This window comes from Spirillospora sp. CA-142024, assembly GCF_050942325.1.
Classification (GTDB): domain Bacteria; phylum Actinomycetota; class Actinomycetes; order Streptosporangiales; family Streptosporangiaceae; genus Spirillospora.
Genome location: NZ_CP192077.1, coordinates 6,527,487 through 6,981,512, shown reverse-complemented (window position 1 = coordinate 6,981,512; position 454,026 = coordinate 6,527,487). Strand labels below are relative to the sequence as shown.

The 454,026-nt window shown below is 71.7% G+C and carries 398 protein-coding genes, 5 tRNA genes, 3 rRNA genes, 1 other RNA gene and 4 pseudogenes (2 of these 411 running past the window's edge); 239 read left to right on the top strand and 172 right to left on the bottom strand.

Annotation, left to right across the window (positions count from 1 at the left end):
• From ettA to ACQPZP_RS32940, 6 genes are all read left to right on the top strand, one after another.
• Positions 1–973, top strand: partial view of an energy-dependent translational throttle protein EttA gene (gene ettA, locus ACQPZP_RS32965; RefSeq protein WP_433473596.1) — the 3' portion only. It extends 692 nt beyond the left edge of the window; only the last 973 of its 1,665 coding nucleotides appear in the window; the start codon falls outside the window, past its left edge; its stop codon occupies positions 971–973.
• Between the two features lie 252 nt (positions 974–1,225).
• Positions 1,226–2,761, top strand: coding sequence for an aldehyde dehydrogenase (NADP(+)) (locus ACQPZP_RS32960; RefSeq protein WP_433473595.1), 1,536 nt, complete (start codon positions 1,226–1,228; stop codon positions 2,759–2,761).
• Positions 2,758–4,086 carry an enolase C-terminal domain-like protein gene (locus ACQPZP_RS32955; RefSeq protein WP_433473594.1) on the top strand — a complete coding sequence of 443 codons (1,329 nt, stop codon included), beginning with the start codon at positions 2,758–2,760 and terminating at the stop codon, positions 4,084–4,086. Before ACQPZP_RS32960 ends, ACQPZP_RS32955 begins: the two co-directional genes overlap by 4 nt.
• Positions 4,087–4,143: 57 nt before the next feature.
• Positions 4,144–4,575, top strand: a complete 432-nt coding sequence (locus tag ACQPZP_RS32950; protein ID WP_433463275.1) for an acyl-CoA thioesterase — start codon at positions 4,144–4,146, stop codon at positions 4,573–4,575.
• On the top strand, positions 4,572–5,165 hold the full coding sequence (locus tag ACQPZP_RS32945; protein ID WP_433473593.1) for a GNAT family N-acetyltransferase: 594 nt from the start codon (positions 4,572–4,574) through the stop codon (positions 5,163–5,165). The genes ACQPZP_RS32950 and ACQPZP_RS32945 overlap by 4 nt, the downstream gene beginning before the upstream one ends.
• A gap of 162 nt (positions 5,166–5,327) precedes the next feature.
• The gene (locus ACQPZP_RS32940) at positions 5,328–6,752 is read left to right on the top strand and encodes a S28 family serine protease (RefSeq protein ID WP_433473592.1); all 1,425 of its coding nucleotides are present in this window, start codon (positions 5,328–5,330) and stop codon (positions 6,750–6,752) included.
• Positions 6,753–6,832: 80 nt separating this feature from the next.
• Here the strand turns inward: ACQPZP_RS32940 and ACQPZP_RS32935 are convergent, their stop codons facing one another.
• From ACQPZP_RS32935 to ACQPZP_RS32920, 4 genes and pseudogenes are all read right to left on the bottom strand, one after another.
• Positions 6,833–8,404, bottom strand: a complete 1,572-nt coding sequence (locus ACQPZP_RS32935; protein ID WP_433473591.1) for a glycoside hydrolase family 13 protein — start codon at positions 8,402–8,404, stop codon at positions 6,833–6,835.
• 30 nt (positions 8,405–8,434) lie between these two features.
• A pseudogene (locus ACQPZP_RS32930) lies at positions 8,435–8,794 on the bottom strand (globin); the annotation flags it as partial.
• Positions 8,795–8,855: 61 nt separating this feature from the next.
• Positions 8,856–9,899 carry a mechanosensitive ion channel family protein gene (locus ACQPZP_RS32925; protein ID WP_433473590.1) on the bottom strand — a complete coding sequence of 348 codons (1,044 nt, stop codon included), beginning with the start codon at positions 9,897–9,899 and terminating at the stop codon, positions 8,856–8,858.
• 321 nt (positions 9,900–10,220) lie between these two features.
• Positions 10,221–10,520 carry a hypothetical protein gene (locus ACQPZP_RS32920; RefSeq protein WP_433463270.1) on the bottom strand — a complete coding sequence of 100 codons (300 nt, stop codon included), beginning with the start codon at positions 10,518–10,520 and terminating at the stop codon, positions 10,221–10,223.
• 444 nt (positions 10,521–10,964) lie between these two features.
• Between ACQPZP_RS32920 and ACQPZP_RS32915 the strand changes: the two genes are divergently transcribed.
• Positions 10,965–12,581, top strand: a complete 1,617-nt coding sequence (locus ACQPZP_RS32915; RefSeq protein ID WP_433463269.1) for an XRE family transcriptional regulator — start codon at positions 10,965–10,967, stop codon at positions 12,579–12,581.
• Between the two features lie 6 nt (positions 12,582–12,587).
• Positions 12,588–13,193 carry a GNAT family N-acetyltransferase gene (locus ACQPZP_RS32910; protein ID WP_433473589.1) on the top strand — a complete coding sequence of 202 codons (606 nt, stop codon included), beginning with the start codon at positions 12,588–12,590 and terminating at the stop codon, positions 13,191–13,193.
• A gap of 15 nt (positions 13,194–13,208) precedes the next feature.
• Here ACQPZP_RS32910 and ACQPZP_RS32905 read toward each other — a convergent pair whose 3' ends face one another.
• Both ACQPZP_RS32905 and ACQPZP_RS32900 read right to left on the bottom strand, forming a co-directional pair.
• Positions 13,209–14,009, bottom strand: coding sequence for a class I SAM-dependent methyltransferase (locus tag ACQPZP_RS32905; RefSeq protein WP_433473588.1), 801 nt, complete (start codon positions 14,007–14,009; stop codon positions 13,209–13,211).
• Positions 14,006–16,126: a prolyl oligopeptidase family serine peptidase gene (locus ACQPZP_RS32900; RefSeq protein ID WP_433473587.1), complete on the bottom strand. Its 2,121-nt coding sequence runs from the start codon at positions 16,124–16,126 to the stop codon at positions 14,006–14,008. Before ACQPZP_RS32900 ends, ACQPZP_RS32905 begins: the two co-directional genes overlap by 4 nt.
• A 262-nt stretch (positions 16,127–16,388) precedes the next feature.
• Between ACQPZP_RS32900 and ACQPZP_RS32895 the strand changes: the two genes are divergently transcribed.
• The gene (locus tag ACQPZP_RS32895; protein WP_433473586.1) at positions 16,389–16,898 is read left to right on the top strand and encodes an HNH endonuclease; all 510 of its coding nucleotides are present in this window, start codon (positions 16,389–16,391) and stop codon (positions 16,896–16,898) included.
• 31 nt (positions 16,899–16,929) lie between these two features.
• Positions 16,930–17,148 carry an FmdB family zinc ribbon protein gene (locus ACQPZP_RS32890; RefSeq protein WP_433463264.1) on the top strand — a complete coding sequence of 73 codons (219 nt, stop codon included), beginning with the start codon at positions 16,930–16,932 and terminating at the stop codon, positions 17,146–17,148.
• A 25-nt stretch (positions 17,149–17,173) separates the two neighbouring features.
• On the opposite strand, the gene ACQPZP_RS32885 is transcribed toward ACQPZP_RS32890, so the two are convergent.
• The 3 genes from ACQPZP_RS32885 to ACQPZP_RS32875 all read right to left on the bottom strand — a co-directional run bounded on the left by ACQPZP_RS32885 (position 17,174) and on the right by ACQPZP_RS32875 (position 20,543).
• Positions 17,174–17,521 (bottom strand): DUF1330 domain-containing protein, encoded by a 348-nt coding sequence (locus ACQPZP_RS32885; protein ID WP_433473585.1) that lies wholly within the window; start codon positions 17,519–17,521, stop codon positions 17,174–17,176.
• 161 nt (positions 17,522–17,682) lie between these two features.
• Positions 17,683–19,545 carry a dihydroxy-acid dehydratase gene (gene ilvD, locus ACQPZP_RS32880; RefSeq protein ID WP_433473584.1) on the bottom strand — a complete coding sequence of 621 codons (1,863 nt, stop codon included), beginning with the start codon at positions 19,543–19,545 and terminating at the stop codon, positions 17,683–17,685.
• A 152-nt stretch (positions 19,546–19,697) separates the two neighbouring features.
• Positions 19,698–20,543, bottom strand: a complete 846-nt coding sequence (locus ACQPZP_RS32875; protein ID WP_433473583.1) for a nuclease-related domain-containing protein — start codon at positions 20,541–20,543, stop codon at positions 19,698–19,700.
• 198 nt (positions 20,544–20,741) lie between these two features.
• Between ACQPZP_RS32875 and ACQPZP_RS32870 the strand changes: the two genes are divergently transcribed.
• Both ACQPZP_RS32870 and malQ read left to right on the top strand, forming a co-directional pair.
• Complete coding sequence (locus tag ACQPZP_RS32870; protein ID WP_433473582.1) at positions 20,742–22,166, top strand: amidase; 1,425 nt, start codon at positions 20,742–20,744, stop codon at positions 22,164–22,166.
• Positions 22,167–22,194: 28 nt separating this feature from the next.
• Complete coding sequence (gene malQ, locus ACQPZP_RS32865) at positions 22,195–24,303, top strand: 4-alpha-glucanotransferase (RefSeq protein WP_433473581.1); 2,109 nt, start codon at positions 22,195–22,197, stop codon at positions 24,301–24,303.
• On the opposite strand, the gene ACQPZP_RS32860 is transcribed toward malQ, so the two are convergent.
• A complete protein-coding gene (locus tag ACQPZP_RS32860; protein WP_433473580.1) occupies positions 24,284–25,279 on the bottom strand; it encodes a hypothetical protein in 996 nt (331 codons plus the stop codon). The genes malQ and ACQPZP_RS32860 overlap by 20 nt on opposite strands.
• Before the next feature lie 63 nt (positions 25,280–25,342).
• Positions 25,343–27,877: an aminopeptidase N gene (gene pepN / locus ACQPZP_RS32855; RefSeq protein WP_433473579.1), complete on the bottom strand. Its 2,535-nt coding sequence runs from the start codon at positions 27,875–27,877 to the stop codon at positions 25,343–25,345.
• Positions 27,878–28,071: 194 nt separating this feature from the next.
• On the opposite strand from pepN, the gene ACQPZP_RS32850 reads away from it, so the two are divergent.
• The 8 genes from ACQPZP_RS32850 to ACQPZP_RS32815 all read left to right on the top strand — a co-directional run bounded on the left by ACQPZP_RS32850 (position 28,072) and on the right by ACQPZP_RS32815 (position 34,010).
• Positions 28,072–28,662 carry a mycothiol-dependent nitroreductase Rv2466c family protein gene (locus ACQPZP_RS32850; RefSeq protein WP_433473578.1) on the top strand — a complete coding sequence of 197 codons (591 nt, stop codon included), beginning with the start codon at positions 28,072–28,074 and terminating at the stop codon, positions 28,660–28,662.
• Positions 28,663–28,784: 122 nt separating this feature from the next.
• Positions 28,785–29,498 (top strand): energy-coupling factor ABC transporter permease, encoded by a 714-nt coding sequence (locus ACQPZP_RS32845; protein WP_433473577.1) that lies wholly within the window; start codon positions 28,785–28,787, stop codon positions 29,496–29,498.
• 10 nt (positions 29,499–29,508) lie between these two features.
• Positions 29,509–29,865 carry a PDGLE domain-containing protein gene (locus ACQPZP_RS32840; RefSeq protein ID WP_433473576.1) on the top strand — a complete coding sequence of 119 codons (357 nt, stop codon included), beginning with the start codon at positions 29,509–29,511 and terminating at the stop codon, positions 29,863–29,865.
• A complete protein-coding gene (cbiQ, locus tag ACQPZP_RS32835; RefSeq protein ID WP_433473575.1) occupies positions 29,865–30,629 on the top strand; it encodes a cobalt ECF transporter T component CbiQ in 765 nt (254 codons plus the stop codon). The genes ACQPZP_RS32840 and cbiQ overlap by 1 nt, the downstream gene beginning before the upstream one ends.
• Positions 30,626–31,384, top strand: a complete 759-nt coding sequence (locus ACQPZP_RS32830) for an energy-coupling factor ABC transporter ATP-binding protein (RefSeq protein ID WP_433473574.1) — start codon at positions 30,626–30,628, stop codon at positions 31,382–31,384. Before cbiQ ends, ACQPZP_RS32830 begins: the two co-directional genes overlap by 4 nt.
• 103 nt (positions 31,385–31,487) lie before the next feature.
• Positions 31,488–32,432: an ATP-binding protein gene (locus ACQPZP_RS32825; protein ID WP_433473573.1), complete on the top strand. Its 945-nt coding sequence runs from the start codon at positions 31,488–31,490 to the stop codon at positions 32,430–32,432.
• A 71-nt stretch (positions 32,433–32,503) separates the two neighbouring features.
• A complete protein-coding gene (locus tag ACQPZP_RS32820) occupies positions 32,504–33,490 on the top strand; it encodes a hypothetical protein (RefSeq protein WP_433473572.1) in 987 nt (328 codons plus the stop codon).
• Between the two features lie 43 nt (positions 33,491–33,533).
• On the top strand, positions 33,534–34,010 hold the full coding sequence (locus ACQPZP_RS32815) for a ribose-5-phosphate isomerase (protein WP_433473571.1): 477 nt from the start codon (positions 33,534–33,536) through the stop codon (positions 34,008–34,010).
• A 21-nt stretch (positions 34,011–34,031) separates the two neighbouring features.
• Here the strand turns inward: ACQPZP_RS32815 and ACQPZP_RS32810 are convergent, their stop codons facing one another.
• Complete coding sequence (locus ACQPZP_RS32810; RefSeq protein ID WP_433473570.1) at positions 34,032–34,253, bottom strand: hypothetical protein; 222 nt, start codon at positions 34,251–34,253, stop codon at positions 34,032–34,034.
• Between the two features lie 142 nt (positions 34,254–34,395).
• On the opposite strand from ACQPZP_RS32810, the gene ACQPZP_RS32805 reads away from it, so the two are divergent.
• The gene (locus ACQPZP_RS32805) at positions 34,396–35,532 is read left to right on the top strand and encodes a PP2C family protein-serine/threonine phosphatase (protein WP_433473569.1); all 1,137 of its coding nucleotides are present in this window, start codon (positions 34,396–34,398) and stop codon (positions 35,530–35,532) included.
• Positions 35,533–35,538: 6 nt separating this feature from the next.
• Here ACQPZP_RS32805 and ACQPZP_RS32800 read toward each other — a convergent pair whose 3' ends face one another.
• Positions 35,539–36,768 carry a serine/threonine-protein kinase gene (locus ACQPZP_RS32800; RefSeq protein WP_433473568.1) on the bottom strand — a complete coding sequence of 410 codons (1,230 nt, stop codon included), beginning with the start codon at positions 36,766–36,768 and terminating at the stop codon, positions 35,539–35,541.
• Between the two features lie 435 nt (positions 36,769–37,203).
• Here ACQPZP_RS32800 and ACQPZP_RS32795 point away from each other — a divergent pair, with 435 nt between their 5' ends.
• Positions 37,204–38,568: a sensor histidine kinase gene (locus tag ACQPZP_RS32795; RefSeq protein ID WP_433473567.1), complete on the top strand. Its 1,365-nt coding sequence runs from the start codon at positions 37,204–37,206 to the stop codon at positions 38,566–38,568.
• On the opposite strand, the gene ACQPZP_RS32790 is transcribed toward ACQPZP_RS32795, so the two are convergent.
• Complete coding sequence (locus tag ACQPZP_RS32790; RefSeq protein ID WP_433473566.1) at positions 38,565–39,986, bottom strand: amidase; 1,422 nt, start codon at positions 39,984–39,986, stop codon at positions 38,565–38,567. The two genes, ACQPZP_RS32795 and ACQPZP_RS32790, sit on opposite strands and share 4 nt — an antisense overlap.
• Positions 39,987–40,087: 101 nt before the next feature.
• On the opposite strand from ACQPZP_RS32790, the gene ACQPZP_RS32785 reads away from it, so the two are divergent.
• Both ACQPZP_RS32785 and ACQPZP_RS32780 read left to right on the top strand, forming a co-directional pair.
• Positions 40,088–41,551 carry a carboxyl transferase domain-containing protein gene (locus ACQPZP_RS32785; protein ID WP_433473565.1) on the top strand — a complete coding sequence of 488 codons (1,464 nt, stop codon included), beginning with the start codon at positions 40,088–40,090 and terminating at the stop codon, positions 41,549–41,551.
• A gap of 39 nt (positions 41,552–41,590) precedes the next feature.
• Complete coding sequence (locus tag ACQPZP_RS32780) at positions 41,591–42,211, top strand: class I SAM-dependent methyltransferase (protein ID WP_433473564.1); 621 nt, start codon at positions 41,591–41,593, stop codon at positions 42,209–42,211.
• Between the two features lie 5 nt (positions 42,212–42,216).
• Here ACQPZP_RS32780 and ACQPZP_RS32775 read toward each other — a convergent pair whose 3' ends face one another.
• The 3 genes from ACQPZP_RS32775 to ACQPZP_RS32765 all read right to left on the bottom strand — a co-directional run bounded on the left by ACQPZP_RS32775 (position 42,217) and on the right by ACQPZP_RS32765 (position 44,321).
• Complete coding sequence (locus ACQPZP_RS32775) at positions 42,217–42,468, bottom strand: hypothetical protein (RefSeq protein WP_433473563.1); 252 nt, start codon at positions 42,466–42,468, stop codon at positions 42,217–42,219.
• 81 nt (positions 42,469–42,549) lie between these two features.
• A complete protein-coding gene (locus ACQPZP_RS32770) occupies positions 42,550–43,212 on the bottom strand; it encodes a response regulator (RefSeq protein WP_433473562.1) in 663 nt (220 codons plus the stop codon).
• On the bottom strand, positions 43,209–44,321 hold the full coding sequence (locus ACQPZP_RS32765) for a sensor histidine kinase (protein ID WP_433473561.1): 1,113 nt from the start codon (positions 44,319–44,321) through the stop codon (positions 43,209–43,211). Before ACQPZP_RS32765 ends, ACQPZP_RS32770 begins: the two co-directional genes overlap by 4 nt.
• A 133-nt stretch (positions 44,322–44,454) precedes the next feature.
• Between ACQPZP_RS32765 and ACQPZP_RS32760 the strand changes: the two genes are divergently transcribed.
• Positions 44,455–45,408 (top strand): hypothetical protein, encoded by a 954-nt coding sequence (locus ACQPZP_RS32760; RefSeq protein WP_433473560.1) that lies wholly within the window; start codon positions 44,455–44,457, stop codon positions 45,406–45,408.
• A 42-nt stretch (positions 45,409–45,450) separates the two neighbouring features.
• Complete coding sequence (locus ACQPZP_RS32755) at positions 45,451–46,071, top strand: hypothetical protein (protein WP_433473559.1); 621 nt, start codon at positions 45,451–45,453, stop codon at positions 46,069–46,071.
• Between the two features lie 13 nt (positions 46,072–46,084).
• On the opposite strand, the gene ACQPZP_RS32750 is transcribed toward ACQPZP_RS32755, so the two are convergent.
• Positions 46,085–47,008 (bottom strand): hypothetical protein, encoded by a 924-nt coding sequence (locus tag ACQPZP_RS32750; protein ID WP_433473558.1) that lies wholly within the window; start codon positions 47,006–47,008, stop codon positions 46,085–46,087.
• Between the two features lie 199 nt (positions 47,009–47,207).
• Here ACQPZP_RS32750 and ACQPZP_RS32745 point away from each other — a divergent pair, with 199 nt between their 5' ends.
• On the top strand, positions 47,208–48,257 hold the full coding sequence (locus ACQPZP_RS32745; protein WP_433473557.1) for an alpha/beta hydrolase: 1,050 nt from the start codon (positions 47,208–47,210) through the stop codon (positions 48,255–48,257).
• Here ACQPZP_RS32745 and ACQPZP_RS32740 read toward each other — a convergent pair.
• Together ACQPZP_RS32740 and ACQPZP_RS32735 are read right to left on the bottom strand one after the other, a co-directional pair.
• On the bottom strand, positions 48,254–49,681 hold the full coding sequence (locus tag ACQPZP_RS32740; protein ID WP_433473556.1) for an aldehyde dehydrogenase family protein: 1,428 nt from the start codon (positions 49,679–49,681) through the stop codon (positions 48,254–48,256). The genes ACQPZP_RS32745 and ACQPZP_RS32740 overlap by 4 nt on opposite strands.
• Positions 49,682–49,685: 4 nt before the next feature.
• The gene (locus ACQPZP_RS32735) at positions 49,686–51,164 is read right to left on the bottom strand and encodes a PucR family transcriptional regulator (RefSeq protein WP_433473555.1); all 1,479 of its coding nucleotides are present in this window, start codon (positions 51,162–51,164) and stop codon (positions 49,686–49,688) included.
• Positions 51,165–51,256: 92 nt separating this feature from the next.
• Between ACQPZP_RS32735 and gabT the strand changes: the two genes are divergently transcribed.
• Positions 51,257–52,618, top strand: a complete 1,362-nt coding sequence (gabT, locus tag ACQPZP_RS32730) for a 4-aminobutyrate--2-oxoglutarate transaminase (RefSeq protein ID WP_433473554.1) — start codon at positions 51,257–51,259, stop codon at positions 52,616–52,618.
• Positions 52,619–52,657: 39 nt separating this feature from the next.
• On the opposite strand, the gene ACQPZP_RS32725 is transcribed toward gabT, so the two are convergent.
• The 3 genes from ACQPZP_RS32725 to ACQPZP_RS32715 all read right to left on the bottom strand — a co-directional run bounded on the left by ACQPZP_RS32725 (position 52,658) and on the right by ACQPZP_RS32715 (position 55,789).
• Positions 52,658–53,647, bottom strand: a complete 990-nt coding sequence (locus ACQPZP_RS32725; protein ID WP_433473553.1) for an LLM class flavin-dependent oxidoreductase — start codon at positions 53,645–53,647, stop codon at positions 52,658–52,660.
• Positions 53,648–53,684: 37 nt separating this feature from the next.
• The gene (locus ACQPZP_RS32720) at positions 53,685–53,981 is read right to left on the bottom strand and encodes a hypothetical protein (protein WP_433473552.1); all 297 of its coding nucleotides are present in this window, start codon (positions 53,979–53,981) and stop codon (positions 53,685–53,687) included.
• A 119-nt stretch (positions 53,982–54,100) separates the two neighbouring features.
• On the bottom strand, positions 54,101–55,789 hold the full coding sequence (locus ACQPZP_RS32715; RefSeq protein ID WP_433473551.1) for an ExeM/NucH family extracellular endonuclease: 1,689 nt from the start codon (positions 55,787–55,789) through the stop codon (positions 54,101–54,103).
• Positions 55,790–55,971: 182 nt separating this feature from the next.
• Between ACQPZP_RS32715 and ACQPZP_RS32710 the strand changes: the two genes are divergently transcribed.
• The gene (locus tag ACQPZP_RS32710; RefSeq protein WP_433473550.1) at positions 55,972–56,766 is read left to right on the top strand and encodes an IPT/TIG domain-containing protein; all 795 of its coding nucleotides are present in this window, start codon (positions 55,972–55,974) and stop codon (positions 56,764–56,766) included.
• A 1-nt stretch (position 56,767) separates the two neighbouring features.
• On the opposite strand, the gene ACQPZP_RS32705 is transcribed toward ACQPZP_RS32710, so the two are convergent.
• Entirely contained in the window at positions 56,768–58,219 is a 1,452-nt protein-coding gene (locus ACQPZP_RS32705) for a hypothetical protein (RefSeq protein ID WP_433473549.1), read from the bottom strand.
• A 185-nt stretch (positions 58,220–58,404) separates the two neighbouring features.
• On the opposite strand from ACQPZP_RS32705, the gene ACQPZP_RS32700 reads away from it, so the two are divergent.
• On the top strand, positions 58,405–58,965 hold the full coding sequence (locus ACQPZP_RS32700; RefSeq protein ID WP_433473548.1) for a hypothetical protein: 561 nt from the start codon (positions 58,405–58,407) through the stop codon (positions 58,963–58,965).
• Here ACQPZP_RS32700 and ACQPZP_RS32695 read toward each other — a convergent pair.
• Positions 58,962–59,819 carry an NAD(P)-dependent oxidoreductase gene (locus tag ACQPZP_RS32695; protein WP_433473547.1) on the bottom strand — a complete coding sequence of 286 codons (858 nt, stop codon included), beginning with the start codon at positions 59,817–59,819 and terminating at the stop codon, positions 58,962–58,964. The genes ACQPZP_RS32700 and ACQPZP_RS32695 overlap by 4 nt on opposite strands.
• A gap of 79 nt (positions 59,820–59,898) precedes the next feature.
• Here ACQPZP_RS32695 and ACQPZP_RS32690 point away from each other — a divergent pair, with 79 nt between their 5' ends.
• Positions 59,899–62,853 (top strand): BTAD domain-containing putative transcriptional regulator, encoded by a 2,955-nt coding sequence (locus ACQPZP_RS32690; protein ID WP_433473546.1) that lies wholly within the window; start codon positions 59,899–59,901, stop codon positions 62,851–62,853.
• On the opposite strand, the gene ACQPZP_RS32685 is transcribed toward ACQPZP_RS32690, so the two are convergent.
• Entirely contained in the window at positions 62,846–64,027 is a 1,182-nt protein-coding gene (locus ACQPZP_RS32685; RefSeq protein ID WP_433473545.1) for an MFS transporter, read from the bottom strand. The genes ACQPZP_RS32690 and ACQPZP_RS32685 overlap by 8 nt on opposite strands.
• A 47-nt stretch (positions 64,028–64,074) precedes the next feature.
• Here ACQPZP_RS32685 and ACQPZP_RS32680 point away from each other — a divergent pair, with 47 nt between their 5' ends.
• The 4 genes from ACQPZP_RS32680 to ACQPZP_RS32665 all read left to right on the top strand — a co-directional run bounded on the left by ACQPZP_RS32680 (position 64,075) and on the right by ACQPZP_RS32665 (position 69,624).
• Positions 64,075–65,484, top strand: coding sequence for a PLP-dependent aminotransferase family protein (locus tag ACQPZP_RS32680; protein ID WP_433473544.1), 1,410 nt, complete (start codon positions 64,075–64,077; stop codon positions 65,482–65,484).
• A gap of 80 nt (positions 65,485–65,564) precedes the next feature.
• Positions 65,565–66,830, top strand: coding sequence for a lipase family protein (locus tag ACQPZP_RS32675; RefSeq protein WP_433473543.1), 1,266 nt, complete (start codon positions 65,565–65,567; stop codon positions 66,828–66,830).
• A 62-nt stretch (positions 66,831–66,892) separates the two neighbouring features.
• Positions 66,893–67,870: an acyl-CoA desaturase gene (locus ACQPZP_RS32670; protein WP_433473542.1), complete on the top strand. Its 978-nt coding sequence runs from the start codon at positions 66,893–66,895 to the stop codon at positions 67,868–67,870.
• Positions 67,867–69,624 carry a fatty acyl-AMP ligase gene (locus tag ACQPZP_RS32665; RefSeq protein ID WP_433473541.1) on the top strand — a complete coding sequence of 586 codons (1,758 nt, stop codon included), beginning with the start codon at positions 67,867–67,869 and terminating at the stop codon, positions 69,622–69,624. Before ACQPZP_RS32670 ends, ACQPZP_RS32665 begins: the two co-directional genes overlap by 4 nt.
• Positions 69,625–69,639: 15 nt before the next feature.
• On the opposite strand, the gene ACQPZP_RS32660 is transcribed toward ACQPZP_RS32665, so the two are convergent.
• The 3 genes from ACQPZP_RS32660 to ACQPZP_RS32650 all read right to left on the bottom strand — a co-directional run bounded on the left by ACQPZP_RS32660 (position 69,640) and on the right by ACQPZP_RS32650 (position 72,399).
• The gene (locus ACQPZP_RS32660) at positions 69,640–70,911 is read right to left on the bottom strand and encodes a PucR family transcriptional regulator (RefSeq protein WP_433473540.1); all 1,272 of its coding nucleotides are present in this window, start codon (positions 70,909–70,911) and stop codon (positions 69,640–69,642) included.
• Between the two features lie 130 nt (positions 70,912–71,041).
• On the bottom strand, positions 71,042–71,884 hold the full coding sequence (locus ACQPZP_RS32655) for an EamA family transporter (RefSeq protein WP_433473539.1): 843 nt from the start codon (positions 71,882–71,884) through the stop codon (positions 71,042–71,044).
• Positions 71,881–72,399, bottom strand: coding sequence for a MarR family winged helix-turn-helix transcriptional regulator (locus ACQPZP_RS32650; RefSeq protein ID WP_433473538.1), 519 nt, complete (start codon positions 72,397–72,399; stop codon positions 71,881–71,883). Before ACQPZP_RS32650 ends, ACQPZP_RS32655 begins: the two co-directional genes overlap by 4 nt.
• A gap of 101 nt (positions 72,400–72,500) precedes the next feature.
• Between ACQPZP_RS32650 and selA the strand changes: the two genes are divergently transcribed.
• Genes selA through selD form a run of 3 tightly spaced genes read left to right on the top strand, consistent with a single transcriptional unit; the run spans position 72,501 to position 76,566 of the window.
• A complete protein-coding gene (selA, locus tag ACQPZP_RS32645; RefSeq protein WP_433473537.1) occupies positions 72,501–73,820 on the top strand; it encodes an L-seryl-tRNA(Sec) selenium transferase in 1,320 nt (439 codons plus the stop codon).
• A complete protein-coding gene (locus tag ACQPZP_RS32640; protein WP_433479715.1) occupies positions 73,820–75,583 on the top strand; it encodes a SelB domain-containing protein in 1,764 nt (587 codons plus the stop codon). The genes selA and ACQPZP_RS32640 overlap by 1 nt, the downstream gene beginning before the upstream one ends.
• Positions 75,580–76,566 (top strand): selenide, water dikinase SelD, encoded by a 987-nt coding sequence (gene selD, locus ACQPZP_RS32635; protein WP_433473536.1) that lies wholly within the window; start codon positions 75,580–75,582, stop codon positions 76,564–76,566. Before ACQPZP_RS32640 ends, selD begins: the two co-directional genes overlap by 4 nt.
• Here the strand turns inward: selD and fdh are convergent.
• A complete protein-coding gene (gene fdh, locus ACQPZP_RS32630) occupies positions 76,563–79,814 on the bottom strand; it encodes a formate dehydrogenase (RefSeq protein ID WP_433473535.1) in 3,252 nt (1,083 codons plus the stop codon). The two genes, selD and fdh, sit on opposite strands and share 4 nt — an antisense overlap.
• Before the next feature lie 36 nt (positions 79,815–79,850).
• Positions 79,851–80,234 carry a MerR family transcriptional regulator gene (locus ACQPZP_RS32625; RefSeq protein ID WP_433473534.1) on the bottom strand — a complete coding sequence of 128 codons (384 nt, stop codon included), beginning with the start codon at positions 80,232–80,234 and terminating at the stop codon, positions 79,851–79,853.
• Between the two features lie 65 nt (positions 80,235–80,299).
• Between ACQPZP_RS32625 and ACQPZP_RS32620 the strand changes: the two genes are divergently transcribed.
• The gene (locus tag ACQPZP_RS32620) at positions 80,300–81,487 is read left to right on the top strand and encodes an MFS transporter (protein WP_433473533.1); all 1,188 of its coding nucleotides are present in this window, start codon (positions 80,300–80,302) and stop codon (positions 81,485–81,487) included.
• Between the two features lie 16 nt (positions 81,488–81,503).
• On the opposite strand, the gene ACQPZP_RS32615 is transcribed toward ACQPZP_RS32620, so the two are convergent.
• Both ACQPZP_RS32615 and ACQPZP_RS32610 read right to left on the bottom strand, forming a co-directional pair.
• Entirely contained in the window at positions 81,504–83,219 is a 1,716-nt protein-coding gene (locus tag ACQPZP_RS32615; protein WP_433473532.1) for a hypothetical protein, read from the bottom strand.
• A gap of 140 nt (positions 83,220–83,359) precedes the next feature.
• Entirely contained in the window at positions 83,360–84,097 is a 738-nt protein-coding gene (locus ACQPZP_RS32610) for an SCO6745 family protein (protein WP_433473531.1), read from the bottom strand.
• A 227-nt stretch (positions 84,098–84,324) separates the two neighbouring features.
• Between ACQPZP_RS32610 and ACQPZP_RS32605 the strand changes: the two genes are divergently transcribed.
• From ACQPZP_RS32605 to araB, 4 genes are all read left to right on the top strand, one after another.
• Entirely contained in the window at positions 84,325–85,362 is a 1,038-nt protein-coding gene (locus ACQPZP_RS32605) for a LacI family DNA-binding transcriptional regulator (protein WP_433473530.1), read from the top strand.
• Between the two features lie 131 nt (positions 85,363–85,493).
• Positions 85,494–86,165, top strand: coding sequence for an L-ribulose-5-phosphate 4-epimerase (locus ACQPZP_RS32600; protein WP_433473529.1), 672 nt, complete (start codon positions 85,494–85,496; stop codon positions 86,163–86,165).
• Complete coding sequence (gene araA, locus ACQPZP_RS32595) at positions 86,162–87,658, top strand: L-arabinose isomerase (protein ID WP_433473528.1); 1,497 nt, start codon at positions 86,162–86,164, stop codon at positions 87,656–87,658. The genes ACQPZP_RS32600 and araA overlap by 4 nt, the downstream gene beginning before the upstream one ends.
• A gap of 11 nt (positions 87,659–87,669) precedes the next feature.
• A complete protein-coding gene (araB, locus tag ACQPZP_RS32590) occupies positions 87,670–89,298 on the top strand; it encodes a ribulokinase (protein WP_433473527.1) in 1,629 nt (542 codons plus the stop codon).
• A gap of 37 nt (positions 89,299–89,335) precedes the next feature.
• Here the strand turns inward: araB and ACQPZP_RS32585 are convergent, their stop codons facing one another.
• Together ACQPZP_RS32585 and ACQPZP_RS32580 are read right to left on the bottom strand one after the other, a co-directional pair.
• Positions 89,336–90,307 (bottom strand): hypothetical protein, encoded by a 972-nt coding sequence (locus ACQPZP_RS32585; protein WP_433473526.1) that lies wholly within the window; start codon positions 90,305–90,307, stop codon positions 89,336–89,338.
• A gap of 28 nt (positions 90,308–90,335) precedes the next feature.
• Positions 90,336–90,878, bottom strand: a complete 543-nt coding sequence (locus ACQPZP_RS32580; protein WP_433473525.1) for a VOC family protein — start codon at positions 90,876–90,878, stop codon at positions 90,336–90,338.
• Positions 90,879–90,934: 56 nt separating this feature from the next.
• Here ACQPZP_RS32580 and ACQPZP_RS32575 point away from each other — a divergent pair, with 56 nt between their 5' ends.
• The gene (locus tag ACQPZP_RS32575; RefSeq protein ID WP_433473524.1) at positions 90,935–91,570 is read left to right on the top strand and encodes a TetR/AcrR family transcriptional regulator; all 636 of its coding nucleotides are present in this window, start codon (positions 90,935–90,937) and stop codon (positions 91,568–91,570) included.
• 3 nt (positions 91,571–91,573) lie between these two features.
• Here ACQPZP_RS32575 and ACQPZP_RS32570 read toward each other — a convergent pair whose 3' ends face one another.
• From ACQPZP_RS32570 to chvE, 4 genes are read right to left on the bottom strand one after another with little or no spacing between them, the layout of a single operon-like run.
• Positions 91,574–92,584 (bottom strand): LacI family DNA-binding transcriptional regulator, encoded by a 1,011-nt coding sequence (locus tag ACQPZP_RS32570; RefSeq protein ID WP_433473523.1) that lies wholly within the window; start codon positions 92,582–92,584, stop codon positions 91,574–91,576.
• A gap of 50 nt (positions 92,585–92,634) precedes the next feature.
• Positions 92,635–93,876 (bottom strand): multiple monosaccharide ABC transporter permease, encoded by a 1,242-nt coding sequence (mmsB, locus tag ACQPZP_RS32565; protein ID WP_433473522.1) that lies wholly within the window; start codon positions 93,874–93,876, stop codon positions 92,635–92,637.
• Complete coding sequence (gene mmsA / locus ACQPZP_RS32560) at positions 93,873–95,411, bottom strand: multiple monosaccharide ABC transporter ATP-binding protein (protein ID WP_433473521.1); 1,539 nt, start codon at positions 95,409–95,411, stop codon at positions 93,873–93,875. The genes mmsB and mmsA overlap by 4 nt, the downstream gene beginning before the upstream one ends.
• Positions 95,412–95,465: 54 nt before the next feature.
• A complete protein-coding gene (chvE, locus tag ACQPZP_RS32555; protein WP_433473520.1) occupies positions 95,466–96,596 on the bottom strand; it encodes a multiple monosaccharide ABC transporter substrate-binding protein in 1,131 nt (376 codons plus the stop codon).
• 429 nt (positions 96,597–97,025) lie between these two features.
• Between chvE and ACQPZP_RS32550 the strand changes: the two genes are divergently transcribed.
• From ACQPZP_RS32550 to ACQPZP_RS32520, 7 genes are all read left to right on the top strand, one after another.
• On the top strand, positions 97,026–97,430 hold the full coding sequence (locus ACQPZP_RS32550; protein ID WP_433473519.1) for a hypothetical protein: 405 nt from the start codon (positions 97,026–97,028) through the stop codon (positions 97,428–97,430).
• A gap of 151 nt (positions 97,431–97,581) precedes the next feature.
• Positions 97,582–100,470, top strand: a complete 2,889-nt coding sequence (locus tag ACQPZP_RS32545; RefSeq protein WP_433473518.1) for an AAA family ATPase — start codon at positions 97,582–97,584, stop codon at positions 100,468–100,470.
• A gap of 237 nt (positions 100,471–100,707) precedes the next feature.
• The gene (locus ACQPZP_RS32540; RefSeq protein ID WP_433473517.1) at positions 100,708–103,155 is read left to right on the top strand and encodes a M4 family metallopeptidase; all 2,448 of its coding nucleotides are present in this window, start codon (positions 100,708–100,710) and stop codon (positions 103,153–103,155) included.
• Positions 103,156–103,319: 164 nt separating this feature from the next.
• A complete protein-coding gene (locus tag ACQPZP_RS32535; RefSeq protein ID WP_433473516.1) occupies positions 103,320–104,276 on the top strand; it encodes a glucosyl-3-phosphoglycerate synthase in 957 nt (318 codons plus the stop codon).
• Positions 104,277–104,314: 38 nt separating this feature from the next.
• The gene (folP, locus tag ACQPZP_RS32530; RefSeq protein ID WP_433479714.1) at positions 104,315–105,127 is read left to right on the top strand and encodes a dihydropteroate synthase; all 813 of its coding nucleotides are present in this window, start codon (positions 104,315–104,317) and stop codon (positions 105,125–105,127) included.
• A complete protein-coding gene (locus ACQPZP_RS32525; protein WP_433473515.1) occupies positions 105,124–105,786 on the top strand; it encodes a hypothetical protein in 663 nt (220 codons plus the stop codon). Before folP ends, ACQPZP_RS32525 begins: the two co-directional genes overlap by 4 nt.
• Positions 105,787–105,882: 96 nt before the next feature.
• A complete protein-coding gene (locus tag ACQPZP_RS32520) occupies positions 105,883–106,296 on the top strand; it encodes an SgcJ/EcaC family oxidoreductase (protein WP_433479713.1) in 414 nt (137 codons plus the stop codon).
• A gap of 86 nt (positions 106,297–106,382) precedes the next feature.
• On the opposite strand, the gene ACQPZP_RS32515 is transcribed toward ACQPZP_RS32520, so the two are convergent.
• Positions 106,383–107,804 carry an alpha/beta hydrolase gene (locus ACQPZP_RS32515; RefSeq protein WP_433473514.1) on the bottom strand — a complete coding sequence of 474 codons (1,422 nt, stop codon included), beginning with the start codon at positions 107,802–107,804 and terminating at the stop codon, positions 106,383–106,385.
• A gap of 91 nt (positions 107,805–107,895) precedes the next feature.
• On the opposite strand from ACQPZP_RS32515, the gene ACQPZP_RS32510 reads away from it, so the two are divergent.
• Together ACQPZP_RS32510 and ACQPZP_RS32505 are read left to right on the top strand one after the other, a co-directional pair.
• Entirely contained in the window at positions 107,896–108,393 is a 498-nt protein-coding gene (locus ACQPZP_RS32510) for a DUF3841 domain-containing protein (protein ID WP_433473513.1), read from the top strand.
• Positions 108,394–108,635: 242 nt separating this feature from the next.
• Positions 108,636–109,343 (top strand): HAD family hydrolase, encoded by a 708-nt coding sequence (locus tag ACQPZP_RS32505; RefSeq protein WP_433473512.1) that lies wholly within the window; start codon positions 108,636–108,638, stop codon positions 109,341–109,343.
• A 429-nt stretch (positions 109,344–109,772) separates the two neighbouring features.
• Here the strand turns inward: ACQPZP_RS32505 and ACQPZP_RS32500 are convergent, their stop codons facing one another.
• A complete protein-coding gene (locus ACQPZP_RS32500; RefSeq protein ID WP_371953375.1) occupies positions 109,773–109,961 on the bottom strand; it encodes a hypothetical protein in 189 nt (62 codons plus the stop codon).
• A gap of 515 nt (positions 109,962–110,476) precedes the next feature.
• On the opposite strand from ACQPZP_RS32500, the gene ACQPZP_RS32495 reads away from it, so the two are divergent.
• Positions 110,477–110,974 carry a tyrosine-type recombinase/integrase gene (locus ACQPZP_RS32495; RefSeq protein ID WP_433473511.1) on the top strand — a complete coding sequence of 166 codons (498 nt, stop codon included), beginning with the start codon at positions 110,477–110,479 and terminating at the stop codon, positions 110,972–110,974.
• A gap of 65 nt (positions 110,975–111,039) precedes the next feature.
• On the opposite strand, the gene ACQPZP_RS32490 is transcribed toward ACQPZP_RS32495, so the two are convergent.
• Positions 111,040–111,110 (bottom strand) — tRNA-Gly (locus tag ACQPZP_RS32490).
• Between the two features lie 143 nt (positions 111,111–111,253).
• Here ACQPZP_RS32490 and ACQPZP_RS32485 point away from each other — a divergent pair.
• Positions 111,254–111,327 (top strand) — tRNA-Pro (locus tag ACQPZP_RS32485).
• A 475-nt stretch (positions 111,328–111,802) separates the two neighbouring features.
• Complete coding sequence (locus ACQPZP_RS32480) at positions 111,803–112,513, top strand: hypothetical protein (RefSeq protein WP_433473510.1); 711 nt, start codon at positions 111,803–111,805, stop codon at positions 112,511–112,513.
• 52 nt (positions 112,514–112,565) lie between these two features.
• Here ACQPZP_RS32480 and alaS read toward each other — a convergent pair whose 3' ends face one another.
• Both alaS and ACQPZP_RS32470 read right to left on the bottom strand, forming a co-directional pair.
• Positions 112,566–115,196: an alanine--tRNA ligase gene (gene alaS, locus ACQPZP_RS32475; protein WP_433473509.1), complete on the bottom strand. Its 2,631-nt coding sequence runs from the start codon at positions 115,194–115,196 to the stop codon at positions 112,566–112,568.
• A gap of 162 nt (positions 115,197–115,358) precedes the next feature.
• Complete coding sequence (locus ACQPZP_RS32470; RefSeq protein WP_433473508.1) at positions 115,359–115,736, bottom strand: winged helix-turn-helix transcriptional regulator; 378 nt, start codon at positions 115,734–115,736, stop codon at positions 115,359–115,361.
• Positions 115,737–115,857: 121 nt separating this feature from the next.
• Between ACQPZP_RS32470 and ACQPZP_RS32465 the strand changes: the two genes are divergently transcribed.
• The gene (locus ACQPZP_RS32465; RefSeq protein WP_433473507.1) at positions 115,858–116,442 is read left to right on the top strand and encodes a YceI family protein; all 585 of its coding nucleotides are present in this window, start codon (positions 115,858–115,860) and stop codon (positions 116,440–116,442) included.
• A 49-nt stretch (positions 116,443–116,491) separates the two neighbouring features.
• Here ACQPZP_RS32465 and ACQPZP_RS32460 read toward each other — a convergent pair whose 3' ends face one another.
• A complete protein-coding gene (locus tag ACQPZP_RS32460; protein ID WP_433473506.1) occupies positions 116,492–117,229 on the bottom strand; it encodes an HAD family hydrolase in 738 nt (245 codons plus the stop codon).
• A gap of 59 nt (positions 117,230–117,288) precedes the next feature.
• Positions 117,289–117,888: a TetR/AcrR family transcriptional regulator gene (locus ACQPZP_RS32455; protein WP_433473505.1), complete on the bottom strand. Its 600-nt coding sequence runs from the start codon at positions 117,886–117,888 to the stop codon at positions 117,289–117,291.
• An 81-nt stretch (positions 117,889–117,969) separates the two neighbouring features.
• On the opposite strand from ACQPZP_RS32455, the gene ACQPZP_RS32450 reads away from it, so the two are divergent.
• The gene (locus ACQPZP_RS32450) at positions 117,970–118,761 is read left to right on the top strand and encodes an SDR family oxidoreductase (protein ID WP_433473504.1); all 792 of its coding nucleotides are present in this window, start codon (positions 117,970–117,972) and stop codon (positions 118,759–118,761) included.
• Between the two features lie 106 nt (positions 118,762–118,867).
• Here ACQPZP_RS32450 and ACQPZP_RS32445 read toward each other — a convergent pair whose 3' ends face one another.
• Entirely contained in the window at positions 118,868–120,697 is a 1,830-nt protein-coding gene (locus ACQPZP_RS32445) for a glycosyl hydrolase family 18 protein (protein WP_433473503.1), read from the bottom strand.
• Between the two features lie 212 nt (positions 120,698–120,909).
• Positions 120,910–121,380 (bottom strand): MarR family winged helix-turn-helix transcriptional regulator, encoded by a 471-nt coding sequence (locus ACQPZP_RS32440; protein WP_433473502.1) that lies wholly within the window; start codon positions 121,378–121,380, stop codon positions 120,910–120,912.
• A gap of 61 nt (positions 121,381–121,441) precedes the next feature.
• Here ACQPZP_RS32440 and ACQPZP_RS32435 point away from each other — a divergent pair, with 61 nt between their 5' ends.
• Positions 121,442–121,858 (top strand): cupin domain-containing protein, encoded by a 417-nt coding sequence (locus tag ACQPZP_RS32435; protein WP_433473501.1) that lies wholly within the window; start codon positions 121,442–121,444, stop codon positions 121,856–121,858.
• 20 nt (positions 121,859–121,878) lie between these two features.
• Here the strand turns inward: ACQPZP_RS32435 and ACQPZP_RS32430 are convergent, their stop codons facing one another.
• Together ACQPZP_RS32430 and ACQPZP_RS32425 are read right to left on the bottom strand one after the other, a co-directional pair.
• Entirely contained in the window at positions 121,879–122,523 is a 645-nt protein-coding gene (locus tag ACQPZP_RS32430) for a LuxR C-terminal-related transcriptional regulator (RefSeq protein WP_433463164.1), read from the bottom strand.
• Positions 122,475–123,761: a sensor histidine kinase gene (locus ACQPZP_RS32425; RefSeq protein ID WP_433473500.1), complete on the bottom strand. Its 1,287-nt coding sequence runs from the start codon at positions 123,759–123,761 to the stop codon at positions 122,475–122,477. Before ACQPZP_RS32425 ends, ACQPZP_RS32430 begins: the two co-directional genes overlap by 49 nt.
• A 204-nt stretch (positions 123,762–123,965) precedes the next feature.
• On the opposite strand from ACQPZP_RS32425, the gene ACQPZP_RS32420 reads away from it, so the two are divergent.
• Positions 123,966–126,494: a Tex family protein gene (locus ACQPZP_RS32420; protein ID WP_433473499.1), complete on the top strand. Its 2,529-nt coding sequence runs from the start codon at positions 123,966–123,968 to the stop codon at positions 126,492–126,494.
• A gap of 32 nt (positions 126,495–126,526) precedes the next feature.
• On the opposite strand, the gene ACQPZP_RS32415 is transcribed toward ACQPZP_RS32420, so the two are convergent.
• A complete protein-coding gene (locus ACQPZP_RS32415) occupies positions 126,527–127,669 on the bottom strand; it encodes a DMT family transporter (protein ID WP_433473498.1) in 1,143 nt (380 codons plus the stop codon).
• Between the two features lie 292 nt (positions 127,670–127,961).
• Here ACQPZP_RS32415 and tig point away from each other — a divergent pair, with 292 nt between their 5' ends.
• From tig to clpX, 4 genes are all read left to right on the top strand, one after another.
• Positions 127,962–129,434 (top strand): trigger factor, encoded by a 1,473-nt coding sequence (gene tig, locus ACQPZP_RS32410; RefSeq protein WP_433473497.1) that lies wholly within the window; start codon positions 127,962–127,964, stop codon positions 129,432–129,434.
• A 259-nt stretch (positions 129,435–129,693) separates the two neighbouring features.
• Positions 129,694–130,326 carry a ClpP family protease gene (locus ACQPZP_RS32405; protein WP_433479712.1) on the top strand — a complete coding sequence of 211 codons (633 nt, stop codon included), beginning with the start codon at positions 129,694–129,696 and terminating at the stop codon, positions 130,324–130,326.
• A gap of 63 nt (positions 130,327–130,389) precedes the next feature.
• Complete coding sequence (locus ACQPZP_RS32400; protein WP_433470093.1) at positions 130,390–131,052, top strand: ATP-dependent Clp protease proteolytic subunit; 663 nt, start codon at positions 130,390–130,392, stop codon at positions 131,050–131,052.
• 174 nt (positions 131,053–131,226) lie between these two features.
• The gene (clpX, locus tag ACQPZP_RS32395; RefSeq protein ID WP_433463159.1) at positions 131,227–132,501 is read left to right on the top strand and encodes an ATP-dependent Clp protease ATP-binding subunit ClpX; all 1,275 of its coding nucleotides are present in this window, start codon (positions 131,227–131,229) and stop codon (positions 132,499–132,501) included.
• Between the two features lie 54 nt (positions 132,502–132,555).
• On the opposite strand, the gene ACQPZP_RS32390 is transcribed toward clpX, so the two are convergent.
• Together ACQPZP_RS32390 and ACQPZP_RS32385 are read right to left on the bottom strand one after the other, a co-directional pair.
• A complete protein-coding gene (locus ACQPZP_RS32390) occupies positions 132,556–133,212 on the bottom strand; it encodes a response regulator transcription factor (protein ID WP_433463157.1) in 657 nt (218 codons plus the stop codon).
• Positions 133,209–134,009 carry a sensor histidine kinase gene (locus tag ACQPZP_RS32385; RefSeq protein ID WP_433473496.1) on the bottom strand — a complete coding sequence of 267 codons (801 nt, stop codon included), beginning with the start codon at positions 134,007–134,009 and terminating at the stop codon, positions 133,209–133,211. The genes ACQPZP_RS32390 and ACQPZP_RS32385 overlap by 4 nt, the downstream gene beginning before the upstream one ends.
• 164 nt (positions 134,010–134,173) lie before the next feature.
• Between ACQPZP_RS32385 and ACQPZP_RS32380 the strand changes: the two genes are divergently transcribed.
• Positions 134,174–136,801: a valine--tRNA ligase gene (locus ACQPZP_RS32380; protein ID WP_433473495.1), complete on the top strand. Its 2,628-nt coding sequence runs from the start codon at positions 134,174–134,176 to the stop codon at positions 136,799–136,801.
• A 103-nt stretch (positions 136,802–136,904) separates the two neighbouring features.
• Entirely contained in the window at positions 136,905–137,852 is a 948-nt protein-coding gene (locus ACQPZP_RS32375) for a hypothetical protein (RefSeq protein ID WP_433473494.1), read from the top strand.
• Here the strand turns inward: ACQPZP_RS32375 and ACQPZP_RS32370 are convergent.
• Positions 137,824–139,026, bottom strand: coding sequence for a hypothetical protein (locus ACQPZP_RS32370; RefSeq protein ID WP_433473493.1), 1,203 nt, complete (start codon positions 139,024–139,026; stop codon positions 137,824–137,826). The genes ACQPZP_RS32375 and ACQPZP_RS32370 overlap by 29 nt on opposite strands.
• Before the next feature lie 107 nt (positions 139,027–139,133).
• Between ACQPZP_RS32370 and ACQPZP_RS32365 the strand changes: the two genes are divergently transcribed.
• The 18 genes from ACQPZP_RS32365 (at position 139,134) to ACQPZP_RS32280 (ending at position 162,364) form a co-directional block, all read left to right on the top strand.
• Positions 139,134–140,504, top strand: coding sequence for a bifunctional folylpolyglutamate synthase/dihydrofolate synthase (locus ACQPZP_RS32365; protein ID WP_433479711.1), 1,371 nt, complete (start codon positions 139,134–139,136; stop codon positions 140,502–140,504).
• 5 nt (positions 140,505–140,509) lie between these two features.
• Complete coding sequence (locus ACQPZP_RS32360; protein ID WP_433473492.1) at positions 140,510–140,854, top strand: DUF4233 domain-containing protein; 345 nt, start codon at positions 140,510–140,512, stop codon at positions 140,852–140,854.
• Positions 140,855–140,979: 125 nt separating this feature from the next.
• A complete protein-coding gene (locus tag ACQPZP_RS32355; protein WP_433473491.1) occupies positions 140,980–142,596 on the top strand; it encodes a hypothetical protein in 1,617 nt (538 codons plus the stop codon).
• Between the two features lie 49 nt (positions 142,597–142,645).
• Entirely contained in the window at positions 142,646–143,056 is a 411-nt protein-coding gene (ndk, locus tag ACQPZP_RS32350) for a nucleoside-diphosphate kinase (RefSeq protein WP_433463151.1), read from the top strand.
• A 230-nt stretch (positions 143,057–143,286) separates the two neighbouring features.
• Entirely contained in the window at positions 143,287–144,321 is a 1,035-nt protein-coding gene (locus tag ACQPZP_RS32345) for a rod shape-determining protein (protein ID WP_067794123.1), read from the top strand.
• A 140-nt stretch (positions 144,322–144,461) separates the two neighbouring features.
• Positions 144,462–145,475 (top strand): rod shape-determining protein MreC, encoded by a 1,014-nt coding sequence (mreC, locus tag ACQPZP_RS32340; protein ID WP_433473490.1) that lies wholly within the window; start codon positions 144,462–144,464, stop codon positions 145,473–145,475.
• A gap of 1 nt (position 145,476) precedes the next feature.
• On the top strand, positions 145,477–146,073 hold the full coding sequence (gene mreD, locus ACQPZP_RS32335; RefSeq protein ID WP_433473489.1) for a rod shape-determining protein MreD: 597 nt from the start codon (positions 145,477–145,479) through the stop codon (positions 146,071–146,073).
• Positions 146,070–148,142 carry a penicillin-binding protein 2 gene (mrdA, locus tag ACQPZP_RS32330; protein WP_433473488.1) on the top strand — a complete coding sequence of 691 codons (2,073 nt, stop codon included), beginning with the start codon at positions 146,070–146,072 and terminating at the stop codon, positions 148,140–148,142. Before mreD ends, mrdA begins: the two co-directional genes overlap by 4 nt.
• Positions 148,139–149,323, top strand: a complete 1,185-nt coding sequence (gene rodA / locus ACQPZP_RS32325) for a rod shape-determining protein RodA (RefSeq protein WP_433473487.1) — start codon at positions 148,139–148,141, stop codon at positions 149,321–149,323. The genes mrdA and rodA overlap by 4 nt, the downstream gene beginning before the upstream one ends.
• 91 nt (positions 149,324–149,414) lie before the next feature.
• The gene (locus ACQPZP_RS32320; RefSeq protein ID WP_433473486.1) at positions 149,415–151,337 is read left to right on the top strand and encodes a TIGR03960 family B12-binding radical SAM protein; all 1,923 of its coding nucleotides are present in this window, start codon (positions 149,415–149,417) and stop codon (positions 151,335–151,337) included.
• A gap of 151 nt (positions 151,338–151,488) precedes the next feature.
• Positions 151,489–152,346, top strand: coding sequence for a TIGR03936 family radical SAM-associated protein (locus ACQPZP_RS32315; protein WP_433473485.1), 858 nt, complete (start codon positions 151,489–151,491; stop codon positions 152,344–152,346).
• Between the two features lie 206 nt (positions 152,347–152,552).
• Positions 152,553–155,723, top strand: coding sequence for an Rne/Rng family ribonuclease (locus ACQPZP_RS32310; RefSeq protein WP_433473484.1), 3,171 nt, complete (start codon positions 152,553–152,555; stop codon positions 155,721–155,723).
• A gap of 290 nt (positions 155,724–156,013) precedes the next feature.
• On the top strand, positions 156,014–156,328 hold the full coding sequence (gene rplU, locus ACQPZP_RS32305) for a 50S ribosomal protein L21 (protein WP_433463143.1): 315 nt from the start codon (positions 156,014–156,016) through the stop codon (positions 156,326–156,328).
• A gap of 14 nt (positions 156,329–156,342) precedes the next feature.
• Positions 156,343–156,600, top strand: a complete 258-nt coding sequence (gene rpmA / locus ACQPZP_RS32300) for a 50S ribosomal protein L27 (protein WP_433473483.1) — start codon at positions 156,343–156,345, stop codon at positions 156,598–156,600.
• Between the two features lie 82 nt (positions 156,601–156,682).
• Positions 156,683–158,080: a GTPase ObgE gene (gene obgE, locus ACQPZP_RS32295; RefSeq protein WP_433473482.1), complete on the top strand. Its 1,398-nt coding sequence runs from the start codon at positions 156,683–156,685 to the stop codon at positions 158,078–158,080.
• Positions 158,077–159,201, top strand: a complete 1,125-nt coding sequence (proB, locus tag ACQPZP_RS32290) for a glutamate 5-kinase (protein ID WP_433473481.1) — start codon at positions 158,077–158,079, stop codon at positions 159,199–159,201. The genes obgE and proB overlap by 4 nt, the downstream gene beginning before the upstream one ends.
• A gap of 53 nt (positions 159,202–159,254) precedes the next feature.
• The gene (locus ACQPZP_RS32285; protein WP_433479710.1) at positions 159,255–160,529 is read left to right on the top strand and encodes a glutamate-5-semialdehyde dehydrogenase; all 1,275 of its coding nucleotides are present in this window, start codon (positions 159,255–159,257) and stop codon (positions 160,527–160,529) included.
• Between the two features lie 80 nt (positions 160,530–160,609).
• Complete coding sequence (locus tag ACQPZP_RS32280; RefSeq protein WP_433473480.1) at positions 160,610–162,364, top strand: TIGR03767 family metallophosphoesterase; 1,755 nt, start codon at positions 160,610–160,612, stop codon at positions 162,362–162,364.
• Positions 162,365–162,415: 51 nt separating this feature from the next.
• Here ACQPZP_RS32280 and ACQPZP_RS32275 read toward each other — a convergent pair whose 3' ends face one another.
• Entirely contained in the window at positions 162,416–163,450 is a 1,035-nt protein-coding gene (locus tag ACQPZP_RS32275; RefSeq protein WP_433473479.1) for a M48 family metallopeptidase, read from the bottom strand.
• Between the two features lie 90 nt (positions 163,451–163,540).
• Here ACQPZP_RS32275 and ACQPZP_RS32270 point away from each other — a divergent pair, with 90 nt between their 5' ends.
• The 7 genes from ACQPZP_RS32270 (at position 163,541) to ACQPZP_RS32240 (ending at position 167,752) form a co-directional block, all read left to right on the top strand.
• Positions 163,541–164,827, top strand: a complete 1,287-nt coding sequence (locus tag ACQPZP_RS32270; protein ID WP_433473478.1) for a phenylacetate--CoA ligase family protein — start codon at positions 163,541–163,543, stop codon at positions 164,825–164,827.
• Positions 164,828–164,880: 53 nt separating this feature from the next.
• Positions 164,881–165,477, top strand: a complete 597-nt coding sequence (gene nadD / locus ACQPZP_RS32265; RefSeq protein WP_433473477.1) for a nicotinate-nucleotide adenylyltransferase — start codon at positions 164,881–164,883, stop codon at positions 165,475–165,477.
• 179 nt (positions 165,478–165,656) lie between these two features.
• Complete coding sequence (gene rsfS / locus ACQPZP_RS32260) at positions 165,657–166,070, top strand: ribosome silencing factor (protein WP_433463134.1); 414 nt, start codon at positions 165,657–165,659, stop codon at positions 166,068–166,070.
• Complete coding sequence (locus ACQPZP_RS32255; RefSeq protein ID WP_433473476.1) at positions 166,063–166,725, top strand: histidine phosphatase family protein; 663 nt, start codon at positions 166,063–166,065, stop codon at positions 166,723–166,725. Before rsfS ends, ACQPZP_RS32255 begins: the two co-directional genes overlap by 8 nt.
• Before the next feature lie 78 nt (positions 166,726–166,803).
• A tRNA-Ala gene (locus ACQPZP_RS32250) sits at positions 166,804–166,876 on the top strand.
• 317 nt (positions 166,877–167,193) lie between these two features.
• Positions 167,194–167,595, top strand: coding sequence for a hypothetical protein (locus ACQPZP_RS32245; RefSeq protein WP_433473475.1), 402 nt, complete (start codon positions 167,194–167,196; stop codon positions 167,593–167,595).
• Between the two features lie 84 nt (positions 167,596–167,679).
• Positions 167,680–167,752, top strand: a tRNA-Ala gene (locus tag ACQPZP_RS32240).
• A 134-nt stretch (positions 167,753–167,886) separates the two neighbouring features.
• Here ACQPZP_RS32240 and ACQPZP_RS32235 read toward each other — a convergent pair.
• Positions 167,887–168,804 (bottom strand): LysR family transcriptional regulator, encoded by a 918-nt coding sequence (locus ACQPZP_RS32235; RefSeq protein WP_433473474.1) that lies wholly within the window; start codon positions 168,802–168,804, stop codon positions 167,887–167,889.
• An 86-nt stretch (positions 168,805–168,890) separates the two neighbouring features.
• On the opposite strand from ACQPZP_RS32235, the gene ACQPZP_RS32230 reads away from it, so the two are divergent.
• Entirely contained in the window at positions 168,891–169,574 is a 684-nt protein-coding gene (locus tag ACQPZP_RS32230; RefSeq protein WP_433473473.1) for a type 1 glutamine amidotransferase domain-containing protein, read from the top strand.
• 3 nt (positions 169,575–169,577) lie between these two features.
• On the opposite strand, the gene ACQPZP_RS32225 is transcribed toward ACQPZP_RS32230, so the two are convergent.
• The 3 genes from ACQPZP_RS32225 to ACQPZP_RS32215 are packed head-to-tail and all read right to left on the bottom strand — an operon-like array spanning position 169,578 to position 171,525.
• Positions 169,578–170,678 carry a Vms1/Ankzf1 family peptidyl-tRNA hydrolase gene (locus ACQPZP_RS32225; RefSeq protein ID WP_433473472.1) on the bottom strand — a complete coding sequence of 367 codons (1,101 nt, stop codon included), beginning with the start codon at positions 170,676–170,678 and terminating at the stop codon, positions 169,578–169,580.
• Between the two features lie 56 nt (positions 170,679–170,734).
• On the bottom strand, positions 170,735–171,244 hold the full coding sequence (locus ACQPZP_RS32220; protein WP_433473471.1) for a DUF1360 domain-containing protein: 510 nt from the start codon (positions 171,242–171,244) through the stop codon (positions 170,735–170,737).
• Between the two features lie 23 nt (positions 171,245–171,267).
• Complete coding sequence (locus ACQPZP_RS32215; RefSeq protein ID WP_433473470.1) at positions 171,268–171,525, bottom strand: DUF7218 family protein; 258 nt, start codon at positions 171,523–171,525, stop codon at positions 171,268–171,270.
• 66 nt (positions 171,526–171,591) lie between these two features.
• On the opposite strand from ACQPZP_RS32215, the gene ACQPZP_RS32210 reads away from it, so the two are divergent.
• The gene (locus ACQPZP_RS32210; RefSeq protein WP_433473469.1) at positions 171,592–174,825 is read left to right on the top strand and encodes a BTAD domain-containing putative transcriptional regulator; all 3,234 of its coding nucleotides are present in this window, start codon (positions 171,592–171,594) and stop codon (positions 174,823–174,825) included.
• 239 nt (positions 174,826–175,064) lie between these two features.
• On the opposite strand, the gene ACQPZP_RS32205 is transcribed toward ACQPZP_RS32210, so the two are convergent.
• Positions 175,065–175,886, bottom strand: a complete 822-nt coding sequence (locus tag ACQPZP_RS32205) for an ABC transporter permease (protein ID WP_433473468.1) — start codon at positions 175,884–175,886, stop codon at positions 175,065–175,067.
• Entirely contained in the window at positions 175,883–176,860 is a 978-nt protein-coding gene (locus ACQPZP_RS32200; RefSeq protein ID WP_433473467.1) for an ATP-binding cassette domain-containing protein, read from the bottom strand. Before ACQPZP_RS32200 ends, ACQPZP_RS32205 begins: the two co-directional genes overlap by 4 nt.
• Before the next feature lie 771 nt (positions 176,861–177,631).
• Here ACQPZP_RS32200 and ACQPZP_RS32195 point away from each other — a divergent pair.
• The 4 genes from ACQPZP_RS32195 to ACQPZP_RS32180 all read left to right on the top strand — a co-directional run bounded on the left by ACQPZP_RS32195 (position 177,632) and on the right by ACQPZP_RS32180 (position 183,596).
• Positions 177,632–179,152: ribosomal RNA gene (locus tag ACQPZP_RS32195) — 16S ribosomal RNA — on the top strand.
• 422 nt (positions 179,153–179,574) lie between these two features.
• Positions 179,575–182,683 (top strand): 23S ribosomal RNA (locus ACQPZP_RS32190).
• A gap of 155 nt (positions 182,684–182,838) precedes the next feature.
• Positions 182,839–182,955: ribosomal RNA gene (rrf, locus tag ACQPZP_RS32185) — 5S ribosomal RNA — on the top strand.
• Together the 16S, 23S and 5S rRNA genes form the textbook arrangement of a ribosomal RNA operon.
• Before the next feature lie 116 nt (positions 182,956–183,071).
• On the top strand, positions 183,072–183,596 hold the full coding sequence (locus ACQPZP_RS32180) for an HAD domain-containing protein (RefSeq protein ID WP_433473466.1): 525 nt from the start codon (positions 183,072–183,074) through the stop codon (positions 183,594–183,596).
• Between the two features lie 59 nt (positions 183,597–183,655).
• On the opposite strand, the gene ACQPZP_RS32175 is transcribed toward ACQPZP_RS32180, so the two are convergent.
• On the bottom strand, positions 183,656–184,114 hold the full coding sequence (locus tag ACQPZP_RS32175) for an RNA polymerase sigma factor (RefSeq protein WP_433473465.1): 459 nt from the start codon (positions 184,112–184,114) through the stop codon (positions 183,656–183,658).
• 146 nt (positions 184,115–184,260) lie between these two features.
• On the opposite strand from ACQPZP_RS32175, the gene ACQPZP_RS32170 reads away from it, so the two are divergent.
• Together ACQPZP_RS32170 and ACQPZP_RS32165 are read left to right on the top strand one after the other, a co-directional pair.
• On the top strand, positions 184,261–185,043 hold the full coding sequence (locus ACQPZP_RS32170) for an RNA-guided endonuclease InsQ/TnpB family protein (protein ID WP_433473464.1): 783 nt from the start codon (positions 184,261–184,263) through the stop codon (positions 185,041–185,043).
• Complete coding sequence (locus ACQPZP_RS32165; protein ID WP_433473463.1) at positions 185,004–185,285, top strand: zinc ribbon domain-containing protein; 282 nt, start codon at positions 185,004–185,006, stop codon at positions 185,283–185,285. The genes ACQPZP_RS32170 and ACQPZP_RS32165 overlap by 40 nt, the downstream gene beginning before the upstream one ends.
• Before the next feature lie 27 nt (positions 185,286–185,312).
• On the opposite strand, the gene ACQPZP_RS32160 is transcribed toward ACQPZP_RS32165, so the two are convergent.
• Positions 185,313–186,074, bottom strand: a complete 762-nt coding sequence (locus ACQPZP_RS32160; RefSeq protein WP_433479709.1) for an MFS transporter — start codon at positions 186,072–186,074, stop codon at positions 185,313–185,315.
• Positions 186,075–186,289: 215 nt separating this feature from the next.
• On the opposite strand from ACQPZP_RS32160, the gene ACQPZP_RS32155 reads away from it, so the two are divergent.
• Positions 186,290–187,186, top strand: coding sequence for a helix-turn-helix transcriptional regulator (locus tag ACQPZP_RS32155; protein ID WP_433473462.1), 897 nt, complete (start codon positions 186,290–186,292; stop codon positions 187,184–187,186).
• Here ACQPZP_RS32155 and ACQPZP_RS32150 read toward each other — a convergent pair.
• A complete protein-coding gene (locus ACQPZP_RS32150) occupies positions 187,170–187,874 on the bottom strand; it encodes an SDR family NAD(P)-dependent oxidoreductase (protein ID WP_433473461.1) in 705 nt (234 codons plus the stop codon). The genes ACQPZP_RS32155 and ACQPZP_RS32150 overlap by 17 nt on opposite strands.
• Before the next feature lie 79 nt (positions 187,875–187,953).
• Here ACQPZP_RS32150 and ACQPZP_RS32145 point away from each other — a divergent pair, with 79 nt between their 5' ends.
• Entirely contained in the window at positions 187,954–188,583 is a 630-nt protein-coding gene (locus ACQPZP_RS32145) for a TetR/AcrR family transcriptional regulator (RefSeq protein ID WP_433473460.1), read from the top strand.
• 19 nt (positions 188,584–188,602) lie between these two features.
• Here ACQPZP_RS32145 and ACQPZP_RS32140 read toward each other — a convergent pair whose 3' ends face one another.
• On the bottom strand, positions 188,603–189,094 hold the full coding sequence (locus tag ACQPZP_RS32140) for a DUF523 domain-containing protein (protein WP_433473459.1): 492 nt from the start codon (positions 189,092–189,094) through the stop codon (positions 188,603–188,605).
• Positions 189,095–189,513: 419 nt separating this feature from the next.
• Here ACQPZP_RS32140 and ACQPZP_RS32135 point away from each other — a divergent pair, with 419 nt between their 5' ends.
• The 3 genes from ACQPZP_RS32135 to ACQPZP_RS32125 are packed head-to-tail and all read left to right on the top strand — an operon-like array spanning position 189,514 to position 193,467.
• Complete coding sequence (locus tag ACQPZP_RS32135; RefSeq protein WP_433473458.1) at positions 189,514–191,787, top strand: sensor histidine kinase; 2,274 nt, start codon at positions 189,514–189,516, stop codon at positions 191,785–191,787.
• Entirely contained in the window at positions 191,787–192,167 is a 381-nt protein-coding gene (locus ACQPZP_RS32130; protein ID WP_433473457.1) for a DUF742 domain-containing protein, read from the top strand. Before ACQPZP_RS32135 ends, ACQPZP_RS32130 begins: the two co-directional genes overlap by 1 nt.
• Positions 192,148–193,467 (top strand): ABC transporter substrate-binding protein, encoded by a 1,320-nt coding sequence (locus ACQPZP_RS32125; protein ID WP_433473456.1) that lies wholly within the window; start codon positions 192,148–192,150, stop codon positions 193,465–193,467. The genes ACQPZP_RS32130 and ACQPZP_RS32125 overlap by 20 nt, the downstream gene beginning before the upstream one ends.
• 12 nt (positions 193,468–193,479) lie before the next feature.
• On the opposite strand, the gene ACQPZP_RS32120 is transcribed toward ACQPZP_RS32125, so the two are convergent.
• From ACQPZP_RS32120 to ACQPZP_RS32110, 3 genes are all read right to left on the bottom strand, one after another.
• A complete protein-coding gene (locus tag ACQPZP_RS32120) occupies positions 193,480–194,298 on the bottom strand; it encodes an SDR family NAD(P)-dependent oxidoreductase (RefSeq protein WP_433473455.1) in 819 nt (272 codons plus the stop codon).
• 157 nt (positions 194,299–194,455) lie between these two features.
• Entirely contained in the window at positions 194,456–195,457 is a 1,002-nt protein-coding gene (locus tag ACQPZP_RS32115) for an AurF N-oxygenase family protein (RefSeq protein WP_433473454.1), read from the bottom strand.
• 58 nt (positions 195,458–195,515) lie between these two features.
• A complete protein-coding gene (locus tag ACQPZP_RS32110) occupies positions 195,516–196,190 on the bottom strand; it encodes a TetR/AcrR family transcriptional regulator (RefSeq protein WP_433473453.1) in 675 nt (224 codons plus the stop codon).
• A 208-nt stretch (positions 196,191–196,398) separates the two neighbouring features.
• Here ACQPZP_RS32110 and ACQPZP_RS32105 point away from each other — a divergent pair, with 208 nt between their 5' ends.
• From ACQPZP_RS32105 to ACQPZP_RS32095, 3 genes are all read left to right on the top strand, one after another.
• Entirely contained in the window at positions 196,399–197,172 is a 774-nt protein-coding gene (locus ACQPZP_RS32105) for an ABC transporter ATP-binding protein (RefSeq protein ID WP_433473452.1), read from the top strand.
• Entirely contained in the window at positions 197,172–199,682 is a 2,511-nt protein-coding gene (locus ACQPZP_RS32100; protein ID WP_433473451.1) for an ABC transporter permease, read from the top strand. The genes ACQPZP_RS32105 and ACQPZP_RS32100 overlap by 1 nt, the downstream gene beginning before the upstream one ends.
• 363 nt (positions 199,683–200,045) lie before the next feature.
• On the top strand, positions 200,046–201,257 hold the full coding sequence (locus tag ACQPZP_RS32095) for a pyridoxal phosphate-dependent aminotransferase (RefSeq protein ID WP_433473450.1): 1,212 nt from the start codon (positions 200,046–200,048) through the stop codon (positions 201,255–201,257).
• A 50-nt stretch (positions 201,258–201,307) separates the two neighbouring features.
• Here the strand turns inward: ACQPZP_RS32095 and ACQPZP_RS32090 are convergent, their stop codons facing one another.
• The gene (locus ACQPZP_RS32090) at positions 201,308–203,410 is read right to left on the bottom strand and encodes an ATP-dependent DNA helicase (RefSeq protein ID WP_433473449.1); all 2,103 of its coding nucleotides are present in this window, start codon (positions 203,408–203,410) and stop codon (positions 201,308–201,310) included.
• A gap of 163 nt (positions 203,411–203,573) precedes the next feature.
• Here ACQPZP_RS32090 and ACQPZP_RS32085 point away from each other — a divergent pair, with 163 nt between their 5' ends.
• Positions 203,574–204,557 (top strand): DUF4192 domain-containing protein, encoded by a 984-nt coding sequence (locus ACQPZP_RS32085; RefSeq protein ID WP_433473448.1) that lies wholly within the window; start codon positions 203,574–203,576, stop codon positions 204,555–204,557.
• A 6-nt stretch (positions 204,558–204,563) separates the two neighbouring features.
• Here the strand turns inward: ACQPZP_RS32085 and ACQPZP_RS32080 are convergent, their stop codons facing one another.
• Entirely contained in the window at positions 204,564–204,935 is a 372-nt protein-coding gene (locus ACQPZP_RS32080; RefSeq protein WP_433473447.1) for a hypothetical protein, read from the bottom strand.
• Positions 204,936–205,622: 687 nt separating this feature from the next.
• On the opposite strand from ACQPZP_RS32080, the gene ACQPZP_RS32075 reads away from it, so the two are divergent.
• The 5 genes from ACQPZP_RS32075 (at position 205,623) to ACQPZP_RS32055 (ending at position 211,476) form a co-directional block, all read left to right on the top strand.
• Positions 205,623–206,222 carry a polysaccharide deacetylase family protein gene (locus tag ACQPZP_RS32075; protein ID WP_433473446.1) on the top strand — a complete coding sequence of 200 codons (600 nt, stop codon included), beginning with the start codon at positions 205,623–205,625 and terminating at the stop codon, positions 206,220–206,222.
• A 163-nt stretch (positions 206,223–206,385) separates the two neighbouring features.
• Positions 206,386–207,552: an RNA-guided endonuclease InsQ/TnpB family protein gene (locus ACQPZP_RS32070; RefSeq protein WP_433473445.1), complete on the top strand. Its 1,167-nt coding sequence runs from the start codon at positions 206,386–206,388 to the stop codon at positions 207,550–207,552.
• Positions 207,553–207,963: 411 nt separating this feature from the next.
• Positions 207,964–208,482: a DUF1707 and DUF4870 domain-containing protein gene (locus ACQPZP_RS32065; protein ID WP_433473444.1), complete on the top strand. Its 519-nt coding sequence runs from the start codon at positions 207,964–207,966 to the stop codon at positions 208,480–208,482.
• A 275-nt stretch (positions 208,483–208,757) separates the two neighbouring features.
• Positions 208,758–210,125 (top strand): FAD-binding oxidoreductase, encoded by a 1,368-nt coding sequence (locus tag ACQPZP_RS32060; protein WP_433473443.1) that lies wholly within the window; start codon positions 208,758–208,760, stop codon positions 210,123–210,125.
• A gap of 85 nt (positions 210,126–210,210) precedes the next feature.
• Positions 210,211–211,476 carry a class I SAM-dependent methyltransferase gene (locus tag ACQPZP_RS32055; protein WP_433473442.1) on the top strand — a complete coding sequence of 422 codons (1,266 nt, stop codon included), beginning with the start codon at positions 210,211–210,213 and terminating at the stop codon, positions 211,474–211,476.
• A gap of 64 nt (positions 211,477–211,540) precedes the next feature.
• Here the strand turns inward: ACQPZP_RS32055 and ACQPZP_RS32050 are convergent, their stop codons facing one another.
• The gene (locus tag ACQPZP_RS32050; RefSeq protein WP_433473441.1) at positions 211,541–212,035 is read right to left on the bottom strand and encodes a cupin domain-containing protein; all 495 of its coding nucleotides are present in this window, start codon (positions 212,033–212,035) and stop codon (positions 211,541–211,543) included.
• Between the two features lie 32 nt (positions 212,036–212,067).
• Positions 212,068–212,439, bottom strand: a complete 372-nt coding sequence (locus ACQPZP_RS32045; RefSeq protein WP_433473440.1) for a DUF4267 domain-containing protein — start codon at positions 212,437–212,439, stop codon at positions 212,068–212,070.
• An 88-nt stretch (positions 212,440–212,527) separates the two neighbouring features.
• Here ACQPZP_RS32045 and ACQPZP_RS32040 point away from each other — a divergent pair, with 88 nt between their 5' ends.
• Entirely contained in the window at positions 212,528–213,100 is a 573-nt protein-coding gene (locus ACQPZP_RS32040; RefSeq protein ID WP_433473439.1) for a TetR/AcrR family transcriptional regulator, read from the top strand.
• Between the two features lie 54 nt (positions 213,101–213,154).
• Here ACQPZP_RS32040 and ACQPZP_RS32035 read toward each other — a convergent pair whose 3' ends face one another.
• A complete protein-coding gene (locus tag ACQPZP_RS32035; protein WP_433473438.1) occupies positions 213,155–214,645 on the bottom strand; it encodes a tetratricopeptide repeat protein in 1,491 nt (496 codons plus the stop codon).
• 164 nt (positions 214,646–214,809) lie between these two features.
• Here ACQPZP_RS32035 and ACQPZP_RS32030 point away from each other — a divergent pair, with 164 nt between their 5' ends.
• On the top strand, positions 214,810–216,366 hold the full coding sequence (locus tag ACQPZP_RS32030; RefSeq protein WP_433473437.1) for a GMC family oxidoreductase: 1,557 nt from the start codon (positions 214,810–214,812) through the stop codon (positions 216,364–216,366).
• Here ACQPZP_RS32030 and ACQPZP_RS32025 read toward each other — a convergent pair.
• On the bottom strand, positions 216,347–217,228 hold the full coding sequence (locus ACQPZP_RS32025; protein ID WP_433473436.1) for an alpha/beta fold hydrolase: 882 nt from the start codon (positions 217,226–217,228) through the stop codon (positions 216,347–216,349). The genes ACQPZP_RS32030 and ACQPZP_RS32025 overlap by 20 nt on opposite strands.
• A 162-nt stretch (positions 217,229–217,390) precedes the next feature.
• Here ACQPZP_RS32025 and ACQPZP_RS32020 point away from each other — a divergent pair, with 162 nt between their 5' ends.
• On the top strand, positions 217,391–218,782 hold the full coding sequence (locus ACQPZP_RS32020; RefSeq protein WP_433473435.1) for an aspartate aminotransferase family protein: 1,392 nt from the start codon (positions 217,391–217,393) through the stop codon (positions 218,780–218,782).
• A gap of 129 nt (positions 218,783–218,911) precedes the next feature.
• Complete coding sequence (locus ACQPZP_RS32015; protein ID WP_433473434.1) at positions 218,912–220,159, top strand: cytochrome P450; 1,248 nt, start codon at positions 218,912–218,914, stop codon at positions 220,157–220,159.
• Between the two features lie 28 nt (positions 220,160–220,187).
• Here the strand turns inward: ACQPZP_RS32015 and ACQPZP_RS32010 are convergent, their stop codons facing one another.
• The gene (locus ACQPZP_RS32010) at positions 220,188–220,931 is read right to left on the bottom strand and encodes an SDR family NAD(P)-dependent oxidoreductase (protein ID WP_433473433.1); all 744 of its coding nucleotides are present in this window, start codon (positions 220,929–220,931) and stop codon (positions 220,188–220,190) included.
• Positions 220,932–221,043: 112 nt separating this feature from the next.
• On the opposite strand from ACQPZP_RS32010, the gene ACQPZP_RS32005 reads away from it, so the two are divergent.
• On the top strand, positions 221,044–221,886 hold the full coding sequence (locus ACQPZP_RS32005; RefSeq protein ID WP_433473432.1) for a helix-turn-helix transcriptional regulator: 843 nt from the start codon (positions 221,044–221,046) through the stop codon (positions 221,884–221,886).
• Between the two features lie 16 nt (positions 221,887–221,902).
• On the opposite strand, the gene ACQPZP_RS32000 is transcribed toward ACQPZP_RS32005, so the two are convergent.
• On the bottom strand, positions 221,903–223,447 hold the full coding sequence (locus ACQPZP_RS32000) for a long-chain-fatty-acid--CoA ligase (protein ID WP_433473431.1): 1,545 nt from the start codon (positions 223,445–223,447) through the stop codon (positions 221,903–221,905).
• A gap of 125 nt (positions 223,448–223,572) precedes the next feature.
• Here ACQPZP_RS32000 and ACQPZP_RS31995 point away from each other — a divergent pair, with 125 nt between their 5' ends.
• Together ACQPZP_RS31995 and leuS are read left to right on the top strand one after the other, a co-directional pair.
• Positions 223,573–224,187: a hypothetical protein gene (locus ACQPZP_RS31995; RefSeq protein ID WP_433473430.1), complete on the top strand. Its 615-nt coding sequence runs from the start codon at positions 223,573–223,575 to the stop codon at positions 224,185–224,187.
• Between the two features lie 171 nt (positions 224,188–224,358).
• A complete protein-coding gene (leuS, locus tag ACQPZP_RS31990; protein WP_433473429.1) occupies positions 224,359–226,827 on the top strand; it encodes a leucine--tRNA ligase in 2,469 nt (822 codons plus the stop codon).
• A gap of 114 nt (positions 226,828–226,941) precedes the next feature.
• On the opposite strand, the gene lexA is transcribed toward leuS, so the two are convergent.
• Positions 226,942–227,628: a transcriptional repressor LexA gene (lexA, locus tag ACQPZP_RS31985; RefSeq protein WP_433463089.1), complete on the bottom strand. Its 687-nt coding sequence runs from the start codon at positions 227,626–227,628 to the stop codon at positions 226,942–226,944.
• 175 nt (positions 227,629–227,803) lie between these two features.
• Between lexA and ACQPZP_RS31980 the strand changes: the two genes are divergently transcribed.
• Together ACQPZP_RS31980 and ACQPZP_RS31975 are read left to right on the top strand one after the other, a co-directional pair.
• Positions 227,804–228,139: a LysM peptidoglycan-binding domain-containing protein gene (locus tag ACQPZP_RS31980; RefSeq protein ID WP_433473428.1), complete on the top strand. Its 336-nt coding sequence runs from the start codon at positions 227,804–227,806 to the stop codon at positions 228,137–228,139.
• 65 nt (positions 228,140–228,204) lie between these two features.
• Positions 228,205–228,861 carry a maleylpyruvate isomerase N-terminal domain-containing protein gene (locus tag ACQPZP_RS31975; RefSeq protein WP_433473427.1) on the top strand — a complete coding sequence of 219 codons (657 nt, stop codon included), beginning with the start codon at positions 228,205–228,207 and terminating at the stop codon, positions 228,859–228,861.
• Here ACQPZP_RS31975 and ACQPZP_RS31970 read toward each other — a convergent pair.
• Entirely contained in the window at positions 228,848–229,537 is a 690-nt protein-coding gene (locus ACQPZP_RS31970) for a hypothetical protein (RefSeq protein WP_433473426.1), read from the bottom strand. The genes ACQPZP_RS31975 and ACQPZP_RS31970 overlap by 14 nt on opposite strands.
• A gap of 414 nt (positions 229,538–229,951) precedes the next feature.
• Between ACQPZP_RS31970 and nrdR the strand changes: the two genes are divergently transcribed.
• Together nrdR and ACQPZP_RS31960 are read left to right on the top strand one after the other, a co-directional pair.
• On the top strand, positions 229,952–230,425 hold the full coding sequence (nrdR, locus tag ACQPZP_RS31965) for a transcriptional regulator NrdR (RefSeq protein ID WP_067636063.1): 474 nt from the start codon (positions 229,952–229,954) through the stop codon (positions 230,423–230,425).
• Positions 230,426–230,554: 129 nt separating this feature from the next.
• Positions 230,555–233,371, top strand: coding sequence for a vitamin B12-dependent ribonucleotide reductase (locus ACQPZP_RS31960; protein ID WP_433473425.1), 2,817 nt, complete (start codon positions 230,555–230,557; stop codon positions 233,369–233,371).
• Positions 233,372–233,447: 76 nt separating this feature from the next.
• On the opposite strand, the gene ACQPZP_RS31955 is transcribed toward ACQPZP_RS31960, so the two are convergent.
• Together ACQPZP_RS31955 and ACQPZP_RS31950 are read right to left on the bottom strand one after the other, a co-directional pair.
• Complete coding sequence (locus ACQPZP_RS31955; RefSeq protein ID WP_433473424.1) at positions 233,448–234,155, bottom strand: DoxX family protein; 708 nt, start codon at positions 234,153–234,155, stop codon at positions 233,448–233,450.
• 99 nt (positions 234,156–234,254) lie between these two features.
• A complete protein-coding gene (locus ACQPZP_RS31950) occupies positions 234,255–234,917 on the bottom strand; it encodes a serine hydrolase (RefSeq protein ID WP_433473423.1) in 663 nt (220 codons plus the stop codon).
• Between the two features lie 382 nt (positions 234,918–235,299).
• On the opposite strand from ACQPZP_RS31950, the gene ACQPZP_RS31945 reads away from it, so the two are divergent.
• The 3 genes from ACQPZP_RS31945 to ACQPZP_RS31935 all read left to right on the top strand — a co-directional run bounded on the left by ACQPZP_RS31945 (position 235,300) and on the right by ACQPZP_RS31935 (position 238,577).
• On the top strand, positions 235,300–236,223 hold the full coding sequence (locus ACQPZP_RS31945; RefSeq protein WP_433473422.1) for a LysR family transcriptional regulator: 924 nt from the start codon (positions 235,300–235,302) through the stop codon (positions 236,221–236,223).
• A 103-nt stretch (positions 236,224–236,326) separates the two neighbouring features.
• Positions 236,327–237,490: an alpha/beta fold hydrolase gene (locus ACQPZP_RS31940; RefSeq protein ID WP_433473421.1), complete on the top strand. Its 1,164-nt coding sequence runs from the start codon at positions 236,327–236,329 to the stop codon at positions 237,488–237,490.
• A gap of 82 nt (positions 237,491–237,572) precedes the next feature.
• Positions 237,573–238,577 carry a hypothetical protein gene (locus ACQPZP_RS31935; protein ID WP_433473420.1) on the top strand — a complete coding sequence of 335 codons (1,005 nt, stop codon included), beginning with the start codon at positions 237,573–237,575 and terminating at the stop codon, positions 238,575–238,577.
• On the opposite strand, the gene ACQPZP_RS31930 is transcribed toward ACQPZP_RS31935, so the two are convergent.
• The 3 genes from ACQPZP_RS31930 to ACQPZP_RS31920 all read right to left on the bottom strand — a co-directional run bounded on the left by ACQPZP_RS31930 (position 238,519) and on the right by ACQPZP_RS31920 (position 240,535).
• Positions 238,519–239,484, bottom strand: a complete 966-nt coding sequence (locus ACQPZP_RS31930) for a pirin family protein (protein ID WP_433473419.1) — start codon at positions 239,482–239,484, stop codon at positions 238,519–238,521. The two genes, ACQPZP_RS31935 and ACQPZP_RS31930, sit on opposite strands and share 59 nt — an antisense overlap.
• Before the next feature lie 28 nt (positions 239,485–239,512).
• Positions 239,513–240,097 (bottom strand): carboxymuconolactone decarboxylase family protein, encoded by a 585-nt coding sequence (locus ACQPZP_RS31925; RefSeq protein ID WP_433473418.1) that lies wholly within the window; start codon positions 240,095–240,097, stop codon positions 239,513–239,515.
• A 72-nt stretch (positions 240,098–240,169) separates the two neighbouring features.
• The gene (locus tag ACQPZP_RS31920) at positions 240,170–240,535 is read right to left on the bottom strand and encodes a winged helix-turn-helix transcriptional regulator (protein WP_433473417.1); all 366 of its coding nucleotides are present in this window, start codon (positions 240,533–240,535) and stop codon (positions 240,170–240,172) included.
• 152 nt (positions 240,536–240,687) lie between these two features.
• On the opposite strand from ACQPZP_RS31920, the gene ACQPZP_RS31915 reads away from it, so the two are divergent.
• Entirely contained in the window at positions 240,688–241,737 is a 1,050-nt protein-coding gene (locus ACQPZP_RS31915; RefSeq protein ID WP_433473416.1) for a lipoate--protein ligase family protein, read from the top strand.
• A gap of 8 nt (positions 241,738–241,745) precedes the next feature.
• On the opposite strand, the gene ACQPZP_RS31910 is transcribed toward ACQPZP_RS31915, so the two are convergent.
• Complete coding sequence (locus tag ACQPZP_RS31910) at positions 241,746–243,191, bottom strand: MFS transporter (protein WP_433473415.1); 1,446 nt, start codon at positions 243,189–243,191, stop codon at positions 241,746–241,748.
• Positions 243,192–243,311: 120 nt separating this feature from the next.
• On the opposite strand from ACQPZP_RS31910, the gene ACQPZP_RS31905 reads away from it, so the two are divergent.
• Positions 243,312–243,947 (top strand): TetR/AcrR family transcriptional regulator, encoded by a 636-nt coding sequence (locus tag ACQPZP_RS31905; protein WP_433473414.1) that lies wholly within the window; start codon positions 243,312–243,314, stop codon positions 243,945–243,947.
• A 124-nt stretch (positions 243,948–244,071) separates the two neighbouring features.
• Positions 244,072–245,562, top strand: coding sequence for a TerD family protein (locus ACQPZP_RS31900; RefSeq protein WP_433473413.1), 1,491 nt, complete (start codon positions 244,072–244,074; stop codon positions 245,560–245,562).
• A gap of 35 nt (positions 245,563–245,597) precedes the next feature.
• On the opposite strand, the gene ACQPZP_RS31895 is transcribed toward ACQPZP_RS31900, so the two are convergent.
• The 4 genes from ACQPZP_RS31895 to ACQPZP_RS31880 form a co-directional block, all read right to left on the bottom strand.
• On the bottom strand, positions 245,598–246,230 hold the full coding sequence (locus tag ACQPZP_RS31895; protein ID WP_433473412.1) for an endonuclease: 633 nt from the start codon (positions 246,228–246,230) through the stop codon (positions 245,598–245,600).
• 72 nt (positions 246,231–246,302) lie between these two features.
• A complete protein-coding gene (locus ACQPZP_RS31890; RefSeq protein ID WP_433479708.1) occupies positions 246,303–247,052 on the bottom strand; it encodes a ribonuclease HII in 750 nt (249 codons plus the stop codon).
• A gap of 109 nt (positions 247,053–247,161) precedes the next feature.
• Positions 247,162–247,767, bottom strand: a complete 606-nt coding sequence (locus ACQPZP_RS31885; protein ID WP_433473411.1) for a response regulator — start codon at positions 247,765–247,767, stop codon at positions 247,162–247,164.
• Positions 247,768–247,772: 5 nt separating this feature from the next.
• A complete protein-coding gene (locus ACQPZP_RS31880; RefSeq protein WP_433473410.1) occupies positions 247,773–248,966 on the bottom strand; it encodes a sensor histidine kinase in 1,194 nt (397 codons plus the stop codon).
• 203 nt (positions 248,967–249,169) lie between these two features.
• Here ACQPZP_RS31880 and ACQPZP_RS31875 point away from each other — a divergent pair, with 203 nt between their 5' ends.
• From ACQPZP_RS31875 to ACQPZP_RS31865, 3 genes are all read left to right on the top strand, one after another.
• Positions 249,170–251,722, top strand: coding sequence for an AAA family ATPase (locus ACQPZP_RS31875; protein ID WP_433473409.1), 2,553 nt, complete (start codon positions 249,170–249,172; stop codon positions 251,720–251,722).
• A gap of 52 nt (positions 251,723–251,774) precedes the next feature.
• Positions 251,775–252,860 carry a winged helix DNA-binding domain-containing protein gene (locus ACQPZP_RS31870; protein ID WP_433473408.1) on the top strand — a complete coding sequence of 362 codons (1,086 nt, stop codon included), beginning with the start codon at positions 251,775–251,777 and terminating at the stop codon, positions 252,858–252,860.
• 69 nt (positions 252,861–252,929) lie between these two features.
• Positions 252,930–253,625, top strand: a complete 696-nt coding sequence (locus ACQPZP_RS31865) for a histidine phosphatase family protein (protein WP_433473407.1) — start codon at positions 252,930–252,932, stop codon at positions 253,623–253,625.
• Between the two features lie 25 nt (positions 253,626–253,650).
• On the opposite strand, the gene ACQPZP_RS31860 is transcribed toward ACQPZP_RS31865, so the two are convergent.
• The 10 genes from ACQPZP_RS31860 to ACQPZP_RS31815 form a co-directional block, all read right to left on the bottom strand.
• Positions 253,651–254,499: a biotin-dependent carboxyltransferase family protein gene (locus ACQPZP_RS31860; RefSeq protein ID WP_433473406.1), complete on the bottom strand. Its 849-nt coding sequence runs from the start codon at positions 254,497–254,499 to the stop codon at positions 253,651–253,653.
• On the bottom strand, positions 254,496–255,110 hold the full coding sequence (gene pxpB, locus ACQPZP_RS31855; RefSeq protein WP_433473405.1) for a 5-oxoprolinase subunit PxpB: 615 nt from the start codon (positions 255,108–255,110) through the stop codon (positions 254,496–254,498). Before pxpB ends, ACQPZP_RS31860 begins: the two co-directional genes overlap by 4 nt.
• Positions 255,107–255,859 carry a LamB/YcsF family protein gene (locus ACQPZP_RS31850; RefSeq protein WP_433473404.1) on the bottom strand — a complete coding sequence of 251 codons (753 nt, stop codon included), beginning with the start codon at positions 255,857–255,859 and terminating at the stop codon, positions 255,107–255,109. Before ACQPZP_RS31850 ends, pxpB begins: the two co-directional genes overlap by 4 nt.
• 29 nt (positions 255,860–255,888) lie before the next feature.
• The gene (locus ACQPZP_RS31845) at positions 255,889–256,257 is read right to left on the bottom strand and encodes a hypothetical protein (RefSeq protein ID WP_433473403.1); all 369 of its coding nucleotides are present in this window, start codon (positions 256,255–256,257) and stop codon (positions 255,889–255,891) included.
• The gene (locus ACQPZP_RS31840; protein WP_433473402.1) at positions 256,254–258,101 is read right to left on the bottom strand and encodes a TY-Chap domain-containing protein; all 1,848 of its coding nucleotides are present in this window, start codon (positions 258,099–258,101) and stop codon (positions 256,254–256,256) included. Before ACQPZP_RS31840 ends, ACQPZP_RS31845 begins: the two co-directional genes overlap by 4 nt.
• Before the next feature lie 63 nt (positions 258,102–258,164).
• Entirely contained in the window at positions 258,165–259,637 is a 1,473-nt protein-coding gene (locus tag ACQPZP_RS31835) for a TY-Chap domain-containing protein (protein ID WP_433473401.1), read from the bottom strand.
• Between the two features lie 99 nt (positions 259,638–259,736).
• A complete protein-coding gene (locus tag ACQPZP_RS31830; RefSeq protein WP_433479707.1) occupies positions 259,737–261,275 on the bottom strand; it encodes a hypothetical protein in 1,539 nt (512 codons plus the stop codon).
• 188 nt (positions 261,276–261,463) lie between these two features.
• Positions 261,464–261,712, bottom strand: a complete 249-nt coding sequence (locus ACQPZP_RS31825) for a hypothetical protein (RefSeq protein ID WP_433463061.1) — start codon at positions 261,710–261,712, stop codon at positions 261,464–261,466.
• A gap of 140 nt (positions 261,713–261,852) precedes the next feature.
• Positions 261,853–262,611, bottom strand: a complete 759-nt coding sequence (locus ACQPZP_RS31820) for a cytochrome b/b6 domain-containing protein (RefSeq protein ID WP_433473400.1) — start codon at positions 262,609–262,611, stop codon at positions 261,853–261,855.
• Positions 262,598–263,302: a molybdopterin-dependent oxidoreductase gene (locus ACQPZP_RS31815; RefSeq protein WP_433473399.1), complete on the bottom strand. Its 705-nt coding sequence runs from the start codon at positions 263,300–263,302 to the stop codon at positions 262,598–262,600. Before ACQPZP_RS31815 ends, ACQPZP_RS31820 begins: the two co-directional genes overlap by 14 nt.
• A gap of 95 nt (positions 263,303–263,397) precedes the next feature.
• Between ACQPZP_RS31815 and ACQPZP_RS31810 the strand changes: the two genes are divergently transcribed.
• The 3 genes from ACQPZP_RS31810 (at position 263,398) to ACQPZP_RS31800 (ending at position 268,359) form a co-directional block, all read left to right on the top strand.
• A complete protein-coding gene (locus ACQPZP_RS31810) occupies positions 263,398–263,979 on the top strand; it encodes an HhH-GPD-type base excision DNA repair protein (RefSeq protein ID WP_433473398.1) in 582 nt (193 codons plus the stop codon).
• Between the two features lie 395 nt (positions 263,980–264,374).
• A complete protein-coding gene (locus tag ACQPZP_RS31805; protein ID WP_433479706.1) occupies positions 264,375–266,456 on the top strand; it encodes a SpoIIE family protein phosphatase in 2,082 nt (693 codons plus the stop codon).
• A 253-nt stretch (positions 266,457–266,709) separates the two neighbouring features.
• A complete protein-coding gene (locus ACQPZP_RS31800) occupies positions 266,710–268,359 on the top strand; it encodes an RNA polymerase sigma factor (protein ID WP_433473397.1) in 1,650 nt (549 codons plus the stop codon).
• 83 nt (positions 268,360–268,442) lie between these two features.
• On the opposite strand, the gene ACQPZP_RS31795 is transcribed toward ACQPZP_RS31800, so the two are convergent.
• Entirely contained in the window at positions 268,443–269,186 is a 744-nt protein-coding gene (locus tag ACQPZP_RS31795) for a YaaA family protein (protein WP_433473396.1), read from the bottom strand.
• 23 nt (positions 269,187–269,209) lie between these two features.
• Between ACQPZP_RS31795 and ACQPZP_RS31790 the strand changes: the two genes are divergently transcribed.
• Positions 269,210–269,935, top strand: a complete 726-nt coding sequence (locus ACQPZP_RS31790; RefSeq protein ID WP_433473395.1) for a GNAT family N-acetyltransferase — start codon at positions 269,210–269,212, stop codon at positions 269,933–269,935.
• Between the two features lie 184 nt (positions 269,936–270,119).
• Here ACQPZP_RS31790 and ACQPZP_RS31785 read toward each other — a convergent pair whose 3' ends face one another.
• The 3 genes from ACQPZP_RS31785 to ACQPZP_RS31775 all read right to left on the bottom strand — a co-directional run bounded on the left by ACQPZP_RS31785 (position 270,120) and on the right by ACQPZP_RS31775 (position 272,442).
• On the bottom strand, positions 270,120–270,350 hold the full coding sequence (locus ACQPZP_RS31785) for a DUF7455 domain-containing protein (protein ID WP_433473394.1): 231 nt from the start codon (positions 270,348–270,350) through the stop codon (positions 270,120–270,122).
• A 119-nt stretch (positions 270,351–270,469) separates the two neighbouring features.
• Complete coding sequence (locus tag ACQPZP_RS31780) at positions 270,470–271,543, bottom strand: ABC transporter permease (protein ID WP_433473393.1); 1,074 nt, start codon at positions 271,541–271,543, stop codon at positions 270,470–270,472.
• Positions 271,540–272,442: an ABC transporter ATP-binding protein gene (locus ACQPZP_RS31775; RefSeq protein WP_433473392.1), complete on the bottom strand. Its 903-nt coding sequence runs from the start codon at positions 272,440–272,442 to the stop codon at positions 271,540–271,542. Before ACQPZP_RS31775 ends, ACQPZP_RS31780 begins: the two co-directional genes overlap by 4 nt.
• A gap of 211 nt (positions 272,443–272,653) precedes the next feature.
• Here ACQPZP_RS31775 and ACQPZP_RS31770 point away from each other — a divergent pair, with 211 nt between their 5' ends.
• From ACQPZP_RS31770 to ACQPZP_RS31730, 9 genes are all read left to right on the top strand, one after another.
• Positions 272,654–274,744: a DNA gyrase/topoisomerase IV subunit B gene (locus ACQPZP_RS31770; protein WP_433473391.1), complete on the top strand. Its 2,091-nt coding sequence runs from the start codon at positions 272,654–272,656 to the stop codon at positions 274,742–274,744.
• An 86-nt stretch (positions 274,745–274,830) separates the two neighbouring features.
• Positions 274,831–275,016, top strand: coding sequence for a hypothetical protein (locus ACQPZP_RS31765; RefSeq protein WP_433473390.1), 186 nt, complete (start codon positions 274,831–274,833; stop codon positions 275,014–275,016).
• The gene (locus ACQPZP_RS31760) at positions 275,013–276,140 is read left to right on the top strand and encodes a sensor histidine kinase (RefSeq protein WP_433473389.1); all 1,128 of its coding nucleotides are present in this window, start codon (positions 275,013–275,015) and stop codon (positions 276,138–276,140) included. The genes ACQPZP_RS31765 and ACQPZP_RS31760 overlap by 4 nt, the downstream gene beginning before the upstream one ends.
• 17 nt (positions 276,141–276,157) lie before the next feature.
• On the top strand, positions 276,158–276,817 hold the full coding sequence (locus tag ACQPZP_RS31755; RefSeq protein WP_433473388.1) for a response regulator: 660 nt from the start codon (positions 276,158–276,160) through the stop codon (positions 276,815–276,817).
• A 73-nt stretch (positions 276,818–276,890) separates the two neighbouring features.
• On the top strand, positions 276,891–277,253 hold the full coding sequence (locus tag ACQPZP_RS31750; protein ID WP_433473387.1) for a hypothetical protein: 363 nt from the start codon (positions 276,891–276,893) through the stop codon (positions 277,251–277,253).
• Between the two features lie 50 nt (positions 277,254–277,303).
• Positions 277,304–277,840 (top strand): flavoprotein, encoded by a 537-nt coding sequence (locus ACQPZP_RS31745; protein ID WP_433473386.1) that lies wholly within the window; start codon positions 277,304–277,306, stop codon positions 277,838–277,840.
• Positions 277,841–277,920: 80 nt separating this feature from the next.
• Positions 277,921–278,466, top strand: coding sequence for a TetR/AcrR family transcriptional regulator (locus ACQPZP_RS31740; RefSeq protein WP_433473385.1), 546 nt, complete (start codon positions 277,921–277,923; stop codon positions 278,464–278,466).
• Complete coding sequence (locus tag ACQPZP_RS31735; RefSeq protein ID WP_433473384.1) at positions 278,463–278,975, top strand: DUF2867 domain-containing protein; 513 nt, start codon at positions 278,463–278,465, stop codon at positions 278,973–278,975. Before ACQPZP_RS31740 ends, ACQPZP_RS31735 begins: the two co-directional genes overlap by 4 nt.
• A complete protein-coding gene (locus ACQPZP_RS31730) occupies positions 278,972–279,451 on the top strand; it encodes a DUF6463 family protein (protein ID WP_433473383.1) in 480 nt (159 codons plus the stop codon). Before ACQPZP_RS31735 ends, ACQPZP_RS31730 begins: the two co-directional genes overlap by 4 nt.
• On the opposite strand, the gene ACQPZP_RS31725 is transcribed toward ACQPZP_RS31730, so the two are convergent.
• On the bottom strand, positions 279,386–279,835 hold the full coding sequence (locus ACQPZP_RS31725) for a MarR family winged helix-turn-helix transcriptional regulator (RefSeq protein WP_433473382.1): 450 nt from the start codon (positions 279,833–279,835) through the stop codon (positions 279,386–279,388). The two genes, ACQPZP_RS31730 and ACQPZP_RS31725, sit on opposite strands and share 66 nt — an antisense overlap.
• A gap of 78 nt (positions 279,836–279,913) precedes the next feature.
• On the opposite strand from ACQPZP_RS31725, the gene wrbA reads away from it, so the two are divergent.
• Both wrbA and ACQPZP_RS31715 read left to right on the top strand, forming a co-directional pair.
• Positions 279,914–280,582 carry an NAD(P)H:quinone oxidoreductase gene (gene wrbA, locus ACQPZP_RS31720; RefSeq protein ID WP_433473381.1) on the top strand — a complete coding sequence of 223 codons (669 nt, stop codon included), beginning with the start codon at positions 279,914–279,916 and terminating at the stop codon, positions 280,580–280,582.
• Positions 280,579–282,057 carry an MFS transporter gene (locus ACQPZP_RS31715; protein WP_433473380.1) on the top strand — a complete coding sequence of 493 codons (1,479 nt, stop codon included), beginning with the start codon at positions 280,579–280,581 and terminating at the stop codon, positions 282,055–282,057. Before wrbA ends, ACQPZP_RS31715 begins: the two co-directional genes overlap by 4 nt.
• Before the next feature lie 16 nt (positions 282,058–282,073).
• Here ACQPZP_RS31715 and ACQPZP_RS31710 read toward each other — a convergent pair whose 3' ends face one another.
• Entirely contained in the window at positions 282,074–284,575 is a 2,502-nt protein-coding gene (locus ACQPZP_RS31710; protein WP_433473379.1) for a DNA gyrase/topoisomerase IV subunit A, read from the bottom strand.
• 135 nt (positions 284,576–284,710) lie between these two features.
• Here ACQPZP_RS31710 and ACQPZP_RS31705 point away from each other — a divergent pair, with 135 nt between their 5' ends.
• The gene (locus tag ACQPZP_RS31705; RefSeq protein ID WP_433473378.1) at positions 284,711–285,886 is read left to right on the top strand and encodes a lactate 2-monooxygenase; all 1,176 of its coding nucleotides are present in this window, start codon (positions 284,711–284,713) and stop codon (positions 285,884–285,886) included.
• Here ACQPZP_RS31705 and ACQPZP_RS31700 read toward each other — a convergent pair.
• Complete coding sequence (locus tag ACQPZP_RS31700) at positions 285,840–287,156, bottom strand: FUSC family protein (RefSeq protein ID WP_433473377.1); 1,317 nt, start codon at positions 287,154–287,156, stop codon at positions 285,840–285,842. The two genes, ACQPZP_RS31705 and ACQPZP_RS31700, sit on opposite strands and share 47 nt — an antisense overlap.
• 37 nt (positions 287,157–287,193) lie before the next feature.
• Between ACQPZP_RS31700 and ACQPZP_RS31695 the strand changes: the two genes are divergently transcribed.
• From ACQPZP_RS31695 to ACQPZP_RS31680, 4 genes are all read left to right on the top strand, one after another.
• The gene (locus ACQPZP_RS31695) at positions 287,194–287,616 is read left to right on the top strand and encodes a MarR family winged helix-turn-helix transcriptional regulator (protein WP_433473376.1); all 423 of its coding nucleotides are present in this window, start codon (positions 287,194–287,196) and stop codon (positions 287,614–287,616) included.
• Positions 287,617–287,739: 123 nt separating this feature from the next.
• Positions 287,740–288,399, top strand: coding sequence for an ATP-binding cassette domain-containing protein (locus ACQPZP_RS31690; protein ID WP_433473375.1), 660 nt, complete (start codon positions 287,740–287,742; stop codon positions 288,397–288,399).
• A 41-nt stretch (positions 288,400–288,440) separates the two neighbouring features.
• Positions 288,441–289,565, top strand: coding sequence for a histidine kinase (locus ACQPZP_RS31685; protein ID WP_433473374.1), 1,125 nt, complete (start codon positions 288,441–288,443; stop codon positions 289,563–289,565).
• Entirely contained in the window at positions 289,562–290,167 is a 606-nt protein-coding gene (locus ACQPZP_RS31680; RefSeq protein ID WP_433473373.1) for a response regulator transcription factor, read from the top strand. The genes ACQPZP_RS31685 and ACQPZP_RS31680 overlap by 4 nt, the downstream gene beginning before the upstream one ends.
• Before the next feature lie 275 nt (positions 290,168–290,442).
• Here the strand turns inward: ACQPZP_RS31680 and ACQPZP_RS31675 are convergent, their stop codons facing one another.
• The 5 genes from ACQPZP_RS31675 to ACQPZP_RS31655 all read right to left on the bottom strand — a co-directional run bounded on the left by ACQPZP_RS31675 (position 290,443) and on the right by ACQPZP_RS31655 (position 293,845).
• Positions 290,443–291,132 (bottom strand): class I SAM-dependent methyltransferase, encoded by a 690-nt coding sequence (locus ACQPZP_RS31675; protein ID WP_433473372.1) that lies wholly within the window; start codon positions 291,130–291,132, stop codon positions 290,443–290,445.
• Positions 291,133–291,171: 39 nt separating this feature from the next.
• Complete coding sequence (locus ACQPZP_RS31670) at positions 291,172–291,921, bottom strand: SDR family NAD(P)-dependent oxidoreductase (RefSeq protein WP_433473371.1); 750 nt, start codon at positions 291,919–291,921, stop codon at positions 291,172–291,174.
• A gap of 80 nt (positions 291,922–292,001) precedes the next feature.
• Positions 292,002–292,583, bottom strand: coding sequence for a TetR/AcrR family transcriptional regulator (locus tag ACQPZP_RS31665; RefSeq protein ID WP_433473370.1), 582 nt, complete (start codon positions 292,581–292,583; stop codon positions 292,002–292,004).
• 40 nt (positions 292,584–292,623) lie between these two features.
• Positions 292,624–293,193 (bottom strand): hypothetical protein, encoded by a 570-nt coding sequence (locus ACQPZP_RS31660; protein WP_433473369.1) that lies wholly within the window; start codon positions 293,191–293,193, stop codon positions 292,624–292,626.
• Between the two features lie 118 nt (positions 293,194–293,311).
• On the bottom strand, positions 293,312–293,845 hold the full coding sequence (locus ACQPZP_RS31655; protein WP_433473368.1) for a hypothetical protein: 534 nt from the start codon (positions 293,843–293,845) through the stop codon (positions 293,312–293,314).
• 180 nt (positions 293,846–294,025) lie between these two features.
• Here ACQPZP_RS31655 and ACQPZP_RS31650 point away from each other — a divergent pair, with 180 nt between their 5' ends.
• From ACQPZP_RS31650 to ACQPZP_RS31590, 13 genes are all read left to right on the top strand, one after another.
• Entirely contained in the window at positions 294,026–295,291 is a 1,266-nt protein-coding gene (locus tag ACQPZP_RS31650) for a histidine kinase (RefSeq protein WP_433473367.1), read from the top strand.
• The gene (locus ACQPZP_RS31645) at positions 295,279–295,926 is read left to right on the top strand and encodes a LuxR C-terminal-related transcriptional regulator (protein ID WP_433473366.1); all 648 of its coding nucleotides are present in this window, start codon (positions 295,279–295,281) and stop codon (positions 295,924–295,926) included. The genes ACQPZP_RS31650 and ACQPZP_RS31645 overlap by 13 nt, the downstream gene beginning before the upstream one ends.
• 32 nt (positions 295,927–295,958) lie before the next feature.
• Positions 295,959–296,720 carry a hypothetical protein gene (locus ACQPZP_RS31640; protein WP_433473365.1) on the top strand — a complete coding sequence of 254 codons (762 nt, stop codon included), beginning with the start codon at positions 295,959–295,961 and terminating at the stop codon, positions 296,718–296,720.
• Between the two features lie 437 nt (positions 296,721–297,157).
• A complete protein-coding gene (locus tag ACQPZP_RS31635; protein ID WP_433473364.1) occupies positions 297,158–298,162 on the top strand; it encodes a methionine ABC transporter ATP-binding protein in 1,005 nt (334 codons plus the stop codon).
• Positions 298,159–298,815 (top strand): methionine ABC transporter permease, encoded by a 657-nt coding sequence (locus ACQPZP_RS31630; protein WP_433473363.1) that lies wholly within the window; start codon positions 298,159–298,161, stop codon positions 298,813–298,815. The genes ACQPZP_RS31635 and ACQPZP_RS31630 overlap by 4 nt, the downstream gene beginning before the upstream one ends.
• 20 nt (positions 298,816–298,835) lie before the next feature.
• Complete coding sequence (locus ACQPZP_RS31625; RefSeq protein WP_433473362.1) at positions 298,836–299,651, top strand: MetQ/NlpA family ABC transporter substrate-binding protein; 816 nt, start codon at positions 298,836–298,838, stop codon at positions 299,649–299,651.
• A 91-nt stretch (positions 299,652–299,742) separates the two neighbouring features.
• Positions 299,743–300,720 carry an STM4015 family protein gene (locus ACQPZP_RS31620; RefSeq protein ID WP_433473361.1) on the top strand — a complete coding sequence of 326 codons (978 nt, stop codon included), beginning with the start codon at positions 299,743–299,745 and terminating at the stop codon, positions 300,718–300,720.
• Entirely contained in the window at positions 300,717–301,670 is a 954-nt protein-coding gene (locus ACQPZP_RS31615; RefSeq protein WP_433473360.1) for an STM4015 family protein, read from the top strand. Before ACQPZP_RS31620 ends, ACQPZP_RS31615 begins: the two co-directional genes overlap by 4 nt.
• A complete protein-coding gene (locus ACQPZP_RS31610) occupies positions 301,667–302,737 on the top strand; it encodes an STM4014 family protein (RefSeq protein WP_433473359.1) in 1,071 nt (356 codons plus the stop codon). The genes ACQPZP_RS31615 and ACQPZP_RS31610 overlap by 4 nt, the downstream gene beginning before the upstream one ends.
• Complete coding sequence (locus tag ACQPZP_RS31605; protein ID WP_433473358.1) at positions 302,725–303,525, top strand: STM4013/SEN3800 family hydrolase; 801 nt, start codon at positions 302,725–302,727, stop codon at positions 303,523–303,525. Before ACQPZP_RS31610 ends, ACQPZP_RS31605 begins: the two co-directional genes overlap by 13 nt.
• A complete protein-coding gene (locus tag ACQPZP_RS31600) occupies positions 303,522–304,802 on the top strand; it encodes an STM4012 family radical SAM protein (protein WP_433473357.1) in 1,281 nt (426 codons plus the stop codon). The genes ACQPZP_RS31605 and ACQPZP_RS31600 overlap by 4 nt, the downstream gene beginning before the upstream one ends.
• Positions 304,802–305,686, top strand: a complete 885-nt coding sequence (locus tag ACQPZP_RS31595; protein WP_433473356.1) for an STM4011 family radical SAM protein — start codon at positions 304,802–304,804, stop codon at positions 305,684–305,686. The genes ACQPZP_RS31600 and ACQPZP_RS31595 overlap by 1 nt, the downstream gene beginning before the upstream one ends.
• 95 nt (positions 305,687–305,781) lie before the next feature.
• Positions 305,782–306,168 carry an ATP-binding protein gene (locus ACQPZP_RS31590; protein ID WP_433473355.1) on the top strand — a complete coding sequence of 129 codons (387 nt, stop codon included), beginning with the start codon at positions 305,782–305,784 and terminating at the stop codon, positions 306,166–306,168.
• Between the two features lie 81 nt (positions 306,169–306,249).
• Here the strand turns inward: ACQPZP_RS31590 and ACQPZP_RS31585 are convergent, their stop codons facing one another.
• Genes ACQPZP_RS31585 through ACQPZP_RS31575 form a run of 3 tightly spaced genes read right to left on the bottom strand, consistent with a single transcriptional unit; the run spans position 306,250 to position 309,125 of the window.
• Positions 306,250–307,401, bottom strand: coding sequence for a DUF6745 domain-containing protein (locus tag ACQPZP_RS31585; protein WP_433473354.1), 1,152 nt, complete (start codon positions 307,399–307,401; stop codon positions 306,250–306,252).
• Between the two features lie 10 nt (positions 307,402–307,411).
• Positions 307,412–307,738: a hypothetical protein gene (locus tag ACQPZP_RS31580; protein ID WP_433463012.1), complete on the bottom strand. Its 327-nt coding sequence runs from the start codon at positions 307,736–307,738 to the stop codon at positions 307,412–307,414.
• A gap of 58 nt (positions 307,739–307,796) precedes the next feature.
• Complete coding sequence (locus ACQPZP_RS31575; protein WP_433473353.1) at positions 307,797–309,125, bottom strand: threonine/serine ThrE exporter family protein; 1,329 nt, start codon at positions 309,123–309,125, stop codon at positions 307,797–307,799.
• 196 nt (positions 309,126–309,321) lie between these two features.
• Here ACQPZP_RS31575 and ACQPZP_RS31570 point away from each other — a divergent pair, with 196 nt between their 5' ends.
• Positions 309,322–311,415, top strand: coding sequence for a RecQ family ATP-dependent DNA helicase (locus ACQPZP_RS31570; protein ID WP_433473352.1), 2,094 nt, complete (start codon positions 309,322–309,324; stop codon positions 311,413–311,415).
• Positions 311,416–311,453: 38 nt separating this feature from the next.
• Here the strand turns inward: ACQPZP_RS31570 and ACQPZP_RS31565 are convergent, their stop codons facing one another.
• The gene (locus ACQPZP_RS31565; RefSeq protein WP_433473351.1) at positions 311,454–311,960 is read right to left on the bottom strand and encodes a pyridoxamine 5'-phosphate oxidase family protein; all 507 of its coding nucleotides are present in this window, start codon (positions 311,958–311,960) and stop codon (positions 311,454–311,456) included.
• A gap of 2 nt (positions 311,961–311,962) precedes the next feature.
• Positions 311,963–313,081: a serine hydrolase domain-containing protein gene (locus ACQPZP_RS31560; protein ID WP_433473350.1), complete on the bottom strand. Its 1,119-nt coding sequence runs from the start codon at positions 313,079–313,081 to the stop codon at positions 311,963–311,965.
• 591 nt (positions 313,082–313,672) lie between these two features.
• Here ACQPZP_RS31560 and ACQPZP_RS31555 point away from each other — a divergent pair.
• Complete coding sequence (locus ACQPZP_RS31555; protein WP_433463007.1) at positions 313,673–314,698, top strand: LysR family transcriptional regulator; 1,026 nt, start codon at positions 313,673–313,675, stop codon at positions 314,696–314,698.
• A 10-nt stretch (positions 314,699–314,708) separates the two neighbouring features.
• Here ACQPZP_RS31555 and ACQPZP_RS31550 read toward each other — a convergent pair whose 3' ends face one another.
• On the bottom strand, positions 314,709–315,632 hold the full coding sequence (locus ACQPZP_RS31550; RefSeq protein WP_433473349.1) for a carbohydrate kinase family protein: 924 nt from the start codon (positions 315,630–315,632) through the stop codon (positions 314,709–314,711).
• Positions 315,633–315,800: 168 nt separating this feature from the next.
• Between ACQPZP_RS31550 and ACQPZP_RS31545 the strand changes: the two genes are divergently transcribed.
• From ACQPZP_RS31545 to ACQPZP_RS31530, 4 genes are all read left to right on the top strand, one after another.
• A complete protein-coding gene (locus ACQPZP_RS31545) occupies positions 315,801–318,239 on the top strand; it encodes a GNAT family N-acetyltransferase (protein ID WP_433473348.1) in 2,439 nt (812 codons plus the stop codon).
• Positions 318,240–318,845: 606 nt separating this feature from the next.
• The gene (locus ACQPZP_RS31540; protein WP_433473347.1) at positions 318,846–319,427 is read left to right on the top strand and encodes a DUF5998 family protein; all 582 of its coding nucleotides are present in this window, start codon (positions 318,846–318,848) and stop codon (positions 319,425–319,427) included.
• 91 nt (positions 319,428–319,518) lie between these two features.
• Positions 319,519–320,667, top strand: a complete 1,149-nt coding sequence (locus ACQPZP_RS31535) for an alkaline phosphatase family protein (protein WP_433473346.1) — start codon at positions 319,519–319,521, stop codon at positions 320,665–320,667.
• A gap of 70 nt (positions 320,668–320,737) precedes the next feature.
• The gene (locus ACQPZP_RS31530) at positions 320,738–321,568 is read left to right on the top strand and encodes a sulfurtransferase (RefSeq protein ID WP_433473345.1); all 831 of its coding nucleotides are present in this window, start codon (positions 320,738–320,740) and stop codon (positions 321,566–321,568) included.
• Between the two features lie 14 nt (positions 321,569–321,582).
• On the opposite strand, the gene ACQPZP_RS31525 is transcribed toward ACQPZP_RS31530, so the two are convergent.
• Genes ACQPZP_RS31525 through ACQPZP_RS31510 form a run of 4 tightly spaced genes read right to left on the bottom strand, consistent with a single transcriptional unit; the run spans position 321,583 to position 326,242 of the window.
• Positions 321,583–324,090 (bottom strand): CHAT domain-containing protein, encoded by a 2,508-nt coding sequence (locus ACQPZP_RS31525; RefSeq protein WP_433473344.1) that lies wholly within the window; start codon positions 324,088–324,090, stop codon positions 321,583–321,585.
• Positions 324,087–324,536, bottom strand: a complete 450-nt coding sequence (locus ACQPZP_RS31520; protein WP_433473343.1) for a hypothetical protein — start codon at positions 324,534–324,536, stop codon at positions 324,087–324,089. Before ACQPZP_RS31520 ends, ACQPZP_RS31525 begins: the two co-directional genes overlap by 4 nt.
• Complete coding sequence (locus tag ACQPZP_RS31515) at positions 324,533–325,057, bottom strand: RNA polymerase sigma factor (RefSeq protein ID WP_433473342.1); 525 nt, start codon at positions 325,055–325,057, stop codon at positions 324,533–324,535. Before ACQPZP_RS31515 ends, ACQPZP_RS31520 begins: the two co-directional genes overlap by 4 nt.
• Positions 325,058–325,090: 33 nt before the next feature.
• A complete protein-coding gene (locus tag ACQPZP_RS31510; protein ID WP_433473341.1) occupies positions 325,091–326,242 on the bottom strand; it encodes a S8 family peptidase in 1,152 nt (383 codons plus the stop codon).
• Positions 326,243–326,574: 332 nt separating this feature from the next.
• Between ACQPZP_RS31510 and ACQPZP_RS31505 the strand changes: the two genes are divergently transcribed.
• Positions 326,575–327,069, top strand: coding sequence for a DUF3145 domain-containing protein (locus ACQPZP_RS31505; RefSeq protein WP_433462997.1), 495 nt, complete (start codon positions 326,575–326,577; stop codon positions 327,067–327,069).
• Between the two features lie 244 nt (positions 327,070–327,313).
• Here ACQPZP_RS31505 and ACQPZP_RS31500 read toward each other — a convergent pair whose 3' ends face one another.
• From ACQPZP_RS31500 to ACQPZP_RS31455, 10 genes are all read right to left on the bottom strand, one after another.
• Positions 327,314–328,621 carry a beta-ketoacyl-[acyl-carrier-protein] synthase family protein gene (locus ACQPZP_RS31500; RefSeq protein ID WP_433473340.1) on the bottom strand — a complete coding sequence of 436 codons (1,308 nt, stop codon included), beginning with the start codon at positions 328,619–328,621 and terminating at the stop codon, positions 327,314–327,316.
• Between the two features lie 83 nt (positions 328,622–328,704).
• On the bottom strand, positions 328,705–328,959 hold the full coding sequence (locus ACQPZP_RS31495; protein WP_433473339.1) for an acyl carrier protein: 255 nt from the start codon (positions 328,957–328,959) through the stop codon (positions 328,705–328,707).
• Between the two features lie 56 nt (positions 328,960–329,015).
• Complete coding sequence (locus ACQPZP_RS31490) at positions 329,016–329,984, bottom strand: beta-ketoacyl-ACP synthase III (RefSeq protein ID WP_433473338.1); 969 nt, start codon at positions 329,982–329,984, stop codon at positions 329,016–329,018.
• The gene (locus ACQPZP_RS31485; protein ID WP_433473337.1) at positions 329,981–330,901 is read right to left on the bottom strand and encodes an ACP S-malonyltransferase; all 921 of its coding nucleotides are present in this window, start codon (positions 330,899–330,901) and stop codon (positions 329,981–329,983) included. The genes ACQPZP_RS31490 and ACQPZP_RS31485 overlap by 4 nt, the downstream gene beginning before the upstream one ends.
• Before the next feature lie 92 nt (positions 330,902–330,993).
• Positions 330,994–332,115 carry a PucR family transcriptional regulator gene (locus ACQPZP_RS31480; RefSeq protein WP_433479705.1) on the bottom strand — a complete coding sequence of 374 codons (1,122 nt, stop codon included), beginning with the start codon at positions 332,113–332,115 and terminating at the stop codon, positions 330,994–330,996.
• A gap of 115 nt (positions 332,116–332,230) precedes the next feature.
• Positions 332,231–333,274, bottom strand: coding sequence for an alpha/beta hydrolase (locus ACQPZP_RS31475; protein ID WP_433473336.1), 1,044 nt, complete (start codon positions 333,272–333,274; stop codon positions 332,231–332,233).
• A gap of 54 nt (positions 333,275–333,328) precedes the next feature.
• Positions 333,329–334,507, bottom strand: coding sequence for an acyltransferase family protein (locus ACQPZP_RS31470; protein WP_433473335.1), 1,179 nt, complete (start codon positions 334,505–334,507; stop codon positions 333,329–333,331).
• A complete protein-coding gene (locus ACQPZP_RS31465) occupies positions 334,500–335,450 on the bottom strand; it encodes an alpha/beta hydrolase (RefSeq protein ID WP_433473334.1) in 951 nt (316 codons plus the stop codon). Before ACQPZP_RS31465 ends, ACQPZP_RS31470 begins: the two co-directional genes overlap by 8 nt.
• A 131-nt stretch (positions 335,451–335,581) precedes the next feature.
• Positions 335,582–336,271, bottom strand: a complete 690-nt coding sequence (locus ACQPZP_RS31460) for a response regulator (RefSeq protein ID WP_433473333.1) — start codon at positions 336,269–336,271, stop codon at positions 335,582–335,584.
• A complete protein-coding gene (locus ACQPZP_RS31455; protein ID WP_433473332.1) occupies positions 336,268–337,545 on the bottom strand; it encodes a sensor histidine kinase in 1,278 nt (425 codons plus the stop codon). Before ACQPZP_RS31455 ends, ACQPZP_RS31460 begins: the two co-directional genes overlap by 4 nt.
• 84 nt (positions 337,546–337,629) lie before the next feature.
• Here ACQPZP_RS31455 and ACQPZP_RS31450 point away from each other — a divergent pair, with 84 nt between their 5' ends.
• The gene (locus ACQPZP_RS31450; protein WP_433473331.1) at positions 337,630–338,658 is read left to right on the top strand and encodes a PHP domain-containing protein; all 1,029 of its coding nucleotides are present in this window, start codon (positions 337,630–337,632) and stop codon (positions 338,656–338,658) included.
• Positions 338,659–338,661: 3 nt separating this feature from the next.
• Here ACQPZP_RS31450 and ACQPZP_RS31445 read toward each other — a convergent pair whose 3' ends face one another.
• The gene (locus ACQPZP_RS31445) at positions 338,662–339,666 is read right to left on the bottom strand and encodes an extracellular catalytic domain type 2 short-chain-length polyhydroxyalkanoate depolymerase (RefSeq protein ID WP_433473330.1); all 1,005 of its coding nucleotides are present in this window, start codon (positions 339,664–339,666) and stop codon (positions 338,662–338,664) included.
• Between the two features lie 15 nt (positions 339,667–339,681).
• Positions 339,682–340,989 (bottom strand): tannase/feruloyl esterase family alpha/beta hydrolase, encoded by a 1,308-nt coding sequence (locus tag ACQPZP_RS31440; RefSeq protein WP_433473329.1) that lies wholly within the window; start codon positions 340,987–340,989, stop codon positions 339,682–339,684.
• Between the two features lie 260 nt (positions 340,990–341,249).
• Between ACQPZP_RS31440 and ACQPZP_RS31435 the strand changes: the two genes are divergently transcribed.
• From ACQPZP_RS31435 to ACQPZP_RS31415, 5 genes are read left to right on the top strand one after another with little or no spacing between them, the layout of a single operon-like run.
• Positions 341,250–342,023 carry an ABC transporter ATP-binding protein gene (locus ACQPZP_RS31435; RefSeq protein ID WP_433473328.1) on the top strand — a complete coding sequence of 258 codons (774 nt, stop codon included), beginning with the start codon at positions 341,250–341,252 and terminating at the stop codon, positions 342,021–342,023.
• A complete protein-coding gene (locus tag ACQPZP_RS31430) occupies positions 342,010–342,702 on the top strand; it encodes an ABC transporter ATP-binding protein (protein WP_433462982.1) in 693 nt (230 codons plus the stop codon). The genes ACQPZP_RS31435 and ACQPZP_RS31430 overlap by 14 nt, the downstream gene beginning before the upstream one ends.
• A gap of 11 nt (positions 342,703–342,713) precedes the next feature.
• Positions 342,714–343,952, top strand: coding sequence for an ABC transporter substrate-binding protein (locus tag ACQPZP_RS31425; RefSeq protein ID WP_433473327.1), 1,239 nt, complete (start codon positions 342,714–342,716; stop codon positions 343,950–343,952).
• A 12-nt stretch (positions 343,953–343,964) separates the two neighbouring features.
• The gene (locus tag ACQPZP_RS31420) at positions 343,965–344,825 is read left to right on the top strand and encodes a branched-chain amino acid ABC transporter permease (protein ID WP_433473326.1); all 861 of its coding nucleotides are present in this window, start codon (positions 343,965–343,967) and stop codon (positions 344,823–344,825) included.
• Positions 344,822–345,811 carry a branched-chain amino acid ABC transporter permease gene (locus ACQPZP_RS31415; protein WP_433473325.1) on the top strand — a complete coding sequence of 330 codons (990 nt, stop codon included), beginning with the start codon at positions 344,822–344,824 and terminating at the stop codon, positions 345,809–345,811. Before ACQPZP_RS31420 ends, ACQPZP_RS31415 begins: the two co-directional genes overlap by 4 nt.
• 68 nt (positions 345,812–345,879) lie before the next feature.
• Here ACQPZP_RS31415 and ACQPZP_RS31410 read toward each other — a convergent pair whose 3' ends face one another.
• Both ACQPZP_RS31410 and ACQPZP_RS31405 read right to left on the bottom strand, forming a co-directional pair.
• On the bottom strand, positions 345,880–347,763 hold the full coding sequence (locus tag ACQPZP_RS31410; protein WP_433473324.1) for a helix-turn-helix domain-containing protein: 1,884 nt from the start codon (positions 347,761–347,763) through the stop codon (positions 345,880–345,882).
• 11 nt (positions 347,764–347,774) lie between these two features.
• Positions 347,775–348,563, bottom strand: coding sequence for a 3-hydroxybutyrate dehydrogenase (locus ACQPZP_RS31405; protein ID WP_433473323.1), 789 nt, complete (start codon positions 348,561–348,563; stop codon positions 347,775–347,777).
• Positions 348,564–348,734: 171 nt separating this feature from the next.
• Between ACQPZP_RS31405 and ACQPZP_RS31400 the strand changes: the two genes are divergently transcribed.
• From ACQPZP_RS31400 to ACQPZP_RS31380, 5 genes are all read left to right on the top strand, one after another.
• Positions 348,735–349,685, top strand: coding sequence for an alpha/beta fold hydrolase (locus ACQPZP_RS31400; RefSeq protein WP_433473322.1), 951 nt, complete (start codon positions 348,735–348,737; stop codon positions 349,683–349,685).
• A gap of 66 nt (positions 349,686–349,751) precedes the next feature.
• On the top strand, positions 349,752–351,683 hold the full coding sequence (locus tag ACQPZP_RS31395; RefSeq protein ID WP_433473321.1) for a WD40 repeat domain-containing serine/threonine protein kinase: 1,932 nt from the start codon (positions 349,752–349,754) through the stop codon (positions 351,681–351,683).
• On the top strand, positions 351,683–353,476 hold the full coding sequence (locus tag ACQPZP_RS31390) for a WD40 repeat domain-containing serine/threonine protein kinase (RefSeq protein WP_433473320.1): 1,794 nt from the start codon (positions 351,683–351,685) through the stop codon (positions 353,474–353,476). The genes ACQPZP_RS31395 and ACQPZP_RS31390 overlap by 1 nt, the downstream gene beginning before the upstream one ends.
• Positions 353,477–353,517: 41 nt before the next feature.
• Positions 353,518–354,225 carry a helix-turn-helix transcriptional regulator gene (locus tag ACQPZP_RS31385; RefSeq protein ID WP_433473319.1) on the top strand — a complete coding sequence of 236 codons (708 nt, stop codon included), beginning with the start codon at positions 353,518–353,520 and terminating at the stop codon, positions 354,223–354,225.
• Positions 354,226–354,682: 457 nt separating this feature from the next.
• A complete protein-coding gene (locus tag ACQPZP_RS31380) occupies positions 354,683–355,141 on the top strand; it encodes a hypothetical protein (protein WP_433473318.1) in 459 nt (152 codons plus the stop codon).
• 316 nt (positions 355,142–355,457) lie between these two features.
• On the opposite strand, the gene ACQPZP_RS31375 is transcribed toward ACQPZP_RS31380, so the two are convergent.
• From ACQPZP_RS31375 to ACQPZP_RS31360, 4 genes and pseudogenes are all read right to left on the bottom strand, one after another.
• Positions 355,458–356,006, bottom strand: coding sequence for a sensor histidine kinase (locus ACQPZP_RS31375; RefSeq protein WP_433473317.1), 549 nt, complete (start codon positions 356,004–356,006; stop codon positions 355,458–355,460).
• Positions 355,897–356,199 (bottom strand): hypothetical protein, encoded by a 303-nt coding sequence (locus ACQPZP_RS31370; RefSeq protein ID WP_433479704.1) that lies wholly within the window; start codon positions 356,197–356,199, stop codon positions 355,897–355,899. The genes ACQPZP_RS31375 and ACQPZP_RS31370 overlap by 110 nt, the downstream gene beginning before the upstream one ends.
• A gap of 152 nt (positions 356,200–356,351) precedes the next feature.
• Positions 356,352–356,744, bottom strand: a complete 393-nt coding sequence (locus ACQPZP_RS31365) for a hypothetical protein (protein WP_433473316.1) — start codon at positions 356,742–356,744, stop codon at positions 356,352–356,354.
• A 50-nt stretch (positions 356,745–356,794) separates the two neighbouring features.
• Positions 356,795–356,932, bottom strand: a pseudogene (locus ACQPZP_RS31360) (winged helix-turn-helix domain-containing protein); the annotation flags it as partial.
• Between the two features lie 62 nt (positions 356,933–356,994).
• Between ACQPZP_RS31360 and ACQPZP_RS31355 the strand changes: the two are divergent.
• Both ACQPZP_RS31355 and ACQPZP_RS31350 read left to right on the top strand, forming a co-directional pair.
• Positions 356,995–357,414, top strand: coding sequence for an ATP-binding cassette domain-containing protein (locus ACQPZP_RS31355; protein ID WP_433473315.1), 420 nt, complete (start codon positions 356,995–356,997; stop codon positions 357,412–357,414).
• Positions 357,411–358,622: an ABC transporter permease gene (locus ACQPZP_RS31350; RefSeq protein WP_433473314.1), complete on the top strand. Its 1,212-nt coding sequence runs from the start codon at positions 357,411–357,413 to the stop codon at positions 358,620–358,622. The genes ACQPZP_RS31355 and ACQPZP_RS31350 overlap by 4 nt, the downstream gene beginning before the upstream one ends.
• 60 nt (positions 358,623–358,682) lie before the next feature.
• On the opposite strand, the gene ACQPZP_RS31345 is transcribed toward ACQPZP_RS31350, so the two are convergent.
• Together ACQPZP_RS31345 and ACQPZP_RS31340 are read right to left on the bottom strand one after the other, a co-directional pair.
• On the bottom strand, positions 358,683–360,974 hold the full coding sequence (locus ACQPZP_RS31345; protein ID WP_433473313.1) for an FtsX-like permease family protein: 2,292 nt from the start codon (positions 360,972–360,974) through the stop codon (positions 358,683–358,685).
• Entirely contained in the window at positions 360,971–361,645 is a 675-nt protein-coding gene (locus ACQPZP_RS31340) for an ABC transporter ATP-binding protein (protein ID WP_433473312.1), read from the bottom strand. The genes ACQPZP_RS31345 and ACQPZP_RS31340 overlap by 4 nt, the downstream gene beginning before the upstream one ends.
• 138 nt (positions 361,646–361,783) lie before the next feature.
• On the opposite strand from ACQPZP_RS31340, the gene ACQPZP_RS31335 reads away from it, so the two are divergent.
• Together ACQPZP_RS31335 and ACQPZP_RS31330 are read left to right on the top strand one after the other, a co-directional pair.
• The gene (locus ACQPZP_RS31335) at positions 361,784–362,560 is read left to right on the top strand and encodes a sensor histidine kinase (protein WP_433473311.1); all 777 of its coding nucleotides are present in this window, start codon (positions 361,784–361,786) and stop codon (positions 362,558–362,560) included.
• On the top strand, positions 362,557–363,204 hold the full coding sequence (locus tag ACQPZP_RS31330) for a response regulator (protein ID WP_433473310.1): 648 nt from the start codon (positions 362,557–362,559) through the stop codon (positions 363,202–363,204). Before ACQPZP_RS31335 ends, ACQPZP_RS31330 begins: the two co-directional genes overlap by 4 nt.
• 245 nt (positions 363,205–363,449) lie before the next feature.
• Here ACQPZP_RS31330 and ACQPZP_RS31325 read toward each other — a convergent pair whose 3' ends face one another.
• A complete protein-coding gene (locus ACQPZP_RS31325; protein ID WP_433473309.1) occupies positions 363,450–363,848 on the bottom strand; it encodes a VOC family protein in 399 nt (132 codons plus the stop codon).
• A gap of 94 nt (positions 363,849–363,942) precedes the next feature.
• Between ACQPZP_RS31325 and ACQPZP_RS31320 the strand changes: the two genes are divergently transcribed.
• The 3 genes and pseudogenes from ACQPZP_RS31320 to ACQPZP_RS31310 all read left to right on the top strand — a co-directional run bounded on the left by ACQPZP_RS31320 (position 363,943) and on the right by ACQPZP_RS31310 (position 365,258).
• Positions 363,943–364,932 carry a helix-turn-helix transcriptional regulator gene (locus ACQPZP_RS31320; protein WP_433473308.1) on the top strand — a complete coding sequence of 330 codons (990 nt, stop codon included), beginning with the start codon at positions 363,943–363,945 and terminating at the stop codon, positions 364,930–364,932.
• A 42-nt stretch (positions 364,933–364,974) separates the two neighbouring features.
• Positions 364,975–365,052: pseudogene (locus ACQPZP_RS31315) on the top strand (twin-arginine translocation signal domain-containing protein); the annotation flags it as partial.
• 38 nt (positions 365,053–365,090) lie between these two features.
• A complete protein-coding gene (locus tag ACQPZP_RS31310; RefSeq protein ID WP_433473307.1) occupies positions 365,091–365,258 on the top strand; it encodes a hypothetical protein in 168 nt (55 codons plus the stop codon).
• Between the two features lie 307 nt (positions 365,259–365,565).
• Here the strand turns inward: ACQPZP_RS31310 and ACQPZP_RS31305 are convergent, their stop codons facing one another.
• Both ACQPZP_RS31305 and ACQPZP_RS31300 read right to left on the bottom strand, forming a co-directional pair.
• Positions 365,566–365,757, bottom strand: coding sequence for a DUF397 domain-containing protein (locus ACQPZP_RS31305; protein WP_433473306.1), 192 nt, complete (start codon positions 365,755–365,757; stop codon positions 365,566–365,568).
• Positions 365,754–366,608, bottom strand: coding sequence for a helix-turn-helix domain-containing protein (locus ACQPZP_RS31300; RefSeq protein ID WP_433473305.1), 855 nt, complete (start codon positions 366,606–366,608; stop codon positions 365,754–365,756). Before ACQPZP_RS31300 ends, ACQPZP_RS31305 begins: the two co-directional genes overlap by 4 nt.
• Before the next feature lie 213 nt (positions 366,609–366,821).
• Between ACQPZP_RS31300 and ACQPZP_RS31295 the strand changes: the two genes are divergently transcribed.
• Both ACQPZP_RS31295 and ACQPZP_RS31290 read left to right on the top strand, forming a co-directional pair.
• Entirely contained in the window at positions 366,822–367,313 is a 492-nt protein-coding gene (locus ACQPZP_RS31295; RefSeq protein WP_433473304.1) for an ATP-binding protein, read from the top strand.
• On the top strand, positions 367,310–367,684 hold the full coding sequence (locus ACQPZP_RS31290; protein ID WP_433473303.1) for a VOC family protein: 375 nt from the start codon (positions 367,310–367,312) through the stop codon (positions 367,682–367,684). Before ACQPZP_RS31295 ends, ACQPZP_RS31290 begins: the two co-directional genes overlap by 4 nt.
• A 102-nt stretch (positions 367,685–367,786) precedes the next feature.
• Here the strand turns inward: ACQPZP_RS31290 and aceE are convergent, their stop codons facing one another.
• The gene (gene aceE / locus ACQPZP_RS31285; protein ID WP_433473302.1) at positions 367,787–370,576 is read right to left on the bottom strand and encodes a pyruvate dehydrogenase (acetyl-transferring), homodimeric type; all 2,790 of its coding nucleotides are present in this window, start codon (positions 370,574–370,576) and stop codon (positions 367,787–367,789) included.
• A gap of 217 nt (positions 370,577–370,793) precedes the next feature.
• Between aceE and ACQPZP_RS31280 the strand changes: the two genes are divergently transcribed.
• The 6 genes from ACQPZP_RS31280 (at position 370,794) to ACQPZP_RS31255 (ending at position 374,193) form a co-directional block, all read left to right on the top strand.
• Complete coding sequence (locus tag ACQPZP_RS31280) at positions 370,794–370,991, top strand: DUF1918 domain-containing protein (RefSeq protein ID WP_433473301.1); 198 nt, start codon at positions 370,794–370,796, stop codon at positions 370,989–370,991.
• 81 nt (positions 370,992–371,072) lie between these two features.
• Positions 371,073–371,480 (top strand): secondary thiamine-phosphate synthase enzyme YjbQ, encoded by a 408-nt coding sequence (locus ACQPZP_RS31275; RefSeq protein ID WP_433473300.1) that lies wholly within the window; start codon positions 371,073–371,075, stop codon positions 371,478–371,480.
• A gap of 228 nt (positions 371,481–371,708) precedes the next feature.
• Entirely contained in the window at positions 371,709–372,137 is a 429-nt protein-coding gene (locus tag ACQPZP_RS31270; protein WP_433473299.1) for a DUF3052 domain-containing protein, read from the top strand.
• A gap of 19 nt (positions 372,138–372,156) precedes the next feature.
• Entirely contained in the window at positions 372,157–372,618 is a 462-nt protein-coding gene (locus ACQPZP_RS31265; RefSeq protein WP_433473298.1) for a peroxiredoxin, read from the top strand.
• A gap of 70 nt (positions 372,619–372,688) precedes the next feature.
• Entirely contained in the window at positions 372,689–373,039 is a 351-nt protein-coding gene (locus tag ACQPZP_RS31260; protein WP_433473297.1) for a hypothetical protein, read from the top strand.
• A 95-nt stretch (positions 373,040–373,134) separates the two neighbouring features.
• Positions 373,135–374,193: a potassium channel family protein gene (locus tag ACQPZP_RS31255; RefSeq protein WP_433473296.1), complete on the top strand. Its 1,059-nt coding sequence runs from the start codon at positions 373,135–373,137 to the stop codon at positions 374,191–374,193.
• A gap of 172 nt (positions 374,194–374,365) precedes the next feature.
• Here the strand turns inward: ACQPZP_RS31255 and ACQPZP_RS31250 are convergent, their stop codons facing one another.
• Positions 374,366–375,337: a phosphoribulokinase gene (locus ACQPZP_RS31250; protein WP_433473295.1), complete on the bottom strand. Its 972-nt coding sequence runs from the start codon at positions 375,335–375,337 to the stop codon at positions 374,366–374,368.
• Between the two features lie 158 nt (positions 375,338–375,495).
• On the opposite strand from ACQPZP_RS31250, the gene ACQPZP_RS31245 reads away from it, so the two are divergent.
• Together ACQPZP_RS31245 and ACQPZP_RS31240 are read left to right on the top strand one after the other, a co-directional pair.
• A complete protein-coding gene (locus tag ACQPZP_RS31245) occupies positions 375,496–376,152 on the top strand; it encodes a response regulator (RefSeq protein ID WP_433462952.1) in 657 nt (218 codons plus the stop codon).
• Positions 376,149–377,315: an ATP-binding protein gene (locus ACQPZP_RS31240; protein WP_433473294.1), complete on the top strand. Its 1,167-nt coding sequence runs from the start codon at positions 376,149–376,151 to the stop codon at positions 377,313–377,315. The genes ACQPZP_RS31245 and ACQPZP_RS31240 overlap by 4 nt, the downstream gene beginning before the upstream one ends.
• Here ACQPZP_RS31240 and ACQPZP_RS31235 read toward each other — a convergent pair.
• Complete coding sequence (locus tag ACQPZP_RS31235; protein ID WP_433473293.1) at positions 377,287–378,465, bottom strand: saccharopine dehydrogenase family protein; 1,179 nt, start codon at positions 378,463–378,465, stop codon at positions 377,287–377,289. The two genes, ACQPZP_RS31240 and ACQPZP_RS31235, sit on opposite strands and share 29 nt — an antisense overlap.
• Before the next feature lie 147 nt (positions 378,466–378,612).
• Between ACQPZP_RS31235 and ACQPZP_RS31230 the strand changes: the two genes are divergently transcribed.
• On the top strand, positions 378,613–378,789 hold the full coding sequence (locus tag ACQPZP_RS31230) for a hypothetical protein (RefSeq protein WP_433473292.1): 177 nt from the start codon (positions 378,613–378,615) through the stop codon (positions 378,787–378,789).
• On the opposite strand, the gene ACQPZP_RS31225 is transcribed toward ACQPZP_RS31230, so the two are convergent.
• Positions 378,746–379,651, bottom strand: a complete 906-nt coding sequence (locus ACQPZP_RS31225; RefSeq protein WP_433473291.1) for a LysR substrate-binding domain-containing protein — start codon at positions 379,649–379,651, stop codon at positions 378,746–378,748. The two genes, ACQPZP_RS31230 and ACQPZP_RS31225, sit on opposite strands and share 44 nt — an antisense overlap.
• Before the next feature lie 124 nt (positions 379,652–379,775).
• Here ACQPZP_RS31225 and ACQPZP_RS31220 point away from each other — a divergent pair, with 124 nt between their 5' ends.
• From ACQPZP_RS31220 to ACQPZP_RS31185, 8 genes are all read left to right on the top strand, one after another.
• Positions 379,776–381,218 carry a form I ribulose bisphosphate carboxylase large subunit gene (locus ACQPZP_RS31220; protein WP_433473290.1) on the top strand — a complete coding sequence of 481 codons (1,443 nt, stop codon included), beginning with the start codon at positions 379,776–379,778 and terminating at the stop codon, positions 381,216–381,218.
• Positions 381,219–381,386: 168 nt separating this feature from the next.
• A complete protein-coding gene (locus ACQPZP_RS31215) occupies positions 381,387–381,815 on the top strand; it encodes a ribulose bisphosphate carboxylase small subunit (protein WP_433473289.1) in 429 nt (142 codons plus the stop codon).
• On the top strand, positions 381,812–382,762 hold the full coding sequence (cbbX, locus tag ACQPZP_RS31210) for a CbbX protein (protein WP_433473288.1): 951 nt from the start codon (positions 381,812–381,814) through the stop codon (positions 382,760–382,762). Before ACQPZP_RS31215 ends, cbbX begins: the two co-directional genes overlap by 4 nt.
• 79 nt (positions 382,763–382,841) lie before the next feature.
• Complete coding sequence (locus ACQPZP_RS31205) at positions 382,842–383,750, top strand: PAC2 family protein (protein WP_433473287.1); 909 nt, start codon at positions 382,842–382,844, stop codon at positions 383,748–383,750.
• Between the two features lie 51 nt (positions 383,751–383,801).
• Positions 383,802–384,221 carry a CBS domain-containing protein gene (locus ACQPZP_RS31200; RefSeq protein WP_433473286.1) on the top strand — a complete coding sequence of 140 codons (420 nt, stop codon included), beginning with the start codon at positions 383,802–383,804 and terminating at the stop codon, positions 384,219–384,221.
• Complete coding sequence (locus ACQPZP_RS31195; RefSeq protein WP_433473285.1) at positions 384,218–384,853, top strand: dienelactone hydrolase family protein; 636 nt, start codon at positions 384,218–384,220, stop codon at positions 384,851–384,853. Before ACQPZP_RS31200 ends, ACQPZP_RS31195 begins: the two co-directional genes overlap by 4 nt.
• Positions 384,853–386,010, top strand: coding sequence for a geranylgeranyl reductase family protein (locus ACQPZP_RS31190; RefSeq protein WP_433473284.1), 1,158 nt, complete (start codon positions 384,853–384,855; stop codon positions 386,008–386,010). Before ACQPZP_RS31195 ends, ACQPZP_RS31190 begins: the two co-directional genes overlap by 1 nt.
• Positions 386,011–386,064: 54 nt before the next feature.
• A tRNA-Val gene (locus ACQPZP_RS31185) sits at positions 386,065–386,136 on the top strand.
• 69 nt (positions 386,137–386,205) lie between these two features.
• On the opposite strand, the gene ACQPZP_RS31180 is transcribed toward ACQPZP_RS31185, so the two are convergent.
• Positions 386,206–386,373 carry a tyrosine-type recombinase/integrase gene (locus ACQPZP_RS31180; protein WP_433473283.1) on the bottom strand — a complete coding sequence of 56 codons (168 nt, stop codon included), beginning with the start codon at positions 386,371–386,373 and terminating at the stop codon, positions 386,206–386,208.
• A gap of 415 nt (positions 386,374–386,788) precedes the next feature.
• Here ACQPZP_RS31180 and ACQPZP_RS31175 point away from each other — a divergent pair, with 415 nt between their 5' ends.
• Positions 386,789–386,968: a hypothetical protein gene (locus ACQPZP_RS31175; RefSeq protein WP_433473282.1), complete on the top strand. Its 180-nt coding sequence runs from the start codon at positions 386,789–386,791 to the stop codon at positions 386,966–386,968.
• 635 nt (positions 386,969–387,603) lie between these two features.
• On the opposite strand, the gene ACQPZP_RS31170 is transcribed toward ACQPZP_RS31175, so the two are convergent.
• Both ACQPZP_RS31170 and ACQPZP_RS31165 read right to left on the bottom strand, forming a co-directional pair.
• Entirely contained in the window at positions 387,604–387,909 is a 306-nt protein-coding gene (locus ACQPZP_RS31170) for a hypothetical protein (RefSeq protein WP_433473281.1), read from the bottom strand.
• A gap of 202 nt (positions 387,910–388,111) precedes the next feature.
• Positions 388,112–388,420: a hypothetical protein gene (locus ACQPZP_RS31165; protein ID WP_433473280.1), complete on the bottom strand. Its 309-nt coding sequence runs from the start codon at positions 388,418–388,420 to the stop codon at positions 388,112–388,114.
• A gap of 338 nt (positions 388,421–388,758) precedes the next feature.
• On the opposite strand from ACQPZP_RS31165, the gene ACQPZP_RS31160 reads away from it, so the two are divergent.
• On the top strand, positions 388,759–388,962 hold the full coding sequence (locus tag ACQPZP_RS31160; protein WP_433473279.1) for a hypothetical protein: 204 nt from the start codon (positions 388,759–388,761) through the stop codon (positions 388,960–388,962).
• Positions 388,963–389,128: 166 nt separating this feature from the next.
• On the opposite strand, the gene ACQPZP_RS31155 is transcribed toward ACQPZP_RS31160, so the two are convergent.
• The gene (locus ACQPZP_RS31155; protein ID WP_433473278.1) at positions 389,129–390,190 is read right to left on the bottom strand and encodes a right-handed parallel beta-helix repeat-containing protein; all 1,062 of its coding nucleotides are present in this window, start codon (positions 390,188–390,190) and stop codon (positions 389,129–389,131) included.
• A 773-nt stretch (positions 390,191–390,963) separates the two neighbouring features.
• Between ACQPZP_RS31155 and glnII the strand changes: the two genes are divergently transcribed.
• Both glnII and ACQPZP_RS31145 read left to right on the top strand, forming a co-directional pair.
• Complete coding sequence (gene glnII / locus ACQPZP_RS31150) at positions 390,964–391,977, top strand: glutamine synthetase (protein WP_433473277.1); 1,014 nt, start codon at positions 390,964–390,966, stop codon at positions 391,975–391,977.
• 170 nt (positions 391,978–392,147) lie between these two features.
• Positions 392,148–392,777: a hypothetical protein gene (locus ACQPZP_RS31145; RefSeq protein WP_433473276.1), complete on the top strand. Its 630-nt coding sequence runs from the start codon at positions 392,148–392,150 to the stop codon at positions 392,775–392,777.
• 18 nt (positions 392,778–392,795) lie between these two features.
• On the opposite strand, the gene ACQPZP_RS31140 is transcribed toward ACQPZP_RS31145, so the two are convergent.
• Together ACQPZP_RS31140 and ACQPZP_RS31135 are read right to left on the bottom strand one after the other, a co-directional pair.
• The gene (locus ACQPZP_RS31140; protein ID WP_433473275.1) at positions 392,796–393,239 is read right to left on the bottom strand and encodes a universal stress protein; all 444 of its coding nucleotides are present in this window, start codon (positions 393,237–393,239) and stop codon (positions 392,796–392,798) included.
• A 32-nt stretch (positions 393,240–393,271) separates the two neighbouring features.
• Complete coding sequence (locus tag ACQPZP_RS31135; RefSeq protein ID WP_433473274.1) at positions 393,272–395,002, bottom strand: RelA/SpoT family protein; 1,731 nt, start codon at positions 395,000–395,002, stop codon at positions 393,272–393,274.
• A 237-nt stretch (positions 395,003–395,239) separates the two neighbouring features.
• Between ACQPZP_RS31135 and ACQPZP_RS31130 the strand changes: the two genes are divergently transcribed.
• The 8 genes from ACQPZP_RS31130 (at position 395,240) to ACQPZP_RS31095 (ending at position 411,596) form a co-directional block, all read left to right on the top strand.
• Positions 395,240–396,268, top strand: coding sequence for an alpha/beta hydrolase (locus tag ACQPZP_RS31130; RefSeq protein WP_433473273.1), 1,029 nt, complete (start codon positions 395,240–395,242; stop codon positions 396,266–396,268).
• 180 nt (positions 396,269–396,448) lie between these two features.
• Positions 396,449–403,510 (top strand): SDR family NAD(P)-dependent oxidoreductase, encoded by a 7,062-nt coding sequence (locus tag ACQPZP_RS31125; protein WP_433473272.1) that lies wholly within the window; start codon positions 396,449–396,451, stop codon positions 403,508–403,510.
• Positions 403,507–407,754 carry a beta-ketoacyl synthase N-terminal-like domain-containing protein gene (locus ACQPZP_RS31120; protein ID WP_433473271.1) on the top strand — a complete coding sequence of 1,416 codons (4,248 nt, stop codon included), beginning with the start codon at positions 403,507–403,509 and terminating at the stop codon, positions 407,752–407,754. Before ACQPZP_RS31125 ends, ACQPZP_RS31120 begins: the two co-directional genes overlap by 4 nt.
• Positions 407,751–408,029 carry an acyl carrier protein gene (locus ACQPZP_RS31115; protein ID WP_433473270.1) on the top strand — a complete coding sequence of 93 codons (279 nt, stop codon included), beginning with the start codon at positions 407,751–407,753 and terminating at the stop codon, positions 408,027–408,029. The genes ACQPZP_RS31120 and ACQPZP_RS31115 overlap by 4 nt, the downstream gene beginning before the upstream one ends.
• Entirely contained in the window at positions 408,022–408,816 is a 795-nt protein-coding gene (locus tag ACQPZP_RS31110) for an alpha/beta fold hydrolase (RefSeq protein WP_433473269.1), read from the top strand. Before ACQPZP_RS31115 ends, ACQPZP_RS31110 begins: the two co-directional genes overlap by 8 nt.
• Positions 408,813–410,033 (top strand): glycosyltransferase, encoded by a 1,221-nt coding sequence (locus ACQPZP_RS31105; protein ID WP_433473268.1) that lies wholly within the window; start codon positions 408,813–408,815, stop codon positions 410,031–410,033. The genes ACQPZP_RS31110 and ACQPZP_RS31105 overlap by 4 nt, the downstream gene beginning before the upstream one ends.
• Positions 410,030–410,806, top strand: a complete 777-nt coding sequence (locus ACQPZP_RS31100) for a hypothetical protein (protein WP_433473267.1) — start codon at positions 410,030–410,032, stop codon at positions 410,804–410,806. Before ACQPZP_RS31105 ends, ACQPZP_RS31100 begins: the two co-directional genes overlap by 4 nt.
• 58 nt (positions 410,807–410,864) lie before the next feature.
• Positions 410,865–411,596 carry a maleylpyruvate isomerase family mycothiol-dependent enzyme gene (locus ACQPZP_RS31095; protein WP_433473266.1) on the top strand — a complete coding sequence of 244 codons (732 nt, stop codon included), beginning with the start codon at positions 410,865–410,867 and terminating at the stop codon, positions 411,594–411,596.
• Here ACQPZP_RS31095 and ACQPZP_RS31090 read toward each other — a convergent pair.
• Entirely contained in the window at positions 411,584–412,486 is a 903-nt protein-coding gene (locus ACQPZP_RS31090; protein ID WP_433473265.1) for a LysR family transcriptional regulator, read from the bottom strand. The genes ACQPZP_RS31095 and ACQPZP_RS31090 overlap by 13 nt on opposite strands.
• Positions 412,487–412,559: 73 nt before the next feature.
• Between ACQPZP_RS31090 and ACQPZP_RS31085 the strand changes: the two genes are divergently transcribed.
• Positions 412,560–412,943, top strand: coding sequence for a RidA family protein (locus ACQPZP_RS31085; protein WP_433473264.1), 384 nt, complete (start codon positions 412,560–412,562; stop codon positions 412,941–412,943).
• 26 nt (positions 412,944–412,969) lie between these two features.
• On the opposite strand, the gene ACQPZP_RS31080 is transcribed toward ACQPZP_RS31085, so the two are convergent.
• The 3 genes from ACQPZP_RS31080 to ACQPZP_RS31070 are packed head-to-tail and all read right to left on the bottom strand — an operon-like array spanning position 412,970 to position 417,681.
• Positions 412,970–413,623, bottom strand: coding sequence for a DUF1361 domain-containing protein (locus ACQPZP_RS31080; RefSeq protein WP_433473263.1), 654 nt, complete (start codon positions 413,621–413,623; stop codon positions 412,970–412,972).
• A 17-nt stretch (positions 413,624–413,640) separates the two neighbouring features.
• Complete coding sequence (locus ACQPZP_RS31075) at positions 413,641–416,370, bottom strand: ATP-binding protein (protein ID WP_433473262.1); 2,730 nt, start codon at positions 416,368–416,370, stop codon at positions 413,641–413,643.
• Between the two features lie 54 nt (positions 416,371–416,424).
• A complete protein-coding gene (locus ACQPZP_RS31070; RefSeq protein ID WP_433473261.1) occupies positions 416,425–417,681 on the bottom strand; it encodes a hypothetical protein in 1,257 nt (418 codons plus the stop codon).
• A 167-nt stretch (positions 417,682–417,848) separates the two neighbouring features.
• Here ACQPZP_RS31070 and ACQPZP_RS31065 point away from each other — a divergent pair, with 167 nt between their 5' ends.
• The gene (locus ACQPZP_RS31065) at positions 417,849–420,041 is read left to right on the top strand and encodes a hypothetical protein (RefSeq protein WP_433473260.1); all 2,193 of its coding nucleotides are present in this window, start codon (positions 417,849–417,851) and stop codon (positions 420,039–420,041) included.
• Positions 420,042–420,046: 5 nt separating this feature from the next.
• Here the strand turns inward: ACQPZP_RS31065 and ACQPZP_RS31060 are convergent, their stop codons facing one another.
• The 5 genes and pseudogenes from ACQPZP_RS31060 to ACQPZP_RS31040 form a co-directional block, all read right to left on the bottom strand.
• Complete coding sequence (locus ACQPZP_RS31060) at positions 420,047–420,967, bottom strand: M48 family metalloprotease (RefSeq protein WP_433479703.1); 921 nt, start codon at positions 420,965–420,967, stop codon at positions 420,047–420,049.
• 519 nt (positions 420,968–421,486) lie between these two features.
• A pseudogene (locus tag ACQPZP_RS31055) lies at positions 421,487–421,570 on the bottom strand (DUF2510 domain-containing protein); the annotation flags it as partial.
• Between the two features lie 69 nt (positions 421,571–421,639).
• Entirely contained in the window at positions 421,640–422,038 is a 399-nt protein-coding gene (locus ACQPZP_RS31050) for a hypothetical protein (RefSeq protein WP_433462920.1), read from the bottom strand.
• 52 nt (positions 422,039–422,090) lie between these two features.
• Positions 422,091–422,390 carry a DUF6191 domain-containing protein gene (locus ACQPZP_RS31045; protein WP_433473259.1) on the bottom strand — a complete coding sequence of 100 codons (300 nt, stop codon included), beginning with the start codon at positions 422,388–422,390 and terminating at the stop codon, positions 422,091–422,093.
• A 99-nt stretch (positions 422,391–422,489) separates the two neighbouring features.
• Complete coding sequence (locus ACQPZP_RS31040; protein ID WP_433462918.1) at positions 422,490–423,032, bottom strand: pyridoxamine 5'-phosphate oxidase family protein; 543 nt, start codon at positions 423,030–423,032, stop codon at positions 422,490–422,492.
• Between the two features lie 114 nt (positions 423,033–423,146).
• Between ACQPZP_RS31040 and ACQPZP_RS31035 the strand changes: the two genes are divergently transcribed.
• The gene (locus tag ACQPZP_RS31035) at positions 423,147–423,968 is read left to right on the top strand and encodes a Nif3-like dinuclear metal center hexameric protein (RefSeq protein ID WP_433473258.1); all 822 of its coding nucleotides are present in this window, start codon (positions 423,147–423,149) and stop codon (positions 423,966–423,968) included.
• Here ACQPZP_RS31035 and ACQPZP_RS31030 read toward each other — a convergent pair.
• A complete protein-coding gene (locus tag ACQPZP_RS31030; protein WP_433473257.1) occupies positions 423,947–425,185 on the bottom strand; it encodes an RNA-guided endonuclease InsQ/TnpB family protein in 1,239 nt (412 codons plus the stop codon). The two genes, ACQPZP_RS31035 and ACQPZP_RS31030, sit on opposite strands and share 22 nt — an antisense overlap.
• 104 nt (positions 425,186–425,289) lie before the next feature.
• Between ACQPZP_RS31030 and ACQPZP_RS31025 the strand changes: the two genes are divergently transcribed.
• The 3 genes from ACQPZP_RS31025 to rnpB all read left to right on the top strand — a co-directional run bounded on the left by ACQPZP_RS31025 (position 425,290) and on the right by rnpB (position 427,623).
• Positions 425,290–426,033, top strand: a complete 744-nt coding sequence (locus ACQPZP_RS31025) for a zinc ribbon domain-containing protein (RefSeq protein WP_433473256.1) — start codon at positions 425,290–425,292, stop codon at positions 426,031–426,033.
• Positions 426,030–427,154, top strand: a complete 1,125-nt coding sequence (locus ACQPZP_RS31020) for a bifunctional RNase H/acid phosphatase (protein ID WP_433473255.1) — start codon at positions 426,030–426,032, stop codon at positions 427,152–427,154. The genes ACQPZP_RS31025 and ACQPZP_RS31020 overlap by 4 nt, the downstream gene beginning before the upstream one ends.
• Positions 427,155–427,227: 73 nt before the next feature.
• Positions 427,228–427,623, top strand: an RNA gene (rnpB, locus tag ACQPZP_RS31015) — RNase P RNA component class A.
• 120 nt (positions 427,624–427,743) lie between these two features.
• Here the strand turns inward: rnpB and ACQPZP_RS31010 are convergent.
• The gene (locus ACQPZP_RS31010) at positions 427,744–428,064 is read right to left on the bottom strand and encodes a hypothetical protein (RefSeq protein ID WP_433473254.1); all 321 of its coding nucleotides are present in this window, start codon (positions 428,062–428,064) and stop codon (positions 427,744–427,746) included.
• 259 nt (positions 428,065–428,323) lie between these two features.
• Here ACQPZP_RS31010 and ACQPZP_RS31005 point away from each other — a divergent pair, with 259 nt between their 5' ends.
• Positions 428,324–428,527 carry a hypothetical protein gene (locus ACQPZP_RS31005; protein ID WP_433473253.1) on the top strand — a complete coding sequence of 68 codons (204 nt, stop codon included), beginning with the start codon at positions 428,324–428,326 and terminating at the stop codon, positions 428,525–428,527.
• A 45-nt stretch (positions 428,528–428,572) separates the two neighbouring features.
• Here ACQPZP_RS31005 and ACQPZP_RS31000 read toward each other — a convergent pair whose 3' ends face one another.
• A complete protein-coding gene (locus ACQPZP_RS31000) occupies positions 428,573–430,828 on the bottom strand; it encodes a SulP family inorganic anion transporter (RefSeq protein ID WP_433473252.1) in 2,256 nt (751 codons plus the stop codon).
• Positions 430,829–432,288: 1,460 nt separating this feature from the next.
• On the opposite strand from ACQPZP_RS31000, the gene ACQPZP_RS30995 reads away from it, so the two are divergent.
• A complete protein-coding gene (locus tag ACQPZP_RS30995; protein WP_433473251.1) occupies positions 432,289–432,777 on the top strand; it encodes a hypothetical protein in 489 nt (162 codons plus the stop codon).
• A gap of 353 nt (positions 432,778–433,130) precedes the next feature.
• On the opposite strand, the gene ACQPZP_RS30990 is transcribed toward ACQPZP_RS30995, so the two are convergent.
• Both ACQPZP_RS30990 and ACQPZP_RS30985 read right to left on the bottom strand, forming a co-directional pair.
• Positions 433,131–435,044 carry a hypothetical protein gene (locus ACQPZP_RS30990; RefSeq protein ID WP_433473250.1) on the bottom strand — a complete coding sequence of 638 codons (1,914 nt, stop codon included), beginning with the start codon at positions 435,042–435,044 and terminating at the stop codon, positions 433,131–433,133.
• A 268-nt stretch (positions 435,045–435,312) separates the two neighbouring features.
• Entirely contained in the window at positions 435,313–435,903 is a 591-nt protein-coding gene (locus ACQPZP_RS30985; RefSeq protein WP_433462911.1) for a YbhB/YbcL family Raf kinase inhibitor-like protein, read from the bottom strand.
• Positions 435,904–436,293: 390 nt separating this feature from the next.
• Here ACQPZP_RS30985 and ACQPZP_RS30980 point away from each other — a divergent pair, with 390 nt between their 5' ends.
• Positions 436,294–437,667, top strand: coding sequence for an NAD(P)/FAD-dependent oxidoreductase (locus ACQPZP_RS30980; protein ID WP_433473249.1), 1,374 nt, complete (start codon positions 436,294–436,296; stop codon positions 437,665–437,667).
• Between the two features lie 73 nt (positions 437,668–437,740).
• Positions 437,741–440,992: a BTAD domain-containing putative transcriptional regulator gene (locus ACQPZP_RS30975; protein ID WP_433473248.1), complete on the top strand. Its 3,252-nt coding sequence runs from the start codon at positions 437,741–437,743 to the stop codon at positions 440,990–440,992.
• Positions 440,993–441,031: 39 nt separating this feature from the next.
• On the opposite strand, the gene ACQPZP_RS30970 is transcribed toward ACQPZP_RS30975, so the two are convergent.
• Complete coding sequence (locus tag ACQPZP_RS30970) at positions 441,032–441,841, bottom strand: ABC transporter permease (protein ID WP_433473247.1); 810 nt, start codon at positions 441,839–441,841, stop codon at positions 441,032–441,034.
• Positions 441,838–442,830, bottom strand: a complete 993-nt coding sequence (locus tag ACQPZP_RS30965) for an ATP-binding cassette domain-containing protein (protein WP_433473246.1) — start codon at positions 442,828–442,830, stop codon at positions 441,838–441,840. The genes ACQPZP_RS30970 and ACQPZP_RS30965 overlap by 4 nt, the downstream gene beginning before the upstream one ends.
• Before the next feature lie 258 nt (positions 442,831–443,088).
• Here ACQPZP_RS30965 and ACQPZP_RS30960 point away from each other — a divergent pair, with 258 nt between their 5' ends.
• Together ACQPZP_RS30960 and ACQPZP_RS30955 are read left to right on the top strand one after the other, a co-directional pair.
• Positions 443,089–443,649 carry a PH domain-containing protein gene (locus tag ACQPZP_RS30960; RefSeq protein ID WP_433473245.1) on the top strand — a complete coding sequence of 187 codons (561 nt, stop codon included), beginning with the start codon at positions 443,089–443,091 and terminating at the stop codon, positions 443,647–443,649.
• Positions 443,646–445,088: a PH domain-containing protein gene (locus ACQPZP_RS30955; RefSeq protein ID WP_433473244.1), complete on the top strand. Its 1,443-nt coding sequence runs from the start codon at positions 443,646–443,648 to the stop codon at positions 445,086–445,088. Before ACQPZP_RS30960 ends, ACQPZP_RS30955 begins: the two co-directional genes overlap by 4 nt.
• Here ACQPZP_RS30955 and sepH read toward each other — a convergent pair.
• Entirely contained in the window at positions 445,060–447,054 is a 1,995-nt protein-coding gene (gene sepH / locus ACQPZP_RS30950) for a septation protein SepH (protein ID WP_433473243.1), read from the bottom strand. The genes ACQPZP_RS30955 and sepH overlap by 29 nt on opposite strands.
• 339 nt (positions 447,055–447,393) lie before the next feature.
• A complete protein-coding gene (locus ACQPZP_RS30945; protein WP_433473242.1) occupies positions 447,394–448,704 on the bottom strand; it encodes a D-arabinono-1,4-lactone oxidase in 1,311 nt (436 codons plus the stop codon).
• A gap of 142 nt (positions 448,705–448,846) precedes the next feature.
• Between ACQPZP_RS30945 and ACQPZP_RS30940 the strand changes: the two genes are divergently transcribed.
• Genes ACQPZP_RS30940 through ACQPZP_RS30930 form a run of 3 tightly spaced genes read left to right on the top strand, consistent with a single transcriptional unit; the run spans position 448,847 to position 451,773 of the window.
• On the top strand, positions 448,847–450,019 hold the full coding sequence (locus ACQPZP_RS30940) for a lytic transglycosylase domain-containing protein (protein ID WP_433473241.1): 1,173 nt from the start codon (positions 448,847–448,849) through the stop codon (positions 450,017–450,019).
• Between the two features lie 42 nt (positions 450,020–450,061).
• Entirely contained in the window at positions 450,062–450,967 is a 906-nt protein-coding gene (locus ACQPZP_RS30935) for a ferrochelatase (protein WP_433473240.1), read from the top strand.
• The gene (locus tag ACQPZP_RS30930) at positions 450,964–451,773 is read left to right on the top strand and encodes an inositol monophosphatase family protein (RefSeq protein ID WP_433473239.1); all 810 of its coding nucleotides are present in this window, start codon (positions 450,964–450,966) and stop codon (positions 451,771–451,773) included. Before ACQPZP_RS30935 ends, ACQPZP_RS30930 begins: the two co-directional genes overlap by 4 nt.
• A gap of 73 nt (positions 451,774–451,846) precedes the next feature.
• Here ACQPZP_RS30930 and ACQPZP_RS30925 read toward each other — a convergent pair whose 3' ends face one another.
• Positions 451,847–452,023 (bottom strand): hypothetical protein, encoded by a 177-nt coding sequence (locus ACQPZP_RS30925; protein ID WP_433473238.1) that lies wholly within the window; start codon positions 452,021–452,023, stop codon positions 451,847–451,849.
• A 220-nt stretch (positions 452,024–452,243) separates the two neighbouring features.
• On the opposite strand from ACQPZP_RS30925, the gene ACQPZP_RS30920 reads away from it, so the two are divergent.
• Both ACQPZP_RS30920 and ACQPZP_RS30915 read left to right on the top strand, forming a co-directional pair.
• Positions 452,244–452,897, top strand: coding sequence for a response regulator transcription factor (locus tag ACQPZP_RS30920; protein WP_433473237.1), 654 nt, complete (start codon positions 452,244–452,246; stop codon positions 452,895–452,897).
• A protein-coding gene (locus ACQPZP_RS30915) for a sensor histidine kinase (protein ID WP_433473236.1) crosses the window boundary here: on the top strand, positions 452,894–454,026 show its 5' portion. 241 nt of this gene lie beyond the right edge of the window; the window shows 1,133 of its 1,374 coding nt (coding positions 1–1,133); its start codon is at positions 452,894–452,896; its stop codon lies beyond the right edge, outside the window. Before ACQPZP_RS30920 ends, ACQPZP_RS30915 begins: the two co-directional genes overlap by 4 nt.

Sequence of the window (454,026 nt, the reverse complement as noted above, 5' to 3'; positions counted from 1 at the left end):
GGGCCGCTGCTACCCGTACGAGGGCAACTACTCTCTCTACCTGGAGAAGAAGGCGGAGCGGCTGAAGGTCGAGGGCAACAAGGACGCCAAGCGCAAGAAGCGCCTCCAGGACGAACTGGAGTGGGTCCGGTCCAACCCGAAGGCGCGGCAGACGAAGAGCAAGGCCCGCCTGGAGCGCTACGAGGAGATGGCCGCCGAGGCCGCCCAGACCCGCAAGCTGGACTTCGAGGAGATCCAGATCCCGCCGGGCCCGCGGCTCGGCAACACGGTGATCGTCTCGGACAAGCTGACGAAGGGCTTCGACGACCGGGTCCTGATGGACGACCTGTCGTTCAACCTGCCCCCGAACGGCATCGTCGGCGTCATCGGCCCGAACGGCGTCGGCAAGACGACGCTCTTCCGCATGATCGTCGGCGAGGAGCAGCCGGACGCGGGCGACCTGCGGGTCGGCGAGACCGTCAAGGTCTCCTACGTCGACCAGGGCCGCGGCGGCATCGACCCGAAGAAGACGGTGTGGGAGGTCGTGTCCGACGGCCTGGACCACATCAACGTCGGGCAGGTCGAGATGCCCTCCCGCGCCTACGTGGCGGCGTTCGGGTTCAAGGGTCCCGACCAGCAGAAGCCGTCCGGGGTGCTGTCCGGCGGTGAGCGCAACCGCCTCAACCTGGCGCTGACGCTCAAGCTGGGCGGCAACGTCCTGCTGCTGGACGAGCCGACCAACGACCTCGACACCGAGACCCTGTCCAGCCTGGAGAACGCCCTGCTGGAGTTCCCCGGCTGCGCCGTGATCACCTCGCACGACCGGTGGTTCCTGGACCGCATCGCCACGCACATCCTCGCGTGGGAAGAGGGCTCGAACTGGTTCTGGTTCGAGGGGAACTTCGCCGACTACGAGAAGAACAAGATCGAGCGGCTGGGCGCCGACGCCGCCCGCCCGCACCGGGTGACGCACCGCAAGCTCAAGCGGGACTGATCTCCGGCCCTGACCGGCCGCGCGAGGGCTCGCGCCGCCGGTCGGGCCGACGCGGCCCTTCCGACGGGTCGCCTCGGTGCTCGCTGTGCGGGCCGTGTCCGATCTGGGCGAGCTCGGGTTCCCGCCTGGCATGGCTGAGGCGCGGTGATACAAACCGGGCATCGGTCGATGCGTTTTTCGTGTTGGACAGGTATCGTTCGCGTCTCCTATCGTCCGGTTCAGGCACCCTGCCAGACGGAGGAGGACGGGACATTGGCGCAGCTCACCGGGCAGATGGTGATCGGCTTCGAGCGCGTCGCCGGGACGGGGGAGGCGATCGCCGCCGTCGATCCCCGCACCGGTGAACGCCTCGATCCGGAGTATCGCTACGGCGGCGACGCCGAGGTGGCCCGGGCCTGTGCCCTGGCGGAGGAAGCGTTCGACGCCTACCGCGCGACGAGCGCCGAGCGGCGTGCCGCGTTCCTGGAGGCGATCGCCGGGAGGCTCGACGGGCTGACGGACGTCCTCGTCCGGCGCGCCATGTCGGAGACCGGCCTTCCGGAAGCCAGGCTGACCGGCGAGGTCGCCCGGACCACCGGGCAACTTCGTCTCTTCGCCTCCGACCTCCGGGCGGCAGGCGACGGATCCGCGCGGTACGGCCCGTCCGCACCGGACGGCCTCGCCGGAGGCGGCGCGGGCGGTCCGGCGGTGAGCGTCGACGCGGCGGGTGAGGGAGTGCCCGAGATCCGGCAGGGGCGGGTTCCGCTCGGGCCGGTCGCGGTGTTCGGGGCCGGCAACTTCCCGTTCGCGTTCTCGGTGGCCGGAGGTGACACCGCCTCCGCGCTCGCGGCGGGGTGCCCGGTCGTCGTGAAGGCGCATGACGCCCATCCCGGGACCTGTGAGCTGGTCGGACGGGCCGTGTCGGAGGCCGTCCAGGAGGCGGGGCTGCCCGAAGGGGTGTTCTCGATGCTCTACGGGGACGGTCCCACGCTCGGCATCGCGCTCGTCAGCGACCCGCGCGTGCAGGCGGTCGGGTTCACCGGGTCGCGGACGGCGGGCCTGGCGATCGCGAAGGCGGCGGCGGACCGCCCGCGGCCGATCCCGGTCTACGCGGAGATGAGCAGCGTCAACCCGGTCTTCCTGCTGCCGGACGCCCTGGCGGAGCACGCGGCCGAGCTCGCGGAGGCGTACGTCGGCTCGGTGACGCTCGGGGCCGGGCAGTTCTGCACCAATCCGGGACTCGTCTTCGCGGAGAAGGGCGAGGCGCTCGACGCCTTCCTCGACGCGGCGGCGAAGGCGGTGGAGGCCGATCCGGGCGCGCCCATGCTCACGCCCGGCATCGCCCGCGCCTACGCCGAGGGCGTCGGACGGCTCGAACGCCATCCGGACGTGACGATCCTCGCGCGTGGACGAGAACCCGACGCGGTGGCGGGATGCCGGGCCGCCCTCGCGGTGGTGGACGCCGAGAACTTCGGGCCCGAGCTCCAGCAGGAGATCTTCGGCGCCTGCTCGCTGGTCGTCCGGTGTGACGACCTCGACCAGGTCGTCGGCCTGGCGCGCGGGCTGGAAGGGCAGCTGACCGCGACGATCCACGGCGGTGGTGCGGCGGCGGCGCGGCTGCTGCCCGTCCTGGAACGGCTGGCCGGGCGGATCCTCTGGGGCGGATGGCCCACCGGGGTGCGGGTCGGTCATGCGATGGTGCACGGCGGCCCGTACCCGGCGACGTCGGACGCGCGGACCACGTCGGTCGGGAGCCTGGCCATCGAGCGGTTCCAGCGGCCGGTCGCCTACCAGGGGGTGCCGCGATGAGCACGCCGGTCGTCACCGGCATGCGGGCCGTGCCCGTCGCCGGCCGGGACAGCATGCTGCTCAACCTGGGCGGCGTGCACGGCCCGTTCTTCACGCGGAACCTGGTGCTGCTCACCGACTCGTCCGGCAACACGGGGGTCGGGGAGGTGCCGGGCGGCGAGGGCATCCGCCGGACGCTGGAGGACGCCCGCGAGCTGGTCGTCGGCAGGCCCATCGGACGCTCGGACGAGATCCTCAACACCGTCCGGGCCGCGTTCGGCCACCTGGACGCCGGCGGGCGCGGCCCGCTGACCCACGACACCCGGATCACCGTCCACGCGCTGACCGCGATCGAGTCGGCGCTGCTCGACCTCATGGGCCGGTTCCTCGATGTGCCGGTGGCCGCGCTGCTCGGCGACGGCGTCCAGCGCCGGACGGTCCCGATGCTCGGCTACCTCTTCTACGTCGGCGACCGGAACAAGACGGACCTTCCGTACGAGGAGCCGCCGGCGGACGCGGACGGCTGGCTGAAGGTGAGGCGCGAGGAGACCCTCACGCCCGACGCCATCGTCCGGCAGGCGGAGGCCGCGCAGGAGCGGTACGGGTTCGCCGACTTCAAGCTCAAGGGCGGTGTCCTGCGGGGCGACGAGGAGGCCGAGGCCGTTCGGGCGCTCGCCGAGCGGTTCCCCGGCGCGCGGATCAACCTGGACCCGAACGGCGCCTGGTCGCTGGACGAGGCGATCCGGCTCGGCACCGGGCTCAAGGACGTCCTCGCCTACGCCGAGGACCCGTGCGGCGCCGAGCTGGGCTACTCGGGACGCGAGACGATGGCGGAGTTCCGCCGTGCCACCGGCCTGCGCACCGCCACCAACATGATCGCGATCGACTGGCGGCAGCTCGGCCACGCGATCCGGCTGGACGCCGTGGACATCCCGCTCGCCGACCCGCACTTCTGGACGATGCGCGGCTCGGTGCGGGTGGCGCAGCTCTGCGAGGCGTGGGGCCTGACCTGGGGTTCGCACTCCAACAACCACTTCGACGTGTCGCTGGCGATGTTCACCCACGTCGCCGCCGCGGCGCCCGGGGAGATCACCGCGATCGACACGCACTGGATCTGGCAGGACGGCCAGCGGCTCACCAGGGAGCCGCTCCAGATCGTGGACGGCGGGATCGACCTGCCCGACAGGCCGGGTCTCGGCGTCGACGTCGACGAGGAGCGGATCGAGGAGGCACACCGCCTGTACCTCCGGCACGGGCTGGGCGACAGGGACGACGAGGCCGCGATGAAATTCCTGGTCCCGGACTGGACGTTCGACCCGAAGCGACCCTGCCTGGTCAGGGGCTGAACCCGCTCCGGGTAGCATCGGGCCGACCCCGGTTCCCCCGTACCCCCAGGCGAGGACATGCAGCAGATGCCCGAGGCCGAGTACCGGCACGTCTACGAGTTCAACATCCGGTTCGGCGACATCGACTCCCAGGGCCACGTGAACAACGTGAAGTTCCTCGGCTACCTGGAGGACGCCCGGCTGGAGATGTTCCACGGCGACCCGGTGCGCAAGGGGGAGGAGCCCGTCCGCGGCATGGTGATCTCGCGGCACGAGATCGACTACCGGCTGCCGCTGCTGCCGACCGTCTACCCGATCCGGGTGGAGACCTGGGTGACCGAGGCCCGCGCCGCGTCCTTCAAGCTGGCCTACGAGGTGCGGGACGACGAGAACGTGTACGCCGAGGCGACCTCCACGCTCGTCGCGTTCGACGTCGAGGCGAACCGGCTGCGGCGGTTCACCCCGCAGGAACGGGAGTTCATCGGGCGCTACGTGGCGCCGGGGGCATGACGACGCTCGCCGGTCCGCCGCCCCGGCTGGACACGCGCCTGCCCGGCGTGCGGCTGCGCGTCGTCCAGATGGCGGACGCCGAGGCGCTCGCGGCCCTGTACCGGGAGAACCGGGACTACCTGCGTCCCTGGGAACCGGAACGGGACGACGCGTACTTCACCGTCGAGGGCCAGCGCGACAACCTCCACGACCTGGTCGGGGCCTACGCGACCGGGGAGATGTGGCCGGGCGTCGTCCTGGTCGACGGTGAGATGGCCGGACGGATCACGCTCAACAACATCCTGCGCGGCCCCCTCCAAAGCTGCTTCGCCGGCTACTGGGTGGCGCGCGCGCACGCCGGCAACGGCGTCGCCACCGAGGCGCTCAGGCAGGCACTGGACGTGGCCTTCGGCACGCTGCGCCTGCACCGGGTCGAAGCGTTCACGAGAGTCGACAACCACGCGTCCCAGCGCGTCCTTGAGCGCAACGGCTTCACGGTCGTCGGGACGGCCCGCCGCCACATTCATCTAGACGGCCGCTGGCACGACGAGCGGCTCTTCGAGCGCCTGGCCCCCTGGGATGACGGAATCGCCCTCGTTCCGCAGGCCTGAGGGCGAAATGGCCGCGCTGAGCAGGTGACAACCGCGCCGTCACGGATATGTAACAAGGGCAACAGCAATCCGTTTTCGGCCCACTTCTCCCTCTAGTGTCGCGACGCGAATGTGGAGAACCCACGTGGAAGGGGCAAAATGCGGCGCGTCTCACGAGGAGCGATGGCAATTCTGCTCGCCGCCGGCATGACCGGGGCGGGCGCCACCGCGGCGCAGGCGGCGGACACCGCGCAGGCCGGCACCGCAAAAGCCGGCACCGCGAAGGCCGGCACCGCACAGGCGGGCGACATCCTCGCCCAGCTGAAGGCGATCCCCGGAATGCAGGTCACGGAGAAACCGTCCACGCTGCCCGGCTACCGCTGGTTCTGGCTGGAGTACAGGCAGCCGGTCGACCACCGCAACCCGCGGGGGCAGTGGTTCGAGCAGCGCATCATGCTGCAGCACAAGGCGTCCGACCGGCCCATGGTGCTCTACACCAGCGGGTACGACACGCCGGAGGTGATGTTCACCTCCGAGCCGACGGCGCTGGTCGACGGAAACCAGATCTCGGTCGAGTACCGCTACTTCACCCCGTCCCGGCCCGAGCCGACGGACTGGACGAAGGACACGATCTGGCAGGCCGCCACGGACGAGCACCGCCTCATCGGCGCCCTCAAGACGATTTACAAGGGCAAGTGGATCTCGACCGGCGCCAGCAAGGGCGGCATGACGGCCGTTTACCACAAGCGTTTCTACCCGCGCGATGTCGACGGCAGCGTCGTGTACGTGGCACCGAACGACGTCAACAACAACGACGACCGAGCCTACGACAAGTTCTTCCAGACGGTCGGCAGCGACCCCGAATGCCGCGCCCACGTCAAGGCGCTCGCGCGTGAGTTCCTCAAGCGCCGCCCGGCGATGCTCAAGCGCTTCAAGGCGGCCGCCGACGAGAACGGCTGGACGTTCGACATCCTCCGGACGCAGGACCGCGCCTTCGAGAACTCGGTGATGGACTACGAGTGGGCGTTCTGGCAGTACAGCCTGCAGTCCGACTGCCCGTCGCTGCCCGCGGTGACCGCCTCGGACGACGAGATCTACAAGACGCTCGACACCATCTCCGGGCTCTCGTTCTACAGCGACCAGGGTCTCGCCCCGTACATCCCGTACTACTACCAGGCGGGCACGCAGCTCGGCTGGCCCACGCCGAAGTTCAAGCACCTGCGTCCGCTGCTGCGGTACGAGAGCAGCTACCAGCCGCGCACCTATGTCCCGCGTGACATCCCGATGCGGTTCGACAACGGACGCGCCATGCACGACATCGACGGCTGGGTGCGCGGGAACGCCAACCACATGTTGTTCCTGTACGGCTCGAACGACCCATGGGGCGCCGAGCCGTTCCGCCTTGGCCACGGCAGCCGCGACTCGGCCGTCTACGTCGCCCCGGGCATGAACCACAGTGGCCGCCTTATCGCCAAGCTGCCCGCCGACGAGCAGTCCAAGTCGATCGCGAACCTCAAGCGCTGGGCCGGCGTCGAGGAGGGCATGCAGACGCTCAAGACCGGCCCGTCCGCCGACGACCCGCTGGAGCTCCAGCGCCCGCCGCTGTAGCCGCACATCCGTAGCGAAGGCCCGCGGTGTGCGGGCCCGTGCCTCGACCCCTGGCACGGGCCCGCACACCGCGTCCTCGCTCAGGGGCCGGTGAGCCAGGCGGCGGCGTTGCCGGGGAGCAGATCGCCATAGAGCGGGGTGCTCGTCAGGAGCGGGGTGCCGGCCGGGGGGCGTACCGGGTTCTCGCCGCAGTTGAGGGCGCATGTCAGCGGGCCGCGGCTGAAGAAGAGGGTCGTGTCGGGGGAGTCCAGCCACTCCAGGTCGTCCGGCAGGTCGTCCCGCAGGCGGCGGCGCAGCCCGAGCGCGTCGCGGTACCAGGTGAGCATGGAGGACGGGTCGGCGGCCTGAGCCTCGGCGGTCAGGGGCGCCCACCGTTCCGGCATCGGCAGCCACGGGCGGACGCGATCGGGGGAGAAACCGAACGGCTCGGCGGAGCCCGACCAGGGGAGCGGCACGCGGCAGCCGTCGCGCCCGGCGAGTTCACCGTTCGTGCGTTTCCAGATCGGATCCTGCCGGGCCTCGCCGGGTAGGTCGGTGACCTCCGGCAGACCTAGTTCCTCGCCCTGGTAGAGGTAGGCCGACCCTGGAAGCGCCAGAAGCATCAGCAGTGCCGCCCTCGCCCTGGCAAGCCCGATGCCAGGGACGCTCACCGGCTGCTCGTAACGGGTGACGTGCCGGATGGAGTCGTGACTGGACAACACCCACGTGGGCGCGGCCCCGATAGGGGCGACGGCCTTCAATGCGGCGACGATGACGTCACGGAAAGCCGTGGCCGACCATGGAGCCAGTTGCAGGTCGAACTGGAAAACCTGGTGTAGTTCGTCTGGCCGCAGGTAGAGCGCGAGGTCTTCCGGCCCGTCCGTCCACACCTCGCCTATGGCCATGCGCTCGCCGTCGTACTCGTCCAGGATCTGCCGCCACTTGCGGTACACCTCATGGACTTCGGGACGGCTGTACATGGGGCCGTTCAATACGCGGCGGTTCTGGCCGCCGAGGTCATGGAACGACTCGTCCTTGAAGAGGCCCGCGGCGACGTCGATGCGGAAGCCGTCCACGCCGCGGTCGAGCCAGAACCGCAGGACGTCCTCGAACTCATGCCGTACCTCCGGATCACGCCAGTTGAAGTCGGGCTGCTCGGGCGCGTAGAGGTGCAGGTACCACTCGCCGTCGTCCAGGCGCGTCCAGGCCGGGCCGCCGAACGCCGACGGCCAGTCGTTCGGCGGCCCCTCCTCGCCGGAACGCTCGCCCGGCTTCCCGGGACGGAAGACGTAGCGGGACCGCGCGGGGGCTCCCGGCGGCGCGGCCAGCGCCTCCCGGAACCAGCGATGCCGATCGGACGAGTGATTCGGGACGATGTCGACGATCAGCCGGATCCCGTGGTCGTGCGCGTCCGACACGAGGGCGTCGAAGTCGTGCAGCGTGCCGAACCGCGGGTCGACGTCGCGGTAGTCGGCCACGTCGTAGCCGCCGTCCGCCAGCGGGGACGGGTAGAACGGGGTGAGCCACAGCGCGTCCACGCCGAGGTCGCGCAGATGGCCGAGCCGGGACCGGATCCCCTGGAGGTCGCCCTCACCGTTCCCGTCGGAGTCGGCGAAGCTGCGGACGTAGACCTCGTACACGACGGCGTCGCGCCACCAGGGGATTCGCCTCATACACGGCGATCTACCCGGTTATGTCGCAGCGTTCACCATGCTCTGCGCCGCCATCGTGAAGTAGTCCCAGAGCTGCTTCTCCAGCGGCTCGGGGAGTTCGAGCTCGTCGACGGCGTCGCGCATGTGGCGCAGCCACGCGTCCCGTTCGGCCGATCCGATGACGAACGGAACGTGCCTCATCCGCAGCCTCGGATGGCCGCGCCGCTGACTGTAGGTGGTCGGGCCACCCCAGTACTGGATCAGGAACAGCCGAAGTCGCTCCTCGGCCGGGCCGAGGTCCTCCTCGGGGTAGAGGGCGCGAAGGTCGGGGTCGTCCGCGACGCCCTGGTAGAAGCGGTGCACCAGCCGGTGGAATGTCTCCTCGCCGCCGACCGCTTCGTAGAAGGTCACCTTTTCAGCCATAGCGCCCCCCACCCTATGTGAGACGCGTCCCTGTCCTCACCTTGATCCACTAGGGCGCCGGGGTGGCGACCGTGACGCCCGCCTCGTCGAACGCCCGCTTGACGCGTTCGCGGAGCTCGCGGGCGATGTCGCCCTGCCTGCCCGGCGCCGTCTTCAGCACGACGCGGATCACGATGGCGTCGCCGGCGAGGGCCTGCACGCCCCACACCGACGGCTCCTCCAGGATGAGGTCGTTCCACGGCGCGTCCGAGGCCATCTCGTCGGCGGTCGTCTGCAGGATCTCCTTGACCTTCTCGGTGTCCTCGTGGATGTCGACCGGGATGTCCAGGACGGCGCGGCCCCAGTTCTGCGACTCGTTGCCGACCTTCTTGATCTCGCCGTTCGGCACGTACCAGACGATGCCGTTCATGTCCCGCATCCGGGTGACCCGCAGCGTGACCGCCTCGACCGTGCCCTTCGCGCTGCCCACGTCGATGATGTCGCCGACGCCGTACTGGTCCTCCAGCAGCATGAACAGCCCGGCGAGGAGGTCCTTGACGATGTTCTGCGCGCCGAACCCGACCGCGACGCCGATGACGCTCGCGCTGGCCAGGATGGGGGCGAGGTTGAGGCCGAGGGAGCCGAGGATGCTGAACGCGGCCGTCCCCATGATCAGCACGGACGCGATCGAGCGCAGCACCGAGCCGAGCGTCTGGGCGCGCTGGGCCCGCCGCTTGTTGAGCAGGGCCGGGCTGCCCTCGAAGACCGTGCGGGACCGCTCCCTGACCCTCTCCGACATCGTGCCCTCGGCCATCCGCAGCGTGACCTTGCTGATCATCCGGTGCGCGATGTTCTTCACGATCAGCGCGACCACGAAGGTGATGATGATCCAGAACAGGGTGCTGAGCGGCGTGTCGAGCCAGGTGGCGTAGAACCGGGTGAAGCCGGTGTTCTTGGAGATGTTCCAGACGAGCCGGCACGCCACGGTGGGGTCCTGGCTCTTGCAGGCCGATTCGGGGGTTCCCTGCTCGACCCAGGGCAGGAACGGCTTGGCGGCCGTTGACACGGCGAGCGGCGCGGCGAGCGGCGTGCTGATCGACGCGACGAATGACATGTGTGCAGACCCTCCCCGGCCATTGTGGTGCCTCGGCACCTCGCCGTGGACCTGCGGCGGGCACGAGCCCGATCGTAGGGGACGGTCACGACCGGTTCGTACGCGCCGGGCGAGGTGTCGCGAACCGGCCGGGGAGGGGCCGGGCGAACGTGTCCCGCGGGGTCCGCGGGCTGCCGCGCCGTTCCTGCCGCGGCCTCGCGGGACACGCCCGGTCTTGGGGGCGCCCGTTCGGCGGGCGCCCGGGCCCCGAGCGGAGGCTCGGGTTCGGATGAGGTCTGGGAATCCCGGGTGGGAGTTCGGGGCGGAGGGGGACCCGGGACTCTAGGAGCGTCCGCTCACCTCGCGGCGGAGCGGCTGGAGCACGTGCGCCAGTTTGAGGGCGGCGCCGCCCACGTCGTCGACGCGGTGCATGCGCTCCCCCCACGACCACCAGAAGTAGTGGTCCTTGGTCTCGGGAGCCGGCGCGCAGGTCACGTCCTCCGCGAGGCTGGCGGCCTCCGGGTTCACGACCCGGAGGAACGCCGGCCCCGAGCGGGTCCTGACGACGCGGGCGACGAGGCCCCGGGTGTCGAGTTCCTGCTCCAGCTCTTCGAGGTAGCCGACGCGTCTGTCGCTGACCACCTTCGCACCCCCTCCATAAGGCGAGCACACCGTTGGCGAGCACCGCGGTTGATCGGCCCGGCCGGACCGGCTCCATTGATCGACTCTGTGGATTCGTTCGGTCACTCGCCGCGAGAATTGCAACTCTCACACTGACGGGTCAAGTGACCGGCCGCCCCTCGAAGTACCGAATTACCCCACCTCAGGGGAAGCCTTCCTTCCCTCGGAGGAAGAATCTCTACCCGCGGGGGGCGGGACGCGTCCCAACCCCCGCCTCTTCTCCGGAATCGCTTGGCCGGGCATGTGACCAGGGTTACGCTGCGTGCGCGAGAGATTATCTGTCGTGGCCATCTAGTAACCGGTCGCCGTGGCAGGGACGATCGCCCACCCCCGAGGGGACGGCGTCCCGGCACGACGGTGAGGAGGCCGGAATCGATGTCGGATCCCCCTCGGAAAGAAACGGACGTGGCTCGCCGGATCCGCGCGCACGCTCTGGCCCGAGGGCGCACCCCGGTCGAGATAGCGCAGGAGATCCACGAGCAGTGCGGGCCGTTGTTCGGCACCAGCAGGGTCAAGGCGCACCGCCTGGCCCACGGCGTCGCGCTGTCCGACATCGTGGCGCAGGTCAAGGCGCTCTACGAGGTCGACGGCAAACCACTTCCCCGGCTCGGGGAGACGCTGCTGTCCGCCTACGAGAGCGGGTACAAGCGACCCGGTCCCGAGTACCTGCACTACCTCTGCGCCGTCTACCGGGTGGAACCCGACGCGCTCGACTACCAGAGTCCCTGCATCTGCGGCCGCGGCCACGCCACTCGCACGGGCGTTCCGAACGTCCCCCGTCCGCGCGCGCCCGAACGGCGCCCGGCACCCGCCCCCGACGCTCTCGTCGGGGCGATCGTCCCCAGAGGCGAAGAGCGCCCCTGGGTAACCGTCACCGAACTACGGGGCCCCGACCGCGCCGACGGCCCCCTGACCATTGATGTGGGAGAGGAGGACATCGTGCTTCGTAGGACCCTTCTGCAACTTCTGGCCGGAGCGGGCGTGGCGCTCGACGGTCAATTTCTTGGGGCCGTCGACAACCTGCGCCGCAAGATGGACGACACCCTCGTCGGCGCGACCGTCTCGCCGACCATGCTCGACCAGTGGGAGGAGACGACCTACGGCTACGGCCGGCAGTACCAGGCGACCCCTTCCCTCCGGATGCTCTGCGACGTGCTGCTCGACTTCAGCGAGGTGCGGCGCATGTGCGACAAGCGCCAGCCGGTCGAGCTGCAGGAACGGCTGTGCCGGATCGCGGCGCAGCTGTCCGGGCTGTCCGGGCTGATCATGATCAACCTGGGCGACCACCGGCTGGCCCGCTCGTTCTTCCGGACGGCGCGCACCGCCGCCGACGAGACCGGAGACCGGCAGCTGCGCGCCTGGGTGACCGTCCGCGAGTCCCTGGTGCCGATGTACTACGGCGACCCTCGCGAGGCGCTGCACCTCGCCCGCAAGGCACAGGACCTCGCGGGCCGCACCCCCGGCGTCGCCGCCGCCATGGCGCCCGCCGTCGAGGCGCGCGCACTCGGCATGCTCGCGATGCGCGGACGCGGCGACGCCGCGCCGAGCGCCCGCCGCGCCCTCGTGCGCGGCCGGTCGGTGTTCGACCAGCTGTCCAAGACCGACACCGGCGACCTCGTCTTCGGCTTCACCGACCGGCAGATGGCCTTCTACGAGGGCGACACCTTCACCAACCTCGGCGACCACAAGCACGGCGACGAGGTGCTCAGCCACGCGCTCACCCTCTACTCGGCCACCGACCGCGTCGACCTGACCCTCGTGCGCCTCGACCGGGCGATGTGCAAGCTGCACGCCGGCCACCCCGAGGCCGCGCTGACGGCCGGGCGGGAGGCCATCCTCGACCTGCCGTCCGACCACCGGTCCGACATCCTCGTGCACCGCGCCCGGCAGATCGGCGCGGCCGTCAACGCCAAGTGCGGCGAGATCCCGGAACTGAAGGACTTCTACGAGGCGCTCGCCGGCCCCTGGGTGCAGAGTCCCACCCAGGACCAGCCCTCCGTCCGCCCGGGCGAGCAGGTCTGACCGGGCATGGGCACGCCTGACAGCGCCTCCTCGCAGGGCCACCACACCCTCGTCCGCGTCCAGGACGAGCCCCCCGCCTGGCGTTTCGGGGCCCTGCGCCTCCGCCGCTACCACGCCGCCGACCACGGCACCGTCCTCGCCCTCCATCGTCAGGGCCTGGCCCAGGTCGGCCTGCGACCGGGCGACGGCGTCTACTACGACCACGACTTCTTCCGGATGGAGGACATCTATCTCCGCAACGACGGCGAGTTCCTCGTCGGCGAACTCGACGGCGGGATCGTCGCGATGGGCGGCCTGCGCCGCGCCGACCTCATCCCCGGCGGCCACGCCCGCGCGTTCGGCGGCTACGCCCCCGGAGCCCCCACCCTGGACGCCGCCGAGATGGTCCGCCTGCGCGTCCTGCCCGCCGTCCAGCGCCGCGGGTACGGTGCCGCCGTGGTCCAGGCGCTGGAGGAACGCGCCGTCGAGTACGGCTACCGCATCCTGCGCGCGGACACCACCGAACTCCAGGGCCCGGCACTGGCCCTCTACCGCAGGTTCGGCTGGACGGAGACCCGCCGCGAAACCATAGGCGGCATAGTGAACATCTACATCGAGCGCCGACTCCGCTAAGGCCACCGCCTCTCACTACCGCGGCGACCGGCTTCCTCCCACGACCTGCATCAGGGGGTAGCGGCGTTGTCGGATGGCGGTGAAGCCGCGGTCGGCGAGGGCTTCGGTGACCTCGCGGTCACCGAAGACGGTGAATCCCGTGGCGCGGCGGAGGAGTTCGCCGCCGAGCCGGGCGGAGGGGAGCGGGGCCGGGCGGCGCGAGGTGAGGATGACGAGGCGGCCGCCGGGCTTGAGGACGCGGGTCATGCCGTCCACGGCCGTCCACGGATCGTCGAACAGGTACAGCGCTCCGAAGCAGCAGACGGCGTCGAACGCGCCGTCGCGGAACGGCAGGTCGACGGCGTCGCCGCGGACGTAGCGGACGTCCGCGCCGGGGTCGGTGTCGGCGACGGCGCGGGCCAGCATGCTCTCGGACGCGTCGAGGCCGACGACCAGCCCCTCCGGGCCGATGCCGGCGGCGAGGGCGCGGGTGACGTTGCCGGGCCCGCACGCCACGTCGAGGACGGTCGCGGGCGGGCGGGCCGCGTAGCCGGGGTGCGACAGCCCGAGCCAGTCCCGGGCCATCGCGTGCTCCTCGGCGGTGTCCGGGCCGAGCGGCCAGCCCTTCGCCAGGTTGAACCCGACGGGCCGCCACACCTTCTCGTAGATCCGCGGCAGGAACGTCGACTCCATCACCGACTGGGCGAGGGACGGCGGCGCCTTCGCGGACGGCCCGAGCAGATCGAGGTAGCCGGCGGACACGTCCGGCGTCCCGGGCGGCTCGCGGAGCAGATCGAGCACGCGATCCGCGGTGGCGGGGGCCATCGACTCGCTCATCCAGCTATTAGACCATGCGTCAATTCATCCTCGCCGCGCGGCCTCCCCGGCAGGACGAGACCGGTCTGCGCGGCCATGAACGAGAGGGTGTCGGTCATCAGGTCGGCCGAGCGGCTCACCGAGCGGGCGGCGTGCCCGACCTCCGCCTCGTCGCGCAGCAGGACCGGGGAGTCCGACGCGGTCGCGTGCTGCAGCGCGGCGCACAGCTTGCGGGCGTGCAGCGGGTCCACGCGGGTGTCGCTGCCGAACGTCGTGAACAGGACGGCCGGGTAGGCGGTCCCGGCGTGGACGTGGTGGTACGGCGAGTAGCCGATGAGCCAGCCGAACTCCTCGGGGTCGTCGGCCGTCCCGTACTCGTCGTTCCACGTCTGGCCCAGGCCGAACCTCTCGTACCGGACCATGTCCAGCAGCGGCGCCGAGCACACGACGGCGCGGTACAGGTCGGGACGCTGGGTGAGCGCGGCGCCCACGAGGAGGCCGCCGTTGGAGCCGCCGGAGATCGCGAGCCGGGACGGCGTGGTGAGGCCGTCCGCGATCAGCTTCTCGGCGGCGGCGTGGAAGTCGTCGAACACGTTCTGCTTGCGTTCCCGCATGCCGGCGCGGTGCCACTCCTCGCCCTCCTCGGACCCGCCGCGCAGGTTCGCGACCGCGTAGACGCCGCCCGCCTCGACCCACGCGAGGATGCTCGCCGAGTACGACGGCGTGAGCGAGATGTTGAAACCGCCGTATCCGTAGAGGATCGCGGGGCGCGGCCCGGACATGCCGGGGCGGGCCGCCACCAGCATCCGCACCTCGGTTCCGTCCCGCGACGTGAAGACGACCTGGCGCGTCTCGATCTCCGGAACCTCGACCGTGCCGGGCGCGGACGCCCAGAGCGTCGTCTCCCCGGTGCGCGCGTCGTACCGCAGGACCGACGACGGGGTGACGTTGTCGGTGTAGCCGAACCACGCCTCGTGCCCGCCCTCGGGCCGCTCGATGATCCCGCCGATCGACCCCAGCCCGGGCGTCGGGACGGTGCCGAGCCGCTCCCCGGACTCCAGGTCGTGGACGGTGATCTCGCTGATCGCGTGGCGCATCCACGCGGCGAGCAGAACCGGGCGTTCCAGCGCGTCGAGGATCGCGTAGTCGGTCAGGACGGCCTCGGGGTCCTGCGGGATCAGGTCCCGCCACGTCCCGTAGGAGAGGTCGGACGGGTCGGCGACGCACAGCCGGGACCGGGGCGCGTCGCGGTCGGTGAAGACGTAGGCGCGGCCGTCCCGTCCGACGTGGACGCCGGTCTCGGCGTCCACGCCCTCCTGCACGGCCCGCAGCTCGGGCGCCTCGGGGGATGACGCGGACAGGTCGGCGATCCACAGGTCGTTGCGCGGCGCCGTGCCCTGCGACGACGACACCGTCAGCCAGCGCCCGTCCCGGCTGACCCCGACCCCGTAGTAGTTGGTCTTGTCCATGTCCGCGCCGAAGATCAGCACGTCGTCGCTGTCGGGTTCGGTGCCGACCCGGTGCAGGTAGACGCGCCGGTGGTACTGCTCCTCGCCCGCCGGGACGTCCCGCGCGGGCAGCCGGCGCACGTAGTAGTACGCCTCGCCGCCCGGCAGCCACGCCACCGACGAGTACCGGGCCCGGTCGATCGGGCCCTCCACCCGCTCGCCCGTCGCGATGTCCATGACGTACAGCAGCGACTCCTCGTCACCACCGGTCGACACCTTGTACGCCAGGAGGCGGCCCTCCTTGTCGGGCTGCCAGCCGTCCAGCGTCGTCGTCCCGTCCGGGTCGAGGGCCATCGGGTCGACCAGGACGCGCTCGGACCCGTCCGGGTCCACGGTGTAGAGCACCGGATGCTCCTGGTCGGCGGCGCGGCGCGTGAAGAGGCGCCGCTCGCCCCGCCACACCGGGGATCCGACGCTCCCCGCGCCGAGCAGCTCCCCGAGGCGCGCGCGCAGGCCCTCACGTCCCGGCAGCTCGTCCACGACCTTGTGGAACAGCCGGTCCTGGGCGGCGAGCCACTCCCTGGTCTCGTCGCTGTCGGCGTCCTCCAGCCAGCGGTACGGGTCGGAGACCTGGTGACCGTGGACGTCCTCGACGATTTCCTGGCGCTGTGCGGGCGGATACGGCGTCATGGATGCACTGTATTGGCCGATCTGGGCTGCCCGCCCCAGGCACTCCCGGCGGCTTTCGCGTTCGAGCGGGCCCCGGGCGGGGGAATATTGGGGTAGCGGACGGGCTCCCTCAGACGCCACACTGATGTGGTCGGTTCGCCCCTGGGGAGGTCCTCATGGCGAGTGCGCAGGTACCGGAGACGATAATCGGGCCTCGGCAGGAGGCGCGCTCAGCCGCGTCCGCCGAGGCGAAAGTCCAGCACAGCCCGGTGGAGGGCGTCTGATGCGACAGGTCCTCCTCCTGAACGCGACGTACGAACCACTCACCACGCTCCCGCTCCGGCGGGCGGTCTGCCTCGTGCTTCGCGAGAAGGCGGAGATCGTCCACCACGACACGACGGGCGCCGTACTCCATTCGGCCACGATGACGGTCGAGGTTCCGTCCGTCATCCGGCTCCGGCGCTACGTCCGCATCCCCTTTCGCACCCGCGTCCCCCTCACCCGCGCCGCACTGATGCGCCGTGACAACTTCCGCTGCGTCTACTGCGGCCGCCGCGCCGAGACGATCGACCACGTCCATCCGCGGAGCCGCGGCGGCAAGCACGTCTGGGAGAACTGCGTCGCGTCCTGCATGACCTGCAACCATCGCAAGGCCGACCGGCTGCTGTCCGAACTCGGCTGGACGATGAGCGTCACGCCCGCCGTTCCCCGGGGCGCGCACTGGCGGCTCATCGGCCTCGTCCACGACGGCGACCCCCAGTGGGCCGCCTACGTCTCCGAACCCGCCGCCTGACGCGGACGCCCGCCGCCCGTATCCTGGAGGCGTGCCTCGCTATGACTACCGCTGCCGGGCGTGCGGTTCGACCTTCGAGGTCTCCCGCCCGATGATCAACGCGTCCGACCCGGCGACCTGCCCGGACGGCCACGACGACACCGTGAAGCTGCTGTCCACGGTCGCCGTCACCGGCACCTCCCGGGCCGGCGCCCCGCAACCCCCGCCGAGCGCGGGCGGTGGCTGCTGCGGCGGAGGCTGCTGCTCCTAGCCCCGCCGCTCCTAACCCCACCCTCCTAGCCCTGCTGGGCGGCGCGCATGGCCTTGGCCGTCGCGCCGGCGTCGTAGGGGTCGGGGAGGCCCTGGAGCAGCACGGTGGTGGCCGGGATGTGGTCGGTGCGCATGGGCAGGATCGCCTGGTAGGCGTCCGACGCGTACCAGCCGCGGGCCTTGTCCATGTCGGGGAACTCGATCAGGACGTACAGGCCGTCCAACGGGCCCTCGACCACCTCGGGCAGCGTGTTGTGGACGAGGAAGCGCCCGCCGAACGGGTCCATGGTGGCCTGGATGCGCTCCATGTAGGTGAACACGTCGTCGTGCAGGGGCGGCTGCGGCCACATGTGGGCGAGGGCGTAGGCGGTCATCGCGGTCTCCTTGGGTGGTGGGCCGGGGCCGTATCGCCCCGGCACGCACCACTCTGTACCCGCGAGGGAACGGAAGCGATTACCCGTCAGGTAACGCCCGCGCCCGCTTCGCTCAGCCCTGTTGCACGTGGGGGCGACCCCCACACGCCGGTTCGCTTCGCTCAGTTGGTCGGGCGGTCGAGCTGCGACACGTCGCGGGCCGCGCCGGTGGAGGCGGACGTGGCCATCGCGGCGTACGCGCGCAGCGCGGCGCTGACCGGGCGGTGCCGGTCGCGAGGACGGTAGCCGCCGAGGTCGGCGAGCAGCTTCTCGCGGCGGATCTCCAGCTCGTCGGCCGGAACGTCCAGCTCCAGGACCCGGTTCGGGATGTCGATCACGACGCGGTCGCCGTCCTCGACGAGAGCGATGATCCCGCCGCCGGCGGCCTCCGGGGAGGCGTGCCCGATGGACAGCCCGGACGTGCCGCCGGAGAACCGGCCGTCGGTGACCAGCGCGCACGCCTTGCCGAGCCCGCGGCCCTTGAGGAAGCTCGTCGGGTACAGCATCTCCTGCATGCCGGGGCCGCCCTTCGGGCCCTCGTAGCGGATCACGACCACGTCGCCGGCCTTGACCTTGCCGCCGAGGATGCCCTCGACGGCCTGGTCCTGCGACTCGAAGACGACGGCGGGGCCGGTGAACGTCCACAGCTCCTCGTCCACGCCGGCGGTCTTGACGATCGCGCCGTCGGGGGCGATGTTGCCGCGCAGCACGGCGAGGCCGCCGTCGGCGGTGTAGGCGTGCTCGGCGGAGCGGATGCAGCCGTTCTCGCGGTCGAGGTCGAGCGACTCCCAGCGGGCGCTCTGCGAGAAGGCGGAGGTGCTGCGGACGCCGCCGGGCGCCGCGTGGAACAGTTCCACGGCCTCCGGCAGGACGTCGGGGGAGCGGACGTCCCACTTGGCGACGAACTCGTCCATGGACGCCGAGTGGATCGAGTGCGCGGAGCGGTTCAGCAGCCCGGCGCGGTTCAGTTCGCCGAGGAGGGCGGGGATGCCGCCGGCGCGGTGGCAGTCCTCGACGTGGTACTTGCCGGTGGCCGGGGCCAGCTTGCAGACGCAGGGGACGCGGCGCGAGACCGCGTCGATGTCGGAGAGCCCGAAGTCGACGCCGGCCTCGGTGGCGGCGGCGAGCAGGTGCAGGATCGTGTTGGTGGAGCCGCCCATCGCCACGTCCAGGACCATGGCGTTCTCGAACGCCTCGCTGGTCGCGATGCTCAGCGGCAGGACGGACTCGTCGTCGCCGTCGTAGTAGCGGCGGGCGACGTCCACGACGGTGCGGCCGGCGTCCTCGTAGAGGCGGCGGCGGGCGGTGTGGGTGGCGAGGACGGTGCCGTTGCCGGGCAGCGCCAGGCCGATCGCCTCGGTGAGGCAGTTCATCGAGTTGGCGGTGAACATGCCGGAGCAGGACCCGCAGGTCGGGCAGGCGCTCTCCTCCATCTCCAGCAGCTTCTCCTCGGAGAGCGAGGAGTCGGCGGAGGCGATGATCGGGTCGATCAGGTCGAGCTTGTTGCCGCCGAGGACGCCCTCGACGGGCTTGCCGGCCTCCATCGGCCCGCCGGAGACGAACACCGTCGGGATGTTGAGCCGCAGCGCGGCCAGCAGCATCCCCGGGGTGATCTTGTCGCAGTTGGAGACGCAGACCAGGGCGTCGGCGCAGTGCGCGTTGACCATGTACTCGATCGCGTCGGCGATCACCTCGCGGGACGGCAGCGAGTACAGCATGCCGTCGTGGCCCATCGCGATGCCGTCGTCCACGGCGATCGTGTTGAACTCGCGGGGCACGCCGCCGGCCTCGCGGACGGCGCCGGCGACGACCTTGCCGACCTCGTCCAGGTGGACGTGGCCGGGCACGAACTGGGTGAAGCTGTTGGCCACCGCGACGATCGGCTTGCCGAAGTCCTCGCGTTCTACGCCGCTGGCCCGCATGAGAGCGCGGGCTCCCGCCATGTTCCTGCCATGGGTGACCGTGCGTGACCTTAGCGGTGGCATTGTGACCTCTCGAAGCTGTGACGTGCCGGGACTCGCGCGGGCCGGCCGACCCCCGATGCTATCAACCGGTGGAGGGCAGGAAAAAAGCCGGGACCACGCCGTCCCGGCTTTGCGGACGGGCGGCCCGGGGAAGATGGGCCGCCCTCGGGCCCTCAGTCGGGGTACTTCGGCGGCAGGGCCTGCTCGGCCGCCTGGAAGATGCGCTGGACGTCGCCGTCGGTGAGGATCTTCGGACGGCGGCGCAGGTACGAGCGCGCCCGGTTGCCCGCGTAGACGTCCACGTCCCGGACCCGCATGACCTTCCACGGGATGGACGGGCCGTAGATGGCCACGGAGGGCTGCACGGGGACGTCGAAGCCGACCTGCTCGCCGAGGATGCTGCTCGCCTGCTGGGCCTCCCAGCGCGCCTCGTCCAGCCGGTCCTTCTTGTTGAAGGGGCCGTGGAAGAGCTTGAGATGGGACATGGTGCGCACGGGGAGGCGCTTGTCCCACTTCTCCGAGTCGATGGCGTAGACGCCGCTCGGCCCGATCACCAGGTGGTCGATCCGCCCGTCGCTGACGCCCTCGTCGTCGCGGGGCACGGCCCGCGCGTGCAGCACGAGGTACCCGTTGCGCTGCAGGGACTTCAGCTGCTTCTCGGTGCGCCGTTCGGCCGCCGAGGACTTCTGCCACGCGGTGACGGTGGAGCTCTTACGGGACTGCCGGACGACGTCGCCGATGACCACGAGGACCGCGACGGTGAGGCCGAGCCGCCAGCCGGCCAGGACGAGGACGGCGACGCCGGCGACGACGGCCGCGCCCGCCCGCCACATCCAGCGGCGGGTCCGGGGGTCGTCCAGCATCGCCGCGGCGGTGCTCTCCTCCGGCCGCTCCTTCACCGGTACCGGGTGGTGGTGCTCACGCGTCTCCTCGGATTCGCCCCGGGGCCGTGCCCTGGCTCCCTGCGTATTGCCCCGCTCCATGATCGCCATGAGTGACGCTCCGTATTCCTTTCCCATCGGGGGCATGATCCTCCGTGCGCAGAGTAATCATCGCCCTGGTCGCCGACTAGTCATGTCGGGTTAATAGTTTTGTCGCCCCAGGACGGTGATTCACTTACGGCACGGTCGGGTAGGCCGGTATTCCTCTCCTTCCACCGCTGTTGTCCTGTCTGCCCTCTTTGATGCCCGCGCACACGGCGTCTAGCGTTCCGGTTTGTGACACAAACCCATGACCTCAGCGCCACCCGGATGGCCGCGGCCGTCCGCACCAGGGAAGTATCCCCGGTCGAGCTCGCCGACCATTACCTGGCCCGCATCGAACGGCTGAACGAGCAGGTCGGCGCCTACGTGACGGTCACCTCCGAGCGCGCCCGCGAGGAGGCGCGCCGCGCCGAGAAGGCGGTGACGGACGCGGCCGACCCGGCGGAGCTGCCCCCGCTGCACGGCGTCCCGGTCCCGATCAAGGACCTGAACATGGTGAACGGCGTCCGGATGACGTTCGGCTCGGCCGTCTTCTCCGAGCTGACCGGGTTCGCGGACGACCACGTGGTGTCCAAGCTGGCGCGGGCCGGGTCGGTGCTCCTCGGCAAGACGACGACGCCGGAGTTCGGGCTGCCCTGCTACACCGAGGGCGCCGTGTCGCCTCCCGCCCGGACGCCCTGGGACCCGTCCCGGTCGGCGGGCGGCTCCAGCGGCGGCGCCGCGGCGGCGGTCGCGTCCGGACTGGCGCCGGTCGCGCAGGGCAGCGACGGCGGCGGTTCGATCCGCATCCCGAGCAGCGTCTGCGGGCTCTTCGGCATCAAGCCGACCCGGGGCCGGATCTCGCAGGGGCCGATCATCCCCGACCTGTTCGGGCTCTCCACGAACGGGCCGATCGCGCGTACCGTCCGCGACGCCGCCCTCCTCCTGGACGTCATGTCGGGCCACATGCCCGGCGACCTGTACAGGGCGCCGCAGGCCGACGAGCCTTTCCTCGCCCACGCCGGCCGTGCGCCCGGCAGGCTGCGGATCGCGCGGAGCCTTCAGCCGCCCGTGCCGGACGCCGAAGTCCACCCCGACTGTGTCGCCGCCTACGAGGACGCTTCGGCACTCCTGGAGGAACTCGGGCACGAGATAGTGGAGCTTCCGCAGGTCCTCGGCTCGGACCTCCTCCCGCACTTCGCGACGCTCTGGGGCGTGATGGCGACGATGACGCCAGTTCCGGAGGAGAGCGAGCACCTCCTTCAGCCGTTGACCCGGCACCTGCGGGAGTACGGCAACCGGACAACGGCGCCGGAGCTGTTCCAAGCGCATGCCGCGCTGCAGGGTGCGCTGCGCGCGGCATTCCCGGTGATGGACGAGTTCGACGCGATCCTGACCCCGACGCTGGCCATGCCGCCCGTCCCGGTCGGGTACTTCCACGACCAGGAGCCCGCGGAGAACTTCCGGCGCCAGGCGCAGTTCACCCCGTTCTGCGCGATGTACAACATCACCGGGCAGCCGGCCGTGAACGTCCCACTGCACTGGAACGACGAGGGACTGCCCATCGGGGTCATGCTCGCCGGACGTCTCGGCGGCGAGGGCACCTTGATCTCGCTGTCCGCACAGCTCGAAGAGGCCCGCCCCTGGATCGGCCGCAAGCCCGCGATCTGGACGGCGTGAGCACCGCCGCACCGGGCATGGTGCAGGCGTGGGTGACGACGAACTGATCAGGCTGGCCGGGCAGCACGGGGTCGCGACGCGGTACGCGGACTGGCGCGGACAGGAGACCGCGGTCTCGCCCGGCACGCTCGTCGCCGTCCTGGCCGCTCTCGGGGTGGACGCCTCGACCCCGGCCGCCGTCCGGGCGGAACTGGACCGCCGGCGTGAACGGGCGCGCGGGCTTCCGCCGAACATCGTGGTCCGCCACGCGCACGGCGGGACGGGCGGCCGGATCGTCGCGGCGCTGCGGCGGCATCTGGAGCCGGACGAGGCCGCCGAGGTGGAGATCAAGCTCGGCGTGGACGAGGTCCTCGCCCCACCGCAGGCTCACGACGCCCCGTCCGAGCGGACGTTCGAGCCGCTGGCGGACGACCCGGACGTGCCGCCGGGCTGGCATCACCTGCGCGTGCGGCGCGGGGCCCGGTGGCAGTACACGATGCTGCTGGTCGCGCCGTCCTCGTTGCGCCCGCCGCCCGGCACATGGGGGTTCACGGCGCAGCTGTACTCGGTCCGGTCCGGCGCGTCCTGGGGACTCGGCGACCTGCGCGACCTCGCGGACCTCGCGAGCTGGAGCGGCCGGGAGCTGGGCGCCGGCTTCGTCCTGGTCAACCCGCTGCACGCGACGGAGCCGGTCCCGCCGATCGGGCCGTCCCCGTACTCGCCGATGAGCCGCCGCTTCCCCTCGCCGATCTATCTGCGGGTCGAGGACGTGCCGGAGTACGCGGACCTCCCTGTCGAGGACAGGGCGCGGTTCGCATCCCTGGCGGCCAAGCTGCGCGGCCGGGAAGGGCTGCTGGACAGGGACGCGGTGTGGGCCGCCAAGCTGGAGGCCCTGGAGACCATGTACCGCCTCCGGCGGGAGCGCGACCCGGAGTTCGAGGCGTTCCGCCGGCGCGAACAGCCGGCGCTCGGAAGCTTCTCCACGTGGTGCGCCATCAGCGAGGAGCAGGGCACCGCGGACTGGCGGCGCTGGCCGTCCCGCCTGCGGAACGCCCGCGACCGCGGCGTGGTGGAGGCCCGCGAGTACGACCGCCGGGCGGACTTTCACGCATGGCTCCAGTGGCGCCTGGACGGCCAGCTCGCGGCGGCGCAGCGGGCGGCCCGGGACGCCGGGATGCCGGTCGGGATCGTCCACGACCTGGCGGTCGGGGTGCCGCACGGCAGCGCCGACGCCTGGATGTACCGCGATCTCTACGCACCCGGGATGAGCGTCGGGGCGCCCCCGGACGAGTTCAACCAGCGCGGCCAGGACTGGGGCCAGCAGCCGTGGCGGCCGGACGCGCTCGCCCTCGCCGGCTACCGGCCGTTCCGCGAGATGGCGGCCGCCGCGCTGCGGCACGCCGGCGGGATCCGCCTGGACCACGCCATGCAGGTGTCGCGCCTCTGGTGGGTGCCCGAGGGTGCGTCCCCCGCCGACGGCACCTACGTCCGCTATGACCGGGACGCGCTGCTCGGCTGCCTGACCTGGGAGGCCGAGCGCTTCGGCGCGGCGGTCGTGGGGGAGGACCTCGGCACCGTCGAGCCGGAGGTCCGGGAGGCGCTGGCCGACCGCGGCGTCCTCGGTACGTCCCTCCTCTGGTTCGAGCGCGACGACCAGGGGCGTCCCAAGCCTCCGGGCCGATGGCGGGAGCTCTCCCTGGCGACGGTCGGCACCCACGACATGCCGCCGATCACCGGGTTCGTGCACGGCGACCACATCGATCTCCGCGACCGGCTCGGCCTGCTGACCCGTTCCCGGGCCGAGGAGGAGGACGATCACCGCCGCCGGCTGAACGACTGGCTGACCGTCCTGCACACCGAGAACCTGCTCTCCGCCCCGCCCGCCGAGGTCATGCAGGCCCTGGCGGACGGCTCCACCGCCTACGACGAGCGGATCGTGACCGCACTGCAGGACTTCCTGACCCGCACCCCGGCCCGCCTGATCGGCATCTCGCTGGCCGACGCCGTGGGCGAGCGCCGCACCCAGAACCAGCCGGGCACCACCGACGAGTACCCGAACTGGCGCGTCCCGCTGGCGGACGCGGAGGGCCGGCCCGTCCTCCTGGACGACCTCAAGACGCGGGACGCGCTCACCCTCTTCACGCGAGAGTCGACATGATGCGCTTCGTGACGTCGTGGAGAAGCGTGTCGGGGTGCAGATCGGCGGTGGCGATCGCGGAGAAGAGGGCGGGAAGGCCCGGGAGCGGATAGGAGTCGTCCGCGTCCGCCAGCGCCGCCTTGCCCAGCGGGTGGTGGGAGAGCGACCTGCGGGAGCGCGCCCACGCCGTCTGCACCTCCTCCGGGGACGGGACGCCGAACCCGTGGCCGACCGGGGCGGCGTGCCGGAGCTTCACGAGGGCGCCGTCGGTGAAGTCGGAGGCGAGCCTGCAGCGTTCGGCGAGGCCGGCGCGGACGAGGTCGTCCAGGCGGGTCACCACGGTGCACGGGGTGCGGCAGCGGGCGGCGCAGACGCCGAGCGCGGACGCGACCTGGCTGTGCTGGCGGTCGAGGTAGGCCCGCCAGCCGGGCGGCGGCTCCTTGGCGACGCGCAGGGTCCGCTCGCAGGCGGACCGTTCCGGCCGGGTGTGGTCGCACATGCGGGGCGAGCCGGGCTCCACGGTGACGCCGAAGCGGCTGCCCTCGCCGTCCACGGCCGCGCCGATCAGCGCCGGGTCGCCCGCGTGGCCGAGGACCGGTTCCCAGGCCAGCATCGGCAGGTACTCGCCGGCGATGTGGACGGCGGCGACGAGCGCGGCCATGTCGCGGCGGTGCCAGCGGATCGCGATGACCTCCAGCAGCAGGGCGTAGGCGGGCCGCAGGCTGGCGAGCGCTCCGCGGGGACGCTCCCGCGGAGCCTGCGGCATCCGGCTGGCGCGGGCCCGGTCGAGGAGGTCCTGCGGGACCTCGCCGACGTCCTCGGGCATGCCGAAGTCCTCGGCGTCCAGGTCGAGGACGCGCTGCCCGAACGCGCAGAGCGCCGCGACGGCGCTGGAGCCTCCGTCCGCGGCCAGGGTGCCCTCCGTGATCAGGGCCTCCAGGTCCCCGAACGCATAGCGCCGCGCCAGTGCCGTCAGAACGTCCCGAGCCGTCTCCACGTCGCCGTCCTCTCCCCGTGACCATGCAACGATCGCACGGTCACGGGGGTCAAGGACAGCTGGTCAGGACGAGGCGGCGTCCTTCGCGCGGGCGCGCAGGGCCCGGGCGACGCCGTCGCGTCCCTCCGACAGCAGGCGGGTGAGCGCCGCCGGCGGCTTCTCGTCGGCGATGTAGGCCTCGGTGCGGTCGATCGTGGACTGCTCGATCACCAGGAAGGGGTAGGCGACCTCGGCGAACGTCTGGGACATGTCGCTGCTCCACTCCTTCCAGACGCGCCCGACCTCGGCGAAGTACCGGTCCACGTAGGGGACGAGGAGGTCGGCCTGGTCGGGCTCCACGAAGCCGCTGAACGTCGCCCGGTAGACGGCGTTCGGCAGATCGCCCGCGACGATCCGCTCCCACGCGCTCGCCTTCGCCTCGGCGGTCGGGATCGCGGCCTTGCAGGCCGCGGCGTGCCGCTCGCCGGCCGCGGTCTTGTCCCGCTCGTGCTCGGCGTCGATCTCGGCCTCGCCCGCCTTGCCGGTGATGACGAGGCGGCGCAGCAGCGCCCAGCGCAGGTCGGTGTCGACCGTGAGGCCGTCGAGGGCCTGCGAGCCGTCCAGCAGGCCCTGGACGAACGCCAGGTGCGCGTCGCTGACGGCCGACGCGGTGAACGCCTGCGTGTAGGCGAGCTGGAGGTCGGAGCCGGGCTCGGCCTCGCGGGCCAGGTCGGACAGGGTGTCCGCCAGCAGCGCCAGGCCCTCCTTGCGCCAGGCCGGGTCCGCGTACTGCTGGACGGCCGTCCGCGCCTGCCGCAGCAGCGTCTGCGTGACCGAGATGTCGGTGACGCCGCGGATGCCCTTCGCCACGAGCCGGACGTAGTCGCGCGTCGCCATCTCCGCGTCGCGCGTCATGTCCCACGCCGCCGACCAGCACAGGGCCCGCGCCAGGCTCTCCTTGACGTCGCCGATGTGCTCGATGAGCGTCTTCAGCGAGTGCTCGTCCAGCCGGATCTTGGCGTACGTGAGGTCGTCGTCGTTGATCAGCACCAGGTCGGGACGCTTCTTGCCGACGAGCTGCGGGACCTCGGTGCGGGCGCCGACCACGTCCAGTTCGACCCGGTCACGCCGGACGAGCCCGTCCTCCGTCCGGTCGTACAGGCCGATGGCGAGACGGTGCGAACGCAGCGTCGGGTAGTCGGCCTTGGCCTCCTGCAAGACGGCGAACGAGGAGAAGGCGCCGTCGGCGTCCACCTCGTACTCCGGACGCATCGTGTTGACTCCCGCGGTCTCCAGCCACTCCTTCGACCACGACGCCAGATCCCGTCCGGACGTCTCCTCCAGCGCTCCCAGCAGGTCGGTGAGGACGGTGTTGCCCCACGCGTGCCGGTCGAAGTAGCGCCGGACCCCCTCCAGGAAGTTGTCGAGGCCGACATAGGCCACGAGCTGCTTCAGGACGGACGCGCCCTTGGCGTAGGTGATCCCGTCGAAGTTCACCTCGACCGCGCGGATGTCGGGGATGTCGGCGGAGATCGGGTGCGTGGACGGCAGCTGGTCCTGCCGGTACGCCCACGCCTTCTCCAGGTTCGCGAACGTCGTCCACGAGCCCTTCCACTTGGTGGCCTCCGCCTGGCACAGCACGCTCATGTACGTGGCGAACGACTCGTTCAGCCAGAGGTCGTCCCACCAGCGCATGGTGACGAGGTCGCCGAACCACATGTGCGCCATCTCGTGCAGGATCGTCTCGGCGCGCCGCTCGTAGGCCGCGTCGGTGACCCGGGACCGGAAGACGTAGTCCTCCAGGAACGTCACGCAGCCCGCGTTCTCCATCGCGCCCGCGTTGAACTCGGGGACGAACAGCTGGTCGTACTTGGAGAACGGGTACGGGCGGCCGAAGACCTTCTCGAAGTAGGCGAAGCCCTGGCGGGTCACGTCCACGATCGCGGGGGCGTCGAGGTGCTCGGCCAGCGACGCCCGGCAGTAGACGCCGAGCGGGATGACGGTGCCGTCGTCGCGGCGGTGCTCGTCCCGGACGACGTGGTACGGCCCGGCGACGAGCGCGGTGATGTAGGTGGAGATCTCCGGTGTCGGCAGGAAGCGCCAGGTGCCGCCCTCCGCGGTCTCGGGGAGCTCGTTGGTGACGACCTCCCAGTTCTCCGGCGCCTTGACCGTCAGCTCGAAGGTGGCCTTCAGGTCGGGCTGGTCGAAGCAGGTGTACATCCGGTGCGCGTCGGCCGTCTCGAACTGCGAGTACAGGTACACGCTCTCGTCGACCGGGTCCACGAACCGGTGCAGGCCCTCACCCGAGCGGGAGTACTCGCAGTCGGCCACGACCCGGAGCTCGTTGTCGGCGGCCAGTCCGGGCAGCGGAATCCGGCCCTTCTCGGCGTCGTAGGACGACGGATCCAGGGCCTTACCGTTCAGCGTCACCTCCCGCACGACGGCGCCGTGCAGGTCGATGAAGGTGGACGCGCCGGTCTCGGCGCTCCCGAACCTGACCACGGTGGCGGAGCCGAACCGCTCCGCACCGGTCGTGAGGTCCAGGTCGACCGCGTACGACTCGACGGTGAGCAGCCGGGCCCGTTCCCGCGCCTCGTCGCGCGTGAGGTTGCCTGCCACATGAACTCCTTGGTCGGGTTAATCGCTTGGTGCCCTCATGTCTACCAACCGGAGGCCGATCCGGCCCGTCCCGGCACGGCCTTGGGATACCTCGCGCCGCCGGGAATCGGGACGGTCATGCTCTGGTTGTCGATTCAAGGACCCCGTTTTCCCCGCTCTAGGAGGCGACGTTGGCTAAGGACGCTTCAACCCCCGTGGACTTCTGGTTCGATCCTCTGTGCCCCTGGGCCTGGATCACCTCGCGCTGGATCCTGGAAGTCGAGAAGCTCCGCCCGATCGACGTGCGCTGGCATGTGATGAGCCTGGCCGTGCTCAACGAGGACAAGGACATACCGGAGGGCTACCGGCGAATGCTCGCCGATGCCTGGGGCCCCGTCCGCGTGTGCATCGCCGCCGAGCAGAAGTACGGGCCCGAGGTGCTCGGACGCCTCTACACGGAATTGGGCACGCGCCGCCACCACGAGAAGCAGAAGTTCGACCGGGAGCTCCTTGAGGCGTCGCTGACCGCCGCGGGCCTCGACCCGGCGCTCGCGAGCGCCGCCGAGTCGGCCGAGTACGACGAAGCCCTGCGCGCCTCCCACAAGGACGGCATCGACCGCGTCGGCCAGGAGGTCGGCACCCCGGTCATCGAGGTCGAGGGCCACGCCTTCTTCGGCCCCGTCGTCACCCCGATCCCGCGCGGCGAAGCCGCCGTCAAGCTCTTCGACGGCGTCCTCGCCGTCGCCGGCACGGACGGATTCTTCGAGCTCAAGCGCACCCGCACGAGGGACCCCATCTTCGACTAGGCCAGGACCGCATGCTTGCTCGCGAGTCACATATGGGTTGCTATTGCGAGCATGTTGCAACAACCAGCCGTGTGCCGACAAACTAGTCCTGCCAGCTGCGAACAGGTAGGGGTGGTTCAGTCGTGCACGTACCGGACGGATTCATCGATGCGCCGGTGTCGATCGCGGCGGGCGCGGTCGCGGTGGCCGGGGTCGGGGTCGCGCTGCGGGGCGCCCGGCGGGAGCTGGACGACCGCACCGCGCCGCTGGCCGGGCTGACCGCCGCGTTCGTGTTCGCCGCGCAGATGCTCAACTTCCCGGTCGCGTCCGGGACGAGCGGGCACCTGCTCGGCGGGACGCTCGCCGCGATCCTCGTCGGTCCGTATACGGGCGTGCTGTGCGTATCGGTCGTCCTGCTCATGCAGGCCCTCCTGTTCGCGGACGGCGGGCTGACCGCGCTCGGCGTCAACATCACGAACATGGCGCTGGTCACGGTCGTCGTCGGGTACGGGCTGTTCCGCCTGCTGCTGCGGGTGCTGCCCAAGACGCGGGCGGCCGTGTCCGCGGCGTCGTTCGTGGCGGCGGTCGTCTCGGTGCCGGCCGCCGCCGTCATGTTCACGCTGATCTACGCGATCGGCGGGACGGCGGACGTCTCTATCGGCAAGGTCGCCACCGCGATGATCGGCGTGCACGTGCTGATCGGGATCGGCGAGGCGCTGATCACCGCCGTGACCGTGTCCAGCGTGCTCGCCGTCCGGCCCGACCTCGTCTACGGGGCGCGCGGGCTGCTGAAGCCGCTGCGACTGCATACCGCCGAGCAGAAGGCGGACGGCCCGGCCGCGCCGTCCCGGGCCTGAGGAGGCACCCATGACCACCAAGCGGTTCTTCGCCGGATTCCTGCTCGTCTCGCTCGTCCTCGCCGGGATCGTCAGCTACTACGCCAGCAGTGACCCGGACGGCCTGGAGAAGGTCGCCGCGGACAAGGGCATCAGCGCCAAGGAGAAGGACCACTCGTTCAAGGACTCCCCGCTCGGCGACTACGGCGTCAAGGGCGTCGGCGACGCGCGGCTGTCCGGCGGGCTGTCCGGCGTGATCGGCGTCGGCGTCGTCCTGCTCGTGGGCGGGGGACTGTTCTGGGGCGTCCGGCGGCGCGGCTCCGCCGGCCCGGAAACGGCCACGGAGCAGGACGAGAAGGTGCCGTCCGAGACGTCCCGGAAGGGCTGATGGGCGCGGGTCACGCGCACCGGCTCTACGTGCCGGGCGCCTCGCGGGTGCACGGGCTGCCGCCGCAGTGCAAGCTCGTCGCCGTCCTCGCGTTCGTGCTGCTGGTGGTGGCCACTCCGCGCGAGCGGATCTGGGCCTTCGGCGCCTACGCGCTGCTGCTCGCGGCCGTCACGGCGGTCTCCCGGGTCCCGTTCGGGACGGTCGCGCGGCGGATCGTCATCGAGGTGCCCTTCGTCGCGTTCGCGTTCCTCATGCCGTTCGTCGCGAACGGGGAGCGGATCACGGTGCTCGGGCTGCGGCTGAGCGAGAGCGGGCTGTGGGGCGCCTGGAACGTGCTCGCCAAGGGCACTCTCGGCGTGGTCGCGTCGATCCTGCTGGCCGCGACCACCGAGCCCCGGCTGCTGCTGCTCGGCATCGAGCGGCTGCGGATGCCGCAGCTCATCACGCAGATCGCCACGTTCATGCTCCGGTACGGCGACGTCGTCACGGCCGAACTCGGGCGGATGAAGGTGGCGCGGGCGTCCCGCGGTTTCGAGGCGCGCGACATCCGCGCGACCGGGGTGCTCGCCAAGTCCGTCGGTGCGCTGTTCCTCCGCTCCTACGAGCGGGGGGAGCGCGTTCACCTGGCCATGGTGAGCCGTGGTTATGACGGCCGCATGCCCGTCATTCACGATGTGGGCGCGACTGCCGTGCAGTGGACGGCCGCGGCCGCGCTCCCCTTGGCCGCCGCCCTTGTCACGCTTGCTGCTTGGATGGCGCCATGACCCCGTCCTTGGAAGTGCAGGGCCTCGCCTACGCCTACCCCGACGGCACACAGGCGCTCTTCGGCGTCGACCTGACGATCGGACGCGGCGAGCGTGTCGCGCTGCTCGGGCCGAACGGCGCCGGGAAGACCACGCTCGTCCTGCACCTGAACGGCATCCTGCACGGCGGGCTGGGCGAGGTCCGGGTGGGCGGCCTGGCGGTCGACCCGAAGGACAAGAAGGCGCTGCGGGAGATCCGCCGGCGCGTCGGCATCGTCTTCCAGGACCCCGACGACCAGCTGTTCATGCCGACCGTCCGCGAGGACGTGGCCTTCGGCCCCGCCAACCTCGGGATGCGCGGCGCCGAGCTGGACCGCCGGGTCCGGGACGCGCTGGCCCGCGTCGGCATGCTGGACGTCGCCGACCGGCCGCCGCAGCACCTCAGCTTCGGGCAGCGGCGCCGCGTCGCCGTCGCGACCGTCCTGGCGATGGAGCCGGAGATCCTCGTGCTGGACGAGCCGTCCTCCAACCTGGACCCGGCGAGCCGGCGGGAACTGGCCGAGATCCTGCTGAGCCTGGACGTGACGGTCCTGATGGTCACGCACGACCTCCCGTACGCGGCCGAGCTGTGCCCGCGGTCGGTGATCCTCTCCGGCGGCGTGATCACCGCCGACCGGCCCACCCGGGACCTGCTCACCGACGCCGAGCTGCTCGCCGCGCACCGGCTGGAGCTCCCGTTCGGCTTCGACCCCGCCGGCGCGTCCCTGCGCGGCTGAATCACCGGCTCTTCGGCCGTTCCGCTTGCCTCGCCGTTCGTCCTTCGCAAGACTTCGATGTCTCGACACTGGTAACGGTTTTCATATCCGAAATGAGGCATTCGTGAAGGTTGCGTTCGTCGGCAAGGGCGGCAGCGGCAAGACCACCCTGTCGTCGCTGTTCGTCCGGCATCTGGCCGGGCGCGGGCTGCCGGTGGTGGCCATCGACGCCGACATCAACCAGCACCTCGGCGTGGCGCTCGGGCTGGACGAGGCCCGCGCCGCCAAGATCCCCGCGCTCGGCGACCGGCTCACCGAGCTCAAGGAGCATCTGCGCGGCGACAACCCCCGGATCTCCTCGGCGTCCGCGATGGCCAAGACCACCCCGCCCGGCGCAGGGTCGCGGCTGCTGCGGTTCCGCGGCGACGACCCCTTCCACGAGGCGGGCCAGGAGGTGGACGGCGTGACGCTGCTCGCCACCGGTCCGTTCAACGACGACGATCTCGGCGTCGCCTGCTACCACTCCAAGACCGGCGCGGTCGAGCTCTACCTCAACCACCTCGTGGACCGGCCCGGCGAGTACGTCGTCGTCGACATGACCGCCGGCGCCGACACGTTCGCGTCCGGGCTGTTCACCCGGTTCGACCTGATGTTCCTGGTCGCCGAGCCCACCCGCAAGGGTGTCGGCGTCTACCGCCAGTACACCGACTACGCCCGCGACTACGACGTCGCCATCCGCGTCGTCGGCAACAAGGTTCAGTCCGAGGAGGACGTCGCCTACCTGCGCGAGCACGTCGGCGCCGACCTGCTGACGTGGCTCGGCCAGTCCGCCGCCGTCCGGGCGCTGGAGCAGGGCCGGCACGGTGCCGTGCTGGAGGACGGCAACGTCGCCGCCCTCGACCGCATGCGGGCCGAGGTGGACGGCCGCGTCAAGGACTGGGACAGGTTCCAGCGGCAGGCCGTCGAGTTCCATGTGAAGAACGCGCGGAGCTGGGCGAGCCGTGCGGCGGGGGAGGACCTCGAAGCGCAGGTCGACCCCGGCTTCCGCTTCCCCGCGTCCGCTCCGTGACGTCCGTGCGACGCTACCCCGGGTAGTCCGGGGCCTACCGGCGGAGACGAATGGGCACTACCCTGCCCGCCATGACGATGCGGCGGATGCTCGCGATGACGGGCGGCGCGTTGGCTCCCCTGGCACTTCTGTCCCTGGTCTTCGGCAACCAATGGGTCGTCGACGCGATCATCAAGAGCGACTTCGAGTTCGACGAGGGCATCGGCCCGCTGGTGTCCTGGATGCTCATGCTCGGCTGGCGGTTCACGCCGCGCGACGGGCTGGACTGGCGCCAGGTGGTGACGGCCGACCTCAGCCTGCTGATCTTCTTCGGCGTGCTGGTCCTGCTCGTGGTGGCGGGCGCCCGGCTCGCCGACCCGGGCCGCTCCCCGTTCGGCGCGGTGATCATCGGCTGGTGGGCCACGGTGGTGGCGGGCGGCGCGTCCGGGCTCGTGGCCGGCCCGCTGGCGAACTGGGCGTACGACCTGCACGGCCATCTCAGCCGGATGACCTTCTCCACGATCGGGCAGGGGGCGTCCTTCGGACTGGCGTTCGGCTGGCTCGCGGGGCTCGGCGCGCTGGCAGGGTTCTTCCTCACCCGTCCCCGCGAGGGCGGCCCGCCGCCCCCGCAGCCCTACGGTCCTCCGCAGCCCTACGCGCCGCAGCCGGGCATGCCGATGCAGCAGCAGCCCTACCCGCAGCCCATGCAGCCGCCGCACCCGTCGGCGGTCCCGTACGTCCCGCCGCAGGGGCAGCCGCCGCAGCACGGCTGGGGCGCCGCGCCCGTCCCGCAGCAACCGGGGCAGCCGGGGCAGTTCGGCGCCCCGCCCGTCCCGCAGCAGCCGTCCGCGCCGCCGCTGGAGCAGCCCGCCCCGGCCCCGCGCGAGGACGAGCCTCCACAGGACGAGCCTCCACAGGACGCGCCGGACGACGCCTCCGGCGAAGCCCCGGAGAACCCGCCTGAGAACCGGCCCGGGAGCGGGCCCGAGAGCCCGCCCGAGAGCCCGCCGGATGACGACGACCTCGACCTCGCCGACCGGACGATCATCGACCGCAAGCGGGACGACGACGACGGCTGACCCCGGCGCGCGGGCACTTCCCGGGCCTGCGAGAATCGGGCGCATGCGCGTGTTTCTTGGATCCGACCATGCCGGCTTCGAGCTGAAGGAGCACCTGGTCTCCTGGCTGAAGGAGAACGGGCATGAGGCCGTCGACTGCGGCGCGTTCGAGTACGACGCCGTCGACGACTACCCGCCGTTCGTGCTGCGGGCCGCCCAGCGGACGGCGGCGGAGCCGGGGACCCTCGGCATCGTGATCGGCGGGTCCGGCAACGGCGAGGCGATCGCGGCCAACAAGGTCAAGGGCGTCCGGGCCGCCCTGGTCTGGAACGAGGACACCGCCACGCTCGCCCGCGAGCACAACGACGCGAACGTCATCGCGCTCGGCGCACGGCAGCACGACCTCGGCACCGCGACCCGGTTCGTGGAGCTGTCCATCGAGACGCCCTACTCCAAGGAACCGCGCCACACCCGCCGGATCAGGATGCTCGCCGACTACGAGAGCACCGGCGAACTGCCCCCGCTGCCGCGCGAGGGCTGACCACGAGCGCCGACCGCGGGGCTAGAGCCCGTTCTCCGGCGGCTTGCGGGCGCCGCCGCGCTTGCCGAGGCGGCGCCGTTCGTTCTTGGCGGCCTTGGTCCGCTTCGCGGACTCGCCGTTCCCGCCCGGACCGCCTCCGGATCCCCGGGCGGGGCGCGGCTCCTCGCCCTCGGGCCGCAGGCGTGACACGTCCCGAGCCCGCATCGCCGCGTCCACCGTGATCCGCATGCCCGGCTGGACCATGTGCCGCTCCTCTCCCGGAGAGATCATCCGTGCCTTGAAGCCTCACATACCCGGAGATTGCGTAATCGGACCGTCGCGATAAGTCACCGGTACCCGCAGACACTGACCGGCCGGGCGCAAGGGTCGGTACAGTGCCGGAGTCATGCTTCAACGACTGGTGCAGTTCCTTCCGCCGAGAGTGCGTGACGTGCTGCGCAAGATTCCGCTTCTCGTGCTGCTCTACCGGTGGCTGAGGCGTGGCAAGCTGACCAGGGAACGGTACGTCTTCGCGGCGCTGGCGGTCCTCGCGATCGCGATCGGGCTGGCCACGTCCAGCGACTCGCGCGGCCTCGCCCCGTCCGGCGCCCTGGTGCTGATCGTGGTGGGCGGCGGGCTGCTGCTGAAGGTGCGGAGCCTGGTCGCGCTGCTCGGCGTCGTGGTCGCCATCGCGGCCTACAACGCCTGGAAGGACTTCGACACGATCGGTCCCGGCATGATCGCGACGCTGACGATCACCGCGGTGCTCGCGCTCACCCTCGCCCGGACCCGCCAGCAGCTCGGCGTGCAGGGCCTGCGCGGCGACTCGATGCTGCTGGAGCTGCGCGACCGGCTGCGGCGGCACGGCGAGATGCCCGAGCTGCCGGACGGCTGGCGCACGCAGGTCGTCATGCTGCAGGCCGGCGGGTCCTCGTTCGGCGGGGACTTCGTGGTGTCGGCGTCCGACGGCGACTCGCTGGAGGTAGCTCTGGTCGACGTGTCCGGGAAGGGCACCGACGCCGGAACGCGGGCACTGATGCTGTCCGGTGCCTTCGGTGGGCTTCTTGGATCGGTCCAGCCGGGCCATTTCCTGCCCGCGTGCAACACCTACCTGCAGCGTCAGCGATGGGACGAGGGTTTCGTCACGGCCGTGCACGTCGTGGTCGACCTGAAGTCGGGGGAGTACACGGTCGAGTCGGCGGGGCATCCGCCCGCCGTCCAGTTCGACGCGGGCACGGGCGCTTGGCGGGTCAGCTCCGCCAAGGGCGTCGTGCTCGGCGTGGTCCCCGACCTGAACTGCGTCCCAGAGCGGGGGAAGCTGCGGCCGGGCGACGCGCTTCTCCTCTACACCGACGGGCTCGTGGAGTCCCCGGGCAGCGATCTCGACGCGGGGATCGACCGGCTGCTCGGCGAGGCGGAGCGGCTCGTCCCGCAGGGCTTCGGCACCGGCGCGCGCGAACTCGTGGAGACGATGTCCGCGACCCGCGACGACGACTGCGCCCTCGTCCTGATCTGGCGCACCGACGCCGGCCGGGTCCACTGAGCGCGCTCAGCCGCGCTTGTGCTTGCCCTTCTGCTGGCCGTGCTTCGCCTTGTACTTCGGTTTGTGCGTCTTCGGCGGCGGCCGCTTGGACGCCCCGGGCTTGACGACGCCCGCCCCCTTCGTCGGTGTGGCGGAGACCGCCGGCGTGGGCGGAACCGGCGTGCCGGGGGAGGGCGGGTGGTGGCTCCTGCCCTGCGCGAGCCCGATGAGGACGGCCCCGATCAGGACGGTGCCCGCCGCGGCGCCGGCGCCCGCGAGCAGCCGGGTGCGCGTGGACGACCTGGCGCCCGCCACCCCGGGCGGCGTGAACGCCTTGGTGTCGGTCTCCTCGCGATCGTCCGGCTCCGGCGCGCATGGCGCCGACGGACGCGGCACCAGGGGCTGAGGCGCCGGGGCCGCGTCGGCCTCGGCGTCGGCCGGCCGGGGCTGCTGCTCGACGAGGGCGAGCAGCAGGTCGGACGCCGTCGGGCGCTCTGCCGGGTTCTTCGCCAGCGCCCACCGGACGGCCGGGACCAGCGACTCCGGCAGCCCGGACAGGTCCGGGTCCCCGGCGGCGGTGCGGAGCGTCGCGGGGTCGCCGCCGATCGGCATCCGTCCCGTCCCCGCGTGCGCGATCAGGCAGCCCCAGGCGAAGATGTCGGCGGCCGGGGTCGCGGGCCCGCCGACGAGCACTTCCGGCGCCATCCAGCCGGGGGTGCCGAGGAGCTTGCCGGTCGCGGCGGTCATGCTCGGGGAGTCCTGGCTGCGCGCGATGCCGAAGTCGATGACGCGGCAGCCGGACAGGGTGAGCATCACGTTGGCGGGCTTGAGGTCGCGGTGCACGAGCCCCGCGGCGTGGATCGCGGCGAGCGCCGACGCAACGCCGACGGCGACGCCGTGCAGGTCGGCGGGCGGCAGCGGCCCGTCGTCGGCGAGCCGGTCGTGCAGCGAGATCCCGCCGACATAGTCGGTGACGAGGTAGGGGCGGCCGTCCTCCTCGCCGTGCGCGAGGACCCGCGCCGTGCAGAACGACGCGACGCGGCTCGCGAGGTACGCCTCGTCCTTGAACCGCCGCCGGTAGGAGGGGTCGCCGGCCAGGTGCGGATGGATCGTCTTCACCGCGACACGGCCGCCGGACACCGGGTCGGCGCCGAGGTAGACCGTCCCCATGCCGCCGGACCCGAGCCGCCCGAGCAGTCTGTGCCCGCCGACCTCACGCGGGTCGGCGGGTTCGAGCGGGCGGATGTCTGCCTCCATGCGCTGTTCCCGGTCCCCCTTCTTTCTCCTGCCCGTCCATCCCCGTTCGACGGCAAATTATGGCGGGTTCGCGGAGGAAGTGCGGAAACGTGATCGTCACGTCGATGTAGCGCCCCGTGCATCGGGGGCGTGCAGAGTGGGAACAGTTCGGCAGCACGGCCCGGCCCGTCGGATCCTCCTCGGCGCGCGGGTGGCGGGCGGCTGGCGGCACTGAAGGCGGTGTCCGCGTGCACGGCTCCCCAGGGGTGGGAGGCGCCGTCCACGCGGGCACCGGCCACCTTCCCCGGCGCCCTTCCACGGGATTCCGGGACCGGTATGTGGTGATGTTTCGCAGGGCAATGGGCAGGTAACATCCAGTTCTGCGCTCACCCCCCGGCGCTGGGACGCGGCGGACCCGGCCGCCGCGTGCGAGCCGGAAGGGGGGAGAAGCGCCGGGTGCCGAGACTCGGGGACCTGCTGTCGCCGTCCTGCTGGTCGGTGCGGACCCGCGTGACCCTCGCAGCGACCCTGATCGTCGCCGTCATGCTCATCACCGGCGTCGTGCTCTTCTACCAGGCCCTCCGGAGCACCGTCTACCAGGGACTGCACGACCGCGGCACCTTCGCCGCGTCGGACCTGGCCACGCTCGTCCGCGAGACCGACCCGCGCGGCACCCTGCACGTCCAGGATCCCGACTTCACGCTCCTCCAGGTGCTGGACGCCGAGGGCGACATTCTCGCGGCCAGCGAGTCCCTGCACGGGCGTGGTCCGCTGCATGTGCCGGTCTCGCGGGTGCCGGGCCGCCCCGAGTACCACACCGTGGAGATGCGGGGGGACACCGAGGTCTATTTCGTCACCGAGCGGGTGCGGACGCCCAGCGGCGACCGGAAGGTCTTCGTGGGGGCGCCCATCACCACGTTCGCCCGTTACAAGGGGCTGCTCATCGGCCTGCTCGTCGGGTCGGCCGTCGTCGCCACCTCCGCGGTCGGCTGGATCGTGTCGCTGTCGGTGCGGCGGGCGCTGCGTCCGGTGCGGGTGATGAGCGCCGAGCTGGTGGAAATCACAGGGGGCGGGGCCGACCGCCTGGTGACCGTCCCGGGCCCGGGCGACGAGGTGTCCGAACTGGCCGAGTCGGTGAACGTGACGCTGAACCGGCTGGAGGACGTCCTCTCCCGGCAGCGCGCCTTCGTCGCGGACGTCTCGCACGAGCTGCGCAGCCCGCTGACCGGGCTGCGCGCCCAGCTGGAGGTGGCGCTGGAGCATCCGGAGGACGAGGACTGGCCGGCGGTCGCGCGGGCGGCTCTCGCGGACGCCGACCGGCTGCAGGGCATCGTCAGCGACCTGCTCATCCTGGCGAAGCTGGGCGCGGGCGTGCACGTGCCGCGGGAGCGGGTCGACCTCGGCGAGCTGGTCCGGGTGGAGGCCGGGCGGCGGCCCCGCCGGGTCCCGATCGAGATCGCGGCGGGCGAGGGCGTCGTGGCCCGGGTCACCCCGCACCACATGGTCCGGCTGCTGACGAACCTGCTCGACAACGCCGAGCGGCACGCGAAGTCGCGGGTCTGGGTGAGTGTGGCCGTGGACGGGCCGGACGCCGTGCTGGAGGTCCGCGACGACGGTTCCGGGATCGCGCCGGAGGACCGTGAGCGGATCTTCTGGCGGTTCCAGCGGCTTCCCGAGGGCCGAGAGCGGGACCGCGGCGGCACCGGGCTCGGGTTGACGATCTCCCGCGACATCGCCCGCGCGCACGGCGGCACCCTCGTCGCGGCGGACAGCGACCAGGGCGCCCGGTTCGTCCTGCGCATTCCCCGCGACGAGCTCTAGCCCCGGGCGAGCGGCGGTCGGCGCGCCGCGTGCCGGGTCGCCTGCTCGAACGCGTGCCCGATCCGCAGGACGGCGAGGTCGGCGTGGTGCGGCCCGACGATCTGCAGCCCGACCGGGAGCCCGTGCGAGGTGAACCCGGCGGGCACCGACAGCGCGGGGCATCCGGTCGCCGAGATGAGGAAGCACGACCGCATCCATTCGAGGTAGTCGTGCATCGGCTGCCCGGCGACCTCGTCCGGGTACTCGGTTCCGGCGTCGAACGGCGGCACCTGGCTGACCGGCATGAGCAGCGCGTCGTACCGTCCGAAGAACGCGCGGACGCGGTGGAACAGCGCGGTGTGCAGCGTCTCGGCCCGGCCGAGGTCGGCGCCGGTGAGGGAGCGGCCGGCGTCGATGTTCGCCGCCAGGGACGCTTTGAAGTCGGCGCGGCGCTCGTCCAGGAGCGGGCGCAGGGTGATGTCCCAGTGCCAGGCCCGCAGCGTCCGGAACACCTCGTCCGCCCCGGTGAGGTCGGGCGCCGCCTCCTCGACGGCGCAGCCCAGCTCCTCGAACACCTTGACGGCCGGTTCGAGGACGCCGGTGACGGCCGGGTCGACGGGGACCGTCCCGCCGAGGTCGGGGGACCAGGCGAGGCGGAGCCCGGCGAGGTCCCGGTCGAGCGGCACGGCGAACGCCGAGCCGGGGGTGTCCAGCGCGATCGGGCTGCGCGGGTCGGGGCCGGCGAGCACCGAGAGCAGCAGCGCCACGTCGGCGACCTCGCGGGCCATCGGGCCCTGCACGCCCAGCGTCGACCAGCCCGCCGCCACCGGCCAGGACGGCACCCGTCCGGGTGACGGGCGGAACCCGGCGACGTTGCAGAACGAGGCGGGGTTGCGCAGCGAGCCGCCCATGTCGCCGCCGTCCGCGAGCGGATGCATGCCGCACGCCAGCGCGGCAGCCGCGCCGCCGCTGCTTCCGCCGGCCGACCGGGACGGGTCGTAGGGGTTGCGGGTGAGGCCGAAGACCTGGTTGAAGGTGTGGGACCCGGCGGCGAACTCCGGCGTGTTCGTCTTGCCGAGCGTGACGGCTCCGGCGGCCCGTATCCGCTCGATGACCAGCTCGTCGGTGTCCGGCACGTGGTCGGCGAAGATCGGCGAGCCGGACGTGGTGCGGATGCCCGCCGTGGCGTGCGTGTCCTTGTGCGCGATGGGCAGGCCGTGCAGCGGGCCCGGCCGCTCCCCGGACGCCAGCCGCTCGTCGGCGTCCCGCGCCTGCTCCGCCGCGCGCTCCGCGACCAGCGTCACGATGGCGTTGACCTGCGGGTTCGTCCGTTCGATCTGGTCGAGATGGGCCTGCACGACCTCGCGTGCCGACAGCTCGCGGGCGCGGACACGGCGCGCCAGCTCACGGGCGGACGCGAAACAGATCTCTTCGGACACGTGCGTTCCCTTCTGCCGGGTTCCTCCCCAGTGTCCACCCCGGATGCCGGAGGGGCCCGCCTTGAGGTCATCATGCAAGGGAGACCGAGGGAAGGGGTCCCGTGACGGAACGTGCCGGAGCGCGGGAGCTGCTGCGCCGCGTGCTGGACGGGGGCGCCTGGACGTCCTGGGACGTCCCGCCCGGCGGCTCGCCGCCTCCCGCCTCCCCGTACGGGAAGGATCTCGCCGCCGCCCGCGAGCGCAGCGGCTGCGACGAGGCCGTCCTGACCGGGGAGGGCCTGCTGCGGGGACGCCGGGTCGCGTTCGTCGTGTCGGAGTTCCGTTTCCTCGCCGGCTCGATCGGCCTCGCCACCGCCGACCGGATCGTCGCGGCGGTCGAGCGCGCCACCGCGGCGGGACTGCCGCTGCTCGCCGCGCCGTCCTCGGGCGGCACCCGCATGCAGGAGGGGACGGCCGCGTTCGTCCAGATGGCCCGGATCACCGCCGCCGTCATGGCGCACCGCGCCGCCGGGCTGCCCTACCTCGCCTATCTGCGGCATCCCACGACCGGCGGGGTGTTCGCCTCGTGGGGGTCGCTCGGCCACGTCACGGCCGCCGAGCCCGGCGCGCTGATCGGGTTCCTCGGCCCGCGCGTGTACGAGGGCCTGAACGGGGAGCCGTTCCCGCCGGGTGTGCAGGTCGCCGAGAACCTCGCCGCCAAGGGGCTGCTGGACGCCGTGGTCGGCATCGACGATCTCGCCGAGGTGGCGTCCTGCGCCCTGAACGTCCTGTGCGAAAGGCCGCCTTCCACCCCCTCGGCCTTGCCCGAGGGCGCCCTGCCGGAGGGGACGGCATGGGACTCGATCGAACGGTCGCGCCGGCCCGGCCGTCCGGGCGTCCGGGAACTGCTCCGCCACGGCGCCTCGGACGTCACCCCGCTGTCGGGCACCGGCGAGGGCGAGGCGGACCCGGGGCTCCTGCTCGCCCTCGCACGCTTCGGTGCGGCGCCGTGCGTCCTGGTGGGCCAGGACCGGCACAGCCAGCGCACCGGCCACCCGCTCGGCCCGGCCGGCCTGCGCGTCGCGCGGCGCGGGATGCGGCTGGCCGCCGAGCTGGGCCTGCCGCTGGTCACCGTGGTCGACACGCCCGGCGCCGTCCTGTCGGCGGAGGCGGAGGAGGGCGGGCTGGCCGGCGAGATCGCCCGCTGCCTGGCCGATCTCATCACGCTGCCCGCGCCGACGCTCTGCCTGCTCCTCGGCGAGGGCACCGGCGGCGCGGCGCTGGCGTTGCTGCCCGCCGACCGGGTGCTCGTGGCCCGGCACGCCTGGCTCGCCCCGCTCCCGCCGGAGGGCGCCGCGCTGATCGTCCACCGGACCCCGGACCGGGCGGGCGAGATGGCCGAGGAGCAGGGAGTCCGGTCGGCGGACCTGCTGCGCGGCGGCCTCGCGGACGCGCTCGTCGACGAGCGACCCGACGCGGCGGACGAGCCCGGGCCGTTCTGCCGCCGGGCCGCCGCGGCCGTGGAGGCGGGCCTGTCCGGGCTGACCCCGGCCGGCCCCGCCGCGCGGCAGGCCCGCTACCGCTGACTCCGCTCGCCGGGGCGACCGCCGCTACAGTCGGGCGTCATGACCGAGACCGTCACACGGGCGGGCTACGACGCCGTCGCCTCCCTCTACGCCGACCTCTTCCGCAACTCCCTCGACGACCTTCCCCTGGACCGCTCGCTGATCATCGCCTTCGCGGAGATGGTCCCGGCGGGCGGACGGGTCGCCGACCTCGGCTGCGGCCCCGGCCACGTGACGGCGCTGCTTGACACCCTCGGGCTCGACGCCTCCGGCATCGACCTGTCGCCCGCGATGATCGCCCAGGCCCGCGCCGACAACCCGCACCTTCGTTTCGAGGAGGGCTCCATGACGGCGCTCGACCTCCCGGACGGCGGTCTCGCGGGTGCCCTCGCCTGGTACTCGCTCATCCATATGGAACCCGCGCGCCTCCCGGCGGTCTTCGCCGAGTTCCACCGGGTCCTGGCCGCGGACGGCCTTCTCCTGCTCGCCTTCCAGTCCACCGACGGGGACGAGCCGGACCCCTTCGACCACAAGGTCGCCCCCGCCTACCGCTGGCCGATCGACCGCATCGCCGACCTGGGAGGCCAGGCCGGTTTCACCGAGGTGGCCCGCCTGCTACGCCGTCCGATGCACGAGCACGAGCACTCCCCGGCAGGGCACATCCTGCTCCGCAAGCGCTGACGGCGTCAGGGACGGTACGCGGCGGCCCTGGCCGCCTCGACGTGGACTCGGGCGCGCTGCCAGGGATGCTGACGGGGGAGCCGGCGTCTACCACGGTGGCCGCGGGGAACGAACGAGGCGAGCACCGCGGCCGCCGCGACGATGATGAGCCCGACGAGGGCGCAGCGGGCGAGCTTGGGCAGCCCGCACCCGGCCTCCCCCGTGGCGAGATCCGGGACGTTCCCGGTGGAGCCGGCCAGCGCGGCTTTGTCGGCCATGTCGTTCGCTTTCTCTGGTCCCTTCGCTCATTCGCGCACAGTTTGTCACACCGCTTCCACCCGCCGCATGGTTGTGATCCTTTACTGCGCGCCGGTTTCGGGTCCGGGCGGCGGGTCGAGGAGACCCGCGCGGTGGGCGAGGACGGCGGCCTGGACGCGGTTCGTGAGCGACAGTTTCGTCAGGATGCGGCTGACGTGGGTCTTCACGGTCGCCTCGCTCATGTGGAGGGCCGCGGCGATGTCGGTGTTCGACAGGCCGCCGCCGACGGCCACGAGGACCTCGCGTTCCTTGGCGGTGAGCGGCCGCAGCCTGGCCTCGGCGTCGGAACGTCCCGCGTCGGCGAAACGGCGGAGCAGGCGGCGGGTCACCTTGGGCGAGAGCATCGCGTCGCCGCGGGCCGCGCTGCGGACGGCGGTCAGCATCTCCTGTGCCGACGCGTCCTTCAACAGGAAGCCGACCGCGCCGTGGTGCAACGCGGTGTGGACGTACTCGTCCAGATCGAACGTGGTCAGGACGACGACGCGGTGGGATCCGGCCAGGCGTTCGGTGGCGGTCAGACCGTCCGCGCGGGGCATGCGGATGTCCATCAGGACGACGTCCGGACGATGTGCCGCGGCCTCCCGGACGGCCTCGTTCCCGTCGGACGCCTCGCCGACGACGGTGATGTCCGGCGCCGTCCCCATGATGGTGCGGAGCATCGCGCGCACCATCCACTCGTCGTCGACGATCAGGACGCGGATCACAGCGGGACCTCGGCGGTGACGCGGTAGCCGCCGTCCGGGGTCGGGCCGGCGGTCAGCTCCCCGCCGAGCAGCCTGATGCGCTCGGCGATGCCGAGCAGGCCGTGGCCGCCGCTCGGCAGCCCGGGCACGGGGGCCCGGGCGCGGCCGTTGGTCACCGACAGGTGCAGCGCCTCGGGCGTCCGCCGGACGACGACGGCGCTCTCGGCGTCCCCGGCGTGCTTGTGGACGTTCGTCAGCGCCTCCTGCACGACCCGGTACACGGCGTGCTCGACGAGCGCGGGCGGGCGCGAACCCTGCTCGTCCACCAGCCGGAGCGTGACCCGCATGCCGGTCCGGCGGGAGTCCTCCACCAGGCCGGCGAGGTCGGCGAGCCCCGGCTGCGGGACGAGCGGCGCGTCGCCGTCGGTGCAGAGCACCTCCACCAGCGAGCGGAGCTCGGCCAGGGCCTCCCGCCCGATGGTGCCGATCCGCTTGCCGATCGCGGCGGCGTCCCGTCCCTCGGACGCCTCCAGCGCCGTCGCGTGCAGCACCATCAGGGACACCCGGTGCGTGACGACGTCGTGCATGTCCTGCGCGATCTGGGCGCGCTCGTCGCTGCGGGCCCGCAGCACGCGTTCGTGCTGCTCCCGCTCGGCGCGTTCGGCCCGCTCCCGCATGCCCGCGATCAGCTCGCGGCGCGTTCCGGCGTAGAGGCCGAGCAGCGCCGGCGCGAGGCAGATCGCGGCGGTGAGCGGCACGGCCGCGTCCGGCCCGCCGAGACGCCAGATCCCGGCGCCGACCACCAGGGAGGCGACCGCCGTGGCGGCGGCCGTCGCGCGTCTCGACCGGGCGTGCTCGGCGAAGCGGTACTGCGCGACGTTCACGGCGACGAACGCCCCGAGCGTCACCCACGCGGCCAGCGCCACCGCCACGAGCGTCCGGTGCCGCCGCGACCAGATCGCGGCCCCGGCCGCCAGGCCGAGCGGGATCGAGAACCAGAGCGGCGGATCCCAGCGGAAGGAGACGATGCTCTGGTCGCCGATCGACCGCCCCGCCCCGAGATCGCCGGACGCGGTGCTCGCGGCGACGGCGAGCGCCAGGACCGCGTTCACCGCCGTCGCCCGGTTCATGAGCATCACGTTAACCGCGCTCTTTCTGGCGGTCATCCATAGAAGGTTGTACGCGGCATCCGGGACTTCGCCGATCCGAAAAGCGGGCATCGGCCGATGTGCCGGCCCCATGCCCGCGTCCACCGTGGATCGCATGTCCAGAAGCACCGCCCGGCCGGCACCGCCCCGGCCGTCCGAGGCCCTTCACGAAACCGTTCCGCCCGGTGGGACCAGGCCCGCCGCGCAACTCGCCTTCAGCGTCTTCTCAGCCGTCGCGGCCGTGCTGCTGTGGATGCGCGACGAGACGTCCTACCCGGCCATCAAGACGTCCGCCATGTTCGGATACATCCTGGCCGCGGCGCTGACACTGGCCGCCGCCCGGCTCGGAGCCCGGCGCACGCTGATCGTGTTCCATCTCCTGTTCGTCCCGGCCCAGTTCGTCTTCAGCTTCGGCGGCGGTCCCGAGCAACTGGGCGGCATGGTCTTCTGCACGTTGATCGTCGTCCGGATGCGCCCCCGCTTCCCGCAACTGAAGCGACGCGCCCGCCGCGTCTGGCTGACGCTGCACGTCGGCATCAGCGTCGGCTGGCTCGGCCTCGCCCTGGCGATGACGACCCTCGCCGTCGCGGGCGCCACCGTGAAGGACCGCGCGGTGCGCCACGGCGCCTACGAGCTGATGCACGTCTTCGACCTGACCATCGTGATCCCGAGCATGGTCATGGCGATCACCACCGGCCTGGTCGTGTCCCTGGGCACGCCCTGGGGAGTGATCAAACACTGGTGGGTCCTGCTCAAACTCGTCATCGCCCTGGTCATCCCGGTCATGGCGATAATCCAGAGCACCTGGATCAAGGAACTCCAGACCCGCACCGCCGATCCCGCCGCGGACCCCGGCGGCACCGGCCTCACCCTGATCCTCTGCATGCTCCTCTACACGGCCCTGCTCTGGACGGCCGTCATCCTCTCCGTCTTCAAGCCCGGCAAGAAGACCCGCTGGGCCAGAACCGCCCGGAAGCCCCGAAGAGGGCCTGCCGGACGCGGGGATTCCCCCGTGCGGGGGAGGGAGTCGGTGCCGGCGGGGGAGCAGACGGGGGGCCGGTGTGCGTGATCTTTGGGTTGCCCGGCCGGACTGCTTGCGGAAGAGGCTGCGATGACCCTTGCGACCACACCATCGGCTCCGTTCGCGCGGCTGCGCGAAGCCTGGATCGCGGCGCACGCCCCGGTCGCCGGTGTGCCGCGCTGGGCGCGGATCGCCGCGCCGGCGATCCCGTTCACCGTGCTGCCCTCCGGGTTGTGGCGGATCGCGGCGTTCGCCCTGCACCTGCCGATCGTCGACCACGGCGACTTCGCCGACGGAGGACGCGGCGACCTCCCGGGCTGGATGCCCATGGAGGCTTACGTGGTGCTGCTGTCGATCCTTTCGGAAGCGGTCGCCTTCACCGCCGTCGGCTTGATCGCCGCCTGGGGCGAGGTGTTCCCGCGCTGGATACCGGGGCTGCGGGGCCGGCGTGTGCCGGTCAAGGCGGCCGTGATCCCGGCCGTCGTCGGCGCCACGATCCTGACCCTGATGTGGACGGTGTCCATAGTGAACTGCCTGGTCTTCCACGAGACCATTCAGGGGCGTCCGCTGGCGGACAACTTCCCCATCCATTTCCGTGACTGGCGGGGCGTGCTCGGCGCCGCCGCATACCTGCCGCTGGTGGCATGGGGACCGCTACTGGCCGCCGTCACGTACGCCTACCACCGCCGCCGCCACGCCCACACGCCCTGACCGTCACCCTTGCCTAGGCGTACGGGTCGGATGAATCCAGGGCCAGTTCGCTCAGCTTGTCGAGGTCGCGGTCGGTGTAGGCGGCGGGGAGTTCGATCCCGAGCATCCGGAAGACTTCACGGACCTCTTCCGCGGACGGGACGAGGCTCAGCTGCATGCTCTTGACCGACTGCAGCGGCAGCGATTTGGCCTGCTGGAAACTGACGTGCAGTTCCGACTCCCAGGACAGGTAGGCCGGCGTGCCGCTGTTGATCACCATGGCGGGGAACTCCGGTCCCCGCTGGGTGAAGACGAGGCAGCTCGTCGACAGCTCGTACCGCAGCAGCGAGTAGGCCGAGGACAGCCGGACGTCGATGTCGAGGAACTCGTAACGCTGCTGGTGCCAGCACGCCGCCAGGATCGTCGCGAACAGTTCGCGGCGGGTCTCGTCGACCGTCCACCCCTGTTCGGGACTGTTGTCGCTGACCGCCAGCCGCTGGTGCAGCCGGACGTACTCGCGGCACAGGTCGGGCTTCATGGGGTCGAGGATCTCCAGCCGGAACTCCAGCCTGCGTCGCCTCGGTCTTGCCGCGGACACGCATTCCGGCAGCGTGACCGCGCGGATGTAGGCGCCCGTCCCGCCCCGGAACATCCAGCGGTCGGTGTCGCGGCGTGCGTCGGTCAGGACGCGGTTGCACTCGGTTCCGCTGACGACGCGGACGTCCATCTGCTTCTGGAGTGCGTCCACCGACTTGAGGATCTCCATGCCGCGGGTGTCGCCGCGGGCGCGGTCGCGAAGCAGCACGATCGCGACGACGGCCAGTGTCGCCATGGTGGCGCTCTGCACGAGCTTGGTCGACGCGATCCCACCGATGTCCAGCGTCAGGATGACGACCGCGAGGGCGAACGCGACGGCGACGTCGACATAGGCCGTCAGCATCTTCCAGACACGCAGCATCCACCGCTCCCGTCATGCACGGCCACCCGGCCGCGACGATCCTAATCACCCCCGTCGGACCGTCAGAACCCTTTGTGGTCAAGGGTTCGCGGCCTGCGTCGGCCATCGTGCCCCGGCCCCGGGGTCACAGGCGCCGGCTGGGCGCCTCGCGGGGCCTACTGGGGAGTACGGTGTGCGGAGCCGGTGGTTGGAGGGTTCTGTGGCGTCGTTGGTCGAGATCGTGCCGTCCTCGGTGGTGGTACAGGTGTTGCGGGGTGTGTTCGCGTTGCCGGAGCCCGTCAAGCGGCTGATCGCCGGGAAGCCGGTGCGGCTGGACGGGCATCGGCTGTCGGTGGACGCGCAGCTCCTGCTCACGATGATGCGGCTGGAGGGCGAGCAGAGGCTCGGCGCGGACACGGTCGAGGAGGCGCGGCAGGGGCTGGCCAGGTCGACGGTGTATCTGCCGAAGGTCCCGGCACGGCCGGTGGCGACGCGGAAGGTCGACGCGGGCGGGGTACCGGCCCGGCTCTACACGCCCAAGGGCCTCGCGGACGGCTCGCCGCTGCTCGTCTTCTACCACGGCGGCGGATGGGTCGTCGGCGACATCGACACGCATGACACGGTCTGCCGGTATCTGGCGGTGCACGCCGAGGTGCGGGTGCTGACGGTGGAGTACCGGCTCGCCCCGGAGCACCCGTATCCGGCGGCGCCGGACGACGCGCTCACGGCGTACGAGTACGCCGTCGCGCATGCCGGGGAGATGGGCGCCGATCCCTCGGCCATCGCCGTCGGCGGGGACAGTGCGGGCGGCAATCTCGCGGCGGTCGTCGGGGTGCTGGCCGAGCGCAGGCCCGACTTCGCGCTGCTGTTCTATCCGGCGACCGACATGTCCGTCCGGCGGCGGTCGCGGGAGGTGTTCGGGGAGGGGTTCTACCTGACCGATGAGGACATGGTCTGGTGCAGCGACCACTACTGCCGGGTGGAGCGGCGCGCCGAGGTGAAGGCGTCGCCGCTGCTGGCGGAGGATCTGAGCGGGTTCCCGGCGACGTATCTCGTCACGGCGGGCTTCGATCCGCTGCGGGACGAGGGGGAGGCGTTCGCCAGGCGGCTGGAGGAGTTCGCGGTGCCGGTCGCGCTGCGGCGGCAGGAGGACCTCATCCACGGCTTCGCGAACACGTGGTCGCTGGGCGGGCGGTTCCGGGAGGCGATGTCGGAGGCGGCCGGGGCCCTGCGCACGGGGTTGTACGCAGGGCCCCGCGACCGTTCTTAGAGAGGCAGGCCCGTGAAGATCATGACCTTCTCCTCGGTGTAGTCGGCCATCGCCGACCGCAGCCCCTCCCGGCCCACGCCGGAGTCCTTCACGCCGCCGTACGGCATCTGGTCGGCGCGGTAGGACGGGACGTCGCCGATCACGACGCCGCCGACGTCGAGCTCGCGGTGCGCGCGGAACGCGATGTCGAGGTTCCGCGTGAACACGCCCGCCTGGAGGCCGAACTTGGAGTCGTTGACCAGGGCGAACGCCTCGTCCACGCCGTCCACGGGCTGGACGAGCATGACCGGGCCGAAGACCTCCTCGCGGGACACCTTCGCGTCGGCCGGGACGTCCGCCAGGACGGTCGGGGCGTACGCGGCGCCCTCGCGGGTGCCGCCGGTCAGGATCCGCGCGCCCGCGGCGACGGCCTCGTCCACCCAGGCTTCGACGCGTTCGGCGGCCTCCTGGCTGACGAGCGGTCCGACCTGCGTCTTGTCGTCCCACGGGTCGCCGGTGACGAGGGACGCCACCGTGTCGACGAGCTTCGGCACGAACTCCTCGTACACGGACCGGTCGACGAAGACGCGCTGGACGGCGATGCAGCTCTGCCCGGCCTGGTAGTTGGAGAACAGCCCGATCCGCTTGGCGGCCCAGTCGAGGTCGGCGTCCGGCAGGACGACCGCGGCGCCGTTCCCGCCGAGTTCGAGGGTGACGTGCTTGCGCGGCGCCTGGTCGTTGATCGCCCAGCCGACGGGGACGGACCCGGTGAACGACACGATCGGCAGCCGCGGGTCGTCCACCAGGGCGGGGGCGCGGTCGTTCGGCACCGGCAGGATCGAGAACATCCCGGCGGGCAGGTCCGTCTCGGCCAGCAGTTCGCCGAGCAGCAGCGCCGACAGCGGCGTGGCCGGGGCGGGCTTGAGCACGATCGGGGTGCCCGCCGCGATCGCCGGCGCGATCTTGTGCGCGGCGAGGTTCAGCGGGAAGTTGAACGGCGAGATGCCGAGCACCGGGCCCTTCGGCACGCGGGTGATGTAGGCCATCCGGCCCTCGGCGGCCGGGTCGGTGTCGAGCCGCTGCGTGGTGGCGCTGAAGCGGCGGGCCTCCTCGGCGGCGAACCGGAACGTGGAGATCGCGCGGGTCACCTCGCCGCGTGCCCACAGCAGCGGCTTGCCGTTCTCTCCGGTGATCAGCCGGGCGATCTCCTCGGCGCGTTCGGCGATCCGCGCGGACACGTGCGCGAGCGCCTCCGCCCGCACGTGGAGGGGCAGCGCGGCGGCCTCCCGGCGGAGGGCGTCCGCGGCCGCGATCGCCTCCTCCACTTGCGCGGGCGTCGGCACCGCCGCCGTCCCGACCACGCGGCCGTCGTAGGGATGCGTAACGGTCAGCTCACCGTCACCGGTCTCGGGCCGGCCGGCCAGCCAGAATGGGGTCACGTTCATACCGTCACGCTATCCCCGGCTCGCCCGATTGCGAGTCGCCACGATGTCCAATCCGCTCATCGTGGTTGGACGCGATGGCCAGCGCGATCCACAGTTCGGCGCGTACGGCCGGATCGTCCGGGTCGCGGTCCAGGAGTTCGGCGGCCTTGCGCATCCGTGATCGCAGCGTGTGCCGATGGACGCCGAGCGCCCGCGCCGCCGCCTCCCCCTGCCCGTTGGCGGCGAGATACGCCTGGACGGTCTCGACCAGGCCCTCCTCGCGAAGAGGGGCGAGCAGCGAGCCGGCGAAGGCATGGGCGAGGCCGGGCTCCAGCAGTCCGAGGACGCTCTGCCCCGGCAGGGCGGAGTAGTGCAGGACGTCCCGCCGCGCCCGGACGGCCGCCGCCAGTGCCTCTTCGGCCTGCCGCAGCGCCGTCCCGAGGTCGCCCGAGGCCGGGTCGCTGACACCGGCCGTTCCGGCGGAGACCAGCAGCGGCTCGATCGTGCCGAGCGCCTCGTCCGGGACGATCACCGCGCTGTGCCCCTCCAGCGGGAGCGCCAGGCAGCGGGCCCCGGCAGGGTCGGACTCCAGTACGTCCAGCACGGCGGCCCCGCCCGCGCAGGCCACCACCCGGACCGGCCCGCCCGGCACCAGCGGCGCCTCGCCGGGACGGCCGAGCAGCAGCGCCGCGAGTGACGCGCGCAGCTCCCGGTCCGTCCGCGGTGTCTCGGACTGCAACGTCAGCAGCGCGACGGCCGACCCCACGATCGTGTGCGCGGCGGGGGGGAGCGGCGCGTCCGTCCCCACGGCGAGGAATCCTCGCGGCCGTCCGCTGAGCCCGATCCGTTGCACCACGATGTGGTCGTCGGGAACCGCGAGTGCCACGCTCGCCGCAGGGCTCCCCCTCGCGGGCCGCCGCCGCAGCCGGGCCAGCTCGGGCTCCAACGCCGCGGCGCGGCCGCGGGCGCCGGCGGGTTCGGCGTGCTGGGCGTCCCCGGACGCGTCCAGCAGCAGCGCCCACCCGCCGAGCAGCCGGGCGAGCCGGGTCACCAGCGCGCCCGGCCCGGTCAGCGCGGCGCGGGTCAGCTCCCGCTGCGCCTGGAACGCCCGCGTCACGTCCTCGTACCACTCGGCGGCGAGCATCCGCGAGACGGCCTTGCCGATGGCGATGAACGGGGTGGGGCGCGGCACTTCCAGCAGCACGAGCCCCTGGTCCCGGGCGGCCGCGAGCAGCTCCGGCGGGACGTCGTCGTGAATGACCCCGACCGCGAACCCGAGCCCGGTGACGCCCCGTGCGACCAGCCGCGACACGTAGCCGGCGGCGCTCGCGGGGGTCAGCCGCATGCCGGTGGTCAGCACGAGCTCGCCGCCCTCCAGGAAGGGCGTCGGGTCCTCCAGCTCGCTGACCGCGACCCACACGACCCGCGTGTCCGGGAGCGGCCCGGTGAGCGACTTCAGGCCGAGCTGGGGGAGGGCGGCCACGGCGGCCAACGTGGGCGGCATCGGTAATCCCTGTGCAAAGTGTCCATCTCGCCGGACGGATTTCGCCGTCCCGTACTGTTCATCGTAGGCGGCGCCCGGCTTATGTTCAGCTCATGACCAGCCAGGACCCTGCCCAGACGGCGAGCGGCGGCCGACTGCCCCAGGAACGCCGTGTCGTGACCGAGATCCCCGGCCCGCGCTCCCGTGACCTGCACAAGCGCCGCGTCGCGGCGGTGCCGCCGGGCGTCGGCAGCGTCCTGCCGGTGTACGTGACGGACGCCGACGGCGGTGTGGTCGTCGACGCCGACGGCAACTCGCTGATCGACTTCGGCTCCGGCATCGCGGTCACCAACGTCGGCAACGCCAACCCGCGGGTCGCCGCGCGCGTCAAGGCGCAGGCCGACCGGTTCACCCACACCTGCTTCATGGTCGCGCCGTACGAGTCGTACGTCGCGGTGTGCGAGAACCTCAACCGGATCACGCCCGGCGACCACGAGAAGCGGTCGTTCCTGGTCAACAGCGGTGCCGAGGCGGTGGAGAACGCCGTCAAGATCGCCCGGTACGCGACGGGCCGGCAGGCGGTCGTGGCGTTCGACCACGGCTACCACGGCCGGACGCTGCTGACGATGACGCTGACCGCGAAGAACATGCCGTACAAGAACGGGTTCGGCCCTTTCGCGCCAGAGGTGTACCGGATGCCGCCGGCCTACCCGTTCCGCTGGCCGACCGGCCCGGAGAACTGCGGGCCGGAGGCGGCGGCGCAGGCCATCGACCAGATCACCAAGCAGATCGGCGCGACGAACGTGGCCGCGCTGCTGATCGAGCCGATCCAGGGCGAGGGCGGGTTCATCGACCCGGCGCCCGGATTCCTGCCCGCGCTCGCCGAGTTCTGCCGCGCGAACGGGATCCTGTTCATCGCCGACGAGGTGCAGACCGGCTTCGCCCGGACGGGTGACCTGTTCGCCTGCGAGCACGAGGGGGTCGTCCCGGACATCGTGGCGACCGCGAAGGGCATCGCCGGCGGGCTGCCGCTGGCCGCCGTCACCGGCCGCGCCGACATCATGGACAAGGTGCACGGCGGCGGGCTCGGCGGCACCTACGGCGGCAACCCGCTCGCCTGCGAGGCGGCGCTCGCCGTGCTGGAGGAGATCGAGGACGGCAAGCTCACCGAGCGCGCTCGCCGCATCGGCGAGATCATGCTGCCCCGGCTGCGGGACCTCGCCGCACGGCACCCCGCGATCGGGGACGTGCGCGGACGCGGCGCGATGATCGCGATCGAGCTGGTGCGGGAGGGGACGAAGGAGCCCGACCCCGAGCTCACCGCGCGGATCGCGCGCCGCTGCCACGAGAACGGCCTGCTCGTCCTGACGACCGGGACGTACGGGAACGTCCTGCGCTTCCTGCCGCCGCTCGTCATCCCGGAGGAACTGCTGACCGAGGGACTGGACGTCCTGGAGGCGGCCTTCACGGGCTGACCCCGCGGACCGCAGGGCGTTCGCGCGGCCGGTTCCAGGTCAGGCCGCGCTGAGGTTCTCCTCGTACAGGCCGGCGAGGATGTCGTAGGAGCGGAGCCGGTCGGCGTGGTCGTGGACCTGGGTGGTCACCATGACCTCGTCGACCCCGGTCCGCTCGATCAGCGCGTCCAGCTGCTTGCGCACGCCGTCCGGCCCGCCCACCACCTGGTCGGCCAGCCGCGCGTCGATCATCTGCCGTTCCAGCGGCGTGTACGGGTGGGACGCGGCCTCCTCCGGCGTCGGCAGCAGCCCCGGACGGCCCTGCCGCAGCCTCAGGAACGCCAGCGCCTGCGGGGCCGCCAGCTCGCGCGCCTCTTCGTCGGTCCCGGCGGCGGTCACCGATACTCCGATCATCGAGTACGGCTCGTCCAGCGCGCCGGGACGGAAGGACTCCCGGTACAGCGTCAGGGCGGGGACGGTGTTCTCGGCGCTGAAGTGGTGCGCGAACGCGAACGGCAGGCCGAGCAGACCGGAGAGCCGCGCACTGTATCCGCTGGATCCGAGCAGCCAGACCGGCGGCTCGTTCCCGGCCGCCGGCGTCACCCTGCTGTCCGCGCCGAAGTAGCCGCGCAGCTCGATGACCTGCTCGGGGAAGTCGTCCACCGACAGCGCCTCCGGGGAGCGCCGCAGCGCCAGCGCTGTCGCCTGGTCGGTGCCGGGCGCGCGGCCGAGGCCGAGGTCGATGCGTCCCGGATACAGCGCCTCCAGCGTCCCGAACTGCTCGGCGACCACCATCGGCGCGTGGTTCGGCAGCATGACCCCGCCCGACCCGACCCGCATCCGGGACGTCGCCGCCGCGACCTGACCGATCAGCACGGCCGTCGCCGAGCTGGCGATGCCGGGCATCGCGTGGTGCTCGGCCAGCCAGTACCGGTGGTAGCCGAGCCGCTCGGTGTGCCGGGCCAGGTCGAGGGTGTTGCGCAGGGCCTGGCCGGACGTGGAACCGGCGACGACGGGGGCCAGGTCGAGGACGGAGAAGCGCATGCTCATGACGAGGCCAACCCGCCGGGCGCCCGTCCTCTTCCCGCTAGCCCATCGTCGCGCCGAGGACGCCGGCCACGGCGCCCGCGACGATGACGGGGACGGTGATGCTGAGCCACGACCAGATCACCAGTGCGCGGGCCTGCGAGGGGTTCTCCGCGAACACGGTCTCGGCCCTGGCGTAAAGGAGCGCGGCGACCACGACGAGCGGCAGGAAGACGAAGGTCGTGATGAGGCCGAGGATGAAGGCGAGGACCTGCCCGAACAGCGTGTACGTGCCGTCCGGGCCGATGCCGAACGCCGGACGGGGGGCCGCCACGGGGGCGGAGACGGCTTCGGTCATGAGAGCGCACCGATCACTAGAAATGTGACCTGGATCATACGCTTCGTGATCGTCTGACGCGAGGGGCCGGCCGCCCTTTTCTGGACGGCCGGCCCAATAAGGCCGGCCCAATAAGGAGGTCAGCGCAGGTTCAGGCCCAGCAGGACGGGGTCGTGGTCGGACGAGCGGAACGCGTCCGGCCGGTAGAACCGCGGCGGGTTGTACTCGGTGTTGTAGTCGAGGAACACGGGCTCGTCGCTGTTGATGTGCCAGATCGTCGCGCCCGTCACGCGCCGCGACAGCCCCTTCCCGGCGAGCGCGTGGTCCAGTTCGCCCGACTGCCCGTCGAACACGTAGCTGTACCGCCGATCCGGGCGGACGAACCGCTGCGTCTGCCCGAGGAGGCCGGCGCCGGTGAGCTCCTTCACCGGGTCCTCGGCCGTGTAGGCGTTGAGGTCGCCGACCACGAGCGGGTTCCGCACGCCGGCCGCGATCGCGCCGATCGCCTTGGCCTGGGCGACGCGGCGGGCGTTGTAGCAGCCCTGGCCGTCGCCCTGGTCCTGGTCGGGGCCGGTGGCGCCGCCGCAGCCCTTCGACTTGAAGTGGTTGACGATCATGGTGAACTCCGTCCCGCCCCGCCGCGGCCGGAACGCCTGCACCAGCGGCGGGCGGTCGAAGACCGGGTCCTGCGACGAACGGGCCGCACCCGCCGGCGTGACCTTCGCCGGCTTGTAGATGAGCGCGACGTGGATCTCGTCCGTCCCCGGGTACGGGTGCTTGACCCACGTGTACGTCCCGGCGCCGACGGCCTGGTTCAACCGGTCGACCAGGGCCTTGACCGCGGTGTCGCCGTTGTTCTCGACCTCCATCAGCCCGACGACGTCGGCGTTCAGGCCCTTGAGCGCGGCGGTCAGCTTGGTGAGCTGCCGCTCCTGCTCCTCGGCCGTGTTCGCGCCGCGCTTGTTCAGCGTCGTGAACCAGTTGAGCGTGTTGAAGCTCGCCACGCGGACGTCGCCGCCGACGCGCTCCGGCCTCTCCGGCGCCGGGTTCTCGTTCGCGAAGTGCGCCTGCTTCGTCGGCTGGAGCGCATACTCGCCGAACTGGTAGGTGAGCACGCCGGTCAGGCCGGTCGTGCCGTCACCGGTCCGCAGCACACGGGGGTCGGTGTACGGGATCGTCTCCGGGTTCTGGACGTTGGACCCGTCATCGACGAGAAGCTTCCGCGCGTCGTTCTGCGCCTGGGTGGAGCCGTGCCCGTCGGTCGGCTGGAAGAGGCGGCCGCCCGCGGAGACCGTCACCTCTCCGTACCGTCCGAGCCGGTAGGTCTCGGTGGCGGTGAGCCGCTGCCCGAACCGCAGCAGCATGCCCTCGTACCGCTCCAGGGTCGCGCCGCCCTTGAGCGGCAGCCGGACGGCGGCCGGCATGACCCGTCCCGTGCCGCACACGTCGACGGCCGACACGGGCGACAGTTCGGTGAGCCCGTTGTACTCGACGGCCTTGCCCGTCACGAGGACGCAGTCGCCGACCGCGACCTCCTTCGTGGAGTAGACGAAGAGCCCGTCGGATGTGCCCGGGTCGGCGTCTGGGGTCGGGTCCTGGACGAAGAATCCCTTGAGCTGGTCCGACCGCTGGAAGTCGGCGGTGACGACGCCCTCGACCCGGACGGTCTGCCCGGTCAGGGGGCTCGCGTTCCCGCCGCCCTGGACCTCGGCGATCTGGTGGTCGGCGGGAGTGCCGCAGGTGGGCGGCTCCGCCGCCGCGGCCTGCTGCACGCCGGCGGCGAGGCCGGCGGTCAGGACGGTCGCGACTGCTGCTGCTGTTCGGCGCATGGCGGGAGAGTAGGCGCGGGCCTCGGCGAACCGGCGACCCGTTAATGAAGACTCCACCAATTTGCAATGGATTGTCGCAATCAAGGGGATTGCTTGACCCCGGCATTGCGGACGGGCGTGCGAAACGGTGTCCGGGTCCGCCTCGATTACCGGCGGAGAACACCCGTACGAGAAGGAGCGCCGTGACCGAGGCGTCGGCCGGATCCGGATATGCCCGCACCCGCGACATCGTCGCCGTGTTCGCCCTCCTGCTGGTGATGACGGCCGTGCTGGTGGTCGTGCTCGTGCAGGTGTGGCCCGCCGAGCCGCGGGTCGCTCCGGACGGGCACACCGAGGTCACGCCCGCCGCCAAGACCGTCCACCTGCCGTGGTGGTCGCCGTCCATGTCACGGGAGACGAGCCTGTTCGTGATCGTCATGGCGGCCGGCGCGCTCGGCGGCATCGCGCACGTCCTGCGGTCGTTCTACTGGTACGTCGGGAACCGGGCGCTGCGCCGGAGCTGGCTGCTGATGTACCTGCTGCTCCCGTTCGTCGGCGCCCTCTTCGGGCTGATCGTCTACCTCGTCGTGCGCGGCGGTCTGACCTCGCCGGCGGGCGGCGCGTCCGACGTCAACCCGTACGGGATCGCGGCCATCGCCGCCCTCGTCGGCCAGTTCTCCCGCGAGACCGCCGAGAAGTTCCGCAGCGTCTTCGCGACGCTGCTCGCGCCCGCGCCGCGGGGCCGCGACCACGCCCTGACACCGCGGATCAGCGCGATCGAGCCCGTGAGCGGCCCGCCCGGCACGATGGTCACGATAAGGGGCACCGGTCTGGAGTCCACGACGAGCGTCCGGTTCGGCACGGTGCGATCCCCGGTGACGGACGCGACGGACACGCTCGTCCGGACGACCGTCCCGGCCGGCGCCGGCACGGGGCCGCTCACCGTGGACACCCCGGCCGGCGCGGTCACCGGCCCGGAGCCGTTCACGGTGGAATGACCTATTTGCCGTCCTGCCAGTGCTCGTGCCAGACCTCGTAGGCCGCGCCCGGGAACACGCGCGGCAGCTCCGAGGTGGCGAGCCGGCCGAGTTCGCCGCCCGTCCGGGCGACGCCGAACTGCCGGTCCATCTCGTACGCGGCGCGGTGCAGGCTCTTGGGGCCCGCGACGAGGCACGTGTACCGGGCGCCGGGCAGGTCGCCGTCCGGGACGGCGGCGCCGACCGCGAGGCTGTTGGACACCGCCACCCAGCCGCCGAGGCTCGCCACCTGGCGCTCGGCGCCCTGCTCCTCCCAGCGGTGCTCCAGGATCGGCTTGGAGAAGATCGGGACGAGCAGATGCGAGACGCCGCACGACCGCAGCTCCCGCTCCCAGTCGATCGACCGGCCGAGATCCTCGCAGATCAGCACCGCGAGGCGGCCGAGGGACGAGTCGACCACGCTGATCCGCGTGCCGGGCCGCGCGTACTCGACGGCCGTGCCCGAGGCCGGCGCGTCGGGCAGCCGCCACAGCCGCATCTGCGCGGCGTCCAGCGTGAAACCGGACAGCTTGTCCTGGACGAGGAGCTCCTGCCCCGTCCAGCGGTCCAGCAGGACGGCCCGGTTCGGCGGCGGGTCGGCGTCCCCGAGCGGGCCGCTCCCGAGCATGATGAACCGCAGCGGCCGGCGGTCGCGGTCGCGGGCGGCGGTGTCGAACGCGACCTCCTTCCAGTGCTCCAGCAGCGCGTCCGTCAGCGACGCCTCCGGCATCACGGCGAGCTGCGCGCCGGACTCGTCCAGCCGCCGGACGATCGCCTTGATCCGGCTGCGGATGCCGGAGGAGTCCATGGGGCGCAGCCGGTAGACGGTCATGCCGTGCCGCTCGCCGAACTCGATCTCGATGTCGTCGTAGGTCTCCAGGACCGGCGCGCAGCCGACGGCCACGGGCTCGTCCCGGCTGAAGTGCGGATCGTTCACGGTCGGCAGGATCCGGTGGTCGATCCGGTCCCACTCCGCCTGCGGGACGCGGTGCACGCCGAAGAACTCCGCCTTCGTCCGCAGGCCGCGCGGGCGGCCCGGGAACGCGCAGCGGGGCAGCAGCGCGCCCGTCGTCCCGGGCCCGTTGAGCCTCCCCTCGGTCAGATAGGTGACGAGCACCCCGGCCAGCGCCGGCGCGTCGTGGAAGGGGGCGTAAGGGCTGGCGTGGGCCAGCGCGACGTCCAGCCCGAGCAGGATCGTGAACCGTCCGAGGTCCCCGTGCTCCGCGACGATCTCCGCGGTCACGGCGGGATCGAGGACGCCGTGCTCCAGCACGGTCTCGGCGATCTCGTTCGCCTCCCGCCGCACCCGCTCGCGCCGGTGCCAGCGGGTCGCCGTCCAGCCCTGGAAGACGTCGTCCGCGATCGTGTCGTAGAGGTGGACGAAGAGATCAGCAGGCTCGGCCGGGTACACGGCGGTGGCCGACTGATCCGTCATAAGCGCCCCCGGGGGATTGACACGCGCGGTTACAGGTGGTGGATCGATGCTAACTCTCACGGGCACCCGTTTCCGTGTCGTCCGCAACAGTGCCAGGGGCTTCGGGGCACATCACTTGACATTCACTTGGCATGGACGCACCCTGGAAGCATCCGGCGGTGTGGTCCTCGACCCGGGAGTGAGCGGTGAACGTCAACGCAGACGGAGTCCCCAGCACGCACGACCGCCGGACCGAGGTCCGGCGCCTCATCGACGCGATGGAACACGCGAAGGTCATCAGCGACGGCCACTTCTCGGCGCTCGGCATGCTGATCACCGACGCCTCGCTGAGCGCCGACGAGCCCGCCCTGGTCGAATGCCAGGACGGGCTCCAGTGGCTGCACCGCCACTACCTCGACGTCGACGCCCTCGACGGCCCGCAGCGCGAGCAGCGCGGCCGCATCCTCGGGCTGATCGACGTCGTCCACTGGGCGCTGAGGCGGCTTCCGTCCGGCCTCCAGCTCGCGCTGCAGCCCGACGGTCACGCCGCCCGCTTCCTCGTCGCCGTGTTCCGCCGCCAGGGGCTGTCCAACCAGCAGCTCGCCACCGAGCTCGGCACCGACGAGACCGAGATCAGCCGCGTCGGCCGCAAGCTGCTGTCGGCCGGCGTCGTCTGGCGGCGCAAGGAGTGGCGCCACAACGCCTGGGACCTCACCCCCCGCGGCCGCCAGTACCTGGAGACCTCCGGCCTCCTCGCGGAGGTCTAGCGAGCGGGGCGCTCCAGCAGGGTGATCAGGCGGGCGAGGCCGTCGTCGCCGTGGCCCTCGGCGACCGCGCGGTCGAACAGGTCCCGCAGCGCGGGCAGATGGCCCGGGTCGACGCCCTGGTCGCGGCTCGTCTCGATCAGGCCGGGGAACGCCACCTGGCTGGTCGCCACGCTGGAGACCCGGGTGGCGAAGTCGCCCGCCTCGACGGCGCGGGCCTGCTCGGGGAACAGCGCCATCATCGCGGTCAGCCACGCGGTGACCATCGGCTCGAATGTCGTGGCCGGCACCTTCTCCGAGCGGACGAGCGCCACCGCGTGCTGGAAGCCCGCGATCATGCCGTACATGGCGTCCAGCAGCGCCAGGTCGAACAGCGGCGCGAGGCCGGGATCGCCGCCCAGGAACTGCGGCCGGCCCAGCACCGCGAGGGTCTCGCTGTGCTCTTCGAACGCCCCCTCGTCGCCGCTGTAGAGGATGAGCGCCTCCGGCCGCCCGATCATCGGCGGGACGGCCATGATCCCGCCGTCGACGTAACGGCCGCCCTGTCCGGTGACGCGGTCTGCCAGGGCGCGGGCCTGCCGGGGCGTCCCGTTGGTGAGCTGGACGATCGTGCGCCCGGCCGCGTCGCCGAGGATCCCCTCGGCGTCGGTGTAAACGGACAGGCACACGATCACGAGCGGGCTCGCCGAGATCGCTTCGGCCGCCGTCTCCGCCTTCACCGCTCCCTTGGCCACGAGCGGGTCGGCCTTGGCGTGCGAACGGTTCCAGACGGTGACGGTTCGGCCGTCCCCCAGGAGCGCCTCGGCCAGCGCGGATCCCATCAGGCCCAGGCCCAGGACGGTCACGGACGTGTTCATGTCGGTCCTTTCGTTAGCTAGGGCCCCAGCCTGCTTCGGCCGGGTTCGGGAAACGTTCGGGCCGCATTACGGTGGGCGTATGCGCTTCGGGGTCCTCGGTCCGCTGGAGGTGCGGACCGAGGACGGCCGCCCCGTCCGGGTGGCCGACCGCAAGGTGCGCACGCTCCTCGCCGCCCTCCTCGCACGGTCCGGACGCGTCGTCTCCGCCGACCGGCTCATCGACGACCTGTGGGGCGACGCCCTGCCCGCCGACCCTTTGGCCACCCTCCGGGCCCGTGTCTCGCAGCTACGCCGGACCCTGGAGGACGCCGAGCCAGGCGCCCGCACGCTGGTCGAGTCACGCCCTCCGGGCTACCGGCTGGACGCACCGACCGACGCGCGGGCCTTCGCCGACCTGACCGAGCGGGCGATGGTCGAACCCGACGCGGCGTCCCGTGCCGCCCTCCTCGCCGACGCGCTGGCGTTGTGGCGCGGCCCCGTGTTCGCCGACTTCGCCGAGTTGCCGTTCGCCGTCCCCGAGATCGTCCGTCTGGACGAACTACGTCTCGCTGCCATGGAGAGCCGTGCCGAGGCCCGGCTTGAGTTGGGCGAGGGCGCGGCACTGGTCGCCGAACTACGCGGTCTCGTGGACGAGCATCCGCTGCGCGAACGGCTGCGCGCCGCGTACATGCGGGCGCTGTACGACGCGGGCCGTCCCGCAGACGCGCTCGCCGCCTACGACGACCTGCGCGTCCGGCTACGGGACGAACTGGGCATCGACCCCTCGACCGAGCTGGCCGCTCTGCACGCGGCCATCCTCTGCCGTGATCCCGTGTTCACCGGGACGAGGGGGAACCTGCCGGCCGACGTGGCGCCTCTCATCGGCCGGGACGAAGCCGTGCGAGAACTGACCGGGCTGCTGGACGAGTCGCGCCTGGTGACGCTGCACGGGACGGGCGGTGTCGGCAAGACGCGGCTCGCCGTGGCGGTCGCGCGCCACCTGCGCGGGGTCTGGCTGGTACCGCTGGACGAGGGGCCGGAGGCGGGGGCGTCCGTCGACGATGTGGCGTCGTTCGTGGGCGGAGTCCTCGGATTGCGTGATGATGCGGGGGCCGGCGGGTCTCCAGCCAGGGTGCTGGGCGAGGCTCTGCGCGGGCGGCGGACGCTGCTCGTCCTCGACAACTGCGAGCATGTGGCCGATCCGGTGGCGCGGCTGACCGCCAGGCTGCTGCGGGACGTTCCGGACCTGCGTGTCCTTGCCACCAGCAGGGAGCCGCTCGCGATCTCGGGTGAGCGGCTCTGGACCGTCCCGCCGCTGGACGCTCGCGCCGCCGCCGAGCTGTTCGCCGAGCGGGCGGGCATCGCGCTCGGGCCCGGGAACGTCGAGGCGGTCGCGGCGATCTGCGAGCGGCTCGACGGTGTCCCGCTGGCACTGGAACTGGCGGCGACGCGCGTGCGGGCGCTAGGTGTGGACGGACTGGCGGCCCGGCTGGACGATCGGTTCCGGCTGCTGTCGTCCGGCACACGGGACGCCCCGGCCCGGCAGCGGACGCTCCGCGCGCTGATCGACTGGAGCTGGGAACCCCTGGACGAGCGCGAGCGGGCGGTGCTGCGACGGCTGGCGCTCCATACCGGCGGCTCAACGCTGGAAGCGGCCGAACAGATCTGCGGCGCGGATGTCGACGTCCTCACCAGCCTGGTCGACCGGTCGCTCGTCGTGGCCGGAGACGGGCGTTACCGGTTGCTGGAGTCGGTCGCCGCGTACTGCGCCGAGCGGCTCCATGAGGCGGGCGAGTACGAAGAGACGCGCCGCCGCCATGCCGCCTACTACACCGAACTGGCCGAGCACGCCGATCTGCGCGGCCCGGGCCAGCGTGACGCGTTGCGGCGGCTGCGCGCGGAGACCGGCAACCTGCGGGCCACGCTCGATGGCGCGGTCCGGGCCGGGGACGCCGATCAGGCGTTGCGGCTGGTGAACGCGATGGGTTGGGCCTGGTTCCTCTGGGGCCGATCCGGCGAGGCACGCCGGGCGTTCGAGCGGGCGCTTAACGTCCCGGGCGCGACGTCCACGGCGAGGGCATGGACCTGGCACACCGGGTTCGTGATGCTCGACGGCGACGGCACCGACCGCGACGAGCGCGTCCGCAAGGCCCTGGCCTCCGACGACGACCCGTGGGCGCACTGGTTCTTCGGGTTCGTCCGCGCGGGGTTCGGTGACCTGGACGCGATCGACGAACTGACCACCCGCGCGCTTGAGGGGTCCCAGGCGACCGGTGAGGTCTGGGGCGAGGCGGCGGCGCTCGCCACCCGGGCCGCGCAGGCGCTGTCGGCAGGCGACCTCAACCGGGCCGGACGGGACGGCGAGCAGGCCCTGAGGTTGTTCCGCAAGACAGGTGACCGCTGGGGACGCCTCCAGGCCACCGAGACCCTCGGCCTCCTCGCGGAGGTGACCGGCGACTACGCCCGCGCGAGGGAACTACACGAGAGCGGCCTACGCGACGCCGAGGAACTCGGGCTCTGGACGGAGGTATCCGGACGTTTGTCGCGCCTCGGCCGCATCGCGCTGCTCGAAGGCGATCTCGACGCCGCGGACGACCTTCACGAACGCGGCAGGCGGCTGGCGATCCGCGAGTCGCACAAGCGGATGGAGAACTTCGCCGACATCGGTCTCGCCCTCGCGGCCCGCCGGCGCGGACGTCTGGACGAGGCGGAGACCATCCTGCGCCGCTGGCTCGGCTGGTGCCGTGACATCGACGGCGCTCCCGGCCTGGCGTTCCTCCTGGCCGAGCTGGGCTTCATCGCCGAACTCCGAGGCGACGCCGACCATGCGCTCGCGCTGCACACCGAGGGCCTGGCGGCAGCCCGCGCAACCGGCAACCCACGCGCAATCGCGCTCGCCCAGGAAGGCATGGCCGGCGCGCTTTCCCTGACGGGCCGCCCCGAAGAGGGCGCAAAGTCGCTGACAGCCGCCTCCGAAGCCCGCGCGGCCGCCGGCGCCCCGCTGCCGAAGGCAGAACGCGGCGACATAGAGCGAATCGCCGCCCGCCTCAGCTGAGCCTGCGGCGGGAGGTTGTTAGGGGGAGGGCTAGGAGGATTGCGGTTGCGGTCAGGGCGAAGGCTGTTGGGTAGCCGGTTTGGGCGGCGGTCAGGCCGAAGGCGGCGCCGCCTATGCCCATTCCGCCGTCGTAGCCGATGTTCCACAGGGCGCTGACCGTTCCGTAGCCGGACGCGGGGGCCCGCTCGTACATCACCGCCATGCTCGCGTTCTGCGTGACGCCGAAGCCCGCGCCGAACAGGACCATGGAGGCGAGGACGGCGATCGTGCTCGGCACGAGGAACAGCAGCGCGATCCCGGACGCGGCGGCCGCCACGGCGGGCATGAGCAACCGGCCGGCGCCGTGCCGGTCCCCGACCCGGCCCGCCCACCAGCGGGTGAGCGTCGTGGCCGTCGGCTGGACGAACAGCGCCGCCGCCGCGACCCCGCCGCCCGGGACCGCCTCCGGAAGGAACGTGACCAGGATCCCGGCCGCCATCGCCGTCGCGGCGAACGCGATCGCCGGACGCAGGAGCGCCGCCGACCGCAGCCCCGCCGCGATGCCGAACGGACGCTCCGCCTCCGCGGACGGCGCGCCGAGACGGCGCGGCAGCCCGGGCAGCACCGCGAGCGCGGCGAGCGGGAACAGCGCGCCCGCGACGAACACCGGCGTGTAGCCGACCCGGTGGGCGAGCCAGACACCGAGCGGCAGTGCGAGCAGCGACGGCACCCCCGCGACGACACCGAACAGGCCGAGGCCCTCGCCGCGCCGCTCCGCCGGGACGAGCGCCGCCACCAGCGCACCGGTGAGCACCACGGCGACCGCGAAGCCGAGGCCGCGCACCAGGCTGACCGCCGTGATCGCCGCCATCGATGACGACAGGGGCAGCGCCAGCGGCGGCAGCCCGAGCAGCAGTAGACCCGCGGCGAACACCCTCCGGTGCCCGAACGACGTGAGCAGCCGGGGGAGGGAGAGTTCGGCGAGCACCGTCGTCAGCATCAGCGCACCGGTGGCGGCTCCCGCGCCGACACCGCCCGCCCCGCCGGACGCCGCGTACATCGGGACGACCGAGAACATCAGGAAGAACCCGGTCAACGTGGTGAAGGTGGCCACGAACACGAGCGCCAGATGCCGTCCGACCAGATGCGGCCGCGACTCACGGACGACCTCGGTGCGCTGCAGTGTCTCGCTCATGCTTGAGACGCTAGGGGACGATCCGGCCTGCTGTATGGTCCAATTCCATGGCGATCGAGTGGGCCGGTTCACCGCCGGAACTGCTGCTGCCCCTGGACCGGGACGCCGCCGGGACGCTGCGCTCGCAGCTGGAGACCGGGCTGCGCGACGCGATCTGCACCGGACGGCTGAAGGCGGGGGAGCGGCTGCCGTCGTCCCGGGAGCTGGCCCGCCAGCTCGGCGTCTCGCGCGGCCTCGTCCAGGAGTGCTACGGCCAGCTCACCGCCGAGGGATACCTGTGCACGAGAACGGGCTCGGCCACGCGCGTGGCGCCCGTCCGAGTCCACCGGGAGGAGGGGGCCGGCGACGGCCTGCGCCCGGCACCGCGGCTCCGCGTCGACTTCGCCTCGGGAGTGCCCGACCTGGCGTCCTTCCCGCGCGGCGACTGGTGCTGGGCGCAGCGGGAGGTGGCCCGGACGGCGCCGAACGAGGCGCTCGGCTACGGCGATCCGCGCGGCGCCGAGCCGTTGCGCGACGTCCTCGCCGGCCACCTCCGGCGGGTGCGCGCGGCGGTCGCCGAACCCGGCGACATCGTCGTCTGCGCGGGCTTCGCGCAGGGCCTCAACATCGTCCTGCGCGTGCTGGCCCGCCGGGGTGTGCGGCGCGTGGCGTTCGAGGACCCCGGCTACGGCGACGGCGCGACCATGGCCGCCGCCGAGCGCGCCGGAGTCGAGGCGGTGCCCGTTCCCGTCGACGACCTCGGGCTGGACGTCGGCGCGCTGGACGCGAGCGGTGCCCGCGCGGTCGTCGTCACCCCGGCGCACCAGTGGCCGACCGGCGTCGTGCTCGCGCCCGAGCGGCGCCGCGCCCTCGCCGACTGGGCCTGCGAGCGCGACGCGCTCGTGATCGAGGACGACTACGACGCCGAGTTCCGCTATGACCGCGAACCCGTGGGGTCCGTCCAGGGCCTCGCGCCCGGCCGCGTCCTCGGCCTCGGGACGGTCAGCAAGTCGCTGGCCCCGGCCGTCCGGCTCGGCTGGATCCTGTGCCCGCCCGCGCTCACCAGGGCCGTCGCCGAGGAGAAGCGGCTCGACGACCGGGGGTCGCCCGTCCTCGACCAGCTCGCCCTCGCCGCGCTCATCGAGTCCGGCCGGTACGGGCGGCACCTGCGCCACATGCGGCCCGTCTACGCCGCACGGCGCGCCGCGCTCGTGGACGCCCTGGCCCGGCACGCGCCGGCGGTGAGGCTGACCGGCCTGGACGCCGGCTTCCACGCCGTCGCCCACCTTCCCGAAGGGACGGACGAGCGGCACGTCGTCGCGGAGGCGCGCAAGCGGTCCGTCGGCCTGTACGGGATGAGCACGTACCGGGCGTCCGGCGCGGCCGAGCCTCCGCAGCTCGTGCTGGGGTTCGGCGACCTCGGCGAGACCGCCATCCGCGACGGGATCCGTGAGGTGGCCGGCCTTCTCGTTTGTTGAGTTGGGTGCTAATAACGGCCGCCCGGCATGTGACGTGACTTCATTCCGCCCCTCAAGCGCGGTGGGACACAGTCGTCGGCATGCGTTTCCGTGCCCTGTTCACCACCGCGGCGTTAGGCGCGGCCCTGGCCGTTCCCGCAGGCACCGCGTCGGCCGCGCCCGCGGGCTGCGGCGCCACCGACGCCGAGATCTACGCGGCGCCGCCCGCGACGGTGACGGGGGACCCCGGTGACCTCCTCGCCTGCCGCCCGGCGAAGCTGACGAACATCCCCGGCGACGTCCCGATGAAGGCGTGGAAGGTCCGGTACGTCTCGACGGACGCCAAGGGAGCCCGGAACGTGGTGACCGGGACGGTCGCCGTCCCGGATGCGGCCTCGACGAAGGGCGGCGCCCGCCCGACGGTCGCGTTCAACCCCGGCACGCTCGGCTCGGGCCCGCAGTGCGCGTTCTCCAAGCAGCTCGCCGGCGAATACGTCGACATGTACGAGGGCGCCAACCTGACGCTGTTCCTCAAGGCCGGGTTCGCGGTCGCCGCCACCGACGGCGCCGGGTACCTGAACGGGCAGGTCCACACCTACATGGTCGGCGCGAACGCCGGGCACGCGCTGCTCGACATCGTCCGGACGTCGCGCCGTATTCCCGGTGGCACGCTCGCGCCCGGCGGCAAGGTCGGCATATCCGGCTACTCCGAGGGCGGCGCCGCGGCGCTGTGGGGCGCGCAGCTCGCCGCGTCCTACGCGCCGGAGCTGGACGTGGCCGGAGTGGCGGCGGGCGGCGTCCCAGGTGACCTGAAGCTGACGGCCGAGCAGCTCAACGGCGGATTCTTCGCGGGCTTCCTCGCTGACGCGCTCGTCGGCCTGCACGCCGCCCACCCCGAGATGCCGTTCGACGACCTGATGAACGACAAGGGCGTGCAGGCGATCAAGGACGTCCGGTCCAACTGCCTGTACGGGACGCTCGCCGTCTTCCTCGGCGCGAAGGTCGAGGACTTCTCCAAGGACGGCCTGTCCCTGGAGCGGATCTACGCGCTGAAGGGCCCCGGCGGCGTCACGTGGGGCGACATCGTCGACCGGCAAAGGCTCGGCGTTGGCATCGGCCCCCCGTCCTACGCGGCCATGTACAAGATCGGCTTCCCGGTGTTCCAGTACCGCGGCTGGTTCGAAGAGATCATCCCGCACGAGACCGAGGACGCCACGCGCCAGGCCTACTGCAAGGCCGGCATCAACACGACGTGGAAGAACACCTACCCGACCGAGCATCTGTCCACGGACTGGGGCGCTGCCGGGGACGTGACGAACTTCCTCGCCGACCGCTTCGAAGGCAAGCCCGTCCAGGGCGACTGCTGATCCGCGACCTGCAACACCCGGCAACTCGAAACCCCCGCACCTCGAAACAAGGAGTCCTGAACATGACAGCGGGCGTCGCCGACGTCGGCAGCCGAACCCCGCAGCCGGACATCTCCGGCACCGTCCCGTTCCCCGAGCGCGTCGCGGTCGTGGTGTTCGTGGTCGGGCCGATCATCGGGCTGCTGGGCGCCGTCCCCTTCCTGTGGGGCTGGGGGATCGGCTGGACGGACGTCGCCATCTTCGCGTTCCTGTATCCGCTGAACGCGATCGGGATAACCGTCGGCTACCACCGGCACTTCACGCACGGCGGCTTCAAGGCCAAGCGGTGGCTGCGCATCGTCCTCGCCGTTCTCGGCGGGCAGGCGATGCACGGCTCGGTCGTCCGCTGGGTCGCCGACCACCGCCGCCACCACAAGTACGCCGACCAGGAAGGCGACCCGCACTCGCCGTGGGCGTACGGTCCCGGCGTCTGGGGTCTCACCAAGGGCCTCTACCACGCGCACATGGGCTGGCTGTTCAGCAAGGACCGCACGTCCCGCGGCAAATATGCGCCCGACCTGCTCAAGGACCGGGACATCCGGTTCCTGTCGCTCGACCCCGTCTACGCCGTGATCGTCGTGTCGACCTTCCTCGTCCCGATGGGGCTGGGCGCGCTGCTCACGTTCTCCTGGCACGGGGCCGTCACGGCGATGTTCTGGGCCGGGGTGATGCGGGTCTTCATCGGCGACCACGTCACGTTCTCCATCAACTCGATCTGCCACGTGTTCGGCAAGGAGGACTTCCAGACCCGCGACAAGGCCCGCAACGTGTGGTGGCTGGCGATCCCGTCGTTCGGCGAGTCCTGGCACAACCTGCACCACGCCGACCCGACCTGCGCGCGGCACGGCGTCCTCAAGGGCCAGATCGACATCAGCGCCCGGGTCATCTGGGTCTTCGAGAGGCTCGGCTGGGTCTGGGACGTCCGCTGGCCCGACCACGAGCGCCTCGGTGTCCGCCGTGTCGTCCGCGACGGCGTCGTCCGCGACGGAGAAGCGGCATGACCGGCCTCCCCGCGCTCGACCGGACACCCCTCATCGAGCGTCTCTCGCGATTCGCCGAGGACTTCCCGGACGACCGCGCGTACACGTTCATGGACTACATGGCGGACCCGGACGGCGTCGCCACCGACGTCACCTGGGGCGAACTGGACCGGCGTGCCCGCTCCATCGCCGCCGCGATCCGCCGCGCCACCGAGCCAGGTCGTCGAGTGGCGCTGCTCGCCCCTCAGGATCCGCATTACGTCACCGGGTTCCTCGGCGCCATGTACGCCCGCGTGATCGGCGTCCCGCTGTTCTCCCCGGACCTGCCCGGCCACGCCGACCGGCTCCTCGCCGTCTACCGGGACGCCGAGCCCGACGTCGTGATCACCACGAGCGCGTCGCTGCCGCACGTCCGGTCGTTCCTCGCCGACAACTCCGTCCGGGAGCCCGCGGAGGTCATCGTCGCCGACCGGGTGGACCCCGAGCCCGGCTGGACGCCCGAGCCGATCGACCCCGGCGACGTGGCCTACCTGCAGTACACGTCGGGCTCGACCCGCACCCCGGCCGGCGTGATCATCACGCACGGCAACTTCGCGACGAACGCCGAGCAGCTGTGGCGGACGTTCGACGGCATCCCCCGCGAGTCGTCCGGCGTGAACTGGCTGCCGGTCTTCCACGACATGGGCCTGGTCACCACGGTCGCGCTGCCGCTCGTGTACGGCAACCCGGGCGTGATCATGGACCCGGTGGCGTTCATCATGCGTCCTGTCCGCTGGCTGGAGCTGCTCAGCGAGCAGAGGCACGCGTTCACCGGCGGGCCCAACTTCGCTTACGAATACCTCACCGCGCAGGTGACCGAGGAGGAGAAGGAGAAGCTCGACCTCAGCGGCGTCCAGGTCTTCATGAACGGCGCCGAGCCGGTCCGGGAGAGCACGCTCACCGGGTTCTACGAGGCGTTCAAGGGCTGCGGGCTCCGGCCCGAGGCGCAGGTGTGCGCCTACGGCCTGGCCGAGGCGACCGTCTACGTGTCGGCCTCGTCCCGGTTCCGCGAGCCGGCACGCGTGGCGTTCGACCATGAAGGGCTCCGCCGCGGCGTCGCCGAACCGTGCGACGCGGGCGCGCCCGGTGCGATCCGGCTCATCGCCTGCGGGACGTCCTTCGGCCAGCACGTCGTCATCGCCGACGCGGAGACCGGTGTCCGGCTCGCGGACGGCGACGTCGGCGAGATCTGGGTGCACGGCCCCAACGTCGCCGCCGGCTACTGGGGACGTCCGGAGGCCACCAGGGAGACGTTCGAGGCGGAGCTCGCGAACCCGGGCGGGTTGCCGCGGCGGCCGTGGCTGCGCACGGGAGACCTGGGCGTCCTGCACGACGGGGAGCTGTTCGTCACCGGACGGATCAAGGACCTGGTCATCGTCGACGGGCGCAACCACTACCCGCAGGACATCGAGTTCACCGTCTCCGGCGCGCACAAGGCGATCCGCCGGGAGTACACCTGCGCGGTGTCCGTCGAGACGGGCGAGACCGAGGGCCTGGTCGTCATCGCCGAGCGGAACCGGCGGGTGCCGATCGCGCTGCTCGACGTGGACGAGGTGGCGCGGGCGGTGCGGGCGGCCGTGAACCAGCAGCACGACCTTCGCGTCCACGACTTCGTGCTGATCGAGCCCGGCGGCCTGTCGCGCACCAGCAGCGGGAAGATCGCCCGGTCCGCGTGCCGCCTCGCCTACCTCGACGGAAGGCTGCCGGTCACGGAGGTGGCGGCACGACCTGGATGAGCACTGGTGGGCGATCTATGTGTGCTCACCGTCGGCGTTGTCCCGCAGCCAGACGGGGAGCAGCAGCATCAGCTCCAGCCGGATCGCCGGATCCTCGATGTCGTAGTCGAAGATCTCGTGCAGTTGCGCGAGCCGGTACCGGACGGTCTGCGGGTGCACGCACAGCGTCTCCGCCGCGTCCGTGGCGTTGAAGCCGTGCTTGAGGCATTCCAGCATCGTCGCCGCGAGCCGGGCGCCGCGGTGCGGGCCGAGCGCGCCGAGCGGGGCCAGCCGGCGCCGTGCCGCGGCCTCGGCGAGCGTCCGGCCCTCCTGCAGCAGCAGGTCCGGGACGTACCGGTCGGCGTGGACGAGCGTGCCGGGCCCGTCCCGGGTGAGCCGCCCGGCCGCCATCAGGTCGAGCGTCCGGTGCGCCCAGCGCAGGGAGATCCCGGCCTGCTCGGCCGGCACCGACGGGCCGACGGCGCCCACCCACCCGCCGAGGGTCGCGGTGAGCCGGTCGGGTCCGCCTGGCCGGTCCGGGTCGGGCATCACCAGGCACGGCCGCCCCCGGTCGACCCCGCTGAGCAGGAACGGCGGCAGGCCGGCCGGCCCCTCCCCGCCGCCGCCGGGACGCGGGCCGAGCACGATCACCGCCAGCCGCCCGGGCAGCGCCCAGCCCGCGAGGTTCGCCTGCTCGGCGACGACGTCCGGCGGCGCGGGCGGATCCGACAGCAGCAGGCTCAGCAGCCGGCCGCGGCGCTGCTCCCGCTCGCCCGCCGTCCTCTCCCGCGCCCGCGCGTACCCTTGCGCGGCGGCGGACGCCAGCAGGTCCAGGTAGGCGAAGTTCACCTCGGTCAGCGTGATCGCCAGCATGCGGGGCTTCTGCAGCCGCTCGGCCTCCCGCGACAGGTAGCGCCAGGCCGTCCGGGACGCGACCCGCAGCGCGTTCTGCAGATGCTCCAGCGAGCGCCCTTCCATCGCCTCGCCGTACCCGATGTCGAAGAAGACCTGGTGCACCTCCTGCCAGGACGCGTCCGGGTCGGCGATCATCTGCACGAAATGCCCCATGCCCTGCGCCACCGCGACCCGCATCACCTCGGTGTAGACGGGGTCGTCCGGCCGGGCGTACTCGGGGACGTGCCGCAGCACGCCTTCCACCATGGAGTCCACCAGTGCCGGGAGGTGCGGGCGAATCCACTGCGCCTCTTCCCGGGGAACGTCGCGCCACGGTTCACCCGAAAGATCGTCGGTTATGGCATCGGCTTCCCCGGACCTCTCGTGCAGTTCCGTCAAAAGTGTCACCTCCATGAGCGGACACCTCGGCCGTCAGGCTAAGTAGCGGACGCCGCACAGGACACTCACATCGATGACAAGACCGCCCGATTCCTTGTCACGCCCTGCGAATGCGACACGCGAATTCGCACAAAACCTGGTTCCGTTATTGCGACGCGAGGGTCAGCAGCACGACGGCCACACCGGCGCCGCCCAGCCCGGCGGCCTGCGGCCACGACAGCCGCTCGCGCAGCGCCGTGACGCCGAGCAGCACCGGCACCACCGGGTACAGCGACGACAGCACGACCGCGATGACGACCAGTTGCTCGCGGGTGGCCAGGAGGTAGCAGACGAGCGCCGCGGCCGCGAACCCTCCGTTCACCGCCGACCAGAACCACATCCTCCCGGACGGGAAACGGCGCTCAGGCGACCACATCATCGGCGCGACCGCCACGACGGCCGCCACCCGTCCCGCCGCGACCGGCCAGATGCCCGAATCGTCGCCGGCCTGCGCGAGGGCCAAGTACTGAACACCGATCCCGACGCTGGCGGCGAGCCCGTTGAAGAGTGCCGTGCGCACCGTGCCCCGCTCCTCCGACCGCGACCGGGACACGAGCCACAGCGCGGGCAGCACGACGGCGATCCCGATCCATGCCGCCGGAGCGGGACGGTCGCCGAGGAACGCGACGCCGACGACGACCGGCAGCGCGACCCCGCCGACCGCGCTGACGGGGACGACCACGCTCAGATCGCCCCTGCTGATGCCCCGGTAGAGGAAGACCATCGCCAGGCCCGTTCCGATGCCCGACAACGCGCCCCATCCCAGGTCCGTGGCGGCGATCTCGGTCGCGGGCATGAACAGCGCGGCCGCGACCGCGAACACGAGCCCGCCGGCCTGGCCCAGGAGCGCCACGGCGGCGAAGTCGGCGCGGCGGGACAGCAGCCCTCCCCAGACGTCGGCGACGCCGTAGAGCAGCGCCGAAGTCAGTGCGAGCAGGACGCCGGTCACACGCCTCCCGCGTCGCGTTCGGCCTGGCCGACCGGGCACACCGCGCCGGTGGTGCAGCACCGCCGGTCGCAGAGGCGGCAGATCACGTCCGAGTCGCCGATCTCCTCGTACAGGCGGGTGAGCAGCTTGGCGAGCAGGCCGGTGAGCGTCTCGCGCTCGTCGTCGTCCAGGACGGTCAGCACTTCGGCCAGCGGTGCGCCCCGCGCGGCCAGCATCCCGCGCACCGCCTCCTCGCCCTTCGGCGTCAGCCGCACGTGGACCACCCGCCCTCCGCCGGAACGGCGCCGGACCAGGCCGGCGGCCTGCAGCCCGTCCACCATCCGCGCGGCGGCGGACTGGGTGAGCCCGACGCGCCGCCCCAGTTCGGTGACGCCCAGATCGGGCGCCGCGGACAGGACGACCAGCGCCGCCGCGCCGCTCGCGCTGACCCGTCCGGCGTCCGTGGCCCCGGCCACGACGAGGTCGGTCACCGCCAGCGAGGCGGCGCCCAGCAGGTTCCCCAATCGATCATGCATGACTCATGCATTATAGCGTGGAACCCGGGTGTGTCCCACCCCGGCGCGGCGTCGTTTGCGTGCGATGCTGGCGGGTAACGCTGGTGTTCGGAGGTCGCCTGATGGATCGCGGAGCCGCACCTGACGCGGGGGAGGACGGGCGGCGGCGGATCGCCCGCACGGACGCGCTGCTCGCCGATCCGCGGCTCGCCCAGGCGTCGGAACGGCTCGGGCGCGGTGTGGTCAAGGCGGCGATAGTCGCGGCCCAGCAGCGGGCGCGGAGCGGTGAGATCCCGCCGGACGCGGTGGCGGACGCCGCCCTCACGTCGCTGCCGGTGACCGCCTCCGGGCTCCGTCCCGTGATCAACGCCACCGGCGTCCTCCTGCACACCAACCTCGGGCGGGCCTCGCTGTCGGACGCCGCACGCGACGCGGTCGCGGTGGCCGCCGGCGCGACGGACGTCGAACTCGACCTGGAGACCGGGCGGCGCGCCAAGCGGGGACGGTCCGTGCTGGCGGCGCTGCGTGAGCGGGTGCCGCAGGCGGAGGCCGCGCATGTCGTCAACAACGGCGCGGCGGCGCTCGTGCTGGCCGCCACGGCGCTCGCGTCCGGCAAGGAGATCGTCATCAGCCGCGGCGAGATGGTGGAGATCGGGGACGGGTTCCGGATTCCCGAGCTGCTCGCCGCCACCGGCGCCCGGCTGCGCGAGGTCGGGACGACGAACCGGACCACACCGGACGACTACGCGGCGGCCGTCGGCGACGAGACCGGTTTCGTCCTCAAGGTGCATCCCTCGAACTTCCGCATGACCGGGTTCACGCGAGGGGCCGACGTCGCCGAGCTGACCGGGCTCGGGGTCCCGGTCGTCGCCGACATCGGCTCCGGGCTCCTCGCCCCCGAGCCCCTCCTTCCGGACGAGCCGGACGCCGCGTCCATGCTCAAGGCGGGCGCCCACCTGGTCACCGCGAGCGGCGACAAGCTGCTCGGCGGGCCGCAGTGCGGGCTCGTCCTCGGACGGGACGACCTGGTGCGGCGGCTGGCCCGCCATCCGCTCGCCCGGGCGCTGCGCGTCGGCAAGATGACGCTCGCCGCGCTGGAGGCGACCGTCCGCGGGCCTCGGACGCCCACCGACGCGGCCCTGCACGCCGGCGAGGCGACGTTGCGGGAGCGGGCCGAGCGGCTCGCCGCCCGCCTGCGCGACGAGGGGGTGGACGCGCTGGCCGTCGAGAGTGAGGCGGCGGTGGGCGGCGGCGGCGCACCCGGGGTCGTCCTGCCGAGCGCGGCCGTGGCGGTGCCCGAGCCGTACGCGGCCCGGCTGCGGCAGGGCGTCCCGGCCGTGATGGGACGCGTCGAGGACGGCCGGTGCCTGCTCGACCTGCGCTCCGTCCCCCCCGATCAGGATGATGACCTCGCCGGGGCCGTCCGGGCGGCGGCGCGATGATGCACGTCGTGGCGACCGCCGGCCATGTCGACCACGGCAAGTCGACGCTCGTCCGCGCCCTGACCGGCATGGAACCCGACCGGCTGGAGGAGGAGCGGCGGCGCGGCCTGACCATCGAGCTCGGCTTCGCCTGGACGGCCCTGCCCGGTGGCGGCGACCTCGCGTTCGTGGACGTCCCCGGGCACGAGCGGCTCGTCACCACGATGCTGGCCGGCGTCGGCCCCGTCCCGGCGGTGATGTTCGTGGTCGCCGCCGACCAGGGCTGGCAGCGGCAGTCGGAGGAGCACTTGGCCGTCCTGGACGCGCTCGGCGTGCGGCACGGCCTCCTCGCCGTGACACGCCGCGACCTCACCGACGAGGCGACCGCGAACCGGGTGCGGGACGAGGCGCTCGCCCGCATCGCCGCCACCTCGCTCGGCGAGATCGGATCGGTCGTGGTCAGCGGCGCCACCGGCGACGGCCTGGATGATCTGCGCACGGCCTTGGAAGGGCTCGCCGGATCGCTGCCCGATCCTGACGAGGACGCCGACGTAAGGTTCTGGATCGACCGCGTCTTCACCGTCAAGGGCAGAGGCACCGTCGTGACCGGCACTCTCGGCGCCGGGACGATCGGCGTCGGCGACCGCCTCGCCGTCGGCGGCGAGACCCTCCGCGTGCGCGGCCTGCAGAGCCTCAAGGAAGACCACCGGAAGGTCGGGCCCGTCGCCCGCGTCGCCGTCAACCTGCACGGGACCGCGGGCGAGCTGAGCCGCGGCGACGCACTGCTCACCCCCGGACGCTGGCTCGCCACCGAGGTCGTCGACGTGCGCCTTCGCGGCGACCCGGCACACGACCTGCCCCGCGAACTGACGCTCCACGTGGGCTCGGCGGCGGTGCCGGTGCACGTCCGCCCCCTGGGCGAGGACACCGCCCGCTTGTCGCTGCGCCGCGCGCTGCCGCTGCGGATCGGCGACGTCGCCTTGCTCCGCGACCCCGGACGGCATCGTGTCCCGGCCGGGGTGACCGTGCTGGACGTCCGCCCGGAGCCGTTCACCCGCCGCGGCGCCGCGGCGTCCCGTGCCCGTGTGCTGGCCTCGGCGACCGGGCGCCCGGACGGCGCCGCCGAACTGCGCCGCCGCGGCCTGATCACGCGCTCGGACCTGGTCGCGATGGGCGTCCCCGTGCCGTCCGAGCCGGTGGCGGGGGACTGGCTCGCCGACCCCGGCCACTGGGACGACCTGCGCAGACGCCTCGAATCGGCCGTCGAAGATCATGCCGCCGCGCACCCGGCCGACCCCGGGCTTCCCGCCGACGCCGCCCGGCGCGCCCTCGGCCTTCCCGACCGCGCGCTCGTGGACGCTCTCGCCCGCGGCCTGCATCAGCGTGACGGGAGGATCTACGGCCGCACGACCGCCCCGGAACTCCCCCCGGCCGTCCGGAAGGCGATCGACGCCGTCCGCCGCGACCTCGCCGAGCACCCGTTCCAGGCCCCGGACGCGAACCGGCTCGCCGGCCTCGGCCTCACGCCGAAGATGCTGGCGGTCGCCGCCGCGACCGGCGCGCTCCTCAAGGTCGCCGACGGCATCGTCCTGCTGCCCGGCGACGACGCCCGCGCCGCCGTGCTGCTGGCGAAGCTCGACGGCCCGTTCACGCTGAGCGAGGCGCGCCGCGCGCTCGGCACGACCCGCCGCGTCGCCGTCCCGCTCCTGGAACTCCTGGACGACGAGGGCTACACGGCCAGGGTGGACGACCTCCGCCGCCGCTGCATCGAAGGGACGTCATGAAGAGGCTGACCCAGTACGCGCACGGCGGCGGCTGCGCATGCAAGATCCCTCCCGGCGAGCTCGAAGACGTCGTGGCCGGCCTGAACACCGCGCCCGCCGAGCCCCACGCCGAGCTGATCATCGGGCTCGACACCGGTGACGACGCGGCCGTGGTCCGGCTCCAGGACGACCTCGCCACGGTCGCCACCGCCGACTTCTTCACCCCCGTCGTCGACGACCCGTACGACTGGGGACGCATCGCCGCCGCGAACGCGCTGTCGGACGTCTACGCGGTCGGCGGCCGTCCGCTGGTCGCGGTGAACCTGCTCGCGTGGCCCCGCGAGGTCCTGCCGTTCGACCTGGCGCGCGAGGTCCTGCGCGGCGGCCTGGACGTCACGTCCGAGGCGGGCTGCCATGTCGGCGGCGGCCACAGCGTGGACGACCCCGAACCCAAGTACGGCATGGCCGTCACCGGCATCGCCGACCCCTCCCGCCTGCTCCGCAACGACACCGGCAAGCCGGGCACGCCGCTCAGCCTCACCAAGCCCCTCGGCCTCGGAATCCTGAACAACCGCCACAAGGCGACCGGCGAGGTGTTCCCGCACGCGGTCGCGACCATGGTCGAGCTGAACCGCGACGCCTCGGCCGCCGCCCTCGGCGCGGGGGCCGTCTGCGCCACCGACGTGACCGGCTTCGGGCTGCTCGGGCACCTCTACAAGATGGCGCGCGCGTCCGGTGTCACCGCCGTGGTCCACGCCGCCGCCGTCCCGTACCTGGACGGCACCCGCGAATCCCTGCGCGACGGATACGTCAGCGGCGGCACCCGCCGCAACCTCGACTGGGTCGCCCCGCACACCGACTTCGGCCGGGCGGGGGAGGAGGACCGCCTCCTCCTCGCCGACGCGCAGACGTCGGGCGGCCTCCTCGTCGCCGGCGAGGTCCCCGGCGCGCCCGTCATCGGCGAGCTGATCCCCGCCGCCGGGCATCCGCTGGTCGTCCGTTAGACCTCGGTGCCGGTCCGGTCGGTGATGCCGGCCCGCTCCCGGTACTCGCGGACCAGCGTGACGGCCGCCGCGCCGCGCGGCCGGCGGCCCGGGCGGATGTCGACCGAGAGCGCCTTCGCCTCCTGGATGTGCGTGTTCGGGTCCAGGGACAGATGCAGCAGTTCGTTCGCCGCGTCACCGGTGCTGTAGCCGTTCGGGCCCCAGTGGTAGGGGAGGCCGACCTGGTGCAGCGTCCGGCCGTCCACGACGAGGGGCTGCATCCGCCGCGTGACGAGGACCCGTGCCTCGACGACGGCGCGCGGGCTGACGATCGTCGCCCAGCCACCGTTCTCCAGGTGCCGCTTGGCCGCGAGCTCCGGCGAGACCTCGCAGAAGAACTCCGGCTGCAGCTCCGCCAGGTACGGCTGCCACCGCGACATGCCGCCCGCCGTGTGGTGCTCGGTGAGCCGGTAGGTCGTCGCGACGAACGGGTACACGCCGGTCCCCGGCTCTTCCCCGCTCGGCGCGTACCGGTTGTCGGGATGCGGCGGCAGCAGATGCCGGACCGGGTTGCGCTGCTGCCTGTACAGCGGGTTCGTGAGCGGCGACTCCTGCGGCTCGTAGTGCGTCGGCAGCGGGCCGTCCATCAGCCCGGCCGGGACGTAGAGCCACGCCTTGCCGTCCGCCTGCATGATGAACGGGTCGTCACCGGCGATCGCGTCCGGGCCCGTCGCGTCCGGTGGCGGCTTGTAGTCAGGGGGACGGTCGGCGATGAAGTCCGGCACGTCGTGGCCCGTCCACGTGCCCGCCTCGGCGTCCCACCAGACGAGCGCCTTGCGGTCGCTCCACGGGTTGCCGTCGGGGTCGGCGGACGCGCGGTTGTACAGGATGCGGCGGTTCGCCGGCCACGCCCACCCCCACTCGGGCGCCACCCAGTGCTGGTCCTTGCCGGGCTTGCGGCGCGCGGGCCGGTTGACGCCGTCGGCGTAGCAGCCGCAGTAGATCCAGCAACCGCACGAGGTGGATCCGTCGTCCTTGAGCTGCGTGTACGACGACAGCGGGTTCCCCTCGCCGTCGTGGCCGTTGATCTCGGCCAGCACCGCCTCGGCGTCGGGCTCGTCCAGGCCGCCCTTCGTCGGGTAGTCCCACGTCAGGTCGAGGACCGGCCGGTCCATCTCGTCGGTCGAACCGGCGAGCTTCCGCCGGATGATGCGGCCCAGGTGGTACATGAACCACAGGTCGCTGCGCGCGTCCCCGGCGGGCTCCACGGCCTGGTGGTGCCACTGCAGCATCCGCTGCGTGTTGGTGAAGCTGCCGTCCTTCTCGGTGTGCGCGGCGGCGGGCAGGAAGAACACCTCGGTGCCGACGTCCTCGGTGCGCATCTCGCCCGACTCGATCTCCGGGCCGTCCTTCCACCACGTCGCCGACTCGATCAGCGAGAAGTCGCGGACGACGAGCCAGTCGAGGTTCGCCATCCCGAGCCGCTGGATCTTGGCGTTGGCGGAGCCGACGGCCGGGTTCTCGCCCATCAGGAAGTAGCCCTTGCAGAGCCCTTCGATCTGCGCCATCGCCGTCTCGTACGTGCTGTGCGAGCCGGTCAGCCGCGGCAGGTAGTCGAAGCAGTAGTCGTTGTCCTCCGTCGCGGCGTCGCCCCAGTACGCCTTCAGCAGGCTGACGAAGTAGGAGCGCATGTTGCCCCAGAAGCCTTTGTGCGCCGCCTCCGCCACAAGGAACGCGTCCAGGTTCTCGTTGGTGTGCGCGTGCGGCATCGGGATGTAGCCGGGAAGCAGGTTGAACAGCGTCGGGATGTCCGTGGAGCCCTGGATGGACGCGTGGCCGCGCAGCGCCATGATGCCGCCGCCCGGACGCCCGATGTTGCCGAGCAGCCCCTGCAGCACCGCCGCCGCCCGGATGTACTGGACGCCGACCGTGTGCTGGGTCCAGCCCACCGCGTACACGAACGCCGACGTCCGGTCCCGGCCGGAGTTCTCTGTGAGCATCTCGCACACCTGGAGGAACTGATCCTGCGGGACGCCGCAGATCCGCTCGACCATCTCCGGCGTGTACCGCGCGTAGTGCCGCTTCAGCACCTGGAACACGCATCGCGGATGCTCCAGGGTCGGGTCCCGCTCCGGCTCGCCCTCGCCGATCGCGGCGCCGCCGGATCCGTGCGCCTCGCCGCGTCCCGACTCCGAGACCGCCTCGATGCGCTCCCCGTACTCCATGTCCCGCTCGCCGGCGGCCGACTGGACCTCCAGGCCCGCGTACTGCCACGTCCTGTGGTCGTAGCTGCGGTTCTCCGGGTTCAGACCGGAGAACACGCCCTCCAGGTCCTCGGTGTCGCGGAAGCCCTCCGTGACGATCACCGGGGCGTTGGTGTAGGAGACGACGTAGTCGCGGAAGTACTTCTCGTTCCGCAGGACGTAGTTGATGATCCCGCCGAGGAACGCGATGTCACTGCCCGCGCGCAGCGGGACGTGGGCGTCCGCCAGGGCGCTCGTCCGCGTGAACCGCGGGTCCACGTGGATCAGCTTCGCCCCGCGCGCCTTCGCCTCCATCACCCACTGGAACCCGACCGGATGGCACTCGGCCATGTTCGAGCCCTGGATGACGATGCAGTCCGCGTTCTGCAGGTCCTGCTGGAAGGTGGTCGCGCCGCCGCGTCCGAACGAGGTTCCCAGACCGGGAACGGTGGAGGAGTGTCAAACGCGCGCCTGATTCTCGATCTGCACCGCGCCGAGCGCGGTGAACAGCTTCTTGATCAGGTAGTTCTCCTCGTTGTCGAGCGTGGCCCCGCCGAGGCTCGCGATGCCCAGCGTCCGCCGCACCCGCAGGCCGTCCTCGTCCCACTGCCAGCCGTGCCGGCGCGCCTCGATCACCCGGTCGGCGATCATGTCCATCGCGGTGCCGAGGCCGAGCCGCTCCCATCCGGTGCCGTGCGGGCGCCGGTAGAGCACGTGGTGCTCGCGGGCCGACCCGGTGGTCAGCTGGAGGCTGGCCGAGCCCTTCGGGCACAGCCGCCCCCGGCTGACCGGTGAGTCCGGGTCGCCCTCGATCTGGGTGACCTTGCCGTCCTTGACGTACACGTCCTGCCCGCAGCCGACCGCGCAGTACGGGCAGACCGACTTGACGACCTGGTCGGCGGTGCTCACCCTCGCCGTGATCCGCTCGGTGCCCGCGCTCTTGGCCGCGGCTCCCCGGCCCAGCGGATCATCGCCGGTGAACTGGCGGTAGACGGGCCATGATCCGATCCATGTACGAACGCCCACGTCACACCGCCCCTCTCACCTCGGCGCGCGGTCCACCTACCCCTCGGCGGATCCGTGAAACACGCCCGCCGCGGTACCGGCGCCGATCACCGTGTCGAGCATCGACCGGGACTGCTCCAGCCCGTCGATCGCGTCGCTGATCCGGTCGCGTTCACGGCGCAGCTCCGCGAGCGTGTCGGGGCAGGTGGGGACGAGCCGTTCGTCCTCGTCGCGCAGGCACGGCAGGAGGGTCCCGATCGTCGTGGTGTTCAGCCCGGCGGCGAGGAGGCACCGGATGCGGCCGACGAGCCGCACGTCGTCCTCGCGGTACTCCCGGTACCCGCTCGTGAGCCGGACGGGCCGTAGCAGCCCCTGCTCCTCGTAGTAGCGCAGCAGGCGCTGGCTCACGCCCGTCCTGCCCGACAGTTCCCCGATGCGCATACCGGTGGGACCTCCGTCACGACGACTTGACTCTCACATCCATGTGAGACTTTAGCGTCGCGGACATGGGAAGAGGAATCGCGGTGCTCGCGGCGCTGACCGTGAGCGTCTTCGTCGTCGGGACGTCGGAGTACCTGATCTCCGGCCTGCTGCCCCGCGTCGCGGCCGATCTGGACGTCACCGTCGCGACCGCCGGGCAGGCCGTCACCGGCTACGCGCTGGGCGTGGTGATCGGCGGGCCGCTGGTCACCGTGCTGACCGTCCGGCTGCCGCGCAAGGGCCTCGCGATCGGGCTGCTGCTCCTGTTCGCCGCCGGCAACGCGATCTGCGCGGCGGCCGGATCGTACGAGCTGCTCCTCGCCGGACGCGTCGTCGCGTCGCTCAGCCACGCCGCGTTCCTCACCCTCGTCGTGCTGCTGGCCACCCGGACCGTCCCGGCCGAGCGCGCCGGCACCGCCATCGCGGCCGTCGCCTCGGGGTTCGCGGTCGCGACGCTGCTCGGCGTTCCGGCCGGGATGCTGCTCGGCGAACGGGCCGGCTGGCGGACCCCGTTCGCGGTACTGGCGGTGCTCGCGCTCGCCGCCGCCCTGCTGCTGGCCGCCGCGCTCCCGCGGTCTGGGGCCCCCGACGGCCGGGTCCGGGACGAGCTGCGCACGCTGAGGCGGCCACCCGTCCTGCTGGTCATCCTGCTGACCGGGCTCGGCCTGGCCGCCGTCTCGACCGTGTTCACCTACCTCGCCACCGCGCTGGGCGAGATCACCGGGTTCACCGCCACGGCCGTCTCGGTGCTGCTGCTCGTCTACGGCGCGGGGAGCCTCGCCGGCGGACTCGCCGCGGGCCGGCTCGCCGACCGCTCGGCGGGTGCGACCGTCCGCGGGACGTTCGCCGGGCTCGCGGTCGTGTTCGCGCTCCTCCCGGTGGCCCTCCCGTGGCGGGTGCCGGCCGTGGCCGCCGTCCTGGCCTTCGGGCTGCTGGCCGCGGCGACCACCCCGGTCCTGCAGAGCGTCATGCTCCAGCGGGCCGGGGACGCGCCCACGCTCGCCGTCTCGGTGAACGTGTGCGCGTTCAACATCGGGATCGCGGCCGGGTCGGCGCTCGGCGGCGGGCTCGTCGCGGCGGGCGGGCTGCGGTGGCTGGGGTTCGCCGCCGCCGGGCTCTCCCTCGCCGCGCTGGCCGTGACCTCCGCCGCGGTCCCGCGCCGGAGGCCCGTCCCCGTCCCCGAAGAGGGCGCCGTGCGCGCGCTCCGGTCGTGAAGCGCGCGCACGAGCGTCATCCGGCGGCGAAGGCGGCCAGGTTCGTGGAGATCGGCTCCGGCTTCCCGTCGTTCTGGACGGCGGAGGCCGTCAGCACGTCCAGGTGCTGGTAGCCGGCCGCGACGATGTCGCCGGGCTGCGGGTCGCCGAAACCGAGGCCGTCGCCCGCCTCCAGGTTGAGCGTCGGGTTCGCGGTGATGCCGTTCTCGTGGACGGCGTCGTCCGCGATGCCCGGGGACTCGGCCAGCGCGATGTCGGTGACCATCTTCGTGGGGAAGTAGTGCTCGGTGAAGTCGAGCGGGTGCTCCGACAGGCTGCGGGCCAGCTCGCCGATGTCGGTGACCTCCTTGCCCGCGGACGTGAACGGCGTGCCGTCCTTGGACTTGTGGACGGGGTCGTCGGGCGCGCCGACGCGGTCGAAGTTCCGCCAGGTGTAGAGCGGGCCGCTCGGCTCGTCGGGTATCGCCTTCTTCTCCTTGCCGAGCAGCCTGGTCAGGCCGCCGAGCCCGATCTTTTCCAGATCGGTCGGCGCCGGGAACTCCTTGTCGACGATCATCCCGCCGTCCCAGAACCCGACGCTGGACTGCATGAACGCGAGCGGTTCGGAGTTGTCGTCCAGCAGCCCGCCGAGCGCGGCGGCGTTGGTGATCCGGAAGTCCCGCACCGTGGGGGAGCCCTTGAGGAAGGTCGGGTAGTCCTTGGAGAACAGCACCCGGTACGTCGAGTCGGTGTTGAACGACGACGGCACGTAGTCCGCGAGGTCCGAGACGCCGCCCGGGGCGAGGTTCGCGGCCAGCCCGGCGATGCCGAGCAGGTTCATCGTCTCGGTGTTGATCACCGCCGGGGCCGACAGCGCCCGCGGGACGACCCCGGTCTCCAGCCCGGCCTGGACCGCGCCCGCGCCGAACCGCACCAGGGGGACCCAGTCCTCGGGGACCTCCCCGCCGAGTCCGGGCAGCCCGGTCGCGATCCGGGTGTCCAGCGCGAAATAGCCGGAGCACTGGTTGTACCCGGCGTCGTCCGTGGTGGAGTGGTCGCCGTCGAAGTCCCATTCGGCGAAGTACGCCGTCAGGACGCCGCCGAGGGAATGGCCTCCGCACAGCATCTTCCGCTTGCGCGCGGCCCGGTCCGGAAGCTCCCTGACCATCAGGTCGTACTGGTCGCGGACGGTCTGCTCCAGCCCGACGTTCTGCAGCCACTTCACCTGGTCGTTGGTCTGGTATCCGGCGAACGTCCGGCCGTCCACCGGTTTCTGCCGGTAGTAGTAGTCCACCGCGAGGTGGGCGTCCTTCGCCTTCAGGCCCGCTTGGAGGCCGGTGGCGTCCTCAAGGCAGTTGGAACGCCGGTCGAGCGCCCAGAACTCGATGTGCCTGCCGCTCTTCGCCGCGGCCGAGACCGTGTTCCGGGCGACGCTGTCGAACGCGCCCGCGCCCTCCAGGATGCCGGGCTGCGCGACGAGGATCCTGTCCGCCCGGGCCGCGTCGGCAGGTCCGTCCTTGTGCCGGAACCGCAGGTAGGACAGCCAGTCGCAGGCCTCCGGGTGTGGACCGGCCGACGCCGGGAGGGGCACCCTGACCCGCACCACCGACTCGCTGACGTCGGTGACCGGCGAGCCGGACGCGACGAGCGTCTCGGTCCGGCCGGCCTCACGCGCGCCCACCGGCACCGCCGCCGCCCCGACGACCAGCGTCGACGCCGCGATGACCGCAAGGGGGAGTATCCGCCGCCCCATCACGCTCTCCTTCCGGACGTGATCGGTTACGGGGCAACAATGAACCTGTCGTTCTGCTTACGACAGTTGTTCATTTGCATAATCTCCGGCCCGCTCTTGTGCCCGGCCGACAACCCGGTGCTGCGGCCTGGGAGGACGGCTCAGCCGAGGACGGACGACCCCAGCGCGCCCACCCGCTCGGCGAACTCGGCGCGCTCGGACGGCGAGAGCGCCCGCTCGTACACGGCGGCGGAGAGCCGGTCGGTGATCTCCTCGGCCTCGACGCGGCGCGGCTTGAGCGCGCCGCACTCGGGGAAATCGCCCTGCCACCCGAAGAAGCGGGCGGTGTCAGGCCCGTCCTGCGTCAGGATCGCCTCCAGCGGGGACAGGCCGACCGCGGTCGTCGCGACGAGATGCAGGCCGCCGCGCAGTTCCCGCAGCACCTGCACCAGCTGCATCAGCCGGGCGGGCCCGGCCTCCGGCAGCGGCTCGGCGCGCCAGCCGCAGAACACCGGCAGCGCCGACCCCTCCGCCACCTTGGCGACGCGCCCGGCGAGCTCGGACAGGCGCGGGTCGTCCGGCAGCCGGGCCTCGCCCCAGGCCGCGCACCCCAGCGCATACCGCCGGGTCGCCTCGCGCGCCCCGGCGACCGCGACCCCCTCGTCCCACTGGGCCCGCACGAACGCGGGCTCGAACCAGCCCAGGGCCGCCGCGACCACACTGGCGTCGACGTCCCCCAGCACCCCGCCGCGGCCGGCGAAGTAGTACGCGAACGGGTTCTCGAACCCGTGCTCCTGACCGTGCCTCGCCGTCGCCCCGGACAGCATCCACCTCGACCCCACGTCGTGAATGATCTTGTCGGCGGCGCGGACGGTCTCCGCTGCGCTCAGCTCGCCCATCGGTGCTCTCCCGGTTCGTCGGCGCACAGGTAACCGGGAGGTTACTGCGCGGGCGCCGCCCGCACGAGGGCGCCTCCCCGCCCTCGCACCACGTACCTCCAGGGCACGCTGCACGGGCGGCACGGTGCGACGGCCCCGGTGGGGCCCGTGACCACCTGTTGACATTTGCGGGAGTTAGCGCAAACATTCGGGGCGTAACGATGGTGAGACATGCTCGGGGAGGCGATGTGGCCGCCGATTCACCGGAGGCGCCCGACGGCCGGCGGCTGGCGGTGATGGAGGACGTGGCCGCGATGGCCGGTGTCTCGGCGATGACCGTGTCGCGCGTCCTCAACACGCCGGAGAAGGTGCGGCCGCAGACGCGCGCCCGGGTGATGGCGGCGGTGCAGGCGCTCGACTACCGGCCGAACTCGGCGGCGCGGGTGCTGGCCACCGGGCGGTCGGGGGTGCTCGGCGTGGTCAGTTTCGACACCACGCTGTACGGGCCGGCGTCCACGCTGTTCAGCATCGAGCAGGCCGCCCGCGAGCACGGCTACACCGTCAGCATCGTCAGCCTGAGCTCGCTGAACCGGCGGTCGATCGGGGAGGGCGTCGAGCGGCTGCGCGCCCAGTCCGCGGACGGGATCATGGTCGTCGCCCCGCACGAGTCGGCCGCCGACGGGCTGAAGGAACTGCCCTCCGACACCCCGCTCGTCGCGGTCGGCGCGGGCACCGACGTGCCGTTCCCGGCCGTGGCGGTCGACCACCGGGCGGGCGCGGAGCGCGCCGTCCGGCACCTGCTCAGCCTCGGTCACGAGTCCGTCCTGCATCTCGCCGGTCCGTCCGACTGGGTGGACGCGCGCGGCCGGCTGGACGGATGGCGGGCCGCGCTGGAGGCCGCGGGGCACGGGCTCCCGGATCCGGCGGCGGGCGACTGGAGTGCCCGGTCCGGGTACGAGCTCGGCCGGCAGATCGCCGCGGACCCCGAGGTCACCGCGGTGTTCGCGGCCAACGACGCGATGGCGCTCGGCCTGCTGCGCGCGCTGCGCGAGGCCGGCCGGGACGTGCCCGGCGACGTCAGCGTCGTCGGCTTCGACGACGTCCCGGAGGCCGCCTACTTCCCGCCGCCGCTGACCACCGTCCGGCAGAACTTCGCGGAGGTGGGGCGGCGCGCTTTCGACCTGCTGCTCGACCGGATCGGAGGAGGCGCGGCGGCCCGGACGCGCCGTGTCGTCGAACCGGAGCTCGTCGTCCGGGAGAGCACCGGAGTCCGCCGCCGCTCCTGACCCCCTGATCAGTCCAGAGAGCCCATCGTCGTCACGTCGGTGATGTTAGCGCTAACAGAGGAGCGCACATGTCAGAGTCCCCCCCGAGGGCGGCCCCCCGGACCTCCGGGGCTTCGCCCGGAAGCCGACCCGTGCCCGCCGACGGGACCGCGGTGCTCCGCGCCGAGCTCGCCGTCCTGCACCGGATGCTCGTGGACGGCGGGCTGGTCGCGTGGACGGCCGGCAACGTGTCCGCCCGCGTCGGCGAGGACAGCTTCCTGATCAAGCCCAGCGGCGTCCCGTACGAGGACCTCGCCCCCGAGTCGATGGTGCTGTGCGACCTGGAGGGCGAGCCGATCGGGGAGTCGCCGCTCACGCCGTCGAGCGACGTGTACGCGCACGCCTACGTGTACCGGCACCGGCCGGACGTCGGCGGGGTCGTGCACACGCATTCGACCTATGCGACCGCGTGGGCGGCGCGGAACGAGCCGATCCCGTGCGTGCTGACGGCGATGGCGGACGAGTTCGGCGGGGAGATCCCCGTGGGCCCGTTCGCGCTCATCGGCGGCGACGACATCGGCCGCGGCATCGTGGAGACGCTGGACGGGCACCGCAGCCCCGCCGTCCTCATGCGCAACCACGGGGTCTTCACGATCGGCGCCGGCGCCCGCGCGGCGGTCAAGGCGGCCGTGATGTGCGAGGACGTCGCGAGGACGGTCCACGTGTCGCGCCAGCTCGGCGACCCGCTGCCGATCGACGCGGGCGACATCGACCTGCTGTACGACCGCTACCAGAACGTCTACGGGCAGAAGGGCCGGCAATGAGCTTTCCGAATCGCGAGATCTGGTTCCTCACCGGCAGCCAGGGCCTCTACGGCGAGGACACGCTGCAGCAGGTCGCCGAGCAGTCCCAGGCCATCGCCGCGCGGCTCGGCGAGGCGCTGCCCGTGGCGCTGAAGTGGAAGCCGGTCCTGACCGACGCGGCCGCGATCCGCCGCATGTGCGTGGACGCGGGCGCCGACGACTCCTGCATCGGCGTCATCGCGTGGATGCACACGTTCTCCCCGGCGAAGATGTGGATCGCCGGCCTGGACGCGCTGACCAAACCGCTGCTGCACCTGCACACGCAGGCGAACGTCGGTCTGCCCTGGCATTCGATCGACATGGACTTCATGAACCTCAACCAGGCCGCGCACGGCGACCGGGAGTTCGGCTACATCCAGTCGCGGCTCGGCGTCGCCCGCAAGACCGTCGCCGGGCATGTCAGCGACCCGGCGGTCGGCGCGCGCGTCTCGTCCTGGGCGCGGGCCGCTGCCGGCCACCACGAGCTGCGCACGCTGAAACTGGCCCGGTTCGGCGACAACATGCGGGACGTCGCGGTCACCGAGGGCGACAAGGTCGAGGCGCAGCTCCGGTTCGGCGTCTCCGTCAACACCTACGGCGTGAACGACCTGGTTGACGTGGTGGACGCCGTCCCGGACGAGGCCGTCACCGAGCTGGTGAAGGAGTACGAGGACCGCTACGACGTCGTCCCGGAGCTGCGGACGGCCGGCGAGCGCCACGAGTCCCTCCGCTACGGCGCCCGGATCGAGCTGGGGCTGCGGACGTTCCTGGACGAGGGCGGCTTCAAGGCGTTCACCACGAACTTCGAGGACCTCGGCGGGCTCCGGCAGCTGCCCGGCCTGGCCGTCCAGCGGCTGATGGCGGACGGCTACGGGTTCGGCGGCGAGGGCGACTGGAAGACCGCGACGCTGCTGCGCACGCTGAAGGCCGCGTCGTCCGGCCTGGCGGGCGGCACCTCGTTCATGGAGGACTACACCTACCACCTGGAACCCGGCAACGAGCTGATCCTCGGCGCGCACATGCTGGAGGTCTGCCCGTCCATCGCGGCCGGACGTCCCGCGCTGGAGATCCACCCGCTCGGCATCGGCGGGCGCGAGGACCCGGTGCGCCTGGTGTTCGACGCCGTGCCCGGCCCGGCCGTCGTGGTGGGCCTCGCCGACATGGGGGACCGGTTCCGGCTCGTCGCGAACGAGATCGAGGTCGTCGCCCCGCCGGAGCCGCTGCCGATGCTGCCGGTCGCGCGCGCGGTGTGGCGCCCGCTGCCCGACCTGCGCACGTCCACCGAGGCGTGGCTGACGGCGGGCGCGCCGCACCACACCGTCCTGTCCGCGGCGCTCGGCACGGAGGAACTGGACGATCTCGCCGAAATGGCGGGGGTCGAGCTGCTCACCATCGACGCCGGCACCACGATGCGGCAGTTCACCAAGGAGATCCGCTGGAACCAGGCGTACCATCGCCTGGCCCAGGGGCTGTAGGGAGGAGCCTGATGAGCGCGGACGAGCGGTACGTCGTCGGCGTCGACTTCGGAACGCTGTCGGGCCGGGCGGTGCTCGTCCGCGTCCGGGACGGCGCCGAGGTCGGCGACGGCGTGCACGAGTACGACCACGGGGTCATCGACACGGAGCTGCCGGGCGGCGGCGAACTCGGCCCCGACTGGGCGCTCCAGGCGCCCCACGACTGGCTGGACGTGCTGCGCTTCGCCGTCCCGAAGGCGCTGGCCGTCGCCGGGGTGAAGGCGTCGCAGGTCATCGGCATCGGCACCGACTTCACCGCCTGCACGGTCCTGCCGGTGACCGCGGACGGGACGCCCCTGTCCGACCTGCACCCGACGCGGCCGCATGCCTGGCCGAAGCTGTGGAAGCACCACGCCGCGCAGCCCCAGGCGGACCGGATCAACGCACTGGCGGCCGAGCGCGGCGAGCCGTGGCTGCGCCGCTACGGCGGCAAGATCTCCTCGGAGTGGGAGTTCGCGAAGGCCCTGCAGCTGCTCGAACAGGATCCCGAGCTGTACGCCGCGGCCGAGCGCTGGATCGAGGCCGCCGACTGGATCGTCTGGCAGCTCACCGGGCGGGAGTCGCGCAACATCTGCACGGCCGGCTACAAGGGCATCTACCAGGACGGGAGCTATCCGTCCCGCGAGTTCCTGGCCGCGCTCCACCCCGGCTTCGCCGACTTCCCCGCCAAGCTGGGCCACGACCTGGAGCCGCTCGGCGGCCGGGCCGGCGCCCTGACCGCGCGGGCCGCCACGTGGACCGGCCTGCCCGAGGGCATCGCGGTCGCGGTCGGCAACGTCGACGCCCACGTCACCGCCGCCGCGGCCGACGCCGTCCGGCCCGGCCAGATGGTCGCGATCATGGGCACGTCCACGTGCCATGTCATGTCGGCGGACCTGCTCGCCGAGGTCCCCGGCATGTGCGGCGTCGTCGCGGACGGCATCGTGCCCGGCCTGTGGGGCTACGAGGCGGGGCAGTCCGGCGTCGGCGACATCTTCGCGTGGTTCGTCGACAACTGCGTTCCCGCGCAGTACAACCAGGTCGCGGCGGCCGCCGGGCTGACCGTCCACGAGCACCTCACCGCGCTCGCCGAGGCGCAGCCGGTCGGACGGCACGGGCTCGTCGCGCTCGACTGGCACAACGGGAACCGGTCGGTGCTCGTCGACCACGACCTGTCCGGCCTGATCGTCGGGCAGACCCTCGCGACCAGGCCGGAGGACGTCTACCGCGCGCTCATCGAGTCCACCGCGTTCGGCGCACGCAAGATCGTGGAGACGTTCGAGGCGTCGGGCGTCCCCGTCGAGGAGTTCGTCGTCGCGGGCGGGCTGATGAAGAACGCGTTCCTGATGCAGGTGTACGCCGACGTCCTGCGGCGCCCGCTCTCGCTGATCGGTTCGGCGCAGGGGCCGGCGCTCGGCGCCGCGATCCACGCCGCGGTCGCCGCCGGCGCGCACCCCGACATCACCTCGGCCGCCGCCGCGATGGGCCGCCGCGTGCCGTCCGCCTACGTCCCCGACCGGGACCGCGCCGACGCCTACGACGCCCTCTACGAGATCTACGGATCGCTGCACGACCACTTCGCCGACGGCGCGATCATGCACCGCCTCCGCGCCCTCCGCTGACCTGCGGCGTTTCGCGCCCAGAGTGCGGCCCGCCGCCTTACTGCGGGCGGGTGGAGCCGGAGATGAGGTAGCTGGTCGCCGCGGTGCGGCCTGATGTCCGGCCGACGGCGCCGACCTCGACCGTTCCGGGCGGCGAAGCACGCAGGAGCTGGTGTTCGAAGCCTCCGTCGCCCGAGGTGGTGAGCTGGTAGCGGCTGCGTGCGCCCAGCGGCCAGGTGTAGGTCAGCTCGACGATCTCGCCGGGCTTGAACCCTGTGCCCTTGATCGGGCAGGCCACGCCGTCGGCCGGGGTCTCGCACGCGGTCAGGCTCACCGGCCCGGTGACCTCCCCGCCGCCCGTCTGCCCGCTGCTCAGGTCGACCTCGGTGGGCGGTCCGGGGAGGTTCTGGTGGATGATCAGGCGGGCGGTGCCGGCGGTGGCCGTCCGCCTTCTGACGGTGATCCGGCAGGAGTCGCCGTGGACGGCAAGGGTCTGGTGTTCGCAGCCGGTGTGGCTGTAGGCAGCGGCGGCGGGTCCTTGGAGTTCGATCGCGCCGATCCGCAGCGGCAGGGTCCCGGCGTTGGACACGCGCACCGTCCCCTCACATGCCGTTGCCGTGTCGTCGCAGTCCAGTTCCAGCGGTGCGGGCTCCGCCTTGATGTGCAGGCCGGTCCTGGTGGGGTTGCCGCTGAACTCGCCGAGGCGGCCGGTGCCGCCGACCGGGGGAAGCGGCAGGTGCGGGTCGGTGCGCCCGGTGGCGCTGTCGACGATGGTGAACCCGCCGTAGGTGACGGCCAGCGCGACGATGGTGATCATCAGGCCGGCGCCGATGCGCAGCCGGTGCAGCCGGCCGACGGTGGCGATCATCGGCGCGAGTGCCGCGCCCCCGGCGGCGGCGGCCATCCGGGTGGTGGGCGACAGGTGCAGCGAGGTGGTGATCAGTGTGCCGACGATCGAGCAGCAGAGCGCACCGAGCATTGCCGGCAGGACCGGCCCGAGGCCGCCTTGACGCTGTTGCGGACTGGCCACCGGGATTCCTCCATCGCCGCCGGGGACATTACGGCTGATCATCTGACCTGGTGCTCCGGGCCGTGCCGGGATCGTCGGCGCCGCGCGCCCGGTGGGTCCGCCTGCGCTCGGCTTCGGTGCCGACCGGGTCGTCCACCACCAGGGGCGTGCCGCCGGCGGGAATCGGGGTGTGGTGGTCGGTGGTGTAGAAGCGGACCTCGTGCCCGTCGGGGTCGTACGTGCCGGGCAGGATCCAGCCGATGGTGGCGAAGTGGACCCCGGCGTGCTCGTCGCCGAGTGCGGCGAGCCGAGCGGCCAGAGCCTCGAGCTCCGCCTTGCCCGGCACCCCGATCGCGAAGTAGTCGAAGCCGCTCGCCCGCTGGGCGCGTTCGGGATCGAGGACGAATCCGATCACCGGCCCGCCGTTCGGGTGGGCCATGGTGATCCCGGTCGTCCGGCCGTCCTTGGTGAACTCGATCACCGGCACGTAGCCGAGCCGGGATGCGTACCACGAGCGCGAGCGCTCGATGTCACCGACAGGTAACTTCAGGTGGTGCACCCCGTCCAGAGCAGGAGCGTCGTCGGTGTTCATGGAATTCTTCCCTCGAATTGCAGTGGGACTGCATCATTACAGTTAGACTGCATCGAATGAACGAGCTTGTCAAGGGACTTCGCGCCGCCAGGGTGGCCGAGACCGAACGGCGCATCCTCCGCGCCGCGCGGGCGCTGTTCGTCCGCGACGGCTACCACGCGACGACGTTGACCGCGGTCGCGGACCACGCCGAGGTCGGACACCGGACCGTCTACGTCCGGTTCGGCACCAAGGCGGCACTGCTGCGACACGTGGTCGATGTGGCCGTGGCGGGGGACACCGCGGAACGAGCGGTCGCCGAAAGGGACTGGTACCAGGCGGCCCTCACGGGCCGGACCCTCGCCGACCGGATCGAGGCGCTGGTCGAAGGGACCACCGGCCTGATGGAACGCGCCGCCGATCTGTTCGACGTGGTGCTCCAGGCTCAGGCCACAGAACCCGAGCTGGCGGAGGCCTTCCAGGCCGGCCGCGCCGACACCCGCGAGCTGCTGCACCGATTCGTCCGGAGCGCCCGCACCGATGGCCTGCTCACCGAGACGGCAGACCCGGCGTGGCAGGAGGAGACGGTGGCGCTGGCGGGGCAGGCGGAAACCTACCTGCTACTGCGACGCACTACGGGATGGGCACCCGGGCAATACCGCGCCTGGCTGCACCGCACCCTGGTGCAGGTGCTGACAGCGCCGCCGCGATGATCGTCAACGGGCCGGGGCGGTGCTGCGCCGGACGATCAGCTGGCTCGGCACCAGCTTCGGCGTGTCCGGGGCGGCCCCGCCCGCGGTGAACTGCGCGATCAGCAGCTCGACGCAGTGCCGGCCGAGGGCGGTGAAGTCCTGCCGGACGGTGGTGAGCGGCGGGGTGAGGAACGCCGCCTCCGGGATGTCGTCGAAGCCGATGACGCTGACGTCGTCCGGCACCCGGCGGCCGCTCTCGTGGATCGCCCACAGCAGCCCGAGCGCGATCTGGTCGTTCGCCGCGAACACGGCCGTCACGTCCCGGTCCGCGGCGAGGACGCGGCCCCGCTCGTAGCCGGACCGGGCGCTCCAGTCGCCGGGCGCGCAGCAGGGGACGTCCGCGCCGGCCTCGGCGAGGGCGTCCCGCCAGCCGCGGGTCCGCTCGTTCGCCTCCGACCAGTCGGCCGGCCCCGGCAGGTGGTGGACGGTCCGGTGCCCGAGCTCCAGCAGGTACCGGGTCGCCTCGCGCGGGGCCAGGTAGTGGTCGGCCGACACGGTCGGCACCGCCGCCTCCGGCCCCAGCAGGACGGTCGGCAGATCGTCCGGCAGATGGCGCAGCGCCGCCTCCACCGGGACGTGCCCGGGAATCATGATGATCCCGTCCACGCCCTGGTCGCGGAACCGCTCCACCGCTCCCGCGACCGCGCCGTGGCCCGGTGACTCCAGGCTGGCGACGCTGGTGAAGAATTCGGCGGCGCTGGCGTTCCGCTCGATCGCCGCGATGATGGACGCCGGGCCGAACAGCGCCGTGTCGAAGCTGAGGACGCCGAGCGTCCGGGACCGCCCGGTGGCGAGGGCCCGGGCCGCCGCGTTCGGCCGGAAGTCCAGCTGAGCCGCGGCGGCCAGCACCCGGTCCCGGGTCTTCGGGCTGACCATCGGATGGTTCTTGAACACCCGCGACACGGTCTGGTGGGAGACCCCTGCGAGCCGGGCGACATCGCGCAGCCCGGGCCGGGCGGGTGGTGTGGTGGTCATGTCACCCCGGAACATACCCCGCCCCGGTCCCCGGGGCGGGGGATTGCCGGTCAGCGCGCCGTCCCGCTGCGCCGCTTCGCCCAGATGTCGAACGCGACCGCCGCGAGCAGCACCAGACCCTTGATCAGCATGACCCGCTCGCTCGGCGCGCCGAGCAGCGACATGCCGTTGTTGATCACGCCCATGATCAGGCCGCCGGTGATCGCGCCGATCACCTTGCCGACCCCGCCCTGCACGGCCGCGCCGCCGATGAACGCAGCCGCGATCGAGTCCAGCTCGAAGTTCGTCCCGGCGGTCGGGCCGGCCTGGTTGAGGCGCCCGGCGAACACGATGCCCGCGATGGACGCGAGCACGCCCATGTTGACGAACAGCCAGAACGAGACGGACTTGACCTTGATGCCGGACAGCTTGGCCGCGAGCGGGTTGCCGCCGAGCGCGTAGACGTGCCGTCCGAACACGGCCCGGTTGGTCACCAGCGTGTAGCCGAGGATGAGCACGCCCAGCAGGACGAGCACCCACGGCATGTTCTTGAACCGCGCGAGCTGCACGGCGATGAACATGACGACCATGACGGCGAGGGCGTTCTTCAGCGCGAACACGACGAGCGGCTCGACCTTCTGCCCGTAGCCGATGCGTCCCTGCCGGTTCCGCCATCCCATCGCGACGTACCCGCCGACCAGCGCGATCGCGACCAGCAGCGTGAACAGGTCGGCGCCGCCGAGCGGCCCGAGCGCGATGTTGCCGAGGTAGCCGGACAGGAACCCGTTCGCGATCGTCCGCACCTGCTCCGGGAACGGTCCGATGCCCTGGTTGCCGAGGACGGTCAGGGTCAGCGCCCGGAACACCAGCATCCCGGCCAGCGTGACGATGAACGCCGGTATCTCGAAGTAGGCGATCCAGTACCCCTGCCAGGCGCCGATCGCGGCACCGGCGAGGATCGTCAGCAGCACCGCCAGCGGCCATGGCACGTTGTGGTTCACCATCAGCACGGCCGAGATGGCGCCCGTGACGGCCACCACCGATCCCACCGACAGGTCGATGTGCCCGCCGATGATGATCAGGATCATCCCGATCGACAGGATCAGGATGTAGGAGTTCTGGACGATGATGTTGGAGATGTTCTCCGGCGACAGCAGCCGCCCCTCGGTGAGCACCGCGAACAGCGCCACGATCAGGGCGAACGCGATGTAGATCCCGCTCTGCCGCAGGTTGACCGGCAGGGCCCGGCCCGGGGCCGGCCGCTCCGCCGGAGGCGGGGTCACGGCCTGGTCGGCCGGCGCCACGCTGCTCATGTTCTGGTCTCCTCGGTCTGTGTCATGTACTGCATGAGCCGTTCCGGCGTCGCCTCCGCCCGGCTCACCTCACCGGTGATCCGCCCGCCCGCCATCGCGTACACGCGGTCGCAGATCCCGATCAGCTCGGGCAGCTCGGAGGAGATCACCAGCACCGCCCGGCCCTGGTCGGCCATCCGGTTGATGATCGAATAGATCTCGTACTTGGCGCCGACGTCGATGCCGCGCGTCGGCTCGTCCAGGATCAGGACGTCGGCGTCGGTGAACATCCACTTCGACAGCACGACCTTCTGCTGGTTGCCGCCGCTCAGCTGGCCGGTCACCGACATGACGCTCGGCGCCTTGATGTTCATCTCCTTGCGGAACCGCTCGGCGACCTCGTACTCGCGGTTGTCGTCCACCCAGCCCGCCTTGGCGAGGCCGCGCAGCCCGGCCGCGGAGACGTTGCGCTTGATGTCCTCGATGAGGTTCAGGCCGTACTTCTTGCGGTCCTCGGTCGCGTAGGCGAGCCCGTGCCGGATCGCGTCGGTGACGGTCCGGATCGCGATCTCCTTGCCGTCCTTGTAGATCCGGCCGGTGATCCCGATGCCGTAGCTGCGGCCGAACACGCTCATCGCGAGCTCGGTCCGCCCGGCGCCCATCAGGCCCGCGAGCCCGACGATCTCGCCGCGGCGCAGCGTCAGGGCGGCGCCGTGCACGACGGTCCGGCCGCGCTGGGTGGGGGAGTGGACGGTCCAGTCCTCGATCCGCAGCACCTCGTCGCCGATCTCGGGGACGTGGTCGGGGAACCGGTGCTCCAGGTCGCGGCCGACCATGCCGGAGATGATGCGGTCCTCGGACACGTCGCCGCTCATGTCGAGCGTCTCGATCGTCCGGCCGTCCCGCAGGATCGTGGTCGAGTCGGCGATCGCACGGATCTCGTTCAGCTTGTGCGAGATGATCACGCAGGTGATGCCCTCGTCGCGCAGGCCGCGCAGCAGGTCGAGCAGATGCTCGGAGTCGGCGTCGTTGAGCGCGGCGGTGGGCTCGTCCAGGATCAGCAGCTTCACCCGCTTGGAGAGCGCCTTGGCGATCTCCACGAGCTGCTGCTTGCCGACGCCGAGGTCCATCGCCGGCGTGACCGGGTTCTCGTGCAGCCCGACCCGCTTCAGCAGGTCCGCTGCGTCGGCGTTCGTCCGGTTCCAGTCGATGAGCCCGAACCGTCCCCGGCGCTCGTTGCCGAGGTAGATGTTCTCGGCGATCGACAGGTGCGGGCTGAGCGCCAGCTCCTGGTGGATGATGACGATCCCGCGCTGCTCGCTGTCGCGGATGCCGGAGAACCGGCACGGCTCGCCGTCGAACTCGATGTCGCCGCTGTAGTCGCCGTGCGGGTACACGCCGGACAGCACCTTCATCAGCGTCGACTTGCCGGCCCCGTTCTCGCCGCAGATCGCGTGGATCTCACCCCGCCGCACCTCCAGGTTCACGTCCTGGAGGGCCTTGACCGCGGGGAATGTCTTGGTGATGCCGCGCATCCGCAGTATCGCGTCGGTCATGGTCCTCCTCAGGGAAGCGGGCGGGCGCCGGCACGAGCGCCCGCCCGCGAGGCGCTACTTCAGCTGGCTCTCGGTGTAGTAACCGGTGTCGATGAGCTGCTGCTTGTAGTTGCCCTTGTTGACGATCACGGGGTTCAGCAGGTAGGACGGCACGACCTTCACGCCGTTGTTGTAGTCCTTGGTGTTGTTGACCTCGGGCTTGCCGCCCTTCAGGACCGTGTCCGCCATCTTCACCGTGACCGTGGCGAGCTGCCGCGTGTCCTTGTAGATGGTCGAGTACTGCTCACCCGCGATGATCGACTTGACCGAGGCGACCTCCGCGTCCTGCCCGGTCACGATCGGGTAGGGCTGGCCCGGGGTCCCGTAGCCGCTGGACTTCAGCGCCGACAGGATGCCGATCGAGAGGCCGTCGTACGGGGACAGGACGCCCTGCACCTTCGTCCCGCCGCCGTAGGAGCGGGTGATGAGGTCTTCCATGCGCTTCTGCGCCCGCTCCGGTTCCCAGCGCAGCGTCGCGATGGTCTTGAAGTCCTTCTGGCCGCTCTTGATGACGAGGGCCTTCTTGTCGAGGTACGGCTTCAGGGTGTCCATCGCGCCGTTGTAGAAGAACGTCGCGTTGTTGTCGTCCGGCGAGCCGGCGAACAGCTCGATGTTGAACGGGCCCTTCGCCGTGCCCTCCGAGCCGTCCTCCTTCTTCAGCCCGAGCCCGACCAGCAGCGACGTCGCCTGCTGGACGCCGACCTTGTAGTTGTCGAACGTCGCGTAGTAGTCGACGTTCGGGGAGTTGCGGATCAGCCGGTCGTAGGAGATGACCCGGATGCCCTTGTCGGCCGCCGTCTGCAGCTGCGTCGTGAGGGCCGTCCCGTCGATCGACGCGACGATCAGCAGCCGGGCGCCCTTGGTGATCTGGTTGTCGATCTGGTTCGCCTGGGTCGGGATGTCGTTCTCGGCGTACTGGAGGTCGACCTTGTAGCCGAGCTGCTCCAGCTGCTTCTTCACGTTGTCGCCGTCGTGGATCCAGCGCTCCGACGAGCGGGTCGGCATCGTGACGCCGACGAGGGCGCCCGCCGCCGACTTGTTCTCGGCCTTGTTCTTGTCGACGGTCTTCTCCGCCGATCCGCATGCGGTCATGCCGAACGCGAGGCCGAGGCCCAGCGTCAGGCTGACGAGCTTCCTACGCTTCACGTCTCACCTCAGGGGTGGGTGCCGGGTGTCCCGGGACACACTGTTACCGGTCACACTTCCATGTCAAGAGCTCGCTGTGCGCCGCGTCACAACCGTGACCACCCGCCAGGGCGAACTCGCCTCACGATTGTTAGCGTTATCACTCCGCACGTCAACACTCTGTGCACCCTCATCTGCGAGAAACCCTCTGACCAGGGATAACGACATCGAGCCGACGCCCTGCCGCGACGGTCGTTGACGGGGTGGCTAGTTAACGCAAACATCCGCCCCGGGGCTGCGTGGCAGGCACCGGCAGGTTCCGGTGCATTCGCGGACGGTCCGAACCAGCCGGGACCAGCGCGCGTACGAGGAAGCGGGGGCCCTGTGGGATCCGAGACGTTGGGACTGGGAATGGACAGGGATTCGTGAAACCCGCTCAGGGTGGCAACGGTGGCTGACCGGCCCGGCGGCGCCGGGCAGTGGGCGCGGCTTCTGCAGGCGCTGGAGGACGACTGCTCGGTGTGCGGGGGGACGGGCAGCACACCGAACGAGCGCTGGCTCGAATGGCACCGGCGCGCCGGCGAGCTGATCGCCGTCGCCCAGGCCGCGCGCCGCGCCCACGAACTGCGTCCCACGCCGGGCTCCGCTCCCGTCACCGTCCCGGAGCGCGCCACGGCGGAGCCCGCCATCGTGACCGCCGTGGAACGCGCCATCGACGATCACATGAAGGCCCGCCCGTCCGCGCCGGAGAAGGACCGCTGCGAGGCATGCCGGGGCATGGGCAAGCAGCTCACCGCGGCCGGCCGGCAGTTCACCGACCTCCTCGCCCGGCACGGCTTCGTCCGCCGGGAATGACGGGTCTTTTCGGCGAAATGGCGTCCGCCGACGCGGAGAAATTGGCGACCGCCATTCTTTTCGGAATGAGGTTTCGAAATCTTGACGGCGCATCCGGAAGGGTTTACCGTCCGCAGGCGGGTTCATACGGCGAGGCGGGCGTCCGGAGGCCATGCGGATGACACGTGGGGTCCGGCCGGCCAGGGAGAACGTGGGCGCCGTCCTTCCGGCGCGTTTCCTGGCGGCAGACGACGGGCGGGTTCGCCGCGCCGGCGTCCGCGTCACGCCTGTGCCCGGCAGGGAGAGCGTGCTCGGCGAGGTGCGCGACCACCTTGCGGCCGGCGGTGGCGGTGTCCTGCTGGCGGGCCCGGTCGGGATCGGGAAGTCCACCCTGTTGTCCGCCCTGGCGGCCGAGCACACCGCGGCCGGCTACCGGATCTTCGCCTGCGGTCCGGCGGAGACCGAGCATCACCTGCCGTTCCTCGGACTCATCGACCTCATCGCACAGGTCGTGGACGAGGTCATCGACCGCCTTCCGGGACCGGAGAGCCATGCCCTGCGGTCCGCGCTGCTCCTGCATGACGTCCCGCTGGGGGAACGCGACCTGCTGTGCCTGAGGCTCGGCGTCCTGCACGCCTTCCGGACGCTGTGCGCCGACCGGCCCGGCCTGGTGCTGATCGACGACGCGCAGTGGCTGGACCGTCCGACCGGCGAGCTGCTGGCCTTCGTGGCGCGGCGGGCGGCCCGGCTCGCGCTGCCGCTGCGGGTGATCGCCTCCATCCGGCCGGAGCCGTCCGGGGGCGGGCAGGGCGGCCATTGGGGGGACGCGGCCGGCCTGTGCCCGGAACCGGTGCTCACGGTCCGGGTGCCGCCCATGCCGGTGGCGGAACTGGGGGTCCTGCTGGGCGGCCGGTTCGGCCGATCCTGGCCGCGCTCGCAGCTCGTCCGGATACACGAGGTGAGCGGCGGAAATCCGTTCTTCGCGGTGGAACTGGCGCGCAGTGTTCTGGACAGCGATGATCTGCGAACCGGCGAGCTGCCCATTCCGCAGAGCCTTTCGGTGCTGATCCGGAAACGGATGGACGCGCTTTCCTCCCAGACCCGCGGAACGCTGCTCATGGCGGCCGCCGCGAGCCGGCCGTCGGTCGAGCTGCTGCGCCGGACGGGACGCGCCGGCCTCGCGGAGGCCGAGCGCCGGGGCATCGTCGACGTGGACGCCGGCGGGCAGATCCGCTTCGCCCATCCGCTGCTCTCGGCGGTGATCTACGCCGAGGCCGAGTCCACCGAGCGCAAGGCGGCCCACCAGGCGCTGTCCGAGGCGGTGCGCGATCCCGTGGAGCGCGCCCTGCACCTGGCCAAGCTGACATCGGGACGGGACCGGCGGATCGCCGCGACGCTGGAGGAGGCCGCCACCGTGGCCCGCCGCCGCGGCGGCCTCTCCACGGCGGCCCATCTCGGCGAGCTGGCCGCCGATCACACTCCCGCGTCCGAGCGGGACGCCGCGGTCGGCAGGCGGCTGCGCGCCGCCGAGGACGCAGTTGCCGCAGGCGACTACGAACTGGCCAGGCGGCTCGCCCGGCAGGCCCTGGAGCGGACGGCGGTGCCGCGGGACCGGGTCCGGGCCTGGGTGGTGATCATGGACTCGTCCGGCCAGGCCCTGGCCGAGGTGGAGGAGGTCTTCCCCAAGGCGATGGAGGCCGCCCGGGGCGAGCCGTCGCTGCTCGCCCCGCTGCACTACCGGCTGAGCTGGCGGGCCTGGATGGTGCGGGGTTCGGCGGCGGCCGCGCATGTGCACGCCCGCCGTTCCGCGGAGCTGGCCGCCCTCGCGGGGGATCGGAGGACCGAGCTGTTCGCGCTGAGCAAGCAGGCGAACATCGAGTTCTTCCTGGGCCGTCCCGACGCCGAGCGCACGCTCCGCAGGGCGCTGGCCGATCCGCAGGATCCCGAGGTGATGTGGCATCACAACGGCCCGATCCACCTCAAGCACCGCCACCACCTGATGCACGACCGGCTGAACGAGGCACGCGCCGAGCTGCGCGCGCTGATCTACAGCGTCCGCCAGCGCGGCGTGGTCGAGAGCCTGTGCCTGTCCCTGTACTGCATGAGCCAGGTGGAGGTCCTCCAGGGACGCTGCCGGCAGGCGCTCAGCCTGGCGCGGCAGAGCCTCGGCCTGGCCGAGGACTGCGGGCTGAGCCAGGGGCCCTCCTGGTACGCGCTCGCGCTGGCCGAAGCCGCAGGCGGCGACCTCGACCGGGCGCTGACCGCGGCGGAACAGGCGGTGCAGCACAGCGAGAGCGACGGCGACCTGCTGTTCCTCCCGCGAGCGCTGCACGCGGAGGGCCTGGTGCGGCTGCAACTGGGCGACGCGACCGCGGCGGTGCGGATCCTGGACGAGGTCCGGCGCATGGAGACCGAGCAGGGGCTCGCGGATCCCTCGGTGCGCCGCTGGCACGCGGACCTCGCCGACGCCCTCGTCGGCGTCGGCCGCCCCGGAGAGGCCGCCGAACTGCTGGCCGAGGCCCGAGCGCAGGCAGGCAGGCTGGGACGCCGGGGTGTCCTGGCCGTGCTCGACCGGTCGGCCGCGCTCGTCTGCGCGGCCCAAGGCGACCGCGACGCCGCGCTGGACGGGCTCAGCCGCGCGGGGGAGCGGCTCCAGGCCCTCCCGTACCGACTCGAAGAGGGCCGGGCCTGGCTGGAGCTGGGCTCGCTGCGCGCCCGGCTGGACGACCCGGAGCGAGGCCGCTCCGACCTGCTGCGCGCCCGCGGCGTCTTCGCCAAGACCGAGGCCCGGCCCTGGCTGGCCCGGACGCTGGCCGAACTCCAGCGGGTGGACCACGACGGCCCGGTCCGCCGGTCCGCCGGCGAGGACCCGCTCGGCATCCTCACCGACATCGAGCGCAAGGTCGCCGTGCTGGTCGCCGAGGGCGCCACCAACCGGGAGATCGCCGCCCGGCTGTTCCTCAGCATCAAGACGGTGGAGGCCGCCCTCACCCGGACGTTCCGCAAGCTCGGCGTCCGCTCCCGGGTGGACGTCGCCCGCCTGGCGGTCTCCGGCCGCTGACCCGCGGATTCGCGTGTGCCGTGGCGCCCCGGCGCGGCTCGTTCGCAGGCATAGGGATATCCCTATGCGTTCTTCGTGAGGCTTTCTAAACCCCCTGAACATCCACACACTCGCGCTTGTCCGAGATGCACGGCTTTGTCGGAGTCTCAGTGGAAGGGTGTTCCCCGCCGGCGTCCGGACGTCCACCCCCGTCACCACGGGCTCCCCCGTCTTAAGTGGTGAAAGGACATCCACCCCATGTCCCAACGGAGCATCGCCATCGCCACGTCGGCGGCGGCACTGATCGCCATGACCGGCGTCACCGTCGCCCCGCAGGCCGCGGCCACCCAGGCGGCCGAACCCCGTCCCCAGCCGTCCGGGCACTCGGCCTTCAAACAGGCGCCCTTCACGCTCGACCCGTCACCGTCCGTCCGCAAGAAGGCCGTCGACCGTGCGCGGAAGGCCATCGCCGCGCACCCGGGCCGCGCGCACCACGTCAGCGGGCAGCGGTTCACGGCCCGGTCCGTCGCCGTCAGCCGGGACGGTGCGGCCGACGTCCGCTTCGACCGCACCTACCGGGGCCTCCCCGTCTACGGCGGAGACCTCATCGTGCACCTCAGGCCGAACGGCTCCTACCGCACGCTGGAGACCGCGTCCGACACCGCGGGCGCGATCCGGACCACGCCCTCGGTGCGCGCGGGCGAGGCCGCCAAGCTCGCTCGCGGTCAGCTCAAGGGCACGGTCTCGGCCGTCTCGAAGCCCAAGCTGGCGATCAAGATGAAGGGCCGGTCGGCCACGCTGGTGTGGCAGACCGTCGTGTCCGGTGTGCGCGCCGACCAGACGCCGAGCAGGCTGCACGTGCTGGTCGACGCGCAGAAGGGCAAGATCCTGCAGAGCAGCGACGAGGTCTCCACCTTCGCGCCCTCAGGCATCCGCACCGCGGGACGCGCGGCTCCCCGGGCGGCCGCGGCGACCGGCGGCACCGGGCGCGGCATCTACGTCGGCACCGTGAACATCGACCTGACGCAGTCCGGCAGCACCTGGACGATGAAGGACCCCTCGCACGGCAACGGGTACACCACCAACCTGAACCACGCCACGTCCGGGACCGGCACCACCTTCAGCAACTCCACCGGCACGTTCGGAAACGGGTCCAACAGCGACCCTGCCTCAGCCGGCGTCGACGCGCACTACGGCGCCGCCATGACGTACGACTACTTCAAGAACGTCCATGGCCGGAACGGCATCTTCGGCGACGGCCGGGGCGTCCCGTCCCGCACCCACTACGGCAACGCCTACGTCAACGCCTTCTGGGACGGCAGCCAGATGACCTACGGCGACGGCGAGGGCAACGCCAGGCCGCTGGTCGAGATCGACGTCGCCGGGCACGAGATGAGCCACGGCGTCAGCGGCGCCCTCGTCGGCTGGGAGGAGAACGGCGAGACCGGCGGGATGAACGAGGGCACCAGCGACATCTTCGGCACGATGGTGGAGTTCTACGCCGGCAACCCGGTGGACACGCCCGACTACACGATGGGCGAGCTGATCGACATCTTCGGGAACGGCTCTCCGCTGCGGTACATGTACAACCCGGCGCTCGACGGCGAGTCGCCCAACTGCTACGACAGCGACAACGGCGACCTGGACCCGCACTACTCGATGGGCCCGCTGAACCACTGGTTCTTCCTGACCGCGGTCGGCAGCGGCGACCACGGCTACGGCAACAGCCCGACCTGCAACAACTCCACGGTCACCGGCATCGGCAACGACAAGGCCGCCAAGATCTGGTTCAAGGCCCTGGCGTCCTACGCCAACAGCAACGAGAACTTCGCCGACGCCCGCGTCGACTCGCTCAAGGCGGCCGCCGACCTGTACGGCACGCACTGCACCGAGTACAACACCGTGAACGCCGCCTGGGCGGCGGTGAGCGTCACCGGCTCCGACCCGGTCCCGGGGACGTGCCCCGGCCAGGGCGACGCCCCGCGTGTCACCAGCCCCGGCGACCAGGTGAGCACGGTCGGCACGGCGGTGAACGTCGCCGTGCAGGCCAGCGACCCGAAGGGCCAGACCCTGACCTACGGCGCGACCGGGCTGCCGGCCGGGCTGTCGATCAACTCCTCCAGTGGCGTCATCTCCGGCACCCCGACGACGGCCGGCTCCAGCACCGTCACGGTCAGCGCCAAGAACACCTCCGGCCTCACTGGCACGGCCACCTTCACGTGGACGGTCAACCCGCCCGGCGGCGGCTGCTCCTCGCCCGGTGACAAGGTGTCCAACGGCGGGTTCGAGAGCGGCACGTCACCGTGGACGGCCACGTCCGGCGTGGTCTCGGCCAACGGCAGCGGTGAGAGCGCCCGCTCCGGGTCGCACTTCGCCTGGTTCGACGGCTACGGGACGAGTCACACCGACTCGGCCACGCAGTCGGTGACCATCCCGGCGGGCTGCAAGGCGACCCTGACCTTCTACCTGCACATCGACACCGACGAGACGACCACTGGCACCGCCTACGACAAGTTCAGCGTCAAGATGGGCAGTGACACCGTCGCCACCTACTCGAACCTCAACGCCGGTTCGGGCTACGTCCAGAAGAGCTTCGACGCCTCCGCCTACGCGGGCAAGACCGTCACGCTCTCCTTCACCGGGACGGAGGACTCCAGCCTCCAGACCAGCTTCGTCCTCGACGACGTGGCGATCAACGCCGCCTGACGGCCGTCCCGCCCTGCCGCCGGTCCCTTGCGAGGGACCGGCGGCAGCCGCGTGGCGGACCACCCTTGACCAGGCATACGTCTGTCAGACGGCTCAAAGGGCTCCGTGTCGACGCCCGGAACGCGACTGTAACCTTGGCTTACCACATGCCAGGGAGGCGCTGCGTGGACATCTCGACCTCATGGTTCCGCCAGTCGACCTCGAGCAGCGAAGCCTGGCCGATCGACCGTGTCCTGGCGGCCAAGAGGGCTTCGGGCCTGACGGTCACGGTGGTGATTCCGGCGCGCAACGAGGCGGCGACGGTCGGCCAGGTCGTCGGACGCATCCTTGGGGAACTGGTCGAGGGAGCCGGTCTGGTCGACGAAGTCGTCGTCATGGACTCCGACAGCGACGACGACACCGCCCGCACCGCCGCGGCCGCCGGAGCGACCGTCCACCGCACAGTGGACGTCGTGCCGGAGGCGGGCTCCTTCCCCGGAAAAGGGGAGGCGCTGTGGAAGTCGCTTTTCGTGACGAGCGGCGATCTCCTGGTGTTCCTCGACGCCGACCTGACCGTCTGGTCGCCGCAGTTCGTGGTCGGCCTGCTTGGACCGCTCCTTTCCCAGCCGGACACGCTGCTGGTGAAGGGGCACTACCACCGGCTGTCACCGCCCGGATCCGCGGATGATGAGGACGGCGGCAGGGTGACCGAACTCGTGGCCCGGCCGTTGCTCAACCTGTTGTGGCCCGGCCTGGCCGGGGTGGTCCAGCCGCTGGCCGGTGAGTGGGGCGTACGGCGGTCCCTGCTGGAGACACTGCCGGTCCCGGTCGGGTACGGCGTCGAACTGGCCACCCTGATCGACACCTTCGAGCGGCACGGCCTGGACGCACTCGCGCAGGTGGATCTGGGCCGGCGCGGGCATCGCAACCAGCCGGTCCGCGACCTCGGCGTGATGGCGGCCGAGCTGCTGGGGGTCGTCCACCGCCGCGGCGCGCTGATCCCGGGCGGAGCCCTTTCCCCGTCGCTGCGGCAGTACGACCCGGTCACGGGCTGGACGGTCCGGCCGGTGCCGACGGCCGAGCGTCCGCCGGCGGTCTCCGAGCCCTCGTACGCCGGCAGGCGGCTCGAGGCGACGCGGTGAGGTTCGGTGAGCGGCTCGCCGGTGGAGACCTGCTCGTCATGGCCATCGTCAACCGCACACCCGACTCCTTCTACGACCGAGGGGCCACGTTCGCCTTCGACCGGGCGCTCGCGCGCGTCGACGAGGTCGTCGCCGAGGGCGCCGACATCATCGACGTCGGAGGGGTCAAGGCCGCGCCCGGCGCCGAGGTGGGCGTCGCCGACGAGATCGACCGGACGGTTCCGCTCATCGCCGCGATCCGGAAGCGGTACCCCGATCTGATCATCAGCGTCGACACGTGGCGGCACGAGGTCGCACGCGAGGCCTGCCTGGTCGGCGCCGATCTGCTCAACGACGCCTGGGGCGGGGTGGACGCCCTGCTGGCAGAGGTCGCCGCCGAATTCGGCGCGGGCCTCGTCTGCACCCATGCCGGAGGCCTGCCCCCGCGGACGCGCCCGCACCGGCTGGAGTACGACGACGTCGTGGCCGACGTGATCGTCCGGACGACGGGGCTGGCCGAACGAGCGGTGGCCGCCGGCGTCGATCCGGCCGGCATCGTCATCGACCCCGGCCACGACTTCGGGAAGAACACCTGGCACTCGCTGGAGGTCACCCGCCGCCTGGACGAGCTCGTCGCCACCGGATGGCCGGTCCTGGTGTCCCTCTCCAACAAGGACTTCGTCGGCGAGTCCCTGGGGCTTCCAGTCGATCAGCGCGTGTACGGCACGCTCGCGGTGAGCGCGGTGTGCGCGTGGCAAGGGGCCCGGGTCTTCCGCGCGCACAATGTCGCCGCGACCCGGCAGGTGCTCGACATGGTCGCGGTGACCCGCGGCCTGAAGCCACCCGCGCGGACCGTCCGCGGACTCGCATGATCGTCGCCGCCGCCTGCATCCCCCAGCCTCCGCTCCTGCTGCCCGGCCTGACCGGCGGCCCGGTCGCCGAGGTCGAAGAGCTACGGGCCCACATCCAGCAGGCCGTGACACTGGTGGTCGAGCAGGCATCCGACGAGGTGATCGTGGTGGGCGCGGCACCGACGACCGGACACTGTCCGCGTGACGCCCCAGCACCGGCCGGACGCCTGGCCCCCGCCGCCGACCGCCGTCCAGAACAGACCCCGCTGCCGTTGCCACTCGTGATCGGCCGGGCGGCACTCGAAGGGCATCAGGTCTCATACGTCCTTCAGGGCGTGGAAGCCTCCGCACCACCCGCCCGCTGTCATGCACTGGGCGTCGGCCTGGCCCGCGGCCCCGGCCGGACCGCGCTGCTGGTCGCCGCCGACGGCAGCGCCCGACGAGGCGAAAAGGCCGCAGGGCACCTGGACCCCCGAGCCCCGGCGCTCGACGACCAGGTCGCACGCGCCCTCGACAACGCCGACACCACAGCGCTGCTAGCCCTGGACCCGCAACTATGCGCGGACCTACTACTGACCGGCCGTGCCCATGGCAAGTACTGGCCGGGGCCTGCGAGAGCAGCTCGTGGTCGACAAACCGCCTATACGAGGCAGACCCCTTCGGCGTCGCCTACCACGTAGTGACCTGGCTCCCCGCGGCAGCGGGCGAGGTGAATCAAGCCCATGCAACGGCCGGGGCTTGACCTCAAGTTCGCTTGAGGAAGCACGGTGATCCTCATGAGCCCAACGAACATCGCCGCACCGACACATGAGGCCGAGATCGAAGCGATGAAGCAAGTGGTCGCCGCGGTCGAGCACTCCCAGAACAACGAGCTGCCCGACGAGTTCGCCGGCCTGTTCCGAGACGACGCCATCTGGACGACGGGCGGCGGTAAGCGACTCTTCGGCCGTGAGGCGATCTCCGCTTTCACGCATCAGGTGCTCCCGGGCGGGATGCAGGGCTCGACGGTCACGTTCGAGGTGGAACACGTGCTGTTCATCCGTCCTGACGTCGCCGCCGTCAAGGTGCGCCAGGTGTACGAGACACCGGGCGGGCAGGAGGTGGGCACGCCGATGTTCGTCATGTCGAAGGAGGAAGGGCAGTGGCGCCTGACCGCCTGCCAGAACACCAGTGTGCTCGACGACGAGTGACCGCGGCCGAGAGGCTGGCAAGATTTCGACGGCGACCGCCCGTCTGATGAACAAGCTCAGGGGCGAGGCGACGACGGCCGGCGGGCCTATCGGCAGACGGTTCCGGCAAGGGGAAGCCGGGTCGAGATCAGATAGTCGTCGATGCGGGACGTGGCGCAGGACGTCCTGAGGTAGGAGCTGTGCCCGTTCCCGCCGTTCTCGTCGTTCACCAAGAGCCCGGACCCTTGGATGTGGGACGACAGGCTGCGCGCCCATGACAGCGGGGTAGCGGGGTCATGGGTGTTGCCGACCACGAGCACCGGCGGGACGCCACGGACGTTCAGCGGCCGTTGCGGGTTCGTCGGCGGGATCGGCCAGCCGAGACATCCCGTCGTCATATCCCAGAACTCCGACGTGCCCTTCATATGCGGCGCGAGCCGCCTGACACGGTCGAGCCGGGCGCGCAGATCACGGTAGCCGGTGATGCCGTGGGCGATGTCCAGGCACAGGATCGACCGGTAGGCCGACGTACTCGCCGGGTCGTCGAGGGCCGAGGCGCGCACGGACGACAGGATCTGGGCGTCGCCGTTCTCGGCCTGGACGATGCCGTTGGCCAGGCCGTTGCCGTACTCAGGGAGCTGGTTGAGGAAAACGTAGGCGACGTAGCGCAGTTCCTCACCGGTCAGCGGACGGCCGCCCTTGACCGGAATCGGCTCGCGTTCGGCCCTGGCAAGGAGCTCGTCCCACACCTGGGCGACGTCGCGACCGTGCAGTGCGCACGCCGGCGTCTGGGCACACCACTGTGCGAAGCGTCCGAAGGAATCCTCGACGGCCACGGCGGCGTCGGCGACCAGCCGCTCGGAACCCAGACTGTGGTCCACCGCGCCGTCCAGCGCCATCGCGCGCACCCTGCCCGGGAACAGCCGCGCGTACTCGGTGCCCAGCATGCTGCCGTACGACTTGCCCAAGAAGCTGATCTTCGATTCGCCCAGCGCGGCCCTGACCGCGTCGAAGTCGCGGGCCACGCTTGTGGTGTCAATCTCGCGCACCAGGGGGCCGGTGCCCGAGAGGCAGCTCAGGCCGACGGCCCGGTTGTGCGACATCAGCTCGCGGTAGCCGGCAGGGGTCCGGGGGAACTGCGTCACGGCCGGGTCGTGGACCGGGCGCTCGCAGGTCACGGCCGAGCTTTCACCCACCCCGCGCGGGTCGATGCCCACCACGTCGAACCGGCGCAGCAACTCGTCGCTGACGGCGTACGCCGGGTAGTCGCGCAGCAGCATCGCCGCCTGGCCGCCGGGACCGCCGGGATTGAAGAACAGCGTGCCGAGGCGCTTCCCGGTGGCCTTGCGGCGCACGACGGACAGCTTGATCTTGCGGCCGGCCGGAGCGGCCCAATCGAGCGGGACCTCGACGGTGCCGCACTCGGCTTGTCGCTCGCCGCAAGGCCGCCAGGAGATCGGCGGAGACGCATGGGCAGGGACGGTCGCGGGGGGCAGCGCCAGGAAGAGCGCCAGAAGTGCGCGGTTCACGGTGACCATGCTGCTCGCGTGCGGGATCGGCGGCCTCGGCCGAAAGGCCGATCCGGCTCGGCCGTCCGGCCGTGTTTGCCACAATTGCCCGGTGCGATTGTGGACGGTGCAGCACAGAGCGGTCCTTGATTCGCTGGAGACCAGCGGCGAGTTGGTCGGCGACTGGGCCCGCCTGCCGGTCGCGTCGTACCGGCCGGTGTACGACGCGATGGTGACGGAGATGGCCCGGCGCGGCCTCGACTGCCGGGGCCTCCCGCCAGTGTGGGCGTGGCTCGGTCCGGACACCCGCGACAACGCGGTAGCCGTGACGGCCGAGTCCCTCCTCTGCCCGGAGACCGACGAGGAATACGCCCGCTATGTCGTCCTGGACCTCGATGTGCCGGACGAGACGGTCTTGCTCAGCTCATACGGACGCTGGAACGACTTCATGGAGGCAAACCTCCTGGGCGGAGGGTCGGCGACCATGGACTGGTCGATCGACCGGGAAGAGCCCGCCGGTGTGCAGGCGTGCCTGCCACGCGTGCCTGCCAGATACGTGCTCGGAGACCGCCCCCTGGAGCCGTTCGCCCCGAAGCCGGAAGAAGACTAGGACGACGACTCCCCAGCCGACCCGCATGGCGTCGAGCTCTCCCGCAAGCGGACAGCCCGCAGCGCCATCGACCGCCCGCGCCAAAGGACTCCGCCCACTCGGAGAGATCCCCGACCCACCCCGAGGGGATCGAGGACCGTCCCCCCGGGCACCGCTTGCCATCACACTCTGTTCGCGGACGATTCATACTGTGACGCGGTGGTCGCTGAAGTACGACCACGAACAAAGCAGAGGAGATGTACATGCCCCACACCCGAGCGGTGTCCTTCGATGGTGACGACACCCTGTGGGACTTCGGGACCGCGCTGCGCGCGGGCTTGGAGGCGGCCGTGCGGTGCTTCCACACCGAGGGTCTGGCGCAGCACGACGGCACGCCGGTGACGGCCGAATGGCTGTCGAAGCTGCGCGCGGAGGTGGCGGCCCGGCCGGAACGGCGGGACGCCCGGATCGCGGAGATCAGGATGGAATCGCTGCAGAAAGCGGCCGAGCACACTGGGGCCCGTGCAGGGTTCGCAGGCGAGGTCTTCGACCAGTTCATGGCGGTTAGGCATGACAGCGTGCGGGTCTACCCGGAAACGCTGGCGTGCCTGACGGACCTGGCACAGTGCGGGTGGCGACTGGCGCTGATCACCAACGGCAACAGCGATCCCTCCCGGCTCGGGCTGGACGCGCTGCTGGAAGTGCAGGTGTACGCGGACGACTGCGGACTGCGCAAGCCCGACCCCGCCATCTACCGGCACGCTGCCAAGCGGCTCGGAACGACACCCGAGTCCTGCGTCCATGTGGGCGACCACCCGGAGCAGGACGTGACCGCTTCACATGCGGCCGGGATGCGACCGGTGTGGCTCAACAGGGGCGGTCTCGACCGCCCTGCAGGGACGGCACCGTCGCTGGAAATCGCCAGCCTGGCGGAACTCCCGCCGCTGCTGGACGCACCCGTCGCCGGCTGAACCAGCTGACAGACAAGTAGTCAGAAAGGCGGGGATCCCCACGGACCCCCGCCTCTCGCTCTTTCGCGGATCATCCAAGAGCCCAGTAATGGACGATCCCGGAGTGAAGCAAGATCGCAGAGACCGCCCCTCGAACTTGCAGAAACAATGGGAGCAGGCGACGGGAATCAAACCCGCGCAGCCAGTCTGAAAGATATCGGGCCGCGATCTTGAAACCAGCATCGATGCAGCTCAACGACCACATCCCGTGATCCGCAAGCGACCGTAGCACCCTGCTACCGACCACCCCAACGGGCACGATCAGGGCACGCCCACCCGCCTGGGGGATCACACTCTCACTCCGCAGGGTGGAGTGACCAAGAAGACGACTGACCCCTACCTGACTGGTTCCGCGCACCCAGAACAGGCTTTGGTCGGGTAACCGGGGGGCTACCGCTTCTGGGCCCGATAGTGCCTGAGCAGTGCGGTGATCTTCGCGTAGTCGCGGTTTCCGTTCAGCTCGGCCAGGAGATCGTCGGGGCACAGCTCGTAGTGGTCTCCCCACCACTTGTGCGCCTTGGTGTCCCAGATGCGGTAGCCGCCGGGAACCCCACGGGCTACGTAACGCCTCTTCGCCACACGTCACTCCATCGCCAACCCAGACAGCCGCTCGTCGGCACCAACGAGCCTACGAACGGGCCTCAGCCCAAAGCGATCCATTAACCGGACTTAAGCGTCGGTCCGCGCACGTGTTGCGTCCGCAGCCGGCAAGTCCCTGGTGTGCGGCGTAGCCGCTGTTTTTCTTCCCACCTTCCTCCCCCCGGCCCCGACGAGACCTGTACTTTGCGGCGGACGGGTTCCGTCCGTCGCCATCCTTGGCGGATCGGGGTCGGGGGGACCCGCGCGCATTTCCAGTCCAGCTTGCAACGTCCCTGGATTAGCGGAGTGTGGTCGCCGGCTCGGACATCGTCCAGGCGGCGGCGCGACCCCGTGGCGGCCGGACGGGGCGGGGCCGGCGGAAGTGGCGCGATGCGCGGCCGGGCGCGGCCGTCCGGTGACCGGCGCCCACGCCGCACGCTCCGGGCGGCCAGGCGCGGGGCCGCGCAGCGGCCTGAGCGCCGCCGCCCCTGGACCTGGACCCGTGCGTTGTCCGGGTGGCTGGCCCGCTGGCCGAGTTGGACGGCGGCAAGCTCCTGGAGGACACGCCCAAATCGCGGGCTGGTCGGCGCGTGGTGTCCATTCCGCCGGAGATCGTCCCAGACATGCAAGCGCACCTAAACCAGTTCGCCGAGGACGGTCCGGACGGGCGGGTGTTCGTCGGCCCTCGGGGCGGTCCCCTCCGGCGCTCCGGCTTCCGGCGCATCTGGAACAAGGTGCGGGCGGACGTCGGCCTTCCTGACCTCCACTTCCACGACCTTTGCCATGTCGGCAACACCCTGGCGGCCACCACGGGTGCAAGCCTCAAGGAGTTGATGTCCCGAATGGGCCACGCCTCGTCCCGTGCCGCACTGATTTACCAGCACGCAAGTCAGGATCGAGACAAGGTCATCGCGGCGGCTCTCGGCGAGGCGTTCAAGGTCGCCCGGGCCAGTGACAAGAGTGACAAGGGCACGCTGAAACGATCGGGCACGCAACGGGCACGGAAGCGTTAGCGATCTTGAGAAACGACAAGGCCCAGGTGGGGAAACACAGTTCCTACCTGGGCCTTTGTGGTGGGAGCGGGCGACGGGAATCGAACCCGCGTAGCCAGTTTGGAAGACTGGGGCTCTACCATTGAGCTACGCCCGCGAGCGGATGCAGGCCCGCGTGGGCCTCGATCGCCATCCCGTAGCGTACAGGGTTCCCGGGGTGGACGTGCCGGGCGGTCGGCGGAGCGGGCGGGGCCTGATCGGGACTAGACTTCTCGCGTCGTCGCGTCCTGCGGTGATGTGCGGGCTGTAGCGCAGTTTGGTAGCGCACCGGCTTTGGGTGCCGGGGGTCGTGGGTTCAAATCCCGCCAGCCCGACCCAGCTCAGAGACCCTGTCCCAAAGGCGTGGGATGGGGTCTCTTGCGTTGGTCGGAAGCCGTTCGGGAGACGCTCGCAGAGCTATGACGCCGGTCGCTGGGGACGCGCGCGCAGGCGGATGTGAACTTCTGGGGGCGGTCGGTAGTCACATACTGGCCGGGCCCTTGCCGACGGGGTGCCGGCGCCTGTCCGCAGGGGCTGTTGCTCGGTGAGCGCGGCAGGTGCGGATTCTGGAAGTCGGTGGTGACACCCGAGGAGCTCCCTGTGACAGGTTCCGCTCGTCCGCCGTGGGAAGAAGGTGGGCATCGGCCGCCTCCCCTTCCGCCTAACCGGCAGCCCCACCACGGGTACGAAGGGCCGTGGCCGTGGGAACACGAAGCGCCTCCGCCACCTCCGCAGCCGCCTTACCCGCCGCCGCAGCCGCCCTGGCAGCCGCCGCCGCGTCCGCCGGTGCGCTCGGGTGGGGTCTCGCGGGTGCTGAATCCCTTCCGGGCCGCGCAGGCGGTGTTCCGGCCCTCGCGGCCGGACCTGATCGTCGACTCGCGTGTCCGGAACCTGCAGGTCGCCCGCGCCTGGGCGGGGATCGTGGTGACCCTCGCCGTGCTGGTGGTCTACAAGGCCGCCGCCCCCAAGGACCTGGCGAGCGGGCGGTTCGACGATGCCTGGAACAACGTCCTCGTCCTCACTTGCGTCCTGCCGCTGACCGTGGGCGGTTTCATCCTGGCCGCGCGGCCGCCGAACCGGGCCGAGTTCGTCCGCCGGATCCGCTACCCGCTGATCTCGGTGGGGGCGATCTTCGGCGCGATGTTCACGTTCTACCTGGCCGCGGGGCCCGAGCTTGAGGGGGCTCGCAAGGCGGCCGGGATGGTCGTGCTGGTCCCCGCAGGGGTTGTCCTGTTCCTGTGGATGGTCCCTTTCGCTCTCTACGGCATCGTGCTGTCCCTGACCAATGTGTTCCGGACGGCCGACATCCACGAGATGGTTCCGCCATTGGTGAGCGTGTCGGCGTCCTGGGCGGTGGCTGCGGTCAACCTGGTCACGGATCCTTACAAGGGAGTGCCGGGCCTCTTGGCCGTGGTGCTGCTTCTGGGGGCGCCGGTCACCGTGTCCGCGCTTGCGTACTACGAGATGCGCAGGCTGCGCAGACTGCACGGCATCACGTTGCGCAACACACTGCTGCGCTGACTCGACGCCGTGGGGCGGGCCCCGGAGTGGTTCCGGGGCCCGCTCGGCGTATCTAGACGGTGGCCGCGAGGAGGGTGCGGGCGTCGGTCGCCGCTGTGCTGATCGCCTTGGGCAGGTGTTCTGGACGGCGTCCGCCCGCGTTCGCGATGAGGCCCTTGCCGCCCGCGCCGCCGCCGACCTCGCGTGCCGCGCCGGTCAGCAGGTCTCTGGCCTGGACGCCGGTGTCCGCGCCGGCCGCCGCGACGAGCAGCGCCTTGCCGCCGGACTCCGTGCCGAGCACGACCAGGCCGCGCGGGTCGCGGCGGGTGAGGATGCCGGTCGCGAGGGTGCGAAGGTCCGCGCTGGTCAGGCCGGGGACCGACCGCGCGACCAGCCAGCCGCCGGGGAGCGGTTCCGCCAACGCTGCGAGACGGTCCGCGTGCGCGTCCAGGTCTGCTCGGCGCAATGTTTCCAGCTGCCGCTGGGTTTCCGCGAGTGTTTCCAGACGTTGCCGCAGCCGGTCCGGTGCCTGGTCGGGCCGGACGTTCAGCAGCGCCGCGAGTTCGTGCAGCAGGTGGCGCTGGTGGTCGTGGTGGCGCAGGGCGTCCGCGCCCGTGAGGGCCTCGATCCGGCGAAGGCCGGTGCCGATGGACGACTCGCCGACGATGTGGACGGGGCCCGCCTGCGCGCCGTGCCCGACGTGCGTGCCGCCGCAGAGTTCGCGGGACGCGTCCCCGATGTCCACGATGCGGACGTCGGTGCCGTACTTCTCGCCGAACAGCGCGAGCGCGCCCGCCGTTTCCGCGTCCGCCCGGCTCGCTTCCCAGATGCGCACTTCCGGGTCGTCGAGCAGGTAGTCGTTGACGAGGGTCTGGACGGGGTCGGTGTCGACCGGAGAGAGGTGGGAGAAGTCGAAACGCAGGCGTCCTGGCTCGACGCGCGACCCGCGTTGGGTCGCGTGCTCGCCCAGGAGGCGGCGCAGCATCGCGTGCAGGACGTGGGTGGCGCTGTGCGAGCGCGCGGTCGCCGCCCGCCGGTCCGCGTCCACGACCGCTTCCGCCAGGTCCCCGGGACGCACCTCGCCGTCCACGATGCGGACACTGTGCACGTGCAGTCCGTCGAGCCCGAGGCGGGTGTCGAGGACCTGGAGGTTCGCCTCGGGCGTGCGGATCGTCCCGGTGTCGCCCACCTGGCCGCCTGACTCCGCGTAGAACGGGCTGCGCGCCAGGATCACCTCGACCTCGTCGCCCTCGGCCGCATGGTGAAGCTCGCCGGTGGAATCGAGCAGCGCGCGGACACGTGTTTCCGCTGTTTCCGAGGTGTAGCCGACGAAGTCCGTCAGGCCGTGCCGCGCGGTGATCCGACGGTAGGCGTCCTGCCGCGCTACCGCGTCGCCCTTCCGGCCCTGGCCCGCCCGGTGCGCCTGGCGGCGCTGCTCGTCGAGAAGCTCCGCGAAGGCCTCCTCGTCGACCGTGAGCCCCGCCGACCGCGCCGCGTCGATGGTCAGGTCGATGGGGAAGCCGTAGGTGTCGTGGAGTTCGAACGCCGTGCGGCCCGAGATGGTGGACGTCGCGCGGCCGATCGCCGCGTCGAGCAGCTGGGACCCCTGGCGCAGCGTCCGCTCGAACGCCTCTTCCTCGGCCGTGACGACCTGCCGGATCAGCTCGGACTGCCGCGGCAGCTCCGGCCACGTGCCGCCCAGGTTCGCGATGACGCTGGACGTCAGCGAGGGCAGGACCAGGTCGTCGATGCCGAGCCGGCGCGCGTGCCGGACCGCCCGCCGCAGGAGGCGCCGCAGCACGTAGCCGCGGCCGTCTCGCGCGGGCATGACGCCGTCCGCGATGAGGAACGCAATGGACCGCGAGTGCTCCGCCACGACGCGGAAGGACGTCGAGTCGTCGCTGCCGTCCCGCCCTGGGTAGTCCCGTCCCGCCATCTCCTGGACGAGCCGGAACGTCGGCGCCAGCAGATCCGTCTCGCAAACCGTGTCCGCGTCCTGCAACACTGCCGCAAGACGGTCGAGACCGAGCCCTGTGTCGATGTTCCTAGCGGGCAGCTCGCCCAGAATCGGATATCCGTCCTTGCCGGAGCCCTCCCCACGGAGGTTCTGCATGAAGACGAGATTCCACAGTTCCTGGTACCGCTCGCCGTCCACCGCGGGCCCGCCCTCACGTCCGAAGGACGGCCCTCTGTCGTAGTGCAGTTCGGAGGACGGTCCGCAGGGGCCGGGTATGCCCATCGACCAGTAGTTGTCCTCCATGCCGAGCCGTTGGATCCGCTCAGAGGGGACTCCGACGCGCCGCCATAGCCGCATGGCTTCGTCGTCGTCCAGGTACACGGTGACCCAGAGGCGTTCTGGGTCGAGGTTGTAGTGGCGTGTGAAGAGTTCCCACGCCCAGGAGATCGCCTCCTCCTTGAAGTAGTCGCCGAAGGAGAAGTTGCCGAGCATCTCGAAGAACGTGGCGTGCCGCGTAGTGCGGCCCACGTTCTCGATGTCGGACGTCCGCGCGCACTTCTGCACGGACACCGCACGGGGATGTTCCGGCGTGGTCTCGCCGAGGAAGTACGGCTTGAACTGGTTCATGCCCGCGTTCGCCAGCAGAAGCGTGGGATCGGACGGAATGAGCGGGCTGGACGGCACGACGCGGTGGTCGCGGTCCTGGAAGAACCCAAAGAAGGTCGAACGAATGTCAGTCGAACGCATGGGACGGCCTCACGAGGTCGATGGGATGACGGCGCACACCGCCGAGCCGGGCCGGGCACGTCTGCTCGTTCCCCAGCTCGGCGCGGCTAGCTCGCCGTCCCACCTCGTGAATGACCATCACTCGACAAGTTACCGCCTCGCCTTATTGGGCGGCACATGGTTTCAGGGCGTCTTGAGCGCCTCGGCCTCTGCTGAGCGGGCGTCGTAGAGGGCGCGGGAGGCATCGATCTCGTCGAGATGGGTCTCGGCCCAGCGGACGAGGGCGCTGGCCGCGTCCATCAGGGTCGCGCCCATCGGGGTGAGCGCGTACTCCACCCGCGGAGGCATGACCGGATAGACCGTGCGGGTGACGATGCCGTCGCGCTCCAGCCCGCGCAGGGTGACGCTGAGCATCCGCTGGCTGATGCCGTCGATCTCGCGCCTCAGCTCGTTGAACCGCTTGGCGCGCTCGCCGAGCAGCGAGATGACCTGCAGCGACCACTTGTCGCCGACCCGGTCGAGGATCTCGCGGGCACGGCATCCGGCCGGTGTGTGCTCCATGGTTATCTCCAGGTGACCAGGGCAGAAAAAAGTGCCTTCTTGTGCCGACTCCGAGGTGTCCGCACCATGGAGACGGTTCCCGATCGGAACCGCCTTACCATTCATAACCTTAGGAGACACGATGACGGCCGAACTTGTCGAGATCCCCGGCTACGTCGCGGGCACCTGGACCATCGACCCCGCGCACTCCGGCGTCGGCTTCACGATCAGGCATCTGATGGTCAGCAAGGTCCGCGGCCGGTTCGGGACGTTCGAGGGGACGATCGTGACCGGCGCCGACGTGCTGGACTCCTCGGTGACCGCGACCATCGACCTGACCTCGATCGACACCGGCAACGCGCAGCGCGACGAGCATGTGCGGTCCGCCGACTTCCTGGACGTCGCGAAGCACCCCTCGATGACCTACCGCTCCACGGGCCTGCGTCCCGACGGCGACGACTACGTCCTGGACGGCGAGCTCACGCTGCGCGGAATCACCAAGAACGTCCCGCTGAAGCTGGAGGTCGGCGGCTTCGGCCCCGACCCGTTCCGGCAGGACGACCCGTTCAAGGGCGCCCGCGCGGGGTTCACCGCGACCGGCGAGATCAGCCGGCTGGAGTTCGGCGTCGGCGACACCACGAAGATCCCGGGCGGCAACGGGCTCGGGCTGAGCGAGAAGGTCCAGATCGTCCTGGAGATCGAGGCCGTGCTCCAGACCGACGACTGACCGGCGACTGACCGGCGACTGACCGGCGACCGACCGGCGGCCGACCGGTTCAGGCGCCTGGTCGCGGTGGCGGTTCCCGGTGCTGTACGCCGAGCAGCCCGGGAAGCGCGTCCAGCGTGGTGATGCGCGGGACGTCGAGCGTGTCGGGCGCGGGATCACCGGAGCGGTCGAGCCACACGCCGGTGAGGCCCGCGGCCGCGGCGCCCTGCGCGTCGGTGATGAGCCGGTCCCCGACGTAGGCGGCCGCGGCCGGCTCGACGCCGAGGGCCGCGCACGCCGTTCGGAAGATCCCGGCGGCGGGCTTGGCCTGGCCGGTCTCGCTGGACGCGACGACGACCGGCAGCCGGTCCGCGAGTCCGATCCGCCGGACCTTCGTCCGCTGCTGCTCCGCGTCGCCGTTCGTGATCACGCCGAGCCGCAGGCCGCCCGCCGCCAGGACGGGGAGGGTCCGCTCCGCGTCGGGGAAGGGGCGCCAGGCCGCCTGGTACAGCGCCAGGAATCCGGCGAGCCACGCGTCTGCGCGGGCGTCGTCCCAGTCGCCGAGGCCCAGCTCGCGGGCGAGCGTGACGATCCGGGAGCGGCGCTGCTCGGTGAGGCTCAGCTCGCCCGCCAGGTACCGGTCGACCGCCTCCTCGGACAGCTCCGTCCAGCGCGGGACGAGCCACGCCGGTGCCACGTCCGGGAACGAGTGGACGATCGCCTCGGCCGCGGCCTCCTCATGGTCGAGGAGCGTCCCGTCGAGGTCGAACAGCACCGCCATGACTGCCCCGCCGAAGTCGTGCGTCACGATGGACGGCTCCTCCAGACCCCAATGCGTGGCTCCGGTAAGTCCTGCCCAGGACCCGCTCACGCGAACCGGCGTGATTCGGCGAGCGTGCGGACCGTCTCCATGACGGACGCACGGCGGCGCGCCGCGGCCGCCTCATCGTCGTCCTCGTCCAGCACCAAGCGGCACAGCTGAGGGACGGCGAAGTTCCACGCGACGAGGCCGAGGATGGTGAACATCCAGTCCTGCGCGTCCCGCGTACGGGCCGGCTCCGCGAGGTCCGCGCCGAGGCCGAGGTCCTTGAGGTCGCGGACGTTCTGGCGGTACTCCGCACGGCGTTCCGCCTCGCCTTGCACCTCGCCCTGCGTCTCCAAGGCCTCCCACAGCAGCAGCCGGATCAGGTCGGGGTGCTCCCTGTACCAGTCGAACAGTTCCCCCACCGACTCGGCCAGCCGGTTCGGGTCGATCCCGGACGCATGGCAGATCTCGTCGACCTTGGCGCGTACGACGGCGCCGAACAGCTTCTCCTTGCCGCCGAAGTAGAGGTAGATGGCCTGCTTGTTGGCCCGCGCATCGGTCGCGATGCGTTCGATGCGAGCGCCCGCGAGCCCGTGCGCGGCGAACTCGGCGGTCGCGGCCTGGAAGATCCGCCGCCGGGTGGCTTCCGCGTCGTACGTCATGGCCGAATTAAACCATCCGGTTGACTTCGGTCGTGCGATCCGGAACTATAAAACAACCGGATGGTTTATTTGGAGGACGACATGACCACGACCGAGGCTCCCGTTCCCGTGCGCCCGCCCTTTTCGCCCGCCCTCGCCGGGCGGACGGCAATCATCATCGGAGGCAGCTCCGGCATCGGCCTGGCCGCCGGCGAGCAACTGGCGTCCCTCGGCGCCCGGGTGGTGCTCACGGGCCGGGACAAGGCACGGCTGGACGAGGCGGTGCGGCGCGCAGGCGCGGCCGGCGACGGCGCGGTCCTCGGCATCGCCGCGGACGCCCGCGACGAGGACGCGCTGGAGGCCGTCTTCGAGGGGGCGGGCACCGTGGACCACGTGCTGCTGACGGCCGGCGGCCTGACCGGCGCCGCGCCCGTCACCGAGATCAGCCGCGGGGCCGCACGCGAGGCGTTCGACGAACGGCTCTGGGTCGCGCTCGCCGTGGCGCGGGCGGCCGTGCCCCGGCTGCCCGCGGGCGGGTCGATCACCTTCTCGTCCGGCGTCTTCGTGGCGCGCCCGCGTCCGGGCATGGCGGCGCCGCTGGCGGCGGTCGGAGGTGTGGAGACGCTGACCCGGGCGCTCGCCGCCGAGCTGTCCCCGCGCCGCATCCGCGTGAACGCGCTGCGCTTCGGCACCTTCGACACCCCGCTGCCGCGCTCCATGATGGGCGCCGGGACGGACGCGGCCGGCGACCGGGCCGTCGCGGCGGCGGGCGCCGCGTTGCCGCTCGGTCGGTGGGGGACGCCCGAGGAGGCGGCGTCGGCGGTGCTGTTCCTGATGGCCAACGGCTACGTGACCGGGGAGGTCCTCACTATCGACGGCGGCGCGAGCCTCTGACGAGGGCCGCCGACGCGGGAGGCGGGCCCCTGACCGGCGTCCAACTGGTCAGGGGCCCGAAGTCTCGGCCGTCTGAGGGGCTGGGAGTACCCCTTCTGCGAACAGCTCAGCCGAGACCGCTCTGGATCGCGGTGATCAGCTCACCGCCCGTCGTGTCGCCGCTCAGCTCCCAGAAGAAGGCGCCCGCCAGGCCCTGGTCCTTGGCGAAGGACATCTTCCCGCGGATGGTGGACGGCGTGTCGTAGCTCCACCACTCGCTGCCGCACTTGGCGTAGGCGGTTCCGGCGACGGTCCCGGTGGCGGGGCACTTGCCCTTGAGGACCTTGTAGTCCTCGATGCCCGCCTCATAGGTGCCGGGTGCGGCGCCGGTCGCGGTGCCGCCGGGCCCGGACTGGGTGACGCCCGTCCAGCCGCGCCCGTAGAAGCCGATGCCGAGCAGCAGCTTGTTCGCCGGGACGCCCTTGGCCTTGAGCTTGGCGATGGTGTCGGCGGAGTTGAAGCCGGCGTGCGGGATGCCGGTGTAGGACGTGAGCGGCGAGTGCGGCGCCGTCGGCCCCTGCGCGTCCCAGGCACCGAAGTAGTCGTAGGTCATGGGGTTGAACCAGTCGGCGTACTGCGCGGCGCCGGCGTAGTCGGTCACGTCCATCTTGCCGCCGTCGCTGGCGTCGGCGGTGATCGCGGCCGTCACGAGGTTGTTCGAGCCGAACTTGGAGCGCAGCGCCGACATCACGTTCTTGAACGCGGCGGGTCCGCTGGTGTCGCAGGACAGCCCGCAGGCGTTCGGGTACTCCCAGTCGATGTCGATGCCGTCGAACACGTCCGCCCAGCGCGGGTCCTCGACCAGGTTGTAGCAGGACTCGGCGAACGCGGCCGGGTTCTGCGCGGCCTGGCCGAAGCCGCCGGACCACGTCCAGCCGCCGAACGACCACAGCACCTTCAGGTTCGGGTGCAGCTTCTTGAGCTTGCGGAGCTGGTTGAAGCTGCCGCGCAGCGGCTGGTCCCAGGTGTCGGCCACGCCGTCGACGCTCTGGTCGGCGGTGTACGCCTTGTCGTAGTCGGCGTAGCTGTCCCCGATGGCGCACTTGCCGCCCGTGACGTTGCCGAACGCGTAGTTGATGTGGGTCAGCTTCGCGGCGGAGCCGCTCGTCTCGATGTTCTTGACGTGGTAGTTCCGCTGGTAGACGCCCCACTCGGCGAAGTACCCGATGACCTTGTCGCCGGCGGTGGGGTTGCCGCCGCCCTCGTCCGTGGTGACCGACACGGCGCCGGAGGCGGGGGAGGTGTTCCCCGCGGCGTCGCGGGCCTTCACGGTGAAGGTGTAGGCGGTCTTGGCCGACAGCCCGCCGATGGTGGCGGTGGTCCCCGTCACCGATGCCGCCTTGGCGGCGCCGTTGTAGACGTCGTAGCCGGTGACGCCGACGTTGTCGGTCGACGCGTTCCAGGCCAGCGACACGCTCGTGGCGGTCTTGCCGGTGGAGCGGAGAGCCGACGGGGCCGATGGGGCCGCGGTGTCGTTCTGAGGTGTCCCGGAACCGTCGCAGGCGGCGCCGTTGACCGTGCAGCCGGTGAACCAGCCGGGTCCGCTGCCGCCGAACCCGAAGCTGGTGCTGGCGCCCGCCGCGAGCGTGCCGTTCCAGCTCGCGTTCGCGAACGTGTAGTGGTTCCCGGAGACGGTCTTCGTCGCGTCCCACACGTTGCCGATGGACGTGCCGGACGGCAGGTCGGCCTCCACCTTCCAATTGCCGATCGAGGCGCCGGTCCCGTTGGTGATCGTGCAGCTGCCCTCGAAGCCGGTGCCCCAGTCGGAGGTCTTCTTGCAGGCGGCGGTGACCGCCTGGGCCGACGACGCCGGCGGCGCCGTGAGCAGGGCGGTGGCCACCGCCAGTGTCGCTGCGCCGGCGAGCGCGATGGCCCGCCGTCCGCCCGGTCTGGACATGATTCTCCGTTCGGTCCGGCCCCCGAAACAAACAGGAATCCCCGCTCACTCTTAGGAAAGTTTCCTAAGAATTGGCCCGATGGTAACCGGGTGGAACGGTGCGGACAAGGGCCTCGCGAAGGCCCGCGGACGGCGGAATCGGTGGTCTAGCCGACTGTCTGGGGTCCTATGGTCACCGGTCGCCGAAAAGTTCAGGCGGTGCCGCGGAAAGTTCATACGGTGCCGAACCAGCCGGGCATGTCCAGCCGCCACAGGTCCGCGGGCGTCATCCGGCGCAGGTCCTCCTCCAGTGCGCGCACGCGGTCCGTCCCGAGCCGCCGCACCCAGTCGTCCCGGATCCGCTCGAAGATCCGCTCGGACCGGGCGAGGGAGTCCATGCCGCGCCCGGTCAGCCGGACGATCTTGCGTCGCGCGTCCCGGGGGTCCGTGCCGCGCTGGACGTAGCCGGCCCGCTCCAGCGATTCGACCATCTTGCCCGCGGCCTGCTTGGACACCCCGAGCCGGCGGCCGAGCTCGACAGCCGTCGTGCCGTCCGGGCCGATGGCCTGGAAGACGAAGCCGTGCATGGGCCGCAGGTCCGGATGCCCTTCCCTGGCCAGCTCGGCGTGCAGTTCGTCGATGATCACGCGGAAGGCGAGGAAGAGCCGCAGCGGCAGCTCGAAGCCCGGGGCGTCGCTTGACATGAAAGACAACCTCATTGACTATATGGACAACCGCATTGTCTAACTTAGGGGATGGAAGCCCGTGACGCTCATCCGCGACACCGAAAGCCGCCGTACCGAGACGCCCAACGGCGTGATGACCACGTTCGCGACGCCCACCCAGGGCGGCACGGAGGGCATCGCCGTCTGGCGCGTCGACTTCGCGCCCGGCAAGACCGGCCCGCTGCACGCCTTCGACACCGAACAGGTGTGGACGTTCCTGGACGGCGCCGTGACCATCGACCTGGACGGCCGCACGCTGGAGGCGGGCCCCGGCGACACCGTCGTCCTTCCGGCCGACGCACCCAGGCAGATGACGACCGGCGGCACCGGGTTCAGCGCCGTGGTCGCGGCCCACGCCGGCTGCCTCGCCTACGATCCGGAGGCCGTCGTCGACCCGGGCAAGTGCGCGATCGCGCCGCAGGGGGAGGAGCGGCTCGTCCCGCCGTGGGCCAGGTGATCGGGCGCCGAGACGGGTGATCAGGCGCCGAGGTACGCCAGCACGGCGAGGACGCGGCGGTTGTCGTCCCCGTCCGGCGGCAGCCCGAGCTTGCCGAAGATGCTGTTGGTGTGCTTGCTGATCGCCTTCTCTGTGACGAACAGCTTGCCGGCGATCGCGGCGTTCGACCGTCCCTCCGCCATCAGCCCGAGCACCTCGCGCTCGCGAGGGGTCAGCTGCTGCAGCGGCTCCTCGCGGGCGTGCCGGGTGAGCAGCTGGGACACGACGTCCGGGTCGAGGGCGGTGCCGCCGCCGGCGACCCGGCGCACCGCCTCCACGAAGACCTTGACGTCCGACACCCGGTCCTTCAGCAGGTAGCCGATGCCGCCCGTGCTGTCGGACAGCAGCTCCCGCGCGTACAGCTGCTCCACGTGCTGGGAGAGCACCAGCACAGGCAGCCCCGGGATCTGCTTGCGGGCCTCCAGCGCCGCCCTAAGCCCCTCGTCGGTGAACGTCGGCGGGAGCCGGACGTCCACCACCGCGACGTCGGGGCGATGCGCCGTCAGCGCCCGCAGCAGCGACGGCCCGTTGTCCACCGCCTCGACGACCTCGAAGTCGAACGCGCCGAGCAGGCGGATCAGCCCGTCTCGGAGGAGGGCGAGATCTTCGGCGATGACAACGCGCACGGCAGCTCCATGGTGACGACGGTCGGCCCGCCCGGGGGGCTCGTCACCGCCATCGTCCCATCGAACGCCGCGAGCCTGCGCTCGATCCCGCGCATGCCGCTCCCGTCCGCGGGGTCGGCGCCGCCCGTCCCGTCATCACCGATGATCATGAGCAGCCGGTCCCCGGTGTGCTCGATCTGGATCCAGGCCCGCCGCGCGGCCGAGTGCTTGACCACGTTGGCGAGCATCTCCGCGACCGCGAAGTACGCCGCCGACTCCACCGGCGCCTCGGCTCGTCCGGGCATGTCGATCCGGACGTCCACGGGCAGGGGCAGGGTCAGCGCCAGGGCGCGCACGGCCCCGTCCAGTCCGCGCTCGGCCAGCACCGGCGGATGGATGCCACGGACCAGGTCGCGCAACTCCGTCAGTGCCGTCCCGCTGGCCTCGCGGGCCTCGGCCAGAAGCTTCTGCGCGGTCTCGGGGTCGTGCTTCATCATCTCCTCGGCGAGACCGATGTTCATGCTCAGCGCGACCAGCCGGGCCTGGGCGCCGTCGTGCAGGTCCCGCTCGATGCGGCGCAGTTCGGCGGCCGAGGCGTCCACGGTCTCCGACCTGGTCTCGGTGAGCTGCCGGACGCGCTCGGCCAGCGCACCCCGCGTCGGCGCCAGCAGCGACTGGCCGAACAGGGCGTGCGCCTTCAGGAACATCGGCCCGAGCCGGACGGCCGCGACGGTCAGCGCCGCTCCCAGCACGACCGATCCGACGATGCCGAAGACTCCGTAGTCGTCCAGCGTCCAGAACGGGCCCCACCCGTAGTCGGTGATCTGCGCCACCCACGGTGCGACGAAGACGCCCTCCAGCCCGTAGACGGCCAGGCCGCTCGCGAGAACGCCGAGGACGAGCGCGATCGGGACGTTCAGCAGCGTCCACAGGAGGTCGCGCCAGGAGGCCGGATCGGTGAGCATCCAGCGCAGCCGCCCGAAAGGCCCGACTCCGGCCGGTTCTGGCCGATACGGGATGGGAATCCTCACCCCCGACCACTCGGCCGCCCAGACGCGCTGCTGGTTGGCGATCGTCCGGATCGCCTGGAACACGACCGGCACGAGCACGACCCCCGCACCCAGCGGGATGAAGGCGATCGACAGCACGGCCAGGATGAACAGCGGCAGGTTCACCGTGTACGCGAGGACGATCTGGACGATGCCGCGGAGGATGCCGGTGAGAAAGCGGCGCCCGTGACCGCGGATTAGCTCGCTCACCTGTTCCTCCAAGCAATCGCCGTGCCGGGTTGGCTCACACCATTGTGTTGGGTCGCGCGCCCGGGCTCGGTGGTGCTAGACCCCCTCTTCGGCCGCGGAGCCGGTGGGGTTAGGCCTACCGTCGATCGAGCGGCGACAAGACAACCGGCCCCGTTCCCTGGACAATGCACAGGCGACACTCAGGGGAGAAAGCGAATTCAAGCTGTGACAGCGACCATCAGCCAGACGTCCGACGGCCAGGGGGCCCAGCCCGCCATCCGGCCCATCACCGAGCGCATAGCCGGAGAGATCGGCGTCCGCGAGGGACAGGTGCGGGTCGCGGTGGACCTGCTCGACGGCGGGGCGACCGTCCCGTTCATCGCCCGGTACCGCAAGGAGGCGACCGGAACGCTCGACGACGCGCAGCTCCGCGCTCTGGAGGAGCGGCTGCGCTACCTGCGCGAGCTGGACGAGCGCCGGGACGCGATCCTGGAGTCGGTGGAGTCGCAGGGCAAGCTCACCGACGAGCTGCGGGCCCGGATCATGACGGCCGACTCCAAGGCGCGGCTGGAGGACATCTACCTGCCGTACAAGCCGAAGCGGCGCACCAAGGCGCAGATCGCCCGCGAGGCCGGCCTCGAACCGCTCGCCGAGCTGCTGCTGGACGACCCGTCCCGCGACCCGCGGGCCGAGGCCGCCGCCCACGTGGACGCCGAGAAGGGCGTCGCGGACGAGACCGCCGCGCTCGAAGGCGCCCGGGCCATCCTCGTCGAGCGCTTCGCGGAGGACGCCGACCTCATCGGCGCGCTGCGCGAGCGCATGTGGAACCAGGGCCGGATGGTCTCGCGCGTCAAGGACGGCAAGCAGGAGCAGGGCGCCAAGTTCTCCGACTACTTCGAGTTCTCCGAGCCGTTCGCGAAGCTGCCCTCGCACCGCGTCCTCGCGCTGTTCAGGGGAGAGAAGGAAGAGGTCCTCGACCTCGACCTGGAGCCCGAGGAAGCCGATGACGACAGCGCCGCGCGCAGCTCCTACGAGGTGGAGATCGCCCGCCGGTTCGAGATCGCCGACCAGGGCCGTCCGGCGGACAAGTGGCTGTCGGACGCCGTCCGCTGGGCCTGGCGCACCCGGATCCTCGTCCACCTCGGCATCGACATGCGCACCCGGCTGCGGCAGGAGGCCGAGGACGAGGCGGTCCGCGTGTTCGCCGCCAACCTGCGCGACCTGCTGCTCGCCGCGCCCGCCGGCACCCGCAGCACCATGGGCCTGGACCCGGGGCTGCGCACCGGCGTGAAGGTCGCCGTCGTTGACGCCACCGGCAAGGTCGTCGCCACCGACACGATCTACCCCCACGAGCCCCGCCGGAAGTGGGACGAGTCCATCGAGACGCTCGCGAAGCTGGCCCGCGAGCACAAGGTCGACCTCGTCTCCATCGGGAACGGCACCGCCTCCCGCGAGACCGACAAGCTCGCCGCCGACCTGATCGCCCGGCACCCCGACCTGAAGCTCACCAAGATCATGGTGTCGGAGGCGGGCGCGTCGGTGTACTCGGCGTCGGAGTACGCGGGCCGCGAACTGCCCGGCATGGACGTGTCGCTGCGGGGCGCCGTCTCCATCGCCCGCCGCCTCCAGGACCCGCTCGCCGAGCTGGTCAAGATCGACCCCAAGTCGATCGGCGTCGGCCAGTACCAGCACGACGTCTCCGAGGTGAAGCTGTCCCGCTCCCTCGACGCCGTCGTCGAGGACTGCGTGAACGCGGTCGGCGTCGACGTCAACACCGCGTCCGCGCCGCTGCTCACCCGCGTGTCCGGCATCGGCGAGGGGCTCGCGGAGAACATCGTCGCCCACCGCGACGCCAACGGCCCGTTCCGCAGCCGCGCCGGGCTGAAGGGCGTCCCGCGGCTCGGCCCGAAGGCGTTCGAGCAGTGCGCGGGCTTCCTGCGCATCCCCGGCGGGGACGACCCGCTCGACGCGTCCAGCGTGCACCCGGAGACCTACCCGGTCGTCCGCCGGATCCTCGACACGGCGGGCAACGACCTCAAGGGGCTCATCGGCAACACCGCCGTCCTGCGCTCCCTGAAGCCGGCCGAGTTCGTCGACGACACGTTCGGGCTGCCGACCGTCACAGACATCCTCGCCGAGCTGGAGAAGCCCGGCCGTGACCCGCGGCCCGCGTTCAAGACGGCCACGTTCAAGGAGGGCGTCGACAAGCTCTCCGACCTCGACCCCGGCATGATCCTGGAAGGCGTCGTCACCAACGTCGCCGCGTTCGGGGCGTTCGTGGACGTCGGCGTCCATCAGGACGGGCTCGTCCACATCTCCGCGATGTCCGACAAGTTCGTCGCCGACCCGCGGGAGGTCGTGAAGCCCGGCGACATCGTCCGGGTCAAGGTGCTCGACGTCGACCTGCAGCGCAAGCGGATCTCGCTCACCCTGCGCCTGGACGACGAACCGGGCCGCGACCAGCAGGGCGGCGGACGGCGAGGCGAACAGCGCGAACAGCGCGAGCAGCGGGACCGGGGCGGACGCCCGGACCGCGGCGGCCAGAACCAGGGCGATGGCCGGAACCGGCGCGATGGCCAGAACCGGCGCAACCAGAACCAGCGCGGCGGGCAGCGCCGCGGCGGCCAGGGCGGCGGCGGCCAGGGCGGCGGCGGTCAGGGCGGCGGCTTCTCGGGCGGCGGCGCCATGGCCGACGCGCTGCGCCGCGCGGGCCTGGACAAGGGCCTCCCCGGCAAGGACCGCAAGGGCCGCTGACCTGCAACGCGGGGGCGACCCCGCACAGCCTTTCAGCCGTCGCCGAAGCCGCGCCACCGTCCGTCGGAGCCCGTCTCGGTCGGGCTCTGCGGACGGACGGGCCGGCGCGGCTGCGGATCGGGGCGGCTGTACCTGCCCCGGCCCAGCGGCTCCTGCACGTGCGACTCCTGCATGTGCGGGGACCGCGGCTGCGGCACCTGGGGCGCGTGCGGGATCTGCGGCCCGCCGAGCACGGGCCCGCCGACCGGAGGGCCGCCGAAAGGATCCGCCGTGGCGGACGGGTCCTCGGCGCGGGACGCCTCGTCCGGCTCCTCGGGAATCGGACGGTGCCGGGGGAACTGGAGGACGGCGACCGCGCCCAGTGCCAGCGCGCCCAGCCGCATCGCGGAGTGCGGCGCGTCCTGCGGCCACGGCTCCCCGTACATGAACGTGCCCATGGTCAGCAGGTACGTCTTGGCGCTCACGGTCATCACGGTCGCCACGATCGAGACCCGGCAGCGCTGGAACGCCATGACCATGATCCCGAACCCGATGGCCGCCGCCAGCACCGTCAGATACGGCCACGGCGTCGCCGCGATGCGCAGGCCGGTGGCGTGCGGGTCGTCGCTCCAGCCCTTGATCGCCAGTTCGGCGGTGCCGACCGGGAAGCCGGAGCTCAGCCCGTAGGCGATCCCGGTGACCGGGCGCGCGTGCCGGCCGTCCGGCCGGTGGTCGCCGAGGACCAGGATCAGCATCGGCACGACGACCGCCGGGGCGACCACCGCCGCGATCTTCCACAGCGGGGCGTCCGCCGAGCTGATCGGCTCGTCCCCGCCGAGCGACCCGGTCAGCAGCAGGATCGCCGCGCCGATCAGCACCAGGCTCAGCCACTCGCGGGCGGTCAGCCGCTCGCCGAAGAACGCGAGCGCGATCAGCAGCAGCGGGACGATGCCGGACATGAAGATAGGCACGGCGGTGGACAGCGGCAGGTTCCGCAGTGCGATGATCTGCAGCGTGAGCCCGCCCAGCACGACGGCGAGCGCGATCAGGAAGATCCAGTCGCGCACGATCGACCAGACCATGTGCGGGATGCGGTTGCCCCGCAGCGCGGGCATCCGGTCCGCCGCCAGCTTGAACACGGCGAACCCGAGGTAGTAGAGGCCCGTCGCGCCGAAGGCCGCGGCTATCCCGTTCATCCCGGACGAGTATGGGGGTTCGGGTGCTTTATGTCACTGCCCGTGGGGTGCCGTTGACGCGGATTCCTGGTATTGCGGCCGTCCTATGTCCGCAGCCGGCGCCGTGACCCCATAGACTTGGCCGCGCGAAGGCGCGGAGCCGTATTTCGGCGTGCCCGCGCCGCTGAGAGACTGACCGGCCGACAATCACGGCGAGCCCGCCGCGTGAGGCCGAGGGCTCGCAGGCAGAAGAGGAAGAGAACGCGTCGAACGCCGCGGCCGAGACAGCGCCCGATCAAGGAGACCGACCCCAGTGAAGACCGATGTCGAGGAGCTGACCCCCACGAGGGTCAAGCTCACCGTCGAGGTTCCGTTCGACGAGCTCAAGCCGAACCTCGACAAGGCGTACAAGGAGATCTCGCAGCAGGTGCGGATCAAGGGCTTCCGGCCCGGCAAGGTCCCCGCCCCGCTGATCGACAAGTACGTCGGCCGGGGTGCGGTCCTGCAGGAGGCGGTCAACGACGCGCTTCCCGAGCTGTACGGCCGCGCCGTCGAGGAGTCCGAGATCTTCGTGCTCGGGCAGCCCGACGTCGAGGTGACCGAGCTGGAGGACGGCACCCAGTTCGCGTTCACCGCCGAGGTCGACATCCGGCCCAAGTTCGAGGTCCCCGACTACGACGGCCTCGAGGTCGTGGTGGACGACGCCGAGGTCACCGACGAGCAGATCGAGGAGACCATCGGCAACCTGCGCGAGCGGTTCGCCTCGCTCACCAGCGCCGAGCGCGCCGTCGAGGAGGGCGACTTCGCCACCATCGACATGGTCGCCAGGATCGACGGCGAGGAGGTCGAGGACGCCTCCACGTCCGGCTACTCCTACGAGGTCGGCAGCAAGTCCGCCGTCGAGGGCCTGGACGACGCGGTCGTCGGCCTCGCCGCCGGCGAGGACACGACGTTCACCGGCACCCTGCCCGGCGGCGAGCACGCCGGCGAGGAGGCCGAGATCACCGTCACCGTGCAGAGCGTCAAGGTCAAGAACCTGCCCGACCTGGACGACGAGTTCGCCCAGCTCGCGAGCGAGTTCGACACGATCGACGAGCTGCGCGAGGACGTCCGGACGCGGCTCGGCCGCCAGGTCAGGTTGCAGCAGCTGTCCGACGCGCGCGACAAGGCCCTTGAGGCGCTGCTGGAGAAGGTCGACATTCCGCTCCCCGACAAGGTCGTGGAGGAGGAGGTCGACCGCCGCAACCAGCAGCTGGAGCAGCAGCTGCAGATGGCGGGCATGACCAAGGAGGACTACCTCAAGGACGAGGAGAAGACCGCCGAGGAGTTCGACACCGAGGTCGCCGACGCGGCCCGGCTCGCGGTCAAGGGCGGGTTCGTGCTCGACCAGCTCGCCGTCCAGGAGGAGCTGAACGTCGAGAACGAGGAGCTCAGCGAGTACGTCGTCTCGCAGGCGATGCAGATGGGCGTGCAGCCGCAGCAGCTCGCCGAGTACCTCACCCAGAACAACCAGCTGCCGGCGATCGTCTCGGAGGTGCTGCGCAGCAAGGCGCTGAACCTCGTCGTCGAGCACGTCACGGTCAAGGACGAGTCGGGCAACGAGATCGACGTCGAGGCCGTCCAGCGCGAGCTGAACGGCGAGACCGCCGAGGCGGAGGAGGCCGGGGACGCCGGCGCCGCCGAGGAGACCCCCGCGGAGACGGCTGAGGCCGACGCTGCGGAGGCCCCGGCCGCCGAGGCTGCGGACGAGTCGGACGAGCAGGACACGAAGGACAAGGACGTCTAGGACGTTCTCCACGTCTGAGGCGTCTCGGACACGCCCCGCATCCGTATCACGGGTGCGGGGCGTGTCGCGTGAGCGGTGCGGAACGAGGTCTCCCCGGGTGCCGGGGAGGGGAGGATCGTCCGGAAAGCGGGAGTCGCCGGGGCGGGCTCGGGTACGCCCCTGGCGAAAAGCCGGGCCCCCGGGCTTAAGCGGGCCCGAGAGCGCGTTAATGTCCAATCATCCGAACCGATTAAAAGGACCGGAGGAACACCCGGTGAGCATGCCTCCGACTTTCGACGAGTCGTCGCGGATCCAGGCGCGGGTCGCCGAGGCGCCCCTGTCGCCCCTGGGCGACCAGCTGTTCCAGCGGCTGCTGCGCGAGCGCATCGTCTTCCTCGGCCAGCAGGTCGACGACGACATCGCCAACCGCATCTGCGCCGAGCTCCTGCTGCTGTCGGCCGAGGACGGCCGCCGCGACATCACGCTCTACATCAACTCGCCAGGTGGCTCCGTCACCGCCGGCATGGCGATCTACGACATCATGAAGTACGTCCCGAACGACATCGTCACGGTCGGCATGGGCTTGGCCGCGTCGATGGGCCAGTTCCTGCTCTGCGCGGGCACCCAGGGCAAGCGGTACGCCCTGCCGCACGCGCGCATCATGATGCACCAGCCGTCCGGCGGCATCGGCGGCACGGCCTCCGACATCAAGATCCAGGCCGAGCAGATGCTGTACGTGAAGAAGACGCTCGCCGAGAAGATCGCCGAACACACCGGTCAGTCGCTCGACCAGATCGAGCGCGACTCCGACCGCGACCGCTGGTTCACCGCCGACGAGGCCAAGGACTACGGGTTGGTGGACCACGTGGTGCTCAGTGCCACCCAGGTGCCCTCCGAGGGCCCCGTCTCCTGACGACCTGAACTTCTATCGGAGGCCACAACCATGAGCGACCTGATCCGACCCGGCTTCAGCGATATGGTCCGGCCCGGCGTGCACGCGGGCGGATCCCCGAAGCCGGTCGACGACCGCTACATCATTCCGTCGTTCGTCGAGCGCACCACGTACGGGGTCAAGGAGATGAACCCGTACAACAAGCTGTTCGAGGAGCGCATCATCTTCCTCGGCGTGCAGATCGACGACGCGTCCGCCAACGACGTGATGGCCCAGCTGATCACGCTGGAGTCGATCGACCCCGACCGCGACATCAGCATCTACATCAACTCGCCCGGCGGCTCCTTCACCGCCATGACGGCGATCTACGACACGATGCAGTTCGTCAAGCCCGACATCCAGACGGTCTGCATCGGCCAGGCCGCGTCGGCCGCGGCGGTGCTGCTCGCGGCCGGGACGCCGGGCAAGCGGGCCGCGCTGCCCAACTCGCGGATCCTGATCCACCAGCCCGCGACCGAGGGCACCTACGGCCAGTCCAGCGACATCGAGATCCAGGCGCGCGAGATCATGCGGATCCGCGAGCTGCTGGAGACGATCCTCGCCGAGCACAGCGGCAGGAGCATCGACGAGGTCCGCCGCGACATCGAGCGTGACAAGATCCTCACGGCGGACGAGGCGAAGGACTACGGTCTCATCGACGACGTCTTCGCCAGCAGGAAGCGTAAGGCCGAGGTAGTGTCGTCCTGAGACGGCACGAGGACGAGGGGAGTCCCCCAGCCCGGTCGTCACACTTCCGGGCGAGGGGCTTTCCAAGTCCACTGGAGGCGGTAACGTCGAATCCAACGTCGTAAGCCTTCGGGACGCAATCCAGCTGCGCCGCATCCTCCAAGGCGGGCGGCCCCACGAAAAGGAGACGGTTGGGTGGCACGCATCGGCGACGGTGGTGACCTGCTCAAGTGCTCGTTCTGCGGTAAGAGCCAGAAGCAGGTCAAGAAGCTCATCGCGGGTCCGGGCGTGTACATCTGCGACGAGTGCATCGATCTCTGCAACGAGATCATCGAGGAGGAGCTCTCCGAGACCTCCGACCTCAAGTGGGACAACCTGCCCAAGCCGCGGGAGATCTACGAGTTCCTCGACTCCTACGTCATCGGGCAGGACACGGCGAAGAAGGCGCTGTCCGTCGCCGTGTACAACCACTACAAGCGGATCCAGTCGGGCGACACCGGCAGGGACGACCCGGTCGAGCTGGGCAAGTCCAACATCCTGCTGCTCGGCCCCACCGGATCCGGCAAGACGCTGCTCGCGCAGACGCTCGCCAAACTCCTCAACGTCCCGTTCGCCATCGCGGACGCCACGGCGCTGACGGAGGCCGGCTATGTCGGGGAGGACGTCGAGAACATCCTCCTCAAGCTGATCCAGGCGGCCGACTACGACGTCAAGAAGGCCGAGACCGGGATCATCTACATCGACGAGGTCGACAAGATCGCCCGGAAGAGCGAGAACCCGTCGATCACCCGGGACGTGTCGGGCGAGGGCGTCCAGCAGGCCCTGCTGAAGATCCTGGAGGGCACCACCGCGAGCGTCCCGCCGCAGGGCGGCCGCAAGCACCCGCACCAGGAGTTCATCCAGATCGACACCACGAACGTGCTGTTCATCTGCGGCGGCGCGTTCGCCGGCCTGGAGAAGATCGTCGAGTCCCGGGTCGGCAAGCAGGGCATGGGCTTCGGTGCGCAGATCCGCTCCAAGTCCGACTTCGAGGAGTCGTCCGCCGTGCTCGGCGACGTCATGCCGGAGGACCTGCTGAAGTTCGGGATGATCCCGGAGTTCATCGGCCGCCTCCCGGTCATCACGTCCGTGCACAACCTGGACCGCGAAGCCCTCATCAACATCCTCACCGAGCCGAAGAACGCGCTGGTCCGCCAGTACCACCGCCTCTTCGAACTCGACGGGGTCGACCTGGAGTTCACCGACGACGCCCTGGAGGCGATCGCCGACCAGGCCATCCTCCGCGGCACCGGCGCCCGCGGCCTCCGCGCGATCATGGAGGAGGTGCTCCTGTCGGTCATGTACGAGGTACCGAGCCGCCAGGACGTCGCCCGCGTCGTCATCACCCGCGAGGCCGTCCTGGAGCACGTCAACCCGACCCTCGTGCCCCGCGACCGCCCCAAGCGCGAACCCCGGGAGAAGTCGGCCTGAGTTCCATCGCGGACGCCCTCGACATCCCGTCGGGGGCGTTTCGCGTGCGGGCGGCTAGCGGGGGGAGGACTCGCCGAGGCCGGCTTCGCGGGCCAGGACGATCGCCTGGGCGCGGTCGGCGACGTGCAGCTTCATGAAGATGTTCGAGACGTGGTTGCGGACGGTCTTCTGGCTGAGGAAGAGCGTCCCGGCGATCTCGGCGTTGCTGCGGCCCTGTGCGATCAGTTCCAGGACCTCCCGCTCCCGCTCGGTGAGCTGCGGGAACGCGGCCTGCCGCGGGTCGGGCATGTCGGTGAAGTAGGTGAGCACGCGGCGCGCGATCTCCGGGCCGTAGATGGCCTCGCCGGCCGCGACCGCCCGGACGGCGCGGGCGATCTCCTCGGCCCCCGACTCCTTCAGCAGGTAGCCGCGGGCGCCGGCGCGCATCGCCGCGAAGACGGAGTCGTCGTCGCGGAACATCGTCAGCACCAGCACGCCGATGCGCGGGCTGGTGCGGGTGATCGTCCGGGTCGCCTCGATCCCGTTGCCGCCGGGCATGTGCAGGTCCATCACGACGACGTCCGGCTGCAGTTCGGCAGCCAGCCGAACGGCGTCCGGTCCGTTCTCGGCCTCGCCGACGACGTCCACCCCGAGTGCCTGCAGCAGCCCCTTCAGCCCCTGCCGGAAAACCGGGTGGTCGTCGGTGATGAGGACCCGGATGGTCTCCGTCATCTCCCCCCGCCTTCTCCGATCGAGGGACGATGATACCCGGCGGCGGTCTCCGCGGCGGCGAGCGGGAGGCGGACGGTGACGACCGTCCCGCCGCCGTTCCGGGACGTGATCGCGCAGCTCCCGCCCAGCTCCGCGGCCCACTCCTTCATGGCGGCGAGCCCGCGGCGCGGCTTCGGCTGCCCGCCGTTGCGGGCGGACTCCGGCATGCCCGGCCCGGTGTCGGCGACCATCAGGTGCAGGTCGGCGTCGCGGTTCAGCCGGACCGTCGTGGTGCTCTGCGGGGCGTGCAGCCGGACGTTCGTCAGCGCCTCCTGCGCGATCCGGTACGCGGCCACCTCCACCGCCGCGGGCAGTCCCGCCGGATCGCCGTCGAACCGGACGTCCACCCGCTCGCAGGAGCCCTCCGCGAACGACTCGATGGCCGCGACCAGGCCGAGGTCGTCCAGCGCGGGCGGGCGCAGCCCGTGCGCCAGGTCCCGGATCTCCCCGACGGCCGTCGCCAGCCGGTCCCGGACGTCCGCGAGGAGCGGGTCCGTCCGCTCCGGCTCGCGGGCGAGCGTGATGCGCGCCGCGTCCAGCGACATCGCGAGGCTCGCCAGCGTCGGTCCGAGCCCGTCGTGCAGGTCGTGCCGGAGCCGGCGGCGTTCCTCCTCCCGGCTGGCGAGGATCCGCTCCCTGGAGCGTTGCAGGTCGGAGGTGAGGCGGCGGAGGTGAGGGATGGTCGCGGCACGCGCCGCCACGGCCCCCGCGGTGAACGCGCCGGCCAGCACGGCGGCGCGTGCCAGTACCGCTCGCATCCCGTCCCTCTTCCTCTGTCCCGGCGCGGACCTACTACCCGGTCACCCTTTCCGGCGGGGCGACCCGATGTCAGGTGACCTGTGTCCCGACCGCCACGGGAAAACGCTCTCAGAACCGGTTCGGCGGGCACTTCACCCTCCCGGTCCCCGTAGAATCGTCAGCCGTGACACAGCCCAGCAATGAGCGCGGCCAGGGGGCCGCAGCGGACGTCGACCTGCCCACCCAGTACCGACCGGCCGACGTCGAGGGCCGGCTCTACGAGCGGTGGGTATCTGCGGGGCTGTTCACCGCCGACCCTGAGCGCGCCCCCGACCGTCCCGCGTTCTCGATCGTGATCCCGCCGCCGAACGTCACCGGCTCGCTGCACATGGGCCACGCCCTCGACCACTCCATCCAGGACACCCTCGTCCGGCGGCGCCGCATGCAGGGCCACGAGACCGCGTGGGTGCCCGGCATGGACCACGCCGGCATCGCCACGCAGAACGTGGTGGAGCGCGAGCTCGCCAAGGAGGGCCTGTCGCGGCACGACCTCGGCCGCGCCGACTTCGTCGAGCGGGTCTGGCAGTGGAAGGCCGAGTCCGGCGGCCGCATCCTCGGCCAGATGCGCCGCCTCGGCGACAGCGTCGACTGGACGCGCGAGGCGTTCACGATGGACGACGACCGCGCCCGCGCCGTCCGGACGATCTTCAAGCGGCTGTTCGACGACGGGCTGATCTACCGAGCCGAGCGCATCATCAACTGGTGCCCGCGCTGCCTGACGGCGCTGTCCGACATCGAGGTCGAGCACGAGGACGTCGACGGCGAGCTGATCTCGATCCGGTACGGCTCCGGCGCGGACGAGATCGTCGTCGCGACCACGCGGGCGGAGACGATGCTGGGCGACACCGCCGTGGCCGTCCACCCGGAGGACGAGCGTTACGCGCACATGGTCGGGCGTGAGATCGAACTTCCGCTGACCGGCCGCCGCATCCCGGTCGTCGCCGACGAGCACGTCGACCCGTCGTTCGGGACGGGCGCGGTCAAGGTGACCCCGGCGCACGACCCGAACGACTTCGAGATCGGACGGCGGCACTCGCTGCCGTCGCTGTCGGTCATGGACGAGCGCGGCGTCGTCACCGCGTCCGGCCCGTTCGAGGGCCTCGACCGGTTCGAGGCGCGCCCGGCGGTCGTCGCCGCGCTGCGCGAGCAGGGCCGGATCGTCAAGGAGGTCCGCCCCTACAAGCACTCGGTCGGGCACTGCCAGCGCTGCTCCACGGTCGTCGAGCCGCGGGTGTCGCTGCAGTGGTTCGTGAAGGTCGAGTCGCTGGCGCGGGCCGCCGGCGACGCCGTCCGCGACGGCCGCGTCAAGATCCACCCGCCGGAGATGGCGTCCCGCTACTTCGAGTGGGTCGACAACATGCACGACTGGTGCATCAGCCGGCAGCTGTGGTGGGGGCACCGCATCCCGGTCTGGTACGGGCCGGACGGCGAGGTCGTCTGCCCGGGCCCGGACGAGGAGCCGCCCGCCGGCTGGACGCAGGACTCCGACGTCCTCGACACGTGGTTCTCCTCGGCGCTGTGGCCGTTCTCCACCCTCGGCTGGCCGGACGAGACGCCCGACCTGAAGCGGTTCTACCCGACGTCCGTCCTGGTCACCGGCTACGACATCCTGTTCTTCTGGGTCGCCCGGATGATGATGTTCGGGCTGTACGCGATGGACGGCGTCCAGCCGTTCGACACCATCGCCCTGCACGGGATGGTCCGCGACCAGTACGGCAAGAAGATGTCCAAGTCGTTCGGGAACGTCATCGACCCGCTCGACTGGATCGACCGCTACGGCGCCGACGCGACCCGCTTCACGCTGCTGCGCGGCGCGAACCCCGGCGGCGACGTCCCGGTGGCCGAGGACTGGGCGCAGGGGTCGCGCAACTTCTGCAACAAACTGTGGAACGCGACCCGGTTCGCGCTCATCAACGGCGCGCACACGCGCGGAGACCTGCCCGGCGCGGTCTCGACGGTCGACGCCTGGATCCTGTCCCGCCTGCAGAAGGTGATCGCGGAGGTCGACGCGCACCTGGAGGCGTTCGACTTCGCGAAGGCGTGCGAGGCGCTCTACCACTTCGCGTGGGACGAGGTCTGCGACTGGTACGTCGAGCTCGCCAAGGTGCAGCTCGCCGACGAGCGGGCGGAGGCGACGCGGCGGGTCCTCGGCGAGGTGTTCGACAAGCTGCTGCGGCTGCTGCACCCGGTCGTCCCGTTCGTCACCGAGGAGCTGTGGACCTCCCTCACCGGCGAGCGGACGGTCGTCACCGCGCCCTGGCCGGTCGTGGACGAGGCACGGGAGAACGGCGGCGCCGAGGAACTCGTCGGCTCGCTCCAGCGGATGGTGACCGAGGTGCGGCGGTTCCGGGCCGACCAGGGCCTCAAGCCGGGCCAGCGGGTCGCCGCGCGGGTCGAGTGGAACGGCTCGCCGCTGCAGGCCCACGAGGACGGCATCCGCGCGCTGCTGCGTCTCACCGACCCGGCGGACGGCTTCACCTCGACGGCGTCCCTTCCGGTCGAGGACGTGAAGGTGCACCTCGACACCGCCGGAGTGATCGACGTCGCCGCCGAGCGCAAGCGGCTGGAGAAGGACCTGGCCGCCGCCCGCAAGGAGGCCGACCAGGCACGGCGCAAGCTCGGCAACGAGGCGTTCATGGCGAAGGCGCCCGAGGCGGTCGTCGCCAAGAACCGTGACCGTCTCGCGCAGGCGGAGGCCGACATCGTCAGGCTGGAGGCGCAGCTGGCCGCGCTCCCGGACGACCGGTCCTGACACCGGCGCTGACAGGGCGATCCTACGGCGCGGCCGGGCCCGTCGCGGTTACCATCCGGTTGGGCCCGCGGGCTTTTGACGGTAATGAACCATCGGGAGTGCAATGGCCGAATCACCAAGCCGGTCCGGTCCCGCGTCCGGGGATGACGGGGACGCGGGGCAGGTCATCGAGGACGATGCCGTATCGGAGGCCGCCGGTCCGGAGCCCTTCGGCGGTGCGCGGCCATGGTGGTCGGTCGACTCCGGCGGCGGGACGGGCCCGCACGTGCTCGTGAACGGCACCGGCCCGCAGGTCCTTCCCGCGCCGCGGGACGGCTCGGGCCCGCAGGTCATGCCCGGCCCGGTCAACGGGTCGGGGGCGCATCCGATCGTGGGCGGCACCGGCCCGCACGGCGCCCTGCCGGGCGGCGCGGGCCCGCTGCCGACGGTCCCCGGCGGTCCGCCCACGCCCGGCAAGCGCGCGCCGAGGCTGCTGCTGGTCGCGGGCGTCGCCGTGGTCGCGGCGGTGGTGCTGATGGCGGGCGTGCTGGCGTTCGGGACCGGCGGCGGTGCGCTGGAGGACGGCCGCACGACGGCCGACTCCGCGTCCAAGAAGGTGATCGACGCGGGCCAGGAGGCCGGCGGCCTGCGCAAGGACGGCCTGACCGCACCGCAGGCGAGCGCGGCGTACCCGTTCATCGCGGGCTCGATCGAGGCGGGCGGCGTTCCGGTCGCCAAGCACGGCCTCGCCGTGTACACCGAGGAGCCGGTGGGCAAGGTCAACGTCCTGTTCATGGGCGGGACGGGCGCGATCGGCAAGCCCGCCGACTTCCTGCAGAAGGCGCAGCCCACCACGTTCATCGCGGGGCAGGACGCGGACCCGGGCGGCAAGGGCGGCAAGGCCGTCTGCGGCACGTTCGCCGTCCTCGCGGAGACCCACACGTACTGCGCGTGGGCGACCAAGGACTCGTTCGGCATCGTCGCGTCCAACCGGGCCACGGTGAACCCGCAGTTCGAGCTGATGGCCGACGTGATGCGCCGGATCAGGAACGGTGTCGAGAGGCCGAAGTGACGTAGAGGCGTTCGGTGTCGGCGCCCACCACGTCGAGGACGAGCCCGGTGAAGTAGACGGTGCCGAGGACGACGACGCGATGCCCGAGCGTCGCGAGCGATTCGGGCGTGATGGCGGCGGAGTCGACGACGTCCCAGCCGGGCGGCAGCGCGTGGGTGAAGCGAAGGTGCGGCAGGGGCAGCCGGACGAACGTCACGGGCAGCGCCTCCAGTTCGGTGACGGCCCCCTCCAGGTCCTTGTGGTCGGGCAGGCAGACGACGACATGGTCGATCGTCCCCCAGGTCTCCCGCGCGGCGGTGAGGGCGGCCGCGACGCCGGTCCGGTCGATCGCCGAGTCGATGAGCAGCCTCGTCGCCGACCCGGGGACGTCGTGCAAGGACAGGCGCCCGGGCAGCGCGATCGAGGACAGCACGTCCCGCACCGCCCCGGGCGCGGGTTCGGTCACGCCTGGGAGACGGCGGGCGGCGGCCACGCCGAGTTCTGCGCCGGCGCGGCCCAGCCCGGCGGGCAGCAGATCCGGGGGGAGCCCGCTCCCACCGGACCCGACGAACTCCACGTCGCCGAGCACCGCGGTGACCTCGGCCGACTGCGGCGCAGACAGGACGTGCGCGGCCGGACCGGCCACGCCGAGCTTCTCCTCGGCGATCTCCGCCGCCGTGTCGCCGAGGACCCCGGCGTGCTCGCGGAAGACGGGCGTGATCGCGGCGACGTCCGGCGGGAAGAGGGCGGCCTCGTCCGACCGCCCGCCCATCCCGGCCTCCAGGACGATCGCCTCCGCGTTCACCCGCCCCGCGTGCAGGACGCCCGCGATGGTGAAGAGCCCCGATGGGGACAGGTAACCGTTCGAGGGCGGCGGAAGCGCGGCCATGGCCTCGTCGAGCACACCGGCGAGAAGGGCGAACTCCTCGCCGGAAACGGCGCGGCCGCCGACCCTGATCCGATCGCGGTGGCTGCGCAGACCCGGACTTGTGACGGTGCACACACGAAGGCCGGCCGCCCCGAGGAAGGCCGACGCGTAGATCGCCGTCGTGCCCTTTCCCTTCGAACCCACGACGGTCAGGACGGGGACGTCCGGCGCAAGGAGGCCGAGCGCGCTCGCGAGGGCACGGGCGCGTCCGACGTCGCGGGTCTCGCCCGGTGCGCGCCGCTCCCACTCGCGGAAGAACACGTCCATGTCTCCAGTGTGGGCCCGGACGGGGACACGGGCACCGCCGAGTAGGCTCTGTGACCGTGAGTCAGGTAACCGAGCCGTCCGACTACAGGGCCGCCGTCGGCGCGATCATGGGACGCGGCGTCGAGTGGGAGATCGACCCGACCCTCGACCGGATCGCCGATCTGGTCGACGTCCTGGGCGAACCGCACCGCGCGTACCCGGTGATCCACATCGCCGGCACGAACGGCAAGTCCAGCACCGCCCGGCTCGTCGAGTCGCTGCTGCGCGAACGCGGCCTGCGCACCGGGCTCTACACCAGCCCCGAGATGACCACGCTGCGGGAGCGCATCGCGATCGACGGGGAGCCGATCGGCGAGGAGCGGTTCGTCGAGACGTTCAACGACGTCCTGCCCTACCTCCAGCTGATCGACGGCAAGCACCCGGTGCCGCTGTCGTTCTTCGAGGTCCTCACGGCCATGGCGTTCGCGGCGTTCGCGGACGCACCGGTCGACGTGGCGGTGGTCGAGACCGGCATGGGCGGCGTGTGGGACGCCACGAACGTCGCGGACGGCGCCGTCGCGGTGATCACCCCGATCGGCCTGGACCACACCCGCTACCTGGGCGACACGCTGGAGCTGATCGCCGGGGAGAAGGCGGGGATCATCAAGCCGGGCTCGGTCGCGGTGCTGGCCCAGCAGCCGGTCGAGGCGGCCGAGGTGCTGCTGCGGCGGGTCGCCGAGACCGGGGCGGCGGTGGCGCGCGAGGGCATCGAGTACGGCGTGCTCAGCCGGGACGTCGCCGTCGGCGGCCAGCAGCTTCGCCTGCAGGGCCTGCACGGCGTCTACGACGAGATCTTCCTGCCGCTGTTCGGCGAGCACCAGGCGAGCAACGCGGCGACGGCGCTCGCCGCCGTGGAGGCGTTCGCCAGCGGGGCCCCGACCAGGGGCGAGCCCAATCTGGAGGCCGCGACCCGGATCGCGCCCGGCGAGACCTACATCGGCGGCGGCGAGGGGCAGCTCGATCCCGCGCTCGTCCGCAGCGGCCTCGCCAAGTCCGCCTCGCCGGGACGGCTGGAGGTCGCGCGGACGGGCCCGACCGTCCTGCTGGACTCGGCGCACAACCCCGCCGGGATGGCCGCCACCGTCGCCACGGTCACCGAGTCGTTCGGCTTCACCCGGCTCGCCGGGGTGCTCGCCATCGCCGCGGACAAGGACGTCGCCGGGGTCCTCGACCAGCTCGAACCCGTGCTGGCGGAGCTGGTGGTGACGCGGAACTCCTCGCCGCGCTCGATGCCGCCCGAGGAGCTCGCCGAGCTCGCCGAGAGCATCTTCGGACCCGAGCGCGTCCATGTCGTGCCGCGGCTGGACGACGCCATCGACCGGGCCATCGGCCTCGCCGAGGAGACCGGCGAGTACCGGGGCGCCGGCGTCCTGATCACCGGTTCGGTGGTCACGGCGGGCGAGGCCCGCACCCTCCTGCGCGTTGAGGAAGGCCGGTGACGAGCATGGGCACGCGAACCGCTGCGAACCCCGCGCGGAGGCTGTTCGCCACGGTGCTGGCCTGCGAGGCCATCGTGGTCGCGCTCGCGATCCCGGTGGCCGTGTCGGTGCTGGACGTGGACGGCGCGACCGCCGGCGGCGTGTGCGGCGGCCTCGCGGTCCTCTGCCTGGTGCTGGCCGGGCTGCTGCGGTTCCCATGGGCGATCACGGCGGGCACCGTCCTGCAGGTGCTGATCGTCGCGACCGGGTTCATCGTGCCGGCCATGTTCTTCCTCGGTGTCGTGTTCGGGGCGCTTTGGGGAACCGCCATTTGGCTGGGACACAAGGTGGGCCGCGCTCAGCCGCGCTAGGTTCGCGGGGACGGCACCATTTCGTCCGCCGATTATCGCGAATTCGAATTAATGCCTTAATTTGGACATCTTTCTCTTTCGGGAAATGTGCGTGCGGCGGACGACGACGTCCGAAGGAGCAGGCCGTGTCCTCCCACGCACCCGAAAACCCGCCCGGAGCCCTCGCCGCCGGACGCCCGGCCGAGCCCCTGGAGAACCCGGCGGAGCCGCTGGAGTACCCGGAGGAACCCCTGGACTACCCGGCCGAGCCGCTGGAGAACCTGGCCGGGCCGCTGGGGTACCCGGCGGAGCCGTTGGAGCCCGCCGATGAAGGGCCCGCGCGGCACCGGCTCGCGGCGCTCGGCGCGCTGCTGCTGACGTTCACCGCACTGCCCGCCGCCGTCCTGGTGGTGCCCGACGCGTCGGTCAACGTCGTCCCCGCCGCCGCGAGCGCGCTCGGACTCGGCGACGCCGAGATCCCCGGGCTGCTGCGCGCCACCGGCCTCTCCCTTCCCGCGCTGCTGGCCACCGTGCCGCTCGCCGCGGTCGCCGCGCGCAGGTTCCGCGCCTGGGCCGTCCTCCTCACCGGTCTGTCGATCCTGATGGCCGGTGTCAGCGCCGTCCGGTTCGCGCAGTCGGTGCCTCTCGTCGGGACGATCCGCGCCGTCCAGGGCGTGGGCGCGGGCATCGTGCTGCCCGCCACCCTGGTCCTGGTGTGGGAGCGACGGGACCGTGGCCTGTCCGCCGCCTGGGCGGGCGCGCTCGCGGGCTCGCTCATCCTCGCGATGCCGCTGGCGCTGAAGGCCGTCCCCATGCCCCCCGGCGGCGCCGCCGTCCGCGACTGGCGCATAGCGCTCGCGCCCTGCCCTCTGCTCGCGGTGGCGGCCGCCGGAGCGGTGCTCGCCCACCCGCTCCTGCGCGGGCGCGGCCCCTGGCGGCTGCCCGCGTCCCGGCACGCCGAGCGCGGGCAGTTGCTCCTCCCGCTCGTCCCGGCGGCGGGCTTCGCGTTCCTCGCCGTGATCGCCGCCCACGGCTGGTCGCCCGGCGCCCGGCTGCTCGTCGCCGGGCTCGCGCTGCCCGCCCTGGTCGGCCTCGCCCTCACCGGTGCCCGGGACGTGACCGCGGGCAGCCCGTTCGGCTGCGCGGTCGTCATGATCGCCACCGGGCTGCTCTGCTACCCGGTCGCCGGCCCGCTGGCCGGGCTCACCGCCGCCGACGCCGGCATGACCGGCGCCGCGGGCGTCCCGCTGCTCCCGTTCGCCGTGGCGGCCGCCGCCGCGCTCGCCGGGGCCCTCGCCGCGACCCGTGCCGGAGCGCGCGGCGCGGTTCCCGCCGGGCACCTCCTCATGCTGGCCGCCGTGCCGGCCGGACTCGCCACCGACGCCCACGGCCGCTGGGCGCCGCTCGCCGCGCTCGTCCCGCTCGGCGCCGGAGCCGGGCTGGCCCTCGCCGCCTCGCTGCGGGACGCGGGCGTCGGCGCCGCGCTGTTCGGCCTGTCGCTGTGCTTCCCCGCGGTGCTCGCCGGTCAGCTCCTCGTCCTGTCGCTGCAGGCCGCACGGCTGCAGCGGCTGCGTCCCGCGACCGGCGCGCAGCAGATGTACGCCCTGCTGGAGGGGTACCGCATCTGGCTGATCGTCGCGGGGGCGTCCGCCGCGCTGCTCGCCGGAGCCGCCGCCCGCCTGTGCGCCGCGCGCGCGAGAACGGCGCGTTCCGCCGCCGCGCCGCTTCCAGGCGATGCCGCCCCAGGCCCGCGAGCCGGGTAGTATTCGCGCGCTTGCCGAATCCGAAAACAGTTTTCGAGGAGAACCACACGTGTCCGAGCGCACTCTTGTTCTGGTCAAGCCCGACGGCGTCCGCCGCGGTGTCGTCGGCGAGGTCGTCTCGCGGATCGAGCGCAAGGGCCTGAAGCTCGTCGCGCTGGAACTGCGCACCCTCGCCCGCGAGACCGCCGAGGCGCATTACGAGGAGCACGCCGCCAAGCCGTTCTTCGGCGAGCTGGTCGAGTTCATCACCGGCGGCCCGCTCGTCGCGATGGTCGTGGAGGGCCCGCGCGCCATCGAGGCGTTCCGTTCCCTCGCCGGCGCCACCGACCCGGTCAGCGCCACCCCCGGCACCATCCGCGGCGACCACGCCCTGGAGATCGGCGAGAACATCGTGCACGGCTCCGACTCCACCTTCTCCGCCGAGCGCGAGATCAAGCTCTTCTTCCCCGAACTCGGCTGAGTTCGCCCCAGGCGCCGTGTTCACCCAGGGGGCGCCCCCTGGACCGCCCGGCCTGTAACCCCGGCAGAGGTTAAACCTGCCGGGGTTCTCGTTTATGGAAAACCGAGCTGGTCAGGACGCGGTTTTTTCGCGACGCGCGGCGCCGGGGTGACTGCCCACGGGCGGGGGTCCACGTTACGATGGACGGGCCGCTATGAACGCCCGTCAATCGTGAAGGGCTCCCTTTCTTCATGGGTAACAAGCTGTCGTTTCTCGGCCGTGACATGGCGGTCGATCTTGGTACCGCCAACACCCTGGTGTACGTGCGCGGGCGTGGCATCGTCCTGAACGAGCCCTCCGTGGTGGCGATCAATACCAACACCGGGAAGATCGTCGCGGTGGGCATCGAGGCGAAGCGGATGATCGGCCGCACACCGGGCAACATCGTCGCCGTCCGGCCGCTCAAGGACGGCGTCATCGCCGACTTCGACGTCACCGAACGGATGCTGCGCTACTTCATCCAGAAGGTGCACAAGCGCCGGCACTTCGCCAAGCCGCGGATCGTGGTGGCGGTGCCGAGCGGGATCACCGGCGTGGAGCAGCGTGCGGTGAAGGAGGCCGGCTACCAGGCCGGCGCCCGCCGCGTCTACATCATCGAGGAGCCGATGGCCGCCGCGATCGGCGCCGGGCTCCCCGTCTACGAGCCGACCGGCAACATGGTCGTCGACATCGGCGGCGGCACCACCGAGGTCGCCATCATTTCGCTCGGCGGGATCGTCACCAGCCAGTCGGTCCGCGTCGGCGGCGACGAGCTCGACCAGGCCGTGATCTCGTTCTCCAAGAAGGAGTACTCCCTGATGCTCGGGGAACGTACCGCCGAGGAGATCAAGATGGCGATCGGGTCGGCCTATCCCGGCGGCGACGAGGAGCCGCATGCCGAGATCCGGGGCCGCGACCTCGTGAGCGGGCTGCCGAAGACCGTCGTGATCTCCGCCGAGGAGGTGCGGCGGGCCATCGAGGAGCCGGTCAACGCCGTGGTGGACGCGGTGAAGACCACTCTCGACAAGTGCCCGCCCGAGCTGTCCGGCGACATCATGGACCGCGGGATCGCGCTGACCGGCGGAGGGGCGCTGCTGAAGAACCTCGACGAACGGCTCCGTGAGGAGACCGGGATGCCCATCCATCTGGTGGACAACCCGCTCGACTCGGTGGTGCTCGGCACCGGCAAGTGCGTCGAGGACTTCGAGTCTCTGCGGCAGGTCCTCGTGCCGGAGCCGCGGCACTGAGCCGGACGCAGTCCGCCGGGGGACGTCGTTCGTCCCTCCTCGGGAGGCATGGATTCGAACGTAGTCCGCCGGGGACGTGGAGGTCGTCCCCTTCGTGAGGCATTGCGCTCCAGGCGGACCAGGGAACGGGAGGTCGGTGCGTGAAGGACACCCGGCGCACCCGCGCGGTCCTCGGTGCGCTGCTCGTCGTGGCGCTCGCGATGATCACCATCGACTACCGCGGCGGGGCGGACTCCCCGCTGGGCGGCCTGCGCGGCCTCGGCGCGACGGTGTTCGGCCCGGTGGAGCGGGCGTCGGCGTCCGTCGTCCGGCCGGTGAGCGACACCTTCGACGCGGTCACCGACGCGCCCGGTGAGCGGCGCCGCGCGGATCAGCTGGAGCGGCAGAACCAGCGGCTGCGCGAGCAACTGCGCTCAGCCCGGCTCGACCAGGACCGGTCCGCGCAGCTGAAGCGGCTCCTCGGCACCGCCGGGATGGGCGGCTACAAGATCCACGCCGCACAGGTGATCTCCGCGGGGCAGGGCTTCGAGGACACCGTCACCATCGACGTCGGCAGCCGCAGCGGCATCAAGCCCGACATGACCGTGATGAGCGCCGACGGTCTCGTCGGCCGCATCACCCGCGTCGGCCCCGCGACGTCCACGGTCCTGCTCGCCACGGACCAGACCTCCTCCATCGGCTCCCGCCTGGAGGACTCCAAGGAGATCGGCATCACCCAGGGCCGCGGCCGCCGCGGCCTCGGCGGGGGCGGCGAGACGCCGCTGCGCTTCCAGCTCCTGGACGCCGCCGCGCCGATCCACGTCGGCCAGCGGATCGTCACGCTCGGATCGCAGGGCCAGCGGCCGTACGTCCCGGGCGTCCCGATCGGCGTGGTCGAGCGGATCGAGCGGGCCACCGGGGCGCTGACCCGCACCGCCTACGTCCGGCCGTTCGTGCGGTTCACCAGCCTGGACGTCGTCGCCGTCGTGGTCGCCCCGCCGAAGACCGACCCGCGGGACGCGGTCCTGCCGCCGAAGCCGCCACCGCCCCCGTCGCCGAGCCCCACCACGAGCCCCACCACGGGCCCCACCACCAGCCCGTCGCCGAGCGGCAGCCCGAAGGCCAGGCCGCACGGCTCGAAGAGCCCGACCACCGAACCGAGCGCGGGGGACTGACGTGCTGAACCCACCCGAGGCGTCGCCCGCCGGCCGCACCGTGGTGACCGCGGTGGTGATCGCCGTGACGCTGATCCTGCAGGTGTCGGTGGCGAACCGGCTGCCGCTGCCCGGCGGCGTCCAGCCCGACCTGGTGCTGCTCGCCGTCGTGGCGCTGGCGCTCGTCTCCGGGTCGATGACCGGCATGGTGACCGGGTTCCTCGCCGGCCTCGCCGCCGACATCATCCCGCCCGCCGACCACACCCTCGGCCGGTACGCGCTCGTCTACTGCCTCATCGGCTACCTGTGCGGCGCCGCGTCCGCCGAGATGGACCGCCAGTCCGCGGTGCCGTTCTTCGCCGTCGCCGCCGGGGCGCTCGCCGGCACCGTCCTGTACGCCGGGACCGGGATGATCCTCGGCGACCCGCGCGCCGAATGGGCGACCGTGTCCAGCATGGTGCCGCTGCAGGTCCTGTACGACGTCATCGCCAGCCCGTTCGTCGTGTGGGCGGTGCTGCGCGCCACCCGCCGGTACGAACGCGGCGAACGAACCCGGGACCGCTTCGCGGTGCCCGCCGCCCGCTACCGCGCGATGTCGGGGCGGGGCGGGAACCTGTGAACCCGAGGACCCACTTCCGTCTCGTCGTCCTGTACGTGCTGGTCGCCGCGCTGCTGCTCGTCCTGGTCGGGCGCATGTGGACGCTGCAGGTCCTGGAGGGCGCGCACTACAGGGGGATCGCCGCCCAGAACCGCACCCGCGACATCGTCGTCCCCGCGACCCGCGGCATGATCCTGGACGACCGGGGCGTGCCCCTCGTCCGGAACCGCAGCGCGCTCGTCGTGTCCGTCGACCGCACGACGCTGTCCCGGCAGAAGGACGGCGGCAAGACCGTCCTGCGGCGGCTCGCGGCCGTTCTCGGGACGAGCAACGACGAGATCTCCAAGCGGATCCGGCTGTGCGGCCCCGGCATCAAGCGGCCCTGCTGGCCCGGCTCGCCGTACCAGCCGATCCCGGTCGAGGACCACGTCGACGCCAAGCGCGCGCTGCAGATCATGGAGCGCCAGGAGGACTTCCCCGGAGTCACCGCGCAGGTCCAGGCCGTCCGGGACTACCCGCAGCCGGACGGCGCGCGGCCCGCCCAGGTCCTCGGCTACCTCCAGCCCGTCACTCAGGAGGAGCTCGACAAGCGCACCGGGCTCAAGGTCACCGGCTACAGCGGCGTCGACCTGGTCGGACGGGACGGCCTGGAGGCCCAGTACGACGCGGCGCTGCGCGGCGAGCCGGGGTTCCGCAAGGTGCTGGTCGACAGCCAGGGACGCGTGACCGGAACCGCCGAGGACCAGCAGCCGATCTCCGGCAGCAACCTCGTCACCAGCATCGACGCGGGTGTGCAGGGCGCGGCGGAGACCGCGCTCAAGCACGCCGTCGACGGGGCGCGCAAGGCGGGCCGCCCGGCCGACGCCGGCGGCGCCGTCGTGATGGACGTGCAGACCGGCAGGGTCGTCGCGATGGCGAGCTACCCGACCTACGACCCGGGCATCTGGACCGGCGGCATCTCCCAGGACGAGTACGACGCGCTGCTCGGCAAGAAGCAGGGCGAGCCGCTGATCTCCCGCGTGACGCAGGGACAGTTCGCGCCCGGCTCCACGTTCAAGATCTCCTCGGTGTCGGCCGCGGTGAAGGACGGCAACAGCCTGCACGGCACCTACGACTGCCCGGGCTCCTACAACGTCGGCAACCGCGCCTTCCGCAACTTCGAGGGCGAGGCGCTCGGGCCGATGAACCTGCACACGGCCCTCGTCAAGTCCTGCGACACGATCTTCTACCGGTTCGCCTTCCAGGAGTGGCAGCGCGACGGCGGGATGAAGCCGAAGAAGAACCCGTCCGACCCGATGGTGAAGATGGCCCGCAACTACGGGTTCGGGGCGAAGACCGGCGTCGACCTTCCCAGCGAGAGCGACGGCCGCATCCCGGACCGCACCTGGAAGAAGAGCTTCTGGCTGGACACCAGGGCCGGAAACTGCAAAGGCGCCAAAGAGGGCTACCCGGAGGTCGCGAAGACCGACCCGGCCCGCGCCGCGTACCTGAAGGCGGTCGCGACGGAGAACTGCACCGAGGGCTTCGTGTGGCGGCCCGGTGACGCGGCGAACTTCTCGGTCGGGCAGGGCGACGTCCTGGTGACGCCGCTGCAGCTCGCCCGCGCCTACGCGGCCATGGCGAACGGCGGCAGGCTGCTGACGCCGCGGCTGGGCGTGGCGATCGTGCGGGCGGACGGCACGGTCGTCCGCCGGATCGAGGCCCCGCCGCCGAAGAAACTGCCGGTCGACACGAAGGTGCTGACGTACATCCGCACCGCCCTCGCGGACGTGCCGAAGAGCGGAACCGCGTCCGGCGCGTTCTCCGGATTCGACTTCAAACGCGTCGACGTCGGCGGCAAGACCGGTACCGCGGAGGTCTACGGCAAGCAGGACACCTCCTGGTTCGCCTCGTTCGGCCCGGTCAAGAAGCCCCGCTTCGCGGTGGTCGCGATGGTCTCCCAGGGCGGTCAGGGCGCGCAGACGTCCGCACCGGCGGTCCGGGAGATCTGGGAGGCCATGTACGGGACGAAGGACAAGAAGCCCATCCTCAAGGACGGGAGGCTCCCGTCCGAGCTGCCGAAGATGCCCGGCGAGGGAGCCGCCCCGTGATCACCGGATCCGGTGTGGGGAGCGTCGACGGGTATGCGGCGCGGCGGACGTGGGGCAGCCGGCTGGCCGTGCTGCGGCGGCTGGACTGGCCGCTGTTCGTGGCCGTGCTGGCGCTGTCGGCCGCGGGCGTGCTGCTGGTGCGCTCGGCGACGTTCCAGCTGCTGACCGAGCAGGGCAAGGACCCGGAGGGCTTCCTCAAGCGGCACATCCTGAACCTGATCATCGGGTTCGTGCTCGGCGGCTTCGTCACCGTCCTGGACTACCGGCTGCTGCGCGCCTACGTCCCCATCCTGTACGGGCTGGCGTGCGCGGGGCTGCTGGCCGTGCTGACCCCACTCGGCTCGACGATCAACGGCTCGCACTCCTGGATCGTGATCGGCGGCGGATTCCAGGTGCAGCCGTCGGAGTTCGCGAAGGTCGGCCTCGTGGTGCTGCTCGCGATGATCCTCGGCGAGCCGCGGGACGGGGAGATCGGGCCGGGCCGCCGCGACGTGCTGCTCGCGCTCGTGCTCGCCGGGGTGCCGGGTGTGCTGATCATGCTGCAGCCCGACCTCGGCACCACGCTGGTGTTCATCGCGGTGGTGCTCGGCATGCTGGCGATCTCCGGGGCGCAGAAGCGCTGGCTGGCCGGCCTGGTCGGCGGCGGCGCCGCGGCCGCCGCCGCGGTCTGGTTCTTCGGGTTGCTGGAGGACTACCAGATCGCCCGGTTCACCGCGTTCCTGAACCCGGAGGCCGACCCGCGCGGCGCCGGCTACAACGCCCAGCAGGCGCGGATCGCGATCGGGTCGGGCGGCGCCTTCGGCAAGGGCCTGTTCCACGGCGAGCAGACCGGCGGCCACTTCGTCCCCGAGCAGCAGACCGACTTCATCTTCACGGTGGCGGGGGAGGAGCTCGGCTTCGTCGGCGCCGCGGTGATCGTCGTGCTGCTCGGCGTGGTGATGTGGCGCGGGCTGCGGATCGCGTCGCAGGCCGCCGACCTGTTCGGGACGCTCGTCGCGACCGGGGTCGTGTGCTGGCTCGGGTTCCAGACGTTCGAGAACGTCGGGATGACGATCGGGATCATGCCGATCACCGGGCTGCCGCTGCCGTTCGTGTCCTACGGCGGCTCCGCCACCTTCGCGAACATGATCGCCTTCGGCCTGCTGCAGGCGGTCCACGTGCGCAGGCGGCCGTTCGACTGAGCGGTCGCCCCCGAGAGCAGGTTCGATTAGGGGGCGGCGACGGCGTAGGCTGGGCGTTCATCCCACGTCCCCTGCACGGAGGGTTTCCGTCATGCCGGTCGAGTCGCTCTTCCCGCGCCTGGAGCCGCTGCTCCCGAGCGTGCAGAAGCCGATTCAGTACGTTGGCGGCGAGCTGAACTCCCAGCTCAAGGACTGGGACGAGGCCGAGGTCCGGTGGGCGCTGATGTACCCGGACGCCTACGAGGTGGGGCTGCCGAACCAGGGCGTCCAGATCCTTTACGAGATCCTTAACGAGCGCGACGGCGTCCTGGCGGAACGGACCTACTCGGTCTGGCCCGACATGGAGGCCGTCATGCGCCGCAACGGCATCCCGCAGTTCACGGTGGACGCGCACCGCCCGGTCGCCGCGTTCGACGTGCTCGGCGTGTCTTTCTCCACCGAACTCGGCTACACCAACCTGCTGACGGCGCTCGACCTCGCAGGCATCCCGCTGGAGGCCGCGGACCGCACCGGCGACCACCCGATCGTCATCGCGGGCGGGCACGCCGCGTTCAACCCGGAGCCGATCGCCGGCTTCATCGACGCCGCCGTGCTCGGCGACGGCGAGGAGATCGCGCTCGCCATCACCGAGGTGATCCGCGAGTGGAAGGCCGAGGGCGAGCCCGGCGGGCGGGACGGGCTGCTCCTGCGCCTCGCCGCGTCCGGCGGCGTGTACGTGCCGCGCTTCTACGACGTCACCTACCTGCCGGACGGCCGGATCCAGCGGGTCGCGCCGAACCGCCCGGGCGTCCCGTGGCGGATCGAGAAGCACACCGTCATGGACCTCGACCAGTGGCCGTACCCGAAGAAGCCTCTCGTCCCGCTCGCCGAGACCGTGCACGAGCGGTTCAGCGTGGAGATCTTCCGCGGCTGCACGCGCGGCTGCCGGTTCTGCCAGGCCGGGATGATCACCCGTCCGGTCCGGGAACGGTCGATCACCACGATCGGGAACATGGTCGAGCAGGGCCTCAAGGAGTCCGGCTTCCAGGAGGTCGGGCTGCTCAGCCTGTCCAGCGCCGACCACAGCGAGATCGGCGACGTCGCCAAGGGCCTCGCCGACCGCTACGAGGGCACCAACACCTCGCTGTCGCTGCCGTCCACCCGCGTGGACGCCTTCAACATCACGCTCGCCAACGAGTTCTCCCGCGGCGGGCGGCGCTCGGGCCTGACGTTCGCCCCCGAGGGCGGCTCCGAGCGGATGCGCAAGGTCATCAACAAGATGGTCACCGAGGACGACCTGATCCGCACCGTCACCACCGCCTACGAGAACGGCTGGCGGCAGGTCAAGCTCTACTTCATGTGCGGCCTGCCCACCGAGGAGGACGAGGACGTCCTCGCGATCGCCGACATGGCCAAGCGGGTCATCCAGGCCGGACGCGACGCCACCGGCCGCAGGGACATCCGCTGCACCGTGTCCATCGGCGGGTTCGTGCCGAAGCCGCACACCCCGTTCCAGTGGGCCGCGCAGTGCGACCACGAGACCGTCGACCGCCGCCTGCACGCCCTCAAGGACGCCCTGCGCGGCGACAAGGAGTACGGCCGCGCCATCGGCCTGCGCTACCACGACGGCCGGCCGTCCATCATCGAGGGCCTGCTGTCGCGCGGCGACCGCCGCGTCGGCCGGGTCATCCGGGCCGTCTGGGAGGACGGCGGCCGCTTCGACGGCTGGAGCGAGCACTTCTCCTACGAGCGCTGGACGGCCGCCGCCGAGAAGGCCCTGGCCGAGGAGCCCGTCGACCTCGCCTGGTACACCGTCCGGGAGCGCGAGGAGGTCGAGGTGCTGCCCTGGGACCACCTCGACGCCGGCCTCGACCGCGAGTGGCTCTGGCAGGACTGGCAGGACGCCGTCGACGAGACCGAGGTCGAGGACTGCCGCTGGACGCCCTGCTACGACTGCGGCGTCTGCCCGACGATGGGCACCGAGATCCAGATCGGCCCCACCGGCCGCAAGTTGCTGCCGCTGAGCCCGGTGTAACCGGATTCGGCCTCGTGAACGCCCTGAGCTGCGGGGGTTTCGAGCCTGAGGGACCGGTGCCTGGCGGAACCGTGTCCGGTGACCCGTACTCTATAGGGAGACCTTAGATTTCGACTCGACACGAGTAGGAAGGACCAGAACCCTGGCACCCATGCCGGAGGGTCCGGCGCCGGCCCCCGTGATCCAGCGACTGCGCGTCCGCTACGCCAAGCGGGGCAGGCTGCGGTTCACGAGCCACCGCGACATTTCCCGGGCCGTGGAACGCGCCGTGCGGCGCGCCGGGATCCCTGTCGCGTTCAGCGCCGGATTCACCCCCCACCCGAAGATCTCGTACGCGGGTGCGGCGGCGACAGGGGTGGCCAGTGAGGCCGAGTACCTTGAGATCGGGCTCACCGAGACCCGCGACCCTGCGCGGGTGCGGTCCGATCTCGACGCGGCCCTGCCCCCCGGGCTCGACATCGTGGACGTCGTGCCGGTCGGGACGGGACGCGGCGACGCGCCGGTCAGGCCGGGCGCGTTCGCCGATCGGCTCCAGGCGTCCGAATGGCGGATCAGGCTGGACGGCGTGGCCGAGGGCGACGCCGCCGCCGCCGTGGCCGTCTTCATGGACGCCGGGAGCATCGAGGTCGAGCGCCTCACCAAGAAGGGGCGGCGCCGGTTCGACGTGCGCGCTGCCGTGTCCTCCTGTGAGCTGGACCGGCGCGCCGCGGAGGCGGCGGATGCCCCTTGTGCGATACTTCGAATGGTTGTTCGGCATTCCACACCCGCCGTACGACCCGACGACATCCTCACCGGACTGCGCCAGGTCGCCGACCTCGCGCCGCCGTCACCACCGCTGGTGACCAGGCTGGCGCAGGGGCCCCTCGACGCGGACACCGGTGGTCTCGCGGATCCCCTGGATCCCGACCGGGAGATCGGCCTGCCGTCCGGCGACGACGCCGGCGCGGCCCGCGGCCAGGAGCGGCCGCAGCCCGGGGACGCCGCGAGCGTGGATGCCGTCAGCGCCTGACCGTGGGACCGAAGCCGTGGTGGCACGGAACCGGTCCGCAGGGTACGGCGGGCGCGCCCCCGACGACTTCGTCGTCATGGCCGGACGACCGTCCGGCGGTGGCGACGCCGACGACTGACGAGGTGCTCTCGTGCGGCGCACCGCACCGATCCGCCCATCGGCGGAGCGAGCGGACGCGCCCGGGAGCCTGACGGGAGATTGCCCGGATGCTTGAGAACGAAGCCGATTCGGCCACGGCCGAAGGCACTGATGACCAGACCGTTGACAACGGGACCGCGGAGACCGCGCCGGCCGAGAACGCGCCGGCGGAGAACGCGGGCGTGACGACACGGCCGCGCCGCGCGAGCCGTCCCGCCGGGCCCCCGCCCGAGGTGGACGACGCCCCGGCCGCGCCCCCCGCCGCCGAGACCGCGCCCCCCGCCGCCGAGACGGAGACCGCGTCCGCGGAGGAGGCCGTCCCGCCCGCGGAGGCCCCGGAGCCGCCGAAGCGCGCCACCAGGACCCGTACCCGCACCAGGACGGCGAAGGCCGCCGCCGAGACGTCCGAGCCCGTCCCGATGACCGGCGCCGAGGCGTCCCCGGAGGCGACCCCCGAGGCCGCGTCCGAGCCTGAGGCCGGGTCCGAGCCTGAGAAGGCGCCGGCACCCCGCACCCGCACCCGGCGCCGTTCCGCCCAGGCCGCGGCCTCCGAGGCGCCGGACGCGCCCGGCGTGCCGTCGGTGCCGCAGGTCCCCGCCGTGCCGGTCGCCGGCGCGGAGGTGGCCCCCGAGCAGGTGTCGGAGACCGAGCCCGCGAGCGGCGTCGCGGTCCCCGGCGTGACCTTCCAGCCGCCGATGGTCGTCTTCCAGCCGCCGCAGCCGAAGGCGGAGGGGCCCGCCCGTCCCAAGGACGAGCCGAAGCCCGAGCCGGCCGAGCGCGACACCGGCGACGACGACCAGGACGAGGGCCCGTCGGACGAGGACGACTCCGAGGACCGCCCGTCCCGCAGGCGCCGCCGCCGCGGCGGCCGCGGCCGGGGCCGGGGCGGCAAGGAGGGCGCCGAGGACGAGGAGCAGCCCGAAGAGGCCGCCGACGAGGAGCCCAAGGACGAGCAGGGCGCCAAGGCGGCCAAGGGCGGCAAGACCACCAAGACCACGAAGACCACCAAGACCGCCGCCAAGGGCAAGGAGAAGGACAAGGGCAAGGAGCCCAAGGCCGAGGAGCCCGAGCAGGAGGCCGCCGACGATGGGGGCGACGGCGACGAGGGCGGGTCGAGCCGCCGGCGTCGCCGCCGCAGGCGCCGGGCGGCGGGCGACGCCGAGACCGGCAACGGCTCCGACGACCCGCCGAACACCGTCGTGCACGTGCGCACCGCACGGGAGGAGCGCGCCGCCGCCGAGGACGAGGTCCGGTCCGTGCGGGGCTCGACCCGGTTGGAGGCCAAGAAGCAGCGCCGCCGCGAGGGCCGCGAGCAGGGCCGCCGCCGCCCGCCGGTGATCACCGAGGCGGAGTTCCTGGCGCGCCGCGAGTCCGTCGAGCGGGTGATGGTGGTCCGGCAGGAGGGCGAGCGCACCCAGATCGCCGTCCTGGAGGACGACGTCCTCGTCGAGCACTACGTCAACCGCGCCACCCACCAGTCGTACGTGGGCAACGTCTACCTCGGCAAGGTCCAGAACGTCCTGCCGTCGATGGAGGCGGCGTTCGTCGACATCGGCAAGGGCCGCAACGCCGTCCTGTACGCGGGCGAGGTCAACTGGGACGCCTCCGGACTGGAGGGCCAGCCGCGCCGCATCGAGTCGGCGCTGAAGTCGGGCCAGTCGGTGCTCGTCCAGGTCACCAAGGACCCGCTCGGCCACAAGGGCGCCCGGCTGACCAGCCAGGTCTCGCTGCCCGGCCGCTACCTCGTGTACGTGCCGGACGGCTCGATGACCGGCATCAGCCGCAAGCTCCCCGACAAGGAGCGCAGCCGCCTCAAGTCGATCCTGAAGAAGGTCATGCCGGAGAACGCCGGCGTGATCGTCCGGACCGCCGCCGAGGGCGCCACCGAGGAGGAGCTCTCCCGGGACGTGTCGCGCCTGGCCGCGCAGTGGGAGAACATCCAGAAGAAGGTCAAGACGGCCTCGGCCCCGTCGCTGCTCTACGGCGAGCCCGATCTGACGATCCGGGTCGTCCGCGACATCTTCAACGAGGACTTCACCAAGCTCGTGGTGTCCGGCGCCGACGCCTGGGACACCGTCTCCGAGTACGTCGAGTACGTCGCCCCGCACCTCGCCGGCCGCGTCGAGCGCTGGACGGGCGGCGAGGACGCCCTGACCGCGTTCCGCATCGACGAGCAGATCGCCAAGGCGCTGGACCGCAAGGTCTGGCTGCCGTCCGGCGGCTCGCTGGTGATCGACCGCACCGAGGCGATGACGGTCATCGACGTCAACACCGGCAAGTTCACCGGGCAGGGCGGCAACCTGGAGGAGACCGTCACCCGCAACAACCTGGAGGCGGCCGAGGAGATCGTCCGCCAGCTCCGGCTCCGCGACATCGGCGGCATCGTCGTGATCGACTTCATCGACATGGTGCTGGAGAGCAACCGGGACCTGGTGCTGCGCCGGCTCGTCGAGTGCCTGTCGCGGGACCGTACCAAGCACCAGGTCGCCGAGGTCACCTCGCTCGGCCTGGTCCAGATGACCCGCAAGCGGGTCGGCCAGGGGCTCCTGGAGGCGTTCTCGGAGACCTGCGAGTGCTGCAACGGCCGCGGCATCCACGTCCAGCTGACTCCCGTCGAGCCGAAGGCGGAGAAGGCGGCCGGCAAGGAGAGCGGCCGCCGCCGCAAGCGCAAGGGCGAGGTCGAGAAGGCGGTCGAGGAGAAGCTGGCCCGCCACGAGACCAAGCCGAAGGAGCCCGTGGAGGAGGCCCCGGAAGAGGCAGCGGCAGAGGCCGTGGCAGAGCCCGCGCCGGAACCGGCCCGCTCCCGGCCGAAGAAGTCCAGGCCCGCCAAGCGGCCGGCCGGCCCGCCCCCGGAGATCGACGAGCCCCCGGCGCAGGCCGCCGTGGAGGCCGCCGACGCCGCCGAGGAGACCGCCGGCTCCACCCCGGGCGCCCTCGACTCCGCCGAGGCCGAGCCCGTCGCGGTCGCCGCCAACGGGACCGACCCGAGCGGGACCGACCCGAGCGGGACCGACCCGAGCGGGACCGACCCGAGCGGGACCGACCCGAGCGGGACCGACCCGAGCGGGCCGGGCCTGAACGGCACCGGGGTGACCGCCGACGTGTCGGCCGCCGAGCCCAACGGCTCCGCGCCCGCCGAGGCCCCTGCCGAAGCCGGGGAGCAGCCGTCCGGACGCCGCCGCGCCCGCCGCCCCCGCGCGACCGCCCAGGCCGCCGAGACCGCGGAATCCTCGGACTGACGAAGGCCGATGCCCTGACCGGACGCGTTCGCGTTCCGGTCAGGGCATCCGGTACCCTTGTACTTCGGCGCGTCGTGTGCGCGTCGCCCGAACCCGCACCGCGAACCCCGTCCGGGGCTCGTTCGGTGCTCACCTCGCCGATCCGGTGAGGCCAAGCAGAGAGCGCCGGAGGTCTCCTCTGGTGTGCCGCCCTCGGCCCGGTGCCGGGGGTAGGCCCCCATCCGGGGGCTGGTAAGCCACGCGCGGGACCGGTTCAGTCCGGAAGCGCGCGCAGACGAAGGGTTTCCGCGGTGTACGCGATTGTCCGCGCAGGCGGCAGGCAGGAGAAGGTCGCCGTCGACGACGTGCTGACCGTCGACAAGCTGGCCGGCGAGGTCGGTTCGACCGTGAAGCTTCAGGCCCTGCTGGTCGTGGACGGCGACGACGTCGTCAGCAAGACGGCCGACCTCGCCCGCTACGAGGTGACCGCCGAGATCCTCGGCGCGGTCAAGGGCCCGAAGATCAACATCATGCACTACCGGAACAAGACCGGGTACAAGCGGCGGATGGGTCACCGTCAGCCCTACACCGAGGTCAAGATCACCGGTATCAAGGCCGGGAAGTAAGGGAGAGCGGTCACATGGCACACAAGAAGGGCGCATCGTCCAGCCGTAACGGTCGCGACTCCAACGCCAAGCGCCTCGGCGTGAAGCGGTTCGGCGGCCAGGTCGTCAACGCGGGCGAGATCATCGTCCGGCAGCGCGGCACCCACTTCCACCCCGGCCCGGGCGTCGGGCGCGGTGGCGACGACACGCTGTTCGCGCTGCTCGCGGGCGCGGTGCAGTTCCGCCGGTACCGCGGCCGCAACGCGGTGAGCATCGTCCCGCCGGCGGAATAGTCCGCCGAGGGAAGAGACTTTTCGAAGGGGCGGACCGTTCGTCGGTCCGTCCCTTCGCCGTTTTCACTGAGGAGAGTTCACCGTGGCCGCTGGAGCGGGATCGGGCGCGCAGTTCGTCGACCGGGTGGTGCTGCACGTCGCCGCGGGCAACGGCGGGAACGGCTGCGCCTCGATCCACCGGGAGAAGTTCAAGCCGCTCGGCGGCCCGGACGGCGCGAACGGCGGGCGAGGCGGCGACGTCGTCCTGGTCGTCGACTCGAACGCCGCGAGCCTCCTCGAATACCACCGGCGTCCGCACCGCAGGGCCGGGAACGGCAGGCCCGGGCAGGGCAGCCTCCGGACGGGCGCGGACGGCGGGGACGTGATCCTGCCCGTCCCGGACGGCACCGTTGTGAAGTCCGGCGACACCGTGCTCGCCGACCTGGTCGGCGAGGGCACCCGGTACGTGGTCGCGAAGGGCGGCCAGGGCGGGCTCGGGAACGCCGCGCTGGCGTCCGCCAAGCGCAAGGCGCCCGGGTTCGCGCTGCTCGGCGAGCCGGGGGACGAGCGGGACGTCGTCCTGGAGCTGAAGAGCGTCGCCGACGTCGCGCTCGTCGGGTTCCCCAGCGCGGGCAAGTCGTCGCTGATCGCCGCGCTGTCCGCCGCCAAGCCGAAGATCGCCGACTATCCGTTCACGACGCTGATCCCGAACCTCGGGGTGGTCGGCGCGGGCGACACGACGTTCACGGTCGCGGACGTGCCGGGCCTGATCGAGGGTGCCAGCGAGGGGCGCGGTCTCGGCCTGGACTTCCTCCGCCACATCGAGCGTTCGTCCACCCTCGCGCACGTCCTCGACTGCGCCACGATGGAGCCGGGACGCGACCCCGTGAGCGACTTCGAGGTCATCGAACGCGAACTCCAGGCGTACGACCGGGTGCTGGGCGACCGCCCGCTGTCGGACCGTCCCCGCATCGTCGTGCTGAACAAGGTCGACGTGCCGGACGGCCGCGACCTCGCCGATATGGTGCGGCCCATGTTCGAGGAGCGCGGCCTGAAGGTCTTCGAAGTGTCGGCGGCGACGCACGAGGGGCTGCGGGAGCTGTCGTTCGCGATGGCGGCGATGGTCACCGGGCACCGCGCGTCGCTGCCGCAGGCGGAGCCGACCCGCATCGTCATCCGTCCTGAGCCGGTCGGCGGCGACACCGACTTCGAGATCAGGACCCTCGGCGACAACACCTTCCTGATCACGGGCACGAAACCCGTCCGGTGGCTGCGGCAGACGGACTTCGCCAACGAGGAGGCCGTCGGGTACCTCGCCGACCGGCTCGCCAGGCTCGGGGTGGAGGAGGCGCTGGCCAAGGCGGGCGCCAGCGCGGGCGCGACCGTCCTGATCGGTACGAGCGACGACTCGATCGTCTTCGACTGGGAGCCGGAGGTCCCGGCCGGCGAGGCCGCCATGGGGCCCCGCGGCACCGATCGCCGCCTGGACGGCTGGTCGTGACCGTGGGCGGGCGTGAGGCGATCGCGAAGGCTCGTCGCATCGTGGTGAAGGCGGGGTCGTCGTCGCTGACCACGCCGCAGGGGACGATCGACGCGAACCGTATCGACGCGCTCGTGGACGTCCTCGCCGCCCGCCGCGCCGACGGCACCGAGATCGTGTTCGTGTCGTCCGGTGCGATCGCCGCCGGGCTCGGCCCGCTCGGGCTGACCCGCCGCCCGCAGGACCTCGCCGCCCAGCAGGCGGCGGCGAGCGTCGGCCAGGGCCTGCTGTTCGCCCGCTACACCTCGTCCTTCGCCCGGTACGCGCTGACGGTCGGGCAGGTGCTGCTCACCGCCGACGACATGATGCGCCGCTCGCACCACCGCAACGCGCAGCGCACCCTCGCGCAGCTCCTCGCGATGGGCGTCCTGCCGATCGTGAACGAGAACGACACCGTCGCGACCGACGAGATCCGGTTCGGCGACAACGACCGGCTCGCGGCGCTGGTCGCGCACCTGATCCGCGCGGACGCGCTGATCCTGCTCTCGGACGTGGACGCCCTCTACACGGGCGACCCCCGCCAGCCCGGCGCCAGCCGGGTCGAGGACGTCCACGGCCCGGAGGACCTGAAGGACGTCAAGCTCGGCCGGTCCGGACGCGTCGGCACCGGCGGCATGGTCACCAAGGTGGAGGCGGCCCGGATCGCGGGCGTCCCCGTCGTGCTGACGAACGCCGCGTCCGCCGCGCACGCGCTCGCCGGCGACCGGGTCGGGACGCTGTTCCACCCGGCCGAGGGCCGCCGCATGTCGACCCGGAACCTGTGGCTCGCGCACGCCACGACCGGCCAGGGCCGCGTCACGCTGGACGCGGGCGCGGTCGAGGCGGTGGTGCGGCGCCGCAAGTCCCTGCTCCCGGCCGGCGTGACGGGCGTGGACGGCGACTTCGCCGCGGGCGACCCCGTCGACCTGTGCGACACCGGCGGCCGCGTCGTCGCGCGCGGCCTGGTGAACTACGACGCGTCGGAGATCCCCGACCTGATGGGACGCTCGACCCGCTGGCTGGCCCGCGAGCTGGGCGCCGAGTACGAACGCGAGATAATCCACCGCGACCACCTGGTGGTCCTGCACGAGGGAGCGTTGTGATGAGCGACGGGAACGAGGACGCGAGCGGACTGAGGGACGAAGGCCGGGCGCGTATGGGCCGAGAGCTCGCAGGCGCGGAGGACACAGAGTTCCTGCGGGTGGCGCGGCGCGCCCGGCAGGCCGCGGCCGGGCTGGCTCCGCTGCCGCGCGCGGCGAAGGACGCGGCGCTGCACCGGATCGCGGACGCGCTGGTCGCGGCCGCGCCGGAGATCGTCAAGGCGAACGAGGTCGACGTCGTGCGGGCCCGCCAGGGCGGCACCTCCGAGTACATGATCGACCGGTTGAGCCTGTCGGAGCAGCGGATCGCGGTGATCGCCGACGCCGTCCGGAAGGTCGCCGCGCTGCCGGACCCGGTGGGGGAGACGGTGCGCGGGAACGTGCTGCCGAACGGGCTGGACCTGCGGCAGGTGCGGGTGCCGCTCGGGGTCGTCGGGATCATCTACGAGGGCCGCCCGAACGTGACCGTGGACGCCGCCGCGCTGTGCCTGAAGAGCGGGAACGTCGCGATGCTGCGCGGCTCGTCGTCCGCGCACGACTCGAACACGGCGCTGGTCGAGGTGATGCAGGGCGCGCTGGCCGGCACCGAGGTCCCGGCGGACGCGGTGCAGCTCGTCCCGGGGACGTCCCGCGAGTCGGTGAAGCACCTGATGCGGGCGCGCGGACTGGTGGACGTGCTGATCCCGCGCGGCGGCGCCTCGCTGATCAACTCGGTGGTGGAGGAGTCGACGGTCCCCGTGATCGAGACGGGCGTCGGGAACTGCGCGGTGTACGTGGACGCCGCCGCCGACGTGGACATGGCCGTGGACGTCCTGCTGAACGCCAAGACGCAGCGTCCCTCGGTCTGCAACGCGGCGGAGACCTTCCTTGTGCACGCCGACATCGCGGAGACGTTCGTCCCGCGCGCGCTTGCGGCGCTCAAGGACGCCGGGGTGACGGTCCACGGCGACGACCGGATCCGGTCGTACGGGTCCGACGTCGTGGAGGCGACCGAGGACGACTGGTACGCCGAGTACCTGTCGCTCGACATCGCCGCCCGCGTGGTCGACTCCCTGGAGGACGCCGTCGCGCACATCCGCCAATACGGGTCCGGGCACACCGAGGCGATCGTGACGACCTCCCAGCCCGCCGCGAAGCGGTTCGTCTCCCTCGTCGACTCGGCGGCCGTGATGGTGAACGCCTCGACGCGCTTCACCGACGGCGAGGAGTTCGGTTTCGGCGCGGAGATCGGCATCTCGACGCAGAAGCTGCACGCCCGCGGCCCGATGGGGCTGCCGGAGCTGACGTCCACCAAGTACGTGGTGACGGGGGAGGGCCACCTGCGCGGCTAGACGGCCACGGGCGGCCACCGTCCACCTTGTGACGTTTTTACCATTGATGTCACGTTGCCCGTGTGGTCTGATTCACGATTGTGACTCGTGAGTACAGCCGCCGCGGCGTCCTGCGGACCGCCGCCCTCGGCGCCGGAATCGCCACCACCGGACTGGCCGCTTTCCCCACGCGTCCCGCCGCCGCGGCGCCCGCGCTGCGCGGTCCGGTCGCAGGCACGACCCTCGACCGGACGTACGTCCTCGGCGCCGCGGGCGCCGGCGGGTACCGTCCGGTCGTCACTGGGCCGGGGGAGCCGCACGTCCTGCGCCGCGACCTCGGCGGCACCGCGTCTGCCCGGCGCGCCGCCACCCGCCGCGGCGTCCTCGCGTTCGGGCACCTCACCGACGTGCACGTCATCGACGCGCAGTCCCCCGGGCGGGTGGAGTTTCTCGACCGGTTCAAGGACGCCCTGAACGTCCTGCCCGTCGAGGGCGCCTACCGGCCGCAGGAGATCCTCTCCACACAGGTCGCCGAGGCGATGGTCCAGGCCATGAACAAGGTCGGGCGCGGCCCGGCGACCGGGCTCGGCCTCGCGTTCACCATCAACACCGGCGACGCGGCCGACAACGTCCAGTACAACGAGATCCGCTGGATCATCGACCTGCTGGACGGCGGGCGCATCCGCCCCGACTCCGGCGACCCGAACCGGTACGAGGGCGTCATGGACTGGGCGTCCTACGACCGTTCGTTCTGGCATCCCGAGGGCCCGGCGCCCGGTGCCAAGACCGACATCCCGACCAGCACGTACGGGTTCCCGCGGGTGAAGGGCCTGATCGACGCGGCGCGCCGGCCGTTCCAGGCGACCGGACTCGACGCGCCGTGGCTCGCCGCGTTCGGCAACCACGACGGGCTCGTCCAGGGCAACCTGCCGGTCAACCCGCTCGTCTCCGGCCTCGCCGCCGGCGGCATCAAGATCGGCGCCCCGGCGGACGACGGCCAGGCCGAACGCCTCGCCCGCATGCTCCGCAACGGAGACGCCGCCGAACTCGTCCGGCTCAGCCGCGAGCAGGGCGGCGCAGGTGGCCTGTTCCGTCCCGTGACGCCCGACCCGAACCGCAGGATGCTGTCCCGCGCCGAGGTCGTCGCAGAGCACTTCAAGACAACCGCGTCCCTGCGCGGTCACGGCTTCACCCTCGCCAACCTCCGCGACGGGACGGCCTACTACGCCTTCGACAAGGGTTTCGTACGCGGCCTCGTCCTCGACACCGTCAACCCGAACGGCTACTCCGAGGGATCGCTCGACAGGAAACAGTTCGCCTGGCTGGAATCGCAGCTGAAGGCGGGCAGCAGCCGCTACCTCGCGCCGGACGGCTCGGTCGTCAAGCACACGGTCGAAGACCGCCTTTTCGTGCTGTTCAGCCATCATCCGATCGGCTCGCTGGGGAACCCGCTCGGCGCGGACCGCGTCCTCGGGGACGAGGTCGAGGCACTCCTGCTGCGCTACCCGAACGTCGTCCTGTGGGTGAACGGCCACACACACCGCAACCAGGTCATCCCGCACGCGCGCAAGTCCGGCGGGGGCTTCTGGGAGGTCAACACGGCCGCGCACATCGACTTCCCGCAGCAGAGCCGCATCGTCGAACTGGCCGACAACGGCGACGGCACCCTGTCGGTCTTCGCGACGATCCTGGACTCCGCCGGGCCCGCGTCCTACGGCGGCCGTCTCACCGACCCCGTCCGGCTCGCGTCGCTCTCCCGTGAGCTGGCGGGCAACGACTGGCAGGACCGCGAGGAGCACCGCCGCGGCGAGGTCACCGACCGCAACGTCGAACTCCTCGTCCCGGCCCCCTTCTAGGACGTCAGAGGGCCGCCGCGTCCGTGTCGCGGCGGCCCTGGCCTTCTGGCGTCAGTTGCTGTCGGTCGGCCCGTTGTCCCTCCGGGTGAACCGGTCGAACAGCCCGCCGGCCGCACCGGCCGCCGCGTCCGCCATGTCGCGGACCTTGCCCACGAACGGGTCGGCCGTCCGCTCCCACGACTCCCGGTACGACTTGGCCGCGTCCTTGATCCCGTCCCGGACCGACGCGTCCTCGTCCTCGTCGCGGCGCGGGTAGTCCCCGGCGAGGATCCGCTCGTACTCGCCGCTGCGCGCCCACTGGTCGATCTCGGCGAACCGGATCACCGCGAACGGATGCGACTGCCCGAGCAGGTTCAGGAACTTCAGGATCCCGTCCCGCACGTCGCCGGCCGCGTCGTACTCGCGCGCCTGCTGCAGGAACGCCTCGCTGCTCATCTCGCCCAGCCGCGTCCCGCCGGCGAGCTTCATGTTCACCCGCTTGGCCGCGTCGAGGTCCTGCCCGACGAGCAGGCCCGCCCGGTCCGACGACAGCTCCGCCTTCCGGAACCACTCGCGCAGCCCGATGATGATCGCCGCGATGCCGACATTGCCGAGCGGCAGCCACGCGAGCCGCGACCCGAGCTGCAGCAGGATCTGCATCATCGTCTGGTACACCGCGTGCCCGGACAGGATGTGCCCGACCTCGTGCCCGACGACGAACCGCAGCTCCTCCTCGTCCAGCAGGTCGATCAGGCCGGTGTTCACCACGATGAACGGGTGGTCGGACCCGAGCGCCATCGCATTCGGCGTCGGGTCCTGCCGGACGTACAGCTCCGGCACCTCCGGCATGTCCAGGACGTAGCACGCGTCGCGGACCATGTCGTTGATGTGGCGGAACTGGTCCTCGCCGACGCGCACCGTCCCGCCGAGGAACATCAGCCGCAGTGAACGCTCGTTGACCAGCCCCGACAGCTTGCGCAGCACGACGTCGAACCCGGACAGCGAGCGCAGCGCGACGAGCGCCGAACGGTCCGCCGGGTGTTCGTAGGCCCGGGAACTGATGCCCGGGAACCGCGTACGTGCTCGATCCGGTGTGTTCTCCGTCATGTCTGGCATGGTAGTTCCGACGAACCACCGTGCCGCAGGGTTCCCCGCCGCGGAAGCCCGTCCGGCTCCGGCCCCGTCCTGGAGGCGACCATGTTCGACCCTAAAGCCGAGGCGATGTCCCTTGACGAGCGCGCCGCGCTGCAGCGGCACCGGCTGTGGGGGCTGGTGGACCGGCTGCTGGCCGCGAACGGAGTGCAGGGACGGCGGCTCAAGGACGCCGGTGTCGGCGGCGGCTCGGACGTGACGCTCGCCGGGTTGCGCAAGCTCCCCTTCACCACCAAGCAGGACCTCTGGGACAACTACCCGTTCGGGATGCTCGCCGTCCCGCGCGACCAGGTCGCGGCGGTGCACGGGTCGAGCGGGACGCGGGGGCGTCCGACCCTCGTCGCCTACACCAAGGCGGACCTCGACCTGTGGGCGGCGATGTGCGCGCGTTCGCTGTCGTGCGCCGGGGCGTCGCCGGGGAGCATCGTCCACAACGCCTACGGGTACGGGCTCTTCACCGGCGGGATCGGCGTCCATCAGGGCGCCGTGGCGCTCGGCGCGACCGTGGTCCCGATGTCGGGCGGCATGACCGACCGGCAGGTGCGGATGCTCGCCGACCTGCGCCCCGACATCCTGACCTGCACCCCCGCGTACGCGCTGCGGCTCGGTGAGGCGGTCGCCGAGGCGGGGATCGAGGTGCACTCGCTCAAGGCGGGGCTCTTCGGTGCCGAACCGTGGTCGGAGGAACTGCGGGCGGCCATCGAGAACGTCCTGCCGATCAAGGCGATGGACATCTACGGGCTGTCGGAGGTCATCGGGCCGGGTGTGGCCACCGAATGCCTGGAGCAGGACGGCCTGCACGTCAACGAGGACCACTTCATCGTCGAGACCGTCGACCCGTCCACCGGCGAGCCCGTCGAGGACGGGACGCCCGGCGAGCTGGTGTTCACCACCCCGACCAAGCAGGCGCTGCCGCTGCTGCGCTACCGGACGGGGGACATCGCCTCCCTGACCCGCGGTGAGTGCGCCTGCGGGCGGACGCTGGCCCGGATGAGCAAGGTCCTCGGACGCGCCGACGACATGATCGTCATTCGGGGCGTCAACGTGTACCCGAGCGAGGTCGAACGCGTGCTGCTCGGGTCCGGGCTCGTCCGGCCGCACTACCAGCTCGTGGTGGACCGCCGCAGTCCCGCCGTCCGGCTCCTCGTCGCCTGCGAGGCCCTGTCGGGCGACCCGAAGGACGCGCTCGTCCACGCCCTGCACGAGTCGCTCGGCCTCACCGCCGAGGTGTTCGTCCTCCCTGAGGGCACCGTCCCGAGGGTCGAGGTCGGCAAGGCCGTCCGCGTCGTGACCTGGGCGGACGGCGGCCCGCCTCTGCCAGGGCTGGCCTGAGCCCGCGGCCCCGGACGTTCGGGGCGCAGACCGGGCTGGCTATTCTCGTCGCCATGACGCAAAAGCGGCGCCTGGGGATCATGGGCGGCACGTTCGACCCGATCCACCACGGGCACCTCGTGGCCGCCAGCGAGGTCGCGCACTTCTACTCCCTCGACGAGGTCGTGTTCGTGCCCACCGGCCTCTCGTCCCACAAGGAGGGACGCAAGGTCGCCGCCGCCGAGGACCGCTACCTCATGGCCGTGATCGCCACCGCGTCCAACCCGCGCTTCTCCGTCAGCCGCATCGACATCGACCGCCCCGGCCCCACCTACACCGTGGACACCCTCCGCGACATGCGCGAACTCCGGGGGCCGGACGCGGACCTGTTCTTCATCACCGGCGCCGACGCGCTGGAGAAGATGCTGACCTGGCACGACACCGACGAGCTGTTCGAACTGGCCCACTTCGTGGGCGTCACGCGCCCCGGCCACCGGCTCGCCGACCCCGGTCTGCCCAACGGGCGGGTCTCCCTCATGGAGGTCCCCGCCCTGTCGATCTCCTCCACCGAATGCCGCGAACGCGTCCACTCCGGTGAACCCATCTGGTACCTCGTCCCGGACGGGATCGTCCAGTACATCAACAAACGCGACCTCTACCGGAGCGCGTAATCCCCTGAGGGCGTCCCCTGGCCGGTGGCTGAGCGTCGATCTGCCGGGCCACATATTCTGGACGAGGAAGGGGCCGCATCCGCAATTGCGGTCGAACAACGACAAAGAGGTCGGTCGACCGTCGCACGTGAGAAGGTGTAGGCGGAGACGACACCTACAGGGAGGATCGCGAGCGCACCGTGACCGCATCCGAGAGGGCGGCGCAGCTCGTCCGGATCGCCGCCGAGGCGGCGGGCGACAAGCTGGCCGACGACATTCTTGCCTACGACGTGAGCGAGCAGCTCGTCATCACCGACGCGTTCCTGCTCTGCTCGGCCCCGAACGACCGCCAGGTCCGCGCCATCGTGGACGAGGTCGAGAAGCGCCTGCGCGAAGAGGCCGAAGCCAAGCCGGTACGCCGTGAGGGCGAGCGCGAGGGCCGCTGGGTCCTGCTGGACTACGCGGACATCATCGTGCACATCCAGCACGAAGAGGACCGCATGTTCTACGCCCTCGAACGGCTCTGGAAAGACTGCCCCCTCATCGACCTGCCGGAAGCCGTCACCGCCCACCAGGCCCAGCGCGCCCGCGCCGTCGGGAGCCCGAGTGACTGACGCCCGCCCGGCCCGCGAACCGGGCAAACGCCGGCTCGTTTTGTGGCGGCACGGCCAGACCGCGTGGAACGTCGAACGTCGATTCCAGGGCAAGACCGACATCCCCCTCGACGAGACCGGAGCCGCCCAGGCCCAGCGGGCCGCCCGCCTCCTCGCCGGGCTCCGCCCCACCGCGCTCCTCGCCTCCCCCCTCCGCCGCGCCGCCGACACCGCCCAGGCCCTCGCCGACATCACCGGACTGCCCGTCCGCTACGACCGGGACCTGATCGAGCGCGACGGCGGCGCCTGGGAGGGGCTCACCGCCCGCGAGATCCGCGAACGCTACCCCGCCGAGCACGCCGCCTGGCAGCCGCCCGGCGGCGAGACCAGCGCCCAGGTGGCCAAGCGCGTCGGCGCCGCCCTCGAACGCGCCCTCGACGACCTGCCGCCCACGGGGCAGCTCGTCGTGGCCTCCCACGGCGCCGCACTCCGCCTCGGCATGTCCCACCTCATCGGCCTCCCCGAAGAGGTCTGGGAACGCCTCGGCGGGCTCTCCAACTGCTGCTGGTCCGTCATCACCGAGATGCGGGACGGCGGATGGCGCCTCACCGAACACAACGCCGGCACCCTCCCCGAACCCGTCCTCAGCGACGACCGCCCCGACACCGGCTCCTGACCCCTAAACGATTCGAGCCCACCCCCGTCAGTCCTATACACTGGCGAGGCGCTGCGGGATGAACGTCCATGCAGCGGCGGGGCTATGGCGCAGTTGGTAGCGCGCCTCCATGGCATGGAGGAGGTCTGGGGTTCGAATCCCCATAGCTCCACTCGGAGTTGGGAGTGGTGTGGTCGAAGCCCTTCGGGGGCTTCTTCCCGCCACTCCTTCGTCGTGTTTGCCCGGGGGGCGACCCCCGGACCCCCGGGCGGGGGCTCCGCCCCCCGCACCCCCCGCTCGGGCTCCGCCCTTCGCCCCCCGCTCGGGCTCCGCCCTTCGCAACCTGCGGGCCGCGGGGGTCGTTGCGGGGGCTCGCGCAAAGGCTTCACCATGGTGGCGGCTTCCTTTTCTCCGGGCGCGCTTCACCATGTCGATCATGCGGGAACAGGCATGACGTGGCGATACATGATCGAGATGAGGGCTGACCCCATGAGAAGCCGGACCACCGGAACGCTGTTGCTGCTGCCCGCCGCGGTCGCCGCGGCCTCTGTCGTGGCGATGACCGTTCCCGCCTCCGCGCAGGACGCGCCGCCGCCCGCGCCGCAGACCTACAAGACCGACGACTGCGGCAAGGCGCTCAACGTCCTGTCCTACTTCAAGCTGCTTCCGAACCAGCCCGACCTCGGCCGGACGCTGTGCTCCATGAACCGGGCGAAGAAGGAAGAGAGCCCGTACACCGACAAGATCGACAGTCTGCACACCGACGACACGGGCAGGACCGTCGAGGAGAACGAACTCCTCGGCATCCCCGTCGAGTGGCCCAAAAGCCTCACCATCAAGGTCCCGACCTTCAACGAGGGCTACTACACCTACAAGTCCGGCGCCCGCTGACCGGCCCGCGAGGCCGCGGAGGCAGGACCTCCGCGGCCCGCGCGTCCCAACCGCTCCCAACGTGCACTAAGCTTTTCCCACCGAGGGGCTATGGCGCAGTTGGTAGCGCGCCTCCATGGCATGGAGGAGGTCTGGGGTTCGAATCCCCATAGCTCCACCCATGGCCGTTCTTGAGACGGCTGAGAGCAGTTGGTGAGATCCCGTCAGATCCCGTCCCGATCGGACGGGATCTTGTGCTTTCTAAGCTTTTTCTTCGCGCGTAGGCGAACGATCGGCTCGTGCTGTTCCGGGTCATCCGCGGGTCACCCTGAGCAGGTGGTCGCGGACGAGGTCGACGTGAGGAAGCGGGTGGGCTCCACTGCGTTGGGCCAGGAAGCCGGTGTTGATGGGGGCGTCCTCGGGGTCGAGGAGCAGCCTTAGCGAACCGTTGGCGAGTTCGGGGCCGCACAGGTAGCGGGGGAGGACGGTCACGCCGAGACCCGCGACGGCGGCGGCCTTGACGGCTCGGAGATCGGGGATGACCAGCGCGGGTTCGGCGACCAGGCGGGTGCCGAAGACGTGTCGCCAGTAGCGGCGGAGAATGGGCAGGTCGTCGGCGTAGGAGATGAGCGGGGCGCCGGCGAGGGCGGCGGGGCCGTCGCGGGCGAGGAGGTCGCGGTCGATGCGGTCGGTCCAGCCGGGGGCGGCGACGAGCACGAAGTCCTCATCGGTGAGAGGTTCGGAGGCCAGGGCGCGGCCGCGCGGGCGGATCGTCGAGACGACGAGGTCGTAGCGGCCGGCGCGGAGGCCCGCGAGGAGATCCTCCGACAGCCCGGTGGTGATGCGGAGCCGGACGCCCTTCTCCATGAGCGGGCCGAGGGTGGGGACGACGGCGGCGGCGAGGAACTCCGCGGGTCCGGCGAGGAGCACCGGAGGCTCGGGCACCGCCTCCTGGAGGCCGCCGCCGGCGATCGCCTGCAGGGCGTCCATGGGTGCGGCGAGCCGGGCGGCGAGGTCGTCGGCGGCCGGGGTGGGTGTCACACCGCGGGGCAGGCGCTCGAACAACTGGCGGCCCAAGTGCTCTTCCAGGGCGCGCAGCTGCGTCGTCACCGTCGGCTGGGAGAGGCCGACGATCCGGGCGGCCGCCGTCAGGGAACCGGCGCGATAGGCGGCCAGGAAGGTCCGTAGCTGTGTCAGGTCCAGCGGGCCATTGGAATTTCTATCGCTCACATAGAAGAGTCTATTTTGTGGCTGCGGGTAAGGGTCTTAGCTAGGGTCGTGGCGGCTCGGACCAGCGAACTCCAAGGAGACCCTTGATGTCCAAGATTCTTTTCGTGGTGACAGGTGCGACCTATTGGACGCTCAATGACGGCACCCGGCATCCGACCGGCTACTGGGCCGAGGAACTCCTCACTCCGTACAAGGCGTTCACGGAGGCGGGCCATGAGGTCGTGTTCGCCACGCCGGGCGGGGCGGTCCCGGTCGCCGACGCGGGCAGTCTTGCGCCGGAGGCCAACGGCGGCCGCGATGTCACCGCCGAGCTGGCCGAGATCGCCGGTCTGGCGTCGCCGCTGAAGCTGGCGGAGGTCGATCTGGCCGACTACCGGGCGGTGTTCTACCCCGGCGGCCACGGTCCGATGGAGGACCTGGCGGTCGACACCACCTCCGGGCGGCTGCTGGTCGAGGCCTTGGACTCCGGGAAGCCCCTCGGCGTGGTGTGCCACGGGCCGGCCGCGCTGCTGGCGGCCGACCGCGCCGACGGCACCTCGGCCTTCGCCGGCCGGAAGATCACGGCCTTCTCCAACGAGGAGGAACGGCAGGGCGGTCTGGCCGGCAAGGCGATCTGGCTCCTGGAGGACCGGCTGAGGGCCGTCGGAGCGGACGTGCGGGTCGCGGACGCGTGGACACCGCACGTGGTCATCGACGGCGATCTTCTCACCGGCCAGAACCCGATGTCGTCCGGTCCGCTCGCCGCCGAACTGCTCAAGCGGCTGGGCTGACCCCTACGCGGTGTAGCGGAGGACGGCGCCTATCCGGAGGGGTGGGGTCGGACCGTCGGGCGGGAGGACGACCAGTTCGCCGTCGGTCGCGGCGGCCGCCCTGACCAGGGCGGCGTCGGCCCGGGCCTCGCGGGGGTCGGACACGCCGAACATGTCGCGGAGTTCGTCGGCCGTGGTGGCGACCTGAGCGGGATCGGGGCCGATCCACAGGCGGGCGTCCGAGTCGGGCTCGTCGGCCAGCAGGAGTGTCTCCACCTGGGCCTGGCGGACGGCCTCCGTGGTCGCGGACAGGCCGGAGACGGCGCGCTGGCCGTGGGCGAGCTCGCGGTCGAAGCGTTCCGCCACCGTCAGCACGTGCTGGGCCGTCTTCAGTTTCAGGAGGCGGCGCAGTTCGGCGTCGAGATCGGGGTCGTCGACGGTGGTGTTCTTGTCGGCCTCGGCGGTGCGCTCAAGGACGTGCTCCGAGACCTCTTCGAGGACGGCGGTCCGGGCGCGGGTGTCGCCGGCGATCACGACGGCCTCGGCGCCGCAGCGCTCCGCGGCCCGGTCGATCTCGTGGGCGACCTTCTTGGCGTTGATCTTCCAGACGTTCTCCGACGACCGCTGGAAGCGGGACTGGTTCCAGTCGCCCGCCTTGACCTTGCGGATGGGGTAGTCCTCGTCGCCCTCGACGTCGATGTGCTCGTGCCGTCCGTCGGCCGTGACGAAGTCGATGGCGCCGCCCCGGCGGTCCACGACGGCCAGCAGGTGCGGGAACTTCTCACCTCGTTCGACCAGGTACGGGAGGACGTCCGGGAGTGGTGCGAGGGTCGCGCGCGGGGTGCGGGGCGGGCCCGGCAGGCGCTCACTGTGGATCACCTCGCCGTCCGCCGCGAAGATCACGATGCCTTCGGAGCGGCGCAGCTCCAGCTCGTCCTCGATGGTCTGCTCGACCGCGCGGAGCGTCCCCTTCGGGGCCCTCTGGGCCTCCAGGTCCGCGCGCAGCGCCCGCCACCGCAGTTCCGCGGCCTTGGACGCGTCCTCGGTGGTCCGGGTGAGGTCCGCGTACACCGACGCGTAGGGGCCCGGACGGTGGTACAGCGTCTTGAGGAATGCGAGATCCATAGGTTGGCCCTACCCCCGACAGCTGGGGCAAACGTAAAGAATGTGGCGTTTGGGGGCTAGCCCTCGGCGGCCCGCTGGAGCCGGGCGTAGCCGAGCTGCAGCCAGTCCGAGCCCGCGACGGCCGTCATCGTCGCGCCGGCGAGCCGGGTGGCCTGCGGGGCGAACACGAGGCCCGCCGCGTAGGCCGTCGCGACCCACTGGGCCGTGCAGAACGGGCAGGTGATCAGCTCGCCGACGGCGTGCCGGACGCCCTTCCCGCGCACCTCCTCGGACAGCTCCGACGGACCCGCCGTCCCCGAGTAGCGGGTGAACGGGGCCCGCAGCGGGCTCGTCACCGGGTCCTTCGCGATCACCCGGGAAGCCTTGTGCGTCGTGACCGTCATCAGCGCCAGGTCGGCGAGGCCGATGGCGGGGGGCCGGTCGCGCAGGCGCCGGCCCAGCAGCGCCATCGTCGCCGTCGTCAGCGCGTACACCCCGAGGGTGCCGAGGTACGAGCCGAGCGGACGGTCCTCCTCGCCGGCGTACTCCTGCGCCTGCCTGCGCGCGGTGTCCACGACCGCGTTCATGGATTCTCCCTCACGAGCTCCGATCAGTGATCGCGCAGTGCCTTGACGAGGTCCGGCTTGTTCATCGAGGAGCGGCCCTCGATGCCGATCTCGCGGGCGCGCTTCATGAGGTCGTCCTTCGACCAGTCGTCGTAGGACGGGCTCTTGCCGCCCTTGCGGCCGACCTTCTTCTTCCCCTGGCCGGCGGCCGCATTGGCGATCCGCGCCGCCTTCTCCTTGCTCTCGCCCTTCTCGCGGAGCTTCTGGTACGTCTTCTCGTCCTTGATCTGTGCTCTAGGCATAACGGACACGTACCCGGCCCGCGCGATCCACACATCGGAGACAATGTCCCCGGGAAGGGGACTCGCTTGCGCATCGGCATCCTGGGCCCGCTCGACGTGCGGGACGAGGCCGGGCGGCCCGTCGAGGTCGCCGGCCGGCGGCTGCGCGCCCTCCTCGTCCGGCTCGCGGCCGAGGCGGGCAGGCCCGTGTCGGCCGAGCGGCTGCTGGACGACCTGTGGGAGGGCGCGCCGCCCGGCGGGAACGCGCTGCAGGCGCTCGTCTCCCGGCTGCGCGGTGTCGCGGGCCGCGACATGGTCGAGCACGGCCCGGCCGGCTACCGGCTCGGGATCGACCCCGGTGAGATCGACGCGGTCGCGTTCGAGCGCGCCGTCGCGGCGGCCCGCGCCGAGGACGATCCCGCCAGGCGGGCCGGCGGACTGCGGGCGGCGCTCGCGCTGTGGCGCGGCCCGGCCCTGGCCGATGTCACCGACGCCGACTTCGCCTACGGTGCGGTCACCCGGCTGGAGGAACTGCGGCTCGCCGCCTTCGAGGACCGGGTGGACGCCGAGACCGCCGCGGGGCTGCCCGTCCCGCCGGTCGCCGAGCTGGAGCCGCTCGCCGCGGCGCACCCGCTGCGCGAACGGCTGCGCGCCCAGCTGATGCGCGCCCTGTACGCGGCGGGACGGCAGGCCGACGCCCTGGAGGTGTACGAGGAGACGCGGCGCGCCCTCGCCGACCGGCTCGGCGTCGACCCGTCCCCGGAACTGGCCGCCGTGCACCTGTCGATCCTGCGGCGGGAGACGGCGGGCGGAGACGTTCCGGCGGCGCCCGGGCCGGCCGCCCCGCGGTCCGCCCGTACCAACCTGCCCGCCCAGCTCACCAGCTTCGTCGGACGGGAGGAGGAGTCCCAGCGGGTGGGCAAGCTCCTCCGCGAGACCAGGCTCGTCACCCTCACCGGGCCCGGCGGCGCCGGCAAGACCCGGCTGGCCGGCGAGAGCGCCGCCGCGCTCGTCGACGAGATGCCGGACGGCGTGTGGTTCGCCCCGCTCGCCCCCGTCAGCGACCCCGGTGACGTCGTGCAGGCCGTGCTGTCCGCGCTGGGCGTCCCGGAGACCGTCCGTCCCGCCGAGACCCGCGCGGTGGTGCGGCCCCTCGAACGGCTGACCGACTTCCTCGCCACCAAGCGGATGGTCCTCGTCCTCGACAACTGCGAGCACCTCATCGACGCCGTCGCGCGGCTCGCCGACCACGTCGTGGCGAAGGCGGACGGCGTCCGCATCCTCGCGACCAGCCGCGAACCGCTCGGCATCACGGGCGAGTCGCTGTGCCCGGTGCCGTCCCTCCCGCTTCCGGACGAGGACGTCGCCGACCCGGCCGACGCCCTCGGGTACGCGTCGGTGCGGCTGTTCGCCGACCGCGCCGCGGCCGTCCGCCCCGGCTTCGCCGTGGACGCCGGCACGGTCGCCGACGTCGTCGCCATCTGCCGCGCGCTCGACGGCATCCCGCTGGCGATCGAGCTGGCCGCCGCCCGGCTGCGCTCGCTCACCTCCGGCCAGGTCGCGGCCCGCCTCGGCGACCGGTTCCGGCTGCTGACCGGCGGCAGCCGCACCGCACTGCCCAGGCACCGGACGCTGCGCGCGGTCGTCGACTGGAGCTGGGACCTGCTGGACGACGTGGAACGCGCCGTCCTGCGCCGCCTGTCGGTGTTCGCGGGCGGCGCCTCACCGGACGCCGCCGTGCACGTGTGCGGGCTCGACGCGCCGGACGCGCCCGAACCCCACGACGTCATCGACGTTATCGCCGCACTGATCGACAAGTCGCTGGTGATGGCGGACGGCGACACCGACGTCCGCTACCGGCTGCTGGAGACCGTCCGCGTCTACGCGGGGGAGCGGCTTGAGCAGGCCGGCGAGACCCGGCGTGCCCGCGACGCGCACGCCGCCCACCTGGTCGCGCTCGTCGAACGCGCCGAGCCGGAGCTGCGCCGCCGCGACCAGCTGGCCTGGTCCGACCGGCTGTTCGCCGAGCGGGACAACCTCACCGTCGCGTTCCGCCACGTGACCGAGACCCGCGACGTCGAGGCGGGGCTGCGGCTCGTGGCGGGCCTGGTGTGGTTCTGGGTCATGCGCGACATGGAGAGCGAAGCAGGCGGCTGGGCGGTCACGGTCCGGGACATCGCGGGGGGCACCGCGCCGCCCGGTCTGGAGGAGCAGTACGCGCTGTGCGTCGTATCCGCCGGTGTCGTCGCCGAGATGACCAAGGAATCGGGGCCGACCCAGGAGTCGATGCGCGCGGTCATGACGGACGTCCTCACGGCGGTGCCCGAATCACCGATGCATCCCGTCCTTGCCCTCGCCGGACCGGCGTCCAGCGTCTTCGGACAGGACATGGAGGAGGTTCAGCAGAGCTTCGGCCACATCCAGGACCACCCCGACCCGTGGGTCCGCGCCGTCGTCCGCGTCATCCTCGCGCACATGGGCATCAACACCGGGCACATCGACGACGCCGCCGAGCAGGCCGCCGACGGTTACGCGCGGTTCCGTGAGCTGGGCGACCGGTTCGGGATGATCATCGGGCTGGGCGCGATGATGCACGTCGCCATGGCGCGCGGCGACCTGGCGGAGGCCGTCCGGCTCGGCGAGGAGGCCTACGGCTACGCGTCCGGCGACGTCAGTCCCGAACAGGGCGCCGGGATCCTCTCCCAGCTCGCGCGGGCGCGGGCCCAGCTGGGCGAGGTCGACCGCGCCCGCGCGGACCTCGAACGGGCCATGGCGCAGACGGAACGGATCGGCGAGTTCGCCGACGCCGCGAGCGCGTCGCTCATGCTGTGCGAGCTCAACCTTCAGGAGGGCGACCGCGAGGCCGCCCGGCCGTACGCCGACCGCGCGTACAAGTGGGTCGAGACCCGCGGGCACCGTCCCGACTTCGCACAGGCCGCGCGCAGGACGTACAGCCGGCTCGGCTGCCTCGCCGAGGAGGACGGCGACCTGGACGCGGCGGAGCGCTGGCACGCCCGCGCGCTGGAGAACCTGCGGAACGACGCGCTCATGGGCAACCCGACGCTGGCGGCGCTCGTCGAGGGCGTCGCCGCCTACGCGGCGGCCCGCGGCGCCTGCGTCCGTGCCGCCGAGCTGCTCGGCACCGCCCACAACCTGCACGGTTACCGGGACGAGGCCTGCTACGAGGTCCGCCGGACGCTTCCGGTCGTCACCCGGGCCCTCGGTGAGGACGCCTTCGCCGCCGCTTACGAGCGCGGCCGCCAGGTCACCCGAGAGGACATCTTCGACCAGGCCGCCGACCTGATCGCGACCGTGTCCTGAGCTCAGCCCGCCGCGAGGTCTGTTCCGGTGACCGCGTGCGAACGCTTGCCCGACGGCCTGTTCGGTACGACGTCTTGGCCGATCGGTTTGGCGGTGTTCGTGTCCGGTGGGCGGTGTGGTGTTCGGGCGCTGGCCTGGTCGCGTCCAGTGGGATGCGCGACGCGCGGAAGTCCGGAGGCCAAGGCGCGCCGGCCCGGGAGGATGCTGCCCGAGGCGGCGCGCCTATGGCGGGATCGATGTCAGGCCCTGCGCGAGTACATGCGCATGGCCAGCGGGAACGTGACGACGACGATCCCCGCCGCCCAGGCGAGCGTGTACCAGACGTGGTTCCCTACGGGGCCGCCGACGGTGAGCGCACGCACCGACTGCGCGAGGTGCGTGACCGGGTTCACCTTCGTCCACGCCTCCAGCCAGCCCGGCATCGTGGACGTGTCCGGGACGAGGATGCTGCTGCCGAACGTCAGCGGCATAACCCAGATGAACGAGAGCCCCTGGACGGTTTCCGGCGTCGGCGCGATCAGCCCCACGAGGACGGAGATCCAGCAGACGGCCAGGTAGAACACGTACGCCAGAGCGAACGCCGCCAGCACCGACAGCGGATCGGTGTGGAACCGGAACCCCAGGACCGACCCGAACCCGACGAGCACCGTCATCACGGTGATGAACCGGACCGTGTCCCCCAGCACCGTCCCGATCAGCGGCGCCGAGCGGGCGATCGGCAGGCTGCGGAACCGGTCGAACACGCCCTTGTGGATGTCCTCGTTCAGCGCCGTCCCGAGCCCCATCGTCGCGAACATCGCCATCTGCGCCACCAGGCCCGGCAGCAGCTGCTGCAGGTAGGAGTGCGTGTCGCCGGCCACCGCGCCGCCGAACACGTACAGGAACAGCAGCAGGAACACGATCGGCATCAACGTCGTGTCGAGCAGCTTCTCCGGCGAGTGCTTCAGCTGCGCGACGTTGCGCCACGCCAAGGTCAGGCCGTGCCGCAGCGTCCGCCGCGGGCTGATCCGCGCCGGCGGCTCCGCCGCGGACGGACGGCTGTCAACGGTGATCGCGGTCATGCCACGCTCCCCTCGGAAACGAGTTCGGACTTGGGTTCTTCGGCGAGGTGGCCCGTCAGCGTGAGGAACACCTCGTCCAGGCTCGGCATCCGCAGCGCCAGCTCGGCCGCCACGATGGACGCCTCGTCCAGCCGCCGGACCAGCACCGACAACAGCCGGGGATCGTGCACCGGCGCCGAGACGAGCCCGGCGGCCTCCTGCACCTCCGGACGCTCCCCGGTCAGCTCGCCGACGATCGCGGTGAGCTGGGCGACGCGGTACGGCTCGGACGCGCGGACCACCAGGGTCTGCCGGCCGATCTGCCCCTTCAGATCGTCGGACGTGCCCTCCGCGATGACCCGTCCGTGGTCGAACACCGCGATCCGGTCGGCGAGGGCGTCCGCCTCCTCCAGGTACTGCGTCGTCAGCAGGACCGTGGCGCCGTCGGCGACCACGGCGCGGACCGTGTCCCAGACCTCGTTGCGGGCCCGCGGGTCGAGCCCGGTCGTGGGCTCGTCCAGATAGATGACCTCCGGATGGTTGATCAGGCTCGCCGCCAGGTCGAGCCGCCGGCGCATCCCGCCCGAGTACGTCTTCACGGCGCGTCCTCCGGCGTCGGTCAGCCGGAACCTGTCGAGCAGCTGCCGCGCCCGCGCCTTCGCCTCCCGCCGGCCGAAGTCCAGCAGCCGGGCGATCATCACCAGGTTCTCCGTGCCGGTCAGCTCCTCGTCCACCGACGCGTACTGCCCGGTCAGCCCGATCTTCGCCCGGACGCGCGCGGGGTCCTTCAGCACGTCGTAACCGGACACCTCGGCACGCCCGGCGTCCGGCTTGAGCAGCGTCGCCAGCACGCGCACGGCGGTCGTCTTGCCCGCCCCGTTCGGCCCGAGGACCCCGAGCACGGTCCCCCGGCGGGCGCTGATGTCCACACCGTCAAGGGCCTTCGTCTCCCCGAACCGCTTCCGCAGCCCTTCCGCGCGGATCACGTCGTCCATCTGTCCGCCTCTCACATGTTCTTCGCTGTGACGATCACCACCGTGGGGGAAGGCGCTGACATCACGCGCACATCGGGGCCCGGACACTGACACCGTGCTGACGCGACACTGAGGTCGATCACATGAACCACGCGTGACCTGCGGCTTTCGAAGACCGGACGAGCGGGTGGACGAGCCGATTTGACGGACCTCGCGGGGCTGCCTAATGTCTGTCGTGCCCCAGGGGGATGCGGGACGCCGAGAGGCGGACGGCCCCGGGGACGCCGACAGAGGAAAACGGTTCGCAGCTTGCTCCGGGCCGGGGTACTCTTGAGTGGCACGCCCGGACGGGATGCAGGACGCCGAGAGGTGGCCGGCCCGCAGGGCACTTCCCACGAGATGATCTCTCCAGGTTTCCGGCCTGGGGTGTGTCGTCGCGTGGGGGCCTGGAATCTCTCCGACTCGTCGAAAAGATCTTGGTTGATCGGCTTGACAGACGGCGGATGTCAGGTAAGTTAGAAGGGTTGCCCCGGAGCCGGGGCCTGCGGGAGCAGGGGTTCGGCGCGGTGGGTGTCCGTTTCTTGAGAACTCAACAGCGTGTTAAAAGCCAGTGCCTTTATCGGCCCGGTCTGTTTTTGTTGGCCGGGTCGCCCCGTGGCTGTTCCTTTTGGGATGGTCGGGGATTTCTTTGAGGCAATGCACGGTCCCCTGTTGTGGGGGGTTGTGTGGTGCTGGGATTGTTTCCTGAGGTTTGGCCGGCTGGGGTTCGCCCCCTGGTTGGTCGTTCGAACCTTGATGGAGAGTTTGATCCTGGCTCAGGACGAACGCTGGCGGCGTGCTTAACACATGCAAGTCGAGCGGAAAGGCCCCTTCGGGGGTACTCGAGCGGCGAACGGGTGAGTAACACGTGAGCAACCTGCCCCTGACTTTGGGATAAGCCTGGGAAACCGGGTCTAATACCGGATATGACCTCCGATCGCATGGTCGGTGGTGGAAAGTTTTTCGGTCAGGGTTGGGCTCGCGGCCTATCAGCTTGTTGGTGGGGTGATGGCCTACCAAGGCGACGACGGGTAACCGGCCTGAGAGGGCGACCGGTCACACTGGGACTGAGACACGGCCCAGACTCCTACGGGAGGCAGCAGTGGGGAATATTGCGCAATGGGCGGAAGCCTGACGCAGCGACGCCGCGTGAGGGATGACGGCCTTCGGGTTGTAAACCTCTTTCAGCAGGGACGAAGCTAACGTGACGGTACCTGCAGAAGAAGCGCCGGCTAACTACGTGCCAGCAGCCGCGGTAATACGTAGGGCGCAAGCGTTGTCCGGAATTATTGGGCGTAAAGAGCTCGTAGGCGGTTTGTCGCGTCTGTCGTGAAAGCCCACGGCTTAACCGTGGGTCTGCGGTGGATACGGGCAGACTAGAGGCAGGTAGGGGAGAATGGAATTCCCGGTGTAGCGGTGAAATGCGCAGATATCGGGAGGAACACCGGTGGCGAAGGCGGTTCTCTGGGCCTGTACTGACGCTGAGGAGCGAAAGCGTGGGGAGCGAACAGGATTAGATACCCTGGTAGTCCACGCCGTAAACGTTGGGCGCTAGGTGTGGGGTTCTTCCACGGATTCCGCGCCGTAGCTAACGCATTAAGCGCCCCGCCTGGGGAGTACGGCCGCAAGGCTAAAACTCAAAGGAATTGACGGGGGCCCGCACAAGCGGCGGAGCATGTTGCTTAATTCGACGCAACGCGAAGAACCTTACCAAGGCTTGACATCGCCGGAAAACCATCAGAGATGGTGGGTCCTTTTTGGGCCGGTGACAGGTGGTGCATGGCTGTCGTCAGCTCGTGTCGTGAGATGTTGGGTTAAGTCCCGCAACGAGCGCAACCCTCGTTCCATGTTGCCAGCACGTTATGGTGGGGACTCATGGGAGACCGCCGGGGTCAACTCGGAGGAAGGTGGGGATGACGTCAAGTCATCATGCCCCTTATGTCTTGGGCTGCAAACATGCTACAATGGCCGGTACAGAGGGCTGCGATACCGTGAGGTGGAGCGAATCCCTTAAAGCCGGTCTCAGTTCGGATCGAAGTCTGCAACTCGACTTCGTGAAGTCGGAGTCGCTAGTAATCGCAGATCAGCAACGCTGCGGTGAATACGTTCCCGGGCCTTGTACACACCGCCCGTCACGTCACGAAAGTCGGCAACACCCGAAGCCCGTGGCCCAACCACCTTGTGTGGGGGGAGCGGTCGAAGGTGGGGCCGGCGATTGGGACGAAGTCGTAACAAGGTAGCCGTACCGGAAGGTGCGGCTGGATCACCTCCTTTCTAAGGAGCACACAACTGGCCCGGGCTGCTTCCCCTTTCTGGGAAGGCTCAGGTCGGTGGCCACCGGTGACGGCGCATGTTCGTCAGGTGGCTGCTCATAGATGTGGAGCACTGGCTATTCATCAGGTCGCTTACGCGGCCCGGCAAGTACCGCCCTGAAGCTTCGGCTTCAAGGGAGTGGGAACGGCGGGTTCGGGTGGGGGGTCTGGTGGGCACGCTGTTGGGTCCTGAGGGAACGGGCTTCGCCTGGGTGCCTCTGGATCGCGGGACCAAGACCGCATCACCGAACTGGTGGTGTGGTTTTGGTGGGCCCGGTTGTTTTTTGAGAACTGCACAGTGGACGCGAGCATCTCTGGTGGGATGATGTGGCTCTTTTTTGGGTCATGGATTCTCATCTGCGATTTGTTTTGATCGTTTTGTGTGTTCAAGTTTTTTAGGGCATACGGTGGATGCCTTGGCATCAGGAGCCGATGAAGGACGTGGGAGCCTGCGATATGCCTCGGGGAGTCGGCAACCAGACTTTGATCCGGGGATTTCCGAATGGGGAAACCTGGCACTCGTCATGGGGTGTCGCCGCCTGCTGAATGTATAGGCAGGTTGGTGGGAACGCGGGGAAGTGAAACATCTCAGTACCCGCAGGAAGAGAAAACAATTGTGATTCCGTGAGTAGTGGTGAGCGAAAGCGGAGGAGCCTAAACCGTGCGCGTGTGATAGCCGGCAGGCGTTGCGTGTGCGGGGTTGTGGGACCATCCGGGTCCAGCTGCCGCTGGATCAAGGAGTTATAAACTGCTCGGATAGTTGAACGGCTTGGGATGGCCGACCGTAGACGGTGAGAGTCCGGTAGACGAAATCTGGGTGGCTTCTGGGTGTGTTCCCGAGTAGCACGGGGCCCGTGAAATCCCGTGTGAATCTGCCACGACCACGTGGTAAGGCTGAATACTTCCTGGTGACCGATAGCGGACTAGTACCGTGAGGGAAAGGTGAAAAGTGCCCCGGTGAGGGGTCGTGAAATAGTACCTGAAACCGTGTGCCTACAAGCCGTCAGAGCGTCCTCACTGCCTTCGGGTGGTGTTCGTGATGGCGTGCCTTTTGAAGAATGAGCCTGCGAGTTATGGTGTGTGGCGAGGTTAACCGGTGGCGGGTAGCCGTAGCGAAAGCGAGTCTGAATAGGGCGTTTTTAGTCGCATGCTGTAGACCCGAAGCGGGGTGATCTAGCCATGGGCAGGGTGAAGCGCCGGTAAGACGGTGTGGAGGCCCGAACCCACCAGGGTTGAAAACCTGGGGGATGACCTGTGGTTAGGGGTGAAAGGCCAATCAAACTCCGTGATAGCTGGTTCTCCCCGAAATGCATTTAGGTGCAGCGTTGCGTGTTTCTTGCCGGAGGTAGAGCTACTGGATGGCTGATGGGCCCTACAAGGTTACTGACGTCAGCCAAACTCCGAATGCCGGTAAGTGAGAGCGTGGCAGTGAGACTGCGGGGGATAAGCTTCGTAGTCGAGAGGGAAACAGCCCAGATCATCGGTTAAGGCCCCTAAGCGTGTGCTAAGTGGGAAAGGATGTGGAGTTGCCGTGACAACCAGGAGGTTGGCTTAGAAGCAGCCATCCTTGAAAGAGTGCGTAATAGCTCACTGGTCAAGTGATTCCGCGCCGACAATGTAGCGGGGCTCAAGCACACCGCCGAAACCGTGGCACTCCAGGCATGTGTCTGGGGTGGGTAGGGGAGCGTCCTGTAGCCGGTGAAGCCGCCGAGTGATCGAGTGGTGGAGGCTGCGGGAGTGAGAATGCAGGCATGAGTAGCGAATCACACGTGAGAAACGTGTGCGCCGGATGACCAAGGGTTCCTGGGGCAGGCTAATCCGCCCAGGGTAAGTCGGGACCTAAGGCGAGGCCGACAGGCGTAGTCGATGGACAACGGGTTGATATTCCCGTACCCGCTGGTATGCGCCAACGCTGAACCCTCTGATGCTAACCACCCGAACTGTGGTGTGGGCCTTCGGGCCTGTTCTGCGGGGAGCGTGGGACCCGAGGGGGTAGTAGGTGAGTGATGGGGTGACGCAGGAGGGTAGCTCAGCCCAGGCGATGGTTGTCCTGGGGTAAGCATGTAGCCCGGTGTGCAGGTAAATCCGCGCACCATATGAGGGTGAGATGTGATGCCGAGCCGTTTTAGGTGAAGTGAGTGATCCCATGCTGTCGAGAAAAGCCTCTAGCGAGTGTATCGGCGGCCCGTACCCTAAACCGACTCAGGTGGTCAGGTAGAGAATACCAAGGCGATCGGGTGAACTGTGGTTAAGGAACTCGGCAAATTGCCCCCGTAACTTTGGGAGAAGGGGGACCACGCCTGGTGAACCGTCTTGCACGGGGAGCTGGGTGGGGTCGCAGAGGCCAGGGGGAAGCGACTGTTTACTAAAAACACAGGTCCGTGCGAAGTCGTAAGACGCTGTATACGGACTGACGCCTGCCCGGTGCCGGAACGTTAAGAGGACCGGTTAGACGCTTTCGGGTGTCGAGGCTGAGAATCTAAGCGCCGGTAAACGGCGGTGGTAACTATAACCATCCTAAGGTAGCGAAATTCCTTGTCGGGTAAGTTCCGACCTGCACGAATGGCGTAACGACTTCCCCGCTGTCTCAACCACAGGCCCGGCGAAATTGCAGTACGAGTAAAGATGCTCGTTTCGCGCAGCAGGACGGAAAGACCCCGGGACCTTCACTACAGCTTGGCATTGGCGCCTGAAGCGTCTTGTGTAGGATAGGTGGGAGACTGTGAAGCCCAGACGCCAGTTTGGGTGGAGTCGTTGGTGAAATACCACTCTGGTCGTTTTGAGCGTCTAACCCGCACCCGTGTATCCGGGTGGGGGACAGTGCCTGGTGGGTAGTTTAACTGGGGCGGTTGCCTCCTAAAGTGTAACGGAGGCGCCCAAAGGTTCCCTCAGCCTGGTTGGCAATCAGGTGGCGAGTGCAAGGGCACAAGGGAGCTTGACTGTGAGACGGACGTGTCGAGCAGGTGCGAAAGCAGGGCCTAGTGATCCGGCACCTACGTGTGGAAGTGGTGTCGCTCAACGGCTAAAAGGTACCCCGGGGATAACAGGCTGATCTTCCCCAAGAGTCCATATCGACGGGATGGTTTGGCACCTCGATGTCGGCTCGTCGCATCCTGGGGCTGGAGTAGGTCCCAAGGGTTGGGCTGTTCGCCCATTAAAGCGGCACGCGAGCTGGGTTTAGAACGTCGCGAGACAGTTCGGTCCCTATCCGCTGTGCGCGTAGGAGAATTGAGAGGGTCTGTCCCTAGTACGAGAGGACCGGGACGGACGAACCTCTGGTGTGCCAGTTGTCCCGCCAGGGGCACGGCTGGTTGGCTACGTTCGGTCGGGATAACCGCTGAAAGCATCTAAGCGGGAAGCCTTCCTCGAGATGAGTTCTCCCACCCCTCGTGGGTGTAAGGCCCCCGGTAGACGACCGGGTTGATAGGCTGGAGATGGAAGCACGGTGACGTGTGGAGTCGACCGGTACTAATAGGCCGAGTGGCTTGAACACACTGAACGTTCAAAGCATCTCGCTGCGTAGAAGTGTTCGCGTCCCTGTGTGGTTCCCAGGAAACAACCGGGAGCCCGCGTATAATAGAATGATCGAGCCTTGGTTGCTCGGACGGATTCTTCCCGCATCCGGTGACGGGTGTTGGGGGTTGGTCGTTCGGTGGTTTTGGCGAGGGGGAAACACCCGGTCCCATCCCGAACCCGGAAGTTAAGCCCTTCAGCGCCGATGGTACTGCATGGGAGACTGTGTGGGAGAGTAGGACACCGCCGGACTCATATTGCAGAAAGGCCCCGCCGATACCGGCGGGGCCTTTCTCATTTCTCCAATGCCGGACGCATGTCCTTCAAGCAGGCCGATGTTGCATCGTCGGCTGGGAAGGCAGACCCGGATGCCCACCCTGATTCCGGGCCCCTCCAGCCGCGACCACACCGACCATCCGCTGCTCTTTCTCGACGTTGACGGACCGCTTCTGCCCTTCGGCGAGGGACCAGAGTGGGAAGGGCGGGAAACCGCATCCGACTCGCACCTGGCGCGGCTCACCATGGAGGTGGGACGCCGGCTGTCGGCGCTACCGTGTGACCTTGTCTGGGCCACGACCTGGGAAGACGAAGCGAACACCGAGATAGCCCCCCGAATCGGGCTGCCACCGCTACCAGTCGTGAAGTGGACGGAGCCGTCCCGCGAGCATGAGCGCGAGGACGAATGGTTCGGGCTCTGCTGGAAGACCCGGGCCCTGGTGACCTGGGCGTCCGGGCGCCCGTTCGCCTGGGTCGACGACGAGATCACCGACGCCGATCGAGAGTGGGTCTCCGCGCACCATGGCGGCCGCGCCCTCCTCCACCACGTGGAGTCATTCCGAGGACTCGGCGACGAAGACTTCACAGTCCTCGATCGCTGGCTCCGAACTCTGTGAGCCGCCCGGGATCACTCGTTGCCGCGCCAGACCCTGGCCTACGCCAGCGGGGCGGCCCATCACTCGGGAGCGGCCCATTCCTCGGTCAGGAGCGCGTATGAGAGACCGTCGAGCCATCCCCGGTAGAACAGGACGAGGATCTCCCGTTCGAGGATCGACAGGTCCGCCAGGGCCGCGACCAGTTCGGTCCGTTCCACGACCTCCTCGGCCAGATCCCCCGGCCGGCGGTTCCTCGGCCTCGCCATGCCTCTCGTTGTTCGTGTACTCGTGGCGGAGCCGGTCCAGAACGGCCCGCCTGGCGATGGTGAACAGCCAAGATGTGAACCGGCCCGGATCGGCGAGCCGGGGCGGCGCCGCAGCACGACCACCCAGATCTCCTGGGCCACGTCGTCCGCCCGCTCGGCATCCAGCATCCGCCGGACGAACGTCCACACCGGGGCGTGCCACATGCCCACGAGTTCGGCGAAGGCCTCCGGCTCCCCGAGCTGGCAGCGGACCACCAGCAGCTCATCGTCCATCCTCGTCCTTCCGTCCCCTTCACAGTCGTTGAACGAGGCTGCCGGGTTCACGGGTTGCCTTCAGCGTGGAGGCCCCGTCCTTCGGGGCGGGAAGGAAACGCGGCACGGTGCCGCACGATGTTCTCCGGTGGCGGTGCGGGTTTGGGTTGACGCGGGCCAGGGCGGAGTTCGGGTGGTTGCGCGGCGGGTCGGTGACGGTGCAGCAGCAGGCGCTCAAGGACTTCCACCAGGCCATGAGCAATTTCTTCGCCGGTGCCCACCGTCGCCCCACCTGGCGCAAGGCCGGACGCGCCGAAGGGTTCCGGATCGTGGCCGTCAAACCCGCCGACGTACGGCGGGTGTCGCGCCGGGTCGGCCAGGTGAAGATCCCGAAGGTGGGGTGGGTGCGTTTCCGCTGGTCCCGGCCCGTCCCCGACGGCGCCAGATCGTTCCGGATCACTCGCGATCGGGCCGGGCGCTGGTATGTGGCGTTCGCTGCGATCCCCGACCCGATCCCCGCACCGGGCACGGGCGAGGTGGTGGGGGTGGACCGGGGCGTGGTGGTCAGTGCGGCGTTGTCGACTGGTGGCCTGCTGCAGGTGCCCGGGCTGCGGGAGGGCGAGCGGGCCCGGCTGGGGCGGCTGCTGCGCAGGCTCGCCCGCGCCCGGCCAGGTTCCAGGCGGCGGGCCCGGGTCAAGGCCGCGATCGCCCGGCTGAAAGCCCGCGAGACCGACCGCCGGAACGACTGGATCGAGAAGACCTCCACCGATCTGGCCCGCCGGTTCGACGTGATCGCCGTCGAGGAACTCAACATCAGAGGCATGACCCGGTCGGCGAAGGGCTCGGTGGAGGCGCCGGGCCGCAACGTTCGGCAGAAGGCCGGGCTGAACCGGGGCATCCTGGCCAACGGGTGGGGCGGCTGGAGCACAAGGCGCCCGGCCGCGTTGTGAAGATCGATCCGCGTAATACCTCGCGGACCTGTAGCGCCTGCAAGCATGTCGCCGGGGAGAGCCGTGAGAGCCAAGCGGTCTTCTCGTGCGTGGCCTGCGGGTTCCGGGTCCACGCTGATGTGAACGCGGCTTGCAATGTTCGTGATACGGCCGCAGGGCATGCGGTCGCTGCACGGGGAGGCCCACCGTCGGGCGAGCCTGCGAACCGTGAACCCCGACACGACCTGCCCCTCACGAGGTAGACGGTCGCTGTTGGAATCCCCCTCGGTTCACGAGGGGGAGGATGTCAAGGTCGGCCTGTTCAGCAGGCCGAGCGGGATCAGCGGGGCCGGATGCCGCCGCTCCACCAGGAGGAACGCGGTGAGGGACAGCGAGGCCAGGGCAAGGGAGGCCGACGTGGGCGGGCTGCCCCAGCCGGCGTCGGCGCCGGTCGAGATGGCGTAGACCAGGGCGAACAGGCCGATGCTCGCCAGGACGGCGCCGGGGACGTCGAGCCGCGCCGGGACGCGCGTGCCGGTCCGGGGGAGGACGGTGACCGCGCCGAGCAGCACCAGTGCGCCGATGGCGGTCAGGAGCAGCATGGTCCAGCGCCAGCTCAGGCCGCTGGTGATGACGCCGCCGCCCAGGGTGCCGAGGACGAATCCCAGCGACAGCACCGCGCCGTTGACGCCCAGCGCTGCCCCTTCGGGGAACGCCGCCGTCATCAGCGCGATGGCGGTCGGGGCGATCATCGCGGCGGACGTTCCCTGGCCCGCGCGGGCGGCGACCAGCAGCGCGGGGCCGGTCGCCAGCGCCGCCGTCAGCGAGAACGCGCCGAACAGGGCGACCCCGAGGATGAACAGCCTGCGGCGGCCGACGATGTCGGAGACCCGGCTGAACAGCGGCAGCAGGCTCGCCGTCGGGAGCAGGCACGCCGTCGCCACCCATTGGAGCGAGCCGGTGCTCGTGAAGCCCAGGTCACGTCCGATCTCCGGCAGCGCCACCGTCACGACCGAGAAGTCCAGCCCTGTCATGAAGGTGGCGCCGCACAGCGTGAGCAGGATCAGTCATCCTCGGCTGCCGAGTCCGTTCGCCTCTGCGGCACGCATGCGTTGTGTTTCGAGCGCAGCCATGACCGTCTCTCATGAGTAATTGATGGGACGGGCCCAGCTTGCGGCGGGCGGTGAGCGTTACCCAGCCTTCTGCCGGGGCTATACATGCGGTGCCTACACCTGGCAGGTGCAGGCGGGGCGCGGTGGGAGGAGGCATGCTGGACCGCATGGCGCAGCACTCCGAACTCGGCGAGTTCCTGCGGACGCGCCGTGCGCGGCTGCGGCCGGAAGACGTCGGCCTGCCCGACTACGGCGGACGGCGGCGCGTCCCTGGCCTGCGCCGTGAGGCACTGGCGCAGCTCGCCGGCGTCAGCGCCGGGTACTACACGCGCCTAGAGCAGGGGCAGAGCGGCAACGCCTCGGATGCGGTCCTCGACGCGATCGCCCGCGTGCTGCGGCTGGACGAGGCGGAGCGGTCGCATCTGCGGCGGCTCGCGCACCAGAAGGCCAAGGCTCGGCGGCGGCCACGGCCGGAGCGGCTGCGGCCGGCCGTCCGGTTGATGCTCGACGCCCTCGGTGACGCGCCCTCGCTGATCCTCGGCCGCTACTACGACGTGCTGGCCTGGAACCGGGCGGCGCATGCGCTGCTCGCCGGCCACGTCCCCTATGACGCCGCGGAGCGCCCCGGCGAGCGGCCCAACATCGCGCGGCTCGTCTTCCTGGACCCGCACACGCGCGAGCTGTACGCCGATTGGCGGACGAAGGCGCGGGACACGGTCGCGGACGTGCGGATGTCCGCCGCCCGTTATCCGGACGACCCCGCGCTGACCAGCCTGGTCGGGGAGCTCACTCTGCACAGTCCCGAGTTCACGTCGCTGTGGGCGGCCCATCCCGTCCAGGACTGCGCCGTCCGGTACACCCGGGAGTTCCGGCATCCGCTGTTGGGCGCGATGACGCTCAACAACGAGATCATGGAGCTGTCCAACGACGAGGGCCTGCGCATGGCCGTGTTCACCGCCGACCAGGGCTCCGCGTCGGCGGAGGCGCTGCGCCTTCTCGTGGACTTCGCCGCGGAGAAGGCGCAGCGGCCGGAGTTCACGTCATCGCGTTGAAGACCGCTTCGGGGGTGTCGCGTTTCGCGTAGAGGTTCCAGGCGGTGTCGGCGATGGCGTCCGGGTTCAGTGTGCCGACGGTGATGCCGCTCATGGCGTCTTGCTGAGACGTGATCATCCGGTGGATGTCGCCGCGTTCGATGAGGCCGCCGATCGTCAGCGTGCCGGCATAGATCCCCCGGTCGGCCAGGGCCGCGTTGAGCGTCAGGGCGTAGTTCCGCAGGGCCGCCGAGGAGATCGCGAGACCGCCGAGCGCGGGCATGGGGACGACGGAGCTGAGGCCGCCCGCGAACAGCAGTCCGCCGCCGCCTCGCTCCAGCATGCCGGGCAGGACGGCGCCGACCGTGTCGATCGCCGGATACACCCAGTTCATCGCGTCCTGCACGGCGGGCACGTCCGTCGAGATGATCGGGGTCGGCCGCGCGCCGTCCATGGCGCCGGGGCCGTAGTAGACGACCTCCATGTCGCCGATCGCGTTCAGGACGGCGAGCAGCGCGTCACGGTCGCGGATGTCCGCCGCGTGGGACGTGGCCTCGATGCCCGCGGCCTCCAGCGCCGCGACATAGCCGGGATGGCGCGTCGCGTTCCTGGAGATGAGCGCGATCCGGTGGCCTTCGCGACCGAACCGGTGCGCGATGGACATGCCGAGGCCGGGTCCGGCCCCGATGACGACGGTCGTGGAAGACATGACGAACCTCCATGAAGTTGAGGATGCCCTCAAGTTAGCAGAAAACTTGAGGGCGTCCTCAACTTCGTACGATGGGGGCATGGCCGGGAAGAGCAGGCCGCCTCGGGCGGACGCCGTGCGCAATCGGGACAAGCTGGTGGCCGCCGCCGCGGCCGTGTTCGGGGAACGCGGGCTCAACGCACCCCTGGACGAGATCGCGCGCCGCGCCGGGGTGAGCATCGGCACGCTCTACAACCACTTCCCCGCGCGCCAGGACCTCTTTGACGCGATCTTTCCCGGCCGTCTGGCCGCCCTGGACGACATCGTCGAGCGGTCCCTGGCCGACCCCGATCCCTGGAACGGGTTCGTCGTGTACGTCGAAGGTCTGTTCGCGTTGCAGGCTCAGGACCGCGGGCTCAACGACGTCCTCGCGCGCCGTTTCCCGCTCGCCCCCGAACTGGAGGCCGCCTGCCATCGAGGATTCGACCACCTGGTGAGGATCATGGCCAGGGCCAAGGAGTCCGGTGATCTGCGGCCCGACTTCGAACCGCCGGACATCGTACCGCTGATGTGGGCGATGTCGCAGGTCATCCGGGAGTCGGCGGACGCGGCGCCCGGCGCCTGGCGGCGGTGCCTCGGGTTCTTCCTCGACGGGCTGCGCGCCGAGGCCGCGCGGCCGCTGCCCGCCCCGTCGCTCACCCCGGAGCAGGTCGCCCGTTTCCTGGAATGAGGCGGTCGTCTTCGCGGGGTCAGGACTCCAGGTCGGCCAGGAGCGCCTGCAGGGCGTCCAGTTCGTCCTCGCTGAAGACCTGGATCCCCGAGAGTCGCAGCAGCGCCGTCGTCACTCCCGTGCCGGGAGCCGCGGATCCCGTGAACGTGCCGTCGTAGACGCGGTGGCTTCCGCAGGACGGGCTGCCCTCCTTGAGGAGGGCGATGCGGGCGCCGGATCGGTTCGCGGCTTCCAGGGCCAGCCGGGCGCCGTGGAGGAACTCGCCGGTCACGTCGACGCCGGCCTCGGTGCGGATGCGGGCCGTTCCGTCCAGGACGTCGCCGCCGTCGCCGCCGACGATCTCGGCGGGTGGACGCGGCACCGCCAACCCGCCCGATACCTCCGGGCAGAACGGGACAAGCCGCCCCTCCGTGCGCCAGCGTTCGAAGAGGCCGCCGGCGACCGGCTTGGCCGCGCCGTCATAGCGGACGGGCCTTCCGGCGAGGCATGAGCTGACCAGAATGCGCTCCACGCCGTCCAGCCTATGCGGGCCGCCTCGACGCCTTGCCCGGCAGGGAACCCCGGCGATGGCAACGAGCAGTACAACCAGCTGTTCACGATGCACGGCACGAAACTCGGGGGGGTGCGGGTCGGGGGTGGGGCAGAATGAGGCCGGCGGGTAGGGGTCCGTGCCGACCGGGGAGCGTTTCGGCGTTGGTCCTCGCCGCGGCCGTAAGACCCGTCCTGACCGGTGAGCCAATGGCCGGATTCTGCCACTGACCTGCCATGTCGCCTAAATAACGCAAGGGCAACAATCTGCGCTATTGAGACAAAGCAGGCGAGTGATTCGTCAGGGTGGGCTAGGTTCGGCCACGCTATGGTGACCTGTGTCACAAGCGGCGCCGCACGGATCGCCGCGGACGATGGCGGTGCCGGCAACGGGGAGGCGTGATGACCCGGCGAGCACGATCGGTCAGGACCAGGATCGTCATCCTGCTCGTCCCGCCGATCACCGCGCTGGTCATGCTGTGGGTTTTCGCCGCGGGCACCACGCTCGGGGACACCCTGCGGCAGACCCGGTCCCGGACCTTCACCGACAAGGTCATCCGGCCGACCGACGCGATGATCGACGCGCTGCAGGACGAGCGGCGCATGTCGCTGTCCTATCTCGGCGACGACTCCACGATCGGCCGGTCCGGGTTCGACGCTCAGCGGGCGATGACGGACAAGGCCAGGGCGGCGTTCCGCAGGTCGGCGGCGGACCCCTCCGTCCGCGGTGCGGCCCGGCCCGAGACCAGGCGGCGGATGGTCGAGCTGGCCGCCTCCCTGGGCGAGCTGGAATCGGTCCGCGACTCGGTCGACCGGCGGCTGATCAACCGCGCGCAGGCCCTCGGCCGCTACACCGCCTTCATCGACCTCGCAGCCGAGATCTACGACGAGACGCGCTCGTCCGACGAGCGCATCGTCCGCGACACCCGCGTCCTCGGCACCCTGGAGCGCGCGAGGGAGAACCTGACGCGCGAGGACGCGCTCATCACCGGTGCGCTGGCCGCGGGCAAGCTGAGCGAGGACGAGCACCGGCGGCTGGTGGAACTGGCAGGGACGCGCGACTTCCTCTACGGCGACTCGGCCGGGGGCCTGCCGGAACCCGACCGCGAGCGGTACGAGGCGATCATCGCCGGGCCCGAGTTCGCGCTGTTCCGCCGGCTGGAGACCCAGCTCGTCCGGTCCGGTCCGACCGAGGACCGCCCGCCGGTCGACGTGGGGGCCTGGCACACCTCCACGGAGTCGGTGAACGCGCAGCTGGCGGGGCTCTCGTCCCGAATCCGCGCCGCCACCGCCGCACGGGCCGCGCAGAAGGCGGACGCGGTGCTGCTCCGGCTCGAACTCGCCGGGGGCCTCGGGCTCCTCGCCGTGGTGATCGCGATCGTCGTCGCGGTGCGGATGGGGCGCCGGCTCGTCCGGGAGAGCCGCGACATCGCCGGCACGGTCGCCGCCTTCACCCGGGACCGGATCCCGGAGATCACCGAGCGGGCCCGGCGCGGGGAGGACATCGCCGACGAGGAGCCCGAGCGGCGGCCGGCGTTCGCCGTGACCGAGATCGCCAGGATCGACGCGGCGTTCACCGAGGCGCGCCGGGCCGTCGTCCGGGCGACGACGGGCGAGGCGGCCGCGCACAAGCGCCTCAACGACGTGTTCGTCACCCTGGCCCGGCGTAACCAGACCCTGCTGCAGCACCTGCTCGGCATGCTCGAAGGCATGGAGCGCGACACCGAGGACCCCGACGCGCTGGCCGCCCTCTTCGAGCTCGACCACCTGGCGACCCGGATGCGCCGGCACGCGGAGGGCCTGGTCATCCTGTCCGGGCGGCCGTCCGGCCGGATCTGGCGCCACCCGGTCCGGCTGATGGACGTGGCCCGCGCGGCGGCGTCCGAGGTGGCGGACTTCACCCGGGTCGAGGTCGTGCCGATGGGACGGACGGCGCTGTCCGGCCGCGCCGTCGCCGACACCATCCACCTGCTCGCGGAGCTGATCGAGAACGCCGCCGTGTTCTCCCCGCCCACCACGCGGATCCGGGTGACGGGCGGGGAGGCCGCGCACGGATTCGCGATCGAGGTCGAGGACCGCGGGCTCGGGCTCTCCCGCGAGGAGCTGGAGCGGCTGAACGGCCTGCTCGCCACCGACCCCGAGCTCGACTTCGACGACTCGGTGCGGCTGGGGCTGTTCGTCGTGGCCCGGCTCGCCGCGCGGCACGGCATCACGGTGACACTGCGGCCCTCGTCCTATGGCGGCGTCGTCGCGATCGTGCTCATCCCGCACGCGCTGATCGTGGAACCGCCGGACGCGGTGGAGGACGGCGGCGGCTCCGCCGAGCACCCGCCGCTGGTCGCCGTGGCCCGCACGGCGGACACGGTCCGGGAAGGACGCCTGCGGGCGTCCGCCGTCCAGGCCGGGCCTTCCACCGCCGAGCCGCTCGCACTGGAGAGCGGCCGGCGCGAGGCCGGGGACGGGTCGGCCGTCGGCGACGAGCCCGACCTGCCCAGGCGACGGCGGCAGCAGAGCCTCGCCCCGCAGCTTCGGGAGGAACCGGAGGAGCCGCCCGGCGCGGAGCCGGACGACCGGACGCCGGAGGCCGCCGGGCACCTGCTGTCGAGGATGCAGAGCGGCTGGCGCCGCGGCCGGGACGCAGGGCCCCAGCCGCCGCCGGGCCCCGGCGGTGAGTGATGACCGGGGAGCCCGACGAACTGTGGGTCGACGAGCAGGCCGGACCCGTGCTGCGCCCGTTCGCCGTCGCCCGGGGCCGGACGCGCCAGCGGGGCGCCGCCCTCGACCTCATCGCCGTGGTCGTCACCGCCGAGGTGCCGATGCCGGATCCGCGGACCCTCGGCACGGAGGACGAGCGGATCCTCGAGCTGTGCATCCGGCCCCGGGCGGTCGTCGATCTGGCGGCGGACCTGGCGCTGCCCGTCGGCGTCGTCCGCGTGCTGCTGAGCGATCTGCTGGACCGCGGACTGGTCAACGTGCGGCGGCCGGCGGTGTCCCGGACCGGGGCCGCCGACCCGCGTCTTCTCAAGGAAGTGATCGATGGTCTCCGTGCGCTGTGACCTGACCCGGGTGAAGGCCCTGCTCGCGGGCGCCGTCCTGCTGGCCTCGCCGGTGGCCGCCGGCTGTGGCTCGTCCGCGGACGGTCTGCTCACGACCGATGCGCCGGGGGTGACCCGGGAGCCCTGCCCGCACCCGGTCAACAAGGACCACGGCTGCATCTACCTCGGCACCCTGTCGGACCTGAGCACCGGGCCGTTCACGCAGATGGGCGTCCCGATCACCAAGGTGCAGCGTGCGTTCTGGGACCGTGTGAACCGGCAGGGCGGCATCGGCGCCTACGACGTCGACGTCGTCACCTACGTCCGCGACAACCACTACGACCCGCGGGTGCAGGTGAGCGCCTACGACGAGATCAAGGACAAGGTGCTGGCGCTGGCGCAGACGCTCGGGTCGCCGGCCACCGACGCGATCCTCGGCCGCCTCCGCGCGGACGAGATGATCGCGCTCCCCGTCTCATGGACGTCGAAGTGGGAGTTCGAGGACAACATCCTGGAGTCGGGGGCCTCGTACTGCTTCGAGGCGATGAACGGCGTCGACTACGGCGTCGACCACTTCGCCGCCAAGAGCGTGATGGCCGTCCACTACTCCGGCGACTACGGCGACGACGCGGCCGCCGGAGCGAGGATCGCCGCCGAGGCGCGCGGCCTCTCCTTCACCGACGTGCCGACCGTCCAGGGGACGCCCGGCAAGAGCACGGCGGCGCAGGAGGAGGCCGTCCGCGCCATCCTCTCGCGCAAACCCGACCTGGTCGTCCTGACCACCAGCCCCGCGGACGCGGCGACCATCATCGGCACGACGGTCCGGCGCGGCTACAAGGGGAGGTTCGTCGGCGACAACCCGACGTGGGCCAAGGGGCTTTTGCGGAACGCCGCCATCGGCGCGATGAAGGAGCGCTACCTGCAGGTCGCGCCGTGGAAGCCGTTCGCGGCCGACTCGCCTGGCCACACGGCGATGCGGCAGGCGCTCGGCCGGGTCGAACCGGACGACTCGCTCACCAGCGGGTGGGTGATGTCCTACCCGCTGAAGGCGGCCCTGGAGCGCGCGGTCGAGGCGAAGGACCTGACGCGCAAGGGGTTGCTCGCGGCCGTCCGCAGGATCCAGCACGTCGACTACGAGGGCATCCTGCCGGCCGTGGCGGGCAACTCCTCCGGCTCGCCGGACGCCTCGGCGTTCCGGCAGTCGGTGATCGCCAGGCCGGACGAGCACGAGTTCACCGGCATCAAGGCGATCACGGACTTCGAGGCCGGGCCGACCGCCAAGGGCTACCGGCTGGACGCCCCCTGCTACACCACCGGGTGACCGGCCGTCCGGTCAGTCGCCGGAGCGGATCCGGTCGACGGCGATCTGGGCGACGCGGACGGCGGCGCCCGGGTTGAGGCGGACGCCGCGCCAGGCGAGGCGGCCGTGGGCGGGGGCCACGATCAGGGCCTGGTTCTTCGCGACGCCCCGCATGATGTCGCGGGCCAGTTTCTCGGCCGTGTAGAGGCGCGGGGCGGCCTTCGCGATGTCGCCGCTGGCGTCGCCGCTCAGCGGTGTGTCGGGCAGGTCCGGGTTGACGTTGTGGAGCAGCGGTGTGTCGACGAAGCTCGGGCAGACGACGCTGACCCTGACGCCGCGTCCGGCCGCCTCGGCGCGCAGGCCGAGGGACAGGCCCACGACGGCGTGCTTGGTGGCGGTGTAGGGGATGCCGATCGGCATCGGGACGAGACCGGCCAGCGAGGCGGTGTTGACGATGTGGCCGCGGCCCTGCTCCAGCATGATCGGGTAGGCGGCGTGGACGCCGTGCACGACGCCCTTGAGGTTGATGTCGATGGCGCGGTTCCAGTGGTCGAGGGTGAGCTCCTCGGCCAGTCCGCCGACCGCGATGCCGGCGTTGTTGAACACCAGGTCGAGCCAGCCGTGCTCGGCCTTGACACGTGCGTAGAGGGCGGCGACGGCGTCCGCGTCCGTGACGTCGAGGGCGGCGGAGGACGCCTTGCCCCTGCCGAGGGTGTTCAGCTTCTCGGCGACCTGAGCGGCACCGTCGGCGTTGATGTCGCCGACCACGACGGTGTCGCCCCGTGCCACCAGGGACGTGGCGATCGCACGGCCGATGCCGGACGCTCCTCCGGTCACGATCGCGATGCTCATTGCGCGCTCCGCTCGATGAACCGCGGGCCCGGGCTCGGTGGGGGAGTGAGCCCGGACCGCGGCGGCTAATTGGATATTGCGTTGAATTGCGGGGATTCTAGGGGCGGGCCCGGGCCGCCGATACTCATCCCGGCCACAAACTCGCGCCCGCAGATGCTCAGGCGGCCTTGGCGGTCTCCACGGCGCGGCGCTGCTTCGGCTCGTCCCAGATGCCGAACGCCTTCCACACCCGCCTGTTCACCGGGCCGATCACGCCCAGTTCGGCCATCAGGTCGCGGATCTTGCCGACCGAGTTGGAGATCTCCGCCTGCGACGCCTCGCTCCGGTAGGCGGCGCGGACGACGTCCTTCGGGATGCCGAAGTGCCGCACCATCGGCCCGGGCGGGGACAGCATGATCCGCGCCATCACGCCCAGCACCACCGGGGTCGCGACGCCGAGGATCCGGCGGCGCAGCGGGTTCATGTTCGGCACCCGGTGCTTGAGGTAGTGGCGGGCGAACGAGATGTGCCGGGCCTCCTCCGCGATGTGGATCTTCATGATGGTCTCTTCGAGCGGATGCTTGATGTGGCCGCCCTTGAGGGACTTGCGCTGGACGTAGTCGATCGGGTCCTCGCCGCCGAGCACGAACACGAAGAACATCTCCGTGCTGATCAGCGGGATCCAGGGGGCGGCCTGCGCGACGAGGCTGAGCGAACGCGGCATGCCGCGGATCGGCATCTTCGTCCGGTTCACGAACTCCTGGAACATCATCCCGTGGTGACATTCCTCGGTCGTCTCGTGGTAGACGTACCGGAACTCCGGGCGGCCGTTCGGCAGCCGGTAGGCGTAGTTCAGCAGCCCGCGCTTCAGCAGGTTCTCGAACTGCAGCCCGATCTTCATCGCGGTCGCGACGCGCCACAGGCCGATCTGCGCCTGGGCCTCCGGCGGCTGCGCCTGGTACCAGGCCGTCTCGCCGAGCCGGTCGAACGGCGGCAGCACCCAGCGCGGGTCGTTCTTGTCGACGGTGAACTCGGGGTCGTCCCAGGGGATGTCGGCGTACGCCTCCCAGTGCTTGTCGACCGATGCCTTGTTCAGGCGGTCGATGACACCGAGGTACGACTTCTTGTCCTTGACCTGCTCGCGGACCTCGTCGGCGAGTTCTGTGGGGGCTTTCGGCATGTGATGCGCTCCCTCGGGATGGTGCGGCCGGCCGGAGGGCCGGCGGTGTGACTGGGGGCTATCGGTCGGTCTGCGGCCGGGCCTCCGGCAGGCCCTGCTCGGGGACGATCAGCCGCGCGACGTCCTTGATCTGCCGCAGCACCGCGGCCTGGTGGCCGTCGGCGTCGTCGTCCAGCGCGTTCTGTATGGAGAGCCCGACGAACATGGCGAACACGGCACGCAGCATCGTCGGGACGAAGTCGGGGGGAAGGGTGTTGTCGGGGAACAGCCGCTCGAACGTCTCCAGGATCACCTGGAGGACGCGCTCGTTGAGGTCGAGGCACAGGGGCCGCAGCTCGTCGTCGGTGCGGGCCGCCACCGCCAGCTCCATGAGGGCCTTGGCCGGACGGCCGCGGAACACCTCCCAGAGCAGGTCGAGCGCGCCCGACACGTTGCGCCGCTCCGGCGGCAGCACCGCGAACGCGGTCTCGTACGCCAGGCGTTGCGCCTCCAGCATGTGCTCCAGCGCGGCCGCGACGAGCTCCATCTTCGTCGGGTAGTGGTGCTGCTGGGCCCCGCGCGAGACGCCGGCGCGACGCGCCACCTCCGTGGTGGACGTCCCGGACCAGCCGAGGTCCACCAGGCACTCCATGGTGGCCTCCAGGAGGCCGGCCTGCGTACGCGACCTGCGCTCCTCCTGGGTCCGGCGGCGGGACGGGCCGTGCCGGTGACGTCGGCGGCTGCTTGCTGACACGTCTCAGACGGTACGAGCGCGACATACATGCAATCAAGCCTGCATGTATGTTGCCCGCATCACAATTGGACACCGAGTCTTATTCGATCTTCGGCCGAACGTACCGCAGGGGACGTAGCCCGGCCGCCGCCGATGCGCCGGCGGGAGCAGGTCCGGTGCCTCTTCTGGCCCGACGACGGACCCCATGACGCGGGACGACGATCCCGGCATGGGAAACGCAGCGGAAGCAAGACGATCGATCCACGAGGACACCGGCAGGGGCGGGGCGCGCACGGTCGGGCTCAGCAAGGTGTACGGGTCCGGTGACATGGCGGTGCGGGCGCTCGACGACGTCAGCGTGACGCTCCCGGACGGACGGTTCACCGCGATCATGGGTCCGTCCGGTGCCGGCAAGTCCACGCTGATGCACTGCGTGGCAGGGCTGGAGGACGCGACGTCCGGCAAGGTCTACGTCGGCGACCAGGAACTCGGGGCGCTGTCGGACCGCCGCCTGACCCGGCTCAGGCGCGAGCGCATCGGGTTCGTGTTCCAGGCGTTCAACCTGCTCCCCACGCTCACCGCGCGCGACAACATCCTGCTGCCGTTGACGCTGGCGGGGACGGGCCCGGACCAGCAGTGGCTGGACACCGTCGTCCGCGTCCTGAAGCTGGGGGACCGGCTGTCGCACCGCCCGTCCGAGATGTCGGGCGGGCAGCAGCAGAGGGTGGCGCTGGCGCGTGCGCTGGTCACCCGCCCGCAGATCGTGTTCGCGGACGAGCCCACCGGCAACCTCGACTCCCGTACCGGCGCTGAGGTTCTGGCGCTGCTCCGCAACGCCGTTGACGACCTCGGCCAGACCGTCGCGATGGTCACCCACGACCCGGTCGCCGCGGGGCACGCCGACGCGGTGGTGTTCCTCGCCGACGGCCGCGTCGTCGACGTCATGGACGCGCCCACACCCGACCGGGTGCTGGACCGGATGCGAGGACTGGGGGACCACTGATGACCGGGCTCGTGTTCAAGGAACTGTGGGGACGCAAACGGCGCCTGGTCGGCTCCCTGGTGGCGGTCTTCCTGGGTGTGACGTTCCTGATGGGGACGCTCGTCCTCGGCGACACTCTCGCCGCGAGCATCGACGGGTACTTCTCCACCGCGTACGGCAGGACGGACGTGACCGTCCGGAACGCGACCAAGGTGAGCGACGCCCCGTGGGGCGGCCGCGGCCAGATCGACGCGTCCGTCCTGGACAGGGTGCGCCGGGTGAACGGCGTCGCGAACGCCGAACCGACCATCGAGGGCTCGGGGCAACTGCTCGCCAAGGACGGCACGACGATCGCGTCACGCGGGCCGCGCACGGCCGGAAACTGGATGACCGACCCGGAGCTCAATCCGTACCACCTCGTGTCGGGACGGGGACCGCGCGCGCCGGACGAGGTCGTCATCAACAAGATGTTCGCCGACGAGGGCCACCTGAAGGTCGGCGACCGGACGGCCGTGCTCACGCCGGAGAAGGTCCCGGTGACCGTCGTCGGGATCAGCAAGTTCGGTGACGAGGACGCCTTCGGCGAGACGTCGTTCACGGCGTTCTCCCTGGAAGGCGCCCGCCAGTACGTCGCGAAGGGCACCGACCGCATCAGCGGCGTCGCCATCCGCGCGGCGGACGGCGTCGGCCAGGGTGAGCTGGCGTCCCGCGTGCAGGACGTCCTGCCCTCCGGCGTCCAGGCCATCTCGACCAAGGCGCAGGTCGAGGAGGGCATGAGCCTCGTCGAGAGCGGCTTCCTGCGGATCTTCCGGATCGTCCTCGCCGCGTTCGGCGGCGTGGCCCTGCTCGTCGCGGCGTTCAGCATCCACAACACGTTCGCGATCACGATGGCGCAGCGGACCCGCGAGTCGGCGCTGCTGCGCGCGCTCGGCGCCGGACGCCGGCAGGTCGTCACGATCGTCGGCTTCGAGGCGCTGATGGTCGGCGGCGCCGCCACCCTCGCCGGGCTCGCCGGAGGGCTCGGGTTCGCGGCGCTGCTCCGGCAGCTGTTCACGCAGTTCCGGATCGGGATCGCCATGGAGGGCGTCACCGTGGCCGCGAGCTCGGTCCTGATCGCGGTTCCGGTCGGGCTGCTGGTCACCCTGGTCGCGGCGCTCGGCCCGGCGCTGAAGGCGTCGCGGGTGCCGCCGCTGGCCGCGCTGCGGGAGGTCGCGGCGGAGGCGTCGCGTCCGTCCGAGAGCCGCGTCATCGTCGGCGCCGTCTTCGCGGCGGTCGCGATCGGGACCGTCGTGTTCGGCGCGGTCAAGGAGCAGATGGCGATGGCGACGGCGGGCGCGGTGGTGACCGTGGTCTCGATGGTCGTGCTCGGGCCCGTGGCCGCCCGTCCGGTCGCGGCGCTGCTCGGCGGTCCCGCGGCGCGGCTGCGCGGCGTCCCCGGGGCGCTCGCGCGCGACAACGCGACCCGCAGCCCGGCGCGCACGGCCGGCGCGGCGACCGCGCTGATGATCGGTGTCGGTGTGGTCACGCTGATGACGGTGTTCATCGGGTCGCTGCGCGCCTCCCTTGAGGACGGCGTGGCCGGCTCGTTCAAGGGCCCGATCGTCGTGGACGCGGGCGGCAACGAGACGGGCGGGTTCAGCACGTCCCTCGTCCAGGACGCGGCGAAACTGCCTCAGGTGAGCGATGTCGCTGGGCTCGGCACGGGCAGCATGCGGGTGGCGGACAAGCCGTCCACCGTCAGCGTGGCCGACCCGTCCAGCCTGCGGCGCGTCCTCGACCTGGACGTCACGCAGGGCAGCCTCAACGACGCGGGTACCTTCGCCGTCTCGAAGAAGGCCGCGGACGACAAGGGCTGGCGTGCGGGCACCACGGTAGGCGTGACGTTCGCGGACGGCACCTCACAGAAGCTGACGGTAGGGGCCGTCTACAAGAACACCGACATGACCGGCGACTACCTGGTTCCGCGCACCGTATGGAACGCGCACACAAGGCAGCCCCTGGACACGAAGGCGTTCGTCGACCTGAAGCCCGGCGCGTCGGTCGCGTCCGCCCGGCAGGCCCTAACGACGTTGGCCAAGCCCTACGGCGCACCGGACATCGAGTCGCGGGACGAGTTCGTGGCCGCGCAGACCGAGGACATGGCCGGTTTCATCACCGTCGTCTACGGGATGCTCATCCTGGCCATCGTCATCGCGCTGCTCGGCATCGCCAACACGCTGTCCCTGGCCGTCCACGAACGGACCCGCGAACTCGGCCTGCTCCGTGCAGTCGGCGCGACGCGTCCGCAGGTCCGGTCGATGGTGCGTTGGGAGTCGGTCATCGTGGCGGTGTTCGGCACCGGCGGCGGGCTCGGCCTGGGGGCGTTCCTGGGCTGGGGCCTGGGCGCCGCCCTCGGCAACCCGTTCGCGCCGCCGGCCGTCCAGCTGGCGGTCATCGCCGTGGTCGGCGCGGTGGCGGGCGCCCTCGCCGCGATCCGCCCCGCCCGGCGCGCGGCCCGCCTGGCGATCCTCTCGGCGATCTCCGCACCGTGACGCACGTCGCCGTTCCCCCCACGGCCGGCCGCGGGGGGAACGGCCGTCCGGTCCTGGCCGGCGGCGCCAGGGCCCAGGTCTGGCGCAGCCGGCTCGTCAAGCGTGCGTGCGGGCTCTCCGGAGTCGCCCGGGCCGTTCCGGATCCGTCTGCTATCGACCGCGGGGGAGCGGCCGTCCGGTCCTGGCCGGCGGCGTCAGGGCCGGGTTCGGCGGCGCCGGCCGGTCGGGCGTGCGTGCGGGGCTTTCCGGCGTCGTCCGGGACGGCCCGGATCCGTTCGGGCGCGGCCGGGATCGTCCGGGCCCGGCCAAGGGTGTGCGGGGTCGCCTCGCGTGTCGCCGGCGGGCCGCGGCTATGGTGAGTCCATGCAGGTCAACCAGTCGGGCAAGCTGACCAACGTCTGTTATGACATCCGGGGACCGGTCCTCAAGCGCGCCAAGCAGCTGGAGAACGAGGGGAACAACGTCCTCAAGCTGCACATCGGCAACCCCGCCCCGTTCGGGTTCGAGGCCCCGCCCGAGCTCCTCCAGGACATGATCCGCAACCTGCCGGAGGCGCACGGCTACAGCGACTCCAAGGGCATCCTGCCCGCCCGCCGAGCCGTCGTGCAGCGCTTCGAGGACAGCGGCGTCTCCGGCATCGACGTGGAGGACGTCTACCTCGGCAACGGCGTCTCCGAGCTCATCGTCATGACCCTGCAGGCGCTCCTGAACGACGGCGACGAGGTGCTGATCCCCGCGCCCGACTACCCGCTCTGGACGGCCTCGGTGTCGCTGTGCGGCGGCACGCCCGTCCACTACCTGTGCGACGAGGACGACGGGTGGCAGCCGAGCCTCGACGACATCGAGTCCAAGATCGGTGACCGGACCCGCGCCATCGTCATCATCAACCCGAACAACCCGACCGGCGCCGTGTACTCGCGCGAGGTGCTGACCGGCATCGTCGAGCTCGCCCGCCGCCGCAACCTCATCGTCTTCGCCGACGAGATCTACGACCGGATCCTGTACGACGACGCCGAGCACGTGCCGATCGCGTCCCTGGCCCCCGACCTGCTGTGCCTCACGTTCGGCGGCCTGTCCAAGAACTACCGGGTCGCCGGTTTCCGGTCCGGCTGGGTGGTGCTGTCCGGACCGAAGGAGCACGCCGAGTCCTACATCGAGGGGCTCGACATCCTCGCCAACATGCGGCTCTGCCCGAACGTCCCCGGCCAGCACGCCATCCAGGCCGCGCTCGGCGGTTACCAGAGCATCGAGGACCTCGTCCTGCCGACCGGGCGCCTCGGGGAGCAGCGCGACCGCGCCTGGAAACTGCTGAACGACCTGCCCGGCGTGAGCTGCGTCAAGCCCACCGGCGCCCTGTACGTCTTCCCGCGCCTGGACCCGGAGATGTACCCGATCGAGGACGACATGCGCTTCGCCCTCGACCTGCTGGAGCAGCAGAAGCTCCTGGTCGTGCAGGGCACCGGGTTCAACTGGCCGACCACGGACCATTTCCGCGTCGTCACGCTCCAGCACGCCGACGACCTGGAGGACGCCGTCGGCCGCATAGGCGAGTTCCTCGCCGGCTACCGTCGCTGAGCGCCGCGCCCGCGGTCCGGCGCGCGGCACGGTTCTGGGGCTGCACGGTTCTAGGGCTGCTCCGACGCGGCGGCGTCGAGGCGGCGGAGGGCGCCGCGGACGACGTCCGGGTCGGTGGTCGCCCAGAACGGCGGCAGCGAGTTCTTCAGGAAGCCGCCGTAGCGGGCCGTGGCGAGCCGCGGGTCGAGGACGGCGACGACGCCGCGGTCGTCCATCGAGCGGAGCAGCCGGCCCGCGCCCTGGGCGAGCAGCAGCGCGGCGTGCGTGGCCGCGACCGCCATGAATCCGTTGCCGCCGCGTGCCGCGACCGCCCGCGACCGCGCCGACGACACCGGGTCGTCCGGACGCGGGAACGGGATGCGGTCCATGATGACGAGCTGCAGCGACGCGCCCGGGACGTCCACGCCCTGCCAGAGCGACAGGGTGCCGAACAGGCAGGTCCGCTCGTCCTCGGCGAACTGCTTGACCAGCAGGGACGTGGAGTCCTCGCCCTGGCAGAGCAGCGGGTGGGACAGGTGGTCCTTCAGCTCGTCGGCCGCCTGGCGCGCCGCCCGCATCGAGGAGAACAGGCCGAGGGTGCGGCCGCCCGCCGCCTCGATCAGCTCGGTGATCTCGGTGAGGTAGGCGGCGGCGAGCCCGTCCCGTCCCGGTTGCGGCAGATGCCGGGCGACGTACAGGATGCCCGCCTTCGGGTGGTCGAACGGCGAGCCGACGTCCAGCCCCGACCACACGACCTCGGTTTCCTCGCCCTTCTCGGTGGCGGTCTGCGCGAGTCCCTCGGCGGCGGTCTTCGCGTCCCTCGGCCCGCTTTCGTTCAGCGGAGGCAGCCCCCACTGACGGGCGAGAGGCTCGAACGACCCGCCCAGCGTGAGCGTCGCCGACGTGAGGATCGCGGTGCGCTGCTCGAACAGGGTCGTCCGCAGCAGCCCGCCGACCCCGATCGGCGCCACATGCAACGACGGCGGCCGTTTCGGACGTCCTTCTTGGACGAACGGCTTCTCCAGCCACACCACGTCGAAGCGCTGGGCCATCTCGGGCTGGAACGCCTCCAGCGTCCGCACGGCCGTGTCATGCAGATCCTCTAGCGATGACCGCGCCGCCTTGCGCGCGGCCATGTCACCCGGGTCGGAATCCTTCTTCTCCGGCCCGAGCCCCGTGATGCAGGCATGGGCGGCGTCGCGTACAGAGGCGAGCGTGTTCCCAAGGGCAGACGACAGGACATCCATGCGGCCTGCGGGCATGTCCTCCAGGAGGAGGCCGAGCCCTTCCGCGGCTTCCTTCAGACGGTCGGCGACGTTCTCCTCGATGAGGCGTCCGCAGCGCCGCGCGGCCGTCTCCACTCCTGCCGCGCTCAGGTCCCCGGTGGCGACCGAGGTGACCCGGTCGACCAGTTCATGCGCCTCGTCCACGATGACGACATCGTGCTCGGGCAGGACCTGGAACTCCTCCAGGGCATCGATGGCCAGCAGCGCGTGGTTGGTGACCACGATGTGGGCCTCACCGGCCTCCGCCCGCGCCAGCTCGGCGAAGCACTCGGTGCCGTGCGGGCACCGAGTCGCGCCCAGGCACTCCTTGGCCGTGACGGCGACCTGCCGCCACGCCTGCTCGCCCACCCCCGGCACCAGCTCGTCGCGGTCGCCGGTCCGAGTCTCCTCGGCCCACTCGTTCAGCCGCTTGACCTGCCGTCCGAGCGTGGAGAGCTGCTGCGGGTCGAACAGGCTCGGCCCGCCTTCCTCCTCCTCCGGCACCCCGGTCTGGACCCGGTGCAGGCACAGGTAGTTGCGGCGGCCCTTGAGGATCGCGAACTTCAGCTCGGTCCCGAGCAGCGGCCCGAGGGATTCCGCCAGCCGCGGCAGGTCCCGGTCGACGAGCTGCCGCTGCAACGCGATCGTCGCCGTCGAGACGACGACCGTCGTCTGCTTCTCCACCGCATACCGGACCGCGGGCACCAGATACGCGAGCGACTTGCCGGTGCCCGTACCCGCCTGCGCCGCGACATGTTCCCCGGACTCGATCGCCTTCTCCACCGCCTGGGCCATCGTCACCTGTCCGGGGCGCTCGGCACCCCCGATGGACGTGACGGCCGCGGCGAGCAGGGTCGCCACGTCGGGAATCTTGGTCTCGCTGCCGGTCAGCAGATCAGGGGCGGGCACGTCGCCCAACGCTACCGTCCCGGCCCGGCACCCGCGTCCCGGAGCGGACGAGAGCGATGCGCGATACCGGGTGAACCGGCACAGACCGCGTGGCCGGCCGAGGGTTATCCACAGTCTTGGAATCGCCGGCCGTGCCTCCGCCGCCCCTGCGAGCCTCGACGCCATGACATCCCTGGTGATTCGCACCGCGCAGGACGCCATCGCGGCCGTCCCCTACCTGCTGGGCTTCCACCCGGCCCGCAGCCTCGTCGTGATCGGCTTCGAGGGCCGCTCCCGCGGCACATGCGCGATCCGGCTCGACTTACCGGCGGACGCCGCCGACCGGGTGGCCGCCCTCCTCGCCGGCAACGGTTTCGCCCGTTCGCTCCTCCTCGGCTACGGGCCACCGGACGAGGTGGCCGAGGCCGCCGCACCCATGCGCGCGGCGCTCACCGCGGCGGGCGTCCCCGCCGTCGAGGCGATCCGCGTCGGCGACGGACGCTGGTGGTCGCTGACCTGCGACGACGATTGCTGCCCACCCGAAGGCGTCCCGTACGACATCTCCGGCAGCGTCGTCGCCGCCCAGGCGACCTTCGCCGGTCATGTCGCCCTGGCCGACCGCGCTGAACTGGTCCGCTCGGTCCAGCCCCTCGACGGCCCCGGCCAGGCCACGATGCACCAGGCCACCGAACGGGCCCGCAAGCGCTACCTGTCCCGACCACGCGCCGCACACGAGGAGGACCTCGCCTTCGTCCTGGCCCTGCTCGCCCACGCCCGCACCGGCATCCGCCCTACCGACGACGAGGCCGCCTGGCTCGGCCTCCTCCTCACCGACCTGCGGATCCGCGACGAGACCTGGATCCGCATCGACGAGGACGCCCCGGCCGCCGACATCGCCTTCTGGCGCGACATCGTGCGGCGCGTCGAAGAACCCTGCGTCCCCGCCCCGGCGTCCCTCCTGGCCTTCGCGGCCTACTCCGCCGGCGACGGCGGCCTCGCCAACGTCGCCCTGGAACGCGCCCTCGCCGCCGACCCCGCCTACTCCATGGCCGTCATCCTCCGGGAGGTGATCGAAGCAGGCATCCCGCCCCGGAAACTCCGCATGCGCATGAGCTCGGACCAGCTGGCGGCCGCCTACGACGACCAGGCCCACCGCGAGGCGGGCTAGCCCGGGTCAGGGGGCCACGGCCTGGCCGGGGGTTCCGGGGTCGATGCGGCGGTCGCGGTTGCGCTCGTTCCAGGCGCGCATGCGCGGCGGGTAGCCGACGATCTGGACGTCGTAGACGGGGAGGCCGAGGTCGCGGGCCACCTTGCCGATGACCTTCGGCGAGCCGACACGGCGGCGGGTCCATTCGCCGTCGTGGGCGACGGCGACGGCCGTGGTGTCGGTGGCGAACGTCTCCGGCTCGACGAAGAACTCGACGCCGTTGCGGGCGCGGGCGAACGCGATCAGCGCCTCGATGTCGGAGTCCGTCGCCTCCCGGTCGAGCTTCGTCACGGTGGACCCGCGATGCCTGCGGATCCCGAACCGGTCCCGGAATCTCATCGCCCACCCCGTCGTCTGGTCCCCGCCCGGAACGCTCCCGGTGCCGGGTTAGCGGTGTACGACGATAACGAGACCGGAGGTGTCCGGGTTCCCGACACCAGCGGCGGCATCCCCGGCGGGCGGGGACCCGAGCCATAGACTTGCGCCTTCGGGGGATCGTCAGCGGGGGTGTTGATGGGCGGGCCGGAACTCGTCCGGCGGGGGGCGGCCGCCGTGCTCGCGGCCTCGGTGTTCGCGGGCCTCAGCACGCTCGCCCCGGCCCCAGGCCGGCCCGGCCTCGCCACCGCGCAGAACAAGACCCGGGCGGCAGGACCCAACCCGAACACCGAGCCCCAGCCCGGGGCGCAGCCTTGTGGCCCGGCGCAGCCCGGCGGTCCGGGACAGCCCGGCGGTCCGGGACAGCCCGGCGGTCCGGGACAGCCCGGCGGTCCGGGACAGCCCGGCGGTCCGGGACAGCCCGGCGGTCCGGGACAGCCCGGCGATCCGAGTCAGCCCGGCGATCCGAGTCAGCCCGGTGGTCCGGGACAGCCTGGTGGTTCGACGCAGCCTGCTGGTCCGGTGCAGCCTTGTGGTCCGGGGCAGAGCACGGGTTCGGCGCAGCCTGCGCGTCCGGGGGAGCCCAATGGGGCGGGGCGGCCGGAGGGGGCGCCTCGGCCGGGGGCTCCGGACTGTGCGCGGGTCAGGTGCGTGGCGCTGACGTTCGATGACGGGCCCGCGGCGAGCACCGGGGAGCTGCTGGACATTCTCGCGGCCCGCGGGGTGCGGGCCACGTTCTTCATCATCGGGGAGAACGCGGCGAAACATCCGGAACTCGTCCGGCGCGAGCACGAGGCCGGGCACGAGGTCGCCGACCACAGCTACACGCATGCCGACCTCGGCAGGGCGTCCAAGAAGAAGATCCTCTCGGAGCTGACGCGGACGCAGGACGCGATCCGGCGGGCGTCGGGCGTCACGCCCGTCATGCTCCGCCCGCCGTACGGGTCGACGTCCGGGCGGCTGACGAAGATCACGCGGGAGATGGGCATGGCGCAGGTGCTGTGGACGGTCGACCCCCTCGACTGGGAGCACCACGACACCGGGTACGTCGAGAAGCGGGTGCTGGAGTCGGTGAAGCCCGGCTCCATCGTCCTGATGCACGACATCCACCCGACCAGCGTGCGGGCGGTCCCGAAGATCATCGATCGGCTGGCCGCCGAGGGCTATGTGTTCGTGACGGTGCCGGACCTGTTCGGCGGGCGGCTGACCCCAGGGGAGGAGTACCTGCAGCGGAATTCAGCGGTCTTCTAGCGAGGAACCCCGGCCGTTCCGGGCCCGTGGGAAGGTGCTTCCGTCGTGCGCGGCACGTCAGCGCCGCATGGTCCCGTCGTTTCTGCTGGTCGATGTTCTCCTTGATGATGTCCAGCTGGTGTCACAGGGTGTTGCAATGGTCACTCAAGGTAAATTGGTGGCTATGAAACTGGTGGTGCAGATCAAGCTCCTGCCGACGCCTGAGCAGGCGGCGGCGCTGGAGGCGACGCTGCGCGCCGTGAACGAGGCGGCCGCTCGGGTGTCGGCCGTCGCGTTCGAGCACTTCGGGCTGCGCGCGTCCGAACGGGAGTTGCGCAAGCTGTGTTACGGCGAGTTGAGGGCCCAGGGGTTTGGGGCGCAGGCTGCCCAGCACATCATCAAACGTGTGGTGGACGCCTACACAGCCCTGCGTGGCGGCATCCGCAGCGGCCGTCTGGGCGGACCCCAGTCCAAGCGGCGTTGTAAGGCCGAGTCCAAGCCGATCGGTTTCCGGCCGGACGCCGCGCACATCTATGACGATCGCTGTCTCAGCTGGCAGATCGACGCCCGGACGGTGTCGATCTGGACCATCAAGGGCCGTGTCAAGAGGGTGCGGTTCACCGGGTCGGCCAATCAGCTCAAGCAACTGGCCGAGTACCGCAAGGGCGAGTCGGATCTGGTGTTCCGTGATGGCATGTGGTTCCTGGTCGCCACCCTGGAAGTGCCTGACCCCGAGCCGTTCGAGCCCGCCGACTGGATCGGGGTGGACCGGGGCGTGGTGAACCTGGCCACCACCAGCGATGGGGACAACCATCAGGGTCGCCGCCTGGACCGCTACCGTCGTCGACAGGCCCGCAAACGCGCCGAACTCCAGGCGAAGAAGTCTCGTTCAGCCAGGCAACTGCTCAAGAAGCGGGCGCGCCGGGAGGCCCGGCACGCCACCCACGTAAACCACAGGACTGCCAAGAGGGTCGTTGCTGTCGCCGCACGCACCGGCCGCGGAATCGCGCTGGAAGATCTGAGCGGGATCCGCGGCCGGGTCACGGTTCCCCGCGACCAGCGAGCACGACTTTCCGGGTGGCCGTTCCACCAATTGGGCGAGTTCATCGCCTACAAGGCCCGCCGTATGGGCGTGCCGGTGCTGCAGGTGGACGCCCACTACACGTCCCAGACCTGCCCCATCCCCTGGTGCGGGCATGTCGCTCGGGCCAACCGGCCCGACCGGGACACCTTCCGCTGTCGCCGGTGCGGGTTCGCTGGCCCCGCCGACGTCGTCGCCGGGATCAACGTGCGCAACCGCGCACGCTCGGCGTGGGTATTTGTCAACATGCCCGATCCCGCCCCCACATAGAGGCGCGGGTTGATGTGACCCCGGCACGGCAGCCAGCCGCGAACGGGGAGCATAAGCAGAGCCCATTGGGCGGGGCCAAGAAGCCCGGTCCCTCAGGGCCGAGTAGTTGACGGGCGCCTCAGGGTCATCCCACCGCCCCCTCCACCCGCAGGCGCGGCGAGTGGGTCAGGTCCCGTACGCCTGGCGCCCGCTGGTCTCCTGCTCGCTGAGACAGGCTGGGCGCGTCCCGCACGGGCAGCCCGCACACAGGGTGGGACACGCACCATGTGCCTGGGGAGGCCGGGGGCCCTGGCCCGGCGCGCCTACGCCGTCAGGAGGATGGGCCCCTGAGGCACCCCGACATCCGTCCCGGGGGTAGCCCAGGGTCTTCCCTGATGGTCCAGGGGGCGGGGGCCGCCGAGCATGGAGGGTATGGACAGCAGTTACGCGGTGGGGGATCTGCGGGTCTCGGACGCCGAGCGGGAACCGGTCATCCAGCGGCTTCAGGACGCGTACGCCGAGGGCCGGCTCGACGAGGACGAGTTCGACATGCGCGTGCAACTGGCGATGACGGCCAGGACGCGGAACGACCTCGGGGCGGTCACCAGGGACCTGGTGCCCGTGCCCCGGCAGCCGGCCGCCCTGGAAGGGGAGGCCCCGACGGGCGAGGACCGGATGCTCGCGGCGGCCGCGCACGCCGTCGCCGTCCCCACGCTGTTCGTCGGCCCGCTCGTGCTGATGCTGGTGAGCGGCAAGCGGTCGCAGTACGTCCGGAGGCAGGCGGCCGAGGCCGTGAACTTCCAGGTGACGCTGCTGCTGCTCACGATCGTCACGTTCGGGGTCGGCGGGGTCGTGTACGCGGTGGCGTGGGTGCTGTCGGCGATCGCGGCGGTCTTCGCGCTGACCGGCCAGACGTTCCGCTACCCGTGGATCCTGCGCCTGGTGAAGTGACACGTCCGCGGGTCGGGGCCGGTCGGCGGCCACGATCCGGGCGCCTGGAAGCACCCGCGACGACGACGTGAGCGCCTCGCGGGTTTGTCGGCGTACTCCTTCGGGGAAAGGTTGACGTGGCCGCTCTGTACGCGGCCCCGTGACCTCCAGGAGATGAAACGACGCCGATGTGTACGCCCGTGGCTTTATTCCCCTCTCTACCTGTGACTCCCCTAACGTCCGAGTTATGTGGACCATGCATGGGATGATCGATTAACTATGCGAGGGAGGGGTAGATGACGGAGCTTGCGGTCAAGGGCGACCACCAGCGGGCGGTAGAGGCGCTCAGAAAATCCTATGAGGCCATCCCGGCGGGCACGCCGGTGCGGCTGGCGAAGCGGACCTCCAACCTGTTCCGGTGGCGCGACCCCTCGGAGGCGCCCGGGCTCGACGTGTCCGGGTTCGACAAGGTGCTGAGCGTCGACCCGGAAGAGCGGACCGCGCAGGTCCAGGGCATGACGACCTACGAGGACCTGGTCGCCGCGACGCTCCCGCACGGCCTCATGCCGACGGTCGTCCCGCAGCTGAAGACGATCACGCTGGGCGGTGCGGTGACGGGGCTCGGCATCGAGTCGACGTCGTTCCGCGACGGGCTGCCGCACGAGGGCGTCCTGGAGATGGAGATCCTCACCGGGGACGGCCAGATCGTCACGGCGACGCGCGACAACGAGCACAAGGACCTCTTCTACGGCTTCCCGAACTCCTACGGGACGCTCGGCTACAGCCTCCGGCTGAAGACGGAGCTGAGGCCCGTCAGGCCGTACGTGCGGCTGCGGCATCTGCGGTTCACCGACGCCGCGGAACTGGCCCGGGTGATGGGGGAGATCACCGACTCCGGGACGTTCGAGGACGAGCCCGTCGACTTCATGGACGGGACGGTCTTCAGCGCGAACGAGCAGTACATCACGCTCGGGTTCTTCGCCGACTCGGCGCCCTACACGTCCGACTACACCGGCCAGAAGATCTACTACCGGTCGATCCGGCAGCGGTCGGTGGACTTCCTGACGATCCGCGACTACATCTGGCGCTGGGACACCGACTGGTTCTGGTGCTCGGGCGCGTTCGGCGTGCAGAACCCGGCCGTCCGGCGGCTGTGGCCCGACAAGTACAAGCGCTCCGACGTGTACCGCAAGCTCGTCGCCTACGACCGCCGGTACCACATCGTCGCGCGCGCGGAGCGGTGGCGGGGGCTGCGCCCGCGCGAGGACGTCATCCAGGACATCGAGGTGCCGATCGAGCGGCTGCCGGAGTTCCTGGAGTTCTTCCACGGCAAGGTCGGCATGAGCCCCATCTGGCTGTGCCCGCTGCGTGCGAAGGAGCGGTGGCCGCTGTACCCGCTGGACGTGGGCCGCGCGTACGTGAACGCGGGCTTCTGGGGAACCGTCCGGATCCCGCCGGGGCAGATCCCCGAACACCACAACCGGCTCATCGAGCGTAAGGTCGCGGCGCTCGACGGCCACAAGTCGCTTTACTCCACCGCCTTCTACGGCCGGGACGAGTTCTGGCGGTACTACGACGGGGAGACCTACCGGCGGCTCAAGGGGCGGTACGACCCCGGCGAGCGGCTGCTGGATCTCTACGAGAAGTGCGTGCGCGGACGCTGACCAGGCGCCCGTCGTATCGGGGGAGCCCCGCGGGGGCGGCGGCCGACCACCGCCGGCCCGGGGCGAAGTAGACAGGAGGAAGAAGATGACGCTGGCCAGGGTCTTCCAGCAGCTCGCCGGGGCTGAGGCGCCAGTGGAGTTCACGGCGTACGACGGCTCGCGGGCGGGGGTGCCCGGCGCCGCCATCAGGTTCGACGTGCGGTCGCCGTATGCGGTGTCGTACCTGCTGCATTCGCCGGGGGCGCTGGGCCTCGCCCGCGCCTACGTCACCGGCATGATCGACGTCAACGGCGACATGATCACGGCGCTGACGACGATGCAGCAGGTGCTCGGCGACGTGACGGCGCGCGACAAGGCGCGGATCGCCGGCGCGGTACTGGGCGACCCGCTGCTGCGTGCCGCGATCAGCCGCAGGCTGGACCCGCCGCCGCAGGAGGCTCCGTTCAGCCGCATCCCGTCGTGGCTGCGGCACTCCAAGAGGCGGGACGCGCGGGCCATCTCGCACCACTACGACGTGTCCAACACCTTCTACGAGTGGGTGCTCGGCCCGTCCATGGCCTACACCTGCGCCTGCTACCCGCGTGCGGACGCGACGCTGGAGGAGGCGCAGTTCAACAAGCACGACCTGGTGGCCAGGAAGATCGCGCTGAAGCCGGGGATGCGGCTGCTGGACGTCGGCTGCGGCTGGGGCGGCATGGTGATGCACGCCGCGAAGGAGTACGGCGTCAAGGCGCTCGGTGTCACGCTGTCCAAGCAGCAGGCGGAGTGGGCGCAGAAGGCCATCGCCGACCGGGGCCTGTCGGACCTCGCGGAGGTCAGGCACATGGACTACCGCGACGTGACCGAGACCGGCTTCGACGCCATCAGCTCCATCGGCCTGACCGAGCACATCGGCAAGGCGAATCTGCCGTCCTACTTCTCCTTCCTCTACGGGAAGCTGAGGAAGGGCGGGCGGATGCTGAACCACACCATCACCCGTCCGGACAACACGACGCCGTCCCGCAAGGAGAACGGGTTCATCAACCGGTACGTGTTCCCGGACGGTGAGCTGGAGGGGCCCGGCTACGTCCAGATGCAGATGAACGACGCGGGCTTCGAGATCCGGCACCAGGAGAACCTGCGCGAGCACTACGCGCGCACGCTCACCGGCTGGTGCGTGAACCTCGACGAGCACTGGGACGAGGCCGTCGCCGAGGTCGGCGAGGGCACCGCCCGCGTGTGGCGCGTCTACATGGCCGGCTGCGTGCTCGGCTTCAACCAGAACTGGATCCAGCTGCACCAGACGCTCGGCGTGAAGCTGGCGGACGACGGCACGAGCCACATGCCGCTGCGTCCCGACTGGGGATCGTGAGGGCGCACCCGTTCCTGCCGACGCGAGGAGCCGGCCGGATGCTCCGGCCGGCTCCTCGCCGTTTTCAGGCGCGCGCGTCGTCCCAGGCCGCGCTGCTGAGGAAATACGTGTCGTAGACCTCCTGGACGTCCAGGAGGCTTTCGGGCGGCACCTTCCCGTAGGCGATGCGCTCCAGGTGCCGGAAGTACTCGAACCGCTCGACGCCCGGGGTGATGACGATGAGGATGTCGGCGTCCTCGCCGGGGGCGGCGGCGAAGGCGTGCGGCAGGCCGGGCGGGACGACGACCAGGTCGCCGCGCTGGGCGGTCACGACCTGCTCGCCCGACAGCAGCTGGGCGGTGCCGTCCAGCATGTAGAACAGTTCGGCGGAGCCGTCGTGGCGGTGCGGTCTGGCACCGTCCGCGCCGCCGGCCAGCGTGACCCGCTGGGTGGACAGCGCGCCACCGGTCGAGCTGCTGTCGGCCAGCAGCCGGATGGTGGTGGGGGACCGGCCGATCACCTCGGCCTCGGCGGAGCGGACGATCACGGACTCGTCGAAGTCCGGTGCGATCAGCGACATCTGGATGACTCCTTTTGTCCGGGACGGGCCGGTCAGACGGCGAAGAGCAGGGCCGCGCTGACGAGCACGGCGGCGGCGGTGGCGAAGTGGATGCCGAACGCGACGGCCTTGGTGCCGCCGTGGCGCAGCACGATGAGGGTGTCACCGAGCGGCGCCAGCGCCACGACCAGCATGTACCAGCCCGCGGCGTGGGCGTCGGCGAAGGCGATCAACGCGAGGCCGAGGATGCCGAACGTCAGGTCGCGCACGCCCTTGACCTCCAGGTAGGCGGCGTCGCCGTCCTGCTCGGTGGGAACGCCGTAACCGGCGGCCGCCGGGCGGGGCGACACGAGGAACCGCGCGCCGATGAAGGCGACGAACAGGGCGAGCACGACGGCCAGGCCATACGCGAGGGGGGTGAGCATCAGGACCTCCAGGTGCTAGCAGTGCTAGGAACGAGATCGACGCTAGCATAGCGCGAGCAGTTTCGCTAGCAGTGCTAGAATCGCTGCCATGTCGATCCAGAGGCGCCGGGAGCGCGAGCGTGCCGACCGGGAGAAGCTGATCATCACGGCGGCCCGGGAACTGGCCGAGAACGAGGGCTGGGACGCGGTGACGACGCGCCGGCTCGCCGCGGAGATCGAGTACAGCCAGCCCGTCCTGTACAGCCACTTCAAGGGCAAGGACGCCATCATGGCGGCCGTCGCGGTCGAGGGGTTCGCCGAGCTCGCCGCCGAGCTGCGGAAGGCGCGCACCGCGTCCACCGACCCAGGCCGGACACTCGCGGACGTCGCCATGGCGTACGCGGAGTTCGCCGAACGCAGGCCCGCCCTCTACGACGTGATGTTCAGCAAGGCCGTCCCCTTGCCGTTCGCCAGTCCCGAGGCACCGGCCGCCCTCCAGGATGGCTTCGGCGAACTACGCGAGGCCGTCCGGCCGTTCGCAGGGGACGACGACCTGGGGGCGCTCACGGAGACGTTCTGGAGCGGCCTGCACGGCCTGCTCACGCTGATGCGCGACGGCCGCCTGCGCCGCGAGCAGCACGACCTCCGGCTGGCCGTCCTGCTCAGCCGGTTCTCCGCCTGATCCGTGCCTGTCCGTCCGGCCGCCCCGCGGAACGGCGGGGCGGCCGGACGCGGGTCACTCGGTCGCGGTGCGGCCCGAGGAGATGGCCTTGATGCGGCCCTCGGCGGTGAAGGCGACCGTCACCTGGCCGCCCTGCGGGAAGAGGCCGTCGACGACCTCCGCGGACTCCCTGATCCGGCAGCCGTGGTGGGCCAGGAAGCCGCGGACGACGCGGCGCTGCTCGGCGGGGAAGATCTCGGCGGCGGTCATCAGCAGGCGGCTGGCCGCGAGGTGGTCGAACTCGGCGACGGGGAGGGCCGGGTCGTCGAGGTGGAAGTAGAAGGAGCCCTTCCCGTCGTTGACGCGGCAGCTCCGCACCCCGTTGCCGCCGAGCAGCCCGGCGGCCGCGATGGCCATGGTGGCCGCGGCCTGCGCCGGGTCGGGAAAGCCGGACAGGTCGAGGCCGCCCGTCACCAGCTCCGGGATGGCGTGGCGCTCACCGTGCTCGCGGATGGCGCGCAGCGGGGCGATGGCGGGCAGGCCGGAGGCGTAGTGGGGGTTGTCCCATGCCCAGAGCCAGGTCTGGCTCACATGGGAGAAGCTGCCCAGGAAGGTCATGCCGTGGAAGGTGCGCCCGCCCGAGTCGAGGGTGCGCCCGTCGACGTCGAAGGAGATGTAGCCGTCCCCGAGCGCGTCGTTGAGGACGTCCTGCTGCTGGATCGCGGCGGCCGAGCCCGCACTGGCGAACGCCTCGAACTCCGGGCTGTAGCCGCTGAGCCCGGTGCTGAACTCGGACCAGAACCTCGCGCTGCGCTCGTCCCCCCGGCGGCGGTAGATCCCGCTGAGGTTGTGGGCGGCCTTGTCCTGGCCGGTCTCCTGTGCCGACCTGCGGAACCAGACGATGGCGGCGTCCTCGTCCCCAGACTCCCCGTAGTGGAGGCCGAGGCAGAAGGCGGCCTTGGGATGCCCGAGGTCGGCGGCGCGCCGCCACGCCTCGATCTTCCCGGCGGGGTCGCCCTGGTCCTGGCGCACGAACCCGAGGTTGAACGCGGCGCCTCCGTTGCCGCGCTCGGCCGCGCGGGTGTACCAGGTCGCCGCCGCTTCGAGGTCGCCCTTTCCCTCGTCGTCGTACAGGCGGCCGAGGTTGAAGGCCGCCTCGTCCGATCCCAGGTCCCACGCCCGGCGGTAGAGGCGCATGGCCTCGTCCACGTTCCCGTCGTGCTCGGTGAGGACGGCGAGATTCAGGGTGCCGCCGGTGTGGCCGCCCTCCGCGGCCTTCCGGTACCACTGTCCGGCCTCGTCGCGGTCGCCCGCCCGCTCCGCGGCGTAGCCGACCTCGAAGGCGCTCTGGGGGAGTCCCGCGTCGGCGGCCCGCCGCCACCACCCGACCGCCTGGCGTTCGTCCCCGCGGTCGGCCGCCATCATGCCCAGTTCGTGGGCGCCTTCCGGATGCCCGGCTTCGTACGCCTGCCGGAGCAGGTCCGCGGCCTCGTCCAGACGGCCGGCGTCCCGCGCTTCCAGACCGCGCCGGTGTAGATCGATCGACTCGGCCGGGTACTCACTCATGCGCGCGCCTCCACTCAGAAGATCTCGGACTACGGATCGACGCCGCCCGTCCACCCTCGGTTCCGCCCTCATGGGTGGCGGAATGCATGGACGCGGGAGCCCGGCGGTGGTAAGTCGGGGGGTGACGGGCCGGCGCCGCGGCCCGCGAGAGCGCGGGAGCCCTGATGGAACACGACTACGTCATCGTCGGCGCGGGGTCCGCCGGCTGCGCGCTGGCCGCGCGGCTGTCCGAGGACGCCTCCGTGTCGGTCGCCCTGCTGGAGGCCGGCGGCCCGGACGACAAGAGCGAGATCCACATTCCGGCCGCGTTCCCGAAGCTCTTCAAGACCGGGTACGACTGGGACTACCGCACCGCCGGGCAGCCCGAACTGGACGGCCGGGAGATGTACTGGCCGCGCGGCAAGATGCTCGGCGGCTCGTCCTCGCTCAACGCGATGATGTGGGTGCGCGGCCACTACGACGACTATGACGAATGGGACATTCCCGGATGGTCGTACGAGGACGTCGTCCCGTACTTCAAGCGCGTGGAGGGCCGCGCCGGGAGCAACACCGGCGACGTGTACGGGACGTCGGGTCCCGTCCGGATCTCCGAGCAGCGCAGCCCGAACGAGGCGACCCGCGCCTTCCTCGACGCCTGCGCCGCCGCCGGGCTGAAGCGGCTGCCCGAGCTGAACGGCCCCTCCAACGAGGGGTACGCGCTCACGCCGGTGAGCCAGCGGCGCGGCAGGAGGTGCAGCGCCGCCGACGCCTATCTGCGTCCCGCGCGCAAACGACCGAACCTGACCGTCGTCACCGGCGCGCAGGTGTCGAGGATCGTGGTCGAGGACGGGCGCGCGACGGGCGTCGAGCACGGTGGGGAACGCGTCTCGGCCCGCCGCGAGGTCATCCTGGCCGCGGGCGCGATCGGCTCACCGCACCTCCTCATGCTCTCCGGCATCGGCGACTCCGACCACCTGCGGACCGCCGGCGTCGAGCCTGTCGTGGACAGTCCCGAGGTCGGGCGGCATCTCCAGGACCACCTGTCGGTCGCCGTGGTCCGGCACTGCCCGAAGAAGATCACTCTCACCGGTGCGGAGTCGCTGCCGAACGTCGCCCGCTACCTGCTCGCCCGGCGCGGCCCGTTCACCTCCAACGTCGGTGAGGCGGTCCTCTTCACCAGGAGCGACCCGGCCCTGCACGCCCCCGACCTCGAACTGATCTTCGCGCCGGTCCCGTACATCGCGCACGGCCTCACCCCGCCGGCCGAGCACGGCGTGACGCTCGGCGTCGTCCTGCTCCAGCCCGAGTCGGCCGGGCGCATCACGCTCGCGTCCGCCGACCCGGCCGCCCCGCCGGTGATCGATCCCGCCTACCTGACCTGCGGCGGCGACCTGAGCCGGCTGGTCCACGGCATCCGCCGCGCGGAGGAGCTCCTGGCCGCGGACGCCCTGAAGCCCTATGTCGGCGACCCCATGGAGCCCTATGCGGGCGCGGACGACGACGAGGCCGTGGCCCGCTACGTCCGCGGACATTCCGAGACGCTCTACCACCCGGTGGGCACCTGCCGCATGGGCACCGACGACGGCTCCGTCGTCGACCCGGACCTGCGGGTCCGCGGCGTCGGCGGGCTCCGCGTCGCCGACGTGTCCGTCCTGCCGCGGATCACCCGGGGGCACACCAACGCGCCGGCCATCATGATCGGTGAGATGGCCGCCGACCTGATCAGACGGACAGCCAGCTGAGGATGTGCTCGTTCACCTCGGCGGGACGGTCCACCTGGAGGAAGTGGCCGGCGCCGGAGACGAGGCCGGTCCGCGACCCGGGCGGGAGGGCCTCGCGGACGGCGTCCATGTCCACCACGTCCGGGCCCAGGCAGCCGTCCTCGGCGCCGTGCAGGTACAGGACGGGCAGTTCGCCCATGACGGTCGTCGCCTGCTGCGCGGCCGCGTAACGGTCCACGAGCCGGGACGGGTCGAGCATGGCGCGGTAGTACCCGATCGCCGCGGCGATGTTGGCGGGCGTGCCCAGGCAGTCCATGACGTGGTCGACGTCCGCGGACCGGTCGCGTCCGTCGTCCGGCGACCAGTCCCGCCACAGCCCTTCGACGAACGCGCGGTTCAGGGCGACCTCGGCCAGCGGCGTCTGGAAGACGAAGATGTAGAACGAGCGCTTGAGCTGCTCGTAGTCGAAGAACGCGGTCGTCATCACAGAGACGGGCGGGACGGACATGGCGACGACCTTGCGCCAGCGGTCCGGGGCGACGTTCGCGGCGCCGTAGGTGGCGAAGGCGCCCCAGTCGTGGCCGACGACGACGGCGTCGGAGCCGCCGCCCAGGGCCTCGTGCAGGGCGACGGCGTCGGCGGCGAGGGCACCGCTCTGGTACGCCTCGTCCGCCGGGACGGACGTGGGGGCGTAGCCGCGCATGAAGGGGGCCACGGCGCGGTATCCGGCGGCGGCCAGCTCGGGCATCAGATGCCGCCACGTGTGCGGCGAGTCGGGGAAGCCGTGCAGCAGCAGCGCCAGCGGCCCGTCCTCGGGGCCGGCCGTGAGGTATCCGAAGTCGAGCCCGTTCGCGTTCACCGATCCGGTCGTGATGTCGCCCATGTCCGCCTCCTGTGCTCGCGGCGAACGGTACCGGCGGCCCGGTGACCGCGAACGGTCGGGGTCGTCAATCTTCGGATATCGGCGTACAACTATGTGATTGCAGCGAATTTCGTAGTCATCTAGCATCGATACAACTGGATCGATCGCGATGAGGGAAACGTGATGACGGAGCCGGACGTGACCAGCCAGCGCCACGACGCGATGCAGAGGGCGGCGCGCGACCATCTGTGGATGCACTTCGCGCGCCACTCGGCGTCCCAGGACGGCGCCGAGATCCCGGTGATCGTCCGGGGCGAGGGGCCCTACATCTACGACTCCGCGGGCCGGCGCTACCTGGACGGGCTGTCCGGGCTGTTCACCGTCCAGGCCGGGCACGGGCGCGAGGAACTGGCGCAGGCCGCCGCCAAACAGGCCGCCGAGCTGGGCTTCTTCCCGCTGTGGTCGTACGCGCACCCGGCGGCGGTCGAGCTGGCCGAGCGGCTCGCCGCCCTCGCCCCCGGCGACCTGAACCGCGTGTTCTTCACCTCCGGCGGCGGCGAAGCCGTCGAGAGCGCGTGGAAGCTCGCCAAGCACTACTTCAAGCTGACCGGGAAGCCCGCCAAGCACAAGGTGATCAGCAGGGCGGTCGCGTACCACGGCACCCCGCACGGCGCGCTGTCGATCACCGGCCTGCCCGAGCTGAAGGCCCCGTATGAGCCGCTGGTGCCGAGCGCGTTCCGGGTGCCGAACACCAACATCTACCGGGCCGCCGAGCACCGCGACGACCCGGAGGCGTTCGGCCGGTGGGCGGCCGACCGGATCGAGGAGGCCATCGAGTTCGAGGGCCCGGAAACAGTCGCGGCCGTGTTCCTGGAGCCGGTGCAGAACGCGGGCGGATGCTTCCCGCCGCCGCCCGGCTACTTCCAGCGGGTCCGCGAGATCTGCGACCGGCACGACGTCCTTCTGGTGTCGGACGAGGTCATCTGCGCGTTCGGCCGCCTCGGCCCGATGTTCGGCGCGCAGAAGTTCGGCTACACGCCCGACATCATCACCTTCGCCAAGGGGGCGACCTCGGGATACGCGCCGCTCGGCGGCATGCTGGCCGCCGACCGCCTCTTCGAGCCGTTCAGGCACGGCACGGAGATGTTCGCGCACGGCTACACCTTCGGCGGGCATCCGGTGTCGGCGGCGGTGGCCCTGGCGAACCTCGACCTGTTCGAGCGCGAGGACCTGAACGGCCACGTCCTGCGCAACCAGGACGCCTTCCGCGGCACGCTGGAGCGCCTCCGCGACCTGCCGATCGTCGGCGACGTCCGCGGCGACGGCTTCTTCTACGGCATCGAACTCGTGAAGGACCAGGACACGCGCGAGACGTTCGACGACGAGGAGTCCGAGCGGCTGCTGCGCGGATTCCTCGACAAGGCGCTCTATGAGGCGGGCCTGTACTGCCGCGCCGACGACCGCGGCGACCCCGTCGTCCAGCTGGCGCCGCCGCTCGTCTGCGACCAGGGACATTTCGACGAGATCGAGCAGATCCTCCGTTCGGTCCTCAAGGAGGCGTGGACTCGAATTTGACCGGGATGCCGGACCCGGTGGGATGATGTGAGGCGCGTCACCTCGTCGATCGGTGTGCGCCGGCGGCTTTACTCTGAAAGGCTGCGTGTAAACCGAATCGTATTCGGAAGATGACGAGGTGGTGGGCACGTGCTCAAGGTCGACGACATCAACCTGACGGACTGGGAGTTCTGGCGGCGGCCGCACGACTACCGGCACGAGGCGTTCAAAGCCCTGCGCCGGCACCCGGCCCTGATCCGCTACGAGGAACCCGACATCGTCATCGCGCCGCAGGGGCCCGGGTACTACCCGCTGACCCGGCACGCCGACGTCGTCGAGGCGTCCCGCCGCCCCCAGGACTTCTGCTCCGGCAAGGGCGCCATCAGCATCCCGGACATGCCGGGCGACATGCACGAGTACTTCGGCTCGATGATCAGCATGGACGACCCCCGGCACGCCAAGATCCGGCGGATCGTGTCCCGGGCGTTCTCGAAGCGGATGATCCAGCGGTTCGAGGACCGGGTCGAGGCCGTCGCGGGCCAGATCATCGAGAACGTGGCGGCGGGCGGCGGCTCGGGCGACTTCGTCGCCGACGTCGCCGCCCGGCTCCCGTTGAAGATCATCTGCGACATGATGGGCATCGCCGAGGAGCAGTACCGGACCGTCCTGGACGCGACCAACGTCATCCTCGCGGGCAACGACGGCGAGTTCATCCCCTCCGACGATCCCGAGCAGATGGCGATGGCGCTGCTCGGCGCCGGCGAGACGCTCCGCGGCCTGGTCGGGGAGCTCGGCCGGCAGCGCCGCGAGAACCCCACCGACGACCTGACGTCCGCGCTCGTCAACGCCAACATCGACGGCGAGTCGCTGACCGACCAGGAGCTCGGCTCCTTCTTCATCCTGCTGGTCGTCGCGGGCAACGAGACCACCCGCAACGCGATCGCGCACGGCCTCGACCTGTTCACCCGCAACCCCGACCAGCGGGCGCTGCTGGTGGAGGACTTCGACGCCCGCATCCCCGGCGCGGTCGAGGAGATCGTCCGGTACGTGTCGCCGGTCATCTGGATGCGCCGCACCGCGACCCGCGACACCACGCTGAACGAGCACGAGGTCAAGGAGGGCGACAAGCTCGTCCTCTACTACTGGTCGGCCAACCGGGACGAGTCGGTCTTCACCGACCCGGAGAGGTTCGACATCCTCCGCGACCCGAACCCGCACATCGGTTTCGGCGGGCCCGGGCCGCACTTCTGCCTCGGCGCGCACCTGGCCCGGCGCGAGATCACCGTGATGTTCCGCGAGCTGCTGCGCCGGACGCCCGGGATCCGCGCCTCCGGGGACCCCGACCGGCTGGAGTCCAACTTCATCAACGGGATCAAGCGCCTGCCCTACACGATCTGACCTGCCCTGAACGATCCGGGGGCCCGGTCTACCAGGGCAGCCGGCCGTCCTCGGCGATGAACGCGCCCGCCGGGCCGTCGTCGCCGAGCACGGCCGCGGCCGCGACCACCGCCGCGCCCTGCGCCGCGGTGCGGTACCCGGTGTGCCCGTTGAGGTCGGTGGCGCAGTACCCGGGCGTCACCGCGTTCACCTTGATCGCCGTGCCGGCCAGTTCCTTGGCGTAGGCGACGGTCACCGCGTTCAGCGCCGACTTGGACGCGTTGTACGGCAGCAGGTTCGTCTCGTAGAAGGGGACGGACGGGTCGGTCAGCATCGTCAGCGAGCCGAGCTCGCTGGAGACGTTGACGATCCGCCCGGCGGGGGAGCGGCGCAGCAGCGGCAGCATCGCGTTGGTCACCGCGACGACGCCGAACACGTTGGTCTCGAACGTCGTCCGGACGAGCGCGGGCGAGGTGCGGCTCGGCGGGGTCGCCGTCGCCGGGTCGAACGCGTCCGACCCGGCGATCGCCGCGTTGTTGACCAGGACGTCGAGCCGCCCGAGCTCGGCGCCGATCCGGTCGGCGGCGGCCTCGACCGATGCCGGGTCGGTCACGTCCAGGTGGACGAAACGGGCATCGATCCCCTCTTCGGCGAGTGCCGCCGCGGCCTTCTCGCCGAGATCGGCCGAGCGCGCCCCGAGCAGGACGGTCGCCCCGTCCCGGCCGAGGATCCGTGCCGTCTCGAAGCCGATGCCCTTGTTGGCTCCTGTGATGAGCGCGATCTGTGCAGTCATGCCTTCAGCCTGTTCGGCGGCGGACCGGGCGAGGAGAGACCGGCCGAGGCTGGGATCGGCGGTACCACCCTGCGCGTGACGGCGGCCGCCCACGTCCGACATGCTGTAAGGCATGGACAGGCAGGAGATGGCGGCGTTCCTGCGTTCCCGCAGAGCCCGGATCCAGCCCGCGGACGTCGGGCTGCGGGCGGGGACGCGCCGCCGCACGCCCGGACTGCGCCGCGAGGAGATCGCGCAACTGGCCGGGATGTCGGTGGACTACTACATCCGGCTGGAACAGGGGCGCGGCCCTCACCCGTCCAGGCAGATCCTGGGCGCGCTGGCACGCGCGCTGAGGCTGACCGATGACGAGCGCGGGCATCTCTTCCACCTGGCCGGTGAGCCCCCCGAACCGCCCAAGGTGCCCTCACAGGACGTCCCGCCGGGCATCCTGCACCTGCTCGAACGGCTGGACGACACGCCCGCCTACGTCCTGAACGCCCGGCACGACATCCTCGCCTGGAACGACATGGCGGCGGCGCTCATGACCGACTTCGCCGCGCTGGAGCCGGGCGAGCGCAACGTCGTCCGCTGGCTGTTCACCGGCCCGGCGATCGAGCAGTTCGACACCGACGGGTACGCCGCGCGGCTCGCGCGCGAGTCGGTGGCCGACCTGCGGGCCGCGTCCGGCCGCTACCCCGGCGATCCCGGCATCGCCCGGCTGGTCGCCGAGGTGTCCGCCCGCAGCCCGCTGTTCGCCCGGCTCTGGGACGAGGGCGAGGTCGGGATCAAGCGCAGCAGCCGCAAATCGATGACGCACCCGGTGGTCGGGGAGATGGAGCTGCACTGCGACGTTCTCTACGTGCCGGAACGCGACCAGCGGGTGGTCCTGTACACGGTCGCGCCCGGCACGCCGTCGCACGAGGCGATGAAGCGGCTCCGCGTCATCGGGATCCGGGACCTCAGCGTGCGCTGAGATCCCGGGACACGCGTCAGCGAAGCTCGCGCTTGAGGATCTTGCCGGTGGCCGTCATCGGCAGCTCGTCGCGGAACTCGACGATCCGCGGGTACTTGTAGCCGGCGAACTGCTCCCTGCCCCACTTGATCAGCTCGTCCTCGGTGACGGTGGCACCCGGCTTCCGGATCACGTACGCCTTGACCTCCTCGCCGTGGGAGGGGTGCGCGACGCCCACGACCGCGGCCAGCGAGACGTCCGGGTGGGTCATCAGGACCTCTTCCAACTCCCGCGGGTACACGTTGTACCCACCCCGGATGATCATGTCCTTGGAGCGGTCGATGATGAAGTAGTAGCCCTCCTCGTCGCGGCGGGCCACGTCACCGGTGCGGAACCAGCCGTCCTTGATCGCGGCGTCGGTCGCCTCGGGCCGGTTGTAGTAGCCCTTCATGACGTTGTGGCCGCGGATGGCGATCTCCCCCGGGCCCTCGCCCTCGATCTCCTTCCCGTCGTCGTCGATCAGCTTCATCTCGACGCCCCACACGGGCAGGCCGATCGAGCCGGGCTTGGTCGGCCGGTCCGGTCGGTTGAACGAGGCCACCGGCGACGTCTCCGACAGGCCGTAGCCCTCCAGGACGTCCACGTCGAACTTCTTCTTGATCCCCTTGAGGACCTCCATCGGCAGCGCCGACCCGCCCGCCACCGCGACGCGCAGGTTCTCCCGGATCGTCGCGATGTCCTCCTCGGAGGTGTCGTCGGTCAGCAGCCCCCAGTACATCGTCGGGACGCCCGCGAAGATGTTCACCTTCTCCTTGACCATCAGCTCGATGGCCTGCTTCGCGTCGAACCGCGCCTGCATGACGAGCGTCGCGCGCCGGTAGAGGCCGACGTTCATCACGCACGTCTGCCCGAAGATGTGGAACAGGGGGAGCGTCACCAGCGACGTGTCGTGCAGGGTCCGGTAGAAGAGCGTGTCGTCCACCATCGCGTTGGCGAGAAGGTTGCTGTGCGTGAGCTCGGCCCCCTTGGGCTGGCCGGTCGTCCCGCTGGTGTAGATGATGACGGCGGTGTCCTCCGGGCCGGTCCGCACCGTGTCGAACGTGCCCGGCTTGCCGGCGAGCGCCGCCCAGAACAGCTCGGCCCCTTCGATCGGCGACTCGGCGGCGGCGGGGTTCGCGGGCAGCAGGAAGAAGTGCTCGCACCCCTCCGCCTGCTCGAACCCGGCGTACCCCGTCTCGCCGAGCGGCAGCTCCGGCGTCCCCTCGAAGCAGAAGAACGCCTTCGCGTCGGAGTCGCCCAGGTGGTACGCGATCTCCCGCTTCTTGAGCAGGACGTTCAGCGGGACGACGACCGCGCCCGCCTTGAGCGCCCCGAAGTACACCATCGGGAAGTACGGGAGGTTGGGGCTGGACAGGGCCACCTTGTCGCCGGGCCTGATGCCGCGCTCGCGCAGCAGGTGCGCGACCTGGTTCGCGACCGAGTCGAGGAACGAGTAGGACAGGCGGAGGTCGCCGAACACGACCGCGTCGCGATCGGGGGTCTCCCGGGCGGCGTCCTCCAGCAGCACGGACAGGTTGAGCATGGCACTCCTCGCGCGGAAAGGTGACCGGCCGGTTAGTTACCGACGAGTGTATGAATCGTTCCGGCCTTCCTGATGCGCGGGGCACCGCTACGATGTGCCGCCTCACCGAGAAAGGGCGCACTGTCTTGATCATCTTCGGCTGGCGGGTGGTGTTCTTCACCCTGACCAGGGGAATCTTCCACTGCCCCTCCTGCGGCGGCGACCGCGACTACCGCCGCCGGCAGGGACGCAACTTCTTCACGCTGTTCTTCATCCCGGTCATCCCGCTGACGAAGGCGGGCGGCGAGTTCGTCGAGTGCGACACCTGCCACGGGCGCTGGAACCCCGGCGTCCTGAGCGTGCCGACCACCGCGCAGCTCGCCCAGATGCCCGCGATGCTGCTGCGCATGGCCATCGCCCAGGTGCTGCGCTCCGGCGACTACACCAACGGGGCCGCGCGGTCCCGTGCCGTCGGGGTGGTCCGGCAGGCGGGCGAGGGCGGCTACGACGACGCCGCGCTGAACGCCGACCTCGGCCGCCCCTTCGACGAGGTCCGCGCCGAGATGGCGCGCGCCGCCTCGGCGCTCGCCCCGGAGGCGCGGGAGAGCATCCTGCGCGCCGCCGCCGAGATCGCGCTCGTGGACGGCCCGCTGTCGGTCTCGGAGGAGGAGACCCTCTCCGCCGTCGGCGCCGACCTCGACCTGACCCGCGTCCAGGTGACGGGCGTCGTCTCCATGGCCCGCCAGGAGTCCGGCCATTAAGTCGCCGCGGGCGGGGTTGCGGTTGCGCTACTCTTGAGGTATGCCAGCCAGGCTGCTCCTCGAAGGACCACGTTGACGATCTGACGTCAGCGTGGTGGCCCCTCCTGTGCGAGGGGCCGTTTCATGTCGGCGGGCGGCCACGACCCCATGCAGGAAACCGGAGCCAGAAGCGTGAGCAGCGACGAGCACTACGATCCACGGGCGGTCCAGGACAAGTGGCAGGCCCGCTGGGCTGAGCTCGACCCGTTCAAGGCGGACGAGAAGGACACCGCCAAGGAGCGTCGCTACGCGCTGGACATGTTCCCCTATCCCAGCGGTGACCTGCACATGGGGCATGCCGAAGCGTTCGCCATCGGCGACGTGCCCGCGCGCTACTGGTTCCAGCGCGGCTACAACGTCCTGCACCCCATCGGCTGGGACTCCTTCGGCCTGCCCGCCGAGAACGCCGCCATCAAGCGCGACTCGCACCCCGCCGAGTGGACGTACGCCAACATCGAGACCCAGGCGTCCTCGTTCCGCCGCTACGCGCCGTCCTTCGACTGGACGCGGCGCCTGCACACCTCCGACCCCGAGTACTACAAGTGGACGCAGTGGCTGTTCCTGCGCTTCTACGAGCGGGGCCTGGCCTACCGCAAGGGCGGCCACGTCAACTGGTGCCCGAAGGACCAGACCGTCCTGGCCAACGAGCAGGTCGTCGGCGGGCACTGCGAGCGCTGCGGCGCGCTGGTCGAGAAGCGCGTGCTGACCCAGTGGTACTTCAAGATCACCGAGTACGCGGACCGGCTGCTGGACGACATGGCGCAGCTGGAGGGCAAGTGGCCCGAGCGCGTCCTGCTGATGCAGCGCAACTGGATCGGCCGCTCCACCGGCGCCGACGTCGACTTCGTCATCGAGGGGCGGGACGAGCCCGTCACCGTCTACACCACCCGTCCGGACACCCTGTACGGCGCGACGTTCATGGTCGTCGCCGCCGACGCCCCGCTGGCCGAGGAGATCTGCCACCCCGACCAGCGGGCCGCGTTCGAGGCCTACCGCGAGGAGGTCTCCCGGGAGAGCGAGATCGAGCGGCTGTCCACCGAGCGTGAGAAGACCGGAGTGTTCCTGGGCCGCTACGCGGTCAACCCGGTCAACGGCGAGCGGCTGCCCGTCTGGACGTCCGACTACGTGCTGGCCGAATACGGACACGGCGCGATCATGGCCGTTCCCGCGCACGACCAGCGCGACCTGGACTTCGCGCTGAAGTTCGGCCTGCCGGTCCGCGTCGTCGTCGAGACCGGCCTGCCCGACCCCGCCGAGACCGGCGTCGCCACTCCCGGCGACGGCGCGATCGTCAACTCCGGGCCGATCGACGGGCTGACCAAGGTCGACGGCATCTCCCGCATCACCGAGATCCTGGCGGAGCGCGGCACCGGCCGCGCGTCGGTGAACTTCCGGCTGCGCGACTGGCTGGTGTCCCGCCAGCGGTTCTGGGGCTGCCCCATCCCCATCATCCACTGCGAGGCGTGCGGCGAGGTCCCGGTCCCGGACGAGCAACTGCCGGTGACGCTGCCCGAGGGCCTGCGCGGCGCCGACCTGGCGCCCAAGGGCACCTCGCCGCTGGCCGCCGCGTCCGACTGGGTGAACGTCGAGTGCCCCAAGTGCGGCGGCGCCGCCACCCGCGACACCGACACCATGGACACGTTCGTCGACTCGTCCTGGTACTACTTCCGCTACTGCTCGCCCGGCTACGAGGGCGGCCCGTTCGATGTCGAGCAGGTCCGCAGGTGGATGCCGATCGACCAGTACACGGGCGGCGTCGAGCACGCCATCCTGCACCTGCTGTACAGCCGGTTCTTCACCAAGGTCCTGCACGACATGGGCATGGTCGACTTCACCGAGCCGTTCACCCGGCTGCTGAACCAGGGCCAGGTGATCAACCAGGGCAAGGCGATGTCGAAGTCGCTGGGCAACGGCGTCGACCTGGGCGAGCAGATCGGTGAGTTCGGCGTGGACGTCGTCCGGCTGGCGATCCTGTTCTCCGGCCCGCCCGAGGACGACATCGACTGGGCCGACGTGTCCCCCCACGGCATGTCGAAGTTCCTGTCCCGCGTCCACCGCATCGCCACCGAGGTGACCTCCGCGCCCGGCGCCGACGTCACCTCCGGCGACACGGCCCTGCGCCGCGCGACGGCCCGCACCGTCGACGAGGCCACCACCCTGATCGAGACGCAGCGCTTCAACGTCGCCATCGCCCGGGTCATGGAGCTGGTCACCGCGACCCGCAAGGCCATCGACTCCGGCCCCGGCGCCGCCGACCCCGCCGTCCGCGAGGCCGCCGAGACGATCGCGGTCCTGCTGTCGCTGTTCGCCCCCTACACCGCCGACGAGGCGTGGGAGCTGCTGGGACGCACCGCACCGGTGATCCGCGCCGGCTGGCCGTCCGCCGACCCCGCCCTGCTGGTGGAGGAGTCGGTGACCTGCGTCGTCCAGGTGGCGGGCAAGGTCCGCGACCGCCTGGAGGTGCCCCCGGGCATCGCCGACGAGGAACTGGAGCGCCGGGCGCTGGCCTCGGTCAGGATCCAGGAGGCCCTGGGCGGCGCCGACATCATCAAGATCATCGTTCGCGCCCCCAAGATCGTCAACATCGTCCCGAAACGCTAGCGAACGCCCCCCCGCCCCCGGCCGGAACCCACTGCCGCCCGGGGCGGGGGCGACCTCGGGCGGACATGGAGAAGCGGCCGCCGGGAAGTTGCCGGCGGCCGCTCGACACGCGCGTCACATCTTGCGGAGGACCGCCACGACACGTCCCAGCACCGACGCCTCGTCGCCGGGGATCGGCTCGTAGGCGGGGTTCTGGGGCATCAGCCAGATGTGGCCGTCGTCGCGGCGCTTGAAGGTCTTCACGGTGGCCTCGCCGTCGATCATGGCGGCCACGATGTCGCCCTGCTCGGCCACCGGCTGCTGCCGCACGACGACCCAGTCACCGTCCGCGATCGCGGCCTCGATCATCGAGTCGCCGGTGACCTTCAGCAGGAAGTGGGTGCCCTCGCCGACCAGCTGCTTCGGCAGCGTGAACACGTCCTCGACGGCCTCCTCGGCGAGGATCGGCCCACCGGCGGCGATCCGCCCGACCAGCGGCACGTACGCGGGCGCGGGCTGGGACCCGGCCGGCTCGTAGCCCTCCTCGTCGGTCCGCACCGGCGTCGCCCCCGGCACCCGCACCTCGACGGCGCGCGGCCGGTTGGGGTCGCGCCGCAGGAAACCCTTGCGCTGGAGCGCCCGGAGCTGGTGCGACACGCTGGAGGTGCTGGTCAGCCCGACGGCCTCGCCGATCTCGCGCATCGAGGGCGGGTACCCCCGGCGCTGCACCGAGTCGCGGATCACCTCCAGCACCATGCGTTGCCGCTGGGTCAGGCCCGTCTCGTCCATCGGCCCGTCGGGCAGCTCCCGGACCTTGCTCATCGCTCGTCGCCTCCCGGGCGCCTCGATCCGTCACTCCTTGTCATGAACGCTATCGCGTCCCGGCCCGATGATCAAACAATTGTTCGAAGATGTGCTCGCTTTTTGTCGGCGTCCCCTGGTAGAACATCGTACAGGCGTTCGATCGAAAATGCATTCGACGCCGAGGAGGGGAGAGATGCCGGATTCGCCCCACAGTGACCGCACTCCGATCCGCCTGACCCGCCGGGGACGCGCCGTGGTGGTGGGCTTCGCGGCCACGGTGACCCTTGTCCTGCTCTGGCTCACCGTGGGTCCGGGCGCGTTCGCCGGCTCCCGCGACGGCCGTCGCGCCCCGTCACGTCCGGGCAGGACGGTCGTCGTCGAACCCGGCGACACCCTCTGGGGCATAGCGTCCGCCACCGACCCGGGCACGGACCCCCGCCTGGTCGTCCAGCGCATCATCGACCTCAACGGCCTGGGCGGCGACCCCACCGTCCAGCCGGGCCAGGAGCTTCGCCTCCCCACCGGCTGATTCCGGCCAGGGCGCGGGCCGTGGGCGGTTTGGCCGTCGTTCCGGTCTGGCATTACCGTGCGGCAGTGGATCTCTTCTCGCGTTCTTGGACGGCGTTGCTCGCGGCGGTCGCCGAAGTACCGGACGAAGACTTCGAACGGCCGTCCGGCTGCACCGGCTGGCTCGTGCGGGACCTGGTGTGCCATCTGGTCATCGACGCCCAGGACGTCCTGATCACCCTGGCCACGCCCGCCGGAGCCGAACCGACCGTGGACGCGGTCACCTACTGGGAAATCCTCGCCGAACCCCCGAACGGCGAGGACCCCTTGGACGCGCTGATCCCCCGGCTGGCCGCCGCATACGGCGAGCCGCGGCTGCTCAAGTTCCACTTGGACGACGTCGGTTCCGCCGCCGGCCGCGCCGCCGGACTCGCCGATCCCGCGGCCCGCGTCGGCACCCGCGACGAGGTGCTGACCGTCGGCGACTATCTATCCGCGTACGTGCTCGAATGGACCCTGCACCATCTCGACCTCATCGCGCATCTGCCGTCGGCCGCCGGGCCGCCCGCCGAGACCCTCGCGGCGGCGCGCACCGCGCTGGAGAAGATCGCTCAGGCAGCGTTTCCCGCCTCGTTCTCCGACCGGGACGCGCTGCTGATCGGAACCGGGCGCCGCACGCCGGCCGGCGCGGAGGAAGCCGCACTGGGCGACTTCGCCGCGAGGCTCCCGCTCATCCTCGGCTGAGCCACGGATCCGGCGCGTGCGGACCCTGCTCCTCCGGGGCTTCCGAGACGTGCTGGAGAAGGTCGTAGACGAAATACGCCCGCATCGGCCGCCCTTCGAGCCGGAAGGGCACGTCGTGCCAGACGGCGTTGGGCATCCGGGTCTCCTCCCAGCCGAAGAACGCCTGAGCCTCGGACAGCAGGACCGACCAGGGGCGCAGCTCGTCCGCTGACCGCATCGGCTCGCCCGACCGGCGTACGAACCGTCGGTTGAGGACATATCCCGCGGTTTCGGTGTCCAGGGTCGTGTGCTCAAGCCAGAAGTCGGGCCAGAGGGAAAAGGTGAACCGGTGCCGGGACGGGCCGCCGCTGACCGGATCGCCCAGGATCGCCGACAGGTCCTTGATCTTCGGCGAGCGCATGCGGTCCCACTGGCCGGCCTCCTCCAGCAGGGCGGCCGGCGGGTCGCCGTACGGCGCCGGCGGTTCCAGAGGAGCCTCCGGAGCATAGCGGCGCATGTCCGCGAGCAGCGATAGCTGGTAGCCGTCCTTTGTCAGCGTTCGAGGAGGCCGCGGCTCCGGGTCGGCGAACGCTTCGCACGACCAGCACCACCACGGCTCGGGCCCGCCCATGCACCCGCCGGTGAAGTAGATCTCGCGACGTTCGTGCCGCCGGTAGGGCTCGTCGTTGGCGGGCATGCCGTACACCACCGGGACCAACGGCCCGTCGCACCTTTCGCACCTGGGGTTCATGACCCCTCAGACGCCACCGGCCTCCCTGATGTTCGAGCCAGAGAGGGGTGGTCGACGCTGACTCGGGCAGAACGCCCGTCCGCCCCGACGGCAGGGCGCCAGGCGCCCCACCAGGGATTCTGTGACTGCGAGGTGGGGCACGGGGACGGTCGGTGACGACACGCCCGGAGCGAAAATCGGGAGCCGCGAGGTGACCTGCGCGGACGCGGCGGATGGGGCTCCTGAGGCGCCGGATCAGGTTGCGAACGCCTGCGGCGAGCCGTACGGTTGACCACAACATCTAGTAGTTACGTCGATGTAGTTCCCTATATATGGCACTCACATCGGTGTAACTCGTTTACGTCAGGGGAGGGGAGAAACGTGCACTGCCCGTTCTGCCGCAACCCTGACACCAAAGTGATCGACAGCCGTTCGACCGACGACGGGGGCGCCATTCGGCGTCGCCGGTCGTGCGCCGAATGCGGCAAGCGATTCACGACGCAGGAGAATGTGCTCGTGATGGTGGCCAAGCGCAGCGGGGTCACCGAGCCGTTCTCCCGGGAAAAGATCATCGCCGGTGTGCGCAGGGCCTGTCAGGGCCGGCCGGTCGACGAGGATGCGCTCGCGAAGCTGGGGCAGCGGGTCGAAGAGGCGATCAGGTCGTCCGGATCCGCGGAAATCCCCTCGCACGAGATCGGCCTCGCCATCCTGGGGCCGCTCGGCGAACTCGATGAGGTCGCCTATCTGCGATTCGCCTCGGTCTACCGGAGCTTCGAGTCGCTGGACGACTTCGCCAAGGAGATCGAAGCACTGCGGAAGGCCGGTTCCTCGGGGGAGCCCGGCCCGTCCCGGTAGGGACGGTTCCGGAAGCACGTCAGCACGTATCAGCACACGTAAAGGCGTCTCCGTGCGGGCATGGCCCGGGCGGCGGCGGGGTTGTTCCTGAGCAGGGCCCGGCGGGAGGGCCCGAGAAGGGGGAAGGTCATGACGGAGACGGTGAGCGGCTCGGCGGCGCGGCGCGGCAAGGGGAGCCGCAAGGGGCTGAAGGTCGAGCGCATTTTCACCACGCCCGGCGTGCATCCGTACGATGAGCTGCGCTGGGAACGTCGTGACGTCGTCATGACCAACTGGCGCGACGGCTCGGTGAACTTCGAGCAGCGCGGCGTCGAGTTCCCCGACTTCTGGTCGCTGAACGCCGTCAACATCGTCACGTCCAAGTACTTCCGCGGGGCGGTCGGAACGCCGCAGCGGGAATGGAGTCTGAAGCAGCTCGTCGACCGTGTCGTCCGGATGTACGTGGACACGGGGCTCAAGCAGGGCTATTTCGCCTCCGAGCAGGACGCCGAGGTCTTCGACCACGAACTGAAGTACGCGCTCGTCCACCAGCTGTTCAGCTTCAACTCTCCGGTCTGGTTCAACGTCGGCACGAAGTCCCCGCAGCAGGTCTCGGCGTGTTTCATCCTGTCGGTGGACGACACGATGGAGTCGATTCTGGACTGGTACAAGGAAGAGGGCGTCATCTTCAAGGGCGGTTCCGGAGCCGGCCTGAACCTCTCCCGCATCCGCTCCAGCCGTGAACTGCTCTCCTCCGGCGGAACGGCCAGCGGCCCCGTCTCGTTCATGCGCGGCGCGGACGCGTCCGCCGGGACCATCAAGTCGGGCGGCGCCACCCGCCGGGCCGCGAAGATGGTCGTCCTGGACGTCGACCACCCCGACATCGGGGAGTTCATCGACACCAAGGCGCGCGAGGAGGACAAGATCCGCGCGCTGCGCGACGCCGGGTTCGACATGGACCTCGGCGGCAAGGACATCGGCAGCGTCCAGTACCAGAACGCCAACAACTCGGTCCGGGTGTCGGACGAGTTCATGCACGCCGTCGAGTCGGACGGCGAGTTCGCGCTGCGCGCCCGGATGACCGGCGAGGTCGTCGAGACCGTCAAGGCCGGGGAACTGTTCCGGCGGATGGCGAAGGCCGCGTGGGAGTGCGCCGACCCCGGCATCCAGTACGACGACACGATCAACGACTGGCACACCAACCCGGAGACCGGGCGCATCACCGCCAGCAACCCCTGCTCGGAGTACATGAGCCTGGACAACTCGTCCTGCAACCTCGCGAGCATCAACCTGCTGAAGTTCCTCACCGGCGCCGGGACGTTCGACGTCGCGAAGTTCGTGAAGCTCACCGAGTTGGTCATCACGGCGATGGACATCTCCATCACCTTCGCCGACTTCCCGACCGAGAAGATCGCGCAGACGACCCGCGACTACCGGCAGCTGGGCATCGGCTACGCCAACCTGGGCGCGCTGCTGATGGCGACCGGCCACGCCTACGACTCCGAGGGCGGACGCTCCCTCGCGGCGGCGATCACGTCCCTGATGACGGGCGTCGCCTACCGGCGCTCCGCCGAGATCGCCGGCGTCGTCGGCCCGTACGAGGGCTACGCGCGCAACGCCGAGGGCCACAAGCGCGTCATGCGCAAGCACGCCGCCGCCAACGACGGCATCCGCGCCCTGGACGCGATGGACAAGGCGATCCACGCCGCCGCCGCCAAGCAGTGGGCGGACTGCCTCAAGGCCGGCGAGAAGCACGGCTACCGCAACGCGCAGGCCAGCCTGCTCGCCCCGACGGGGACGATCGGCCTGATGATGGACTGCGACACCACCGGCATCGAGCCGGACCTCGCGCTGATGAAGTTCAAGAAGCTCGTCGGCGGCGGGTCCATGCAGATCGTCAACCAGACGGTGCCGCGCGCCTTGGAGCAGCTCGGCTACCAGCAGGAGCAGATCGAGGCGATCGTCGAGTACATCGCCGAGCACGGCCACGTCGTGGACGCCCCCGGGCTGCGTCCCGAGCACTACGAGGTGTTCGACTGCGCGATGGGGGAGCGGGCGATCAGCCCGATGGGGCACGTCCGGATGATGGCGGCCGTCCAGCCGTTCCTGTCCGGCGCGATCTCCAAGACCGTCAACATGCCGGAGCAGGCCACCATCGAGGACATCGAGAAGGTGTACTTCGAGGGCTGGCGGCTCGGCCTGAAGGCGCTGGCGATCTACCGCGACAACTGCAAGGTCGGCCAGCCGCTGTCCGCCGCGGGCAAGAAGGAGACGGCCAAGGCCGAGCCGGCGGAGACGGCGGCGCCGCGTCCGGTCCGCAGGCGGCTGCCGAAGCAGCGTCCCGCGACCGTCACCCGCTTCTCCGTCGCGGGCGCCGAGGGGTACATGACCGCCTCGTCCTACCCGGACGACGGTGTCGGCGAGGTCTTCCTCAAGCTCGGCAAGCAGGGCTCCACGCTCGCCGGCGTGATGGACGCCTTCTCCATGGCGATCTCCATCAGCCTCCAGTACGGGGTCCCGCTGGAGACGTGGGTGGAGAAGTTCACCAACATGCGGTTCGAGCCGGCCGGTATGACCGACGACCCGGACATCCGCATGGCGACCTCGGTGATGGACTACATCTTCCGCCGCCTGGCGCTGGACCACCTGCCCTACGAGGAGCGCGCGGGCCTCGGCATCTTCACCGCCGGCGAGCGCGCGATGCAGGCCAACGGTGAGGACCCCGCCGCCCTGCACGCCGAGGACGAGGTCGACCACGAGTCGCTGGCGCAGTCCGCGGAGATCACGCGTCCGGCGGCGCCCGCACCGGCTCCGTCCACCGAGGCGCACTCGTCCATGGAGGTCATCGAGAGCCGCCAGGGCCGCACGGCCGACGCGCCGCTCTGCCTCACCTGCGGCACGAAGATGCGCCCGGCGGGGAGCTGCTACGTCTGCGAAGGCTGCGGCTCCACCAGCGGCTGCAGCTGAGAACGGCCACGGCCGGGATCCTGGTTTCCGCCGGGGTCCCGGCCGTTCCGTGCGCCGGGGAGGCGTCCGGGGCGGGTCAGGCGGAGGGGTCCTTGTCGTCGCCGCGCTTGATCGGCTGGGTCGTCGAAGCGCGGCGCCGCTGGGACTTGCGGCGGCCCGCCACCAGCACATCGTCGGCGGAGCCTTCGGCGGCGCCGGTGTCCTTGCCCGAGGTCTCCGGGGCTTCGGCGGGCCCAGGCGGCGGTGCGGGGCTCTTGAGCTGACGCGGTGACCGCGGCTTCTTCACGGGCTTCGTCTCGGCCTGGCGGAGGGAGGCGACGAAACTCGCCGCGTCCTCCTCGTCCTCGTCGTCCGGGCGGCGCAGCCGCTTCCCGAGGACCCACTGGTCGAGGGTCAGCCGCCCGCCGCCGCCCGCAGCGAACAGCAGGCTGGCCATGCCGAGCGCGACGACCAGTTCGTAGCCGTTGCGGACGCTGTCGCCGTCCACCATGAACAGACCCTGGTCGGCGTGGACGAAGGCGAACGCGCCGGCCATGTCCAGGAACAGCAGGAGGCCGGTCACCGGCAGGCCGAGGCCGACGATCAGCGCGGCGCCGCCCAGCAGTTCCACGAACGCGGAGTAGACGGCGGCCGCGGTGGGCAGCGGGACGCCGAGACCGTCGAACGTGCGGCTCGTCTCGTTGATGCCCGCCTCGATCTTCTGCCAGCCGTGCGCCATGAAGACGATTCCCACACCGAGCCGCGCGAGGACTGCGATGACGTCGTACAGCGGCCGAGAGCGCATGCCGTCGACTCCTTCAGGCGGGGAACTGGGCCCGGTTCAGACGGAGAGTATGACCGCCCTTGTGCGGATATCGCGAACGTCGCAGGTGAAGGGGCCTGTTCAGGTGTCGCGGGAGGCGCGGGCGAGGGCTGCTGTCACGGTCTCGGCGGTGTGCTCGATGGCCTCGACTCCGCTCTGCATCGTGCCGTCGCGTTCGGAGACGGCGGCGAGCAGGAAGGTGTGGCCGTCCCGCCGGACGATGCCGATGCTGTTGACCGTCCAGGCGCCGCCATGCCTCTCGCGGGGAAGCCAGCCGTTCTTCACTTCGGCGTCGGTTCCCGCCGCGCTCACTCCCCATGCTTGTTCCGGCGTCACGTTCCGCATCAGGTGGCGGAGGTAGCGGCGGCTCGCTGGATGCAGCGGGCTTTTCCCGGACGCGAGCGCGGCCAGAAGCCGGATCTGGTCGGCCGCGCTCGTCGTCGTCGAGCCCCAGGACTCGCCCGGGCCGGGTTCGGTGTCGCGCAGGCCCAGTTTCCTGTTGGCGGATGCCAGGCCGTCCGCGCCGCCTATCGAATGCCAGAGCGCCGTGGCGGCGTCGTTGTCGCTGACCGTGATCACGCGTTCGGCCAGGGCCTTCTCGGCGGACGTGAGGCCGCGTTCCTCCCGTTGGGCCTGGAGGAGCAGCGCGATCACGATGTCGACCTTGACGATGCTGGCCGTCGCGGTGCGCAGGCTCTTTCCATAGGAGTACGAGAGGCCGGTCGTCAGATCGCGCACTGACACCGAGAGATGCACGGGTCTGCCGTCGAGATATCGGCGGATCGCGCGGGTGAGTGCGTCGCGCTCGGACTCGGTGAACGTGGGCGCCGTCGGTTGCCGCCTCGGAGTCGGGGTCGTCGTGGCAATCGTAGGGACGGCGGCCGGTTCGCGGGCGACCCTCGTGGAACCGGCCGTGAGTATCGCGACCGCTGTGAGCGTCGCGGTTATGAGAAGCCCCGCGCGCTTCATGGGCGCGGCCCTGCCTCGGAATGCATGAACGGGAGTGTCGTGAGTGGCCCGTTACCCCTCTGTTAACACCTTTGCGGGTACGCACCTAGGCGATGGCCACGTGAGTTCGGCTAGACGATCAATGCATGACGTTCGGTCGTGGTGAGATGCTGAATGCATGATGGGTTCTCGCCAGCTCGAATACTTCCGGGCCGTCGCGCGTGAGCTGCACTTCACCCGGGCGGCGGAGGCACTGCAGATCGCGCAGCCCGCGCTGTCCCAGCAGATCCGCAAGCTCGAACGGCAGCTCGGCATCGCGCTCTTCGAACGGAACAACCACCGGGTGGAGCTGACCCCGGCCGGGTCCGCCCTGCTGGAGCACGCCGAACGGATCCTGTCCGACATCGCGGCGGTCGAGGACGAGATGCGCGGCTGGGCGGAGGGCACGCGCGGACGCATCCGCCTCGGCGGCGCCCGCGGGCTGACCGCGAGGCTCGCCCGCCTGCTCGCCGAGTTCTCCCGGGAGTATCCGGCGATCGATGTGGAACTGCGGGAGATGAACACCGAGGAGATGGTCGCGGGCCTGCACGCTGGACGGCTCGACGCGGCGACCGTCGTCCGGCTGCCGCCGCAGGAGGAGGGGCGGCGGCTCGACTCCCTGCCGCTCGGGGAGGAACCCCTCGTCCTCATCACCTCGGAGTCCGCGCCGCTCGCGAGCAGATACAGGGTGCCCGTCCCGGTGCTGGACGGCACCGACCTGGTCTGTTACCCGCCCGGCTCGGTGATCCGCGAAATCGTCCTGTCGGCCTTGGCGGACGCGGGCGCGACCGCGCGGATCCGGTTCGAGACCCGGGAGTACAGCACCGCGCGGGCCATGGCGAGCGTGGGGCTGGCCGCGGCCGTCGTCCCGCGTTCCGTCGCCGAGGAACCGGGGCAGCCGGTCGGCGTCGTCCGGCTCGACCCGGAACCGGTCTGGGCTCCGTCGCTCGCCTGGCCCGCGGGACGCCGGCCAGGCCCCGCCCTGGCCGCCTTCATCGACTTCATGGCGGGCCGTCCGGATCTCGTCTCGGCCGGACCATGGCCCGCGCTGGGTGATAAGTGATTGATATGACCGACAGCTTCATTAAGTCTTGGACATCTAGCTTGTAGCGGCATGAAGATTGTCGTGTTCCGCCTAACGCGGACTTCTTGAAAAGGAGCACGACATGAACCGTGGTGAGCGTGGACGACGAGAGTACGAGGGACTGATGGGAAGAAAGCCCGAGGAGGCACTACCTGAGGTGCTCCGAACATCCCCGCAGATGTTCGAGGCCGTCGTGGAAGGTGCGTTCGGCGGCGCCTTGGCCCGTCCTGAACTCGGCCGCAGCACGCGTGAACTCGCCACCGTCGCCGTCATCGCCGCCTTGGGGGGCGCCGAAGGCCGTCTCGCCGGCCATGTGCGCGGGGCGCTTCGGCAGGGGGTCGAGCCGTCCGAACTGCTGGCCCTTTGCGAGCACCTCTCGGTTTATGCGGGCTTCCCACGCGCGCTCGACGCACTCGCCGTCGTCCAAGGCGTTCTGGATGAGCAGGGCATTCCGAACCCGCCGCGGATGCACCGCGTCGTGCTCGCCGACCACGAGACCGTTGTCGCGCAGAAGGGCGACCACGGACCAGCGGTCATTCTTTCGCATTCCCTGGGCGTGGACTGGCGCATGTGGGAGCCGGTCATGGAACGGCTTTCCAACGGCCGGAGAGTCTTCGCCTACGACTTCCGCGGACACGGCGCGGCCGCGGGCGCGCCCCGTCCGTTCACCATGGACGACCTCGCGGCGGACATGTTCGGAGTCCTCGACGCGTTCGACGTGGACCGCGCACACATAGTCGGCCTGTCGATGGGCGGCGGCATCGCGCAGACGGCCGCCGTCCGCGCACCCGGACGCGTCGCGTCGCTGGCCCTGCTCGCGACCACCGACCACGCCTTCGACGCGTTCGAGGGCCGCGCCCGTTCCGGGGAGGTCGACGGAATGGAGGCGCAGGTCGTCCCGACGCTGACGCGCTGGTTCACGCCCGCCGCACTCGCCACGAACCCGTGGGGCGTCCGGTACGCGCGGGAGCACATCCGCCGTTTCGACGGCGCGGACTGGGCCGCGGCCTGGCGGGCCTTCAGGGGCGTGGACGTCCAGGGCCGCCTCGCCAAGGAGGACTTCCCGACGCTGGTGCTCGCGGGCGAGCTGGACGCCTCGACGACCCCGGAGATCATGTCCGGTATCGCCGAACGCATCCCCGGCTCGACCTACCGGGAGCTCCCGGGCACCCCTCACATGCAGACCCTCGAACGTCCCGACCTGGTCGCCGGCGCCCTCGACGAGTTCCTCCCCGCCGACCGCTAGGGCCGGCTCTCGGCCGCACGGGGGAGGCGGACGACCCGTGCGGGGGAGGCGCCGTCCGGGCGGCGGACGACAGGCTCCGATCATGACGGAAACGCCTCAGCTGCCCGGAGCCGTCGGGCCGGGCTGGAACGCGGTGCGGCGGCTCGCCGGGTACGGCGCCGCCGCGTCGCTGTCGCTGTATCTGGCCGTCAAGATCGTCTGGGTGGCGGCCGCACTGCTCGGCAGCGTCCCGGCGGAGTTCGGCGGCCCGGACTGGGTCGTGCTCAACGTGGTGACCGTCGGCATGGCCGCGACCGGGATCGCGCTGGGCGTCGTCTTGGCTCAAGGCCGGAAATGGCGGATACCGACCGCGCCCTTGGTCTTCTTCACCTGGGTGGGGTGCGGATTCCTGGTTCCACTCATGCCCTACGGCGTGGTCAGTGCCGTACTAGGCGGCGATGGGGAGAGCGCCGGTGGGGACGGCGGCGACTCGGTCCCCTCCTGGGAACTGATGCTCATCGGCATCGGCTTCACCGGCATGGCCGTGGGCGTCGCCATAGCCCTCCCCATCTACATGCGGGAGCGCTGGCCGGCGGCCTTCCTCGGACGTCTCGCCGGCCGTCCGCGGACCGCCGTCCGGCGGGCGCGCACGGCGGCCGCGGTCACCGTCGTCCCGGCCGCCCTCTGGACGTACTGGTCAGGCGGCGGCACCCTCGGCCTGGCCCCTGCACACCGTGACCTCCTCGACCAGAACGTGCGGCTCCTGCTGGGAGACTCAGCGCTCTGGGCGCTCCTCGGGGTCTGGAGCGTCCTGGCCGTCGCCTCCGCGCGGCCGAACCTGCCCGTCTGGCTGCCGATGACGCTGGGCTTCACCGCGTCGGGTTCCCTGTTCGCGTGGGGCGGCTGGAAGCTGGCGGTGCTACTCCTCCGCCCGGGCGGCTACACGCCCGCCGAGTATCCGGCCGTGGCGGCGGTCGTCCACGGTCTCGCCATCGTCGGCGGGGGGCTGATGCTGGGCGTCCTGATGAGATCCCTCCACGACCACCGTCTCAGCGGGCGCGTCCACGGGGCTTCAGAGGCGTCGCGGGCATCGCGGGAGCGGGGATAGGCGCGCCGTCGTAGCCGTGCACCGCACCGAAGCGGTCGCCCGCCATCCAGTCCTCCCGGGCGCGTGCGATCTCCTCACCCGTCCTGGCGACGAAGTTCCACCACATGACGAGCCTCTCCTCGAACGGTTCGCCTCCGAGGAGCACGAGACCGCTGGCACCATCGGCTCTCAGGGGCAGTTCGCGGCGGCCGGAACCCAGGTACAGCATCGAACCGGGCTCCACGCGCATCCCGTCGACCTCCGTGATCCCGGACATCGTGAGCGCCGCGTACTCGAAGTCCGGGTCGACGGGCAGGCGCACGCCGGCCCCGTCCCGCAGGGCGAGGTCCGCACCCATGATCGGGGTGAAGACCGTGCCGGGGGACGCGGCGCCGTCCAGCTCCCCGAGGATCACGGTGGCGCTGAACCCGGGACCGTCCACGACGGGCAGGTCGGCATGATGTTCGAACGCCGGGTCCGTGCCGCGGTCCGAGTCGGGGAGCGCCACCCAGAGCTGAGCCCCGTGCAGGACCGGGCCGTGGCCGCGCGGCGACTCCTCCGAATGCGCGATCCCGCGGCCCGACGTCATCAGCCCGAGTTCCCTCGGCCGGACGGTCCGCAGGCTGCCCAGGCTGTCGCGGTGCAGCACCTCGCCGCCGTGCAGCCAGCTCACCGTCTGCAGCCCGATGTGCGGATGCGGCGGAACCTGCATGCCGGGCTCGCCGGTGATGTCGTCCGGCCCGTAATGATCGACGAAGCACCAGGCGCCCACCATGCGCCGTCCGAGGCTGGGCAGCAGCCGCCGGACGACCGTGCTCTCCCCCAGGGGAACGCGCCGGGGCGGGAGCAGCTCGTGGACCGGCCGTCCAGGCACATCGTCCCGTCCTCCGCACTCGACCGGCTTAGGGCTGACATCAAGATTGCTCACCGAACCGCCCTCCCAGCGACGCCGTCCCTCAACGATGCCCCGGCCGCCCACCACGAACCGCGAGGGGGGCGGGGAAGCCGGGGGCCCAGGACTCGTTGTCGATCTCCAGTGTGTTGATCAGCTGGCTGATGGTCCGGTACCAGCCGGCGAGCACCAGGAGCTCCAGGAGCTGCGGTTCGTCGTAGTGCTCGGCCAGAGCGTCCCACGTGGTGCGGGATATCCGGGCGGAGTCGTACAGTTCGTCGGCCGCCGCCATCAGGAGCCGTTCCCTCGGTGACCAGGGGGCCTCCGCGCCGGACAGGGTCGCCCGCAGGTGCTCGTCGGCGAGCCCGACGGCCTCGCCGAACGTCGCGGCGTGGACGCCCCATTCGTACTCGCAGCCGGCGCGGGCGCAGGTGCGGTCTATGACGATCTCGCGGTCCCGGTCGGGGAGCCGGCCGTGGGCGAGCAGTCCGGCGCCGAGGACGCGCATGCGGGACGCCAGTTCCGGATTCCGGTGCAGGGTGCGGAACAGGGTCAGCGGGTCGTGCGCCACGCCGGGCGGCATCCACTTGGCCAGGGCCGTGGCGATCTCGGGGTCGTACGGGGGGTCGAGCGGCGCGATGCGCGGCATGGCGCTCCTCTCCGATGCTTCGATAATAGAAGCAGTGTGCTGCTTCGAAAATAGAAGCGCAAGGCCTCGGTGTCAGTCGAGGTCGGTGTCCGGTGCCCCGGCGTCCGGTGCCTCCGTGTCCAGTGCCTCGGCCCATCGGTCGGACCAGTGCGACAGCGGGCGAAGCGCCTCGCGGGCGTCCCGGCCGAGCGTGGTCAGGGCGTACCGGTTCTCCGGGGTCTGCTGGACGAGGCCCGCATCCATCAGTTCGAGGAGACGCTGCCGGAGGACGCTGGACGACATGTCGTCGCAACGCTGCTGGAGGGTGCGGAAGCCGAGCGGGGCGTCCTGCAGCTCCCAGATGACGCGCAACGTCCAGCGCCGCCCGAAGAGGTCGAGGGCCGCCATGAGCGGACGGCCCCTGGTCGAGCCGCGGACCGGCCTCCCCGGTTTCGGCATGCCCCCTCCAGTGGTTCGGCTTCCGGAACAGTAGCGGGCGCGCACCCGGTCACCGCACCGTGCCCGCCACCCGCTTCCGGACACGCGTGCTCGCCGATGCCTGGGGAGACCCCCGGAATCGAGTGCGGCGCGGCGGGGTTCAGGTCTACGTGATGCACGGTGAGTACAAGGTTCCCGGCGGCAAGCTCGTCGTCGCCGACGTCGATGTGGTGGACGGGCTGCTGCGCGGACCGAGGATCAGCGGCGACTTCTTCCTGGAGCCCGACGAGGCCCTGGAGGCGATCAACGCCGCCCTGGACGGTCTGCCGGCGGGGCTCGACGCCCGGGCGATCGGTGTCCGGGTGCAGGCGGGGCTGCCGCGGAACACGGTGATGCTCGGCATCACCGCCGAGGCGGTGGGCATCGCGGTGCGGCGGGCCGTCTCGCGGGCGTCCGACTGGCGTGACCATGACTGGCGGCTGATCCATGAGCCGCCTCAGGAGCCCGCCCTGCACATGGCGCTCGACCAGGTCCTCGCCGAGGAGGTCGGCGCGGGACGCCGCCCGCCGACGCTGCGGGTGTGGGAGTGGGCGTCGCCCGCGGTGGTCATCGGCAGCTTCCAGTCGCTGCGCAACGAGGTCGACGCCGAGGCGGCCGGGACGTACGGCGTGGACGTGGTCCGCCGCATCAGCGGCGGGGGCGCGATGTTCATCGAGCCGGGCAACACCATCACCTATTCGCTGTACGCGCCGGAGACGCTGGTGGCGGGCATGTCGTTCGCCGAGAGCTACGCGTTCCTCGACGACTGGGTGCTGGGCGCGCTCGGCGAACTCGGGATCAAGGCGTGGTACCAGCCGCTGAACGACATCACCTCCGACCAGGGCAAGATCGCGGGTGCGGCGCAGAAGCGGCTCGCCGCGGGCGCCGTGCTGCACCACGTGACCATGGCGTACGACATCGACGCGGGCAAGATGCTGCGGGTGCTCCGGATCGGCAGGGAGAAGATCTCCGACAAGGGGATCGCCAGCGCGGTCAAGCGCGTGGACCCGCTGCGCCGCCAGACCGGCCTTCCCCGCGAGGAGATCATCGACCGCATGATCGCCCACTTCCGCGGCCGCTACGGCCTCACCGATGACGGCGTGAGCGAGGACGAACTCCGCCTGGCCCAGAAGTACGTGACGGACAAGTTCAGCACCTCTGACTGGACCGCCCGAGTCCCCTGACCCCTGCATCAGCCGTCGAGGTGTGGCACTGTCTTCCGCGGCTGCTGCGGGGATGCCACTGCGGTTTCGGGCCGGGAGTGCCGGAGGCGGCGTGCGGCTCGTTCGGGACGGGTGATGAGGCGCCAGGCCGCGAGGGCGGCGGCGATGTAGGCGGCTCCGATCAGGGAGAACGAGATCTCGGCGCCGGTCGTCCAGCCGGACGACGCGCCCAGGACGGCGCCGATGACGGCGATGCCGATCAGTGTGCCGATCTGGCGGCCCGTGTTGAGGACGGAACCCGCGATGTTGCCGTTCTCAGGGCCCGCCGCGTCGACCATCACGGCGGTCATGGCGGGGGAGGTGATGCCGCCCGCGATGCCGGTCACGGCGAGGGCGGCGGCCGTCGTCCAGTAGGGGCTCGCGGGCGTGATGGTGGTCAGCGTGAAGGAGGCCGCGGCCGCGAGCAGCAGGGAGGCGGTGAGCAGCGGTCCGCCCGCGATGCGCGCGGACAGGCGCACGAAGGCCAGGTTGCTGAGCGGGATGAAGATCGTCAGCGGCAGGATCTGCAGGCCCGCGCGGAGCGGGCCGGAGCCCGCGGCGTGCTGGAAGTAGAGCCCGACCAGGAAGAGCGTGCCGTAGAGGGCGGCGTTGAACAGGAATCCCACCGCGTTGGCGCCGGTGAAGCGCGGGCTGCGGAACATCGCCCAGGGCATGACGGTCGTGCGGGCGCCGCGCTCTCTCAGGGGCAGCAGGACGGCGGTGGCCAGGGCGACCAGGATCGCGGCGAGGACCGGGAGCGAGGCCCACCCGAGGTGCGGTCCCTCGATCAGCGCGAAGCTGAGCGCGCCGAGACCGGCGATCAGCGCGGCATGCCCGGGAACGGCCAGCGGGGCGGGACGCCCCGGGGCCGCCGCGATGAATCGGCGGGTCAGCGCCATGCCCGCGATGCCCAGCGGCAGGTTGATCAGGAAGATGCTCCGCCAGCCGAGCGTGCTCACGAGGACACCGCCGATCGTCGGGCCGAGCGCGACGGCCGAGGCCACGATCGCCGACCACAGGCCGAGCACACGGGTCCGCCGGCGCGGATCGGGGAACGCCTGGACGAGCAGCGCCAGCGAACTCGGCATGAACAGCGCCGCGCCCATGCCCTGGACGAGCCTGGCCGCGATGAGCACGTCGACGGTGGGGGCGAGGGCGGCGGCGAGGGAGGCGGTGAAGAAGACCGCCATGCCCGACAGGTAGACCCTCCGCGCGCCCAGCCGGCCGGCGAGACCGCCCGCCAGCATCAACAGGGCCGCGAACGTCAGCACGTAGCCGTCGACGGCCCAGGTGAGCCGGCTCAGGGAGGCGTCCAGGCGCTCCTGGATCGTCGCCCCGGCGATCTGCATCACCGTGGCGTCCACGCCCGCCATCACGAATCCCGCGGCGAGTGCGGTGATCTTCAGGGCGGAGGAGCCCGCGGGTCTCGATTCCATGATCAATCCCTTCGTTAAACGGACAACTCGCGTCCGCTTCGAGGAACGCTAGTGCAACCGGACGCGAGTTGTCCACTTAAATCGGACGCCATGAGTCCGCTTATGGCTAGAATCGGGTTCATGCGCAGCACCAAGAGCGCCGTGGACCGGCTGCTGGACGACGGCTCCGGCCGGCGTCCCCGCGCCGACGCCAGACGCAACGTGGAGCGTCTCGTCGAGGCGGCCCGGGAAGCGGCCGGCGAGATGGGCGGTGAGATCACCGCCCACGAGATCGCGCGCCGCGCCGGGGTGGGCGTCGGGACGTTCTACCGGCGGGTCAGCACGCTGGAGGCACTCCTGGAGGCCGTCATGGCCGAGATCCTCGAAGAGATCGTCGCGAAGGGCGACGAGGGACTCGCCGATCCCGACCCGTGGGAGGGCTTCAGCGGCTTCGCCGCGGCCTACACGAGACTCCGCAACGAACTGTGCGACATCAACGACGTGCTGGGCGGCACCCTCGACCACGCGCGCGCGGAACTGCGCGAGCGGATCCGCCTGCTCGTCGAGCGGGCCCAGGGCGCCGGGGCCATGCGCGCGGACATCACATGGCAGGACGTCGCGTTCCTGCTGGTCTCCGTCTCCACCGGTGACCACACGGTGGGCCTGCACGCGGGCGAGCACCAGTGGGACCGCAACCTGCGGATCGTCCTGGACGGCCTTCGCACTCCCGAACCGGCGCCGCTTCCGGGTGCGCCGCCCACCGATCTGGCCGGCTGAGGCCCGCGCGGTATCGGACGGAACTCACCGACGCCGTCGTGCGTCCTCCTCTCATGACGGCAGGTCGCGGGGGCCGTACGTCTGCCCGTAGGTTGGTGACATCGGTCGATGATGAGGAGCGTTCATGTCGATGCAGAAGGGTGCCAACACCGCGGTGCCGGTTCCCTCGGTGCGGGTCGAGCTCGGCTGGCAGGGTGGCCCCGGCGTACCCGACGCGGACGCGTCGGCGCTCCTGCTGGCGGACACCGGCAAGGTGCGGTCGGACGACGACTTCGTCTTCTACAACCAGCCGGCGCACGGGTCCGGCGCGGTCAGGCATGAAGGCAAGCAGCAGGGGCCGACCGTTCTGGACGTCCTGTCCGTCGACCTGAACAGGGTCGAGCCCGCCATCGACAGGATCGTCATCGCCGCGTCTTCGGACGGCGGGACGTTCGGCAAGTTCCAGGGGCTGTACGTGCGCGTCGTGGACGCGGCGGCCGGAACGGAGGTCGCCCGGTTCGACAGCCAGGGCGCCACCTCGGAGACGGCGTTCGTGCTCGGTGAGCTCTACCGCCGCCAGGGTACGTGGAAGTTCCGTGCGGTGGGCCAGGGCTACGACTCGGGTCTCGCCGGCCTGGCCACCGACTACGGGATCTCGGTGGACGACCCCGGCAAGGCGGCCCCGCCCCCGCCCCCGCCCGCACCCCCGCAGCCGCAGGCACCGCCGGCACCCCCGCAGCCGCAAGCGCCGCCTCCGCCCGCGCAGGAGCAGTACGCGCCGCCTCCGCCGCCCGGAGGCCAGTACGTGCCACCGCCGCCCCCGGGCGGCCAGTACACGCCACCCCCGCCACCTCCCGGCGGTCAGTACACGCCACCCCCCGGCCAGTACGCGCCTCCGCCGCCTCCAGGCCAGTACCCTCCGCCTCCCGGCCAGTACACCCCGCCCCCGCCCGGGCAGTACGCGCCGCAACAGCCTCAGCAGCCGCCGCAACAGCAGCAGCCGGGCGGCAAGATCTCTCTGACGAAGAACGCGCCGTCGGTGTCGCTCACCAAGCACGGCGCGACGACCGGCCACATGCGCGTCAACCTCAACTGGACCGCACGTGAGGGCGTCGCCAAGGGACTGCTCGGCAAGCGCCGCCGCGGCGTCGACCTCGACCTCGACCTGTGCTGCCTGTGGGAGCTGCAGGACGGCCGCAAGGGCATCATCCACGCGCTCGGCGACATGGGCGCGCTGGACCGTCCGCCTTTCATCAAGCTCGACAAGGACGACCGCACCGGTGCCGTCGAGACGGGGGAGAACCTCCACATCAACCTCGACCACAAGGCGGATTTCAAGCGGATCCTGGTGTTCGCGGAGATCTACGACGGCGCCAACGACTTCCGCGGCCTGGACGCGGTCGCCACGTTGTTCCCGGTGGGCGCGCCCCCGATCGACATGCGCATGGACGACTGCACCGACGCGTCCCGTGACGCCGTCCTGGCCCTCATCGAGAACGTGAACGGCGAACTGGTCGTCCGCCGTGAGGGCCGGTTCGTCCTCCCGCCGCCCGGCCGTCCGCGCTGGGGCAAGATGACGGTCGACCAGGCGTACAACTGGAACCTGGAGTGGGTCGCCTCACGCGGCAAGGACTGACGGCGGCCGACCGGAACGGCCAGGGTGGCCCGCGGTCACGCGGCCTTCATGTGCTCGGCGAGCTTCTTGTCGCGGGCCACCCGGACGAGCGCCGCCGTCAGCCGGGCCAGATCCTTGTCCGGCACCTGGGAGGCGAGCTCGTCCGTGTCGGTGGGCAGGCCGAGCCGCTCGGCGCCCTTCTTCACCTGGTCGTCGACGTAGGGGCGGAGCCACGGCCAGATGGCCTGCGCCTCGCGGCAGAAGATGTCCACGCCGGTGGGGCCGACGCCGGGGAACTCCTGCAGCAGATCCGCCGCCTTCTTGGGGTCGCGCTCCGCCTCGATGGCGAGCCGGCGCAGATCGCCCTGGTACTTGTCCTGGACCATCTCCGCCATGTCACCCAGCCGGGACGCGGTGCTCTCGTCGTAGCGGACGTAGTGACCGCGTCCGAGCGCGTCGACGCGTTCCTGCCACGTCAGCTTGCTCATCCCGCGCGCCGTCCCGCCTCCCGCGTCGAACAGTTCGCGGGCGGCGGCGAGTGCGATCTCCGACGAGATGCGCGCGCTCAGCAGGTTGGCCAGGACGAGCAGCTTGAACAGAGCGGCCGGCTGGTCCTTCAGCGGTATGCCGGCCTCCTCGGCGAAGGTTTCACCCGACTCGTGCAGCAGCTTCTTGACAACGGCATCCATGGCATCCACCTCCCGTTGCTGCCGCCTTACCCGGGTCATCGGAGATGACTCCTGGACGCGCGCGGGGCCGGCTCACAGCAGGCTGAGCTGCCCTTCTCCGGCGAGCGGGTCACGGTGCTTCTTCATGTGCCGCCAGCGTGGAAGGCCGTCCAGATAGGACCACGAAAGCCTGTGGTGCGGCGTCGGCCCGTGCTCTTCCAGAGCGTTCTGGTGGACGGGCGACGGGTACCCGGCACTGTCGGCGAACCCGTAACCGGGGAATTCGCCGTCGAGGTCGGCCATGAGCCGGTCGCGGTGGACTTTCGCCAAGACGGAGGCGGCCGCGACCGTGACCGACCTCTGGTCCGCCTTGATCTCGCACCGGACCCGCCAGGGCCGGCTGAGGAAATCGTGCTTGCCGTCGAGAATGACCACGTCGGGCCGTACGGGCAGCGATTCCAGAGCGCGGACGGCGGCGCGCTTCAGCGCCTCGGTCATGCCCACTTCGTCGATCTCTTGCGGACTGGACGCGCCGATGGCGTGCCCGGCGAGCCAGCCGGGGAGGATCCCGGCGAACGACTCGCGATGGGCCTCCGTGAGGAGCTTGGAGTCGGTCAGCGCGATCGTCTTCTTCCCGCGTCCCGGCAGGGCCGGAGGCGGGCTCAGGTCGGTGACCGCCGCGCACACCACGACGGGCCCCGCCCAGGCGCCGCGTCCGACCTCGTCCACCCCCGCGATCACGACCGGACGGCCGCTCCCGGACGGTGCGGCCCGCAGCTCGTCCTCGATCTCGTAGCCCGCGGCGCGCGGCGCGCTCTTGGCGGTGGCGGGAGAGGGGACCAACCCGGGGAGGGCACCGGTGGAGTCGGTCAAGAGGTCTCCTTCGGACGGCGAAACGGCCTGCGCAACCGATCGTAGGGGCGCGTCGCCCCGCATGCCCGGAGGCGGCCGTTCACAGCCAGCCGTTGTGGCGCGCGGTGCCCACCGCCTCGATGCGGTTGCGCGCCCCCGTCTTGCCGATCGCGGCGGACAGATAGTTGCGGACGGTGCTCTCCGAGAGATGCAGGCGCCCGGCGATGTCGGCGATGGTCGCCCCGTCCGCCGCGGCGGTCAGCACGTCCCGTTCCCGCTCGGTCAGCGGGTTCGGCCCCACCGACAGCGCGGCGGTGGCCAGCGCGGGATCCACGACCTGTTCACCCGCCAGGACACGTCGCAGGGCGGCGACCAGGTCTTCGATGGGTCCGTCCTTGACCAGGAACCCGCTCGCACCCGCCTCCATGGCGCGGCGCAGGTATCCGGGACGCCCGAAGGTGGTGACGATCAGGACCTTGCATGCGGGCAGCTCCCGGCGCAGGTCGGCGGCGACGTCCAGGCCGCTGCGCCCGGGCATCTCGATGTCGAGCACGGCGACGTCCGGTTCCGTCCGCAGCGCCTCGGCCAGGGCCTGTGCACCGTCGCCGACCTGGGCGACGACCTCGACGTCCTCTTCCAGGCCGAGCAGCAGCGCGAGCGCGCCGCGCATCATGCCCTGGTCCTCGGCGAGCAGAACTTTGATCACGTGGCTCATTGTCCACCGGCGTCCAAGGCCGCCGTGACGGGGATGGTGACGGTGAGCAGGAAGCCGCCGTCCGGCGCCGGGCCGGCCTGGACGGTGCCGGCGACCGCCTCCATCCGCTCGGAGAGGCCGCGCAGACCGTGACCGCCTGATCCGCCGATTCCGCCCTTTCCGGTTCCGTCGTCCTTCACTTCCAGGACGGCGCCGTCATCGCCGCTCCGGAGCGTGATCTCGCAACGGCCGGCGTCGCTGTGCCGGATGACGTTGGTGACCCCTTCACGCACCGCCCAGCCGAGCAGTGCGTCCGGCTGGGACGGCAGTGGCGGGCCCGTACGCCGGACGGAGACGTCCACGCCGTTGTCGGCCAGTGCCATCCGGGCGGCGTCCAGCTCTTCGGCCAGCCCGCGGCCGCGGTAGCCGCTGACGGCTTGGCGGACCTCCTCCAGGGCCTTGCGCCCGACGGTCTCGATGTCGGCGGCCTGTTCGGCGGCCACCGCGGGATCGCGTTCGGCGACGCGGCGGACGGCCTGCGCCTTGACCACCATGAGCGACAGCGTGTGGCCGAGCAGGTCGTGCAGGTCACGGGAGAACCGGAGCCGTTCGCGCGCCACGGCCGCCTCGGCGAGCTGCTCCCGGGCGTCGCGCAGCAGCCCGATCACGATGGACAGCCGCAGGAAGACCGCGGTGACGATCCCCGCCGTCACGGTTCCGTACCAGTTGGCGGCCAGGGCGCCGCCGTCCTCCCCGCTCGCCCAGCCGATCAGGGCGCTCAGGGACGAGACCGAGCCGATGCCGATGAGCATGTGCAGCTCCGGTCCCTTCGAGTTGCGGGGCATGTGTCCCACGACGACCCCGGCGGCGAGCCCGACCAGCGGGAACAGGGTGTACCACCGTCCCTGGAAGGCCAGGGCGCCCGCAGAAGCGACGCCCGTTTGGGCGACGAGCAACGCGATCGGCACGCGCATCGGGTAGCGCCCATCGAACGCCGTACGGACGACCGCAGAGTGAAGGAGCGCGAACAGGGCCAGGGTCAAGGCCGCAAGCCACAGCGGATGGGTCCGCCCCTTCACCATGTCCCAGACCGGCCATACGAGGATGACGAGCCAGAACACGAACACCAGCCCACCCGGACCGTGCCTGTCCAGATGCTCCAAGTCCAGGTCGGGAACACGTCGCTTCGGGGTGCCCTTCCAGGGGGTCACTTGCGGTTCTCCTCGTTCACGTGGACACGCTATGCGCGGGCCGATGTCGGTTGCAGAGCCGAACATCCACTTCTGGACAGTACAAATGTCCTGGTCTCGGGAGCGAGGCGCGCCTAGCTCAGCACCAGGCCGGACTGGCGTGACTCAACGAACCGGGCGCGGGGAGTCCCGTTCCGGGCGGTCCTGCGCTTTACTCGCTCTTGATGACTTTGTTCGGCAGGTCCCGCTCCCGCCCGGCGAGGGGCGCCGCGGCGCGGGATCTTTTCGAGCGCCTAAGGTGGCGCTACTTCCAGGTCACTCCTGGACTGAGGTTCCTGGGCGCTCTGCTGCTCGCCGCGCTCGTGCTGTCGGCGACCGTGGTGCTGGAGGGGCCGATCGTCGGCGCGGCGGCGTTCACGGTGATCCTGCTGGTCGTCCTTCACCTGATGTTGCGCTCGCCGACGGGGATGGCCGTCGTCGCGGTCATCGCGTCCTGGCTGGCACTATCGGTGCCCTTGGGCGGGCTCTACCCCGACAAGGGAAGCCCGCCGTACCTGAGCCCGGCACTGCTTCTCGGGGTCCTCGCCCTGCCCGTGGCGTTCGTCGCCTTCCGCTTGCGCGGATACGCGCCGTGGCGCACGGCGCTCCTGGCCTTGGCGGCAGCGGGGGTGACGTCGGCCGCGGCCGTCAATCCGCTTCCGGAGGCGAGCGTGGCGCCTGGCTGGGCGGCGGCACTGGCCGTTCTCGCCTACCGCTGGGACAGGGCAAGGCGCACGGTCCCCGCAGAGGCCTACGAGACGGGGTGGGTGCAGGAACAGGCGAGCCCGAAGGGGGACGGCATGACGGGGCCGAAGCCCGAACGGCCGGACCGTCCGGCCAAGCCCGACCGGCGCGGCTCCGGTGAGGACGGCGGTACCGGCAACAGCGGCACGGCGGCTGCGCAAGGAATTCATGACCAGCGCGCCACCGCACAGGCCGCAGATGCCGTGGCCGTACCCGAACGCCCTGCGCCACCGGAACGACGGACGGACGGGTCGCCGGACATCTCGGTGGCGGACGCGCTCGCGGAACTGGAGAACATGATCGGGCTGGAGCCGGTCAAGCGGCAGGTCCGTTCCATCGCCGCCTCCATCGAGGCCGCGCACATGCGCGCCGCCGCGGGGGTGCCCACCGAGAAGCCGATGCGGCACTTCGTCTTCGTCGGGCCGTCCGGTACCGGCAAGACGACCGTCGCCCGCGTCCTGGCCAAGATCTTCTATGCGTTCGGGCTGCTGCCGGAGCCCGCTCTGGTCGAGGCGCACCGCGCCGACCTCGTCGGTGAGTTCCTGGGAGCGACGGCCATCAAGACCAATCGGCTCGTCGACTCCGCCCTGGGCGGGGTCCTGTTCATCGACGAGGCGTACAGCCTGGTCAACTCCGCCGAGGGGCAACCCGACCGGTTCGGTGACGAGGCGGTCCAGACGCTCCTCAAGCGTGCCGAGGACGACCGCGACAACCTCGTCATCATCCTTGCGGGATACGACGCGCAGATGGCCGAGCTCCTCGACTCCAACCCTGGGTTGGCCTCTCGGTTCGGCACCCGTGTGCACTTCCCGTCCTACCGTCCCTCGGAGCTGCTGCAGATCGCTGACTACCACACCGGCCTCCGCGAGGACCGTCTCGACGCGGAGGCCCGCGGCAGGCTCGCGGCCCGTTTCGACGAGGTCGAGCGGCGCGGCATCATCGACGACCTGGGCAACGGCCGATTCGTCAGGTCGTTGACCGAGGCGGCGGCGCGCGCGCGGGACGTGCGCGTGGTGGAAGCCGTCTCGTCGTCCGGAGAACCGGCCAGACCCACCGCCGCCGACCTGGTCACCGTGCGCGCCGAGGACGTCGAGACCGCCTTCGCCGAGGTCACCGAACGATTCCGCGGCTACACCGAGACCCCCACCCTGGACGAGGCGCTCGCCTCGCTCGACATGATGATCGGCCTGGAGCCGGTGAAGCGGCAGGTCCGGGAGATCGCGGCCCAGTTGCAGGTGGCGAGGATGCGGCACGAGCAGGGCCTGGTCACCCGGCCCCCGACCCGCCACTTCGTCTTCACGGGGCCGCCCGGCACCGGCAAGACCACCGTCGCGCGGGTTCTCGGCCGCATCTTCGCCGCGGTGGGCCTGCTCGCCCGCCCGGAGGTGGTCGAGGCGCAGCGCGCCGACCTCGTCGGTGAGCATCTGGGGGCGACCGCCCTGAAGACGAACAAGATCGTCGACTCGGCCTTGGGCGGGGTCCTTTTCGTCGACGAGGCGTACGCATTGAGCAACGCGGGTTACTCGGGCGGTGACGCCTTCGGTGCGGAGGCCGTGCAGACGCTGCTCAAGCGTGCCGAGGACGACCGGGACCGCCTCGTCATCATCCTGGCCGGGTACGACGCCGACATGGGCCGCTTCCTGTCGTCCAACCCTGGGCTCGCCTCCCGCTTCGACGTGCGCGTGGACTTCCCGTCCTATGGGCCGGACGAACTGCTCCGCATCGCGCAGCTCATCGCCGAGCAGGGCGGCGACCAATGGGAGGAACGCGCCCTCGACGACCTCGCCCTGGTGTTCCAGCGCGCCTGCGGGACCGGCCGGATCGACGAACTGGGCAACGGACGGTTCGCCCGCTCCATGTACGAGAAGGCGTGCGCATGCCGCGCCCTCCGGGCGGCGCGGCTCGGCTCCGCGGCGACCGCCGCCGACCTGACGCTCCTCACCACCGACGACGTCCGCGACGCCTTCAACGACCTGGCCCACCGCCTCGCCTGACCGCCGTTCACCCGCGGGCGCGGGTGTCGGCGGGCTGCGATGTAATCGGGACATGTCTTCGGTGACGTGGGATCAGGTGCTCGCCTGGCGGATGCGGCGGCAGTTCGTCGAGACGGCGGAGGCCGCGTCCCCGCTGGAGATCGCCCGGAGACTCGCGGGTGTGCAGGCGCAGGTCGCGTCCGCGGCCGAGTTCGCCGTCGCGGTGCGTCAGCGGACTCCTGCGGCCGGTGCGGTCGCAGGGGCGCTGCTGCAGGAAAGGACGCTCGTCAAGACCTGGGCGGCGCGAGGCACCCTGCATCTTCTGCCCTCGGACGAGGCCGCCGCCCATCTCGTGTTGTGCTCGGCCGTCCGCAACTGGGAGAAGCCAAGCTGGCAGCGGAATTTCGGTGCCACACCGGCAGACCTGGAGGCGATCGCCGCGGCCGCCTCCGACGCGCTGGCGGGCGGCGCCGCGCTCACCCGCGAGGAACTCGCCCAAGCCGTGGTCGACGAGACGGGCTCGCAGCATCTCGCCGAAGTGCTCGGCTCCGGCTGGGGGACGCTCCTCAAGCCGCTCGCGTGGTGGGGCGTGCTCTGCTACGGGCCGTCCCAAGGAACCAGGGTCACCTTCACCTCACCGGCGCACTGGCTGCCAGGCTGGACGGGCTTGCCCGCCATGGAGAACGCCGCCCGCACCGTCATCCACGGATACCTCGGTGCCCACGGCCCGGCGACCCCGGACATGTTCGACAACTGGTTGATGCGCAAGCAGAACCGGAAGGGGGACGTCAAGGCGTGGTTCGCCGCTGCGGAGGATGGGTTGGCCACCGTCGAGGTCGAAGGCGTGCCCATGTACGTCTTGGAAGAGCACAGGGACGAGTTGCTCGACACTGAGCCGACCACGTCCGTCCGGCTTCTCGGTGCGTTCGACCAGTACGTGCTGGGAGCGGGGACCGGCGCGACCTATCTGGTGCCCGCCGAGCACAGGAACCAGGTGAGCCGGACAGCGGGTTGGATCTCACCTGTCGTCCTCTACCAGGGACGGGTCGCCGGCGTCTGGGAACCCAAAGACGGCGATTTGGCGGTGACCGCGTTCGAGGACGTTCCCGCTGGTCCGCTCAAGGACGAGGTGAACCGCCTGAGGCCGCTGTTGTCCTGATACACGGCGCTGCTCATTGCGAGACCCCGGTGAAGCCTCGCTGTCGAATCGTCGTCTAGGGTGCCCAGCGTGGACGAGCGTGACGAGCCGACCGAGTACAGGCAGACGCGGTACAAGCCGCCGGACGGCGCCACCGAACTGCTCCTGATCAGGCACGGCGCCTCCGCCCCTGCCCGCCCCGGCCGGCCGTTCCCGCTCGTTGACGGCCATGGCGACCCCGAACTGGCGCCAGAAGGACGCGAACAGGCCGAACGCGTCGGTGAGCGCCTTGCCGAGGAGAACCTGGACGCCGTCTACGTGACGCCCCTGCGCCGCACAGTGGAGACAGCGGAGCCGCTGGCCCGCCGCCTCGGACTGGAGCCGCGCGTCGAGGCCGGCCTGCGCGAGGTCCATCTCGGTGAATGGGAGGGCGGACTGTTCCGCAAGATGGTCGCCGAGAACGATCCGGTCGCCCAGCGGATGTTCGCCGAGGAGCGCTGGGACGTCATTCCGGGAGCGGAGAAGAGTGAGGCGTTCGCCGGGCGCGTCGAGGAGAGCCTCACCCGGCTGGCGGCGGCCCACGCGGGCGGCCGGATCGCGGTGTTCACACATGGCGGGGTGATCGCGCAGGCGCTCGCGTCCGCCACGGGTGCCAGGCCGTTCGCGTTCCTCGCCCCGGACAACGGGTCGATCTCGCGGCTCGTCAGGCTCGGCGACCTGTCGTCGATCCGCGGGTTCAACGATGTCTCGCACCTGGACTGGTCCGCACCTGCGCCGCTGACATAGTGGCCGTTGACCTGGGGCCGCTGACCTAGAGACGGAAGCGGAGCATCTGCCCTGGGCGCAGTTGCGCCGCATCGGCCACCGCGGTGGGGTCGAGCACCGCGACCACCGGGTAGCCCCCGGTCGTCGGATGGTCGGCCAGGAAGATGATGGGCAGCCCGCTGGGCGGCACTTGGAGAGAACCCGTGACCATGCCTTCGCTGCCCAGTTCGCCTTCGCGCGCGCGGGCGAGGGGTGGCCCGTCCAACCGCACGCCTACGCGGTTGCTGTCCGTCGACACCTCGTACCGCGCGGACGTGAGCGTGGCCATCGCTTCGTCGGTGAACCAGTCGTCGCGAGGCCCGGCCACGATGCGCAGGACCGGTGTCTCCGGCATGGGTGACGTGGGCGCGATGTCGACGTTGATCTCCTCAAGTCCTTCGGCGGAACCGACCGGTAGACGGTCGCCCGCCGCCAGTGGTGCCGGGCCCAGGCCGGACAAGAGATCGGTCGAGCGGCTCCCAAGAACCGCATCGACCGTGACACCACCTCGGACGGCGAGATAGGTGCGAAGCCCAGAGCGGGGCGTACCGACGTCGACGACGCCGCCGGCCGCCACATAGCAGGGCGCGTGCGTCCCGTAGGCGCGGCCATCGACACTGAGCGGCGCCAGGGCTCCGGCCACCGCGATCCAAGCAGGTTCGTGAAAACGCAGCGTCGCGCCGCCGAAGGTGAGTTCCACGCCCGCCACGCCCTCGGGATTGCCCACGAGCCGGTTGGCCAGCCGGAGCGCGCGCTCGTCGGCGGCCCCGGAACGCGGCACGCCGAGATGGGCGTGACCGGGCCTGCCGAGATCCTGGACGGTCGCCAGCGGCCCGGGCCTGACGACCTCGATCAAGAACGCCCCCCGGGGACTAACCGCACGCGCATGCCCGGCCGGAGCAGGGACGGCGGGTCGCGCGTCACGTCCCACAGCGGCAGCCCGCTGTGCCCGAGCAGCCGCCAGCCGCCGGGCGACCGGGACGGGTACACGGCCGCGTACGGCCCCGCTATCGCGACCGAACCGGCCGGAACGGCCGTCCGGGGCGACTCCCGCCGGGCCACATGCAACGCCGGGTCCAGTCCCGACAGGTAGCCGAAGCCAGGGGAGAACCCCAGATAGGCGACCGTGTACGAGGCCGCGGAATGCCGGCGGACGACCTCGTCGCGGGACAGCCCGGTGAGGGCGGCGACCTCGTCGAGGTCCTCGCCGTCGTAGACGACCGGTATCTCCACCGGGTCCACGTCGCCCTCCGCGTCGCCGGGCAGTCGCAACTTCGGGATCCGCGCGGCGAGCCGGTCGAGGTCGGCCGAGGGGTCCGCGACCACGAGGACGGTCTGCTCCCCGGGTACGACGTCCACCACACCGTGCAGCCGGGCGTCCCGCAGGGCGGCGTTCAGCCGGTGCGCCGTCGCCAGGTCGCCGGTCTCCACGAGTAAGGCCGCGCCACCGGCCCGCAGCACTCTCACGCGAACGGCTCCAGCGCGACCCCCGCTTCGGACAGGGCCGAACGGACGGACCGGGCAAGCGCGACCGCGCCCGGCGTGTCGCCGTGCACGCACATGGACCGGGCCTTCAACGCGACCTCGGTGCCGTCCACGGCCACGACGGTGCCGCCCACGGCCATCCGGACGGCCCGCTGCACGACGGCCTTCTGATCGTGGACGACGGCCCCCGGCTCCCGGCGGGACACGAGCCCGCCGGACGGCGTGTAGGCCCGGTCGGCGAAGCACTCGGCCACCACGGTCAGCCCGTCGGCGACATCATGCACCGCGGAAGTGGGAAGCGTCAGCAGGGGCAGCGACGGATCGTACGCACGCACCGCGTCGGCCACCGCACGGGCTTGCACAGGGTCGCGAGAGATCCTGTTGTAGAGCGCGCCATGTGGCTTGACGTACGCCACGCGCCCGCCTTCCGTGCGGGCGATGCCGTCCAGCGCCGCGAGCTGGTAGAGGACCTCGGCGGTGAGTTCCGGTGCGGCGACGTCCATCTCGCGGCGTCCGAAACCGGCCAGATCCCGGTACGACACCTGAGCGCCGATGGTCACGCCGCGCTCGACGGCGGCCGCGCACACCCGGCGCATGATCAGCGGATCGCCCGCGTGGAACCCGCACGCCACGTTCGCGCTCGTGATGACGTCGAGCAGCGCCACGTCGTTGCCGAGTTCCCAGATGCCGAACCCCTCGCCGAGGTCGGCGTTGATGTCCATGACCGCCATGCCCAAGACCTACCACCGATCCGCGTGCCTCAGACGGTCTCCTCGTGCAGGTCCTCGACTTCATGGCCGGACGCCCACGCCTGGTACACGCCGCGGTCGAACGATTCCAGCCCGAGTCGCTCGGCCACGGGAGCCTTCCCGCCGCTGTACTCCACCCGCAGCCAGCCTTCGTGCTCACCGAGGACCACGAACGGCTCGCCACGCCACATGCAGTGCGTGGTGACGTACTGGAGATGGTCGACGTCGGACAGCGGCACCACCTGGACGTACCGGTCCGGGGCTATCTGCCGGAACCCGTCGGCATGCTGCGCGACGTAGAGCCGCACAAGGTCGCCGTCCGGGCTCGCCTCGTACTCGGTGCCCCGCCAGCCCGCGTAGAACCCGTGCCGGATGCTCATGCGCGTCCTCCCGGCAGCTTCACGAGCCACCTGCGCAGGTCGGCGTCGTACTGGGCCGCCAGGCTCTCCGTGCCGCGCGCTTCGAGCCGGTACATCTCCGCCCCGTGCGGCAGCCGCTGGCTCTCGATCTTGAACTCGGGAATGGCGGGCCCGTCTCCGGGCGCGTACCCCGACCCGGGGAACGGCGCCTTCTCGATCACCCAGCCGCCGGGGATGATGCCCATGCTCCACTCGTCGATACCGCCGAGCGGACGCCGGAACAGAGCGGGCTTCACCGCCGGCCAGCGGAGCATGAAGAGCTGCTCGTCCGCGGGGGAGAAGGGCGACCCTTCGTACACCAGCCCCAGCGCCCGGATCAGCGCCGCCGGAGACCTGATCTCTTGTACATCCTGTAGCCGGTGCACGTAGCCGGCGACAAGGTCGTAGCCGCCCTCCAGATAGTGCTGCACGTGTTCCGGTCGCACGACCTTCTGCATCACCATGACCTGGGACGTGTCGTCGGTTTGTGCGGCGGTCGGGATGGACTGTTCCCTGGTCTTGGCCTGTGCCCGGTCACGCTGGCCGTAGAGCGGCGCCACCGGCAGGCCGTTGGGATCGCTTGGCGTCTCGCGGGACGGATTGGGCGGCGTGTGCACCGGCAACCCCTGCGGGTCCGCAGGGGTCTCCCTGGCCGCAGGCACCTCGGGACGGGAGCGCGGCGGCGGCGCCGGAGACTCCTGAGCGGGAGCCGGCCGGCGCGGCGCGGACGGGGCTGTGGGCGCCCGTGACGGCGCGGCGACGGCGGGGGGTGGCTCCGGGTGGGCCGGCGGCGATTCGGGTCTCTGTGGCGCCTTGGGGGCGCGCCGCGCCTCGGGTGCGTCGCCTCGGGCCGTCCGGGTGCCGCGGGTCCCGGCGCGGGACGTGCGCGGGGTGCGCGACGACGGTGTGTGCGACGGGCCGGCCACCAGGACGTCCGTCGGGGCGGGAGGCTTCGGGGCGGCAGGAGGCCGGGGCGCCTCCGGCTCCAAAAGCGCGTTGGCGTCCAGGTAACCCGCGCTCGGAAGGCCGGGATTCACGGCCAGTTGCCACTCCGGATGAGGCCAGTGCCTGGACAGCTCCGCCAGCGATGCCTGCCGGTGGTGGGCGGCCTGGCCCTGGAGGGAGCGGTCCATGGCCTCGGGCGAGGTGAACGCCAGGACGAAGGTGCCGCCGCCGAACTGGGCCGTGGCGAACTGGTGCTCGCCGCCCTCCGGGTCGCCGGGCGCCGGCAGGTACAGGACCGCGCGCGCGAGAAGTTCCAGGTAGCCCTGTTGGTCGCCGCGTTCCCGGGCTTCGGTGAGGGCCGTCTCCAGGGTGGACCCGGACGGCCGCGCACGACGTGCCGAGGACCGGGCGGGGCGCCCCTCGTCCTCGGGGACCGCCAGCGGGAGGCCGAGGCCCGGCAAGGCCAGAGGGCCGCCGTCAGGGCCGGACTTGCTCGCCTGATAGACGAGTTCGAGTGGGGACTCGACGCCGTAGACGTCGCGGAACGCGCCCATCATCTGCCCGGCGAGAAGGGCGCACGACTCAAGGAGCTCGTTGGAGGCGCGGCCACCGCGTTCACGGAAGGTGAGCCGGTCCCACCAGTTCTTGCGCTCTTCCTCGTCCGGCGGTTCCCATCCGAGCGCCCTCAGCCGCCGTTCCTGGCGCGGCGCCAGCGGGCGGGGCAGGAACGCGCTGCCGACGGCCTCGGCGTCGAGCACCCCTTCGGACCGCATGGCCTGGACATAGGGGAGACCGCTCGGGCCCTGCACGATGAGGAACGATGTGACCGGCAGCCGTGAAAGCTCCAGAGTCAGCCGTTTGGCGAAGTCGTTCCAGTCCACTCGGGATCCACTTTCACGTCCGCGGGCCGACGATTCGGTACTCGACGGTAGCCGAACGGCGGGTCACTCGGTCCGTGGAGCCGGAACGGCGTCGGCCCTTACCGGCGCCCAGACCCCGCCTATGGCGTCGTAGATCGCAAGGGGGGTCTGGTCCTCTTCGCTGGTCGAACGCCAGAGCCGGGTGCCGTGCGGTGGCCGCATCGCGACGCCGGCAGGAGGTTCGGCGGGAGCGGCCGCCCGGCTCGTCGCCTTGTCGGCGGGCGCAGGCGCGCTGAGAGGGGTTGCCGCCACCGGCTCGGAGGGAAGGCTCTCCGGTTCGGGGGCGAGCGTCTCCGGTTCGGCGGCACTGGCTTCGAGCGCCGCCCGCAGGTCGGCCGCCGTGTACGGGTCGATCGCCGTATGGGAATCGTCGTGCGGACGGTCCGCGCCTGGGCCCGAACCGTTGACCGTGGGAGCCGAGCCACCGGCGACCGGGTTCGGCCCGGACAGCGCGGTGGGATCGACCGTCCCGTAGGGATTGGCGACCTCACGCTCCGCTGCGGGAGCCGTGCCCTGGCCGCCCTGCAGGCGGCTGATGACGGACGAGTCCAGCAGGACTTCGCTCGGCAGGCCCCAGTTGATGGCCAGCTGCCATGCGGGGTCGGGCCAGCTGGACGCGAGCTGCGTGAACGACGTGCGCCGGTACAGGCCCGGGTGCCGGTCACCGGTGCGCGCCAGGGCGCCCGGCGAGGTGAACACGGTCACGTAGGTGCCGCTGCCGATCGTGATGGTGGGGAACTCGGCGCGGTCGGGGTCCTCCACGGCGGAGGCGGTCGCCGGGAGTACCAGGTCGGCACTCGCCAGCAGCCTGAAGTAGGTCGTGTTGTCGCCGTTCGCCTTGGCCTCGGCCAGGCGTGGTTCGAGAAGTTCGGCGCTCATGCCGGGCGGCTTCTGCTCCAGCGGATGCGACTGCTCCTGTTTCGGCTTCTGCTCTTCCAGCGCCATCGGAGCGCTCGCAGGAGGAGGGCCGGCCGGGAAGGGGTTCGCCTCCGGCAGCGCACCGCCCGACGACGCGCGGCGCTTGTTCACTCGTGACGGGTCGGCCACGTCGATCCCGAAATCGAGCAGCTCTATGAGGCCGGTACCGTGCCGGTGGAACGACTCGTACACCAGATCGGACGGGCGCCGGACGCCCTGGACGTCGCGCAGTGCCGTGACCATCACGTCCGCCAGCCGCGAGTAGTCCCCGCCGGTGACGCTCAGCATTCCGCCTGGCATGCCCGCCTCCGGCAGCTCCGTCCACCAGTTGCGCGGGGAGGGCTCGGCGGGCGGGCGCCAGCCCGCGTCGCTCATGACCTCCTCGTCGGCCAGGGTGAGCAGAAGCGGTCCTTCGAGGAAGTTGTTGCTGACCGCCTCGGCGTAGAGCCGGTCGGGCTCGCGCATGGCCTGGACGTAGTGACGGCTCTCATCGCGTTCGCGCACGATGAGGATCGTGTCCCGTTCGAGACCCGCCAGCTCACGTCCCAGCCGCCGGGCGAACTCGGACCACTCCAACAAGATCACTCCCTACGACCGGAGGCCCGCCCCCGGGCCCCCGCGAGACCATGCCCGGGAACCGATGATTGTCGCCGGGAGCGCCGCGCGCAAACCGGGAGTTCACTCGGGCGGTGGTTCGTGACGAAGCACACGCAGGGCCTCTCGGAGCGCCTCCGGATCGTCCCCGGAACGGTTGAGGACGTCGATGATTTTGTGCAGGATCTCGTGCCGTTCATAGCCGACGTCCAGCAGGGATTGGGCGGTGTCCCACAGCTGCGGGGGGTCGCCGTTCCACAGCCTCTCCGCGAGGCGTTCGTGCGCGTCAAGGTGCTCTTCGCCGGCGCCCGGGTGCTCGAATTCCAGGATGACGCGGCGGTCGCCGGGGTCGGAGGGATCGAGCGTCGACAGGTTCACGAAGCCGTGCCGTCCCGAGCGCCTGTGCGTGCCCGACAGGAACGGCAGGGCGAACGCGCGCCGGGGCAGGGCCTCCAGGTCGCCGTCGGGTAGCAGGCGGTCGACCAGTTCACGGTCGAGGCCGAATGCGGACGGGTCCCGATAGGCCTCGGCGAACTTCGCGGTGGCGTCCCAGAGGGCGTCGAGCGTCGCCCTGACGCCCTCTTCGGGCAGCCCCGTGCGCTTGCCGGCCCATCGCACCCATGCGGCCAGGACGTGGGGGACCGCCTCTTGTTCCGATGGGGAGAGGAGGACCTTTCGCGGCAGCCAGTCGAGGAGGAACATCTCGCACTTGATCGGGCTGACCCGCAACGGCCGGCCGAAGTCGTGGGCGCAGCCGTAGTCGATGATCCGGTCCACGCAGCGGCTCGCGGCGGACAGGTCCGACAGCTCCTCCGCCTCGTCCGAGGCGAGGAACCGGGCCGCGATCGTGGCGCGCCTGTCGCGCCCGTACACCGGCGGCTGGGGCAGCCGCCCACCAGGCGGAAGGATGTCCACACGCGCTCGGACGAACGCGTGGTAAGAGCCGAAGTTCTCGTTCACCGGCGGGTCGTCGGTGTCGTCGGTGAGATCGAGGGCGCTCTGCAGCAAGGCTTTTGTATCGCGCGGGTCGAGGGTCTCGAATCGCATCAGCGGGTTGTCCCGGCCCTCCCGGCGGCAGTGGTCGAGCAGCTTGTCGACCCGGGAGGAGACCCACGCGTCCCTGACCATCCCGCTCGCCGGAGGCCGTCCCGCACGTACGGCGGGGGCGAAGGGGCCGCCGGACGGCTGGACGGCCCCGGCCTTGTTGCGATCGACCAGGATGACGAGGGCATGCCTTTCGGTGCCGCCGTAGGTGTAGGTGCACACGATGGAGTCCTGGTCGCCGTAGACGTCCCTCGAGGCGAAGCACGCCTCCGGTTCGACCATTCCCACCCGGTCGGCCCACCCCGGCCGGGCGACACCCTCGCTCATCAGCTCCAGTGCCGCGCGTTCGGCCTTGGCCGCCTGGCGCGGGGTGCCCATGTAGGCGATGCCGGTGAGCAGCGCCAGCGCGGCCGGAGTACCGGCGGCCGCGGCGTAGTCGACCAGGGCCTCGCCAATGACCTCTTCCACGTCACCGTCAGGTATGCGCTGCCCCCACCAGGAGCCGAGGATTTCGCTGACGATGAGTTCAGCGTCCAAGGGGCTGCGGACGGCGAGCAGTTCGCGGGCGTGCCTGAGCATGCCGTCGAAAATCGCCGAGACCTCGTCCGGGGGTTTGGGTCCGTCCCGGGCCGGGTCCCCGGAGGAGCGGCTGCGGCTGCGGGGACTCACCCTTCCACCCTCTCAGATCCGGCGCGGACGGTGTCCAGGACACGGCCGAAGACCGGAATGGGTCGCCGCCACGTCACATGGACCGGGTGACCGGCTGCTCAGCCGTCGACCCCACCTGCGGGGGTCCGCCCAGAGGGCGGCTTCGACTTCAGGATTCCGGTGAGATGCTCACGCGCCATCCGCTCGACCCTCGCCGGCGTCGCTTCCAGGCCCAGGTGGGCCATGCACGCCTGGACGTCGGCCACGCACCGGTGCACCGCGTCCGAGGGGAAGGTCGCGAACTCGCCGCAAAGGCGACGTGCGAGCTCGTCGCGGATCTCGTTCCGGTGATCGGCCAGTGCAGGCATCTGCGTACACCTCCGCGCACGGGGTTCCGGCGGGCGGGGACGCCGCCGGCGTGAGACGGAGCGGCGCGGACCGACCCTGGTATGGGAACTCCGCGAGAACCCCGCCTCGATGTCCCATTCCAGCGCTTTTGCCGGGAGAGTCAAGACATACCCGGACGTCGTTTCGCAAATTCTGGGCCGCGTCCGCCCGCGGCGTCGCCTGGATCGTCGTCCACCGCACTGACCTGCGCATCCTGCCGGTCGCCCGGTGATTTTCCACCGGCGTCCCGTGACCTGCTCATGGTGTCGGCCCAGCGCGCGTGGTGCCGGGCGGCCCAGTCGGCGTCCACCCGCCCGGTCAGCATCCCGGTGAGCGCCCCGCGGTCCCGCGACGCCTCCCACAGATGCCCTGCCGTCACCACCACGATGATGAGGAAGAGCCAGTCGTGGACGAACGTGGCGCCGGTTCGCCACCGATCGCCCCACGGCCCGGGGAAGGTCATGATCTCGCCGGTGCCGAGCATGATGAGGATCGCGCCCGCCGTGAACGCGGCGTTCAGTTTCTGTCCCGCGTTGAACTTGCCCACCGGCAGGATTCCGCGTCCGTCCCGCACGGCCCTGCGGTCGCTGCGCCTGAGCCACTCCCAGTCCCATATGACGAACCTGTTCAGCCGGCGGAGGTCGGCCCTGAACGCCCGGGACAGGAGCCCAAGGAGGATCGGCACGGGCAATGCGAACCCGCACCACACATGGACGGTCTTGACCATCTCCCTGCGGCCCACCAGCGTCGACAGCATCGGCAGATACAACAGCGCCGCCGTCAGCAGGCAGACCAGCATCAGCAGCGCGGTGACATGGTGGATCGACCGTTCGGCGCGGGTGAACCGCACGAGCCACCTCGACGCGTCACGTCGGTTCATCGCTGCGCCCGTTCGACCGTCCCACCCAGGCGTCCACGTCGTACCCCAGGTCCTCCCAGTAGCCGGGTCTCACCCTGTCGGTCAGCTCGATGCCGCCGAGCCACTTCAGCGACTTGTAGCCGTACATCGGCGCCACGTACAGCCGCGTCGGCCCGCCGTGATCGTGTGTGACCGGTTTGCCGTCCATCTGGGTCGCCACGAGGACGTCCCGGCGTCGCGCCTGGTCCAGCGTCAGCGACTCCGTATAGAGGCCGTCGAACGACGTGAACCGCACGGCCCGCGCCTTGGGCGACACTCCGACCGCGTCGAGCAGATCGGGCAGCGCCACGCCGACCCACCGCACGTCCGGTACGCGCCAGCCCGTGACGCACTGGAAGTCCCTGTCGAGCACCGTCTGCGGAAGCCGCGCCAGATCGGCCATGCCGAACGACTGGGGCTTGTCGACAAGGCCGGAAACGGTCACGCGGTGGGTTGCGGCGCTATGCCGCTTCACGCCGGGGGTGACGGAGTAGTACCGGAACCCTCCGGCGGCCGGCAGGACGTCCCCGATCGGTCCCACCGGTGCCAGGGTCCGGCTCACCTTGTCCTGAATGGACGCCCCCACGGCGACCCCCGCCACGCCGAGGCCGAGCATCCCGAGGACGACCCGCCGTCCGACCGGACTGCCTTCCGCTCGTTCCTCCTCGTTCACCTCTCCATTCGAGCACTGCCGCCGACCGCCCGCCAGGTCTCCGGGAGCCTCCGTAAGACTTCTGACACATCCCGACCCCGCCCTAAGCTGAGCCCATGGCCACGAAGGTTCATCTCGCACAGCGTCCCGAAGCCGATGAGCTGCTCGGACGCAGCCCGCTGGCCGCCCTGGTGGGCATGCTGCTCGACCAGCAGATCCCGATGGAATGGGCGTTCTCCGGCCCGTACACCATCGCCCAGCGGCTCGGTTCCGACGACCTGGACGCCCACGAGATCGCCGCCCAGGATCCGGAACGGTTCGCGGCGCTCCTGTCGGAGAAGCCCGCCGTCCACCGGTATCCCGGTTCGATGGCCAAGCGCGTGCAGCAGCTGTGCCAGTACCTCGTGGAGCACTACGACGGGGACGCCGAACAGGTGTGGAAGGGCGTGGACAGCGGCAAGGAACTGTTCAAGCGACTGAACGGCCTCCCAGGCTTCGGCAAGCAGAAGGCGCAGATCTTCTTGGCGCTGCTGGGGAAGCAGTACGGGATTCAGCCGGAAGGCTGGCGCCAGGCCGCAGGCGTGTACGGCGAGGAGGGATCGCACCGGTCCGTCGCCGACATCACCGGTCCCGACTCGCTCGCCAAGGTGCGTGCCTTCAAGCAGGAGATGAAGGCCGCCGCAAAAGCCGCGAAGTAGAACCCGGCCTGCGAAGAAGATGACGACGGCCGGAACTCGCCGAACCGGCCGAGTTGACGCCCCGTGACGCCCCGGCGCCGTAACATCTCCTACTCGCCGTCCGGGCGGGGCGCCCTGGCGTCCTTCTGGGACGGTGTCCGAATCCGACGAGTTCGTCCGGGGCCGAAGGGACAAGGATGTTCAGCAGGGCTTCCGTACGCGGCGAACGATCGGGATGATGAGTACCTGACTCCGACCGGTGTTGTGATGGAGGCGGGAGCGCTAACCTGCTCCCATTCACTCATAGTGATGAAAACTTGCCGCGCGGTACGGGACCCTCTGGGGCGGAGGTGTTGTCCTTGAGCACCGATACGTCCGTCCCGCATCCCCGCGTCTCAGGGGTGGAGGGGCAGCCCATGGATGCGTCCGACGCCGCACTGTACGCGACCTTGCTGAAAGAAGCCCCCGGCGGGCTCGCGTTCTATGACCGTGAGCTGCACTGCCGCAGGGCCAACGACGCGCTGGCGGCGCTGCTGGGCGTGTCCGTGGGCGACCTGCACCAGCGCAGGCCGTCCGAGGTGCTGCCGGAGGGCGTGGCGGCGGCGTTCGAGACGGCGCTGCGGAAGGTGATCGCCGAGGACCGGCCGGTGAGCGACCTCGACCTGGTCGTTCCGGCGGGCGGTCCGCAGGGAACGTCCGGAGAGGCCTCCGGCGTGGCCACGGCGGTCGAGGAGCGCATCCTGGCGTGCACCTGGCTGCCCGCCAAGGGCGGCGACGGCGAGCGCCTCGGCGTCGTCCTGACGGCCTTGGACGTGACGGAGCGTCGCCGGGCCGAGGAGGTCATCCGCCGCAAGGAGCAGCGCTACCGCTCGCTCGTGGAGGCCAGCGCCCAGGTGGTGTGGGTCGCCGCCCCGGCCGGCGGCGTGATCGACGACGCGCCCGAGTGGCGCGCCATCACCGGGCAGACGCCCGACGACTACGCGGCCGGCGGCTGGCTGTCGGTGGTGCACCCGGAGGACCGCCCCCGCATCGAGGCGGCCTGGCGCGACTGCGTCGAGGACAACCGGGTCTTCGAGACCAACTACCGCATCCGCACCAAGAGCGGCACCTACCGGCACTTCGACGTCAGGGCCGTGCCCATCTGGCAGGGCGACGCCGTGATCGAGTGGGTCGGCGCCAACACCGACGTCACCGGCCAGCGCGAGGCCGAGGAGATGCGGGGCCGGCTGACCGAGCAGCTGTCGGCGGCGGCACTGCGCACGGCGCGCCTCCAGCAGGCCACCTCCATGCTCGCCGAGGCCCTCACGGTCTCCCAGGTCGTCCAGGTCATCACCGAGGTGGGACGGTCCGCCATAGGCGCCGACTACTCCGCGGTGGCGCTGCTGGACGACGACAAGCTGCGGCTCAGCATCGTGGCTCCGTCCCAGCCGGGGGCGGAGAGCGAGACGGCGCCGCCGTCCCGCGACGGCATCAAGGTGAGCGACCAGACCGTGATGTCGGTGGCGGTGCGCGAGAGCCGGCCCTTCCTGGCCGAGCACCCCGACAGCCTGCGCCTGCAGCTCGGCCACGGAGAACGGGACCTGTTCGCCCAGCACACCGAGGAGCGTGCCTGGGTGGGTCTTCCGCTGCTCGCGGCGGGCGCCCCGATAGGCGCCCTCCGTTTCTCGTTCACCCGGCCCAGGGAGATCACCGAGGAGGAACGGGTCTTCCTGGAGGCGCTCGCCGGCCAGTGCGCGCTGGCCGTGGAGCGGGCGCTGCTGTTCGAGCGCGAGCACAAGACCGCCGAGGAGCTCCAGAGGAGCCTCCTGCCGAGCGATCTTCCGCAGCTCCCAGGGATGGTCCTCGCCGCCCGCTACAACCCCGCGACACGCCACGTCCAGGTGGGCGGCGACTGGTACGACGTCTTCCGGCTCCCCGACAAGCGACTCGCCGTGGCCGTGGGCGACGTCATGGGCAAGGGCGTCCTCGCCGCGGCCGGAATGGGACGCGTCCGCAACGCCCTGCGCGCCCTCGCGCTGAACGACCCGCGTCCCGCCGCCGTCCTGGCCGGGCTCGACCGGCTGTTCAGCGCGACCGAGGACGAGGAGCAGTTCACCACCGTCGCCTACGTGGTGATCGACCCGGAGACCGGGCACGGGGAGTTCAGCAACGCGGGCCACCCGCCACCCCTTCTGATCTCGCCTGACGCGCCCGCGCGCGTGAGCACGCGGGAGCCGGGGACGCCGCTCGGCTGGCCGAGTCAGAGACAGCAGACAAGTTTTTCCATCGAGACCGGCAACACTGTGGTGTTCTATTCCGATGGACTTGTGGAGAACCGTAGGCGTGGGGTGGACGCCGGGCTGGAGGAGCTTGTCGCCGTGGCAGCGGACGCCCCACCTGAAGTGGTAGGAGATCCAGAGAGACTCGTCGACTTCCTGGTCGATCGGATGCTTGCCGGGTATGAGCAGGTAGACGATGTGACCGTGCTTGCCCTGCACGTCCCGCCCAAGCCCGTGTGAAGCCCGCCGAAGACGGCGCGAAGACGGTGGAGCACGTTCGAAGGACCGTCCCGCGCCCTCTAAGGTGGAGTGTTACCGGGTAGGACTTCAAGGCGGAATGCGCAGCAGTGCCAGAATGCTTGACCCAGAGAGAGCGGGTACGCTGCGGTCCCGCACCGGGAGGTCCGCTCCGTGTGTGGTCCCACCCAGTGTGAGGCCGGGCCCGTCAGGGCACTTGGGTCAACCAAGCCACACGTTCGTTCGAGAGGTATTTGTGTCGCCTGCTAGCTCGACCTCGAAAGCGTCAGATCTGCACGATCACGTCATCGCGCAACTGATCGAGCGTGGACGGTCCCAGGGTTACCTCGAAGCCGACGACGTACGACGTACGTTCGAGGAGGCCGACATCCCCGTGTCGAAGGCCTCCAGCATTCTGCGGAGCCTCAGCAAGGAGGGTGTGACCGTCATGGTGAGCGCTGCCGACTCCGCGGCGCCCAAGCGTCCGCCGCGCAAGCGCGCGACGCAGCCGGCTCGCAGGCCCAAGACCGCCGCCGCCGCCAAGGAGCAGCCCGACACGGTGACCGCCGTCGTCGGCGACGACGCGCCGGAGGAGGCCGTCGCCGAGCCCCGCCCGGCGGCGCCCAAGCCCGGGCCGCCGAAGAAGGCCGCCGCCAAAGGCGCGGCCGCCAAGGGCAAGAAGGCCGCGCCCGCCAAGAAGGGCGCCGCGCAGGCCGCCAAGCCCGCACCGGCCAAGAAGGGCGACGACCCTGAGGTCGACGACGAGGTCGAGGTCGACCTCGAAGAGGATCTGACCGACCTCGACGTCGAGCTTGAGGACGACGCGGCCGCCGAGGTGGAGGAGCCCGAGGCCGAGGAGGAGGCCTCGCCCGCGCCCGCGGCGAAGGCCGCCGCCGCCCCCGGCGCCAAGCCGGACACCCCGAACGAGGAAGAGGGGTTCACCCTCGGCGATGACGACGAGGACGCGCCCGCACAGCAGATCGCGGCCGCCGGCGCCACCGCCGACCCCGTCAAGGACTACCTCAAGCAGATCGGCAAGGTTCCGCTGCTGAACGCCGAGCAGGAGGTGGAGCTCGCCAAGCGGATCGAGGCCGGCCTCTTCGCCGAGGAGCGCCTCGCCGTCTCCGGCCCCGCGATGTCCGAGGAAGACCTCGAGGACTTCGAGTGGATCGCCGAGGACGGCCGCCGCGCGAAGAACCACCTCCTGGAGGCCAACCTCCGCCTGGTGGTCTCGCTGGCCAAGCGCTACACGGGCCGCGGCATGCTCTTCCTGGACCTGATCCAGGAGGGCAACCTGGGCCTGATCCGCGCGGTCGAGAAGTTCGACTACACCAAGGGCTACAAGTTCTCCACGTACGCCACCTGGTGGATCCGGCAGGCGATCACCCGCGCGATGGCCGACCAGGCCCGCACCATCCGCATCCCGGTGCACATGGTCGAGGTCATCAACAAGCTGGCGCGCGTGCAGCGGCAGATGCTCCAGGACCTGGGGCGCGAGCCCACCCCGGAGGAGCTGGCCAAGGAGCTCGACATGACCCCGGAGAAGGTCGTCGAGGTCCAGAAGTACGGGCGCGAGCCCATCTCGCTGCACACGCCCCTGGGCGAGGACGGCGACAGCGAGTTCGGCGACCTCATCGAGGACTCCGAGGCCATCGTCCCGGCCGACGCGGTCAGCTTCACGCTGCTGCAGGAGCAGCTCCACTCCGTCCTGGACACGCTCAGCGAGCGTGAGGCCGGCGTGGTGTCGATGCGGTTCGGCCTCACCGACGGCCAGCCGAAGACGCTGGACGAGATCGGCAAGGTGTACGGGGTGACCCGGGAGCGCATCCGGCAGATCGAGTCCAAGACCATGTCGAAGCTGCGTCACCCGTCCCGTTCCCAGGTGCTGCGCGACTACCTGGACTGATCGCACACTGATCGCTCGACAGCAGGGCCCCGCCGGGTGCGGGGCCCTGCTTCGTGTCGTCGGGGGTTTGTCGTCGTGGGACGTCAGTCGTGCAGGACGACGTCGAGGTTCGCGCCGTTGAGTTCGGCGGTGTGGCCGAGGTCGGCGACGGCCTTCAGGAGTTCGTCGGGGGTGCGCGGCGAGGCGCCCGACTTGAGCAGGTCGTGGGCGATCCGCCCTCGGGTGGCCTTGGCCATGTGGCTGACGACGGTGCGCTTGGGCACGCCCCCGGTGAGCCGTTCGCGGAACACCCGCACGGCGACGGCCGGCCCGGGCGCCTTCCACGCGGACGCGTACGGTCCGGAGCGCATGTCGACGATCAGATCGCCGTCCAGGCTGAGGGCTTCGCGCATCACCGGGCGCCACAGCGCTCCCAGACGTCCCTCAGACGGCAGTGCCACCGCCATGGCCAGCCGATATGGCGGGACGTGGTCGGTGAGCCTCAGCGCGCCCCACAGGCCGGAGAAGATGATGATCTGTTCGGCGGCGGCGTCCGCGTCCAGGTCGGCGAGATCGAGGTTGTCGTAGAGGACTCCGGTGTAGAGCCGCGCCGCCGGCAGCGTCGGCGCGTCGTGCAAAGCCTTGTTGCGGGCCAGGGCCTCCTCGGTCTGCCCTGGAGGCAGGCCGAGCACCTCTGGCGCGTCCTCCCGCCGGCACACTTCGGCCAAGGCCGCGAGGACGCGCTCCCGCGCCGGCGTGAGGCCGGGAAAGCTCAGGGAGGTCAGGTCGAGGGGCGGACCGTCCCCGTCGGTAGCCTTCTTCTCCGACGGCGGCAGCAGGATGTGCACGATTCCCCCGAAAGCGGTGACTGATGACGCGGTTCCCAGAGTTCGGCCGGCTCGTCGCCGAGGCGTGGCCCGCGCCGTCCGGCCAGGATATGGGCGGATGGCTGCTGCGCCATGCCGACGGTGTCACCAAGCGGGCCAACTCGGTCCTGCCTCTGGGAGATCCAGGGGACGTGGAAGCCGCCGTCGACAGCGCGGAGCGCTTCTACACCGAACTGGGGTTGCCGACCGTGTTCTCCATGGACGCCGGCGCGAGACCCGACGGGCTCGACGGATTCCTGGAGAGGCGCGGCTACGAACTGGTCGATCCGACGCTCTGCATGGTCACGGACCTGGCGGGCACCTACACGCGAGACGGCGTGGAGATCGAGGAGACTCCGTCCAGGGAGTGGCTCGACCTCTGGTGGTCGGTGGACGGCCGCTACGACCATCAGCTCCCGATGGCGGAGAAGATCCTCACCGGTGTACCGGCGGGCTACGCGTCGCTGGACGGCGTCGCGGTCGGCCGTGGCGTGCCCCAAGGGGAGTGGCTCGGCGTCTACGCGATGGCCGTCGCGCCGGAAGCGCGCAGGCGGGGCCTGGGTCGGCGCGTGCTGCGGACGCTTCTCGGCTGGGGACGCGATCAGGGATGCGAACGGGCGTACCTGGTCGTCGTCGAACGGAACGCCGCGGCCCGGGCCATGTACGAGGCGGAGGGCTTCGCCGGGGCCGGCGCCTATCACTATCGAGTGAAGAATGTCACGGCCGGGTGAGAACTCTGTGGATCAAGTGATCCGCATCACCTGAGGGTCCGATATTCGCTACGTTATGCGATCACATAATTACACTGCGAAGTCATGTCCAATTGGCTCTGGAGAGGGCCGAACGGGCGGAAATGCGAACGGCGGCCACCGTCGCCGGTGACCGCCGTTCGCGGGGCTCGTGCTATTTGGAGGGCTACCGCTCGTCTTCCTGTGCAGTGGCCGGGGTTTCGTTGAGCCGGTCGGTCTCGTCCTGAATGTCGGCCCCGTTGGCTCGCAGCGCCTCCGCGTACTTGCGCCCGTGGTGGGCACAGAACAGAAGGTCGCCGCCGCCTACAAGGACTGCACGGACGTAGGCCTGGGCGCCGCAGCGGTCGCATCGGTCGGCGACGGTCAGCGGCTTGGTTGGGGCAAGGGCTCCAGTCACGGCACCTTCCTCATGCTCGGGGTCGGTACTTAGGACAACATCTAACCCGACGCTGGCGTTCCCAACCTGGTTCTTCGTACGCCCACAGCAGAATGGCCCAATAAGTGACCGAGGTCACATTAGGCGGAGTCCCATCGGAACAGGCGCACGGCGATCAGCGCACCGACGACCGCGACGCCCAGCAGAACGCCGATTTGGGGCAGCGCGGAGGACGGCCCGAGCCCGCGGCCCATCACATTGAGCATGCCCTCGTTGAGATACCGGAGCGGGAAGATGTACGACAGCGTCTTCATCCAGCCCGGTGACGCGTCCAGCGGGAAGAACGAGCCGCCCAGGAACGCCATCGGCAGCACCACCAGCTGCGTCACCGCCTGGGCCGTCTCCTGCGTCTTGGCCCACGCGCCGATCATCATCCCGATCGACAGGAAGGCGAGCACCCCCGCGATCACCATCGGGATCGCCATCCACCAGGCGCCGCTGAGCTGAAGCCCGAACACCGGCAGTTGCGCCACCAGCACGAACAGCGCGAACTGGACGAGCGCTATGGCGAGGCTCACCGCGACGCGCGCCGCGAACACGGTGGGGATCGGCGCAGGGGAGAGCTGGAGGCGGCGCAGGATGCCCTTGGTCCGCCACGTCACCAGCGTCTGGGAGGCCCCGAAGACCCCCGCCGACGCCAGTGCCCAGCCCAGCAGGCTCGGCGTGAAGAACTGGATGGCCTTGAGCGAGTCGTCCTCCACCTGCTGGTTGGACACCTGGTAGGCGGGTGGCTTGCCGGTGGCCGCGACGTTCGCCGACTCGACGATCGAGTTCATCAGCCCCCGCACGGTCCCCGACTTGACCTGGTCGGCCGCCGAGTAGTGGACGACCAGCCGGTTGCCGTGCTGTTCGACGACCGCGTCCGCGTCGCCCTTCTCCACCTTGCGCAGGGCGTCGGCGCGATCGGACGTCTTCTCGACCTCCATGACCTTGCCGAGCTGGTCGGATCCGCCGGCCACGGCCTGATCGATGATCGACGCCTGGCCGACCTCCAGGACCTTCACCTTGGACGTCGTCTGGTGACCGAAGATCCCGCCGAAGATGACCAGGAACATCAACGGGAAGAGCACGGTGAAGAACAGCGCCGTGCGGTCGCGCCGGAAGCCCAGGAACATCGCCCTGGAAAGGCTCTTGAAGCTCTCGTAGGTGCTCATGCCCTGTACTCCCGTCCGGTGAGCTCCAGAAAGACGTCCTCAAGGGTGGCGCCTCGGATCTGGACGCCGTCCAGGGCGTCCTTGGCGGCCATGGCCGCGACCACCGCGGACGGGTCGCGGGTCGTGATGGTCAGGGAGACGCCGTCGTCGTCGGCCTCGTCCGCGCCCGGCAGGAGACGCGCGTCCGGCACGGCCAGGACGCCGCTGGCCACGCTGATGCGGGCCGGTGCGTCCAAGCCGCGCACCAGGACGGCCGGCGGGCCGAGCTTGAGGATCTTGCCCGAGTCCATGATGGCGACGCGGTCGCAGAGGCTCTCCGCCTCGTCCATGTAGTGCGTGGTCAGGACGATGGTGCGGCCCTCCGTGTTGATCGACCGCAGCACGTCCCACAGGTTGCGGCGGGCCTGCGGGTCGAGCGCGGCGGTGGGCTCGTCCAGGAACACGAGCTCCGGGTCGTGCACGAGCGCGCACGCGATGGAGAGCCGTTGCGCCTGTCCGCCCGACAGCTTCTCCACCCGGACGTCCGCCTTGTCGTCCAGCCCGACCAGCTCAAGCATCGCGTCGGCCTTCTTCGCCGGTACGCCGTAGAGGGAGCCGAACGTCCGCAGCTGCTCGCGCGCGGTCAGCCGCTCGAAGAAGGACGACGCCTGCAACTGGACGCCGATCCGCGGCAGCAGCTTCGGGTTGCGCGGCCACGGCGGCAGCCCGAGGACCGACAGGTCTCCCCCGTCGGGCTCGCGCAGCCCCTCGATGATCTCCAGCGTCGTCGTCTTGCCGGCCCCGTTCGGGCCGAGGATGCCGAAGAACTCGCCTTCCTCGACCGCGAACGTGACCCCGTCCACCGCCCGGACGTCCCCGTACCGCTTCTGGAGGCCGGTGACCTCGATCGTTTGCGCCATGCAAAGGACATTAGGGACGGCCGCCTTCATCGCACACCCACCTAAAGGTGGACGTCCGGGTCTAGAAGTCGAAGTCCGGGTAGCCTGGCGAACCGTCCGGGCCCGCCGCGCGGACGTGCGGAACGTCGGCGGCGGCGAGCCTTTCGGTGGATTGTCGGCGTCCGGGGGTACCCTTCTGCCGACCGTCCTACCCCCGAGGAGCACACGCACGTTGACCGCCGCGACCGCCGAAGCGCCAACCGATGACCCGCACGGCTACTCCGCCCGGCACCTCTCGGTGCTGGAGGGGCTGGAGGCCGTGCGCAAGCGACCCGGGATGTACGTCGGGTCGACCGACAGCCGGGGCCTCGCACACTGCCTGTGGGAGATCGTCGACAACTGCGTCGACGAGGCCCTCGCCGGCTACTGCACCCACATCAGCGTGACGCTGCACGCCGACGGGTCCTTCGAGGTGGGCGACAACGGCCGGGGCATCCCGGTCGACCTGGAGCCCAAGACGGGCCTGCCCGGCATCGAGCTGGTCATGACGCGGCTGCACGCGGGCGGCAAGTTCGGCGGGGTGTCCTACACGGCGTCCGGCGGCCTGCACGGCGTCGGCGCGTCCGTGGTCAACGCCCTGTCCGCGCGGCTCGACGTGGAGGTCGACCGCGACGGCCACACCCACGCGATCAGCTTCCGGCGCGGCCTTCCCGGGGAGTTCGCCGACGAGGGGCGCCCCAACGCACGGTTCAAGAAGAAGTCGGGCCTCCGGCAGACCCGCAAGGTCGCCAAGAAGGTCACCGGTACCCGTGTCCGCTTCTGGCCCGACCTGCAGATCTTCCTGAAGGACGCCACGGTCGACCAGGCCCTCGTCCTCGACCGGATGCGGCAGACCGCGTTCCTCATCCCCGGCCTCGCCATCGACGTCCGCGACGAGCGCGGCGAGGAGATCGTCGACGAGACGTTCCGGTTCGACGGCGGCATCGGCGAGTTCTGCACCTACCTCGCCAAGGACGCGCCGCTCGTCGACGTGCTCCGGCTCCGGGGGCGCGGCCACTTCACCGAGACCGTCCCCGTCCTGGACGACCAGGGCCACCTGACGCCGACCGACGTGGAACGCGACCTCGAAGTCGACATCGCGCTGCGCTGGGGCGGCGGCTACGACACGATCACCAAGTCGTTCGTCAACGTGATCGCCACCCCGAAGGGCGGCACCCACGTGCGCGGCTTCGACCGCGCCGTCCTGAAGGTGGTCAACGAGCAGCTCCGCGCCACCAAGCTGCTGAAGAACGGCGACGAGGACGTCATCAAGGAGGACGTCCTGGAGGGCCTCACCGCCGTGGTGACGGTCCGCCTGCCCGAGCCGCAGTTCGAGGGCCAGACCAAGGAGGTCCTCGGCACCTCCGCCGCCACCCGGATCGTCTCCCAGGTGGTGATGCGCGAGCTGCGCGCGATCTTCGAGAACCCGTCGCGCGGGCAGAAGCAGCCGCTCCGGGCGGTGCTGGAGAAGGTCGTGGGCGCGGCCAAGACCCGCATCGCCGCCCGCACGCAGCGCGACAACCAGCGCCGCAAGAACGCCCTGGAGAACTCCGCCCTCCCGGCCAAGCTCGTCGACTGCCGCACCGCCGACGACCGCAGCGAGCTGTTCATCGTCGAGGGCGACTCGGCGCTCGGCACCGCCAAGCTCGCCCGCAACTCCGAGTTCCAGGCGCTGCTGCCGATCCGCGGCAAGATCCTCAACGTGCAGAAGGCGTCCGTCGCCGACATGCTGAAGAACGCCGAGTGCGCCGCGATCATCCAGGTGCTCGGCGCCGGCTCGGGCCGCACGTTCGACATCGACGCCGCCCGGTACGGCCGCGTGGTGATCCTCGCCGACGCCGACGTCGACGGCGCCCACATCCGGACCCTCCTCCTCACCCTCTTCCACCGGTACATGCGCCCGATGCTGGAGGCCGGGCGGATCTTCTCCGCCGTCCCGCCGCTGCACCGGATCGAGCTGATCAAGCCGAAGAAGGGGCAGGAAAAGTACATCTACACCTACTCCGACGCCGAGCTGCGGCAGCGGCTCGTCGAGCTGGAGCGCAAGGGCCAGCGCTGGAAGGAGCCGATCCAGCGCTACAAGGGCCTCGGTGAGATGGACGCCGACCAGCTGGCCGAGACGACCCTCGACCCCCGGCACCGGGTGCTCCGGCGCGTCCGCATCGAGGACGCCGAGGAGGCGGCGAAGGTGTTCGACCTGCTGATGGGCAGCGACGTCGCCCCGCGCCGGGCGTTCCTCACCGCCGGCGCCACCGAGCTGGACATGGAGCGCATCGACACCTGAGCCGGGCGTCCACCCTGCGGTGGAGAACGGGAAGTCCAGCCGGGCGCCGATCCGCGAGAGGGCCGCCGATCCCTAGCGTCGACGGCATGAACACGCTGGACGACGTCCTCATCGCCCTCGCCGTGCTCGCGCTGGTGCTGTACCGGCAGCTGCGGTCGAGTCCCCCCGACGAGCGGCGGATGTACACCGTCCCGCTGCTCGTCCAGAACCTCGTCGTCGGGCTGCGCGTGAGGAGGCTCGGCACGGCCGGACCGGTTAGCGTCGTACCGTGAAGACCACCGGGGAACGGATCACCCGCGTTCTCGTCATCGGCACCCTTCTCACCTGGGCCCTCGTCGCCTACGTCCGCGGCCTGCTGAAAGAGGATCCGGCGCCCGCCCTGCACGGCACGGGACTGGCCCTTCTCGTGCTCAACGTGGTCATGTTCGCCCTGCTGGGAACCGGAATCTGTGTCGGGCGCGGCCAAGCCTCGCCCTACCGGAAGCTGGGCATCGTCCTTCTTCTTCTGTCGCTGGTGCCGGCGATGGCGTTGTACGCGATCGCGCCGCACGCCGGCGGCGGGTTCTTCTTCTGCATGGCCGGTCTGTGGGTGCTGATGTCGCGGCTGCCGCTGCGCCTGGGAATCACCGTGAGCGTCGTGACCGTCGTCGTGATCGGCGGGCTGGGGGAGGGGTTCCGGTCCGGCGGCGCCGATCTCGGCCTGATGTCGGCGTTCGCGGGCCTCACGCTGGGCGCCGTGGCCAGCCGCCAGGGCGCGGCCGCGCAAGAGGCGACCCGCCGGGCGGAGGCCGCCAACGCGGTGCTCGCCGAGCGGTCGCACCTCGCACGGGAGATCCACGACATCCTGGCCCATTCGCTGTCGGCGCAGATCGTCCATCTGGAAGGAGCACGCCTGCTGCTGGCACGCGACGGTGACCGCGTCCAGGCCCTGGACCGGGTAGAGCGCGCGCGGAACCTCGCCCGCTCCGGCTTGGAGGAGACACGGCGGGCCCTCGCCACGCTTCGCGGGGAGGTGCCCGAGCCCAAGGAGGTCATCCAGGAGCTTGCCGACGAGTTCTACTCCAGTACCGGCCGCCCTTGCGATGTGCAGGTGACCGGTGTGCCCCGGGAGCTACCGCCTCAGGCCGGGCTCGCGGTCGTCCGCACCGCGCAGGAGGCCCTCACAAACATCCGCAAACATGCACCTGGCGCGCGGGCACAGGTCACCCTGCGATACCTCACCGGCGGGGTCGAACTAGAAGTGACCGATACCGGCGGAACGGAGACCGCCGTGGAGCTGGGCGGCGGCGGGTACGGCCTCGTCGGGATGCGAGAGCGCGCCGAGCTGATCGATGGCACGCTTGTCACCGGACCGGACGGCAAGGGATTTCGGGTGTCCCTCAGAGTGCCGGCCTGAACGGGAGACGGGACGCGGTGGGCGACAAGACGAGGATCCTGGTCGTGGACGACCAGACCGTGGTACGCGAGGGCCTGGTGCTTCTGCTGGAGCTGCTTCCCGGAATCGAGGTGGCCGGGGCGTGCGGCGACGGCGAGCAGGCCGTCGCGATGGTCGCCGAACTGCGTCCCGACGTCGTCCTGATGGACCTGCGGATGCCGCGCGTGGACGGCGTGGAGGCGACCCGCCGCATCAAGGAGTCGCACCCGGACGTCGGCATCGTCGTCCTGACCACCTACGCCGACGACGAATCGATCTTCGCCGCCCTCCGTGCCGGGGCCCGCGGCTACCTCACCAAGGACGCCGACGCCGACGAGATCGCGCGCGCCGTCGCGGCCGTCCGCGGGGGAGCGTCCCAGCTCGACCCGGCCGTCCAGCGCCGCCTGGTCGAGGCCGTCGCCGTCGGCGAGAGCCCGCGCCGGACCACGCGCGGAGAGTTGCCGGACGGCCTGACCCGGCGGGAGGCGGAGGTGCTCACCCTCATCGCGCAGGGACGCTCCAACGCCGAGATCGCGGGCGACCTGTTCATCTCCGAGGCGACCGTCAAGACCCACATCAACAATCTCTTCGCCAAGGCGAACCTCCGCGACCGCGCCCAGGCGGTCACCTACGCCTTCAGACACGGTCTCACTGGCTGATCATCGGTCAGCGTCCGGCAAGACCTGGGTCAAAGGCCGCGCCGTCCGGGCCCTCCGCCCTCAGCATGAGACCGTGCTCAGAACCTGCATGATCGCGGACTACCTGCGCCCGTACGCGCAATGGCGGATCAACCGCCCCGACCCCTGCGACGACGGCCGCAACGCCCGCGCCGCGATCGGCCTCATCGATGCCGCCGCCTACGTCCTGCAACTGGACGACAGCGAACGCGTCATCGTCCGCATGGCCATCGCCGGCTGCTTCGCCCTCGGCCGCTTCAACCCGGGTGTCGAGGGCGAGGCCCTCATCCGCTTCTGGCACTACGACGACGCTTCCGGAGGACCGTCCGACCTCTTCGAAGCCCTGGCCGCCTGCGCCGAGCGCGGCCTGCAGGCGCCGCTGCCGCGCCCGCGCGAAGGGCAGACCACCCCGGCGTAACTCGTCCACTGTGATTCGGGCGATGTGATTACAGGGTATGTAATTCCACCGTGGCCGTGCTCTATGTGATCGCCTGCGGCGGCCGTCCCGCCGCGGAACTGCCCCCGTTCGTCGAAGGCCTCCGGTCGGACGGCTGGACGGTGTGCCTGGTCTCGACGCCGTCCGGACTGAAGTTCCTGGACGCCGGAAGGCTGGCCGAGATCACCGGCCACCCCGTCCGCTCCGACTACAAGCGGCCGGAGGAGCCCGACGTCCTGCCGCCGGCGGACGCGTTCGCCGTGGCGCCCGCCACGTTCAACACCGTCAACAAGTGGGCCCACGGCACGAGCGACACGCTAGCGCTCGGCCTGCTCAACGAGGCCGTCGGACTCGGCCTCCCCATCGTCGCGGTGCCGTGGCCGAACTCGGCCCTCGCCCGCCACCCCGTCTTCGCCCGCAGCATCGCCGAGCTGCGCGACTGGGGCGTCACCGTCCTCCTGGACACCGCCCGCCTCCCGACGCCCGACTCGGGCGGCGATCCCGACGGCGCCTTTCCCTGGTCGGCGCTGAGAGAGCACCTCACCGGGATCCGCGACCGCCTGGCCTGAGGCCGAGACGAACGTCACGAACCGGGGCCCGGCCGCGCACTGCTAGGCTCCATACCAAACCTTTTGGTATGGAGAGTTGCATGGCAAACGCCGAGGCATGGCTGGACGAGGGGCTCGCCCTGCTGGCCGAACAGGGAGCGCCCGCGGTGACGCTGGACCGGATGTGCGAGCGCATGGGCATGTCGAAGGGCGCGTTCTACCACCACTTCGGCTCGATGCCGAAGTTCCGGACCCGTCTCCTCGCCCGCTACGAGGAGCGGTACACCACCGCGATCATCGACGTGGTGGAGGCGGACGCCGGCCTGTCCGCCCGGCGGAGACTGGACCGCCTCGCCAGGGAGGCGATCATCGACACCGGGCCGGACCTGGAGATCGCCGTGCGGGCCTGGGCGAACCAGGACCGGGAGGCGGCGGAGATGCAGCAGCGCGTGGACGCGACCCGCATCGCCTACCTGCGCGGCCTGTGCGAGGAGGCGGGTCACTCGTCCCCGGACCGGCTGGCCGTCCTGCTCTATCTGGTCCTGATCGGCGGCGCCCACCTGATGCCGCCGCTCCCGGCCGCGGACAAGCACGGCATCTACGAACTGCTGTATCCGCTCCTGGACGCAGAGGGGAACACGCCATGAGGCAGATCGACACCTTTCCGGAACTGGCCGGCCTCCTGACGGACGCCGACCACATCGACGTCCGCGGCATCGAGTCCGAGGCGTCCCTGCGGGAGTTCGTCGCGGCCGCCATCGGCTGGCGGCCCGCCTGGCTGAGGGCGCTCTTCCGGGCCAGAGCGGTGCTGGCCCGCGCGCTCCGCCTCCGCGATCCGGACGTCCCGCTCGGCACGCCTCCGGGCCCGGCCGAGATCTCGTTCACGCCCGGCGACCCCGCCGCCTTCTTCACCGTCACCCATGGGGAGGAGGACCGCTACCTCGCCCTGGCGGCGACCGACACCCATCTGACCGGCCGCCTGATCTTCACCGCGGTGCCCACCGGCGGCCGATCCCGCTACGAGCTGGCGACCGTCGTGAAGTACCACCGCTGGACGGGCCCTCTCTACTTCACCGTCGTCCGCCCGTTCCACCACCTGATCGTCGCCGGGATGACCCGCGCAGGCGCACGCACCCGAGAGAAGAGGCCGTCATGACACCGGAACCACTCCGCCCCGCCGCCCTCGCCCGCTGGACCCCGCGGCTGATCCTCACGGTCGCCGTCGTCCACATGCTGGTGGGCCTCGGCGCCGACCGCTCCCATTGGCGCGGGATCGCCTCGGACGGCCTGTGGAACACCGTCGCCAACGACGACGACGGCCGGATGACGACCCTCTGGTTCCTGCTCGGCGGTGTGGCCTTCTTCGGCCTCGGCCTGCTCGTCAGGCGATCCGTGATCGCCACGGGCACGGTGCCCGCCGAGGCCGGATGGATCCTGCTGGCCCTCGGCGTCCCGGTCTCGGTACTGGAGCCCGCCTCGGGCGGCTGGGCCCTCATCGTCCTGGCCGCGCTGGCGCTGGCGGCGTCGCGCCGCCCCGGCTCTCCTCCGGCGGAGGGCGCGCGGTTCCTACCGGTCGTCCCGGCGGCGCCTGGCGTCGACATTGCCGGTCAGGGTTCCGAGGACGCCGGGTAGCTCCGCCACGGTCTCGGCGGGCAGGCCGGACACGGTCTCCTCCGCGAGTGCGCACCAGATCCGCTTGACCTGGTCGACGAGCGCCCTGCCGCTGTCGGTGAGTTCGACGACGCTGGCGCGCTTGTCGGACGGGGCGGGCCCGCGGCGGACGTGGCCGGAGGCTTCGAGCTTGCGGGTCATGAGCGTGACGCTGGGCGGCTCGCAGCCGAGCGCCTCGCTGAGCTGCGCCTGGATCATCGGGCCGGTCCGGGCGAGTTCGAGCAGCAGGGCCTCCTGCCCGGGGTGCAGGCCGAGCGGCGCCAGCAGCGTCGCGGTCCTGGCCCGGTGGCGCAGGCTCAGCAGGCGGATGGCCTGGTTGATGGCGTCGGCTTGCGCGAAGTCCACGGACCCTCCTTGACGGACTTAGTTATCTGCATAATATTTATGCGCGTAACTAATCCTACCCGACTTCGAGGGGCAGACATGACCGTGAAGGTCGCCGTCATCTACTACAGCGCGACAGGCGCCGTGCACGCGCTCGCGCAGGCCGTCGCCGAGGGGGCCGCCGCGGCCGGGGCCGAGGTTCGGCTGCGGCGGGTCGCCGAGCTGGCACCCGACAGCGCGATCGACCAGAACCCGCTGTGGCGGCGGCACACCGACGCCGCCGCGGCACTCGCGCAGGCGTCGGTCGAGGACCTGGCGTGGGCCGACGCGTTCGCGTTCGGGACGCCGACGCGGTTCGGCGCGCCGGCCGCCCAGCTCAAGCAGTTCATCGACCAGGCCGGCGGGCTGTGGCGGGACGGCGGGCTGGCCGACAAGCCGGTGACCGCCTTCACCTCGGCGTTCAACCGGCACGGCGGCAGCGAGGCCACGATCCTTTCGCTGGCCAACGTGTTCTACCACTGGGGCGCGCTGATCGTCCCGCCCGGATTCACCGATCCGGTCGTGTACGCCGCCGGTGGCAACCCGTACGGCACGTCGTCGACCGGTGAAGGCCCCGATGCCGCGGTGCTGGAAGCCGCCAGGTACCAGGGGCGGCGGTTGGCCGAGATCACGATCCGGCTGCTGGAGGGCGGCCGCCTCGACGGCACCGCCGCGGACGGTGGAGGCGCCCGCGAGACCGCGGTCGGCGCGACCTCCCAGACGGCGTGAGTACCAGCACCGCGACCCGGCGGGCCAAGCCGCACGCCGGGGCCGCCTGGACGGTCCTGTCGCTGGCGTGTGCAGGCCAGTTCATGGTGATCCTGGACTCGGCCATCGTCAACGTCGCCCTCCCGTCGATCGACCGGGACCTCGGCTTCACCGCCACCGGCCTGGCCTGGGTGGTGAACGGCTACCTGCTCACCTTCGCCGGCTTCATGCTGCTGGGCGGCCGTGCCGCCGACCTGTTCGGCCCGCGCCGCGTGCTGGTCGCCGGGCTGTCCCTGTTCGCCGCCTCCAGCCTCGCCGGAGGCCTGGCGGCCGCTCCGGAGGTCCTCGTGGCGGCCCGCGTCACGCAGGGCATGGGAGCCGCCATGATGGCCCCGGCGACACTGGTCGTGATCAACACCTGGTTCACCGAGGAGCACGCGCGTGCCCGGGCGTTCGGCGCGTGGTCCGCCGCGGGCGGTGTCGGCGGGATGGCCGGCGCGGTCGCGGGCGGTGCGATCACCACCGGCCTGTCGTGGCGGTGGGTCTTCCTGATCAACGTGCCGATCGGCGCGGTGCTGATCGTCGTGGCCGTGATGTCGCTGGCCGGCACCCCGGCAGGCCGGCGGGAACCGCTCGACCTCGCCGGCGCGGTCACGGGGACGGCGGGGCTGGCCGCACTGATCTACGGGGTCATGCAGAGCGCCGATCACGGCTGGACGTCCGTGCAGGTCGCCGGGCCGGTCGTCGCGGGCCTGCTCCTGCTCGTCGTCTTCACCGTGGTGGAGGCGCGTTTCGCCGGCCGGCCGCTCATGCCCCTGCGGCTGTTCGGGATCCGGGGCGTGGCCGTGGGCAACGGCATGCTGCTGCTGTTCGGAGGCATCGCCATCGCGATGTGGTACTTCACGTCGCTGTTCCTGCAGAACGTGCTGCATTTCAGCGCGCTTCAAGCCGGGCTCGGGCAGACGCCCGCGGCGGTGACGTTCATGGTGATCGCGCGGTGGGCTTCAGCGCTGCTGCCTCGAACCGGCGTGCGTCACCTGGTGCTGGCAGGCTGCGGTTGCTTCCTGGTCGGTTTCGGCTGGCTCTCCCAGGCCCACGCCGACAGTGGCTACGTCACCGGCGTGCTCGGGCCCACGCTCCTCATCGCGGTCGGCATCGGGCTGACCTTCCCCACCCTCATGGCCGCGGCGACCGCCGGCGTTCCCGAGGACGACGCGGGGATCGTCGGCGGCGTGGCCGTCACGTCCAACCAGGTCGGCGGGTCGGTGGGGCTGGCGGCGCTCGCGACGGCCGCCGGCGCCAGAGCCGCGGCGGAGGCCGGCGAGAGTGCCCCGGCCGCCCTCGCCGCCGGCTACGACCTGGTCTTCCTCGTCGCGGCCGGGCTCGCCGTGGCCATCGCGATGGTCGGCCTGTTGCTGCCGGGGCCACCGGCGCGGCTGACCGGCCGCAACGCGGCGATCTCCAGGCGTCGGTCGTCAGAGGCCCCGGGTCGGTGACCCGGGGCCTCCGGTGTCACTCTTCCGAGGTGTCTTCTTCAGAGGCGTCTTCTTCCGGGGCCGGGCCGATGGGGCCGCCGATGACGGTCAGGGGCTTGTCCAGCTTCTCGCCGGAGCCGTCCCGGCGGCCCATGGCGACGTTGAGCATGGCTGGCTTGCCGTTGGCCGCCGCGGCGCGCAGCGGAGTCAGGGCAGCCCATGCCTGGAGCAGGACGTCCTCGCCCTTGAGGAAGCGGTGCGCGCGGACGCCGCCGGTGGCGCGGCCCTTGGACGGGAAGTCGGCGAAGTCGGCGAGCTTGATCGCCCCGGTCTGGGTGCCGGGCAGGGCCGAGGCCGAGCCGGAGATCGTGATGACGCGGGCCTCGCGGGACGGGTCGAGGGCGCCGAACCACAGGACGCTCGCGCCCGCGCCCAGCTTGATCCCGGCCATGCCGCCGGCGGCCCGGCCCTGCGGACGGACGAGCGAGGCGGCGAAGTGCAGGAGCTGGGCGTCGGTGGTGATGAAGACGACGTGCTGGTCTTCGGCGAGCAGCTGGACGGCGCCGACCACGCGGTCGTTCTCCTTGAGGCCGATCACCTCGAACTCGTCGCGGTTGGCCGGGAAGTCCGGGACGACCCGTTTGACCACGCCCTGTGCGGTGCCCAAGGCCAGGCCGCCGCCCTCCTCGCCGACGGCGGCGATGCCCACGACCGTCTCGTCCGGTTCCAGGTCGACGTACTCGGTGACCGGGGCTCCTCCCGCCAGGGACGGGGGCGTCGCCGAGGCCGGGAGCGTCGGGAGGTCCAGGACGTCGATGCGGATCATCCGGCCCAGCGACGTCACCGCGCCGACCTGGCCTCGTGCGGTCGCCGGGACGACCGAGGTCAGGACGTCGTGCGCCGCCCGGGGGCCGCTGTCGGGCAGCGGGCCGGCGTCGTGGGTGCGGGCCATCAGGCCGGTCGACGACAGCAGCACCGTGCACGGGTCGTCCGCGACCTCCAGGGGCACGGCGGCGGCGGCGGTCTGGCCGGAGGATTCCAGGAGGATCGTCCTGCGGGGCGTGGAGAACTCCTTGGCGACGTCGCCCAGTTCCTTCGAGACCACGCCGCGGAGCTTCCGCTCGGATTCGAGGATCGCGGTCAGCTTGGCGATCTCCTTGGTGAGCTGCTCCTTCTCCTTCTCCAGCTCCAGCCGGTCGTAGCGGGTGAGGCGGCGGAGCGGGGTGTCCAGGATGTACTGCGCCTGGATCTCCGACAGCTCGAAGATCTGCATGAGGCGCTGCTTGGCCTGGGCGGCGTCGTCGCTCTGCCGGATGACCTGGATGACCTCGTCGATGTTGAGCAGGGCGACGAGCAGGCCGTCCACCAGATGGAGGCGGTCCTCGCGCTTCTTGCGGCGGAACATCGAGCGGCGGCGGACGACGTCGATGCGGTGGTCGATGTAGACCTGCAGCATCTCGCGGAGACCGAGCGTCCGCGGCTGGCCGTCGACCAGGGCGACGTTGTTGATGCCGAACGTCTCCTCCATCGGCGTGAGCCGGTAGAGGTCGGCAAGCACCGCCTCCGGGTTGAAGCCGTTCTTGATCTCGATGACCAGGCGGAGGCCGACGTTGCGGTCGGTGAGGTCCTTCAGGTCCGCGATGCCCTGGATCTTCTTGTTGTTGACCAGTTCCTTGATCTTGGCCTTGACGCGCTCGGGGCCGACGGCGTACGGCAGTTCGCTGACGATGATGCCCTTGCGGCGAGGCGTGACGTTCTCGATGGCGACCGTGGCGCGGGTGCGGAACGTCCCCCGGCCGCGCTCGTAGGCGTCCCGGATGCCGTCCAGCCCGACGATCTTGCCGCCGGTGGGCAGGTCGGGGCCGGGGACGAAGCGCATCAGGTCCTCGAGGGTGGCCTCGGGATTGTCGATCAGGTGCCGGGCCGCGGAGATGACCTCGCTGAGGTTGTGCGGGGCCATGTTCGTGGCCATCCCGACCGCGATGCCGGACGCGCCGTTGACCAGCAGGTTCGGGAACGCGGCGGGCAGGACCTCGGGCTCCTGCTCCTGCCCGTCGTAGTTGGGGCGGAAGTCGACGGTGTCCTCGTCGATGGAGGCGACCATCAGCATCGCCTCGCGGGACATCCGGGCCTCGGTGTACCGCATCGCGGCGGGCGCGTCGTCGCCGCCGAGCGAGCCGAAGTTGCCGTGCCCGTCCACGAGCGGCATCCGCATCGCCCAGGGCTGCGCCATCCGCACCATCGCGTCGTAGATGGCGCTGTCGCCGTGCGGGTGCAGCTTGCCCATGACCTCGCCGACGACGCGGGCGCACTTGACGTGCCCGCGGTCGGGGCGGAGCCCCATCTCGTTCATCGAGTACAGGATCCGGCGCTGGACGGGCTTCATGCCGTCGCGCGCGTCGGGGAGCGCCCGCTGGTAGATGACCGAGTAGGCGTACTCGAGGAAGCTGCCGCGCATCTCGTCGGAGACGTCGACGTCGACGATGTTCTCTTCGAAGTCCGGCGGCGGTGGAGGGGATTGGGATGCGCGTCGTGCCATGCCCCACATTGTGGCCGGTCCCGGGGACATCTTTCGCCTTACCCCACCGGGTGTGCCGCCCAAGTCGGCGATCGATCCCGTTTCGTCACCTCCGCGAACCTGGCAGATTGAGGACGGACGGGTCCGATTCCCCAGGTGGAGGTTTCGTTGAGCGGGCTGGCCGACTTCCAGAACTCGATCTATCTGCAGGGTCTCGGGGACGTCCTGCCGACGCTGCCCACCGACCTGACGAAGCTGGAGGGCCTCGCCGAGCGGTCGCTGCCGGCGCAGGCGTTCGGCTACGTGGCGGGGTCGGCGGGCGGCGAGGCGACCGCGCGCGCGAACCGGACGGCGTTCGAGCGGTGGCGGATCGTCCCGCGCATGCTGCGCGACGTCGCCGAGCGCGACCTGTCGGTGGACGTGCTGGGCACCGCGATGCCGTCCCCGGTCCTGCTCGGCCCCATCGGCGTCCAGTCGATCTTCCATCCGGACGGCGAGCTGGCGGTCGCGCGGGCGGCGGCCGCCGAGGGGCTGACGATGGTGCTGAGCACGGCGTCCTCGTTCTGCATCGAGGACGTGGCGGAGGCGAACGGGGACGGGCCGCGCTGGTACCAGCTGTACTGGCCGAAGGACAGGGAACTCGCCCTCAGCTTCCTGGGGCGGGCCAAGGCGGCGGGGTACACGGCCCTCGTCGTCACTCTCGACACGTTCACGCTTGCGTGGCGTCCACGCGACCTGGACCAGGCCTACCTGCCGTTCCTGCGCGGGATCGGTGTCGCGAACTATTTCAGCGACCCGGTCTTCCAGAAGGCCGTCGGCGGGCCCGTCACCGACGCCAACCGGGACACCGCGATCCTGCACTGGGTCGCCAACTTCGGGAATCCCAGCCTGACCTGGGATGACCTGATCTTCCTGCGTGAGCACTGGGACGGGCCCATCGCGCTCAAGGGCATCCAGCATCCCGACGACGCCCGCCAGGCCGTGGACGCCGGAATGGACGCCGTCATCGTCTCCAACCATGGTGGACGCCAGGTGGACGGTGCCATCGCCTCACTGGACGCACTGCCCGGTGTGGTCGAGGCCGTTCACGACCAGGCGACCGTCCTGTTCGACAGCGGAATCCGGACGGGATCGGACATCGCCAAGGCACTCGCCCTCGGAGCCAAGGCCGTTCTCGTCGCGCGCCCGTATGCGTATGGGCTTGCGCTGGAGGGCCAGGCCGGTGTCCAGCACGTCCTGCGGTGCCTCCAGGCAGAGCTGGAGCTGACCATGGCGCTCTCTGGCATCAGGCGTCCGGACGAGCTGCATCCGGAGTTGCTTGTGCGCGCTTAGGCGGCGTGCAGATCTCGCGGATCCCGGCCACCGCCGCATCGATCGCGCTGATGGAAGGGGCGTCCGTGACCAGGTGGCTGCGGATGCCGCGCAGGAGATCGACCACGTCGGCGTGGTGCGGGCTCTTGCGCGTGATGGCACGGTGCATCCTCAGCGGTGGGTAGAGCTTGTCCAGCTCTGCGACCGAGACCTCGAACCTGGTCAGCGCACCGGGCTCGCCCTTGAGAACCTCGGGGAGGACGGCCAGCGCCCCGGCTGCGCGGCGTCGCAGAACGTCCCTGGTGCGGAAAGGCAGCACGAACCATGCGGACGCGACGCCGATGACCGCTCCGACAAGGATCGCCTCCATCCGTGTCCAGAGCAGAGGCATCGCGGGCTGCCCGAAGTATCCGTAGAGCAGCGACAGCGCTGCCGTGACCCCGCCGGCCCAGTACGCGTAATTCCGGGGACGCAGCCAGACGGCGACACCCAGCACAACGAAGATGAGGGCGACAGAACCCCGGCTGCCTGGAGCGAACGTCCCTGCCACGAGCGCTGCCAGAAGGGTGCCACCGGTCGCACCGAGCGCGCGCAGGATGCCCTTATGCAAGGCGTCACCTTGCCCAAGGGCGCCGTTGCAGACGATGAACGAGGTCAGGACTACCCAGGACCAGTGGTCGGGGAAGACGAGATGACCTGCGGTGAACGCACCGACCAATGCGACTGCCATCTGAGCGGCCATCCGTCCACTGGCCCGGCTCCGCCCCTGCCTCGCCTCAGGTGCAGGGGCCTTGGCGGTAGCCAGGCGGTCGGCGAGGACTTGGAACGCGGTCACCCAGAAACACGCGATCAGAGCCACGACCGGCGCCCACAGGAGGTGCCCCGAGGATCGCGTGTGGGGGACGACGAGGAGCGCGATCGCGGGAAGCATCATCAGCGTGCCGGCGCGCGTGAGACGAGGCCCGAACCGGCGGATCCAGATGGCGGACGCGATGAGCACCACGAAGGCGGCGTCCCCCGCGATGGGACTGCCTGACATCAGCGTCCCCAGCGCGATCGCGAGGACGGAGACGAGGGGGAGCACGACGAAGCCGGTCATACGGTCGGCCGTCGCCGTGTCCCGCTGTGTTCTGGAGAGCGTGACGGACAGGACGACCGCCTGCATGACGACGTCCGTACCGAGGTGCGCGAGCCGTTCCAGGAGCAGCGCCGAACCGAAGGCGGCCAGGACCGCCCCCATGGTGGGGACGGCCGGCGCCACGGAACGGGGCCGCACTATGGCAAGAGTCACGGCGCCTCCTGAATTTAGTAAGTGATAGCGTAACATTGTGGAAAGGGTGTCGATGGAGGCCGCGGCGGAGATCCGGCACGGGATCATGCGCGTCTCGCGCCGGATGCGCGCCGCGAGGTCACCCGAGGCGCTGAGCGGCAACAAGCTCGTCGTGCTGGGTCACCTGTACCGGAACGGGCCCGCCTCCGCGGGCGAGCTCGCCGAGGCGGAAGGCCAGCGGCCGCAGTCCCTGACGCGGGTCTTCGCCGAACTGGAGGCGGACGGGCTGATCTCCCGGGCCCGCGCCGAGCAGGACCGCCGCCAGGTCGTGCTGACCATCACCGAGCAGGGGACGGACGCGCTGCGCCGCGACGTCGGCGAGCGCGACGCCTGGCTCGCCGGCGCGCTGGACGGCCTGACCGAGACCGAACGCGATGTCCTGCTGATCGCCGCCCGCCTCATGGAACGGATCGCCGAATAGTTCGCGATGACGTACTGATTTCAGGGCCATGACGTTTGTCATGGGCGACCCATGCGATCTTCATGACCGCTTTCTGACGCCCGTGACTGCACGTCCACGACTCCGCCGGGCAGCATGGGTGCCATGAAGGCACCTGCGATCGAGGTACGCGACCTGGACCTGAACGAGGCCGTGCACAATGTCTCGTTCACGGTGGCGCAGGGAGAGGTCTACGCGTTGCTGGGCCGCTATGGCTCGGGCAAGACCACCCTCCTGGAAATCCTTGCGGGACTGCGGCGCCCGACAGGCGGAACCGTCCGGCTTCGTGACGCCGACCCCTACACCGACCGTGACACCGTGCGCAGTGGTGCCGTCTGGCGCGACGGTGGCCTGTTCCCGGGGCTGACCGTCGCCGAGGTGGTGGACACATGGCGGCGCTGGACGCTCGACCCGCTCACCCGTGACGACGCTTTGCGCCTCGCCCGCCTCACCGACGTCGCCGACGTGCCGTTCGAGCGGCTCGCCCCAGGGCGGCGGCGCATGCTCGACCTCGCGCTGGCCCTCGTCGGACGCTCCGACGTGCTCTTCCTCGACGAGCCCACCGCCGGGCTCGACGACGCGGACGCCTGCGAGGTGTGGTCCGTCCTGCGGATGCAGGCAGCGCACGGGGTCACCGTGGTGATCGCGACCCGCGACCCCGACGAGGCGTGCCGGGCCGACCGGGTCGGGGTCCTGGACGAGGGCCGCCTGGTCACCGGCCGGGACGCCGCCCGCCTCCACACCGGCCGCGTCCGCGCCGCCTGAGCGCCGCGGCGCGTCCCTTGACGGCCGCATACGCTGTCCGCGTGCAGCCCAGGATCCCGCGCCCCACCGTCATCGCCGCGATCATCGTGGGGATGACGGCGCTGACGCTGGCCGGGTTCCTGCTGCCGGCGCTCTGGTACGAGATCGTCCACCGGCGGGACGCGGGACGCGTGATCCTGGCCCTCACCGGGGTCGCCGTCGTGTCCGCCCTCTACGCCCGGCTGCTCTGGCAGAACCTGATGCGCCGCACGGCCCCCGCGCACCGGTTCGGGCTCGCCGCGATCGCCGCGGTCTGCTGGGCGCTCCCTCCGCTACTCGGCACCGGCCAGGGCTGGGGCAACGCGCTCCTCGTCCCGGCCGGGCTGATCGCCGTCGCCCTCCCGTTGCGCCAGGCGGTCATCACGACCGCGGCGGCGACCGTCCTGACGCCCGTCTACGGCGCGCTCCTCGGGCTCCCGCCGCTCGCTGTCCTGTACGAGGCGACCGGAGTCCCGCTGGGTGCCTTCTCCGGGTACGTCACGGTCTGGTTCTTCCACATCGTCCAGGAACTCCGGGAGGCGCGGGCCGAGCTCGCCAGGTCCGCGGTGGGGGAGGAGCGGCTCCGCTTCGCCCGCGACCTGCACGACGTCCTCGGCCACAGCCTCCAGGCGGTCGCGCTGCGCGCCGAGGTCGCCGAACGGTTCGTGGAGAACGACGACGGGCGCGTCCGCAAGGAACTGACCGAGATCCAGACGATGGCGCGGGACGCCGTGCGGGACGTGCGCGAGGTCGTCCGCGGCTACCGGGCCACGTCCCTGCGCACCGAACTGGACGGCATGTCGGCCGTCCTGCGCGCCGCCGGAATCCGCTGCGAACGCCCCGATGTGTCGCCGGTGCTGCCCGCCCACGTCCACGAGCCGCTCGGCTGGGTCGCCCGCGAGGCCGCCACCAACGTCCTCCGGCACTCCAGCGCCACCTGGTGCGAGATCACCGTCCGGGCCGGCGCCGGCCGCGTCCACCTGGAGATCGTGAACGACGGCGCCGGACGCCGCGCCGGCGACGCGGGCAGCGGCCTCGCCGGCCTCGCCGAACGGATCACCGCGGCGGGCGGCCGGTTCGACGCCGGCCCCGGCGGCGACGGGACCTTCCGGGTGGCGGCCGCCGTCCCCGCGAAGGGAGCCGCATGATCCGCGTGCTGCTGGCCGACGACCACCTCCTGATCAGGGAGGCGCTCGTCCTGCTGCTGGAGACCGAGGACGGCATCGAGGTCGCCGCCGACGTCGGACGCGGCGACGAGGCCGTCGAACGCGCCCTCGCCCTCAAACCCGACGTCGCCGTCCTCGACATCGACATGCCCGGCCTGGACGGGCTCGCCGCCGCCGAACGCCTCTCCCGCGACCTGCCCGGCTGCCGGCTGGTGATCGTGACCGCGCACGGCCGCCCCGGCAACCTGCGCCGTGCCATGGCCGCCGGCGTCCGCGGCTTCCTCGGCAAGGACGCCCCCGGCAGCCGCCTCGCCCAGGTCATCCGGCAGGTCGCCGCCGGAACCCGGTACATCGACCCGCAACTCGCCGCCGACGCCCTCGCCGCCGAGGAATGCCCCCTCACCCCGCGCGAACTCGACACCCTCCGCGCCGCCGCCGACGGCGCCCCGGTCTCCCGCATCGCCCGCACCCTCGGCCTCTCCGAGGGCACCGTCCGCAACTACCTCTCCGCCGCCGTCACCAAGCTCGGCGCCGACAACCGCCACACCGCCGCCCGAACCGCCCGCGACTGCGGCTGGCTGTAATTCTTTGCATTTCTCTCCTCCTTCGGGCCCCGGGGGCCCTGCTGTGTTCATGGCAGTGCCCTCCTCCTTCGGGCGCTGGGCGCCCTCCATCGTCGGGAACTGCTGGCGATCGCTGGCATCGCTCCGGCTCGCCTTGCGGCTCGCTGCGCGATCAGGTTCTCGCAAGCTCGAACCTGCCTTCGGACGCGATCGCGACGCTTGAGGTTGTTGCGGGGTTGCGGCGGTGGTCGGCGTTGTTGCAGTAGTGGGTGCTGGTCTGCGGCCTTCGTTCCGTTTCACCGGCGGGCTAGGACCAGGCTGCCTCGCTTTGTCACGGGGAGGGGTGTGGCCAGCCTGGTCGCGGCCTCGGCGGCTGCTGGGCGGGGGACGCGGCGGGCCATCAGGTAGTCGCGGACGGCGGCGGGGTCGGGGAGGGTGATCAGCGGGGCGTCCCAGCGTTCCACCTCGACCTCACCGAAGACCTCGCAGACCCGGGCCGGGGCGTCCTCGGCGTCGAACGTGGTGGGCTCGGGGCGCCAGACGGGGGACAGTTCGGGGCTGTCCGTCCGGCAGATCGCGGTGACCAGGAGCAGCCCGCCGGGGGCGAGGACGCGGCGCGCCTCGCGGAGCGCGCGCCGCGGATCGTCCAGGTGGTAGAGCATGTTGACGGCCACGGCGGCGTCGAACGTCCCGTCCCGGAACGGCAGGCGCAGCGCGTCGGCGCGGACGCGCGGCGCCGGGTGGGCGCGCAGCAGGACGCCGGACGCGTCCAGCCCCACCAGACGGAACGGCGGCGGGTGGGGGAGGGCGTCGCTGAGGGCCCCCTCCCCGCAGCCGATGTCCAGGACGCGGTGCGCGCCGGAGTTCAGCAGCTTCGAGGCGATGTGGTCGTGCAGGCTGCGCGCCCCGATCAGGTATTTCCTGGTGACCCTGCTCGCGAGGCGGAAGCGCTCCGGGTCGGAGTCGTAGTCGGGTGTGAGGGCCATGCTGTGAGTCTGCCCGGTGAACCGCCCGGAAAAGCGCCGTCACGCGGTCGCGCCGCCGTCGACGACCAGGTCGTGACCGACCACGTGGGACGAGGCGTCCGAGGCCAGCCACAGGATCGTCTCCGCCACTTCGGCGGTGTCGGCGACCCGGCCGGACGGGACCGCCGTGCGCATCCGTTCCGCGCGGTCGGCGCGGGTCTCGCCGGGAAGGAGGGACATCGGTGTGTCGCTGGCCCCGGGGCTGACGGCGTTGATGCGGACGCCGTCGGCGACATGGTCGAGGGCGGCCGCGCGGGTGAGAACGCTGACCCCCGCCTTGGACGCCGCGTACGCCGCGAGGCCGGGACGGCGCCCGTGCACACCGATGTTGGACGCGACGTTGACGATCGTGCCGCCGCCGTGGGCGCGCATGTGGGCGATCTCGTGCTTCATGGACAGGAACACGCCGGTCAGGTTCACCGCCAGGACGTCGTTCCATGCGGCGGCGTCGATGTCGGCGACGGGCCCCGCTGCGCCGAGGATCCCCGCGTTGTTGACGGCGACATGGAGCGCGCTGTGGCGCGCCACCACCGTCTCGACCATCTGGGCGGCGGACGAGGCGTCGCTCACGTCGGTGACGACGTGGTCGGCCTTGCCTGGGCCGACCTCCTTGACGGCCTCGGCCAGCGTGGTGACGTCACGTCCGGCCAAAACGACCGTCGCGCCCTCCCGGACGAAGGCGCGCGCGGTGGCGCGGCCGATGCCCCCGGCGCCCCCGGTGATGAGGACGATCTTGCCGTCGAATCGCATTGGTTGACTCCCAAATACTAGATCGATCGTTCTTGAATTTGTGCCGAAAGCACCCCACCCTGCGAGACGGGCGGGGACGGTCAGTCGAAGAGGGCCACGGCCTGGCGGGTCGCGTCCCTGAGCCGGTTGTCGTCCGCGGGGGCCCGGCCCAGGACGCGCATGCCCTGGAAGAGGACGAGCAGGAGGCGGGCCAGGGCCCGGGGGTCCTTGTCCGGAGAGAGTTCGCCCTGGGCTCGCGCGCGTGTCAGTGCCGAAGTGAGCGACGCCTCCAGGAAGCTCCAGCTCGCCTCCACCATCCGCGCGGCCTCGGCGTCGTGCGCGGCCAGTTCCACCGCGGTGTTCACCACGAGACAGCCGCGCCGCGGCCGGTCATGGGCCGATTCCTCCGCGTAGCGCTCGATCAGCGTCCGCACCGCCGGCAGCACGGGCCCGGGCCGCGAGAGCGCCTCGGCGATCTTGGGGTCGGTGTCCTGGAGGTAGCGGTCCAGAGCCTTCAGGTACAGCTCGTGCTTGCCGCCGAACGTCGCGTAGATGCTGGCGCGAGCGACGCCGAGGTGCGCCACGAGGTCGGACATGGACGTCGCCTCGTACCCGCGCTCCCAGAACAGCTCCAGTGCTCGCTGCAGGACCGCGTCCGGATCGAACTCCTTCGTCCGTGCCATGGCGAGGACGGTAGACCATTCAAGAACGAACGGTCAAATATCAGCCTTCCGGGCGCGCCGGCACGGACGGACGGTCGAGATCCATGGCGTCCAGCACCGAGCCGTCGGTGGCGAGCGCCTCGACGACCGGGCCCCGGCGCGCGCCCCACACCACCACGACGTGCCCGTGCTCGGGAACGTCCAGGATCCGCTTGCCGACCCGCACCCGCGCGACCTCGGCCGAGGCGCGCAGCCGCGCCTCGTTCACCCACTTGGCGCCCCACGGCAGCAGCCGGTTGGCGTTGCGCACCGTCCGGGCCGATCCGTACTTCAGCAGATGGCGCCCCATCTCGCCGGACGAGCGGCGCGCCAGCGGCTCCTCCGGGGCCGAACCGCCGGCGCCGCCGAGCTCCATCCACTCGCCGTCGCGGCGATGGAACGTCCAGCCCTCGATGAACGCGGACGCGGCGTCCCCCCACTGGTGGAGGAACGTTACAACGGCGACGTCGCCGTCCATGTCGAGCCCGAGCGGAAGGTAGTCCCGTCCCTCCTCGAAGGTGGCGGGAGCCGGGACGGGAAGGCCGTCCCTGAGGAGCCGCAGGCACTCCTCGTGCACCTCGTGGTCGTTCATCTTGGGGGACCTCTGATCGTGCAGGCAGGGCAAAGGGCCCTCTCACGAGAGGGCCCCCACGTGGCACCTCACTCTAGAGGTCCGGCTCGTCTGGTTTCACCCGTCTGAGGCACTCCCTTCAAGGCTTTGCCATCCGCCCTTCATCTCGTGGTCGATCATGGGTGCGCGGGCGCGGGAGCGCCCGCGCGGCAAGGGCGGCGCACAGGACCGCGAGCGGCAGTTCCAGCCCGGCGGCCAGGGCGATCGCCATCGTCCGCTCCGGGCCGGGCGTGGCGGTCGTCACGTCGAACCACGCGTCGACGGCCAGCAGCGTCCCGGCGACGGCCGCGCCCAGGCCGTACCGGGGATCGCGACGCAGGAGCAGCACGCCGGTGCCGAGCAGCGCGACGGCCTCCATCGCGTCCAGCCCCACCCAGGCGGCGGACCAGTTCGACACCACGGTCGTGGACGGCATTGTGGTGGCGAGCACCCACATCCAGGGCACCAGCGCGATCGCGCCCCCGACGAACCCCCAGCCCACCCACCGGCCTCGGGTCTGCCGCGGTGCCGGGGACGCGGTCCGGCGCCGTCCGGGCGCCGCGTTCCGCACGGAGAGCGGAGGGCGGTGGATGACGATCTTGCGCGGACCGAGGCGGGTGACGCCGGTGACCATGGGAACTCCTGCGGACGGTGATCGGTGCGCATCCGCTCGCCGGATGCCCGATCAAAGCCTCGCCGCCGTCCGGGTCACCGTCGGTAACCCACATATCCGACTTGGGGTGGTACTAGGTTCACCTTCCGATCTGCAGCGTGGTTCATGGTGGCGGGCGAAGTGCGGCAATACGGTTGCTTCATGGCATCCATCTCCGCGGCCCGCCGTGCCCGCGTGCACGCTCCGTGGTCGGCGGCGGCGTGGCGCGACACGGTCTTCGTCGCCTCCGGGGTGCCGCTCCAGTTCGCCGGCTGGCTGATCCTCGGCTTCTTCTGGATGCTCTGGACGCCGGTCCGCGTCACGCCGATCCTGATCCTCACCGCCGCGTCGCTCGTCCTGCTGCTGCTCGCACTGCGGCCGCTGACGTCCTGGCAGCGGGAGCGGTGCTGGGCGATGCTCGGCCTGGACATCCCTCGCATGCCCGACTTCGACGACGGACGCCCCTGGGACGCGCTCCGCAACCTCCGCTCGCCCGAGCTGTGGCGAGTGCTCCAGTACCACCTGCTGGTCGGCCCGTTCCTCGCCCTGGGCGGGCTCACCGTGATCGCCGCCTGGGCATCCGGGCTCGCCCTCGCCACTTCCGGCCTGTACGCGTGGGCGCTGTCCTACACCAGCCCGATGAGCCCGTTCGGCCATCCGACCCGGTTCGGCGTGCTGACCTGCGTCGGCGTCCTTCTCCTCGTCGCGGCGCCGTGGGCGGCGGCGGGCGTCCGCCGCGTGGACGCCCGCGCCGCGGCCGCGCTGCTCGGCCCCGACCGCGCCAGGGAACTGGAGCGCCGCGTCGAGGACCTGGCCGAGAAGCGCGCCAGCGTGGTGGACGCCGCCGACATCGAGCGCCGCCGCATCGAGCGCGACCTGCACGACGGCGCTCAGCAGCGGCTCGTCTCCCTCGCGCTCAACCTGGGCCTGGCACGCGAGACGCTGACCGGCGTCCCGGACGACGCCATGCGGGTGATCGTCGAGGCGCACGAGGAGGCCAAGGAGGCGCTGACCGAGCTCCGCAACCTGATCCGCGGCCTGCACCCGGCCGTGCTGGAGGACCGCGGCCTGGACGCCGCCCTGTCCGGCGTCGCCGCGCGGGTGCCGCTCCCGGTCCGGCTCCGCGTCGAGGTGGAGCCACGAGCGTCGTCCACCGTCGAGGCCGTCGCGTACTTCGTCGTGTCCGAGGCCCTCACCAACGTCGTCCGGCACGCGCGGGCGGACGAGGTGGACGTCTCCGTCGCCCGCCGTGGCGAGGTGCTGCGGGTGACCGTCCGCGACGACGGCGTGGGCGGCGCCGACCCCGCCGCCGGGACGGGCCTGACCGGCCTCGCCCGGCGCGTCCGGTCGGTGGACGGTACGTTCCGGATCACCAGCCCCGCCGGGGGCCCGACGACCGTCACCGTGGAGTTGCCGTGCGCATTGTGATCGCCGAGGACTCGGTCCTGCTGCGAGCCGGGCTGATCAAGGTCTTGGAGACCTCCGGGTTCGAGGTCGCGGCGGCCGTGGGCGAGGCCGAGGGGCTCCTCGCCGCCGTGCGCGAGCACCGCCCGGACGCGGCGATCGTGGACGTCCGGATGCCGCCCGGCTTCACCGACGAGGGCGTCCGCGCCGCGCTGGTGATGCGGCGGGAGTCGCCAGAGGTCGCCGTGCTGCTGCTGTCCCAGTACGTCGAGGAGCGGTACGCCGCGGATCTGCTGTCGATCAGCACCAGCGGCATCGGCTACCTGCTCAAGGACCGCGTCGCCGACGTCTCGGTCTTCCTGGACGCGCTGCGCCGGGTCGCGTCCGGCGGCACCGCCCTGGACCCCGAGGTCGTCTCGCAGCTGCTGCTGCGCCGGCACCGCGACCCGCTCGACCGGCTCACGCCGCGCGAGAAGGAGGTCCTCGCCCTGATGGCGGAGGGGCGCTCCAACGCGGGCATCGCCGCGTCGCTGGTGGTGAGCGAGAGCGCGGTGGCCAAGCACATCAACAACATCTTCTCCAAGCTCGACCTCCCGCACGCCGAGGGCGACCATCGCCGCGTCCTCGCCGTCCTCCGCTTCCTGGACGGCGAGACGTGACGCCCGGGGCCGGCCGGCCGCGGCGGCGAGGCGTGTGGATCGTGCTGGCGATCGCGACGGCGCTGGTCGTGGTCGCCCCCGTGGGCATGGTGGCGTTCGGCCGCGCCACCCGCCGGACCTCGACGTCCATGACCCCCTACCGGCACGCGATCAAGGAGCTGCGGCTCGACGTGGGCGGCGCCGCCGTCTCGGTCGGCCCCGGGCCGGACGGGGAGGCGCGCGTCTACAAGACGCTGCACTGGGGGCTGAGCAAGCCCGAGGTCGCCGAGTCGCTGGTGGACGACGTGCTCTTCGTCACCTTCCGCTGCTCGGGATCGGACTGGATCGGCGCCGAGTGCGACGCGGACATCGACGTCCAGGTCCCGGCCGGGGTCCGGGTCTCGGCGGTGTCCCGATCGGGGCGGATCGACGTCCGCGGACTGACCGGCGACCTCGACCTGCGGACCGGTTCGGGGGAGGTCGACATCGCCGACGTGCGCGGCCGGCTGCGGCTGCTGGCCCGGTCCGGCGCGATCAGGGGCCGCGGGCTCGCCTCGCCGAAGACGCAGGCCCGGGTGTCCTCCGGCTACCTCGACCTCCGCTACGCCGAGCCTCCGGACACGGTGGAGGCGTCGGCCGGGTCGGGTACCACAAAGATCATCGTCCCGCCGGGCTCGCGCTACCGCGTCGCCGGCTGGACGGGCGCGGGCACCGCGCATCTCAACAAGGCCCTCGTCGACGACCGTGCCGCCCGCCAGATCTCCGTCCGCAGCGGCTCTGGCGCCGCCTACTTGGACTATCGCGACGACGACTGACCGGCGTCCGGAACGGAGCGCCAGCGGAGTGGAGGACGCCGGTCAGTCCCTTCTCGGGGGTCTGGGGGCGCCCCCCACGGAGCACTGACCGAAAAGTGGCGCGATCAGCATCACATCGGGTGGATTTGCGTCATTGGTGTAGAGCCGGTTAACTGCTGACATGCCTTCCGTACGCCTGTGCCGTGAGCACCGCCCGCCGACCGCGCGGGCCATGCGGCGTACGTGTTGCCGGCGAATGTGTGACCGCTGAGGGCCCCCGCCTGAGCCTCGCGCCCCGAAGCGAGCGAACTCCGACATCCGAGTCACGCATGTGCATTGAACGCCATCTGCTGAGCCACGCGCCGTACCCGCCCGGGCTCTCCTGAGCGCACCGCACCGCCCCCCGTCCTGACCGATGCCGCCCGTCCGGTGGCCCCCGTTCGCATGGGTGATTCCCTGTGATTCAGATCGAAAAACTTCGTAAGGTCTACCGCGGCCGCGGCCGCGAGGTGACCGCCGTCGACCGCGTCGACCTGACCGTCGCCGAGGGCGAGGTCTTCGGCGTGCTCGGGCGCAGTGGCGCCGGCAAGAGCACGCTGCTGCGCTGCGTCAACCTGCTGGAGCGGCCGGACGAGGGCCGCGTCGTGATCGGCGGGCGGGACCTGCTCGCGCTGCGCGGCGGCGAGCTGCGCCGGGCGCGGCAGGGCATCGGCATGATCCACCAGCACTTCGGCCTGCTCGGCAGCCGCACGGTCGCCGGGAACGTCGCGTTCCCGCTGGAGGTCATGGGAGTGCCGCGCGCGGAGCGGGCGGGGCGCGTCGCCGAACTGCTGGAGCTGGTCGGGCTCACCGAGCACGCCAGGGCCCACCCGGCGCAGATCTCCGGCGGGCAGAAGCAGCGCGTCGGCATCGCCCGCGCGCTCGCGGGGCGTCCGAAGGTGCTGCTGTCGGACGAGGCGACGTCGGCGCTCGACCCGGAGACCACCGCGTCGATCCTGGAACTGCTGCGCGACCTGAACCGGCGCCTCGGCCTCACGATCCTGCTGATCACGCATGAGATGGACGTGGTCAAACGCATCTGCGACTCGGCGGCGGTCATGCGGGACGGCCGGTTCACCGAGTCGGGACCGGTGCCCGAACTGCTCGCCCGCCCGGGCTCCGAACTGGCGAAGGACCTGTTCCCGCTGCCGCCGGCCGTGCCCCGCGACGGCACGACGCTGGTCGAGGTCACCTTCACCGGCGGCGCCACCGACGAGCCGGTCGTGTCCGCGCTCGCCCGCAAGTACTCGCTGGACGTCAACATCCTCGGCGGCGCCGTGGAGACCGTCGGCGGCGAGCGCGTCGGGCGGCTCCAGCTCGAACTGCCCGGCGACCCGTCGCTCAACGCCGCGCAGCTCGCGTTCCTGCGCGAGTCGGGCCTGGCCGTGGAGCTCAAGAACCCCGTACAGGAGGACCCCCGATGAGCTGGGACGAGGTCATGCCGCTGCTGTGGCCCGCCACCCGCGAGACCCTCCACATGACCGGTGTCGCGACGCTGTTCACCGCCGTGCTCGGGCTGCTGCTCGGCGTGCTGCTGGTGATCACCGAGCGCGGCGGGCTGCTGCCCGCGCCGCCGGTGAACAGGGCGCTCGGCGTCGTCGTCAACATCGGCCGGTCGCTGCCGTTCCTGATCCTGATGGTGGCGATCATCCCGTTCACCCGGATCGTCGTCGGCACCAGCATCGGCAACGCGGCCGCGATCGTCCCGCTGACCGTGGGCGCCATCCCGTTCTACGCGCGGCTCGTCGAGATCGCGCTGCGCGAGGTCGACCCGGGCGTGCTCGCCGCGGCGGACGCGATGGGCGCCACCCGCCGCGAGATCGTCGGCAAGGTCATGCTGCGCGAGGCGCGGCCCGGCCTGGTGTCCGGGCTCACCGTCACCGTCATCGCGCTGATCGGCTACACGGCCATGGCCGGGACGGTCGGCGGCGGCGGGCTCGGCAATCTCGCCGTCGTCTACGGCTACGAGCGCTTCGAGACCAAGGTCATGGTCGCCACCGTGGCGCTGCTCGTCGTCCTGGTCCTGCTCATCCAGGCCGCGGGGGACCTCGTCGCCCGCCGCCTGACCCACCGGTAACGCACAGAAAGGGACTCCTCGTGCTTCGCAAGATCACCACCGCGCTGGCCTCCGCCGTTCTCCTCGCGGGCCTGACCGCCTGCGGCTCGTCCGCGGCGTCGGACGATCCGGACGCCGCGCTGAAGGTCGCGGTCAACCCCGTCCCGCACGGCGACATCCTCAAGTACGTCAAGGACGACCTGGCGGGCAAGGCCGGGCTCAAGCTCGACATCGTGACCTTCAGCGACTACCAGCAGCCGAACACGGCGCTGAAGGAGAAGCAGGTCACGGCCAACTACTTCCAGCACGTGCCGTTCATGGAGGAGTTCGAGAAGAAGTCCGGGACGAAGCTGGCGTTCGTCGCGCCCGTCCACCTGGAACCCCTCGGCGTGTACTCCAAGAAGGTGAAGAGCCTGCAGGCCGTCCCGCAGGGCGCGACCGTGGCCGTCCCGAACGACCCGGCCAACGAGGGACGCTCTCTCAAGCTGCTCGCGGACAACGGCCTGCTCACCCTGAAGCCGGACGCGCCCGCGAGCGCGACCGAGCGCGACGTCGCGAGCAACCCCAAGGGCCTGAAGTTCAAGCCGCTGAAGGCCGCGCAGCTGCCTCGCTCGCTGGAGGACGTCGACCTTTCGGTGATCAACGGTAACTACGCCATCGAGGCCGGGCTGGCGCCGAACAAGGACGCGCTCGCCGCAGAGAAGGCCGAGGGCAACCCCTACGCCAACGGCATCGTCACGCTGCCGGAGAACAAGGACGACCCGCGCGTGAAGAAGCTCGTCCAGCTGCTGCAGGGCCCCGAGGTGAAGAAGTACGTCGAGGACAAGTACAAGGGGTCGGTGCTGATCGCGTCCTGACTCCGGGGCTCTCTCCGTCCGATCGAAAGCGCCGCGGTATGTCCGCCGGTCCTGATAGGACATGTGCCGACGATCGATTGAAGGGGGACACATGGGCGTATATGAGCACCTTGAGGAGTACGCGGGCCTGCCGGTTGCCACGTTCAACGAGGACACCGGCGCGGACGAGGAGGAGGACGACGGCCGCGGCGCGGGCGCCGATCCGGTCACCGGGGAGGAGTTCCCGCCCGCGGCCGAGGCCGCCTGGTTCGTCGGGACGTCCTTCGACGAGGAGCCGTTCGGCGACGTGTTCGCGCGGTTCCTGCAGACGATCGACACCGCCGAGGTCACGGCGCTCATCATCGGCTACTGGGGCGCGTCCTACGACGACGGCGCCGCCGACCCGGTGGCGCTGCTGACCGAGGCGGCCGCGTCCTTCCCGAAGCTGCGCGCCCTGTTCGTCGGCGACATCACCGGCGAGGAGGCGGAGATCTCCTGGATCGAGCATTCCGACATCACGCCGCTGTTCGCCGGGTTCCCCGGCCTGGAGCGGCTGGACGTGCGCGGCGCGCAGGGGCTCGTCCTCGACCCGGTCAAGAGCGACAGGCTCAAGGTGCTGCGGTTCGAGTCGGGCGGGCTGCCGGCGCGGATCGTCCGGGCCGTCGGGGCGAGCGAGCTGCCGAACCTGGAGCGCCTCGACCTGTGGCTCGGCGAGGAGAACTACGGCGGCGACACCGCCGTCGCCGACCTCGCGCCGTTCCTCGGCGGCGACCGGCTGCCCGCGCTGCGCCATCTCGGCCTGGAGGACAGCGAGATCCAGGACGAGATCGCGGCGGCGGTCGCGGGTGCGCCCGTCGTCGCGCGGCTGGAGTCGCTCAGCCTCGCGATGGGCGTCCTGACCGACCAGGGCGCCGAAGCGCTGCTGTCCGGCCAGCCCCTCACCCACCTGCGGAAACTGGACCTGCACCATCACTTCCTGTCCGACGCCATGGTCGAGCGTGTGCGGGCGGCGCTGCCCGGCGTCGAGGTCGACCTGGACGACCAGGAGAAGCCGGACGGCGACTGGCATTACATCGCGGTGTCCGAATGATCCAGGAGCGCCGCTCCTCCTTCGCCGGCCTGCCCGTCCACACCTTCGACGGCGAGCCGGACGGTCCGCTGCCGGCGGCGGGCGACGTGGCCTGGGGCGTCTACCACCACGTGCACGACAACGGCGTGTGGGGCGCGGAGGTCCCCGCGAACCTCGACCTCTTCCTCCGGACGGTCGACACCACCCAGGTCACCCACCTCGTCATCGGCTTCTGGGGCTTCGACATCGAGGAGTTCTCCCCGGTGAAGTGGCTGGTGGACAACGCCGGCCGGTTCCCGCGCCTGCGCGCGCTGTTCCTGGGCGACATCCTCGACTGGGACCTGCACATCTCCTGGATCCAGCACGGGGACATCTCGCCGCTCTTCGACGCCTACCCGGGGCTGGAGCACTTCGAGATCCGCGGCGCGTCGGACCTGCGGTTCGAGCCGCTGCGCCACGAACGGCTCAGGGTGCTGCGGATCGAGTCCGGCGGGCTCCCGGCCGAGGTCGTGCGGGCGGTGACGGCCGGTGCGCTGCCCGCGCTGGAGCACCTGGACCTCTGGATCGGCTCGGAGTGGTACTCGGGGACGTCCGAGGCCGGGGACTTCGCGCCCTTCCTGACCGGTGAGCGGTTCCCGTCCCTGAAGCACCTCGGCCTGGAGAACGGCCCGTTCCAGGACGAGCTGGCGGAGGCCCTCGCGAGCGCCCCGGTCGTCCCGCGGCTGGAATCGCTCAGCCTGGCGATGGGCATGCTGTCCGACCGGGGCGCCGAGGCGCTGCTGGCCGGGCAGCCCCTCACCCACCTGCGGAAGCTCGACCTGCACCACGCGTTCTTGAGCGAACCGATGGTGGAGCGGCTGAAGGCGGCGCTGCCCGGGGTCGAGATCGACCTCGGCGAGGCCGTGGGGCAGGCGGAGTGGGTGGGCGACGAATGGGCCTCCAGCGCCCTGTACATCGCGGTTTCGGAATGACCCTCGCGGCGGTCGGGACGCCCGGCGACCGGCGTCCCGCGCTGTTCGCGGCGGCGTGCCGGTCGGCCGGGCTGCCCGAGCCGCGGCTCATCCCGTGGACGGACGTGTTGCGCGGCGCCCCGCTCGGCCTCGATGCGGGCGAGGTGGTCCGCGTCGACTCGCCGGGCGAGGATCCCGAGGCCGACGCGCTGCTCCGCGGCGCGGGCGCACCGGCCAGGGTGGGCGGCGGGGCGCGCTGGCACCGGGCGTTCATGGCGGCGCTGCGGCGGCTGGCTTCGGCGGCGGCGGCGTCCGGCGCCCGGATCCTCGGTGACATCGACGAGATCGGGGTCATGTTCGACAAACGGCTGTCCCATGCCCGGCTGCTCTCCGGTGGAGTGCCCGTCCCGGCGGCTCTGCCCGATGTCGATGGATACTCGGCGCTTCGTTCCCGGATGGACGAGATGGGGGAGCGGCGGGTGTTCGTGAAGCCGGCGCACGGCTCGTCCGCCTCCGGGGTCGTCGCCCTGCAGACCGCGCCGGGCCGGGTGCGCGCCGTGACCTCGGCGTTCATGGCGGGTGACCGGCTGTTCAACTCGCTGCGCGTCCGCTCCTACGAGACCGAGGACGAGGTCGCGGCGCTGATCGGCCTCCTCGCGCCGGACGGCCTGCACGTGGAGCGGTGGCTGCCCAAGGCCACTCTCGGCGGGCGGGTGTTCGATCTGCGTGTGGTCGTCGTCGGCGGCGAACCCACGCATGCGGTCGTCCGGACCAGCCGGACGCCGATGACGAACCTGCATCTGGGCGGAGCCAGGGGGGACCTCGGCGCTGTGCGGCGCGCGCTCGGGGAGGACGGCTGGCGGCGGGCGCTCGACGTGTGCGCGCGGGCCGCCGCCTGTTTCCCGGGCAGCCCGATGGTCGGTGTCGATCTCCTTGTGGGCTTCGGGCTGAAGCGGTTCGCGGTGTGCGAGGTGAACGCCTTCGGCGACCTGCTTCCCGGACTCACCGGGCTGCCCGGGAGTTCCGCCGAAGGGCTCGACACCTACGCCGCCCAAGTCAGGGCGATGTCGCAGGCATGTACGACATGAACGAGGTCATCGGCGGCCACGACGTGCTGCTGGTGACCCTCGACACCCTGCGCTACGACGTGGCCGCCGAACTGGCCGCGGCGGGGGAGACGCCGACACTCGCCGGTCTGCTCCCGGATGGACGGTGGGAGCGGCGGCACACGCCGGGCAGTTTCACTTATGCCGCGCACACGGCGATGCTGGCGGGGTTCCTGCCGACGCCCGCGTCCCCAGGGCCGCATCCGCGCCTGTTCGCCGGGGCCTTCCCGGGCAGCGAGACGACCGCCCCAGGAACGTGGACCTTCGATGCGGCCGACCTTCCGTCCGGGCTCGCCGCCGCCGGCTATCACACGGTCTGCGTGGGCGGTGTGGGCTTCTTCAACAAGCTGACGCCGCTCGGATCGGCGCTCCCGTCGCTGTTCGCGGAGAGCCATTGGGAGCGCGAGTTCGGCGTCACAGACCCGGAGTCACTGCCCAACCAGATCGACCGCATCGCGGAGATCATGGCGCGGCTGCCTGCCGGACGGCGCTTGTTCCTGCTGCTGAACGTCGCCTCCCTGCACCAGCCCAACTGGTTCTACCTGGACGGCGCCACGCGCACGGACGGGGATACGCGCGCGACGCACGCGGCCGCGCTTCGCCATGTCGACGCCCATATCGGCAGGTTGTTCGCCCTTATGCGCCGTCCCTGTTTCGTCATCGTCTGTTCCGACCATGGGACGGCGTACGGCGAGGACGGCCACACGGGTCATCGCATCGGCCACGAGGTCGTCTGGACCGTTCCGTACGGGGAGTTCGTTCTGCCGTGACGCCTTACCAGGGATACGTGTACGCCTACCCGCACAAGACCGCCTACCGTCCGCTGCACCCAGCGCCCGCACTGCGGGACGTGTGGGCGGGCGAGCCACTGGACGCCCTCTTCCTGTACATGCACGTGCCCTTCTGCGAGATGAGGTGCGGCTTCTGCAATCTCTTCACCCGCACTGGCGCTCCCGAGGAGCTGACCGGCGCCTACCTGGACGCACTCGACCGGCAGGCCACGGCCGTCCTCGGCGCCTTGGACGCACCCGTCTTCGCCACCGCGGCGTTCGGCGGCGGCACCCCGACCTACCTCACCGCGTCCGAACTGGAAAGGCTCTGCGACATCGCCGGGCGGTTCTCCGGGTTCGGGTCGATTCCCTTGGGTGTTGAGACGTCCCCTGCCACCGCCACCACCGACCGGCTGACCGTCCTCGCCGAACGCGGAACCACGCGCATCTCCATCGGTGTCCAGAGCTTCCTGGACGAGGAGGCACGGGCGGCCGTCCGGCCGCAGAAACGCGCCGAGGTGGAGGCCGCGCTGGACCGGATCCGGGCCGTGGGGTTTCCGGTGCTCAACATCGACCTCATCTACGGCATCGACGGCCAGACGGCCGCGACCTGGATGCACTCTCTGGATGCGGCTCTTGCGTGGCGTCCGGAGGAGATCTATCTGTATCCCCTCTACGTCCGGCCGCTGACCGGTCTCGGGCGCCGGGCCCGTGACTGGGACGACCAGCGCCTCACCCTCTACGGAATCGGCCGCGACCACCTGCTGGCGGAGGGCTACGAGCAGGTGTCGATGCGGATGTTCCGGCTGCCCTCCGCCGACGCGGGCGGGACCGAGTACTGCTGCCAGACGGACGGCATGGTGGGCCTGGGCTGCGGGGCCCGCTCGTACACGTCCCGCCTGCACTACTCGTTCGAGTACGCGGTCGGGACGAGCCAGGTGCGCTCCATCATCGACGACTACGTGCGCGAGTCCGACTTCGACACCGCCCGCGTGGGTTTCGAAGTGGACGACGATGAACGCCGCCGCCGGCACCTCGTCCAGTCCCTTCTCCAAACGGCCGGGGTTGACCGGAGTGCCTACCGCGCGCGTTTCGGCACCGATCCGATGGACGACTTCGCAGCCGATCTGACGTCGTTCGGCGACCGTGGATGGCTGGAAGCGACCGAGAGCATCATCCGGCTCACGCCCGAAGGGCTCGCCTACTCCGACGCCATCGGACCGGCCCTGTTCTCATCCCGCGTTCAGTCCCTCATGGACGCCTACGAGTCGCGCTGATGGACCACCTGACGATCCTCTACCGAGGGCCGCTCGCGAGCTGCGACTACGACTGCCCGTACTGCCCGTTCGCAAAGCGCCGCGACACGCCGGAGCAGCTCCGCGCCGACCGTGCCGCGCTCGAACGCTTCACAGGATGGGTCTCCGGTTGCGGCCACCGCGTGTCCGTCCTGTTCACGCCGTGGGGTGAAGGTCTCGTCCGGTCCTGGTACCGGCGTGCCCTGACCGACCTCAGCCACCTTCCGCACGTCGAGCGGGTCGCGATCCAGACGAACCTCAGCCACCGCGTGTCGTGGACGGCCGGCGCCGACCTCACACGGCTGGCGCTGTGGGCGACCTACCATCCCGGTCAGGTCCCCTATGAGCGGTTCCTTGGCAAATGCCGCGATCTTGCATCGCGCGGGGTTCGCTTCAGCGTCGGGATCGTGGGGCAGCCCGAGCATCTCGACGCCGCCCGCCGCCTCCGCGCCGACCTGCCCACCGGGACCTATCTCTGGGTCAACGCCGCCGAAGGACGTGCCTACGACGACTCCGAGGCCGCGTCCTGGACCGAGATCGACCCGCTGTTCCCGGTCAGCCGTCACCCGCACGCGAGCCGCGGCCTCCCATGCCGGACGGGTGACACCGTCGTGTCGGTGGACGGAGACGGCACGGTCCGCCGCTGCCATTTCGTCCCGTCCGTGCTGGGCAATCTCTATGACGGCTCGTTCAGGGACGCCCTCGCGCCGCGCCCGTGTCCGCTGGACGTGTGCGACTGCCACATCGGCTACGTCCACCTCGAACCGCTCGGCCTCTACGACACGTTCGCCGGAGGCATCCTCGAACGCATCCCCGCACTTCTCCACCACGAGCCTCCACCACGAGCGGTGACGGGAAGCGGTTGACCGGCCCGAGCCGGACATCGCAGTGCGGGCGGATCCCGTGCACGGCCGCCGCCGAGGGCGCATGCTTGCGTTAGCCGGCGAGCTTAGGCGGATCCGTGGACCATCGACAGCGACCCCATTTCGTCCTAGCGCTGAAACCGGTGGACGCCGCCGTGCGCGCGGCGCGCGACACGGTGCGCGCGGCCTTGGAGGGCTGGAACCGGTCCGACGTCAACGGCGACCTGGAACTCATCACCAGCGAGCTCGTCACCAACGCGATCCGCCACGCGAACACCATCACACTCGTCCTCTACCTGCCCGACGACGACACCGCCATGGTGGAGGTGTGGGACGACAACCCGGAGGGCCCGGCCGCACCCATCGTCGACCTGCAGGCGGAAGGCGGCCGGGGGCTCATGCTCGTCGGCGCCCTCGCGCACTCCTGGGGCTGGCGTTCCACCGCCGAAGGAAAGGTCACCTGGGCGCAGACCGCCACCCCATGAAGGGGCGGGCGCCCCCTGGTGACCGGGGAAAGGGAGACCAGGAGGCGCCCGCCGACCGGGAGCGCCCGGCCGCTCGCAGGCTCAGGTCTGCTTCTCGGGGTGGTAGTCGGCCTCGTCCACACCGAACGTCCAGGCGACGCCCGCGCGCGCTGTGCGCGTGCCCGGCGGGACGCGGAGATAGTAGGTGCGGTGCGTCCCGTCCGGCTCGGGCGTGGAATTGACCACCTCCACCATGACCACCGGTTCGTCGCCCTGCAGATCGATCGACCACAGGACGCCCGTCTCGTCCCGGTGCAGGGGACGCGCCCCGGTCTCGGCCAGGTAGCGGTCGTAGCCGAAGATCTCCAGCATCACGCGGCGCAGCTCGGCGTTCTGCTCGGACGAGATGCGGTCGGGCGTGAGATCGGTCAGCGACTCGACGAAGTCGGGCGGGATCGGCATGCCGCGCCAGGCGTGCAGCGCGAAACCGTCCGGGTAGGCGAGGGCGGGACCGTCTCCGCGGTGCAGCCGCCCGGGCTCGTCGCGGTGCAGCTCGCCCGGACGCTCCGACAGGATCACGAGCCGCTCGTAGGGCCACCACCAGCCCGCCGAGCGGGCCACCTCCGCCAGCCCGGCGAGCGGGCCGTCGAGGCGTCCGAGCGACTCGAACAACGCCAGCCACGGTGCGTCGTGCTGGCCGAGGACGGCGTCGAGCGTGGCCGCCCGCAGGAGTGACCCGGCCGCGTCCTCCTGCGGGGTCGATCGATCGTTCCCGGCCGCGGCCGGCCGGCCGTGCGCCTGTTCGCCCACGGCGCCGCGCACCCGGGTCACCAGGGCCTGCACCTGGTTCCAGAGCAGGCCGCCGGTCTCGGCCCAGGTCCGCGGCCACTGCTCCGGCCCCTGTTCGGAGCAGGCGGCCGCGCGTTCCGCCTCCCACGGCCGGGTGCGCACGTCCGTCAGGACGCTCGGCCCGGCCGCGCCGTCACCGAGATCTGCGCGGGCCTGGTCCAGCAGGTCGTCCAGCCCGGCCGCCTTCAGTGCGTCGCCGTGCCCGGCGAGGACGGCCGCCATGACGGCGCCGCGGGCGGGGGAGGGCACCCACACGAACCGTTCCGGGGCGTCCAGGCCCGCGGACGCGTAGGCTTCGGCAACGCCCGCCTCTGCCCGGGCTCGGTCGGCCGGTTCGGTGGCGAATGCCGCCGCCTGCCAGTCACCGACGACGTAATGGGTCTCGCGTGCCGTTCCGGTGAGCATCCCGGGCCCCTCAGTCGGCCACGACGCGGACCGCGCCGGGCACGTACTCGCGCTGGCGGATCACCCGGTACCAGCCCTTGGGCAGGGTGATCGGCGCGTGCTCCTCGTGCACCAGCCGCCCGCCGGACGGCAGGTGCAGATGGTCCGGGGCGAGCGGATCGGGGGTGCGCAGCAGCGAGCCGGGCGCGGTCAGCGCGTGCGCGTGCCCGGTGGCCTCGCCGAGCGCGAGCACCATGCGGCCCCGGCCGTCGCGCGGGGACGGCGGCAGGTCGCGGACGGACCGCGGGACCGCCTCCTCTGGCAGGGGCAGGATCAGGACGTCTCCCTGTCGGTACATGTGGCGAACGTAACGTCCGGCACCGACAGAACCGGGAGCACCGACAGAACCGGGAGGGTCAGAAGCCGCGGGTGCGGCGGGCCGCGGGGCGGGCCCAGCGTCCGGACGCGCTCAGGCCGACACGCTGGAACGCGCGGACGAGTTCACCGCCGAGGTTCACCCCGGCGCCCAGCGCCAGGGCCACCGACACGGCGCCGATGAGGCTCAGAACTCCCGTGCTGGGGTCGCCGGTGTTCAGTTCGACCATGCCCCGGTAGAGCGCCGTCCCGGGCAGAAGGGGTCCGATGGTCGGGACGACGTACGGCATGACGGGCTGCCCGTGCCTGCGGGCGAGCCAGCTCGCCAGCACACCGACGACGGTGGCGGCCATGGCCGCCGCCAGGACGGGTGGAACGTCCCATCCGCGGACCACCACGTACAGCACCCAGATCAGCCCGCCGCCGAGGGCCACGGCCGTCAGGACGTCCCGCGGCGCGGCGAGGGAGATGGCGAACGTCAGCGAGATGGCCGCGGCGGCGATGACCGCGACGGGCTGCAGGTCCGCCGCCGGAGCGGGCAGATGCCGGACGTTGACCTGCACGCCCATGCTGACCGCGATGTAGACGACCGCGCCCAGCCCGGCGACGATCGCCGCGATCATGAAGAACACCTCCAGCACCCGCGCCCCCGCGCTGACCAGGTCGCCGGTGATGCCGTCCTGGATGCTCGCGACCAGCGGACGCCCCGGCAGCAGCGCCAGGATCGCGCCGGTGACGATCGTGGCGGCCTGGCCCGGGTTGCCCATCGCGACCACCACCGCGGCCGCCGCGGCGCCGATCGCGGCGGCCACCGTGAGCTGGAAGAACTCCGCGATGCCGCGACGCGCCAGGTAGGCGGCGGCGCGGTCGCCGAGCAGGGTGGCGAAGAACGCGGTGATCGCCACCAGCGGTCCGCCGCCGGACAGCACGCTCCCCGATGCGGCGATGAGCCCGAGCGAGACCACGAGCAGCCAGGACGGGTACGGAGGACGGCCCCTCTTTATCTCTGCGACGCGCTTGTGGGCCTCGTCCAGTTCGAGCATTCCGATGGACGCGTCCTGCACGAGCTGGTGCAGCGCCGCGAGCCGCCAATAGGCCGGGGTCCGGCGCCGGATGGCACGTGTCCCCGTCATCGGCGCCGCGCCTCCTCCGGGGTGCGCCGAGACCAGGAGGCTCGTCAGTGTGACCTGGACCTCGCAGCGGGGGAGCTCATAGGCCACGGCCAGGCCGAGCATCGCCTCGTTGACGCGCTCCGTGGTCTCGCCACTGGCCAGGAGTAGTTCGCCCACACGCAAGACCAGGTCGACTGCTCTCGGATCGACGACCTCGCCTGGCTCATCTTCGGGCGGTTCCGGGACTGAGCCGTCCATGAGGACCTGCCATGTCCGCCGCAAGCGTTCAGCCGCGCCCATACCTCCGCTTGTGTCCCTTCCCGCCCTTAGTCGCCGATCTTGACTGGCAGGCTACCCGCGTCCCCGGTGTCCCAAATCTGCGGCGACCGCCCCACCTTTTCCACAGAACGCGATTCTGGTGCGGTGTCTTCCGCGGCGCTGGTACCAAGGACGCATGAGCTCTTCAGACAGCCTGCGGGACGAGGCCGAACGGTGCCTGCGCGCCCTGGCCGGCGAGCACGCGCGGCTCCGCGACGACCAGTGGACGGCGATCAGCGCCCTCGTCGTCGACCGGCGCCGGGCGCTGGTCGTGCAGCGGACGGGCTGGGGCAAGTCCGCCGTCTACTTCGTCGCGACCCGGCTGCTCCGCGAGCGCGGCGCCGGCCCGACCGTGATCGTCTCGCCGCTGCTCGCGCTGATGCGCAACCAGATCGAGGCGGCCGACCGGGCCGGCATCCACGCCCGGACGATCAACTCGTCCAACACCGGCGACTGGGAGCAGATCTTCGCCGAGGTCGAGGCGGGCGCGGTCGACGTCCTGCTGGTCAGCCCCGAGCGGCTCAACAACCCCGACTTCCGCGACCTCGTCCTTCCCAAGCTCGCCGCCGGGGCCGGGCTGGTGGTCGTCGACGAGGCGCACTGCATCTCCGACTGGGGCCACGACTTCCGCCCCGACTACCGGCGGCTGCGCACGCTGCTGGCCGAGCTGCCGCCCGGCATCCCGGTGCTCGCCACCACCGCGACCGCCAACGCCCGCGTCACCCAGGACGTCGCCGAGCAGCTCGCCGGCGACGACGCCCTCGTCCTGCGCGGGCCCCTCGAACGCGAGTCGCTGCACCTGGCCGCCGTGACGCTCCCCACCGCCGAGCAGCGCATCGCCTGGCTGGGCGAGCACCTCGGCGAACTGCCCGGCTCCGGCATCATCTACACCCTCACCGTCGCCGCCGCCCACGAGATCACCGGCTGCCTCCGCGACCACGGATACGAGGTCGCCGCCTACTCCGGCCAGACCGAGCAGGCCGAACGCCTGCAGGCCGAACAGGACCTCCGGGACAACAAGCTCAAGGCCCTCGTCGCCACCAGCGCGCTCGGCATGGGCTTCGACAAACCCGACCTCGGCTTCATCGTCCACGTGGGCGCCCCGCAGTCCCCGGTGGCCTACTACCAGCAGATCGGGCGGGCCGGCCGCGGCGTCGACCGCGCCGAGGTGATCCTGCTCCCCGGCCGGGAGGACCGCGACATCTGGGCCTACTTCGCCAGCCTCGCGTTCCCGGCCGAGCACATCGTCCGCAGCACGCTCGACGTCCTGGACACCGCCGGCAGGCCGCTGTCCACCACCGCGCTCGAACCGCTCGTCGACCTCAACCGGGCCCGGCTGGAGATGATGCTCAAGGTCCTCGACGTGGACGGCGCCGTGCGCCGCGTCAAGGGCGGCTGGACCGCCACCGGCGAGCCCTGGTCCTACGACCGGGAACGCTACGAGCGCGTCACCGCGGAACGCCGCCGCGAGCAGCAGGCGATGCTCGACTACATCGCGACCCCGGCCTGCCGGGAGGAGTTCCTCCGCCGACAGCTGGACGACCCCGCCGCCACCGGCTGCGGCCGCTGCGACAACTGCACGGGCCGCCATTGGCCCACCGACGTCACCCAAGAGGGCGCCACGAAGGCCCGCGACCGCCTGCACCGTCCAGGCGTCGACATCGCTCCCCGCCGCATGTGGCCCACGGGCGTCAAGGACGACCTCGGCGTCTCAGGCCGGATCAAGCCCGAACTGCAGGCCGAGACGGGCCGTGCCCTGGGCCGCCTCACCGACATCGGCTGGGGCAGTCGCCTCCGCGACCTGTTCGCCGCCGACGACACCGAGGTCCCCGCCGACCTGATGGAGGCGGTGGTCAAGGTCCTCGCCGCCTGGGACTGGGCCGCCCGCCCCACCGGCGTGGTCACCATCGGCTCCCGCTCCCGCCCACGCCTGGTCACGACGTTCGGCCAGAGCATCGCCCGGATCGGCCGCCTGCCCCACCTCGGCGAGCTGACCCCGATCGGCGAACCCGTCCCGCGCCGCCACAACAGCGCGCAGCGCCTCGGCTCCGTCTGGCACACCCTGGCCGTCCCCGACGACCTGGCCGCCGCGCTGGCCGCCGATTCCGGCCCCGTCCTCCTCGTGGACGACCGCATCGAGACCGGCTGGACAATGACCGTGGCCACTCGCCTCCTAAAGGAAGCAGGTGCCGGTGCGATCCTCCCCCTGGTCCTGGCCACCCCCACCTGACCCCTGGACCCGCCCGCACGCCGGCTCGCGGGGCCGTGTCACTCGGCGGGTGTGTAGCGGGTCTGCGCGAAGGTGCCCTTGGTGAAGGCGAGGATCTTGGTCGGCCGCACGGCGAGGACGAGCGCCTCGCCTGCCTCGTGGGTGAAGCCGGCATCGGTCACCTGGTACCGCCACTGGCCGTCCCACTTGGCCGCCCAGGCGGCGGCGAGCCGTTCGAGGGCGCTGCGGTCCGTGACGCGCCGGGCCTCGCCCTCGACCATGACGTCGAGCCCCTGCGTCCAGTCGTTGCAGCCGGTCGTCAGGACGACGTGGGGGTTGCCCGACAGGTTCACCGCCTTCTGCTCCTCGGGTCCGGTGCAGAAGTGGAGAGCGTCGTCGAGCCAGACCGCCACCAGGGGCGTGACGTGCGGGCGCCCGTCGGCGTGGACGGTCGTGATCCAGAAGAGCTGGGCGGTCTCCAGCACTTCGCGGGCGGCCGGCCAGGGCGTCGCCTGTGCGTCCGGGGCGCTGAACCGCTCGTCGAGCCGGGTCACCGGATCCTGCATGGTCACTCACTCCGATCAGGTTGGAAGGCGTCGCAGACGATGCGGTCGATCCGCGACACCGCCGTCAGGTCGAAGTCGAAGCGGTTGCGCGTCACCGCGACGGCCACGCCGGAGTCGATGTCGGCGAAGGCGGCCGAGCCGTTCATGCCCACCATGCCGAAGGTCGATCCGGAGCGCGCCTCAACACCGGGTCGGTAGGTGCTGAAGCCGAAGGCCCACGTGCTCGGCACGCCCATGACCTCGTCCATGCCCTGGAACCGGACGGCCGCCATGCCCGCCCGGCGGGCGGGGGAGACGAGGTCGACGCCGTCGATGTGCCCCAGCAGCGCGGCGTAGACGCGGGCCGCGCCATGGGCCGTCATGGTGCCGGCGGACGGGATGTCCGAGCCGAGCACGTCGTGCCGGTTGGCGTAGGCGGCGTCGGACCTGATGCCCGGTGGGATCGCCCGGTCCACCGGCGATCCCGGCTCGGGCGGCGGGGGAGGCGGCCCGGCGTGCGGTTCCTGGCGGGCGACACGATCCAGCAGGGCGGCGGGAACTCCGAAGTGCACCTCGTCCTCGATGCCGAGCGGCGCGGTGACGGCCTCGCGCAGCCACCACGACAGGGTGTGCCCGGTCGCCCGGCGCACGATCTCGCCGAGCAGGAACCCGAACGTCTGCGCGTGGTAGCCGAAGCGGGCGCCGGGCTCCCACCACGGCTTGGACTCGGCGAGCACCGCGCACATGTGGTCCCAGTCGCACAGGTTCCCGACCGTGGTGTCGTAGGGCGGGGCGGGCACGCCCGCGGTGTGCAGGAGCACATGGCGAAGCGTGATCCCGTCCTTGCCGTGAGCACCGAACTCGGGCCAGACGTCGGCGGCTCGCATGTCATATTCGAGTTCACCCCGCTCCACGAGCACATGCGCGAGTGCCGAGGCCACGCCCTTGGCGGTGGAGGCCGAGTAGAAGAGTGTGTCCGGGGCCACGGCGAGCCCCCGCCGGGTGTCCGCCACCCCGCCGACCGCGTCCGCCACGACCCGGCCGTGCTCGACCACCGACACCTGCAACCCGACCTCGGCGCCGGACGCCACCATCTCGTCGACCGCCGCCTGGACGCGCTCCCGAACCCCTTCACGGCTCATGACGAACCGACCACCACCACTCCCGATGACGGATCCCCTGCACTCCTACCCGCTCCAACTCCAGCACTCACAAAGCCCAGCGAAGACCCATACAGGACCCCAGGGGCCCCTCCACCCCCACGCTCCTGCCGAACACACGCCGTTTCGCGCTTTGCCTAACGTCGTGGCGGACGCCCCGTACCCGGCCGGGGCAGACGCGGTGGCCGTCCGGCGTCCGGCGCCCGCGCGCCCCCGTGGGCGCGGGCGGGACGATCGGGCCGGCCCGTGCGCGCGGCCCCGCGCACGGGCCGGCGTCCGGCCCCGGCGCCGCGGCGGAGAAGGGCCGCGGCGAACGGGAGTCGGGGCGCCGGGCGGCGGCCCCGGCGGCCGGCACCGCCGGGGCGCGCCCGGGAGCGCCGCCGTCCTGGCCGGGACGGATGACGGCGGCGAAGAGCGGCTCCAAGGAAAGTGTTCTAGAGGTTAGAAAACTCTGTCCAGTTGTTTAGGGGAACATCTTGAGATAAGTTCAGCGGGAAATGTCATCATTTCCGGCCCAGTTGACCATCCGGCCATTTCCGCCGGGCGACCGAAGAGGTAGTAATGTCCCTCCCCGTGTCACCGAATCTCGACGCGCTCCTCGACTGCCCGCCCGGACTGCTCGACATGACGTTCGACCAGTTGCGGACATTGCTGGTGGTGCACGAGACGGGGTCGGCGCTGAGGGCCGCCCGGGTTCTCGGGCGTGAGCAGTCGAGCGTCCAGAAACAGCTCGACACGCTGAACCGGAACAGCCAGACCCTTTGCGGGGAGGTGCTGACCGTCCGGCAGGGGCGCGGAAAGGACTTCCTGTTCACCCCGACCGGTGAGACCACGGTCGAACTGGCACGCATGACGTTCGAGAAATGGCTGGAGTCCATTCACTGGAGCCGGCGCCGCCTCGGCCGCATGCTGACAGTCGGCACGACGGAGTTCACGTTGCCCATCGTGTCCCGTGCCTGGGACCGGGTCTCGGAGGAGTTCCGGCAGCGCGAGGTGGAGTTCAAGGTCGCCCACGTCCGCACCAAGGACCTGTGGTCACGCCTGGAGACCCGCCAGGTCGACCTCATCTGCGGCAGCATCGTCAGCACCCCGGAGGGCGACCTGCGCCTGAAGGAGTACGAGGTCGTCGAGTACGCCCGGGGCCAGGCGCTGCTGCTCACCAACCTGACCGTGGACGAACTGCCCGACACGCCCGTGGCCACCAGCGGACTCGCCCGCGTCCCGCTGGTGGTGCCGCCCGCCGGGCTCGTCGCCGACCTCCTCGCCACCTGGTACGGGACGAACTTCCGGGAGCGGCTCAACGTCGTCGCCGACATCGACGACGTGCACTACGGCCTGTCGCTGCTGCGGTCCGGTTTCGTCCGCGGAAGCATGATCGTCACCGGCTCGATCGGCCGCGGCATGGCCGCGCAGGAGGACCCGGACGCCGCCCCGCTGCGCGCCGTGGGGCTGCACGACGATCTGGAGCCCAAGGCCGAACTCATGACGGGCGCCTTCGTCCGCCGCGCCGACCTCGAACGGTACGACGCCGGCCACCCCCTCAACCGCCTCTGGGCCGCGGTCAAGGAGGACGTCCGCACCTACACGCCCCTCGCCTGAGGGGCCCCTCTCACTTGATCTGGTTGTCGACCACGTCGAGGGTGGGGCGGGCGCCGAGGTGCTGCATGGCGCGGGCGGCGAGCCGGCAGCCGGCGGTGAGGGCGTCGGCGGGCTGCTTGCCGTCCAGCCAGGGCGGGAGGAGACCCGCGACGAACGCGTCGCCGGCGCCGGTGCCGTCGACGATCTTGTCGACGGGTTCGGCGGCGACGGTGACGGGCTCGGGGCGGCCGTTGGTGTACCAGAGGGCGCCGTCGGCGCCGCTCTTGATCACGACCTGCGGGTACCAGGCGGTCAGCACCTTGGCGGCCTGCTCGGGCGTGTCGCGGCCGGTGAGGATCTCGGCCTCCTTGGCGTTGACGATGAGCATGCGGGCGCCCTGCGTCCACTCCAGGAAGGGCTCGGCGCCCATCCGCTTGAGGGGCGAGGACGAGCCGCCGTCCACCGACACCGACATCTGCGCCTTGCGGGCGATGTCCAGCGTGTGGATGGCCGCCTTGCGGGAGCCCTCGTTGATCAGCGAGTAGCCGGACAGGTGCAGGTGGGTGCCCTGCGAGAACAGGTCCTTGCAGCGCTCGATGTCTTCGGGGAGAAGCGCTCCGTTGGCGCCGGGGTCCGAGAGCATCGTCCGGTCGCCCTTGTGGGTGACCATCACCACGCAGGTTCCGGTGGGACGTTCCTGGTCCATGACGAGACGGGCGTCGACGCCGTATCCCATCAGCTCCATGTCCCGGTTACGGCCGGCGATGTCGGAGCCGCGGCGGCCGACGAAGGCTGCGTCGGTTCCCTCCACGGCGAGCCATGCGGCCACGTTGGCGCCGGAGCCGCCACCGTGCATCGTCACGGCGGCGGGCGTGTCGCTCCCCTTGGACAAGGGGTAGGCGGCACGCGCCACGGTGTCAGTCATAAGATCGCCGACCACGACCACGCGCGTCATGGAGTCATCACCTCGATCAACACGGCCCGCGCGAGCGGCAATTCTGGGCGTGTGCTTGACCGTAACAGCTCTTGAGCCCGGATTAGGTCTCGAACGCGCAGCGAAACTCAGGAAGCCTCGTTTTTCGTGGCTCGGGCCGCGGGGCGCCCGTGCCCTACCCTCGGGTACGTGACCGAGGGTTACCCGGATCAGTGGGAGGCCGACGTCGTCCTCAGCGACGGCGGGACGGCCCATCTGCGTCCCATCCGGCCTGATGACGCCGATCTCCTCCGCATGTTCCACGCGCGGCTGTCCCCGGAGTCGATCTACTACCGGTTCTTCTCGCCGCGCCCGCACCTGTCGGACCGTGACGTCGAGCACTTCACGACCGTCGACCACGACCGGCGGGTCGCGCTGATCGCCACGATCGCGGAGGAGATGGTGGCGGTCGTCCGGTACGACCGGCTGAGCGACCGGCCCGAGACGGCGGAGGTCGCGTTCCTCGTCGAGGACGCGCACCAGGGCCGCGGTGTCGGCCCGGTGCTGCTGGAGCACATCGCCGCCGCGGCCCGGGAGCGGGGCGTGCGCCGGTTCGTGGCGAGCGTCCTGCCCGACAACCGCCGGATGACGCGGGTGTTCCGGGAGGCGGGGTACCGGGCGGAGCAGCGGTTCGAGGAGGGCGTGATCGAGCTCGTCCTGGACCTGGAGCCGACGGACACCTCGCTGGAGGTCATGACGGCGCGCGAGCACCGGGCCGAGTCGCGGTCGATCCAGCGGCTGCTGTTCCCGCGTTCGGTGGCGGTGATCGGGGCGAGCCGCGCCGAGCACAGCGTCGGGCAGACCGTTCTGCGCAACCTGCTGTCCGGGGACTTCAGCGGGCCCGTGTACCCGGTGCATCCGACGGCGGTGGCGGTGGCGGGGGTGCGCGCGTACGCGTCCGTCCTGGAGATCCCGGACGATGTGGACCTCGCGGTCGTGGCCGTCCGAGCCGACGCCGTCCACGAGGTCGTGGAGGAGTGCGCGAGCAAGGGCGTGCACGGCCTGGTCGTCGTGTCGTCCGGCTTCGGCGAGGTAGGGGACGAAGGACGCGGCGCCCAGGAGCAGCTGGTGCGGCTCGCCCGCGCCTACGGGATGCGCGTCGTGGGCCCAAACTGCCTGGGGATCGCCAACACCGACACGGACGTGCGGCTGAACGCCACCCTGGCGCCGACCATGCCCGGACGAGGGCCGGTGGGTTTCTTCTCCCAGTCCGGTGCGCTCGGCATCGCCATCCTGCAGCGGACCGCGGAACGCGGCCTCGGCCTCTCCACCTTCGTGTCCGCCGGGAACCGCGCGGACGTGTCCGGCAACGACCTCATGCAGTACTGGGAGGAGGACCCGGCGACCAAGGCCGTCCTGCTGTACCTGGAGTCGCTGGGCAACCCGCGCAAGTTCGCCCGGCTGGCGCGCCGGCTCGGCCGCCGCAAGCCGATCGTGGCGGTCAAGAGCGGCCGCAGCACCCAGGGCGTCCCGCTCGGGCACGCCGCGCAGGCGCTCACGCTGCCCGACCACGCGGTCAGCGCGCTGTTCGAGCAGGCCGGCCTGATCCGGGTGGAGGACCTGGCGCAGCTGTTCGACGTCGCGCAGGTGCTGGCCTACCAGCCGCTCCCGGCGGGCGACCGCATCGCGATCATCGACAACTCCAACTCGCTGGGCCTGCTCGCGCAGGACGCGGCGGTGGCGCTCGGCCTGGAGGTCCGGCCGCGCATCGACCTCGGCCCCCGCGCGGACGCCGACGACTACGAGGCCGCCCTCGCGGGGGCGCTGGAGGACGACACGGTCGACGCGGTCGTGGCCCTGTTCACGCCCCCGACGATCGGCGGCTACGACGTGCGCGTGCCGGAGCGGATCCTGCGGCTGTCCGCGGCGGGCAGGAAACCGATCGTGGCGACCTATCTCGGCACCGAGGGGATGCCGGCCGACCTGCGCGTCACCGGCCCCGACGGGATGGCGGCCGAGGGGTCCGTGCCGTCCTACACCGCGCCGGAGGACGCCGTCCGGGCGCTCGCGTACGTGATCCGGTACGCGCAGTGGCGGCAGCGTCCCGCCGGCCGCATGCCCGTGTTCGGCGATGTGGACCGCGACCGGGCGCGGGAGCTGGTCGCCGGCTGGCTCGGCGACGGCGGGCCGGTGGACGCCACGCCGGAGCAGGCGGCGGAGCTGCTCGCCTGCTACGGCATCGGGATCGCCGAAGGCGGGGACGGCGTGCCGACCCGCGTCGTGGTCAGGGAGGACCGTTCGTTCGGCGCGCTGATCTCGTTCGGCATCGCGGACGAGACCGCCGCCCTGCTGGACGATCGCGCCTACCGGCTGTCGCCGCTCGCGGACGTGGAGGCCGCGGAGATGATCCGCGCCATCCGCACGGCCCCGCTGCTGCTCGGCCACCGGGGCGCGGAGCCCGTGAACGTGGGCGCGCTGGAAGAACTGCTGCTGCGCGCCTCCCGCCTCGGCTACGACCTGCCCGAGGTGGCGCGGCTGGAACTGAGCCCGGTCATGGTCGACGGCGACGGCGTCACGGTGCGCGAGGTCACGCTGACGCTGGAGCGCCCCATCGGCCCGCGCCCCGAACTCGGCCCGCGCCGCCTCTGATCCTCCGCATCGGCGCCTCGTGACGCGTCGGGCCGGCGCCGCATGGGCCTGGTGACGCATGGGCCTGGTGACGCATCTGCCTGGCGACGCGGTGGCCTGGCGACGCGGTGGCCTGGCGACGCGGTGGCCTGGCGACGCGGTGGCCTGGCGACGCGGAGGCCCGGCGCCTTCCGCCATGACGGGGGGCGTCCGGCCGCGTCGCCTTGCCTGACCGGTGTTGCGGAGGCTCAGTCCGGAGGCGGCGGTGGGCTGGGTTCCGGTGTCGGCGGGAAGGGGTCCGGCGCGGGCCCTGGTGGGATCGGCTCGGGCGGCGGTGGGGGCGGGCTGGGCTCAGGGGGCGGGCCGGGCGGAACGGGCTCGGGTGACGGGCCAGGAGGGATGGGCCCGGGCGGCTGGGGCGCGGGCCCAGGTGCGGGGCCGGGCGGAGGTTCGGGCGGCACCGGCGGCTGCGGGGGCGGCGCCGGGTCCGGTGTCGGCGGGGGCACCGGCGGCGGTGTCGGCAGTGGATGCTCGTCCATGCACCCCCTGTACCCCGCACGCGCGCGAATGACCGCGTGCCGGAACGGTCATGTGCGCGTCCGGCCCTGGACAGGGCAGGATGGGGCCATGAGGGAAACCCGAGCGACCGCCGGCGGTCTGCGCACGGCGATCGAGCGCAGCGGTTACTACCCGGCCCTGGTCGCGGACGCGGTCGAGTCGGCCGTCGGGGACGAGCGCGTCGTCGCCTACGTCGTCCACCACGAGGCGACGTTCGACCCCGCGATGGAGGTGCGGCGGCACGTCACGGTGCTCGTGCTGTCGGCGGCCCGGCTGCTGGTGTGCCACACCGACGAGCACCCGCCCGGCGAGGGCATGACCCGCCCGCACGCGTCCACGACCACCGAGGCCGTCAAGCTGGAACGCGTCCAGTCGGTCGCGGTGACGCGGGTCGTCCCGGACCCCGCGTCCTACGTGCCGGGCGTACCGCCCACCGAGGTCGTGCTCACCATCGGCTGGGGCGCCATCGCGCACATCGACCTCGAACCCGCGACGTGCGGCGACGAGAACTGCGAGGCCGACCACGGCTACACCGGAAGCGTCACGGCCGACGACCTGTCGCTGCGGGTCAGCGAGGCCGCGGACGGCGCGGACGCGGTGAGCCAGGTGCTGGCGTTCGCCGAGGAACTGTCCGCGGCGACCGCCCGGTGACTGGAGCGGAGCTCCAGCGGAGCGCAGGGCGCTGGGCGGTCTGCTTGTGCGGGGGGTGTGGGGGGTCGCTCCCCACGGGGGGTGGTGCCCGGTGACCGGAGCGGAGCTTCAGCGGAGCGCAGAGACCCTGGCGGTGCCCGTTCCGCGGTACGGGGCGGGGGCGCTCGCCGATCTGCCGGGCTCGGTGCTGGCGTCGCTGGGCGTGCCCGGCGCGGTGGACGTCCTGGGGCTGCCGGCCGTTCCGCGCGTCTGCGTCCTGCTCGTCGACGGGCTCGGCTGGGAGCAGCTGAGGGCCCATCCGGACGAGGCGCCCTACCTGGCCGCGATGACCGGCGGCCCGATCACCGCCGGGTTCCCGGCGACGACGGTCAGCAGCCTCGGCTCGCTGGCGACCGGCGTCCCGCCGGGCGAGCACGGGCTGCTCGGGGTGCAGGTCGCGATCCCCGGCACCGGTCGCCTGCTGAACTGCCTGCGGTGGCAGGACGACTCCGTCGACCCGGAGACGTTCCAGCCCGTCCCGACCGTGTACGCGCGCGCGGCCGCGGACGGCGTCAAGGTCGCCTACGTGGCGCGCGGCCTTTACCGGGGCTCCAGCCTCAGCCGCGCCACCACGCGCGGCGCCGACTACCTGGCCTCCGACGGCCCCGGGCAGCTGGTCGGTCGCACCAGGACGGCCCTGCGCCGCGGCGACCGGTCGTACGTCACCGTGTACCACGCCGACCTCGACGCGGCCGGCCACCAGTTCGGCACCGGCTCGGCGGAGTGGCGGTTCCAGTTGCGGTTCGTGGACGGCCTCGCGCAGCAGATCGCGGCCGCCCTGCCGCCCGGATCGGCCCTCCACGTGACGGCCGACCACGGCATGGTGGACCCGTCCGAGAGGGTCGACGCCGACACGGTGCCCGAGCTGCGCGACGGTGTCGCCCTCCTCGGCGGCGACGCCCGATGCCGCTACGTCTACAGCGAGGCCGGCGCGCACGACGATGTGCTCGCCACCTGGACGGCGATGCTGGGCGACCGGGCATGGGTCGTGTCACGGGCCGAGGCCGTCGACGGCGGCTGGTTCGGACCGATCGGCCCGGGGATGCTGGAGCGCATCGGCGACGTGATCGCCGTACCGCACGCCGACCTCGCGATCGTCGCGTCCGAGCGGGAACCGTGGCTCAACGAGATGGTCGGGATGCACGGCTCCCTCGTGGCCGCGGAGCAACTCGTGCCGCTGCTCAGCACGTCCCGGCCCTGACACCTGCGGAGTTGAGATGAACCGGCATTCGCCCCTCCCTAATCGGGGCAACGGCGGTCAAACTGGCGATGTGCACCCTCTCATCGAAGTGCCCGCGCTGGACCGGCTGCTCCGGCGGCAGACGCCCGTGGTCCTGCTGGACGTCCGATGGCATCTGGCGGGACCGCCGGGGATCGAGTCCTACCGCAGGGGGCACCTTCCTGGCGCCGTGTTCGTCGACCTCGACCACGATGTGGCCGGACCGCCCGGGGCCGGCGGCCGCCATCCCCTTCCCGAACCCGTCGCCTTCGAGTCGGCCATGCGCCGCGCCGGCGTCTCGGCGGACAGCCTGGTCGTGGCCTACGACGACGCCGACTCCATGTCCGCCGCCCGCGTCTGGTGGTCGCTGCGCTACTTCGGGCACGACCGGGTCCGCGTCCTGGACGGCGGTTACCGCGCCTGGACGGAGGCCGGCCACCCGGTGGGCACCGCCGAACCCGACGTCAAACCGGGCAACTTCCTCGCCAAGCCGGGCCGGCTGCCCGTCCTGGACGCGGAGGGCGCCGCCGAACTGGCCACTGCGGGCGTCCTCCTCGACGCCCGCGCCGCCGAGCGCTACCGCGGTGAGCAGGAGCCCGTGGACCCGGTCGCCGGTCACATCCCGGGCGCACGCAACGCCCCCACGTCCGGCAATGTCGGCGTGGACGGCCGCTTCCTGCCCCCCGAGCTCCTGCGCGAACGCTTCGCCCAGCTCGGTGCCACCGACGCCTTGGACGTCGGTGCCTACTGCGGGTCCGGCGTCACCGCCGCCCACGAGATCCTCGCCCTCAACCTCGCCGGCATCCCGGCCGCCCTCTACGTGGGCTCCTGGTCCAACTGGGTGACCGATCCCGCCAACCCGATAGCCACCGGCGACAACTGACACGACCTTCCCTCTCACCCGGCGCCCATGGCCAGGAACCCGGTCGTGGCGCTCGTGCGGGGGACCGCGGCCAGGGCCTGCGAGGGGGGCAGGCCTGCCGCCACGGCGGTGTGGAAGGCCGTCATGAAGGCCGGGGTGGCCTCGTCCCGGACGGGGGTGACGCTGGCGATGACCGTGGCCGTGCCCAGGGCGAGGAGGACACCGGCCATGCCCAGGACTGCGTCGCCCTCGTCGGCGCGGCCGACGTCGCACGCGGACAGGACGATCAGGTGCGGCGGGACGGTCAGCTCATCGAGGTCGTGCACCATCAGCGGGCCGTCCGCCAGGCGCAGCCGAGAGAACAGGGCGTTGCCCTCGCGGAACTCGCCGTGGGCGGCGATGTGGGCGAGCGCGGCGCCGTCGAGGGCGTCCCGGACGCGTTCCGCGCGCGCGTCGTCGCCGTCTAAGACGACGGCATCCGGGTGGAGGCGTCGCAAAGAGGCGATCTCGCGTTCGGTGTGCTGGAGGTCAGGGCCCGCGACGAGGACGGTGTGTCCATCCGAGCCGGTCCGTGTGCCGGCGTGAAGCCACGCCCCTGCCGACGGGACGATCGTGAACGGGCGTCCGGTCAGGGACGGGAGCGCCGCCCAGGGCAGGCCGTGCAGCGCGCCGGTCGGGGCTATGACCAGCCCGCGGTCGCCGACGACGGGTCTCAGCGGGGCGAGGAGGAGACGGTCGAGGCGGTCGGCGGCGCCCTGGAGGGCGGAGAGCGTCTGCGGGTCGACCTCGTCGGCCAGGCGGCGGACGGCGAAGCGGATCAGCCCGATCTCGCGGACGGCCTCGTCGGACGCTCCCAGGTGGTGGCGATGGGGGCGGCCACCGGCGATGGTGACGGCGTGCAACTCGGTTCCGATGGCGATCAGCTCGACGAGGGCGCGGTCGCCGAGCACGGCGGCGATCTCGGTGGCGGCGGCCGAGCGCGGCGGCAGGGCGCCGGACGGGCGGCGGCGCGTCTGCGCGCGGATCCGCGCCTCCAGGTCGGCCGAGAGCACGGACGGGGCGCCGCCGCAGGCGGTGTCGGCCGTGTGGCCGGCGCTGAGGGAGCGCAGCTCGGTCAGTGCGGCGGCGCGTTCTGGGTCCTTGGGCGGGCGGACCCGGACCGGGCGCGCGATCGCCCGCCGCCGCTCCTCCACCGCGAGCAGTTCCCGCGCCGAACCGGCCAGCCGGAGACCGAGTTCCGCCAGTTCGGCGGCGAGCCCGGCCGCGCGGGCACGCAGGTCGAGCGCGTCGAGCACCTCCGCGTGGTCTTCGGTCACCTCGAGCCCGGCCCTGACCGCCGCCACCGCGCCCCTGTCGTCGTTCCGCGCCGAGCGTTCGAGTGCCACCGCGTGCCAGGCCGCGATCTGGGCCGGGGCGGGGCCGCGCGAACGTCCGACACAGGTGAGCAGGTGCCCCGCCGGTCTGCCCAGGGACAGCGCCACGCGCGCTGCGACGATGCGGGCCTCGTCGGCGGCGTCCACCCAGCCTCCGTTCGCGAGGCGTTCCGCCGTGGCCATGGCCGAGCGGAGCAGGATGGCGTGGCGCTCACCGGACGCCCAGCGGGCCTTGAGCAGGACGTGCTCGGCCAGCAGCATCCATCCGGTGCGCTGCTGTTCGGCGAAGGCGGTGCGGGCTTGTTCGGCCGCTTCCGTGGCCTGCTCGGCGTTGCCGTCGGCCAGCTCGGCGTGGGCGAGGAGCAGGTAACCGTCGGCGACGTCGCATCGGTAGCCGTTCGCCGTGGCCGCGTCCAAGGCGGAGGTCAAGACGAGACGTGCCTCGCCTGGCAGACCGGCCATGATGAGGGTCTCGGCTTGGTCGAACCGGCATTGCGCCCAGCGTTCGCCGCTCAGGCCGGGTTCGGCCTCGGCAAAGAGGCGAAGCGCGCGCGGGACGTCCCCACGGCGCGACACCGTGAACGCCAGATTGCCTTTGGACATGGCCGTCTGGTGATGCATCCCGGCGGCCTCACCAACGGCGACCGCCTCCGCCAGAGCCTTCTCCGCACCGTCGTAGTCACCGAGGAAGGCCCGGGCCAGGCCCAGGTTGGTGAGCAACCCGTTGAGCGCGGCTGGATCGTGCCCTTCACGTAGCCGAGGTAAGGCCTCGGCGGCGACTTCGTGGGCCTCGTCCAGGCGCCCTGCACGCGCCAGAGCGCACGCCTTGTTCGCGGCCAGACGGTCTGCGTCCGCGCCGCGCAGGACGGGCTCCGCCTCACGCGCATGGGTGAGGGCCCCGGTGACGTCACCCTGGGCCGTGAGCAGGCCGACGAGATTCATCCGCACCTGCGCCGTCGCGTAGCCGTCGGACTCACGGGCCGATTCGAGAGCGCGGTGCAGGTAGGAGAGACCCTCGTCCAGCCGGCCCAGCTCCTTGGCCGCCAGCGCGGCCACCCGCAGCGCGAGGATCCCGCCGCCGGCCTCCAGCAGGTCGCGTGCGCGTGCGAGCGCCGTCGCGGGGTTCATCGCCGCCAGCCGCAGCAGCGCCCGCTCGTCCGGCCCGGTCACAGCCGGATCCAGCTCGTGACGATCGACGTCCCGTCGTCCAGCCGGAACGTCAGGCTGACCAGGCCGGCCGGCACGCGCGGCAGGCAGAACAGCCCGGCGGGCTCCGCCCGCGCCGTGACCCCGCCCTCCGGCAGGTCCCGGTGCCGGACCTGGACGAGCGCCGCCGCGGACGGGACCAGCCGCCCGGTGATCTCCCGGTGCCGGCCGTCCGGCGACACCTCGATCTCGACGGTCGAGCCGGGGCACGTGAACGTCAGCGTCCGGGCGGCGCCGCCGCGGACACCGGCCGCCGGGCGCCCGGCCCGGTCGTGGGTCAGTTCCGCCAGGGCCGCGGCCGGCGCCCGCCATGCGATCGACGCGCGGGCCGCCGCCAGCACGTCTTCGGGCACGGGGTCGAGGACCCCGAACGCGTCCCGGACCTCGGCCATCAGCTCGTCGTCGTTCACGGGACGAGCCTCCGCAGCGCCTCCAGGCAGCGCGCCCGCGTCGGGGCGACGCTGCCGACGGGGATCCCGAGGGCGGCGGCGAGCTCGGCGTGGCTCGGCGCCAGCGCGAACAGCCGCAGCAGCGTCCGGCAGCGCCGCGGCAGCGTCTCCAGCGCGGCGCCGACCCGGCCGAGCCGCTCACGGGCCGCGACCACCTGGTCGGGGCCCGGCTCGGGCTCGCGCGGCGCGGGTACCTGCGGAAGGTCGCGGCCGCGGCGGCGCACCAGCCGCAGGCTCTCGTTCCGCGCGGTCGTGGCCAGCCAGCAGCCCATCGCGGACGGCTCGCGCAGCCCGTCGATCCGCTCCACCAGACGCAGCCACGTGGTCTGCACCACGTCGCCCGAATCGGCGTCGTTCAACCCGTGCGAGCGGGCGATCGACCACAGCAGCGCGCTGTGCCGCTCGACCAGCCGGGCCCACGCGTCACCGTCGCCGTCGCGTGCCCGGACCACCAGCTCGTCCGTACCGTCCCTGCGGGCCACCGAAGTCTCCTCCCGAGGCCCCCCGCTCCTTGCTCACCCTATGGCATTTTCCGCTGACGCAGCGTGCACTTTCGTCCCGAGGTCCGGCAGCGCCGGGTGCCGGGCCGGATCGAGGACGCGGTCCGCCGCCTCGGCCGCGCCGATGCCCTCCGCCGCCGCCAGGGCGGCGATCCGTCCCGCCACCACGGGCGCCGCGAACGAGGTGCCGCTCCACGTCGCGTAGCCGTCGAACCCCTCGAAGCGGACGAAGGTGCTGGCGACGCCGACGCCCTCCGCGCACGCGTCCACCCACCAGCCGTAGTTGGAGAACCAGGCGCGGTCACCGCCGTCCAGCGCGGCGACGCCGATGACCGGCTTCATCGCGGCGGGCCAGAACGGGCGGTCGGTGCCCGCGTTCCCCGCGCACGCCACGACGGCCGTGCGGCGGCCGAGTGCGGCGACGGCCCGCGCCAGCACCGGCGAGGGGCGGTCGTCGTAGGTGTGGCAGCCGAGCGAGAGGTTCACGACGTCGGCGCGCCCCCATCCGGCGAGCCACCCGAGCGCCCGGATCACGTCCAGCTCGTCGCCGACCCCGTCGCCGCCGATGACCCGCCGGGCCCGCAGCCGCGCCGCCGGCGCCTGCCGCAGCACCACGCCCGCGACGAACGTCCCGTGGCCGGCCTGCGCGTCCAGTTCGAAGTCCAGGTCGGCGTCCAGGACCTCCGCCACCTCGTCGCGCTGCTCGCGGTACCACTCCGCGTCCGCGTACCAGGGGTGCGGCGACAGGCCCGTGTCGAGGATCGCCACCGTCACGTCCCGGCGCGCCGGGACGGCCCCGGGCGCCGGCACGGGCGCGGCCGCGCGGGGTGAGTCCGCCGGCCCGCTCCACCACATCGGCTGGCCGAGGACGAGATGGTTCGGCGACACGCTCAGCCGGCGATGCCGCCCGTCGCCGCCGAGCCGCGCCGCGAGCTCGCAGACGTCCACCTTCGCCGGCGCGCGCAGCCGCAGCCTGGCGACGCCGTGGTCGTCCCGGCGCGAGTCGTGCCAGCGCCGCACCAGGTCTTCGGCGGCGGCCGCGTCCTGCGCGGCGACGAGGATCTCGTCCCGGCGGATCAGCGCCGGCCGCCCCGGCAGCGGCTCCACCACGACGGCGTCGCGGTGCCGTGCCAGGAGCCGCTCCAGCCGCGCCTGTTGGTCGAACATCGGTCCTCGCCTCCGTTCACGACCCGCCCCCGCGCCCATCATGCCGAACCCGCGACGCACGGTGACGATGATCGAACGGAAAGTCATCGATGGCGCAGCCGGATGCGGTCTCTGCCTCTTGCGCCTTTTCGCCCCAAGGCGGGTTCGGGAGGGCCTAATCTTGCGCGCGAGCCAGGTGAACGGCGCGCATCCCGTAGTCAAGCGTTCAACAAACGGTGGACTCACGGTGGTGCGACTCGTGCCGATGATGCACAATGAGGGACGCGGACGCCGACTTGGGACTTACGAGGCCGTAGGGGAAGACGAGCCTCGGTACAGATCCAGGAGGTCCGGTGACCGCACGTGGCGTTTTCTACGTCCACTCCGCGCCACCTGCGCTGAGCCCGCACATCGAGTGGGCCGCCGCAGGTGTCCTTGGGGTGCCCGTTTCCCTTGAGTGGGCTGATCAGGCGGCGGCGCCGGGCACGCTGCGCGCCGAGCTCCATTGGGAGGGGAAGCCGGGCACCGCCGCGGGCATCACCTCCGCGCTGCGGAGTTGGAAACTGGTGCGGTTCGAGGCCACCGAGGATCCGACGCCGGGCACCGACGGTGTCCGCTTCAGCTTCACCCCGTCCCTCGGGGTGTTCACCGGCGTCATCGGCGCCAGCGGCGACATCATGGTCCCCGAGGACCGGCTCCGCTCGGTGATGGCGAACGCCGCCGTCGGGAAGATCACCCTGGAGCACGAGCTCGAACGCCTTCTCGGCACCCCGTGGGACAACGAGCTGGAGCCCTTCCGCCGGGCCGGCGACGGCGCCCCCGTCCGCTGGCTCCACGCTGCTGTTTGATTGCAAGAACGGTCAAGGTGCTCGCCTGGCGGCTCGCACCTTGACCGTTCTTGGGCGAGCGCGACCTCGCTTCGCGAGCTTCCCGGTGGGGCTCGCCTTCGGCTTCGCCCCACCGGTCAGGTAGCGCGCTCGCGCGGTGGCGGAGGCCGTTGCCGGATACCGGGGAACAGGAGCACGAAAACGGCCCGGCGAGCCGATGAGGCTCGCCGGGCCGTTCTACGTGCGCGGGATCAGTGGGTCGCGGTCAGACGGCGCGCTCGAAGGCTACCGAGACGTTGTGGCCGCCGAAACCGAACGAGTTGTTGAGCGCCGCGGCGGGGCCGTCGGCCAGCTTGCGCGGCTCGTCCCGGACGACGTCCAGGTCGACGTCGTCGTCGACGTCCTCCAGGTTGGCGACGAAGGGGACGATGCCCTCCTTCAGCGCGAGCACGGTGAAGATCGACTCCAGTGCGCCCGCGCCGCCGAGCAGGTGCCCGGTCATCGACTTGGTGGCGGTGACGACGACCTGCCCCGCGGCCTCCTCGCCGAGGCCGGCCTTGATGGAGGCGAGCTCGGCCACGTCGCCGGCGGGGGTGGAGGTGGCGTGCGCGTTGATGTGCACGATGTCGGCGGGCTCCAGCCCTGCGTCCTTGAGGGCGCGCTGCATCGCCTTGGCCTGTCCGGCCCCGGACGGGTCGGGCAGGACGATGTCGTAGGCGTCGCCGGAGTAGCCGCAGCCGGAGGCGAAGCCGTGGATCTCCGCGCCGCGGGCACGGGCGTGCTCCTCCGACTCCAGGATCATCGCGGCGGCGCCCTCACCGAGGACGAACCCGTCGCGGTTCTTGTCGTAGGGCCGGGACGCGCGCTCCGGCTCCTCGTTGCGGGTCGACATCGCGCGCATGGCGCCGAACGAGGCCATCTGGAGCGGGTGTATGCACGACTCGGTGCCGCCGCAGATCACCACGTCCGCGCGGCCGGCGCGGATCATGTCGATGGCGTAGCCGACCGCCTCGCCGCTGGACGCGCAGGCGCTCACCAGGGCGTGCGAGCCGGCCATGGCGCCGAACTCGATGCCGACGTGCCCGGACGCGCCGTTCGGCATCAGCATCGGGACGGTGAAGGGCGAGACCCGCGACCAGCCCTTCTCCCGGAAGACGTCGTAGCTGTTCAGGGCGGTGTGCAGGCCGCCGATGCCGCTGGACAGCACGACGCCGAGGCGCTCGCCGTCCACGGCGAAGCCGCCGTCCACACCGGCCCGGTCCATGCCCTTCTGCGGCTTGCCGCCGGACGGCTGGGCGAACCCGGCGCTCGTCCACGCCTCGCGCGCCGCGATCAGCGCGATCGCCTGGTTGCGGTCGAGCCGGCGCAGGATCTGCTTCGGCATGACCTCCGACGGTTGGACCTTCAGCGTGGCGGCGAACTGGACCGGCAGGTCCTCGACGCCCTCCCAGTCCAGCTTGCGGATCCCGGACTCTCCGGCGAGCAGGGCGGACCAGGTCGACGGCAGGTCTCCGCCGAGTGGGGTCGTTGCACCGAGACCGGTCACCACGACTCTGGTCTGGCTCTTGCTCATGTGGGCGCTCCTTGCGGACTGTGAGGGGGTGAGGGTCGGGCGCGCCGCCTCCGGCCGGCCGGCGGCGCGCCCTCCCCGCGGATCTAGCTCTGCTGCAGGTTCTGCACGAAGTTGACGACGTCCTTGACGGTCTTGAGGTTGCGCAGCTCGTCGTCGGGGATCTCGACCCCGAACTGGTCCTGCGCGGCGACGGCGATCTCCACCATCGACAGCGAGTCGATGTCGAGGTCGTCGATGAAGTTCTTCTCCGGGGTGACCTCGGCCTTGTCGATGCCGACGATCTCATCGATGATCTCGGCGAGGCCGTCCAGGATCTGCTGTTCGGTGGCGACTGCCATGGTTCTGCTTTCTCCTTCGGTGGGTTGGTCCAGAGCCTGCGAGCAGGCGTGACGGCCTACGGGATCTGGATGACTTGGGCAGCGTAGGACAGCCCGGCGCCGAAACCGACCAGCAGGGCCGGGGCGCCGGACGGCACGTCGCCGCGTTCGATCATGCGGGAAAGCGCAAGCGGGATGGAGGCGCCCGACGTGTTGCCGGACTGCACGATGTCGTCGGCGACGACGGCGTTGGTGGCCTTCACCTTGCGGGCGATCGCCTCGATGATCCGCAGGTTGGCCTGGTGCGGGACGACGGCGGCGAGGTCCTCCGGGCGGATCCCGGCGCGCTCGCACGCCTGGACCGCGATGGGCGCGATGGCGGAGGTGGCCCAGCGGAACACCGCCTGCCCCTCCTGGCGGATGAACGAGTGCCGGTCCTCGATGATGATCTTGTCGTACTTGTCGCCGGCGCTGCCCCACACGACCGGGCCGATGCCGGGGGTCTCGCTGCCGGTGACGACCGCCGCGCCGGCGCCGTCCGCGAAGATGATGCAGGTCGACCGGTCGGTCCAGTCGATCCACTGGGACATCTTCTCCGAGCCGATCACCAGCACGTTGCGGGCGCTCCCGGCCCGGACGGCGGCGCTGGCGGTGCCGAGCGCGTAGCAGAACCCGGCGCAGGCGGCGTTGAGGTCGAACGCGCCGGGCGCGTCGATGCCGAGGCGGTGTGCGACCTGCGCGGCGTGGCCCGGCATCGGCGACTCCGCCGAGCAGGTCGCGAGGATCACGAGGTCGATGTCGGACGGGGCGAGCCCGCTGTTGGCGAGGGCCTTGCCGCCCGCGTGCGCGCCCAGCTCGACGATGCCCTCGTCGTCGCCGGCGATGCGCCGCTCGGAGATGCCGACGCGGCTGCGGATCCACTCGTCGTTGGTGTCGACCGTCTTGGCGATCTCGTCGTTGGTGACGATGCGGGCGGGACGGTAGTCGCCGAACGCCAGGATGCGGGCGCCGGGCGTCGCCTCGGGAATCTTGATCGTGGCGGTCATGAGGTGTGCGCCTTGATCAGCTCGCGGGCCTTGTCCAGGTCCTCGGGGGTCTTGAGGGCGAGCAGCTCGACGCCCCTCAGCTCGCGGCGGGCGAGGCCGGTCAGCGTCCCGGCGGGCGGCAGCTCGATGATCGCGGTGACGCCGAGGTCCCGCATGGTCGTCATGCACGAGTCCCAGCGGACGGGCGCGCTGACCTGGTCGACGAGCCGGGCGACGAACTCGCGGCCGTCCTCGACGACGGCGCCGTCCCGGTTCTGCAGCAGCCGCGTGCGCGGGGCGGCGACGGGCGCGCCGGGCGCGAGGCGGCGGAGGGTGTCGACGGCGGGCTCCATGTGCTCGGTGTGGAAGGCGCCCGCGACCGACAGCGGCCGGAGCCTGGCCTTGGGGGGCGGCTCCTCGGCGAACCGCGCGAGGCGCTCCGTGGTCCCGGCGGCGACGATCTGGCCGGCGCCGTTGACGTTGGCGGGGGTGAGCCCGTGCTTGTCGATCGAGGCGAGGACCTCGTCCGGGTCGCCGCCGAGCACGGCGGTCATCCCGGTCTCGGTGACGGCGGCGGCCTCGGCCATCGCCCGGCCCCGCTCCCGGACGAGGACCAGCGCCGCCTCGGGCGTCAGCACCCCGGCGATCGCCGCGGCGGCCAGCTCGCCGACGCTGTGCCCGGCCACGGCGTCCGGCCCCGCCTGCCCGTCCTCGTAGAGCACCTCGCAGGCGGCGAGCGCGGCGGCGACCAGCAGCGGCTGCGCCACGGCGGTGTCCCGGATCTCCTCGGCGTCCGCGACCGTCCCGTAGCGGACCAGGTCGAGACCCGTGACCGCCGACCACCAGGCGAGCCGGTCGGCGACTCCGGGTATCTCTAGCCATGGCTGCAGAAAGCCGGGGGTCTGGGCGCCCTGGCCGGGCGATGCGAGGAGAATCACAGCGTCCAGCCTGCCCGCAATGCCCCTCCCGCCACGATGCCGTTCGCGACGAACTTTGGTCAGGGAGCTTTGTACGACCTCTACAAGGGTCCCTAGATATGAGTGGAGCGGCTCTGGAAACGGCCCAGGACGAGGGCGATGCGGAGGGTGAACGCGTTGCGGCCGTCGGTGGGGGCGAGGCCGGTCAGCTCGGTGACCCGGCGGAGCCGGTAGCGGACGGTGTTGGGGTGGACGAACAGGAGCCGCGCGGTCGCCTCCAGCGACGAGCCCTGTTCGAGGTAGGTGGTGAGCGTGTCGAGCAGCGGGGCGCCGGCGGCGAGCATCGGGTTGTAGACGCTCTCCACCAGGTAGCGGCGTGCCTCGTCGTCGCCGTCCAGCGCGCGCTCGGGGAGCAGCTCGGTGGCCTGTACCGGGCGGGGCGCGTCCGGCCAGCCGGCGGCGGCGCGCAGGCCGGCGACGGCGGCGCGCGCGGACCGCGTGGAGTCGTAGAGGTCGCCCACCCGCGGGCCGACGACGACCGGGCCGGGTCCGCACTTGGCGGCGATCGGGCGCGCGGCCTCCATGGGGTCGGCGTCACCGCCCACGATGGCGATGACCCGGTGTCCTTGGACGCCGGCCAGCACGTCGGCGCGCGCGCGGCGCGCGGCCAGCTGCATCTGGTCGATGGTGACCTCGGGTTCTTCGTCCTCAGGGGTGAACCCCGCGATGACGGTGACGGGCTTGGACGTCCAGCCGAGCGCGGCGGCCCAGGAGTGCATGCCGTCGTCGACCTCGCCGCGCAGCACCGCGTTGACGACGAGGGCCTCCAGCCGTGCGTCCCAGGCGGCGCGCGTCTCGGCGGCGCGCGCGTACACCTGGGCGGCGCCGAACGCCACGTCACGCGTGTAGCGCAGGATCGCCTCGCGCAGCTGGGCCTCGCCGCCGGGAGCGGCGAGCTCGTCCAGCCGGGTCTCCACCACGTCGATGATGACGCGGATCATGTCGATGGTGTGCTGGAGCTTGATGGAGCGCAGCAGCTCGCGGGGCGCGGTGCCGAAGACCTCGCCGGCGATGGCCGGGCGGGTCCGCTCGTTGCTCTTGAACCACTCCACGAACGCGGCGATGCCGGCCTGGGCGACGAGGCCGATCCAGGAGCGCTGGTCGGCGGGCATGCGCCGGAACCAGGGGAGCTGCTCCTCCATGCTGGTCAGTGCCGCCGTGCCGAAGGTCCCCATGGCCTTCTCCAGGCGCTGGGTGGTCTGCTCGCGGATTTCGGCCTCGTTCGCGGTGTTCACCTTCCCAGGGTGCCACCACCTTGAGGTGGGCTGTCCGAAAGTGACGAAACCGGCGTCAGCCGGGAGTCACCGTGGAGGGGCGCCCGAGTGCGATGTCGGTCAGGTTGCGCAGCGAGGCGGAGCCGGGCGCGAGGTAGTCGCTGTGGCCGCCGGATCCTGCCTCGAAGACCCGTGCGCCGAACCCGGGGGAGACCGGGTCGGGGCCGAGCCCGAGCCCGAAGATGCGGACGTGCGGGACGTCCTCCATCCAGTCGGTCGCGCCGCGTCCCGCCCAGACGCGGGCCGTGCTGCTCAGCCTGGAGGCCGACCAGGCGGTGGTTCCCGGACTGCCGTAGAGGGCGATGTCGGTGACCTGCCGCAAGGCGGCGCTGTCAGCACCGTCCAGTGCGGCACGGCCGCACACGACGGAGCCGTAGCTGTGGCAGAGCAGACCCACGCTCGCACCGGGGTTGACCTGGTGCACGCCCTTCAGGAAGTGGCGTAGCCGGACGGCGCCTTCGGCGGCCCTCTCGTCGGTCAGGACGTCACCGCTGAAAGTCTTGGGTGCCGCATAGCCGAGCCACGCGACCACCGCCAGACCAGGGTCCGGAGACATGGAGCGTGCCTGCGTGTAGACCGCGCGTGCGCCGCCACCAGGTGTCGACCACGGCTTCCCGCCGCGCTTGTCGAACGCGGACAGTGTGGTGTCCGCACCTGGGACGAGCACCGCCACGCGCCGTGCTCTGGCGAGGTCGCCGATGACCTCGATGGCTCGTCCACCGCCGCGTGGGTCGAAGTAGAGGAAACGGCGCCCGGGCTGGAGGAACGCCCCGAGCGCTTTGTTGCGGCGGACGTCGCCGACCTTTTGCGCCGTCTTCAGCGCCTCCTCGATGGACCCGCGTTCGGCCGCGTACCGGACGTCCAGCGTCGACGGCGCCATCCGGGGGACGGCGACCGGCGCGGCGTAGGGGTCCGCATGCCCGGTCCCGGCGGTCGTCAGCATCACGACCCCGATGGACGCGGTGGCGGCCAGGACCCTCCGGAGACGCCGGGCACGGGGCCGGCGCGGTGTTCTGTGCGGGGCCGGGCGCGGCGAGGTCGTCGTCAGATGCGGCGGCATCGTCGTGTTTCCACCATCCAAGATCGTTCAGCGGGTCGCGGCTCACCTCCGGAATCAGGAGACGCCTCTTGAGATGTACGGGTCCGAGATCGAGTTGGTTCCCCGGACGTTTTTTCGCGCGCTTTCCCGGACGGGACGACCCGGCCGTTCGGATCCCCCGGCTCCACCGTCCACCAGGGCCCGGATCGCGGCGAGCGCGATACCGGAGACCAGCAGCCACGGAAGGCGTTCCACGATCCATTCCGGCTGGTCAGGTGCGGAGTGCAGCCCCCTCAGGCTACCGAACGCCGCCAGTGCCGCCACGGTGACGGTCATCAGCGCGGTCTGGTGCCACAGGAAGATCGTCATCGCGGAGCGGTTGGCCGCGCGGATCGGCGCCCAGACCCGGGCGTGCCGCGTCCAGCGGGTCAGCGGCCCGTGGAGCAGCACCGCGAGGCCGGTCTGGGCGAGCCCGAACGCGACCGCCGCGAGCGTCGGCGGGCTGAGGTTGGAGATCGCGGCGCCGGGGACGCCGACCATGCTCGCCGGGTATCCGGCGAAGAGGACGAGCAGGGCGGCCCCCGTGGCGCCCCCGCCGAGCAGGGCGAATCCGGCCCGGCGGGAGCGCAGCGCCCCGCCCGCCCAGCCGACGCCGAGGTAGAACGGCACGAGCCAGGCGGTGAGGACGGTGGCCCAGCCCGTCCATCCGGGCGCGCCGAGCGCGAAGCGGCCGAGGTCGAGCGCGGCGGTCGCGCCGACGAGGAGTGCCGCGCCCCGGAGTCCGAGCCGGTTCCAGGCGGCGGCGATCGGCGGGGTGAGCGCCGTCAGCGCCACGTAGACGCACAGGAACCACAGCGGGCTGAGCACCAGTTCGATCAGCGTGCGGATGCCGCTCGCGGAGAACCCGGCCCACCACAGGAGTGCGGCCACCAGGGTCCACGTGAGCGCCAGGACGGGGAGCGGCCGCGCGAAACGCGCCAGGCGCCGCCGCATCCGGCGGCCCCACGGCTCGCCGGGACGCAGGCCCTTCGCCGCCGAGTACCCGCCGACGAAGAAGAACACGGCGAGCGTCTGGAAGACCCAGGTGATGGGGGTCAGCTCCGGCATCGTCTTCAGCGGGCTGGTGACGTGCAGGTCGCCGCCCCAGCCGTCCGCGACGAAGGCGGTGACCAGCCAGTGGCCGAGCACGACGCCGAGGATGGCGAAGGCCCGCAGGGCGTCCACGGCCCGGTCGCGACCCGGGTTCTCAGGCATGGGTGACCTCCGCGTCGCGGCCGAGGGCGATCAGGGCGAGGTTGCGGAGCGCGCGGGAGCCGGGCTTCAGGTAGCCGCTGTGCGGGCCCGTCCCGGCGTCGAAGCGCAGGGCGCCGAAGCCGGACGAGACGGGATCCGCGCCGAATCCCAGCCCGGCGAAGCGGACGTTGGGCACGTACCGCATCCAGTCGCCCTTGGCCCGGCCCGCCCAGACCCGTGCGGACGTCCCGAGGCCGGACGCGTGTTCCACGGTGGTGCCGGGGCTGCCGAACAGGGCGATCTCGTCCACCGGCAGGCGCGCGATGTGCCGGGCCGCCTTGCCGCAGACGACCGAGCCGTAGCTGTGGCAGAGCAGGGCGAACCTGGCATGCCCGTTCACGCGGTGCACGCCGGCGAGGAAGCGGCCGAGGCCGTGTGCGCCGTCCTCCGCGCGTCCGCTCGTCACGGCCGCGACGCTCGGCATCGAGGGCGTGTCGTAGCCGAGCCAGGCGATCACGGCGATCCGCGCCCGGGGCGCGTCGGCGGAGGCCTGCCGGTAGAGCGCGCGGCTGCCCCCGCCGACGAACTTGGGCGAGTCGTAGTTGGCCAGCGTGTTGTCCGCGCCGGGCACGACGACCGCGATCCGGTCGGCGTGCTCCAGGTCGCCCAAGACCTCGACGGCTCGTCCATTGCCTCGCGGGTCGAACGACAGGAACCGCCGGCCGGGCGCCAGGAAAGCGGACAGCGCCCGCGTCCGCGCTACGTCGCGTACGCGCTCCGCCGTGGCCAGGGCGCGCGTGATGTCCTGGCCAGTGGCCTGGTAGCGGGCGTCGAGGGTGGACGCCGACAGTGCGGGCGCCATGGCCGGCGGCGCGTACACCTCGGCGTGTCCCGCCGCGGCGGTCGTGGAGCCGGTCGCGGCCAGGACCGCGGCGGCGGCGACGGTCGTGCGAACGCTGGGCATCCGGCGCGTCCTTCCTGGTCAGTGGTTTTGCGCACTGATCAGGAAGGTAGAAATCGGACGCCGTAGCGGAGATCAACCGGCGGTGCGGTCTTGCGCCGTGCGACCCGGGTGCGACGGCTGCGACCCAGGTATCAGTCGCCGGGGCGCACCAGCCCCACTTCGTACGCGTAGACGATCGCCTGCGGGCGGTCGCGCAGCCCGAGCTTCATCAGGATCCGCCCGAAATGCGTCTTGACGGTCTGCTCGGCCACGACGAGCCGCCCGGCGATCTCGCCGTTGGACAGCCCGCGCGCCACCAGCGCGAGGACCTCGGTCTCCCGCTCGGTCAGCTCGTCCAGCCGCTTGCGGGACGGCGCCCGCGGCCCGCCGAGCCGGGAGAACTCCGCGATGAGCCGCCGGGTGATGGACGGGGACAGCAGCGCGTCGCCCGCCGCCACGACCCGCACCGCCTCGGCGAGCTCGGTCGCGGAGGCGTCCTTCAGCAGGAACCCGCTGGCCCCGGCCCGCAGCGCCGCGTAGACGTAGTCGTCCAGGTCGAACGTCGTCAGCATGAGGATCTTCGGGGCGCCGTCGACGGCGCCGTCGACAGCCCCGTCCAGGGCGCCGTCGAGCAGCCGGCGGGTCGCCTCCAGGCCGTCCATCACCGGCATCCGGACGTCCATCAGCACCACGTCGGGACGCAGCTCGGCGACGCGGCGCACGCCCTCCTCGCCGTTGACGGCCTCGCCGACGACCTCGATGTCGGGCTGGGCGTTGAGCAGCACGCCGAATCCGGTGCGCACCATGCCCTGGTCGTCGACGATCACGACCCGGATGGTCACGTCGCGTCCCGCGTCTTCACCGGCAGGCTGGCGGTCACGGCGAATCCTCCCTGGGGGGTCGGGCGGGCGGTCAGCTCGCCGCCCAGCGCGGCGGCCCGCTCCCGCATCCCGACCAGCCCGTGGCCGCCGCCCGGGAGCGGCGTGCCGCCGGCCTGGCCGTCGCGGGCCGGGCCGTTGACGACGCCGAGCCACACTATGCCGTCCTCGTGGGACACCTCGACCTCCACCCGCGAACCGGGCGTGTGCCGCATGGCGTTGCTCAGCGCCTCCTGCAGGATCCGGTACGCGGTGAGCCCCACGCCCGGCGGAAGGCCGGCGAGGTCGCCGCGCAGCCGGGTCTCGACGCGCAGGCCGGCGCCCCGCGCGTTGCCGACGAGTTCGTCCAGCCGTTCAAGGCTCGGCTGCGGCGCGGTCTCGGCGCCGTCCTCCGCGCGGAGCACGCCGAGGATCCGGCGCAGCTCCGTCAGCGCGTCGAGAGCGGTCGCGCGGATCTCCGCCAGATCCCGGCGCGTCTCGTCCGGGACGTCCTCGACCTTGTACGGCGCCGCCTCCGCCTGGATCGCGATCATCGACATGTGGTGCGCGACGACGTCGTGCAGCTCCCGCGCGATCCGCTGCCGCTCGGTCAGCACCGCCTCGGCGTCCTGGTGCCGCCTCTCCTGCTCGGCCAGCTCGCGCCGGGACGTCTGCCGGACGCGGACGGCGTAGCCGACGGCCAACGGCAGCAGGAGCAGCACCGACGCCCCGGGCCCGGTCTCCGGGTCCTTGAGCCACACCCCGGCGAAGGAGATGATCCCGACGCCCAGGGTGATGTCGCGCGAGCAGCGCACCGCGACCGTGTACACGCACACGATCGCCGCGAACGTGCCCGCCGGGACGTACGGGACGGTCAGCCACCCGTCGACGTCGATCAGCGCCATCGACACGAAGCTCAGCCGCCACGCGCCGAGCGGATGCCTGTCCCGCAGCGCGAGCGGCGCCGTCACCGCGACCGCGATGAACAGCTTCGTCCCGTCGGACACGTCGATGCCGCGCCGCGCGGTCTCGGTCGTCAGCAGCGACACCGTCCCGGCGACCAGCCCGACCGTGAGCGCCAGCCCGAAGAGGTTCGTCACGAGCCCGTACGGCAGCCGCCCGACGCCGATATACCGCGTCCACCGCAGCAGCAGCGGCCACGGCCGGTTCAGCGGGGCCAGGTCCGCCTTGCCGGTCACGGCGGCGGCCAGCAGCACGTCGCGCAGGACGCTCCGCAGTGTCAGGTTCTCCCCGGCCATGGGCCCCAGGCTAGAGAGGCCCGGTCTCACTCGGATGACACCGCGGTGGGACGCGCCGGGTCATACCTGGGTACCGTGCGAGGCGTGGAGCCCGTCGAAGCGCTGCGCCGGATCGCATTCCTCCTGGAGCGCGCCCATGAGCCGACCTACCGCGTCCGGGCGTTCCGCACGGCCGCCGACCTCGTCGGGCAGACGCCCTCCGGCGAGCTGGCCGACCGCGCCCGCGAGGGAACACTGACCGCGCTGCCCGGCATCGGCAAGGTCACCGCCCTGGTGATCGAGGAGGCCCTGCGCGGCGAGACCCCCGTCTACCTGCGGCGGCTGGAGGCGACCGAGGGCGAGCCGGTGGACGAGACCACGGCCGCGCTCCGCGCCGCGCTGAAGGGCGACCTGCACACCCACAGCGACTGGTCGGACGGAGGGTCCCCGATCCTGGAGATGGCCGAGACCGCCCGCTCCCTCGGCCACGAGTACCTCGCGCTCACCGACCACTCGCCGCGCCTGAAGGTCGCCAACGGCCTGTCGGCCGACCGCCTGCGCCGCCAGCTCGACGTCGTCGCCGAACTCAACGCGGACCTCGCGCCCTTCCGCATACTCACCGGCATCGAGGTGGACATCCTGGAGGACGGCGCCCTCGACCAGGACGCCGATCTGCTCGACCGCCTCGACGTCGTCGTCGCCAGCGTCCACTCCAAGCTCCGCATGGACCGCGTCGCGATGACGAAGCGCATGGTCGCCGCGATCGCGAACCCGCGGGTGAACGTCCTCGGGCACTGCACCGGGCGGATCGTCAAAGCCGGCGGCAAGCGCGGCGGCCTGCGTCCGGAGTCGGAGTTCGACGCAGCCCTCGTCTTCGACGCCTGCGCCGCCTACGACGTCGCCGTCGAGATCAACTCCCGTCCGGAACGCCTCGACCCGCCCAAACGCCTGCTGCGCCTCGCGGTCGAGGCGGGCTGCCGGTTCTCCATCGACTCCGACGCCCACGCGCCGGGGCAGCTCGACTGGCAGTCCTTCGGCTGCGAGCGAGCCGCCCGGTGCGCGGTGCCCGCGTCCCGGATCGTCAACACCCTTCCGGCCGGCGACCTGGTCGCGTGGACGCGGTCCAAGCTCTGACGGTCAGCCGCCCAGGGCGTGGACCATGCGCATGATGGTCTCGATCTGCTTGCCGCCCTTCATGTCGTAGGCGGTGTCGCCGCCGTAGCCCCACCAGTTCCAGCAGCCCTGCGGGTTGCCGCCCGTCCAGCTCGACGCGGTGGCCTGCGGGTACAGGACGATCATGTTGTTGGTGTCGGCGTACTCGTTGAGATACGTCTTCGTCGCGAACGTCGTCCCGACGACGCTCCGACCCTGCTGGCAGCCGTGGAGCGCCACCATCAGCCGGCATGACGCCGACCCGCATGCCGGTGGGACGTACACGAAGCCCGTCGCGTCCATGCTGATGGACGACGCGCTCCCGCCCGGCGCATAGGCGTTCTGGTCGAACTGCGTGAGCGTGCCGCCGGGAGCGGACGCCGGTGCCGCCACCGAGCCGAGCAGATGCCCCAGCATCGCGTTTTCGGGATCGTCACTGCACTTGTTGACGTACGGGGTGTAGGTGGCGGAGCACGGATTCGGCCCTATCGGGCTCACCCAGGCGTGCCCGGCCGGCGAGGTCTTCGTGTAGGAGACGGAGGCCCCGAAATCCCGGTAGAACCCGGCGAGGTCGTCGTTCACCGATTGCTTCACCGTGGAGTCGTTCGTCCCGTGGTAGATCCACACCGGATGCCCGGACAGATTGCCCACGGGGTCGATGCTTCCCTGTGACGCCCGGTCGCGGGCGGTCCGCTCCAATTCCGCGGGATTGTCGTCGTAGAGGTCGTTCATGCACGCGAGCTGCGCCGTCGTCACGTTGCCTCTCGCGCAGTGATAAGGCCCGGCGCTGAAAATGCCGGCGCCTTTGAACGTCCCGGAGTAGGCGACATGGAGTTGGTCGGCCATGTACCCGCCGGAGGACACGCCGCTGACGAACGAGGCGCTGATCGTGTGGCGGGGAAGCGCCGCGGGGGCGGCCGCGGACGCGGGAGAGGCGGTGACGGTCGCCAAGGCGAGTGCGGCGGCCGCGAGGAAGGGGGTGCGTTTCATGGCGGGGGACCTCGTTCAAGAGTCGAGTGAGCAGGTGTTGACGATGTCGCCGGATGCGGGGCGGGAGAGCGTGGCGCTCGCCGGTGGGGGCGTGCCGCCCTGCGTCCAGGACTCCAGGGCCGTGAAAGCCGACCGCATGCAGGGCAGGAGCGGGCGCAGGCGATCCGGGTAGGAGTCGTAGAGGCCGTCGACATGGTTGGCGGCTTCCACGCGGTAATAGCGGTAGGAAGCCTTTCCGCCGGCGCGGACGAGTTTCGCGTAGACGTCGGAGTCGGTGCTGATCGGCAGGAGCGAGTCGTAGGTCCCCTGAAGAGTGATCAGGGGTTTGCGGATTCGGCCGGTGAGGGCCACACGGGCGATGGCGCGGTGGACCTTCTTCGGGCGTGCGGCGTAGTTGTAGGCGGCCTCCTCTCCCGTGTAGCCGGGGTCGAACTCTTCGCGGTATATGCGCTGGGTGAGTCCCCAATAGACCTGGTTGTGGAATGGCCAGAGGAATTCCGAGCCGGAGGCCAGGCCCGCCTTCAGGAGCGCCTTGTGGGCGGACGGGTCGCCGGTGGCCGCGTACGACGGGTAGGCGCGGAGGATGGGCGGCAGGTAGGTGAAGAGATTCGGGCCGTCGGCGCGCCAGAGCGTGCCTTCGGCGTCGATACCGCCGTCGTACAGTTCCGGGCGGTTCTCCAATTGCCAGCGGACGAGGTAGCCGCCGTTGGAGATGCCCGCGGCGTAGGTGCGGCGCGGGGAGCGGCCGTACCGTTCCGCGACGACCTTCCTGGCGGCTCGCGTGAGCTGGGTCAGCCGGTCGTTCCATTCGACGACGGCGTCGCCGGGGCGGCGGCCGTCTTTGTAGAACTCGGTGCCCGTGTTGCCCTTGTCCGTCGCGGCATAGGCGTAGCCCTTGGCGAGCGCCCAGTCGGAGATGGTGAAGTCGTTGGCGTACTGGCGCCGGTTGCCGGGAGAGCCCGCGACGACGAGGCCGCCGTTCCAGCGCTCGGGCAAGCGGACGACGAACTGGGCGTCGTGGTTCCAGCCGTTGTTGGCGTTGGTCGTGGAGGTGTCCGGGAAGTAGCCGTCCAGCTGGATGCCCGGCACACCGGCCGGGTTGCGCGTCCCGGCGGCGTGCAGGCCGGCCCAGTCGGCGGGGACGGTGTGGCCCGAGCCGGTCGTTCCCGCCGTGGTGAGGTCGTCCAGGCACGCGGCCACCTGCTTCTCCGCTCCCGGCACGGTGAGCCCCGCCTCGCAACCGGGGCCGTCGTGCGCGTGTGCCGGCGTGGCCAGAGCGGCGGTGAGAGCGCCGGCGGTAAGGGCGGTGCGGACGATCGGCATTCCGGCTCCTCGGGGACGGACGTCAGGTGCCGTCATGGTGAGCGCCGCTTGTGACCACGACCACGTGGTCCGGCCACATATCGGCCTGGGCGGCCATGTGCCCATGGTCGTGACCTGCACGTGATGTGGCTCACACCCGTATCGGGGTGTCCGAATGTGGGGCCCGCTCACATGGTCCGGCCTGCGGGTCCCACCTAGCGTTCCCGGTCACGGCGGCCCGGCGTGGTTCAGGTCGCCTATGACGAGCGTGAGGAGGGCGCATGGGCGACCCCGTTCCGGAGGCCCCGGTTCTGGCGGCGCGCGGCCTGGTCAGGGAGTTCCGCGGCTTCCGGGCCGTGGACGGCGTGGACCTCGACGTGGCCGAGGGGTCCGTCCACGCGCTGGTCGGCCCGAACGGCGCCGGCAAGACCACGCTGTTCAACCTGCTCACCGGGTTCCTGAAGCCGACCGCGGGCAGCGTCCGGCTCGGCGGGCACGAACTGGCCGGGCGGCGGCCCGAGCGGATCGCGAAGCTGGGGCTCGCCAGGTCGTTCCAGATCACGAGCCTGTTCGCCGAACTCACGCCGCGGCAGCACGTGGAACTCGCGCTCGCCGGGCGCACCGGGCTCGGCTGGCGGTTCTGGCGGTCGGACAAGGCGCTCGGACGCTACTCCGCGCGCGCCGCCGAACTGCTCGGCCAGGTCGGCCTGGACGAGCACGCGGACGTCCCGGCGGGCTCGCTGGCCTACGGGCGCAAACGCGCGCTGGAACTGGCGCTGGCCTTGGCACTCGACCCCAAGGTGCTGCTCCTGGACGAGCCGACCGCCGGCATGGGCGTCGAGGACGTCGGCCGGACCGTCGAGCTCATCAAGAAGGTGCGCGCCGGGCGGACGGTCGTGCTGGTCGAGCACAACATGAGCGTCGTCTCCAGCCTGGCCGACCGCGTCACCGTGCTGCAGCACGGCCAGGTCCTCGTCGAGGGGCCCTACGCCGAGATCCGCCACGACCCCCGCGTCGTCACCGCCTACCTCGGAGACTCCAATGCTGCGCATTGACGGACTGTCCGCCTGGTACGGCGAGGCGCAGGCCCTGCGCGAGGTGTCGCTGCACGTCGACGAGGGCGAGATCGTCACCCTCGTCGGGCGCAACGGCGCCGGCAAGACCACGCTCCTGCGCAGCCTGATGGGCCTGCACCAGGGCGTGTCGGGGACGGTGCGTTTCCTGGACGAGGACATCTCCGCACTGAGCTCCCACAAGCGCGCGCGGCGCGGCCTCGGCTACGTCCCGGACGACCGCGGCATCTTCGCCACGCTCTCGGTGGAGGAGAACCTGACACTGCCTCCTGTCATGGGGCCCGACCCCTGGTCGCTGGAGCGGGTGTACACGACGTTCCCGCGCCTCAAGGAGCGGCGCCGGTTCCCCGGGACGAAGCTGTCGGGCGGCGAGCAGCAGATGCTCGCGCTCGCCCGGGTGCTCCGGACGGGCGCCCGGCTGCTGCTGTGCGACGAGCCCACCGAGGGCCTGTCGCCGCTGATCGTCCAGCAGATCGGCGAGATCCTCCGCGAGGTCAAGGCGGCCGGGGTGACCGTCCTGCTGATCGAGCAGAACGTGCACTTCGCCGCGACCGTCGCCGACCGCCACCACCTGCTCGCCGAGGGCCGGATCGTCGAGTCCATGGACAACGACGAGGTCCGCGCCCGCGAGAGCGAACTCCTGCAGTACCTCGGAATCTAGGGAGCAACCCCATGAGAGTTTTGGGACGTTCGGCCGCGCTCGCGACCGCCGGAGCGCTGCTGGCCGGCTGCGCGGGCGGACCCGGCGGGGGCGGGGGCAAGATCAGCGATGGCAAGATCGTCCTGGCGGTGCTGACCGACCAGTCCGGCGTGTACGCGGACCTGTCGGGCAAGAACGCGGTCGAGGCGGTGAAGATGGCCGTCGCCGACTTCAAGGCCAAGTACGGCGACAAGGCCGTGACCGACAAGATCGAGGTCGTCTCCGCCGACCACCAGAACAAGCCCGAGGTCGCCAACTCCAAGGCGCAGGAGCTCTACGACCGGCAGAAGGCCGACCTGATCGTGGACGTGCCGACCTCGTCCGCCGCGCTCGCCGTCGCCACCGTCGCCAAGAACAAGAAGAAGGTGTTCATCGACGTCGGCGCCGCGACCACCGAGCTGGAAGGCAAGCAGTGCAACAAGTACACCTTCCACTACGGCTACAACAGCTACATGCTGGCGCACGGCACCGGGACCGGGGTGACCAAGGACGGCGCCAAGAACTGGTACATCGTCTACCCGGACTACGCGTTCGGCCAGGACATGCAGAAGACGTTCACCACGGCCGTGAAGGGCGTCGGCGGGAACGTCGTGAAGAGCGACCCGACGCCTTTCCCGAACGACAACTTCTCCACGTTCCTGCTTAAGGCACCCGGCCTGAAGCCCAAGCCGCAGGTGCTCGGCGCCATGCAGGCGGGCGGTGACCTCGTCAACCTGGTGAAGCAGTACAACGAGTACAAGCTGCGCGACAAGGGCGTGGGCCTCGCCGTCGGGCTGATGTTCCTGACCGACATCCACTCGCTCGGCTCGGACGCCCTCGCCGGGACGCACTTCACCGACTTCTGGTACTGGAACGCCAACCAGGGCAACCGCGCCTGGGCCGACAAGTTCAAGGCCAAGACGGGCGCCCGTCCGACCGCCGTGCACGCGGCCGACTACTCGGCGGCGCTGCAGTACCTGGAGGCCGTGCAGCGTGGCGGCACCGACAAGTCCGACGGCGTGGTGAAGCAGCTCGAAGGCCACAAGGTCAACGACGTCTTCACCTCCACCGGAACGATCCGCCCCGAGGACCACCTGCTCACCCACGACGCCTACGCCGCCCAGGTGAAGCCCGCGAGCGAGGTCAAGGAGCCGTGGGACTACGAGAAGATCCTCAAGACGATTCCGGCGGCGGAGGCGTTCCAGCAGCCCGACCCGGCCTGCAACCTCTAGGCGGGCGGCGACGTGCTGCAACAGGCGTTCAACGGGCTGGTGGGCGGGGCGTTCTACGCCCTGCTCGCCCTCGGCCTGGCCGTCATCTTCGGAATGCTGGGCGTGGTCAACTTCGCGCACGGCGCGTTCTACATGCTCGGCGCGTTCGGCTCGTACATCCTGCTCGACTCGTTCGGCGTGAACTTCTGGCTGGCGCTGCCGATCGTCCCCGTCGTGCTGGGCGTCGTGGGCGTGATCCTGGAGCGGCTCTTCATCCACCGTCTCGCGCCCCTGGATCCGCTCTACAACTTCCTGTTCACCTTCGGCCTGGCGCTGATCCTGCAAGACCTGGTTAAGCGGCAGTACGGCGTGCAGTCGCAGCCGTATCCGCGTCCGTCGGCGCTGGGCGGGTCGATCGACCTCGGCCTGTTCACCTACCCCGCCTACCAGGTGTTCGTGCTGGGGGTGTCGGTGCTGGTGTGCGGGGTCGTGTGGGTGGTGCTCACCCGGACCCGCGTCGGCATGATCGTCCGGGCGGCGACGGAGCGTCCCGAACTGTCCCGCGCGCTCGGCATCGACGTCGCCCGCTGGGTGACGCCCGTCTTCGGGTTCGGCATCGCCCTCGCCGCGTTCGCCGGCGTCCTCGCCGCGCCGATGCGGGCGGTCAACCCGCTGATGGGCTCCGACCTGATCATCACGGTGTTCGCCGTGGTGGTGATCGGCGGGCTCGGATCGGTGTTCGGCTCGGTCGCCGCCGGATTCGCGGTCGGGCTCGTCTCGGCCCTCGGCAACTACTACGTCCCGTCGCTCTCGCAGACGCTGGTGTTCATCCTCATGGCCGTCGTGCTGCTGTGGCGCCCCGCCGGCCTGTTCGGACGCGAGGAGGCCCTGTGATCCTCTCCAGGCTGGCCGGACGGCCCTTCCTGCTTACCGCCGGGATCGTGGTCGCGCTCGTCCTGCCGTGGTTCATCTATCCGCCGGTCGCGCTCGACATCGTCTGCTGGGCGCTGTTCGCCGCCGCCGTCGACCTGCTGCTCGGCTTCACCGGGCTCCTGTCGTTCGGGCACGCCGCCTTCTGGGGCGGCTCCGGGTACGCGACCGGGCTGATCGCGCTGCATTCCAGCCTGCCCTTCCCTGTGGCCGTGCTGGGCGGGGCGGCGTTCGCGGCCGTCCTGGCCGTTCCGATCGGTTTCCTGTCGGTCAGGCTGCGCGGCATCTACTTCGCCATGGTCACCCTGGCCTTCGCGCAGATGGTCTACTTCGTGGCCAACCAGTGGAGGGACGCGACCGGGGGAGAGAACGGCCTGCAAGGCATCCCCAGAGAATTCTTCGGGCTCGACCTGTCAGACCCGTTCTACTTCTACTACGCGGCACTCCCATTCGTGTTGGTGGGACTGGTCATCGCATGGCGCATCGTTCGTTCCCCCTTCGGACGCGTCCTGATGTCCATCCGCGACAACCCGAACAGGGCGCGGGCACTCGGCTACAGCATCGACCGCTACAAGCTGCTGGCCTTTGTCTTGTCGGCCGCCTTGTCGGGCCTGGCCGGCGGACTGTTCACCATCGGCCACGGCTTCGCGTCCTTGCAGGGCGTCTATTGGACGACCTCGGGGCAGGCCGTGATGATGGTCGTCCTCGGCGGCATCGGCACGCTGTGGGGCGGGGCCATCGGCGCCGCGCTGGTCGTGGAGCTGAACGACTACCTGGCTACGGCCGGCTTCGAGGAGACCGGGATCATCACCGGCGCGATCTTCATCCTGGTCGTGCTGCTGTTCCGCCGCGGCGTCTGGGGCACCGCCCGCGATCTCATCGCCGCCCGGACGGCCCGCCGGCGTCCCGCCCCCGAGACCAGCGAAAGCAAGGTCGGCGCCTCCGTCTGACCTCGAACCGCGCACGCGGCGTGCCGTCCATGCGGGCGGCGCGCCGCGTTCCGCGTGAAAGACCGCGTTCAGCGTGAAAGACGGTGCAGGCGCAGGGCGAGCTGGAGTTCCAGGCCGCGCTCGGGGGTCTGCCAGTCGTCGCCCAGGAGGCGGGCGATGCGGTCCAGGCGCTGGCTGACGGTGTTGACGTGGATGTGGAGGCGCTCGGCCGTCCGCGACAGGCTGCCGCCGGTGCCGAAGTAGGCCTCAAGGGTCTGGACGAGGGACGTGCCACGGCGCTCGTCGTAATCGAGGACCGGCCCGAGCGCGCTCGCCAGGAAGCCCGTCACGTCGCGGTCGTCCCCGATGAGCAGGCCGACGAAGCCGAGCTCGGACGCGCCTGCGCCGTCGCCGAGGCGTCCGAGGGCCAGCAGGGCGTCGGCGCAGCGCTGCGCCTCGCGGTGCGCCGACGCGACCCCGCCCGGACCGCGCACCGGCCCGGCCGCGCCGACCGTGGCCGGACCGCCGAGGGAGGCGCCGAGTTCCTTGGCGACCCGGCGCGCGGTGTCGCCCGGCCGGTCGCCCGGCAGCAGCAGGACGATCTCCTCCGCGCGCGAGGCGGCCAGCCCGTGTTCCACGGCCGCGAAGGACGACGCCCAGAACGCGGCTCGCTGCCTGTGTTCCCGGGAGTCGTACTTGGCGCACAGCACCACGTGCGGGGCGCAAAGGTCTACGTTCACGCGCCGTGCCCGTGCCGTGAGCGCCTCCGCGCCCGCCCGGCGGCCGGAGAGCAGGTCGTCCAGCAGCTCGCCGCGGACCCGTCCCTCCGCCTCGGTGACGCTGCGCTGGAACAGCAGCAGCAGCGCGGTGACGAGCGCGGCACGCTCCAGGATCCGCTGGTCGGCGTCGTCCACCTCGTCGGCCGTACGCAGCACCAGCGTGCCGAGCATCTCGTCACCGGTGGACACCGAGGCGATCCACAGATCGCCGCGCCGGACCGTCCGGCCCTGCGCGCGCGCAGAGTGCGCCGATGCCGACACGCCGACCAGCTCGGTGTCGCTGAGCGGTGCCGACGCCACGCCGGTCGTGGCGAGGTGGCGGCCGTCCGCGTCCAGCACGTGCAGGGTGCCGCCCAGCAACTCGGTCACGACCGCGCCGACGTCCTCGACGCCACCACCCCGGACCACGACGGCGGTCATCCGGTCGTGCGCGCGCGCCGCCCGCTCTACGGCCGCGCTACGCGCCTTGACCTCTTCGTTGGCGCCGCTCAGTTCCTCCAGAGCGGTGCGGGTCTCTTCCAGAAGACGGGCGTTGTCGATGGCGATCGCGGCATGTGCGGCCAGGGAACCGAGCAGCGCCACCTCTTCCTGGTCGAACGGACGCTCGCTCCGGTTCGCGGCCGTCAGGACGCCGATGACGCGGCTGCCCAGCCGCATCGGCACGCCGAGAATGGCGACCAGGCCCTCCTCGGAGACCGCGTCATCGATGAAACCGCGGTGCTGGAACTGCTCGTCCCCGAGGTAGTGGGCGCTGTTGTACGGCATCGCGGTCTGCGCGACCAGTCCGACGAGGCCGGTGCCCATCGGCAGCCGCAGCCGCCGGAACGCCGCCGACACCGACCCGTCCGTCACCCGCATGTAGGTGTCGCCGCGCTCGTCGTCGTTCAGCGTCAGGTAGGCGATGTCGGCGTTCAGCAGCCGCCGGGCGCGGCGGGTGATCGCCTCCAGGACCGCGTCGAGGTCGCGCAGCCCGGCGAGGTCGCTCGCGGTGTCGAACAGCGCCGCGAGCTCCGTCTCCCGGCGGGCGTGCCGCCGCATGATCGTCCGGACCCGAAGCGCCGCCAGCTTGGCCGCCTCCAGCTCCTCCAGGACGGCCGGCGAGGCGCCCTCCGCCCGCGCCTGGACGAGGGGACCCTCGAACTCGACGGGGGAGGCCTCGCGGGCCAGCAGTTCGAGGAAGACGCCGCAGGTCATACGGCCCATTCTCAGTGCGCCGTCCAGCCGCCGTCGAGAGCCAGGGACGCGCCGGTCACCATCGACGCCGGCGGCGAGCACAGGTAGGCGACGAGTTCCGCCACCTCGTCCGGCTCGATCAGCCGTTTCACGGCCACGCGTTCCAGCATGACGCGTTCGACGACCTCGTCCGGGGGCATGCCGTGCGTGCGCGCCTGGTCGGCTATCTGGCTCTCCACCAGCGGCGTCCGGACGTAGGCGGGGTTGACGCAGTTGGACGTCACGCCGTGCGCGGCCCCCTCCAGCGCGATCACCTTGGACAGCCCCTCAAGGCCGTGCTTGGCCGTCACGTATGCCGACTTGTACGGCGACGCCCGCAACCCGTGCACGGACGAGATGTTGACGATGCGCCCCCATCCCCGCTCGTACATGCCGGGCAGCGCGTCCCGGACGAGCCGGAACGGCGCCTCCAGCATCAGCCGCAGGATCCGCGCGAACGTCTCGGGCGGGAAGTCGTGGATGGGCGCCACATGCTGGATGCCCGCGTTGTTGACGAGGATGTCGACCCCGGACGCCAGCCCGCCGAGCGCCTCCACATCGGCCAGATCGGCGAGCAGCGGGACACCGCCGATCTCGGCCGCGGTGCGCTGCGCCGCGTCTCCGTCTATGTCGGCCACCACCACCTCGGCGCCCGCCGCCGCCAGCCGCCGGGCGCAGGCGCGGCCGATGCCGCCCGCGCCGCCGGTGACCAGGGCGCGCCGGCCCGCCAGATCCAGCGTCCCCGAAGTCCCCGCGGCGGGCCGCGGTGTCACGCTCGTCATGCGCAGAACCTACGAAGCGGGACCCCGCCCTCCCATGTGCCCTGCACACACAATCCACCCGCGGACGGTATGGGCCCGCCGCATCCGCGCCGTTCCCCATCCCGCGTCCCGGCCGCGAACGCGCCGGGCTAGCGTTGGCCCCCACAGTCCGCCACGCCGCAAGGGATATCGATGACCGAGATCACGCATCGCTTCGTCCGGTCGGGCAGCGGACTGCGCATGCACGTCGCCGAGGCGGGTGAGGGGCCGCTCGTCCTGCTCCTGCACGGCTTCCCCGAATGCTGGTACTCCTGGCGCCACCAGCTCACCGCGCTCGCCGACGCCGGGTTCCATGCCGTCGCCCCAGACCAGCGCGGCTACGCCCGGACGGGCGGCCCCGCCGGAACCGATCAGTACACGGTCCTGCATCTGGCCGGGGACGCGGTCGGGCTCATCGACGCGCTCGGCGCCGAACGCGCCGTCGTCGCCGGCCACGACTGGGGCGCGCCCGTCGCCTGGGCCGTCGCGCAGATGCGCCCGGACAAGGTTCGCGGGGTGATCGGGATGTCGGTCCCGCACCGGCCGCGCAGCAGCAGGCCGCCGGTCGAGGCCATGCGCGGCCTGTTCGGCGACGGCTTCTACATGGTGCGCTTCCAGCAGCCGGACCTCCCCGAGGCCGAACTCGACCGTGACCGGGCGGCCACCTTCCGCCGGATGCTGTACGCGACGTCGGGCGACGGCCCCGCCCCGGCACTGATCGCTCCGCCGGACGGCGGCTTCCTCGACGTCCTGCCGGAGCCGGAGAAGATGCCCGGCTGGCTCACCGAGGACGACATCGCGACCTACGTGGAGGAGTACGCGGAGAGCGGCTTCACCGGCCCGGTCAACTGGTACCGCAACCTCGACCGCAACTGGGAGCTGACCGCCGCCTGGCACCGCGCCCCGATCGGCCCGCCCGCCCTGTTCATCGCCGGCGACCGCGACATCGTCGCCGTCGGCTCCCGGGACGCGATCGACTCCATGACCGACTTCGTGCCCAACCTCCGCGACACCGTCTGGCTGTCCGGATGCGGCCACTGGACGCAGCAGGAGCGTCCCGCCGAGGTCACCGGCGCCATGCTCGCCTTCCTCCGCGATCTTTAGTCGTTCGAGCGGCGTCACACCCGGAGGAGACTGCGGGGACGGCTGAATGGACACGGGAGCGCCCATATGGAAGCGCTGCGCGACGGTGACCCCCGCCGTGTCGGCCCCTACCGGTTGGAGGGGCGGCTCGGCGCCGGGGGAATGGGCGAGGTGTTCCTCGGCGTCTCGTCCGGCGGTCGCCGGGTCGCGGTGAAGGTCGTCCGTGCCGAGCATCTGGGGCGCCCGGAGTTCCGGGTGCGGTTCGCGCGTGAGGTGGAGGCGGCGCGGAAGGTGGGCGGCTTCTACACCGCCCAGGTGGTGGACGCCGATCCGGAGGCGGACGAGCCGTGGATGGCGACCGCCTACATCCCCGGCCCGTCGCTGCGCCAGGTCGCCCCGCTGCCTCCCGCCGAGGTGGCCCGGCTCGGTGCGGCGCTGGCCGAGGGGCTGGCGGCGATCCACGCGAGCGGGCTGGTGCACCGCGACCTCAAGCCCGGCAACGTGATCATGTCGGAGGACGGCCCGCGCATCATCGACTTCGGCATCGCCCGCGCCGTCGGCGCGGGATCGCTCACCGCGGACGGCGCGGTCCTCGGCACGTACGCCTACATGGCGCCCGAGCAGGTGCTGGGCGAGACGCCCGGACCGCCCGCCGACGTGTTCGCGCTGGGCTGCGTGCTGGTCTTCGCCACGAGAGGGCGCAGCCCGTTCGACGCCGCGACGATCCCGGCCATCGTGCACCGCGTCCTCAACGAGGAGCCCGACCTGGACGGGACGGCGGGGCCGCTGCGTCCGCTCGTGACGGCCTGCCTGGCCAAGGACCCGGCCGACCGGCCGGACACCGGCCGGATCCTCGCCCACCTCGCCGACCCGGACGCCGTGCCCCTCGCCGCCGCGCGCCCGGCGGCCCCGGACGCCGAACGCACGGTGGAGCGCGGCACGATGCTGGTCACCCGGGTGGCGGACGCCGTCCGGCCTGCCGGGATTCCGCGCCGGAGGGTGCTCGCCGGAGCGGCGGCGGCAACGGCGGCCGCCGTGGGGGTGCCCGCGTTCCTGCTCACCCGGGGCGGCGGAAGGCCTCAGGCGGCATCGTCCGGCGACGCGATGCTGCCGCCCACCACGACCCTCACCAAGGACGGGCGACCCGTGGAGGAGGTGGCGTTCAGTCCGGACGGCCGGATCCTCGTCTGCGGCGGGACGCAGGCGGAGACCGTGTACCTGTGGGACGCCGCCGCAGGCAACGCCATTCACGAGCTGCGGGCTCCCGCCGGTGTGGCGGCGGTGGCGTTCAGCCCGGACGGAAAGCTGCTGGCCATCGGCCACACCGACGACACCGCCCGCCTGTGGGACGTCGAGTCGGCGGACACACGACAGCCTCGCCTGCTGCGGACACTTCGTGGCAGGGGAGCGGGTGTCAAGGCCCTCGCGTTCAGTCCGGACGGCCGGATCCTCGCCGGGCCGAACCGGCTCTGGGACACCGCCACCGGAGGCGTCCTGGGCGATCTCTCCGGCGCCGATGGTGTGAACGCCGTGGTGTTCAGCCGGGACGGCAACCGCCTCATGGCCGGAATGGACGGTTTCCAGGGCCGCGCCGAGCCGGGTTCCGTACGGGTGTGGGACGTCCGCACCCGCAGCCCGATCGCCCACGTCGCCGACCAGGGAAAGAAGACGGGGTCGCTGGCCCTCACCCCGGATGGCCGGACCCTGGTCACCGCAGGGGGCGGTGCCGCCATCCGGCTGTGGGACGCCGCCCGCGTCCGCATCACCGATGTCCTCGACTCCGGCCATGCCGGGGACGTCACCCAGGTGGCCGTCAGTGCGGACGGCAAGGTGCTGGCCAGCGCCGGAACCGACCTCACCGTCCGGCTGCGAGAGCTGGCGACCCGCCGAGCGACCGCCACCCTGGCCGAGACCGGTGGGCCGATCAGGGGGCTCGCGCTCGCCCCGGACGGCCGGACGGTGGCGTGCGGCAGCGAACGCCGCGGAGAGGCCGCCGTGAACCTGTGGAGGCTCCGCTGATGGAACCCTTGCGCCCAGGCGACCCCGAGCGGGTCGGCCCCTACCGGCTGGAATGCCGGCTCGGTGCTGGCGGCATGGGCGAAGTGTTCCTCGGCGTCACCCCCGGTGGCCGCCGGGTCGCGGTCAAGCTGATCCGCGCCGAGTACGCCCAGGACGCGCGCTTCCGCTCGCGGTTCGCGCGCGAAGTCGAGGCGGCGCGGAAGGTGGGCGGCTTCTACACCGCGCAGGTGGTGGACGCCGATCCGGACGCGGACGAGCCGTGGATGGCGACCGCCTACATCCCCGGCCCGTCGCTGCGCGAGGCCGCGCCGCTGGACGTCCCCGGGGTCCGGGCGCTGGGTGCCGCGCTGGCCGAGGGGCTGGCGGCGATCCACGCGAGCGGTCTGGTGCACCGGGACCTCAAGCCCGGCAACGTCATCATGTCGCCGGACGGCCCGCGCATCATCGACTTCGGCATCGCCCGCACGGCCGACGCCACCGCGCTCACGTCCACCGGCGCGGTCGTCGGCACCTACGCGTTCATGTCGCCCGAGCAGATTCGCGCGGACACCGCGGGTCCGGCGTCGGACGTGTTCTCCCTCGGCTGCGTCCTTGCCTTCGCGGCGACCGGGGGCGCGCCGTTCGACGCGGACAACGTGCCGGGAATCGTCCACCGGATCGTCAGCGCTCCACCCGACCTGACCGGCGTGCCCGCGGAACTGCGCCCGGCGATCGAGGCGTGCCTGGTCAAGGAACCGGAGCGGAGGCCGTCTCCCGCCGAGGCGGCCCGGCTGCTGGCGGCGCCGCCTACCCGGACAGGACGCCGCACCGTCCTGATCGGCGGCGCCGCAGCGGGCGCCGCCGCCGTGCTGGGCGTCCCGGCGCTGCGGTGGTGGCCCGGCGACGCCTCGGGAGAGGCCACCACACCGCTGAAGAAGCCCCTGCCGGTGGTCCTCGCCGGTGGACCGGCCGCGACGTTCCAACTCGCGTTCACCCCCGACTCGGCGACGCTGGTCTGCGCGGGGACCGGCCAGATCTGGCGGTGGCCCGTCGCGACCGGCCGGGGAGCCGCGCACGAGCTGGGCGACGACGGCGCCGACCAGCTCACGGCGCTCAGCGGGGACGGCCGGTTGCTGGCGACCCTTCGCGGACAGGGCCCGGTCCGGCTCTGGGACGCGGCCACCGGTGCCCGGCTCCGGACGATCATGCCCGGGGGCAGGGCGTACACCAAGGCGCTCAGCCCGGACGGCCGGACCCTCGCCGCCGTCGGAGCCGGCATCGAGCTCTGGGACACCGCGACCGGCCGCCGCACCGGCGCGTTCGCTTCGAGGAACGGCGCGCCCCTGCGGCTGGTCTTCGACGCGGCCGGTGGGCGGATCGCCGTCGTCGGCAGCCGCGGCGACATCCAGATCCACGACCTGAGGGCGCACCGGGACATCGCGAACGCCGTGCCCAGGCGCGTCAACGTGCTGTTCACGTTCGCGCCGGACGGGCGGACCGCCGCGTCCGACGTCCCGGACGAGCCGGGTTGGACGGTCCGGATCCTGGACCTGCAAGCCGGGAAGCTGCGGGAGCTGAATGGACACGAGGGCCGCGTGCAGGGCCTGGCGTTCAGCCCCGACAGCCGTGTCCTGGCCAGCGCGGCCAAGGACGGGACGATCCGGCTGTGGAACACGCGCACCGGCGAAACCTTCGCGACCCTGGACTGGGAGAAGTCGGACGGGGCGACCCTGGCGTTCAGCCCGGACGGCCGTCTGCTGGCCGCCGGCGCGGGCAGCGGCAACGGAACGGTGCGCCTCTGGCGCTTCCCATAGCGACCCCCGAAAATGTCGGACCCGGCGCGTACGGTCGGCGCGTGAATCGGACCGACCGCTTGTACGCCCTCGTGGAGGAGTTGCGCGCCTGCGCGCCGCGCCGGGTCAGCGCGCGGGAGCTGGCAGCGCGGTACGAGGTGAGCGTCCGCACGATCGAGCGCGACATCGCCGCGCTCCAGCAGGCCGGGGTGCCGATCTTCGCGGACGTCGGCCGGGGCGGCGGCTACACGCTCGACAAGTGCCGGACGCTGCCGCCGCTGAACTTCACGCCCGCCGAGGCCGTCGCCGTCGCGATCACGCTGTCCCGGGCGGGCGGCTCGCCGTACTCCCGGTCGGCGCGCACCGCACTGCACAAGATCGTCACGGCTATGTCGGCGGCCGACAGCGCCTCGGCCCGCGAACTGGCCGACCGCATCCGCTTCCTCACCCCCGCCGGGAACGACGACCCGTCGTCCGTGCCCGCCGTGCTGGAGGAGGCCATCACGACCCGCCGGGTGGTCCGCCTCACCTACGTCGACCGGACGGGCGTCGAAACCGAACGCGACGTCGAGCCCGTCACCTTCACCGGGTCCGGTAAGGGCTGGTACCTGACCGCCTGGTGCCGGATGCGGGGCGGCCGCCGCATCTTCCGCACCGACCGCGTCCGCCGTGCCGCCCTGCTGGAGGAGACCGCCCCCGAGCGGGCAGCCGAGGCCTTGCACGACGACATCCCGACCGGCTACGTCGTCCGCCCCCTGGAATTCATCTGAGCCGAGAGGAACGACCGCCAAGAGAGGCGTACCGACACCAGTCACCGCCGCTGACCGAGGGACCCCAATCCTCGTCGGTGCCTCAGTCCTGTTGCGGGTGCCGAACAGCTCCCAGTGGCCTCCCATGCCTGGCCGGCATCGCCGACGACGCCAGCGCGCTGTGCCAGTTGACCCGTGGGATACAGCGGCTTGCCGGAGCATTTGAGCAGGACCCATGAACGGGCGCCGATGCGCTCGGGTGGGCGGTCAACCCAGCGGGATCGGCGCGGCCGCGCAGGCCCGCACCAGAGCCTGGCCCCTGACAGTCGGGGCCCGTCACGTCCGTGACACGTCTCACGAGCGGCTTCGTCGGCCGATCATGTGGCGTCGTCCTGGGATGGGCGGACAGTAGTGATCGTCGGCCGCGCGAGGCGGCAAGGGCTGAGAGGCCCGAACAAACCGAGGAAAGGTATTTCACATGGGTGAAAAGCCCCTTGACGGTGAAAGCTCCACAGACCGTCTGGAGGTCGAGATCTCGGTAAAGGTCCCCGGGATCGATGTGAACTTCAAGACCGAACCCGAGCGGATCGAGTCGTTCAAGGAGGAGCGGCAGAAGGAACACGGCCCAGCTCTTCGGAACGGCATCCGGCAGACGCTGGAACTGCTCGGAATGGGGCATCGCTACAAGGACGCGGTGTTTCCCCTGGAGGGCTACCTGCCGGTACTCATGGAGTCCGAAGATTCGATCACCATGACGTGCCGCGCACGCAAGAACGGTACCCATATCGCCGCTGTTGGAGTTCCCAACGAGAACTCCGGACAGCATGGTGATCCGGGCAGCCCGTCCCAGGACGGCACGGCTTCGCTGACGGTGTCCATCGAGTGGGAGCCGAGTCCCGGCGGTGCAGGCAAGGTCGCCTGGACCCTGACTCTCTGACAGGGGCGAGGCAGCACACGGTGACGGGCCCCACTCGCCGTGCGAGTGGGGCCTGTTCTAGCCCGCCTGAGCACCGAAAGCCACCTCACCCGGTCCCGTCCCGAACGAAACCCAGTGGCGATCACTGCTTGGCACGTTGCCCTCAGACGGCGTGCGTTTGCCCTGATCCCCTCCACCGCAGGCCGGCCCCAGGCCTACATGTCCCGACGTGCAACGCCCCCGGCCGGAATGATCCGATTTTGATCCCGCACAGCCCGGACATGCCGAGGTCCGGTCGTCGCCAGGCCGTGGCATTAGCTGCCCACGCTCTTTCATCTCATCCTGGTGGGTCGGCGTCCGCGAGCGGCAGGGTGATGCGGAACGTCGCTCCGGCCCCGGGTGAGCTGTGCACGGCCACCGTGCCCGTGTGGGCGGCGATCAGCGAGGCCACGATGGCGAGCCCGAGGCCGGAGCCGCCGGTGCTGCGGGTTCGTGAGCCGTCGGTGCGGTAGAAGCGTTCGAAGACGCGCTTCGCCTGCTGGGGGGTGAGGCCGGGGCCTTGATCCACAACGTCCAGCTTCAGGGCGGGAATGCCGCCGAGGTGTCCGGGGCCGAGGTCGACCGAGACGGGTGTGCCCGGCGGGGTGTGGGTCAGCGCGTTGCCGGTGAGATTGGACAGCACCTGGCGTAGCCGGTTCTCGTCGCCGGTGACGACGTAGTCCGTGCCTTCATCCGCCTGTAGCCGGATGTCGCGTTCGGGGGCCAGCAACCGGGCATCACGGACGGCGTCGATGGCCAGTGCGAGCACGTCCACCGGGTGACGCTCCAGAGGGCGCTGCTGGTCCAGCCGGGCGAGCAGCAGCAGATCGTCCACCAGCGTGCCCATCCGGGTGGCTTCCGTTTCCACTGTGACCGCCGGGCCGACGACTCCGACCGTGCCCGCGCCCGGAAGCTCTCCTCGATCTGGGTAAGCATGGTGTTGAGCGCGTGGCCGAGCCGGCCAGCTCGGTCTGCGGTGGATGTTCCGGAACCCGCTGGGTCAGGTCTCCTGCCGCTATGGCCGCGGCCGTCTTCTCCACCCGGGCGAGCGGCCGCAGGCTCGCCCGCACGATCACGATGCTCACGACGGCCAGCAGGGACAGGCCGAGGGCTCCACCGCCAGGTCGATTTTGATCAGCTTGGAGATGGTGCTGTCCATCTCGCCGAGGCCCATCGCGACCACGACCCACCCCTACATGTCCGCAAGCGGCTGGACCAGGACCCGCCAGCTGCTGCCTCCTGTGCTCGCCGGCACGGTCACCGGGTGACCCGCGTGCTCCTCCAGCCAGGCCGGGTCTTCCGGAATGGCCGGATCTCGCGTCGCCGGCAGCACCCACGTTCTGGTTCCGTCCGCCAACTCGCAGCCGTCTTGGACCGGTTTCCCGTCTGCGTCGCGCCGCTGGATCTGGAAGACGGCTGAACCGCCCGCGCCCCCGCCTGGAGGTCTCTCCGCGAGCGGTGTATGAGGGTAGGCGCCTGCCACCGTGCTGAGCTGGAAATCGGTCCGGTCGAGCAGCTGTCTGTGCAGGATCGTCACTCCCGCCGTGCTGATGGCGGTGAGCGCCACCGCGACGAGCAGCATCATGGCGGCGGCAAGTCTGACCCGCAGGGGAACTCGCGCGAGGATGTCCCGGTTCACGAGGACTGCCGCAGGATGTAGCCGATCCCGCGAAGGTTGTGGATCAGCCGGGTCCGTGGTTCGCCGAGCTTGCGGCGGAGTGCGTGGATGTAGGTCTCCACGATCCCGCTGTCACCGCGGAAGTCGTAGTCCCAGACGTGGTCGAGGTGGGAAGACCCCGGCGGCCGCCGCCTCGGGCCCGGCCCGCGCCGCGCGGGTGGAGCGGACCACCCTGTCCCGCAGCGAGACCCTCGACGGTACCCTCGGCTACGGCGACCCGAGCTCGGTCCAGGCCAGGAGCGGCCGGAGCGAGCAGCCCGCCCGGGACGGCGGCGGGGGCGGCTCCGGTGGCTCCGATCCTGGCACGCGTTCCGGCGGCGAGAAGCAGCGCGTCGCCATCGCCCGCGCGGTGCTCGGCGACCCCACGCTGCTACTCGCCGACGAACCCACCGGTGCCCTGGACTCCGGCTCCGGCGCGGTCGTGATGGAGCTGCTGCACGGGTTGCACCGGACTGGTACCACCATCGCCGTCATCACCCACGACCGGGACATCGCGGCGTCCTTGCCGCGCGAAGTGCGCATCAAGGACGGCCGCATCGAGCACGACTCCGCCCTGCCGGAACGGGTGGGAGCATGAGCGCACCCACCCCGCCCAGGCCCGAACCGGCCCGGCTCAGCCCCGCCGACGTGCTCCGCACGGGCGGCTCCGGGCTGCGCTCGCGTCCGATGCGCGTGTTCCTCTCCGCCCTCGGCATCGCGATCGGCATCGCCGCGGTGATCGGCGTGGTCGGCATCTCCACCTCCAGCCAGGAAGAGCTCAACCGCAAACTGGCCGCACTCGGCACCAACCTGCTCACAGCAGCCCCGGGGAAGACGTTCGACGGCGGTGCGACCCATCTGCCGGACGCGGCGGTGGACATGGTGCGCGGCATCGACGGCGTCGCGTCGGTCTCGGCCATCGGCAAGACCGGCGCCAAGGCGTACCGCAACGACCACGTCCCCAGGGCGGAGACCGGCGGTATCTCCGTCTACGCGGCCCGCACCGACCTGCCGGAGACCGTCGCCGTCGACGTCGTCGACGGCCGCTGGCTCGACGCCGCCACCGAGCGCCACCCGGCGGTGGTGCTCGGCTGGAAGACGGCCCAGCGGCTCGGCGTGTTCGAGGCCGGGCCCGAGGCACAGGTGTGGCTGGGCGGGCGGTGGTTCACCGTGGTCGGCCTGCTGGCCGCCGGCGAACTCGCCCCCGAGCTCGACTCGGCCGCGTTGATCGGCTGGCCCGCCGCCGGGAAGGAACTCGGTTTCGACGGCCACGCCACGACGATCTACACACGCGTCGACGACGCGTCCGTCACCGACGTCCAGGAGATCCTCGGCGCCACCGTCAACCCGCAGAATCCCAACGAGGTGACCGTCTCCCGGCCCTCGGACGCGCTCGCGGCCAAGCAGGCCGCCGACGACGCGCTCTCCGGCCTCCTGCTGGGCCTGGGCGCGGTGGCGCTGCTGGTCGGCGGCATCGGGGTCGCCAACACCATGGTCATCTCTGTGCTGGAACGCCGCGCCGAGATCGGCCTGCGCCGCTCGCTGGGGGCCACCCGAGGGCAGATCCGCACCCAGTTCCTCTGCGAGTCTCTGCTGCTGTCCGCGATCGGCGGCGTCGGCGGTGTCGCACTGGGCATCGCGGTGACGGCCGGCTACGCCGGCTACCAGGGCTGGCCGACCGTCGTCCCGCCGTGGGCGATGGCCGGCGGCGTCGGCGCCACGCTGCTCATCGGCGCCCTGGCCGGCTTCTATCCGGCCGTCCGCGCGGCCCGGCTCCCCCCGACGGAGGCCCTGGCGGCCACCTGACCGCCCCGCCCGACAGCCCTCCGAGCGGCGGCCTGGTCGGGCAGGGCGGCAAGATCGCAGTCACTCCGAGTGCAGGACCGCCGCCGTCTTGATGCGGGACGCCCGGCCCGCCGGGATCAGCGCGCCGAGCAGGGCGATCGCGACGCCTGCGAGGACGGACAGGACCATGAGCGGCCAGGGGAAGATCTCCATGAGGCCGTAGGGGAGGATGAGGCCGCCGGTGTCGGCCATGGCCGGCATGACCACATGATGGGCGGCCAGACCCATCGGCAGTCCGATGAACCCGCCGGCCAGGCCGAGCATGGCCATGGAGGCGAGCACGACCGTCAGGACCTGCCTCGGCGTCGCGCCCAGCGATTTCAGGACGCCGAAGTCGCGTGCCCGATCCCGGGTGTTGAGGATCACCGTGTTGAACACCCCGAGCCCGGCGACCGTGGCCAGCCCCAGCGTCAGCAGGGTGATGAGCCCGAGGAGGATCACCTGGCCGGGTTCGATGCCCTCGTCGGCCGGTTCGGCCGCCACTCCGTCGGCCTTGAGTGCGGCGACGTAATCCTTCGGAGAGGTGCCGGGGGTGAGGGTGACCTCCAGGAGAGAGGTCACCATGCCGGTGCCCGGGCCGGAGGATGCCTGGGGAGTCTTCTTGCGGTCACCGAGCGAGGTGAGGGTCGTCCAGTCCGTGAGGACGGTGTCGCCGCCGTCCACGAGCGCCGTCCCGACGATCCGCAGTGCGGCCTTCCTGCCGTCCTCGGTCACGACGACGGTGTCGCCGATCTTCTTGCCGCCGGTCTTCAGGAACGGGTCGCCCACGACGGCCTCGCCCGGCCCGGCCAGCCAGCGGCCGTGCACCATCCGGTAGCCGTGCCGGTCGGCGATGTCCCCTTGGTAGGCCTTCACCTGCACCGCCCGGTCGAACCCCGGCACGTGGACCTGCTCGAACCGCGTGACCGCGACCTTGGCGGTGCCGGGCCGGCCGTCCAGCGAGATCGGCCGGTCGCCGTCGTTGGGGACCAGGACGTGGACGGTCTCGGTGAGTTCCGCGTCGGCGAGGTAGGCGCTGAGGGACCGGTTGAGCCCGGCGGCGAACGTCACCGCCGCCACCCCGAACGCGACGGCGCTGACGGTCAGCGCGGTACGGCCCGGCCGGGCGAACGGCAGGCCCAGGCCCAGGCTGACGGGGCGCGGCAGCCGCGTCCTGGCCAGCGCCCGCTGCACCCGCAGGGCCCGGCCCCGCCGCGTCGCGGCACCCGCGCTGACCGCGACCGCCGTCGGGATCCGGCCCGCCCGGACGGCCGGCACCAGTGCGGTGACGACGACGACCGCGAGCACGCCCGTGAAGGCCAGGAGGTCCACCCAGGCCGAGACGCCGCTGGCGGTCGGCAGGTCGAGCGAATCGCCCAGCGTGGTGGTGACCACCCCGGCCAGGACGTTGCCGGTCACGATGCCGACCAGGCTGCCCAGCGCCCCCGGTGCCGCGACCATCGCCAGGTAGACGCCGGTGACCTGGGCGGGGGTGAAACCGAGGGACTTGAGGACGCCGATGTGCCGGAATCCCGACACGACCGCGCCGCTGACCACGTTGCCGATGATGAGCACCGCGACGACCAGTCCGGCGATCCCGAACGCGACCAGGAACGGGATGACGGTCGTCCCGGCCTCGGTGGCCTGCCGGCGGGAGACGAGATAGCTCTGGTTCGAGGTCGCCGGCAGGCCGGCGGTGATCGTGCCGGCCGGGGCGGCCGGGTCGGCGAGCCGGTAGAGCATCTGCAGGCCGTCCGGGGCGGTCACCTGTCCGGGCGCCACCCACGCCTGGGCGGACCGGGTGATCGACCGGCCGATTCCGACGATGGTGAAGGTCCGCCCGTCGCTGAAGGTGACCTTTCTCCCGATCGGGTCGAAGGGGAACCGCGCGTTGTCGCTGCCCAGCACGATCTCACCGGGAGCGGTGGCCCAGCGGCCGCTCTTGAGCGTCAGCCGGTCGACCTGGTCGTCGCCGCGGGCGGTCCGCTCGGTGACCGTGAGAGGGCCGGGCGGGAGCAGCCCCGGCTCGGCCCCGCTCGTTTCGGGGACGTTCACGACCTGCGATCGGTAAGGGCCGCCCGACGCCGTCACGCCCGGCCGGGACGCCGACGCCGCGACCTGTGCGGCCGTCGCCTTCGCGGGGTCGTAGGAGACCGTCAGATGTGCGCCGTGCTGCCGCGCGAACGCCTTGTCGTAGGGGCCGTCCACGGTGGCGAGCAGGCCCAGCGCCAGGACGACCGTCGCGGTCGACATCAGCAGCACGAGCGCGATGATGGACGTCTGCAGCTTGCGTCGCCGCACCGCGAACCGCGCCGCCTGCCATACCGCCCTCACCGGGTCACCTCGGCGGCCACTCGGCCGTCCTCGAACGCGACGACCCGGTCGGCGACCCGGGTGGCCAGCCGCTCGTCGTGCGTGACGATGAGCAGGGTCTGGCCGATCTGGTTGAGGTCCAGCAGCAGGTCCATGACCTGTTCGCCGGACCGCGAGTCGAGCGCGCCGGTCGGCTCGTCGGCCAGCAGCAGGGCGGGCCGGTTCATCAGCGCCCGGGCGACGCCGACCCGCTGCCGCTCCCCGCCCGACAGCACCACCGGGTAGGCGTTGCGGCGGTCGGCGATGCCCAGCTCGTCGAGCAGCTCCATCGCACGGGCCTGCGACTGCTTGCGCGGAGTGCCGAGCAGCTGGGCGGCCAGCATCACGTTCTCCAGCACCGGCAGGTCGTCGAGCAGGTTGAAGAACTGGAAGACCATGCCGATGCGACGGCGCCGGTACCTGGCCAGCTCGGCCTCGCCCATCGCCGTGATGTCCTCGCCGCGCACCACCACCGTGCCCGAGGTGGGCCGGTCCAGGCCGGCGATCATGTTGAGGAGGGTCGACTTGCCCGACCCCGACGGGCCCATCACCGCGACGGCCTGACCGGGCTGGATGCCGAGGCTCACCCCGGCGAGCGCGGCGGTCTCGCCGTACTCCTTGCGCACGTCCATCAGCTGGACCATCAGCTCCATGGCCGTGACGGTACGAGCCGCGCCACCGCCCGCGCGTCGGGCCCTGGATGTATGTACGGGGCCGGGTCATCCGAGGGATGTACGGCCCTGACTCGCCAGAATGATGCGTTCCGTCCGGGGCCGCGTCAGGATGGGCAGATGCTGCCCGCGTGGATCGTGCCCCTCCTCGTCGCGGTTCCGTGCGTGTGGGCCCTGTGGGAGCGGCGCAGGCGCCGCGCCGAACTCGGGGCGCGAACCTGGCTGCTGGAACGCGAACGCGAGGGCGCCGCGCAGCGGGCCGCCGAGGAGGAACGGGCCCGGGTGGCCCAGGAACTGCACGACATCGTCAGCCACAGCGTCAGCGTCATGGTCGTGCAGGCGGGCGCGGCCCGGCACGGCGTCGACGGCGAGGCCGAAGAGGCGCTGCTGGCCGTCGAGCGGACCGGGCGGGAGGCGATGACCGAACTGCGGCACCTGCTCGGAGTGCTCGCACCCGCCCCGGACGGTGACGGTGACGCGTTCGCCCCGCAGCCGTCGCTGGCGCATCTGGGGACCCTGGTCGACCGGATCGCGTTCGCGGGCCTGCCGGTCGACGTGCGGGTGACCGGCGAACCGCGGCCACTGCCCGCCGGGATCGACGCGACCGGATTCCGCGTCGTCCAGGAGGCGCTCACCAACGTGCTGAAACACGGTAGCGCCGGGGCGACGGCGGAGGTGACGGTGAGCTACGGCAGACGGAACCTGCGGCTGGAGGTGCTCAACACCGGCCCGAGCGTGCTCGCCGGGACCGGCCCCGCCCCGCCCGAGGGCAAGGGCGGCCGGGGCCTCGCCGGGCTGCGCGAACGGGTCGCGGTGTACGGCGGCGACCTCGACGCGCGGCGGCGGCTGGGCGGCGGCTACCGGGTGCGGGCGCGCATCCCCCTGGAGCGGCCATGACCAGAGTGCTGATCGCCGACGACCAGACGCTGGTGCGGGGCGGGTTCCGGATGATCCTCACCAGGGCCGGGATCGAGGTGGCCGGCGAGGCCGCCGACGGGCTGGAGGCGGTGACCGCCGCGCGGCGGCTGCGCCCGGACGTGGTGCTGATGGACATCCGGATGCCCGGGATCGACGGCCTGGAGGCCACCCGCCGGGTACTCGCCGACGACCCGGCGTGCCGGGTGCTGATGCTGACGACCTTCGACCTCGACCGGTACGTGTACTCCGCGCTCGCCGCGGGCGCCAGCGGGTTCCTGCTGAAGGACGTCACGCCCGAACACCTCGTGGCGTCGGTACGGCTCGTCGAGACCGGCGACGCGCTGCTCGCCCCCTCCATCACCCGCCGTCTCGTCGAGCGATTCGCCCGCCCCAAACCGGCACCCGAGGGCCTGGACGACCTGACCCCGCGGGAGAAGGAGGTGCTCCACCTGGTCGGCGGCGGCCTGTCCAACACCGAGCTGGCCGCTCGCCTCCAGCTCAGCGAGGCGACGGTCAAGACCCACGTGGCCCGCATCTTCGCCAAACTCGGCCTACGCGACCGCGCCCAGGCAGTCGTAGTCGCCTACGAGTCGGGCCTCGTAGTCCCCGGCTCCCCAGACTGACCGGTCATGGGCGAGCCAGCGGGCATACCACTTGGCCAGGCAGCGCCGGGAGATTCCTGCTTCCGCAGCGACGGACGGGTGTGATCGGACGTCCGGCATCGACCCGCAGGCACAAGCGCAGACGTCCTTCGGGGGTCAGCGGTGCGTTCCGATGTCCCCCGCTGGTGGCGCTCCTGGACTCGGCGGCCGCGTTCACCGGGAGCCCTGGGATCTCGGGGCTCCCCCGCGAGCGGCTGTGCGTGGCGTCAGCGTGCGAACTTTTCGATGGCATCCCTGGTGACGGGGGTGAAGAAGTTGACGAGGTTGCCGTCGGGGTCGCGGAACAACAGCGACCGGTTGCCCCAGGGCATCGTGGTGGGCTCGTTGACGAAGTCGGTGACGAAGCCGGTCAGGTTCTGGTGCACGAGGTCCACGTCGTCGACGAGGAACTCGGTGATGACGCTGTGGTTGTCCGCCGGGCGGGCAGAGCCCGGGGCGAACAGCGGGACGGTGCGGGTGCTGGCGATCGCGAGGGTGGCGCCCGCGGTCTTGAGTTCGGCGAAGTCCTCGGTGGCCCACGTCGCCCGCGCCTCTGTGGCTCGCTCGTAGAACTCGACGAGGCGTGCGACGTCGCTGGTGATGATACGGATCGAGACGAAGTCCATGGGAATCTCCTTGGCTGGGCTGGAGGCGTGCACGTCGCAGGCTAGGAGAAATAGTGGACAGAATCGGTCCAGTATTCGCGTTACGTTTGTGCACATGACACGACCCACCGGCCGCGTGCTGACACTCCTGGAGCTGCTGCAGTCGGGCGGCACCCGGACCATGGCCGAGCTCGCCGACCGGCTCGGCGTCGAAGGGCGCACCGTGCGGCGGTATGTGGACCAGCTGATCGACCTGGACGTGCCCGTGGAGTCGGTGCGCGGCCGCTACGGCGGGTACCGGCTGGCTCCCGGGTACCGCTTGCCTCCGCTCATGCTCAGCGACGACGAGGCGCTGGCCGTGCTGCTCGGCCTGGTCGCCGGCCGCCGAGCAGGGCTGACGACGACCGAGCGCACGGCGAACGAGACGGCGTCAGCGAAGATCCGGCGGGTGCTGCCCAAGCACATCGCCCGCCGGCTCGACACATTCCTGGAGGCTCTCGCCTTCACGGATCGGCCCGGCGAGTTGGACCACCCGGACGCCGGGCTCCTGCTCACCATCGCCGATGCGGTGCGCCACCGCCGACCGGTCTCGATCCGCTACACCGACCGCGACGGACGGCGCAGCGGACGCACACTGCACGCGTACGGGATCGTCGCCCATTCGGGCCGGTGGTACGTGACGGGCAAGGACGCCCAGATCGGCGAGGACCGAACCTTCCGGCTCGATCGCATCGCAGACGCGAGGATCCTGCCCGGCTCATTCGAAGCGCCCGTGGGGCCCGGTCCGGCACAGCGCGTGTTGTCAGGATTCGCCACGGCCGAGTACCGGCATGAGGTGACCTTGCGGATCCACGGGACAGTTGAGCAGATCCGCGCGCACCTCCCCGCCGGCGTCGCGAGCCTGGAGGAGCACGAGCCCGCGGCCGGCCAGGACCCGGCGGCCGAGCACTGGCTGCGCGTCGAGCTACGGGCGCAGCGGCTCGACTGGTTGCCTCGGATACTCGCCTCACTCGACCGGCCGTTCGTCATCGAGCGCCCCGATGAACTACGCGACCTTGTCATCGCGCTCGCCGATCGCCTCACGTCCTACGCCCGCCAAGCCTGACGGCGAGGAACCAATGTCATGAGACGGCACGGCTAGAGGGACCGGCGTTCGCTGTTGCAGGGCGCGGCTGTGGTGGTCGGTGCGGCCGCGACCGCGCCGCGGGGCTGTGGGCCTGACTGAGCGGGATCGGGCAGGCCGCCGGACCCCTGGCCGGCGGCGTGCTTACGGAGGCCCTCGACCGGCGTGCGATCTTCCTGGTCAATGCGCCGATCGGCGCCGTCCTGCCGGCGGCGAGCCTGCGCATCTTGAGCGAGTCCCGCAATCCGAGCGCCCCCGCGATCGACATCCCGGGGACTGTCCTGTCCGTCCTGGGCGTGGGGTGCTGACCTTCGGGCTGATCGAGGGCGGTTCCCGAGGCTGGACGTCACCGTTGCCCCTGGGCGCCTTCGCCGCCGCGATCCAGGCGGTTGTGCCGCAGGAGGGCGGCCTCGCATCGGGCGTCAGCACCACCCGGCAGATCGGCGCGGTGCTCGGCGTGGCGGTGCTCTGTGCGATCGTCCGCACCAGGGAATCCAGCGGCGCGCCCTTCGAGGCCAGCCTCAACAGCGCCTTCGTGGCGGCCGCCATCATCACCTTGGCCGGCGCCGTGTTCACGGGCTTGTGGCTGGGGAAGTCCAAGCCCGCGAAAGATGGCTATGACGTGAGGTGGGTGAGGAGGGCGGCGAAGCTCTGGCGGGTGAGGGCGAGGTGTCCGCCGACGGGGTTCTTGCTGTCGCGGATGCCGACTTGGCCGTTGAGGTCGGCGATCTCGACGCATTCGCCTTCGTTAGCGCCGCTGTGGGTGCTCTTGCGCCAGTGTGTCTGGGACGGGTCGGGGATCTTCATGATTGTGACGCTACCTCGTTGATGAGTTCCAGCGAAGCAGTCCTGCTGAGTGCTGCCGCGAGCAATTGCTCGAAGGTGTCCTCGTGCGTCGCGACCTTGCCCTCGTCTTCCACGAAAATGCTCTCATTGAACTGGTCGCCCACGGACACCGTGAGCCGTCCGGGCGGGCGCAGGGAGAGCAGATGGTATGGGGTGATGAGCCCGAGATACTCGCTTGCCGTCCGGGGAAGGACGCGGAGTTCCACGTGATCGAGCCGTGCGGCTTCGGTCAGCCGCCGAACTTGCGCGCGCAGGATTGCGGGATCGCCGCCGACCTGGTTGTGGAGGACGGCCTCCGCGATGATCGGTATGTAGCGGGGCGGGTCGGGACGACTCAGCACTCGCTGCCGCGACATCCGGAAATCGACCAGCGTTTTGACATCGTGCGGATGTTTGGCGCTGCCGACTCCGATGATCTTCCGGGCGTAGCTGGGGATCTGGAGTAACCCTGGGACGACGCCGGATTGGAAGGTGCGGATCTCGGCGGCGTCCTCTTCCAGGCTTGCCAGGTCGAGGGCGGCGGCGGAGATTCGGTATTCGTACGTCCGTACCCAGGTGCCGGTTTTGTGGGTGGCGAGGTGGAGGAGGGATTCGCGGAGGGGGCCGTCCTCGATGCCGTAGAAGTCCAGGAGGTCGCCGAGTTCTTCGGGGGCGACGAACTGTAGGCCGTTCTCGACCATGCTCAGCCAGCCCTGGGAGCGGCCGAAACGGCGGGCCACGGTGGCGACGGTCAGGTTGTGATGGTCGCGGGCTTTGCGGAGCGCCGAGCCGATCCGGCGCTGGCGAACGGTGGGGGCGTTCCCGGAAGGCATCTCTCCAGCGTGTCACCGAGCGTGGTCGCCCGTGCACGAAACCCCGGCGCATTGAACGTTCAGTCGGGAAACGTTCAGGGCGGGCGACACGAGGACATCGGGCGGCGAATGTGGCGGGCGACTCCGAATCGAAAGGAGGCGCCCGATGGGAGCGCCCGAGACGAGAAGGACCCGGCCGATCAAGAAGGGGACGACGGTCCGTCGTGGTGTGTCGTGGGTGGCGTCGTGATGAGCGGCGGGCTGGTCGTGCTCGGCACCATCACGCTTCCGGGCGTCCGGAGGTCCGTCTGGTACGCGCGGCGATTCCTGCGGGACCTGCTGCCGCCGGGCCATCCCGTGCTGGACGATCTGGTGACGGTCGGAAGCGAGACCGTCTGCAACGCCATCACCCACACGGCCTCGGGTGACGGCGGCCGGGTGACGGTCAGCCTTCTGGCCGGACGGGACGTCTACCGCCTGGAGGTCGCTGACGACGGTGCGGGCGGCGGGCGTCCGCGCCTCAAGGCGGAGACCGGCGCCGAGAGCGGACGCGGGCTGCGGGTCGTGGAAGCCCTGTCGGAGAGCTGGGGGTTCCGGACGGACGGGGACCGCACGGTCGTGTGGGCGGAACTCCGATTCGAGAACTCGTCCGGAAACCCCGACAGGGGGCTGTCGCAGGGCTCCAGGACGCTGATGTCCGCAGCGTTCGAAGGAGGAAATCGATGAGTGTTCCCGCGTTCAACACCGTCACGTGGTTCCAGGTCGGCACCGACGCGCCGGAGGAGGCCCGCCGCTTTTACGGCGACATGTTCGGCTGGAAGTTCGCCCAGGACCCGGACGCCGACGGCTACGACCTCGTCAGCTACGCGGGCGCCGACGGGCCGAGCGGCGGCATCTCACACCAGCCCGACGCGTCCGGCAACCACGCGATGTTCCTGGTCATGGTCGAGGACGTCGACGCCACCTGCGCGCAGACGGAGAAGAACGGCGGCAAGATCGCGTTGCCCGCCGTGACCACGGGCAACGGTCTCAAGTTCGCCTACGTCGAGGACCCGGCGGGCAACCGCTTCGGCGTCTTCACGCCCCCCGCGCCCTGACGGGGACGCGCAAAGGGCCCCGAGGCGAACCTCGGGGCCCTTTCCCGTCCCGGGACCGGTGATCGCGGCCTACACCTCCGCGATCACCGCGTCATACAGCGATCACGCGTCGCCGCCGGTGTTGCTCTCCGGGCTGCCGACGCCGCCGGCGAAGACGTCGCTGACCTGCGCGTCCAGGCGGTAGCGGGCGATCGCCTGCGGCAGCGTCTCCGGCTTGACCTCGCCGTGCCGGGCGAGCCGGGTGAGCACCGCGAGGACGACGGACGCGGCGTCCACGTGGAAGAACCGGCGGGCGGCGGCCCGGGTGTCGGAGAAACCGAACCCGTCGGTGCCGAGCGAGGTGAAGTCCCCGTGCACCCAGGGGGCGATCTGGTCGGGTACGGCGCGCATGTAGTCCGATACCGCCACGATCGGCCCGGCGACGTTGTCGAGCGTCCGGGAGACGTAGGGGACGCGCTGCTCGGCGTCGGGGTTCAGCAGGTTCCACTCGTCGCAGTCGCGGGCCTCGCGGGCCAGCTCGTTCCACGAGGTCGCCGACCAGACGTCGGCGGCGACGCCCCAGTCCTCGGCGAGGAGCCGCTGCGCCTCCAGCGCCCACCGGCCGCCGACGCCGGACGCGAGGATCTGCGCCCGGGGGGTCTCGCCGTTCCCGGACGCGACGTCCGGGGCGGCCTTGTACCTGTACAGGCCCTTGAGGAGGCCGTCGACGTCGACGCCGTCCGGCTCGGCGGGCTGCTGGTACGGCTCGTTGTAGACGGTGAGGTAGTAGAAGACGTCCTCGCCGTCGGGGTGCTCCTCGGACGTCCCGTACATGCGGCGCAGCGCGTCCTTGACGATGTGCGCCAGCTCGAACGCCCACGTCGGGTCGTAGTGGACGCAGGCCGGGTTGGACGCGGCGAGCAGCGGGGAGTGGCCGTCGGCGTGCTGCAGGCCCTCCCCGGTGAGGGTGGTGCGCCCGGCGGTGGCGCCGAGCAGGAACCCGCGGCCCATCTGGTCGCCGAGCGCCCACATCTGGTCGCCGGTCCGCTGGAACCCGAACATCGAGTAGAAGATGTAGACCGGGATCATGTGCTCGCCGTGCGTGGCGTACGAGGTGGCCGCGGCGATGGTGGACGCCATCGAGCCGGCCTCGCTGATGCCCTCGTGCAGCATCTGGCCGCTCTCGGACTCCTTGTACGACAGCAGCAGCTTGCGGTCCACCGCGTCGTAGGTCTGCCCGTGCGGGGAGTAGATCTTGGACGTGGGGAACAGCGAGTCCATGCCGAACGTGCGGTACTCGTCCGGGGCGATCGGCACGAACCGGGCGCCGATGTTCTCGTCCTTGATCAGGTCCTTGAGCAGCCGGACGAACGCCATGGTCGTGGCGATGTTCTGCTTGCCGGAGCCCTTCTTCAGCTCGCTGTAGACGGGCTCGCCGGGCAGCTTGAGCGGCTTGGCCCGCACCACGCGCTTCGGCAGGAACCCGCCGAGCGCGGCCCGCCGCTCGCGCATGTACTGGATCTCGTCGGAGTCCTCGCGCGGGTGGTAGTAGGGCGGGAGCGGCGCCTCCAGCGCCGAGTCGGGGATGTCCAGGTAGAGCCGGTCCCGGAACTCCTTGAGCTCGGCCTTGGTGAGCTTCTTCATCTGGTGGGTGGCGTTGCGGGCCTCGAAGTCGGAGCCGAGCGTCCAGCCCTTGATGGTGTGCGCGAGGATCACCGTCGGCTGCCCGACGTGCTCGCGGGCCGACTTGAACGCCGCGTACACCTTGCGGTAGTCGTGCCCGCCGCGGGACAGCTTGCGCAGGTCGTCGTCCGACAGATGCTGGACGATCTTGCGCAGCCGCGGGTCGGCGCCGAAGAACTTCTCCCGGATGTACTCGCCGGACTCGACGGTGAACGTCTGGAACTGGCCGTCCGGGGTGGTGTTCATCTGGTTGACCAGCACGCCGTCGACGTCCTGGGCGAGCAGCGGGTCCCAGTCGCGGCCCCAGATGACCTTGATGACGTTCCAGCCGGCGCCGCGGAAGAACGACTCCAGCTCCTGGATGATCTTGCCGTTGCCGCGCACCGGGCCGTCCAGCTGCTGCAGGTTGCAGTTGACGACGAAGGTGAGGTTGTCGAGCTCCTCGCGGGCGGCGAGGCCGATCGCGCCGAGCGACTCCGGCTCGCCCATCTCGCCGTCGCCGAGGAACGCCCACACGTGCGACCGGGACGTGTCCTTGATCTTGCGGCTGTACAGGTAGCGGTTGAACCGCGCCTGGTACACCGAGTCGATCGCGGTCAGGCCCATGGACACCGTGGGGAACTCCCAGAAGTCCGGCATGATCCGCGGGTGCGGGTAGGACGACAGGCCGCCGCCGGGGTGCGAGTGCTCCTGCCGGAACCCGTCGAGCTTGTCCTCGGGGAGCCGGCCCTCCAGGAACGCGCGGGCGTAGATGCCGGGGGCGGCGTGCCCCTGGATGAAGACCTGGTCGCCGGACTCGCCGTGGTCCTTGCCGCGGAAGAAGTGGTTGAAGCCCACCTCGTACAGTGAGGCGGCGGAGGCGTAGGTGGCGATGTGGCCGCCGACACCGAGCTCCGGGCGGTTCGCCCTCGACACCATGATCGCGGCGTTCCACCGGATGTAGGCGCGGATGCGCCGCTCGACATGCTCGTCGCCGGGGAACCAGGGCTCGGACTCCGGCGGGATGGTGTTGATGAAGTCGGTGCTGCGCAGGCCGGGCACTCCGACCTGGAGTTCCCTGGCCCTTTCCAGGAGCCGCAGCATCACGTAGCGGGCCCTGCCGCGGCCTTCTGTCTTGATGACCGTGTCCAGCGACTCCAGCCACTCCCGGGTCTCGTCCGGGTTGATGTCGGGCAGCTGGCTCGGCAGGCCGTCGCTGATGATCGAAAAGCGTTGACGTCCGGAAGCCACGGGGTCCCCTCTGTCCTTGCCGTCTTTGCTGGTCAGACCTGGGCCGCCCGCGCGGGAGGCCGCCGGTCCCGGCAGACTGTTCGTCGCCTCGGTTCGTGATCCATCGTCGCCGTTTATGGCGGCTAACGCATCTCTACCAACCAGTAACCATTCTCCCCGGTCAAGCGGGGTACCGACCCTGGGAGAGCTGTTTTTCCGGCGAGCTCGGGGAGTAGTGATGTACGGAAAGATCGGAGACCGGCTGCACGTGCACGGCAACGTCGTGGGGCAGCCCGACCGGACGGGCAGGATCATCGAGGTACGGGGCGAGTCCGGCGGCCCGCCGTACCTGGTCAGGTTCGACGACGGCCACGAGACCCTGGTCTACCCGGGGCCGGACGCCGTCATCGAGCCGCGCGCGCACGTCTCGCAGTAGCCCGCGGCCGCGCGTGCCCGGCCGGGAGATCCGTCCGGACGCGGATGCGTCCTGCGCCGCGGACGGGGTACACACGGGATCATGGAGAGCACCGTGATCCGGGTGGCCACCGGTACGGGCGAGGCCGTGCACGACATCACGGCCGAATGCGAGCGGTTCGCCGCGTCGGCGGGCGGCGACGGGTTGCTGCACGTCTTCGTCCCGCACGCCACCGCCGGCGTGGCGATCATCGAGCTCGGGTCCGGCAGCGACGACGACCTGCTCGCCGCGCTGGGGGACCTGCTCCCGGCGGACGACCGCTGGCGGCACGCGCACGGCTCCCGGGGGCACGGGCGGTCGCACGTGATGCCCGCGCTCGTACCGCCGTACGCCACGCTGCCGGTGGTGGGCGGGCGGCTCGCGCTCGGGACGTGGCAGTCGGTGGCCCTGGTAGACCTGAACGTGGACAATCCCGAGCGTCAAATCCGGTTGTCCTTCATAAAAGGATGAGCGGAACGAACCCGGGGCACGTCACCCTGCGTGGAGGTCCCGTGACGGCGATCTCCGTAATCGGGCCAATGAGGCCACCAAAAGCCGGGAAGACACTTGCGCAACGGGCCCTCACTTGTGTGGACTGTCCCGCAAACACCGCACAGGTGCGGACGGGTCACCCCGCTCTGGGGGGCCAAAGGACAAGAGCACGGCACCGTGCGGACTGACGACAATGGGAGGACTTTCGTGAGCGCGACCGCGGGTCAGGCGCAGTCTGAGCGCAGCCTGGCCGAACGGCTCGGCCTTAAGGCGGGCCAGGTGGTGCAGGAGATCGGCTACGACGACGACGTCGACGAGGAGCTTCGGCGCTCCGTCGAGGAACTCACGGGGAACGAGCTGGTCGACGAGGACTACGAGGACGTGGTCGACATCGTGCTGCTGTGGTGGCGCGAGGAGGACGGCGACCTGTTCGAGGGCCTGACCGACGCGATGATCCCGCTCACCGGCGGCGGCAACATCTGGCTGCTGACGCCGAAGGCGGGCCGTGACGGGCACGTGGAGCCGAGCGACATCGGCGAGGCCGCGCAGACCGCCGGGCTGTCGCAGACCAGCAGTGTCAGCGCCGCCAAGGAGTGGTCCGGCACGCGGCTGGTCGCGCCGAAGGGCCACAAGTAGGGCCGGGGCTGGAGAGACGTTGCAGGTCAACGTAGGCGACGCCGCGCCGGACTTCGAGCTGAAGGACCAGCACGGCGCCCCGGTGAGGCTGTCGGATTTCCGCGGCGAGAAGAACGTCGTCCTCGTGTTCTATCCGCTGGCGTTCAGCGGCGTGTGCACGGGCGAGCTGTGCACGATCCGGGACGAGCTGCCCAGCCTGGGCGACCCGGACGACGTGCAGGTGCTCGCGGTCTCGGTCGACTCGATGTTCGCGCTGCGGGCCTGGTCCGATCAGGAGAAGTACCGGTTCCCGCTGCTGGCCGACTTCTGGCCGCACGGCGGGACGGCACAGCGCTACGGCGTGTTCGACGAGGCCAAGGGGCTGGCATTGCGCGGCACCTTCATCATCGACACCGAGGGCGTGGTCCGCTGGAAGGTCGTGAACGCGATCCCGGACGCACGCGACATCGACGAGTACCGCAAGGCGCTCGCCGGGCTCTGAGCGAGACGGGCCGGTTCCGGCCGCCGGCACACCGGTGGCCGGAACCGGCCCCCGCACCCTTGGAGGTGTGATGCCCTGCTTCCGTTGCGGGGCGCGGCAGACCGACCCCGTGCGCGGCGCCAGCCCGTGGAAGCGCGGGGTCCAGGCGGACCACCAGGTCCTGGTCTGCCCCGGCTGCCAGTCCGCCGACGACTGGGCGGACGATCTGGACCGCTGCGCGATGTGCGGCTCGGCCGCCCTCGTGTGCCGGCTCGGCGAGGTGGAGTGCCGCGACTGCGGGCACACCCGCGACGCCGTCCGGGACGACCCGGGCGCCGCCGGCCTGGTGCACTCGGGCGTGCAGGCCCCTGCCGACGGGGGCCTGTCCGCGGAGGTCGAGGCGGCTCTTTCGCGCGTCCTGAGACGGGGCCCGGCGGGCTGAGCCGCGCCGGCCGCCGGCCTGCGATCGGCGCGACCTGGTGCGGAGCGGGCATTCCGGGCTTGACGCGGCATTTTGCCTGGTGCAACGCTTCGCGGATGCCGATCGTGCTGATGCGCCTGGTGCACAGGGTCACCGGGCGGACGTGGCGTGTGCCCGCGCTCGTGCTCCTCGCCGCCTTCCTGGGCGGCTGGCTGCTCATCGCGGTGTTCGAGGAGCCCGGCGCCGACATCAAGAAGCCGCACGAGTACATCTGGTACTTCCTGGTCAGCGGCACCACCGTCGGATACGGCGATCTTTACCCGACCACGGTCGGCGGCCGGATCGGCGGCGCGATCGTCATCGTGTCCGGTCTCACCGCGGGGCTCGTGCTGTTCGCCGAGCTGACGCTCTGGATGGCGAAGGGCAGGACAATGAAGGCCAACGGGCAGGCGCGGCTGCACAGGCGCCGCCACATCGTGATGGTCGGATACGAGCGGGACGCCCTGCGGGCCATCATCGGCCAGCTGCGCGCGGACCCGGCGTACGCGAAGACGCCGGTCGTCACGATCTTCTGGCCGGGTGAACTCGCGGGGGAGAACCCCGATCCCGGCCTGTACGACGTGGTCGCGTTCGACGAGACCGCGTACGAGCGGGCGTGCCTGGAGCAGGCCCGCACGGTGGTGGTCGTCGGGCGCTCCGACGACGAGACCGTCCGGGTGATGCTCGGCGTGTCCGCCTACCTGCGGCGCAGCGGCGGGGCCGGCATCCACCTGCTGGCGGGCGTGCGCGACGGCGGCCGCCGTGCGGAGATCACCGAGGCGCTGAACCTGATCAGCACCGACATCGAGCCGGTCGACATCGACGACCCGGCCGTGGTCGCCGTGGCGATCCGCAACCCTGGCGTCGCCTCGATCTACCACAACCTCGCCAGCACGCTCGACAGCGACGGCACCCTCTACCGCGTGGACGTCCCCGAGGACGCCGGCGAATGGACCCGCATCGACGTCGCGATCTTCCTGCTCCGGCGGGGCAGCACGCTTCTCGCGGTGGGCGAGTCGCACGGGCCCAACGCCCGCTTCCGGCTCACGTCCGCGCCCGAGGAGAAGATCAAGGGCGGCCAGTCGCTCGCGGTGGTGGCGCCCGATCGTCCGGAGATCCCCTGGCACGAGCTCTGAGAAGAGCCCCGGGAGGACGCCTCGCGCGCCCGCGATGGGCGTCCTCCCGGGGGCCGCGTCGCGCGCGGCCCGGGGCACAGGTCCGAAGCCCCGGGGCCTCCCCGCGCGCACGCGGAGCTCATGCGTGTCTCTTGTGAGGGGGCGACCCCCCACACCCCCCGGTTCGCTTCGCTCATGCGGCTTGGCGGTGGTCCGCGTCGAGCAGGTGGTAGAGCAGGAGCAGCTGGGTGATGGCCAGGGGGTCGCTCGTGCCGGTGTCGCCGAGGCGGCCGAGCGCCCCGGGGTCGGGGAGGGCGGTGCCGGCCCGCGGGCACAGGCGTTCCCAGATGGCCTTCTTGACGACCTGCGACTCGTCCGGCGAGACGTATCCGTGCACGTGCAGGGCGTCGACGGGACGCCCGTCGGTGTCGCGGTGCAGGCGCAGATGCATGGCGGTCTCGGTGTCGCCCGGGCCGCCGTCCAGGACGTCCGCCAGCTCGGGGTGATCGATGGTGGGGCGCAGCAGCAGCTCGGCGGACAGCGGGGTGCCGGGCGGGTCGAGGCGTCCGGCGACCGGCGCGAACCGGACGACGATGTCGGCGTGCTTGCGCTGCGGCCGGATGTAGGCGGCGCTCTCCGGCTCGCGCCGGGCCAGCTCCGCCATGACCTGCTCGGGGCTGTAGCCCCGCTTGTCGCAGTCGCGGCGGACCTTCCAGGAGTGCCGCAGCGGCTCGGGCGGATCGAGGTAGACCGTGATGTCGAAGCAGGCCCGGGCGAGCCGGGTGTGCAGCGGGAGCAGCCCCTCGACGATCACGAAGTCGCGGGGTTCGACCAGCTCCGGCCGGACGAGCTCGCCGGTCGCGTGGTCGTAGACGGGTTTGAGGATCGGCTCGCCCATCGACAGCAGCTGCAGGTGCTGCTCCATGATGTCGATGTGGTTGCAGTCGGGGTGCAGCGCCGTGAACGGCTTGCCCGCACGTTCGGCGCGGTCGTAGCGGTGGTAGTCGTCCACGCAGACCGCGGTCATCCGGCCGGCCCCCAGGCACCGCACAAGCCCCCTGGTCAAGGTGGTCTTGCCCGCCGCGCTGTCCCCCGCGATGGCGAGCATGACGGGGCGGCGGCCGGTCCCGCGCGCCCGGAGCATGTGCACGATCCGATGGGGCACCTGGATCCTCCGTCCTGCGGAATTCAGTTTTCGCTTGGCAGCGTAGGCCGGTCCGCCGTGCGATTCGTCCCCCATTCAGGGGAGAGCGGGGGTGAAGCCCGGGAGCCCGCCGGGGCGGGGGCTACTGGTGAGTAGCTTCTGGTTGTTATCGTGCCGGAATGGGCGCCCCCGTACGCGTCGTCCTGGTGGACGACCACGAGATGATCCTCGCCGGGCTGACCGCGATGCTGGCCGGGTTCGCCGGCCGGGTACGCGTCGTCGGGCAGGCGGGGACGGGGGACGAGGCGACCCGGCTGGTCACCGCGCTGCGCCCGGACGTCGTCCTGCTGGACGTGCGGCTCGGCCCGGAGAGCGGCCTCGACCTGTGCCGGCTGATCACCGGCCGGGTGCCGGAGGCGCGGGTGGTGTTCCTGTCGGTGTACGACGACGAGCAGTACGTCTTCGAGGCGCTGCGGGCGGGTGCGGGCGGCTACCTGCTCAAGCGGGTGGACGGCCCGGAGCTCGTCCGGCGGCTGGAGGAGGTGGCCCAGGGCGAGACCGTCGTCGACCCGACGCTCGCCGGCCGGATGGCGGTGACCGCCGCCCGGCTCACCCGCGGCGAGTTCTGGCCGGGCGCGAACCGGGGGCTCACCCAGCGCGAGAGCGAGGTGCTGTCGCTGCTCGTCGGCGGCCTGTCGAACAAGGCGATCGCGGCGCGGCTCGTGCTGAGCGAGGAGACGGTCAAGAGCCACCTGCGCGCCCTCTACCGCAAGCTGGAGGTGACCGACCGGTCGGCGGCGATCGCGGTCGCGCTGCGCGAGGGCCTGTTCCGGTGACGGCCCCGCTGGAACTGCTCGCCGGGCGCGGGACCGACCTGCTCGTCCGCATCGCGGGGGTCGCCTGCTCCGACCGTGAGCTGCCGCGGATGGCCGAGAAGCTCGCCGAGCTGGTCGTCCGGTCCGCGCGGGCGCTGACGTTCTGCGACGTGTACGTCCTGGACGACGAGGAACGCGTCCTCGAATGGCGGGGCGCGCCCGTCCCGCTGGGGGAGGGCGACGTCGGCTGGGTCGCCGCGCACGGCCGGGCCCGCCCGCACCCGGACGGACGCGGCGCCGCGGTCCCCGTGCACGGCGAGGGGGCCGTGATCGCGGTCGTGGACGTCCGGTCCGCCGGCCTCTGCCCGCCCGGCGACCTAGCGCTCGTCACCGCCCTCGCCGGGCTCTTCGCGCCGGTGCTGTCCTCGTGCCGCCGGCTGCGCACGGCGCGCGAGCGCGAGCACGCCGCCGAACGGTTCGCCGAGCGGGCCGTCGAGGCGCAGGAGGCCGAGTGGTCGCGGCTCAGCCGGGAGATCCACGACGGCATCGCGCAGCGGCTCGCCAGCCTCGGCTTCCACCTGTCGGCGGCCGAGCGGGCGCTGCCCGAGCACCATCCCGAGGGCCTGGCGCAGATCATGATGGCGCGCCGGCTGTGCGAGCTGGCCGCCGCCGAGACCCGCGCGGCGATCGGCGGGCTGCGCCCGCCCGTCCTGGACGATCTCGGCCTGCCGGCCGCGCTCGCGACCCTGGCCCGGGAGGCCGGGGACGGCCCCGGGCCCGCCGGCACCCTCGACGTGACGGTGACCGTCGAGGGCGAGCTGGAGGACGAACTGCCCGACCATGTGCAGACCGCGCTGTATCGGATCGCGCAGGAGGCGGTCGGCAACAGCCTGCGGCACGCGTCCGCGAACCGCGTCGACCTGCTGCTGGAGCATTCCCGCGACCGCGTCCGGCTGAGGGTCGCCGACGACGGGATCGGCTTCTCGATGCGGGACGTGCTCGCGCGGGGCGGCCGGGGCCGCCGTCCCGACTCCTACGGGCTGCGCGGCATGCGGGAGCGCGCCGAGCTGCTCGGCGGACGGGTCGCGGTGACGAGCCGGCCCGGCGGCGGGACGTCCGTCGAGGCCGTCATCCCCATCCCCGGCCGCCGCGGGATCACTCCGCGTCCAGCACCCGGAAGGTGATCCCGGCCTTGACGAGCCGTTCGATCAGCGCGTCGCCCATCGCCACCGCGGTCGTGGTCTGCCCGGACGTCGCGGGAAGATCGTCGTGGGCGAGGCACAGCGCCGACTCGGCGAGCATCTTCGCCGTCTCGGTGTAGCCGGGATCGCCGCCCGCGACCTCGGTCACGACTCGCGCGCCGCCGCCCTCGCCAGCGAACTTCACGCTGAACCAGCTGCGGGCGCGCCGCTCCTCGGAGGGGCCCTCGCCCGGGGCGCCGAGGCGCAGGAGCAGGCTGCGGGTGGGCGGGAGCGTGGAGAGCGCGAGCAGGGCCCCGGACCCCGCCGCCAGCCCGGCGGCGGTGGCGAGGTGCTTGACGGCGAGGTAGTGGCCGTAGGTGAAGTCGGGCCCGTAGCGGTCGAGGGCCGCGGCCGACCGGGCGACGATCCGCGGGTCGATGGTGGGGAGCGGCAGCGTCCAGCCGTCCCCGATGCGGGCCTTCGGCGAGGGGCGGCGCGAGAGGCGCACCCTGCGGCCGGCGGGAGGCTCCTCCACCCGGCGGCGCTCGCGCTCGGCGCGCACCATGCCGGCGGTGTCCCCGAAGATGCCGACGGCGGAGTGCAGGGTGCCGCCCGACGCCTCCGCCCGCGCCCGCAGGAACCCTTCGACGTGCAGCGGGACGCCCTCCGGCAGCTGCTTGACGGTGAAGTAGGCACCGAGGTCGTGCGGGATCGAGTCGAACCCGCAGGCGTGCACGATCCTGGCGCCGCTGCGCACCGCGTCCTGGTGGTACTTCACGTACATGCGGTCCACGAAGGTGGGCTCGCCGGTGAGGTCGACGTAGTCGGTGCCGGCCCGCGCGCACGCCGCGACCAACGGCTCGCCGTACTTGACGTAGGGGCCGACCGTGGTGATGACGACCCGCGCCGATTCCGCCATGTCCTCGATCGATGCGGTGTCGGTCGTGTCGGCGTGCAGCAGCGGCAGGTCGGCGCACGCCGGGTTCAGCTTCGCCAGCCTGTCGCGGACGGCGGTCAGCTTCGCCCGGTTGCGCCCGGCGAGCGCCCATCGGGTGCCCGGGTCGGCATGCTCGGCGAGATACTCGGCGGTGAGGGCGCCGGTGAAGCCGGTGGCGCCGAACAGGACGATGTCGTACGGGCGGTCGGCGGTCATGATGGCCCCTTTCACGGTTCCGAACCCGATTCTGTCGCGTCGCCAGGTGGCCCGGGGAACCGCTGGCGCTCCACTCCGGGAACCGTATCGGCGATGTGAGCGACCGCACTCCTCTAGGGTTGCTCCGATGATGCGGATGGTGCTGACGTGACCGGGCTCGCCTTGGCGATGGACGTCGTGGCCGCGGGCTTCCTCGTGAGCTTCGTGATCCTGCTGACGCGCAGGAGCACCGTGCCGGCGGACGAGGGCGGACGATCCGTCGCGCTGGTCCTGATCGCCGTCAGCCTGGCGCTGCTGTCGGTGTCGCTGTGGAGCCTGCCCTGACGGGGCTCCAGCCGGGCGCGTCCAGCAGATGCCGGACAAATAGCAGCGTCGTCGCGGTCGGCGCGGCCCCCGCGACCGCGTGCCACGGCCGGTCGAGCGGCATGCCCGGAGCATCGACGACGACGAGGCGGCCGGCGTCCAGGTCCGTGCCGACGGCGTCCCGCGACACCAGCGCCACCCCGAGCCCGGCCGCCGCGCCCGCGATCACCGCACCGTTGGAGCCGAGGACGAGCCGGGGCGGCGCCGCCTCCCGCTCGGCCAGATAGGCGTCCGCGGTCGCCCGCGTCCCCGATCCCGGCTCCCGCATCACCCAGGGCGTGCGGGCGAGGGCGAAACCGTCCGCCAGGCCGGGCGCGCCGACGACGACCAGCTCGTTCGGCCGCCTCGCCAGCACGGTCGCCGCGACCCCGGCGGGCGGGCGGCCGGCCAGCACGAGATCGGCCTCGTGCGCGGCCAGGCTGCTCCACACCTGGCGGCGCGGCCCCACCTCCAGCGTCAGTTCGACGTCCGGCCAGCGCGCCCGGAACGAGGCCAGCAGCCCGGGGAGGATCTGGTCGGCGGCCGTCGTCACCGCCGCCAGCCGCAGCGGCCCGCGCCCCGGGTCGGCCGCGCCGCGCGCCGCCGCCCGGCCCTCCTCCAGCAGGCCGAGCACCTGCCGCGCGTACCCGGCGTAGACGGTCCCGGCGGCGGTCAGGACGATCCCGCGCCCCGCCTTCTGGGCGAGCGGGACCCCGAGATCGCGGGTCAGCGCCGCCACCGCCGCGGACACCGCCGACTCGGTCACGTACAGCCGCCGCGCCGCCGCCCGCACGGACCCGGTGTCGGCGAGCGCGACGAACGTCCGCAGCCGCGCCTCGGTCACGTCCGGCCTCCTCATTCAAGTGAATGGTCAATGGTCACGGTAGAACACTTGATGGACATCGCAAGTGTCCGGAGGTGAAGCTCGACGCGGCAGGGTTCCAGGCTTCGGCTGAAGGAGAGCGGCGATGAGCTCGGGCAGATGGTCGGCGGGCGTGATCCCCTACGCGGAGATGGGCTATTGGCGTCCGGACTACGAGCCGAAGGACAGCGACATCCTCGCCGCCTTCCGGATCACACCCCAGGAGGGCGTGCCGCCGGAGGAGGCGGGCGCGGCCGTGGCGGGCGAGTCGTCCACCGCGACCTGGACGGTCGTCTGGACGGACCGGCTCACGTCCTACGAGAACTACCAGGGCAAGTGCTACAAGGTGGAGCCCGTCCCGGGCCAGGAGAACCAGTTCATCGCCTACATCGCCTACGACCTCGACCTGTTCGAGGAAGGGTCGATCGCGAACCTGACGTCGTCCATCATCGGGAACGTCTTCGGGTTCAAGGCGCTCAAGGCGCTGCGCCTGGAGGACATGCGGATCCCGGTCCACTACGTGAAGACGTTCCAGGGCCCGGCGCACGGCATCGTCATGGAACGCGAGCACCTCGGCAAGTTCGGGCGTCCCCTGCTGGGCGCGACGGTCAAGCCCAAGCTCGGCCTGTCGGCGCGCAACTACGGACGCGTCGTCTACGAGGCCCTTCGCGGCGGCCTGGACTTCACCAAGGACGACGAGAACATCAACTCCCAGCCGTTCATGCGATGGCGCGACCGTTTCCTCTACTGCATGGAGGGCGTCAACCGCGCGCAGGCCGCGACGGGCGAGGTCAAGGGCCACTACCTCAACGTCACCGCCGCGACGATGGAGGACATGTACGAGCGCGCCGAGTTCGCCAAGGACCTCGGCAGCGTCATCGTGATGATCGACCTCACCGTCGGCTACACGGCGATCCAGTCGATGGCCAAGTGGGCGCGCAGGAACGGCGTTCTCCTGCACCTGCACCGCGCCGGGCACTCCACCTACACGCGGCAGAAGACGCACGGCGTGAACTTCCGCGTCATCGCCAAGTGGATGCGGCTCGCCGGCGTCGACCACATCCACGCAGGGACGGTCGTCGGCAAGCTGGAGGGCGACCCGAACAGCGTCCGCGGCTACTACGACACGCTCCGCCTGGACAGGATCACCGCCGATCCGGTGAAGGGCCTCTACTTCGACCAGGAATGGGCGTCGATGCCGGGGACGATGCCCGTCGCGTCCGGCGGCATCCACGCCGGGCAGATGCACCAGCTCCTGCACTACCTGGGCGAGGACTCGATCCTGCAGTTCGGCGGCGGGACGATCGGCCACCCGATGGGCATCGCCGCCGGCGCCACCGCCAACCGCGTCGCGCTCGAAGCGATGATCAAGGCGCGGAACGAGGGCCGCGACTACCTCGCCGAAGGCCCCGACATCCTCCGCGCCGCCGCCAAGCACAGCCGCGAGCTGGACATCGCCCTGTCCACCTGGGGCGACATCCAGTTCACATACGCCTCAACCGACACACCCGACGTCGTCGAGACCCCTTTGGCATCCTCCTCCGTTTGAGCCGGAGGATTTCAGCCCGACGGCTGAGGTTGACGCTTCATAGACCGCCCAACGGCGAGGTCTCCACGTCCTGTAACGGCATGCCCTGCCGCCCACTGCTTGGCTATCGCAGTGTAATCAATCTATCACTCACAGGTAGATCACTCTCATGATTCAGGGGAGCGTCTGATGCGGATCACCCAAGGGACCTTCTCGTACCTGCCCGATCTCACCGACGAGGACATCACCGCGCAGATCGCGTACGCCCTCGGCCGGGGCTGGCCGTGCTCGGTCGAGTTCACCGACGACCCGCACCCGCGCAACTCCTACTGGGAGATGTGGGGGCTGCCGATGTTCGACCTCGCCGACCCGGCCGGCGTCCTGTACGAGATCAACGAGTGCCGCAAGGCGTACCCGGACCACTACATCCGCCTGAACGCCTACGACGCGGGTTACGGGCGGCAGACGACGGCGCTGCAGTTCATCGTCCAGCGCCCGGCCGAGGAGCCAGGCTTCCGGCTCGACCGCACGGAGACGTCCGACCGGCGCGTCCGCTACACGCTGCACCCCTACGCCCTGGACCGCCCCGAGGGCGACCGCTACGGGGCGGGACGTTGAGCGACCGCCCCGGCTTCGGGATGCGCCAGAACGGCTCCCCTGTGGACCCACCCCAAGCTCCCGCCGCCGGGGAGCCGCTCCCTCCCGGCGCCCGCGTCGACCTCGCCAAGGAACGCGCCGACTCGCTCGTCGACTCCGTCCTGGACGCCCTCGACGCCGAACTCGTCGGCCTCGCCCCGGTCAAGACCCGCATCCGTGAGATCGCCGCGCTGCTGCTCGTCGACCGTGTCCGGGCCCGGTTCGGCATCGATTCGGGGCGCCCCAACCTGCACATGTGCTTCACCGGCAGCCCGGGAACGGGCAAGACGTCCGTCGCCGTCCGGCTCGCCGAGCTCCTCCACCGCCTCGGATACATCCGTCGCGGCCACCTGGTCTCCGTCACCCGGGACGACCTCGTCGGCCAGTACGTCGGCCACACCGCCCCCAAGACCAAGGAGGTCCTGAAACGGGCGATGGGCGGCGTGCTGTTCATCGACGAGGCGTACTACCTGTACCGGGCCGAGAACGAACGCGACTACGGGCAGGAGGCCATCGAGATCCTCCTCCAGGTCATGGAGAACCAGCGAGACGACCTCGTCGTCGTCCTCGCCGGCTACAAGGACCGCATGGACGCCTTCTTCGCGTCCAACCCCGGCATGAGCTCCCGCATCGCGCACCACATCGACTTCCCCGACTACGAGCCGGACGAGCTGGAGGCCATCGGCCACCTGATGATGGATCGCGAAGGCTACGGCCTTGCCCCGGAGACCGAACCGGTCTTCCGCGACTACCTCTCCCGGCGCCGCTCCCAGCCCCGCTTCGCCAATGCCCGTTCTGTCCGCAACGCCATAGAACGCGCCCGCCTCCGGCACGCCAGCCGCCTCCTCGCCGCAGGCGGCGAAGTGGACCGCGAGGCCCTCACCACCCTTCACCCGGACGACTTCCTCGCCAGCAGGGTCTTCATGTGACCGGCGTCACGTCCGGACCGGGGATGCGCCTCCGCATGTCCTAATGTTGTGCGCAAGACATGTAGAGGTGGGGGAGAAGTTGCTTAACCCAGAGGATCTGTACGAGCTTGACGCCGACCTGCCGGAGATGACGGGTCCGGTGATGCTGCACAGCCTCGACGGCTTCGTGGACGCCGGGTCCACCGGGCAGCTCGTGCGGGAGCACCTCCTGGAGGCGTTTGAGCACCGCGTCATCGCCCGCTTCGACGTCGACTCGCTGATCGACTACCGGGCGCGCCGGCCGCCGATGACCTTCGACCGCGACCACTGGGCCTCCTACGAGGCGCCCGAACTGGTCGTCCGGATGCTGCGCGACGACGCCGGCAGCCCGTTCCTGATGCTGTCCGGCCCCGAGCCCGACCGGCTGTGGGAGGGCTTCACCGCGTCCGTCGTGCACCTGGTGAAACGGCTCGGCGTCGGCCTGGTCGTCGGTTTCCACGGCATCCCGATGGGCGTCCCGCACACCCGCCCCGTCGGCACCACCTCGCACGCCACCCGGCCCGAACTGGTCGCCCGCAACTCCTGGTTCGACAAGGTGCAGGTGCCGGGCAGCGCCGCCGGGCTGCTGGAACTGCGGCTCGGAGAGGCGGGCCACGACGCCGTCGGGTTCGCCGTGCACGTCCCGCACTACCTCGCCCAGTCCGCCTACCCGGCCGCCGCCGTCGCCGCGCTGGAGGCCGTCGTCTCCGCCACCGGCCTGGTGCTGCCCGTCGACCGGCTCCGCGAGGCGGCCGCCGCCACCGACGCCGACATCGCCGAGCAGGTCGACGGCAACGACGAGGTCGAGAAGGTCGTGCGGGCCCTGGAGCAGCAGTACGACGCGTTCGCGGGGGCCGCCGAGCGCGACAACCTGCTCGCCGAGTCGCAGGACATGCCCACCGCCGAGGAACTCGGCGCCCAGTTCGAGCGGTTCCTCGCCGAGCGGGAAGGGCCCGACGCGCCCGGGTAGACATATCCCGTCCGCCGCTGGGTAGGCGAGCCCCGAGAGGGGAGGTTTCGCATGGCCCAGAAGGTGAACGAGGTGATGACGCCGGTGCCCGTGGCGGTGTCCCCGGACACGAACCTCGTCGAGGTCGGGGACCTCATGCGGCAGCACGGGATCGGGGATGTCCTGGTCGTCCACGAGGGACGGCTCCGCGGCCTGGTCACCGACCGCGACATCGTCGTCCGCGCCGTCGCCGCCCACCGGGACATGTCGGGCACCACCGTCGCCGACATCTGCAGCACCAACATGATCACGGTCACGCCCGGGGAGGACGCCGAGGAGGCCGTGCGGCTGATGCGCCGGCACGCCGTCCGCCGGGTCCCCGTCGTGGACGGAGACCGCCCGATCGGCATGGTGTCCATCGGCGACCTCGCCGTCCAGCGCGACGAGCACTCGGCCCTCGCCGACATCAGCGCGGAGCCGCCCAACACATGATCACGCTGAAGCTGCCGGACGCCGAGCTGGCCGGCGACCTGGCCATACCGGACGGCGCCACGGGCGTCGTCCTCTTCGCGCACGGCAGCGGCAGCTCCCGGCACAGCCCGCGCAACCGCGCCGTCGCCGACGGCCTGAACGCCGCCGGCGTCGGCACGCTCCTCATCGACCTCCTCACCGAGCACGAGGACGAGATCGACCGCGTCACGGCCACCCTCCGCTTCGACATCGAGCTGCTCACGCTCCGGCTCATCGGCGCGATCGACAGGCTGACCGAGGGGCTCGAATCGGCCCCGCACACCGCCGGCCTCCCCATCGGCCTGTTCGGCGCGAGCACCGGCGCCGCGGCGGCCCTCGCCGCCGCCGCGGCCCGCCCGCGGATCGCCGCGGTCGTCTCCCGCGGCGGACGCCCCGACCTGGCGGGACCGTCCCTCGCCCGCGTCCGGGCACCCGTCCTGCTGATCGTCGGCGGCCGGGACACCGAGGTCCTGCAGCTGAACGAGCGGGCCCACGAGCGGCTCGGCAGGTCCGAGGTGCACGTCGTCTCCGGCGCGACCCACCTCTTCGAGGAGCCGGGCGCACTCGAAGAGGTCACCATGCAGGCCGCCGACTGGTTCAACAGGCACCTGTGATGCGCGACGTCATCGTGGTGGGCGCGGGCCCCGCGGGATCCGCCGCCGCGACCCACCTGGCCCGTTCCGGACTGGACGTCCTCGTCCTGGAGAAGACGTCGTTCCCCCGGGAGAAGATCTGCGGGGACGGGCTGACGCCGCGCGCCGTCCGGGAACTGAAGGCGCTGGGCATCGACATCACCGGCCCCGGCTGGCTCCGGAACAAGGGCATCCGCCTCATCGGCGCGGGCCGCCGCTTGGAACTCCCGTGGCCGGACGGCTTCGGCCTCACCCGGACGCGTACCGACCTCGACGAGATCCTCGCCCGCCAAGCCGTCTCCGCCGGCGCGACCCTGCTGGAGAACACCAAGGCCACCGGTCCGCTGCTGGCCGACGGGCGGGTGAAGGGCGTGCGCACGGCCAATGGGAATCACGAAGCGCGCCTGGTCATCGCGGCGGACGGGGTCTCGTCCCGGCTCGCGATCGCGCTCGGCCTGCGTCCCCGGCGCGACCGTCCCATCGGCATAGCGGGCCGGCGCTACTTCCGCAGCCCCCGCCACGACGACGAGTACCTCGAAGCCTGGCTGGACCTGGCGCCCGCCGGATACGGGTGGGTCTTCGGCATGGGCGACGGCACCTGCAACGTCGGCGTGGCGCTCCTGCGCAGCGAACACCCCGACTACCACCGGCTGTGCACCCGCTGGCTCACCTCGCTCCCGGCCTCCTGGGGCTTCACCGAGGAGAACGCCACCGGCCCCCTGCGCGGGGCCGCCCTCCCGATGGGTTTCAGCCGCCGCCCCCACTACCTGCCCGGCCTCCTCCTCGCGGGCGACTCCGGCGGCATGGTCAACCCGTCCAACGGCGAAGGCATCGCCTACGCCCTGGAGGCGGGCCGCATCGCCGCCGAAGTGATCACCACCGCGTCCCGCTCCCCGTTCCCCGAACACGTCCTCCGCACCTACCCGGCCGCCGTCCGGCACGCCAACGGCGGCCCCTTCACCCTGGGCCGCGCCTTCACCCGCGCCATCGACGACCCGCGCATCATGCGCCTGGCCACCCGCCAGGGCCTCTCCCACCCGTCCCTGATGCGGTTCGCCCTCAAGATCCTCGGCGGACTGCCCACCACGTCCACCGACCGCCTGGCCACGGCCCTGACGAGAATGACCCCGGCCTCCTGACCGTTTCGCGGACCCGCTTCAGAACCAGGTACGCTTTCCCGGCAACGAGCACCCGGGCGCGTAGCTCAGGGGTAGAGCACTCGCCTTACAAGCGAGGAGTCGGCGGTTCGAAACCGTCCGCGCCCACCCAGGTAAAGGCCATGATCCGCTGTTGCGGATCATGGCCTTCGATCTTGTGAGTGACTAACTGAGTGACTAGGGGTCCTGACCTGTTGCGTCGCCGAAGATGCCGTCCATGGCGGTCGCCCCCTTCTCCATGACGGGCCGGATCTGCAGCCGGTAGACGGTCTCGGTGACCGCCGTGCTGCGGTGGCCGACCAGGCGCGAGATGTCCTCGATGGGGATGCCGTGGTCGGACAGCACTGAGACGAAGCTGTGCCGCATGCTCAGGGTTCGGCGCTGCGTTGATCTCCGTGGGAGCGGGACCGGTCCGGCTAGGGGCCGGCCCCGCGTCTTACCTGGTCAGCTGGCGGGCTTCGTGAACTCGCCGTTGATCTTGTCTAGGGATGTGCGGCGGGGCCTTGCCGGCCACGGGCGGGGTTGCCCGTGATGGGCGGGGCCCGGCATCACCTGCTCCTCAGGCACACGATCAGGGCCGCGATCAGCGGCCACACCACGTGCCGGCTCTGATCCGTTGGCTGCACCATGGGGCGTATTTGAGGGGATGCCAGCGCAGATCTTGCGTCCCGAGACCCACGTCGGACGGTCTTCTGCAGTTCCGGTCAGGCCGGAGCTACCCGCTGCTTTGCGGGTCACGTGATGAGAAAGTGAGGCTGAAATGCGTAGTGAAAGCGGCATCCCCGCCCACGTCGGCGACTCTTCCGTGGTCTTCGACGGTCCTGAGGAGAAGTACATCGAAGACGCCGACCAGCCCGTCGCCGGCGCTGGCGCAGGCGAAGGCACAGAGACGGTCATAGGGCTGCACGGCGAGGCGCAGCGCCTCGTCGACAGCGAGTAGCTCCGAATGCCGTGTCCTTCGCAGGCACGCGGAGGATCGGCTGATCTACATGGCACCGGGCCAGTCAGCCGGTGATCCACTTGTTGGCCCCCGCATAGCGCGGGGGTCGACTTTCTCCATTTGAAATGGTTCACCAGCGCGTCAGGCTTGGCGCCGTCCGGCGGCATGAGGCCGATCTCCTCCAGGTGACCGTCGCGAAACGGCGTACCGGTCCGGGCCGCGAGTTCTTGCGAGCGAGGAGTCGGCGGTTCGAAACCGTCCGCGCCCACCAGGGAAACCCCCTGTTCCCGATCATGGGAGCAGGGGTTTCGTGCCATTAGCCGACGAGCGCGAGCGTTCCGGCCTCCCCATCTCGTCATCGCGGTCCGCACGCTGTCATGGCCCATCGGCTCCATGAGGTCGCAGAGCGTCGCGCCGGACTCGGCCGCGAACGTGTTCCCGGTGTGCCGGAGGTCGTAAAAGTGCAGGTCGGGCACGCCAAGCTTGGCTACCGTCTCACCCCACTTGGTCCCACGCCGGAAGTTCGCCCGCCGCAGGACGCCGCTGGGCTTGCCGGTGAAGATCAGCGCGTCGTCGTGATGCGTCTGCCGGGGTCACTACGGCCGCCGTGGGGGCGTGCCGCCGGTGGTTCGGCATCAGCGTGCAAGGGCGACGATCTCGTCCACGGCCACAAGCGGGATCATCAATGCGATGTCCCACGTTTCGTCATCCTGCCCAACCAGCACCGCGACCTGCTCGTCCCCGGCCGTGGACCAGAACACCGGCGAGCCGGCACACACGCCCACCTGTAACGATCCCCGCTCATCCCAATGCGCGCCACGAATCCCGCTCAGCCGGGAGAAGTCCGCAAGAGGTGCCCAGAAATGCACCTCCCACCTCTCGGTCCGCAACGTCAATAGCGGCACCGGATCGGCATCGACGTCCAAGATCACATCGACCATCCCGGGATGGTCGCACAAGGCGAGAGCGTCGCGACAGGTTGGAAAGACGCCTCCGGCGGGGGCCTCTGACTCTGGGAAGCTCAGCCCGCACCTTCGCGTGCCGAGCGCAGCGGCTGCAAGCGGACCTGTGCCTGGCCGTTCGTCGCGAGGGTGCCGCTCCGTCCGCCAGGGGGTGGCGGTCGCCGGGGCGCGCTGCTGCCTATCATCCGTAACCGGACGACCATGCCTGCTTGTGCACTGCATCCAAGTCGCCCGTAACGACCGCGTGGAAGAGCTCCTCCATCAGCTCGCGCGGCACATGCCGCATGTGCCGAGGTCCCTCCTCGGCGTCTTCCCAGACCAGCAAGCCAGAGGAGAAAGCGGAGAGAGCCCACCCGCTTTCGTGGTCAATCCACACGTTCGGATGCTCAACGTCGTCCGGTTCGTCCAACTCGGCGAGCAAACCAGCGATCTCGTCGGGACCTGGGTTTTCTACCTGTCGTCCCCATCGTCCATAGGCAACCGTCGACATGCCGCCCATCATGGCAGCGCCTCCGGCGGGGCACTCCGGCTCAGAGGCCGGCTGAGACACAGGTCGGGGGCCTCGACGTTGTCGCCGAGACCCCCGCAGGTGGATGGCCGGCCGCGCCCCTAGCGCGACGGTCGGCGATGTGGCCAGCGCCGGGACCTGTGGCCGGCGATGAAACCAACGAATACGGAGCTGGCGCTGTTGACACTGAGCACGGCGGCGACGGCCAGTGGGGTCGCCGCCAGTAGTAGCAGCCCGATGGCCCAGGCATAGTTCGCGACACCTAGTTGGGCGCTGGTCTTGAGCAGGTCGCGGCGGCGTAGCGGTACGGGCACCGAGCGATGAGCGAGGAGTTCGACCAACTCGATGAGCTAATCGTCGACGGCCAGGTTTTTGGCGCCATCCTCTGGCTCAGAGAGACGTTCGACTGCGGCATCAAAGAAGCCATCGTGTTCTTCGAAGCCCGGTACCAGAAGCTGCGCAAGACGCGGCCGGACGACTTCACCAAAGGCCCGGAGGAGTACGGCCAGGGCGCCTACACCTGAAACCATGCGGACCGTGGGGCCAGTGGCGCGTGTCTCAGAGCAAGGACCTGATCTGCGGCCAGGCTCGGTTGAGAGGCCAAGGGTAGCCCGGCAGGGTCGGCCGCACGTCTGCGGGAAGCCCCCTGTTCCCGGGTCGGGAACAGGGGGCTTGTGCCGTGACGTGCCGTCAGTGGTGGCAGAGGCCGTCGGGCTTGGAGGTCGCGCAGTTGTTGCCGCGGAAGCGGTTGGTCCTGCTGCCGCTGTTGTCGACCAGGTCGAACGGCGCGTTGCCGCGGACGAGGTTGAACTTGATCAGGTTGAACCGGGCGGGGTGTCCCTTCGGGCTCGGGAAGAGGACGATGCCGCCGGAGTAGGGCAGGTTGCCGCGGTTGCCGGTCACGGCGTTCTTCTCGATGGTGTTGTGGTCGCCGCCGAAGACCAGGATGCCCGTGCCGCCGAGCGGCGGGACCTCCTCGTGCTGCGCGCAGGACCGGTTGTTCCTCGAGACCTTGTTCTTCCGGACCGTGGTGTTGCCCTGGCCGCCCTTCTGGTCGTCGTCGACCAGGATGACGCCGGTGCAGTTGCCGACGAGTTCGTTGCCCCAGGCCTTGACGTGGCGGGCGTGCCGGACCAGCAGGCCGATGGCGTTGCCGGAGGCGTGGTTGTTCGCGACGACGGTGCCGCGCGCGTTCTCGATGTCCCCGACGTACAGGCCGGCCTCGATCCGGTTGTCGATGGCCCAGTTGTCCACGAACCGGCCGCGGGTGGAATGGAACTCGGTGATGCCGTACTCGCCGTTCCTCTTCGCGAGGACGCGCTTGACCGTCAGCCGGTCGGTGTAGATGCCGAAGATCCCGGTCTCCTTGAACCTCTCGACAGTGAGGTCCTTGATCGTCACGCCGCGGACCAAATGCCTGGGCGACCCGACCACGCAGATCCCCATGCCGGGCACCCCGGCCTTCTTGCAGTTGTCCTTGCGGCCCGGGCTGAGGACGGTCCGGTTGCCCGCGCCACGGATCGTGAGGCGCTTGCGGACGAGGACGCCCCCGTCGTAGTGACCCGCCTTGAGCTTGATGACGTCGCCCGGTCTCGCATGGTCGACGGCCCGCTGGATCGAGTGACCCGGCCGTACGACATGGACCCGGTGGTGCTTCCCGCCGGCGGGCGCCGCCTGGCTGGACGGTGCGAAGGATGCCAGCCCTGCCAGCACGGTGACCGTGCTCAGCGAGGCCACAAAAGTCCGCCTCATCCTGTTCCCCCGTTTCTGGTCTGCTGAATGGGAATCCGCGGTCGGCGCGCCGTCGCGCCGTGACGTGATTCCCCCGATCATCTTGGATCGGCAAGCCCCTTCCGTCGATGCCAGAGAAGTAAACATTCGGGGGGCTTTGAACAACCGAAACTTTTAGCCCGGACTTTGGCGGGCGTCGAGTTTCTCCGGGATCCGGGGAATTGATGTCCTTTTGATGGTGAAAGATGGTGAGTAGTGGCTTTTGTGGGCTAGGCCGTGACCCGTCCGCGGGGTCGCCGGGGCGGCTCCCGGCCCGGGCCGAGCAGGGCGTTCAGTTGGGCGATGAGGCCGGGGGTGCGCCGGTGCGACGCTGAACGCGAGCGCGGTCAGCGGCGCGATCGTGAGTGCGGACAGGGGAAACACGACCCTTTTCATGGACGCATTCCTTTCTCTCGACTATTGCGTCCCATTTCGGGAGGGTTCGTGCCTTACCTCTGCATTTTGGAGGTACACGCTGTGGTGTGGGAGGCGTATGATCCTTTTTGCTTGTCGCTGGTCAAAGGTGAGAGAACGGCTAATTCGTGCCAATTACCGCGATCGTGACAACGCAATGACGGACTCGCGCGTCGTGCCCGCCCGTCCGGGCGGCCGCCCGGGGCTCCTGTGAGCTAGGTCTCAGCAGGTCAGGGCGCGTGTTACATGGCGTTCACATATGGGCAACAGATGCGAAATGACCGGTTGGCACGTTCTGTAGGGCCGACCCACAAGGCCCGGTGGACACGAAGGGACCGACGTTGAGCTACAAGGCCGAGTACATCTGGATCGACGGCACCGAGCCGACCGCGCGGCTGCGGTCGAAGACGAGGATCCTCGCCGACGGCGCCGACCTGCCGGACTGGGGCTTCGACGGGTCCAGCACGAACCAGGCGCCCGGCGACCGTTCGGACTGCGTGCTGAAGCCGGTCTTCTCCTGTGCGGACCCGATCCGCGGCGGTGACAACAAGCTGGTGCTCTGCGAGGTGTACCTCGTGGACGGCACGCCGCACGAGACCAACACCCGGGCCACGCTGCGTCCGATCGCCGAGAAGTACGAGGCGCAGGACTCCTGGTACGGGATCGAGCAGGAGTACACGTTCTTCAAGGACGGCCGGCCGCTCGGCTTCCCCGAGCGCGGCTACCCGGCCCCGCAGGGCTTCTACTACTGCGGCGTGGGCGCCGACGAGGTGTTCGGCCGTGAGATCGTCGAGCGCCACCTGGACGCCTGCCTGGAGGCCGGCCTGAAGATCTCCGGCATCAACGCCGAGGTCATGCCGGGGCAGTGGGAGTTCCAGATCGGCCCGGCCGGACCGCTGGAGGTCGGCGACCACATGTGGGTCGCCCGCTGGCTGCTGTACCGCATCGCCGAGGACCACGACGTGTCCGCGACCCTCGACCCGAAGCCGGTCGAGGGCGACTGGAACGGCGCCGGCGCGCACACCAACTTCTCCACCAAGGCCATGCGCGAGGGCTACGACGCGATCATCACGGCCTGCGAGGCGCTCGCCGAGAAGGCGCAGGAGCACGTGGCCGGGTACGGCGCCGACATCGAGCGGCGGCTGACCGGCATGCACGAGACGGCGCCCTGGAGCGAGTTCAGCTACGGCGTGTCGGACCGGGGCGCCTCGGTGCGCATCCCGTGGCAGGTCGAGGTCGAGAAGAAGGGCTACATCGAGGACCGCCGCCCCAACGCCAACGTCGACCCGTACGTGGTGGCCCGCCTGATCACGGACACCTGCTGCGCGGCGCTGGAGAAGGCCGGCCAGGTCTGACGAGCGACGGAAGATCCCCGGGGAGCGCCGCTCTTCCCGGGGATCTCCGCGTTCCGGCCGCCCCTGCCATAGCGGGGAACGCGGCCAAACATCTGCAAAATGGTGAGCTTGGGCGAGTTCCTCCCATCGGTGCCGGGTAGCACCCCTACGTTCGCACCGGGGGAGGGAACATGCCCGATTCACCCTTCGGGCGGTACTCCGGCGGCCTGCCCGGCAGGCACGCCGGCCGCCCTGCGCCAAGGCCTTGGGAACGTTCGTTCCGGTGTCCCTCCACGGCGCGGCGGCGCCCGATGGAGGCGCCGCCCAGGCGGTACGAGGATTTCGTCGCGCTGCACCAGGAGATCTCCGCGGAGGGCGCCGGCCCGCCGCTGCGCCCGCTGTGGTGGACGGGGGTCTCCACGGCGCTGCTCGGCGGCCTCCTGACGTTCGCCGCGGTGATCGGGCTGCGGACGATGTTCGGCGTCGAGGCGCCGGTGTTCGCGGGCGGACATGCCGCCACGACGCCCGCCGCGGCCAGCTACGCCCTGTGCGTGGCGGCGGGGACGATCCAGGCGACCGCGCTGATGCACCTGCTCCTGTCCTCGGCCGCGCGGCCGGTGCGGGCGTTCGCGTGGATCGGCGGGATCGCGGTCGCGCTGCTGACGATCCTGCCGCTGACCCTGCGCGGCCCGTTCGACGCGGCGCTCGCGACGGCCGGCATCAACCTGGCGGGCGGGACGGGTGTGGTCGTGCTGCTGTCCGCCGTGGTGGCGGCGTCCGGGCAGCCCCCGTGGGACGGCCCGTTCAGACGCACCCGGTGATGATCGCCGCGGCGGCGCTCAGGGCACCACGGTCACCGGCCACCGTCCCGACCGGACCAGCCGGACGGCGACGGACCCGATGAGCCGGTGCCCGGCCTGCGCCGACGCGCCGACGACCACGGCGTCCGCGCGGGACTCGTCGGCGACGCGGGCGAGGACGGTGTACGGGTCGCCCTGCTCGGTGACGAACTCGTAGGCGACCCGATCGCGTCCGGCGGCGGCCGCGAGCTCCCGGCGGATCTCCGCGGCGATCTCGTCGGCGGTCTCCCGCATGACGGCGGCGCCGCCCGGGGTGAGGGTGGTCAGCGAGGCGACCGGCGCCACGTGCACCACGACGAGCCGGGCGCCGCCGCGGCGGGCGAGGCCCCACGCGTACGCGCCGGCGCGCAGCGCCGTCTCGGAGCCGTCCACGCCCACCACGATCACCTTCGGCCCGTCCATGCCGTACTCGAAAGGTCCCATGTGATCACCTCGCGATCACTGTAATCACCGGTTCAGGGGCGGACGAACCGGGCCAGCAACTCGTCGAGGCCGAGTGCGCCGGTGCTCAGCGCCGCGTACATCTCGTCGATCTCGGTGTAGCCGAGGTCGCGGGCGACGGCGAGGGAGTCGCCGTGCGCCTCCGCCGCGAGCAGGTCGACGTCCCGTCCCGCCAGGGCCCGGACGAGGCGGCGCCGCCCGGCATCGGCGGCCTCCTCGGCGCGCCGCAGCGCGAGGCTCTGCTGGATGCGGACGCGGGCCGGCACCGACACCGCGATGCCGAGCCAGTCCTCGGACGGCGCGCCCGCCGGATCGGTGAGGATCTCGACGACGTTGCCGCTGCGGATCTGCACCGACATCGGCGCGAGCCGCCCGTTGACGACGGCCCCGATGCAGCGGTCGCCGGTGCCGGGGCCGAGCGCGTAGGCGAAGTCGAGCGCGGTCGCGCCCGCGGGCAGCGGCACGATGTCGCCGCGCGTGGTGAACGCGGCGACGTTGCCGGCGGCGAGGTCGGCGCGCAGCCGGTCCAGGAACTCGGCGGACGGCGCGTCGGACTGCCAGGCCAGCAGCCGGCTCAGCCACACCAGGTCGCGGCGGCCCGCGACCGCGGTGGCGGTGTCGCCGCCCGCGTCCCGGATGTGCGCGACGATCCCGTACTCGGCGACCGGATGCATCGCCTCGGAGCGGATGATCACCTCGAACGGGTCGCCGTCCGGGCTGATCACCCGGGTGTGCAGCGACCGGTACATGTTGTCCTTCGGCGTCGCGATGAAGTCGCGGACCTGCCCGGCGACCGGATGCAGCGCGGCGTGGACGGCGCCGAGCGCGATGTAGCAGTCGCTTTCGGCGCCGTCCACGAGGAGCAGGAGCCGCGCCGTCTCGCAGGGCCGCAGCCCGGCGAGGTCGCCGCCGGACGACTGGTGCACCGCGTACAGGTGGGACGGCCTGACCTGCGTGCGGGCCCGCACGCCGTGCTCGGCCAGCGACGCGCGGAGCAGTTCGGTGGCGGGCCCGAACGTCCGTCCGGCCCCGGCGAGCGCCGCGCGGACGGCGGACCGGGTCGCCTCGTGCGCCTCCGGGTGGCGCGCGGCGAAGGCGAGGTCGTCCATCTCCCGCTTGAGGACGTGGATGCCGAGCCGGTCCGCGAACGGGACCAGCAGCTCGTGCGACGCCTCGGCGTAGCGGGCCCGCTTGTGCTCCGGCTGGTAGCGCAGCGTCCGCAGGTTGTGCAGCCGGTCCGCCAGTTTGATCACCAGTACCCGCAGGTCGGCGGCCGCGGACAGCACGATCTTGCGGAGCGTCTCGGCCTCGGCGCGGTCGCCCCAGCGCCTGCCGTCCAGCTTGGTCACGCCGTCCACCAGCACCGCGATCTCGTCCCCGAAGTCGGCGCGGACCTCCCCGAGCGTGTACGGGGTGTCCTCGACCGTGTCGTGCAGGAGCGCGGCGACGAGCGTCGTCGTGTCCAGCCCCATCCCGGCGAGGATCAGCGCCACGGCCAGCGGGTGGGTGATGTACGGGGCGCCGGACTTGCGGAGCTGCCCGCGGTGCAGCCGTTCGGCGACCGCGTACCCGCGCAGCAGCTCGGCCTCGGCGGACCCGGGGCGGGCGGCGTCCGGGTGGGCGGCGCGGTGCGCGGCCAGCAGGGGCGCGAGGGCGGCCCGCACGGGGTCCGGGCCGCCGCCGGCCGCCTCCCGGCGTCGCGCCGGGAGGCGGAACCGTCCCGTCGCCGGATTGAGCGTCGCCATCACGCACCCGCCTGGCCGCCTGCCCGCGGCACCGCCGCCACGGACTGTGACCGCCATTATGCGCGCCGTCCGCCCAGGGGGCGACCCCTCGCATGTCAATGCGATTTAACGAAGGCTTCACAGGCGGATGATTTCTGCCGAGCCTTGACCAGTGTATTAATGCGTTGAGTGGATGCGGGCCGTGTTAGGCCATGGCGCCTCCAGGGTGTTCTTCTCATGCGGATGGATAATGGCGAAATGATCCTCTCCCCGCGGGGCCTGCGAGCCGCCACGTCGAATGTCCTCCAGCTCGCGCTGCACGGTCATGTCGCCGACCTGCGCCCGATGCCGGCGGAGACGATCGGGGAGGGCCGCGGGCGGCCGGTGTACCGCTACCGGCCCCCGGAGGGGGTGGTGCCGGCCGGGCCGCCGGTGCTGTTCGTCCCGCCGCCGGCCGCCCCGGCGCGCTGCTACGACCTGCGCCGCGGATGCAGCCTGGCTGAGCACGTCGTCCGGGCCGGGCGGCTCAGCTACCTCCTCGATCATGGGCCGATCCGGTCCGCCGACCGCGACCTCGGCGTCCGTGAGCAGGTCCGGGACGTGCTGCCGGGCGCGATCCGGGCGGTCAGCCGGGACGCGGGCGGGCAGCCGGTCCAGCTCGTGGGCTGGTGCCTCGGCGGGATCTTCGCGCTGCTCGCCGCCGCCGCCGATCCGGGGCTGCCGATCGCGTCCGTCGCCGCGATCGCCGTCCCGGTGGACGCCCGCGCGGTGCGCCTCGCGGTGCCGCCGGCTGCGGTGCCGAACCCGGCCCGGCGGGTCGCCGGCGTGGCCGGCGCCGTGCTGCGTTCCTACCGAATGCTGACCAACCTCGACAATGCCGATTTTCTGCAGCAGATCGAGGCAGTCGATCATTTCATGCACACGATGGCGGCCTATCCCGGACAGACCGCTCGGCAGATTTACCGGGCCCTTTTGCGGGACGACGCCCTGATGCGCGGCGGCATCGAGATCGGCGGCCGCCGGGTCGATCTCGGCGCGGTGGGCGTGCCGGTTCTGGCCATCGCGGGACGCGGCGACGCGCTCGCCCCGGTCCGGGCGGTCCGGCCGCTCGTCGGGCTGCTCGGCGGCGCGCCGCAGGTGCGCTTCGAGATCGTGTCCGGCGGCCACCTCGGCGTGCTGACCGGACGCTCGGCCAGGACGACCACGTGGCGGCACCTGGACCGGTGGCTCGACGAGGGCACCGTCAGGCACGGCATCCGCGCCCAGCGCGGCGCCGCCACCGTCTGACCGGGAGCGAGTCCTCCCGCACGTCAAGGGACGTTCCAATCTCCTTTGCCGTGCCGCCATCAACGCGTCCCCGGGTGTGTCGCCGCCGTGATCGGCGCGTCGCCGACCGTAGTGTGACGCACCGTTGTTACGAGCCGCACCGGCCGCGGGGCCGGGCCGCGGGACGTCGGGGGGCAGTGCATGACGGCGGACAGGGGCGAGTACGGCGGGGGGCCGGGGGACCGGCCCCGGACCGAGATCATCGGGGTCACCCCGTTCGGCCGCCCCGCACCTCATCTCGCCGTCGCCGTCGCGCGCGCGGGCGGCACCGGCGTCCTCGACCTCGGCACGGACCGGGAGACCGGGCTCGCCGCCCTCGCCGACGCCGGCCGCTGGTGGACGGGCCCGTTCGGCGTCCGCATCCCGGCCGGCTGCCGGGTGCGGCCCGCCGAGATCCCCGCCGCCGTCCGCACCGTCCTGGTCGACGCGCCGGCGCTGTGCTCCGACGGCACGCTGGACGTCGCCGGGTTCGCCCGCGGGCGCCGGCTCCTGATCGAGGTCGTCGGCCCGGACGAGGCCGCCGCCGTGATCCCGGTGGCGCGGGGCCTCGCCGGCGAGGTGGGCCTCGTCGCGCGCGGTGCCGAGGCCGGCGGGCGGGTAGGCGACCTGACCGCGTTCGTCCTGCTGCAGCGGCTCCTGGCCGACGTGGACGTCCCGGTGTACGCGGCGGGCGGGATCGGGCCGCACACGGCCGCGGCGGCGGTCGCCGGGGGCGCGGCCGGGGTCGTCCTCGACGTGCAGCTCGCGCTCGTCCGCGAGATGGACCTCCCGGACGACGTCGCCGCCGCGCTGGCGGCGATGGACGGAACCGAGACCACGATCGTCCACGGCCACCGCGTCTACACGCGCCCCGGTCTGCCGGAGATCGACCTCGCCGGGCTCGACCCGGTGCGGATCACCGCGCGGCTCGGCGCCACCGGGCTGCGGTCGCGGCTGCTCCCGGTGGGCCAGGACGGGCCGCTCGCCGCCGCGCTCGCCGGACGTCACAAGACCGCCGGGGGTGTCGTGCAGGCCGTCCGGGAGCAGATCGATCTGCACCTGCGCGCCGCCGTCCGGGCCGAGCCGCTCGCGCCGCGCCCGGAACCCGCCGCCGTGCAGGGGCCGATGACCCAGGTCAGCGACGGCTCCGCGTTCGCCGGCGCGGTCGCGCAGGACGGCGGGCTGCCGTTCCTCGCGCTCGCCCTGATGGACGCCGGCCGGGTGCGGACGCTGCTGCGCGAGACCGCGGACCGGCTCGGCGGGCGGCCCTGGGGCGTCGGCGTCCTCGGGTTCGCGCCGGCGGAGCTCCGCGAGGCCCAGCTCGCCGCCGTCCTCGAGGCCGGCCCGCCGTACGCGATCATCGCCGGGGGCCGTCCGGCGCAGGCGGCACCGCTGGAGGACGCCGGGATCAGCACGTACCTGCACGTCCCGTCCCCGGAGCTGCTCGACCGGTTCCTGGACGAGGGCGCCCGCAAGTTCGTCTTCGAGGGCGGCGAATGCGGCGGCCACGTCGGGCCGCACGCGAGCTTCCCGCTCTGGGACGCGCAGGTAGAGCGGCTGACGGCGTTCGACGGCGACGCGAGCGAGCTGTCGGTGATGTTCGCGGGCGGCGTCCACGACGAGCGGTCCGCCGCGATGGTGGCCGCGCTCGCGGGGCCGCTCGCCGAGCGCGGCGCCGACGTCCGCGTGCTGATGGGCACCGCGTACCTGTTCACCTCCGAGGCGGTCGCGACGGGGGCGATCCTGCCGGGCTTCCAGGACGTCGCCCTCGGTTGTGCCGGGACCGCGCTGCTGGAGACGTCCCCCGGCCACGCCACGCGCTGCGCCCGGACCCCGTACGTCCGGACGTTCGAGGAGACCCGCCGCGAGCTGGAACAGGTCGGGACACAGCGGCAGGAGGTGTGGCGCCGGCTGGAGAAGCTGAACCTCGGCCGCCTGCGCGTCGCCAGCAAGGGCCTGCGCCGCAGCTCGCCGGTGGACGCCGCCGGCCAGCGCGCCGAGGGCCTGTACATGATCGGGCAGGTCGCCGCGCTGCGCTCGGCCACCACCACCGTCGCCGCACTGCACGAGCAGGTCACCTCCGGCGCGACCGCGTTCCTGGCCGGCCGCGCCGCCGAACTGGGCGTCGCCGGGCCAGCGCCGGCACCGCGCGCGCCCCGCCCGGCCGACATCGCGATCATCGGCATGAGCTGCGTCTTCCCCGGCGCCGGCGACACCGACCGGTACTGGGCGAACATCGTCGGCGGCGTGGACTCGGTCACCGAGGTCACCCGCTGGGACCCGGAGATCTACTACTCCCCGTCCGCGGCGGGGAAGACGTCCTCGAAGTGGGGCGGCTTCCTCCCGGACGTCCCGTTCGACGCGCTCGCCTACGGCATTCCGCCCAACGCGCTCGGGAGCGTCGACCCGATCCAGCTCCTCTCGCTGGAGGTCGCGTCCCGCGCGCTGGCGGACGCGGGTTACGCCGACCGGCCGTTCGACCGGTCCCGGACATCGGTGGTCTTCGGCGCGGAGGGCGGCAACGACCTCGGCACCGCCTACGGGATGCGGGCGACGCTCCCGTCCTACTTCGGTGAGGTGCCGCCGGGGCTGGACGAGCAGCTGCCGCGCCCGACCGAGGACTCCTTCCCCGGCGTCCTCACCAACGTGATCGCCGGGCGGATCGCCAACCGGCTCGACCTCGGCGGCGCGAACCACACGGTGGACGCCGCCTGCGCGGCGTCGCTGGCCGCGCTCGACGCCGCCTGCAAGGACCTCGCCGCCGGCACCAGCGACATGGTGCTGTGCGGCGGCGCCGACCTCCACAACGGCATCCAGGACTACCTGCTGTTCTCGTCGGTGGGCGCGCTGTCGCCGTCCGGCCGCTGCGCCGCGTTCGACGCGTCGGCCGACGGCATCGCGCTCGGCGAAGGCGTCGCATGCGTCGTCCTCAAGCGCCTCGCGGACGCCGAACGCGACGGCGACCGCATCTACGCCGTCGTCAAGTCCGTCGCGGGGGCCAGCGACGGCCGCTCCCTCGGCCTCACCGCCCCCCGCCCCGAAGGCCAGCGCCGCGCCCTGGAACGCGCCTACGAGCGCGCGGGCATCGCCCCCGCGGCCGTCGGACTGGTCGAGGCGCACGGAACCGGTACCGAGGTCGGCGACAGGACGGAACTGGCGACGCTGTCCTCGGTGTTCTCTTCGGCCGCGCCGGGCGGCGTCACGCTCGGGTCCGTGAAGTCGCAGATCGGCCACACCAAATGCGCGGCCGGGCTCGCCGGGCTCATCAAGACCGCGTACGCGCTGCACACCGGCGTGCTGCCGGGGACGCTGCACCTCGTCCGTCCCAACTCGGAGTGGACGCCCGACGGCCCGTTCGCGTTCGGCGACGGCGCCCGGCCCTGGGCCGTCCCGCCGGGCGAACGGTACGCGGGGCTGAGCGGCTTCGGATTCGGGGGCGCGAACTTCCACGCCGTCCTGTCCGGATACGACGGCGCGCCCGAGCCGGTGTCCGGGCTCGCCGAATGGCCCGCCGAGCTGTTCCTGATCAGGGGAGCCGACCGGGACACCGCACGCGCCCGGATCGACCGGCTGACCGGCCTGCTCTCGCGCGGACCCCGGTTGCGCGACCTGGCCCGCGCCGCCGCCGCGGTCGAAGGACCGGTGCAGGTGGCGCTGGTCGCCTCGGGCCTGGACGACCTCCGGGAGAAGCTCGCGCTCGCGGCCGAGTTCCGCCCGGCGCCGGGCGTCTTCGTCGCGTCCGGCGAGCCGGGGCAGGTCGCGTTCCTCTTCCCGGGGCAGGGCAGCCAGCGGCCCGGCATGCTCGCCGACCTCTTCGTCGCGTTCCCCCGCCTCCAGCGCCTGCTGCGGCTGGCCGGCGGGCGGTACGCGCCCGCGATGTTCCCGCCCGCGGCGTTCACCCGGTCGGAGTCCCGCCGGCACCGGGCCGATCTCACCGACACGCGGATCGCCCAGCCCGCACTCGGCATCGCCGGACTCGCCGTCCACCGCCTGCTCACCGCTGTCGGCGTCCACCCGGACCTCGCCGCGGGGCACAGCTACGGCGAGCTCGTCGCGCTGTGCGCCGCCGGCGTCTTCGACGACGCGGGCATGGTCGAGCTGAGCGCCGTCCGCGCCGCCGCGATCCTGTCCGCCGCCGGGGAGGACCCGGGCGCGATGGCCGCGGTCGGCGCGACGCCGCGGGAGGTCCGCGAGGCGCTGGCCGGGGTCTCCGAGATCGTCGTCGCCAACCACAACGCGCCACGCCAGGTCGTGATCTCCGGATCGTCCGCGGGACTGGAGCGCGCGCTGGCCGTCCTGTCCGCCGCGGGGCTCCCCGCCGAGCGGATCCCGGTCGCGTGCGCGTTCCACAGCCCGCTCGTCGCCGCCGCGTCCGCCGACCTGCGCGCCGATCTCCTCGGCCGCGACCTGCGCTCACCGGCCTTCCCGGTCTGGTCGAACACGACCGCCGCCCCGTACGAGAGCGACCCGGCCGAGCTCGCCGCCACGCTCGCCGGGCAGCTCGCCGCGCCCGTCCGCTTCGTCGAGCAGATCGAGGCGATGTACGGCGCGGGCGCCCGCACCTTCGTCGAGGCCGGTCCCGGACGCGTCCTCACCGGCCTCGTCGGCAGGATCCTCGGCGATCGTCCGCACACCGCCGTGAGCTGCGACGCCCCCGGGGAGAACGGCGTCACGGGACTCCTGCACGCGCTCGCCGAGCTGGCCGCCGCCGGTGTCCCGGTCGACCCGCTGCCGCTGTTCTCCGGCCGCGGCGCCCGCCCGCTCGCGGCGGAGCCCGCGCCCGCGCCCGGATGGCTCGTCAACGGTCACCTCGTCCGGACCGCCGACGGCGGCTACCCGGCGGGCGCGCTCCGCCCCGCCGAACGCATCGAGAGCCCCGGTCGCCCGGGCTCCGCGGCCGCCGTCCTGGAGTACCTGCGCACGGGCCGGGAGATGATCGCGGCGCAGCGCGAGGTGGTCCTCCGGCATCTGGCCGCGCACACGGCGGGTCCTCGTCCGGTCCCGGCGCCCCGTCCGGTCCTTCCGGGCGAGACGCTGCCGGACGACGAGCCGTCCGCCAAGGGGTCACCGGACGCCGAGGCTCCGCGCGACGCCCGCGCCACCGTCCGCGCCGTGATCAGCGCGCGCACCGGCTACCCGGAGGACATGCTGGAGGACGGCCTGAACCTGGAGGCGGACCTCTCCATCGACTCCATCAAGCGCGCGGTCATCGTCGGCGAGCTGGCCGACCGCGCCGGCGTGGCCGCGCCCGACCACCTCACCGGAGTCACGACCATCGGCGAGATCGCCGACTGGCTCAGCGGCAGTCTGGACACCCCGGCCGAATCACCCGCCGTCCCGCGCCCCGCGCACCCCGCCGCGGCCCACGTGACGACCGCGGCCCTCTCCGGAGGCCCATCACGAGCGGAGACATCAGCGCGCGACGCCGAACCCGCCGAGCAGCAGCCGGTGCCCGCCGAGGAACACGCTGTGCCCGTTGAAAAGCAGACGGCGCCTGTCGAGGAACACCCGGTGCCGGTCGTGGAGCAGGCGGCGTTCGTTGAGCGGGGCGGGGCGTCTGCCGAGGAGCACGCTTTGTCCGTTGAGCCGGATGTGGTGCCTGTTGAGCGGCAGGCGATGCCGGTCGAGCGCCCGGTGCCGGTCGTGGAGCAGGCGGCGTTCGTTGAGCGGGGCGGGGTGTCTGCCGAGGAGCACGCTTTGTCCGTTGAGCCGGACGTGGTGCCGGTCGAGAAGCACGCGGTGCCCGTTGGGCTGGTCGGGGTGTCCGTCGAGGTGGACCCTGCGCCTGTCGAGGAGCACTCGCCTCGCGGGGGTGGGGTGGTGCGGCAGGTCGTGCGGGTCGTGGATCTGGAGGCGCTACCGGTGCCGCCGGAGTCGGGAACGGCGTTCGCCGGGCGGCGATTCCTCGTCGTGGACGACGGCTGCGGTGTCGCGCTGGAGCTGGCCGACCTGCTGGAGCGGCACGGCGCGCAGGTGCGGACGCCGCTGGACGTCGACGGTCCCTGCGACGGGCTCGTCCATCTGGGGGCGCTGCGGCCGGGTGCGGCGAACGTGCTGCCGCAGGCGTTCGAGGGCATCCGCGACGCGCTGGCCGGGGGGCTCCGGTGGCTCGTCCTCGCGAGCGGGGCCGGCGGGACGTTCGGGCGGCGGTTCGACGGCGGCGGCATCGGGGACCCCGGGCCGGGGGCGGGCCTGCGCGGACTGGCCCGGACCGTCGCGCTGGAGTATCCCGAGGTGCTCGTCCGGGCGCTGGACGTGGACACCAAGGACACCCCGCGTGCGATCGCCCACCGGATCATGGCCGAGCTGCTGACCGCGGACGCGCCGGTCGTGGTGGGGCACGAGGGGGGCCTGCGGCACGGGCTCGACGTGGTGCCGGCCGAGCCGCCGCCGGAGAGGGCGCTGGACCTCGGGCCGGACGGCGTCGTCCTGCTGACCGGGGGCGCGCGTGGGATCACCGCGCGGGTCGCCCTGGAGCTGGCCCGGACGAGCGGCTGCCACATCGAGGTCATGGGACGCACCCCGGAACCGGCCGGCGAGCCCGAGTTCCCGGACGTCCCCGACGAGGCCGGGCTGCGCAGGACGCTCGTGGCGAGCGGCGAAAGCCGGCCCGCCGAGATCGAGGCGACGGTCCGGAGGATCCTGACCGAGCGGGAGATACGCCGGAACCTGGCGGCGCTGGAAGAGCACGCGGCGTCCGTCCGGTACCACGCGGGAGACGTCCGGGAACCGCACGTGGTCCGGGACGTCGTCGACGGGATCCATCTCCGTCACCGGCGGCTGGACGGGGTGATCCACGGCGCCGGGCTCGTCGAGGACCGGCTCATCCGGGACACGACGCCCGAGTCGTTCGCGCGGGTGTACCGGACGAAGGCGGACGGCGCCGCCGCGCTCGTCCAGGCGGTCCGGCCGGGCCTCGGGTTCTTCGTGGTCTTCGGCAGCGTCGCCGGTGTGCACGGCAACCGCGGGCAGGCCGGGTACGCGGCCGCCAACGACGCCTGCGACACGCTCGCGCACGTGTGGCGGACCCGGCTGCGCGGGCGCGTGCTCGTCGCCGACTGGGGCCCGTGGGCGGGCGGCGGGATGGTTTCGCCGGAACTGGCCCGCGCCTACGAGGAGCGCGGCGTCGGCCTGATCGACCCGGACGCGGGGGCGGCGGCCCTGCTCAGGGAGCTCGCGCACGGGGACGAGACGCAGGTCGTGCTCACCGGGACCGTCCGGTGAGCGACGCGCGCGAGCCGATCGCGATCGTCGGCGCCGGAGCCGTGTTCCCGGGTGCGGGGTCGGCGGCCGAACTGTGGCGCAACGTCCTCGACGGATTCGACGCGATCACCGACGTGCCGGCCGGCCGGTGGGACCCGGCGCTCTACTACGACCCCGGAGCGTACGGGCGGGAGCCGGAGAGCGACCGGTTCTACTGCCGGCGCGGCGGGTTCGTCGACGAGCAGGCCACCGTCGACCCGGCCCGGTTCGGGATCATGCCCGCGGCGGTGCGGGGGATGGAACCCGACCAGCTCATCGCGCTGCGGGTCGCCGCGGACGCGATCGCGGACGCGGGCGGCGAGGAGCGGCTGCCCGACCGGTCCAGGATCGGCGTGGTCATCGGCCGCGGCGGCTACATCACCCCGGGCGTGGCGCGGTTCGACCAGCGGGTGCGGACGTCCCACCAGGTCGCCGGGGTCCTCGCCGAGCTGGTGCCGGAACTCGGGACGCGGCGGCTGGAGGAGATCCGCCGGGCGTTCTGCGAGCGGCTGGGCCCGGACGGCCCGGACGCCTCGATCGGGCTCGTGCCGAGCTTCGCCGCGGCCCGCGTCGCCAACCGGTTCGATCTGCGCGGCCCCGCCTACACGCTGGACGCGGCGTGCGCGTCGTCGCTGCTCGCGGTCGAGCACGCCGTGCGGGCGCTGCGCGGCGGTCAGGCCGACGCGATGCTGGCCGGGGCCGTCCACCACACCCACCACGTCACCGTCTGGAGTGTCTTCAGCCAGCTGCGCGCGCTCAGCCCGAGCGAGACGATCCGGCCGTTCGACCGGGCCGCGGACGGGACGCTCCTCGCGGAGGGCACCGGCGTCGTCCTGCTCAAGCGGCTGTCGGACGCGCGGCGGGCGGGCGACCGGATCCACGCGGTGATCCTGGGCGCCGGGTCGTCGAGCGACGGCCGCGCGGCGAGCATCATGAGCCCGCTGGTGGACGGCCAGGTGCTCGCGGTCGAGCGGGCCTGGCGCGATGCGGGACTCGACCCGGCGGCGCCCGGCGCGGTCGGGCTGGTCGAGGCGCACGGCACCGCGACCCCGGCGGGCGACGAGGCGGAGCTCGCGACGCTCCGCCGCGTGTTCGGGACCGGCGGCGCGCCGATCGGCCTGGGCACGGTCAAGTCGATGATCGGGCACGCGATGCCCGCCGCCGGGATCGCCGGCCTGATCAAGGCCGCGTTCGCGCTGCGCGACGGCGTGCTGCCGCCGACGCTGCACGCGGACGACCCGCATCCGGCGTTGGAGGACGGCCGGCTGCGGCTCGTCCGGGAGGCGGCCGAGTGGGTGCGCGGCGACGGACCGCGCCGGGCCGCGGTCAACGCGTTCGGCTTCGGCGGCGCCAACGCCCACGTGATCCTGGAGGAGCCGCCCGCCGCCCGGAGGGCGCGGCGGCGCAGGCTCGACACGCCGCCGTCGGACGAGGGCGTCCTGAGGCTGGCCGCGCGGACGGCCGGGGAACTCGCCGACGCGCTGGCCCTCCCGGACGAGGAGCTTCTCGCCCGGGTCCGCGACGACGCCCCCGACCTGCCGTGCCGTCTCGCCATCGTCGGCCCCACGCCGCGCAGGCTCGATTTGGCGCGCGCCGTCGTCCAGCGCGGGACCGCCTGGCGGGGCCGGAGCGACGTGTGGTTCTCGCCCCGGCCGCTGCTCGCGGAGGGCGGCCGGCTCGCGTTCCTGTTCCCCGGGTTCGAGCCCGCCTTCGATCCGCGCGTGGACGACGTCGCCGAGCACTTCGGGATGCCGAGACCCGAGCTGACCGGACGGACGGACATGATCGGCCACGCCGCCGACGTCCTGCGCGTCGGGCGCCTGCTGGCGGCGGCGCTCGCCGAGCTCGGCGTCGAGCCCGATGTCGCCGCGGGCCACAGCCTCGGCGAGTGGACGGCGATGATCGTCGCCGGGATGTACGAGGCGGACGCGGCAGAGGCGTTCCTCGACGCACTCGACGGCGAGGCGCTGGACGTTCCCGACGTCGTGTACGGGGCGCTCGGCTGCGGCGCGGAGCAGGCGCGGGAGGCCATCGGCGGACGTCCCGGGGTCTTCGTCAGCCACGACAACTGCCCGCACCAGTCGGTGATCTGCGGTCCGGCCGGGGAGGTCCGCGAGGTCCTCGGACGGCTGGCGTCCGAGGGGATCCTCGGGCAGGAGCTTCCGTTCCGGACGGGCTTCCACACGCCGCTCGCCGAAGCCTACGAGAAGCAGGTGCAGCACTCGTTCGAGGCGCTGGCGATCCGCGAGCCCCGGGTCCCGCTGTGGTCGGCGGCGACGGTCGCCCCGTTCCCGCGCTCCGCGTCCGAGGTGCGCGAGCTCGTCGTCCGCCACCTGCTCGAACCCGTCCGGTTCAGCGAGCTGATCGAGGAGCTGTACGGCACGGCGCACGTCCGGGCCTTCGTGCAGGTGGGGCCGGGCAGCCTCACCGGCTTCGTCGCCGACCGCCTCGGCGACCGCGAGCATCTCGCCATGGCCGTGAACCTGCCGAAGCGGGACGGGATGGCCCAGCTCCGCCGCGTCGTCGCGGCGCTGTGGGCCGAGGGCTACGGCGCGTCGCCGCCGGCCCCGCCGCCGGCGGCGGGGATGCGGCTGGACCTGGGGACGCCGCTGGTCAGGCTGGACGGCGCGGTGCCGCCCATCCGGCTGACCCCCGGGGTGCCGGCGCTGCCGGACGACGATCCCGTCGTGGCCGAGCTGGAGGCGCTGCTCAACGACGCGTCGAGCGGGGCACAGTCCGTCCTGGAGGCGCTCGGCGGCGGGGCCGCGCCCGCGCACGCGCCGCAGGCGGACGCGTCGCCCGTGGCCGCCGAGCTGAGCGTCTCCCGTTCCTTCTCGATCGAAGCGATGCCCAGCCTGCGGGATCACTGCGTGGTCCCGCAGGCCCCCGACTGGCCGGACACGTCGGACAGATTTCCGATCGTCCCGCTGGCCACGCTGCTGGAGGTCATGGCCGACACCGCACGCGAGCTGCTGCCCGACATGGTGGTGGTCGGGTTCGAGAACGTCCGCGCGGTCCGGTGGATCGTCGTGGACCCGGCGACCACCGCCGACATCCACGCCTCCCTCATCGAGGAAGGCGACCGGCCTCGCAAGGTGAAGGTCGTCGTCCACGGGCACGCCGACGGGACCGTCCTGCTCGCCGAGCGTCACCCGGTGCCGCCCGTACCGGACCGGACGCCGCTGACCATCGAGGGTCCGCCGATCGTCACCGCCGAACGGCTCTACGAGGAACGCTGGATGTTCCACGGCCCGCTCTTCCGTGGCATCACCGAAATCACGGCGCTCGCCGAGGACGGTGTACGCGCCGTCCTGACCTCGTTGCCCACGCCGGGCGCACTCATAGACGCCGCAGGTCAGCTCTGCGGCCACTGGATCCAGGTGTACGGAGACACCAACCAGACGGTGTTCCCCGTGGGGATCGAACGGGTCGCCCTCTACGGACCGTTGCCGCCCGCTGGGGAGCAACTGGTGACGACCATCTGGAACCAGTCGCTGACCGACACCACCATGCGTTGCTCGGCGGAGATGCTTCTGGAGAACGGGACGGTGTGGGCGCGCATCGACGGATGGACCACGCACCGCTTCTACACCGACGAAGCCCTCTGGCGGATGAAGTTCACCCCGGAGGTGTCGGGAACGGGGGAGCCGCAACCCGGCGGATGGTGCCTGGCGCGCAAACGGTGGGACGGCACCGCCTCCCGCGACCTCCTGATGCGCCAGTACCTCTGCGCAAGCGAACGCGCCGAGTACGAGGCGCTTCCGCCGCTCGATCAAGGTCCGTGGCTGCTCGGGCGGATCGCGGCCAAGGACGCCGTCCGGAACCACCTCTGGCGCAACGGACACGGCCCCCTGTTCCCCGCCGAACTGACCGTCCGGGACGGTCCGGTCGTGACGGGACCGTTCGACGAGCCCCTCACCGTCTCCATCGCCTCCAACACCGAACTGGGCGTGGCCCTGGTGCGGGCCGGTCACGAACCGGCCGGCATAGGGCTCGCCCTGGACGAGAAGGACGCAAGGGTCCGCGCGGCCGAACAGGCGGTGCTGCAGTCGATGGACGCGGGATCGGAACGTCCCGAACTGGTCGTGACCGTCGCCGACGCCGAACGGCTCCTCATCGCGGCCGACGGGACGGTCACCACCGTGGAGACACGCGAACTCGAAGGACACGTCGTCGCCTGGACGGCCGCGTCCGGTGGAACGGACCTGGAGGAGAGCCGAGTATGACCGACGTCCTGTCCGAGGTCGTCCGGATGCTGACCGATGTCGTGGGGGAGGACTTCCTCCTCGACGTGGAGGTCGGCCCCGACACCAGCTTCGGCGACGACCTCGCCCTGGAGAGCATCGAATTCGTCGCCCTGGTCGACCGGCTCCGTGCCCACTACGGCGACCGCGTCGACTTCCCCGCGTTCATCGCCGGTCTGGACCTCGACCAGCTCATCAACCTGACCGTCGGCGACGTGGTGGACCACATCACGGCGGCGGAGCGGGCGCATGCCTGAGGTGACCGCGCGCGGCCTCCGCTTCCACGTCCAGGAATGCGAAGGGGACGGCCCCGTCGTGGCGTTCGTCCACGGCCTCGCGATCGACAACCTGTCGAGCTTCTACTACACGCTCGCGTCCCCGGTCGCCGAGGCCGGGGCCCACTGCGTCCTGTACGACCAGCGCGGGCACGGCCTGACCGAGCGCCCGCCGGCCGGATACACAGTCCAGGACTCGGTGGCGGACCTCTTCGCCGTCCTCGACGCCCTGGGCCACCACCGCGTCCATCTGGTCGCGAACAGCTTCGGCGGGGTCATCGCGCTGAACGCCGCCCTCCTGCGTCCGGACCGTGTCGCCGGGCTCGTCCTCATCGAGGCGCACGGCCCGGGGGAGGGGCCGCTCTGGCACGAAGACCTTCTGAACACGCTGGCGAAGTCGGCGCTCTCGCTGGAGTACGAGCGGACCGCCGACCGGCTCCTGGCCTCCGGCCGGCGCCGTCTCGGGCGTCTCACCGCGACCGCGGGCGCCCTCCTCAACGGCACGACGCTCGTGGACGACCTCGCCGCGGCCGAACCCGTCCGTCCCGCCGGCCTGGCCGCGCTGACCTGCCCCGTCCTCGCGATCTACGGGCAGCATTCGGACGTGGCGGACGCGGGCCGGCTGCTGCTCCACCACGTCCCGGACTGCACGCTGCACACGATGACCGGCCACGCCCACACGGTGCTGCGGGAGGGGACGGCCGATATCCTGGAGGTCCTGTTGCCCTGGCTCGCCCACCACGCCGGCGCGCAGAAGGCCGCCCGATGAGCCGCCGCGTCCAGGTCCCGTCCCTGCTCGGCGACGCCGGGATCCGGCGGGCGGGCACGCCGGAACGCCGCTTCCTGTTCGCCGTCCCGCCGCTCACCGGGCACGTCAACCCGGCCGCCGCGGTCGCCGCCGAACTCGCCCGCCGCGGCCACAAGATCGCCTGGACGGGGCATCCCGCCTTCCTCCAGCCGCTGCTGCGCCCCGGCTCACGCGTCTTCAGCGCCGGCGGCGACGCCTTCGGCACGCACCTGCTCACCGTCCGCGACGAGCACCTGCGGCTGCGCGGCGGCGCCGCGCTCCGCTTCCTGTGGGAGGAGTTCATCGTCCCGCTGGGCCACGCGATGATGCCCGGTGTCGAGACCGCGATCGACCGGTTCCGCCCGGACGTGGTGGTCTCCGACCAGCTCGTCCTCGCCGCCCCGGTCGCGGCCCGGCGCCGGGAGATCCCCTGGGCGACGTCCGCGACGACGTCCGCCGAGTTCACCCGGCCGCTCGCCGGCATGCCGAAGGTCGAGGAGTGGGTGCGCGAGCGGATCGGCGGCTTCCAGCTCGACCACGGCATCGACGACCTGCTCGACCTGCGCTTCTCCGACCACCTCGTGCTGATCTTCTCCACCGGCGCGCTGATCGGCGACATCTCGTTCTTCCCCGACCACTTCGCCTTCGTCGGACCAGCGCTGGGCCGTCCCACGCCGAGGGCGTTCCCGTGGGAGCGGCTGGACGGGCGTCCCGCCGTCCTGGTCTCGCTCGGCACGATCAACGGCCCGTCCGGCGAGCGGTTCTTCCGGGTCGCCGCCGAGGCCGTTCGCGGCCTGGACATCCAGGCGATCTTCGTGGCGCCGCCCGGCCTGCTGGAGGACTCGCCGCCGAACGTCCTCGTCCGCGAGCACGTCCCGCAGCTCAAGCTCCTCGAACGGCTGTCGGCGGTGGTCTGCCACGGCGGCCACAACACGGTCTGCGAGACGCTCTCGCACGGCCTGCCGCTGGTGGTCGCCCCGATCCGGAACGACCAGCCGGTCATCGCCCGCCAGGTGGAGGCCGCCGGGGCCGGTGTCGCCGTCCGGTTCACCCGCGTGCGGCCGGGCGAGCTCCGGAACGCGCTCACGACCGTCCTCGCGGACGGGCCGCACCGCCGCGCCGCCGGGCGCATCCGGGACTCCTTCGCCGCGGCGGGCGGCGCCGCCGAGGCCGCCGACCGCCTGGAGAAGCTGGCGTGACCGGCCTGGCCGCGGCGCCGGAGGTCCGGCTGACGGCCTACATCTTCGAGCAGGTCCACGGCGCGCCGCCGGAGACGATCCGCCACGTCCGCGGGGCCCTGCCGCTGCTGGACGGCCTGGACGTCCCGCTGCCATGGGGCGTGGTCGTGGCCGCGAGCCGCTCCGCCGGCGGAGCGACATCGCTCTACTCGATGAACCACCACACGGAGGGCGCCGTCGCACCTTCCCGGGCGGGCGCCTGGGCCCGCGAGTGCGACGAGATCCTGCGTGCCCGGGCCGCCCCGGGAACCCGTCTCGTGGTGAACCGTGAGCTGCCGGCGGTGACGGGCCTGCTCACCGGCGCCGAGACCAGGCACGCCACCGCCTTGGCACTGCGCGACCTGCACGGCGGGCCCGCCGCCGACGCGCCGCCGAACCCGCGCTGCGACCTGGCCGGGTCGGGTCTGCGTCTCCTGGTGATCGACGTCGGCGCCCGGCACCCCGCCGCCGTCCCGCCCGCGGACCCGGGCGCGGCCGGACGAGCCGCCGCCGCACTGCGGGCGGGCCGCCCGTCCGCCCTCGGCCCGCTGCTGACCGACGCCCACGGCCCCGGCGACCCGGTCCACGACGACGCCCTGGAGGCCGCGCTGGACGCCGGTGCGCTCGGCGGCCGGACGATCGGAGCCTGCGTGGTGGCGCTGACGCCGCTGGAGACCGTCCTCGACGTCCGGAGACGGGTCACGTCACGCCTTGCGCCCGTCCTGCCCCGGCCACCCCGCTACCTGACGATCTGAGGCTTTCTGGCCAACGTTGGACACCTCAGAACCGAATGCAATTCGGTATGGTGGCGCCATGGCGGACATCTTCGACGATCTGGCCGCGGAGTACCGCCGGCTGGACGCGGTCCTGGAATCCCTTTCGCCCGAGCAGTGGTCGCGGCCGTCCGACGCCGAGGGCTGGACCGTCGCCGACGTCGTCCTGCATCTCGTGCAGACCGAGGAAGTGATCACGGACCCGTCCATCGGGGAGGGGACGGCCTTCCTGGCCTCCGCGGAGACCGTGGACGGCATGGCCGCGGACATGGTCGCCGCCGAGCGCGGGATATCCCCGCCCGACCTCCTGGCGCGCTGGCGGAAGGCCGCCTTCGCGACGCCGGACGCGCTGCGCGCGCACCCGCCCGGCACGCGCCTCTCCTGGGTGAGGACGTCGCTGTCTCCGCGCACGCTGGCCACGACGAGGCTCGCCGAGCACTGGGCCCACGCGCTGGACATCACCGTTCCGCTGGGCATCGACCACCCCGACACGGCCCGGATCCGCCACATCGCCTGGCTGGCCCACCGCACCTTGCCCTACGCCTTCTCCGTCGAAGGGCTCCCTGACGCTTCCGTCTTCTGCGACCTCACCGCCCCGGACGGAACGCGCTGGACGTTCGGCGACCCCTCCGCCCCGTCCCGCGTCACCGGCCCGGCGTCGGATTTCTGCCGCGTCGGCGCCCGCCGCCTGGCCCCCGGCCGGTCCGGCCTGACCGCCGAAGGCCCGCACGGCGCCGACGCGCTGCGCGTCCTCCGCAACTACGCCGCCTGAGCACCGCGGACGACCGCCAGCAGGTTCGCGACGAGCGGGCCCGGGTCGTCCCGGCGCCATGCCAGCGCGACCCGCGTCCGGGCGCCGCCGGGCTCGATCCGGCGGAAGGCGACGCCCTTGAGCCGGATGCGCCGGATGCTCTCGGGCGCCAGCGAGACGCCCAGCCCCGCTTCCACGAGGGCGCAGACCGTCTGCCATTCCACCGCGTGCTGGATCACGCGGGGCGCGAACCCGGCCGCCCCGCACAGGGCGATGATCTGGTCGTGCAACTGGGGGCCGGCCGCGCGGGGCAGGAGCACGAAGGGGACGTCCGCGAGCCGCCCGAGCCGCACGGTCCGCTGCCCCGCCAGGGGGTGCGCGGACGGCAGGACGGCCACGAAGGGCTCGGTCAGCACGGTCTCGAAGGCGAGCCCCGGCTCGTCCGCCGGCGGCTCGCGCAGCAGGCCGGCGTCGATCGTCTTGTCGTGCAGGGCGGTGAGCTGCGGCGCACTGGTCATCTCGCAGATGTCCAGGTCGACGCCGGGGAAGCGGTCCCGGAAGGTGCGGAGCAGGCCCGGCAGGACGGTCAGCGCGAGGGACGCGGCGAAGCCGATCCGCAGCCGCCCGGCCCGGCCGTCGCCGGCGGCCCGCGCCGAGGCCAGGCCCGCAGCCAGGCCGGCGAGGGCGCCGCGGGCGGCCGGCAGCAGCTCCAGGCCGGCCGGGGTGAGGACGACGCGTCCCGGCTCGCGGCGGAACAGGGCGTGCCCGACCTTGTCCTCCAGACGGCGGATCTGCTGGCTCAGCGGCGGCTGCGCGATGCCCAGGCGGCGGGCGGCGTGGCCGAAGTGGAGCTCCTCGGCGAGGACGACGAACGCGTGCAGCTGCGCGAGGGGGAGTTCGGGACGCTCCATACCTCTAGAGATATCAGGTGATGGCGAAGGCAGTATTAGACGTATCGCCGCCCGGTCATCTAGCTTTCGGGCCATGACGGAGCGACGTGCGATCCTCAGCGGCTCGACGTTCGAGGAGCAGATCGGCTATGCCCGCGCCGTGGTGGACGGCGACTGGGTGCACGTGTCGGGGACGACCGGGTTCGACTACGCCACCATGACGATCTCCGGCGACGTGGTGGAGCAGGCGGAGCAGTGCCTGCGCAACGTCGAGGCCGCGCTCTCGGAGGCGAAGTGCGGCTTCGCCGACGTCGTGCGCGTCCGGTACCTGCTGCCCGACCGGGCGGACTTCGAGCCCTGCTGGCCGGTGCTGCGCCGCTGCTTCGGCGAGGTGCGGCCGGCGGCGACGATGATGGTGTGCGGCCTCGCCGACCCCCGGATGAAGATCGAGATCGAGGTCTGCGCGCGCAGGTCCTGACGCTGCCCCGCCAGTGGCGGGATCCGTCAGGAGGTGAGGGTCGTGTGGAGGTGGCGGGCGCTTTTCAGGGTGGCCTTGAACGATGCCTCGGCTATGGCCTTGGTCATGAAATGGCATGTCCATGTGACCAGGAAGGTGGCCAGGATCAGGACGGGAGCCCATGTCCAGGTCAGATGGACGAATATGCGTTCGAGGGTGGCGTGCGGGTCGACGACGGGTTCCCAGCTGTTCAGGCGGGCCCAGCGTCCGAGGAAGATGCCGATGGCGCAGAGGGCGTGCGCGGCCAGCGCGACCCGGCCCTGCCAGTCGCCCAGCCCGACTCGGGCCAGGTGGCGGAGCGCGGCCGACAGCGCGAGGTAGTAGGCCAGGAAGCCCGATCCGATGAGGACGGCGTAGACCGGGAGGATGGCGGTGACGACGGGTCCGCCGCGGTCGGCCATGAGGATGTCGCCGCGCAGGTGCACCAGGTCGGTGACGACGTAGGGCGCGTTCGGCAGGAAAAGGACAAAAAGGGTCAGACCTGCCCACCAGAACGGCGACCGGGATACGCGCTGCCCGCGGAAGAGCAGGCAGGCGAGGAGCACCGGAATCCACGCCAGGAAGGTGTTCCAGCCCATCCACCAGGCGTCCCGGCGGAGAACGTCGACCAGATTCGGTGCCACCTGCTCCAGAAGCCCCATGCCTCCATAGTGCATGGCTATTCGGAGGAATGGGAGGAGATGAAAGCGTCGGCCAGGGCTTCGAAATGGCGCAGGCCGGAGGTCGCCTCGCGGAAGCGGTCGGGCCAGTCGGGGTCCGTGCGGAGCGCGCCGACGGCGGTTTCGAGCGTCCCGTTGGAGCCCCACAAGGCGAGGTTGCGGGTGTCGAGGTCGCGTTGGTCGCGGTCCCACCAGGCGTTGACAGTGCGGTACTGGTCGGCGACGGTGGCGCCGGGAATGGCGCGCCTGTAGCGAACCTTCCACTCCTGGCTCAGCGGGTGGCGCCCGCCGTCGGGAGCCGTCCGGTGGGCTTCTCCAAGCTGTTCCAGGACGATGCACCACCGGTACGGGGCCGCGAAGTAGTCCGTCTCGGCGTCCGTGCACGCATCACCTTGCAGGATCGCCGCCAGATGGACGGACAGTTCGCCCGGAGCGGCCCGCGACGCGACGGCGGCGTCGACGGCGTGGGAGACGGCGCAGTCGCGGAGCCGCGCGGGCAGCCCGTCCAGGACGGCGGGGTCCATTCGCGGAGTGCCCCAGCCCGTCAGGTGCGCGGCTGCGGCGAGCTCGGCCCACATCACCAGTTCGGGACGGTCGGACAAGGCGCGCTGCGCGGCCCGCATGTCCCGCAGCGTGCAGGGGGACTCGCGGCAATCCGCCCCGCACGTGCCGCTGCGCGGGGTCACGAGCACGCGGGGCGACGTCACCGGCGCGGCCTTCTCCAGGTGCGAGCCGTCCGGCATGCGGACCAGATGCGGGTAGTCCATGCCGTCGGTGAACACCGCGCCTTCACCCGGCGTGAGCGTGACGAGGAACTGCGACTGGGCCTCGGTGATGTTCATGGTGGCGCCGACCGCGTCCCGGTCGTCCTTCGCCGGCAGCCGGTGGACGATCTTGACGGCGGTGTTCTTGATGACGTCCGGGACGAGCTTGGACGGGATCTGCTCCGCCACGATCAGCCCCTCGCCGTAGGCGCGGATCTCCGCGAGGAGGCTCGCGAACGTCTCCACGGCGTGGGACGCGGGCCCGGCCTGCTCGCTGCGGCGCAGCAGCCGGTGCGCCTCCTCGAACACGCTCAGGTGGCGCAGGCCGGGCGGGACGCCCTGGCGCTGCCGCAGACGCAGGTGCTCGACCAGGCGGACCAGGACGGTGCCCATGAGGAACGCCTTGTCGCGGTCGTCCCCGACGTCCTCGATCTCCAGGACGACGTTGCGGGCGAGCAGCGCGTCGAAGTCGATCGGATGGCCGCCCTCGAAGAACCGCCCGGTGGTGCCGAGCCGGAGGCTGGACAGCCGCACCCGGATGAAGCCGCGGACGTTGTCGGTGATCTCCTGCCCGTAGCCGATGTCGTCGACCACCTGCTCGGCCGTGGCCTGCAGGTCGGCGAGGGTCGGGTAGCGCGGCGACGTCCCCGGAACGGCCGGCTCGCCGAGCGCGAGGTCCCAGCCGAGCCGCTCGTAGCAGCGGGTCAGCGCCGCCGCGAGCACCTGCGGGAACGGCTCGTCCGCCTCGAACGCGGCGAGGAACAGGGCGCGGACGAGGTCGGCGTGCGTCTGCAGCGGGAACGGACGCCCGTCCGGCCCGGCGGAGGGTTCGAGGGGGTTGATCCCGGCCGCGATCGCCTCCGCGTCCCCGGGCCGGATCGTGACGACCTCCGCGTCCGGGAGCCGCGCCGCCATCAGCCGGTACTCCGCCTTGGCCGGCTCCACGACCAGCCACGGCAGCCCCGCCTCGGACGCGGACGCGAGCAGCGACCGGACCGTCTGCGACTTCCCGGCGCCCGTCGCGCCGCACACGAACGTGTGCCGGTTCAGGCTGGACAGCGGCAGCGAGAGCGGTCCGACGTCGCGGCGGTTGCGGTCCAGCACCCGTCCCAGCCGGACGCCGGTGTTCTCCGACTCGGGCGTGACGTCGAACTCCGGCCGCATCACGAACCGGACGCCGGCGACCTCCCGGACGGGCGGGCGGGCCAGCGCCGCCACCAGCTGGGTGCTCGCCTCGAACGGCCCCGCCGCCCCCGGGACCAGCGCGTACGGCAGCCGGCCGAGGTCCGCGGAGGCGCTCACGAGCGCCGCGACCCGGGCGGCGGCCCGCGGCGTCGCCGCCCCCGCCATCAGATGCACCCGCCAGAGGCCGGACGTCGCGGACTGGCGCAGCTCGCGATGCCGCTTCTCCATCCGGACGGCCGTCACCGAGTCCTCCGGGGACAGCTCCGCCATGGACTGGGCGCGCTGCTGCCGGTCCGCCAGGTCGTCGGCGATGCGCTGGGCCTCCGAGGGGTCGACGGGCTCGGCGACCAGCATCCACGCGAACGGCTGCATCCACACCGAGAGGAGGCCGTCCTCCAGGGAGGGGCGCGCGGGCTCCTCCGGCGGCGGGTCGTCCACGAGGAGGCCGTCGGCGATACCGCCGATGCTCACCCAGTGCGCCATGGAGTCCTCGGCGATCCCCTGGGGCAGCAGTGTTCCGCGTCCGCCGGCGGGGAGGCTCAGCGTCGCGGTGTCCCCGTCACGGTCGGCGAGGAGGCCGTGCCCGCCGACGAACACCTCGGTGGGCCCGAACGCCTGCGCGCGCCGCCAGCCGACCAGCACCGGGTCCCTGCCCGCGTGATAGGCCGAGACCAGCGCCGCGAGCCGCTGGTCGCGCCACTCGTCCCGGCCGTCGGTCTCCTCCGGACGGGGAACCTCCAGCAGCCGGCACACGGGCAGGCCCCGCACCAGGTCCCACATGATCAACCGCCCCGCCGGGCCGGGTTCCGGAACGACACGCCCTGCTCCACGGCGTCAGCTCGCCTCCTCGTCGGTCTCCGCGGGGTCGACCACGATCCAGTCGTCGTCGTCGCGCGGGGCGGGGCCGTCATGCTCGGACCCGGTGAGCGTCACCCCGCGACCGACCGCGTCTTCCCAGCGTGCGGCCCAGTCGCGCAACGCTGGGGCTTCGATGATGTCGCCGTCGATCCGGAAGTCGTAGCCGTCCGGCTCTTCGGCGATGCCGAGCCGGTACAGGCTGTCGAAGAACGGTGTGAGCGGCTTCGCCCTGTCCTGCGAGAAACCGGCCGCCCGGTACCTCGCGACGGCCTTGTCCGCGCGTTGGTCACGCTCCTCCTCGGACGCCTTCCGGTGGCGTTCGGCCACTCTGGTGCGCAGGTCGTCCTCGTTCTGCGGGAACCATCGCCGCGCGCCGTCCGAGTGGAACCGGGTGCTCGGCCCCCGGAGCCGAACGACCGCGTTGGTGATGCCGTCCGCGGCCAATGCCTCACGCAACTGGTCGACGCACTCGTGCCATTGCCGGGACTCCATTCCCAGCGGCACACGCCGGTTCTTCATGTCCCATGCCTCGTCCGGGGAGACGTTCGCGAACGCGTACTCACGATCGCTGAACACGTATCCCGACCGGTCCGTCATCTCCGGGAACCCCGCGCGATCCGCTGCCGCGCCCGATGGCCCGGCCCGTTCGGCGGGACGCGACGGATCCGGTGCGCCGGACCGCCCGCCTTCGGGCGGAGGCGATGCGACCGGTTGCGCCTCGACGGGCGCCTCGACGGGCCGGGGCGGATCGTCCCGCCGATCCACCACGGGTTCGCGGGTGCCGGCGGCCGGCCGGGCCTCGGGCGGGCCGTCGGTCTCCACGGGCCGCCCGGCCGCGTCGTCGACGGCGTCGTTGTCGGTTGCTGTGTCGTCAATGGCTGTGTCGTCGGCGGCCATGGCGTCAACGGCCATGGCGTCAACGGCCAAGGCGTCAACGGCCAAGGCGTCAACGGCCAAGGCGTCAACGACCTCGCCGGTGGGCTCGTCGACCGGCGGCTCGGGGTCTTGGACCGGGGGATCCGGTGGGGATTCTCCTGCGGAGGTCTCCGGCAGGGCGTCGTCCGGACGGCCGGGAGCGCTCGCCGGGCGGTCGGGGATCTGCGCGGCGGCCCGGCTGGCGACGCGTGACGGGGCGCCCTCGTCGCCCGGACGGTCCGGCGGGAGCGGTGGCGCTTCCACCGCAGGTGACGGGCGGTCGGTCTTCTCCGTGGTTCCGTCCCTGTCCAGCGCCATGGACAGTCAGGCTATTGAGCAAGGCGGCCATTGGGAAGGCCGATTCCCGACCGAGGGCCTGACAAGTTCCATGTCAATCTGCTTGGGTTGTTCGCGGCATCGCCGCGCATGACCCCGCCAAGCGTGACGATCGAGTCGGCACCCGGACAGAACGGGAGTAAAGCATCGTGAGGGGCAGACCGATCGATCCCGGGGGATTGCTCTCACGTCGCGAGCGGCTGTTCAGCCCCGATCCCCGCCTCGGCTGGGTGTTCCGGGACCGATGGTGGTTCCTGCGGCCCTTCCCCGAGGCGCCGCCGCGACAGCAGGTCCTGCCGGAGTACCTGGCGCGCCGTGTCACCGAGACCGAGCAGCAGGCACAGCGCAGGATGAGCCGGACGCTCCCCGTGAGCGCGGGCGTCGCGGTGTGCCTCATGCTCTTCGCCGCCTGCGCGGCCAGCGGTTCCACGAAGGCGAGCTCGCCCTTCTCGGTCGGCCCGCTGATGCTGGCCGTCATCGTCGTGACGCCGGCCGCGGTGCTGACGTGGTGGGCCGTTCGCCAGCGGCAGAGCGCCCGCCAGGCGTACGCGACGGCGCAGAAGCAGATCATCGGCGGGTACCAGGACCAGGCGCGGCAATGGCATGCGCGCAGGCAGGCCCACGACGACGCAGAGCGCGCGCGGCTCAACGACCTGCCCGAGTGGGGTGCGGCGACGCGGCCCGGGCGCCGCCTGGACGTGTTCGGCGGGACCTTGTGGGCATGGGAGGCGCTCCTCACCACCTACGGGGCGTCCACCCTCGCCGTCCAGCCGCTGCTGGTGCTCGACCTGTCCCGCGAGGTCGTCTGCCGTGAGCTGGTCGAGCTGTCCCAGGCGTCGTGGATGGGGGTGGACGCGCAGCTCCTGCCGAGCCGGCAGGCATCGTCCAGCCTGCTGGCCGACATGCCGCCGCAGGACCTCGTGGACGCGATCGTCGAGTCCATGCACGGCGGCACGCCGGACGCCGCGCGGGCCGACCGCAGCATGGACGACCGGATCCTCACCAAGGTGTGCGGCGCCATCGGCGAGAACATCACCCTCGGCCGGATCGCGGCGGCGCTCCGCGCCCTGATGGGCGAGCCCGACGACGGGGACCTCCTGACCCGCGAAGAGCGGCGGCACATCGCGGCCGAGCTGTTCACCGTGGAGTACCGCCGGCAGGCGCACGCGAACCTGTCGCGGATCGAGTCGTACGTCCACCCGCTGGAGAACCTCGGCACCGAGCCCTCCAAGGAGGGGGTCGGCTACCTGACCTGCATCGCGCTCGACAGCCAGGCCCGCAACGTCCGGTCCGAGCTGCTCACCGACCTGATCGTCCAGTGGGTCACGCACCGCATCACCGCGTCGCAGGACTCCACGCCCGCCCTGGTCGTCGCCGGCGCGGACGAGCTGGCCCGGCGCCATCTGGAACGGCTGTCGGACGCCTGCGAGCGGCGCGGCGTCCCGCTGACCCTGCTGTTCCGGCGGCTGCGGGAGACGTCCGCGGAGATGATCGGCGGCGGCGCGGTCGCGTTCATGCGGCTCGGCAGCCACGAGGACGCCACACGCGCCGCCGACTTCATCGGACGCGACCACCGGTTCGTCCTGTCGCAGATCACGAAGAACATCGGCGGGAACGAGTCCCACACGACCACCGACACCGAGGGCGGCGGCGACTCCGAGACCTACAGCACCAGCCGCACGACGGGGACGTCCCGCAGCTGGGGGACGAGCCGCTCGTCCGGCAGCACCTATTCGGGCGGCGAGCTGTTCGGGCTGTTCCCCGACCGGTCGACGAACTACCAGCGCGGCAGCAACCGGGGCGGTTCGACCAGCCAGAGCGACACCGAAGGCACCTCCGTCACCACGTCACGGAACTGGTCGGCCGCCTACTCCTACGCCGAGGGGACCAACTGGAGCGACGCCGACACCACGCAGCGCGTGTACGAGTACACGGTCGAACCCGTCACCCTCCAGCACCTGCCCGACCACGCGCTCCTGCTGGTCCAGTCGGCGCCCGGCGGGGGCCGCACCATCACCCCCGTGGAATGCGACCCGGCCATCATCACGCTGGAGCGCGTCACCACCGGTCCCCTCCCGGACCCGCCTGCCCCGCAGCAGGCCATCCCCGGACCCGGCCCGGCCCTGACCTCACCCGGCCCGGAGCCGCAGCAGTGGGCCACGCCGACCGCTCCGCAATGGGCCGCCCCGCCCGTGGCGCCGCCCCCGCGAGCGCCCCTCACGGCTCAGCCGGGCCCGCCGCCCGGCCAGCAGACCGGGCCGAGGCCGCCCGAGGAGCAGCGGCCGCGCCCACCCGAGAACCCCCCGCAGGGGCCGCCGCCGCTCTTCGGCGGGAGGAGCTGACCGGCTCAGCCCAGCCGCCGGCGCAGCGCCTGCGCCCGCCGGACGAGGGGGAGCGGCAGCCCGTGCGGCTGATGCTCGATGCGATGCTCCACGGCCGCGACCAGTTCCGCGCCGAGCCCCATCCGTACCGCCGCGGCGTCCGCCCGGGCCTCACCGTGCGCGCTCAGCAGCCGTGTCGACGCGGCGGCAGCGTAGGCGACGGCCGCGGGCACCGCCACCACGACCGTGACCGCCGTCGCGAGGACGGCCAGGAGGAGCACTGGCAGGAAGCCGATCGGCCGGTGCCATTCGACGGCCTTCTTCCACATCGGGACGATCGGAGACCAGGGCCTGCGGAGCGTCCACAGCAATGCGCGGCTCGGCAGCGTCAGCTGGGCGTGGACGAACGCCGGCACCGCCCGCCACCCCAGCAGATGTCCCAGCTCATGGGCGAGGACGGCCTCCAGGTGCCCGGGCGGCAGTGAACGCGCCGAACGGGACGTGACCGCGACCGTCCGCCCGAACGGCCTGCAGGCGTTCAGCTCGTCCGACTCGACGACCACGAGCCGGTATGCACCGGCGCCCGCGCGGTACTGCACGTCTCGCCACGACTGCCCCAGCCGGACGCGTTCGGTGGTGTCCGGCTCCCGATAGCCGTAGGCGCGTCGCGCGGTCAGGGGGGCCGACAGCAGGACCGCCCAAACCGCGACCGCGGCGACCGCGCCCCAGACGGGCCAGACGAGGTGCGCTCCGAAGGCGGCGGCCGCGACCAGAACGCCTTCCGACGCCGCGACGAGACCGACCACCAGGCCGGCCTGCCCGGACGCCTCCTGCGACCGTCCCGGCGGCAGATACCGCGCCGGCGCGCCCGGCGGAGCAGACGCCGGCCCGACCTCGGCGCCCGGAACCGGGACCGGCGCCATGCCGGGCGCCGGAACCGCCGGCACGTCGGCCACCGGCACCGGCGCCGGCGGTGGGACGTGCACCGGTCTGCCGCGGTGGGAAGGGGGCTGGGGGGCGGCCGGCCGCGGCGGGCGGCGGCGCGGCGGCCGGGGCTTGCGTGCACCGGCCGTCGGCGGCGGTGTCGATTCCATCCGAGCCTGCTCCAGCGGCGGCCGGGCCGCCGGTGAAGGAGGCGGGGGCGCGGCCGGGCCGGGCCGGGCCGCAGCGGGTGGTGGGGGCGCGGCAGGTGGCGGGGGCGCGGCGGGTGGCGGGGGCGCGGGTGGAACGCGCCCGAGACGGGGCGCAGGTGCCGCGGGCCTGGCCGCCGGATCCGCGGGCGGTGCCGCCGGCGGCCGGGGTGGCGGAACGGGACCGGGCCGAGCGGTGGGCGGTGCCGGCTCTGCCGGTGGGGGCCCGGCCGGTGGGGGCTCTGCCGGTGGCGGCTGGGGGCGTTGAGGTGGTTCAGGAGGCGGGGTGGCGCTCAGGGAGGCTCGGCGGCGGGCTCGGGAGGAGAAGGGGCGTGACTGCTTTGTCCACGTTTGTCCGTCCCAGTAGCGTTCGCGGCCCATCCACTCTGGATCTGGGTACCACCCAGGTGGTGTGCTCACCGGAAACCCGCCTCCCGTCAGGAACAGGTCAAGGCTTGCGCACGCCACGACACAGCGTCAACACGGTGGTCACAGCTTGGGGGTGAAGGGGCGGCGATGAGTGGGATCGTCCGGCTCGGCGAGGCCGCGCAGAGCCGTCTCGACGAGCTCGATCGCCTGGCGGAGGGCGACGAGGCGGGCGCCCTCGCGCCGGTAGGCCTCCAGCACGGACTCGATGCCGTGCGGCGGGACGGCGTCCCCCAGATCGACGCGGGCCGTGCGAAAGCCCTCGCGGGCCGCCTCCACGGCCGCGTCGACGTGGTGGCGCGCCATCCGGGCGAGGGCGATGGGGTAGCGGCGCAGGACGCCGTACCGCCGGTACTCGGGCGGGACGAGCTCGAGCAGCCAGGCGAGGGCGGTGTCCTCGAAACGGTCGGTGCCCGGTGGGTGCACCTGCGAGGGCCAGCCGGGCGGAACGTAGGTGCTCACCAGGGCAGGATAACCCGACTTCGAACCTATGTTCGATACAAATCGGGCACGATCACTCGGTCCGCGGCGTCCGGCGGATCTGGATCTTGCCCGAGTCCAGATCGTCGCGGACCTCGCCGGAGCCGGTCTGCTCGTGGTCGTCCTGGCGCAGCACCTTCTGCCGCTGCTGCTCCTCCTGCTTGACCTTCTTCGAGCCCTCGAAGGCGGACGCGAGATCCTCGAACATGCCGCCGCCGAAGCCGGCGCCGGTCTCGCCGTCGCCGCGGATGGCCCCCATCAGGGACGACTTGCCGGTCCCCTCACGGGGCCACTCGACGGCCTCCGGCTCGGCCGCCTCCGGGCGCGTGCCCATGGGACGGCCCTTGACGCGCTTGACGCGCTTCCGGCGTCGAAAGGGTGACTTCACACAGTCTCCAACGCGATGAGTCTCCAGAATGATCCCAGCGGACATTCAGGTTATGAACGACCACCGGGTGGGAGAACCGGTGAAATCTCCCTGGCGGAGCCCGAACACCGACTGTGGCCGCACCGCGACGGTCGCGTTCACCTCGGGGTCCAGGAAATCGACACGATAGCGCGTGGCGTACTTGGAGTTGACCAGGTCGATGAACCGCTGGAGATCCCTGGGCTCGGTGATCACCTCGGCGCGGCCCTCGATGACGACCGGGTTCTCCGCCTCCTCGGTGGTCACCACGACCTGCGGGTTCAGCCGCAGGTTCACCATCTTCCGGGACGGGGCCGAACTGCTGAACAGCAGCGCCTCGCCCGACCAGGCGCCCCATACCGGCATGGCGTGCGGGCGTCCGTCCGGACGCACCGTGCACACCCAGAAGTTGCGGGCGGCCCGCAGCCGCTCCACGGCCCAGGACCACGGCAGCAGGCCGCTTCCCTCGTCCGGCCCCTGGATGCCGTAGCCGGGCATGTACGGACGCTCCGCCACGGGCTCGACGGGCTTGATGGGCTCCGGTTCCGCGGCGGCGCCGGAAGCCGACATGGCGTTCCTCCCTCGATCGTGCACTGTCCCGTCCCATATCGTTACAGACCCTGGCGCCCCGTGGTGACGCTCGGTGGCTCGTTGGGAGCGGCTCGGCGCGGTAGCCTGCGGGACGTGCGCCTATCCCATGTGATCACGGCTCTGGAGGAGCTCTATCCACCCGCGTGGGCCGAGTCCTGGGACGCCGTCGGCCTCGTCTGCGGCGATCCCGGCCGGGAGGTCGGGAGGGTGCTGTTCGCCGTCGACCCGGTGGCCGCCGTGATCGACGAGGCGCTGGAATGGGGGGCCGGGCTCATCGTCACGCACCACCCGCTGCTGCTGCGCGGGGTGCACTCGGTCGCCGCCACCACCCCCAAGGGACGGCTCGTCCACCGGATGATCACGAACGGGATCGCGCTGCACACCGCGCACACCAACGCCGACCGCGCCGATCCGGGCGTGTCGGACGCGCTCGCGCGGGCCGTCGGCCTCACCGGCGAGCTGCGTCCGATGGTCCCCGCCGACGACGATCCGCGCCGCGGCCTCGGCCGGATCGGTGAGCTGGACGAGCCGGTCCCGCTGCGGGAGTTCGCCCGGCGGGCCGCCGCCGGGCTGCCGTCCACCGCCTGGGGAGTGCGGGCGGCGGGCGATCCGGACCGGGTCGTCCGCACCGTCGCCGTCTGCGGCGGCGCGGGCGACTCCCTCCTCGGGACCGCGCAGGCGGCCGGCGTCGACGTCTACCTCACCGCCGACCTGCGGCACCACCCCGCCTCGGAGTTCGCCGAGCAGGGCGGGCCCGCCCTGGTGGACGCCGCGCACTGGGCGACCGAGTGGCCCTGGCTCGCCGACGCCGAACGGCGGCTCGCGGCGGCCTCCCCGGAAACCGGCAAGCTGGAGACACGGGTGTCCACGCTCGTCACCGACGCGTGGCGCCTTCACGAAGAAGGAGCACATTGACCTCCTCCATCGCCCGGCGGGGCGGGGAGTCCTTCCCTCTCGGGTCGGGTTTCCTGCTTCCCGGCGGGCGGCCTCGGGGGCGGTGCCCCCGCTGGTCTTACACCCGCTCCACAGGCGGTCACCGCCAGCCCGGCGGCCAGTATGTTCTTGGCGGCGTTGATGTCCCGGTCGTGCCGGGCGCCGCAGTCGGGGCACTCCCAGTACCGGGTGCCGAGGTCCAGGCGCACGAGCAGATGCCCGCAGGCAGAGCATGTTTTCGAGGACGGATACCAGCGGTCGATCACCACCACGCGACGTCCCAGCCGCGCAGCTTTGTACTCGAGCATGGACCGGAGCTCCGACCACCCGGTGCAGGAGATCGCCCGGGCCAGGCTGTGGTTGCGGACCATGCCGGAGACGTTGAGGTCCTCGAGCACGATCACGTCGTAGCGGCGCACGAGATCGGTGGTGGTCTTGTGCAGGAAGTCGCGGCGGGCGTCGGCCACCCGGGCGTGCTGTCGCGCGACCTTCCGGCGGGACTTCTCACGGTTCTGCGAGCCCGCCGTTCTTCGCGCCATCTGCCGCTGGTAGCGCTTGAGCCGTCGCTCATGACGCTCCATGTGCCGTGGGTGCGCGATGCGAACGCCCTCACTGGTGACGGCGAAGTCCTTCAGCCCCAGGTCGATACCCACCGTCTCGCCCGTCGGCGCGGCAGGGGCCGGCGCCTCCTCGTCGACGGCGAGGGTGACGAACCAGCGGCCGTCCGGTTCCCGAGATACGATGATCATCGTCGGGCTCAACCTGGTCAGGTCCACAGAAGGCCACGACCAGACGAAGGGCAGCGGCCCGGCAGTCTTGGCAAGCCACAGCTCACCGTCGCGCATACGGAATGCCGAACGGGTGTAATGCGCGCACTGGCGGCCGCTGCGCGATTTGAAGCGGGGGTAACGGGCGCGCCCGGTGAAGAACGCCTGGAATGCGGCGTGCTGGTGCCGCAGCGTCTGCTGCAAGGGGACCGAGGATACCTCGTTCAGAAAAGCCAGCTCAGCGGTCTTTTTCCACGCGGTCAGCGTTGCATCCGTCTCCTTGTAGGTGGTCGGCTCGCCATACAGGTGATAGCGGCTGTGGCGTTCGGCCAGCGTCTTGTTCCACACCAGGCGTACACACCCGAACGTGCGGTTCAGCACCGCAGCCTGTTCAGGGGTCGGGTACGTCCGACACTTGTACGCTGTCCTCACATCACGGATTTTACAGCGGGAGTGGACTTGAGTAAGTCAACTTCGGGAGCCCTGCTGCTCCCGTGCCGTCCTGAAGGAGTGGCCATCCAGGCCGGAGGTGCACGATGAAGGCCGCACCGCAAGCCCAGCTTCGCCTGATCGACCTGCAGGACCTCGACAGCTCGCTGGACCGGCTGGCGCACCGCCGCCGGACGCTGCCCGAGCTCGCGGAGATCGAGCGGCTGGAGGGCCGCCTGACCGAGCTGCGCGACGCGATCGTGGCGGCCGAGACCGAGGTCGGCGACCTGCAGCGCGAGCAGAAGAAGGCCGAGCAGGACGTCGACCAGGTCCGCACCCGCGCCGAGCGCGACCAGAAGCGGCTCGACTCGGGGCAGGTGACCTCGGCGAAGGACCTCGGCAGCCTGCAGACGGAGATCGAGTCGCTGCACCGCCGCCAGTCCGACCTGGAGGAGGTCGTGCTGGAGATCATGGAGCGCGCCGAGGCCGCCGAGGGCAGGGTCACCGCGCTCCGCGCCGACCGGTCCGCCGCGCAGGAGGAGCTGACCGGGCTCACCGGCCGCCGCGACGCCGTCAGCCGGGAGATCGACGACGAGTCCGGGACGACCAGCGCCGCGCGCACCGCCGTCGCCAAGGACGTCCCGGACGACCTGCTCGCCCTCTACGAGAAGCTCCGCGGCCAGTTCGGCGGCGTCGGCGCGGCCAAGCTGTTCCGCGGCGCCTGCCAGGGCTGCCACCTGGCGCTCAACACGGTGGACCTGAACCGCATCCGGGCCGCCGCCGAGGACGAGGTGATCCGCTGCGAGGAATGCCGCCGCATCCTCGTCCGGACCCCCGAGTCGGGCCTGTGAGTGCGGCCGCCGGGGGACGCGGGAGCTCTCGCAGGCTGATCGTCGAGGCGGACGGCGGCTCCCGCGGCAACCCCGGCCCCGCCGGGTACGGGGCACTCGTCCGGGACGCGCTGACCGGCGAGGTCCTCGCGGAGGTCGCCGAGTCGATCGGCCACGCCACCAACAACGTGGCCGAGTACCGGGGCCTGATCGCCGGGCTGACGGCCGCCGCCGGGATCGACCCGTCCGCCCGCGTCGAGGTCCGGATGGACTCCAAGCTCGTCGTGGAGCAGATGTCCGGCCGCTGGAAGATCAAGCACCCGGACATGGTGCCGCTGGCGCTGGAGGCCCGCGAGCTCGCCGCCGGGCTGGGCTCGGTCTCCTACGGCTGGATCCCCCGCAACCGCAACGCGCACGCCGACCGGCTCGCCAACGAGGCCATGGACGCCGCCGCCCGCGGCGAGCACTGGACCCGCAAGGTGGAGGAGACGCCGGGGGAGCCCGAGCCGCCGCCACGGCCCGTCTCGTCCACGCCGATGACCACGCTCCTGCTGCGGCACGGCGAGACGCCACTGTCCATTGAGAAGCGCTTCGCCGGGATCGGCGACATCCGGCTCACCGCGAACGGCGCCGCCCAGGCCCGCGCCGCCGCCCTCGCCCTCAAGGACCGGGGGCTCGACGCGATCGTCACCTCGCCGCTGGCCCGCTGCCGCGACACGGCGGCCGAGGTCGCCGCCGTCACCGGCCTGGACGTCCGTGCCGAGGACGGCTTCCGGGAGACCGACTTCGGCGACTGGGAGGGGCTCACGTTCGCCGAGGCGGGCAAGGGATGGCCCGCCGAACTGAAAGCGTGGCTGGCCGACCCGGACGTCGCGCCACCCGGCGGGGAGAGCTTCACCCAGGTGTCCCGCCGCGTCCGCACGGCCCTGGACAAGCTGAAGGTCCGGTACCGCGAGCAGACCGTGCTGGTCGTCTCGCACGTCACGCCCATCAAGCTTCTCGTGAAGGACGCCCTCGGCGCGCCCATGTCGGCCCTGTACCGGATGCATCTGGACGTGGCGGCGCTGTCGTCCATCGACTGGTACACCGACGGGCCGGCGACCCTGCGCACCTACAACGACACGCACCACCTCCCGTCCTGACCGGGACCGGATACAAGGGCGCCGACGGGTGCGTGTGCAGCACACGGAGCCGCTAACCTTGAAGTACGGCGGACGAGCCGGCCGGACGGCCGCGTCGGGGAGCGATCCCCGTCGAGGAAAGTCCGGGCTCCACAGAGCAGGGTGGTCGGTAACGCCGACCCGGGGTGACCCGCGGGACAGTGCCACAGAAAGCAGACCGCCACCGGTCCGCCGGTGGTAAGGGTGAAACGGTGAGGTAAGAGCTCACCAGCGCCCACGGTGACGTGGGCGGCTCGGTAAACCCCACCCGGAGCAAGGTCAAGAAGGGGCCCCGCGAGAGGCCCCGCGCAGGTGTCCGAGGGCTGCTCGCCCGAGCCTGCGGGTAGACCGCTGGAGGCCGCCGGCAACGGCGGTCCGAGATGGATGGCCGTCACCCGCCGCCCGCGAGGGCCGGCGGGCACAGAACCCGGCTTACAGGCCGGCTCGTCCGCCCCGCTTCCCGGCCGGGACCGCGGCCAGGCTCAAGCCTCTTCAGGCACACGCAGGGCACGAAGGTGGGGCCCGGTGGTAGCCGGGCCCCTGTCGGTGCTAGGACGCCGCTTCCGACCAGTCACTCGGGCTGGTCCGGAACGGCTTCCTCGGTGGCGTCGCCGGCCGACTTCTCGCCGGCCGACGGGTGAACCAGTTCCCATCCGGTCCATTGCCCGGTGAGGAGGATCTTCCTCCCGTCCGGGCGGCAGAGGAGCCGATCCCCCTCGGGCCTGAGCCTGAAGGTGATCTTGATCTCGCCCTCGCCCTCAGTCGGCTTCTCGCCGTCCCGCGGCTTGACCAGCTGCGTTCCGTCGGGGTACGTCCGCCGCCTCTTGTCGGCGCTGACTTCGACCTGCTCCTCGTAGGGGTTCAGGCGGCTGAACCTCATGTTCTCCGTCATGGAAGAACCTCCTGGGTTGTGCTCCGGCTGCGGGACCGCGCCCGCAGCCAACCAAAAAACTTGCGTTGCAACCGTCCGTTGAAATCAGCCTTCCGCAACCGGCGGGATGAAGTTGCGCTGAGGCGTGCGACTCCCAGGAATCGGGTCATACGACACAGAGAGCTTGAAACGCGGCCATTACCGTCCTGGTAAGAGCTGATCGCCCTGATCGGTGACGGCGGCGGGGCAGCGGTGCTGGGCCCCGGGGAAAGGAGCGGTGATGATCATCATCGTGTTCGCGGCCATGGTGGTCGCCGGGATGCTGGGCGGCCTGGCGTACCTGTGGGACTTCTCGCGCGCCAGCCGGCGCGACGCCCTGTTCCTTCCGGCCGCCGACCGGCGCACGCGGCAGGCGCGCCGGGTGACGGGGGTGTACGTGCGGGACTACGCGCGCCACGACGACGAACTCGTCGGCCACTGGTGAGAAACCCGCCGGCCGCGGGCCGTCCTGCCGGGGACGGCCCGCGGCTCAGGTGAGGGTCCGGGTGTCCGGGGCCTCGTCGGGGACGGGGACGAAGGCCCCGGTGGTGTGGTCGAGGATCTCGACGGTGGCGGACTGGATGTCCAGGTAGAGGCCGACAAGCTCGATCTCGCTGGCCTCGACCCGCTCCCGGAGCCATGGGTAGGTCAGCAGGTTGTCGAGCTGCTGCATCACGTTGATCTTGCAGAGGCGGGCCAGGGGCGGCTCGTCGCCGGACGGGTCCTCCGCGAGGAAGCGGGCGAGGCTGTGGTTCCCGTGCTTCAGCCACCGGGACAGCCCGTGCAGGTGCTCGACCTCGGTGCCGCCCGCCAGCAGCGCGGCCATCGCGCCGCAGTTGGAGTGGCCGCAGACCGTGATCGTCCGGATGTCGAGGACGTTGGTGGCGTACTCGACGGTGGCGGAGACGGAGTCGTCGGGCGTCCGGGTCCCGTACCGGGGGACGAGGGCGCCGACGTTGCGGTTGATGAACAGGTCGCCGGGCCCGCTCGCGGTGATGATGTTGGGGACGACGCGCGAGTCCACGCAGGTGATGAACAGGTGCTCGGGCTTCTGCTCCATCGCGAGCTCGGCCATGATCGGACGGACGAGCCGGGCCGTGCGGCCGTGGTACTCCCGGACGCCGTTCAGCAGCACGTCCGCCGGGGACATCTCGGGCGCGTCGAGCTCGGCCTCCGAGCGCCGCCGCCGGTTCGCCCAGGGGGCCCACCAGCGGCTGGGGGGCGTTTTACGTGGTTGGGACATATCGCCTGTCACGGCTCTTTCATACCAAGCCTCGTGAACCTCGTCGATGTCGACCCTGCCTCCCTGGCGTTCGTGCGCCAGCCGCCACTGGTGGATCGCGTCGAACGCGGCGTGGTCCATGAAGTCGACGTTGAGGTCCAGGTCGACGCTGGAACCGGCCGGGACGGCCTGGAGCACACGCGTCACCTTCGGGACGCCGAGGAAGGTCAGGGTGCCCTCCACCACCACGTGCGTGCGGGCCGGGCCGGGGCCGTCGTCCGGTTCCCGGGCGAGCTGCTCGGAGCGGACCGAGAGCCGGGTCAGCCGGCGCAGCGCCAGCACCGACATGACCCCGATGCCGAGCAGCACGCCCTCGCCGAGGCCGAGCAGGACCACACCGCCGAAGGTGACGTAGTAGGCGGGCGACTCACGGTGGTGCCGGAGATCGCGCACGCGGGCGGTGTCCATCAGCTTCATGCCGAGCACGACCAGCAGTGCCGCGAGCGCCGACAGCGGCACCTGCTCGATCACCGGGCCGCAGGACAGCGCGAGCACCAGCACCCACACGCCGTGCAGCACGGTGGACGTCCGGGAGCGGGCGCCCGCCTCGACGTTGGCCGTGCTGCGGACGATCACGCCCGCGACCGGCAGCCCGCCGAGGAGCCCCGACACCACGTTGCCGGCGCCCTGGCCCAGCAGCTCCCGGTCGAGGTCGGCGCGCGGGACGCCGGCCGGCCGTGCCCGGTCGATCGCCACGCTGCACAGGAGCGACTCGATGGCCGCCACGAGCGCGACGGAGACGACCGCGCCCGCGATGCCCGGCAGCGACCCGTGCGGCGGGACGGGCGGGCTCCAGCCGCCGAGGAGGGTGTCGGGGAGGTCCACCCGCCGCGCGTTCCAGCCGAGCGACCAGACCGCCACGGTGGCGAGCGCGACGGCGGGCAGCGGGCCGGGGACGAGGCGCAGCCACCCGCCGCGGGGCAGCCGGGACCAGACCAGCAGGACGAGGAGGGTCAGACCGCCCACGAGGGCCGGATGCGTGTGCGGGTGCACGAGCTGGCCGGGCAGCTCCCGCAGGTTGGCGACGGCGGACCCCTGCGGGCTGCCGCCCAGCATCACGTGGACCTGCGCCAGCACGAGGACGCCGCCGACCCCGGCGAGCATCCCGTGCACCACGGCGGGCGAGACGGCGAAGGCGGCACGGGCGACCCGCGTGGCGCCCAGCAGGAGCTGCAGCAGCCCGCCGAGCAAGGTGATCATGCAGGTGGCGCGCCAGCCGTAGGTCTGCACGAGCTCGGCCACGACCACGGTCAGCCCGGCGGCCGGCCCGCTGACCTGGAGCGGCGAGCCGCCGATCAGGCCCGCGACGACGCCGCCCGCGACGGCGGCGACCAGCCCGGCGGCGACCGGTGCGCCGGACGCCACCGCGATGCCCAGCGACAGCGGGATCGCGACCAGGAACACGACGAACGACGCGAGCAGGTCCCGCCGAAGCGTGGTTACGTTGAGTGGCTTTGGAGTCACTCAATGCATATAACCAGGATTCGCTCCGCTTCGCCTGGGAGCCACGCGGTTGATCGCGAGTGCGGGCGCGCCCTGCATTGAGCAGCGGCCGGCGGGGGGCGACCACGGATGAGACGAGGACCGCCGGACGGATCCGGCGGCCCTCGGCGCGGTGCGCGCGTTCAGGACGCATTCAAAGGGTTGCTGTGGGGGTCGGACGGGGATGTGGGCCGCGGTGCATTCTGGAGTTGAGGTTGGCGTGCGGCGGACCAGCCGGATGTCGTTCCGGCCTGTCGCTCGCATGTTCGAACACGGTGACGTAATGTGCTCGCCATGATGCCGTACGCAGCCGGTGAAGGGGGTGGCAACCCGGCGACCGCACCCTCGGGTGCGGACGTCATGGCCGCTGTCGTGTCCGATGCTGTGGGCGGGCCCGTGGCCGGGGCTGGGGTTCGGCGGTTTCGGGGGCGTAACAAGGCTCCGGCGTGGCGGCGTCCGGATGCGGTGACGGTGGTGCGGTTGCGGCTGGCTCCTGATCCGGCTGCCCGGTGCCGGTTGGAGCGGTTGTTTGCGGCGGCGTGGTCGTTGAAGCGGGCGGTGCGGCGGGATGCCCGGTCCCGCGCCGTCGCCTACCGGGCTGGACGCGGCCGTCGTTGCAAGGATGAGGCGGAGGTGTGGCGGGGCCGGTTGGGGTTGTCGCGGGAGGGGTTGGAGCGGTCGGCGTACCGGCATCTGGACGCCTCGGGTCATCTGCGGCATCACCTGTCCAAGGCGGTGGCGATGCATCTGGCCGATGAGGTGTGGGCGGGGCTGGAGCGGCATCTGTTCCCGGACGCCTCGGGTCGCCGCCAGGGTCTGCCCAAGACCGGGTCGTGGTGGGAGTTCACCCGGATCCCGGGTCGGGCCCGTTCGCACAGCACGGCCCGCAAGTGGGAGACGTTCCGGCTGCACGGCACCTTGGCCGGTCACCTGGCCGCCCACGCGGCACCGGATCTGCCAGATGGCCTTCCGGACGGCTTGTCACCGCGAAGCACGGCGGGCTTACCGCCGGGGACCAGCGTGCTGGCGCAGCCGCGGGTGATGCCGGTCCCGGCAGCGCCGCGCACGCGTGGCCGGAAGGGGGTGTGGTGGGAGTATGGCGGGCCGTTGGTGCTGGTGTTCGCGGGTGGCCCGGACGGGGTTCGGGGTGATCTGGTGGTTCCGGTGCGGCTGCCGCAGGGCGCGGGCCAGTGGCCGCACCTGGTGCACGCCCTGGATGATCCGCAGGCGTGGCACAAGGTCGACCTGGTCCGGCGCCGTGACCCGGCCGGGCCGGGCGGGTGGGTGTACGAGGCGCATCTGATGGTGTTGAAACCGGCGTTCGTTCCCGCCTCGACCGCGGCGCGCCGGGCGAAGGTTCCGTCCGGCCGGCGGGGCGGGGTCGACGGCAACGTCTCCAACCTCGCCGCCAGGCCGCCGGATTGGCGGCCAAGCAGGTGCAGGTGCCGGGTGGGCCGCGTGTCACTCGCGCCGACGGCAAACCCGTCCGCTCCCCACGCCGCGACGAGGTATCCAAGACCTATCGGCGCATCCGCGCCCGGCACGCCGCCGCGTCCTGGCGTGCCGCCCAGTCCCGCGTCACCAAGGCCCGGCAGATCGCCGCGCAGATCGTCGCCGTTCATGGTGCGGATCTGGTGATCGAGGACTGCCGCATCACCGCCTGGTTCCGGCTGTGGGGGCGGGCCTGCGCCCGCTTCACCCCCGGCACCCTCATCACCGCACTCGACCACCAATGCCGCGCCGCCGACGGGCGGCTGCTGCGCGCCTCCACCCGCATCACCGCCCTGTCCCAGCACTGCCCATGTGGGCGACGCGTCCCCAAACCCCTGGACGTGCGCACCCACCACTGCCCAATCGAGGACGGCGGATGCGGCCTGACCGGACCTGGTCGCCGCCGCCCTAGCGGCCTTCATCCGCTTCGACGACTGTGATGACCCGTCCACCGCACGGGTGGACTACCAGACCTCCCGCCGCGTGCTGTGCAGCGGCGGGCCGGGGCTGCCTGGAGCCCTGACCGAGTCAACCGCACCCATCCCCACCCCCCACACCGGCTCATCCGGTGCCGGGACGGGAAGCGCGGCAGCCACCCCCCACACCCCCGCCGGAAGACTCGGCGCCGCGACCGGGGAGCGGCCTCTGCTCGGCGAACCCGGACCAGTACGGTGCCGACCCCGGATGAACCACCCCCACCCGCCACGGGCAGGGCAGTGGTCACGCCGGACAGACACCGACCACGAACCCGGCTGTTCAACAAACCCCCACCACAGGACTTGTTGAACAGGCCTTAGCGGCGGTAGTTCTCCCAGTCGTCGGTGGGCTGTTGCGAACCGTACTGGGGGTTGTCGTTCGGCGGCCCGCCCTGCTGGTAGCCGCCCGGCTGCTGCGTGCCGCCGAGGTAGCCGGGGCCGTAGGCCTGGGTGGCGTTCGGGTCGCCGTAGCCGCCGGGAGCACCCTGGTCGGGGGGCGCGGACAGCGGGTCGCCGCCGTTGTAGCTGCTGCCGCTGAAGTCGCCGTAGGCCCCGGCGCCGCCCGGACCCGTTCCCGGACCGGTGCCCGGACCCTGGCCGCCCTCCGCGCCGCCGAACCCGCCGAAGGGCTCGCGGCCGCCACCGAGCGGGTCGTCGTAGCGCGGCGACTCGCCGTACGCCGGGGCCGTCGGATAGCCGTCGCCCGGCTGGCCCTGCCCGTACCCGGAGGACGTCCCGATCCCGGAGTCGTAGCCCGGGCCGGACCCGATGCCCGAGTCGTACCCGCCGCCCTGCCCGCCGGACGGCGCCGGCCACGGACCGGTGTTCCCGGTGCCCTGCGGACCCGGTGAGCTAGGCGCGCCCGGCGCGTTCGTCCCGTAGGAGCCGGTGCCGAGCGGGTCGCCCAGCGGGTCGTTGAGGGAGCCGCCGTAGGAGCCGCCCGTGTCGGACGCGGGCGGGGGCGCCGACCGCTGCCGGTCGGACTGGATGCGCTGGAGAAGCTCGTCCACGGTCGGGAGCTTGTGGCCGTCGGTGTCCGACCCCCCGCCGGGGCCGGCGTGCGCGGCCGGTGCCATGGGAGCCGCGGGAGCCGGCGGGGTGACAGGGGGAGCGGGCGGTGCGGACGGCTCGTCGGGGCGGCCGATCGGCAGCCCGAGCGGGTCGGACACCCGCGGGTCGCCGCCGCCGAGCGGCCCGCCGGGGCCGGACGAGCCGAGCGGCATGTCGAAGTCCGGGCGGGCCGGCGGCGGGCCCGCGGCGGCCGGCCGGCCGCCGCCCAGCGGATCCGAGCCGTAGTCGCCGTAGGACGGCTCCTGGGAGCCGTACTGCGGCTGCTGGTCGGGCACGCCGTACTGGTCCTGCCCGCCGTAGGACGGGTCGCCGGGGCCGTAGTCGGCCGCGCCGTACGCGGGCTGTGGCTCCTGCCCGCCGTACGCCGGCTGGTCGGGCATGCCCGGGCCGCCGTAGGGAGCCTGCGGGGCGCCCGGTATGCCGGAACCGCCCGGCCCGGCGAGGTCGGCCGGGATCGGGTCGAGCGAGGTCGCGCCCGGGTCGTTGCCGGAGAACGGGTCGTTGCCCGGGAACGGGGAGCCGCCCTGGAATCCGGCGGGACCGGAGGGCATCTGCTGCGGGCCCGTCCCGAGACCGTTGAGGACGGTGCCGTCGGCGCCCAGCGACACGGGCTGGGTGAGGCCCGGCGGCTCGACCGCCGGCTGCTCGGGCGGGGGAGCCTGCGCGTTCAGCGGATCGGCGGCGGGGTCCGGCTCCGGGCGCTGGCCGTCATTGTCGTGCTGCCAGGGGAACTTGGGCTTGTCAAAGGTGATCGTCGCCCAGTAGTCGTCGTCCTCCATCTCGTCGGACGCCTGGCCGGGGGGCGGAGGCGGCGGCGCCTGGGGAGCCGGCGGCGCCTGCGGGGGCGGGGCGGTGGGAGCGGCGAGCGGGCCGCCGCCGGCGACGCGGCGGTCGACGGCGGGCTCGGGCGCGCGGTCATAGCCGCCCTCGTCATACCCGTCGTTGTAACCGTCGTTGTATCCCGGGCCGTACTCGTCCGGGCCGCCGCCCATCGGCTCCTGCGGTGGGGCTCCACGGCGGCCGCGCGGCTGCTTCGGCTCGTCGTCCATCCAGTCGTCGTCGTCGCGTCCCGCCCTGCTGGCCCGCAGGCCCAGGGCCACGAGGACGACCACCAGGACCACGACCACAATGAGGCCGAAGACCACGATGTAAGAAGTCATGCCACCACCCAATGCCTTGGCCCGGCGAGAGTCGCCAGCGCGGACCGCGGGTCCGTCCCGATTGTCGCCAGCGACCGGATTGTCACGGGCCTCCGCCGCCTCGGCTCAGCTCGATTCTCTCCGACCGCTATGACCGTTGTCACACCCTTCGCGCACATTTACCCTCACACGGCGAGTGCCGATCGGCAAACCTCGCCGACCCGCACACCCCTGTCAGCTCCGGTCCCCGGAGGCGTTCGCCCTGACCCTGTGCTCACAGGCCCCACGGTCAACGCGCCCGCTCGCCGCCGAAGTTCCCGGTGATCCGTCCGCGTCCCACCGTGTGCTCGGCGATGGCGGGGAGCGAGTCCTTCAGTTCTGCGCCGTTCTGGAACGGTGCCGGATCGTCCAGCGCGTAGATGGTGAACCGGTACCGGTGCTTCTTTCCCTTGGGCGGGCACGGGGGCGCGTAGCCCGCCTTCTTCCTGCCTGTGGTCAACCCTTCGACGGTCCTGTCCAGCCGGGCACCTTCGACGATCTCGTTCACCGTCCCGTCGATGCCCGCGATCACCCAATGGACGCGGGCGCCGCCGGAGGCGTCCGGGTCGTCCACGACGATCGCGAACGATCTGGTCCCGGCCGGCGTGCCCGACCAACGGAGGGGCGGGGTCTTTCCCTGTCCGCCAGGGTACGTCGAACAGCCGTACCGCGGGGGCAAGTCGCCGCCATCCCGGAAGACCGGGCTGGTCACCGTGAACCACTCCGACAGTTCGGCGCTCTTGTTCTGCGGTGCGCCGATCAGGCCGCAGCCGCTCAGGGCCCCGGCGAGCGCGAGGGCCCCCGCCGCGGCCGCGATCGGACGCCGGTCTCTGCTCATCATCGATACGCTCCCGGGCGAGATCGTACGCCGCGCGCCGCCGGATCGCCGTCATCTCGGCCCCGCATCTCGGCCGCGTGCGTCCCGCCGCCGGCGCCCCCTTCCTCGTCCGCCCCAACCTTAGGGCTTTCCCGGGGGTGGAACGGGCCGTTCGCCCGGCCTCGGGCCCGGCCGGCCCCGCCGGGGGCACTGTGACGTTCGTCATGCGTGCTTTGCCGCGTTCCAGCCGAAAATTAGCGAAGGAGTGGCGGGTTTCACACCCGATCTAGCGCTCTGGTTTGCCAGAAGCGGAAGTTTCGTCGTTCTTTCGTGGTTATCGATTGGTGTCGAGTGCGGTCGATGAGCTAGCTTGTGAATGTCTTCACAAGCCGACCGTGACATTGGAGGGCCGCAATGGCCAGGACCGCCGAGGGGACCCCTGGCGCTCCCCACATCCTCATCGTGGGTGGCGGCTATGTGGGCATGTACACCGCCCTGCGCCTGCAGAAGAAGCTGAAGCGCGAGCTCAGGCGGGGCGAGGTGAAGGTCACCGTCGTGGACCCCAACTCGTACATGACGTACCAGCCGTTCCTTCCCGAGGCCGCCGCCGGGAACATCTCCCCGCGGCACGTCGTCGTCCCGCTGCGCCGGGTGCTGCCGAAGTGCACCGTCCGCAAGGCGCGGGTCACCGAGCTGAACCACGACGAGCGATGGGCCATCGTCCAGCCGCTGGCCGGGCCGCCGGAGCGGATCTCCTACGACTACCTGGTCATGGCGGCCGGCGCGGTGCCGCGGCTGCTGCCGATCCCCGGGCTCGCCGAGCACGGCATCAGCCTGAAGACGGTCGGCGAGGCCATCCACCTGCGCAACCACGTGCTGGAGCAGCTGGAGATCGCCGAGTCGACCGACGATGTGGAGCTGCGCCGCAAGGCGCTGACCTTCGTGTTCGTCGGCGGCGGGTTCGCCGGCGTCGAGGCGGTCGCCGAGCTCGAGGACATGACCCGCGACGCGACGAAGTACATGCGCAAGGTCACCCCGCAGGACCTGCGGTTCGTGCTGGTCGAGGCCACCGACCGGATCCTGCCGGAGGTCGGCCCGGACATGGGCAAGTGGACCGCCGAGCAGCTGCGCGGCCGCGGCATCGCGGTGAAGATGGGCACCTACCTGGAGTCGGCGGTGGACGGGCAGATCGAGCTGTCGGACGGCAGCCGCTTCCCGGCCGGGACGCTGGTGTGGAACGCGGGCGTGAAGCCGTCCCCGGTCGTCCGGCACGGCGACCTCCCGGTGGACGAGCGGGGCCGCGTGAAGGGCACCGAGTACCTCACCATCGAGGGCCTGGTCCGCGCCTTCACCGCGGGCGACAACGCCGCGATCCCGGACCTCACCCAGGACGGCATGTTCTGCCCGCCGAACGCCCAGCACGCGGTCCGCCAGGCCAAGGTGCTCGGCGACAACATCGTCCGGTCGCTGCGCGGCAAGGCCCTCAAGCCCTACGTGCACGGCAACCTCGGCACCGTCGCCGGGCTCGGCCTCCACAAGGGCGTGGCGAACCCCCTGGGCATCAAGCTCAAGGGCTGGCCCGCGTGGTTCTTCCACCGCAGCTACCACGGTGCGATGGTCCCGACCTTCAACCGGAAGATCCGCGTCATCGCGGACTGGACGCTCGCGCTGTTCCTCAAGCGCGAGACCATCTCACTCGCCACCATCGAGCAGCCGCGCGCCGACTTCGAGCTGGCGGCGCTCGACGACGCGAGGGCGAAGGCCAAGGCCACCGAGTCCGCGGCCTGATCCACGGCACCACGACGCCCCGGCGGTCCCCGCGACCGCCGGGGCGTCGCCCGTTCTGGGGGAGAATCGGGGTGTGCGGATCGGGATACTGGGGCCCCTGGAGGTGCGGGCGGACGACGGCGCGCCCGTCGCGGTCGGGGGCGCGCGGCTGCGGGTCCTGCTGACGCGGCTCGCGCTCGACCCGGGCACGGTGATCCCGGCCGAGCGGATCATCGACGCGCTCTGGGAGGACGAGGTGCCGCGCGGCGCGCCGAACGCGCTGCAGTCGCTCGTGTCGAGGCTGCGCACCGCGATCGGACGCGACGCGATCGAGTCGCGGCCCGGCGCGTACCGGCTCGCCCTGCCTCCCGAGGCGGTCGATGCCCATGACTTCGAGGCGCGGGTGCGCGCCGCGCGCCGCGCCGCCTCCCCGGAGGCGCGGTCGGCCGGGTTCGGTGCGGCGCTCGCCCTCTGGCGCGGCCCGGCGCTCGCCGACGCGGCCGGGCTGCGCTTCGCGGAGGCGCCCGCCGCGCGCCTGGACTCACTCCGCCGCACCGCGCTGGAGGAGCGGCTCGACGCCGGACTGGCGCTCGGCCGCCACGCCGAGCTGATCCCCGAACTGCGGGCCCTCGCCGCCGGCGATCCGCTGCACGAACCGGTGATCGCCCTGCTGATGCGCGCCCTCTATGCGGCCGGGCGTCAGGCGGAGGCCCTCGCCCTGTACGAGGACGCCAGGCGAGCCCTGGAGGAGGGGCTCGGCGCCGACCCGTCACCCGAACTGGAGGCCGTCTACCTGTCGGTGCTCCGGCACGACGCGTCGCTCCGGCCGGAGGCGGCACCGCCCGAGCCCCCGTCGAAGGGCAACCTGCCCGCCCGGCTGACCAGCTTCATCGGTCGCGACGCCGACCTCCGCCAGGTGGACGAGATGCTGTCGCGGACCAGGCTCGTCACGCTGACCGGGCCCGGCGGCTCGGGCAAGAGCCGGCTGTCGCTGGAGTCGGCCGGGCGGCTGGCCGGCCGGATGCCGGGCGGCGCCTGGCTCGTCGAGCTGGCCCCGGTCACCGACCCGGCCGACGTCCCGGCCGCGGTCCTCACCGCGCTCGGGCTCCGCGAGATGGGCCTGATCACCGCCGGGCACACCCCGGACCCGGCCGGCCGGCTCGTCTCGGCGCTGTCGGAAAGGCGGCTGCTGCTCCTGCTGGACAACTGCGAGCACCTGCTGGACGCCGCGGCCCGGCTCGCCGAGGCTGTGCTGGAGCGCTGCCCCGGCGTCCGGATCCTCGCGACCAGCCGGGAACCGCTCGGCATCACCGGGGAGACGCTCTGGCCGGTGGAGCCGCTGGAGCGGCCGGCGCCGTCCGCGGGCCCGCAGGAGGCGCTGGCCTGCCCGGCCGTCCGGCTGTTCGCCGACCGCGCCGCCGCGGTCTCGCCGCAATTCGAGGTCACCGGGGCCAACGCCGCGTCGATCGTCCGGATCTGCCGGGCGCTGGACGGGATGCCGCTGGCGATCGAGCTGGCCGCCGCCCGGCTCCGCGCGATGACACCGGAGCAGGTCGCCGTCCGGCTCGGTCTGCTGCGGGGAGACGCCCCGGAAGGGCAGGCCGAACCGGCTCCCTCCGCTGCGCCGGAGCTCCGCTCCGGGAACCGGTTCGCGCTGCTCAGCTCGGGCAGCCGCACCGCCATGCCCCGCCACAGGACGCTCCGGGCCGTCGTCGAGTGGAGCTGGGACCTCCTGGACGAGCCCGAACGCGCGCTCTGGCGCCGCATCGCCGTCTTCCCCGGCGGCGCGACCGCGGAGGCCGCCGAGTCGGTGTGCGCCGGGCCCGGCCTGGACCCCGCCGGGATCCTGGACGTCCTCGCCGCGCTCGTCGACAAGTCGCTGCTGACCGTCACCGGCACGGGCGGCGAGCCCCGCTACCGGATGCTGGAGACGATCCGCGCCTACGGTCTCGAACGGCTCGCCGAGTCCGGCGAGGAGGCCGCGGTCAGGCGGGCGCACGCCGAGCACTTCGTCCGGCTGGCGGAGGACGCCGAACCGCACCTGACCCGCGCCGGCCAGCTTCCCTGGCTGCGGCGCCTGACCGCCGAGCAGGACAACACGTCCGCCGCGCTGCGCTGGACGATCTCCGCCGGGGACGCGCCGCTCGCGATGCGGCTCTGCGCGGCGCTCGGCTGGTACTGGTTCCTGCACGGCCGGCTCGGCGACGGTGCCGACGCCCTGGAGGAGATCCTCGCCCTGCCCGGCGTCCCCGACGATCAGGTCACCGCCCGGGCCCTGGCGCTCGGCGCCCTGGCCTCGCTGGACGGCCGGCGCGGTGACCGCGTCCCGGCCTGGCTCGCCCGCGCCCAGGACATCTGCGCCGGCCTCGACCGCACGTCCCTGCACCCGGTGCTGCGGCTGATGCTCGAAACCACGCAGATGTACGAGGTCGGCTGGGACAGCCCGTCCATTCTGGGCAGCGACGCCCTGCTCGTGGACCCCGACCCGTGGGTGCGGGGGATCGGATACTTCGTCCACGGTCAGATCGCGCACAACTTCGGCCGGCTCGGCGCGATCGAGGCCGACTTCGCGCGGGCGCTCGCCGCCTTCCGCGAGTCCGGAGACCGCTGGGGCCTGTCGTTCACGCTCACCTCGCAGGCCGAGGTCCTCGGCCGCCACGGCGACCACTCCGGCTCCGCCGCCCTCTACGAGGAGGCGCTCCGGCTGGACGCGGAACTCGGCGGCGGAACCGCCGGGCTCCTGCACGTCCGCATGAAGCTGGCGAACGAACTCGACCTGATGGGCGAGCGAGACCGGGCCGAGGCCATGCTCCACGCCGCCCTGCGCGACCCCGACGGCATCCGCGGGCAGGAGGAGACCGTCGCGCTCCACTATCAGCTCGGCGAGCTCGCCCGCCGCTCCGGCGACACGGCCGAGGCCCTGCGCCGCCTGTCGCACGCGGACGAACTCACCGAGAACCTTTCAGATCCGCCGCACTTCCGCGCCATGGTCCTCTGCGCCCGCGCCCAGCTGGACATGGCGTTGGGCGCGATGGGCGAGGCGACCGCGCGCCTGGACGAAGCGCTGCGCTGCGCCGTCCAGGCCCGCGACTACCCGATCGTCTCGCAGGTCCTGGCCGGCCACGCCGAACGTGCGCGCGTCCTCGGCGACCCCGTCCGTGCCGCCGAACTCCTCGGCACGGCCGACGCCCTGCGCGGCACCCGCGACCTCTCCCTGGCCGACGCCCTGGCCATCGAGGCGGCCACCCGCGCCGACCTGGGCGAAGCCCCCTTCACCACCGCCTACACCCGAGGCCAGACCCGAACCTTCGAAGACATCCTCAAAGACTTCGCCCTCTCCCTGTGACGGGGTTCCAGGGGGTCGCCCCGACGCCCTGCTGGGAGATCACGCCCGCTGTTTGAAGGCGCGGAGGGAGAGGGGGGCGAACACCAGGGAGATGCCGACGCCCCAGGCCAGCGCGACCGCGGCGTGTTCGAGGACGGGGCCGCCGACCAGCAGGCCGCGCATCGCCTCCACCAGCTGGGTGACGGGGCTGTTGTCCATGACGAAGGCCAGCCAGCCGGGGATGCCCCGGGTGTTCGGGATGAACGCCGTGCTGAGGAAGCTCAGCGGGAAGATCACCACGAAGCCGAAGATCTGCACCTTCTCCGGCTCGCTGACCTTCATCGCGATGAAGACCGACGTCCAGGAGAACAGGATCGCGAAGGTCAGCAGGAGGATGAACGCGGTCAGCAGCGCCAGCACGTTCGTCTCGATCCGGAAGCCGATGGCGAACCCGACCAGCAGCAGGATCATCATCGACCACGCCTGCTTGACGGTGTCGGCGATGATCCGCCCGGCGAGCGGGGCGCTGCGCGCGATCGGCAGGCTGCGGAACCGGTCGAACACGCCCTTGGTGATGTCGGTGTTCAGCCCGAAACCGGTGCTCATCCCGGCGAACAGCGCGTTCTGCGCGATGATGCCGGGGATGACGACCGGCAGGTACTTCTCGACGCTGCCGGTCATCGCCGGGCCGAACACGTAGGCGAACAGCAGCACGAACATGATGGGCTGGATGGACAGGTCCAGCAGCTCCATCGGGTTGTGCTTGATCTGCACCAGATTGCGCCAGGCCAGCGTGATCGTGTTGCGCACGGCCGTGGCCGGGGCGATCCGCTTGGACAGGCCCTCCGGTGCGAACGTCGCGGTGGTCATGCGGACGCCTCTTCCTTGTCGGCCGCCTGGGCGAGTTCGTCCGCCTCGGCGTCGATGTCGTCGGTGTGGTGGCCGGTGAGGGCGAAGAACACCTCGTCCAGGCTGGACTTGCGCAGCGACAGCTCGCCGACGGCGACGCCCGCGTCGTCGAGGCGGCGGACCACGGCGGGCATCAGCTGCGGGTCGGTGATGGGCGCGCTGACCAGGTCGTCGCGGACCTCCGGGACGGCCTCGGCGAGCTCGCCGACGATCTTCGCGACGGTCTGCACGTCCGTGGCGTTGACCGGCCTGACCTCCAGCACCTGCCCGCCGACCTGCGCCTTCAGCACGTCGGACGTGCCGTGCGCGATGGCCTGGCCGCGGTCGATGACGATGATGTCGTCGGCCAGCTGGTCGGCCTCCTCCAGGTACTGCGTGGTGAGCAGGACGGTGACGCCGTCGTCGGTCAGGCCGCGGACGATGTCCCAGAGGCCGTTGCGGCTGCGCGGGTCGAGGCCCGTGGTCGGCTCGTCCAGGAACAGGATCTGCGGACGTCCGACGAGGCTCGCCGCCAGGTCGAGACGGCGCCGCATGCCGCCCGAGTACGTCTTGGCCGCGCGCTCGGCGGCCTCGGTGAGCTGGAACCGTTCGAGCAGTTCGGCGGCCCGCGCCTTGGAGGCGCCGCGGGAGATCCCGAGCAGCCGTCCGATGAGGACGAGGTTCTCGGTGCCGGTGAGCATCTCGTCGACCCCGGCGTACTGGCCGGTCAGGCCGATCAGCTGGCGCACCTTGTGCGCGTCCTTCACCACGTCGAACCCGCCGACCCGGGCGGTGCCGCCGGTCGGCTCGATCAGCGTGGCGAGGATCCGGGTCATGGTCGTCTTGCCCGCGCCGTTGGGCCCGAGGACGCCGAGAACCGTTCCGGGGTCGGCGGTGAGGGAGACCCCGGCCAGCGCCTGGGTCTCACCGAAGCGCTTCTCCAGGCCGTCGGCCTGGATCGCGTAGGTCATGTGATCTCCTAGGTACTCGGTGCCGGACGTCTGTGTCCCTCTGACCGAGGAACCAGCCAAAATATGCGGTGTCCGGGCGATGCGCATCCAGTTTTTCCGCCGCCCTCGGCACTGCGCCGCCGGGGACGAGAGACGCGTTCCCACCATCGCAGCCGCCACTGACAAAACGCCGGCGGTCCCGCGATCGTGCCGCCGGTTCCGGCCGGTCCCGGCCCGCGTGGCGGCGGGGGAGGGCCCGCGGCGTTCTAAACTCGCGGTGTGACGTCGGTGCGGCGCAGTCGCCAGCTGGACGGCGGGGGGCCGCACCCGCCGCGTCTGCGGCCGCCCGCACACCGTGTCTCGCCCCGCGCCATCGCGCATTGGGTGATCGAATACCTGCTGGTGTGGGGGCTCGCGTTCGGTCTCTCCCTCGGCGTGGCCGCCTGGGTCGGCGACTCCGGCTGGGACGCGCTGCCCGGCTGGCTGACCGGCCGGGTCGGCTGGCTGCCCTACGTCGTCGGCATCGCGGGACTGCTGATGGTGACCGTCGCGCCCGTGTGGCGTTACCGCGTCCACCGCTGGGAGGTCAGCGCCGACGTCGTCTACACCCGGACGGGCTGGTTCAGCCGCGAGTGGCTGCTGGTGCCCGTGGGGCGCATCCAGACCGTCGACAGCAAGCAGGGCTGGATCGAGCGGATGCTGGGTCTCGCCACCATCGAGGTCAACACGGCCTCCCACACCGGCTCCTCGGAGGTGTCCGGCCTGCCCGTGGACGTCGCGACCCGCCTCGCCGAAGACCTCGCGCACCGTGCGCACGACCTCCGCGACGACGCCACGTGAACCTCCGGCTGCATCCCCTCACGTTCGTCGTCGGCGCCGTCCGGGAACTCGTCGCCCTGCTCGCCGCCGGCGCCACGGGCCTTCTCGTCGGCGGGATGTCCACGGCGTTCTACTTCACGCTCGTGGGGCTGGCCTTCGGGCTGCTCTTCCACGTCGCCAACTGGGTGACGTTCACCTACGTCCTCCATGACGACCGCATAGAACTGCGGCGCGCGCTCATAGGACGGTCGGTCAAGAGCATCCCGCGCGACCGGATCCGGGGTGTGGACATCAGTTCCTCCCTTCCGCACAGGCTGCTCGGGCTGGCGATCGTCCACATCGACGCCGGCGCGGACGGAGGGGAGGGCGAACTCAACGCGGTCTCCCGCCACGAGGCCGAGCGGCTCCGCCGCGTCCTGCTCACCCGGGACGCGCCCGCTCCGCCGCAGCGCGTCCTCGGGCGCATGCGGCGACGCTGGTACGTGTACGCCCCGCTCAGCGGCGCCTACCTGCTGACGCCCTTCGCGCTGGCGGGCAGCCTCCTAGGGACGGTCTACAACCTCGGCGACGACCTCGGCCTCATCACGAGGGAACGGGTGGAGAACCTCGGCCACGACGTCGTGGGCCTGCCCACCGCGCTGGTCCTCGCGCTGGTCATCCTGACGCTGGTCGCCATGCCGGTCATGTCGGTGATCGCCTTCACCCTCTTCAACTGGGACTTCACCGTCCACGAGCGGGACGGCTCCGTCGTCGCCGAGCGCGGGCTCGTCACCCGCCGGAGCGTCTCCCTCGAACGCCGCCGGCTGCGCGGCGTCGAACTCACCGACAACCCCTTCGAGCGGATGGCGGGCGTCACCCGTCTCGGCGCGCTCATCACCGGTCTCGGGGACGCGGCTCATCGCGGCCGTCTCCTGCCCGCCTCACCCCGCGCGGTCGCCGAGGCCCTCGCCGCGCGCGTCGCGGGCAACGTGCCGGGGCCGCTGACCGCTCACCCGCGGGCCGCGCGGAGCCGCCGCGTCGCGCGTGCGGTGGCGCCCCCGGCCGGCATCGCGGTCCTGGCGATCATCGCGGGCCAGCCCTTGGTCGCCTACGTGTTCGCGGCCTTCGCCGTCCTGGCGGTCCCGCTCGGGCTGGACCGCTACCGCCAGCTGGGCCACGCCACCGACGGGGAGCGCCTGAGCGTCCGCTCCGGTTCGCTGCGACGCCGGCAGGTCGTCGTCGAGCACAGCGCCATCGTCGGCTGGCGGATCCGCCGGACCCTCTTCCAGCGGAGGCTCGGCCTGGCCACCCTCTTCGCCGCCGTCGGCGCGGGCGACGGCGGCTACCCGGCGGCGGACATGTCCGAGGAGGACGCGGTGGCCCTCGCCACCGCCATCACCCCCGACTGGCTGACGCCGTTCCTGGACGGCCCGCCCGCCCCGGAGTCCGCGGCTATTCGGGACGCCGGGCGCCGAACATGATCTCGTCCCAGGACGGGACGGAAGCGCGCTTGCCCTTCGCCTTGCGCCGCCGCGCCGGCCGCTGCGGAGCCGCCGGTTCCCCGCTCGCCGCCGCGGGCGAGCCGGTGGCGGGCTTGTCCTGAGCGGCGGGCATGGCCGGACGGCTCGCCGGCTTCTTCTTGGCCGGCGGGCGCGGCGCCTGCCGCTGAGCCGCCGGCCTGCCCTCGCCCGGCTCCCGCGGGCCGGCCGGCGCACCGGCACCGGAGTCCGCGGCGGCCTCCGTCCCCTCGTCGGGGCGCGGGCCGCCGGCTTCGGCCTCCGGCCGGGTGGCGGCCGCCGCCGGGAGCTCCGCGTCGGACTCGGCCGGCCCGCTCTCCTCGCCGGCGACCTCGTCCGCATCGACGGCCTGCGGCGCCTCAGCCTCCTGCACCGTCTCGACCGGTTCGCCGGCACCGACCGCTTGGGCGGTCTCGCGCCGGCTCTCGCGGACCTCGCCGGTCTCCTGCTCCGACGGCGTGCCAGGTGCCTCTGCGGCCTCGTCGGAATCGGTCATCTCTCCGGGATGAGCGGCACCGCTGACTTCTGTGGCCTCGCCCACCTGGATACGGCCGCTTTCCCGCGCCGCATCGCGAACCTCCGCCGCGTCATATGCCTGGGAGGTGTCGCGAAGCCGAGAGGTTTCGTGTGCGTCGGAGGCGTCGCCCTCTTGCGCATCGTCGCGTGCTTGTGACGCATTGCGCGGCTGTGCGGCTTCGCCTGCCGGGAACCCGTCCAGCTCCTGCGATGCCTCGGACGCCTCCGCGGCCTCGTGCGGTTCCACGTCGCGTGGTTCGGACGTGTCGCGCAGCTCCACGGCAGCGCGGGACTGCGCGTCTTCGCGCGGCTGGGAGCCCTCGTGGGACTGCGCCGTCTCGTGCCCTCTGGCCACCTCGCGCTGCTGTGCGTTCTCCTGCGTCCGGGACGCGTCGCGTGCCGGTGGCGCGCTGCGCGGCTGTGCGGCTTCGCGGAGCTGAGCGGTCTCGCGCGGCTCGGATGTGCCGCCGGGTCGGGCGGCTTCGGAGGCGTGGGGCTCACTGGGGCGGGGCACACTCGCCGGGGCGGTCGCGCGTCCCTCGGTGCCCGCACCGGGCGCGCCCGTCTCCCGAGGAAGGTCGGTCGCGCGGGGCTGGGCGGCCTCGCGCAGGGGGGCGGCCTCGGACGCCTCGCGGAAGGCGGGGCGGGGGTCGGCCATGCGGCCGCGGTCGACGAGGTACTCGCGGGGCTCCGCGGCGCGGAGCGGCCCGGGGGCGCCGGGCTGCTCGGGCTCGGCGGGGAGGCCGCGGGCGGGCACGTCGCGGTCGCTGGAGACGACCTTCATGGCGGGACGGCGCGGAACGAGCGGGGTCACGGTGTCGGAGAGGGCGTCGTCGTCCCATTCGACGGCGGTGAGCCGGGCGGCGATCTCGTCCAGCGGGGAGACGTGCCGGCGGCGCGGGTCGAAGGTCCACTCGGCGGCGTGCGGGCGGCCGCCCTCGAAGAAGGACAGCCGGACGCGCCAGGTGTTGTCCTCGCACTTCCAGGAGTCCCACTCGACCTCTTCGAGGTCGACGCCGCCGCGGCCGAGGCGTTCCTCGACGGTCTCGCCGAGCGGCGGGCCCGGGGTGGAATCGCCGGGGCGGCGGACGGCGACGCGCTGCGCCTGCTGGGCCATGTATTCGCGTTCCTGCAGGACCGGGCCCTCGAACCAGCGGACCCGTTCGACCGGGATGCCCGCCGACTCGGCGATCTCCTCCGCGGTCTCCCCGGACCGGATGCGGGCCTGGATCTCCTTGGGGCGCAAGGGACTCTCCACTTCGATCTCGAACTGGCCGAGGCGGGAGAAGTGCCCACGGACCGCGGCGCGGAGCCGGTCGTCGACGGGCAGGGTGAACCGGGTGCCTCGGCCCGCGGTGGCCAGGACGAGGTACGTACCGTCCTCGCTGACCGCGACGAGGCGCAGCTCCTGCATGCGTGTCCTTCCTGCCCTGTCCATATGGCACGGAGGACGCCGGACCGCACCGACCGTGCTCTCAACGGTCGGCCGTCCGATGCCCACCGAGGGCGCATGCGTGCCCTTCCCCCGGGTTCCCGAGTCTCTCTTTCGGACACACCTGCTGCCAGCACCGTACCCGGCATGTCCGAACATCGCCGCTCTCGAAGCCCCCTTCACGAGGTCGAAGGGGGCACCTGCCCAAGCTTGCCGGTGTCGCGACCGGCGAGGGGTCGCCCTGCCCGATTCTTGTGCATCCTTTTCCACACCGTGCCTCGGGGGGTGGAACGGGGCCGCCGTGCTTGACGCTGCGGGCCCCTACTCGCCGAAGACCTGCCTCGTGTACGGGTTGGCGAAGCGGCGGTCCGGGTCGAGCCGGTCGCGCAGGGCGAGAAAGTCGCCGAACCTCGGATACGCCTTCTCCAGATACTCGGCGTCGCGGGTGTGCAGCTTGCCCCAGTGGGGGCGGCCGCCGAGCGTGGTCAGGAGTTCCTCGACGCCGCGGAAGTAGTCGTCGTGCGGGTCGCGGTGATACACGTGCACGGCGATGAACGCGCTCTGGCGCCCGTGCGCCATGGACAGCCACGCGTCCTCACGGGGGAGCAGCCGGACCTCGATGGGGAAGCTGATCCGCCAGTCCCTCTTGACGAACAGGGAGCGGAGCTCACGCAACGCGGGGACGAGTTCCTCGCGCGGGATCGCGTACTCCTGCTCCTTGAAGCGGACCGTTCGCGGGCTGGTGAAGACCTTGTACGAGGTGTCGCTGTAGCTGCGGGCACCGAGCGCCTTGGCGGAGATGCCGTTCACGAAGGGCGTCGTGGCCGGGGCCAGGTGGGTGACCTTGTTGACGGCTTCGAAGACCGTGTTGGACAGGAACCTGTCGTCCAGCCAGTGCCTGAACGTGGACAGCGGCTGGGTGGGACCCTCGACGCGGTTGTTGCGCTTGGTCAGGCAGCCCTCGGTGTGCGGGAACCAGTAGAACTCGAAGTGCTCGTTGGCGGCGTCGAACTCGTCCACGCGCGCGAGGACCTCGTCCCACTTCATCGGCTCCTCCTGCGCACGCAGGACGAACGCCGGGACGGTCTGCCAGGTGATGGCGGTGACGATGCCGAGCGCGCCGAGTCCCGCGCGGGCCGCGTCGAACAGGTCGGGACGTTCTTCCCGCGAGCACGTGACGATCGTGCCGTCCGCCAGGACGAGTTCCAGGGCGGCGACTTGGGAGACGAGCCCGGCGGCGTCGCGTCCGGTGCCGTGAGTGGCGGTCTGCAGGGCGCCCGCGACGGTCTGCTCCTGGATGTCGCCCATGTTGGCCAGCGCGAGACCGTGCTCGTCCAGGACGCGGTTGAGCGCGTGCAGCGGGAGCCCCGCCTCGACGGTGACGAGCCCGCTCGCCGTGTCCACGGAGCGGACCGCGGTGAGCGCGGTGGGACGGAGCAGGACGCCCTCGGCGACGGCGGCGCCGGTGAAGGAGTGTCCTGTGCCGGTCATGCGGACCGTGAGGCCGTCGCCGGCGGCCGACCGGACGGCCGCTGCCACCTCTCCGGCGGTGCGCGGTGTCGCGACGCGGCGCGGCGTGGCCTGCTGGTTTCCCGCCCAGTTCTGCCACTTCTGGTTCGTCACGGGGGACATGCGGTGACTCTACTCAGGATTCGATCGTGAGGAAAGTTCACGTTTTTTGATGGCCGGGCACGGGGCACAGATCCGGCGATACCGTACGATCCGGTAACCACGGCAGGGTAACCGTCCGTAGCGATACTCGTTGGGAAATGGTGTGGCTCCTCCTTCAGCACCGCGCACCGGGACGCGGCCGGGCAGGCGGCGGGGCGGCCGGGCGCTGCCGTTCCTCGCCGGCGGCATCGCCGTGCTCGCCGTCGCCAGCACCTCCGGTGGCGTCTACGCGGCGCTGACGACGCAGAAGGCGGAGCCCGCGGCGTCGGACACGCCGCAGGAGGCGCCGCCCAGCGTGCCGGGCGATCCGGTCAACGTGGCCACCGGCGGCCAGGTCGCGCCGCTGCGCCGCGTCGTGCCGCCGGACGTGCTCGCGGTCGGCACCGGCTCGATCCCCGCCGCCAAGATCAAGCGGATAGCCCGGCTCGGCCGGGTCAAGGACGTGATGGCGGTCGCCGGGGGCGCCGTCCAGCTCCAGGGCCGCCAGGTGAACGCGTTCGCCGTGGACCCGTCGGCCTTCCGATCGTGGACGCCGCCCGGGACGGCGAAGAACACCGGCCTCTGGGAGGCGCTGGCGGGGGACCGGTTCGTGGTGTCGCCGGCCGCCGCGGAGCAGCTCCAGCTCACTCGCGGTTACCAGTACCCGGTGGTGGGCCGGACGATGCCGAGGCTGACGATGGGCGGCTCCGGACCCCTCGGCCTGCCCGGCATCGACATGCTCGTCAGCGGGAAGTCCGGCGGCGAGATGGGCCTCGTGCCCAACGTGGCGCTCCTCGTCAACGCGCCCGGGGTGAGCCCGGCCAAGGTCGTGAAGGCCGTCGGCAAGGTCCTCGGCTCCGGCACGAGCGTGCTGAACCTGCACGACGGCAAGTACCAGACGCCCGCCGACGGCGGCCGTCCGGGAAGTTATCTGGACCTGTACAAGCAGGCGGCCACCAGCTGCCCGGGCCTGTCCTGGACGGTGCTCGCCGCGATCGGCCAGGTCGAGAGCGACCACGGGCGCAACGCCGGCCTCTCCAGCGCGGGCGCCCTCGGCCCGATGCAGTTCCTGCCCTCGACGTGGAAGTCGTTCGGTGTGGACGGCGACAGGGACGGCAAGGCCGACATCATGAACCCCTACGACGCCATCCCGGGAGCGGCCAAATACCTGTGCTCGAACGGCGCGGGAAGAGGCGGCAAACAGCTCTACACCGCGATATGGCGCTACAACCACGCGGACTGGTACGTCCAGAAGGTCCTCAACCTGGCCCGGGCCTACCAGGCCCGCTACGACTAGACCCTTGACCGGGCGGCGGGCGGGGGCTGGTTGGATGGGGGCATGACGTCCTACGACGCGTTGCTTCTGCTGTCCTTCGGGGGGCCGGAGGGGCCCGAGGACGTGATCCCGTTCCTGGAGAACGTCACCCGCGGCCGGAACATCCCCAGGGAACGCCTGGAGAAGGTCGGGGAGCACTACCACCTCTTCGGCGGGGTCAGCCCGATCAACCAGCTGTGCCGGGATCTCAAGTCCGCGATCGAATCCGACCTCGCGGCCCACGGCGTGGACCTGCCCGTGTACTGGGGCAACCGGAACTGGACTCCGTACCTAGCCGACACCGTCCGGCAGATGAAGGAGGACGGGATCCGGCGCGCGGCCGCGTTCGTCACGTCCGCGTACAGCGGTTACTCCACGAACGACCAGTACCTCAACGACATCGCGCGTGCGCGTGAAGAGGTCCCGGGCGCTCCCGAGATCGACAAGCTGCCCGTCTACTGTGACCGGCCCGGCTTCGTCGACCCGTTCGTGGACGCGGCGAAGGACGCGCTGAGCCGCCTCCCGGACGGCGCGCGGCTGGTCTTCACCGCGCACAGCGTGCCGCTTTCCCAGCCCAACCGCGAGCTGTACGTCGCAGAGCTGGAGAAGGCCGCTGAGACGGTCGCGCGGAAGGCCTCCGGCGAGTCGTGGGATCTCGTCTACCAGAGCCGGAGCGGACCTCCGAGCCAGCCGTGGCTGGAACCGCAGATCACCGACCACCTGGAGAAACTGCACGGCGAAGGCGTACGCGCCGTCGCGGTCGTGCCGATCGGCTTCGTCTCCGACCACATGGAGGTCAAGTACGACCTCGACGTCGAGGCCGCGGGACGGGCGGCCGAACTCGGGCTCGCGTTCGCGCGGGCCGCCACGCCCGGAACCGACCCGCGCTTCGCCGCGCTGCCCCGCCACCTTCTGGAAGAGAGTTCATGAGTCTGGACGAGGAACTGCTGGAACTGGCCGCGGCGACCGTCCGCGAGGCCGGCCGGATGCTGATCGACGAGCGCCCGGCGGACGGCCCGGACGTCGTCCAGACCAAGTCGTCCCCGACCGATGTCGTCACCCAGATGGACCGGGCCGCCGAGCAGCTGATCATCGAGCGGATCCGGGCGGTCCGCCCCGACGACGGCTTCCTCGGCGAGGAGGGCGGCACCCGGGCCGGGGGCAGCGGCGTCCGCTGGGTGGTCGACCCGATCGACGGGACCGTGAACTACCTCTACGACCTGCCCGACTGGGCGGTCAGCATCGCCGCCGAGGTGGACGGCGAGGTCGTCGCCGGCGCCATCGGGATACCGCGCCGCGGCGAGTCGTACACGGCGGTGCGCGGCGGCGGCGCCTTCCAGCACACCGCGTCCGGCACGCGCCGGCTGCGCGTGAACGAGCACGTGCCGCTCGGCAGGGCGCTCGTGTCCACCGGGTTCGGCTACGCGGCGGGACGGCGGGCCCGGCAGGCGGAGGTCCTCACCGGGGTGCTGCCGAACATCCGCGACATCAGGCGGGGCGGCTCCTGCTGCGTGGACCTGTGCTCCCTCGCGGCCGGGCGGGCCGACGCCTACTACGAGCGCGGCGTCCAGGCGTGGGACATCGCCGCCGGCGGGCTGATCGTCCAGGAGGCGGGCGGGCGCGTCGAGGGCCTGCACGGGACGGCCCCGGGACCGGAGCTGACCATCGCCGCCGGACCGGGCACCTTCGAGGCCCTGCACGACCTCCTGGCGCCCCTGGACCCGGCCAGAGACTGAAGGGAAACGGGGAGCCCGGGACGGGAGTGGTCCCGGGCTCCCCGTTTCGGGTCGCGCCACGCGATAAGGCGGGTCAGTCGCAGCGGGGTGGTTCGACGCCGATGTCGTTGTTCGCTGCGATCCGGCGCAGATCGTTGATCTCCTCCTGGCGAATGTCCGCCAGGTAGCTGTCGCCGTCTGCGTGGGCGCTCCGCAGCGACGCGTACGCGTCGTCGAGCCGCTGCTGGATCATGCGTGACAACTCGCCCATAGGCCTCCTCCCGGATCCTGCCCAGGCCTACCCAGACCTAGGCTGGAGATAAACCTGTCCACCGATGCAATTTTCGCGGATTCTTGCGTCCGCAAGGTACCGGTCCAGGCGTACAACGAGCGGAACAGCTGCTTACGGGCGTCTTACGGCTCCCATGGCATATGTGAAGCGGGCATGTAGGAAGCCCGGGGCGGCGTGCCCCGGCGAGGAGGGGGACCCTGTGCGTGTTCTAGTCGTCGAGGACGAGCGTGTGCTCGCCGACGCGATCGCCACCGGCCTGCGCAGGGAGACGCTGGCCGTGGACGTGGCCTACGACGGCGCGGGCGCGCTGGAGCGGGCCGGCGTCAACGAGTACGACGTGATCGTGCTCGACCGGGACCTGCCCAAGGTCCACGGCGACGACGTCTGCAAGCAGCTCGTCGCCCTGCGCTACCCGGCGCGGATCATCATGCTGACGGCGGCCGGTGAGCTGGACGACCGGGTCGAGGGCCTGTCCATCGGCGCCGACGACTACCTGGCCAAGCCGTTCGCGTTCGCCGAGCTGATCGCCCGGGTGCGGGCCCTCGGCCGGCGCGCCGCCGCGCCGCTGCCGCCCGTCCTGGAGCGCGCCGGGATCACCCTCGACCCGGCCCGCCGCGAGGTCGCCCGGGACGGCCGCCCGGTCGAGCTGACCCGCAAGGAGTTCGCGGTGCTGGAGGTGCTGCTCAGCGCGGACGGAGCCGTCGTCAGCTCCGAGCACCTCCTGGAGAAGGCATGGGACGAGCACATCGACCCGTTCACCAACGTCGTCCGGGTCACGATGATGACGCTGCGCAAGAAGCTCGGCGACCCCCCGGTGATCGAGACCGTGCCCGGAGTGGGATACCGCCTGTGACCGAGGAATCCGTACCCCAGAACCGCCCGGACGGGCCGGACGCGAACGCGGCCGCGCCGGGACCGGCGATCGGCGACACCGGCGCCGGCACCACGGGCGAGAACGGCGTCCAGGCGACCCAGCCGACGGCCCTCCCCGGCGACGGCGCGAGCAACGGCGCGAGCAACGGCGAGGCGGGCGGGGCCCGGCGGAGCGGCCGGTGGCGGCGCCCCGGCCCGCAGCAGGTCCCGCAGCCGTACCCGGCCGCGACGGGCATGTGGCGCGGGACGATGCCCGGCCGGATGAGCGTGCGGCTGCGCCTCACCCTCCTGTACGGGCTGCTGTTCTTCATGGCCGGCGCGCTCCTGCTGTTCGTGATGTCGGTGCTGGTGGCCAACATCCTCGGCAACGTCAAGGTGATCGGCTTCGGCATCTCCGACTCGGAGGCGGCCGAGCTGCAGCGCCAGTTCGTCGAGCAGACGATGAAGCAGCTGGTCGGGCGGTCGCTGCTCGCGCTCGGCGGGGTGGGGGTCATCACCCTGGTGCTCGGCTGGTTCGTCGCCGACCGCGCGCTCGGCCCGCTGCAGCGGGTCACCACCACCGCGCGCCGGCTGTCGGAGAGCACCCTGCACGAGCGGATCGCGCTGGAGGGCCCGGACGACGAGATCAAGGAGCTGGCCGACACCTTCGACGCGATGCTGGAGCGGCTCGGCCAGGCGTTCGACTCGCAGCGCCGGTTCGTCGCGAACGCCTCGCACGAGCTGCGCACCCCGCTCGCGATCAACCGGACGCTGCTGGAGGTGGCGCTCGGCGACCCCGAGGTGTCGGACGACCTGCGCGCCGTCGGCCGGACGCTGCTGGCGACCAACGCCCGGCACGAGCGGCTCATCGAGGGGCTCCTGCTGCTGGCCCGCAGCGAGCGGGAGCTGACCACCCGCACGCCGGTCGACCTGGCCGAGGTGGCGGCGGCGGTGCTGGAGCAGTCCGCCCGCCGCGACCACGACAACGACGTGGCCGTCCACCCGGAGCTGACTCCGGGGGCCGCGCTCGGCGACCCGGTCCTGCTGGAGCACCTGGTCTCCAACCTCGTCGAGAACTCGATCAAGCACAACGCCGAAGACGGCGGCGAGCTGTGGATCCGCACCGGCAT

What these genes read in the sequence shown, in the direction of transcription:
- ACQPZP_RS32955 (WP_433473594.1), top strand. Translation starts at nt 2,758, where the DNA reads ATGAGCACGCCGGTCGTCACCGGCATGCGGGCCGTGCCCGTCGCCGGC.
- ACQPZP_RS32950 (WP_433463275.1), top strand. Translation starts at nt 4,144, where the DNA reads ATGCAGCAGATGCCCGAGGCCGAGTACCGGCACGTCTACGAGTTCAAC.
- ACQPZP_RS32945 (WP_433473593.1), top strand. Translation starts at nt 4,572, where the DNA reads ATGACGACGCTCGCCGGTCCGCCGCCCCGGCTGGACACGCGCCTGCCC.
- ACQPZP_RS32940 (WP_433473592.1), top strand. Translation starts at nt 5,328, where the DNA reads ATGGCAATTCTGCTCGCCGCCGGCATGACCGGGGCGGGCGCCACCGCG.
- ACQPZP_RS32935 (WP_433473591.1), bottom strand. Translation starts at nt 8,404, where the DNA reads ATGAGGCGAATCCCCTGGTGGCGCGACGCCGTCGTGTACGAGGTCTAC.
- ACQPZP_RS32925 (WP_433473590.1), bottom strand. Translation starts at nt 9,899, where the DNA reads ATGTCATTCGTCGCGTCGATCAGCACGCCGCTCGCCGCGCCGCTCGCC.
- ACQPZP_RS32910 (WP_433473589.1), top strand. Translation starts at nt 12,588, where the DNA reads ATGGGCACGCCTGACAGCGCCTCCTCGCAGGGCCACCACACCCTCGTC.
- ACQPZP_RS32905 (WP_433473588.1), bottom strand. Translation starts at nt 14,009, where the DNA reads ATGAGCGAGTCGATGGCCCCCGCCACCGCGGATCGCGTGCTCGATCTG.
- ACQPZP_RS32900 (WP_433473587.1), bottom strand. Translation starts at nt 16,126, where the DNA reads ATGACGCCGTATCCGCCCGCACAGCGCCAGGAAATCGTCGAGGACGTC.
- ACQPZP_RS32895 (WP_433473586.1), top strand. Translation starts at nt 16,389, where the DNA reads ATGCGACAGGTCCTCCTCCTGAACGCGACGTACGAACCACTCACCACG.
- ACQPZP_RS32885 (WP_433473585.1), bottom strand. Translation starts at nt 17,521, where the DNA reads ATGACCGCCTACGCCCTCGCCCACATGTGGCCGCAGCCGCCCCTGCAC.
- ilvD (WP_433473584.1), bottom strand. Translation starts at nt 19,545, where the DNA reads ATGCCACCGCTAAGGTCACGCACGGTCACCCATGGCAGGAACATGGCG.
- ACQPZP_RS32875 (WP_433473583.1), bottom strand. Translation starts at nt 20,543, where the DNA reads ATGGGAAAGGAATACGGAGCGTCACTCATGGCGATCATGGAGCGGGGC.
- ACQPZP_RS32840 (WP_433473576.1), top strand. Translation starts at nt 29,509, where the DNA reads ATGACCACCAAGCGGTTCTTCGCCGGATTCCTGCTCGTCTCGCTCGTC.
- cbiQ (WP_433473575.1), top strand. Translation starts at nt 29,865, where the DNA reads ATGGGCGCGGGTCACGCGCACCGGCTCTACGTGCCGGGCGCCTCGCGG.
- ACQPZP_RS32830 (WP_433473574.1), top strand. Translation starts at nt 30,626, where the DNA reads ATGACCCCGTCCTTGGAAGTGCAGGGCCTCGCCTACGCCTACCCCGAC.
- ACQPZP_RS32820 (WP_433473572.1), top strand. Translation starts at nt 32,504, where the DNA reads ATGACGATGCGGCGGATGCTCGCGATGACGGGCGGCGCGTTGGCTCCC.
- ACQPZP_RS32815 (WP_433473571.1), top strand. Translation starts at nt 33,534, where the DNA reads ATGCGCGTGTTTCTTGGATCCGACCATGCCGGCTTCGAGCTGAAGGAG.
- ACQPZP_RS32810 (WP_433473570.1), bottom strand. Translation starts at nt 34,253, where the DNA reads ATGGTCCAGCCGGGCATGCGGATCACGGTGGACGCGGCGATGCGGGCT.
- ACQPZP_RS32805 (WP_433473569.1), top strand. Translation starts at nt 34,396, where the DNA reads ATGCTTCAACGACTGGTGCAGTTCCTTCCGCCGAGAGTGCGTGACGTG.
- ACQPZP_RS32800 (WP_433473568.1), bottom strand. Translation starts at nt 36,768, where the DNA reads ATGGAGGCAGACATCCGCCCGCTCGAACCCGCCGACCCGCGTGAGGTC.
- ACQPZP_RS32780 (WP_433473564.1), top strand. Translation starts at nt 41,591, where the DNA reads ATGACCGAGACCGTCACACGGGCGGGCTACGACGCCGTCGCCTCCCTC.
- ACQPZP_RS32775 (WP_433473563.1), bottom strand. Translation starts at nt 42,468, where the DNA reads ATGGCCGACAAAGCCGCGCTGGCCGGCTCCACCGGGAACGTCCCGGAT.
- ACQPZP_RS32765 (WP_433473561.1), bottom strand. Translation starts at nt 44,321, where the DNA reads ATGAACCGGGCGACGGCGGTGAACGCGGTCCTGGCGCTCGCCGTCGCC.
- ACQPZP_RS32760 (WP_433473560.1), top strand. Translation starts at nt 44,455, where the DNA reads ATGTCCAGAAGCACCGCCCGGCCGGCACCGCCCCGGCCGTCCGAGGCC.
- ACQPZP_RS32755 (WP_433473559.1), top strand. Translation starts at nt 45,451, where the DNA reads ATGACCCTTGCGACCACACCATCGGCTCCGTTCGCGCGGCTGCGCGAA.
- ACQPZP_RS32750 (WP_433473558.1), bottom strand. Translation starts at nt 47,008, where the DNA reads ATGCTGCGTGTCTGGAAGATGCTGACGGCCTATGTCGACGTCGCCGTC.
- ACQPZP_RS32740 (WP_433473556.1), bottom strand. Translation starts at nt 49,681, where the DNA reads ATGAACGTGACCCCATTCTGGCTGGCCGGCCGGCCCGAGACCGGTGAC.
- ACQPZP_RS32735 (WP_433473555.1), bottom strand. Translation starts at nt 51,164, where the DNA reads ATGCCGCCCACGTTGGCCGCCGTGGCCGCCCTCCCCCAGCTCGGCCTG.
- gabT (WP_433473554.1), top strand. Translation starts at nt 51,257, where the DNA reads ATGACCAGCCAGGACCCTGCCCAGACGGCGAGCGGCGGCCGACTGCCC.
- ACQPZP_RS32725 (WP_433473553.1), bottom strand. Translation starts at nt 53,647, where the DNA reads ATGAGCATGCGCTTCTCCGTCCTCGACCTGGCCCCCGTCGTCGCCGGT.
- ACQPZP_RS32720 (WP_433473552.1), bottom strand. Translation starts at nt 53,981, where the DNA reads ATGACCGAAGCCGTCTCCGCCCCCGTGGCGGCCCCCCGTCCGGCGTTC.
- ACQPZP_RS32715 (WP_433473551.1), bottom strand. Translation starts at nt 55,789, where the DNA reads ATGCGCCGAACAGCAGCAGCAGTCGCGACCGTCCTGACCGCCGGCCTC.
- ACQPZP_RS32705 (WP_433473549.1), bottom strand. Translation starts at nt 58,219, where the DNA reads ATGACGGATCAGTCGGCCACCGCCGTGTACCCGGCCGAGCCTGCTGAT.
- ACQPZP_RS32695 (WP_433473547.1), bottom strand. Translation starts at nt 59,819, where the DNA reads ATGAACACGTCCGTGACCGTCCTGGGCCTGGGCCTGATGGGATCCGCG.
- ACQPZP_RS32690 (WP_433473546.1), top strand. Translation starts at nt 59,899, where the DNA reads ATGCGCTTCGGGGTCCTCGGTCCGCTGGAGGTGCGGACCGAGGACGGC.
- ACQPZP_RS32685 (WP_433473545.1), bottom strand. Translation starts at nt 64,027, where the DNA reads ATGAGCGAGACACTGCAGCGCACCGAGGTCGTCCGTGAGTCGCGGCCG.
- ACQPZP_RS32680 (WP_433473544.1), top strand. Translation starts at nt 64,075, where the DNA reads ATGGCGATCGAGTGGGCCGGTTCACCGCCGGAACTGCTGCTGCCCCTG.
- ACQPZP_RS32675 (WP_433473543.1), top strand. Translation starts at nt 65,565, where the DNA reads ATGCGTTTCCGTGCCCTGTTCACCACCGCGGCGTTAGGCGCGGCCCTG.
- ACQPZP_RS32670 (WP_433473542.1), top strand. Translation starts at nt 66,893, where the DNA reads ATGACAGCGGGCGTCGCCGACGTCGGCAGCCGAACCCCGCAGCCGGAC.
- ACQPZP_RS32665 (WP_433473541.1), top strand. Translation starts at nt 67,867, where the DNA reads ATGACCGGCCTCCCCGCGCTCGACCGGACACCCCTCATCGAGCGTCTC.
- ACQPZP_RS32660 (WP_433473540.1), bottom strand. Translation starts at nt 70,911, where the DNA reads ATGGAGGTGACACTTTTGACGGAACTGCACGAGAGGTCCGGGGAAGCC.
- ACQPZP_RS32650 (WP_433473538.1), bottom strand. Translation starts at nt 72,399, where the DNA reads ATGCATGATCGATTGGGGAACCTGCTGGGCGCCGCCTCGCTGGCGGTG.
- selA (WP_433473537.1), top strand. Translation starts at nt 72,501, where the DNA reads ATGGATCGCGGAGCCGCACCTGACGCGGGGGAGGACGGGCGGCGGCGG.
- ACQPZP_RS32640 (WP_433479715.1), top strand. Translation starts at nt 73,820, where the DNA reads ATGCACGTCGTGGCGACCGCCGGCCATGTCGACCACGGCAAGTCGACG.
- selD (WP_433473536.1), top strand. Translation starts at nt 75,580, where the DNA reads ATGAAGAGGCTGACCCAGTACGCGCACGGCGGCGGCTGCGCATGCAAG.
- ACQPZP_RS32625 (WP_433473534.1), bottom strand. Translation starts at nt 80,234, where the DNA reads ATGCGCATCGGGGAACTGTCGGGCAGGACGGGCGTGAGCCAGCGCCTG.
- ACQPZP_RS32620 (WP_433473533.1), top strand. Translation starts at nt 80,300, where the DNA reads ATGGGAAGAGGAATCGCGGTGCTCGCGGCGCTGACCGTGAGCGTCTTC.
- ACQPZP_RS32615 (WP_433473532.1), bottom strand. Translation starts at nt 83,219, where the DNA reads ATGGGGCGGCGGATACTCCCCCTTGCGGTCATCGCGGCGTCGACGCTG.
- ACQPZP_RS32610 (WP_433473531.1), bottom strand. Translation starts at nt 84,097, where the DNA reads ATGGGCGAGCTGAGCGCAGCGGAGACCGTCCGCGCCGCCGACAAGATC.
- araA (WP_433473528.1), top strand. Translation starts at nt 86,162, where the DNA reads ATGAGCTTTCCGAATCGCGAGATCTGGTTCCTCACCGGCAGCCAGGGC.
- araB (WP_433473527.1), top strand. Translation starts at nt 87,670, where the DNA reads ATGAGCGCGGACGAGCGGTACGTCGTCGGCGTCGACTTCGGAACGCTG.
- ACQPZP_RS32580 (WP_433473525.1), bottom strand. Translation starts at nt 90,878, where the DNA reads ATGAACACCGACGACGCTCCTGCTCTGGACGGGGTGCACCACCTGAAG.
- ACQPZP_RS32575 (WP_433473524.1), top strand. Translation starts at nt 90,935, where the DNA reads ATGAACGAGCTTGTCAAGGGACTTCGCGCCGCCAGGGTGGCCGAGACC.
- ACQPZP_RS32570 (WP_433473523.1), bottom strand. Translation starts at nt 92,584, where the DNA reads ATGACCACCACACCACCCGCCCGGCCCGGGCTGCGCGATGTCGCCCGG.
- mmsB (WP_433473522.1), bottom strand. Translation starts at nt 93,876, where the DNA reads ATGAGCAGCGTGGCGCCGGCCGACCAGGCCGTGACCCCGCCTCCGGCG.
- mmsA (WP_433473521.1), bottom strand. Translation starts at nt 95,411, where the DNA reads ATGACCGACGCGATACTGCGGATGCGCGGCATCACCAAGACATTCCCC.
- ACQPZP_RS32545 (WP_433473518.1), top strand. Translation starts at nt 97,582, where the DNA reads ATGCGGATGACACGTGGGGTCCGGCCGGCCAGGGAGAACGTGGGCGCC.
- ACQPZP_RS32540 (WP_433473517.1), top strand. Translation starts at nt 100,708, where the DNA reads ATGTCCCAACGGAGCATCGCCATCGCCACGTCGGCGGCGGCACTGATC.
- folP (WP_433479714.1), top strand. Translation starts at nt 104,315, where the DNA reads ATGGCCATCGTCAACCGCACACCCGACTCCTTCTACGACCGAGGGGCC.
- ACQPZP_RS32525 (WP_433473515.1), top strand. Translation starts at nt 105,124, where the DNA reads ATGATCGTCGCCGCCGCCTGCATCCCCCAGCCTCCGCTCCTGCTGCCC.
- ACQPZP_RS32520 (WP_433479713.1), top strand. Translation starts at nt 105,883, where the DNA reads ATGAGCCCAACGAACATCGCCGCACCGACACATGAGGCCGAGATCGAA.
- ACQPZP_RS32505 (WP_433473512.1), top strand. Translation starts at nt 108,636, where the DNA reads ATGCCCCACACCCGAGCGGTGTCCTTCGATGGTGACGACACCCTGTGG.
- alaS (WP_433473509.1), bottom strand. Translation starts at nt 115,196, where the DNA reads ATGCGTTCGACTGACATTCGTTCGACCTTCTTTGGGTTCTTCCAGGAC.
- ACQPZP_RS32470 (WP_433473508.1), bottom strand. Translation starts at nt 115,736, where the DNA reads ATGGAGCACACACCGGCCGGATGCCGTGCCCGCGAGATCCTCGACCGG.
- ACQPZP_RS32465 (WP_433473507.1), top strand. Translation starts at nt 115,858, where the DNA reads ATGACGGCCGAACTTGTCGAGATCCCCGGCTACGTCGCGGGCACCTGG.
- ACQPZP_RS32455 (WP_433473505.1), bottom strand. Translation starts at nt 117,888, where the DNA reads ATGACGTACGACGCGGAAGCCACCCGGCGGCGGATCTTCCAGGCCGCG.
- ACQPZP_RS32450 (WP_433473504.1), top strand. Translation starts at nt 117,970, where the DNA reads ATGACCACGACCGAGGCTCCCGTTCCCGTGCGCCCGCCCTTTTCGCCC.
- ACQPZP_RS32445 (WP_433473503.1), bottom strand. Translation starts at nt 120,697, where the DNA reads ATGTCCAGACCGGGCGGACGGCGGGCCATCGCGCTCGCCGGCGCAGCG.
- ACQPZP_RS32440 (WP_433473502.1), bottom strand. Translation starts at nt 121,380, where the DNA reads ATGTCAAGCGACGCCCCGGGCTTCGAGCTGCCGCTGCGGCTCTTCCTC.
- ACQPZP_RS32415 (WP_433473498.1), bottom strand. Translation starts at nt 127,669, where the DNA reads ATGAACGGGATAGCCGCGGCCTTCGGCGCGACGGGCCTCTACTACCTC.
- ACQPZP_RS32405 (WP_433479712.1), top strand. Translation starts at nt 129,694, where the DNA reads ATGCCTCCGACTTTCGACGAGTCGTCGCGGATCCAGGCGCGGGTCGCC.
- ACQPZP_RS32400 (WP_433470093.1), top strand. Translation starts at nt 130,390, where the DNA reads ATGGTCCGGCCCGGCGTGCACGCGGGCGGATCCCCGAAGCCGGTCGAC.
- ACQPZP_RS32390 (WP_433463157.1), bottom strand. Translation starts at nt 133,212, where the DNA reads ATGACGGAGACCATCCGGGTCCTCATCACCGACGACCACCCGGTTTTC.
- ACQPZP_RS32385 (WP_433473496.1), bottom strand. Translation starts at nt 134,009, where the DNA reads ATGCGAGCGGTACTGGCACGCGCCGCCGTGCTGGCCGGCGCGTTCACC.
- ACQPZP_RS32375 (WP_433473494.1), top strand. Translation starts at nt 136,905, where the DNA reads ATGGCCGAATCACCAAGCCGGTCCGGTCCCGCGTCCGGGGATGACGGG.
- ACQPZP_RS32370 (WP_433473493.1), bottom strand. Translation starts at nt 139,026, where the DNA reads ATGGACGTGTTCTTCCGCGAGTGGGAGCGGCGCGCACCGGGCGAGACC.
- ACQPZP_RS32365 (WP_433479711.1), top strand. Translation starts at nt 139,134, where the DNA reads ATGGGACGCGGCGTCGAGTGGGAGATCGACCCGACCCTCGACCGGATC.
- ACQPZP_RS32360 (WP_433473492.1), top strand. Translation starts at nt 140,510, where the DNA reads ATGGGCACGCGAACCGCTGCGAACCCCGCGCGGAGGCTGTTCGCCACG.
- ACQPZP_RS32345 (WP_067794123.1), top strand. Translation starts at nt 143,287, where the DNA reads ATGGGTAACAAGCTGTCGTTTCTCGGCCGTGACATGGCGGTCGATCTT.
- ACQPZP_RS32320 (WP_433473486.1), top strand. Translation starts at nt 149,415, where the DNA reads ATGCCGGTCGAGTCGCTCTTCCCGCGCCTGGAGCCGCTGCTCCCGAGC.
- ACQPZP_RS32315 (WP_433473485.1), top strand. Translation starts at nt 151,489, where the DNA reads ATGCCGGAGGGTCCGGCGCCGGCCCCCGTGATCCAGCGACTGCGCGTC.
- ACQPZP_RS32310 (WP_433473484.1), top strand. Translation starts at nt 152,553, where the DNA reads ATGCTTGAGAACGAAGCCGATTCGGCCACGGCCGAAGGCACTGATGAC.
- rpmA (WP_433473483.1), top strand. Translation starts at nt 156,343, where the DNA reads ATGGCACACAAGAAGGGCGCATCGTCCAGCCGTAACGGTCGCGACTCC.
- ACQPZP_RS32285 (WP_433479710.1), top strand. Translation starts at nt 159,255, where the DNA reads ATGGGCCGAGAGCTCGCAGGCGCGGAGGACACAGAGTTCCTGCGGGTG.
- ACQPZP_RS32275 (WP_433473479.1), bottom strand. Translation starts at nt 163,450, where the DNA reads ATGACGGAGAACACACCGGATCGAGCACGTACGCGGTTCCCGGGCATC.
- ACQPZP_RS32270 (WP_433473478.1), top strand. Translation starts at nt 163,541, where the DNA reads ATGTTCGACCCTAAAGCCGAGGCGATGTCCCTTGACGAGCGCGCCGCG.
- nadD (WP_433473477.1), top strand. Translation starts at nt 164,881, where the DNA reads ATGACGCAAAAGCGGCGCCTGGGGATCATGGGCGGCACGTTCGACCCG.
- ACQPZP_RS32245 (WP_433473475.1), top strand. Translation starts at nt 167,194, where the DNA reads ATGAGAAGCCGGACCACCGGAACGCTGTTGCTGCTGCCCGCCGCGGTC.
- ACQPZP_RS32230 (WP_433473473.1), top strand. Translation starts at nt 168,891, where the DNA reads ATGTCCAAGATTCTTTTCGTGGTGACAGGTGCGACCTATTGGACGCTC.
- ACQPZP_RS32225 (WP_433473472.1), bottom strand. Translation starts at nt 170,678, where the DNA reads ATGGATCTCGCATTCCTCAAGACGCTGTACCACCGTCCGGGCCCCTAC.
- ACQPZP_RS32220 (WP_433473471.1), bottom strand. Translation starts at nt 171,244, where the DNA reads ATGAACGCGGTCGTGGACACCGCGCGCAGGCAGGCGCAGGAGTACGCC.
- ACQPZP_RS32215 (WP_433473470.1), bottom strand. Translation starts at nt 171,525, where the DNA reads ATGCCTAGAGCACAGATCAAGGACGAGAAGACGTACCAGAAGCTCCGC.
- ACQPZP_RS32205 (WP_433473468.1), bottom strand. Translation starts at nt 175,886, where the DNA reads ATGACCGCGATCACCGTTGACAGCCGTCCGTCCGCGGCGGAGCCGCCG.
- ACQPZP_RS32200 (WP_433473467.1), bottom strand. Translation starts at nt 176,860, where the DNA reads ATGGACGACGTGATCCGCGCGGAAGGGCTGCGGAAGCGGTTCGGGGAG.
- ACQPZP_RS32180 (WP_433473466.1), top strand. Translation starts at nt 183,072, where the DNA reads ATGCCCACCCTGATTCCGGGCCCCTCCAGCCGCGACCACACCGACCAT.
- ACQPZP_RS32175 (WP_433473465.1), bottom strand. Translation starts at nt 184,114, where the DNA reads ATGGACGATGAGCTGCTGGTGGTCCGCTGCCAGCTCGGGGAGCCGGAG.
- ACQPZP_RS32155 (WP_433473462.1), top strand. Translation starts at nt 186,290, where the DNA reads ATGCTGGACCGCATGGCGCAGCACTCCGAACTCGGCGAGTTCCTGCGG.
- ACQPZP_RS32150 (WP_433473461.1), bottom strand. Translation starts at nt 187,874, where the DNA reads ATGTCTTCCACGACCGTCGTCATCGGGGCCGGACCCGGCCTCGGCATG.
- ACQPZP_RS32145 (WP_433473460.1), top strand. Translation starts at nt 187,954, where the DNA reads ATGGCCGGGAAGAGCAGGCCGCCTCGGGCGGACGCCGTGCGCAATCGG.
- ACQPZP_RS32135 (WP_433473458.1), top strand. Translation starts at nt 189,514, where the DNA reads ATGACCCGGCGAGCACGATCGGTCAGGACCAGGATCGTCATCCTGCTC.
- ACQPZP_RS32130 (WP_433473457.1), top strand. Translation starts at nt 191,787, where the DNA reads ATGACCGGGGAGCCCGACGAACTGTGGGTCGACGAGCAGGCCGGACCC.
- ACQPZP_RS32125 (WP_433473456.1), top strand. Translation starts at nt 192,148, where the DNA reads ATGGTCTCCGTGCGCTGTGACCTGACCCGGGTGAAGGCCCTGCTCGCG.
- ACQPZP_RS32120 (WP_433473455.1), bottom strand. Translation starts at nt 194,298, where the DNA reads ATGAGCATCGCGATCGTGACCGGAGGAGCGTCCGGCATCGGCCGTGCG.
- ACQPZP_RS32115 (WP_433473454.1), bottom strand. Translation starts at nt 195,457, where the DNA reads ATGCCGAAAGCCCCCACAGAACTCGCCGACGAGGTCCGCGAGCAGGTC.
- ACQPZP_RS32105 (WP_433473452.1), top strand. Translation starts at nt 196,399, where the DNA reads ATGGGAAACGCAGCGGAAGCAAGACGATCGATCCACGAGGACACCGGC.
- ACQPZP_RS32100 (WP_433473451.1), top strand. Translation starts at nt 197,172, where the DNA reads ATGACCGGGCTCGTGTTCAAGGAACTGTGGGGACGCAAACGGCGCCTG.
- ACQPZP_RS32095 (WP_433473450.1), top strand. Translation starts at nt 200,046, where the DNA reads ATGCAGGTCAACCAGTCGGGCAAGCTGACCAACGTCTGTTATGACATC.
- ACQPZP_RS32085 (WP_433473448.1), top strand. Translation starts at nt 203,574, where the DNA reads ATGACATCCCTGGTGATTCGCACCGCGCAGGACGCCATCGCGGCCGTC.
- ACQPZP_RS32080 (WP_433473447.1), bottom strand. Translation starts at nt 204,935, where the DNA reads ATGAGATTCCGGGACCGGTTCGGGATCCGCAGGCATCGCGGGTCCACC.
- ACQPZP_RS32070 (WP_433473445.1), top strand. Translation starts at nt 206,386, where the DNA reads ATGAAACTGGTGGTGCAGATCAAGCTCCTGCCGACGCCTGAGCAGGCG.
- ACQPZP_RS32065 (WP_433473444.1), top strand. Translation starts at nt 207,964, where the DNA reads ATGGACAGCAGTTACGCGGTGGGGGATCTGCGGGTCTCGGACGCCGAG.
- ACQPZP_RS32060 (WP_433473443.1), top strand. Translation starts at nt 208,758, where the DNA reads ATGACGGAGCTTGCGGTCAAGGGCGACCACCAGCGGGCGGTAGAGGCG.
- ACQPZP_RS32055 (WP_433473442.1), top strand. Translation starts at nt 210,211, where the DNA reads ATGACGCTGGCCAGGGTCTTCCAGCAGCTCGCCGGGGCTGAGGCGCCA.
- ACQPZP_RS32050 (WP_433473441.1), bottom strand. Translation starts at nt 212,035, where the DNA reads ATGTCGCTGATCGCACCGGACTTCGACGAGTCCGTGATCGTCCGCTCC.
- ACQPZP_RS32045 (WP_433473440.1), bottom strand. Translation starts at nt 212,439, where the DNA reads ATGCTCACCCCCCTCGCGTATGGCCTGGCCGTCGTGCTCGCCCTGTTC.
- ACQPZP_RS32040 (WP_433473439.1), top strand. Translation starts at nt 212,528, where the DNA reads ATGTCGATCCAGAGGCGCCGGGAGCGCGAGCGTGCCGACCGGGAGAAG.
- ACQPZP_RS32035 (WP_433473438.1), bottom strand. Translation starts at nt 214,645, where the DNA reads ATGAGTGAGTACCCGGCCGAGTCGATCGATCTACACCGGCGCGGTCTG.
- ACQPZP_RS32030 (WP_433473437.1), top strand. Translation starts at nt 214,810, where the DNA reads ATGGAACACGACTACGTCATCGTCGGCGCGGGGTCCGCCGGCTGCGCG.
- ACQPZP_RS32025 (WP_433473436.1), bottom strand. Translation starts at nt 217,228, where the DNA reads ATGGGCGACATCACGACCGGATCGGTGAACGCGAACGGGCTCGACTTC.
- ACQPZP_RS32020 (WP_433473435.1), top strand. Translation starts at nt 217,391, where the DNA reads ATGACGGAGCCGGACGTGACCAGCCAGCGCCACGACGCGATGCAGAGG.
- ACQPZP_RS32010 (WP_433473433.1), bottom strand. Translation starts at nt 220,931, where the DNA reads ATGACTGCACAGATCGCGCTCATCACAGGAGCCAACAAGGGCATCGGC.
- ACQPZP_RS32005 (WP_433473432.1), top strand. Translation starts at nt 221,044, where the DNA reads ATGGACAGGCAGGAGATGGCGGCGTTCCTGCGTTCCCGCAGAGCCCGG.
- ACQPZP_RS32000 (WP_433473431.1), bottom strand. Translation starts at nt 223,447, where the DNA reads ATGCTCAACCTGTCCGTGCTGCTGGAGGACGCCGCCCGGGAGACCCCC.
- lexA (WP_433463089.1), bottom strand. Translation starts at nt 227,628, where the DNA reads ATGAGCAAGGTCCGGGAGCTGCCCGACGGGCCGATGGACGAGACGGGC.
- ACQPZP_RS31980 (WP_433473428.1), top strand. Translation starts at nt 227,804, where the DNA reads ATGCCGGATTCGCCCCACAGTGACCGCACTCCGATCCGCCTGACCCGC.
- ACQPZP_RS31970 (WP_433473426.1), bottom strand. Translation starts at nt 229,537, where the DNA reads ATGCCCGCCAACGACGAGCCCTACCGGCGGCACGAACGTCGCGAGATC.
- ACQPZP_RS31960 (WP_433473425.1), top strand. Translation starts at nt 230,555, where the DNA reads ATGACGGAGACGGTGAGCGGCTCGGCGGCGCGGCGCGGCAAGGGGAGC.
- ACQPZP_RS31955 (WP_433473424.1), bottom strand. Translation starts at nt 234,155, where the DNA reads ATGCGCTCTCGGCCGCTGTACGACGTCATCGCAGTCCTCGCGCGGCTC.
- ACQPZP_RS31945 (WP_433473422.1), top strand. Translation starts at nt 235,300, where the DNA reads ATGATGGGTTCTCGCCAGCTCGAATACTTCCGGGCCGTCGCGCGTGAG.
- ACQPZP_RS31940 (WP_433473421.1), top strand. Translation starts at nt 236,327, where the DNA reads ATGAACCGTGGTGAGCGTGGACGACGAGAGTACGAGGGACTGATGGGA.
- ACQPZP_RS31935 (WP_433473420.1), top strand. Translation starts at nt 237,573, where the DNA reads ATGACGGAAACGCCTCAGCTGCCCGGAGCCGTCGGGCCGGGCTGGAAC.
- ACQPZP_RS31925 (WP_433473418.1), bottom strand. Translation starts at nt 240,097, where the DNA reads ATGCCGCGCATCGCGCCGCTCGACCCCCCGTACGACCCCGAGATCGCC.
- ACQPZP_RS31920 (WP_433473417.1), bottom strand. Translation starts at nt 240,535, where the DNA reads ATGCCGAAACCGGGGAGGCCGGTCCGCGGCTCGACCAGGGGCCGTCCG.
- ACQPZP_RS31915 (WP_433473416.1), top strand. Translation starts at nt 240,688, where the DNA reads ATGCACGGTGAGTACAAGGTTCCCGGCGGCAAGCTCGTCGTCGCCGAC.
- ACQPZP_RS31910 (WP_433473415.1), bottom strand. Translation starts at nt 243,191, where the DNA reads ATGGAATCGAGACCCGCGGGCTCCTCCGCCCTGAAGATCACCGCACTC.
- ACQPZP_RS31905 (WP_433473414.1), top strand. Translation starts at nt 243,312, where the DNA reads ATGCGCAGCACCAAGAGCGCCGTGGACCGGCTGCTGGACGACGGCTCC.
- ACQPZP_RS31900 (WP_433473413.1), top strand. Translation starts at nt 244,072, where the DNA reads ATGTCGATGCAGAAGGGTGCCAACACCGCGGTGCCGGTTCCCTCGGTG.
- ACQPZP_RS31895 (WP_433473412.1), bottom strand. Translation starts at nt 246,230, where the DNA reads ATGGATGCCGTTGTCAAGAAGCTGCTGCACGAGTCGGGTGAAACCTTC.
- ACQPZP_RS31875 (WP_433473409.1), top strand. Translation starts at nt 249,170, where the DNA reads ATGACTTTGTTCGGCAGGTCCCGCTCCCGCCCGGCGAGGGGCGCCGCG.
- ACQPZP_RS31870 (WP_433473408.1), top strand. Translation starts at nt 251,775, where the DNA reads ATGTCTTCGGTGACGTGGGATCAGGTGCTCGCCTGGCGGATGCGGCGG.
- ACQPZP_RS31850 (WP_433473404.1), bottom strand. Translation starts at nt 255,859, where the DNA reads ATGGCGGTCATGGACATCAACGCCGACCTCGGCGAGGGGTTCGGCATC.
- ACQPZP_RS31845 (WP_433473403.1), bottom strand. Translation starts at nt 256,257, where the DNA reads ATGAGCATCCGGCACGGGTTCTACGCGGGCTGGCGGGGCACCGAGTAC.
- ACQPZP_RS31830 (WP_433479707.1), bottom strand. Translation starts at nt 261,275, where the DNA reads ATGCTCAGGCACGCCCGCGAACTGCTCGCCGTCCGCAGCCCCTTGGAC.
- ACQPZP_RS31825 (WP_433463061.1), bottom strand. Translation starts at nt 261,712, where the DNA reads ATGCCTGCACTGGCCGATCACCGGAACGAGATCCGCGACGAGCTCGCA.
- ACQPZP_RS31820 (WP_433473400.1), bottom strand. Translation starts at nt 262,611, where the DNA reads ATGAACCGACGTGACGCGTCGAGGTGGCTCGTGCGGTTCACCCGCGCC.
- ACQPZP_RS31810 (WP_433473398.1), top strand. Translation starts at nt 263,398, where the DNA reads ATGGCCACGAAGGTTCATCTCGCACAGCGTCCCGAAGCCGATGAGCTG.
- ACQPZP_RS31805 (WP_433479706.1), top strand. Translation starts at nt 264,375, where the DNA reads ATGGATGCGTCCGACGCCGCACTGTACGCGACCTTGCTGAAAGAAGCC.
- ACQPZP_RS31790 (WP_433473395.1), top strand. Translation starts at nt 269,210, where the DNA reads ATGACGCGGTTCCCAGAGTTCGGCCGGCTCGTCGCCGAGGCGTGGCCC.
- ACQPZP_RS31780 (WP_433473393.1), bottom strand. Translation starts at nt 271,543, where the DNA reads ATGAGCACCTACGAGAGCTTCAAGAGCCTTTCCAGGGCGATGTTCCTG.
- ACQPZP_RS31775 (WP_433473392.1), bottom strand. Translation starts at nt 272,442, where the DNA reads ATGGCGCAAACGATCGAGGTCACCGGCCTCCAGAAGCGGTACGGGGAC.
- ACQPZP_RS31765 (WP_433473390.1), top strand. Translation starts at nt 274,831, where the DNA reads ATGAACACGCTGGACGACGTCCTCATCGCCCTCGCCGTGCTCGCGCTG.
- ACQPZP_RS31740 (WP_433473385.1), top strand. Translation starts at nt 277,921, where the DNA reads ATGGCAAACGCCGAGGCATGGCTGGACGAGGGGCTCGCCCTGCTGGCC.
- ACQPZP_RS31735 (WP_433473384.1), top strand. Translation starts at nt 278,463, where the DNA reads ATGAGGCAGATCGACACCTTTCCGGAACTGGCCGGCCTCCTGACGGAC.
- ACQPZP_RS31730 (WP_433473383.1), top strand. Translation starts at nt 278,972, where the DNA reads ATGACACCGGAACCACTCCGCCCCGCCGCCCTCGCCCGCTGGACCCCG.
- wrbA (WP_433473381.1), top strand. Translation starts at nt 279,914, where the DNA reads ATGACCGTGAAGGTCGCCGTCATCTACTACAGCGCGACAGGCGCCGTG.
- ACQPZP_RS31710 (WP_433473379.1), bottom strand. Translation starts at nt 284,575, where the DNA reads ATGGCACGACGCGCATCCCAATCCCCTCCACCGCCGCCGGACTTCGAA.
- ACQPZP_RS31690 (WP_433473375.1), top strand. Translation starts at nt 287,740, where the DNA reads ATGAAGGCACCTGCGATCGAGGTACGCGACCTGGACCTGAACGAGGCC.
- ACQPZP_RS31680 (WP_433473373.1), top strand. Translation starts at nt 289,562, where the DNA reads ATGATCCGCGTGCTGCTGGCCGACGACCACCTCCTGATCAGGGAGGCG.
- ACQPZP_RS31675 (WP_433473372.1), bottom strand. Translation starts at nt 291,132, where the DNA reads ATGGCCCTCACACCCGACTACGACTCCGACCCGGAGCGCTTCCGCCTC.
- ACQPZP_RS31670 (WP_433473371.1), bottom strand. Translation starts at nt 291,921, where the DNA reads ATGCGATTCGACGGCAAGATCGTCCTCATCACCGGGGGCGCCGGGGGC.
- ACQPZP_RS31665 (WP_433473370.1), bottom strand. Translation starts at nt 292,583, where the DNA reads ATGGCACGGACGAAGGAGTTCGATCCGGACGCGGTCCTGCAGCGAGCA.
- ACQPZP_RS31660 (WP_433473369.1), bottom strand. Translation starts at nt 293,193, where the DNA reads ATGAACGACCACGAGGTGCACGAGGAGTGCCTGCGGCTCCTCAGGGAC.
- ACQPZP_RS31655 (WP_433473368.1), bottom strand. Translation starts at nt 293,845, where the DNA reads ATGGTCACCGGCGTCACCCGCCTCGGTCCGCGCAAGATCGTCATCCAC.
- ACQPZP_RS31650 (WP_433473367.1), top strand. Translation starts at nt 294,026, where the DNA reads ATGGCATCCATCTCCGCGGCCCGCCGTGCCCGCGTGCACGCTCCGTGG.
- ACQPZP_RS31630 (WP_433473363.1), top strand. Translation starts at nt 298,159, where the DNA reads ATGAGCTGGGACGAGGTCATGCCGCTGCTGTGGCCCGCCACCCGCGAG.
- ACQPZP_RS31620 (WP_433473361.1), top strand. Translation starts at nt 299,743, where the DNA reads ATGGGCGTATATGAGCACCTTGAGGAGTACGCGGGCCTGCCGGTTGCC.
- ACQPZP_RS31615 (WP_433473360.1), top strand. Translation starts at nt 300,717, where the DNA reads ATGATCCAGGAGCGCCGCTCCTCCTTCGCCGGCCTGCCCGTCCACACC.
- ACQPZP_RS31610 (WP_433473359.1), top strand. Translation starts at nt 301,667, where the DNA reads ATGACCCTCGCGGCGGTCGGGACGCCCGGCGACCGGCGTCCCGCGCTG.
- ACQPZP_RS31605 (WP_433473358.1), top strand. Translation starts at nt 302,725, where the DNA reads ATGTACGACATGAACGAGGTCATCGGCGGCCACGACGTGCTGCTGGTG.
- ACQPZP_RS31595 (WP_433473356.1), top strand. Translation starts at nt 304,802, where the DNA reads ATGGACCACCTGACGATCCTCTACCGAGGGCCGCTCGCGAGCTGCGAC.
- ACQPZP_RS31585 (WP_433473354.1), bottom strand. Translation starts at nt 307,401, where the DNA reads ATGCTCACCGGAACGGCACGCGAGACCCATTACGTCGTCGGTGACTGG.
- ACQPZP_RS31580 (WP_433463012.1), bottom strand. Translation starts at nt 307,738, where the DNA reads ATGTACCGACAGGGAGACGTCCTGATCCTGCCCCTGCCAGAGGAGGCG.
- ACQPZP_RS31575 (WP_433473353.1), bottom strand. Translation starts at nt 309,125, where the DNA reads ATGGACGGCTCAGTCCCGGAACCGCCCGAAGATGAGCCAGGCGAGGTC.
- ACQPZP_RS31570 (WP_433473352.1), top strand. Translation starts at nt 309,322, where the DNA reads ATGAGCTCTTCAGACAGCCTGCGGGACGAGGCCGAACGGTGCCTGCGC.
- ACQPZP_RS31565 (WP_433473351.1), bottom strand. Translation starts at nt 311,960, where the DNA reads ATGCAGGATCCGGTGACCCGGCTCGACGAGCGGTTCAGCGCCCCGGAC.
- ACQPZP_RS31560 (WP_433473350.1), bottom strand. Translation starts at nt 313,081, where the DNA reads ATGAGCCGTGAAGGGGTTCGGGAGCGCGTCCAGGCGGCGGTCGACGAG.
- ACQPZP_RS31550 (WP_433473349.1), bottom strand. Translation starts at nt 315,632, where the DNA reads ATGACGCGCGTGGTCGTGGTCGGCGATCTTATGACTGACACCGTGGCG.
- ACQPZP_RS31540 (WP_433473347.1), top strand. Translation starts at nt 318,846, where the DNA reads ATGAGGGAAACCCGAGCGACCGCCGGCGGTCTGCGCACGGCGATCGAG.
- ACQPZP_RS31510 (WP_433473341.1), bottom strand. Translation starts at nt 326,242, where the DNA reads ATGTTCGACCAACAGGCGCGGCTGGAGCGGCTCCTGGCACGGCACCGC.
- ACQPZP_RS31500 (WP_433473340.1), bottom strand. Translation starts at nt 328,621, where the DNA reads ATGAGCAAGAGCCAGACCAGAGTCGTGGTGACCGGTCTCGGTGCAACG.
- ACQPZP_RS31495 (WP_433473339.1), bottom strand. Translation starts at nt 328,959, where the DNA reads ATGGCAGTCGCCACCGAACAGCAGATCCTGGACGGCCTCGCCGAGATC.
- ACQPZP_RS31490 (WP_433473338.1), bottom strand. Translation starts at nt 329,984, where the DNA reads ATGACCGCCACGATCAAGATTCCCGAGGCGACGCCCGGCGCCCGCATC.
- ACQPZP_RS31480 (WP_433479705.1), bottom strand. Translation starts at nt 332,115, where the DNA reads ATGGGGACCTTCGGCACGGCGGCACTGACCAGCATGGAGGAGCAGCTC.
- ACQPZP_RS31475 (WP_433473336.1), bottom strand. Translation starts at nt 333,274, where the DNA reads ATGCCGCCGCATCTGACGACGACCTCGCCGCGCCCGGCCCCGCACAGA.
- ACQPZP_RS31470 (WP_433473335.1), bottom strand. Translation starts at nt 334,507, where the DNA reads ATGCCTGAGAACCCGGGTCGCGACCGGGCCGTGGACGCCCTGCGGGCC.
- ACQPZP_RS31465 (WP_433473334.1), bottom strand. Translation starts at nt 335,450, where the DNA reads ATGCCCAGCGTTCGCACGACCGTCGCCGCCGCCGCGGTCCTGGCCGCG.
- ACQPZP_RS31455 (WP_433473332.1), bottom strand. Translation starts at nt 337,545, where the DNA reads ATGGCCGGGGAGAACCTGACACTGCGGAGCGTCCTGCGCGACGTGCTG.
- ACQPZP_RS31445 (WP_433473330.1), bottom strand. Translation starts at nt 339,666, where the DNA reads ATGAAACGCACCCCCTTCCTCGCGGCCGCCGCACTCGCCTTGGCGACC.
- ACQPZP_RS31440 (WP_433473329.1), bottom strand. Translation starts at nt 340,989, where the DNA reads ATGCCGATCGTCCGCACCGCCCTTACCGCCGGCGCTCTCACCGCCGCT.
- ACQPZP_RS31435 (WP_433473328.1), top strand. Translation starts at nt 341,250, where the DNA reads ATGGGCGACCCCGTTCCGGAGGCCCCGGTTCTGGCGGCGCGCGGCCTG.
- ACQPZP_RS31430 (WP_433462982.1), top strand. Translation starts at nt 342,010, where the DNA reads ATGCTGCGCATTGACGGACTGTCCGCCTGGTACGGCGAGGCGCAGGCC.
- ACQPZP_RS31425 (WP_433473327.1), top strand. Translation starts at nt 342,714, where the DNA reads ATGAGAGTTTTGGGACGTTCGGCCGCGCTCGCGACCGCCGGAGCGCTG.
- ACQPZP_RS31410 (WP_433473324.1), bottom strand. Translation starts at nt 347,763, where the DNA reads ATGACCTGCGGCGTCTTCCTCGAACTGCTGGCCCGCGAGGCCTCCCCC.
- ACQPZP_RS31405 (WP_433473323.1), bottom strand. Translation starts at nt 348,563, where the DNA reads ATGACGAGCGTGACACCGCGGCCCGCCGCGGGGACTTCGGGGACGCTG.
- ACQPZP_RS31400 (WP_433473322.1), top strand. Translation starts at nt 348,735, where the DNA reads ATGACCGAGATCACGCATCGCTTCGTCCGGTCGGGCAGCGGACTGCGC.
- ACQPZP_RS31395 (WP_433473321.1), top strand. Translation starts at nt 349,752, where the DNA reads ATGGAAGCGCTGCGCGACGGTGACCCCCGCCGTGTCGGCCCCTACCGG.
- ACQPZP_RS31390 (WP_433473320.1), top strand. Translation starts at nt 351,683, where the DNA reads ATGGAACCCTTGCGCCCAGGCGACCCCGAGCGGGTCGGCCCCTACCGG.
- ACQPZP_RS31380 (WP_433473318.1), top strand. Translation starts at nt 354,683, where the DNA reads ATGGGTGAAAAGCCCCTTGACGGTGAAAGCTCCACAGACCGTCTGGAG.
- ACQPZP_RS31375 (WP_433473317.1), bottom strand. Translation starts at nt 356,006, where the DNA reads ATGGGCACGCTGGTGGACGATCTGCTGCTGCTCGCCCGGCTGGACCAG.
- ACQPZP_RS31365 (WP_433473316.1), bottom strand. Translation starts at nt 356,744, where the DNA reads ATGATGCTGCTCGTCGCGGTGGCGCTCACCGCCATCAGCACGGCGGGA.
- ACQPZP_RS31350 (WP_433473314.1), top strand. Translation starts at nt 357,411, where the DNA reads ATGAGCGCACCCACCCCGCCCAGGCCCGAACCGGCCCGGCTCAGCCCC.
- ACQPZP_RS31340 (WP_433473312.1), bottom strand. Translation starts at nt 361,645, where the DNA reads ATGGAGCTGATGGTCCAGCTGATGGACGTGCGCAAGGAGTACGGCGAG.
- ACQPZP_RS31335 (WP_433473311.1), top strand. Translation starts at nt 361,784, where the DNA reads ATGCTGCCCGCGTGGATCGTGCCCCTCCTCGTCGCGGTTCCGTGCGTG.
- ACQPZP_RS31330 (WP_433473310.1), top strand. Translation starts at nt 362,557, where the DNA reads ATGACCAGAGTGCTGATCGCCGACGACCAGACGCTGGTGCGGGGCGGG.
- ACQPZP_RS31325 (WP_433473309.1), bottom strand. Translation starts at nt 363,848, where the DNA reads ATGGACTTCGTCTCGATCCGTATCATCACCAGCGACGTCGCACGCCTC.
- ACQPZP_RS31320 (WP_433473308.1), top strand. Translation starts at nt 363,943, where the DNA reads ATGACACGACCCACCGGCCGCGTGCTGACACTCCTGGAGCTGCTGCAG.
- ACQPZP_RS31305 (WP_433473306.1), bottom strand. Translation starts at nt 365,757, where the DNA reads ATGAAGATCCCCGACCCGTCCCAGACACACTGGCGCAAGAGCACCCAC.
- ACQPZP_RS31300 (WP_433473305.1), bottom strand. Translation starts at nt 366,608, where the DNA reads ATGCCTTCCGGGAACGCCCCCACCGTTCGCCAGCGCCGGATCGGCTCG.
- ACQPZP_RS31290 (WP_433473303.1), top strand. Translation starts at nt 367,310, where the DNA reads ATGAGTGTTCCCGCGTTCAACACCGTCACGTGGTTCCAGGTCGGCACC.
- ACQPZP_RS31280 (WP_433473301.1), top strand. Translation starts at nt 370,794, where the DNA reads ATGTACGGAAAGATCGGAGACCGGCTGCACGTGCACGGCAACGTCGTG.
- ACQPZP_RS31275 (WP_433473300.1), top strand. Translation starts at nt 371,073, where the DNA reads ATGGAGAGCACCGTGATCCGGGTGGCCACCGGTACGGGCGAGGCCGTG.
- ACQPZP_RS31260 (WP_433473297.1), top strand. Translation starts at nt 372,689, where the DNA reads ATGCCCTGCTTCCGTTGCGGGGCGCGGCAGACCGACCCCGTGCGCGGC.
- ACQPZP_RS31255 (WP_433473296.1), top strand. Translation starts at nt 373,135, where the DNA reads ATGCCGATCGTGCTGATGCGCCTGGTGCACAGGGTCACCGGGCGGACG.
- ACQPZP_RS31245 (WP_433462952.1), top strand. Translation starts at nt 375,496, where the DNA reads ATGGGCGCCCCCGTACGCGTCGTCCTGGTGGACGACCACGAGATGATC.
- ACQPZP_RS31235 (WP_433473293.1), bottom strand. Translation starts at nt 378,465, where the DNA reads ATGACCGCCGACCGCCCGTACGACATCGTCCTGTTCGGCGCCACCGGC.
- ACQPZP_RS31220 (WP_433473290.1), top strand. Translation starts at nt 379,776, where the DNA reads ATGAGCTCGGGCAGATGGTCGGCGGGCGTGATCCCCTACGCGGAGATG.
- ACQPZP_RS31215 (WP_433473289.1), top strand. Translation starts at nt 381,387, where the DNA reads ATGCGGATCACCCAAGGGACCTTCTCGTACCTGCCCGATCTCACCGAC.
- ACQPZP_RS31200 (WP_433473286.1), top strand. Translation starts at nt 383,802, where the DNA reads ATGGCCCAGAAGGTGAACGAGGTGATGACGCCGGTGCCCGTGGCGGTG.
- ACQPZP_RS31195 (WP_433473285.1), top strand. Translation starts at nt 384,218, where the DNA reads ATGATCACGCTGAAGCTGCCGGACGCCGAGCTGGCCGGCGACCTGGCC.
- ACQPZP_RS31190 (WP_433473284.1), top strand. Translation starts at nt 384,853, where the DNA reads ATGCGCGACGTCATCGTGGTGGGCGCGGGCCCCGCGGGATCCGCCGCC.
- ACQPZP_RS31175 (WP_433473282.1), top strand. Translation starts at nt 386,789, where the DNA reads ATGCGTAGTGAAAGCGGCATCCCCGCCCACGTCGGCGACTCTTCCGTG.
- ACQPZP_RS31170 (WP_433473281.1), bottom strand. Translation starts at nt 387,909, where the DNA reads ATGGTCGATGTGATCTTGGACGTCGATGCCGATCCGGTGCCGCTATTG.
- ACQPZP_RS31165 (WP_433473280.1), bottom strand. Translation starts at nt 388,420, where the DNA reads ATGTCGACGGTTGCCTATGGACGATGGGGACGACAGGTAGAAAACCCA.
- ACQPZP_RS31160 (WP_433473279.1), top strand. Translation starts at nt 388,759, where the DNA reads ATGAGCGAGGAGTTCGACCAACTCGATGAGCTAATCGTCGACGGCCAG.
- ACQPZP_RS31155 (WP_433473278.1), bottom strand. Translation starts at nt 390,190, where the DNA reads ATGAGGCGGACTTTTGTGGCCTCGCTGAGCACGGTCACCGTGCTGGCA.
- ACQPZP_RS31145 (WP_433473276.1), top strand. Translation starts at nt 392,148, where the DNA reads ATGCCCGATTCACCCTTCGGGCGGTACTCCGGCGGCCTGCCCGGCAGG.
- ACQPZP_RS31140 (WP_433473275.1), bottom strand. Translation starts at nt 393,239, where the DNA reads ATGGGACCTTTCGAGTACGGCATGGACGGGCCGAAGGTGATCGTGGTG.
- ACQPZP_RS31135 (WP_433473274.1), bottom strand. Translation starts at nt 395,002, where the DNA reads ATGGCGACGCTCAATCCGGCGACGGGACGGTTCCGCCTCCCGGCGCGA.
- ACQPZP_RS31130 (WP_433473273.1), top strand. Translation starts at nt 395,240, where the DNA reads ATGATCCTCTCCCCGCGGGGCCTGCGAGCCGCCACGTCGAATGTCCTC.
- ACQPZP_RS31125 (WP_433473272.1), top strand. Translation starts at nt 396,449, where the DNA reads ATGACGGCGGACAGGGGCGAGTACGGCGGGGGGCCGGGGGACCGGCCC.
- ACQPZP_RS31115 (WP_433473270.1), top strand. Translation starts at nt 407,751, where the DNA reads ATGACCGACGTCCTGTCCGAGGTCGTCCGGATGCTGACCGATGTCGTG.
- ACQPZP_RS31110 (WP_433473269.1), top strand. Translation starts at nt 408,022, where the DNA reads ATGCCTGAGGTGACCGCGCGCGGCCTCCGCTTCCACGTCCAGGAATGC.
- ACQPZP_RS31105 (WP_433473268.1), top strand. Translation starts at nt 408,813, where the DNA reads ATGAGCCGCCGCGTCCAGGTCCCGTCCCTGCTCGGCGACGCCGGGATC.
- ACQPZP_RS31095 (WP_433473266.1), top strand. Translation starts at nt 410,865, where the DNA reads ATGGCGGACATCTTCGACGATCTGGCCGCGGAGTACCGCCGGCTGGAC.
- ACQPZP_RS31090 (WP_433473265.1), bottom strand. Translation starts at nt 412,486, where the DNA reads ATGGAGCGTCCCGAACTCCCCCTCGCGCAGCTGCACGCGTTCGTCGTC.
- ACQPZP_RS31085 (WP_433473264.1), top strand. Translation starts at nt 412,560, where the DNA reads ATGACGGAGCGACGTGCGATCCTCAGCGGCTCGACGTTCGAGGAGCAG.
- ACQPZP_RS31080 (WP_433473263.1), bottom strand. Translation starts at nt 413,623, where the DNA reads ATGGGGCTTCTGGAGCAGGTGGCACCGAATCTGGTCGACGTTCTCCGC.
- ACQPZP_RS31075 (WP_433473262.1), bottom strand. Translation starts at nt 416,370, where the DNA reads ATGTGGGACCTGGTGCGGGGCCTGCCCGTGTGCCGGCTGCTGGAGGTT.
- ACQPZP_RS31070 (WP_433473261.1), bottom strand. Translation starts at nt 417,681, where the DNA reads ATGGCGCTGGACAGGGACGGAACCACGGAGAAGACCGACCGCCCGTCA.
- ACQPZP_RS31045 (WP_433473259.1), bottom strand. Translation starts at nt 422,390, where the DNA reads ATGGGCACGCGCCCGGAGGCGGCCGAGCCGGAGGCCGTCGAGTGGCCC.
- ACQPZP_RS31040 (WP_433462918.1), bottom strand. Translation starts at nt 423,032, where the DNA reads ATGTCGGCTTCCGGCGCCGCCGCGGAACCGGAGCCCATCAAGCCCGTC.
- ACQPZP_RS31025 (WP_433473256.1), top strand. Translation starts at nt 425,290, where the DNA reads ATGAAGGCCGCACCGCAAGCCCAGCTTCGCCTGATCGACCTGCAGGAC.
- ACQPZP_RS31010 (WP_433473254.1), bottom strand. Translation starts at nt 428,064, where the DNA reads ATGACGGAGAACATGAGGTTCAGCCGCCTGAACCCCTACGAGGAGCAG.
- ACQPZP_RS31005 (WP_433473253.1), top strand. Translation starts at nt 428,324, where the DNA reads ATGATCATCATCGTGTTCGCGGCCATGGTGGTCGCCGGGATGCTGGGC.
- ACQPZP_RS30990 (WP_433473250.1), bottom strand. Translation starts at nt 435,044, where the DNA reads ATGACTTCTTACATCGTGGTCTTCGGCCTCATTGTGGTCGTGGTCCTG.
- ACQPZP_RS30985 (WP_433462911.1), bottom strand. Translation starts at nt 435,903, where the DNA reads ATGATGAGCAGAGACCGGCGTCCGATCGCGGCCGCGGCGGGGGCCCTC.
- ACQPZP_RS30980 (WP_433473249.1), top strand. Translation starts at nt 436,294, where the DNA reads ATGGCCAGGACCGCCGAGGGGACCCCTGGCGCTCCCCACATCCTCATC.
- ACQPZP_RS30970 (WP_433473247.1), bottom strand. Translation starts at nt 441,841, where the DNA reads ATGACCACCGCGACGTTCGCACCGGAGGGCCTGTCCAAGCGGATCGCC.
- ACQPZP_RS30965 (WP_433473246.1), bottom strand. Translation starts at nt 442,830, where the DNA reads ATGACCTACGCGATCCAGGCCGACGGCCTGGAGAAGCGCTTCGGTGAG.
- sepH (WP_433473243.1), bottom strand. Translation starts at nt 447,054, where the DNA reads ATGCAGGAGCTGCGCCTCGTCGCGGTCAGCGAGGACGGTACGTACCTC.
- ACQPZP_RS30945 (WP_433473242.1), bottom strand. Translation starts at nt 448,704, where the DNA reads ATGTCCCCCGTGACGAACCAGAAGTGGCAGAACTGGGCGGGAAACCAG.
- ACQPZP_RS30935 (WP_433473240.1), top strand. Translation starts at nt 450,062, where the DNA reads ATGACGTCCTACGACGCGTTGCTTCTGCTGTCCTTCGGGGGGCCGGAG.
- ACQPZP_RS30930 (WP_433473239.1), top strand. Translation starts at nt 450,964, where the DNA reads ATGAGTCTGGACGAGGAACTGCTGGAACTGGCCGCGGCGACCGTCCGC.
- ACQPZP_RS30925 (WP_433473238.1), bottom strand. Translation starts at nt 452,023, where the DNA reads ATGGGCGAGTTGTCACGCATGATCCAGCAGCGGCTCGACGACGCGTAC.